General features: G+C 66.9%; 417 protein-coding genes, 7 tRNA genes, 3 pseudogenes and 1 riboswitch (2 of these 428 running past the window's edge). Of the genes and pseudogenes, 277 read left to right on the top strand and 150 right to left on the bottom strand.

What is annotated here, in order from left to right; translation table 11 throughout:
- On the top strand, positions 1–243 hold the end of the coding sequence (gene pta, locus AC1DKQ_RS02620; RefSeq protein WP_476918129.1) for a phosphate acetyltransferase. The gene continues 1,869 nt to the left of window position 1, outside the view; the window shows 243 of its 2,112 coding nt (coding positions 1,870–2,112); its start codon lies off the left edge, out of view; its stop codon occupies positions 241–243.
- Positions 244–258: 15 nt separating this feature from the next.
- Here the strand turns inward: pta and AC1DKQ_RS02615 are convergent, their stop codons facing one another.
- The gene (locus tag AC1DKQ_RS02615) at positions 259–522 is read right to left on the bottom strand and encodes a hypothetical protein (protein ID WP_476918128.1); all 264 of its coding nucleotides are present in this window, start codon (positions 520–522) and stop codon (positions 259–261) included.
- Positions 523–714: 192 nt separating this feature from the next.
- Between AC1DKQ_RS02615 and AC1DKQ_RS02610 the strand changes: the two genes are divergently transcribed.
- Together AC1DKQ_RS02610 and AC1DKQ_RS02605 are read left to right on the top strand one after the other, a co-directional pair.
- Positions 715–1,884, top strand: a complete 1,170-nt coding sequence (locus AC1DKQ_RS02610; protein WP_476918127.1) for an acetate kinase — start codon at positions 715–717, stop codon at positions 1,882–1,884.
- 60 nt (positions 1,885–1,944) lie between these two features.
- Complete coding sequence (locus tag AC1DKQ_RS02605; RefSeq protein WP_476884526.1) at positions 1,945–2,508, top strand: GNAT family N-acetyltransferase; 564 nt, start codon at positions 1,945–1,947, stop codon at positions 2,506–2,508.
- A 106-nt stretch (positions 2,509–2,614) separates the two neighbouring features.
- On the opposite strand, the gene AC1DKQ_RS02600 is transcribed toward AC1DKQ_RS02605, so the two are convergent.
- The 6 genes from AC1DKQ_RS02600 to AC1DKQ_RS02575 form a co-directional block, all read right to left on the bottom strand.
- Positions 2,615–3,241 (bottom strand): dihydrofolate reductase family protein, encoded by a 627-nt coding sequence (locus tag AC1DKQ_RS02600; RefSeq protein ID WP_476918126.1) that lies wholly within the window; start codon positions 3,239–3,241, stop codon positions 2,615–2,617.
- 375 nt (positions 3,242–3,616) lie between these two features.
- Positions 3,617–6,256: a hypothetical protein gene (locus tag AC1DKQ_RS02595; protein ID WP_476918125.1), complete on the bottom strand. Its 2,640-nt coding sequence runs from the start codon at positions 6,254–6,256 to the stop codon at positions 3,617–3,619.
- Between the two features lie 7 nt (positions 6,257–6,263).
- A complete protein-coding gene (locus AC1DKQ_RS02590) occupies positions 6,264–7,064 on the bottom strand; it encodes a peptidoglycan-binding protein (RefSeq protein WP_476918124.1) in 801 nt (266 codons plus the stop codon).
- A gap of 184 nt (positions 7,065–7,248) precedes the next feature.
- A complete protein-coding gene (locus AC1DKQ_RS02585; RefSeq protein ID WP_476918123.1) occupies positions 7,249–9,465 on the bottom strand; it encodes a S9 family peptidase in 2,217 nt (738 codons plus the stop codon).
- Between the two features lie 25 nt (positions 9,466–9,490).
- Positions 9,491–10,600 carry an LCP family protein gene (locus AC1DKQ_RS02580; RefSeq protein WP_476884531.1) on the bottom strand — a complete coding sequence of 370 codons (1,110 nt, stop codon included), beginning with the start codon at positions 10,598–10,600 and terminating at the stop codon, positions 9,491–9,493.
- A gap of 75 nt (positions 10,601–10,675) precedes the next feature.
- Entirely contained in the window at positions 10,676–11,734 is a 1,059-nt protein-coding gene (locus AC1DKQ_RS02575; RefSeq protein WP_476884532.1) for an LCP family protein, read from the bottom strand.
- Positions 11,735–12,160: 426 nt separating this feature from the next.
- Between AC1DKQ_RS02575 and AC1DKQ_RS02570 the strand changes: the two genes are divergently transcribed.
- Positions 12,161–12,490, top strand: a complete 330-nt coding sequence (locus AC1DKQ_RS02570) for a hypothetical protein (RefSeq protein WP_476884533.1) — start codon at positions 12,161–12,163, stop codon at positions 12,488–12,490.
- A gap of 15 nt (positions 12,491–12,505) precedes the next feature.
- On the opposite strand, the gene AC1DKQ_RS02565 is transcribed toward AC1DKQ_RS02570, so the two are convergent.
- Positions 12,506–13,096, bottom strand: coding sequence for an arsenate reductase/protein-tyrosine-phosphatase family protein (locus tag AC1DKQ_RS02565; RefSeq protein WP_476918176.1), 591 nt, complete (start codon positions 13,094–13,096; stop codon positions 12,506–12,508).
- 349 nt (positions 13,097–13,445) lie between these two features.
- The gene (gene arfB, locus AC1DKQ_RS02560; protein WP_476918122.1) at positions 13,446–13,868 is read right to left on the bottom strand and encodes an alternative ribosome rescue aminoacyl-tRNA hydrolase ArfB; all 423 of its coding nucleotides are present in this window, start codon (positions 13,866–13,868) and stop codon (positions 13,446–13,448) included.
- Between the two features lie 60 nt (positions 13,869–13,928).
- Here arfB and AC1DKQ_RS02555 point away from each other — a divergent pair, with 60 nt between their 5' ends.
- A complete protein-coding gene (locus AC1DKQ_RS02555) occupies positions 13,929–14,189 on the top strand; it encodes a M23 family metallopeptidase (RefSeq protein ID WP_476918121.1) in 261 nt (86 codons plus the stop codon).
- A gap of 9 nt (positions 14,190–14,198) precedes the next feature.
- On the opposite strand, the gene AC1DKQ_RS02550 is transcribed toward AC1DKQ_RS02555, so the two are convergent.
- Both AC1DKQ_RS02550 and AC1DKQ_RS02545 read right to left on the bottom strand, forming a co-directional pair.
- The gene (locus tag AC1DKQ_RS02550) at positions 14,199–15,548 is read right to left on the bottom strand and encodes a permease prefix domain 1-containing protein (RefSeq protein ID WP_476918120.1); all 1,350 of its coding nucleotides are present in this window, start codon (positions 15,546–15,548) and stop codon (positions 14,199–14,201) included.
- Positions 15,548–15,910, bottom strand: coding sequence for a PadR family transcriptional regulator (locus AC1DKQ_RS02545; protein ID WP_476884538.1), 363 nt, complete (start codon positions 15,908–15,910; stop codon positions 15,548–15,550). The genes AC1DKQ_RS02550 and AC1DKQ_RS02545 overlap by 1 nt, the downstream gene beginning before the upstream one ends.
- Positions 15,911–16,092: 182 nt before the next feature.
- Here AC1DKQ_RS02545 and paaA point away from each other — a divergent pair, with 182 nt between their 5' ends.
- The 7 genes from paaA to galU (AC1DKQ_RS02510) all read left to right on the top strand — a co-directional run bounded on the left by paaA (position 16,093) and on the right by galU (AC1DKQ_RS02510) (position 21,950).
- Positions 16,093–17,118, top strand: a complete 1,026-nt coding sequence (paaA, locus tag AC1DKQ_RS02540; RefSeq protein WP_476884539.1) for a 1,2-phenylacetyl-CoA epoxidase subunit PaaA — start codon at positions 16,093–16,095, stop codon at positions 17,116–17,118.
- Positions 17,115–17,417, top strand: a complete 303-nt coding sequence (gene paaB, locus AC1DKQ_RS02535; protein ID WP_028277739.1) for a 1,2-phenylacetyl-CoA epoxidase subunit PaaB — start codon at positions 17,115–17,117, stop codon at positions 17,415–17,417. The genes paaA and paaB overlap by 4 nt, the downstream gene beginning before the upstream one ends.
- The gene (paaC, locus tag AC1DKQ_RS02530; RefSeq protein WP_476884540.1) at positions 17,414–18,337 is read left to right on the top strand and encodes a 1,2-phenylacetyl-CoA epoxidase subunit PaaC; all 924 of its coding nucleotides are present in this window, start codon (positions 17,414–17,416) and stop codon (positions 18,335–18,337) included. Before paaB ends, paaC begins: the two co-directional genes overlap by 4 nt.
- Positions 18,338–18,348: 11 nt before the next feature.
- Positions 18,349–18,903 carry a 1,2-phenylacetyl-CoA epoxidase subunit PaaD gene (gene paaD, locus AC1DKQ_RS02525; RefSeq protein ID WP_476884564.1) on the top strand — a complete coding sequence of 185 codons (555 nt, stop codon included), beginning with the start codon at positions 18,349–18,351 and terminating at the stop codon, positions 18,901–18,903.
- A gap of 15 nt (positions 18,904–18,918) precedes the next feature.
- A complete protein-coding gene (gene paaE, locus AC1DKQ_RS02520) occupies positions 18,919–20,145 on the top strand; it encodes a 1,2-phenylacetyl-CoA epoxidase subunit PaaE (protein ID WP_476918119.1) in 1,227 nt (408 codons plus the stop codon).
- Positions 20,146–20,182: 37 nt separating this feature from the next.
- Entirely contained in the window at positions 20,183–20,962 is a 780-nt protein-coding gene (locus AC1DKQ_RS02515) for an enoyl-CoA hydratase/isomerase family protein (RefSeq protein WP_476918118.1), read from the top strand.
- Between the two features lie 97 nt (positions 20,963–21,059).
- Positions 21,060–21,950, top strand: a complete 891-nt coding sequence (gene galU / locus AC1DKQ_RS02510; RefSeq protein ID WP_476884543.1) for a UTP--glucose-1-phosphate uridylyltransferase GalU — start codon at positions 21,060–21,062, stop codon at positions 21,948–21,950.
- On the opposite strand, the gene AC1DKQ_RS02505 is transcribed toward galU (AC1DKQ_RS02510), so the two are convergent.
- A complete protein-coding gene (locus tag AC1DKQ_RS02505; RefSeq protein WP_090574884.1) occupies positions 21,947–22,411 on the bottom strand; it encodes an Lrp/AsnC family transcriptional regulator in 465 nt (154 codons plus the stop codon). The two genes, galU (AC1DKQ_RS02510) and AC1DKQ_RS02505, sit on opposite strands and share 4 nt — an antisense overlap.
- A 159-nt stretch (positions 22,412–22,570) precedes the next feature.
- Here AC1DKQ_RS02505 and pdhA point away from each other — a divergent pair, with 159 nt between their 5' ends.
- The 7 genes from pdhA to AC1DKQ_RS02470 all read left to right on the top strand — a co-directional run bounded on the left by pdhA (position 22,571) and on the right by AC1DKQ_RS02470 (position 31,134).
- Positions 22,571–23,809 carry a pyruvate dehydrogenase (acetyl-transferring) E1 component subunit alpha gene (gene pdhA / locus AC1DKQ_RS02500; RefSeq protein WP_476918117.1) on the top strand — a complete coding sequence of 413 codons (1,239 nt, stop codon included), beginning with the start codon at positions 22,571–22,573 and terminating at the stop codon, positions 23,807–23,809.
- A complete protein-coding gene (locus AC1DKQ_RS02495) occupies positions 23,806–24,918 on the top strand; it encodes an alpha-ketoacid dehydrogenase subunit beta (protein ID WP_476918116.1) in 1,113 nt (370 codons plus the stop codon). Before pdhA ends, AC1DKQ_RS02495 begins: the two co-directional genes overlap by 4 nt.
- A 2-nt stretch (positions 24,919–24,920) precedes the next feature.
- Positions 24,921–26,516 (top strand): dihydrolipoamide acetyltransferase family protein, encoded by a 1,596-nt coding sequence (locus tag AC1DKQ_RS02490; protein ID WP_476918115.1) that lies wholly within the window; start codon positions 24,921–24,923, stop codon positions 26,514–26,516.
- Positions 26,517–26,890: 374 nt separating this feature from the next.
- Complete coding sequence (locus tag AC1DKQ_RS02485; RefSeq protein ID WP_476884547.1) at positions 26,891–27,706, top strand: MBL fold metallo-hydrolase; 816 nt, start codon at positions 26,891–26,893, stop codon at positions 27,704–27,706.
- A gap of 117 nt (positions 27,707–27,823) precedes the next feature.
- A complete protein-coding gene (locus tag AC1DKQ_RS02480) occupies positions 27,824–29,110 on the top strand; it encodes a MinD/ParA family ATP-binding protein (protein WP_476884548.1) in 1,287 nt (428 codons plus the stop codon).
- A gap of 33 nt (positions 29,111–29,143) precedes the next feature.
- Positions 29,144–29,881, top strand: a complete 738-nt coding sequence (locus AC1DKQ_RS02475) for a GAF and ANTAR domain-containing protein (RefSeq protein WP_476918114.1) — start codon at positions 29,144–29,146, stop codon at positions 29,879–29,881.
- Positions 29,882–29,919: 38 nt separating this feature from the next.
- The gene (locus AC1DKQ_RS02470) at positions 29,920–31,134 is read left to right on the top strand and encodes an MFS transporter (RefSeq protein ID WP_476884550.1); all 1,215 of its coding nucleotides are present in this window, start codon (positions 29,920–29,922) and stop codon (positions 31,132–31,134) included.
- Here the strand turns inward: AC1DKQ_RS02470 and AC1DKQ_RS02465 are convergent.
- Positions 31,128–32,171, bottom strand: coding sequence for a phosphatase PAP2 family protein (locus AC1DKQ_RS02465; protein WP_476918113.1), 1,044 nt, complete (start codon positions 32,169–32,171; stop codon positions 31,128–31,130). The genes AC1DKQ_RS02470 and AC1DKQ_RS02465 overlap by 7 nt on opposite strands.
- Before the next feature lie 360 nt (positions 32,172–32,531).
- Here AC1DKQ_RS02465 and AC1DKQ_RS02460 point away from each other — a divergent pair, with 360 nt between their 5' ends.
- From AC1DKQ_RS02460 to AC1DKQ_RS02440, 5 genes are all read left to right on the top strand, one after another.
- Positions 32,532–33,569 carry an o-succinylbenzoate synthase gene (locus tag AC1DKQ_RS02460; RefSeq protein ID WP_476918112.1) on the top strand — a complete coding sequence of 346 codons (1,038 nt, stop codon included), beginning with the start codon at positions 32,532–32,534 and terminating at the stop codon, positions 33,567–33,569.
- Between the two features lie 146 nt (positions 33,570–33,715).
- Positions 33,716–35,812, top strand: a complete 2,097-nt coding sequence (locus AC1DKQ_RS02455; protein WP_476918111.1) for a PhoX family protein — start codon at positions 33,716–33,718, stop codon at positions 35,810–35,812.
- Between the two features lie 153 nt (positions 35,813–35,965).
- The gene (gene argS, locus AC1DKQ_RS02450; protein ID WP_476918110.1) at positions 35,966–37,774 is read left to right on the top strand and encodes an arginine--tRNA ligase; all 1,809 of its coding nucleotides are present in this window, start codon (positions 35,966–35,968) and stop codon (positions 37,772–37,774) included.
- Positions 37,771–39,501: a 2-succinyl-5-enolpyruvyl-6-hydroxy-3-cyclohexene-1-carboxylic-acid synthase gene (menD, locus tag AC1DKQ_RS02445; protein WP_476918109.1), complete on the top strand. Its 1,731-nt coding sequence runs from the start codon at positions 37,771–37,773 to the stop codon at positions 39,499–39,501. The genes argS and menD overlap by 4 nt, the downstream gene beginning before the upstream one ends.
- Positions 39,502–39,754: 253 nt before the next feature.
- The gene (locus tag AC1DKQ_RS02440; RefSeq protein ID WP_476918108.1) at positions 39,755–40,714 is read left to right on the top strand and encodes a hypothetical protein; all 960 of its coding nucleotides are present in this window, start codon (positions 39,755–39,757) and stop codon (positions 40,712–40,714) included.
- Between the two features lie 99 nt (positions 40,715–40,813).
- Here AC1DKQ_RS02440 and AC1DKQ_RS02435 read toward each other — a convergent pair whose 3' ends face one another.
- The 4 genes from AC1DKQ_RS02435 to AC1DKQ_RS02420 form a co-directional block, all read right to left on the bottom strand.
- Entirely contained in the window at positions 40,814–41,590 is a 777-nt protein-coding gene (locus tag AC1DKQ_RS02435; RefSeq protein ID WP_476884557.1) for an amino acid ABC transporter ATP-binding protein, read from the bottom strand.
- The gene (locus tag AC1DKQ_RS02430) at positions 41,587–42,558 is read right to left on the bottom strand and encodes an amino acid ABC transporter permease (RefSeq protein ID WP_476918107.1); all 972 of its coding nucleotides are present in this window, start codon (positions 42,556–42,558) and stop codon (positions 41,587–41,589) included. Before AC1DKQ_RS02430 ends, AC1DKQ_RS02435 begins: the two co-directional genes overlap by 4 nt.
- Positions 42,559–42,593: 35 nt before the next feature.
- The gene (locus tag AC1DKQ_RS02425) at positions 42,594–43,547 is read right to left on the bottom strand and encodes an ABC transporter substrate-binding protein (protein WP_476918106.1); all 954 of its coding nucleotides are present in this window, start codon (positions 43,545–43,547) and stop codon (positions 42,594–42,596) included.
- A 245-nt stretch (positions 43,548–43,792) separates the two neighbouring features.
- Entirely contained in the window at positions 43,793–45,202 is a 1,410-nt protein-coding gene (locus AC1DKQ_RS02420) for an isochorismate synthase (protein WP_476918105.1), read from the bottom strand.
- A 153-nt stretch (positions 45,203–45,355) separates the two neighbouring features.
- On the opposite strand from AC1DKQ_RS02420, the gene AC1DKQ_RS02415 reads away from it, so the two are divergent.
- The 4 genes from AC1DKQ_RS02415 to AC1DKQ_RS02400 all read left to right on the top strand — a co-directional run bounded on the left by AC1DKQ_RS02415 (position 45,356) and on the right by AC1DKQ_RS02400 (position 49,872).
- On the top strand, positions 45,356–46,150 hold the full coding sequence (locus AC1DKQ_RS02415) for a demethylmenaquinone methyltransferase (protein WP_476918104.1): 795 nt from the start codon (positions 45,356–45,358) through the stop codon (positions 46,148–46,150).
- Between the two features lie 9 nt (positions 46,151–46,159).
- Positions 46,160–47,551 carry a geranylgeranyl reductase family protein gene (locus AC1DKQ_RS02410; RefSeq protein WP_476918103.1) on the top strand — a complete coding sequence of 464 codons (1,392 nt, stop codon included), beginning with the start codon at positions 46,160–46,162 and terminating at the stop codon, positions 47,549–47,551.
- Positions 47,548–48,648 carry a polyprenyl synthetase family protein gene (locus AC1DKQ_RS02405; RefSeq protein WP_476886277.1) on the top strand — a complete coding sequence of 367 codons (1,101 nt, stop codon included), beginning with the start codon at positions 47,548–47,550 and terminating at the stop codon, positions 48,646–48,648. The genes AC1DKQ_RS02410 and AC1DKQ_RS02405 overlap by 4 nt, the downstream gene beginning before the upstream one ends.
- Before the next feature lie 405 nt (positions 48,649–49,053).
- A complete protein-coding gene (locus AC1DKQ_RS02400) occupies positions 49,054–49,872 on the top strand; it encodes an endonuclease domain-containing protein (RefSeq protein WP_476918102.1) in 819 nt (272 codons plus the stop codon).
- A gap of 130 nt (positions 49,873–50,002) precedes the next feature.
- On the opposite strand, the gene AC1DKQ_RS02395 is transcribed toward AC1DKQ_RS02400, so the two are convergent.
- Both AC1DKQ_RS02395 and AC1DKQ_RS02390 read right to left on the bottom strand, forming a co-directional pair.
- Positions 50,003–50,431, bottom strand: a complete 429-nt coding sequence (locus AC1DKQ_RS02395) for a hypothetical protein (protein ID WP_476886275.1) — start codon at positions 50,429–50,431, stop codon at positions 50,003–50,005.
- A 13-nt stretch (positions 50,432–50,444) separates the two neighbouring features.
- Positions 50,445–51,116 (bottom strand): trimeric intracellular cation channel family protein, encoded by a 672-nt coding sequence (locus tag AC1DKQ_RS02390; RefSeq protein ID WP_476886274.1) that lies wholly within the window; start codon positions 51,114–51,116, stop codon positions 50,445–50,447.
- Positions 51,117–51,177: 61 nt separating this feature from the next.
- Between AC1DKQ_RS02390 and AC1DKQ_RS02385 the strand changes: the two genes are divergently transcribed.
- From AC1DKQ_RS02385 to AC1DKQ_RS02325, 13 genes and pseudogenes are all read left to right on the top strand, one after another.
- The gene (locus AC1DKQ_RS02385) at positions 51,178–51,924 is read left to right on the top strand and encodes a sirohydrochlorin chelatase (RefSeq protein WP_476918101.1); all 747 of its coding nucleotides are present in this window, start codon (positions 51,178–51,180) and stop codon (positions 51,922–51,924) included.
- A 143-nt stretch (positions 51,925–52,067) separates the two neighbouring features.
- Positions 52,068–53,813, top strand: coding sequence for a nitrite/sulfite reductase (locus AC1DKQ_RS02380; protein WP_476918100.1), 1,746 nt, complete (start codon positions 52,068–52,070; stop codon positions 53,811–53,813).
- A 53-nt stretch (positions 53,814–53,866) separates the two neighbouring features.
- Positions 53,867–54,598: a phosphoadenylyl-sulfate reductase gene (locus AC1DKQ_RS02375; protein ID WP_476886281.1), complete on the top strand. Its 732-nt coding sequence runs from the start codon at positions 53,867–53,869 to the stop codon at positions 54,596–54,598.
- Positions 54,595–55,542, top strand: coding sequence for a sulfate adenylyltransferase subunit CysD (gene cysD, locus AC1DKQ_RS02370; RefSeq protein ID WP_476886272.1), 948 nt, complete (start codon positions 54,595–54,597; stop codon positions 55,540–55,542). The genes AC1DKQ_RS02375 and cysD overlap by 4 nt, the downstream gene beginning before the upstream one ends.
- Positions 55,542–56,981 carry a sulfate adenylyltransferase subunit 1 gene (locus AC1DKQ_RS02365; protein WP_476918099.1) on the top strand — a complete coding sequence of 480 codons (1,440 nt, stop codon included), beginning with the start codon at positions 55,542–55,544 and terminating at the stop codon, positions 56,979–56,981. The genes cysD and AC1DKQ_RS02365 overlap by 1 nt, the downstream gene beginning before the upstream one ends.
- Before the next feature lie 116 nt (positions 56,982–57,097).
- Positions 57,098–57,511 (top strand): annotated as a pseudogene (locus tag AC1DKQ_RS02360) (RtcB family protein); the annotation flags it as partial.
- A gap of 274 nt (positions 57,512–57,785) precedes the next feature.
- On the top strand, positions 57,786–58,964 hold the full coding sequence (locus tag AC1DKQ_RS02355) for an ABC transporter substrate-binding protein (RefSeq protein ID WP_476918098.1): 1,179 nt from the start codon (positions 57,786–57,788) through the stop codon (positions 58,962–58,964).
- Positions 58,965–59,008: 44 nt separating this feature from the next.
- Positions 59,009–59,734: an ABC transporter ATP-binding protein gene (locus AC1DKQ_RS02350; protein WP_476918097.1), complete on the top strand. Its 726-nt coding sequence runs from the start codon at positions 59,009–59,011 to the stop codon at positions 59,732–59,734.
- The gene (locus tag AC1DKQ_RS02345) at positions 59,724–60,662 is read left to right on the top strand and encodes an ABC transporter permease (RefSeq protein WP_476918096.1); all 939 of its coding nucleotides are present in this window, start codon (positions 59,724–59,726) and stop codon (positions 60,660–60,662) included. Before AC1DKQ_RS02350 ends, AC1DKQ_RS02345 begins: the two co-directional genes overlap by 11 nt.
- A gap of 221 nt (positions 60,663–60,883) precedes the next feature.
- The gene (locus AC1DKQ_RS02340; RefSeq protein WP_476886267.1) at positions 60,884–61,180 is read left to right on the top strand and encodes a putative quinol monooxygenase; all 297 of its coding nucleotides are present in this window, start codon (positions 60,884–60,886) and stop codon (positions 61,178–61,180) included.
- A gap of 213 nt (positions 61,181–61,393) precedes the next feature.
- On the top strand, positions 61,394–62,680 hold the full coding sequence (gene cobA, locus AC1DKQ_RS02335; protein ID WP_476918095.1) for a uroporphyrinogen-III C-methyltransferase: 1,287 nt from the start codon (positions 61,394–61,396) through the stop codon (positions 62,678–62,680).
- Between the two features lie 88 nt (positions 62,681–62,768).
- Entirely contained in the window at positions 62,769–64,232 is a 1,464-nt protein-coding gene (locus tag AC1DKQ_RS02330; protein ID WP_476918094.1) for an FAD-dependent oxidoreductase, read from the top strand.
- A 156-nt stretch (positions 64,233–64,388) separates the two neighbouring features.
- The gene (locus AC1DKQ_RS02325) at positions 64,389–65,390 is read left to right on the top strand and encodes a DNA topoisomerase IB (protein WP_476882540.1); all 1,002 of its coding nucleotides are present in this window, start codon (positions 64,389–64,391) and stop codon (positions 65,388–65,390) included.
- 30 nt (positions 65,391–65,420) lie between these two features.
- Here the strand turns inward: AC1DKQ_RS02325 and AC1DKQ_RS02320 are convergent, their stop codons facing one another.
- Both AC1DKQ_RS02320 and AC1DKQ_RS02315 read right to left on the bottom strand, forming a co-directional pair.
- Positions 65,421–66,002, bottom strand: coding sequence for a hypothetical protein (locus tag AC1DKQ_RS02320; protein WP_476882541.1), 582 nt, complete (start codon positions 66,000–66,002; stop codon positions 65,421–65,423).
- Between the two features lie 113 nt (positions 66,003–66,115).
- A complete protein-coding gene (locus AC1DKQ_RS02315) occupies positions 66,116–66,955 on the bottom strand; it encodes a DUF1206 domain-containing protein (protein WP_476882542.1) in 840 nt (279 codons plus the stop codon).
- A gap of 234 nt (positions 66,956–67,189) precedes the next feature.
- Between AC1DKQ_RS02315 and AC1DKQ_RS02310 the strand changes: the two genes are divergently transcribed.
- A complete protein-coding gene (locus tag AC1DKQ_RS02310; RefSeq protein WP_476882543.1) occupies positions 67,190–67,726 on the top strand; it encodes a hypothetical protein in 537 nt (178 codons plus the stop codon).
- 77 nt (positions 67,727–67,803) lie between these two features.
- Here the strand turns inward: AC1DKQ_RS02310 and AC1DKQ_RS02305 are convergent, their stop codons facing one another.
- The 6 genes from AC1DKQ_RS02305 to AC1DKQ_RS02280 all read right to left on the bottom strand — a co-directional run bounded on the left by AC1DKQ_RS02305 (position 67,804) and on the right by AC1DKQ_RS02280 (position 75,402).
- Positions 67,804–70,572, bottom strand: coding sequence for a cation-translocating P-type ATPase (locus tag AC1DKQ_RS02305; RefSeq protein WP_476918093.1), 2,769 nt, complete (start codon positions 70,570–70,572; stop codon positions 67,804–67,806).
- Positions 70,573–70,600: 28 nt separating this feature from the next.
- Complete coding sequence (gene ppk2, locus AC1DKQ_RS02300) at positions 70,601–71,431, bottom strand: polyphosphate kinase 2 (protein WP_476918092.1); 831 nt, start codon at positions 71,429–71,431, stop codon at positions 70,601–70,603.
- A gap of 193 nt (positions 71,432–71,624) precedes the next feature.
- A complete protein-coding gene (locus tag AC1DKQ_RS02295) occupies positions 71,625–71,813 on the bottom strand; it encodes a hypothetical protein (RefSeq protein WP_476918091.1) in 189 nt (62 codons plus the stop codon).
- 30 nt (positions 71,814–71,843) lie between these two features.
- Positions 71,844–72,524 carry a FadR/GntR family transcriptional regulator gene (locus AC1DKQ_RS02290; protein WP_476882546.1) on the bottom strand — a complete coding sequence of 227 codons (681 nt, stop codon included), beginning with the start codon at positions 72,522–72,524 and terminating at the stop codon, positions 71,844–71,846.
- The gene (locus tag AC1DKQ_RS02285; protein WP_476918090.1) at positions 72,521–73,855 is read right to left on the bottom strand and encodes an MFS transporter; all 1,335 of its coding nucleotides are present in this window, start codon (positions 73,853–73,855) and stop codon (positions 72,521–72,523) included. Before AC1DKQ_RS02285 ends, AC1DKQ_RS02290 begins: the two co-directional genes overlap by 4 nt.
- Positions 73,856–73,959: 104 nt before the next feature.
- Positions 73,960–75,402 carry a PucR family transcriptional regulator gene (locus tag AC1DKQ_RS02280; protein ID WP_476918089.1) on the bottom strand — a complete coding sequence of 481 codons (1,443 nt, stop codon included), beginning with the start codon at positions 75,400–75,402 and terminating at the stop codon, positions 73,960–73,962.
- Positions 75,403–75,548: 146 nt separating this feature from the next.
- Between AC1DKQ_RS02280 and AC1DKQ_RS02275 the strand changes: the two genes are divergently transcribed.
- The 3 genes from AC1DKQ_RS02275 to AC1DKQ_RS02265 all read left to right on the top strand — a co-directional run bounded on the left by AC1DKQ_RS02275 (position 75,549) and on the right by AC1DKQ_RS02265 (position 79,861).
- On the top strand, positions 75,549–76,979 hold the full coding sequence (locus tag AC1DKQ_RS02275; protein ID WP_476918088.1) for a gamma-aminobutyraldehyde dehydrogenase: 1,431 nt from the start codon (positions 75,549–75,551) through the stop codon (positions 76,977–76,979).
- A gap of 120 nt (positions 76,980–77,099) precedes the next feature.
- The gene (gabT, locus tag AC1DKQ_RS02270; protein ID WP_476918087.1) at positions 77,100–78,455 is read left to right on the top strand and encodes a 4-aminobutyrate--2-oxoglutarate transaminase; all 1,356 of its coding nucleotides are present in this window, start codon (positions 77,100–77,102) and stop codon (positions 78,453–78,455) included.
- A 533-nt stretch (positions 78,456–78,988) separates the two neighbouring features.
- The gene (locus AC1DKQ_RS02265; protein WP_476918086.1) at positions 78,989–79,861 is read left to right on the top strand and encodes a universal stress protein; all 873 of its coding nucleotides are present in this window, start codon (positions 78,989–78,991) and stop codon (positions 79,859–79,861) included.
- On the opposite strand, the gene AC1DKQ_RS02260 is transcribed toward AC1DKQ_RS02265, so the two are convergent.
- The 4 genes from AC1DKQ_RS02260 to rarD all read right to left on the bottom strand — a co-directional run bounded on the left by AC1DKQ_RS02260 (position 79,828) and on the right by rarD (position 83,825).
- Positions 79,828–80,673, bottom strand: coding sequence for a class I SAM-dependent methyltransferase (locus tag AC1DKQ_RS02260; protein WP_476918085.1), 846 nt, complete (start codon positions 80,671–80,673; stop codon positions 79,828–79,830). The genes AC1DKQ_RS02265 and AC1DKQ_RS02260 overlap by 34 nt on opposite strands.
- A gap of 86 nt (positions 80,674–80,759) precedes the next feature.
- Positions 80,760–82,292, bottom strand: coding sequence for a putative bifunctional diguanylate cyclase/phosphodiesterase (locus AC1DKQ_RS02255; RefSeq protein ID WP_476918084.1), 1,533 nt, complete (start codon positions 82,290–82,292; stop codon positions 80,760–80,762).
- A complete protein-coding gene (locus AC1DKQ_RS02250) occupies positions 82,279–82,683 on the bottom strand; it encodes a DUF7793 family protein (RefSeq protein WP_476918083.1) in 405 nt (134 codons plus the stop codon). Before AC1DKQ_RS02250 ends, AC1DKQ_RS02255 begins: the two co-directional genes overlap by 14 nt.
- Before the next feature lie 116 nt (positions 82,684–82,799).
- Positions 82,800–83,825: an EamA family transporter RarD gene (gene rarD / locus AC1DKQ_RS02245; protein ID WP_476918082.1), complete on the bottom strand. Its 1,026-nt coding sequence runs from the start codon at positions 83,823–83,825 to the stop codon at positions 82,800–82,802.
- Positions 83,826–83,955: 130 nt separating this feature from the next.
- Here rarD and AC1DKQ_RS02240 point away from each other — a divergent pair, with 130 nt between their 5' ends.
- From AC1DKQ_RS02240 to AC1DKQ_RS02215, 6 genes are all read left to right on the top strand, one after another.
- Positions 83,956–85,392, top strand: coding sequence for an FAD-dependent oxidoreductase (locus AC1DKQ_RS02240; protein ID WP_476882556.1), 1,437 nt, complete (start codon positions 83,956–83,958; stop codon positions 85,390–85,392).
- A gap of 250 nt (positions 85,393–85,642) precedes the next feature.
- On the top strand, positions 85,643–87,022 hold the full coding sequence (locus AC1DKQ_RS02235) for a GAF domain-containing protein (protein ID WP_476918081.1): 1,380 nt from the start codon (positions 85,643–85,645) through the stop codon (positions 87,020–87,022).
- Between the two features lie 153 nt (positions 87,023–87,175).
- Positions 87,176–88,699 (top strand): acetaldehyde dehydrogenase ExaC, encoded by a 1,524-nt coding sequence (gene exaC, locus AC1DKQ_RS02230; protein WP_476882558.1) that lies wholly within the window; start codon positions 87,176–87,178, stop codon positions 88,697–88,699.
- Between the two features lie 79 nt (positions 88,700–88,778).
- Positions 88,779–89,186, top strand: coding sequence for a DUF779 domain-containing protein (locus AC1DKQ_RS02225; protein ID WP_476918080.1), 408 nt, complete (start codon positions 88,779–88,781; stop codon positions 89,184–89,186).
- A 185-nt stretch (positions 89,187–89,371) separates the two neighbouring features.
- Complete coding sequence (locus AC1DKQ_RS02220) at positions 89,372–90,943, top strand: amino acid permease (protein WP_476918079.1); 1,572 nt, start codon at positions 89,372–89,374, stop codon at positions 90,941–90,943.
- A 151-nt stretch (positions 90,944–91,094) separates the two neighbouring features.
- Positions 91,095–91,700, top strand: a complete 606-nt coding sequence (locus AC1DKQ_RS02215; protein WP_476882561.1) for a TetR/AcrR family transcriptional regulator — start codon at positions 91,095–91,097, stop codon at positions 91,698–91,700.
- An 8-nt stretch (positions 91,701–91,708) separates the two neighbouring features.
- On the opposite strand, the gene AC1DKQ_RS02210 is transcribed toward AC1DKQ_RS02215, so the two are convergent.
- The 3 genes from AC1DKQ_RS02210 to AC1DKQ_RS02200 form a co-directional block, all read right to left on the bottom strand.
- Positions 91,709–92,344 carry a DUF2461 domain-containing protein gene (locus tag AC1DKQ_RS02210; RefSeq protein ID WP_476882562.1) on the bottom strand — a complete coding sequence of 212 codons (636 nt, stop codon included), beginning with the start codon at positions 92,342–92,344 and terminating at the stop codon, positions 91,709–91,711.
- Between the two features lie 176 nt (positions 92,345–92,520).
- A complete protein-coding gene (locus tag AC1DKQ_RS02205) occupies positions 92,521–94,020 on the bottom strand; it encodes a catalase (protein WP_476918078.1) in 1,500 nt (499 codons plus the stop codon).
- Positions 94,021–94,042: 22 nt separating this feature from the next.
- Positions 94,043–94,510, bottom strand: coding sequence for a Fur family transcriptional regulator (locus AC1DKQ_RS02200; RefSeq protein WP_476918077.1), 468 nt, complete (start codon positions 94,508–94,510; stop codon positions 94,043–94,045).
- A 100-nt stretch (positions 94,511–94,610) separates the two neighbouring features.
- Here AC1DKQ_RS02200 and AC1DKQ_RS02195 point away from each other — a divergent pair, with 100 nt between their 5' ends.
- Positions 94,611–95,882, top strand: coding sequence for an MFS transporter (locus AC1DKQ_RS02195; protein WP_476918076.1), 1,272 nt, complete (start codon positions 94,611–94,613; stop codon positions 95,880–95,882).
- A 50-nt stretch (positions 95,883–95,932) separates the two neighbouring features.
- The gene (gene htpX, locus AC1DKQ_RS02190; protein WP_476918075.1) at positions 95,933–96,802 is read left to right on the top strand and encodes a zinc metalloprotease HtpX; all 870 of its coding nucleotides are present in this window, start codon (positions 95,933–95,935) and stop codon (positions 96,800–96,802) included.
- 125 nt (positions 96,803–96,927) lie between these two features.
- Here the strand turns inward: htpX and AC1DKQ_RS02185 are convergent, their stop codons facing one another.
- Complete coding sequence (locus tag AC1DKQ_RS02185) at positions 96,928–97,419, bottom strand: YajQ family cyclic di-GMP-binding protein (RefSeq protein ID WP_018773569.1); 492 nt, start codon at positions 97,417–97,419, stop codon at positions 96,928–96,930.
- 198 nt (positions 97,420–97,617) lie between these two features.
- On the opposite strand from AC1DKQ_RS02185, the gene AC1DKQ_RS02180 reads away from it, so the two are divergent.
- Entirely contained in the window at positions 97,618–97,872 is a 255-nt protein-coding gene (locus tag AC1DKQ_RS02180; protein ID WP_476882902.1) for a hypothetical protein, read from the top strand.
- A gap of 161 nt (positions 97,873–98,033) precedes the next feature.
- Positions 98,034–98,115 (top strand) — tRNA-Tyr (locus AC1DKQ_RS02175).
- Between the two features lie 122 nt (positions 98,116–98,237).
- Here AC1DKQ_RS02175 and AC1DKQ_RS02170 read toward each other — a convergent pair.
- Complete coding sequence (locus AC1DKQ_RS02170; RefSeq protein WP_476882567.1) at positions 98,238–98,813, bottom strand: LysM peptidoglycan-binding domain-containing protein; 576 nt, start codon at positions 98,811–98,813, stop codon at positions 98,238–98,240.
- Between the two features lie 131 nt (positions 98,814–98,944).
- Here AC1DKQ_RS02170 and AC1DKQ_RS02165 point away from each other — a divergent pair, with 131 nt between their 5' ends.
- The 3 genes from AC1DKQ_RS02165 (at position 98,945) to AC1DKQ_RS02155 (ending at position 101,054) form a co-directional block, all read left to right on the top strand.
- Positions 98,945–99,559 carry a DinB family protein gene (locus AC1DKQ_RS02165; RefSeq protein WP_476918074.1) on the top strand — a complete coding sequence of 205 codons (615 nt, stop codon included), beginning with the start codon at positions 98,945–98,947 and terminating at the stop codon, positions 99,557–99,559.
- A gap of 176 nt (positions 99,560–99,735) precedes the next feature.
- The gene (locus AC1DKQ_RS02160; RefSeq protein ID WP_476918073.1) at positions 99,736–99,912 is read left to right on the top strand and encodes a DUF1059 domain-containing protein; all 177 of its coding nucleotides are present in this window, start codon (positions 99,736–99,738) and stop codon (positions 99,910–99,912) included.
- Positions 99,909–101,054, top strand: a complete 1,146-nt coding sequence (locus AC1DKQ_RS02155; RefSeq protein WP_476918072.1) for an EAL domain-containing protein — start codon at positions 99,909–99,911, stop codon at positions 101,052–101,054. Before AC1DKQ_RS02160 ends, AC1DKQ_RS02155 begins: the two co-directional genes overlap by 4 nt.
- On the opposite strand, the gene AC1DKQ_RS02150 is transcribed toward AC1DKQ_RS02155, so the two are convergent.
- Entirely contained in the window at positions 101,051–101,515 is a 465-nt protein-coding gene (locus AC1DKQ_RS02150; RefSeq protein WP_476918071.1) for a DUF1810 domain-containing protein, read from the bottom strand. The two genes, AC1DKQ_RS02155 and AC1DKQ_RS02150, sit on opposite strands and share 4 nt — an antisense overlap.
- 160 nt (positions 101,516–101,675) lie before the next feature.
- Here AC1DKQ_RS02150 and AC1DKQ_RS02145 point away from each other — a divergent pair, with 160 nt between their 5' ends.
- From AC1DKQ_RS02145 to AC1DKQ_RS02130, 4 genes are all read left to right on the top strand, one after another.
- Positions 101,676–102,407, top strand: coding sequence for an MgtC/SapB family protein (locus AC1DKQ_RS02145; RefSeq protein ID WP_476918070.1), 732 nt, complete (start codon positions 101,676–101,678; stop codon positions 102,405–102,407).
- Complete coding sequence (locus AC1DKQ_RS02140) at positions 102,391–102,804, top strand: DUF1801 domain-containing protein (protein ID WP_476918069.1); 414 nt, start codon at positions 102,391–102,393, stop codon at positions 102,802–102,804. Before AC1DKQ_RS02145 ends, AC1DKQ_RS02140 begins: the two co-directional genes overlap by 17 nt.
- Before the next feature lie 72 nt (positions 102,805–102,876).
- The gene (locus tag AC1DKQ_RS02135) at positions 102,877–103,419 is read left to right on the top strand and encodes a GNAT family N-acetyltransferase (protein ID WP_476882573.1); all 543 of its coding nucleotides are present in this window, start codon (positions 102,877–102,879) and stop codon (positions 103,417–103,419) included.
- Positions 103,420–103,448: 29 nt separating this feature from the next.
- The gene (locus tag AC1DKQ_RS02130) at positions 103,449–103,853 is read left to right on the top strand and encodes a VOC family protein (RefSeq protein ID WP_476882903.1); all 405 of its coding nucleotides are present in this window, start codon (positions 103,449–103,451) and stop codon (positions 103,851–103,853) included.
- A 33-nt stretch (positions 103,854–103,886) separates the two neighbouring features.
- Here the strand turns inward: AC1DKQ_RS02130 and AC1DKQ_RS02125 are convergent, their stop codons facing one another.
- A complete protein-coding gene (locus AC1DKQ_RS02125; RefSeq protein WP_476882574.1) occupies positions 103,887–104,321 on the bottom strand; it encodes a DUF7144 family membrane protein in 435 nt (144 codons plus the stop codon).
- 197 nt (positions 104,322–104,518) lie between these two features.
- On the opposite strand from AC1DKQ_RS02125, the gene AC1DKQ_RS02120 reads away from it, so the two are divergent.
- The 3 genes from AC1DKQ_RS02120 to trxA all read left to right on the top strand — a co-directional run bounded on the left by AC1DKQ_RS02120 (position 104,519) and on the right by trxA (position 106,339).
- Positions 104,519–105,247, top strand: coding sequence for a Type 1 glutamine amidotransferase-like domain-containing protein (locus tag AC1DKQ_RS02120; protein ID WP_476882575.1), 729 nt, complete (start codon positions 104,519–104,521; stop codon positions 105,245–105,247).
- A gap of 54 nt (positions 105,248–105,301) precedes the next feature.
- The gene (locus AC1DKQ_RS02115) at positions 105,302–105,847 is read left to right on the top strand and encodes an acyl-CoA thioesterase (protein ID WP_476918068.1); all 546 of its coding nucleotides are present in this window, start codon (positions 105,302–105,304) and stop codon (positions 105,845–105,847) included.
- Between the two features lie 78 nt (positions 105,848–105,925).
- Positions 105,926–106,339, top strand: a complete 414-nt coding sequence (gene trxA / locus AC1DKQ_RS02110) for a thioredoxin (protein WP_476918067.1) — start codon at positions 105,926–105,928, stop codon at positions 106,337–106,339.
- Positions 106,340–106,480: 141 nt separating this feature from the next.
- On the opposite strand, the gene AC1DKQ_RS02105 is transcribed toward trxA, so the two are convergent.
- Entirely contained in the window at positions 106,481–106,759 is a 279-nt protein-coding gene (locus tag AC1DKQ_RS02105) for a putative quinol monooxygenase (protein WP_476918066.1), read from the bottom strand.
- Positions 106,760–106,870: 111 nt separating this feature from the next.
- Between AC1DKQ_RS02105 and AC1DKQ_RS02100 the strand changes: the two genes are divergently transcribed.
- Together AC1DKQ_RS02100 and AC1DKQ_RS02095 are read left to right on the top strand one after the other, a co-directional pair.
- Complete coding sequence (locus tag AC1DKQ_RS02100) at positions 106,871–108,547, top strand: AMP-binding protein (protein WP_476918065.1); 1,677 nt, start codon at positions 106,871–106,873, stop codon at positions 108,545–108,547.
- A 132-nt stretch (positions 108,548–108,679) separates the two neighbouring features.
- Positions 108,680–109,597 (top strand): DUF559 domain-containing protein, encoded by a 918-nt coding sequence (locus AC1DKQ_RS02095; protein WP_476918064.1) that lies wholly within the window; start codon positions 108,680–108,682, stop codon positions 109,595–109,597.
- A gap of 100 nt (positions 109,598–109,697) precedes the next feature.
- On the opposite strand, the gene AC1DKQ_RS02090 is transcribed toward AC1DKQ_RS02095, so the two are convergent.
- A complete protein-coding gene (locus AC1DKQ_RS02090; protein WP_476918063.1) occupies positions 109,698–110,678 on the bottom strand; it encodes a DNA-3-methyladenine glycosylase family protein in 981 nt (326 codons plus the stop codon).
- 164 nt (positions 110,679–110,842) lie between these two features.
- Here AC1DKQ_RS02090 and AC1DKQ_RS02085 point away from each other — a divergent pair, with 164 nt between their 5' ends.
- Entirely contained in the window at positions 110,843–111,265 is a 423-nt protein-coding gene (locus AC1DKQ_RS02085) for a VOC family protein (RefSeq protein ID WP_476918062.1), read from the top strand.
- A gap of 65 nt (positions 111,266–111,330) precedes the next feature.
- On the opposite strand, the gene AC1DKQ_RS02080 is transcribed toward AC1DKQ_RS02085, so the two are convergent.
- Positions 111,331–112,524: an ArsB/NhaD family transporter gene (locus tag AC1DKQ_RS02080; RefSeq protein WP_476918061.1), complete on the bottom strand. Its 1,194-nt coding sequence runs from the start codon at positions 112,522–112,524 to the stop codon at positions 111,331–111,333.
- Between the two features lie 70 nt (positions 112,525–112,594).
- On the opposite strand from AC1DKQ_RS02080, the gene AC1DKQ_RS02075 reads away from it, so the two are divergent.
- The 6 genes from AC1DKQ_RS02075 to AC1DKQ_RS02050 all read left to right on the top strand — a co-directional run bounded on the left by AC1DKQ_RS02075 (position 112,595) and on the right by AC1DKQ_RS02050 (position 119,408).
- The gene (locus AC1DKQ_RS02075) at positions 112,595–113,980 is read left to right on the top strand and encodes a cystathionine beta-synthase (RefSeq protein WP_476882583.1); all 1,386 of its coding nucleotides are present in this window, start codon (positions 112,595–112,597) and stop codon (positions 113,978–113,980) included.
- 17 nt (positions 113,981–113,997) lie between these two features.
- Entirely contained in the window at positions 113,998–115,206 is a 1,209-nt protein-coding gene (locus tag AC1DKQ_RS02070) for a cystathionine gamma-synthase (protein WP_476918060.1), read from the top strand.
- A gap of 64 nt (positions 115,207–115,270) precedes the next feature.
- Positions 115,271–115,792 carry a winged helix-turn-helix transcriptional regulator gene (locus AC1DKQ_RS02065; RefSeq protein ID WP_476918059.1) on the top strand — a complete coding sequence of 174 codons (522 nt, stop codon included), beginning with the start codon at positions 115,271–115,273 and terminating at the stop codon, positions 115,790–115,792.
- Positions 115,789–117,123 carry an MFS transporter gene (locus AC1DKQ_RS02060; protein WP_476918058.1) on the top strand — a complete coding sequence of 445 codons (1,335 nt, stop codon included), beginning with the start codon at positions 115,789–115,791 and terminating at the stop codon, positions 117,121–117,123. Before AC1DKQ_RS02065 ends, AC1DKQ_RS02060 begins: the two co-directional genes overlap by 4 nt.
- Positions 117,124–117,225: 102 nt before the next feature.
- Positions 117,226–118,611, top strand: coding sequence for a glycosyltransferase 87 family protein (locus tag AC1DKQ_RS02055; protein WP_476882587.1), 1,386 nt, complete (start codon positions 117,226–117,228; stop codon positions 118,609–118,611).
- Between the two features lie 35 nt (positions 118,612–118,646).
- A complete protein-coding gene (locus AC1DKQ_RS02050) occupies positions 118,647–119,408 on the top strand; it encodes an SDR family oxidoreductase (protein WP_476918057.1) in 762 nt (253 codons plus the stop codon).
- Between the two features lie 116 nt (positions 119,409–119,524).
- Here AC1DKQ_RS02050 and AC1DKQ_RS02045 read toward each other — a convergent pair whose 3' ends face one another.
- Positions 119,525–120,733, bottom strand: coding sequence for an acyl-CoA dehydrogenase family protein (locus tag AC1DKQ_RS02045; RefSeq protein WP_476918056.1), 1,209 nt, complete (start codon positions 120,731–120,733; stop codon positions 119,525–119,527).
- Between the two features lie 217 nt (positions 120,734–120,950).
- Between AC1DKQ_RS02045 and AC1DKQ_RS02040 the strand changes: the two genes are divergently transcribed.
- From AC1DKQ_RS02040 to AC1DKQ_RS02025, 4 genes are all read left to right on the top strand, one after another.
- On the top strand, positions 120,951–121,604 hold the full coding sequence (locus AC1DKQ_RS02040) for an MOSC domain-containing protein (protein ID WP_476882590.1): 654 nt from the start codon (positions 120,951–120,953) through the stop codon (positions 121,602–121,604).
- Positions 121,605–121,994: 390 nt separating this feature from the next.
- Positions 121,995–124,127, top strand: a complete 2,133-nt coding sequence (locus tag AC1DKQ_RS02035) for a DEAD/DEAH box helicase (RefSeq protein ID WP_476882591.1) — start codon at positions 121,995–121,997, stop codon at positions 124,125–124,127.
- Positions 124,128–124,360: 233 nt separating this feature from the next.
- Positions 124,361–124,432, top strand: a tRNA-Thr gene (locus tag AC1DKQ_RS02030).
- Between the two features lie 62 nt (positions 124,433–124,494).
- Positions 124,495–124,568: transfer RNA gene (locus tag AC1DKQ_RS02025), tRNA-Met, on the top strand.
- Between the two features lie 63 nt (positions 124,569–124,631).
- Here the strand turns inward: AC1DKQ_RS02025 and AC1DKQ_RS02020 are convergent.
- Positions 124,632–125,372: an HNH endonuclease family protein gene (locus AC1DKQ_RS02020; protein WP_476882592.1), complete on the bottom strand. Its 741-nt coding sequence runs from the start codon at positions 125,370–125,372 to the stop codon at positions 124,632–124,634.
- A gap of 255 nt (positions 125,373–125,627) precedes the next feature.
- On the bottom strand, positions 125,628–126,233 hold the full coding sequence (locus AC1DKQ_RS02015) for a dihydrofolate reductase family protein (protein ID WP_476882593.1): 606 nt from the start codon (positions 126,231–126,233) through the stop codon (positions 125,628–125,630).
- 137 nt (positions 126,234–126,370) lie between these two features.
- On the opposite strand from AC1DKQ_RS02015, the pseudogene yidC reads away from it, so the two are divergent.
- The 3 genes and pseudogenes from yidC to AC1DKQ_RS02000 form a co-directional block, all read left to right on the top strand.
- Positions 126,371–127,147, top strand: a pseudogene (yidC, locus tag AC1DKQ_RS02010) (membrane protein insertase YidC); the annotation flags it as partial.
- A gap of 20 nt (positions 127,148–127,167) precedes the next feature.
- Positions 127,168–127,821: an NAD(P)H-binding protein gene (locus AC1DKQ_RS02005; RefSeq protein ID WP_476918055.1), complete on the top strand. Its 654-nt coding sequence runs from the start codon at positions 127,168–127,170 to the stop codon at positions 127,819–127,821.
- A 117-nt stretch (positions 127,822–127,938) separates the two neighbouring features.
- Entirely contained in the window at positions 127,939–129,510 is a 1,572-nt protein-coding gene (locus AC1DKQ_RS02000) for a Na+/H+ antiporter (RefSeq protein ID WP_476882595.1), read from the top strand.
- A gap of 98 nt (positions 129,511–129,608) precedes the next feature.
- Here AC1DKQ_RS02000 and AC1DKQ_RS01995 read toward each other — a convergent pair whose 3' ends face one another.
- On the bottom strand, positions 129,609–132,794 hold the full coding sequence (locus tag AC1DKQ_RS01995) for a hypothetical protein (RefSeq protein ID WP_476918054.1): 3,186 nt from the start codon (positions 132,792–132,794) through the stop codon (positions 129,609–129,611).
- 207 nt (positions 132,795–133,001) lie between these two features.
- Positions 133,002–134,177, bottom strand: coding sequence for an ROK family protein (locus tag AC1DKQ_RS01990; protein ID WP_476882597.1), 1,176 nt, complete (start codon positions 134,175–134,177; stop codon positions 133,002–133,004).
- A 104-nt stretch (positions 134,178–134,281) separates the two neighbouring features.
- Between AC1DKQ_RS01990 and AC1DKQ_RS01985 the strand changes: the two genes are divergently transcribed.
- The 5 genes from AC1DKQ_RS01985 (at position 134,282) to AC1DKQ_RS01965 (ending at position 139,373) form a co-directional block, all read left to right on the top strand.
- Positions 134,282–135,988, top strand: coding sequence for a glycoside hydrolase family 13 protein (locus AC1DKQ_RS01985; RefSeq protein WP_476882598.1), 1,707 nt, complete (start codon positions 134,282–134,284; stop codon positions 135,986–135,988).
- 71 nt (positions 135,989–136,059) lie between these two features.
- Complete coding sequence (locus AC1DKQ_RS01980; RefSeq protein WP_476882904.1) at positions 136,060–137,010, top strand: aldo/keto reductase; 951 nt, start codon at positions 136,060–136,062, stop codon at positions 137,008–137,010.
- A gap of 172 nt (positions 137,011–137,182) precedes the next feature.
- Positions 137,183–138,049 carry an HpcH/HpaI aldolase/citrate lyase family protein gene (locus AC1DKQ_RS01975; RefSeq protein ID WP_476882599.1) on the top strand — a complete coding sequence of 289 codons (867 nt, stop codon included), beginning with the start codon at positions 137,183–137,185 and terminating at the stop codon, positions 138,047–138,049.
- Positions 138,050–138,072: 23 nt separating this feature from the next.
- Positions 138,073–139,020: a DUF2797 domain-containing protein gene (locus AC1DKQ_RS01970; protein ID WP_476918053.1), complete on the top strand. Its 948-nt coding sequence runs from the start codon at positions 138,073–138,075 to the stop codon at positions 139,018–139,020.
- 128 nt (positions 139,021–139,148) lie between these two features.
- A complete protein-coding gene (locus tag AC1DKQ_RS01965; protein WP_476882601.1) occupies positions 139,149–139,373 on the top strand; it encodes a DUF3188 domain-containing protein in 225 nt (74 codons plus the stop codon).
- Here the strand turns inward: AC1DKQ_RS01965 and AC1DKQ_RS01960 are convergent.
- Positions 139,363–140,991 (bottom strand): SulP family inorganic anion transporter, encoded by a 1,629-nt coding sequence (locus AC1DKQ_RS01960; RefSeq protein WP_476882602.1) that lies wholly within the window; start codon positions 140,989–140,991, stop codon positions 139,363–139,365. The two genes, AC1DKQ_RS01965 and AC1DKQ_RS01960, sit on opposite strands and share 11 nt — an antisense overlap.
- Before the next feature lie 65 nt (positions 140,992–141,056).
- The gene (locus AC1DKQ_RS01955; protein WP_476882603.1) at positions 141,057–141,452 is read right to left on the bottom strand and encodes an ArsR/SmtB family transcription factor; all 396 of its coding nucleotides are present in this window, start codon (positions 141,450–141,452) and stop codon (positions 141,057–141,059) included.
- 186 nt (positions 141,453–141,638) lie between these two features.
- Here AC1DKQ_RS01955 and AC1DKQ_RS01950 point away from each other — a divergent pair, with 186 nt between their 5' ends.
- Genes AC1DKQ_RS01950 through AC1DKQ_RS01935 form a run of 4 tightly spaced genes read left to right on the top strand, consistent with a single transcriptional unit; the run spans position 141,639 to position 145,000 of the window.
- Positions 141,639–142,127 (top strand): FAS1-like dehydratase domain-containing protein, encoded by a 489-nt coding sequence (locus tag AC1DKQ_RS01950; RefSeq protein ID WP_476882604.1) that lies wholly within the window; start codon positions 141,639–141,641, stop codon positions 142,125–142,127.
- Between the two features lie 2 nt (positions 142,128–142,129).
- Entirely contained in the window at positions 142,130–142,567 is a 438-nt protein-coding gene (locus AC1DKQ_RS01945) for a MaoC family dehydratase (RefSeq protein WP_476882605.1), read from the top strand.
- Between the two features lie 14 nt (positions 142,568–142,581).
- Positions 142,582–143,880, top strand: coding sequence for an MFS transporter (locus tag AC1DKQ_RS01940; RefSeq protein WP_476882606.1), 1,299 nt, complete (start codon positions 142,582–142,584; stop codon positions 143,878–143,880).
- 52 nt (positions 143,881–143,932) lie between these two features.
- The gene (locus tag AC1DKQ_RS01935) at positions 143,933–145,000 is read left to right on the top strand and encodes a UDP-N-acetylmuramate dehydrogenase (protein ID WP_476882607.1); all 1,068 of its coding nucleotides are present in this window, start codon (positions 143,933–143,935) and stop codon (positions 144,998–145,000) included.
- Between the two features lie 56 nt (positions 145,001–145,056).
- Here AC1DKQ_RS01935 and AC1DKQ_RS01930 read toward each other — a convergent pair whose 3' ends face one another.
- A complete protein-coding gene (locus tag AC1DKQ_RS01930) occupies positions 145,057–145,599 on the bottom strand; it encodes a hypothetical protein (RefSeq protein ID WP_476882608.1) in 543 nt (180 codons plus the stop codon).
- 117 nt (positions 145,600–145,716) lie between these two features.
- Between AC1DKQ_RS01930 and AC1DKQ_RS01925 the strand changes: the two genes are divergently transcribed.
- Positions 145,717–146,838: a winged helix DNA-binding domain-containing protein gene (locus AC1DKQ_RS01925; RefSeq protein WP_476918052.1), complete on the top strand. Its 1,122-nt coding sequence runs from the start codon at positions 145,717–145,719 to the stop codon at positions 146,836–146,838.
- 14 nt (positions 146,839–146,852) lie between these two features.
- Here the strand turns inward: AC1DKQ_RS01925 and asd are convergent, their stop codons facing one another.
- The 10 genes from asd to AC1DKQ_RS01875 all read right to left on the bottom strand — a co-directional run bounded on the left by asd (position 146,853) and on the right by AC1DKQ_RS01875 (position 157,216).
- Entirely contained in the window at positions 146,853–147,995 is a 1,143-nt protein-coding gene (gene asd / locus AC1DKQ_RS01920) for an aspartate-semialdehyde dehydrogenase (protein WP_476918051.1), read from the bottom strand.
- Between the two features lie 54 nt (positions 147,996–148,049).
- A complete protein-coding gene (locus tag AC1DKQ_RS01915; protein WP_476918050.1) occupies positions 148,050–148,268 on the bottom strand; it encodes an NF038396 family protein in 219 nt (72 codons plus the stop codon).
- Positions 148,268–148,861 carry a dihydrofolate reductase gene (locus AC1DKQ_RS01910; protein WP_476882611.1) on the bottom strand — a complete coding sequence of 198 codons (594 nt, stop codon included), beginning with the start codon at positions 148,859–148,861 and terminating at the stop codon, positions 148,268–148,270. Before AC1DKQ_RS01910 ends, AC1DKQ_RS01915 begins: the two co-directional genes overlap by 1 nt.
- The gene (locus AC1DKQ_RS01905; protein WP_079550143.1) at positions 148,858–149,661 is read right to left on the bottom strand and encodes a thymidylate synthase; all 804 of its coding nucleotides are present in this window, start codon (positions 149,659–149,661) and stop codon (positions 148,858–148,860) included. Before AC1DKQ_RS01905 ends, AC1DKQ_RS01910 begins: the two co-directional genes overlap by 4 nt.
- A 32-nt stretch (positions 149,662–149,693) precedes the next feature.
- Positions 149,694–150,098, bottom strand: coding sequence for a GntR family transcriptional regulator (locus AC1DKQ_RS01900; protein WP_476918049.1), 405 nt, complete (start codon positions 150,096–150,098; stop codon positions 149,694–149,696).
- On the bottom strand, positions 150,095–151,786 hold the full coding sequence (locus AC1DKQ_RS01895) for a hypothetical protein (protein WP_476918048.1): 1,692 nt from the start codon (positions 151,784–151,786) through the stop codon (positions 150,095–150,097). Before AC1DKQ_RS01895 ends, AC1DKQ_RS01900 begins: the two co-directional genes overlap by 4 nt.
- Before the next feature lie 84 nt (positions 151,787–151,870).
- Entirely contained in the window at positions 151,871–152,848 is a 978-nt protein-coding gene (locus AC1DKQ_RS01890; RefSeq protein ID WP_476918047.1) for an NUDIX hydrolase, read from the bottom strand.
- Positions 152,849–152,859: 11 nt separating this feature from the next.
- Complete coding sequence (locus AC1DKQ_RS01885) at positions 152,860–155,124, bottom strand: RNA degradosome polyphosphate kinase (RefSeq protein WP_476918046.1); 2,265 nt, start codon at positions 155,122–155,124, stop codon at positions 152,860–152,862.
- Between the two features lie 88 nt (positions 155,125–155,212).
- A complete protein-coding gene (gene mshD, locus AC1DKQ_RS01880) occupies positions 155,213–156,235 on the bottom strand; it encodes a mycothiol synthase (protein WP_476918045.1) in 1,023 nt (340 codons plus the stop codon).
- Between the two features lie 282 nt (positions 156,236–156,517).
- Positions 156,518–157,216, bottom strand: coding sequence for a winged helix-turn-helix transcriptional regulator (locus AC1DKQ_RS01875; RefSeq protein WP_277526303.1), 699 nt, complete (start codon positions 157,214–157,216; stop codon positions 156,518–156,520).
- A gap of 244 nt (positions 157,217–157,460) precedes the next feature.
- Here AC1DKQ_RS01875 and AC1DKQ_RS01870 point away from each other — a divergent pair, with 244 nt between their 5' ends.
- From AC1DKQ_RS01870 to AC1DKQ_RS01840, 7 genes are all read left to right on the top strand, one after another.
- Positions 157,461–158,195 (top strand): permease, encoded by a 735-nt coding sequence (locus AC1DKQ_RS01870; protein ID WP_476918044.1) that lies wholly within the window; start codon positions 157,461–157,463, stop codon positions 158,193–158,195.
- Positions 158,196–158,362: 167 nt separating this feature from the next.
- Positions 158,363–158,977 (top strand): nitrobindin family protein, encoded by a 615-nt coding sequence (locus AC1DKQ_RS01865; RefSeq protein ID WP_277526301.1) that lies wholly within the window; start codon positions 158,363–158,365, stop codon positions 158,975–158,977.
- Between the two features lie 53 nt (positions 158,978–159,030).
- Positions 159,031–159,792, top strand: coding sequence for a flavodoxin family protein (locus tag AC1DKQ_RS01860; protein ID WP_476918043.1), 762 nt, complete (start codon positions 159,031–159,033; stop codon positions 159,790–159,792).
- 92 nt (positions 159,793–159,884) lie between these two features.
- Positions 159,885–160,967 (top strand): CAF17-like 4Fe-4S cluster assembly/insertion protein YgfZ, encoded by a 1,083-nt coding sequence (gene ygfZ, locus AC1DKQ_RS01855; protein WP_476918042.1) that lies wholly within the window; start codon positions 159,885–159,887, stop codon positions 160,965–160,967.
- Positions 160,964–161,392, top strand: a complete 429-nt coding sequence (locus tag AC1DKQ_RS01850) for an ankyrin repeat domain-containing protein (protein ID WP_476918041.1) — start codon at positions 160,964–160,966, stop codon at positions 161,390–161,392. Before ygfZ ends, AC1DKQ_RS01850 begins: the two co-directional genes overlap by 4 nt.
- Before the next feature lie 147 nt (positions 161,393–161,539).
- Positions 161,540–162,103 (top strand): PadR family transcriptional regulator, encoded by a 564-nt coding sequence (locus AC1DKQ_RS01845; RefSeq protein WP_476918040.1) that lies wholly within the window; start codon positions 161,540–161,542, stop codon positions 162,101–162,103.
- Between the two features lie 83 nt (positions 162,104–162,186).
- Entirely contained in the window at positions 162,187–163,773 is a 1,587-nt protein-coding gene (locus tag AC1DKQ_RS01840; protein ID WP_476882623.1) for an MFS transporter, read from the top strand.
- A 17-nt stretch (positions 163,774–163,790) separates the two neighbouring features.
- Here AC1DKQ_RS01840 and AC1DKQ_RS01835 read toward each other — a convergent pair whose 3' ends face one another.
- The 5 genes from AC1DKQ_RS01835 to AC1DKQ_RS01815 form a co-directional block, all read right to left on the bottom strand.
- Entirely contained in the window at positions 163,791–164,501 is a 711-nt protein-coding gene (locus AC1DKQ_RS01835; RefSeq protein WP_476882624.1) for a GNAT family N-acetyltransferase, read from the bottom strand.
- A 92-nt stretch (positions 164,502–164,593) separates the two neighbouring features.
- Positions 164,594–165,619 (bottom strand): 6-phosphofructokinase, encoded by a 1,026-nt coding sequence (locus AC1DKQ_RS01830; RefSeq protein WP_277526295.1) that lies wholly within the window; start codon positions 165,617–165,619, stop codon positions 164,594–164,596.
- Between the two features lie 211 nt (positions 165,620–165,830).
- The gene (locus AC1DKQ_RS01825; protein ID WP_476882625.1) at positions 165,831–166,085 is read right to left on the bottom strand and encodes a PspC domain-containing protein; all 255 of its coding nucleotides are present in this window, start codon (positions 166,083–166,085) and stop codon (positions 165,831–165,833) included.
- 3 nt (positions 166,086–166,088) lie between these two features.
- The gene (locus AC1DKQ_RS01820; protein WP_476882626.1) at positions 166,089–166,352 is read right to left on the bottom strand and encodes a hypothetical protein; all 264 of its coding nucleotides are present in this window, start codon (positions 166,350–166,352) and stop codon (positions 166,089–166,091) included.
- Between the two features lies 1 nt (position 166,353).
- Positions 166,354–167,955, bottom strand: coding sequence for a PspC domain-containing protein (locus AC1DKQ_RS01815; protein WP_476918039.1), 1,602 nt, complete (start codon positions 167,953–167,955; stop codon positions 166,354–166,356).
- A 124-nt stretch (positions 167,956–168,079) separates the two neighbouring features.
- Between AC1DKQ_RS01815 and AC1DKQ_RS01810 the strand changes: the two genes are divergently transcribed.
- Positions 168,080–169,477 (top strand): ATP-binding protein, encoded by a 1,398-nt coding sequence (locus AC1DKQ_RS01810; RefSeq protein WP_476918038.1) that lies wholly within the window; start codon positions 168,080–168,082, stop codon positions 169,475–169,477.
- Between the two features lie 23 nt (positions 169,478–169,500).
- Positions 169,501–170,172: a LuxR C-terminal-related transcriptional regulator gene (locus AC1DKQ_RS01805; RefSeq protein ID WP_476882629.1), complete on the top strand. Its 672-nt coding sequence runs from the start codon at positions 169,501–169,503 to the stop codon at positions 170,170–170,172.
- 83 nt (positions 170,173–170,255) lie between these two features.
- On the opposite strand, the gene AC1DKQ_RS01800 is transcribed toward AC1DKQ_RS01805, so the two are convergent.
- Positions 170,256–171,473 (bottom strand): pyridoxal phosphate-dependent aminotransferase, encoded by a 1,218-nt coding sequence (locus tag AC1DKQ_RS01800; RefSeq protein ID WP_476882630.1) that lies wholly within the window; start codon positions 171,471–171,473, stop codon positions 170,256–170,258.
- 277 nt (positions 171,474–171,750) lie between these two features.
- On the opposite strand from AC1DKQ_RS01800, the gene AC1DKQ_RS01795 reads away from it, so the two are divergent.
- From AC1DKQ_RS01795 to AC1DKQ_RS01750, 10 genes are all read left to right on the top strand, one after another.
- Positions 171,751–171,823: transfer RNA gene (locus AC1DKQ_RS01795), tRNA-Trp, on the top strand.
- A 79-nt stretch (positions 171,824–171,902) separates the two neighbouring features.
- On the top strand, positions 171,903–172,187 hold the full coding sequence (secE, locus tag AC1DKQ_RS01790) for a preprotein translocase subunit SecE (protein ID WP_090952848.1): 285 nt from the start codon (positions 171,903–171,905) through the stop codon (positions 172,185–172,187).
- Positions 172,188–172,299: 112 nt separating this feature from the next.
- Positions 172,300–173,193, top strand: coding sequence for a transcription termination/antitermination protein NusG (gene nusG / locus AC1DKQ_RS01785; protein ID WP_476882631.1), 894 nt, complete (start codon positions 172,300–172,302; stop codon positions 173,191–173,193).
- Positions 173,194–173,323: 130 nt separating this feature from the next.
- A complete protein-coding gene (gene rplK, locus AC1DKQ_RS01780) occupies positions 173,324–173,755 on the top strand; it encodes a 50S ribosomal protein L11 (RefSeq protein WP_018773647.1) in 432 nt (143 codons plus the stop codon).
- Positions 173,756–173,938: 183 nt separating this feature from the next.
- Positions 173,939–174,646, top strand: coding sequence for a 50S ribosomal protein L1 (gene rplA / locus AC1DKQ_RS01775; RefSeq protein ID WP_476882632.1), 708 nt, complete (start codon positions 173,939–173,941; stop codon positions 174,644–174,646).
- Between the two features lie 193 nt (positions 174,647–174,839).
- Entirely contained in the window at positions 174,840–176,003 is a 1,164-nt protein-coding gene (locus AC1DKQ_RS01770; RefSeq protein ID WP_476918037.1) for a GNAT family N-acetyltransferase, read from the top strand.
- 171 nt (positions 176,004–176,174) lie between these two features.
- Positions 176,175–177,284 (top strand): GNAT family N-acetyltransferase, encoded by a 1,110-nt coding sequence (locus AC1DKQ_RS01765; protein ID WP_476882634.1) that lies wholly within the window; start codon positions 176,175–176,177, stop codon positions 177,282–177,284.
- Positions 177,285–177,620: 336 nt separating this feature from the next.
- Positions 177,621–178,214, top strand: a complete 594-nt coding sequence (rplJ, locus tag AC1DKQ_RS01760) for a 50S ribosomal protein L10 (RefSeq protein WP_476882635.1) — start codon at positions 177,621–177,623, stop codon at positions 178,212–178,214.
- Between the two features lie 77 nt (positions 178,215–178,291).
- A complete protein-coding gene (gene rplL, locus AC1DKQ_RS01755; RefSeq protein WP_476882636.1) occupies positions 178,292–178,666 on the top strand; it encodes a 50S ribosomal protein L7/L12 in 375 nt (124 codons plus the stop codon).
- A 239-nt stretch (positions 178,667–178,905) separates the two neighbouring features.
- Positions 178,906–180,744 carry a bifunctional metallophosphatase/5'-nucleotidase gene (locus AC1DKQ_RS01750; RefSeq protein ID WP_476918036.1) on the top strand — a complete coding sequence of 613 codons (1,839 nt, stop codon included), beginning with the start codon at positions 178,906–178,908 and terminating at the stop codon, positions 180,742–180,744.
- Between the two features lie 102 nt (positions 180,745–180,846).
- Here AC1DKQ_RS01750 and AC1DKQ_RS01745 read toward each other — a convergent pair whose 3' ends face one another.
- Positions 180,847–181,335 carry an aminoacyl-tRNA deacylase gene (locus AC1DKQ_RS01745; RefSeq protein ID WP_476882638.1) on the bottom strand — a complete coding sequence of 163 codons (489 nt, stop codon included), beginning with the start codon at positions 181,333–181,335 and terminating at the stop codon, positions 180,847–180,849.
- A gap of 99 nt (positions 181,336–181,434) precedes the next feature.
- Positions 181,435–182,634 (bottom strand): acetyl-CoA C-acetyltransferase, encoded by a 1,200-nt coding sequence (locus AC1DKQ_RS01740; protein ID WP_476918035.1) that lies wholly within the window; start codon positions 182,632–182,634, stop codon positions 181,435–181,437.
- Positions 182,635–183,065: 431 nt separating this feature from the next.
- Here AC1DKQ_RS01740 and rpoB point away from each other — a divergent pair, with 431 nt between their 5' ends.
- The 7 genes from rpoB (at position 183,066) to AC1DKQ_RS01705 (ending at position 195,802) form a co-directional block, all read left to right on the top strand.
- The gene (rpoB, locus tag AC1DKQ_RS01735; protein ID WP_277526280.1) at positions 183,066–186,581 is read left to right on the top strand and encodes a DNA-directed RNA polymerase subunit beta; all 3,516 of its coding nucleotides are present in this window, start codon (positions 183,066–183,068) and stop codon (positions 186,579–186,581) included.
- A 120-nt stretch (positions 186,582–186,701) separates the two neighbouring features.
- Positions 186,702–190,601 carry a DNA-directed RNA polymerase subunit beta' gene (locus AC1DKQ_RS01730; protein WP_476882640.1) on the top strand — a complete coding sequence of 1,300 codons (3,900 nt, stop codon included), beginning with the start codon at positions 186,702–186,704 and terminating at the stop codon, positions 190,599–190,601.
- 444 nt (positions 190,602–191,045) lie between these two features.
- Positions 191,046–191,420, top strand: coding sequence for a 30S ribosomal protein S12 (rpsL, locus tag AC1DKQ_RS01725; protein ID WP_018773658.1), 375 nt, complete (start codon positions 191,046–191,048; stop codon positions 191,418–191,420).
- A 1-nt stretch (position 191,421) separates the two neighbouring features.
- Positions 191,422–191,892 (top strand): 30S ribosomal protein S7, encoded by a 471-nt coding sequence (rpsG, locus tag AC1DKQ_RS01720; RefSeq protein WP_011692813.1) that lies wholly within the window; start codon positions 191,422–191,424, stop codon positions 191,890–191,892.
- A gap of 69 nt (positions 191,893–191,961) precedes the next feature.
- On the top strand, positions 191,962–194,076 hold the full coding sequence (fusA, locus tag AC1DKQ_RS01715) for an elongation factor G (protein ID WP_277526278.1): 2,115 nt from the start codon (positions 191,962–191,964) through the stop codon (positions 194,074–194,076).
- 265 nt (positions 194,077–194,341) lie between these two features.
- Positions 194,342–195,532, top strand: a complete 1,191-nt coding sequence (gene tuf / locus AC1DKQ_RS01710; protein ID WP_090575294.1) for an elongation factor Tu — start codon at positions 194,342–194,344, stop codon at positions 195,530–195,532.
- A 144-nt stretch (positions 195,533–195,676) separates the two neighbouring features.
- A complete protein-coding gene (locus AC1DKQ_RS01705; protein ID WP_476882641.1) occupies positions 195,677–195,802 on the top strand; it encodes a hypothetical protein in 126 nt (41 codons plus the stop codon).
- 16 nt (positions 195,803–195,818) lie between these two features.
- On the opposite strand, the gene AC1DKQ_RS01700 is transcribed toward AC1DKQ_RS01705, so the two are convergent.
- The gene (locus tag AC1DKQ_RS01700) at positions 195,819–197,243 is read right to left on the bottom strand and encodes a GH1 family beta-glucosidase (RefSeq protein ID WP_476918034.1); all 1,425 of its coding nucleotides are present in this window, start codon (positions 197,241–197,243) and stop codon (positions 195,819–195,821) included.
- Positions 197,244–197,694: 451 nt separating this feature from the next.
- Here AC1DKQ_RS01700 and rpsJ point away from each other — a divergent pair, with 451 nt between their 5' ends.
- The 31 genes from rpsJ (at position 197,695) to AC1DKQ_RS01545 (ending at position 216,271) form a co-directional block, all read left to right on the top strand.
- Positions 197,695–198,003 carry a 30S ribosomal protein S10 gene (gene rpsJ / locus AC1DKQ_RS01695; protein WP_003803825.1) on the top strand — a complete coding sequence of 103 codons (309 nt, stop codon included), beginning with the start codon at positions 197,695–197,697 and terminating at the stop codon, positions 198,001–198,003.
- A 17-nt stretch (positions 198,004–198,020) separates the two neighbouring features.
- Positions 198,021–198,671 carry a 50S ribosomal protein L3 gene (gene rplC / locus AC1DKQ_RS01690; RefSeq protein WP_091563100.1) on the top strand — a complete coding sequence of 217 codons (651 nt, stop codon included), beginning with the start codon at positions 198,021–198,023 and terminating at the stop codon, positions 198,669–198,671.
- Positions 198,672–198,675: 4 nt separating this feature from the next.
- Positions 198,676–199,296, top strand: coding sequence for a 50S ribosomal protein L4 (gene rplD / locus AC1DKQ_RS01685; RefSeq protein WP_476882643.1), 621 nt, complete (start codon positions 198,676–198,678; stop codon positions 199,294–199,296).
- Complete coding sequence (gene rplW / locus AC1DKQ_RS01680; RefSeq protein ID WP_018773664.1) at positions 199,293–199,598, top strand: 50S ribosomal protein L23; 306 nt, start codon at positions 199,293–199,295, stop codon at positions 199,596–199,598. The genes rplD and rplW overlap by 4 nt, the downstream gene beginning before the upstream one ends.
- A 29-nt stretch (positions 199,599–199,627) precedes the next feature.
- Positions 199,628–200,467: a 50S ribosomal protein L2 gene (gene rplB / locus AC1DKQ_RS01675; RefSeq protein WP_026266473.1), complete on the top strand. Its 840-nt coding sequence runs from the start codon at positions 199,628–199,630 to the stop codon at positions 200,465–200,467.
- Between the two features lie 12 nt (positions 200,468–200,479).
- Positions 200,480–200,761, top strand: a complete 282-nt coding sequence (rpsS, locus tag AC1DKQ_RS01670; RefSeq protein WP_018773666.1) for a 30S ribosomal protein S19 — start codon at positions 200,480–200,482, stop codon at positions 200,759–200,761.
- A 38-nt stretch (positions 200,762–200,799) separates the two neighbouring features.
- The gene (rplV, locus tag AC1DKQ_RS01665; protein WP_354348543.1) at positions 200,800–201,165 is read left to right on the top strand and encodes a 50S ribosomal protein L22; all 366 of its coding nucleotides are present in this window, start codon (positions 200,800–200,802) and stop codon (positions 201,163–201,165) included.
- The gene (rpsC, locus tag AC1DKQ_RS01660; RefSeq protein WP_441407840.1) at positions 201,166–201,999 is read left to right on the top strand and encodes a 30S ribosomal protein S3; all 834 of its coding nucleotides are present in this window, start codon (positions 201,166–201,168) and stop codon (positions 201,997–201,999) included.
- Positions 202,000–202,416 (top strand): 50S ribosomal protein L16, encoded by a 417-nt coding sequence (gene rplP, locus AC1DKQ_RS01655; protein WP_120951151.1) that lies wholly within the window; start codon positions 202,000–202,002, stop codon positions 202,414–202,416.
- Between the two features lie 2 nt (positions 202,417–202,418).
- Entirely contained in the window at positions 202,419–202,748 is a 330-nt protein-coding gene (gene rpmC, locus AC1DKQ_RS01650; protein ID WP_476882644.1) for a 50S ribosomal protein L29, read from the top strand.
- Positions 202,745–203,053: a 30S ribosomal protein S17 gene (gene rpsQ / locus AC1DKQ_RS01645; RefSeq protein WP_476882645.1), complete on the top strand. Its 309-nt coding sequence runs from the start codon at positions 202,745–202,747 to the stop codon at positions 203,051–203,053. The genes rpmC and rpsQ overlap by 4 nt, the downstream gene beginning before the upstream one ends.
- Positions 203,054–203,506: 453 nt before the next feature.
- Positions 203,507–203,875, top strand: a complete 369-nt coding sequence (gene rplN / locus AC1DKQ_RS01640) for a 50S ribosomal protein L14 (protein ID WP_003803789.1) — start codon at positions 203,507–203,509, stop codon at positions 203,873–203,875.
- Between the two features lie 3 nt (positions 203,876–203,878).
- Positions 203,879–204,238 (top strand): 50S ribosomal protein L24, encoded by a 360-nt coding sequence (gene rplX, locus AC1DKQ_RS01635; protein WP_136321880.1) that lies wholly within the window; start codon positions 203,879–203,881, stop codon positions 204,236–204,238.
- Positions 204,238–204,819 (top strand): 50S ribosomal protein L5, encoded by a 582-nt coding sequence (gene rplE / locus AC1DKQ_RS01630; protein ID WP_091563108.1) that lies wholly within the window; start codon positions 204,238–204,240, stop codon positions 204,817–204,819. The genes rplX and rplE overlap by 1 nt, the downstream gene beginning before the upstream one ends.
- A 95-nt stretch (positions 204,820–204,914) precedes the next feature.
- Positions 204,915–205,313 carry a 30S ribosomal protein S8 gene (gene rpsH, locus AC1DKQ_RS01625; RefSeq protein ID WP_056425243.1) on the top strand — a complete coding sequence of 133 codons (399 nt, stop codon included), beginning with the start codon at positions 204,915–204,917 and terminating at the stop codon, positions 205,311–205,313.
- Positions 205,314–205,331: 18 nt separating this feature from the next.
- Positions 205,332–205,868, top strand: coding sequence for a 50S ribosomal protein L6 (gene rplF, locus AC1DKQ_RS01620; RefSeq protein ID WP_223913815.1), 537 nt, complete (start codon positions 205,332–205,334; stop codon positions 205,866–205,868).
- A 2-nt stretch (positions 205,869–205,870) separates the two neighbouring features.
- On the top strand, positions 205,871–206,254 hold the full coding sequence (gene rplR, locus AC1DKQ_RS01615; RefSeq protein WP_018773674.1) for a 50S ribosomal protein L18: 384 nt from the start codon (positions 205,871–205,873) through the stop codon (positions 206,252–206,254).
- A gap of 26 nt (positions 206,255–206,280) precedes the next feature.
- Positions 206,281–206,961: a 30S ribosomal protein S5 gene (gene rpsE / locus AC1DKQ_RS01610; protein ID WP_173403037.1), complete on the top strand. Its 681-nt coding sequence runs from the start codon at positions 206,281–206,283 to the stop codon at positions 206,959–206,961.
- A 3-nt stretch (positions 206,962–206,964) separates the two neighbouring features.
- Positions 206,965–207,171, top strand: coding sequence for a 50S ribosomal protein L30 (rpmD, locus tag AC1DKQ_RS01605; RefSeq protein WP_018773676.1), 207 nt, complete (start codon positions 206,965–206,967; stop codon positions 207,169–207,171).
- On the top strand, positions 207,172–207,663 hold the full coding sequence (gene rplO / locus AC1DKQ_RS01600) for a 50S ribosomal protein L15 (protein ID WP_091563112.1): 492 nt from the start codon (positions 207,172–207,174) through the stop codon (positions 207,661–207,663).
- A 188-nt stretch (positions 207,664–207,851) separates the two neighbouring features.
- On the top strand, positions 207,852–209,162 hold the full coding sequence (gene secY, locus AC1DKQ_RS01595; protein WP_476882646.1) for a preprotein translocase subunit SecY: 1,311 nt from the start codon (positions 207,852–207,854) through the stop codon (positions 209,160–209,162).
- A 5-nt stretch (positions 209,163–209,167) separates the two neighbouring features.
- Positions 209,168–209,737: an adenylate kinase gene (locus tag AC1DKQ_RS01590; protein ID WP_377985281.1), complete on the top strand. Its 570-nt coding sequence runs from the start codon at positions 209,168–209,170 to the stop codon at positions 209,735–209,737.
- Between the two features lie 257 nt (positions 209,738–209,994).
- Positions 209,995–210,822: a type I methionyl aminopeptidase gene (map, locus tag AC1DKQ_RS01585; RefSeq protein ID WP_476882647.1), complete on the top strand. Its 828-nt coding sequence runs from the start codon at positions 209,995–209,997 to the stop codon at positions 210,820–210,822.
- A gap of 130 nt (positions 210,823–210,952) precedes the next feature.
- Positions 210,953–211,930 (top strand): P1 family peptidase, encoded by a 978-nt coding sequence (locus AC1DKQ_RS01580; protein WP_476882648.1) that lies wholly within the window; start codon positions 210,953–210,955, stop codon positions 211,928–211,930.
- 188 nt (positions 211,931–212,118) lie between these two features.
- Entirely contained in the window at positions 212,119–212,340 is a 222-nt protein-coding gene (infA, locus tag AC1DKQ_RS01575) for a translation initiation factor IF-1 (RefSeq protein WP_009358723.1), read from the top strand.
- 61 nt (positions 212,341–212,401) lie between these two features.
- Complete coding sequence (rpmJ, locus tag AC1DKQ_RS01570; protein ID WP_009358722.1) at positions 212,402–212,515, top strand: 50S ribosomal protein L36; 114 nt, start codon at positions 212,402–212,404, stop codon at positions 212,513–212,515.
- 174 nt (positions 212,516–212,689) lie between these two features.
- Positions 212,690–213,064, top strand: coding sequence for a 30S ribosomal protein S13 (gene rpsM, locus AC1DKQ_RS01565; protein WP_028275004.1), 375 nt, complete (start codon positions 212,690–212,692; stop codon positions 213,062–213,064).
- A 99-nt stretch (positions 213,065–213,163) separates the two neighbouring features.
- Positions 213,164–213,565 (top strand): 30S ribosomal protein S11, encoded by a 402-nt coding sequence (gene rpsK, locus AC1DKQ_RS01560; RefSeq protein ID WP_018773682.1) that lies wholly within the window; start codon positions 213,164–213,166, stop codon positions 213,563–213,565.
- Between the two features lie 132 nt (positions 213,566–213,697).
- Positions 213,698–214,708, top strand: coding sequence for a DNA-directed RNA polymerase subunit alpha (locus AC1DKQ_RS01555; RefSeq protein WP_018773683.1), 1,011 nt, complete (start codon positions 213,698–213,700; stop codon positions 214,706–214,708).
- 74 nt (positions 214,709–214,782) lie between these two features.
- Positions 214,783–215,349 (top strand): 50S ribosomal protein L17, encoded by a 567-nt coding sequence (gene rplQ / locus AC1DKQ_RS01550; protein WP_476918033.1) that lies wholly within the window; start codon positions 214,783–214,785, stop codon positions 215,347–215,349.
- A 31-nt stretch (positions 215,350–215,380) separates the two neighbouring features.
- Entirely contained in the window at positions 215,381–216,271 is an 891-nt protein-coding gene (locus tag AC1DKQ_RS01545; RefSeq protein ID WP_476918032.1) for a tRNA pseudouridine synthase A, read from the top strand.
- An 86-nt stretch (positions 216,272–216,357) separates the two neighbouring features.
- Here AC1DKQ_RS01545 and AC1DKQ_RS01540 read toward each other — a convergent pair whose 3' ends face one another.
- Entirely contained in the window at positions 216,358–218,064 is a 1,707-nt protein-coding gene (locus AC1DKQ_RS01540) for a sensor histidine kinase (RefSeq protein WP_476918031.1), read from the bottom strand.
- A gap of 208 nt (positions 218,065–218,272) precedes the next feature.
- Between AC1DKQ_RS01540 and AC1DKQ_RS01535 the strand changes: the two genes are divergently transcribed.
- Complete coding sequence (locus AC1DKQ_RS01535; protein WP_476918030.1) at positions 218,273–219,034, top strand: response regulator transcription factor; 762 nt, start codon at positions 218,273–218,275, stop codon at positions 219,032–219,034.
- A 77-nt stretch (positions 219,035–219,111) separates the two neighbouring features.
- Here AC1DKQ_RS01535 and AC1DKQ_RS01530 read toward each other — a convergent pair whose 3' ends face one another.
- The 19 genes from AC1DKQ_RS01530 to AC1DKQ_RS01440 all read right to left on the bottom strand — a co-directional run bounded on the left by AC1DKQ_RS01530 (position 219,112) and on the right by AC1DKQ_RS01440 (position 235,828).
- The gene (locus AC1DKQ_RS01530) at positions 219,112–219,591 is read right to left on the bottom strand and encodes an Hpt domain-containing protein (protein WP_476918029.1); all 480 of its coding nucleotides are present in this window, start codon (positions 219,589–219,591) and stop codon (positions 219,112–219,114) included.
- Positions 219,592–219,723: 132 nt separating this feature from the next.
- Entirely contained in the window at positions 219,724–220,608 is an 885-nt protein-coding gene (locus tag AC1DKQ_RS01525; protein ID WP_476918028.1) for a type II secretion system F family protein, read from the bottom strand.
- Positions 220,609–220,615: 7 nt separating this feature from the next.
- The gene (locus AC1DKQ_RS01520) at positions 220,616–221,551 is read right to left on the bottom strand and encodes a type II secretion system F family protein (RefSeq protein ID WP_476918027.1); all 936 of its coding nucleotides are present in this window, start codon (positions 221,549–221,551) and stop codon (positions 220,616–220,618) included.
- A gap of 7 nt (positions 221,552–221,558) precedes the next feature.
- Entirely contained in the window at positions 221,559–223,064 is a 1,506-nt protein-coding gene (locus AC1DKQ_RS01515) for a CpaF family protein (RefSeq protein WP_476918026.1), read from the bottom strand.
- Complete coding sequence (locus tag AC1DKQ_RS01510) at positions 223,065–224,255, bottom strand: CpaE/TadZ family protein (protein WP_476918025.1); 1,191 nt, start codon at positions 224,253–224,255, stop codon at positions 223,065–223,067.
- Positions 224,252–225,028, bottom strand: a complete 777-nt coding sequence (gene cpaB, locus AC1DKQ_RS01505; protein ID WP_476918024.1) for a Flp pilus assembly protein CpaB — start codon at positions 225,026–225,028, stop codon at positions 224,252–224,254. Before cpaB (AC1DKQ_RS01505) ends, AC1DKQ_RS01510 begins: the two co-directional genes overlap by 4 nt.
- Before the next feature lie 2 nt (positions 225,029–225,030).
- Positions 225,031–225,999, bottom strand: a complete 969-nt coding sequence (locus AC1DKQ_RS01500; RefSeq protein ID WP_476918023.1) for a pilus assembly protein TadG-related protein — start codon at positions 225,997–225,999, stop codon at positions 225,031–225,033.
- Complete coding sequence (locus AC1DKQ_RS01495) at positions 225,987–226,361, bottom strand: TadE/TadG family type IV pilus assembly protein (protein ID WP_476918022.1); 375 nt, start codon at positions 226,359–226,361, stop codon at positions 225,987–225,989. Before AC1DKQ_RS01495 ends, AC1DKQ_RS01500 begins: the two co-directional genes overlap by 13 nt.
- 106 nt (positions 226,362–226,467) lie before the next feature.
- Positions 226,468–226,710: a Flp family type IVb pilin gene (locus AC1DKQ_RS01490; protein WP_476918021.1), complete on the bottom strand. Its 243-nt coding sequence runs from the start codon at positions 226,708–226,710 to the stop codon at positions 226,468–226,470.
- Between the two features lie 61 nt (positions 226,711–226,771).
- Positions 226,772–227,014 (bottom strand): Flp family type IVb pilin, encoded by a 243-nt coding sequence (locus AC1DKQ_RS01485; protein ID WP_476918020.1) that lies wholly within the window; start codon positions 227,012–227,014, stop codon positions 226,772–226,774.
- A 275-nt stretch (positions 227,015–227,289) separates the two neighbouring features.
- Entirely contained in the window at positions 227,290–228,753 is a 1,464-nt protein-coding gene (locus AC1DKQ_RS01480; protein WP_476918019.1) for a pilus assembly protein TadG-related protein, read from the bottom strand.
- Entirely contained in the window at positions 228,741–229,196 is a 456-nt protein-coding gene (locus AC1DKQ_RS01475; RefSeq protein WP_476918175.1) for a TadE/TadG family type IV pilus assembly protein, read from the bottom strand. Before AC1DKQ_RS01475 ends, AC1DKQ_RS01480 begins: the two co-directional genes overlap by 13 nt.
- A gap of 81 nt (positions 229,197–229,277) precedes the next feature.
- Entirely contained in the window at positions 229,278–230,159 is an 882-nt protein-coding gene (locus tag AC1DKQ_RS01470; protein ID WP_476918018.1) for a type II secretion system F family protein, read from the bottom strand.
- A gap of 13 nt (positions 230,160–230,172) precedes the next feature.
- Positions 230,173–231,117 (bottom strand): type II secretion system F family protein, encoded by a 945-nt coding sequence (locus AC1DKQ_RS01465; RefSeq protein ID WP_476918174.1) that lies wholly within the window; start codon positions 231,115–231,117, stop codon positions 230,173–230,175.
- Positions 231,118–231,122: 5 nt separating this feature from the next.
- A complete protein-coding gene (locus AC1DKQ_RS01460; RefSeq protein WP_476918017.1) occupies positions 231,123–232,571 on the bottom strand; it encodes a CpaF family protein in 1,449 nt (482 codons plus the stop codon).
- Positions 232,568–233,761: a CpaE/TadZ family protein gene (locus AC1DKQ_RS01455; RefSeq protein WP_476918016.1), complete on the bottom strand. Its 1,194-nt coding sequence runs from the start codon at positions 233,759–233,761 to the stop codon at positions 232,568–232,570. The genes AC1DKQ_RS01460 and AC1DKQ_RS01455 overlap by 4 nt, the downstream gene beginning before the upstream one ends.
- Positions 233,758–234,486, bottom strand: a complete 729-nt coding sequence (cpaB, locus tag AC1DKQ_RS01450) for a Flp pilus assembly protein CpaB (protein ID WP_476918015.1) — start codon at positions 234,484–234,486, stop codon at positions 233,758–233,760. The genes AC1DKQ_RS01455 and cpaB (AC1DKQ_RS01450) overlap by 4 nt, the downstream gene beginning before the upstream one ends.
- A 149-nt stretch (positions 234,487–234,635) precedes the next feature.
- Complete coding sequence (locus AC1DKQ_RS01445; protein ID WP_476918014.1) at positions 234,636–234,857, bottom strand: Flp family type IVb pilin; 222 nt, start codon at positions 234,855–234,857, stop codon at positions 234,636–234,638.
- A 269-nt stretch (positions 234,858–235,126) separates the two neighbouring features.
- Entirely contained in the window at positions 235,127–235,828 is a 702-nt protein-coding gene (locus AC1DKQ_RS01440) for a prepilin peptidase (RefSeq protein ID WP_476918013.1), read from the bottom strand.
- 321 nt (positions 235,829–236,149) lie between these two features.
- On the opposite strand from AC1DKQ_RS01440, the gene rplM reads away from it, so the two are divergent.
- The 3 genes from rplM (at position 236,150) to glmM (ending at position 238,699) form a co-directional block, all read left to right on the top strand.
- Complete coding sequence (gene rplM, locus AC1DKQ_RS01435; protein WP_015937805.1) at positions 236,150–236,593, top strand: 50S ribosomal protein L13; 444 nt, start codon at positions 236,150–236,152, stop codon at positions 236,591–236,593.
- Positions 236,594–236,631: 38 nt separating this feature from the next.
- Positions 236,632–237,138: a 30S ribosomal protein S9 gene (rpsI, locus tag AC1DKQ_RS01430; protein WP_226760362.1), complete on the top strand. Its 507-nt coding sequence runs from the start codon at positions 236,632–236,634 to the stop codon at positions 237,136–237,138.
- Between the two features lie 199 nt (positions 237,139–237,337).
- Positions 237,338–238,699 carry a phosphoglucosamine mutase gene (gene glmM / locus AC1DKQ_RS01425; RefSeq protein ID WP_476918012.1) on the top strand — a complete coding sequence of 454 codons (1,362 nt, stop codon included), beginning with the start codon at positions 237,338–237,340 and terminating at the stop codon, positions 238,697–238,699.
- A 45-nt stretch (positions 238,700–238,744) separates the two neighbouring features.
- Here the strand turns inward: glmM and AC1DKQ_RS01420 are convergent, their stop codons facing one another.
- A complete protein-coding gene (locus AC1DKQ_RS01420; protein WP_476918011.1) occupies positions 238,745–239,314 on the bottom strand; it encodes a M15 family metallopeptidase in 570 nt (189 codons plus the stop codon).
- Here AC1DKQ_RS01420 and AC1DKQ_RS01415 point away from each other — a divergent pair.
- Entirely contained in the window at positions 239,304–239,666 is a 363-nt protein-coding gene (locus tag AC1DKQ_RS01415; protein ID WP_476918010.1) for a hypothetical protein, read from the top strand. The two genes, AC1DKQ_RS01420 and AC1DKQ_RS01415, sit on opposite strands and share 11 nt — an antisense overlap.
- A 10-nt stretch (positions 239,667–239,676) precedes the next feature.
- Here AC1DKQ_RS01415 and coaA read toward each other — a convergent pair whose 3' ends face one another.
- A complete protein-coding gene (gene coaA, locus AC1DKQ_RS01410) occupies positions 239,677–240,642 on the bottom strand; it encodes a type I pantothenate kinase (protein WP_377985309.1) in 966 nt (321 codons plus the stop codon).
- A 145-nt stretch (positions 240,643–240,787) separates the two neighbouring features.
- Here coaA and glmS point away from each other — a divergent pair, with 145 nt between their 5' ends.
- The 8 genes from glmS to AC1DKQ_RS01370 all read left to right on the top strand — a co-directional run bounded on the left by glmS (position 240,788) and on the right by AC1DKQ_RS01370 (position 253,643).
- The gene (gene glmS, locus AC1DKQ_RS01405; RefSeq protein ID WP_476918009.1) at positions 240,788–242,680 is read left to right on the top strand and encodes a glutamine--fructose-6-phosphate transaminase (isomerizing); all 1,893 of its coding nucleotides are present in this window, start codon (positions 240,788–240,790) and stop codon (positions 242,678–242,680) included.
- 4 nt (positions 242,681–242,684) lie between these two features.
- Positions 242,685–243,032: a holo-ACP synthase gene (locus tag AC1DKQ_RS01400; protein WP_277526245.1), complete on the top strand. Its 348-nt coding sequence runs from the start codon at positions 242,685–242,687 to the stop codon at positions 243,030–243,032.
- A gap of 69 nt (positions 243,033–243,101) precedes the next feature.
- Positions 243,102–244,640, top strand: a complete 1,539-nt coding sequence (locus tag AC1DKQ_RS01395) for an NAD(P)H-hydrate epimerase (RefSeq protein WP_476918008.1) — start codon at positions 243,102–243,104, stop codon at positions 244,638–244,640.
- Positions 244,641–244,732: 92 nt separating this feature from the next.
- Entirely contained in the window at positions 244,733–247,105 is a 2,373-nt protein-coding gene (gene glgX / locus AC1DKQ_RS01390) for a glycogen debranching protein GlgX (RefSeq protein WP_476918007.1), read from the top strand.
- Complete coding sequence (gene treY, locus AC1DKQ_RS01385) at positions 247,102–249,426, top strand: malto-oligosyltrehalose synthase (RefSeq protein WP_476918006.1); 2,325 nt, start codon at positions 247,102–247,104, stop codon at positions 249,424–249,426. The genes glgX and treY overlap by 4 nt, the downstream gene beginning before the upstream one ends.
- 60 nt (positions 249,427–249,486) lie before the next feature.
- Positions 249,487–251,304, top strand: coding sequence for a malto-oligosyltrehalose trehalohydrolase (treZ, locus tag AC1DKQ_RS01380; protein WP_476918005.1), 1,818 nt, complete (start codon positions 249,487–249,489; stop codon positions 251,302–251,304).
- A 15-nt stretch (positions 251,305–251,319) separates the two neighbouring features.
- Positions 251,320–252,357, top strand: coding sequence for an L-glyceraldehyde 3-phosphate reductase (mgrA, locus tag AC1DKQ_RS01375; RefSeq protein ID WP_476882679.1), 1,038 nt, complete (start codon positions 251,320–251,322; stop codon positions 252,355–252,357).
- Positions 252,358–252,557: 200 nt separating this feature from the next.
- Entirely contained in the window at positions 252,558–253,643 is a 1,086-nt protein-coding gene (locus AC1DKQ_RS01370) for an inositol-3-phosphate synthase (RefSeq protein ID WP_090575433.1), read from the top strand.
- An 85-nt stretch (positions 253,644–253,728) separates the two neighbouring features.
- Here the strand turns inward: AC1DKQ_RS01370 and AC1DKQ_RS01365 are convergent, their stop codons facing one another.
- The 3 genes from AC1DKQ_RS01365 to mshA form a co-directional block, all read right to left on the bottom strand.
- A complete protein-coding gene (locus AC1DKQ_RS01365) occupies positions 253,729–254,142 on the bottom strand; it encodes an endonuclease domain-containing protein (RefSeq protein ID WP_476918004.1) in 414 nt (137 codons plus the stop codon).
- Positions 254,143–254,404: 262 nt separating this feature from the next.
- The gene (locus tag AC1DKQ_RS01360) at positions 254,405–256,117 is read right to left on the bottom strand and encodes a formate--tetrahydrofolate ligase (RefSeq protein ID WP_476918003.1); all 1,713 of its coding nucleotides are present in this window, start codon (positions 256,115–256,117) and stop codon (positions 254,405–254,407) included.
- 76 nt (positions 256,118–256,193) lie between these two features.
- Positions 256,194–257,459, bottom strand: coding sequence for a D-inositol-3-phosphate glycosyltransferase (gene mshA, locus AC1DKQ_RS01355; protein ID WP_476918002.1), 1,266 nt, complete (start codon positions 257,457–257,459; stop codon positions 256,194–256,196).
- Between the two features lie 167 nt (positions 257,460–257,626).
- On the opposite strand from mshA, the gene AC1DKQ_RS01350 reads away from it, so the two are divergent.
- On the top strand, positions 257,627–258,205 hold the full coding sequence (locus tag AC1DKQ_RS01350; RefSeq protein ID WP_476918001.1) for an N-acetyltransferase family protein: 579 nt from the start codon (positions 257,627–257,629) through the stop codon (positions 258,203–258,205).
- A 75-nt stretch (positions 258,206–258,280) separates the two neighbouring features.
- Here the strand turns inward: AC1DKQ_RS01350 and AC1DKQ_RS01345 are convergent, their stop codons facing one another.
- Positions 258,281–259,714 carry a family 4 glycosyl hydrolase gene (locus tag AC1DKQ_RS01345; RefSeq protein WP_476882684.1) on the bottom strand — a complete coding sequence of 478 codons (1,434 nt, stop codon included), beginning with the start codon at positions 259,712–259,714 and terminating at the stop codon, positions 258,281–258,283.
- 80 nt (positions 259,715–259,794) lie between these two features.
- On the opposite strand from AC1DKQ_RS01345, the gene AC1DKQ_RS01340 reads away from it, so the two are divergent.
- The 6 genes from AC1DKQ_RS01340 to tsaD all read left to right on the top strand — a co-directional run bounded on the left by AC1DKQ_RS01340 (position 259,795) and on the right by tsaD (position 265,682).
- A complete protein-coding gene (locus AC1DKQ_RS01340) occupies positions 259,795–260,886 on the top strand; it encodes a carbohydrate kinase family protein (RefSeq protein WP_476882685.1) in 1,092 nt (363 codons plus the stop codon).
- Between the two features lie 576 nt (positions 260,887–261,462).
- Positions 261,463–262,683: an alanine racemase gene (gene alr, locus AC1DKQ_RS01335; RefSeq protein ID WP_476918000.1), complete on the top strand. Its 1,221-nt coding sequence runs from the start codon at positions 261,463–261,465 to the stop codon at positions 262,681–262,683.
- Complete coding sequence (gene tsaE, locus AC1DKQ_RS01330; RefSeq protein ID WP_476917999.1) at positions 262,680–263,369, top strand: tRNA (adenosine(37)-N6)-threonylcarbamoyltransferase complex ATPase subunit type 1 TsaE; 690 nt, start codon at positions 262,680–262,682, stop codon at positions 263,367–263,369. The genes alr and tsaE overlap by 4 nt, the downstream gene beginning before the upstream one ends.
- A complete protein-coding gene (gene tsaB / locus AC1DKQ_RS01325) occupies positions 263,369–264,040 on the top strand; it encodes a tRNA (adenosine(37)-N6)-threonylcarbamoyltransferase complex dimerization subunit type 1 TsaB (protein ID WP_476882688.1) in 672 nt (223 codons plus the stop codon). The genes tsaE and tsaB overlap by 1 nt, the downstream gene beginning before the upstream one ends.
- 53 nt (positions 264,041–264,093) lie before the next feature.
- Positions 264,094–264,561, top strand: a complete 468-nt coding sequence (gene rimI / locus AC1DKQ_RS01320) for a ribosomal protein S18-alanine N-acetyltransferase (protein ID WP_476882905.1) — start codon at positions 264,094–264,096, stop codon at positions 264,559–264,561.
- The gene (gene tsaD / locus AC1DKQ_RS01315; RefSeq protein ID WP_476882689.1) at positions 264,558–265,682 is read left to right on the top strand and encodes a tRNA (adenosine(37)-N6)-threonylcarbamoyltransferase complex transferase subunit TsaD; all 1,125 of its coding nucleotides are present in this window, start codon (positions 264,558–264,560) and stop codon (positions 265,680–265,682) included. The genes rimI and tsaD overlap by 4 nt, the downstream gene beginning before the upstream one ends.
- Positions 265,683–265,769: 87 nt before the next feature.
- Here the strand turns inward: tsaD and AC1DKQ_RS01310 are convergent, their stop codons facing one another.
- On the bottom strand, positions 265,770–266,921 hold the full coding sequence (locus AC1DKQ_RS01310) for a glutamate--cysteine ligase (protein ID WP_476882690.1): 1,152 nt from the start codon (positions 266,919–266,921) through the stop codon (positions 265,770–265,772).
- 308 nt (positions 266,922–267,229) lie between these two features.
- On the opposite strand from AC1DKQ_RS01310, the gene AC1DKQ_RS01305 reads away from it, so the two are divergent.
- Complete coding sequence (locus AC1DKQ_RS01305; RefSeq protein ID WP_476882691.1) at positions 267,230–268,063, top strand: shikimate 5-dehydrogenase; 834 nt, start codon at positions 267,230–267,232, stop codon at positions 268,061–268,063.
- 60 nt (positions 268,064–268,123) lie between these two features.
- On the opposite strand, the gene AC1DKQ_RS01300 is transcribed toward AC1DKQ_RS01305, so the two are convergent.
- Entirely contained in the window at positions 268,124–269,356 is a 1,233-nt protein-coding gene (locus tag AC1DKQ_RS01300; RefSeq protein WP_476882692.1) for a class I SAM-dependent methyltransferase, read from the bottom strand.
- 65 nt (positions 269,357–269,421) lie between these two features.
- Between AC1DKQ_RS01300 and AC1DKQ_RS01295 the strand changes: the two genes are divergently transcribed.
- The 3 genes from AC1DKQ_RS01295 to groL all read left to right on the top strand — a co-directional run bounded on the left by AC1DKQ_RS01295 (position 269,422) and on the right by groL (position 272,608).
- The gene (locus tag AC1DKQ_RS01295; RefSeq protein ID WP_476882693.1) at positions 269,422–269,871 is read left to right on the top strand and encodes a hypothetical protein; all 450 of its coding nucleotides are present in this window, start codon (positions 269,422–269,424) and stop codon (positions 269,869–269,871) included.
- A gap of 749 nt (positions 269,872–270,620) precedes the next feature.
- Positions 270,621–270,917 carry a co-chaperone GroES gene (gene groES, locus AC1DKQ_RS01290; protein WP_018773735.1) on the top strand — a complete coding sequence of 99 codons (297 nt, stop codon included), beginning with the start codon at positions 270,621–270,623 and terminating at the stop codon, positions 270,915–270,917.
- Between the two features lie 80 nt (positions 270,918–270,997).
- Positions 270,998–272,608: a chaperonin GroEL gene (groL, locus tag AC1DKQ_RS01285; RefSeq protein WP_079550210.1), complete on the top strand. Its 1,611-nt coding sequence runs from the start codon at positions 270,998–271,000 to the stop codon at positions 272,606–272,608.
- Between the two features lie 233 nt (positions 272,609–272,841).
- Here groL and AC1DKQ_RS01280 read toward each other — a convergent pair whose 3' ends face one another.
- Positions 272,842–273,810: a DUF389 domain-containing protein gene (locus tag AC1DKQ_RS01280; protein WP_476917998.1), complete on the bottom strand. Its 969-nt coding sequence runs from the start codon at positions 273,808–273,810 to the stop codon at positions 272,842–272,844.
- Positions 273,811–273,989: 179 nt separating this feature from the next.
- Here AC1DKQ_RS01280 and AC1DKQ_RS01275 point away from each other — a divergent pair, with 179 nt between their 5' ends.
- The 10 genes from AC1DKQ_RS01275 to AC1DKQ_RS01230 all read left to right on the top strand — a co-directional run bounded on the left by AC1DKQ_RS01275 (position 273,990) and on the right by AC1DKQ_RS01230 (position 291,442).
- Positions 273,990–276,086, top strand: coding sequence for an acyltransferase family protein (locus tag AC1DKQ_RS01275; RefSeq protein ID WP_476917997.1), 2,097 nt, complete (start codon positions 273,990–273,992; stop codon positions 276,084–276,086).
- Positions 276,087–276,388: 302 nt separating this feature from the next.
- Positions 276,389–277,900, top strand: coding sequence for an IMP dehydrogenase (guaB, locus tag AC1DKQ_RS01270; protein ID WP_476882696.1), 1,512 nt, complete (start codon positions 276,389–276,391; stop codon positions 277,898–277,900).
- A gap of 82 nt (positions 277,901–277,982) precedes the next feature.
- Positions 277,983–279,833 carry an ABC transporter ATP-binding protein gene (locus AC1DKQ_RS01265; RefSeq protein ID WP_476917996.1) on the top strand — a complete coding sequence of 617 codons (1,851 nt, stop codon included), beginning with the start codon at positions 277,983–277,985 and terminating at the stop codon, positions 279,831–279,833.
- A gap of 127 nt (positions 279,834–279,960) precedes the next feature.
- On the top strand, positions 279,961–281,097 hold the full coding sequence (locus tag AC1DKQ_RS01260) for a GuaB3 family IMP dehydrogenase-related protein (protein ID WP_476917995.1): 1,137 nt from the start codon (positions 279,961–279,963) through the stop codon (positions 281,095–281,097).
- A gap of 93 nt (positions 281,098–281,190) precedes the next feature.
- On the top strand, positions 281,191–282,942 hold the full coding sequence (locus AC1DKQ_RS01255) for a glycerol-3-phosphate dehydrogenase/oxidase (RefSeq protein WP_476882699.1): 1,752 nt from the start codon (positions 281,191–281,193) through the stop codon (positions 282,940–282,942).
- Between the two features lie 89 nt (positions 282,943–283,031).
- A complete protein-coding gene (locus AC1DKQ_RS01250; protein WP_476917994.1) occupies positions 283,032–283,520 on the top strand; it encodes a PTS sugar transporter subunit IIA in 489 nt (162 codons plus the stop codon).
- A 172-nt stretch (positions 283,521–283,692) separates the two neighbouring features.
- Positions 283,693–284,640 (top strand): SURF1 family protein, encoded by a 948-nt coding sequence (locus AC1DKQ_RS01245; protein WP_476882701.1) that lies wholly within the window; start codon positions 283,693–283,695, stop codon positions 284,638–284,640.
- A complete protein-coding gene (locus tag AC1DKQ_RS01240) occupies positions 284,637–285,146 on the top strand; it encodes a DUF3817 domain-containing protein (RefSeq protein ID WP_476882702.1) in 510 nt (169 codons plus the stop codon). The genes AC1DKQ_RS01245 and AC1DKQ_RS01240 overlap by 4 nt, the downstream gene beginning before the upstream one ends.
- A gap of 182 nt (positions 285,147–285,328) precedes the next feature.
- On the top strand, positions 285,329–286,918 hold the full coding sequence (gene guaA / locus AC1DKQ_RS01235; protein ID WP_476882703.1) for a glutamine-hydrolyzing GMP synthase: 1,590 nt from the start codon (positions 285,329–285,331) through the stop codon (positions 286,916–286,918).
- A gap of 297 nt (positions 286,919–287,215) precedes the next feature.
- The gene (locus AC1DKQ_RS01230) at positions 287,216–291,442 is read left to right on the top strand and encodes an AAA family ATPase (RefSeq protein ID WP_476917993.1); all 4,227 of its coding nucleotides are present in this window, start codon (positions 287,216–287,218) and stop codon (positions 291,440–291,442) included.
- 100 nt (positions 291,443–291,542) lie between these two features.
- Here the strand turns inward: AC1DKQ_RS01230 and AC1DKQ_RS01225 are convergent, their stop codons facing one another.
- The 3 genes from AC1DKQ_RS01225 to AC1DKQ_RS01215 all read right to left on the bottom strand — a co-directional run bounded on the left by AC1DKQ_RS01225 (position 291,543) and on the right by AC1DKQ_RS01215 (position 293,650).
- Positions 291,543–292,166: an RcpC/CpaB family pilus assembly protein gene (locus AC1DKQ_RS01225; RefSeq protein WP_476882705.1), complete on the bottom strand. Its 624-nt coding sequence runs from the start codon at positions 292,164–292,166 to the stop codon at positions 291,543–291,545.
- Between the two features lie 450 nt (positions 292,167–292,616).
- A complete protein-coding gene (locus AC1DKQ_RS01220) occupies positions 292,617–292,871 on the bottom strand; it encodes an FmdB family zinc ribbon protein (protein WP_476882706.1) in 255 nt (84 codons plus the stop codon).
- A 155-nt stretch (positions 292,872–293,026) separates the two neighbouring features.
- Positions 293,027–293,650 (bottom strand): 5-formyltetrahydrofolate cyclo-ligase, encoded by a 624-nt coding sequence (locus AC1DKQ_RS01215; protein ID WP_476917992.1) that lies wholly within the window; start codon positions 293,648–293,650, stop codon positions 293,027–293,029.
- A gap of 106 nt (positions 293,651–293,756) precedes the next feature.
- Here AC1DKQ_RS01215 and galU (AC1DKQ_RS01210) point away from each other — a divergent pair, with 106 nt between their 5' ends.
- From galU (AC1DKQ_RS01210) to AC1DKQ_RS01180, 7 genes are all read left to right on the top strand, one after another.
- On the top strand, positions 293,757–294,674 hold the full coding sequence (galU, locus tag AC1DKQ_RS01210; protein WP_476882708.1) for a UTP--glucose-1-phosphate uridylyltransferase GalU: 918 nt from the start codon (positions 293,757–293,759) through the stop codon (positions 294,672–294,674).
- A gap of 5 nt (positions 294,675–294,679) precedes the next feature.
- Positions 294,680–295,300: a GNAT family N-acetyltransferase gene (locus AC1DKQ_RS01205; protein WP_476882709.1), complete on the top strand. Its 621-nt coding sequence runs from the start codon at positions 294,680–294,682 to the stop codon at positions 295,298–295,300.
- Between the two features lie 142 nt (positions 295,301–295,442).
- The gene (locus AC1DKQ_RS01200) at positions 295,443–296,441 is read left to right on the top strand and encodes a hypothetical protein (RefSeq protein WP_476918173.1); all 999 of its coding nucleotides are present in this window, start codon (positions 295,443–295,445) and stop codon (positions 296,439–296,441) included.
- Between the two features lie 109 nt (positions 296,442–296,550).
- The gene (locus tag AC1DKQ_RS01195; protein WP_476917991.1) at positions 296,551–297,363 is read left to right on the top strand and encodes an SDR family oxidoreductase; all 813 of its coding nucleotides are present in this window, start codon (positions 296,551–296,553) and stop codon (positions 297,361–297,363) included.
- A 46-nt stretch (positions 297,364–297,409) separates the two neighbouring features.
- Positions 297,410–297,482, top strand: a tRNA-Ala gene (locus AC1DKQ_RS01190).
- A gap of 205 nt (positions 297,483–297,687) precedes the next feature.
- Positions 297,688–298,239 (top strand): hypothetical protein, encoded by a 552-nt coding sequence (locus tag AC1DKQ_RS01185; RefSeq protein ID WP_476917990.1) that lies wholly within the window; start codon positions 297,688–297,690, stop codon positions 298,237–298,239.
- Positions 298,236–298,925, top strand: coding sequence for an N-acetyltransferase family protein (locus AC1DKQ_RS01180; protein ID WP_476917989.1), 690 nt, complete (start codon positions 298,236–298,238; stop codon positions 298,923–298,925). The genes AC1DKQ_RS01185 and AC1DKQ_RS01180 overlap by 4 nt, the downstream gene beginning before the upstream one ends.
- On the opposite strand, the gene AC1DKQ_RS01175 is transcribed toward AC1DKQ_RS01180, so the two are convergent.
- A complete protein-coding gene (locus AC1DKQ_RS01175; protein WP_476882713.1) occupies positions 298,855–299,367 on the bottom strand; it encodes a hypothetical protein in 513 nt (170 codons plus the stop codon). The two genes, AC1DKQ_RS01180 and AC1DKQ_RS01175, sit on opposite strands and share 71 nt — an antisense overlap.
- Before the next feature lie 115 nt (positions 299,368–299,482).
- Here AC1DKQ_RS01175 and AC1DKQ_RS01170 point away from each other — a divergent pair, with 115 nt between their 5' ends.
- The 3 genes from AC1DKQ_RS01170 (at position 299,483) to AC1DKQ_RS01160 (ending at position 301,937) form a co-directional block, all read left to right on the top strand.
- Positions 299,483–299,953: a GatB/YqeY domain-containing protein gene (locus tag AC1DKQ_RS01170; RefSeq protein WP_476917988.1), complete on the top strand. Its 471-nt coding sequence runs from the start codon at positions 299,483–299,485 to the stop codon at positions 299,951–299,953.
- Positions 299,950–301,542: an ABC-F family ATP-binding cassette domain-containing protein gene (locus tag AC1DKQ_RS01165; protein WP_476917987.1), complete on the top strand. Its 1,593-nt coding sequence runs from the start codon at positions 299,950–299,952 to the stop codon at positions 301,540–301,542. The genes AC1DKQ_RS01170 and AC1DKQ_RS01165 overlap by 4 nt, the downstream gene beginning before the upstream one ends.
- Positions 301,543–301,613: 71 nt before the next feature.
- Positions 301,614–301,937: a hypothetical protein gene (locus tag AC1DKQ_RS01160; RefSeq protein ID WP_476882716.1), complete on the top strand. Its 324-nt coding sequence runs from the start codon at positions 301,614–301,616 to the stop codon at positions 301,935–301,937.
- On the opposite strand, the gene corA is transcribed toward AC1DKQ_RS01160, so the two are convergent.
- Together corA and AC1DKQ_RS01150 are read right to left on the bottom strand one after the other, a co-directional pair.
- Positions 301,934–302,929 (bottom strand): magnesium/cobalt transporter CorA, encoded by a 996-nt coding sequence (corA, locus tag AC1DKQ_RS01155; RefSeq protein ID WP_476882717.1) that lies wholly within the window; start codon positions 302,927–302,929, stop codon positions 301,934–301,936. The two genes, AC1DKQ_RS01160 and corA, sit on opposite strands and share 4 nt — an antisense overlap.
- A gap of 7 nt (positions 302,930–302,936) precedes the next feature.
- Positions 302,937–303,476 (bottom strand): Lrp/AsnC family transcriptional regulator, encoded by a 540-nt coding sequence (locus tag AC1DKQ_RS01150; RefSeq protein ID WP_476917986.1) that lies wholly within the window; start codon positions 303,474–303,476, stop codon positions 302,937–302,939.
- A 177-nt stretch (positions 303,477–303,653) separates the two neighbouring features.
- Here AC1DKQ_RS01150 and AC1DKQ_RS01145 point away from each other — a divergent pair, with 177 nt between their 5' ends.
- Entirely contained in the window at positions 303,654–304,895 is a 1,242-nt protein-coding gene (locus AC1DKQ_RS01145; protein WP_476917985.1) for an MFS transporter, read from the top strand.
- Between the two features lie 105 nt (positions 304,896–305,000).
- On the opposite strand, the gene AC1DKQ_RS01140 is transcribed toward AC1DKQ_RS01145, so the two are convergent.
- Complete coding sequence (locus AC1DKQ_RS01140) at positions 305,001–305,498, bottom strand: Lrp/AsnC family transcriptional regulator (protein WP_476882720.1); 498 nt, start codon at positions 305,496–305,498, stop codon at positions 305,001–305,003.
- 133 nt (positions 305,499–305,631) lie between these two features.
- Between AC1DKQ_RS01140 and AC1DKQ_RS01135 the strand changes: the two genes are divergently transcribed.
- Positions 305,632–306,795, top strand: a complete 1,164-nt coding sequence (locus AC1DKQ_RS01135; protein ID WP_476882721.1) for a trans-sulfuration enzyme family protein — start codon at positions 305,632–305,634, stop codon at positions 306,793–306,795.
- Between the two features lie 51 nt (positions 306,796–306,846).
- On the opposite strand, the gene AC1DKQ_RS01130 is transcribed toward AC1DKQ_RS01135, so the two are convergent.
- Positions 306,847–308,181 carry an MFS transporter gene (locus AC1DKQ_RS01130; RefSeq protein WP_476882722.1) on the bottom strand — a complete coding sequence of 445 codons (1,335 nt, stop codon included), beginning with the start codon at positions 308,179–308,181 and terminating at the stop codon, positions 306,847–306,849.
- Between the two features lie 92 nt (positions 308,182–308,273).
- Here AC1DKQ_RS01130 and AC1DKQ_RS01125 point away from each other — a divergent pair, with 92 nt between their 5' ends.
- Positions 308,274–309,287, top strand: a complete 1,014-nt coding sequence (locus tag AC1DKQ_RS01125; RefSeq protein ID WP_476917984.1) for a LysR family transcriptional regulator — start codon at positions 308,274–308,276, stop codon at positions 309,285–309,287.
- Positions 309,288–309,464: 177 nt separating this feature from the next.
- Here AC1DKQ_RS01125 and AC1DKQ_RS01120 read toward each other — a convergent pair whose 3' ends face one another.
- Positions 309,465–310,538 carry a nitronate monooxygenase gene (locus AC1DKQ_RS01120; RefSeq protein WP_476917983.1) on the bottom strand — a complete coding sequence of 358 codons (1,074 nt, stop codon included), beginning with the start codon at positions 310,536–310,538 and terminating at the stop codon, positions 309,465–309,467.
- Positions 310,539–310,574: 36 nt separating this feature from the next.
- Between AC1DKQ_RS01120 and AC1DKQ_RS01115 the strand changes: the two genes are divergently transcribed.
- From AC1DKQ_RS01115 to AC1DKQ_RS01075, 9 genes are all read left to right on the top strand, one after another.
- Positions 310,575–311,528, top strand: a complete 954-nt coding sequence (locus AC1DKQ_RS01115) for an N-acetylglucosamine kinase (RefSeq protein ID WP_476917982.1) — start codon at positions 310,575–310,577, stop codon at positions 311,526–311,528.
- A 34-nt stretch (positions 311,529–311,562) separates the two neighbouring features.
- Entirely contained in the window at positions 311,563–312,018 is a 456-nt protein-coding gene (locus AC1DKQ_RS01110; RefSeq protein WP_476882725.1) for an NUDIX hydrolase, read from the top strand.
- 428 nt (positions 312,019–312,446) lie between these two features.
- On the top strand, positions 312,447–313,610 hold the full coding sequence (gene rsgA, locus AC1DKQ_RS01105) for a ribosome small subunit-dependent GTPase A (RefSeq protein ID WP_476918172.1): 1,164 nt from the start codon (positions 312,447–312,449) through the stop codon (positions 313,608–313,610).
- 240 nt (positions 313,611–313,850) lie between these two features.
- Positions 313,851–314,954, top strand: a complete 1,104-nt coding sequence (locus AC1DKQ_RS01100) for an ABC transporter ATP-binding protein (protein ID WP_476882726.1) — start codon at positions 313,851–313,853, stop codon at positions 314,952–314,954.
- The gene (locus tag AC1DKQ_RS01095) at positions 314,954–315,700 is read left to right on the top strand and encodes an ABC transporter permease (protein WP_476882727.1); all 747 of its coding nucleotides are present in this window, start codon (positions 314,954–314,956) and stop codon (positions 315,698–315,700) included. Before AC1DKQ_RS01100 ends, AC1DKQ_RS01095 begins: the two co-directional genes overlap by 1 nt.
- Positions 315,697–316,443, top strand: a complete 747-nt coding sequence (locus tag AC1DKQ_RS01090) for an ABC transporter permease (RefSeq protein WP_476882728.1) — start codon at positions 315,697–315,699, stop codon at positions 316,441–316,443. Before AC1DKQ_RS01095 ends, AC1DKQ_RS01090 begins: the two co-directional genes overlap by 4 nt.
- Positions 316,440–317,402 (top strand): ABC transporter substrate-binding protein, encoded by a 963-nt coding sequence (locus AC1DKQ_RS01085; RefSeq protein WP_476882729.1) that lies wholly within the window; start codon positions 316,440–316,442, stop codon positions 317,400–317,402. Before AC1DKQ_RS01090 ends, AC1DKQ_RS01085 begins: the two co-directional genes overlap by 4 nt.
- A gap of 190 nt (positions 317,403–317,592) precedes the next feature.
- A complete protein-coding gene (locus AC1DKQ_RS01080) occupies positions 317,593–318,813 on the top strand; it encodes a pyridoxal phosphate-dependent aminotransferase (protein ID WP_476882730.1) in 1,221 nt (406 codons plus the stop codon).
- A 70-nt stretch (positions 318,814–318,883) separates the two neighbouring features.
- Entirely contained in the window at positions 318,884–319,738 is an 855-nt protein-coding gene (locus tag AC1DKQ_RS01075; RefSeq protein ID WP_476917981.1) for a polyphosphate kinase 2 family protein, read from the top strand.
- A 38-nt stretch (positions 319,739–319,776) separates the two neighbouring features.
- On the opposite strand, the gene AC1DKQ_RS01070 is transcribed toward AC1DKQ_RS01075, so the two are convergent.
- Both AC1DKQ_RS01070 and xseA read right to left on the bottom strand, forming a co-directional pair.
- The gene (locus tag AC1DKQ_RS01070) at positions 319,777–320,007 is read right to left on the bottom strand and encodes an exodeoxyribonuclease VII small subunit (protein ID WP_476882732.1); all 231 of its coding nucleotides are present in this window, start codon (positions 320,005–320,007) and stop codon (positions 319,777–319,779) included.
- 150 nt (positions 320,008–320,157) lie between these two features.
- Entirely contained in the window at positions 320,158–321,444 is a 1,287-nt protein-coding gene (gene xseA, locus AC1DKQ_RS01065; RefSeq protein ID WP_476917980.1) for an exodeoxyribonuclease VII large subunit, read from the bottom strand.
- Between the two features lie 243 nt (positions 321,445–321,687).
- Here xseA and AC1DKQ_RS01060 point away from each other — a divergent pair, with 243 nt between their 5' ends.
- Together AC1DKQ_RS01060 and AC1DKQ_RS01055 are read left to right on the top strand one after the other, a co-directional pair.
- Complete coding sequence (locus tag AC1DKQ_RS01060) at positions 321,688–322,548, top strand: hypothetical protein (protein WP_476882734.1); 861 nt, start codon at positions 321,688–321,690, stop codon at positions 322,546–322,548.
- A 10-nt stretch (positions 322,549–322,558) separates the two neighbouring features.
- Complete coding sequence (locus AC1DKQ_RS01055) at positions 322,559–323,647, top strand: 4-hydroxy-3-methylbut-2-enyl diphosphate reductase (protein WP_277522563.1); 1,089 nt, start codon at positions 322,559–322,561, stop codon at positions 323,645–323,647.
- A gap of 59 nt (positions 323,648–323,706) precedes the next feature.
- Here AC1DKQ_RS01055 and AC1DKQ_RS01050 read toward each other — a convergent pair whose 3' ends face one another.
- Positions 323,707–324,945, bottom strand: coding sequence for a DNA recombination protein RmuC (locus AC1DKQ_RS01050; protein WP_476882735.1), 1,239 nt, complete (start codon positions 324,943–324,945; stop codon positions 323,707–323,709).
- A 175-nt stretch (positions 324,946–325,120) separates the two neighbouring features.
- Here AC1DKQ_RS01050 and ychF point away from each other — a divergent pair, with 175 nt between their 5' ends.
- On the top strand, positions 325,121–326,206 hold the full coding sequence (ychF, locus tag AC1DKQ_RS01045) for a redox-regulated ATPase YchF (RefSeq protein WP_476882736.1): 1,086 nt from the start codon (positions 325,121–325,123) through the stop codon (positions 326,204–326,206).
- A gap of 445 nt (positions 326,207–326,651) precedes the next feature.
- On the opposite strand, the gene AC1DKQ_RS01040 is transcribed toward ychF, so the two are convergent.
- Both AC1DKQ_RS01040 and AC1DKQ_RS01035 read right to left on the bottom strand, forming a co-directional pair.
- Positions 326,652–326,822 carry a hypothetical protein gene (locus AC1DKQ_RS01040; RefSeq protein WP_476917979.1) on the bottom strand — a complete coding sequence of 57 codons (171 nt, stop codon included), beginning with the start codon at positions 326,820–326,822 and terminating at the stop codon, positions 326,652–326,654.
- A 178-nt stretch (positions 326,823–327,000) separates the two neighbouring features.
- Positions 327,001–327,648 carry an SGNH/GDSL hydrolase family protein gene (locus AC1DKQ_RS01035; RefSeq protein ID WP_476917978.1) on the bottom strand — a complete coding sequence of 216 codons (648 nt, stop codon included), beginning with the start codon at positions 327,646–327,648 and terminating at the stop codon, positions 327,001–327,003.
- A 216-nt stretch (positions 327,649–327,864) separates the two neighbouring features.
- Between AC1DKQ_RS01035 and AC1DKQ_RS01030 the strand changes: the two genes are divergently transcribed.
- From AC1DKQ_RS01030 to AC1DKQ_RS01015, 4 genes are all read left to right on the top strand, one after another.
- Positions 327,865–328,095 (top strand): hypothetical protein, encoded by a 231-nt coding sequence (locus AC1DKQ_RS01030; protein WP_476882738.1) that lies wholly within the window; start codon positions 327,865–327,867, stop codon positions 328,093–328,095.
- Positions 328,096–328,653: 558 nt separating this feature from the next.
- The gene (locus AC1DKQ_RS01025; RefSeq protein ID WP_476882739.1) at positions 328,654–330,435 is read left to right on the top strand and encodes an ABC transporter family substrate-binding protein; all 1,782 of its coding nucleotides are present in this window, start codon (positions 328,654–328,656) and stop codon (positions 330,433–330,435) included.
- A 178-nt stretch (positions 330,436–330,613) separates the two neighbouring features.
- Entirely contained in the window at positions 330,614–332,155 is a 1,542-nt protein-coding gene (locus AC1DKQ_RS01020; RefSeq protein WP_476917977.1) for an ABC transporter permease, read from the top strand.
- Between the two features lie 26 nt (positions 332,156–332,181).
- Positions 332,182–333,315, top strand: a complete 1,134-nt coding sequence (locus AC1DKQ_RS01015; RefSeq protein WP_476882909.1) for an ABC transporter permease — start codon at positions 332,182–332,184, stop codon at positions 333,313–333,315.
- Positions 333,316–333,339: 24 nt separating this feature from the next.
- Here AC1DKQ_RS01015 and AC1DKQ_RS01010 read toward each other — a convergent pair whose 3' ends face one another.
- A complete protein-coding gene (locus tag AC1DKQ_RS01010) occupies positions 333,340–333,966 on the bottom strand; it encodes a PH domain-containing protein (protein WP_476882741.1) in 627 nt (208 codons plus the stop codon).
- A gap of 78 nt (positions 333,967–334,044) precedes the next feature.
- On the opposite strand from AC1DKQ_RS01010, the gene AC1DKQ_RS01005 reads away from it, so the two are divergent.
- The 5 genes from AC1DKQ_RS01005 (at position 334,045) to AC1DKQ_RS00985 (ending at position 341,695) form a co-directional block, all read left to right on the top strand.
- Positions 334,045–335,871 carry an ABC transporter ATP-binding protein gene (locus AC1DKQ_RS01005; RefSeq protein ID WP_476917976.1) on the top strand — a complete coding sequence of 609 codons (1,827 nt, stop codon included), beginning with the start codon at positions 334,045–334,047 and terminating at the stop codon, positions 335,869–335,871.
- Positions 335,872–336,185: 314 nt separating this feature from the next.
- Positions 336,186–337,826, top strand: coding sequence for a peptide ABC transporter substrate-binding protein (locus AC1DKQ_RS01000; protein ID WP_476917975.1), 1,641 nt, complete (start codon positions 336,186–336,188; stop codon positions 337,824–337,826).
- Between the two features lie 221 nt (positions 337,827–338,047).
- On the top strand, positions 338,048–338,977 hold the full coding sequence (locus AC1DKQ_RS00995) for an ABC transporter permease (RefSeq protein ID WP_476882744.1): 930 nt from the start codon (positions 338,048–338,050) through the stop codon (positions 338,975–338,977).
- The gene (locus AC1DKQ_RS00990) at positions 338,967–339,962 is read left to right on the top strand and encodes an ABC transporter permease (RefSeq protein ID WP_476882745.1); all 996 of its coding nucleotides are present in this window, start codon (positions 338,967–338,969) and stop codon (positions 339,960–339,962) included. The genes AC1DKQ_RS00995 and AC1DKQ_RS00990 overlap by 11 nt, the downstream gene beginning before the upstream one ends.
- Before the next feature lie 11 nt (positions 339,963–339,973).
- Positions 339,974–341,695, top strand: a complete 1,722-nt coding sequence (locus AC1DKQ_RS00985) for an ABC transporter ATP-binding protein (RefSeq protein ID WP_476882746.1) — start codon at positions 339,974–339,976, stop codon at positions 341,693–341,695.
- 136 nt (positions 341,696–341,831) lie between these two features.
- Here AC1DKQ_RS00985 and AC1DKQ_RS00980 read toward each other — a convergent pair whose 3' ends face one another.
- Complete coding sequence (locus tag AC1DKQ_RS00980) at positions 341,832–342,647, bottom strand: SGNH/GDSL hydrolase family protein (RefSeq protein WP_476917974.1); 816 nt, start codon at positions 342,645–342,647, stop codon at positions 341,832–341,834.
- A 399-nt stretch (positions 342,648–343,046) separates the two neighbouring features.
- Here AC1DKQ_RS00980 and typA point away from each other — a divergent pair, with 399 nt between their 5' ends.
- From typA to AC1DKQ_RS00965, 3 genes are all read left to right on the top strand, one after another.
- The gene (gene typA / locus AC1DKQ_RS00975; protein WP_277522627.1) at positions 343,047–344,975 is read left to right on the top strand and encodes a translational GTPase TypA; all 1,929 of its coding nucleotides are present in this window, start codon (positions 343,047–343,049) and stop codon (positions 344,973–344,975) included.
- A 48-nt stretch (positions 344,976–345,023) separates the two neighbouring features.
- Entirely contained in the window at positions 345,024–345,380 is a 357-nt protein-coding gene (locus AC1DKQ_RS00970) for a hypothetical protein (protein WP_476882748.1), read from the top strand.
- A gap of 329 nt (positions 345,381–345,709) precedes the next feature.
- Positions 345,710–346,519, top strand: coding sequence for a type IV toxin-antitoxin system AbiEi family antitoxin domain-containing protein (locus AC1DKQ_RS00965; protein ID WP_476917973.1), 810 nt, complete (start codon positions 345,710–345,712; stop codon positions 346,517–346,519).
- Between the two features lie 536 nt (positions 346,520–347,055).
- On the opposite strand, the gene AC1DKQ_RS00960 is transcribed toward AC1DKQ_RS00965, so the two are convergent.
- Positions 347,056–347,304: a putative acetyltransferase gene (locus AC1DKQ_RS00960; RefSeq protein ID WP_476882751.1), complete on the bottom strand. Its 249-nt coding sequence runs from the start codon at positions 347,302–347,304 to the stop codon at positions 347,056–347,058.
- A gap of 150 nt (positions 347,305–347,454) precedes the next feature.
- Between AC1DKQ_RS00960 and fdxA the strand changes: the two genes are divergently transcribed.
- The 5 genes from fdxA (at position 347,455) to AC1DKQ_RS00935 (ending at position 352,005) form a co-directional block, all read left to right on the top strand.
- Complete coding sequence (fdxA, locus tag AC1DKQ_RS00955) at positions 347,455–347,781, top strand: ferredoxin (RefSeq protein WP_091248992.1); 327 nt, start codon at positions 347,455–347,457, stop codon at positions 347,779–347,781.
- Between the two features lie 12 nt (positions 347,782–347,793).
- Entirely contained in the window at positions 347,794–348,942 is a 1,149-nt protein-coding gene (gene dapC, locus AC1DKQ_RS00950) for a succinyldiaminopimelate transaminase (protein WP_476882752.1), read from the top strand.
- Between the two features lie 229 nt (positions 348,943–349,171).
- Positions 349,172–350,455, top strand: a complete 1,284-nt coding sequence (locus AC1DKQ_RS00945) for a citrate synthase (RefSeq protein ID WP_090575702.1) — start codon at positions 349,172–349,174, stop codon at positions 350,453–350,455.
- Positions 350,456–350,650: 195 nt separating this feature from the next.
- Positions 350,651–351,346, top strand: coding sequence for a TetR/AcrR family transcriptional regulator (locus AC1DKQ_RS00940; protein ID WP_476882753.1), 696 nt, complete (start codon positions 350,651–350,653; stop codon positions 351,344–351,346).
- 47 nt (positions 351,347–351,393) lie between these two features.
- Positions 351,394–352,005: a hypothetical protein gene (locus tag AC1DKQ_RS00935; RefSeq protein ID WP_476882754.1), complete on the top strand. Its 612-nt coding sequence runs from the start codon at positions 351,394–351,396 to the stop codon at positions 352,003–352,005.
- Between the two features lie 114 nt (positions 352,006–352,119).
- Here the strand turns inward: AC1DKQ_RS00935 and AC1DKQ_RS00930 are convergent, their stop codons facing one another.
- Both AC1DKQ_RS00930 and dapD read right to left on the bottom strand, forming a co-directional pair.
- Positions 352,120–352,971: a hypothetical protein gene (locus AC1DKQ_RS00930; RefSeq protein ID WP_476882755.1), complete on the bottom strand. Its 852-nt coding sequence runs from the start codon at positions 352,969–352,971 to the stop codon at positions 352,120–352,122.
- A 111-nt stretch (positions 352,972–353,082) separates the two neighbouring features.
- The gene (gene dapD / locus AC1DKQ_RS00925; RefSeq protein WP_476882756.1) at positions 353,083–354,093 is read right to left on the bottom strand and encodes a 2,3,4,5-tetrahydropyridine-2,6-dicarboxylate N-succinyltransferase; all 1,011 of its coding nucleotides are present in this window, start codon (positions 354,091–354,093) and stop codon (positions 353,083–353,085) included.
- 164 nt (positions 354,094–354,257) lie between these two features.
- Here dapD and dapE point away from each other — a divergent pair, with 164 nt between their 5' ends.
- The gene (gene dapE / locus AC1DKQ_RS00920) at positions 354,258–355,394 is read left to right on the top strand and encodes a succinyl-diaminopimelate desuccinylase (protein ID WP_476918171.1); all 1,137 of its coding nucleotides are present in this window, start codon (positions 354,258–354,260) and stop codon (positions 355,392–355,394) included.
- An 89-nt stretch (positions 355,395–355,483) separates the two neighbouring features.
- On the opposite strand, the gene AC1DKQ_RS00915 is transcribed toward dapE, so the two are convergent.
- Genes AC1DKQ_RS00915 through AC1DKQ_RS00900 form a run of 4 tightly spaced genes read right to left on the bottom strand, consistent with a single transcriptional unit; the run spans position 355,484 to position 358,719 of the window.
- The gene (locus AC1DKQ_RS00915; RefSeq protein WP_476882757.1) at positions 355,484–356,320 is read right to left on the bottom strand and encodes an amino acid ABC transporter permease; all 837 of its coding nucleotides are present in this window, start codon (positions 356,318–356,320) and stop codon (positions 355,484–355,486) included.
- Positions 356,317–356,967: an amino acid ABC transporter permease gene (locus AC1DKQ_RS00910; RefSeq protein WP_476882758.1), complete on the bottom strand. Its 651-nt coding sequence runs from the start codon at positions 356,965–356,967 to the stop codon at positions 356,317–356,319. The genes AC1DKQ_RS00915 and AC1DKQ_RS00910 overlap by 4 nt, the downstream gene beginning before the upstream one ends.
- A gap of 52 nt (positions 356,968–357,019) precedes the next feature.
- Positions 357,020–357,904 (bottom strand): glutamate ABC transporter substrate-binding protein, encoded by an 885-nt coding sequence (locus tag AC1DKQ_RS00905; RefSeq protein ID WP_476882759.1) that lies wholly within the window; start codon positions 357,902–357,904, stop codon positions 357,020–357,022.
- 59 nt (positions 357,905–357,963) lie between these two features.
- The gene (locus tag AC1DKQ_RS00900; RefSeq protein WP_476917972.1) at positions 357,964–358,719 is read right to left on the bottom strand and encodes an amino acid ABC transporter ATP-binding protein; all 756 of its coding nucleotides are present in this window, start codon (positions 358,717–358,719) and stop codon (positions 357,964–357,966) included.
- 196 nt (positions 358,720–358,915) lie between these two features.
- Here AC1DKQ_RS00900 and AC1DKQ_RS00895 point away from each other — a divergent pair, with 196 nt between their 5' ends.
- From AC1DKQ_RS00895 to AC1DKQ_RS00880, 4 genes are all read left to right on the top strand, one after another.
- Positions 358,916–359,812: an LOG family protein gene (locus AC1DKQ_RS00895; RefSeq protein ID WP_476917971.1), complete on the top strand. Its 897-nt coding sequence runs from the start codon at positions 358,916–358,918 to the stop codon at positions 359,810–359,812.
- 36 nt (positions 359,813–359,848) lie between these two features.
- Positions 359,849–360,205 carry a DivIVA domain-containing protein gene (locus AC1DKQ_RS00890; protein ID WP_476882761.1) on the top strand — a complete coding sequence of 119 codons (357 nt, stop codon included), beginning with the start codon at positions 359,849–359,851 and terminating at the stop codon, positions 360,203–360,205.
- A gap of 101 nt (positions 360,206–360,306) precedes the next feature.
- Positions 360,307–361,548: a hypothetical protein gene (locus AC1DKQ_RS00885; protein ID WP_476918170.1), complete on the top strand. Its 1,242-nt coding sequence runs from the start codon at positions 360,307–360,309 to the stop codon at positions 361,546–361,548.
- Between the two features lie 255 nt (positions 361,549–361,803).
- Positions 361,804–361,971, top strand: a complete 168-nt coding sequence (locus tag AC1DKQ_RS00880) for a DUF3117 domain-containing protein (protein WP_079550332.1) — start codon at positions 361,804–361,806, stop codon at positions 361,969–361,971.
- Positions 361,972–362,114: 143 nt separating this feature from the next.
- Here AC1DKQ_RS00880 and AC1DKQ_RS00875 read toward each other — a convergent pair whose 3' ends face one another.
- On the bottom strand, positions 362,115–362,747 hold the full coding sequence (locus AC1DKQ_RS00875; protein ID WP_476882762.1) for an O-methyltransferase: 633 nt from the start codon (positions 362,745–362,747) through the stop codon (positions 362,115–362,117).
- Positions 362,748–363,020: 273 nt separating this feature from the next.
- On the opposite strand from AC1DKQ_RS00875, the gene sigE reads away from it, so the two are divergent.
- The 3 genes from sigE (at position 363,021) to AC1DKQ_RS00860 (ending at position 365,452) form a co-directional block, all read left to right on the top strand.
- Positions 363,021–363,674 carry an RNA polymerase sigma factor SigE gene (sigE, locus tag AC1DKQ_RS00870; RefSeq protein ID WP_476917970.1) on the top strand — a complete coding sequence of 218 codons (654 nt, stop codon included), beginning with the start codon at positions 363,021–363,023 and terminating at the stop codon, positions 363,672–363,674.
- Positions 363,675–363,793: 119 nt separating this feature from the next.
- A complete protein-coding gene (locus tag AC1DKQ_RS00865) occupies positions 363,794–364,981 on the top strand; it encodes a hypothetical protein (protein ID WP_476917969.1) in 1,188 nt (395 codons plus the stop codon).
- A gap of 81 nt (positions 364,982–365,062) precedes the next feature.
- Positions 365,063–365,452, top strand: a complete 390-nt coding sequence (locus tag AC1DKQ_RS00860) for a twin-arginine translocase TatA/TatE family subunit (RefSeq protein ID WP_476882765.1) — start codon at positions 365,063–365,065, stop codon at positions 365,450–365,452.
- Between the two features lie 79 nt (positions 365,453–365,531).
- Here the strand turns inward: AC1DKQ_RS00860 and AC1DKQ_RS00855 are convergent, their stop codons facing one another.
- The 3 genes from AC1DKQ_RS00855 to AC1DKQ_RS00845 are packed head-to-tail and all read right to left on the bottom strand — an operon-like array spanning position 365,532 to position 368,750.
- Positions 365,532–366,674 carry an Mrp/NBP35 family ATP-binding protein gene (locus AC1DKQ_RS00855; protein ID WP_476882766.1) on the bottom strand — a complete coding sequence of 381 codons (1,143 nt, stop codon included), beginning with the start codon at positions 366,672–366,674 and terminating at the stop codon, positions 365,532–365,534.
- An 11-nt stretch (positions 366,675–366,685) separates the two neighbouring features.
- Complete coding sequence (locus AC1DKQ_RS00850; RefSeq protein WP_476882767.1) at positions 366,686–367,486, bottom strand: DUF1003 domain-containing protein; 801 nt, start codon at positions 367,484–367,486, stop codon at positions 366,686–366,688.
- Positions 367,467–368,750 (bottom strand): magnesium transporter MgtE N-terminal domain-containing protein, encoded by a 1,284-nt coding sequence (locus tag AC1DKQ_RS00845; protein WP_476882768.1) that lies wholly within the window; start codon positions 368,748–368,750, stop codon positions 367,467–367,469. The genes AC1DKQ_RS00850 and AC1DKQ_RS00845 overlap by 20 nt, the downstream gene beginning before the upstream one ends.
- Positions 368,751–368,827: 77 nt before the next feature.
- On the opposite strand from AC1DKQ_RS00845, the gene AC1DKQ_RS00840 reads away from it, so the two are divergent.
- Complete coding sequence (locus tag AC1DKQ_RS00840; protein ID WP_476882769.1) at positions 368,828–369,697, top strand: YflT domain-containing protein; 870 nt, start codon at positions 368,828–368,830, stop codon at positions 369,695–369,697.
- A 114-nt stretch (positions 369,698–369,811) separates the two neighbouring features.
- Here AC1DKQ_RS00840 and AC1DKQ_RS00835 read toward each other — a convergent pair whose 3' ends face one another.
- On the bottom strand, positions 369,812–371,395 hold the full coding sequence (locus AC1DKQ_RS00835; RefSeq protein WP_476917968.1) for an aminopeptidase P family protein: 1,584 nt from the start codon (positions 371,393–371,395) through the stop codon (positions 369,812–369,814).
- A 138-nt stretch (positions 371,396–371,533) separates the two neighbouring features.
- On the opposite strand from AC1DKQ_RS00835, the gene AC1DKQ_RS00830 reads away from it, so the two are divergent.
- Complete coding sequence (locus tag AC1DKQ_RS00830) at positions 371,534–372,379, top strand: PHP domain-containing protein (RefSeq protein WP_476917967.1); 846 nt, start codon at positions 371,534–371,536, stop codon at positions 372,377–372,379.
- A gap of 140 nt (positions 372,380–372,519) precedes the next feature.
- Here the strand turns inward: AC1DKQ_RS00830 and AC1DKQ_RS00825 are convergent, their stop codons facing one another.
- The 3 genes from AC1DKQ_RS00825 to AC1DKQ_RS00815 all read right to left on the bottom strand — a co-directional run bounded on the left by AC1DKQ_RS00825 (position 372,520) and on the right by AC1DKQ_RS00815 (position 377,022).
- Positions 372,520–373,392: a DNA-methyltransferase gene (locus tag AC1DKQ_RS00825; RefSeq protein WP_377985404.1), complete on the bottom strand. Its 873-nt coding sequence runs from the start codon at positions 373,390–373,392 to the stop codon at positions 372,520–372,522.
- Between the two features lie 8 nt (positions 373,393–373,400).
- A complete protein-coding gene (locus AC1DKQ_RS00820) occupies positions 373,401–375,176 on the bottom strand; it encodes a DEAD/DEAH box helicase (RefSeq protein ID WP_476917966.1) in 1,776 nt (591 codons plus the stop codon).
- Positions 375,177–375,504: 328 nt separating this feature from the next.
- A complete protein-coding gene (locus AC1DKQ_RS00815) occupies positions 375,505–377,022 on the bottom strand; it encodes an RNB domain-containing ribonuclease (protein WP_476917965.1) in 1,518 nt (505 codons plus the stop codon).
- 41 nt (positions 377,023–377,063) lie between these two features.
- Here AC1DKQ_RS00815 and AC1DKQ_RS00810 point away from each other — a divergent pair, with 41 nt between their 5' ends.
- Positions 377,064–377,735, top strand: a complete 672-nt coding sequence (locus AC1DKQ_RS00810; RefSeq protein WP_476917964.1) for a ferritin-like fold-containing protein — start codon at positions 377,064–377,066, stop codon at positions 377,733–377,735.
- A gap of 24 nt (positions 377,736–377,759) precedes the next feature.
- On the opposite strand, the gene thiE is transcribed toward AC1DKQ_RS00810, so the two are convergent.
- Positions 377,760–378,455, bottom strand: a complete 696-nt coding sequence (gene thiE, locus AC1DKQ_RS00805; protein WP_476882775.1) for a thiamine phosphate synthase — start codon at positions 378,453–378,455, stop codon at positions 377,760–377,762.
- A gap of 26 nt (positions 378,456–378,481) precedes the next feature.
- Positions 378,482–378,602, top strand: a riboswitch (TPP riboswitch).
- Between thiE and thiO the strand changes: the two genes are divergently transcribed.
- The 4 genes from thiO (at position 378,597) to AC1DKQ_RS00785 (ending at position 381,626) form a co-directional block, all read left to right on the top strand.
- Positions 378,597–379,838, top strand: a complete 1,242-nt coding sequence (gene thiO / locus AC1DKQ_RS00800) for a glycine oxidase ThiO (protein ID WP_476917963.1) — start codon at positions 378,597–378,599, stop codon at positions 379,836–379,838. Its footprint overlaps the riboswitch before it by 6 nt.
- Positions 379,835–380,071, top strand: a complete 237-nt coding sequence (thiS, locus tag AC1DKQ_RS00795) for a sulfur carrier protein ThiS (RefSeq protein ID WP_377985410.1) — start codon at positions 379,835–379,837, stop codon at positions 380,069–380,071. The genes thiO and thiS overlap by 4 nt, the downstream gene beginning before the upstream one ends.
- Positions 380,072–380,076: 5 nt before the next feature.
- The gene (locus AC1DKQ_RS00790; protein ID WP_476882777.1) at positions 380,077–380,901 is read left to right on the top strand and encodes a thiazole synthase; all 825 of its coding nucleotides are present in this window, start codon (positions 380,077–380,079) and stop codon (positions 380,899–380,901) included.
- Positions 380,902–380,954: 53 nt separating this feature from the next.
- Positions 380,955–381,626: a 4a-hydroxytetrahydrobiopterin dehydratase gene (locus AC1DKQ_RS00785; RefSeq protein ID WP_476917962.1), complete on the top strand. Its 672-nt coding sequence runs from the start codon at positions 380,955–380,957 to the stop codon at positions 381,624–381,626.
- A 48-nt stretch (positions 381,627–381,674) separates the two neighbouring features.
- On the opposite strand, the gene AC1DKQ_RS00780 is transcribed toward AC1DKQ_RS00785, so the two are convergent.
- The 3 genes from AC1DKQ_RS00780 to AC1DKQ_RS00770 form a co-directional block, all read right to left on the bottom strand.
- Positions 381,675–381,977 carry a hypothetical protein gene (locus AC1DKQ_RS00780; protein ID WP_476882779.1) on the bottom strand — a complete coding sequence of 101 codons (303 nt, stop codon included), beginning with the start codon at positions 381,975–381,977 and terminating at the stop codon, positions 381,675–381,677.
- A gap of 77 nt (positions 381,978–382,054) precedes the next feature.
- Entirely contained in the window at positions 382,055–382,279 is a 225-nt protein-coding gene (locus AC1DKQ_RS00775; RefSeq protein ID WP_377985414.1) for a DUF3107 domain-containing protein, read from the bottom strand.
- Positions 382,280–382,340: 61 nt separating this feature from the next.
- A complete protein-coding gene (locus AC1DKQ_RS00770) occupies positions 382,341–382,988 on the bottom strand; it encodes a TetR/AcrR family transcriptional regulator (protein WP_476882912.1) in 648 nt (215 codons plus the stop codon).
- Positions 382,989–383,140: 152 nt separating this feature from the next.
- On the opposite strand from AC1DKQ_RS00770, the gene moeB reads away from it, so the two are divergent.
- The gene (gene moeB / locus AC1DKQ_RS00765) at positions 383,141–384,364 is read left to right on the top strand and encodes a molybdopterin-synthase adenylyltransferase MoeB (RefSeq protein ID WP_476917961.1); all 1,224 of its coding nucleotides are present in this window, start codon (positions 383,141–383,143) and stop codon (positions 384,362–384,364) included.
- 83 nt (positions 384,365–384,447) lie between these two features.
- Positions 384,448–385,464 carry an SDR family NAD(P)-dependent oxidoreductase gene (locus tag AC1DKQ_RS00760; RefSeq protein ID WP_476917960.1) on the top strand — a complete coding sequence of 339 codons (1,017 nt, stop codon included), beginning with the start codon at positions 384,448–384,450 and terminating at the stop codon, positions 385,462–385,464.
- 67 nt (positions 385,465–385,531) lie between these two features.
- Here AC1DKQ_RS00760 and AC1DKQ_RS00755 read toward each other — a convergent pair whose 3' ends face one another.
- On the bottom strand, positions 385,532–386,911 hold the full coding sequence (locus AC1DKQ_RS00755; RefSeq protein WP_476917959.1) for a glutamyl-tRNA reductase: 1,380 nt from the start codon (positions 386,909–386,911) through the stop codon (positions 385,532–385,534).
- A 215-nt stretch (positions 386,912–387,126) separates the two neighbouring features.
- On the opposite strand from AC1DKQ_RS00755, the gene hemE reads away from it, so the two are divergent.
- From hemE to hemL, 10 genes are all read left to right on the top strand, one after another.
- Entirely contained in the window at positions 387,127–388,242 is a 1,116-nt protein-coding gene (gene hemE, locus AC1DKQ_RS00750; RefSeq protein WP_476918169.1) for a uroporphyrinogen decarboxylase, read from the top strand.
- Between the two features lie 4 nt (positions 388,243–388,246).
- On the top strand, positions 388,247–389,746 hold the full coding sequence (gene hemG, locus AC1DKQ_RS00745; protein WP_476917958.1) for a protoporphyrinogen oxidase: 1,500 nt from the start codon (positions 388,247–388,249) through the stop codon (positions 389,744–389,746).
- 156 nt (positions 389,747–389,902) lie between these two features.
- The gene (locus AC1DKQ_RS00740) at positions 389,903–390,718 is read left to right on the top strand and encodes a hypothetical protein (RefSeq protein WP_476917957.1); all 816 of its coding nucleotides are present in this window, start codon (positions 389,903–389,905) and stop codon (positions 390,716–390,718) included.
- Positions 390,719–390,880: 162 nt separating this feature from the next.
- Positions 390,881–391,627, top strand: a complete 747-nt coding sequence (gene hemQ, locus AC1DKQ_RS00735; protein ID WP_476917956.1) for a hydrogen peroxide-dependent heme synthase — start codon at positions 390,881–390,883, stop codon at positions 391,625–391,627.
- Positions 391,624–392,919, top strand: coding sequence for a ferrochelatase (locus AC1DKQ_RS00730; RefSeq protein ID WP_476917955.1), 1,296 nt, complete (start codon positions 391,624–391,626; stop codon positions 392,917–392,919). Before hemQ ends, AC1DKQ_RS00730 begins: the two co-directional genes overlap by 4 nt.
- The gene (hemC, locus tag AC1DKQ_RS00725; protein ID WP_476917954.1) at positions 392,916–393,914 is read left to right on the top strand and encodes a hydroxymethylbilane synthase; all 999 of its coding nucleotides are present in this window, start codon (positions 392,916–392,918) and stop codon (positions 393,912–393,914) included. The genes AC1DKQ_RS00730 and hemC overlap by 4 nt, the downstream gene beginning before the upstream one ends.
- Before the next feature lie 46 nt (positions 393,915–393,960).
- A complete protein-coding gene (locus AC1DKQ_RS00720; RefSeq protein WP_476917953.1) occupies positions 393,961–394,911 on the top strand; it encodes a uroporphyrinogen-III synthase in 951 nt (316 codons plus the stop codon).
- Positions 394,908–395,891, top strand: a complete 984-nt coding sequence (hemB, locus tag AC1DKQ_RS00715) for a porphobilinogen synthase (RefSeq protein WP_476882789.1) — start codon at positions 394,908–394,910, stop codon at positions 395,889–395,891. The genes AC1DKQ_RS00720 and hemB overlap by 4 nt, the downstream gene beginning before the upstream one ends.
- Positions 395,888–396,976, top strand: coding sequence for an LLM class flavin-dependent oxidoreductase (locus AC1DKQ_RS00710; protein ID WP_476917952.1), 1,089 nt, complete (start codon positions 395,888–395,890; stop codon positions 396,974–396,976). Before hemB ends, AC1DKQ_RS00710 begins: the two co-directional genes overlap by 4 nt.
- A gap of 29 nt (positions 396,977–397,005) precedes the next feature.
- Positions 397,006–398,337: a glutamate-1-semialdehyde 2,1-aminomutase gene (gene hemL / locus AC1DKQ_RS00705; protein ID WP_476917951.1), complete on the top strand. Its 1,332-nt coding sequence runs from the start codon at positions 397,006–397,008 to the stop codon at positions 398,335–398,337.
- A gap of 99 nt (positions 398,338–398,436) precedes the next feature.
- Here hemL and AC1DKQ_RS00700 read toward each other — a convergent pair whose 3' ends face one another.
- The 4 genes from AC1DKQ_RS00700 to AC1DKQ_RS00685 form a co-directional block, all read right to left on the bottom strand.
- Positions 398,437–399,174, bottom strand: coding sequence for an amino acid ABC transporter ATP-binding protein (locus AC1DKQ_RS00700; protein WP_476882792.1), 738 nt, complete (start codon positions 399,172–399,174; stop codon positions 398,437–398,439).
- Positions 399,171–399,935 (bottom strand): amino acid ABC transporter permease, encoded by a 765-nt coding sequence (locus AC1DKQ_RS00695; RefSeq protein WP_476882793.1) that lies wholly within the window; start codon positions 399,933–399,935, stop codon positions 399,171–399,173. Before AC1DKQ_RS00695 ends, AC1DKQ_RS00700 begins: the two co-directional genes overlap by 4 nt.
- Before the next feature lie 3 nt (positions 399,936–399,938).
- Entirely contained in the window at positions 399,939–400,874 is a 936-nt protein-coding gene (locus AC1DKQ_RS00690) for an ABC transporter substrate-binding protein (RefSeq protein ID WP_476882914.1), read from the bottom strand.
- A 458-nt stretch (positions 400,875–401,332) separates the two neighbouring features.
- Positions 401,333–402,043, bottom strand: coding sequence for an exonuclease domain-containing protein (locus AC1DKQ_RS00685; protein ID WP_476917950.1), 711 nt, complete (start codon positions 402,041–402,043; stop codon positions 401,333–401,335).
- A 97-nt stretch (positions 402,044–402,140) separates the two neighbouring features.
- Here AC1DKQ_RS00685 and AC1DKQ_RS00680 point away from each other — a divergent pair, with 97 nt between their 5' ends.
- The 3 genes from AC1DKQ_RS00680 to AC1DKQ_RS00670 all read left to right on the top strand — a co-directional run bounded on the left by AC1DKQ_RS00680 (position 402,141) and on the right by AC1DKQ_RS00670 (position 409,596).
- Positions 402,141–402,557 carry an MGMT family protein gene (locus tag AC1DKQ_RS00680; protein WP_476882795.1) on the top strand — a complete coding sequence of 139 codons (417 nt, stop codon included), beginning with the start codon at positions 402,141–402,143 and terminating at the stop codon, positions 402,555–402,557.
- 68 nt (positions 402,558–402,625) lie between these two features.
- A complete protein-coding gene (locus AC1DKQ_RS00675) occupies positions 402,626–405,970 on the top strand; it encodes an ATP-dependent helicase (protein WP_476917949.1) in 3,345 nt (1,114 codons plus the stop codon).
- A complete protein-coding gene (locus tag AC1DKQ_RS00670) occupies positions 405,967–409,596 on the top strand; it encodes an ATP-dependent helicase (protein WP_476917948.1) in 3,630 nt (1,209 codons plus the stop codon). The genes AC1DKQ_RS00675 and AC1DKQ_RS00670 overlap by 4 nt, the downstream gene beginning before the upstream one ends.
- Before the next feature lie 368 nt (positions 409,597–409,964).
- Here AC1DKQ_RS00670 and AC1DKQ_RS00665 read toward each other — a convergent pair.
- Positions 409,965–411,242: pseudogene (locus AC1DKQ_RS00665) on the bottom strand (macrolide 2'-phosphotransferase); the annotation flags it as partial.
- Positions 411,243–411,528: 286 nt separating this feature from the next.
- On the opposite strand from AC1DKQ_RS00665, the gene nudC reads away from it, so the two are divergent.
- The 3 genes from nudC to AC1DKQ_RS00650 all read left to right on the top strand — a co-directional run bounded on the left by nudC (position 411,529) and on the right by AC1DKQ_RS00650 (position 415,537).
- Positions 411,529–412,530, top strand: coding sequence for an NAD(+) diphosphatase (nudC, locus tag AC1DKQ_RS00660; RefSeq protein ID WP_476917947.1), 1,002 nt, complete (start codon positions 411,529–411,531; stop codon positions 412,528–412,530).
- Positions 412,531–412,748: 218 nt separating this feature from the next.
- Complete coding sequence (locus AC1DKQ_RS00655; protein ID WP_476882917.1) at positions 412,749–414,839, top strand: ATP-dependent DNA helicase UvrD2; 2,091 nt, start codon at positions 412,749–412,751, stop codon at positions 414,837–414,839.
- On the top strand, positions 414,839–415,537 hold the full coding sequence (locus AC1DKQ_RS00650) for a YgjP-like metallopeptidase domain-containing protein (RefSeq protein ID WP_476882797.1): 699 nt from the start codon (positions 414,839–414,841) through the stop codon (positions 415,535–415,537). Before AC1DKQ_RS00655 ends, AC1DKQ_RS00650 begins: the two co-directional genes overlap by 1 nt.
- Before the next feature lie 7 nt (positions 415,538–415,544).
- Here the strand turns inward: AC1DKQ_RS00650 and AC1DKQ_RS00645 are convergent, their stop codons facing one another.
- The gene (locus tag AC1DKQ_RS00645) at positions 415,545–417,092 is read right to left on the bottom strand and encodes a zinc-dependent metalloprotease (protein ID WP_476917946.1); all 1,548 of its coding nucleotides are present in this window, start codon (positions 417,090–417,092) and stop codon (positions 415,545–415,547) included.
- 258 nt (positions 417,093–417,350) lie between these two features.
- Here AC1DKQ_RS00645 and AC1DKQ_RS00640 point away from each other — a divergent pair, with 258 nt between their 5' ends.
- From AC1DKQ_RS00640 to AC1DKQ_RS00625, 4 genes are all read left to right on the top strand, one after another.
- Positions 417,351–418,499, top strand: a complete 1,149-nt coding sequence (locus AC1DKQ_RS00640; protein ID WP_476917945.1) for a YlbL family protein — start codon at positions 417,351–417,353, stop codon at positions 418,497–418,499.
- A 215-nt stretch (positions 418,500–418,714) separates the two neighbouring features.
- Positions 418,715–421,720, top strand: coding sequence for a UPF0182 family membrane protein (locus AC1DKQ_RS00635; RefSeq protein WP_476917944.1), 3,006 nt, complete (start codon positions 418,715–418,717; stop codon positions 421,718–421,720).
- Between the two features lie 241 nt (positions 421,721–421,961).
- Positions 421,962–422,035 (top strand) — tRNA-Met (locus AC1DKQ_RS00630).
- Positions 422,036–422,318: 283 nt separating this feature from the next.
- Positions 422,319–422,395 (top strand) — tRNA-Met (locus tag AC1DKQ_RS00625).
- Between the two features lie 138 nt (positions 422,396–422,533).
- On the opposite strand, the gene AC1DKQ_RS00620 is transcribed toward AC1DKQ_RS00625, so the two are convergent.
- From AC1DKQ_RS00620 to AC1DKQ_RS00610, 3 genes are all read right to left on the bottom strand, one after another.
- Entirely contained in the window at positions 422,534–423,958 is a 1,425-nt protein-coding gene (locus AC1DKQ_RS00620) for a cryptochrome/photolyase family protein (protein WP_476917943.1), read from the bottom strand.
- 145 nt (positions 423,959–424,103) lie between these two features.
- Entirely contained in the window at positions 424,104–424,895 is a 792-nt protein-coding gene (locus AC1DKQ_RS00615; RefSeq protein WP_476882802.1) for a PspA/IM30 family protein, read from the bottom strand.
- Between the two features lie 156 nt (positions 424,896–425,051).
- Positions 425,052–427,103: a TPM domain-containing protein gene (locus AC1DKQ_RS00610; RefSeq protein ID WP_476917942.1), complete on the bottom strand. Its 2,052-nt coding sequence runs from the start codon at positions 427,101–427,103 to the stop codon at positions 425,052–425,054.
- A 298-nt stretch (positions 427,104–427,401) separates the two neighbouring features.
- Here AC1DKQ_RS00610 and AC1DKQ_RS00605 point away from each other — a divergent pair, with 298 nt between their 5' ends.
- The 6 genes from AC1DKQ_RS00605 to AC1DKQ_RS00580 all read left to right on the top strand — a co-directional run bounded on the left by AC1DKQ_RS00605 (position 427,402) and on the right by AC1DKQ_RS00580 (position 433,995).
- On the top strand, positions 427,402–429,120 hold the full coding sequence (locus AC1DKQ_RS00605) for a S1C family serine protease (protein ID WP_476917941.1): 1,719 nt from the start codon (positions 427,402–427,404) through the stop codon (positions 429,118–429,120).
- A gap of 253 nt (positions 429,121–429,373) precedes the next feature.
- Complete coding sequence (locus AC1DKQ_RS00600) at positions 429,374–430,186, top strand: electron transfer flavoprotein subunit beta/FixA family protein (RefSeq protein ID WP_476917940.1); 813 nt, start codon at positions 429,374–429,376, stop codon at positions 430,184–430,186.
- Between the two features lie 16 nt (positions 430,187–430,202).
- Complete coding sequence (locus tag AC1DKQ_RS00595) at positions 430,203–431,156, top strand: electron transfer flavoprotein subunit alpha/FixB family protein (protein ID WP_476917939.1); 954 nt, start codon at positions 430,203–430,205, stop codon at positions 431,154–431,156.
- Positions 431,157–431,160: 4 nt separating this feature from the next.
- The gene (locus AC1DKQ_RS00590; RefSeq protein WP_476882807.1) at positions 431,161–431,940 is read left to right on the top strand and encodes a PIG-L deacetylase family protein; all 780 of its coding nucleotides are present in this window, start codon (positions 431,161–431,163) and stop codon (positions 431,938–431,940) included.
- Between the two features lie 76 nt (positions 431,941–432,016).
- Positions 432,017–432,547 carry a gluconokinase gene (locus AC1DKQ_RS00585; protein WP_476882808.1) on the top strand — a complete coding sequence of 177 codons (531 nt, stop codon included), beginning with the start codon at positions 432,017–432,019 and terminating at the stop codon, positions 432,545–432,547.
- A gap of 53 nt (positions 432,548–432,600) precedes the next feature.
- Entirely contained in the window at positions 432,601–433,995 is a 1,395-nt protein-coding gene (locus tag AC1DKQ_RS00580) for a GntT/GntP/DsdX family permease (protein ID WP_476918168.1), read from the top strand.
- A gap of 158 nt (positions 433,996–434,153) precedes the next feature.
- On the opposite strand, the gene AC1DKQ_RS00575 is transcribed toward AC1DKQ_RS00580, so the two are convergent.
- The 4 genes from AC1DKQ_RS00575 to AC1DKQ_RS00560 form a co-directional block, all read right to left on the bottom strand.
- Entirely contained in the window at positions 434,154–435,041 is an 888-nt protein-coding gene (locus AC1DKQ_RS00575) for an anti-sigma factor (RefSeq protein ID WP_476917938.1), read from the bottom strand.
- Between the two features lie 10 nt (positions 435,042–435,051).
- Positions 435,052–435,657 (bottom strand): ECF RNA polymerase sigma factor SigK, encoded by a 606-nt coding sequence (sigK, locus tag AC1DKQ_RS00570; RefSeq protein WP_476882810.1) that lies wholly within the window; start codon positions 435,655–435,657, stop codon positions 435,052–435,054.
- A gap of 293 nt (positions 435,658–435,950) precedes the next feature.
- Entirely contained in the window at positions 435,951–436,418 is a 468-nt protein-coding gene (locus tag AC1DKQ_RS00565; protein ID WP_377985450.1) for a tRNA (cytidine(34)-2'-O)-methyltransferase, read from the bottom strand.
- Positions 436,419–436,501: 83 nt separating this feature from the next.
- Positions 436,502–437,476: a J domain-containing protein gene (locus AC1DKQ_RS00560; protein WP_476917937.1), complete on the bottom strand. Its 975-nt coding sequence runs from the start codon at positions 437,474–437,476 to the stop codon at positions 436,502–436,504.
- A gap of 141 nt (positions 437,477–437,617) precedes the next feature.
- Here AC1DKQ_RS00560 and AC1DKQ_RS00555 point away from each other — a divergent pair, with 141 nt between their 5' ends.
- On the top strand, positions 437,618–438,157 hold the full coding sequence (locus AC1DKQ_RS00555) for a diacylglycerol kinase family protein (RefSeq protein ID WP_476917936.1): 540 nt from the start codon (positions 437,618–437,620) through the stop codon (positions 438,155–438,157).
- A gap of 30 nt (positions 438,158–438,187) precedes the next feature.
- Here AC1DKQ_RS00555 and AC1DKQ_RS00550 read toward each other — a convergent pair whose 3' ends face one another.
- Positions 438,188–438,622 (bottom strand): hypothetical protein, encoded by a 435-nt coding sequence (locus tag AC1DKQ_RS00550; RefSeq protein ID WP_277522770.1) that lies wholly within the window; start codon positions 438,620–438,622, stop codon positions 438,188–438,190.
- 90 nt (positions 438,623–438,712) lie between these two features.
- On the opposite strand from AC1DKQ_RS00550, the gene AC1DKQ_RS00545 reads away from it, so the two are divergent.
- Positions 438,713–439,477, top strand: coding sequence for a helix-turn-helix transcriptional regulator (locus AC1DKQ_RS00545; protein ID WP_476882813.1), 765 nt, complete (start codon positions 438,713–438,715; stop codon positions 439,475–439,477).
- 38 nt (positions 439,478–439,515) lie between these two features.
- Here the strand turns inward: AC1DKQ_RS00545 and AC1DKQ_RS00540 are convergent, their stop codons facing one another.
- Positions 439,516–440,421 (bottom strand): DMT family transporter, encoded by a 906-nt coding sequence (locus AC1DKQ_RS00540; protein WP_476917935.1) that lies wholly within the window; start codon positions 440,419–440,421, stop codon positions 439,516–439,518.
- Between the two features lie 93 nt (positions 440,422–440,514).
- Here AC1DKQ_RS00540 and AC1DKQ_RS00535 point away from each other — a divergent pair, with 93 nt between their 5' ends.
- A complete protein-coding gene (locus AC1DKQ_RS00535) occupies positions 440,515–441,768 on the top strand; it encodes a cysteine desulfurase family protein (protein ID WP_476917934.1) in 1,254 nt (417 codons plus the stop codon).
- On the opposite strand, the gene AC1DKQ_RS00530 is transcribed toward AC1DKQ_RS00535, so the two are convergent.
- The gene (locus AC1DKQ_RS00530) at positions 441,747–442,991 is read right to left on the bottom strand and encodes an NAD(P)/FAD-dependent oxidoreductase (RefSeq protein WP_476917933.1); all 1,245 of its coding nucleotides are present in this window, start codon (positions 442,989–442,991) and stop codon (positions 441,747–441,749) included. The two genes, AC1DKQ_RS00535 and AC1DKQ_RS00530, sit on opposite strands and share 22 nt — an antisense overlap.
- A gap of 210 nt (positions 442,992–443,201) precedes the next feature.
- Between AC1DKQ_RS00530 and mnmA the strand changes: the two genes are divergently transcribed.
- From mnmA to AC1DKQ_RS00495, 7 genes are all read left to right on the top strand, one after another.
- Positions 443,202–444,314 carry a tRNA 2-thiouridine(34) synthase MnmA gene (gene mnmA / locus AC1DKQ_RS00525; RefSeq protein WP_476917932.1) on the top strand — a complete coding sequence of 371 codons (1,113 nt, stop codon included), beginning with the start codon at positions 443,202–443,204 and terminating at the stop codon, positions 444,312–444,314.
- A 352-nt stretch (positions 444,315–444,666) separates the two neighbouring features.
- Positions 444,667–446,295 carry an ABC transporter substrate-binding protein gene (locus tag AC1DKQ_RS00520; protein WP_476917931.1) on the top strand — a complete coding sequence of 543 codons (1,629 nt, stop codon included), beginning with the start codon at positions 444,667–444,669 and terminating at the stop codon, positions 446,293–446,295.
- Positions 446,296–446,429: 134 nt separating this feature from the next.
- The gene (locus AC1DKQ_RS00515; protein WP_476882819.1) at positions 446,430–447,521 is read left to right on the top strand and encodes an ABC transporter permease; all 1,092 of its coding nucleotides are present in this window, start codon (positions 446,430–446,432) and stop codon (positions 447,519–447,521) included.
- A 2-nt stretch (positions 447,522–447,523) separates the two neighbouring features.
- Positions 447,524–448,537, top strand: coding sequence for an ABC transporter permease (locus tag AC1DKQ_RS00510; protein WP_476882820.1), 1,014 nt, complete (start codon positions 447,524–447,526; stop codon positions 448,535–448,537).
- A complete protein-coding gene (locus tag AC1DKQ_RS00505) occupies positions 448,534–450,237 on the top strand; it encodes an ABC transporter ATP-binding protein (protein WP_476917930.1) in 1,704 nt (567 codons plus the stop codon). The genes AC1DKQ_RS00510 and AC1DKQ_RS00505 overlap by 4 nt, the downstream gene beginning before the upstream one ends.
- Positions 450,238–450,436: 199 nt before the next feature.
- Positions 450,437–450,853, top strand: coding sequence for a chorismate mutase (locus tag AC1DKQ_RS00500; protein WP_476882822.1), 417 nt, complete (start codon positions 450,437–450,439; stop codon positions 450,851–450,853).
- Positions 450,854–450,855: 2 nt separating this feature from the next.
- The gene (locus tag AC1DKQ_RS00495) at positions 450,856–451,899 is read left to right on the top strand and encodes a uroporphyrinogen decarboxylase/cobalamine-independent methonine synthase family protein (protein WP_476917929.1); all 1,044 of its coding nucleotides are present in this window, start codon (positions 450,856–450,858) and stop codon (positions 451,897–451,899) included.
- A gap of 39 nt (positions 451,900–451,938) precedes the next feature.
- Here AC1DKQ_RS00495 and AC1DKQ_RS00490 read toward each other — a convergent pair whose 3' ends face one another.
- Positions 451,939–452,261 carry the final stretch of a DUF4166 domain-containing protein gene (locus AC1DKQ_RS00490; protein ID WP_476917928.1) on the bottom strand. It continues 385 nt past the right edge of the window, so only the last 323 of its 708 coding nucleotides appear in the window; its start codon lies beyond the right edge, outside the window; the stop codon is at positions 451,939–451,941.

The raw sequence follows: 452,261 nt of genomic DNA, 5'->3' as shown, positions 1-452,261 counted from the left end.
GGGCAGGCCACCGTGTTCATCTTCCCGGACCTCAACACCGGCAACAACACCTATAAGGCAGTCCAGCAGTCCTCGGGGGCGGTCGCCGTCGGGCCTGTCCTGCAGGGGCTCCGGAAGCCGGTCAACGACCTCTCCCGCGGGTGCACCGTGGAGGACATCGTGAACACGGTGGCCATCACCGCCGTCCAGGCGCAGTCCGTGGAGCCCGCTGCCGAGCCGGCACCCGCGGCGGCCCGTGCCTAGTCAGCTGATTTCCCGTCAGCTGTTTTCCGGCTTCGCCGGACTTTCGGGGTCTTCCTGCTTGGCAGGCTCATCGGCCAGCCCGGCCGGCGTGAGATCCAGATCCTGCAGATTCTCGGGGGCCTCGGCGGCTTCTCCGACCTCGGCTGCCTTCGGGTTTCCCGTATCGTCCAGGGCGGGGTTCGCACCTACGACGCCGGTGGGATCCGGCCTTCCGGAACCGCTGGCCGGCTTGGTGCTCTCTGGCTGGGCGGGCTCGCGCTCGGTCGCGTCGTTAGTCATGGAAATCCCTTCGTGCGTTGTCTAGTTGGTCCGCCGACTCTAGGCGCCCGGCCCGGCTTTCGCAACGGATTGGCGCACTTGCCGGTCCGGCAATTTATAGTGGATCCCACGGAGCGCTCCGCCGGGCTCCGGCGTGATGCCAGTCCCGACGCACCCTCACGGTAGCGTCGAAGCCAAGGCTTAGGAGGCCCCATGCTCGTGCTCGTCATCAACTCCGGCTCGTCCTCGCTCAAGTACCAGGTGCGCGACGTTGAGGCCGGCAACGTCCTCACCGAAGGCCTGATCGAAAAGATCGGCATGGGTGCCGGCGGTGAGGGCGACGGCCAGATCGAAGGCCCCCGTGACCACGCGGAGGCCCTCGAACAGGTGGACGCGGCCATCCACGCAGCCTTGGGGGACCGCGTGCTCGATGCCGTGGGCCACCGCGTGGTGCACGGCGGGGAGCGCTTCGCCGAGCCGGTGCTGGTCAACAACGAGATCACCCGGGCCATTGAACGGCTGAACCCGCTCGCTCCGCTGCACAACCCCGCCAACGTCCTCGGCATCCGTGCGATCTCGAAGAAGTGGCCCGAGCTGCCGCAGGTGGCCGTGTTCGACACCGCCTTCCACCGCACCCTGCCCGAGCACGCCTGGCGCTATGCGGTGCCGGACGAGCTCTACACGAACCACGGGATCCGCCGCTACGGATTTCACGGCACCTCGCACGAATACGTTGCGCACCGGGCGGCCACGCTGTTGGATGTTCCGGTCGAGGAGTTCGACGCCGTCATCGCCCACCTGGGGAACGGCGCCTCGGTCACGGCGATCCGTGGCGGCCAGTCGATCGACACGTCCATGGGATTCACCCCCCTCGAAGGACTCGTCATGGGAACCCGCTCTGGCGACCTCGATCCGTCCATCCTGGTCTTCCTGGCCCGGACCGGCTGGTCACCCGAGGACCTGGATTCGATGCTGAACCGGCAGTCCGGGCTCAAGGGCCTGGCCGGAAACAACGACATGCGAGCGGTTGTGGAGGCCGCGGAGGCCGGCGATGCCAAGGCGGCCATGGCCCTGGCGGTCGCGTCGTACCGGCTGGCGAAGTACATCGGCGGGTACCACGTGGCCGTCGGCGGTGCGAAGGCCCTTGTCTTCACGGCCGGGATCGGCGAGAACTCGCACCAGTTCCGTAATCTGGTGGCGCAGCGGCTCGGTGCTCTCGGCGTCGAACTCGACGCCGGGCTGAACCGGGAGCGGTCCAAGGAACCCCGGGTCATTTCCACCCCGACGTCGGCCCTGCCGGTCCTGGTGGTCCCCACCGACGAGGAGCGGGCGATCGCCGAGGCAACGGCCGCCGTCGTCGCCCGGGCATCGGTTGCTCCGTAACCGCCCGTGTGGCGGCTCAAAACGGCGCGTATGGAGCAGCGGATGGGTAGCGTTGAAGTCATGACCGAACCCAAGCCCCTCCCTCCGCTGCCCATCCGCACCGAACGGCTCGTGCTGCGGCGCTTTGAAGCGTCCGACCTCGATGCCTTCCACGCCTACCACTCGCTCCCGGAAACCGCCCGGTTCCTGCCCCGCGAGGCCAAGAGTTACACCCAGTCGATGGAAACGGTGGGACGGTACGCCAACTTCGACTTCGAGAAGGAGGGCGACTGGGTGGCACTGGCCATTGAGTCCGCGGACTCGCCCGGGCTGCTGGGCGAGGTGGTGCTGAAATGGCTGGAGGGGTGCGGGCAGGCCGAGATCGGCTGGAGCCTGGCGCCGGAGGCGCGGGGCCGGGGTATCGCGAGCGAGGCCGCCCGGGCGCTGCTCAAGCTGGGTTTTGAGGACCTGGGCTTCCACCGCATCGACGCCAAGCTCGATGCCCTGAACACGGACTCGGCGGCGCTCTGTGAACGACTCGGCATGCGGCTGGAGTCACGCCAGGTGGATAAGTGGCACTACAAGGGCGAATGGGCCACCGAAGTGGTGTATGCCGTCCTCGCGGATGAATGGAAGGCCCGCTAACCAAGCCCCGGCGGTTGAACCCGGCGGCCTCTGGCTCGGCAGGGATGCTGTGGAGACGAACGCCGCGACGAAGGAGAGCACCGCCTAGGGACAGGCTCTGCCTGCCTCATGCACGGGACGAACCGGGATCATAGGTCCCGTACGTGGGAAGCCCTGCCGACTCAAAGATAAGAATGGCCAGTCCGCCCGGCGTCGTCTCGTTGCGGACCAGACGAAGGCCCGCCGGGGCGCCTCCGGGCGGAAACAGCCGCCTGCCGTTGCCCACCAGCACCGGGGCGATCACCAGCCTCAGTTCATCGATCAACCCTGCGCCCAGCAGCGACTGGGCCAGCCTGGCACTCCCGTGGATCTGCAGCTCCCTGCCGGGCTGCCTCTTCAACTCGGCGACCCGTGCGGGGACGTCCCCGGACAGGATGGTCGTCGGCGCCCACCCAGCGTGCGCCAGGCGGTGCGAGGCCACATACTTCGGCAACCCGTTCATCTTTTCGGTGAACGGATCGTCAGGGTCCGTGATGTTCGGCCAGTCCCTCGCAAAGTTGAGGTAGGTCCGGCGACCGAAGAGTAACGCATCCGCCTCAGCGAGCCAGTGTGCCGCCCGCTGGATGAAATCCTCGTCCAGGTAGGGGACGAACCAGCCTCCCTGTGTGAAGCCGTCGCTGGTGTCCTCCTCGGGCGATCCGGGGCCCTGCGCCACGCCGTCCAATGTGAGGAACTCTGTCAGCGTCAGTTTCATCGATTTGCCTCTCCGTGTTGGTTGCCGCGTTGGTCATCGGGGTTCAACGACTCAGTGCGCCTGGAATCGCGGCAGATGAAAAGTGGCAGGTCAAAGTGGCACTAAGGGGCGAATGGGCCACGGAAATGGTGTACACCCTCCTCGCGGATGAATGGAAGGCCCGCTGGCCCGCGAAGCGCTCAACGGATTGAAGTCCAGGGCGGCGCTCCCTCCCAGTTGCTTCTGCCCGGACCGCCCCGGTCCCGTGTAATCCCGGGGTTCCACGGGACCGGAATCGGTACCGGTGGCCAGCAACTGGGAGGGAGCGCCGTCATCCGGGCAACACGCGCCCCCGGGCGGGCCGGACCCGGTCCGGGTGCCGTTCGGGTCCCCGCCTTAGGGCGCCGGCGGGGCGGTTCCTGCCGGCACGGGCGTGGCCGTCCCCGCCGCAGGCGCGGTGGAACCGGCCGGCGCCGGTGCCGCGGACTGCGTCGGTTGCTGCTCCGCGGGCACGGTGGCCCCAGAACCCGAACCGGAACCCGAACCGGAGCCGGAGCCGGGAACGGACGTCGCGGTACCGCCAGTGGGTGCAGCGACGCCGGCCGGGGCAGTGGTCCCGGAGCGGCTGGATCCCGGTGACGGGGCCTGCGTGCTGCCGGAAGAAGCACCGGTTCTGGCGCCGGAAGTTGCGCCGGATGTTGCGCCCGGCGTCGTGGCCGTACCGGCAGACCCGGCCGGGGTGGCACTCGGATCAGCCTTGATGACCGCCATGATCTGTTCCTTGTACGCGCTGAGCCGGCCCTGGATCTCGGAGAGCGGCTGGTTCCGCAGGTCCTTGCCGTAGGCAGCGATTTCCTGCCACAACGCGTTGAGCCTGGCCGTGCCGTCGCTGCTCAGGGGCCCGTCGAGGGTGAGCACCAGTTGGCTCGCCAGGGCGTAAGTTAAGCACCGGAGGCAGTTATAGTTGGCCGCAGCCGAGAGGTTTTCCGGGACAATCACATCGGTCTGGCCCACAATCAGGACCACTTGGAAGCCCACGGCCACTGCGGCGCAGTCCGCGCAGCTGGCAAAGGCGTAAGCCTCGTTCTTGGTGTCCACGGTCGCGCCGTCGTCCGCCCAGACCAGGGCAAAGGCGACGTCGTAGACCACGGAACGGTCAGTGGTGTTGACCGCGAGGGACTGGTTGCCGTCGTCCTCCGGAGCGGCCGGCCGGTCGAAGGGGAAGACCCAAGAAGGGGCAGACGGCGCCGCGGCGCCGGCCGCACCTGCCGAGCCGGGCGTCGCGGCCGAGCCGTCCGGGGCGGCTTGGCGGGGCACCAGGACCATGCTCAGTTGCGGCTCGTCGCGTGTGGGCTTCCGGGCGCCCTCCGGCCACAGGGCCACGGTCTTGCCCGACTGGCCCTCTGCCATCCGGCTGGTGACGGCGGCCGGGAAGACTGCGGTGGTGGCGTCGGCCAGGGTGCCGCGCTCGTACGGCTGGACGGGTCGGTAGGTATCGGCGCCGGGCCACCAGGCCCAGGCGAGGCCCGCGGCCACGGCCGCGATGGCAACGATGGCGGTGGCGCGCTGGAGGGCCTTGCCGCGGGTCTTCTGCCACAGCCCGGTGGCCAGCTGGCGGACCAGTCGCAGTAGGATGTACAGGATGCCCAGCACCGGCAGTGCCAGGCACGCGATCGCGATCACCCGCACGGCGGCGTCGGCGAAGTCCCCGGCGGTGAGGCTGTGGGAGAGCATGGCCTGCTGCTTGAGGCCGTTGTCCCAGGCGGTGCCGAGAACGCGCGGCAGGGTCAGCACCATGGTGGCCATGCTGAAGAGCAGCAGGGGAACCGTGACCAGCACCCAGATGGTGACCACGGTCCGCGCCCAGGGCTTCAGGAGTCTGGCTTCGGGATCCGTTTTTCGCCACGGCACTAGGGCCAGCAGGGTGGGCTTGATGCGCTGGAACAGGTCCGGGACGCCGGTAGCGTCGGCCAGGATGTGATAGCCGTCGAATCGGACCAGCGGCATCAGCTGCCGGACCATCTGCAGGATTTGGGTGACCACCACCAGCAGCAGCGCGTCGAACCCGGTGGCCCACCAGATGCCCATGATGGCAACGGCCACGATTGCGTTGAAGTAGAGCCCGCCGAGGTCGGTGCGCAGCCTTCCGCCCCGACCCAGCCGGTAGGAATCGGTGACGTCGGTGTAGAAGGCTGGCCACATCAGGTACAGGCCCGTACCCATAGCGCCGGGGGTGGCGCCGCCGCGGCGGGCGGCGGCGGCGTGGCCAAACTCATGGAAACCGGCCGAGAGCACCGTGACCACCAGGATCAGGAGCACCAAGCCGGGGTTGGCGAAGGCTTCGTGGGTGGCCGAAGCCAGACCCTTGACCATCAGCACCCACCAGCACGCGGCCAGGAAGGCAGCGGTCACGGCCACCACGATCAAGGGGTTGAACAGCGTGGCGAACGGCGCGGTGATCTTCCGGGTGCGTTCCGGATCGGTCACGGAATACCGGAAGCGCATGCCCAGCAGCGGGTTCGATTTCTTCACCGCGGGCTCGGAACCGTCCGCCAGCCGGAGGAGGCCGAGCGGGAGGAGCTGGGAGGTGATCAGAGTGCGGACGTTCTCGGCACTGACGAGCCGCCCGAAACTGTTGCTGGCGTGCCCGGCGATTTCCTCCAAGCCCCGCTCGCCGTCGATCGCCTCGAGCACCAGGTACAGCAGGCGGGTGAGCTGGATGGTCTGGCCGTCGGAGCGGCGCACCAGCGACGGGGCTTCCTTGTAGCCGGACCCCTTCGCCTCGCCGATCAGCTGCACGCCGTCGGCCCGCACCGGCACCGGCTGCAGGCCGACCGCCACGGACCGACCTGCGCCCTCAGCACCTGTGCCGGCGGTACCGGCGCCGGCCGTTCCTCCGCCGGCCGTTCGGACGTCGGATCCGGCAGTGACTGCGGCAGACCCGCCTGCAGTATCGGTGGCAGAGCCGACGCCGCCGGGGGCGGGCGCGGCCGGAGGGCCGTCCTGCCCGGACGGCCCTCCGTGCACAGTGCTCATCTGGGTGCTACTGCTTCAGGTCGGACTGCTGGTCAGCCGACGCCGTGGCGTCGCCATGGATGTCCTGGTTGATGATGGCATCCTGATGGGCGACGGCGAACGCGTTGCTGTCGATTGAGCCGATGTTGGCGCCGACGGCCGCGTCGATCGGAGCGGCCACGTTGGCGTTCGCGGCCACCGCGCCATTGATCGGTGCTGCGATGCCGGCGTTGGCGTCCAGGTTTACGTCGACGTTGAGCAGGTTGCCGCTGAGGGCACCCGCGGCGCCGGCGGCTCCGGCCGCATCAGTCGCCGCGCCGCCCAGGTCCGGGGCCGTGCCATCGGGCAGGACGCCGGTGGCCCCGGCGGGAACAGCCCCGGCAGGAACAGCGCCGGCAGGAACGGTACCGGCAGGTACGGCACCGCCGAGATCGGCGGCCGTGCCCGGATCCGAGGCGGCAGGCGCTGCAGCAGCATCCGCCGCGGTCCCGGCATCCGTGCCGCTGCCCTGATCGATGACGCTGTCCTGGGTGGAGTCTGCGGTGGCATCGCCCGTGATGCCCTGGTTGATGAGGGTTCCCTGATCGGCCAGGGCCTGGGACTCGGACCCGAAGGAAAGCACATTTGCCGAGGCAGCGGCATCAATCGGCGCGGCAACGTTGGCGTTGGCCGCGATCCCGAGGTCGATCGGCGCCGCGGCGCTGATCCCCAGATTTAGGTCGGCGTTCAGGTCCAGGACAGAGGCGACCTCCTTGTCCGGGAGGGCGGTGCCGCCCTGTGCCATCAGCTCATCATCAGTCAACGGGGTCATCCCCTGCTCAACGCTCATACCAAACTCCATCTCCGGCACCCTTGCTGCCCCCAGTGAGCAGTTTCTACATCGATGTGCCTAACACCGGTCAATAGTAAGCATGATGATCATTGATTGGGTACCGGAACCCCATCGATTGCTCCGCAACTGCCCTTACGGACGTCCAAAAGGGCGCCAACGGAGCGATCGATGGGTCATTCGGCTATTTCAGCCCGGCTCCCGGCAGCAGTTCGGTGGCGCCGAGGGAATCGGCGACGAACGCGTAGTCCCAGGCCCGTTCGCGCCACTGCACGTACCGGCCCGAGGCGCCGCCGTGGCCGCCTTCCATCTCGATCTTCAGGAGAATCGGCTCGCTTCCGGTATTCACTTCGCGCAGCCGCTGCACCCATTTGGCCGGCTCCACGTAGAGCACGCGGGTGTCGTTGAAGCTGGTGACCGCGGCGATCTTCGGGTACGCCACGGCGCGGACGTTCTCGTACGGCGTGTACGACTTCATGTACGCGTACACGTCCGGGTCCGTGATGGGGTTGCCCCATTCCTCCCACTCCAGCGCCGAGAGCGGCAGCTCGGGGTCCAGGATGGTGGTCAGCGCGTCCACGAACGGGACGGCGGCAACAATCGCCGCAAACTTTTCCGGCGCCAGGTTGGCGACGGCGCCCATCAGTAGGCCGCCGGCGGAGCCGCCCATAGCGGCGATCCGGCCCGGGTCTACCCAGCCGGATCCGGCGAGCCAGTCGGTGGCCGCGATGAAGTCCGTGAACGTGTTCTTCTTGTGCAGCTTCTTGCCGTCGTCGTACCAGTGCCGGCCCAGCTCGCCGCCACCACGGATGTGGGCAATCACGAACACGATGCCCCGGTCCAGCAGGGACAGCCTGGGGATCCCGAAGCCCGGATCCATGCTCATTTCGTACGAGCCGTAGCCGTACACCAGACCGGCCGCCGTCGAATCCTGCGGTACGGAGGTGTGGCGGAGCACCGAGAGCGGAATCTTCGTCCCGTCCCCGGCGGTGGCCCACTCACGGGTGGCGACGTAGTCCGACGGTGAGTAGCCGCCCAGCACCGGGCTCTCCTTGCGCAGCAGGAGTTCACCGCCCGGTTGCTCCGGGGTGGGCAGCACAAAGTCGTAGACCCGGGACGGGGTGAAGTAGGAGGTGTAGCCCATCCGGATGACGGGGGCCTCGTAGTCCGAGCCCGCTACGCCGGCGGTGTACAGCTCCTCGTCGAACGCCGGTTCCACCGCGGCGCCCTGCTCCGGTGTGCCCAGGCCGGCCAGGGGCAGGACCTGGACCCGTTCGATGGTGTCCTTGCGGATGGAGACCACAGCGTGGGTGGAGGTGACCCCGGCGCCGTTGACGCGGACCTGGTCGGAATGGGCGACGACGGTGTCCCAGTGCTGCTCGGCGAGCGGCTTGGCGAGCTCTGCCGGGTCCACCAGCGAGACCATGGAATTGATGGCGTCCTTGTTGTGGGTGAGCAGGATCCGCTCCCGGCTCCGGCCCGAGGCGTCGGCCAGCAGAAACGGCTCGGCCTCGTACAGGACGCGCTCGTCGCGGGAGATCACGGTGCGCAATCCGGCGTCGAAGTCATCAAAGCGCAGCAAGCGGGTCTCGCTGAACTCGGAGCAGCCGATGCTGAGCACCAGGTGGCGCCTGTCAGCCGAGAGCTCGAAACCGAGCCACATGGCGACGTCGTCCTCCTGATAGATCACCGCGTCCTCGCTGACGGGCGTGCCGAGCACGTGGGACTTCACCTGGTACGGCCGCCAGGAATCGTCCACCACGGTATAGAAGATCCGGCTGCCGTCGGGGGAGAAGGAGATGCCGTAGAAGACGTTCTCGATCACGTCCGGCAGCAGCACACCGGTGCGCAGGTCCTTGATGCGCAGCGTGAAGCGCTCGTCGCCGGCGTTGTCCACGGCGTAGGCGTAGAGCGTGCCGTCGACCGTGGTGGCGGCCCCGCCCACGGCGAAGAACGGCTTGCCCTCGGCCTCGAGGTTGCCATCGAGGAGGACTTCCTCGCCGGGGATGACGACGCCGGCTTCCACGGCCGGGGGAGTCCAGTCCGCGACGCGGTCCCCGGTGTCCTGGCCGCGCACGCGGCAGTGGATGCCGTACTCCTTGCCCTCGACCGAGCGGGTGTAGTACCACCAGCCGTCCTTGCGGTTCGGGACGGAGAGGTCCGTTTCCTGGGTGCGGCCCTTGATCTCCTGGAAGATGGCCTCGCGCAGCGGCTCCTGGTGCGCGGTTAACGCCTCCTGATAGGTGTTTTCCGCCTTGAGCAGGTCCACCACCTCGGCGGATTCCTTGTCCCGCAGCCACTCGTAGTTGTCCTCGAACGCGTCGCCGTGGTGGGTGCGCACCGAGGGAACTTTCCGGGCGGCGGGGGGCTGGTGGGACGGCTGGGCGGGAGTTTGGGTCATGGACCCAATGTACCGAAGAGGAGCCTCAGTTGCCGTTCTGCAGATTGTGGGCCGCCACGTAGCGGGCGAGCGTTCCCGAGCCCAGTGCGGCGGAGACCGCGGCGGTCGCGGCAGGGTCCTGGAGGACAATCGACTGGCCGTCCTGGCTGAACCCGGTGCCGGCGGTCGGCAGCGTGAAGAACGCGCCACGGCCCGGCACTGTGTTGCGGAGGCTGGAGGCGAGGTTTTCCAGCGACTTGAGGGTGAAGCTTGCGTCCAGGGTCACGTGCGGCAGCACGGTTTTGATGAGTTTGCGGATGGTGTCGCGGTCCGCCAGCCGGCCTTCGGATGCCATCTTTGCCATGACGGCTTTGAGGAAAGTTTGCTGGTTCCGGACCCTCTGGTAGTCGCCGTCGGGGAAGGCATGGCGCTCACGGACAAAGGCCAGGGCCTGGAGCCCGTTGAGTCGGTTGACGCCCGCCGGAAAATACACCTTGTCATCAGCGGTGCTGGTGAATGCCCGCTTGACGTTGACGTCGACGCCGCCGAGCGCGTCTGTCAGGGCGGCAAAACCCTGAAAGTCCAACATCACGGTGTGGTCGATGTGCTGGCCCAGCAGCGCCTCCACCGTCCGCGTCATCAGGGGCAGCCCGCCAAGTTCAAGCCCGGCGTTCACTTTCGCGGTTCCGTGACCGGGGATTTTCACCCACAGGTCGCGCATGATCGAGATGCCGTAGACGCTCTTCCGGTCCGCCGGGAGGTGGATCAGTACGAGGGCGTCCCCGCGCTGGTCGGAGGCGGAGCCGCCGGCGGCCGCAGCCCGTTCATTCACGCGGCTGTCGCTCCCGATCAGCAAGATGTTGAGGGCGACGGCGGGTGGTTCCGGCGTGGGTGTGGGGCTGGGCGGCGGCGAGGGCGTGGGGCTCGGTACCCTCGCTGTGGCGGCAGCCGGGGTAGCGGTCGGCACCGCGTCTCCGGCCGGAGCGGGCCCCCCGGCCCGCTGCCCTGTGAGGACGTACGCCGCGACGGCCACGACCACCGCGAGCAGCGCGCCCAGAATCACTATCATCGGACGACGGCGGCCCGCCGCGGGGGATGTGGAAGGGGGCGGGGACGCCGCGGAAGCCGCGTCTGCTGGCTCCGGATCGTTCCCCATGAACGGACGCTAGCACTGCCGCCCGCCGCGGGCTAAGGGTCCAAGGGCCTCTCCTGCCGCCTCACTTGACGGGGCTCAGTTCCCGTTCTCGAACTTGTTCGCGGCGACGTACTCGCCCAGGGAATCCGAGGCCATCGCCGCGGAAATGTCCTTGATGGCGTTCGGGTCTGTCAGCACGATCGACTGGCCGTCCGTGGACGTTCCGATGCCGCCGGTTGGCAGCGTGAACATGACGGTGTTCTGCGCACGGATGTCCTTGAGCTCGAGCCCCAGCCCTGCCACGGCGCCCGAGTCCAGGGTCTTGTCGACCGTGACAAACGGCGAGACGGCGCCCACCATGTTGTTGATCGTGATCGGGTTGCTCAGGGTCTGGCCCGCGATCGACTTCTTGATGATGGCCCGCAGGAACTCCTGCTGGTTGCGGACCCGCTGGTAGTCGCCGTCCGCGTACGCGTGGCGTTCGCGAACGAAGGCCAGGGCTTGCGTTCCATTGAAGGTGTGCTGGCCCGGGGCGAAGGACTGGCCCGGCAGTGCGGTCGAGGTGAACGGTACCTTGATGTTCACGCTCACCCCACCCAGCGCGTCTGTGAGTCCCTTGAAGCCCTCGAAGTCGATCATCGCCACGTGATCGATGCGCTGGTGGAAGATCGACTCGATGGTCTGCACCATCAGGGGCGTGCCGCCTAGGGCCAGCGCCGAGTTGATCTTCGCCTCGCCGTGACCGGGGATGTCCACCCAGAGGTCGCGCATGATGGACATGGTGTAGATGTTCTTGCGGTCCGCCGGGATGTGCATGAGCATCAGTGTGTCCGCGCGCTGGTTCGTGGGCGTTCCACCCGCGGCATCAGATTCGGTGGCGCCGCGGCTGTCGCTGCCCATCACCAGGATGTTCATCGCGGTATTTGTCTTCTGCGGGCGCGTGGACTCCTCCGGGAAGGCCTGGTCAATCTTGCTCGTGCCGGAGTCAAAGGTCCGTGCGAGGTTGAAGAGGTAGCCACCTGCCACCACCGCGACGAGCGCAACCACGACGGCGACGGCGATCAGCACGTTGCGGCCTCGGCGTTTCTTCACGGGCCGCCGTTCGCGGGTTTCCGCCCCGCGGACGTCATCTGGGCTGTCGAAGGGGTGTGTCATGAGTTCCTCTAAGTCGGCCGGGCCTGGTGCCCGGATTCTGGCTGTCAGTACCCAGGCGTGCCGCGCCGGAGCATTGAGGGGCGCGAAACGCAGAGTGCACTGGCTGGCCGCGCTGGCTCGTCCTGCATCCGGTGGATGCAGTTCCCCGCCGTGGCGGTAGGAGGCCACGACGTCGCTCTCCGTTGCGTCTGGACTTGGGCCAAGTGCCTGGATGGCCGCCGTGGGGCCTCCTTTACAATACACCGGGCCTACCGATCAACACTTTTCCGCTAATAAACCGGCACATAACGCGACGTTTCCCCGATATGAAGCGCCCTGTTGCCTGCGTCACACTCCCTGCCTAGGCTGGGTTGCGGTCGCAGCGTCGCGGCCAAAGCGGTCGCAGCGTCGCGACCAAGCGGTAAATGCACGAACAGGGGAATCGTTGTGGACCACAAAATCCGGGTTCTTGTCAGGCTCGATCTCGATTGCGGCCAGGCAGAAGTAGCAGCACAGGGACATGTGACGGCGAGGAGCCTCCAAGCCCTGTACGTGGTGGTCAAGCGGGCAAACCACTTGAGGGAAGGACTCCATTTGGTGGTGGATGTCAGCCACGCCGTGGTGGAACCGGCGGCCCTCGAGCAGTTGCGGGAGTGCTCCGCCTCCCACCACCTGCCGCCCGCCATTGATCCGCTTCAGTCAGAATGCCAGCTCAGCATCGTCGCGCCGGCGGAAACGGCCGCTGTTCCCCGGGTCCGAAGGCTGGCGGCGGCCTAGATACAAGCACCCGACTCAGCTGCGGTGGTTTGCGAACCGCAGAATGGCGAGGATGGCCGGGACGAGCTCGTCCACCATCTGGTCGTAGGACTCCTGCCCGCGTCGGTAGGGATCCACAACGTCGTTGTCAGAGGCGTCCTTGGGCAGTGCCAAGTGCCTTACCGACGCCGCGTGGCCGGGGAGCTCCCGCCAAAAGGCCGAAACGTCACTGGATGGGGAGGGCGCGTCGCGCTGCTCAAGGACCTCAAGCATCCGGGCAAACTCGCGGATAGTAAAGGTGCGCTTCAGCAATGAGGCATCCAACTGCATCACCTCACCGCGATGACCAACGGTCATCGTCAACACCAGATCGGACTGCTTGAGGATCTCCGGCGTGAGTTGGCGGGCCGCAAAGCCGTCCGGCGTTCCGCCATAAGTCCTGATGATCTCTGCAGAGAGTGGCTGGATAGGCTCGCCCACCATCGCCCGCGTGCCGGCGCTCCGCACCTCAAAGGAACCGGGTTGCACCTGGTCCAGGCCAGCTTGCAGCAGGCGCTCGGCCACCGGCGAGCGGCAGATGTTGCCGGTGCAGACCGTCAGGATCCGAACGGGGCGGGGCGATTGCAAGGACAATCCACCTTCCATTAGCGAGACTCTTGCCAGCGGCATGGTTTCCGAGTCTAACTGCGCATGGCGAGCCTGGCTGCCGGAAAGCGGCCATGAGATTTTGCTTTCTTTTCCGACCAGGGTCTCGAGTGAAGAATGTCGTGGCCGAGGTCAACGGGCACCGGGTGGGCCGCGGCCTGAGCCTGCTGACCGTCCTCGGCCCGCTCGCGCTCACGAAACTGGGCGTTCACGACCGGCCGGCCCCGGCGTGGCGGTCGCGAGCGGCGCCTAGTGGCCCGCCCCACGGGCTGGGTTCCCCTGCCTGCGGGCGCCGCCTCCCCGTGGCTGGAAAATTAGCAGCGGGATGGCGCTAGTCGGCAGACGGCCGCTGCCGTTGACGTTTCGTCTCTGCCCGCTGTCCCTTTGCGGCGAGGCGTCGACGGTTCGAGCCCCGGGTGGGTTTGGTGGCGCGGCGTCGGGCACCTTCGGGAGCAAGCCCCTCTGCCACGAGCGCGGCGAGCTTGGCCAGCGCGATCTCGCGATTGCGCAGCTGAGAGCGCCGCTCCGAGGCGGTCACGGTGATCACTCCGGTGATGAGACGCTGGCCCAGACGCGTGAGGAGCATCAGCCGTTGGCCATCCGAAAGCGCTGCCGAGCCGGCAACGTTCCACGAGAGTTCGACGCGGCTGTCCGAGGTATTGACGTGTTGACCGCCGGGCCCGGACGAACGCGAAAACCGCCAGCCGAGTTCTGCGGCGGGAATCGTGAGCGCGGGCGACACCTCCAGATCCATGCCACTAGCCTTGCACGATCCGGGCGCGATCAAAGCACCAATCCCTGCGCGGGCTCATAAGTGCTGGGGGCTGAAGTTTCGGCTGCTGATTTCTACACCGCCGAGCCGGGCGGACGCAGCAGAATTATTCCGAGTCCGGCTGCGTTCGACAACGTCACGGTGCGCCACAGCGACGGCCGCTACGCGACATACGCCCATATGCAGAAGGGCCCGGTGTCCGTTGAAGTGGGCGACAACGTCCTGCCCGGCCAGACACTGGGCAAGATCGGCAACACCGGAAACACGTCCGCGCCGCACCGGCACTTCGGGGACCGGCGCTGACGGCAGCGACTAGATGAAGCCGAAGACGGGCGGGAAGACCGCCACCACGACTGCTGCCCAGACGCCATAGATCGGCAGGTAGCGGGTTTGCCAGCGCTCGACGGCAGCAAACGGGAGACGGCAGCGCAGGAAGGCGACGGCGAGCCACGCCGCCCGCAACAAGTGCACCAACAGCAGCAGGTTCAGGCCCAGCGCGGCGATCTTGTTGGGGCTGTAGCCGAATTCGGCGATGCGGGCCAGCATCGCCGTCAGCATCACGGCATCGACCGCAAGGGCCGCGATGACGAGGGCCAACTGCAATGCATCGAACAATCCGGGAGGGGCGAGCGGGTCGCGGGCGGAAATCGAATAGAGCAGCAGGCAGAGGACGAGCACCAGGATTGCGTCCATGAGGATGAGCAGGTTTCGATCGATGTCGACGAAGCCGCCCGCCGTGGCCAGCACGGCCAGCAGGACCAGCAGCATGGCAACGGTCAGCGGCGTGAAAACGCGGGTGAGCACGGGGGCCATATTTTCCACAACCTGCTGCTTGGCCTCGACGAGCCAGGCCGCGACCACCAGAGCCCCGGGCACGGCGAACGGAAAGACCCAGCCTTCCAGGACGGGCTGGAAATCGACACCAATACCCCGGAGGGTCGCGAGTGTGAGGGCGATCAGGACTGCCCCGCCCAGCGCCAGCAGCGTGTAGTAGACCGCGAGCTCGCCGGTGAACCGGACGAAGTCCATGCGTCGCTTGTCGGACCGCCACCTCCCGCCGACGTAGGCCACTCCGATCAGCAGCCACAGGATGACCGGGGCGTGCAGGGCGGCGAGCATCCCGGTGGATCCGGCTGGGGCGAACGGGTAGACGTTGAGGGCGAGCGCCAGGGCGGCAAACGGGACGATCAGTGTCGCCGCCACCGCACCGGTGATGCGCCGCTTCCACGCGAAGTACGCGGCCAGGAAGGGGAATACGATCAGGCCCAGGTTGCGCATCAGGGCTTCGCCGTCGTCGAACCAGGCAGAGCCGGCCTTGACGGCCGCGCCCGCCCCGACGGCGAGTGAGAGGACGACGGCCAACTCGCGCCACGGGGACGCGCTGGCGTCGTCGGAGCCTGCCGGTACCAGGACGAGTTGCTTCCACAGCCGGTCCGAGTGCTCTCGGGCAAATTCGCGGGAGACGGCGTCCAGGTTGCCTAGGCGCTTGATGGCGACGAGAAAGGCCTCCTCGTCGTCGAGGCCGGTCGCCTGCCGGTCGGCGATTTGCTCGCGCAGATGGTCCTCGAGCTCGTCGACGTCGGCGGGGGAGATCGCCCGGTTCCGCTGAACGTATCCGCGCCACCGGTCGATCTGGGCCTCCAGCTCAGCGTGTGGCGTCATCACGCCCACCCCTCAGTCGCGGCCGCCGGGCCTTGGGTGGTCTGCCACACCTGGCGCAGCGCGTCTGCGACGACGGTCCACTGCTCCTGGCGGTCGGCGAGGGCATCCCTGCCCGCCGGCGTGATGGTGTAGTGCTTGCGCCGGCGCCCGGCGTCGGACGTCCCCCACAGCGAGGACACGTAACCGAGCCGCTCGAGCCGGTGCAGCAGCGGATAAAGCATTCCGTCGGTCCACTGCATGCCGCCGCCCGAGAGCTCAGTCACCCGCTTGAGGATTGCGTAGCCATACAGGTCGCCGTCCGCCAAGATGCCCAGCACAAGGGGAGTGGCTGAAGCGGCGACCAGGTCTTTATCAATGCGCACCGCGCCTCCTGTGCCTAGAAGTGATACGTAGGACTGAAAGGTATCAAACATAGTAGCTCTAGGTATAGATGCCCTGGCGCGGCGGTTTGCGGCAAACCTTTGTCCTTGACGCATCTCGCGCCTTCCGCATATCCTGAACGAACGGTCGGTAATTATTTATCGGAAATTCATGAGGAGCAACCATGGCATCGCAGACCCTGCAGTCAGTGCCCGCCGAGCCATCGCCGGAACGGCATGAGCCGAGGCCCGAGGACGCGGCCCGGCGCGACGCCGAGGGCCAGGCATACTTCGACAAGGTCATGGCGGAGGATTCCCGGATCGAGCCGCGTGACTGGATGCCCCCGGCCTATCGCAAAACGCTCCTGCGCCAGATCTCCCAGCATGCCCACTCGGAGATCATTGGCATGCAGCCCGAGGCCAACTGGATCTCGCGCGCCCCGAGCCTGAAGCGCAAGGCCATCCTCATGGCCAAGGTCCAGGACGAGGCCGGCCACGGACTCTATCTCTACTCCGCCGCCGAAACCCTCGGCCAGCCGCGTGATCAGATGATGCAGGACCTGATGGACGGCAAGGCCAAGTACTCCTCAATCTTCAACTACCCGGCGCGCACCTGGGCCGACATGGGTGCCATCGGCTGGATGGTCGACGGCGCCGCGATCGCCAACCAGGTGCCGCTCTGCCGCGCCTCCTTCGGTCCCTACGGCCGGGCCATGGTCCGGGTGTGCAAGGAAGAGTCCTTCCATCAGCGCCAGGGCTTTGAGATTTTGCTGGAACTCTCCCACGGCACTCCCGAGCAGAAGCAGATGGCGCAGGACGCGGTGAACCGCTGGTACGCCCCGGCCCTGATGATGTTTGGCCCCCCGGATGACGACTCGCCCAACTCCAAGCAGTCCATGGCCTGGAACATCAAGCGATTCAGCAATGACGAACTCCGCAACCGGTTTGTCGGCATGATGATGGAGCAGGTCAAGGTCCTCGGCCTGACGCTGCCTGACAAGGACATCCGGTTCAACGAGGAAACCAAGAAGTGGGAGCACGGGCCGCTGGACTGGGCCGAATTCCATGAAGTCCTGGCCGGCCGCGGCCCCTGCAACGCCCAGCGCCTGGAACGGCGCCGCGAGGCACACCAGAACGGCGCGTGGGTGCGCGAAGCCGCAGCCGCTTACGCGGAAAAGCAGAGCCGCAAGCAGAAGGAATCAGCAGCATGACAACAGAACCCCAAGCAGGAAACGTCTGGCCCATCTGGGAAGTATTTGTCCGCTCCAGCCGCGGCCTGTCCCACGTCCACGCAGGATCCCTGCACGCGCCCGACGCGGCCATGGCGCTGCGCAACGCCCGGGACCTCTACACCCGCCGCAACGAAGGGGTGTCCATCTGGGTGGTCCCGGCCGAGGCCATCGCCTCCAGCGACCCGGATTCCAAAGGCTCCTTCTTTGAATCCCCCCAGGGCAAGGACTACCGCCACGCCACGTACTACACCAAGAGTGAGGGCGTGAAGCACCTGTGAGCACTACTCCTGAAACAGCCCTCAACTCAGAGGAAACGACCGGCCACGGCGACATCACCGTCGGCGTATCCGGCGCGGCTGGAGACAGCGGAGCCAGCGCCACCCGCATCACCCCCGGCAACGCCCTCCGCCCGGAAGACATCGCGCTCTCTGTCAGCCGCGGTACCGCGAAGCCGAGCGAGGACGTCGCCGAGTTCGCCCTCCGTCTGGGCGACGACGCCCTGATCCTGGCCCAGCGCCTGGGCCACTGGATCTCCCGCGCGCCGGAGCTCGAAGAGGACGTCGCCCTCGGCAATATCGCCTTGGACGAACTTGGCCACGCCCGGTCCTTCCTCAGCTACGCCGGCGGACTGGACGGGCGCAGCGAAGACGATCTCGCCTACCTCCGCCGCGAGCACGAGTTCCGCTCGGCGGCGCTCTTCGAACAGCCGAACGGCGACTTCGCCGTCACCATTGCCCGGCAGTTCGTGGTCAGCTACTACCAGTTCGAGCTCTACCGCCGGCTGACGTCCTCCACCGACTCCACCCTGGCCGGCATCGCCGCCAAGGCGGTCAAGGAGGTGGATTACCACCGGGACCACAGCGCCCAGTGGGTCCTGCGCCTGGCCCTCGGCACCGACGAATCACGCCAGCGCATGATCCACGCGTTCAAAGTCATCTGGCCATTCGTGGATGAGCTGTTCCGCGACGACGAGCTCACCGGACGCCTCAGCGAGGCCGGCGCCGCGCCCCAGCCCTCGAGCCTCCGCGAGGATTTCGACCGGCTCACCGGCGAGGTCCTGGCCGAAGCCGAGCTCGAGGTCCCCAATGTGCAGCCCACACCGGGCGGGGGCCGCCGCGGCCTGCACTCCGAACACCTCGGCTACATCCTCGCCGAGATGCAGGTGCTCGCCCGCGAGCACCCCGGAGCCAGCTGGTAGGCACCATGGAAATGTTTGTCTCCGATCCGGAAACCGCGGAGCGCCGCAACGCCGCCAGGGGCAACACCGCCCAGGAGAAAGCCTGGGCGGTCGCAGCCACTGTGTGCGACCCCGAAATCCCGGTCCTCACCATTGCTGATCTCGGCATCCTGCGCAATGTCCAGTTCTACGACGACGGCGGGATGGTTCCCGCCGTCCAGGTCACCATCACCCCGACGTACTCGGGCTGCCCCGCCATGGACGCCATCCGGGATGACCTCACCGCGGCTTTCCACCGCGCGGGGTACCCGAGCGTGAGGGTCGAACTTGTCCTCTCCCCGGCCTGGACCACCGACTGGATGAGCGAGGACGGCAAGGCCAAGCTGGAGCAGTACGGGATCGCCCCGCCGTCGGGCCAGTCGGCAGTCCGGCACGCCGGCCCGGTCCGGCTCGCGCTTGCCGTCAAATGTCCCCAGTGCTCATCGCTGAACACCAAAGAACTCACCCGCTTCGGTTCCACCTCCTGCAAGGCCCTCTACGTGTGCCAGGACTGCAAGGAACCGTTCGACTACTTCAAAGTTTTGTAAGGAACAGGTGCCTCCATGAAGGTTGTCCGCCAGACCGCCGCGGAGTCGGCCGCAGCCACCGGCCGCCGTCGTGCGTCCTTCCACACCCTGACGGTGGATGAGGTCCGCCGGCTCACCGACGACGCCATCGAGGTGACGTTCGGGGTCCCGGCCGGGCTCGCCGGACAGTTCGACTACCTGCCGGGCCAGTACGTCGCGCTGCGCACCACCCTGCCCGACGCCGACGGGCAGCCGCACGAGATCCGCCGCAGCTACTCGATCTGCGCCGAACCGCGTAGCTTCGCGGACGGCAGCAGCGAAATCCGGGTGGCCATCAAGAAAGACCTCGGGGGCCTGTTCTCCACGTGGGCCAACGCCGAACTCAAGGCCGGCGACGTCCTGGACGTCATGAGCCCCATGGGTGCCTTCGTCTCCAAGCACGGCCGCGACGGCAAGCCGGTGGAGCAAAATGTTATGACTTCCATGAATGATCCGAAGGAGCTGGCGGGGGAGCCCGGCTCGTTCGTGGCAATCGCCGCAGGCTCCGGCATCACCCCCGTGATCGCCATCGCCCGCACCTTGCTGGCGGCCCACCCCGAGACCCGCTTCGACCTCATCTACGCCAACAAGGCCGCCATGGACGTGATGTTCCTCGAAGAACTCGCGGACCTGAAGGACAAGTACCCGGCCCGGCTGGCGCTGCACCACGTGCTCTCGCGTGAACAGCGGATCGCGCCGCTGCTCAGCGGCAGGATCGACGCCGAGAAGCTGCAGGCGCTGCTGGGCACCGCCATCCACGCTGACGACGTCGACGAATGGTTCCTCTGCGGTCCGTTCGAACTCGTGCAGCTGTGCCGGGACACCCTCGCCTCGCGCGGCGTCGCCCCGGAGCACGTCCGCTTCGAACTGTTCACCTCCGGCAAGCCGGACCGCCCCGAGGGCAACATTGGCCGGCCAGTGATCGAGGACGAGTCCAAGGAGACCTACAAGATCACGTTCAAGCTGGACGGTTTGCAGGGCGACGTGGCGAGCCCCACCCACGCCCGGGAATCCATCCTCAACGCAGCCCTCCGGGTCCGCCCCGACGTGCCGTTCGCCTGCGCCGGCGGCGTCTGCGGCACCTGCCGGGCCAAGCTGGTCAGCGGCAATGTCACCATGGACGAGAACTACGCCCTGGAGCAGGATGAGCTCGACAAGGGTTACGTCCTGACCTGCCAGTCCCACCCCACCACCCCGGAAGTCACGGTCGACTTCGACGTCTAGGTTTTTCGGCGCCCGCCTTTCGAATCCAAGGAGCCCCATGATTTCCCTGTCCATCGCCGACGGCGTTGCCGAAGTCGTACTCGATGCCCCACACAAGCTGAACTCCCTCGACGAGCAGGCACTCGCGGATTTGTCCCGGGCGTACGACGACGCTGCTGACGCTGCCGCGCGCGGCGAGGTCCGCGCACTGCTGCTCCGCGGCGAGGGCCGCGCCTTCTGCGCCGGCCGGGACATCGCCGGCGTGACCCCGGAGAGCGACGACGCGCAGGCGTACCTGGGCGGGCTCGTCCAGCCGCTGCTCAAGAAAATGAGCACTTTCCCCGCGCCCACGTTCGCGGCGGCGCAGGGCGCCTGCCTCGGTGTGGGGCTGGGCCTGCTGCTGGCCACGGATGTGGTTTACGTGGCGGAGAACGCCAAGTTCGGCTCACCGTTCGCCAAGCTCGGCGCCACCCTCGATTCCGGCGGGCACTGGTATTTCACCGAGCGCCTGGGCATGCACCGGACCCTGGACCTGATTTACACGGCGGAGCTCATGAGCGGCGCCGACGCCGTGGCACGGGGTATGTTCAGCCGGGCCATGCCCGCGGCGGAACTGCTGGAGAACACCCGGGCCATCGTGGCCGGCGTTGCCACTGGCGCCACCGGTGCGTTCCGGGCCAGCAAAGAGCTCGTGGCGCATATCCGGGACCAGCGGCTGGGGCTGTGGGAGGCCATGGAAGAGGAAAACGCAGAGCAGGCACGGCTGTGCAAGAGCGAGGACTACGCCGAGGGTTTCCGCGCCTTCCATGAGAAGCGCACCCCGGTTTTCAAGGGCTGACCGGCGGCCCGGCGGGTTCCGCGGAAACTCATTTCCCGAGTACTCGTCTTTGCCCCGAAGCATTCTCATTTCCTTAACCCGCTTGTAATGTTCGGTTATGAGTCTGGGGAGATCTGTAACTAAAGCTGTCATACCCGCGGCGGGGCTGGGAACGCGCTTCCTGCCGGCCACTAAGGCAATGCCCAAGGAAATGCTGCCGGTGGTCGACCAGCCGGCCATCCAATACGTCGTGGAAGAAGCCGTCCGGGCCGGGCTGACGGATCTGCTGATGGTTACCGGGCGCCAGAAGCGTGCACTGGAGGACCACTTCGACCGCGAACCCTCGCTGGAGCACGCCCTTGAACTCAAGGGTGATTTCGACAGGCTGGAGGCCGTCCGTCACGCTTCCCGCCTGGGCCCGCTGCACTATGTGCGCCAGGGCGACCCCAAGGGGCTGGGCCATGCGGTCCTCTGCGCCCGCCAGCACGTGGGCCATGAACCCTTCGCCGTCCTGCTGGGCGATGACCTGATCGACGAGCGGGACGAGCTGCTGACCACCATGATGGACGTCCAGGCCCGGACCGGCGGCTCCGTGGTGGCGCTGATCGAGGTGGATCCCGCGGAAATCAGTGCCTATGGTTGCGCCGACATTTCGGTGGTGCCGGGCCAGGACCATGTGCGGGTCAACCGGCTCGTGGAGAAACCAGCCATCGCCGATGCCCCGTCGAACCTGGCCGTGATCGGGCGGTACGTCCTGCATCCGGAGATTTTCGATGTGCTGGAGGACACCCCGCCCGGCCGTGGCGGCGAAATCCAGCTCACCGATGCGCTGCAGACCCTTGCCGTGTCCGACTGCGACGGAGCCGGCGTCTACGGTGTGGTCTTCCGGGGCCGCCGGTACGACACCGGAGACAAACTCAGCTACCTCAAGGCGGTCATCTCGATCGCGGCCGAGCGGGTGGAGTTTGGCGAGGAGCTCCGGGCCTGGATGAAGGCGTTCGTAAGCTAGCGCGTGTCCACGTCTTCGAACACCAGGAAGGTCTGGGTGTCCAAGACACCGGGCATGGACTGCAACTGGTCGAAGATCACCCGGCGAAGGTCAATGTTGTCCACGGCGCGCACCAGCAGGATGACATCGAAGTCCCCGCCCACCAGCGCGATGTGATGGACCTCCGGGATGGCGCGCAGGAGTTCGCGCAGCTCGCGCCAGGAATGCTGGCGCACCTTCAGCGTGACGTAGGCCGACGACTTCAAGCCGGCCTTGATGGGATCCACCAGGGCGGTGAACTTGGTCAGGACGCCTTCACCGGTGAGCCGGGCTATCCGGGTGTACGCGTGGGCGCGGGAAATGTGGACGTTCTCGGCCACCTGGGTCACGGACATCCGGCCGTCCCGGGTCAGCTCCGCAATGATGTTCCGGTCCACATCGTCCAGCGGCACCGCCACCTGCTCCGCCTCAAGCTCTGCCATTCGTCTACAACCCCCGCCGGTAATCCAGCTCACACTTACGATTCGTCTTCCAGACTAGGGCAAATTTGTGGACTTCTCCATGGTTTGCCACGGAGGTGGATACGAAACAGCGGCTGGCGGCATACTGGGAAAGATTAGTGGCTACAGAAGGACGGACCAATGACGATCTCCGCAGACCATGCTGCGCAGCAACCTGCGCAGCAGGCCGCGCAGCAAAATCCAGCCAGTGATGCCGTGAGCAAGTTTGGCATCACGGTTGAGGACTACATGCTCCCGGCCCGCCACCAGATCCAGATGGTCGGCCCCGACGGCACCCTGAACCCGCACACGGAACAGGGCACCCAGCCCGGGCACGAATACAGCCTGCCCAGCGAGGCCGAACTGCTGGCCGCCTACGAGCAGCTCGTCGTCGGCCGCCGCGTCAACGACCAGAACTCCGCGCTGGTCCGGCAGGGCCGCATGGCCGTCTACCCTTCCAGCCACGGCCAGGAGGCGTGCCAGGTTGCCGCCGCACTGTGCCTTGCCGAGGGTGACTGGTTGTTCCCCACCTACCGCGACTCGGTGGCCGTCATGGCCCGCGGCGTGGACCCTGTGCAGACCATGACGCTCTTCCGCGGCGACTGGCACGGCGGCTACGACCCCGCCAAGAACAAGGTCGGGATCCAGTGCACTCCGCTGACCACCCAGCTGCTGCACGGCGTCGGCGTTGCGCACGCCGCCAAGCTGCGCGGCGAGGACACCGTGGTCCTGGCCATGTGCGGGGACGGCGCCACCAGCGAAGGCGACTTCCACGAGGCCCTGAACTTCGCCGCCGTCTTCCACCTTCCTGTGGTCTTCTTCGTCCAGAACAACCAGTACGCGATCTCCGTGCCGCTGGCGCACCAGTCGGTTGCGCCCTCGCTGGCCCACAAGGCCGTGGGCTACGGCATGGCCGGCGAACGCGTGGACGGCAATGACGTCGTGGCCCTGCTCGCCGTCCTGGGCCGGGCCGTCAAGCTCGCCCGGGAAGGTTCCGGCCCGCTGCTCGTGGAGGCGCACACCTACCGGATGCAGGCGCACACCAACGCCGACGATGCCACCCGCTACCGTCAGGACAGCGAAGTCGCCGAATGGGTGGCCAAGGACCCGCTGAGCCGGATGCAGACCTACCTGACGGACCGCGGCCTGCTGGACGATGACCGCGCTGCCAGGATCACCGACAAGGCCGAAGCAGTTGCCACGCAGCTGCGCGAAGGCCTCAGCGAAGAGGTTCCGGTGGAACCGCAGGACCTCTTCAAGTACGTCTTCTCCACCCCCACCCCACAGCTGAAAGAACAGTCAGCCATGCTCGCCGACGAACTAGCCCGCGACGCCGCATCCGCCGCAGCCGCATCCACCGCTACGGAGGCCGGCAAATGAGCCCCACCATCACCACGTCCTCCGAGGCGAACGGCAACGTCAGTGCCGCGACCGCCCGCGCCGCCGCCAAGGCTGCCGCCGCCGCAGAACTGACCGGCCCGCAGACCATCACGCTGGCCAAGGCGCTCAACACCGCCATGGCCGACGCCATGCACGCGGACCCCTCGGTCCTGGTCTTCGGCGAGGATGTCGGCATGCTCGGCGGCGTCTTCCGCATCACGGACGGGCTCACCAAGACCTTCGGCACCAGCCGTTGCTTCGACACCCCCCTGGCCGAATCCGGAATCGTGGGCATGGCCGTGGGCATGGCCATGAACGGCATGCGCCCGGTCATCGAGATGCAGTTCGACGCGTTCGCCTACCCGGCCTTCGAACAGATCGTCAGCCACGTCGCCAAGATGCACAACCGCACCAAGGGCGCCGTGAAGCTGCCCATGGTCATCCGGGTTCCGTACGCCGGCGGCATCGGGGGAGTGGAGCACCACTGCGACTCCTCCGAGGCCTACTACGCGCACACCGCCGGCCTGAAGGTCTTCACCCCCGCCACCGTGGCCGATGGCTACCGGATGCTCCGCGAAGCCATCGATTCCGACGACCCCGTCATGTTCATGGAGCCCAAGAAGCTGTATTGGTCCAAGGACCAGGTGGACCTGGACGCGCTGCGCGCCGAGCACGCCGCGAACACCGAGAACGGCACTTCCTCCGAGGGCCGGGCCGCCGTTGCCCGCCCCGGCACCGACGCCACGCTGATCGCCTACGGGCCGTCCGTCCCGACGGCGCTTGCCGCCGCGGCCGCCGCCGCCGAGGAAGGCCGCTCGCTGGAAGTGATCGACGTCCGCTCGATCGTGCCGTTCGACGACGAGACCGTCTGCGCCTCGGTCCGCAAGACCGGCCGCGCCGTGGTCATCGCCGAGGCCCACGGCTTCGCGTCCGTGGCCTCGGAAATCGTCGCCCGGGTCCAGGAACGCTGCTTCCACCACCTCGCCGCGCCGATCCGCCGCGTCACCGGCTTCGACGTGCCCTACCCGGCGCCCAAGCTCGAGCACTACTACCTGCCCGGCGTGGACCGCATCCTCGACGCCGTTGACGACCTCCAGTGGGAAGACTGACCATGAGCGAACCCAAAGTATTCCTCCTCCCTGACCTGGGCGAAGGCCTCACCGAAGCCGAGCTCGTGAGCTGGCTCGTGGCCGTGGGCGACGAGATCCGCGTCGACCAGCCGATCGCCGAGGTGGAGACGGCCAAGTCCATGGTGGAGGTGCCCTCCCCGTACGCCGGCACCGTGGCCGTGCTGCACGGCGAGCCCGGCCAGACGCTCGACGTCGGCAAGCCGCTGATCTCGGTGATGCCTGTGGGTGCTGCCGGTGCTTCCCCGGTTTCGGGTGGGGCCGGTGCGGATGATGCCGCCGGTGGCGCCGCCACAGGCAATGCCGCCCCCGCCCCTTCGCCGGACGGCATTGCTGCAAGCAGCATGCCGTCCGGCTCCGACAGGCCCGATGCCACTCCCGGGGCGGCATTGCCTGCATCGCCTGGTGTTGTTGCTGACACCCCGGCCGCTGCCGCGGCTGAGGCTTACCGTGAGGAGGAGAAGGCTGGGTCTGGGAATGTCTTGATCGGGTATGGGACTCCGGGCGGGCATGGAGTTGCCCGGCGGAGCCGGGCTCCTAAGCGGGCCGTCGCTACTTCGCTTGTCGAGCCTGCCGGCCCGGCGTCTGCTGCCGAGAAGGCTGCCGATGACCTGGTGCTGCTGCGGACCCGGGTGCCGGGGAAGCTCGGGGCGGTTATTTCTCCGCTGGTTCGCCGGATGGCGCGCGATCATGGGGTTGATTTGGGGGAACTCCAGGGGTCGGGGGCCAGCGGGCTCATCATGCGGCGCGACGTTGAAGCCGTCATCAAGCCGTCACCGGTGGTTGAGCGCCCGGCCGCGGAACCTGTCGTGGAGCCGGCCGTTCCGGCCTCGGCGTCGGGTACCGATGCGCGCACCGGGCTGGGCATCTCCGGACGCACAGCGGTACGTGGAGTGCGCAAGGCGGTCGCGGCGAACATGACACGCAGCCGGTCCGAGATCCCGGAAGCGACGGTGTGGGTGGATGTGGACGCCACGGCGCTCGTGGAGATGCGTGCGGCGCTGAAGAAGGCTGACCCGCACAATACCCCGGGCCTGCTGGCTTTCATTGCCCGGTTCGTTACCGCCGGGCTGAAGAAGTTCCCGGAGCTGAACACGCGGATCGTGACCACCGAGGATGCTGCGGGCGGCATGATGCAGGAGATTGTGGCCTTCGACGGCGTCAACCTCGGTTTCGCGGCGCAGACCGACCGCGGACTGATGGTGCCGTCGGTGCGGAACGCTGACAAGCTCAGCGCCCGCGAACTGGACGCGGAGATCCGCCGCCTCACCGCCGTCGTCCGCGAGGGCAAGGCGACCCCGGCGGAGCTGGGCAGCGGCACCTTCACGCTGAACAACTACGGCGTGTTCGGGGTTGACGGTTCCGCCGCGATCATCAACCACCCCGAGGTGGGGATCCTGGGCGTCGGGCGGATCATCGACAAGCCTTGGGTGGTCAACGGCGAGCTCGCGGTCCGTAAGGTCACCGAACTGACCCTCACGTTCGACCACCGGGTGTGCGACGGGGGCGCCGCAGGCGGTTTCCTGCGTTATGTCGCCGACGCGATCGAGAACCCGGGGTCGGCGCTCGCGGACATGTGAGCACTTGGCTCGGGGGATTCGCTGGCCCGGGATTCCCGGCCGGGCGGGGCCGCACGGTTAGTTCTGTGCGGTTCCCGCTCCCTTCTCCGCCCGCGCGGAAGGCCGCCGCACCGGCCACGACGCCGGCAGGAGCAGCAGCCGTTCGCGCTGAAGCGGCGGATGAGGGCAAAGTCGTCAGTGGTGGCCACAGGCTACTCCGCGGCGAGGCTAAGACGAGGGCCTCCGGGCAGAGCCGCCACAGGGGCGGGACGGGCATGCCCTGAAGGGAATTGCCAGCCGACACGGGTAGAATCGAGGCCTGTGCAGCGCACCAACACAGCACCAACAAGACCGCACAAACAACGCCGGAAAAGCGTCGGAAATACGGAGATGCAATGTCACGATGGCTCGAGGTCGGTCCAGACAACTACGTACTGACAACTCAAGGTTCCCTGCTCAATACGGGTATGGTGGTCGGCACCGAGCGCGCCATGGTGATCGACACCGGCGGCGGCCCCCGGCAGGGCCGTGAGATCCTGGCGGCCGTGCGGGAAAAGACCGCGCTGCCACTGGTGGTGGTCAACACGCACGCCCACTACGACCACTTCTTCGGCAACGCCGTCTTCGCCGACGACGGCGTCACGGAATTCTGGGCGCACGAGAACTGCGCTGCGGAAATCGAGGAGAACGGTGATGAGCAGCGGCGGTTCGTGGCCTCGGCGGAACCGGAAATGGCGGCCGGTCAGGGCACCGATGCCGAGCTGGTGGTTCCGAACGCCATCGTGAAGGACCAGCCCGTCCTTGTGGATCTTGGCGGCCAGACCGCCACCTTGTTCTATCTGGGCCGCGGCCACACCGATGGCGACCTCCTGGTCGGCACGGCGAGCACCCTCTTCGCCGGCGACCTCGTGGAACAGGGTTCACACCCCTCCTTCGAGGACTCATTCCCGGAAGACTGGGCCGACGCCCTCCGGCACCTCTCTGCGCTGCGGCACCGTTACGAGTTCCTGATTCCCGGCCACGGCGAACCGTGCTCGGACCAGTTCGTCAAGACCATGGCCAACACCATGACCACCGCGGTCCGGCAGGCAATCCAGGCCACCCGGGAAACCCCGGACGACGCCACCAAGGCCATCCCGATCCTGCCGTACGGCCCCGAGCAGTCGCGCTGGTTTATCAAGCGCCTGCAGGACACAGGGGCCCACCGCTAGGGCCAGGATCTTGGCAGTAATGGTAAGTGTGCTCATTACTGCCCCTAGACTTGTTCCTGGAACGATGTCAATCGAGCACTGCAGCGGTCTGCGCTGTGATCCCTGGGGGGAACGAACATGCCAGAACAGGTCGAAAACAAGACCGCCAACGCCCTCGCTGAAGCTGAAGCAGCTGCAGAGGAGGCCCAACTCCCGCGTCGGAGGGACCGCCGCCGCGGCGACGACTCCGACGCCTGGACAGGAACCATGCCTATCATTTCCAGCAACCAGGCTGACCAGCGCCCGACGGCCCCCAGCAGTTCCTGGGCGCAGGCTGCTGCTGCAGCCGACGCACCCGCGCGCCCGCAGCCCGCAAAACCGTCCAAGGATCCTGCTCTGAAGCCGCCTGCCCCCGAGGCTGCTCCTGCCGTGCCCGCCCAGCCCACCCGTTCCACGCGTTCGGCCAGCAGGGCGGCGGCACTGGCCGACGCCCCGGTGCCCGACTTCATCAGTTCCCCGGGTCTCTTTGTCCGCGAGCAGAAGCCCCGGCCCGTCGGCGGTTTCCGCGGGGCGCTCTACAACCTGACCGGCGGCGGGCTGAACCTGGGCCCGAGCGCCAGGCAGCGTGAGGAAGACGAACTGGCCCGGCGCATCTCCCGCCAGCTCCAGGGCAGCTACAACACCGCCGTCCTGAGCCTGAAGGGCGGCATCGGCAAGACCTCCACCACGGTTGGCGTCGGACTGACCCTGGCGGAGTTCCGGGGCGATCCCCCGTGCGCGATCGACGCCAACCCTGATTCCGGCGACCTCGTCGAACGCGCCCTCGGCGAGGGCATCTACCAGCAGCAGAGCCCGCGGACCATCACGGACCTGCTCGGGAACATCGAGTCAGTCGATTCCCTCACGGCACTGGCCCGCTACATGCACCATGCCGGCAGGCTGCACCTCATTGCCGGTGAACAGGATCCCGAGGTATCGGATTCGCTGACGGCCGAGGAATACCTGCGGATCCGCAAGCTCATCTCCGCCTACTATTCCGTGGCGCTGATCGACTGCGGCACGGGCGTGACGCACAATGCCATGAGCGGCATCCTGCAGTCGGCGGACAACCTGATCATCGCTGCCGGCTATGCCGTCAGCGGCGCCAAACGGGCCCGAAGCACCCTTCACTGGCTGGCGAGCCACGGCTACGAAGACCTGGCGCGCAACGCCGTCGTGGTCATCACCGACAAGGACGAGGTGTCCACCCGGGTGGACAAGGACGCAATCGAGGAACACCTGTCCGGCATCTGCCGCCAGCTGATCGCGGTTCCGCACGACCGCGGAGTGGCCGACGGCGACCTCGTCACCCTCGACGTACTACGCCCTGAAACGCGGCGCGCCTACCGTGAGATCGCCGCGGCAATCGTGGACGGCTACGTCTAAGCGCCCACGCAGGACTCCGCGGTACATTTGAGCATGGCCAACCACTACGTCGGGGACGACGCCGCCCGGCACCTGCAGGACTTACTCCTGGGGACCGAAAACGTCGACGACTTCCTGAATCGTCTCGCGGAGTTTTCCGCCGCCTCGTTGAGCCACATGACCGGCGCCGAGATTGAGTGCGGTGTCACGCTCCAGCGCCGTAAACGGACCATGACGGTCGCGGGCAGCAGCCCTCACGCCGTGGTCCTGGACCGCATTGAGCAAAGCCTCCGTTCCGGCCCCTGTGTCGAGGCTCTGCGCACCAAGGCCGTGGTCCTGCTGGCGGACGTGGACACGGACCCCCGCTGGCCCGACTACCAGCTCCAGCTTGCCGCTAACGGGTGCCGCAGCACCCTGGGCGTTCCCCTGGAGATCGGTGAGGACGCCGCCGCGGCACTGAACTTCTTCGCGGCGGACACTGGACTCTTCACGGAGGCGACCATCGCTGAAGCGGCCGGGTTCGCGGACTTGGCAGGGCGTGCCCTGCGCCTGGCCGTGCGCATCGGAACCGCCCAGTCCCGGGCCGAGGACCTGCAGGCCGCCATGGAGAACCGCACCTCCATAGATCTCGCCTGTGGTGTGATCATGGCGCAGAACCGCTGCTCCCAGGACGAGGCCATGGCCATCCTGACCCGAGTATCCAGCAACCGGAACCAGAAGCTCCGTGACGTCGCCGCGGACGTCCTCCGGCACGTCACCAGCGTCGGGGTCCGCACCCACTTCGACGCCTAAATCAGGGAGGGCCCCGGCGGATGCCTAGGATGAAGGGGATGACCACCACACGCCTCGCACCCTTCAGCCTCCGCAGCATCGCCGTTCCCGCGTTCGGGCCGGCCCTCATGTTCAGCCTGGGCGAGGGCGCGATCCTTCCCGTGGTGGCCCTGTCCGCCCGCGATCTTGGCGCCTCGGTGCCAGGGGCCGCGCTGATTGTTACGCTGATTGGCCTCGGGTCCTGGTTCTTCAACCTGCCGGCGTCACTGATCACGCTGAAATTCGGGGAACGCTGGGCGATCGTGGGGGCCGCGGCCGCCAGCGCTGTCGCCCTCGCCGCGGCGGCGGTCGCACCGCTGTTTCCCGGCGGCCTCTGGGTGCTGGCGGCGGCGATGGTGGTGGTGGGCATGGCCGCCAGCGTCTTCAGCCTGGCGCGGCAGAAATACCTGACGGAGGCCGTGCCGGTCATGGTCCGGGCACGGGCCCTGTCCACACTCGGAGGCGTCAACAGGATTGGCATCTTCATCGGCCCTTTCATCGGGGCCGCCGTGATGCAGTTTGCCGGGATCAGCGGGGCTTATTGGGCTGGCGTCGTGGCCATGGCCGCGGCGGCGGCGGTGTCCGTCACCATCCCCGACCTCGAGGCGAAGCCGCTTCCGGCCGACGGCGTTCCGGTGCAACAGCCCACCATGCGCAGCATCGCTGTGTCGCACGCCGGCGTTTTCCTCAGCGTCGGGGCCGGCGTTCTGCTGCTGAGCGCGTTGCGCGCCTCGCGCCAGGTGGTCATCCCGCTGTGGGCCGATCACCTGGGCCTTGACCCCACCCAGGCCTCCCTGATCTACGGGATCTCCGGGGCGATCGACATGCTGGTGTTCTATCCCGCCGGAAAGCTGATGGACCGCAAGGGCCGGCAATGGGTGGCCGTACCGTCCACGCTCATCATGGGCACGGCCATGCTCCTGATCCCGCTCAGCACGGGATTCGTCTCGCTCATGCTGGCTGCGCTCCTGATCGGCTTCGGCAACGGCATCAGCTCCGGCCTGAACATGACGCTCGGGGCCGATTTCTCGCCGGACAACGGCCGCGGCCAGTTCCTGGGGATCTGGCGCTTCATGGCCGATGCCGGCGCCACCGGCGGTCCCGTGCTGCTCTCAGCCGTCACCGCGGTCGCTGCCCTGGGGGCCGGCGTGGCGGCGACCGGTGTGATCGGCTTCGCCGCCGCGGCGGTGTTCGCCGTGACCATTCCGCGCCTAAAACACCGCCGGAACTACTGACCGCCTGAGCTACTGACTTGCCGGGCGGCCAGGCCGAACAACCACACGCCGGCCACGGTGCCGAGGTAGCCGGCAATGATGATCAGCGACGTTCCGGCCCAGAAGTAACTGATGGTGCTGATCTGCCCGCCCGGGCCGATGCTCAGCAAGGCATACGCCGCGACCCCTGCCGCGGCAAGGCCGGTGAGGACCGGAAGCAGCAGCCACACCCTGGCCGAGGCCCAGTGGCCTCCGTAACCGTCCCAGACGTTCCAGCACGGGCCCCGGCGGATGATCAGCCAGCCGGCCGGGATCATGAACGCGCCCACCAGCAGGAAGGCTGCCACGACGTCGGCGGGCCTGTGCCACTGGTTGATCAGGGTGGACACGCCCGTGGCGACCGCGAAGCTGCCGCCCAGATAGCCGGCCAGCGGCCGCCAGCGCGGCGAGACCAGCAGGAACACGGCTGCTGCGGCCGAGGCCGCCAGGGTGGTGTGGCCCGAGGGCAGCGAATTCAGCTCCAGTGTCTCGACGCCGCGGTATGGCCGGACCGGGAGCAGGTCCTTCAGGATTTGCGTTGCCACATTTGCGCCCACGCAAGCAGCAATCGCGATCCCGGCCGCAGACCAGCGGCGCCTAAGGATGGTGACGAAAACCACCACGATTGACGCGATCACCACAGAGAGCGCCGGCAGCCAGTCCAGGAGTTTCGTGGCGGCCTTGCCCACGGTGCCGCTGATCTCAACGGCTTCGACGAGGGCCGATTCGTCAATGAACTGTCCCGTGGTGGTGCGGACAAAGAAGAAGTAGGTGGCGGCCAGCCCGGCGACGCAGGCCACCGTGGCCAGCACGAACAAGGCGGCCGGGGCCTTGCCGGGAGGCAGCGCTGCCTGCGCATCCCGTGTTTGGTGGGCTCGAGGCCGGCGTTCCGGAGGTTCCGGCGGCAGAGCGGTGAGCAGCTGCGTTTCCGGGAGCTGTGTTATCTGGACTCCGGCAGACGGGGTTTTCTGGACTCGGGCAGACGGGTCCCCAGAGGTGTGCTTCCGCCAAAAAGTCATGCCATCAAGGGTCCCACAGAACCCTGCGCGCCAGCTGAAGGTCCGGCGCGCGCCGGGTGTAGCGCCTGCCAATAATCGAGTACTCGCTACTCGTGTCCCGCCGGACCGGGCCTCGTAGAGTCGTTTGTGCCGGCCCGGATGATCCCCCGGCACTACGCTCCTTGAGCGGGGCCGGCGAAGACGAGTTTCCTGGACCAGGGACTCACCCCCAGTCATCGCCGGCCCATCAAGGACCTCATCAGCCTCCCTGCACCGCGTCCCAGCGCTTCCGAGCGCCTCGCGTCGTCCCAGCGCCTCGCGTCCCCAGCCCTTCGCGTCCCGGTGCGGCATCGCAGGAGGGCATGCCAGTACAGTGGCACCATGCCCCCCCTCCCCATGGACACCCCGGCACGTCCCGCCGCGCCCCTGCCCGGCCTCGACGAACTCCTGGCCGGCGCCCATGTTGTGAGCCTGCCGATGCGCGTGAAGTTCCGGGGCATCCTGCAGCGCGAGGCCCTGCTGCTCCGCGGGCCGCTGGGCTGGGGCGAATTCTCTCCCTTCCCCGAGTACGACGACGCCGAGGCCTCCCGCTGGCTTGCGGCCGCGATAGAGGCCGGCTGGGCCGGGTTTCCGGCCCCGTTGCGGGACAGCGTCCCGGTCAACGCCACTGTCCCTGCCGTGCCGGCGCGCCAGGTGCCCGAGATCCTGGCCCGCTTTGGCCGGGTGGACGCGGTCAAAGTCAAGGTCGCGGAACGCGGCCAGAGCCTCGACGACGACGCCGCCCGGGTGACGGCCGTCCGGGAGGCCCTGCCGGACGCCGCGATCCGGGTGGACGCGAACGGCGGCTGGGACGTGCCGGAGGCCGTCACGGCACTCAGGCGGCTCGCCGCCGTCGGGCTCGAATATGCAGAACAGCCCGTGCCGGAGATCGCGGGCCTCGCCGAGGTTCGGCGGCAGCTGCGGGCCGCCGGCGTCCCCGTGCTGATTGCCGCGGATGAGAGCGTGCGCAAGGAAGAGGACCCGCTCAAAGTGGCCCGTGCCGGCGCCGCGGACCTGATCGTGGTCAAGGTCGCCCCGCTCGGGGGAGTGCGCCGCGCCCTGCAGATCGTGGCGCAGGCTGGGCTGCCCGCCGTCGTGAGTTCGGCGTTGGACACCTCTGTGGGCATCCGGGCCGGCCTGGCCCTCGCCGCCGCCCTGCCCGAACTGCCGTACGCCTGCGGCCTGGGGACAGTGTCCCTGCTCGCCGCTGATGTCACGCAGGATTCACTGGTTCCCGACGACGGCGCGATCACCCTCCGCGACGTCCGCCCGGCGCCGGAATTGCTGGACGCACACGCCGCCGCACCGGAACGCCGGGACTGGTGGCTGGACCGGCTGCGGCGCGTGCACGCGGTGCTGGCCGCATCGACTGCTCCGTAGTGCGTTGGTCCGTAGTGCGAGGTCGGTAGGGCGGGTTCCGTAGGGAGGTGCGCCGTTCACCGAGCCTTCATCTGGGAGACGCCTCTCGGTAGCCAGCGGCTGGAAGGGTGGGCCCGACCGCAACTCACCCCATGGAAGGTCTCTCCATGTCTGTCTCCTCCGGACGCACGTTCTCCCTGCTCCCCATGCTTGGCCACACCAAAGGCAAACGAAGCCCCGTTACCTGCGCGCTGAAGTGCGACAACGCCTGCTCCGGCGAGGTCTGCAACACCAGCACCAACAGCTACTTCCGCGACATCGCCTCCGCCACGATGTCCCGCCGCGCCGCCCTGGGCTTCGGCGCCGCCGGAGCCCTCGCCGTCGCCTTCGGCAACGCTGTCACGTCCGCCGGGCCCGCCGCGGCCGACGGCGGCCCGGGCCTCGCCGCCGCCGCCAAGGAGGGGTTTGGAAAATCGAAGCTGCAGTTCACCGCCATCGCTCCGGTGGACGCCGCCGTGGACCAGCTCACCGTCCCGGCCGGGTTCACCTGGCAACCGGTCATCCGCTGGGGCGACCCGCTCTTCAAGGACTCGCCGGCCTTCGACCTCGATCGCCAGAGCGCGCCGGCGCAGGCCCGCCAGTTCGGCTATAACAACGACTACACGGACATCCTGCCGATCGACGGCTCCAAGGACCGCCGGGCCGTGCTCTTCACCAACCACGAATACACCAACGAGTCCATCATGCTGCCAGCTGGATTCGACGCCGCCGAGGCCCGCGCGATCGGCCGCGCAGCCCACGGCCTCACGGTGGTCGAGTTGGAGCGCAAGAACAAGAACAAGCCCTGGAACTACGTCCGGGGCGCGGGCCTGAACCGCCGCTTCCTGACCGACACCACCTACCAGCTCGACGGCCCGGCCGCCGGATCCGCGCTTCTGAAGACCGCAGCCGATCCCTCCGGCCGTTCCATCAAGGGCACGCTGGGCAACTGCTCCGGCGGCACCACGCCGTGGGGCACCATCCTGTCCGGCGAGGAAAACTTCAACGGCTATTTCGCCACGCCTGGAACCTCTGACGCCGACAAGCGCTACGGACTGACCAGCAAGCCCACTGCCCGCCAGTGGGAACTGGATGACCCGCGCTTCGACACCCGCAACCCCGGCTACCAGAACGAGGCCAACCGCTTCGGCTGGATCGTGGAAGTGGACCCGTTCGATCCCTCCTCCACGCCCCGCAAGCACTCCGCGATGGGCCGCTTCAAGCATGAAGGCGCCAACGTGATCGTCGCCAAGTCCGGCCACGTGGTGGCTTACATGGGCGACGACGAGCGCTTCGACTACCTGTACAAGTTCGTCTCCGCCGGCACATACCGGCCCGGGAAAACGGCGGAGGACCGCAGGAACAACCTCACGCTGCTCTCCGAGGGCGACCTGTACGTCGCCAAGTTCACCGGAAATTCCCCGGCCTCGGGGTTCGACGGCGCGGGCAAGCTTCCCGCCGACGGAGCCTTCGACGGAGCCGGGGAGTGGCTGCCCCTGGTGGTGGGCGGACAATCCAAGGTGGCCGGGATGTCCGTGGAAGAGGTGCTCGTCTACACGCGCCTCGCCGCCGACAAGGTGGGCCCCACCAAGATGGACCGCTGCGAAGACGTCCAGCCCAGCCTGCACACCGGCAAGGTCTATGTGGTCTGCACGAACAACGTGGACCGCGGCAAGCCCGGCAAGGAAGGGGCCACCGAGGTCAACCCCCGCACCCTCAACCGCGATGGCCACATCGTCGAAATCACCGAGACCGGGGACCAGACGTCAACCACCTTTGGCTGGAACCTGCTAATGGTCTGCGGCGATCCGGCCAAGAACTCCGCCGCTTACTTCGCCGGGTTCCCCGCCAGCCAGGTCTCACCCATCTCCTGCCCGGACAACGTGGCCTTCGATTCCGTAGGCAACCTGTGGATCTCCACCGACGGCGCGCCCTCCAGCATCGGCTACGCCGACGGGCTCTTCAAGGTGACCCTGGCCGGTGCCGAGCGTGGCAAGGTGGAGCAGTTCCTGGCCGTCCCGCGCGACGCCGAGACCTGCGGCCCGATCATCCACGACGACGAACGCACAGTGTTCGTTGCCGTTCAGCACCCGGGCGAGGAAGGGACTTTCGCCGAGCAGCACTCCTACTTCCCGGACTACGTCGCCGCAGGCGCGACGCCGAAGCCCGGCCAGGTGCGTGCCCCGCGTCCGTCCGTGGTCCAGGTGTTCCGCACAGGCGCCTAGCCACCTCCCGCAACTGCAACGCGGGGTCACTTCGCGCCCATGCTGAGGCGATACATGGGCGCGATCTGACCCCGCGTTGCTTTGGGCTGAGGGAGGGGAGAAGCCCGGGCAGGCCCGAACTGATAATTTGGGACTGTGAATAATCCGGCCGAATTGGTTGTCCCCAGAGTCCAGGCTGCAATTGCCACCGCGTTCGGCGAAGAGTTCCGGCACACGGACCCGGTGGTCAGGCCCTCCCAGTTCGCCGACATCCAGATCAACGCCGCCATGGCCCTGGCCAAGAAAGCCGGCCTGCCGCCGCGGGACGCCGCCGCCAAGATCGTCGAGGCCCTGAACCTGGACGGCATCTGCACCAGCGTGGAAATCTCCGGGCCCGGCTTCATCAACCTGAGCTTTGACGGCACCTGGATCGAGGAACTGCTCAATGCAGAGTCGGTCCAAGCCGCGTCCAAGGCCACGGCGGTGACGCCGGCCGCGACACCGCAGCGCGTCGTCGTCGACTATTCCTCCCCGAACGTCGCCAAGGAAATGCACGTCGGCCACCTGCGCACCACCGTGGTGGGGGACAGCCTCGTCAAGGTGCTCGAAGCCCTTGGTGACACCGTGATCCGGCAGAACCACATCGGCGACTGGGGCACCCCCTTCGGCATGCTGATCGAACACTGGCTGGAGATCGGCGAGGACTCCCCGGAGGCGGCCCTGCTGGTGGAGGACCCCAGCGCGTTCTACCAGGCCGCCCGGGCCAAGTTCGATGCCTCCGCCGCCGACGAGGACGGCTTCGCCACCCGCGCCCGGCTCCGCGTCGTCGCGCTGCAGAGCGGAGACGCGGAGACCTTCGCCGTCTGGCAGCGGCTCGTCGCCCAGTCCAAGCGCTACTTCAACGCCATCTACTCCATGCTGGGCATCAGTCTCACTGACGACCACATCGCCGGCGAAAGCTCCTACGACGCGCATCTGGCACAACTGTGCCAGGAGCTGGAGGAGCGCGGCCTCGCCCGGATCAGCGACGGCGCCCTGTGCACCTTCCCCGAGGGCTTTACCGGCCGCGACGGGCAGCCGATGCCGCTCATTATCCGCAAGTCCGACGGCGGCTACGGCTACGGCACCACCGACCTCGCCACCATCCGCTACCGGGTCCGCGACCTGAAGGCCGACAGGGTTCTCTATGTTGTGGGTGCCCCGCAGAACGTGCACCTGCGGATGGTCATGGCCACGGCCCGGGACGCCGGCTGGCTGCCGGACACGGTGCAGGCAGTGCACGTGCAGATCGGCAACGTGCTCGGGGAGGACGGGAAGATCCTCAAGTCCCGCTCCGGTGCCCCGGTGAAGCTCATGGCCTTGCTCGAGGAGGCCGTGGACCGCGCCCGTGCCGTCATTGACGCGAGCCGGCCCGAGCTGAGCGAGGACGAACGCGCCGTGACCGCCCGCCAGGTGGGCATCGGCGCCGTCAAGTACGCCGACCTCTCCACCGGCCACGACACGGAGTACGTCTTCGACTTCGACCGCATGCTTGCCCTCAGCGGCAACACCGGACCTTACGTGCAGTACGCTGCCGCACGGATCCGCTCCATCCTGCGCAAAGCCGGGGTGCTGGAGCAGGTCACCGGCGGCCCTGACGGCGGCATGCCGGCCGGCACCCAGGCAACCGGCATCGCCGCAGCCGGGGTGGGTGGGCCGGCCACGGCGATCGCCGTCGTCGAACCCGCAGAACGCGCGCTGGCCCTGCACCTGCTGGAGTTCGACGCGACGCTGAACAAGGTCCGGGACGCGCTGGAGCCGCACCGGCTCTGCGGTTATCTCTTTGAGCTTGCGCAGCTGTTCACCACCTTCTACGACCAGTGCCCGGTGCTCAAGGCCGAGGAATCGGTCCGGGACTCGCGGCTGGCCCTGTGCGCGCTGGCCCTGCGCCGCCTCTCCGGCGGCCTGGAACTGCTGGGCATCGAAACGCCGGAGAACATGTGAGTCCGGATTCCGCTGCCGCGTCGGCGACTCCCGGCGGCCTAACCGCGGTGGAGGCCGCGCGCATCGCCGTCGACAGTTTGCTCGCCGCCGGTGTGCGCCAGGTGGTGGTGTCCCCGGGTTCGCGCTCGGCGCCCATGGCCTACGCCCTGGCCGAGGCCGAAGCCGCCGGACGCGTGGAACTGCTGGTCCGGATCGACGAGCGTTCAGCCGGCTTCACGGCCTTGGGCCTCGCCTTGTCCGCCGGTGCCCCCGCCGCCGTCCTCACCACGTCCGGGACCGCCGTCGGCAACCTCCTGCCGGCCGTCATGGAGGCCAACCACGCCGCGGTGCCGCTCGTGGTGATGTCCGCCGACCGGCCTGAGGAACTGCGGGGGACCGGTGCCAACCAGACCACCGTGCAGCTGGACCTCTTTGGCGAGCACGTCCGCTTCGCCGTAGACGTGCCCGCGGGCAGCGATCCCCGGCGCGCCGTGGACACCGCCCTCAGCGCCGCCACCGGAGCCTTCGAGGACGCCCCTCCCGGGCCGGTGCAGCTGAACCTTGCCTTCCGCGACCCGCTGGTCCCCGCCGTGGGCGACGGGCTGCCCGCTGCGGGCGGACGCGGGCTGTACCGGGCCGCCCGGAGCCCGCTGGCGCTGGACTTCCCGGCTGCGCCGACGGCACTGCCGGAGCGGCGCACCGTGGTGCTGGCCGGGCACGACGCCGGTCCGGTCGCCGAGGCCTTCGCCCGCGCGCACGGCTTGCCGCTGCTGGCCGAGCCGTCCTCCAACGCCCGCTTCGGCCCCAACGCCGTGGGGCCCTACCGGCTGCTGCTCGACCACTTCGGCGCGGACTCGGCCCACCCGGTCGAACGGGTGGTCCTCTTCGGCCGGCCGACGCTCTCCCGGCCGGTGAGCGCTCTGCTGGAGCGGGCCGATGTCCCCTCGGCCCTGTATCAGCCCGTGCCGGTGGCCTGGTACGAACCCGGACGCCGCACCGAACTGCCGCTTGAATCCCTGGCGGACCTGGCGGAATTCGCCGGGCGCGGAGCCGCCGCGTGGCTCGATGCCTGGCTGCTGGCAGGAGCCGCCGCACAGCACGCCGTGGACCTGATCCTGGCCGCGTCCCCTGCCGCGACCGGCCCGTCGGTCGGCGCCGAGGTCTGGAAACACGCCCGCGGGCAGCTCGTCCTGGGCTCCTCGAACGGGATCCGCGACGTCGACCTCGCCGGCGCGCCGCCCGCCGAGCCGCAGGCCACCGTGTTCGCCAACCGGGGGCTGGCCGGGATCGACGGCACCACGTCCACCGCCACGGGGATCGCGCTGGGCGGGGGCCAGGAAACCACCGTGCTCATGGGGGACGTGACGTTCCTGCACGACGCCGGGGGACTCCTGCTCGGCCCCGGGGAGGCCGAACCGCAGCTGCGCATCGTGGTGCTCAACGACGCCGGCGGTGCCATCTTCGGGCTCCTGGAGCACGGCGCAGTCGCCGCGGCGGGACGCTACGGCAACGCCGTCGAACGCCTCTTCGCCACCCCGCAGCAGGTGGACCTCGCCGCGCTGGCCGCGGCTTACGGCGTCGAGCACCGCCGGGTCGGCACGACGGTGGAACTTGCCGAAGCGCTGGCCGGCCCGCTGGAGGGCCGCAGCATCATCGAAGTGCGCACGGACCGGCACCGGCTGGGGGAGCTGCACCGCGCCATCCGGGCCGCGGTGGCCACCGCCGTGGAAGGCCTCCCGCAGACGTAGCCGCTGGCTGCGGGGCGCTCCTGCGCTCCCTGCCGGCGACGCGCTCCGCGCCCGGCGCTGCGTTCGGCGCCCGGCGCTGCGCAAAATACCAGTCGACACCCGAATACCCGCCACGTCAGGTAACTTGCGTGTCGCAGGCCGGAATGAGCGTCGCAGGCCGGAATCTGTGTCTGCGGAGGGGAAGGGCGTCGGGTTGTCCACATCCGGGCGGCCGGTCATGGCGCCGATCCTCCCTTGCTGCGATCTTCGTTCCATGAACGAACTACCGAGATTGATCTTGGCCCGCGAGCACATCCAACATGGGGTCACGCCGAAAGAGCTCGCCCAACGCTGCCGGTCAGGCGCGCTGGTTCGCGTGCGCCATGGCGTCTACGTCGACGGGGAGGCGTGGAGGTCGCTGCAGCCTTGGGAACAGTACCGGATCCGGGTTAGTGCCGCGGCGGAGACATTCACGGCCCGGACAGTTTTTGCCAGGCACTCAGCCGCGTCCGTGTGGGGAGTTCCAACTATTGGCCAGCGGCATCCGGTCCATGCGCTGACGCTTCAGAGCGGCGGCGGACGCTCGCGCGCCGGAGTGCGGCGGCACTACGCAGACCCGGACGGTCTCAAGGTGTTCCGGCGCGAGGGCCTTCTGGTCACGGGGAGGGTCCGTACGGTGCTGGATCTGGCTGCTTTCACGCCGTTTGCTCAAGCCATTGTTCCCTTGGACCATGTGCTTAGGCCTGACCCCGCGCATGGGTTGCCCGCGCTCTCTAAGGAAATACTGCTGGCGGGTGTCGACGGCAATTACACCGCTGCGGCTGCGCGGAGGATCAGGGCTGCCGTGGAATTCGCGGATCCGCGGTCCGGGTCTCCGGGGGAGTCCTACAGCCGCGGGCTCATGTGCGTAGCCGGTTTCCAGCCGCCGGAACTTCAGCACGAAGTCCGGGACGTCTCCGGTCTGGTGGGCTACGGGGATTACTACTGGCAGAAAGCACGGTTGGTGGGCGAGTTCGACGGCGTCGAGAAATATTTGAAACCCGAATACCTTCGGGGCAGGACCGCATCGCAGGCCGTCGTGGACGAGAAAGAGCGCGAAAACCGGATCCGGGCCACGGGGCTCCGGGTGGTGCGGTGGGCCTGGGCGGACCTTATGGAACCGGGCCGGCTGGAACAGAAGCTGGACGCGTTCGGTGCACCCCGCCGTCGAGCCCGTTCCGCAGCGTGGCCATGACACACACAACCCTTCCCGCGACGCGCAAATGCCCTGTCGCCACCCGAATAACGGTAGCGACAGGGCATTTGCGCATCGACAGGAACCTTCCGCGTCGGACTACAGAACCCGGCTCAGGAACTCCTTGGTGCGGGGGTGCTGCGGGTTGGCCAAGACCTCCCGCGGGTCGCCGGACTCCACCACGATGCCGCCGTCCATGAACGTCAGGCGGTCACCGACCTCCCGGGCGAAGCCGATCTCGTGGGTCACCACGATCATGGTCATGCCGGACTTGGCGAGGTCCTTCATCACGTTCAGGACATCGCCCACGAGCTCCGGGTCGAGCGCGGACGTGGGCTCATCGAACAGCATGAGCTCGGGATCCATGGCCAGGGCCCGGGCAATCGCAACGCGCTGCTGCTGGCCGCCGGAGAGCTGGGACGGGTAGTGGCCGGCACGGTCGCCAAGGCCCACGCGGTCCAGCAGCTCCAGGGCCCGCTTCCGGGCCACTGACTTCGACTGGCCCTTGACCTGGACCGGAGCTTCCATGATGTTTTGCAGCGCCGTCTTGTGCGGGAACAGGTTGAAGCGCTGGAACACCATGCCGATCTCGCGCCGCTGGGCCGCGATTTCCTTGGTCTTCAGGTCATGGAGCCGGCCCTTGACCTCGCGGTAGCCGATCAGCTCGCCGCCCACGGAAATGCGACCTGCGCTGATGGTCTCGAGCAGGTTCACGCAGCGGAGCATGGTGGATTTGCCCGAACCGGAAGGGCCGATCACCACCGACACCTCGCCCTGGTTGACGGTCAGGTCGATTCCGCGCAGCACGTGGTGGTGGCCGTAATACTTGTGAAGGCCCTCGATCTGTACCAGCGGTTTCTCAGTGGTGATCGTCATTTCGCCTCCTCCTCGGGGAAGTCCATCTTCAGGTCCGGCTCGGCCTCGGCGCTGGGGGCCACTGCCGCGGAAGCCTTGGCTGCCGCGGGGTTGACTGCGGCCGGAACCCGGTTGTCCACGCCCTTGCCGTAGTGCGCCTCAATGAAGTGCTGGCCCACCATCAGCAGGCTGGTGACTAGCAGGTACCAGAAAGCGGCGACAATCAGGAGCGGAATCGGAAGGTAAATTCGGTTGGCCAAGGCATTGGTCGCGAAGGTCAGGTCCAGCGTGAACGGCACGGCCAGGACCAGGGACGTGGTCTTCAGCATGCCGATCGTCTCGTTGCCGGTAGGCGGAACGATGACGCGCATGGCCTGCGGCAGGATGATCCGCCGCATGATCTTGCCCTTCGTCATGCCAAGTGCCTCTGCAGCCTCACTCTGGCCCTGGTCCACCGACTTCAGGCCGGCACGGAAGATCTCGGCGAGATACGCGGACTCGTTCAAACCCAGGCCAAGGATGGCCGGAATCAGTCCGTGGGTGGGATCCGAGGTCACCCAGGTGATGGCTGCAGGACCAAACGGGATTCCGAGGACGATGGTCGGATAGAGAACAGTGGCCAGCCCCCAGAAGAGCAGCTGGGTGTACACCGGGGTGCCGCGGAAGAACCAGACCCACGTCCAGCTGGACCAGCGGAACACAGGGTTGTCGGACTGCCGCATGAAGGCCAGGAGGATGGCCAGGACGATTGCCAGGACCATGGAGGCAAACGTCAGGAACAGGGTCCACATCACGCCCTGGACCACCTTGGTGTCCAGGATGTAGGTGCCCACGACATCCCAGCGGAAGTTAGGGTTCGTGAACAGGCTCTGGAGGAAGGCGACAAGGACGCCGACGATGATGACGGCGCTGATCCAGCGGCCGGGGTGCCGCACCGGTACTGCGTTGTTCAGTACCGGCGCTGCGTGAGCGTCCTCATGGCTGTCCATCGCTGTCCCTGCCGTTGGTGGGGTTGTGGGAAGGCTCAAGACGAGACCGCCGGGTTGACCTCGGACGTGGTGATGGCACCGTCAGCGGCGCCCCAGGCTTCCAGGATCTTCTTGTAGGAGCCGTCTTCCATCAATTTGGTGACGGTCTTCTGGATGACGTCTGCCAGGGCCTTGTCCGACTTGGCGACGGCGATACCCTGCGGTGCGGCGTCGTAAACCTCGCCGAGCTTTTCAAGCTGACCGCCGGTCTGGGTCAGCGCGTAGCCGATGATGGGGGAGTCGGCTGCCATCGCATCGATGCTGCCGTTGACCAGGCGGGTGGTGATATCCGTCTGGGTCTTAAGCGTCACGATGTTGATGGGCTGCTTGCCCTCGGCAAGGCACTTCTTGTTGCGGCCGGAGAGATCCGGATCCTCCTGGATGGTGCCGGTCTGCACACCGACGGACTTGCCGCACAGGTCATCCAGGGACACCTTCTTCGGGTTGCCCTTCTGGACTGCCCAGCCGGTGCCGGCCTTGTAGTAGCTGACCATGTTCACCGCGGCAAGCCGCTCCGGGTTGATGGTGAAGGAGGAGATCCCGAGGTCGTACTTCGGGCCCAGGGCCGGGAGGATGCCGGTGAATTCGGCCGTCTGGACCTGGACCTTCAGGCCCAGCGCGGCGCCAATCGCCTTGGCGATGTCGACGTCGTAGCCCACGGCGGTCTGGCCGTCGGTACCGAGGAATTCTGCGGGTGCGTAGGACGTATCCGAGCCCACGGTCAGAGTGCCTTTGGTCTTGATCGCCTCAGGCAACATGGCCGCCAAGGCATCGTCCTTCTGGACCGTGCTGGGGTCAAAGCTTGCCGCCGCGCTGCCGGAAGGGGTGGCCGCGCCGCCGGTCCCGGTCTCGGAGGCGTTCGTGCAGGCTGTGAGGGCCAATGCGCTCACGGCGAGCACCGTGGCGGCCTTGAGTGCGGGGTTGCTCAGGAGCGAACGGGAGATCTGCATTTTCTTACCTTTTTGTTGCAGGAGGGATGCGTATTCAAGTCGATTTAAAAAGTGTATCGCCGACAAAGAGATGTACGTCACAGAAAACTAAGTTTCACTATTGGATAACTAAACCAGACCCAAACGCAATATCTCCAATGCCCGATCTGTCTGTAATCCCGGATTTCTGCCGATTCGACGTTCACGCGGGCTTCGCCGCGGCACGCGCTGGCTTCCCCTTTTCACCAACCCGGCAACCCGGCAAGCTAGCTGTGGATGCCGAGCGACTCCAGCATGGGACGGAACTTCGCCCACGTCTCGGCGAGTTCCGTCTCGGGGACGGACCCGTCCACCACGCCGCAGCCTGCGTAGAGCCGGACCGTCTGCGGGGATTCGATGACGGCGCCGCGCAGTGCGATGCCCCACTCGCCGTTGCCGGCCGCATCGAGCCAGCCGACCGGACCGGCGTACGGGCCGCGGTCCAGGCGCTCGAGCTTGCGGATCAGGGCGCCCGCCACGGTGGTGGGGGTGCCGCAGACGGCGGCGGTGGGATGCAGTGCGTTGATCAGGGCCAGGCAGGTGGGGACATGGCCCTCCACCTCGGCAAGCTCTGCCTTCACATCCGAGGCCAGGTGCCACACGTTGGGCAGTTCCAGGATGAACGGCTCGCTGTGCGCATTCATGGCCTCGGAAAACGGGGCCAGCTGCGTCGTTAGGGACTGGATCGCAATGTCGTGTTCGTGCCGCTGCTTCTCGGAGCCGGCAAGGACACGTTCGGCGAATTCCAGCGGAGAGCCGTCCATACCGTCGGCGTCGCGGCGGTCCAGCGTGCCGGCCAGGACACGGGCCTGCGCGGTGCGGCCCTCCACCTGGATCAGCATTTCCGGCGTGGCGCCCACCAGCCCGTCCACCCCGTACGTCCAGCATTCGCGGTACCGCGCCGACAGCTCGCGGAGCACCTGGGCGGCATTGACGCCGGTGGGGACGGTGGCCACGACGTCGCGGGCCAGCACCAGCTTCTCCAGTGCCCCGGTCCGGATCTCCTCGACGCCCGCGGCAACGGCAGCCATCCAGTCTTCCTCGCTGAGCGAGCCCGTGTGCAGCGTGGCCCCTGCAGCCAGCGGCAAAGGACGTACGACGACGGCGCCGCCGGCCTGCGCGCCCCCCGGCACCGGGTCGTCCACCACGGTGTTGTCCGTAGTGGCGGCCGCGCCGGAATTGGCACCGGCGCCGGTATTGGCGCCAGCGCTGCCAAGCCAGCGGTCCAGGGCGGCGCGGGCGCCTGCTTCGGTGAGTTCGCCGTCGTCGAGCGTGAGCTGGGTCAGCCAAGCCTGGCCGTCGCGGAGCCCCACGACGATTTCGGGAACCATTAGCCGGGACTCGTGGGCGGAGACTTTGGAGAAGGCGAAGGAGCCAAATGCCACCGGGCCGGTGCCGGGGCAGCCCACCGCGTCCTCGATGTCGGCCTCCAGAACCAGATGGCGCCACCAGATGTCCGCCTCCAGGAACCGCTCGGGGCCGGTGGCGGTGAACCGGGCGATCTCGCCGAAGCCCACGAGCCCGGCCTCGCGGCGGGTCCAGCAGAGGACATCATCCCGGACCAGAAACGACGGCAGGCCCCCGGGGAAAGTTTCGGCATCGAGGGGGACTGTCAAGGTGCGGAACGTGCTCGTCATGATGGCACAACACTAGCCCGTGATCGCCCGTGCCGTGGATAAACAGGGTCCGACCGGGGCCGAACGCGGCGGAAGCGGCCGTTCCCGCAGGTGAAAGCCGCGCTGAACGGCGCTCCGTTCGTGGGGGAGCCGATCATTTGAGACAATGGCAGGGTGAACCGAGCATCCTTGGATAAGCGTCCGGACGAAGTAGCCACGATGTTTGACGACGTCGCCCCCAAATACGACGTCGTCAACGATGTCTTGTCGATGGGGCAGACGCGGCGTTGGCGCAAGGTGGTGGTGGATGCCGTGGGTGTATCGCCCGGCCAGCGCGTCCTGGACCTCGCCGCCGGCACCGGCACTTCCAGCGAGCCGTATGCCGACGCCGGCATCAACGTCATCGCCTGTGATTTCTCCCTCGGCATGCTCAAGGTCGGCAAGCGCCGCCGCCCGGACATTGACTTCATCGCCGGGGATGCCACCCGCCTGCCGTTCGCTGACGACACCTTTGACGCCAGCACGATCTCCTTCGGCCTGCGCAACGTCAACGAGCCGAAGAAGGCCTTGGCCGAGATGCTCCGGGTCACCAAGCCCGGCGGCCGGCTGGTCATCGCGGAATTCTCCCAGCCCGTGGTGCCGCTGTGGCGCACCATGTACACCGAATACCTCATGCGGGCCCTGCCGGCCATCGCCGTCAAGGTCTCCTCCAACCCCGACGCCTACGTGTACCTCGCCGAGTCCATCCGCGCCTGGCCGGACCAGGACCACCTGGCGGCATGGCTGCAGGAGGCTGGCTGGGAATCTGTCACCTACCGCAACCTCAGTGGCGGCATTGTCGCCGTGCACCGGGCCCAGAAACCGCTGGCCGGCCCCTCAACTGGCCCCGCCGCGGGTGCTGCGGCAATGGCAGCCCACACCGGACCGGTGGCGAAGCTGCGCCGCAACATCACCCGGCCCGGGCGTTAGCCGCCACGCGTGAAAGTACTGATCGTCGGAGCCGGCCCGGCCGGATCCACCGCCGCCTTCTACCTTGCCAAAGCAGGCATTGACGTCACGGTGCTGGAAAAAACCAGCTTTCCCCGCGAGAAGGTCTGCGGCGACGGCCTGACTCCGCGCGCAGTCCGCGAGATCCAGAAGCTGGGCCTTGCGCATCCCGAAACCGACGGCTGGCGGCGGAACAAGGGCCTGCGCCTGATCGCCGGCGGCCGCACGATCGAACTGCCCTGGCCGGAGGTCGCCGACTTCCCGCAGTACGGGTTGATCAGGACCCGCCTCGGCTTCGACGAACAGTTGGCCCGCCACGCCCAGTCCGCGGGCGCCGTCGTGCACGAACGCCACAGCGTCACCGAGGCGCTGCACTCCGAGGACGGCCGGGTGACGGGCGTCCGCGCCGCGCTGCTGGACAACTCGGGGCGCAAGACCGGCGAAACCCGCGACTTCACCGCCGACGTCGTCCTCGCGGCGGACGGCAACTCGACGCGCACTGCCGTCTCGCTGGGCATCCGCAAGCGCGACGACCGACCGCTCGGCGTGGCCGTGCGCACCTACTTCACCTCGCCGCGGCACGAGGACGACTGGATGGAAGGCTGGCTGGAGCTTCCCGGCCGCGACGGCAAACTCCTGCCCGGCTACGGCTGGGTCTTTGGCGTCGGCGACGGAACCTCCAACGTGGGCCTGGGCATCCTGAACTCCTCCAAGGACTTCGGCAAGCTGGACTACAAGCAGGTGCTCCGCGAATGGACCGCCGGCATGCCCGCCGACTGGGGCTTCACCCCGGAAAACCAGGTGGGCGAGATCCGCGGCGCCGCGCTGCCCATGGGCTTCAACCGCACCCCGCACTACTCTCCGGGCCTGCTGCTGCTCGGTGACGCCGGCGGCATGGTCTCCCCGTTCAACGGCGAGGGCATCTCCTACGCAATGGAGTCCGCCCGCTTTGCGGCCGAATTCATCATCGACGGCACCGCCCGGTCGGCGTCGGCAGGCTGGAGTGCGGCCGACGCCGATGCGCACCTGGCCCGGTACGCCGGCTACGTGCGGCAGCAGTGGGGCTCGCACTTCACGCTGGGCCGTGCGTTCGCCGCCCTGATCGGCAAGCCGACCGTCATGAAACTGGCCCTCCGGACCGGTATGCCCGTCCCCGTGCTTATGCGTTTCGTGGTGCGGTTGCTGGCCAACCTCACCGATCCTGCCGCCAAGGGTTTCGAGGACCGCGTCATCCGGGTCCTGGAATCGCTGGTTCCGGCAACATCGAACCAGGGAACATCGGACCAGGCCGCATCGAACCAGGCCGCACCCGCCACGGACAGTGTTCCCCGCTCCGACACCAACTCCGCGGTTTCCGCAACAAAAGTTAGGGTTAACCCGTGACCAACTCTGCAGACCAAAGCTGGACGCACGCCGGACACGGCCTGCCGAGCTCTGAACCCGACCTCAACACCACCGCGATCGCCACCGGCCTCCAACTGCCGGCAGGCTTCGCGGCGATTGCTGGTGACCCCGAGCTGGGCCCCGCGATCACCACCAACCTGGCGCGCGTCGAGAAGAAGCTGCGCGAGGCCATTGCCAATTCCGATCCCCTGGCTGACGCAACGTCGCGTCACCTCGTGGAAGCCGGCGGCAAGCGCATCCGGCCGTTGCTGACCCTGTTGTGCGCCCACCTGGGCGACGCCTCCCTGCCCGCTGTGGTGCAGGCCGCCGTCGTTGTCGAACTGACGCACCTCGCCACCCTGTACCACGACGACGTCATGGACTCCGCGCCGTTCCGCCGTGGGGCGCCGACAGCCCACGAGGTCTGGGGCAACTCCGTGGCCGTCCTGACCGGCGACCTCATCTTTGCGCGCGCCTCCATCCTGGTCTCGGAGCTCGGCTCCCGCGCGCTGGGCATCCAGGCGCGCACTTTTGAGCGGCTCTGCCTGGGTCAGCTGCACGAGACCGTGGGCCCGCGGCCGGACGAGGATCCCCTGGCGCACTACCTGTCCGTCATCGCGGACAAGACGGGCTCGCTGGTGGCCGCCTCCGGCCAGCTCGGCGCGATCTTCTCCGGTGCCGACGAGTCCTACGAGCCCTTCCTGGTCGAATACGGCGAGAAGGTGGGCGTGGCCTTCCAGCTCGCCGACGACGTCATCGACGTCACCGGGATCAAGGTCAAGTCCGGCAAGTCTCCGGGGACCGACCTGCGCGAAGGCGTCCCCACCCTGCCCGTGCTGCTGTTGCGCAACGCCGCCCGCGACGGGGACCTGACCGCCGTCGAACTGCTGACGCTGATTGACGGCGACCTCAGTTCGGACGAGGCCCTGGCCGCCGCTGTGGCCGGCCTCCGGGATCACCCCGTCACCGCAGAGTCCTGGGTGGTGGCGCGTGCCTGGGCCGATGAGGCCATTGCCGCCCTTGCCCCGCTGCCGGAAGGCGTCGTGAAGGCGTCGCTGACCAGCTTCGCCCACGCGGTAGTAGACCGCAGCAGCTAGCTTCCCGGGCGCACCGCTTATCCGGCCTCTTGCTTAAACGGAATGGCCCCGGTTCCTCACAACGTTCGAGTCTTCCGTTGTGCCGAACCGGGGCCATTTCTCCGTTCGCATCAGATCCACCGGAGGCATTTGGTGAACCCAAGAAAGAGCTTATGACAGTTATGTCATGGAGTCCAGACTGTTCTGTAAATTTATTGTCACAAGATTTCAATCGAATGCCGAACTTTGTCGCGCTGAGTTTCCCCACCTTTGGCCGGGCAACGGCAGGACGCGCGGGACGGTGGCGGGACACGCCGTCGGAAGTCCTCAAAACCGGACAAAGCCAGCGGCGAGCGTGGTGCGGACTTGTCCACATGGCCGACGTTGTGGCTTCCCGGGCTGTCATTCCGCGAGTGTGCTTGGCCCATGGACCTCGCGAGTTACCTGGGATACGCCGGCTCGGTGACCCGCACGGCCACGTTGCTGCAGGCCGGTTTTACGTCGAACGGAATCCGCACTTCCGTGGCTGCCGGGGAAATTCAGCGCCTCCGCCATGGGGTGGTGGCGCTGCCCGGGGCGCGGGCGGACTTCGTGGCGGCCGTGCTCGCGAACGCCACGCGCACCTGCGCCTCCGCCGCACCGTTCCACGGCATATGGCGCCTCCATGAGCCTGAACGGCTGCATCTGCTGTGCGCCCACGGATCAGCGCGCGGAGCTGTCGTCCACCGCGCAAGTCTGGTTCCGCCGGATTTTCCGCAGCCCGCCAGCCTGACGGACACCCTGCTCCATGCCCTGCGCTGCCTGCCCCCGGTGGATGCCGCCGTCATGGTGGAAAACGCCCTGCTGCAGGGCCGCACCACGCTTGATTACCTCAGGCAGCGGCTGCCGGGAAACCGGAACGGGGCCGCCCGCGCAGTCCTGGACCTGGTCGACGGCACCGCTGATTCGGCGATCGAGGTCGTTGCCAGGCTTCTCTTCAGAAGCCAAGGAATCTACACCCAGACGCAAGTAAACCTTCCGGGGATCGGCTTCGTGGACTTCCTGCTTGAAGGATTCCTGATCGTGGAGATCGACGGGAGCACCCATCTTGAGCGCACGCAGGTCAAGAAGGACCGGAGGCGGAACAACGCCAGCACCCTGGCCGGCTACGCCGTCCTCCGGTACGGGTATCACGACGTCGTCTACAACCCGCAGAAGGTCATCGATGAGGTGTGGCACGTGCTACGCGGCCGCGTCATCCGCTGAATTTCGCCAGGTATGAACTTCCGACGCCGCAGATGACCGGCGGTTCCGCCGGACACTCCGGTGAGGGACGCCAAACATGGGGAGACCCGGCGGTGAGGAGAGGAGGGCCGGAGCTTGAGGCTGCGGCGGCCTAGTCTTCGTCCTCGTCGTTGAAGGCCCACTCGAACATGTCGAAGACGAATTCGGAGAAGGTCCCCTCCTCGCTCTTCCACTGGCCGCGGGCGTTGTTCCGGCGGTACACGATGGGATCCGGGATGCTGAGGTCCCCGACGCGGAAGCCCCAGGTGAACTGCTCTTCCTCGTCCTCGAGGAACATGAGGAAGCCTTCGTCGTCCACTTCGAGCTCTTCGGGGTCCCAGAAGTAGTGGTAGGCCTCCATGATGTCCTCGCAGCCGCCGACGGCCAGGTAGAACTCGCGCAGGACCAGCGGGACCTGGAACTGGTGTTCGGCCAGGGCGGCGTCGAGCTCGTCCGCCGGGAGGCCATCTTCTTCCTGCCATTCGTCTTCGAGATACTTCGGAACAAGCGCGCGGAATTTCTCGAGGAACATGTCAGTCATGGTCTTATCCTAGCTAATCCCTATGGTCGTTTTCCGCCGGGTCCAGGCCCAGCCGGTGCCAGCCGCGCACCGCCAGCGGAACGTACCAGTGGCGCCGCCAGGCCGTGACCCGGAAGGCGAAGACGATCGCGGCAACGGCGCAGGCGCTCACCGCGGTAAAGGTTCCGGTGAGGGACAGGACCACGGTTGACACTGCCCCGGCGAACGCCGGCAGAGCGTACAGATCCTTGGGGTCAAAAAGCTGCGGTACCTCGTTGGCGGTGATGTCCCGCAGCAGGCCGCCGCCCACCGCCGTCGTGACACCCAGCAGGACGGCAGCCACGGGATTCATCCCGGCGGCCAGGGCCTTCAGGGTGCCGGTGATGCAGAACAGGGCCAGCCCGCCGGCGTCGAACAGGACCAGCAGCGACGTGAAGCGCTGGACGCTGGAGAACAGGAAATAGACCAGCACCGTGGCGAACAGGGGCGGCGCCAGATACGCCGGGTTGGTGAACGCGGCGGGCGGGCCTGCGTTGATGATGATGTCGCGGATGACACCGCCGCCAAGGCTCACCACCGAGGCCAGGAGCAGCGAGCCGATGATGTCGAACTGCTTCCGCGCAGCGAGCAGCGAGCCGGAGACCGCAAAGAAGAAGACGCCGGCGAGGTCAAGCCAGACCAGGACAACACTGAAGTAGAAGGTCATGATGCGTCCCGGTCGATACAAGGGGGGCGGATAGGGCGGCTCCAAGGTTACGCTAACGGCTATGAATAGCCCCATCCTGATCGCCTGCGCCCACGGAACGTCGAGCCCGCAGGGAGCCGCGGAGGTCAACGCGCTCCGGGACGGCATCGCCGGGCTCCGTCCCGGGCTGGACGTCCGCGAGGCCTACGTTGATGTGCAGGACCCGGACTTGCCGGCCGTCGTGGCGGCCCTTCCGGAGGGGGAAACGGCCGTCGTGGTGCCGCTGCTGCTGAGCGTGGGGTACCACGTCAAGGTGGACATCCCCCGGGCGGTGAAGAGCCGGCCGGACACTCTTGCCGCGGCGCCGCTGGGGCCGGATCCGCGCCTCGCGGCGCTGCTGGACCAGCGGTTGCGCGAGGCCGGGGTGACGGACAACGACGCCGTGATCCTCGCCGCGGCCGGTTCCTCCGATCCCAGCGCGGCACGGAATGTCGAGGAACTCGCGGACCAGCTCCGTGCGCTGCGTTCCAACCGGATCGTGGCTGGCTACGGTGCCTCCGCCAAGCCATCGGTTCCCGACGCCGTCGCCATGCTCCGCGAGGAGGCCGCCGGCGGTGCCGGCGCGGGGGAGTCGGCCGGTGCCGTGGACTTGGGCGGACGGGTGGTCATCGCCTCCTATCTTCTGGCGCCGGGCTTCTTCCATGACCAGTTGGCCAACGCCGGCGCGGACCTGGTGACGGCGCCCCTGCTGCCCTCGCCCGTGCTCGCCGAAATTGCCTTGGAACGCTACGACGCTGCGCTGGCCGCAGCCCCACAACCCCGGCCCTGACGGTCCCCGCATCGGTCCGTCCAGATGCACAGCCGCGGGGCTACTTCAAGGGTTTCCGGCGGTTCGTGACGAATTATTTCCCTAGGTGACTCCCCATTTCTGAACCTTTGTGACGGGATTACGGCCACCCCTACAGTCGATGCATGACTGATACAGCTCTAGCCGGAGCGTCCACGGACGAGGCTGCCGCCGGCCGCACCAAACGCCCCTCCCGCCCGGCCGCCAAGCCGCACGGGCAGTGGAAAGTGGACGGCACCGCGCCGCTGAACGCCAACGAGACCTGGAAACAGGAAGACAACGGCCTCAACGTCCGCGAGCGTATCGAGTCCGTCTATTCCAAGCACGGCTTCGACTCGATCGACGGCACCGACCTGCACGGCCGCTTCCGCTGGTGGGGCCTGTACACCCAGCGCAAACCCGGGATCGACGGCGGCAAGACCGCCACGCTTGAGCCGCACGAACTCGAAGACAAATACTTCATGCTCCGCGTAAGGATCGACGGCGGTGCGCTCACCACCGAGCAGCTGCGCGTCATCGGCCAGATCTCCGTGGACTTCGCCCGCGACTCGGCCGACCTCACGGACCGCCAGAACATCCAGCTGCACTGGATCCGGGTGGAGGACATGCCCGAGATCTGGCGCCGCCTCGAGGGCGTGGGGCTGTCCACCACGGAAGCCTGCGGCGACGTCCCGCGCGTGATCCTCGGTTCCCCGGTTGCGGGCATCGCCAAGGACGAGATCATCGACCCCACGCCGTTGATCCAGGAACTCGCCGAACGGTTCATCGGCGACCCGGAGCTGGCCAACCTGCCGCGCAAGTTCAAGACCGCCATCACCGGCCACCCCAGCCAGGACGTGGTGCATGAGATCAACGACGTCGCCCTGGTGGGCCTGGTCCACCCCGAGCTCGGCATCGGCTACGACCTCTGGGTGGGCGGCGCGCTCTCCACCAACCCCATGCTGGGCAAGCGCCTTGGGGCTTTCGTCCGCCCGGACCAGGCGGCCGACGTGTGGCTCGGTGTCACCAGCATCTTCCGCGATTACGGCTACCGGCGGATGCGCACCAAGGCCCGGCTGAAGTTTCTGCTGGCCGACTGGGGACCGGTGAAGTTCCGCCAGGTCCTGGAGGACGAGTACCTCGGCTACAAACTCGACGACGGCCCCGCCGCGCCCAAGCCGTCCACGCCCGGCGACCACATCGGCGTGCACGAACAAAAGGACGGCAAGTTCTTCATCGGCGCCACCCCGCTGGCCGGCCGGCTCTCCGGCGGCCAGCTGGTCCGGCTCGCGGACACCCTGGAAGCCCGCGGCTCACGGCGCCTGCGCACCACCCCGCACCAGAAGCTCGTGGTCCTCGACGTGCCCAAGGACGAGGTGGACCCCCTCGTGGCCGAGCTCGACGCGCTGGGCCTGTCCGCCCGCCCGTCCGTGTTCCGGCGCGGCACCATCGCCTGCACCGGCATCGAGTTCTGCAAGCTCGCCATCGTGGAAACGAAGGTTACAGCGGCGACGGCGGTTGCCGAGCTGGAACGCCGCCTGGCCGACCTCGCCGAGAGCAAGCAGCTGCCCCAGGCGCTGTCGCTGCACATCAACGGCTGCCCCAACTCCTGCGCCCGGATCCAGACGGCGGACATCGGCCTCAAGGGCATGATGCTGCCAACGCCCGACGGCGACCCCACCCCGGGTTTCCAGGTCCACCTCGGCGGCGGGCTCGCCTCCGACAGCCGCGAGGAGGCAGGCCTCGGCCGCACGGTCCGCGGCCTCAAGGTCACGGCAGAACAGCTGCCCGATTACGTCGAACGCGTGGTCCGGAAGTTCGTCGCGGACCGCTCCGAGGGCCAAAGCTTCGCCGAGTGGGCGTTCGCCGCGGACGAGGGAGATCTCCAGTGAGCAAGCACGCCCTGGGAGTCGATCCCGTCGTTGCGGAAGCAGCGCCCCAGGAGGTGGCCGACCTGGCCGCCGCGGGCACGCCCACGCTCCGCACCCACGACGAGCTCAAGGCCCTCGCCGAGGCCGGCGCCGCCGAGCTCGGCTGGGACGCCCCAGCCCGCGACGTCATCGCCTGGGTGGCCCGCAATTTCGAGCTGCCCGCCGTGGCCGTGGCCTGCTCCATGGCCGACGCGGTGCTGCCGGCGCTGGTGGCGGACCAGCTTCCCGGCGTCGACGTCCTGTTCCTGGAGACCGGCTACCACTTCCCGGAGACGCACGCGACGCGGGACGAGGTGGCGGCGAATCTGCGCGTCAACGTCGTCGACGTGCTGCCGGAGAACACCGTGGAGCAGCAGGACCGGCTCCTGGGCAAGGACCTCTTTGCCCGGGACCCCGCGCAGTGCTGCGCCCTGCGCAAGGTGGCGCCGCTGCGGCGCACCCTCGCCGGCTACGAGCTCTGGTTCACCGGAGTCCGCCGCGACGAGGCCCCCACCCGCACCAACACGCCGCTGGTCACCTGGGACGAGGCCAACGGCCTGGTCAAGGTCAACCCGGTGGCGGCCTGGACCTTCGACCAGCTGGTGCAGTACTCGATCGACAACCTTCTTCCCGTCAACCCGCTGCTTTCACAGGGCTACCCGTCCATTGGCTGCCAGCCCTGCACCCGCAAGGTGGCGCCCGGCGACGACCCCCGCGCCGGACGCTGGGCAGGAACCGACAAGACAGAATGCGGACTACACGTATGAGCACTTTCCTGACTGAGGAGCCAACGCAGGTGACCGACGCTCCCGTTTTAACACGCCTCTCCAGCTTGGACACACTCGAGTCCGAGGCCATTCACATCATCCGCGAGGTGGTCGCCGAGTTCGAGAAGCCTGCGCTGCTGTTCTCCGGCGGCAAGGATTCCGTGGTGATGCTGCACCTGGCCACCAAGGCCTTCTGGCCCGGCAAGGTGCCCTTCCCGGTGCTGCACGTGGACACCGGGCACAACTTTCCCGAGGTCATCGAGTTCCGTGACCGGACCGTGGAACGGCTGGGCTTGAAGCTCGTTGTCGGCTCCGTCCAGGAGTTCATTGACTCCGGCGAGCTGGCCGAGCGTGCCGACGGCACCCGCAACCCGCTGCAGACCGTCCCGCTGCTGGACGCGATCCAGCGGAACAAGTTCGACGCCGTCTTCGGCGGCGGCCGCCGGGACGAGGACAAGGCCCGGGCCAAGGAACGGATCCTGAGCCTGCGCGACGAGTTCGGCCAGTGGGACCCCCGCAACCAGCGCCCCGAGCTGTGGAACCTGTACAACGGCCGGCACACGGTGGGCCAGCACGTCCGCGCGTTCCCGATCAGCAACTGGACCGAACTGGATGTGTGGCGCTACATCGAGCGCGAGAACATCGGGCTGCCGGGCCTGTACTACGCCCACGACCGCGAAGTCTTTGCCCGCGACGGCATGTGGCGCGCCGTCGGTGAGGTCTCCCAGCCGCGCGAACACGAGCAAGTCATCACCAAGACGGTCCGCTACCGGACCGTCGGCGACATGTCCTGCACCGGCGCCGTGGAATCGGACGCCGCCACCGTGCGCGACGTCGTCATTGAGGTTGCCGCCTCGACCATCACTGAACGTGGCGCCACCCGGGCCGATGACCGCATCTCCGAGGCCGCCATGGAAGACCGCAAGAAGGACGGCTATTTCTAATGAGCACGGAAACGTTTCTCCCGGGCGCGGACCTCGTTGCCGCGGCGCTGCCCACCACGCTGTTCCGCTTCGCCACCGCAGGCTCTGTCGATGACGGCAAGTCCACGCTGGTGGGCCGCCTCCTGCACGACTCGAAGGCGATCCTCGCCGACCAGCTCGACGCCGTCGCCCGCACCTCCGCGGACCGCGGGTTCGGCGGCGAAGGGGCCACCGGCACACAAGCGATCGACCTCGCCCTGCTGACCGACGGGCTGCGGGCGGAGCGCGAGCAGGGCATCACCATCGACGTCGCCTACCGCTACTTCGCCACGGACCGCCGCAGCTTCATCCTCGCGGACTGCCCCGGCCATGTGCAGTACACCAAGAACACGGTGACCGGCGCGTCCACCGCGGACGCCGTCGTCGTGCTCATCGATGCCCGCAAGGGTGTCCTGGAGCAGACCCGCCGGCACCTGTCCGTGCTGCAGCTGCTGCGGGTGGCGCACGTGATCGTGGCCGTGAACAAGATCGACCTCGTGGACTTCAGCGAGGATGTGTTCAGGGAGATCGAGGCGGACGTCCAGCAGGTCGGGCGCGAGCTGGGGCTCGGTCGCCAGGAATCAGATACTATCGGCGTCGCGGATCTTTTCGTCATCCCGGTGTCCGCCCTCGACGGCGACAACGTGGTGGACCCCTCGGAGCGCACTCCCTGGTACGACGGCCCGGCGCTGCTGGAAGTCCTCGAGACCCTGCCAGCCGCGGACGAACTCGAAAGCCATCTGGAGAGCTTCCGTTTCCCGGTCCAGCTGGTGGTCCGGCCGCAGGGCGCGCTGGCTCCGGATGCCATCGCCGGCGGGCTCGATCCCGAGGCGTACCGCGACTACCGTGCCTACGCCGGCCAGATCACTGAAGGCGCGGTCAAGGTGGGGGACCAGGTCAGCATCCTGACCCCGGGCCAGGACCCGCGCACCACGACGGTCACCGGGATCGACTTCGCTGGGCGCGAGCTCGTCGAGGCGGCAGCGCCGCAGTCCGTGGCCCTCCGCCTGGCGGATGAGTTCGACGTCGCCCGGGGCGACACGATCGCGGCCGCCGGGACGGTGCGCGAAGCTTCGGCAGACCTCTACGCCGCGCTCTGCTGGCTCTCGCCCAAACCGCTCCGGGAGGGCGCCAAGGTCCTGGTCAAGCACGGCACCCGCACGGTCCAGGCCCTGGTGCGGAATGTGACGGGCAAGCTGGACCTCGCCAGCTTCCAGTTGGAGCCGACGTCCGCCCTGGAACTCAACGACATCGGACACGCGCAGCTTCGTCTCGCGGCTCCGCTGCCGCTGGAGAACTACCTGCACCACCGCCGCACCGGGGCGTTCCTGGTGATCGACCCGCTCGACGGCAACACCCTCGCCGCGGGCCTGGTCAACGACCACCCCGGCGACCACGAAGACGAGCGTTACTCGATCTAGGTCTGCTCGAACTTACTGAAGGCCCCCGACTGCTCGCGAGTCGCCGGAAACGCGCCGGGGTCGCCGGAATGTTCCGGCGACCCCGTGCGTTTCCCGCGTATTCGCCGCCTTGGCCGCCGGACGCCCACCTTGGCCTCGGCGCCACAGTGGGATCCGTCATACCCACCCTGGGTGCTGTTATCCCGGCCGCCGTGGGCGTCGACATCGGCTGCGGCATGAATGCCGTCCGAACGCAGTACGCCGCCAACTGGAAGCTGCAGCTGGGATCGCTGGGGTCGGGCAACCATTTCATCGAGGTGTGCGTGGACGAGACGGACGCCGTGTGGCTGTTCCTGCACTCAGGCTCCCGCGGCGTGGGCAACAACATCGCGCAACGGCACATCGCCCGGGCCCGGAGCGGGGCCCGGATGAGGACAGCCGTCCTGCCAAATCCTGCCCTGGCCTACCTCGAGGAGGGCACTCCCGAATTCGAGCCCTACATCAGGGAACTCCACTGGGCCCAGCACTTCGCACTGCTGAATCGCGAGGAGAGCTGCGGCAGCTCGTCAAGGTCAAAGGCAATTGATGAGCTCAAGAGCCCGGATGGCGGTCCTGGCTGTCCGGCGCCGAATGTGACGCTGCGTGAACCCGCGTGACCCCGGGTTTCCGGACCATTGAACCGCCAATATGACACTCCCTATGGTGAATGAATGAAGACAACGGAACGGTTTTCCGGCCTCCCCCGCAGGGGCTTCCAGGGGCGATGTCGCCGGCGCTGACCACCCCGCCCGGCCCTTCCGCACACCCCAGAACAGGACTTCACCCATGTCACGCACCCCCGAAAACCCCGAGCCCGGCACGCAGCCCGGCACCACCCGGATCGTCGCCGGCGAGACCGGCAAACCCAAACGCAAGCGCACCCTGGAGATCGCCCTCGTCGCGGGGCTGGGGCTCCTGATTGGCGCCGGCGCAGCCGTGGCATCCTCGCTGTCCCGCAGCCAGGAAACCGCCCCGGCAGCGGCCTCGGCGGATCAGGGCCCGGCCACGGAACTCCGGCTGGGCTACTTTGGCAACGTCACCCACGCCCCGGCCCTGGTGGGCGTCAACAAGGGGTTCATCGCCAAGGAACTCGGCCAGACCAAACTCAGCACACAGGTCTTCAACGCCGGCCCGGCCGCGATCGAGGCCCTCAACGCCGGCGCCATTGACGCCACGTACATTGGCCCCAACCCGGCCATCAACTCCTATGTCAAGAGCAACGGCCAATCCATCAGCATCATCGCCGGAGCAACCTCTGGCGGAGCGCAGCTGGTGGTCAAGCCCGGTATCAACTCGGCTGCCGACCTCAAGGGCAAGACGCTCGCGTCGCCGCAGCTCGGCGGCACCCAGGACGTGGCCCTCCGGGCCTGGCTCGGCAAGCAGGGGTTCAAGACCTCCACGGACGGCAGCGGCGACGTCGCGATCAACCCGACCGAGAACGCCCAGACCCTCAAGCTGTTCCAGGACGGCAAGCTCGACGGCGCGTGGCTGCCGGAGCCCTGGGCCTCCCGACTGGTGCTCCAGGCCGGCGCGAAGGTCCTGGTCGATGAGAAGGACCTGTGGGAGAAGGGCGAGTTCGTCACTACCGTCCTGATCGTCAACAAGCAGTTCGCGGCCGAGCACCCTGCCACCGTGCAGGCGCTCCTCAAGGGCCATGTTGAATCCGTGGACTGGCTCAACGCGGCGCCCGCCGCCGAGAAAGCCACCGTCCTCAACGGCGCACTCAAGGCAGCCGCAGGCAAGGCGTTGCCGGCCGACGTGATCGACCGGTCCTTGAAGAACATCGTCTTCACCACAGACCCGCTCGCGGGGACGTACAAGAAGCTGCTCCAGGACGGTGTCGACGCCGGCACCACCAAGCAGGCCGACATCAATGGCATCTTCGACCTCACAGCGCTCAACAGTGTCCTCGGCGAGACTGCGGCCGGCAAGAAGATCTCCGCCGAAGGACTCGGCAAGGAGTAGCCCCCGGGCCTCCAGCAATCAGCCACAACAGTAAGGACCAGACCATGCCAGTCGTACTGGAAAACCTGGGCAAGCGCTTCGGCGACGACGCCCCGGTACTGGACGACGTCAACGCCGTCATCGAGCAGGGCGAGTTCGTCGCCCTGCTCGGTGCGTCCGGCTGCGGCAAGTCCACCCTCCTCAACATCATGGCCGGACTGGAGGCCCCGACGTCGGGCGCCCTCGAAGTGCCCAGCGACGGCGCCGCCTTCATGTTCCAGGACGCGGCACTGTTTCCGTGGCTGAATGCGCGGGAGAACATCGAGTTGGCCCTGAAGCTGCGCGGCGTGGGCAAAGCAGACCGCAGGATCCGGGCGGGGGAGTTGCTGGACCTGGTGCACCTGGGCGGGGCGGGGGACAAACGGCCCCACGAGCTCTCCGGTGGGATGCGCCAGCGTGTGTCCCTGGCCCGGTCCCTGGTCCAGGACCGCCAGCTGCTCCTCATGGACGAGCCCTTCGCGGCCCTGGATGCGATTACCCGGGACCTGCTCCATGACGAGCTCGAACGCATCTGGAAGGAAACCGGCCGGACGATCGTCTTCGTCACGCACAACGTTCGCGAGGCCGTCCGGCTTGGCCAGCGCGTGCTGCTGCTTTCCTCCCGGCCTGGCCGCGTTGTGCGGGAATGGCACGTCAGCGAAGAACACCGCACCGACGCTGGCCTGGCCGGCCAGCTCACCGGCGAAATCACCGCCCGGCTACGCGAGGAGATCCGCCGCCATGCCAAGTAACCAACTTCCCGTGGCGGAAGCCCCCGCCGAGACCCGCAAGGTCCACGCGGCCCTGACCCGTTCCTCCAGCGGCAAGGAAGACCTGCGCGAGCTCGAAGCGGGCCTCGATTCCCTGCAGTCCGACTCCATCCGCAAGGTCCGCATCGACTGGAGCCGGATCCTGCTGCCTGTGGCCGCGCTCGCGGTACTGGTCATCCTCTGGCAGTTGTACGTGTCCCTCGGTTTCAAGCGGCGCGACGTCGTGCCCGGCCCGCTGGATGTCGTGGGCCAGATCGGAACCCTGTGGGGCGAGGGCAAGCTGCAGGAGTCTGTCTGGACCTCGCTGCAGCGCGGCATCGTTGGCTTCCTGATCAGTGTGGTCATCGCGACACCGGTGGGGCTCCTGCTCGCCCAGGTGGCACCGCTGCGCCGCGCGTTCGGCCCGTTGATCTCCGGGCTGCAGGTCCTGCCATCCGTGGCCTGGGTGCCGGCGGCCATCCTCTGGTTCGGCATCACAGACGCCACGGTCTATTTCGTGGTCTTCATGGGTGCGATTCCCTCGATTATCAACGGCCTGATCTCCGGTGTTGACCAGATTCCGCCGCAGTACCGCAGCGTCGGAAAGGTCCTGGGTGCGTCCCGCCTCCAGCTGGCCCTGAGGATCATCCTGCCTGCGGCCCTGCCCGGGTACCTCGGAGGCCTCAAACAGGGATGGGCGTTCTCCTGGCGCTCCCTTATGGCAGCGGAAATCATCGCGGTGGGCGGCACCATCGGCTTTGGCCTGGGCTCCCTGCTGGACCAGGGCCGCGTCCTGTCGGACATGACCATCGTCATGTCCGCCATCCTGCTGATCCTCGCCGTCGGCATCCTGATCGAACTGCTCGTGTTCGCGCCGATTGAAAAGCGGCTGCTCCGCCGCCGGGGCCTCCTGGCCGGCAGCACCCGCTAGCCTCAACTCCGCCCGACCAACCGCACCTCCGCGGCCGCACCCCTCCAAGCAACGCGGGGTCACTTACGGCCCATAACCCTCGGGTTTATGGGCCGTAAGTGACCCCGCGTTGTTCTTGTTGCGACTCCTTGTCGGCGTACAGGCACGGGCCTAAACTCACGGCTATAGGCCGGGTTCCGGCCCATTCCAAGACTGAATCCACAACTATTCAGGAGGTAGCCGTGGCACCGAAATTTGGCTTGCTGGCACTGGTCGAGGCCAAGCCCGGGAAGGAACAGGAAGTTTGGGACTTCCTCAACGGAGGCCGCGAGATCGTGCTCAACGAGCCCGGGACGCGTACCTGGTACGCCTTCCGGGTCAACGAGAACACCTTCGGCATCTTCGACACCTTCGATACCGAGGAGGACCGGCAGGCCCACCTCAACGGGGCCATCCCCGCCGCCCTCGGCGAACACGGTCCCACCCTGCTCGCCAAGGATCCGGACATCCGCCCGATTGAACTCATCGCCGTGAAGTAGGCCGGGGCCCGCGCTCCCGCGGGGCGGGGGCACATTGACACGGACACGCCGTCATTCTGGCCCGAGATGACTGCTCCGGCCGTCAAAGTGCCGCCGGACCGCTCCCAGTCTGCCCGCCATAAGCCCGCCAATAATGTGACGCGGCGTTACCTTGCGTGAACTGGTGTTTCCGCACCGTTGTTCCGCTCTGTGGCGCCGCCCTATCGTCGATGCATGGCAATTCAGGACATTTACCCCACGGCGCTGCGCCTCCTCGGCCGTTCCGTGCTGGTGGTTGGCGGCGGACCGGTGGCCGCCCGGCGCACCAAGGGGCTGCTCGACGCCGGAGCCCGCGTCACCGTCGTGGCACCGGTCGCCTGCCCGGCGCTGACTGAACTTGCCGACGCAGACCTCCTGAACTGGGAGCCCCGCCCGTACCGGACCGCCGACGTCGACGGCGTCTGGTTCGTCCAGACCGCCACCGGCGACGCCGCCGTGGACGCACAGGTCGCGGCCGACGCCGAGGCGCAGCGCATCTGGTGCGTCAACGCTTCCGACCACGAAGCCTCCGCCGCCTGGACCCCCGCCGTCGCCGTGGTGGACGACGTCAAGATCGCCGTCAACGCGGGCGGCGACCCGCGCCGCGCCATGGCCCTGCGCGACGCCGTCGCCACCGCCCTGGACACCGGGGACCTGCCGCTGCGCCGGCACCGTGTTTCCGGCTCAGGCGCGACCGCCGGATCGGTGGCCCTCGTGGGCGGCGGTCCCGGCGACACCGGACTCATCACCGTCCGCGGCCGTAGGCTCCTGGGCCAGGCCGACGTCGTGGTGGCGGACCGGCTCGGCCCGCGTGACCTCCTGGCCGAACTGGCCCCCGACGTCCGGGTGATCGAGGTCGGCAAGACCCCCGGCCACCATCCGGTGCCGCAGGCCGAGATCAACCGGATCCTGGTCGACGAAGCCCTGCAGGGCCACCGCGTGGTTCGCCTCAAGGGCGGCGACCCGTACGTCCTGGGCCGCGGCGGCGAGGAAGCCGAATTCTGCCGGCAGCACGGCGTCCAGGTGGAGGTTGTTCCCGGCGTCACGTCGGCCATTTCCGTCCCGGCCGCCGCCGGCATCCCGGTCACACACCGCGGGCTCGCCAAGGGCTTCAGCGTGGTCACAGGTCACGAAGAACTCTCCGAGGTCCCCGCCCGCGCGGACCACACTGTGATCCTGCTCATGGGCGTGGGCCAGCTGCGCGATTCCGCAGCCTCCCTGGCCCGCGCCGGTTTGCCTCTGGGGACGCCTGTTGGCATCGTAGAGAATGGCTACCTGCCGAACCAGCGGGTGACCATCGGAACCCTCGGGACCATCGCGGACCAAGCGGAGGCCGCCGGCGTCGCGAACCCCGCCGTGATCGTGATCGGCGACGTGGTCCGCGTCAGCCCGTTCGCGCCGTCGCACTTCAAGACCGCGGACTACAGCACCACCACCCCGAACGCTCCGCGCATCACCAAGACCCGCGTACTGACCCCGTAAAGCCCGTCGATTGCTCCATAACTGCCGTTACCAAGCCTCAAAAGGGCGGTTGTGGAGCAACGGATGCAGAAGAAAAAGGAACACAGCCGTGTCAACGAACACCCCTGTAGGAACCGCCGCCCGCCCGCTGCGCGTCGCCGTCGTCGGCTCCGGTCCCGCCGGCGTCTACGCCGCGGACATCCTGACCAAGAGCGAGGCCGTCAAGAGCGGCGAGCTCACCGTCAGCATCGACCTCTTCGACCGCTACCCGGCACCCTACGGCTTGATCCGCTACGGCGTGGCCCCCGACCACCCCCGCATCAAGGGGATCGTGAACGCCCTGCACAAGGTCCTGGACCGCGGCGACATCCGCTTCTTCGGCAACGTGGACTACGGCACGGACCTGTCCATCGATGACCTCCGCACTCACTACGACGCCGTCATCTTCGCCACCGGCGCCATCAAGGACGCGGACCTCAACATCCCCGGCATCGAGCTCGAGGGCTCCTACGGCGGCGCCGACTTCGTGTCCTGGTACGACGGCCACCCCGATGTGTCCCGCGAATGGCCGCTGGAGGCCAAGGAAATCGCCGTGATCGGCAACGGCAATGTCGCCCTGGACGTGGCCCGCATGCTCTCCAAGCACGCCGATGACCTCCTGGTCTCCGAGATCCCGGACAACGTCTACGCCGGGCTGAAGTCCTCACCCGTCACGGACGTGCATGTGTTCGGCCGCCGCGGCCCGGCCCAGGTCAAGTTCACGCCCTTGGAGTTGCGCGAACTCTCGCACTCCAAGGACGTCGACATCATCCTCTACGCCGAGGACTTCGAGTTCGACGCCGAGTCCGACCGGCAGATCCAGAGCAACAACCAAACCAAGACCATGGTGGGCACGCTCACCAACTGGATCGCCGAACAGCCCGAGGACCTCTCCGAGCTCACCGCGTCCCGCCGGCTGCACCTGCACTTCCTGCACAGCCCGGTGGAGGTGTACGACGGCGCCGAGACACCCGGCCGCGTCGCCGGGATCAAGTTCGAGCGCACCGAACTGGACGGCACCGGCAACGCCCGCGGGACCGGCGAGTTTGTCGACTACCCGGTCCAGGCCGTGTACCGCGCCATCGGCTACTTTGGTTCCGCCCTCCCCGAGATCGAGTTCGACCACAGCAAGGGCGTGGTCCCGAACGACGGCGGCCGCGTCCTGGATGCCGCCGGCACCCACGTGCCGGGGATCTACGCGACCGGCTGGATCAAGCGCGGGCCGGTGGGACTGATCGGCCACACCAAGGGCGACGCCCTCGAAACCGTGACCTACCTGCTCGAGGACCGCGAAAACCTGCCGCAGGCCGCCACACCCGCCCCCGAGGCGATCGTGGAACTCCTGGCCGGCCGCGGCGTCGAGTACACCAGCTGGGAAGGGTGGCTGGCCCTGGACGAGCACGAGCGCGCCCTTGGCGAGAAGGCCACAGCGGCCGGCGAGTCGCACGGCATCACCGTCCAGCGCGAGCGCATCAAGGTGGTGCCCCGCGAGGACATGGTGGAGATCTCCCGCGGCGCCGCCGTCGAGGTCTAGCCTCAGCCGACAGAGCAACGCGGGGTCACTTAGCGCCCATCCCGGACGGGATTATGGGCGCTAAGTGACCCCGCGTTGATTGTTGGGGGTGGAAACCCGTGCGGTAGTCAGTAGGCTTATCGTCATGGATGAGCACTATTCGCCCGGGACCGGCCAATGAGGCTCCGTCACAGCAACGCATCCGGCCGCGGATACCGCCGGGTCCCCGCCGGGACCGGGTTCAGCTACAAGGACCTGGACGGGTCCACCCTGCCGCCGGGACCCGTGCGGGAGCGGCTGGAGGGCATCGGGATCCCGCCGGCCTGGACGGACGTGTGGATTGCCCCGTACGACAACGGGCACATCCAGGCCACGGGAGTCGACGCGGTGGGCCGGCGGCAGTACATCTACCATCCGAGCTGGCGGGAGCGGAAGGACCGGCTGAAGTTCGACCGTTCGCTCCAGCTGGCCGAGACCCTGCCGGCCGCACGCCGCCTGGTGACCATGGACCTGCGCTCCGAAGGACTGACCCGGGAACGGGTACTGGCGGCCGCCTTCCGGATGCTCGACAGCGGGTCGCTGCGGGTCGGCTCGGAGCGCTACACGAACGAAAACGGCAGCCACGGCCTCGCCACCCTGCTCTGCGCCCACGTCAAGGTCCGCAAGGACGAACTCCGGCTCAGTTTCCCTGCCAAGAGCGGCAAGACCTGGGAGTCGCGGATCGCCGACGCCGACCTCGCCGCCGTGGTGCGCCTGCTCAAGCGGCGCGGCGGCAAGGCCCGGCTGCTGGCGTACAAGGAAGGCCGCAGCTGGCATCCGGTCTCCAGCGCGGACATCAACGAGTACGTCAAGGAGCGCACGGGGGAGGACTTCACCGCCAAGGACTTCCGTACCCTGCGGGGGACGGCGGCTGCAGCCGTCAGCCTGGCGCAGAGCGGCCCGCAGCCGAAAGTCGCGGCCCGCAAGAACGCGGTGAGCCGCGCCATGCAGGACGCGGCCTCTGTGCTGGGCAACACGCCCTCGATCGCCCGGAAAAGCTATGTGGATCCGCGGTTGCTGGACCACTTCGCGGAGGGGGAGACGATCGACCCGAAGCGGCCGGATTCCGCCGAGTCCGAGATCCGCGCCCTGCTGTACCAGGAGGGCGACGTGGTTCCGCTGCGGAAGGCCGCAGGCTAGTACGTCCGCACCGCGGGTTTCCCCGCCTCGTTAGAACTGCCCGTTGATGAACCCGATGATGATCGCCGTCCACCAGCACAGTTGCGAGATCAGCAGGCAAGACACCAAGTGCATGCGCTGGCCGGCAGACAGGTCCCCGAATGCGGTAGGAGAAGGGAGCCGAGCAAGCCGCCGCATGAGCGGAATGAGCATGATCCCGTTCAGGCTGAGCACGAGGACGGCCGCGAGCTTGATGTCGGTCATCGGGTTGGTCAGGTGCGGGTTCAAGAACACGCCGGTGGCCAGCAGGCCCGCCAGCCCGCCCCAGATCAGCGGCGTGGCTGCCCCGTCCAGCCGGATTATTTCGGCCAATTCACGCCGGCCGAGGAGCCACAGGAAGCCATGCCAGTCCACCAGGATGATGGCGCCGAAGGCCACCACCAGGAACAGTACGTGCAGCACGACGGCGATGCTGTGGACAAAGGTGTCAACGTGGACTGCGGTGGAGAGCGTGACGGACAACAGCCAGGCCACGACGGCCGCAAGGCACAGGCCGAACACGAGGCGCCGCGTGGACCGCTCGGATTCTCGGTGCCTTCTGAGGGTGCGTCTGCTGACCGGGATGTAACTCATGGCATACCTCCGCGGGACCTGCCAACGGTGGCCGTACCAGCCCCGCCCGGGAGTAGCTCCACGATAAGGCTGCGCGTTGCCTCCATCAAGGGAACCGCAACAGCGACGTTCCGCTACATCCGGCCGAAGCGCGCCCGGACCAGGGCGAACACCCCGTAGGCGATGAACCCTGCCCCGATCGCCAGAAGCAGGTACGGGCCGAAGGGGTGGTCCCGGAGTGCCTTGAGGCTGCCGTCCAGACCGGTGGAAGAACCGGGGTTGTTGGTCGCCGCGGCAATGACGAACAGCAGCCCGGTAAGGATCAGCGCCAGCCCTTTCGCCGCGTGTCCGGTGACTCCAAGCACGCTGATCAGCCTGCCGCGGTGGGTCCCTTCGAAGTGGTGCAGTTCCTCCTTGAACTTCTTTCCGAAGCCCTTGACGATGAAGTACACGCCGATCCCGATGATGGTCAGCCCGAGGCCCACCAGAGCCGGCGCCCCGAACGGCGACTGGACCAGGGCTGTGCTGAAGTCCCGCGTCGAGTCGCCCGAATCGCCGCGCTGGCCGAGCGCGAAGCCCGCGAAGCTCAGCCCGACGCTCCCGTACGCAATGGCCAGGAAGCCGGAGGAAATGAGTTTGCCCAGCTGCTCGCCGCGCGGCAGGTGGCGGGCCCGGAGGGTCGCTTCGCTCAGCTGCCACAGCGCCAGCCCTGCACAGGCGATGCAGGCCGCCCACATCACCGCCGGGCCCCAGGGGTTGGCGGCGAGCTGTTCGATGGCGCCGGAGGGTTCAGCCTGGCCGGGCGCGCCTAGGGCCAGCGCGACGGCGATGGCCCCGATCACGATGTGAAGCAGTGCCATCACGGCGAACCCCGAACGTGCGACGACGTCGAGCCAGATGCTGTCCGACGCCGCCTCGGCGGCGTCGGCGGCGTCGCCGATGGCGGCTTCGATCCCGGAGTCTTCTTTTGCCATGTCGATGCTGCTAATCCTCATCCGGTCTGATGGAACCGTGTTCTGCCCGTGGCGGTGTTAATGTTGGGCCGATTCTACGCGGGGCCAGCCGGTAACTGCTTGGACTATCACCTTGTTGCTAAGTGTGCTTACCATAGCCGAGTCATGCATGGCCCTGCTTGTGGACATGCCGCGGACCGGCAGCCTCGCTGCCCCCGCTATTCGGATTCGAAGACCGACGATAGGAAGTTCAACATGGCAGGTAATCTTGTTGCCCGATCCATTCACGACCTGACGGCAGCCGCTTGGTTCGGCGGTTCTCTGATGGGTGCCATCGGACTTAACGGTGCTACGGCTGAGGCCAAGGACCCGGCGGAACGGGCGCGCCTGTCAAGCCTCGGCTGGAAGAAGTGGGCGCCGTACCAGGGAGCGGCGTTAGGGGCGCATCTTCTCTCGGGACTCGCCATCATCTGGGAGAACAAGGGGCGGATGGCCAAGCAGGACGGCGTCACGCGGCTGAGCGTCTACAAGTCCGCCGTCACCCTGGCCGGTGCGGCGGTGACCCTATACGCCGGCCTGCAGGGAGCCAAGGTGGAGAAGCTGGCCGCCGAGGGTGCCAAGGGCGCCACCGAGCCCAAGCCTCAGGCCTCCGACGAACTCCGTTCCGCGCAGCAGCAGTTGAAGATCCTCCAGTGGGTCATCCCCGTGTTCGCCGGCTGGGTGATTGTTCTCGGCGCAAAGCACGGCGAAATGCAGCGCCCCAAGAACGTCCTCATGGGCCTTGTCCGCTAGCACCCGCACTCCAGAACCACCACATAACGTTGAGGGCCGGAACGTCGCGTTCCGGCCCTCAACGTTATGTGACGCGCTCAGGCAGGTACCGGGGCAGCCTGGACTTTGGCCTTTTCGCCCGCGTGCACGGCCCGCAGAATCAGCTTGAACAGTTCGCCAAGAAGCAGCAGCACCACGGCCGGCACCAGGCAGATCAGCCACTGCGCGCCGGTCAGCGAAACGGTGCCGAACAGCTCCTGCAGTACGCGTACCTGGGTGATCAGCATCGAGCCGACAAATGCCCAAGCAAAAGCCCAGAGCAGCTTCGGGTTGGACAGGGTGGAAGGCCCGAACGCGCTTTCCTCGGGGAAACGCAGGTTGAGCGCTACCGAAATGTTCATCAGTCCCAGGCCAACTATGGCCATGGTCTGGCCGACCTCCAGAGAACCGTAGCTGGCCTTGCCGATCTGCACGAGGATCAGCGTGGCGGCCGCCATGAATAGGCCGACGACGAACAGGCGCACCATCATCGACCGGACGATGATGGGCTGGTTGAACGGCCGCGGCTTGCGGTCCATGATGCCCGGCGTCGCGAGGTCCAGGCCCATCACGGCCCCAATCGGGGCCACGATCGCCATGTGGATCCACAGCACCTGCGCCGGGCTGAGCAGCGCCGTGCCGGCGATCGCGAACGCCGACGAGCCGATGAAGGCCAGGATGAACATGTACAGGTTGGCCACCTGGATGCGGATGAACTTCTGCAGGTTGTCATACACGAGCCGGCCCTGCTCGACCGCGGTCACGATAGTGGCGAAGTTGTCGTCGGCGAGGATCATCTTCGCCGCTCCCTTAGCGACGTCGGTGCCCGTGATGCCCATGGCAATCCCGATGTCGGCCGCGGCGATGGCCGGTGCGTCGTTCACGCCGTCGCCGGTCATCGCGACCACGTTGCCCTTGCGTTTGAGCACCTCGACCAGCCGGACCTTGTGCTCCGGCGCCACCCGGGCGATCACCCCGATCCCGTCCACCTGGCTGTCGGCCTCGGAGTCGCTCAAGGCCGCGAACTCGGCACCGGTGACCGCGCGCCCGCGGATGCCCAGCTCGTCCGCGATTGCCGCCGCGGTGATGGCGTGGTCGCCGGTGATCATCCGGACCCGGATGCCGGCGTGTTTCGCCTTGGCGATGGCGGCCACGGCCTCGGCCCGCGGCGGGTCTACCTCGCCAATCAGCGCCGAAATTTCCAGGTCCTGCATCAGCGCCATCAGATCGCCCTCCGGCTGGAAGGTCGCGGGGTCGAACTCGCGCTGCGCCAGGGCGAGCACCCGCCGGCCCTGGCTGGCAATGCGTTCGTTCGCGGCCAGCACTTTCCCCCGCATTTCATCGGTGAGGGTCTCGGTGCGTCCGCCCGGCATCCGCCCGGATGAAGACCTGTTGAGCACGACGTCGGGCGCGCCTTTCACGTAGGCCCGGATCACGGGCCTGCCGTCGGCGCCGGGCATCCGGTGGAAAGTGGCCATGAACTTGTAGTCGGAGTCAAAGGGTACGGACGCCACCCGCGGATTGTTCCTGCGGAACTCCCGGACGTCAACGCCGCCTTTCTGCGCGAGCACGTACAGCGCCGCCTCCGTGGGGTCCCCGATCACTTCGCCGTCCTCGATGTCCGAGTCGTTGCACAGCGCGCACGGGAACATCACGTAGTCCATGTCGCGTTCGGCGTCGCCGGCGGTCCGTTGGATCTGGCCGCTGAAGCTGTAGCCCTCCCCGCTGACCGTGTAGTGGTGCTGCACTGTCACGAATTCCCGCACCGTCATCTGGTTCAGGGTCAGGGTGCCGGTCTTGTCGGAATTGATGGCCGATGTGGAGCCCAGCGTCTCGACCGCAGGCAGGACCTTCATGATGGCGTTCTTCTTGGCCATGTTGACCGAGCCCACCGACAGGATGGTGGTGACGACGGCGGGCAGCGCATCCGGGATCGAGCCGACCGCCAGGGCCACGCCGATCCCGAAGAGCACCGCAAAAGTTTCGCCCTGGGCCAGGCCCATCACGACGATCGCGAGGAAAGCGAAGAGGGCCGCGATGATGATGAAAATCGTGAGCCGGTCCACCTGTTTGGTGAGCGGGGTTTTCTCCTCTTTTTGGCCGGACAGCATGTGGGCGATGTGGCCGACCTCTGACCCCATGCCGGTGGTGGTCACGAGGATTTCGCCGTGGCCCCGGGTCACGTTGGTGTTCATGAACGCCATGTTCACGCGGTCCCCGATACCGACCTCGTGCCGGCTGATGGCTGCGGTGTCCTTTTCGACAGCCACGCTTTCGCCGGTCAGTGCGCCCTCCTCGATCTGGAGGGTCGCCGCCAGGATGATCCTGCCGTCGGCAGGGACACGGTCACCGGCATCGACCACCACGATGTCGCCCGGCACAAGCTGCTCGGCGGGGATCTCCGCCATGTCACCGTCGCGGCGCACCTTGGCCATCGACTTCATCATCTTCCCCAAGGACGCGGCGGCCGCCTCGGCCTTTCCTTCCTGGTGGTAGCCCAGCCACGCGTTGAACAGCGTCAGCAGGGCCAGCCCGATGGCGGTCCCGTACTCCTCGATCAACAGGCTGACCAGGGCCGCGACCACGAGCACGATCTGCATGTAATCCCGGTAGTGCTTGAAGAACCGCTTCCAGACCGGTTCCGGCTTCGCGGCGGCCAGGGCGTTCGGGCCGTACTCCTGCAGCCGCTGCTCCGCCTCTGCCGCGCTCAACCCGGTGGCCGGGTCCACCTGCAGCTCGGCCGCCACCTCCGCGGGGGCCAGCGCGTACCAGGTCGCGTCCGCGTCGGGTGCAGCCAACTCTGCTGCCGCTCCGGGATTGTCGGTCATGACTTCCTCCTCATCGCCGGGACGCTGCTCAGAATGGTGTCGGGATGTGCCGGACTGCCAGCGCGAGTTCACGGTAGTCGCCGGCCTTCTGCCGCTTGGGGAGTTCGACGTCGAGCCCCGGGTACGGCTCGTAGGGCACCTGGCTGAGCAAGTGGCTGATGATGTTGAGCCGGCCGCGCTTCTTCACGTCGTTGTTGGCGACGTACCAGGGTGCCCAGGCGGTGTCGGTCGCTTCGAACATGGCGTCCCTGGCCCGGGAGTAGTCGTACCACCGTTTGTAGGACTTGAGATCCATTGGAGACAATTTCCAGGTTTTGCGGGGATCATCCATGCGACTCTTGAGCCGCCGGGTCTGCTCGTCAGCGCTGACCTCGAGCCAGTACTTGATCAGGATGATTCCAGCGTCGACCATCGCCTTCTCAAATATCGGAGTCATGTTGAGGAATCGCTGGGTCTCCTCCGGGGTGCAGAAGTTCATCACGCGCTCCACACCCGCACGGTTGTACCAGCTGCGATCAAAGATCACCACCTCGCCGGCCGCCGGGAAGTGGGACATGTAGCGCTGGAGGTACATCTGCGATTTCTCCCGCTCCGTCGGCGTGGGGAGCGCCACCACCCGGAACACCCGGGGGCTCACCCGCTCGACAATGCGCTTAATCGTTCCGCCCTTGCCGGCCGTGTCGCGGCCCTCGAAGACGATGCAGACCTTGGCTCCGGTGGCCTTCACCCACTCCTGCAGGGCGACCAGCTCACCTTGCAGGACGGCCATCTCCGCTTCGTACTTCTTGCGGGGCATTTTCTTCCCGGCCCGCTCGTCCTGTCCGTCGGCGCGCTTGTTCTTTTTCTTCTTCTTGCCCACTATCGACCTCCTGGCGGCGTACTTGCTGGGGCAATTCACAACACCCGGCAAGACTGGCACCCGACGAGACTGTCATTCGATGAGGCCGGCACCTTCGTCCCCGGGGACAGGGCCTGAAGTGCAGGCACCCTGTCGCGGGCACCTTCGTATAGCGTCCTACCACTCTTAGTGTTGACCGAGGTCGGGGCCCGGTCTACGGCACTAAGACCCTATTGGCGTGCCCGAGGAACCACGCCCCACGGCCGAGCCGGCCCCTGCTGCTGGGCGCAGGGGCCGGCCGTCTGGAGTCGGCGTTGACGCCGATCATGACGGGAATCCGCGTGATCGCGAGCCTGGCCGCGAGGCCGGTGCGCGAGTGGCGGCCGCCACTGAGACAGAGCATCTGCTGGCCACCTTGGGAAAACCCTAGGGACTACTCCTGGAGCCACTCCGCGCAGGAGTTCAGGTTCCGGGTGACGCTCTCGACGGCGGCAGCCTCGTCCCGGGCAGCAATCGCGGCCACGAGTTCGTCGTGGCCCTCGAGCGGCAGGCCGTTGAAGCCTCCCCGCCGCTGTTGGCGGAGCAGATCATTGTGGAAAACGCTGCCGAAGCTGACATACAGCTCATGCAGCAGCGGGTTGGCGGACGCGTGCGCCACGCGCACATGGAAATCCCAATCGGCGCGGGCCCACGCAGGATAGTCCCCGGCCAACCAGGCGGCACGGCGTGCGGTGAGCAAACCGCGCAGGGCGGCGAGGTCGTCGTCGGTCGCATGACGGGCAGCAAGCCGGGCTGCCTGGGTGTCCAGCCCGACCCGGACCTCGAGGATGTGTTCCTGGGAGTGGTCCTCATACATCCGCTGCGTGGCACCTGCGATCTCGCTCGTGGCGCGGACGTACGTGCCGTCCCCGCGGCGGACCTCGAGCATGCCGCTGTGGGCGAGCGCTTTGATGGCCTCGCGCAGCGTGCCGCGGGAGACCCCGAATGCGGCCATCAACTCAGGTTCGGCCGGAATGCGCTGTTGCAGGGGCCACTCACCCGAATGGATCAGGGACCGCAGCTTGGCGGTGATTTCCTCCGCCAGCGGCGGCCGGTGCGAGGCAGTGAGTGTCATCGCAGTGTTCCTTCTGCAGAGTGCGCCGTTCCTTCGGAAGTGTTCGCAGGTCCTTCTGACGAGTGTGCAGCGGCGCCCCGCATCTCGGCGGCCCGCAGTTCCTTGGCGCGCAGCTCCTTTGGTCCCGCCGACAGGAGGTGGCCTACCGCGATCTGGCCGAGGGCCACTGCCAGCAGGAGGGCCAGGGGCAGCGTCCAGGAGTTGGTGGCGCTGTGCAGCAGGCCCATGCCGAACGGCCCGAGGGTCGCGAGCAGATACCCGGCGGACTGGGCCACGGTGGACAGCGCGGTGGTCTCGGCCGTGGTCCGGCCGCTGCGGCTGATCATCACCATGACCAGCGGGAAGATACCGAGACCGAAGCCAAGCAGCACCGCGGTCAGTGAAGCCCAGGCGGCTGGCAGGACCAGCATGGCCAGGACGCCGAGGGCCATGGTCACGGTGGCCAGGTAGAACGCCGTCCGCAGCATCCGGGGTCGTGAGCCGATGGCGACCAACACCATGCCGGCGGGGACGGAGACGAGCTGCATGAGGCCGAACATGAGCCCGCTATCGGAGGCGGTGAGGCCCATCGTGACCAGCATGTAGGGGAACCAGCTGAGCACGGCATAGGCAAGGAGTGCCTGCACGGTGAAACCGAGGGTGATCAGCGCCCCGGTGCGGGTCCGCAGCAGGGGCCAGGGGGAAATCCGGGCGGCCTTGCCGGTGGACGCGTTGCGGTGGGCGTGCACCGCAATCGGAATGAAGCCGAGGCAGGCGCCCAAGGCCAGGAGGCCGATCGAACCGACGCCCGCCGAGGGAGAGCCAAGGGCGTGCGCCACCGGAACGATCAGCACGGCGGTGACGGTGGCACCTGTGGTCATGGTCAACGTGTAGACGGCGGTCATGAGGGACGTGCGGTCCGCGAAGTGCACCCGGATGAAGGAGGGCATGGCCACGTTGCAGATGGCCAGCCCGGACATCCCCGCCACGGTGCCGGCCAGCAGCATCCCGGTGGACGGAACTCCGCGGAGCAGCAGCCCCGCCGCCAGCATCACGAGGGAGAGCAGGATGGCTTTTTCCAGCCCCAACTGCCGGGTGAGCCAGGACGTGGCAGCTCCGGCCACCGCGAAACACAGTGTGGGGATCGAGGGGATCAAGGCCGCGATCAGCGGTCCGTAGCCCAGGACAGCCTGCAGGTCGTGGAAGAGTGCGGCGGCGCCGGTGATTCCGGCGCGCAGGTTGAGCCCGATGAGCACGAGGGCCACGACGCCGGCCACGATCACGCCGCGCGGGCGGGCCGCACCGGGTGGAGCTGTCTGGGAAAGTGCGGAAACCGCAGTGCTGCTAGCCATGTCTAAAGGTTAGACGTTTGATGTTTGGGAGTCAGCCTTTAGTGGCGAATATCTCGGCAAGTGACGCGTTCCGGAGGGCGATGCCGGTGCCGGCGCGGTGGGTGTCAGCGCGGGTGCCGGGCGCTGAGCCGCTGCACCGCCAGGGCGAGCCAGAGCTGCACCCGGTCCGCCGTTTGTGCGGGGTCGTAGCCGGTGAGTTCGGTGATCTGCGCCAGCCGGTAGCGGACCGTGTTGCGGTGCAGGGTGAGTTCCTCGGCGACGGCCGCCACCGAACCGTTGTTGCCGAGATAGCTTTCCAGTGTGGCCATGAGTTCGGCCCCGTGCGCCACGTCAAAGGCCCGCAGCGGGTTCAGCGATTCGTTGGCCATGTCCGCCAGCGGAACGTCCTCACTGGCCAGCAGCAGCGAGGTCAGGCTGAGGCGCTCGGGCTCGTTGACCGGCAGGCCGTGGCTGGCCGCGTCGCGTGCCTCGAAGTAGCTCCACCGCAGGCCGTTGGGCTTGGTGTAGGCCCCGCCGAGGCCGATCGTCGCGTGGATCCCGGCCTCCGCCAGGTGGTCGCTGAGGCTGCGGGCGAGGGCGCTGGCGCCGCTGCCGTCGTCGGGCATCACCACCACGAGGTCCTTCCCGACGACGGCGCTGACCGCCGCCTCGAGCGGCTGGGGCAGGGAAGAACTCCCTAGCTGTTTCTGGTGGGCGGCCGATTCGGCGAGCAGGACCACGTTCTTGCGGGTGCTGTTGATGCCGACGCCGGCGAGGCGCCGGGTGGCTTCGGAGGCCTCCAGCGTCCCGTGGATGACGTCGTCCAGGACCTGGCCGGCCAGCGCCCGCTGGGCCTGCCGCTGCTTGACCATGTTGTTGAGCTCGACGCTGATCAGGTTTTGGGCGTAGCCCACGATGCCCGAGTCCTCGAAAGGTTGCTTCACCCAAAGGGTGCAGGCATCGCGGCGGCCCGTGGGGATGGGATAGGACGCCCAGCCCTCGGCCTTGGGCGGCGGGTGGCCGGACACGCTGTTGTACAGCTGGGCGGTGAACTGGGTCAGGACGATTTCGGTGCGCAGCATCGAGCCCAGGTGCTTCAGGAGTTCGGCGAGGCCGCCGCCGGTCAGCAGGGCGCGGGCCAGGATCTGGTGCCCCGCGATGAGCCGCTCGAGCTTGACCAGGTGGTCCGCAGACTGGGCGTCGGCCACGAGCTTTCCGATCGCGATGAATGGCGTTTCGTACGGCACTTCCACTACCGGCAGCCCCCAGCGGTTGGCCTCGGCAATCAGGGCCGGCGGCACGGCGTCGTGGGTCAGCCCGACCCCAAACCCGATTCCCACCGCCCCTGCCCGCTGCACCTGACGCACGAACCGGCGCTGCTCCGCGGCGCTCTTGAGCCGCATCCCCGTCGTCAGGATCAGTTCACCGCCGTTGAGGAAGCGCTGCGGATCCTCCTGTTCGGTGACCGCAACCCAAAGAATGTCCTGATGCCAGGTGGTTTCGGCGAGGCCGGCCTTGGTGAGATTCAGGGACGGAACCCCCAGCAGGGCAGCGAGTGAAATGGCCATGGATTTAGGATAACCGGGTGCTGGTCAAGCGCACTAAAGTGTGGCGGACATGGTGTGCAGGTGCCTATTCCCTGACTTGCACAGCTGGCATAGGCTCGTGACCAGTCACACATCCGTCATTGGCAGTAAGAAAGAGGTTGTACACCGTGGTTCAAACCTTGCAGAACTTCATCAACGGCGAGTTTGTCACCCCCGCCGGCACCGGGTTGCTGCCCATTGTGAACCCCACCAACGGCGATGTGGTGGCGCAGGCGCCGATCTCGGTGCAGGCCGACGTCGACGCCGCCATGACGGCAGCCAAAAACGCGTTCAAGACCTGGAAGCACACCACCCCCGGGCAGCGGCAGCTCATGCTGCTCAAGCTCGCGGATGCCGTCGAGGCCAACAGCGACGAGCTGGTGGAGGCCCAGCACCGCAACACCGGCCAGGTCCGGTCCCTGATCGCCTCCGAGGAAGTCGCCGCAGGCGCTGACCAGCTGCGCTTCTTCGCCGGTGCCGCCCGCATCATGGAAGGCAAGTCCGCCGGCGAGTACTTCGAAGGCCACACCTCCTACGTGCGCCGCGAGCCGATCGGCGTCGTCGCCCAGGTTGCCCCGTGGAACTACCCGTTCCTCATGGCCATATGGAAGATCGGTCCCGCCCTGGCCGCCGGCAACACCGTGGTCCTCAAGCCCTCGGACACCACCCCGGAATCCACCCTGGTGCTGGCCCGGCTTGCCGGTGAGATCTTCCCGGCCGGCGTCCTGAACGTCGTCCTGGGCACCGGCGAGACCGGCGCCATGATGGTGGAGCACAAGGTCCCGGGCCTGGTCTCCATCACCGGTTCTGTCCGCGCCGGCATCGCCGTCGCCTCCGGCGCCGCCAAGGGACTCAAGCGCGCCCACCTGGAACTCGGCGGCAAGGCCCCGGCCATCGTCTTCGCCGACGCCGACATCAAGAAGAGCGCCGCGGCGATCGCCGAGTTCGCCTTCTTCAACGCCGGCCAGGACTGCACGGCCATCACCAGGGTCCTGGTCCAGGACTCGGTGCACGACGACGTCGTCGCCGCCATGGTGGAGCACACCAAGACCCTGCATACGGGCTCGCAGAACGACGAAGACAACTACTTCGGCCCGCTGAACAACGTCAACCACTTCAACGCGGTCACCTCCGTTGTGGAGCAGCTGCCGGCGAACTGCAAGATCGAGACCGGCGGCCACCGCGCGGGCGAGAAGGGCTTCTTCTTCGAGCCCACGATTGTCACCGGCGCCAAGCAGACCGATGACATTGTCCAGAAGGAAACGTTCGGCCCGGTCATCACGGTGCAGAAGTTCAGCACCGAAGACGAGGCAGTGGAGCTGGCGAACGACGTCGAGTATGCCCTGGCCTCCAGCGTCTGGACGTCCAACCACGGCACGGCCATGCGCCTGAGCCGCGACCTCGACTTCGGCGCCGTCTGGATCAACACCCACATTCTCCTCACCGCCGAAATGCCGCACGGTGGCTTCAAACAGTCCGGCTACGGCAAGGACCTGTCGATGTACGGCGTCGAGGACTACACCCGCATCAAGCACGTTATGTCTGCGTTGGACGCCTAACGCAGCCGCCTAACGCAGCCGCATAGCGCAGCCGCCTAAAGCGGATGCATAACGCGGCTGCCTAGCTCACCCTGACGCATAACTCGCGCGCTTCAACCGCACGCTTAGGAAGGCCTTCCCATGACCACCACCGCACATGACATCACCTACCGGCTCGAGCAGAAGCGCCGCGTCCAGGCCGACTTCCCGGGGCCCAAGTCCGTTGCCCTGACCGAGCGCCGCAAGGCGGTCGTCGCCGCCGGCGTCGCGTCCAGCGTCCCGGTCTTCGTGGCCGACGCCGACGGCGGCATCATCCACGACGTCGACGGCAACTCCTTCATCGACCTCGGCTCCGGCATCGCCGTGACGAGCGTCGGCGCCTCGGACCCCGCCGTCGTCGGCGCGGTGAAGGAAGCCGTGGAGCACTTCACCCACACCTGCTTCATGGTCACCCCGTACGAGGGCTATGTCGCCGTCGCCGAGCAGCTGAACCGCCTCACCCCGGGCGACCACGAAAAGCGCACAGTGCTGTTCAACTCCGGCGCCGAGGCTGTCGAAAACGCCGTGAAGGTGGCCCGCCTGGCCACCGGCCGGGACGCCGTCGTCGCGTTCGACCACGCCTATCACGGCCGCACCAACCTGACCATGGCGCTGACCGCCAAGGCCATGCCGTACAAGACCAACTTCGGCCCGTTTGCGCCCGAGGTCTACCGCATGCCGATGAGCTACCCGTTCCGCGAGGAAAACCCGGAGATCACCGGTGCCGAGGCCGCCAAGCGCGCCATCACCATGATCGAGAAGCAGATCGGCGGCGAGCAGGTTGCCGCGATCATCATCGAACCCATCCAGGGCGAGGGCGGCTTCATTGTCCCGGCCGACGGCTTCCTTCCCGCGCTGGCGGACTGGGCAAAGGACAAGGGCATCGTCTTCATCGCCGATGAGGTCCAGTCCGGCTTCTGCCGCACCGGCGAATGGTTCGCCGTGAACCACGAGGGTGTTGTCCCGGACATCATCACCATGGCCAAGGGCATCGCCGGCGGCATGCCGCTCTCCGCCATCACCGGCCGCGCCGACCTCCTCGACGCAGTCCACCCGGGCGGCCTCGGCGGCACGTACGGCGGCAATCCGGTGGCGTGCGCGGCCGCGCTGGCCGCGATCGGCTCGATGGAGCAGTACAACCTCAACGGCCGGGCCAAGCACATCGAGGAGATCGCCCTCGGCAAGCTGCGCGAACTCGCAACTGAGCAGCCCGTGATCGGTGACGTCCGCGGCCGTGGCGCCATGCTGGCCGTTGAACTCGTTCAGCCCGGTTCCAAGGAGCCCAACCCGGAGCTGACCAAGGCCGTGGCCGCAGCCTGCCTCAAGGAGGGTGTCATCATCCTCACCTGCGGCACCTATGGCAACGTCATCCGGCTGCTGCCGCCACTGGTGATCAGCGACGAGCTGCTGCTGGACGGCCTCGCGGTCCTGGCCGCGGCCATCAAGGCCAACGCCTAGCCCACGGCCCAACGCACGGCCCAGCGGGCTGCCGGGAAGGCAATCCCTTCCCGGAGACCGGTCTTTCCCGAACAGCGGGGGACACAACGGAGGAGCCGCGGACACGTCGTCCGCGACTCCTCCGTTTTCCGTGGTTCCCGTTCTTTCGCCGTTTCGTCAGCGTCGCCGGCTGCCGACGGCGACACGCTGGCCGCCGCGCTGACGGACGGGGACTGCGACGGCGGCTGGCTGCCGGCCGAGGACGGCGGGGCCGGCGGCGCGCAGGGGTCAGGAGCGCCAGGAGCGCCAGGGTGCCCACTCCCGCGGTGCGCGACCCGGTCCTGCGGTTGAGGATGGCGTTCATGGCGGGCTCCCCTCGACCATCCCAGCGTAGGCCCAGAAGTTTGTCCTGCTCAGGGTCGATAGTCACCACCTTTCGGGGCCCGCTGGACTAGAGTCGTTCCTATCCACTGCAGGAGCGCAGACCGGCCGACGTCGCCCGGAACCCCCGGGGCGCAGCTGGCGTCTGCCACAGACCCATAAGGGGTTCACACATGCGATACGTAGTCGGCTATACACCCACCGAACGCGGCGCGGACGCCGTCGCCTTGGCGTCGGCCATGGCCCGCGCGCAGGGAGCGCATCTCGACCTGGTCTACGTGGTGGACAGGCACACGCCTTATGTAGCGATGAACCCGGAAGGGAACCGGGTCAGTGCCGCCGAACAGCAGGTCCTCGCGGCGGAGCGCCAGGGAATGGAACTGGTCCCTGAGGGGCTGGAAGCGCACTTCCATGTCCGCCAGGCGGAATCGTTCGCAGCTGGCCTGATCGACGCCGCCCTCGAGTACCGGGCCGGCCTGATTGTGGTGGGTGCCGCAAGCCATGGCTTGTTTAAGCGCCATACCGTGGGCAACGTGGCCAACGCCCTGCTGCACGCCGCCCCGGTTCCGGTAGCACTGGCGCCGCACGGCTACCGCCGGACCGAAGCCATCACACGTCTGACCCTCGCCGTGGGCCAGCGCGTGGGAGCGGAGGCGGCGATCGACGTCGCGATTGAATCCGCCGAGCGCCGCGGGGTGCCGCTTCGGCTGGTCTCCCTCGTGGAACTGGACGTCGAGGGGGACGGCGGGGAAAACGTCAACGCTGCCCATATCCACGCCAACACCATTCTGGCCGCCGCCGCGCACCGTCTGCCGGAGGGCCACCGCGTCAGCGTGGAGGTCGCGCACGGCCGCACGATCGAGGAAGCAATCGACGATCTGGAATGGGACGACGGCGAGGTGATGATCGTCGGGTCTTCGCGCTTGGCGGAGAAGTACAAGCTGTTCATCGGCAGCACGGCTTTCAAGGTACTGCGGGCGCTCCCAGTTCCGATGGTCGTGGTCCCGCGCGACTACCAGCGGGTGGATACCTTCCCGGAGGTGTGAGGCCTGGAGGTCTGGGGCCGCGGGGCCAAGACCGCCCAGTACGCGGGAATGCTGCCGGGCGGTCCACCGGTCTCCATCGGCACTGTCTTCAGGACAGTGGCACCCTCCGTGATGAGGGTCCAGCGGTCCGAGGGGAACACGCGCGAGCGTTGCCTCGCGCCGAAATGCCCCGGTTTCGGCAGGGCAGAAATGGCTTGGCGGAGCGGTCCGGGGATCTTTTCGCCTGTGGCGCCCAGGCCCCGCAGGTAGCTGAGCGCGCCGCCCGGGACGTTCGTCTCGACGACATAGATTCGGCCCTGGGCACCAAGGAGGGCTTCGATGGAGCCTGCGAGGCGTGCCTGCCGTCGCCGGCTGAGGACGTGGAACACCCCGCGGACAAAGACGTTGGCGTCGCCGAGTTCGCGCCAGAGCCCGGCCGCCGCAGCCGGCTGCGTGGCATCCAGGCTCCGGAAACTGAGGCCCGGAACGTGCGGGTGCGCGGACCGCGCGGCTGCTACGGCCTCGGGAGAGACGTCGACGCCCAGGACCGACGGAAAGATCTCGGTCAGCCGCCGAGTGATGGCGCCGTTCCCGCAGCCGAGATCGATCAAGGGGAGGCTGGTATCCATCGCGTTGGCCATGGCCTGCAGGTGGTGCCGGATCTCTTCGTTCCCGGCGCCGGGGGCGGCATCCCAGATGATCGGTTCGCTAAGGGAGCCAAGGGAGACTCCGCGCCAGAAGGCGTCCCAGCGCCGGTCCGGGCGGCTGGGACGGTGCAGGGACAATGCCGCAACCTTGGCCACCAGACGGAGCGTGTCCGCCGCATTATCCATGCCCAGTCTGCGTGTGCGTGTTCCTGCGCTGCGTGTACCCGCTTTGTGCGTGCCCGCTTTGTCCGTGCCCGCCGGAACCGGTCCGCTCACGCGACGGCACCGTCTTTGTGCGCGAGCAGATCCGTCATGGCCGGCACCGACAGTGGACGGCTGAAGAAGTACCCCTGACCGAATTCGCAGTTCAGCTGCCGCAGCCTGTTCGCCTGCTCCCTGTCCTCGATGCCCTCGGCGACCGCGCCCAGTCCGGCCGAATGGATCAGTTGCAGGATGGCCGCGACGAATGTCTCCTGTTGCCGGTCTGTGGTCAGTCCGTCGAGGAGGGACTTGTCGATCTTTGCTTGCGCGGCCGGGAGGGTGCGCAGGTAGCTGATGGACGAATAGCCCGTGCCGAAATCGTCGATCTCGATCCGGACACCGAGGTCATTGAGCGACTGCATGGTGGCTGCCACTTCCGGGCCGCCGCGCATGATCGCGGTTTCGGTGATCTCGATTGAGACGTGGCAGGGCTCGACGCCGTGCCGGGCCAGCAGGCTTTCGACATAGGGCGCCAGATCGACGTGGTGCAGGTCAGCGGGGGAGAGATTGATGTGCGTGCTGAAGTCTGCCGGAAGCCCGGGATCGGACTTCCAGCGGCCGGTTTGCGCGATGGCGTTCCGGAGTACCCAGTGGCCGATTTCCACGGTGAGCCCGGCCTCGTCGGCGGCATCGAGGAACTTATCTGGCGCCAGCAGGCCCAAGGCGGGGTGACGCCAGCGGATCAGAGCCTCGGCGCCGGCAATGGCTCCTGTGCGCAGGTCCATGATGGGCTGATATTCCAGCTCTAGCTGGTCCATCGCCAGCGCCGTCCTCAGCTCCGCCACCTGGTGGACGCGCTGCTTGGCGGCCTCGTGCATGGCCGCGGAAAAGACCTGGAGGGTGTCCCGCCCGCGTTTCTTGGCCTCGTGAATGGCGATGTCGGCATCGCGGATGAGCTCCTCGCTGCGCAGGCCGGTTTCCCCCAGCCGGACACCGGTTCCGGCAGTGAGGGCCACCGCGACACCGCCGGCGACGATTCTGTCCTTCAGCGATTCGCCGAGCCGGGCCGCGATCTGCAGCACCGCCTCTGTGTCCTGGTCCGCGACAAGCACCGCGAACTCATCGCCGCTGAGGCGCGCGATCAGGTGGCCGGCCCCGGCCGCCGCGCGAAGGCGCAGGGCCGCCTCGCGCAGCACGGCGTCTCCCGCGGCATGGCCAAGGCTGTCGTTGATGAGCCGGAAGGAATCGAGGTCCAGCAGGATGAGGGCCGGCTGGTGTCCCGCGCCGGCGGCGGCAACGGCCTCGGCCACCTTTTCCCGCAACAGCGAGCGGCTGGCCAGGCCGGTCAGCTCGTCGGTGTTGATGACGCGGCGGAGTTCGGCTTTGGCCGCCTCCAGGAGCGCGGTCCGCTCAGCAACCCGGACTTCCAGGTCCTCGTACATGCTTTGGAGCTCTTCGGCCAGCAGGTTGATGCCCGTGGTGACGGCGTCAATGCCGTCCCGTGCGGGTGAGACCGGCAGGCGGTTCGAGAGATCGCCCGCGGACAGTACGACAATGCCGTCCACGAGTTCCTCGAGGCGGCGGTCATCCTCAGGCCCTGTCATGACCCTGCGCGGTCAGCCAGCGGACCGCCTCATCGCCGTCGGTGAAAAAGCGGGTGGGAACCGGCGCCGAATTGACGCCCAGGAAGAAATTGGCGAGAACCCGGTCCACGGCGGACGAGCCGAGGAGCGCTATTGCTGAGGCGTCGCAGCGCTTGGCGAACACAGCCCGGGCGGCCCGGCTGACGGACTGTGTGGTGGCCATGTCGATCAGCAGCGGCGTGGGCCGGCCGCCGCACAATTCATTGACACGGTCCATTGCCAGTTGGGCGTTGGGGGCATCAATCACAACGCCCCGGGCCCACTCGAGGCGCAAGATGCCGCTGCTGTCGAAGTCCAGGGACGAGATGTCCCGCCCGCCCGGAGTTTCACGATCCTCTTCTGGCACCAGCAATCCTCAATTTCGCCCCGACGTGTGCATTCATGATGACACTAATGCACAGCGGCCGTGGTGCGCAGGCAGCAGCCCCCAAAGGCAGTAGCGCAGGGCAGTATCGCGCGGCAGTAACCCTAGGCGGCGGCGCGGGCCAGTTTCCGGGTCACGGAGTTCTTCCGGGCAGCGAGCAGCATGTCCACAGTCAGGACCAGCAGCGCCAGCCAGACGACGCCGAAACCGACCCAGCGGTCCGGCGTCATGGCTTCCTTGAACACGACGAGGGCCACGATGAACTGCAGGACAGGTGCGAAGTACTGCAGCAGGCCGATCGTGGTCATCGGCAGCCGGCGGGCAGAGGCGCCGAAGAACAGCAGTGGCACGGCGGTGATGACGCCCGAGGCCACCAGCAGCCAAAAATGCCCGGCACCGTTTGAAGCCAGGCTTGCCGCCCCGCTGACCGCCAGGACGATCATCGTGGCCGCGGCCACTGGCGCCAGCACGATCGTCTCCACGGTCAGGCTGGTGAGCGCGTCCGCCCGAGGGCCGACGCGCTTCTTGACGAATCCGTACAGTCCGAAGCTCAGCGCAAGCGTCAGCGCGATCCAGGGGAGCTTGCCGTAGGAGACCGTCAGCACCCCGACGGCAACGAAACCGATGCCGACGGCGGTCCACTGCAGCGGGCGCAGCTTCTCCTTCAGGACAAAGACCCCCAGCAATACGGAGACCAGCGGGTTGATGAAGTAGCCCAAAGAGGCCTCGACGGCCTGGCCGGTGGTTACGCCGCAGGTATACGTCAGCCAGTTCACCGCGATCAGAGCTGCGGCGATGGACAGCGGGCCGATCACCGTGCGGTTCCGGAACGCGGCTCCGAGCACCCGCCAGGAGCGGGTCACGGTGATCAGCAAGGTGCAGAAGATCAGGGACCAGACCACACGGTTGGCCACGATCTCGACGGCGCCGGCGGGTGCCAGCACAAAGAAGTACAGGGGCAGCAGCCCCCAGAGCCCGTAAGCGCCGATGCCAAACACGATCCCCGCCGTCGTGTCCTTGTCTACCGGTGCCAGTCCAGCTGGCCGGGCCGGCGCGGCCCCTCCCGCAGCGGCTACGGCGCTCGGCGCTGTCAGTGGGGCGGGGGAGAAAGATCCATCGGGCTTAGGCACAAGATCAATAACACCACCCCCGCGGCGCCTATTCCTGCCGATCGGAGCACGAGCCAGCCGGCGACATTTAGAATAGGGGCCTGTGCGCTGTATCTACTGGCGCTGTCCCTAAGACTCAGAAGGGCTCCCGGTGTCCACCTCGGCCGAATCCACATCCACTCGTCCCCTCCGTGTCGCGATTGTTGGCGCCGGTCCGGCCGGCGTCTACGCCGCGGACATCCTGACGAAGTCCAATGAGGTCAAAGGCGGCGACTTCCAGGTCAGCATCGATCTCTTCGAGGCATATCCGGCACCGTACGGCCTCATCCGGTACGGCGTGGCCCCTGACCATCCGCGGATCAAGGGCATCGTCAACGCGCTGCACAAGGTCCTGGACCGCGGCGACATCCGGTTCCTCGGCAACGTCACCTATGGCCGGGATCTGACGCTGCACGACTTCCGGGCGTTCTATGACGCCGTCATCTTCTCCACCGGAGCCATCAAGGACGCGGACCTGGATATTCCCGGGATCGGCCTGGAGGGTTCCTTCGGCGGCGCAGACTTTGTCTCCTGGTACGACGGCCACCCGGACGTGCCGCGGGAGTGGCCGCTGGAGGCCAAGGAGATTGCGGTGATCGGCAACGGCAACGTGGCCCTCGACGTGGCCCGCATGCTGGTCAAGCACGCCGACGAACTCCTTGTCACGGAAATCCCGGACAACGTCTACCGGGCACTGAAGGATTCGCCCGTCACCGACGTCCATGTTTTTGGCCGCCGCGGCCCGGCCCAAGTGAAGTTCACGCCGCTGGAGTTGCGCGAACTCAGCCACGCCAAGGACGTGGACATCGTCCTTTATCCGGAGGATTTCGAGTTCGACGATGCCTCGGATGAGGCCATTCGCAGCAACAACCAGATCCGGACCATGGTCAACACCCTGACGAACTGGCTCGTCGAGGAGCACGCCGAGGCCGAGGAACCGTCCTCGCGCCGGCTTCACCTGCATTTCCTGCACAGCCCCGTGGAGATCCATGACGACGCCGCGACTCCTGGCAAGGTCGCCGGGATCAAGTTCGAACGCATGGAGCTGGACGGCACCGGGAACGTCAAAGGCACCGGGGAGTTCCTCGACTACCCGGTCCAGGCCGTCTACCGGGCGATCGGCTACCACGGCTCGCCGCTGGATGAGCTGGAATACGACGCCCGCCGCGGCGTTGTCCCGAACGAAGGCGGCCGCGTGCTCGACGCCGAGGGGAACGCGGTGCCCGGAATCTACGCCACGGGCTGGATCAAGCGCGGGCCTGTCGGGCTGATCGGCCACACCAAGGGCGACGCGCTGGAAACCATCGGCTTCCTGCTGGAGGACCGGCTGACGCTGCCTCCGGCGCAGAACCCGGACCCGCAGGCCATCATCGACCTGCTTCAGGAGCGCGGCATCGAATTCACCACGTGGGAAGGGTGGATCAAGCTCGATGCCCATGAGCTCGCCCTCGGCGCCGAATGGTCCGCGGCGCAGTCCGCCGACGGGATCGAGCGGGAGCGCATCAAAGTTGTGCCGCGCGAGGACATGATCGAGATTTCCCGCGGGTAGCCAGCGCTACGCCAATTTTTCCACGCTGCGCAAAATGCCTGGCGCGCAGGATATTCCGGCCGCGGGGGTATTTTCGCGCGTCGGGGACGCGATGGCGCGTCGCGGGGCTGTCCGCCACCGCAGCACGGGCACTGGGGGCATGCGGTGGGCAGGACGGCGCATCACTCTGGCGGGGGTGCGGAAGGCCCACTAGACTGGGCCGGACGTGGCGGCCTTCGGTACGCCGTCGAGCCCGTCCAGTGGGAGTTCAATGAGGAATCTGGTCCGTCCGGCAGCTCTGTTACCGCCCGCGGGCGGGGTCACCGCGCAGCTGCGCCAGCAGCATGCCAGCACCGCGCACGAGGAACTGGACTCGCGCGGATTCGCTTTCTCTGGGAACCTGCAACTGCCTGGGCTCAGCCGCGTGATCCAGGAGTCGTGGCGGCGTTCGGCGCAGCTGCACGCCAATCCGGACAACCCCGAGGCGCCGCTGGCCATGGACCGCGAGGAACTCGAAGAATACCGCCGCCAGCACCCGCTGGCCGCCATCATGCCCGTGATCCATAAGCTCTTGGTCCTGCCGAGCTATGACAGCGGAATGCTGGTAGCCGTGGGGGATGAGCTCGGCAGGCTGCTCTGGGTGGAAGGCGACGCAGCCCTGCAGCGCCGGGCCGAGGGCATGATGTTCGTCCCCGGCGCCGATTGGTCCGAGGCGACAGTCGGCACCAGCGCCCCCGGCACCGCGCTGGCTCTCGGCCGGGGAATCCAGATCTCCGGTGCCGAACACTACAAGCGCTCGGTGCATCCGTGGAGCTGCACGGCTGTGCCGTTCCACGATCCGGATTCCGGCGCGCTGCTGGGGGTTGTGGACATCACCGGCACGGAGTCGGCCGTGGCCCCGCATACGTTGTCGCTCGTCGAGGCGACGGTCGCCGCGGCCCAGGCGCACCTGCGGGTGGAACGGCTGCAACTGGCCGCGGCAGGGCAGTCCTCGCCGTCGCGGCGGCGGAGCCCGGAGCCAGGAACGCCCGGGGCGCCGGCCGCCAACAGCCTCTACCGCGACAGCCTCCAGCTGCTCGGCCGCGATCAGGCCCTGCTCAGCATTGACGGGCGCACCGTGGCACTGTCCGCCCGGCACAGTGAGATCCTGGCCCTCCTCAGCACCCACCCCGCGGGGCTGAACGCCGAGGAACTCTGCGCCCTCCTCTACCCCGGGGAGGCCTCCACCATGACACTGCGCGCGGAGATGGTGCGGCTGCGCAAGGTGCTTCAGCAGCTCCATCCCGGTGCCGTCCCGGAATCACGCCCGTACCGCTTGCCGCTGAACCTGGTTGCCGACGCCGGACAGGTGCTGGACTGCCTGCAGCGCGGTGCGCACCGGATAGCGCTGGAAATCTACCGCGGCGCCGTGTTGCCCCGCTCCGAGGCCCCCGGCATCGTGGAGCTGCGGGGCAGGGTCTCGGCACTGATGCGGGAGGCCCTGCTGACGGACGGCAGCGCCGAATCGCTCCTGAAGTACGCCGCACTCCCTGAGGCCAAGGACGACGTCGAGGTCCGCATCGCCGCGCTGAAGCTGCTGGCGCCGCGCTCGCCCAAGCGTGCCGCCGTCGTCGCCGATCTGGAACGGCTTGACCGGGAACTGAGCGCCTGACCATCTCGGCTTGCCGCGGCAAGCCGCGACGCCCGGCCCGTGACCGGGCTCACGCAGTTGCAACCTGACTGCAACCTTCGCGCGCCTACGCTGGGTGCAACGGGGGCCGGAAGCGCCTTGCTGCCCCCATCTTGCACAGCAAAGGAGCTAGCAATGACTGTTTACGCCCAGCCCGGTACCGAGGGCTCGAAGGTCACCTTCAAGGACCGCTACGAAAACTGGATCGGCGGCGAGTGGGTTGCCCCGGTCAAGGGCCAGTACTTCGAGAACATCACCCCGGTGACCGGCAAGGCGTTCTGCGAGGTGGCCCGGGGCACCGCCGAGGACATCGAACTGGCCCTGGACGCCGCCCACAAAGTCGCGCCCTCCTGGGGCAAGACCTCCGTGGCCGAGCGCGCCGCGATCCTGAACAAGATTGCCGACCGCATCGATGAGAACACCGAGATGCTGGCCGTCGCCGAATCCTGGGACAACGGCAAGCCGATCCGCGAGACCCTCAACGCCGATATTCCGCTGGCCGCGGACCACTTCCGCTACTTTGCCTCTGCCGTCCGCGCCCAGGAGGGCCGGCTCTCCCAGCTCGACGACGACACCACCGCCTACCACTACCACGAGCCGCTCGGCGTCGTCGGCCAGATCATTCCCTGGAACTTCCCCATCCTCATGGCCGTCTGGAAGCTCGCCCCGGCGCTCGCCGCCGGCAACGCGGTGGTGCTCAAGCCCGCCGAGCAGACACCGTCCTCGATCCTGGTGCTGATGGAGCTCATCAGCGACATCCTGCCGGCCGGCGTGGTCAACGTGGTCAACGGCTTCGGCGTCGAGGCCGGAAAGCCGCTGGCCTCCAGCCCCCGGATCCGCAAGATCGCCTTTACCGGCGAGACCACCACGGGCCGCCTGATCAGCCAGTACGCCAGCCAGAACCTGATCCCGGTCACCCTGGAACTCGGCGGCAAGAGCCCGAACATCTTCTTCAACGACGTCGCGGAGTCCAACGACGCCTTCTACGACAAGGCCCAGGAGGGCTTCACGCTCTTTGCCTTCAATCAGGGCGAGGTCTGCACCTGCCCGTCCCGGGCCCTGGTCCAGGACGGCATCTACGACTCCTTCATGGCCGACGCCATCGCCCGCACGCAGAAAATCATCCAGGGCAACCCGCTGGACACCGAGACGCAGCTCGGCGCCCAGGCCTCCAATGACCAGCTGGAGAAGATCCTTTCCTACATCGACATCGGCAAGCAGGAGGGCGCCAAGCTGCTCACGGGCGGCGCCCGCGCCGAACTGTCCGGCGACCTGGCTGGCGGCTACTACGTGCAGCCGACCATTTTCGAGGGCCACAACAAGATGCGGATCTTCCAGGAGGAGATCTTCGGCCCGGTGGTGTCCGTGACGCGCTTCAGTGATTACAGCGACGCCATGGGGATCGCCAACGACACCCTCTACGGCCTTGGCGCCGGCGTCTGGTCCCGCAACGGCAATGTTGCCTACCGTGCCGGCCGCGAGATCCAGGCGGGGCGCGTGTGGGTCAACAACTACCACGCCTACCCGGCCGGTGCCGCGTTCGGCGGGTACAAGTCCTCCGGCATCGGCCGCGAGAACCACTCGATGATGCTGGACCACTACCAGCAGACTAAGAACCTCCTGGTCAGCTACAACGAAAACAAGCTCGGCTTCTTCTAAGCCGCATTGACCCGGGCGGGGCGGATCGGCAGTGATCCGTCCCGCCCGCACCATTTTCCGACCAGCCAGGGAGACCCCGATGACGCAAACCAGGCTCGATGCCGCCGTGACCCGCCCCGGCGAGGACTTCTCCCGGGTGGCGCTCACTTCCGAGGCCGTGGAACTGCTGCGAATGCTGTGGCTCCAGCACGGCCCGCTGATGTTCCACCAGTCCGGGGGCTGCTGCGACGGGTCCTCACCGATGTGCTACCCGGCAGGGGAGTTCATCACGGGGGACGCGGACGTCCTGCTGGGCCTGTTCGATGTCTCTGACGGGCTGCAGCCCCAGCCGCTGGAATTCTGGATGTCGCGGGAGCAGTTCAACTACTGGAGTCACACGCACCTGACTGTCGACGTCGTTCCGGGCCGGGGGAGCGGGTTCTCCGTCGAAGCGCCGGAAGGCAAGCGGTTCCTGATCCGCTCGACGCTGATGGAGTGGCCCGTCTGAGGCTCATCTGACAGGTTTCCGTGGGCTGTTCCGGGCCCATCCTGGCGGGGGTCTGGGGCTGGTCCGCGGCCGCCCCCACCCCGGCCTGCGTCTCACTATGCGGGACAAATCGGGCCGTCCAGTGGATGGGCACTACGATAGATAGGTCTGTTTCCAAACCAGTTATCGAGATTGCGGACTTTCCTATGAACCTTTTCCGGACCAAATCCATCGAGCAGTCCATGTCCGACGCCGATGAACCCGGACGCAAGCTGAAGCGCTCGTTAAGCACGTGGGACCTCATGATCATGGGGGTCGCGGTTGCCGTGGGTGCCGGGATCTTCTCGGTCGGCGCCAAGGCCGCGGCGAACTTCGCCGGCCCCGCCGTGACCATCTCCTTCGCGATCGCCGCCGTCACCTGCGCGCTCGCCATCATGTGCTACGCCGAGTTTGCCACGGCCATCCCGGTGGCCGGTTCCGCCTACGTCTTCACGTACGCGACCATGGGTGAGATCCTCGCGTGGATTATCGGCTGGAACCTGATCCTCGAACTCTTCACCGCCGGCGCCGTGATCGCGAAGTACTGGGGCATCTACCTCAGCAAGGTCTTTGCGCTCATGGGCGTGGACATTCCGCCGTCGATCTCCCTGGGCGGTGTCGACCTCTACTGGGGCGCCTTCTTGATTGTTGCCATCTTCACGGTGCTGCTGGTCCTCGGGACCAAGCTCTCTGCCCGCGTCGGCAACATCTTCACGCTGATCAAGATCGCGGTGGTCCTCTTCGTGATCGTCGTCGGCTTCACGTACCTGAAGTTCGAGAACTACACCCCGTTCGTTCCGGCCTCCGAGCCGACCGGAGGCACCGGCACCGCCGATGTCCTCAAACAGTCCTTCTTCGGCTTCCTGACCGGTGCGGCCCCCGCCCAGTACGGAACCCTGGGAATCTTCGCCGGCGCCGCCCTGGTCTTCTTTGCCTTCATCGGCTTCGACGTCGTTGCCACGTCGGCTGAAGAGGTTAAGAACCCGCAGAAGACGCTGCCCCGCGGCATTTTCGGTGGCCTGGCCATCGTCACGGTCCTCTACATCCTGGTGTCGCTGGCACTGACCGGCATGGTGTCCTACACGAAGCTGGCTGAGGCCAAGAACCCGACACTCACCACCGCCTTCGAGGCCGTTGGCAATACTGACGCCGCCAAGGTCATCGCCTTCGGCTCCCTGGTGGGCCTTACCACCGTCATCATGGTGCTGCTCATGGGCCTGTCCCGCGTGGTCCTCGCGATGAGCCGCGACGGCCTGCTTCCGCGCTCCCTGTCCAAGACCAGTGCCGCGCGTGGAACACCGGCCCGCCTCCAGATCATCTGCGGCGCCGGAGTTGCCCTCGTTGCCGGCCTGACCAATGTGGACCTGCTGGAGGAAATGATCAACATCGGGACCCTGTCCGCCTTCGTGATGGTCAGCCTTGGCATCCTGGTGCTCCGCAAGAAGCGTCCCGACTTGAAGCCGGCCTTCCGCGTCCCGTTCGGCAAGGTGCTCCCCATCGTCTCTGCCGTCCTGTGCCTGTACCTCATGACGAACCTCGCCGTGGAGACCTGGATCTTCTTCGCCATCTGGCTGGTGATCGGCGTCGCGATCTACTTCGCCTACGGCCAGCGCCACTCCAGGCTGAACGAAAAGTTCGCGGAGGCCCGCGCCTCCGTGAACGGCCCGGGCACGGCAAGTGCCGTCAACACGGCCGCACCGGCCGCGGAGAACGACGAGGACGCCCTGACCCGCTCCTGATCAGGGGAGCCCTCGGTCCTCGGTCCTTTGTCGTCGAAGTCGCCGGAACCGTGCGCGTTCGCTGGAAACTTCCGGCGTGCTCGCACGGTTCCGGCGACTTCGGCGTTTGGGCCCGCGCTCCCCGTTGGCATGCGCTCCCTAAGATGGACACATGGCCCGCCCAGCAAGACCGGAACGCAAATCAGAGTTGTTGTCGGCGATTCTCGACTACCTCATGGACAAGACGCTGGCGGAACTGACGTTCCGCAGCCTCGCCGACGGGTTGGGCGTCAGCAGCTTCGTCCTGGTGTACCACTTCGGCAACCGCGAGCAGCTGATCAACGAGATCATCCGCGGCATCGAATCCCGGCTGGACAGCGTCCGTGCCACCGACGTCAGGGACATCGACAGGGATGCGTGGCGTGCCTTCTTCTTGGAGTCCTGGCAGTGGACCATGGCACAGCGCAACCGGCACCTGGCCCGGCTTGAATTCGAGGCGACTGCGCAGGACGTTGTGGCCGCGGCGCCGCGCGGCACCGCCCCGGAGCACTTCCGGATGCTGCACGAGAAGGCCCGGGACTGGCTCATCATCCAGGGCATCCTGCCGGAGTTCGCGGACACCGACGCCCGCCTGTTCACCGCAGCGTTCTATGGGCTCCAGTTCGATTTCGTCGTCAACAACCAGCCCGAGGAAGCCACCAAGGCCTTTGAGCTGATGATGCTGGTCTTCTTCAACAATCTCGACAGGCGCCTGGCCACCGACGGACAGCACATCTGAGCTGAATCTCAGGGAGCGGCGTAGCGGCCCTCCCATTCCACGAGGGGGCGCAGATCCTCCCAGCGCCGTGCCACTTCCTCCACCGCCCCGGGCCCGGCAAGCCAGCCGGGTTGGCCCACATTGACCCCGGCCGTGAGCGACTTGTGCTTGAGCAACTCCGCCCGGGGATGGTCCTTCTCGAAGCCCCGCGGCACCGTCTTCAGACGTTCGCCCTCCACCGCGAACCCCGCTGCCTCGACCTTGCGCACGATCTCCTGCAGGGCCTCGCCGCTGGCGGGATCATCTACGGCGCCGCGGAACCGTGTCAGTTGGGCCGGGGTATGTGTGTGGCAGCCGCCGCCGATCAGCAGGCCGTCGGCGCTGAGCTGGATGTAGAAGCCCACTCCTTCGTCCAGCGCCGCGAATGCCCCCTGCGCGGTCTTGTAGGGCGACTTGTCCGGCGAGAACCGGACATCCCGGTTGGGGCGAAAGAGCTTGGCCGGGCCGAAGCGTGGCTCCAGCTCGGCCAGCAGCTCGGTTAGCGGCCCTTTTACTGCGGCGTCGTAGACCGGCTTGTGCTCCAGCCACCAGTCCCGGCTGTTGTTCTGTTCAAGATCGGCGTAGAACCGGAAGGCGTCATCCGGAATGCCTGCAAATGCGGTCATGCCCAAATCCTACGGAGCCGCAGCACACAGTGGCGAGGGGAACGCGCGCCCATGTGGATAACGGCAGAACGCCCCGCCACGGAGGTCCGTGGCGGGGCGTTCTAGTGGCTCAGACGGTTACCGGTGCAGCCAGCCCTAGAATCGGCCGGCCGTTCAGGCAACCCTCGACGCATAGATCAGACCTTGTTGGCGGCCTCTGCGTCGGACTCAACCTGGCCGGCGCCGAGGTTGGCGCGCAGCTTGGCGCCGAACTCGGCGTCGACGTTGGTCCAGTACTGGATGGCACGTTCCTTGATGCCGGCGTTCTTGACGCCGCTGACGGCGCCGGTGACGGTCTCCAGCAGGCGGGCCTTCTCGCCGTCGTTGAACACCTCGCGGTACAGCGTGCCGGCCTGGCCGAAGTCGTTGTCCTCGGCGTGCAGGGAGTGCGCGGAGTGCGTGAGCGCGCCGTCGTTCTCCCAGCCGCCGCCGGCAATGGCGGGCTCAACCGCGGCCGGGCCGCCCACGGAGTTCGGTGCGTATACCGGAACGGACGGGGCGTTGAAGTGGTAGCGCCCGGCGCCGTCCTGGCTGTAGTTGTTGACCTGGTTCTGCGGCGCGTTCACCGGGAGCTGGGCGTGGTTGGTGCCGACGCGGTAGCGGTGCGCATCCGCGTAGGAGAAGATGCGGGCCTGCAGCATCTTGTCCGGGGAAGCGGCGATGCCGGGCACGAAGTTCGACGGCGCGAAGGTTGCCTGCTCGATCTGCGCGAAGTAGTTCTCCGGGTTCTTGTTCAGCTCCATGGTGCCGACCTTGATCAGCGGGTAGTCCGCGTGCGGCCACACCTTGGTGAGGTCGAAGGGGTTGAAGCGGTACGTCTTGGCGTCCTCGTACGGCATGACCTGGACGTGCAGGTCCCAGGACGGGAAGTTGCCGGCGGCAATGTTTTCCTGGAGGTCGCGGATGTAGAAGTCACCGTCAGCGCCGGCAAGAGCCTCGGCCTCGTCACCGGACATGGACTTGACGCCCTGGTTGGACTTGAAGTGGTACTTGACCCAGAACCGCTCGCCCTCGGCGTTGATCCACTGGTAGGTGTGCGAGCCGTAGCCCTGCATTTCACGCCAGGAGGCCGGCAGGCCGCGGTCGCCCATGAGCCAGGTGACCTGGTGGGCGGACTCGGGGGAGAGGGTCCAGAAGTCCCACTGCATGTCGGCATCGCGCAGGTGGGTGCCCGGGAGGCGCTTCTGGGAGTGGATGAAGTCCGGGAACTTGATGCCGTCGCGGATGAAGAACACCGGAGTGTTGTTGCCGACGAGGTCGTAGTTGCCCTCGGTGGTGTAGAACTTCACGGCGAAACCGCGGGGGTCGCGCCAGGTGTCGGGGGAGCCTGCCTCGCCGGCAACGGAGGAGAAGCGAATGAGCATGTCCGTCTCGGTGCCGGGCTGGAACAGCGCGGCCTTGGTGTACTTCGAGACGTCCTCGGTGGTCTTGAAGCTACCGAAGGCGCCGCCGCCCTTGGCGTGCACGACGCGCTCCGGGACGCGCTCGCGGTTGAACTGCGCGAGCTTCTCGATCAGGTAGTGATCGGTCAGGATGATCGCGCCGTCGGCACCGACGGACTTGGAGTGCGCATCGGAAGTGACGGGGGCACCGGACTGTGTTGTGGACACGGCGGGCGCAGAGATGATCTCAGTCATCGTTCTCCTTTGGTTGGGTTTCTTAGTTTCGTTCGGAGGGAAGTTGTTGGGTGCGCTGGCAGTCCTGGCAGATGCCCTGGTACAGCACGTCCGCGATCTGGATGGTCATCGGCTTGGCGTTCGCGTCCCAGTGCGGGGTCAGGCAGGGCGCGTGGCCCACGGCGCATTCGACGTCCTCCACGCGCCCGCAGCTGATGCACACGGCATGGTGGTGGTTATCTCCCACCCGGGTTTCGTACAGCGCGGGGGAGTGCGGGGGTTCGAACCGGCGCAGCATGTGCAGATCGGTGAGATCCCCCAGGACCACATAGACGGACTGCGCGGTCAGGTCCGGCAATTCCTGCCGGGCGGCGGCAAGGATAGCCTCCGCCGGCGAATGCGGGTGATGTTCGACGGCGGCCAGCACGGCCAGGCGCTGCTTGGTCACCCGGCGGCCGCGGGCACGCAGGGCGGCTGCCCATGCATCGTGGGTGCCCGAGGAATCCGTCATACCCTCATTCAAGCACTTATTATGACTGTCTCACAATAAGGCGCGGTTAACATTTTCAGCCGCGTCCAAGGCGTCCGCGGTTCGCCACTAGAGTTGCCGGGTGGGGAAATTTTTGGCGGACATCACGCCGCTGCGTGAAAGTCCGGCCTTCCGCCGCCTGTGGCTGGGGTCCGCCGTTTCCGCACTGGGCAGCCAGCTGACCCTCGTGGCCGTGAGCCTGGAGATCTACCGGCTGACCCAGGACAGCCTCTATGTGGGCCTGCTGAGCCTCTTCGCCCTCGTGCCGCTGGTGTTCGGCGGCCTCCTGGGCGGCTCGATCGCCGACGCCCACGACCGCCGCACGGTGGCCCTCCTGGCCTCGTCCGTCCTCTGGCTGACCACGGCCGCGCTGGCCCTGCAGGCATGGATGCAGCTGGGCAATGTGTGGCTGCTCTACGCACTGGTGGCGGTGCAGAGCGGCGCCCAGGCCATCAACCAGCCCGCCCGCAGCGCGATCATCCCCGTCCTGGTGCGCAAGGAACTGCTGCCGGCCGCAAACGCCCTCAGCATGATGATTTTCGGCCTGACCATGACTGCCGGTCCGCTGCTGGCCGGGGTCCTGGTGGCGTGGATCGGGTTCGGCTGGACCTACACGATCGACGTCGTCAGCTTTGCGTTTGCGTTCTGGGCGCTCCTGAAGCTGCCGCCCATGCCGCCCGGGGAGCATGCCAGGGCGGCCGGGCTGCGTTCCGTGGTGGAGGGATTCCGTTTCCTTGGGACCCGGCCCAACCTCCGCATGACGTTCGTGATCGACCTCGTGGCCATGATCTTTGCCCAGCCCCGGGCGCTGTTGCCCGCCATCGGCGCTCTGATGATTGGCGGCGGCGAGGCCACGGTGGGCATCCTGCTGGCCTCAATGGCCGTGGGGGCGTTCCTGGCCGGCCTGTTTTCGGGGCCGCTCGGCGGTGTTCGCCGGCAGGGCACCGCCGTCGTGTGGTCCGTGATGGGCTGGGGCGCCTCGGTCGGGGCCTTCGGCCTGGTGGTGGTCCTGGCGGGCCAGACCAGAGACGGCGGCGTGACGATGTGGCTGCTGCCGGCCGCCCTGTGCTGCGCGCTGGCCGGCATCGCGGATTCAGTAAGCGCAGTCTTCCGGACCACCATCCTGCAGGCTTCCACCCCGGACCACCTGCGCGGGCGGCTGCAAGGTGTGTTTGTGGTGGTGGTGGCCGGCGGACCCCGGATCGGGGACTTGCTCGCTGGCGGCGCGACTAAACTCTTGAACGAGGAATGGGTTCTGCTGATCGGCGGCGTGATGTGCATGGCCGTGGCCAAGACGGTAGCCCGCGTGCAGTTCGGATTCGTGCGCTACGACGCGCGGAACCCGGTGCCGTAGCGGTTCGTTTTTATTGGTACGTATCGAGGTCAAGGGCATCAGGAGGAACAGTGCACCAGCATCACAACGGACTGAAAACCGCGGCCCTGTTCGGAGTCCTGTGGGCGGTCCTGCTTGGTCTGGGGGCGTTCATCGCCGCCGGGACCCGCAGTGCCGCGCCGATCTGGATCATGGCCCTGATCGGCGTCGGCACCACCGCCTACGGGTACTGGAACAGCGACAAGCTCGCCATCCGGTCCATGCAGGCCTATCCCGTCACGGAGGCCGAGGCGCCCCAGCTGTACCAGATCGTCCGGGAACTGTCGGGCCGGGCCAACCAGCCGATGCCGCGGATCTACATCTCGCCCACCATGGCGCCGAACGCCTTCGCCACGGGCCGGAATCCTCGGACCGCGGCGGTGTGCTGCACCGAGGGCATCCTGAGGCTGCTGGACGCCCGCGAGCTCCGCGGCGTCCTGGGCCATGAACTGATGCACGTCTACAACCGGGACATCCTGACGGCGTCGGTGGCCGCCGCCGTCGCCGGCGTCATCACGTCGGTGGCCCAGATGATGCTGCTCTTCGGCGGCGGGGACCGCCGCAACGCGAACCCGTTCGCCGCGATCGCCATGGCGCTGCTGGCCCCGTTCGCCGCGTCCCTGATCCAGATGGCCATCTCGAGGACGCGGGAGTACGACGCCGACGAGGATGGATCCGCGCTCACCGGAGATCCGCTGGCGCTCGCCTCCGCCCTGCGCAAGATTGAGCAGGGCGTGCAGTTGGCGCCGCTGCCGCAGGACCAGCGTCTGGTCAACGCCTCCCACATGATGATCGCCAACCCGTTCCGCGGCGGAGGCGTGGCCAAGATGTTCTCCACCCACCCGCCGATGGCCGAGCGGATCGGCCGGCTGGAGCGGATGGCCGGCCGGCAGCTCACCTGAAGCCAGCTGCGGCGCTGGCGACGCGCAAATAGTTCCGTGACGCGCAAAAGGGCTGGCGACACCCGAATACCGGTGTCGCCAGCCCTTTTGCGCGTCGCGAGGAAACTTGGGCCGCGGACGGGAAGCTAGCTGCGGAAGTTGACGAACTGCAGGTCGGCCTCGTCGAAGCCCTTGAGCAGGTTCATGGTCTCCTGGAGGTCATCGCGGGACTTCGAGGTCACCCGGAGCTCGTCGCCCTGGATCTGCGACTTGACGGACTTGGGGGCCTCGTCCCGGATCAGCTTGTTGATCTTCTTGGCGAGGTCCTGGGCGATGCCCTCCTTGATGGAGGCCTCGAGCCGGAATTCCTTGCCGGAGGCGTAGGGCTCGCCGGTGTCGAGCGACTTCAGCGAGATGCCGCGGCGGATGAGCTTGGACTGCAGCACGTCGAGCACCGCCAGCACCCGCTCTTCTGAGTTGGCCTTCATCAGGATCTTCTCGCCGCTAAAATCAACCTCAGCGCCGACGCCCTTGAAGTCGTAGCGCTGGGCAATCTCCTTTTGCGCCTGGTTCAGCGCGTTGGCGACCTCCTGCTTGTCTACCTTGCTGACGACGTCGAACGTGGATTCGCCTGCCATGACTTTCCTCCTGATGGTTAGCCGGGTGCCTGATGTGAGGCCGGTTGTCTGCATTCCAGCCTAGTACGGATGCCCCCGTTCTGGAGGGCGGCCGGGCGGGACGACGTTTCACAGTCCGCTCATAGCTCAATCACGGCGGGAACGAAGCCAGGCCCGGAAGAGTTGCAAGGGTTGGAACCGCTGCTGAAAGGCAAGAACATGCACCATAAGGCCGTCCGCTACGTCACCCGCACCACCGCCGTCGCTGCCACCACGCTGGCCGCGACGGCGACCTCCGTTGCTGCCGCCGCATTGGCGGCCTCCATCATCCTGAGCCCGGCCCCCGATGCCTCAGCGCGCATGGACGGTATCCACACGGACCTGGCCCGCGCCGTCGAGCTGAACCAGGTCACGCCGGAGCAGGCGGCACGATTCGAGGCAAGGCTGGCCGGCCGCATTTTCGGAGAAGCCTGATTTTCCGGGCATTTTGGCCCATTTCTGGGCCGCTAAGGCGCCGATTCGATTCTTCGGCGGAAGTTCTGTAAAGTTGTCTTGCCCGCGGGTGCTGGAAGCGGAACGGACTGGAAACAGGCGTTCAGGGACTGGAAACCGCGAGTGATCTTCTTTTGAAGTTCGGCAGATTACCCGAGCGGCCAAAGGGGGCTGACTGTAAATCAGCTGGCAACGCCTACGGGGGTTCGAATCCCTCATCTGCCACCCTTGGACAAGCCTCCGGAACCGATCGGTTCCGGAGGCTTTTTCTTTGCCCGGGGTTCAGCGGGCCGGACCCACAGTCCTCGGGCCAACCCAATAAAGTCCGCGCAGAGTAAGTCCGCGGCTCAGTCGAGCGGCGGATTGGGGATGGCCACCGTTGTCCCGGCGGGCGGAATCCATTCGCCGCCGGTCAGGTAATTCAAGTTGGCTATCCGCAATGCATGAAGCGGTACGCCGTAGCGGCTCGCGATGCCGGCGGGAGTATCTCCGGCGCTCGTCCTGTACAGGAGCTGCCCCCGCCCGTCCTGGCCGGTCACGCTACCGCCGGCACCGAGCTGCGGCACGTCCACGCCTCTGAGGTCGATGACCTTTCCCGCGGCAACGGACGCCGATTCGTTGAAACTCCTGAGGATCTCGGGAGTCATCCGGAAGTGGGCGGCGATGCCTTCCCAGGTGTCGCCGTCGACGGCCGTGTAGCGCATCGGCTGGTAAAACCCGTTCAGTTCGGTCGTCCCCAGCAGGCCCGGGGGCGCCGGGGAGGTTGCAGCGGCCGCCGGGGATGTTCCATGAGCCGCGGCCGCCGGAGTTCGGCCCGGGGCCTCCGCGCCAGATGCGCAGGCGGTCAGCAGGCCGGCTAGTACCGCGGCCAGAACGACGGCGGCGGCCGGCCGGACGCGTTTTACACCGGATCCGTGACTCACGCTGGGTGTCCTGTCATTCGGGGCCTCCCCCCGAGGCCCGTTGGAGCCGATTATTCCATACGTTTGATGAAGTCTCATTTCCACCGCCTTTTCCGAGGGAGGGGCTCCTCGGGTTCGGTATAGTGCCGGTCATGGACGAAAAGGCGATCTTGCACACCTACCTGCGGACGCGGCGGGACAGCCTGCTGGCAAAGCTTGACGGGCTCAGCGAGTACGACGCGCGCCGGCCCCTCACAGCTACGGGCACCAATCTGCTGGGCCTGGTCAAGCATGTGGCCAGCGTTGAACTCGGATACTTCGGCGAGGTTTTTGGCCGGCCCAGCGACCTGGAACTGCCGTGGTTTGCCGACGATGCGGAGCCGGACGCCGACATGTGGGCTGCCCCCGGCGAGACCCGCGAGCAGATCGCGGAGCTGCACCGGCTCTCTGCCGTGCACAGCGACGCCACCATCGATGAACTTGCCCTGGACGCACCCGGCGTGGTGCCCTGGTGGCCGGACGAGCGCAAGCACGTGACGCTGCAGCAGATTCTCGTGCACATGTGCGTGGAAACGGCCCATCACCTCGGCCACGCGGACATCCTGCGCGAGCTCATCGACGGCAGGGCCGGCCAGCGCCCGGGGGACCCGAACCTCTCCGCACGCACACCCGAGGAGTGGGCTGTTCACCGGGCCCGCATCGAGGCGGCCGCCGTCGCCGCCGCCGCCGCCGCCGCCGCCGCCCCGGCCGGAACGCCAGGCCGGTAGCGCAGGCCGACAGCGCTGGCCGATTGCGGGCCGATAGCGGCAGGCGAGACGCGGCCGGCGAACCTAGCCGGCGACACGCGGCCGCAACACCCCATGTTCTGAAAGCAAAATCTCAGTTTTCGAGGGAGCGCCAACGTAGGGTGGTCCGGTCCGCTGTTGAAGAAGAAGGAGCGATCGTGAAGTCGTTTGCCTGTGGTGATGTGGTTCCCGGTTGCGAAGCCCGCTGGGTGTGCAGTACGGAAGACGAAATTCTGGTGAATGTGGCGGCCCATGCTGCGTCCGCCCATGGGCTGGAGGAGCTGCCGGCCGACGTCGTGCAGTCGGTCCACAAAGCCATCTTTTCCGTTAGTTGATTCACGAGGCAGGCGGCCTCCCGCCCGACGCCGGGGCCGTTCCCGGCCCGGATTGGAACGAGCAGCTGGCGGCCGCCTGCCGAGGTGTTGGCCTTGCCGCGGCCTACCAGCCGATTATCGATACTGCCCGCGGCACAGTGGTGGGCTATGAGGCCCTGGCCCGGTTTCCGGGTTTCGCCGAAAAAAATCCTGAAGTGTGGTTTGCCGCCGCGCGCACGCATGGCCTGGCGGCCGAGCTCGAGGCAGCGGCCTTGCGGGTGGCGCTCTCGGCACGCCCCACCCTGCCTGCGAACTGCTTCCTGACCCTCAACGTCTCACCGGAGCTGCTGCTGACGGAGGGGATCCGTGAGATCTGGCGCAGTCAGGGAAACCTTGGCGGACTGGTGGTTGAACTTACGGAGCAAACCCCGATCGACTCCTATCTGGAGCTTGAGCCTGACCTCAACCAGCTGCGCGCTGCGGGCGCGCTGATCGCGATCGACGACGCCGGGGCTGGCTACGCGGGCCTCCGTCACCTCCTGGCGCTGCGGCCCTCGCTGATCAAGATCGATCGTGAACTCATCCAGGATGTCGACCGTGACGAAGCCAAGCGCGCCCTGATCTCCATGCTCGGAACCTTTGCCAGCCGCGTGGATGCCTGGATCCTGGCCGAAGGAGTGGAACGGGTGGAGGAACTCGACGCCCTCGTCGCCCTCGGCGTACCGCTGGTGCAGGGGTATTGCCTGGCCCGGCCCGGGCCGGCGTGGGAACCGATCGACCTCGATGTTGCCCACCGACTCGCCTCCAAACCACCGGTGGCCCACCAGGGCATTATCCGGGACATCGTGGAACCCGCGACGACGGCCACCACGACGGCGACGGCGGCCGCAGCGTTTGATGACAGCCCCGCCCTGCAGTCAGTGGTGTTGATGGGCGAGCATTTGCGGCCCGTTGCGGTGCTGGACCCCGCGGCGGCGGCCCTGGGCGTGGTCAGCCCGGGCATGTGCGTCAACCTGGACACCCCGATCAGCGAGGCCCTGGCACGGTCCATGACGCGGGCTCAGGCCAGCCGGTTTGACCCCCTGCTGGTGACGGACAACGCCGGCCGCTTTGCCGGCGTCGCCCGCATGGAACGGATGATCACGGCCCTGGCCAGCAGCTAGCCGTCCGCCGGGCCCGGATCGCTTGACCGTTCCCCTAGCAGTTGTCCCGTGCCGGGGTCCTCCAGACCGTCGAAATAACGGTCCAGGACATTGCGGAACACGGATTCGCCGGGGGCCGCCAGCCGGAACAGCGTCATGGACGAGTGCAGCTTCCGCGCGTCGATGCCGCCGAAAATCTGCACCGCGGACCGCCCCTCCAGGGAAGCCACCGCGGCGGCCACCTCCCGGAGGCGGGGGCCAAGGACGTCGTGCCGGAGGTAGGCCCGGGCCTCGTCCAGGGAGGAGATGGCATATTTGCGGGCCGTTTCGCTATGGCCCAGGCCTGCGAGCTGGGGGAAAACGAACCACATCCAGTGGCTCCGCTTCAATCCCGACCTCAACTCCGCCAGGGCGTGCCCGTAGGTTCCGCCGGCGTCTTGGGCGACCATGAACCGTGCAAGATCGTAGGGGTCTTCTTCCATGCTCGCTAGGCTACGTCGCCAGGCAACCAAGGGACAGAGCCGCGGAAGCGCCTAACCCCGCCCTACTCCCCAACAACAGGCGGCGGTAGTATCAACTTCGAGAGTCGGTGGCGCACCTCACGGTTGGCCGGGCGCCACGCTCGGCCGAGTCGGAGGGCGGATGTACGACGCATTTGGGCTGTTCACCGGGTCCACTCTGGTGGAAATCGGGCTCCTGCTGGCGACGTTTGTTCTGTGCTCCCTGATCGGCGTCGAACGGCAGGTCCGGCAGAAGAGCGCGGGCTACCGCACCCACGTTCTGGTTGGCCTGGGATCGTGCACCTTCACCCTTATCTCCGCGTACGGCTTCGCCGCCGTCCAGGGATCCGGGGGCACCCTGGACCCGTCCCGCATTGCAGCCCAAATCGTCAGCGGCATCGGCTTCCTCGGTGCGGGGGTGATTTTCAAGGGGCGGAACGTTGTCCGGGGCCTCACCACTGCCGCGAGTATTTGGGTTTCCGCCGCCGTCGGCATGGCCTGCGGGGCCGGTATGCTTTCCTTGGCAATTTCGCTGACCGCCTTCCATCTCATCACCTTGTATGTGGTCTCGCCCGCGGTGAGGAAAATCCCTACCCCCGACACCAACCGGGTCCTGCATGTGGGCTACGCGGACAATCAAGGCGTGCTGAGGCAAGTGCTGGAGCTGGCCACCACCATGGGGTTCAGCTCATCGATCCTGAGCACCAAGAAATCAGGCAACGCACAAAAACCGATCGTTCTCATGAACATCCGTTTCCACGGTCATCTTCCGCTGAAGGAACTGGTCCCGTCGCTCCTGGAAGTGCCGGGCGTGAAGACTGTCACCGTGCTCGGCTCGGACCCCAACGAGGACGACGATGACGACAGCGCCTGAGAACCTGGCGCGGCGGGATCCCCGGGTTGACGCGTTTATCGCGGCACTGCCGGACTGGCAGCAGGAAATCTGCGCCCAGGTGCGGGACCTTGTCCATGCCGCCGACCCGGCAGTCGAAGAGACCATCAAACGCACCACGCAGCCCTATTTCGTCGTCGACGGCAACATCTGCGCCCTGCTCGCGGCCAAGGACCACGTCAACGTCTTCCTGTACGACGGCGGGATCGTCCCGGACCCGGAGGGCATCATCACCGGCGGGCACGACAACAAGACCGCCCGCACCGTGGCTTTCACCCAGGGGGAAGCCATCCCCGGCCGGGCCCTCACTGCGATGTTCCGGCAGATCATTGCGAACAACCGGGCCGGCGGCTGGCGCAAACTCAAGCCTGGCCAATGAAGCACGATGACCATCCCCGAACCGCCGTGCACGTTGATTGAAGCCGTTCGGGATGACCGTTAGAGTCTCCTGATGACCGAGAACAGCATCGCCCTGACGGAGACCGTGCGCGTGCGCGTGCTGCGCAGGCCCGACGCCGGCCCCCTGGCCGATGCCTACCTGCGGAACCGTGAGCACCTGGCGCCCTGGGAGCCGGTGCGGTCCGAGGAATTCTTCACGGTCGAGGGACAGGCCGCCAGCATTGAATCCAAGCTCGGGTTGTTCATCGCGGGATCGGACGTGCCCTGGGTTCTAGCGGAAGGTTCCCGGATCGTCGGGGTGATGAACCTGAGCGGGATTGTCCGGGGGCCGTTCCTCAGCGCCCACCTCGGCTACTGGGTGGACAAAGACATGACCGGGCGGGGGATTGGCTCGGCAGCGCTGGAGTTCGCCGTCCAAACCGGCCGGAGCGAGCTGGGCCTGCACCGGCTGCAGGCCGCCACGCTCCCGCACAACTCCGCGTCGCAGCGGATCCTGAAGCGGGCCGGCTTTGAGGAGATCGGTTTGGCCCCCCGGTACCTTCGGATTGCCGGTTCCTGGCAGGACCACATCCTGTTCCAGCGGATCCTTTACTGATGGCGGCTCTTCCGGATGCACCCGTTCCGATGAGGCCTGCGAACTTTGGTGCCCTGCACCATGTTGAGCTCTGGGTGCCGGACCTGCCACGGGCCAGGGACCAGTGGGGCTGGCTGCTGGGCCGACTGGGCTACGAGGCCTACCAGGACTGGGCGCACGGGTGCAGCTGGCGCCGCGGGCCCACGTACATCGTCGTCGAGCAATCCCCGGCCCTGAGCGCAACCGCGCACCAGCGCACCGCGCCGGGCCTGAACCATCTCGCCTTCAGCGCGGGGACGCGGGAGCATGTGGACGAAATGGCGGCCGAGAGCATCGGCCACGGCTGGGCCGAGCTTTTTCCTGAGAAATACCCGCACGCCGGAGGCCCCGGCCACTTCGCCGCCTACCTCGTGAATTCGGACGGCTACGAAGTGGAGCTGATTGCCTTGGACTGAACGCGTCGGTGCCCTACGGGTTTGGTCGGTGCCCTACGGGTTGGTTGACGGAGGCGCCTTTTCAGCCTTAAGTTCCTCGCCGTGGGCGATGACCGCGTAGATGATCAGCACGTCGATGGCGATGACGATCAAGGACCACCACGGCTGCGCCGGAATGAGCATCAGTTGAACGACAGCGCTGACGCCCGCAACGACGACAGCAACGACTCGAGCCCACGTTGCACCGGAGAAGAGAGCGACGGCGGTGAGGATCAAGAGCGCCCCCAGAGCCACATTCCACCAGCCCCACCCCTTCGCATCGAAGAGGAACAGCGTGCCCGGGGTCGACAAATAGTAGGTGTCGGGTCCGGTGAGCGCGACGAGGCCTTGAAGGCCGCTGAAAACGCCATTGATGATCAGAATGACTCCGGCGAAACGGACCCAACCGGTCCAGCCAGTCGAAGCGACAGGATGATGGGCAGTACTCATAGTGCCGACCGCTTTCCGTTGAATGCTCTGCCGTCGGCCTCATGGTCGGCGCAGTCGTGTGGTGAAGCTAGTACCGATTCCGATTATGTTCCTGGCAGTCCGGACCGGTCAATCGCTGCAGAAACTTTGGAGCCGCCGCCGTCGACTCAGTTCTGTCCGGGCCCATGGCGAGCCCCGGATCCGGGTACGTTGTAGCCATGACCATCATCCTTGTCGGCGGCGGCCCGGACACCGTCACAACACCTGCCGTCTTCGACCGGTTCGTCAAGGAGCTCCGGCACCGGGCCCCCGGCAGGATTCCCCGCGTCGCCGTGGTTGTCTTTGACCACGAGGGCAGCTCGGAATATTTCCTGCCTGCCTATCTTGAGCCGCTGGAGTCCCGGATGGCCTGCGAGATCGTCCCGGTCCTTCTCGGCTTCACCCGCGGCGCGGACCCTGCCGCATTCGACGGCGTCGACGGGATCGTCGTCGGGGGCGGCCCGACGCCGGGCTATCTGGAGGGCTTGCTGCCGTCCGCGGAGGCCATCCGCCGGGCGGTCTCTGACGGTGTGCCGTACATGGGATTCTCCGCCGGCGCGATGGTGGCGCCCGCACGGGCGATCGTGGGCGGCTACGCAATCCGCGGCACCGAGGTCTGCCCGGTGGATTGGTCGGAGGGCCTCGATGAAGTGGAGATCCGCGCCGGGCTGGGCCTGGTGCCCTTCGCCGTCGACGTGCACGCCGCGCAGGCCGGAACGCTCGGCCGGGCCGTCGGGGCGGTGGCGAAAGGCCTCGTGGACCGCGCGGCCGCCGTGGATGAGAACACTGCCCTTGTCCTACACCAGGCGGACCTGGAGGAACTGGAAGTGATCGGCACCGGGAACTGCTGGACGATTCGCGGCGTCGGCGCCAAAGCCACCGTCTCGGTTCTGTCCGCACCCAGCTAGCCGTTCACCGCCTTGCCCCTTGGCACGGTTGTTACCCGTGGGTAACATTGACGCATGCACCTCCTGTTCCGGACCCTCCTCCTGCTGTTTACGTCCTCGCGCCGCTCACCCCTGAGCATCTGGGATAACTCCTCACTGCCGCTGCGGGTCCTGCCCACGGATATCGACATCGCCCTGCACGTCAACAACGGCATGTACTTCTCGCTCATGGACCTCGGCCGCTTCGATCTCATGGCCCGCAGCGGAACCTGGAAAAAGATGCGCCGCCGGGGCTGGACCCCGGTGGCGGCGGGGGAGACCATCGCCTTCCGCCGTTCGCTGCAGCTCTGGCAGCAGTACACCATCGAATCCAGGATCATCGGCCTCGACTCGAAGGCCATCTACTTCGAGCAGCGGATGGTGGTGGACGGTGAGGTTTACGCGCGCGCCTACATCGCCACCCGTCTGGTGAGCAAAGGCAAGCCCGTCAGCCAGGAGGAAATCATCAGCGAATTCGGCGCGCCGCCGTCGGCGTTGGAGCTGCCCGAGTGGATCCACGAGTGGCGCGAGACCAATGCGCTGCCCGGTGCCAGGCGTCCGGCCCCGCACGTCTGGGCGTGACCTCCGCGCCGGCCTGCCCGGATGTGCCAACAGCGAAATGCCGGGGACAATTCGCGGCTGCTCCCGTACCGTTGACTCATGGCTACCGTAGACATCACAGGTGAACAGTTCGCATCGACAGTCGAGGATAACGACATCGTCCTCGTCGATTTCTGGGCCGAATGGTGCGGCCCGTGCAAGCAGTTTGGCCCCACGTACTCAGCGATCTCCGAGAAGCACCCGGACGTCGTCTTCTCCAAGGTCGACACCGAAGCCGAGCAGCAGCTCGCGGCCGAGGCCGGCATCACGTCGATCCCCACGCTGATGGCCTTCCGCGAAAAGGTCCTGGTGTTCTCGCAGCCGGGCGCCCTGAACGCGCAGCAGCTGGAGCAGGTGGTCGACGCCGTCAAGGCCCTGGACATGGAAGAAGTCCACGCCCACGTGGCCCGCTCGCAGGCCGAGGCCGCCGCGGCGGCGGCCAACCAGGACGGAGCCCAGATCCCGGAAGCCTGAACCCACACGGCTTATGCCGGCGGCTACATTCCACGGATTAAAGCAACGCGGGGTCACTCCGCGCCCAAAAACCCCCCGGGGACGGGCGCGGAGTGACCCCGCGTTTTTGCGTCGTCTTGCCGGGCGCTGGTTGAAGGGGACCTACAACATTTCCAGCTTGACCGGCTCGGCCAGCAGGGCGCTGAGGGATTCGTTCAGGTCCTGGACGGCCGTGCCCTTGGAGTGCGTGTCCAGGTCCGCCTGGCTGGCCCACCGTTCGGTCAGCACGAGCTTGTCCTCGCTGGCCTCGGTGAGCTCGTAGCGGATACAGCCGGGCTCGTTGACCACCTCGTCAATCGCGATGTCCAGGGCGAGCTTCACGCGGAAGAATTCGCCGTCGTTGGGGATGAAAATGGCCTGAAGGTCAACGGGTGCAGTCATGGCAATTACCCTACCGGGCCGCCGCGCCGGCGCCGGAAGATGACCCAAGATTTCATAGGACTTCCAAGCTTTGCTCTTCTTTTGCCTCCGGTCAGTTGGTAGCGTCACATCATGCTTGCTTACACAGCCGGGGACACTGACGTCCCGCTGCTCGAGGAAACCATTGGCGCGAACTTCGAACGGATTGCGGCGCGGTTCCCGTATCAGGACGCCCTGATCGAGGCGGCCGCGGTGCCCGGCGAAGAGGCCCGGCGGTGGAGCTATTCGAAGTTGAACGACGACGTCGACCGCCTGGCGCGTGCCCTTCTCGCCCTGGGCGTCGCGAAGGGCGAGCGGATCGGCATCTGGAGCCCCAACTGCGCCGAGTGGACCATCCTGCAGTACGCCACAGCGAAGATCGGGGCGATCCTGGTCAACGTCAACCCCGCCTACCGCAGCCACGAGCTGGAGTTTGTGGTCAAGCAGAACGGCATGCGGATGCTGGTCACGGCGCCGTCGGACCGGAACAGCGACTACACCGGGATGGCGCGGCAGGCGCTGGCGGCGTGCCCCGACCTGCGCGAGTTGGTTTTCCTCCCGGGCGCGGGCCTGGACGGGCTGACCGCGGGCGAGCCCGAAAATGACGCTGAGCGCACCTACGCCGAGCTGCTCAAGCGGGCCGACGACGTCGGGCATTCCGCCCTGAAGGCGCGCATGGCGCAACTGGACCCGCACGATCCCATCAACCTGCAGTACACCTCGGGCACCACGGGTTTCCCGAAGGGCGCCACGCTGACGCACCACAACATCCTGAACAATGGCTACTCGATCGGCGAGCAGCTGGGCTACACCGAACACGACCGGGTGGTGATCCCGGTGCCCTTCTATCACTGCTTCGGCATGGTGATCGGGAACCTGGCGGCCCTCAGCCACGGCGCGGCCACCATCATCCCCGGCCGGGCGTTCACGCCGGGCTCGGCGCTGGAGGCCGTGCAGGACTTCGGCGGAACCTCGCTGTACGGGGTGCCGACCATGTTCATCGCCGAGCTCGCCCTCGCGGACTTCGCCTCCTACGACCTCTCGACCCTGCGCACGGGCGTCATGGCCGGATCACTGTGCCCGATCGAGGTGATGAACCGGGTCATCACTGAGATGAACATGACCGACGTCGCCATTTGCTACGGCATGACGGAGACCTCGCCGGTGTCCACCATGACCCGGAGCGTGGACACCATGACCCAGCGGACCGAGACCGTGGGCCGGACCATGCCGAACCTGGAGAGCCGGGTCGTGGATCCGGTGACGGGAGAAGTGCTGGAGCGCGGCGGGATCGGCGAACTCTGCACGCGCGGCTACGCCGTGATGCAGGGGTACTGGAACCAGCCGGACAAGACCGCGGAGGCGATCGACGCCGACGGCTGGATGCATACCGGGGACCTTGCCCGGATGGACGACGGCGGCTACATCGTGATCGAGGGCCGGATCAAGGACATGGTGATCCGTGGCGGCGAGAACGTTTACCCGCGCGAAATCGAGGAATTCCTCTACACCCACCCGGACATCCAGGACGTGCAGGTGATCGGTGTCCCGGACGCCAAATATGGCGAGGAGCTGATGGCGTGCGTCATCCTGAAGCCCGGCGCCGAGCCGATGGACGCCGCCAGCCTGGCCGATTTCTGCCGCGGCAAGCTGGCGCACTACAAGATCCCGCGCTACGTGGAGGTCCGGGACAGCTTCCCGATGACCGTCTCCGGCAAGATCCGCAAGGTGGACATGCGCCAGGAGGCCGCGGCGAGGCTGGGCCTCTAACAGCAACGCGGGGTCACTTACGGCCCATCCCGAGGCCCCGGATGGGCCGTAAGTGACCCCGCGTTGTGGCGGTTCCGGAGGGCCTGTGGATAACTTCAACGCACGGGCGGATCCGCGGTCACAATGATGCGCATGGTCCGCATTATCCCGCTGCCCGAAGGCCTCGCCCAGACACCGTTCACCGTCTACGAGTCGCGCGCCCTGGGTATCCCGCCCAAACGCCTGCGGGCGCAGGATTTGTCCGTCGGCGGCCGCCTCATCTATCTCCCCGCCGGCCGGCACCTCGAGATCGTCGAACGGGCCCGGGTCCTCGCCGCTGCTACTCCGAGTGCCTGGGCGTCCCATGAAACCGCGGCAGTGCTGACCAGGCTCGGGCTGCCTCCGTGGCTCGGCGAATGCCCCACCATCCACCTCAGCAAGCCGCACGAACTGCCCCGAGTCCGCCGTGCCGGGGTCACGGGCCACCGCGTGCGGCTCATTGCCGGCGAGCTGACCGACGTCGACGGCATCCCCGTCACGGCTCCGCCCCGCACGTGGCTGGATCTGGCCTCGGAACTGCCGCTGAACTATCTCATTGCCCTGGGGGACCAGATCATCCGCATACCCCGGCCAAGCCTCGAACCGAGGTCGGAACCGTACGCCTACAAGGATGGCTTGCGGCTGCTCATCCGCCAGCATCCCAACATGAAGGGCGTCGAGAAGGCACGGCTTGCGCTGGACGAGATGCGGGTGGGAGCAGACTCGTTCCCGGAGACATTCCTGCGGCTGGCGCTGATGGATGCGCGTCTGCCGGAGCCGGAGCTGCAGTTGAGGCTCGTCCCGGAAGACCCGCGCTCGCCGGCTGCAGACATGGGCTACCGGCGGTACCGGATCGCCGTGCAGTACGACGGCGCCCATCACCTCACGCGGGAACAGCAGTCCCGGGACAACCGGCGGGACGAAGCCTTCCGCAGCGCCGGATGGGCGTATTTCAAAGTCAACGCCGATGACCTTGCCGAGGGCTTCGACAGCGTCATCGCCCGGATCAGGCGGGCCCGGCTCCGCCCGTAGGCAGGCTCCGCCCCTTCTTGACCCGCCGAATCCAACGCGGGGTCAGATCGCGCCCATGAAGAGGCTTCGGATGGGCCGTAAGTGACCCCGCGTTGGTTCGTCAGTGGCCGCGGTGGTCCTGGATGGTCATGCGCGGGCCGAAGGTCGGTTTCCGGAAGCCGCTCAGCCCGAGCATCCGGACCACCCGCTGCCTGTGCCCTGCCCAGGGGGCCAGCAGCCTGAGCATGCCGGCGTCGTCCGTGCGGCGGCCGGTCAGGGCGGCGCCCACGTAGGCCGCCAGGTGGTAGTCGCCGACAGCGATCGAGTCCGGGCAGCCGTGCGTGCGCTGCACCACTTCCGCCGCCGTCCACACCCCGATTCCGGGGAGGGTCTGCAGCTTGGTCCCTGCCTCTGGGGCGGGCAGGGCGGCGAGCCGTTCAAGTGCGGCGGCGGAGCGCAGCGCCCGCATGATGGTTGCCGAGCGCTGCGGCCCCACCCCTGCTTTGTGCCATTCCCAGGATGGAATGCGGAGCCATTGCGCGGCCGTCGGCTGGACCATCAGATTGGCGGGAGCCACGGTACCGGCACCGGGCGCGGCTGTCCCGAAGCGGTACATCAGGTAGCGGTATCCGCGGCGGGCCTCGATGACGGTGACCTTCTGCTCCAGGATGGTCGGCACCAGTGAGTCGATCATCCGGCCGGTTGCCGGCAGCCGGATGGCGAGGTTCCGGCGTCGGGCTTCAACCACCATGCGCGGGAGCGTGGCGTGGAACGCGGGCTCGTCGAAGCCGGACCAGTCGTCCTCGCTGCCGAGCATGCGCGGCACGGAATCGACGGCGTCCACCGCTCCAGGGCCCCAGGCCTGCGCGTCCACGGCCGGGTCCGCCCGCGGCCAGGCCGTTGCCAGGCGCAGCGTGGCCGGACCGTGCGGGGTGGTGAATGCGAGCCAGACCCCGTCCGGGGCGGTGCGCATGGCCGGGTCGCCGTGGCCGCGCAGCAGCGGGCCGATGGTCTGCATCAGGTCGAACGGACCACCCGGGTGCCACCGCAGTGAGGCGTCTGCCGCGGCGGCAAGGCCCGCGGGGACGTCTGCAACGGTCATTCAAACATGTTCCCATGTCCCCCTGACAGTGGCCGCATCGGCCTGCGCGGAGCATGGGCCGTAGGACCCTTAACCTCCAGGGCTGCGGGGGGCTAGACTCCGGCTGGGGCGTGGAGCGCCCGCGCCCGGATCGTGGCCCGAATCCTTGTTCTTGGGAGAGTGTGATGGCTGGTGGCGTTGTACATTTTGAAATCCCCGCAGACGACGAGAGCCGCGCACGGGAGTTCTACAGTTCGGCGTTTGGCTGGGAGGTCAGCGTCGCGCCGGAGATGAGTTACTCCATGATCAAGACCACGCCGACGGATGCGACGGGCATGCCCTCCGTTGCGGGCTCCATCAACGGCGGCATGTTCCACCGCGAAGGGGACCTCACGTCCCCGGTGGTCACCGTGGATGTCGATGACATTGACGCGGCGCTGGAGAAGATCAACTCGCTGGGCGGCAGCACGGTCTTGGCGCGGCAGGAGGTCGGCACCATGGGCTGGGCCGCCTACTTCAGGGACACCGAAGGCAATGTGGTCGGTCTCTGGCAGAACGCCCCGCGTGAAGGCGGCACCGGCGCAGCGGCGGATGACATCGGCGCCTGATATCCCTGACGGGCGCGCTTGCACCCTCAGCTAACCAACTCAGTGCATTCACCTCGGCGCCTGCGTCAGTGCATCCCCGTGGTGAGCCACAGTGCCACGACCGCCAGCGGGACCGTGAGGACGACGGCGACGACGCCGGCCACGGCGAAGCCTCCCCAGCGGATCTCCACGTTGAGGGAACGGAGCCGCTCGTGCCACAGCAGCGTGGCCAGGGAAGCCCATGGGGTCACCAGCGGGCCCAGGTTCACGCCGATCAGCAGGGCCGCCAGCCGGGCCGGGGAGCCGCCCACCGGTTCCAGGGCCAGATAGGCAGGCAGGTTGTTGACAGCGTTGGCTGCCCCCGCGCCCAGGCCGGCGAGCTGCAGGAGCGCCGGCAGGCTCTCGCCCGTGCCGGCGATGCCGGTCAGGAACCGGGTGAGCCCGTTGGCGTGCAGGGTCTCCACCACCATGAACAGGCCGGACGTGAGCATGAGCGGGCGCCAGGGAATCATGGACCAGCGCAGGACGGAGCGCCGCCGCCAGAGGAAAAGCAGGAGCAGGGCCGCGGCCGCTGCGAGCGCCGGGATCTGCACCGGAATCCCGGAAACCAGCGCCGGAAGCAGGACCACCATGACCCCGGATGCCGCGTACAGCAGGACCCGGTCCCGCACTTTATGGACCGGCTGCGGCCCGTACTTGCCGCGCAGGTCCTTCCGGAACGCCAGCCACAGCAGCACCAGCGGCACAAGGATCCCCACCAGGGCCGGGGCCCACACCAGCGAGGCGAACGCGGCGGGGCTGAGCTTGAGCCGGTCCTGTGCCAGCAGGTTGGTCAGGTTGGAGACCGGCAGCAGCAGCGAGGCCGTGTTCGCCAGCCACACTGTGGTCAGCGCGAACGGCAGCGGCGGAATGCGGGCGTGAATGGCCAGCAGCACGACGACGGGAGTCACCAGCACCGCCGTCGTATCCAGCGACAAGAACACTGTGGAAACGGTGGCGAGGGCGATCACGAGGAACCACAGCAACAAGACCCGGCCGCGGCCCAGGGCGGCCAGCCGCTCGGTGACCACGCGGAACAGCCCGGCCTCATCCACCAGCTCCGTGACCAGGGACATCGCCAGCACGAACGCCAGCACCGGCACGGTCCGTGCTGCCAACTCCTGAAAAGCGGGGACCGGCAGCAGCCCCGTGGCCAGCGCCGCGCAGCCGGCCAGCAGCATGCCAGCGGGCAGCGCGTAGCTCTTGAGCTTCTTCAGCCTGGCGATCCTCTTCACCGCCATATCCTCGCACCTGCCGGAGCCGTGGCCGCGCCGACGTGCCTGCCGGGTAGGAGACGGTAACTTTGTACCTATGAAGTACGCCCAGTCCATCCTGGACCTCATTGGCCATACGCCGCTCGTCAAACTCAACCACGTGACCGATGGCATCGCCGCCACCATCCTGGTGAAGCTCGAATACCTGAACCCCGGCGGTTCGATCAAGGACCGCATTGCGGCCAAGATGATCGAGGAGGCCGAACGAACGGGAAAGCTCCTGCCTGGCGGCACCATCGTGGAGCCCACCTCGGGCAACACCGGCGTTGGCCTGGCGCTCGTGGCCCAGCAGAAGGGCTACCGCTGCATCTTCGTCGTGCCGGACAAGGTCGGCGAAGACAAGCGGGCCGTGCTCCAGGCCTATGGCGCCGAAGTGGTGGTCACCCCCACCGCCGTCCCGCCGGACAGCCCGCAAAGCTACTACGGCGTCTCGGACCGGCTCGTCACCGAAATCCCGGGAGCCTACAAGCCTGACCAGTTCTCCAACCCGGCCGCCCCCGCAAGCCACTATGAGACCACCGGCCCTGAGATCTGGCACGACACCGACGGCCGCATCACGCACTGCGTGATCGGCGCCGGCACCGGCGGCACCATCACCGGCACCGGCCGGTACCTCAAGGAAGTTTCCGCCGGGCGCCCCGCGGCTGAGGGCGGGGTCGTGAAGATCATCGGCGCGGATCCCGCAGGCTCGGTGTACTCCGGCGGCACGGGCCGCCCGTACTTTGTCGAGGGCGTCGGGGAGGACATGTGGCCGGCCAACTATGACAAGTCCGTCCCGGACAACGTCCTTGCCGTCAGCGACGCCGATTCCTTCGCGATGACGCGCCGGCTGGCGCGCGAGGAAGGCCTGCTGGTGGGCGGGTCCTCGGGCATGGCCGTCGTGGCCGCCATGGAGGTCGCCAAGGACCTCCCGGCGGAAGCCGTCGTGGTGGTTATCCTGCCGGACTCCGGCCGCGGCTACCTGGCGAAGATCTTCAATGACCAGTGGATGCGTTCCTACGGCTTCCTGGCCAGCGGAGACGAGGCCTCGGTGGGCGAAGTCCTCAAGGCCAAGACCGGTGAACTCCCGGACCTCGTCCACATCCACCCGAACGAATCCGTCCGCGATGTCATCAACATCATGAACGAGTACGGCGTCTCGCACATCCCCGTCCTGTCCCAGGAACCACCCGTGGTGATGGGCGAGGTCCTTGGCGCCGTCGATGAGCGAACCCTCACAGCCAAGCTCTTCCGCGGCGAGGCCAAACTCTCGGACAAGATCTCCGAACACATGGAGGCCCGCCTCCCTGTCATCGGCTCGCTCGAATCGATCTCGACCGCCCGCGAACTCCTCTCCGACGCCGACACCCTCATGGTGACGTTTGTCGGCGCTCCGGTGGGGATCCTGACCCGCCACGACCTCCTCGCGTACCTCAGTAACTGACCAGTTCAAGGAGTCCCATGTCTTTGCCTGAAAGCTCTTCCTCGAAAAACCCGGGCTTCAACACCCGCGCCATCCACGCCGGCCAGGCGTTTGAGCCCCGCACCGGGGCGGTGGTGCCCCCCGTGCACTTCTCGTCTACCTATGCCCAGGACGGCATCGGCGGGCTGCGGGACGGCTACGAATACGGCCGCGGCACCAACCCCACCCGTGACTCGCTGCAGGAGCAGCTGGCCGCCCTGGAAGGCGGGAGTGCCGCGTTCTCCTTCAGCTCGGGCCTGGCCGCCGAGGACTCGATGATCCGCGCCCTCACCCGCCCCGGTGACCACATTGTGCTCGGCAACGACGCCTACGGCGGAACGTACCGGCTCATCAGCCGGGTCCTGGGGGAGTGGGGCATCGGCAACACCCCGGTGGACATGTCCGACCTCGACGCCGTCGCAGCCGCCGTCGCAGCAGGCGGCACCACCGACGGTGGCGGCAAGACCCGCCTGGTGTGGGTGGAGACGCCGTCGAACCCGATGATGAAGATCACCGACATCGAGGCGCTCGCCAAGGTGGCGCACGACGCCGGCGCGCTCCTGGTGGTGGACAACACGTTCGCCTCGCCGTACCTGCAGACCCCGCTCGCCCTCGGCGCCGACATCGTGGTCCACTCCACCACCAAGTACATCGGCGGCCACTCGGACGTCGTCGGCGGCGCGATCGTGGTCAACGACGCGGAGCTGGCGGAGAAGATCGGCTTCGTCCAGTTCGCCGTCGGCGCCGTGTCCGGTCCGATGGACGCCTTCCTCACCACGCGCGGCCTGAAAACCCTCGGCGTGCGCATGGACCGGCACAGCGATAACGCCCAGGCCGTGGCCGAATGGCTGCTGGAACGCCCCGAAGTGGAAGCCGTCCTGTACCCGGGCCTACCGTCCCACCCGGGCCACGAGCTGGCCCGGAAGCAGATGAAGAAGTTCGGCGGCATGATCTCCGTGCAGTTCAAGGGCGGCGAGGCCGCGGCACGCAAGGTGGCCGAATCGACCTCCGTGTTCACCCTGGCCGAGTCACTGGGCGGGATCGAATCGCTCATGAACTACCCCTCGGAAATGACGCACGCCTCGGTCAAGGGCACCGAACTGGCGGTCCCCGTCAACCTGATCCGGCTCTCCTGCGGCATCGAGGACGTCGAGGACCTGATCGCGGACCTCGACGCCGCGATCTCCTCGCTGGCGGGCGACAACTAAGCGGCAGAAAACCGCGCCTCGGCCCGCCCTAGCTTTCTCTAAGAGAGTCAGCTAGGGTGGCCGCATGGCACTTCGATCCGATTGGTCCCAGCGGACCTGCAGCATGGCCCGCGGCCTCGATATCCTCGGCGATCCCTGGAGCATGCTGGTGCTGCGCGAGGTGTTCTTCGGCAACGGCCGCTTCGAGGCCATGAAGCAGCGGCTGGGGGCGGCCGATTCCGTCCTCACCAGGCGGCTCGCCGGGCTTCTGGAGGCGGGGCTCCTCACCCGGCGGCCCTACGACGACGGCGGCCGCACCCGCCAGGAATACGTCCTCACCGCCAAGGGCGAGGACGCTCTCCCGGTGCTCAACGCCGTCGTGATCTGGGCCGAGAAGCACCTCCCGGCGCCTTCCGGGGAGGCGCACATGTTCGTCATCCACAGCGGCTGCGGGGAGCGGACCTCCTCGGCGGACACGTGTACGGCCTGCGGGGAACCGCTGACGGCCGCCAACACGAGCTGGCACAGCCTCTCCCGCACCGCGGACCCCGTGCCCCTGGCCTCGGCCGGCACCGGGACCCCTGGCCAGAATGGAACGGCCGCATGAGCGCCCCAGAAACCATGACCCCCGTCCGCCGCCGCATCCACCCGGCGTGGACTGTCGCCGCCGTGGCATTCCTCGCGCTGGTCGGCGCCGCCGGGTTCCGGGCAGCGCCGGGCGTGCTGATGGTGCCGCTGCAGAACGAGTTCGGCTGGTCCACCACCGTGCTCTCTGCCGCGGTCAGCATCAACCTCGTGCTGTTCGGGCTCACGGCGCCGTTCGCGGCGGCCCTGATGGAACGCTTCGGCATCCGCGCCGTCACGGCCGTGGCCCTGGTGCTGATCGGCGCCGGCAGCGCCCTGACGGTCTTCGTGACGCAGTCCTGGCAGATCCTGCTGACCTGGGGGCTGCTGATCGGGCTCGGCACCGGGTCCATGGCGCTGGTCTTCGCCGCCACCATCGCCAACACCTGGTTCGCCAAGAGCCGCGGCCTGGTGATCGGCATCCTCACCGCCGGCAGCGCCGCCGGGCAGCTCGTGTTCCTGCCCTTCATCGCGCTTCTGGCCCATGACCCGGGCTGGCGGCAGGCCTCGCTCCTCATCGGTGCCGGCGCGCTGGCCGTGGTGCCGCTTGTGCTGAAGTTCCTCAAGAACTCACCCGCCGACGTCGGCGTGCTGCCGTACGGGGCGACGCCGGCGGCCGCCGCTGCAAGCACCGGGCCGGAAGCGTCCGAATCAACCGGGCCGGAAACGGCGGAGCCGCGCCGGAACGCCGCGGTCCGTGCCCTGCAGGTCCTCAAGCGAGCCAGCAGGGTGCGTACCTTCTGGGCCCTCGTGGCCGGTTTCGCGATTTGCGGCGCGACCACCAACGGGCTGATCGGCACCCACTTCATCCCCTCCGCCCATGACCACGGCATGCCCGAAACCACCGCGGCGGGCCTGCTCGCCGTCGTCGGCCTCTTCGACATCATCGGCACCATCGCCTCCGGCTGGCTCACGGACCGCTTCAACCCCCGGATCCTGCTCGCCGTGTACTACCAGTTCCGCGGGATCGGGCTGCTGGTCCTGCCGCTGCTGCTCAGCGCCACCGTCCAGCCCAGCATGATCGTGTTCGTGGTCATCTACGGCCTGGACTGGGTCGCCACCGTGCCTCCCACCGCCGCGATCTGCCGCCAGGTCTTCGGTGCCGACGGGAGCGTCGTGTTCGGCTGGGTGTTCGCGGCCCACCAGCTCGGCGCCGCTGCCGCCGCCCTTGCGGCCGGGGCGGTGCGAGACGCCACCGGCCAGTACACCTACGCCTGGTTTGCCGCCGCCGCCATGTGCACCATCGCCGCCGTTATCAGCGCCACCATGCGCAAGGACGCCCGGAAGCCGGAGCCGGTCCCGGTCCCGGCGTAGCTGTTCTGTAGACTGACCCGACAGCGAGGGCGCGTTTGCGCCGCCCTGGACGGAACCGACCAAACGGCCAGCGTCTACACCAGCAGCCCGATTGGGGAATTCATGTCAGTGCCCGATTCCGACCACAACCCGGCGCGGCACTCACCCGTCGGGCTGCTGCTCCGGCTCTCCGTCATCCTGGCCATCGCCGCCGTGGGCTACTTCATCTGGGTCTCGCTCGGCGTCTGGGCCAAGCACGGCCTGGACTTCAGCGTCTACTGGTACGGCGGCAAAATCCTCAACGACGCCGGCGCGGCGCCCTCGGACCTGTACAGGGGAAATGTGGACTGGGCCGGCGGCCCGAACCTGATGTTTACCTACCCGCCGTTCGCCGCCCTCATCTTCGGCCTTTTGGCCCGGCTGCCCCAGACGGCAGCGCTGAACCTGTTCAACGCGGCCGGGGCCGTCGTGGCGATCCTGACCGCGGCCCGTGCGGTCCGGTACTGGAACGCTAAAGCCTCCTGGCGCGCCACTTTCCGGACGCCGGGCAACGGTTGGGCGGCAGCAGTCCTGGTCCTGGCGGTGCTGAACCTCGGCCCGTGGCGGGAGACCCTGGTGTTTGGACAAATCAATGCCCTGCTGATGGGCATGATTGCCGTGGACCTGCTGGCCCGCAACCCGCGCTGGACCCGCGGCTTCCCCGGCAGCGGCTTCCTGGTGGGCGTCGCTGCCGGCATCAAGCTGACGCCCCTGGTGTTCGGGCTGTACTACCTGGTCCGCAAGGACTGGCGCGGGCTGGGCAACATGGCTGCCGGCTTCACCGCCACCGTGGTGCTCGGCTGGCTGCTGCGCCCCGCCGAATCCCTGCAGTTCTGGCTCCAGATGCTGCCGGACACCTCCCGGATGGGGGGAGCGGGCTATGTGGACAACCTGTCCCTCAAAGGCGCCCTGCTGCATTTCGGCGTCCCGGAGGCGCACGTCACGGTGCCGTGGCTGGTGCTGAGCCTCATGGTGGTGGCCGTGGGCGCCGGAGTGATCAAGACCGCCAGCGACCAGGGCGCCCGCGTCGTGGCCGTGTCGGCGACGGCGCTCACCATGCTGCTGATCAGCCCGGTCTCGTGGTCCCACCACTGGGTCTGGGTCGCGGCGGTATTTCCGGCTTTCGCCTGGACCCTGCGGGAAACCCCGCGCCGCTACGCCGGACTGCGCTGGACGATGGGCGGCGTGCTGGGCATCTCAATCCTCGTCTTCCTGTTCTCGCCCAAGACCATTGGCACAGCCCTCGGCGCGGAAAACCTCGATATCCAGACGCCCGGCCTGTGGATCATGGCCTCCAGCGCCGGCGTCTTCTGCGCCGTGGCCCTGCTGGTCTGCTGGTTCGTGGCCCTGCGGCTTGATGCGCTGGCACCGGGGTTCGACCTGCCACCCGAGCTCGGCCACGCGTCCAGGCCGGCTGCCGAACGGGACGTCCAGGCCGCCGCCTCGTCCGCCTCTTCCTCCGCTTCGTAGGCGCCGCGCCGGCCGCCACCGCTAGGCTGTCCGGCATGAGCAACCTTGCCCCGCGTAAGACGGCCCTTGTCACCGGCGTCGGCCGGCTCGCCGGAATCGGCGCCGGCATTGCCCGCCGTCTTGCCGCGGACGGCTGGGACCTCGTACTGACCTGCTGGCAGGACTACGACGCCAGGATGCCATGGGGCGTCCAGCCGGACGACGTCGAACGCCTCACCGCGGAGCTGCAGGCGATCGGCTCCGCAGTGGTGGTGCTGCCGGCGGATTTCCAGGACCCGGAGGCCGTGGACCGGCTGATGGCCGCCGTTGCGGCCGAGGTCGGAAACCTGCAGGGCCTAGTGCTCAGCCACTGTGAATCCGCGGACTCCGGCATCCTGGACACATCCCTGGCAAGCTTCGACCGGCACTTCGCGGTCAACACACGGGCCAGCTGGCAGCTGATTGCCGCGTTCGCCCGGCAGGCCGATCCCGACGGCGGCGCCATCGTGGCGCTGACCAGTGACCACACCGCGTTCAACCTGCCCTACGGGGCCTCAAAGGGCGCGCTGGACCGGATCGTGATCGCGGCGGCCCGGGAACTTGGCCCGCTCGGGATCAGCGCCAACGTCCTCAACCCGGGACCGGTCGACACCGGCTGGATGGACGGGCCGCTCCGTGACGAGCTGGCCCGGCGGCACCCGGGCGGCCGGCTGGGCACTCCGGCGGACGTGGCGGGGACGGTCGCGTTCCTGCTCTCGCCCGAGGGCCGCTGGATGTCCGGGCAGCTGGTCAAGGCCGACGGCGGGTTCTCCGCCTGAGCCCGCCCGGCCTTGTGCCCGGAAGCTGTGCCCGGACGCTTGCCGGAACCACGCCGAGACGTCATTTCACGGCAGTGTTTGCGCCAAACACTGCCGTGAAATGACGTCTCGCGCCGCTAGCGGAAGGCGGGCAGACCCGTGATGTGCTGGCCCAGGATCAGGGTGTGGACCTCGTCGGTGCCCTCGTACGTGCGGACGGATTCGAGGTTGGCGGCATGCCGCAGCGGGGAATGCTCCAGCGTGATGCCGTTGCCTCCCAGGATGGTGCGCGCCTCCCGGGCAATGGCGAGCGCCTCACGCACGTTGTTCAGCTTGCCGAGCGAGATCTGCTCCGGGCGCAGCGTGCCGGCGTCCTTGAGCCGGCCCAGGTGCAGGGCAAGCAACGTGCCCTTCTGGATTTCCAGGAGCATGTTCACGAGTTTCTCCTGCGTCAGCTGGTAGCCGGCCAGCGGCTTGCCGAACTGCAGCCGCTCCTGGGCGTAGGCCAGGGCGGCCTCGTAGGAATCCCGGGCGGCGCCCATCGCACCCCAGGCGATCCCGTACCGGGCCTCGTTGAGGCAGGAGAAGGGGCCCCGCAGCCCCCGCGCCGCCGGCAGCAGCGCCTCGGGGCCCAGCCGCACGGCGTCGAACGTGATGTCGCACTGGATGGAGGCGCGCATCGAGAGTTTCTGCCCGATCGGGGTCGCGGTGACGCCCGCGGTGCCGGCGGGGACGAGGAAACCGCGCACGCCGTCGTCGGTCATGGCCCACACCACCAGCACATCCGCCACCGAGGCGAGCCCGATCCAGCGTTTGGCCCCGTCCAGGATCCAGCCGGCGCCATCGCCGGTCCCGTCGGGGCGGGCAAAGGTGGTCATGGACGCCGGATCGGATCCGGCCGTGGGCTCGGTCAGGGCAAACGCTCCGATCAGTTCGCCGGCGGCCATCCGGGGGAGCCACTCCTGCTTTTGGTCCTCGGTGCCCCACTTGTGGATGGCTGTCATGGCGAGGGAGCCCTGTACGGAGACAAACGTGCGGACGCCGGAGTCTCCGGCCTCGAGTTCCATGGCCGCGAGGCCGTATTCGACGGCGGAGCGGCCGGGGCAGCCGTAGCCCTCCAGGTGCATGCCGAGCACACCAAGCTCGCCAAGTTCCGGGGCGAGGTCCAGGGGGAACACGGCGTCCTCGTACCAGCCGGCGATGTCGGGCCGGATCCGCTGGTTCGTGAAATCGCGGACGCGCTCGCGGACGGCGCGCTCTTCAGCGCTCAGCAGGGAATCGATCGCCAGGACATCGGAAACGTCGGAAAGGTCGGAATCCTCGGGAATGCCAGCATCGTTGCTCATGCCAGCATCCTACGGCGGCTCCACTTACACCGCTGCGTCGGCGCTCCTGCCCGGTTCCTTCCGGACTCGGGCGCGGATCCCGACCGACGCTCCGGTGTCGCCGGGCTATCGGGGGGATGGTCCGGAAAGCAACCGGGCTGGAGCGCTGCACGGGGCTCGGCAACCGGCTGGGGAACACCCTCGGTTCCCGGCCGAGCCGCGGGCCTACACTGGTGCCATGGAAACCGCATCTGTGCTTGCTGTCTGCACGGTTCACCAGCTGCTCGATGATCCCGGCAGCGTCGGGGTCACCGCGATCGACAAGCGCCCTGTCGCCGGACCGGTGCGGGTCCACAAACTCGGCCTGCGCGGTGATGTCCAGGCCAGCAGGATCCACCACGGCGGCGAGGACCAGGCACTCTACGCGTATTCGCAGGACGACGCCGACTACTGGGCCGCGGAGCTGGGGCGGGACCTGCCGCCGGGCATCTTCGGCGAAAACCTGCGGATCACGGGCCTCAGCGCCTCCAACGCCGTGATCGGCGAACGCTGGAAGATCGGACTGGACGTCGAGGTGGAAGTCACCTCAGCGCGTATCCCCTGCGCCACCTTCCAGCGCCGGATGGGCGAGCCGCACTGGGTCAAGCGGTTCACCGAGGCGGGCCGGGTGGGCACTTACCTCCGGGTGGTCAGGACCGGCAACATCGAAGCCGGAAACCACATCCACCAGCTCTTCGTCCCCGCCCACGGCGTGACGATCGCCAAGTGGTTCACCGATCCCACCCTGGCGGACATGGAGGCCCTGCGCGACGCCGACGCCGACGGCCAGATCCGCCTGCAGCCCGAGTACCACCAGGGCTTTGAGCAGCTGCAGCGCCGCCTCGGGGTCTAAGCCTGGTGCGCCGGTGTGCGCAAGCTCACCGTCCGCCGTCGGCCCCTCAACTACCACTGTTCTGATCCATGCCCTACACTTGAAATATCCCCCACTCCGGAAATCCCTTATTCCTGCCCAATTCTTGAGGCAGGACTGGCAAGTGTTGGGGCCCGCAACTGTGATGCGGGCATTTTCATAGGGAGAGCCGGCAAAAGAAAACGCTGTACAGACTGCTGGGATAGCAGCCAAGAGATGCAGCGGGAAGTCCTGCCACGGGATTGCGAAAGCGCCGGACTTCTATGTGACCCGCCGGTCAACCGTACGCCCGGCAATTCGTGTCACGCGTACTGCGGCTCCGCTCACCTCGGGTTGTGCCGCTTGGCCCCTATGGATGAGGAAATTTCACCTATGCCCGAAAATCAGAACAACTCCGTCGAAACCGAAAACATTCAGAGCGACGTCGAGACTTCTGAAACGGCTGCCCCCGCAGCCGGCTCCGCCCCGGAATTCACCGAGGCTCCTGCGAACGTTGTAGCACCGGCCGCCGAGGCTGCCGAAGTTGCCCCGCAGGCTGACACCAAGACCGAGGCCACTTCCGCCCCGGCCAAGGACGAGGACGCCGAAGAAGACGGCGTCAAGTTCGTAGACCTCGGCATCGACGGCCGTGTCCTCGCTGCCCTGCAGGACGTCGGCTATGAGAAGCCCTCCCCGATCCAGGCAGCAACCATCCCGCTGCTGCTCGAAGGCCGCGACGTCGTGGGCCTGGCCCAGACCGGTACCGGTAAGACTGCAGCATTCGCAGTACCGGCACTGTCCCGCCTGGCCGAGCTCCACGACCTCAACGGCCCGTCCCGCAAGACCCAGGCCCTGGTGCTGGCTCCTACCCGCGAGCTCGCCCTCCAGGTGGCCGAGGCCTTCACCTCCTACGCCAAGCACATCGACGACTTCACCGTCCTCCCGGTGTACGGCGGCTCCGCCTACGGCCCCCAGCTCGCCGGCCTGCGCCGCGGCGCCCAGGTTGTTGTCGGTACCCCCGGCCGTGTCATCGACCACATCTCCAAGGGTTCCCTCGACCTGTCCGAACTCCAGTACCTCGTGCTGGATGAGGCTGACGAGATGCTTCGCATGGGCTTCGCCGAAGACGTTGAGCAGATCTTCCAGCAGACCCCGGCGGGCCGCCAGGTTGCGCTGTTCTCCGCTACGATGCCGAGCCAGATCCGCCGGCTCTCCAAGCAGTACCTGAACAACCCGGCCGAGGTGCAGGTCAAGTCCAAGACCACCACGGGCGCCAACACCCGCCAGCGCTACCTGCAGGTCATGGGCCCGCACAAGCTCGACGCGCTGACCCGCATCCTCGAGGTCGAAGAGTTCGAGGGCGTCATCGCCTTCGTGCGGACCAAGATGGCCACCGAGGACCTCGCCGACAAGCTGCGCTCCCGCGGCTTCCTGGCTGCCGCCATCAACGGCGACATCCCGCAGCAGCAGCGTGAGCGCACGGTTGAGGCTCTGCGCGACGGCAAGATCGACATCCTTGTCGCCACCGACGTCGCCGCCCGCGGACTCGACGTCGAGCGCGTCAGCCACGTGGTCAACTACGACATTCCGCACGACACCGAGTCCTACGTCCACCGCATCGGCCGCACCGGCCGCGCAGGCCGTTCCGGTGACGCGATCCTGTTCATGACGCCGCGCGAGAAGTACCTGCTGCGTTCCATCGAGAAGGCAACCCGCCAGCCGGTGGAGCAGATGCACCTGCCCACGGCCGAGACCGTCAACACGCTGCGCCTGGGCAAGTTCGCCGAGCGCATCACGGAGACCCTCGAGTCCGAGGACGTCGCCGCGTTCCGCGACCTCATCTCCTCCTACGAGGAAGAGCACAACGTGCCGGCCTCGGAGATCGCCGCCGCACTTGCCGTCATGGCCCAGGGTGGACAGCCGCTCCTGGTCAAGGAACTGCCGGCAGCCCCCGAGTTCCAGAAGCGCGAGCGCTCCAAGGACGGCTTCGGCTCACGCGGCCCGACCCGCACCCTGACGGAGGGCAACGCCACCTACCGGATCGCCGTCGGACGCCGCCAGCGCGTCATGCCGGGTTCCATCGTTGGCGCCATTGCCAACGAAGGCGGCATCTCCTCGGCCCAGATCGGCGGCATTGACATCCGCTCGGATCACTCCCTCGTGGAGCTCCCGGCGGACCTGAGCGCCGATCAGCTGAAGGCCCTGTCCCGCACGCGGATCGGCGGCGAGCTGATCCACCTCGAGCTCGACAACGGCCGCAAGCCCTCCGGCTCGGGGGACCGCGGTTCCTACCAGGGCAACCGTGGCGGCGACCGCGGCGGGGACCGTGGCGGCTACTCCGGTGGCAGCGGCAACTTCAAGGGCAACGGCGGCTTCAAGCGCGAATTCCGCAAGGGCGACGGCGAGCGGTCCTCCGCTGACCGTGGCGGCCGCTCCTTCAGTGAGCGCTCCGAGCAGCGCACTTTCGGCGCCGACACCCGCAAGCCCCGCACCGAAGGCGGCTTCAAGCCCCGCAACAAGTGGTAAGCAGTAACACCAACTAAGAACGGGCCGGCTCCCTGAGCCGGCCCGTTCTGCTTTAAGCACTCCGCCTTCCTGTTCGCTTCGTCACAGCCGCGGCGGCATGCCGGTCCTGGGAGCTGATTCAGGCACCCGGGACCGTGCTGGAAGCCCGGATTCCCGCTGTTTTCGGCCGGTCCGACGTCGTCCGGCACCCGATTTGTTGGTGGGCGCATCTTCCGGTAGAGTATTTACTCGTTGCCCCCCTAGCTCAGTGGTAGAGCGCGTTCTTGGTAAGAACGAGGTCACCGGATCGATTCCGGTGGGGGGCTCTGGATGAGGGCCTGTGTCAAGGCGGTTTTTGACCGGCTGAGCGCAGGTTTTCCTCATTTATGGCGGTGTAGCTCAGTTGGTTAGAGCGCACGACTCATAATCGTGAGGTCGGGAGATCGAGCCTCCCCACCGCTACAGGCAAGACCCCCGGAATCCGTTGAGATTCCGGGGGTCTTTTCTGTATCGGGCCATGGGTGGCTAGACGCGGGTAACCGTCAGGGTGACGTTTGGGCAGGAGGCTGCGTATAGGATCAGCGCGGCCTTCTCAGTGATGTTGACGCTCAGGCCCCAGCGGATCTTCACCGCCACCCACTGGGTGATGTACGCGCAACGATTCTTCGGCGGCAGCCACCTTTCCGGGCCACTAGCTCGCTTTGAGTGGTTGAGAGCGGACGTCTGCACGTTCAGGGTGCGGCTGTCCCCGAGGTCGTTGTAGAAAGCCACGCGCCGCGCCTGGGACCAATACCTTGCACCGGAGCCCCAGGCTTCATGAACCGGGACCAGATGGTCCACCTCCACTTCCGTCGCGGAGGAGTGAACGCCGTTGTCCCACGATGTGACCCAGCGTCCCCTGCTGGCAATGCAACCGCGGTAGGTATAGGACACGGCCCCCTTGGATTCCTGGACCAGGACTTCCTGCCGCGTGTTCTGGCAATCACCGTTGGTATCTCCCCAGACGCCGAAGTAGCGGTCCCGGTCATAGCCGGCGTTGACCTCGGCCGCGACAGGCAGTCCGAGCACAGCAGTCCGCAGCGGAGCCTGATATACGGTTGCTGCTTTATATACGTTTGCTGCTTCGGCCGGAACGGCTAGGCCGGCCAGCAGCAGGCCTGCGGCAACCACCGCTACACCCACCGCCCGCCGCAGCTTCATCAATTGCCTGGATTTCAGTACCGGAAGAGCTGTGGCGCCGACATGGATGGAGCGCTGGACGTTCATGGTTCTCGATTACTCTCAGGACGACGTGAAAGCAATAGTCGTACACCTCGGCCGCGGGCCCCTGGGCGGCACTCCCATACTGTGGCGCGACTATGGCGCGCAAAAGTTGTAAGTAGTAACCTCACGTTACGCCCAGCCCGCTGACCTCGACTGGCACTGGCCATCCCACATCCCGCCGAGACGATCGGTTCGCTCGCAGTCGGCTCGCTGCCCGGTGCAGTTGCTGCCGGTCTCACACTGTCAGACCCTCAATCCCTAGGCCGGGGCGGTTTCGGAGGCCACCCGGTAGCGCACGTGGGTGACGAGGCTGGTGCAGCTCACTTCCGTCGGCTCAAGCTTGAGGTTCGCGACGCCGTCCAGCAGCCGCTCACCCGCACCCAGGAGGACGGGCGCGGTATGGAGCCGCAGCTCGTCGATCAGCCCCGCCGCCAAGTATTGGCGGACAGTCTGCGCTCCTCCGGCAACGGCCACGTCCTTGCTGCCGGCGGCCTTCAGCGCCTGGGCCAGCGCCGACTCGATCCCGTCGGTCACGAAGTTGAACGTGGTCCCGCCCTGCATCTCCAGGGGCGCGCGGGGCTGATGGGTGAGCACGTACACAGGCGCGTGATACGGCGGTTCCTCACCCCACCATCCCCGCCAGGCCTCGTCCCACGCCCCAGGGCCCGCAAACATGTTCCGTCCCATGATGTATGCGCCAGCCGCGAGAATGCCGTCGAGCCAGGCCGCGTTGGACTGGCGTTCTTCGAACTGCCACCTGTGCAGGAGCTCTCCGCCCTCGCCCAGGGGCTCCGTCATGCTCTGGTTCGGGCCGGCGAGGAATCCGTCGAGGGAGATAGTCAGATCGCACGTGACTTGGCTCATGGGCCCATCATGCCACCACTCGACAGTTCGGGTCCCGCTCTGTTTCCCGGTGAGCTGTGTGCCCTCCCGCAGCCCGAGTCCGTGACAAGCCGCTCGTTTCACCGTAGCTTTGCAGCACCTGAGAGAGGGGGATATCAGTGGACTTATTGGGCACCATCATGGCCCCGTTCCGATGGCTGGTCTCGGCCGTGTTGGCCGGCTTCCATGACGGACTCAGCGCCCTCGGCATGCCGGCCGCCAGCGGCTGGACGTGGACCCTGTCCATCATCGGGCTGGTGCTGGTGATCCGGGCTGCCCTGATCCCGGTGTTTCTCAAGCAGGTAGAGGCCCAGCAGCGCATGAGGCTCCTGCAACCTGACCTGAAGGAGTTGCAGGAGAAGTACAAGGGCAAGACTGATCCGCTCTCCCGCCAGGCCATGGTGCAGGAGCAGATGGCCCTGTATAAGAAGCATGGCACCAACCCGTTCTCGGCCTGCCTGCCCATGCTGATCCAGGTGCCCTTCTTCTTCGCACTGTTCCAGGTGCTCTCAGGCATCAGCACCGCTGCCGGCAAGAACGAGGGCATCGGGGCCATGAGCGCCGGACAGGTCATGCAGTTCGACCAGTCCACTATTTTCGGTGCCCCGCTCTCGGCATCGCTGCTGCACGGCGGCGGCGGCAATCAACTCTCGGTGTGGGTCCTCTCCATCGGGATGATCCTGGCCATGACGGCCGCGCAGTTCATTACGCAGAAGCAGATCATGGCCAGGAGCATGCCCGACGAGGCCCTGGCGAGCCCGTACCTGCGCCAGCAGAAGGTGATCCTTTACAGCCTGCCGATCGTCTTCGGCCTGGGCGGCATCGTGTTCCCCATCGGCGTCCTGATCTACTGGACAACCACCAACCTATGGACCATGGGGCAGCAGTTCGCCATCAGGTGGGACAGAATGGGTCCATGACGCGAATCGCAATCATTGGCGGCCACGGCAAGGTGGCTTTGGAACTGTCCAGGATCCTCGCGGCGGACGGGCAGGAGGTCACCTCCTTCATCCGCAACCCGGACCATGCGGCCGACGTCGCTGCCACCGGGGCCACGCCGTCGCCTCTGGACGTGGGGAACGCGACGACGGCGCAGATCGTCGATGCCCTGCGGAACCACGACGCCGTGGTGTTCTCTGCCGGAGCCGGCGGCGGCAGCCCCGAACGGACCTACGCCGTGGACCGGGACGCCGCGATCCGTTCGATGGACGCCGCAGCCGAAGCGGGCGTCAGCAGGTACGTCATGGTCTCCTACTTCGGCGCCGGGCCGGACCACGGGGTCCCCGCGGACAACGGCTTCTTCGCCTACGCCGAGGCCAAGGCCGCGGCGGATGCCTACCTGCGCGGCTCCGGCCTTGACTGGACCATTCTGGGGCCCGGCGCGCTGACGGCCGGACCCGGCAACGGGATGATCGACGTCGACCCCGCAGATACGTCGGACGGCACCGCGACCTCCCGCGCCAACGTTGCCCTGGTGGCGGCGGCGGCCCTCGGACTGCCCGTCACGATCGGGCGCACCATCCAGTTCCGGGACGGTACCCTTCCACTCGCGGCGGCCCTCGAACCTTAGGCCCAGTACCTTAAGCCGGCGCCGTAGGCCCGGCACCGCTGACCTAGATAGGGTAGTGGGGGCGGCCCGTGCATCCACCCGGGATGCCCCCGGCCCGCCTCCGGGGAAAGCGGGCACATGGACCAGTTGGCACTTATCGTTGGACTCCTGTTGGCCACAGTGGGGGCCGTGGGCCTGGGGGACCGGCTCAGACTGCCCTACCCGGTGCTGATGCTGCTCCTGGCCGTCGCCCTGACATTCATCCCAGGGTTCCCGGAGATTCAGATCCCGCCCGAACTGATCCTGCCCATCTTCCTGCCGCCGCTGCTTTTCGCGACGGCCCAGCGCAGCTCCTGGGCCGTTTTCCGGGTCCGCTGGCGCACCTTGCTCATGCTCGCCGTCGCGCTCGTGGTGGTCTCGACGGCGGTGGTGGCCGGTGCTGCCTGGCTCATGATCCCGGGCATCGGCATTCCGGCCGCGATCGCCCTGGGCGCCATGGTGGCTCCGCCGGACCCCGTGGCCGTGGATTCCATCGCCAGCCGTGTTCATATGCCGCGGCGGCTCATCAACGTTCTCCAGAGCGAGGGCCTCTTCAACGACGCCGCCGCCATCGTCATCTTCCAGGCGGCCGTGGCCGCCGCCGTAGCCGGCACCAAAATCGCCTCCGACGTCGTCCTCCAGTTTGTCCTGGGAGCCGCGATCGCGGTGGTGGTGGGCATCGGCATGGGCTGGTTCACGAGCCTGATCACCCGCCTCGTGTCCTCCATGGTGGCCCGGAGCGCCGTCACCCTCGTGGTGCCGTTTGCCGCCTACATCCTGGCCGAGGAGCTGCACGCCTCCGGGGTGATCGCCGTCGTTGTCACCGCCCTGGAAATGCAGCGCCACTCCCGGCCCGGGGACGCCGCGGAGCGGGTGACCCGGACCGCGTTCTGGGACGTCGTGGAACTGCTGATTACCGGCCTGGCCTTCGGGCTGGTGGGGCTGGAAGTACGGCAGGTCATCCACAAGGAAGGCAGCGCCGTGTTCGGCATGATCGGCACAGCCGCGGTTGTGTGCGTCCTCGTGTTCGCCGCACGTTTCGCCTGGCTGGCCATGATGTCTGTCCTCTCCCGGGCCAGGAAGGACGTCCTGCGCCCCACCTCGGCCAAGGACGTGCTGATCCTGACCTGGTGCGGCATGCGTGGCCTGGCCACCCTGGCGCTGGCGCTGGCCCTACCTCTTACAGTTGCGGACGGCACGCCGTTCCCGGCCCGGAGCGAGTTGCTGGTGATCGCCTGCGCGGTCCTACTGGCCACACTGGTGCTGCCCGGGCTGACGCTGCCGTGGCTCATGCGGGTCCTGAAGGCGTCCGAGGACGGTTCGGAAGAACGCGACGCCGCCCGCGTGCTGGCCCGCCGTGCGCAGCAGGCGGCGATCGCCGCGCTCAAGGACAACGAGCTCATGAAAGAACTTCCGGCGGAGAAGGTGGCGCTGGTGAAGGAAAAAATGACCCGGCTGCACGCCGAGCTACTGGACGGGAGCCTAAAGAATGAAAGCGCGGGGGAGCAGCGCCAACGCGGCCGCGAACTGGCGATTGCCGTGCAGACGATCGCCCTGGACGCCGCCCGCCAGGAAGTCGTGGCGGCCCGGAACGAGCCGGGCATGGACCCGGAAGTCGCGGACCGGGTGCTGCGGCAGCTGGACCTGCGCACCATGATCATGCCGGAGTGATGACCCTTGTTAGGCCGGGTGGTGCCGGCAACTTTATCGTGCGTGGGGCGCCCGGGAGGTTGGTGCTCTGTCGGGGCCAGCCGCCGCGGGCTAGTCGGTCAGGGGAGTACCACGCTGCCCTGCGCGGCAGACCAAGTGATGGTTCCGTTTTGGAATCGCTGGCTGCATGCGCCGTTGACCGGATCGCAGTTTTCAGCTGCTGCCGGATAGCCAAGCCGTCCCTTTTCGTAACCCAGGCTGCCCCAGGTTACGCGAATGGGACCGGAGGTGGCGAAGGCGCCGGTGGCGAGAGACCAGTGGATGGAGCCACCCTGGAACGTCTGGTAGCACCCGCCGCCGGTCAGGCCGCAGATTTCGTTGCCGGACGGGTAGCCTAGTTTGCCTTTTTCGTAGCTCAAGCTGGCCCAGGTGGCACGGATGGCGCCCCAGGTGGCGCGGGCGCCGGTGGCGGGCGACCAGTGGATGGTGCCGCCCTGGAACATTTGGTAACAGCCGCCGTTCACCAAACCGCAGGTCTCCTTGCCCGTCGGATAGCCGAGCTTGCCTTTTTCGTAGCCCAGGCTGGCCCAGGTGGCACGGATCCCGCCCCAGGTGGCGCGGGCGCCGGTGGCCGGTGACCAGTGAATGGTGCCGCCCTGGAACGTCTGGTAGCAGCCGCCGTTGATCAGGCCGCAGGTCTCCCTTCCCGTCGGGTAGCCGAGTTTGCTTTTCTCGGAGCCCAGTCCTGTCCAGGTGGCACGGATCCCGCCCCAGGTGGCGAAGGCGCCGGTGGCGGGCGACCAGTGGATGGTGCCGCCCTTGAACGCTTGGGAGCAGCCGCCGCCGGCCAGCCCGCAGACCTCACGGGCCACGGGGTAGCCGAGCTTTCCTTGGGAGGAACCCAGGCTCGCCCAGGCCGTCCAGATCGGCCCTGAGGTAGCGATGGCACCCGCAGCAGCGGTCCAGTGGATGAGGCCTCCCTGGAAAGACTGATCGCAGCTGCCGGGCTGTCCGCAGATTTCATTGCCGGTGGGGTAGCCGAGCTTTCCGTTTTGGTAACCCTCGGCGCCCCATGCTTTGCGGATCGGGCCCCACGTGGCGAACGCTCCGGCTCCCGGAGCGTAGTAAACCACTCCACCCTGGAACGCCTGGGAGCAGCCGCCGTTGACCAGTCCGCAGGCCTCATTAGCGGTGGGATAGCCGAGCTTTCCGTTTTCATAGGCAAGGGTTCCCCATGCACCGCGGATACCGCCCCAAGTGGCAACCGCGCCGGTGCCGGGCGACCAGTGGATGGTTCCGCCCTGGAAGGTCTGGTAGCAGCCGCCGCTGACCAGTCCGCAGGTTTCCTTGCCGGAGGGGTAGCCCAGTTTGCCCTTTTCGGAGCCCAGGCTCGCCCACGTGGCACGGATGGCGCCCCAGGTGGCGAAGGCGCCGCTGGCCGGCGACCAGTGGATGGTTCCGCCCTGGAATGTCTGGTAGCAGCCGCCGCCGGTCAGCCCGCAGACCTCGTTCGCCAATGGGTAGCCGAGCTTGCCGTTCTCGTAGCCCAGGGTGCCCCAAGTCGCGCGGATGGCGCCCCCGGTGGCGCGCGCTCCGGTGGCCGGCGACCAGTGGATGGTTCCGCCCTGGAATGTCTGGTAGCAGCCGCCCCCAGTCAGACCGCAGAGCTGACGGCTGGTCGGGTAGCCCAGCCTGCCGTTTTCGTATCCCAAGGCACCCCAAGAGGCGCCGATCGCACCGACCGTTGCGACTGCGCCGGTGTTTGGCGTCCAGTGGATAGAGCCGCCCTGAAAACTTCTGTAGCATCCGCTGGCTTTTAGCCCGCATGCGACGGCGGTGGTCGGGCTTCCAAGGGCGGGTGTGGCTGCAGCGACAGGGTCGATTGCCCTGCCGGCTATTGAGAGTATCGACTCTACCGTCACGCTTGCGGAGGTGGAGGTGATCGCGTCAATGCTGACCCTTGTGCCGGCATGGGTGGTGAAGGTCTGGCCCGCTTGCCAGGTCTGGCGGGGATTGTAGTAGCCGGCGAAGGGTCTGGAATCCGGCAGCAGAATCAGCGAGCCGGCCCCCAGCTGCTGGACAATCTTGACGCCGCGATTCAGGTCCACAGCCTCGGTTGTGTCATAGCTGACAGGCAGCCGCAACTCCAGGAAATACGTTTCGCCGCTCACCGGATCCGTAAACTTCACAGCCCTGTTCGCGTCGGTCCCCGCCCACGCCTTCAGGGTGAATTTCCTCATGCCGTTGAGGGTCCCTGCGTCCACGATTTCGTCGCCGCGGCCAAACCCCCCATAAGCCCAAAGCGTTGAGCTGATAGCGGGCTGGGTGAGTTGGGAGATACCCATCAGATCCAGGCTGTCACCGTATTCGCGGATGCTGCAGCTGGAATCGGCGAATGACCCGTTCGAGTTCGTGCCGACATCCTGGGCGCCGCTTCCACACTGAAGGCTGTTAGCGTGCATGAGGCCCAGAACGTGCCCGAATTCGTGCGTCAGGACGCTGTTGGTCAGCGTCGCCGGGAGCGGCATGATGACCCGCCCGCTGGTGCCCTGATAACTCCAGCCGGCGCCGTACGCGCCGTCCGAGAGCGTGGGCGTTGAGACGAAAACCACGAGCGCGGTGTAGGGGCTGGGAGTCCACCCAAGTTCTCCGGCAATGGTGCTCATCATGTCCGGGTAACGCTGCGTCGAGGTGGCCTTGCTGCTACGGCTCTCCACCTTGGTCACGGTCATCGACAACCGGCCGTTGGACATCCTCTTCCAGTAGTTGCTGCTGGTGGCGATGGAAGCCTGTGCCGCGGCCTGCGGGATTGTTGCCTTCCTGTCGGCCAACTGGACCAGTACCAAGCGCACTTTGATGTCGCCGGAGCGGGAAAGCGAGAAGGACTCCGTGGTCCGTGCCGTCGCGGCGGCGCCGGCGGGTACGCCTTTCCTGCCGACCGGGGGCGGGTTCTCGAAGGTGTGCGCGATGAACGGCCCATCGGTGCCTCCCACCGGCAGCGACTCAACTGTCGTGAGCGGCGCGCTGACGCCGGCCGGGGCGGAGGGACGTGGTGTCGGCTGGATTGTCTCCGCTCTGGGCACCGGGGTCGCGGTGGGAGCCGGAGCCGTGGTGGGAGCCGGAGCCGTGGTGGGAGCCGGCGTCGGGGTTGCCGACGGAGCTGCCGAAGCTGGTCCGGTCGCTGTAGCTGTGGCGGTGGCGGTCGCGACGGGCGCCGGCGACTGCCCAGCATTGGCTGGCGCCGTGCCGGTGGCCGGGACCGAGGCCAAGGCAAGGACAAACGCGGCAAACAACGCAGTCTTCATCCGAAAAGAGTTCACGTTTATCTTTCATGAGACGGCCGTTCAGCCGACGGGTCAGCTGAACGGCCGCAAGAGACCAAAGTGAGGTCAGTCTACGGATGGCAGGCGGCAATACCGGGAAACTTGCGCCAAACTTTCGGCTTGGGTGTCCAATCGTTGCCGAATCTTGAGCAACCCCGCTTGTGAATGGAGTACGTGCCCGCCACGCCCTCAGCCGGCCAGTTCGAGTTCCAGCGCATTGGCCTCAACGAAGTCCAGGGCATGCCGGATCGCGCCCACTGTGACGATCTTGTCGCCCAGCGGCGAAACCGTGACGCGCGGCGGGGTGGCGGTGAAGCGGGGGAGCAGCGCTGTGATGCCCGGCACGAGGGCACCGGCGGACTCGGCGACGGCGCCGCCGATCACCACCTGCTCGGGGTTGATCAGGCTCGCGATTGAGGCGATGACGCGCGCCATGCGCTCCGAGATCCGGTCCAGGATCGCCAGGGCCGCGGCGTCTCCTGCCGCCGCGTCCTCGAAGACGCGCGGCGCGCTTGCAGGGCCGCCCGCGGACGGTCCGCCGCCCGCCGCGGACCACTGCCGCGCCAGGGCAGCAATGCCGTCGCTGGAGCCAACGCCCTCCACCATGTCCAGATAGCCCATCTCGCCGGCGGCCCCGCCGCGGCCGTGGAGCAGCCGCCCGGATTCCATCACCCCGGCACCCAGGCGTTCGCCCGCCAAGAGCACCACCAGATCGTCCACACCCGCGCCGGAACCGCGCCAGCGCTCGCCGAGCGCGGCAAGGTTGGCGTCGTTCTCCAGAAGCACCGTCCAGCCGTGCAGCTCCTTGAGCGCGGAGCGGAGCCCGACGTCGAACAGGCTCCAGAACCGCTGGGTCACGAGCACGTTCCCGTCCCGGTCCACCGGTGCGGCGATCCCGGCTCCGACGGCCAGCACATTGCGCGGGTCCGTTCCCGCGGCCTCCAGCGCCTGGCGGCAGACAAAATCGATGACGCCGATCCGCTCCTGCGCGGGGATGTCCGCCGCGCGGAAGCTCTCGCTGGACTGTCCGATGACCGTGCCGCGGAGGTCGGCCACGGCTGCGGTGGTGGTCGCGGCGCCGATGTCGAGGCCCAGTACGAACCCTGCCTCCCCGTTGAAGGCAAACCGCCGGGCCGGGCGCCCTTTCCGTGGATTGGCCGGGTCTGTGCGGGGCTGGTCCAGCTCCACGATCCAGCCCCGGCCGATCAGGTCCTCGCAGACTGCAATTACCGAGGCCCGGGTGAGTCCGGTCAGGGCCATCAGCTCGGTGCCGGTGGCGGCGTCGACGCCGCGGATGTGGCGCAGCACGGCCTGGGCGTTGACACGGCGCAGCAGCTGCGGTGTGGCGGCGGCTGCGTGGGGCATCACTTCTTGACCTCTTCTGTTCCCGGACCCATAATTGTTCAGGCAATATATTTAGCTTGTATCTAAATTATCAGAAGCCCCTCCCAGACCCGAAGGAATCTCCTTTGACCAACACCGCCACGCTGGCAACCCTGTCCGGTTCCGACCTCGCCGCCGATCCCAACTGGTGGCGCCAGGCCTCGGTGTACCAGATCTACCCGCGGAGCTTTTCCGATTCCAATGGTGACGGCCTGGGCGATATCAAGGGCATCACCGCCAAGGTCCCCTACCTGAAGGAACTGGGGATCGACGCCGTCTGGCTCTCCCCGTTCTACCCCTCGGCGCTGGCCGACGGCGGCTACGACGTCGACGACTACCGCGATGTGGACCCCAAGCTCGGCACTTTGGCGGACTTCGATGAGATGTCCGCCGCGCTGCACGCTGCAGGCATCAAGCTGATCGCCGACATCGTCCCCAACCACTCCTCGAACCGGCACGAATGGTTCCAGGAGGCGCTGGCCGCCCCGCGGGGATCGGCCGCCCGCGAACGCTACATCTTCCGCGACGGCCTCGGCGAAAACGGCGAACTCCCGCCTTCGGACTGGGAGTCCGTCTTCGGCGGGCCCGCCTGGGAGCGGATCACCGAGCCCGACGGCACGCCCGGCCAGTGGTACATGCACATCTTCGCCACGGAACAGCCGGACCTGAACTGGGCCAACCGCGAAATCCGTGACGACTTCCTCAAGACGCTTCGCTTCTGGTCCGACCGCGGCGTGGACGGCTTCCGTGTCGACGTCGCCCACGCGCTGACCAAGGACCTCACCGAACCGCTCATCTCCAAGGTGGAGCTCAGCGCTGCCAACACCGGCACGGACGGATTCCCGGACGGCTCGCACCCGTTCTGGGACCGCGACGAAGTCCACGAGATCTACGCCGAATGGCGCGAGGTGTTCAACGAGTACAACCCGCCGCGCACCGCCGTCGCCGAGGCCTGGGTGCACGCTACCCGCCGCGCCCGCTACGCCAGCCCGGAGGGCCTGGGCCAGGCGTTCAACTTCGACCTCCTGCAGGCCGACTTCGACGCCGGCGAGTTCCGCGAAATCATCGCCCGGAACCTGGCCGAGGCCACGGAATCCGGGGCCTCCTCCACCTGGGTCTTCTCCAACCACGACGTCGTCCGCCATGCCACCCGCTACGGCCTGCCCCGGGGCGGCGGCAAGCACGCCAAGGGCCAGGATGGCAAGGGCTGGCTGCTGGCCGGCGCCCCTGTCGAAGAGCTCGACGTCGAACTCGGCCTGCGCCGGGCCCGCGCCGCCACCTTGCTGATGCTGGCCCTGCCGGGTTCCGCCTACCTGTACCAGGGCGAGGAACTGGGCCTGCAGGAGGTTGCGGAGATCCCCGACGCCGAGCGGCAGGACCCCACCTTCTTCCGCAACAAGGGCGTAGAGATCGGCCGCGACGGCTGCCGGGTGCCGCTGCCCTGGGCTCCGGAGGGCACCTCGTTCGGCTTCGGCGCCGGCGGGGCACACCTGCCCCAGCCGGCCTGGTTCAGCCGCTACGCCGTGGCGGCCCAGGACGGCGTGGAAGACTCCACCCTGGAGCTCTACCGCAAGGCCCTGAAGCTGCGCCGCGAACTGCAGACCTCGGAGGAACTGCAGTGGCAGGAATCCGGCAGCGCCGACGTCCTGCGCTTCAGCCGTCCCGGCGGCTGGCAGACAGTGACTAACTTCGGCGACGCACCGGTTAACCTGCCTGCCGGCGAGGTACTGGTCAGCAGCGGCCCGCTGGACGGCGGACGCCTGCCGGCCAACACCACGGTCTGGCTGCGGTGAGCCCCGCCTTGAAGGACCTGTCCGGCGCGCCCGCCAACGGCGTGAACGCCAACCAGGTGATCGCCAACCAGATAAACCTCGCCCAGGAGCTCGTCTACGGCTGTATGGGCCTGGGCGGCGGCTGGTCGGCGGAATCGTACTCGTCCGCGGATGTGGACGAGGCGGCCGCCGCCGTTGAAGCCGCCATGGGCGCGGGCATCACGCTCTTTGACCACGCGGACATCTACACGCACGGCAAAGCCGAGGCCGTCTTCGGCGAGGTCCTGGCCCGTACCCCGGGGTTGCGGGAGAAGATCCGGCTGCAGACAAAGTGCGGTATCCGGCTCAACGAACAGGGCCTGGAGGCCTACTACGACCTCAGCCGGGACGGCATCCTGGAGCGGGTCAACGAAAGCCTGGCCCGGCTCCGGACGGACTACGTCGACGTGCTCATGCTGCACCGCCCCGATCCCCTGATGGATCCGGCGGAGGTGGCGTCCGCCGTCGGCCAGCTCATGGCCGAGGGCAAGGTGCGCGCCGTGGGTGTGTCCAACATGTCCGGCCCGCAGATCGAGCTGCTGCAGGACCGGCTCGGGGTCCCCGTGGTGGCCAACCAGCTCGAAATGAGCCTGCTGAAGCGTGCCTGGCTCGAAAGCACGGTGCTGGTCAACCATGCCGAGGGCACGGACTACAGCTTCCCGCACGGCACCGTGGAGCACTGCGTCCGGAAGGGAATCCGGCTGCAGGCATACGGGTCGCTGGCCCGCGGCCTATACACCGGGGCGCCGGGCGCCGTGCCGACGCCGGCGGAGGAGGCCACCACCGCCCTGGTGGCTGCCCTGGCCGCCGCGAAGGGGACCACGGGGGAGGCGATCGTGCTGGGCTGGCTCATGCGGCACCCGGCCGGGATTGCGCCGGTGATCGGCACCGCCAACCCGGCCAGGATCCTCGCCTGCGCCGGTGCCGCCGAGGCCGCCGCGGCGATGACCCGCGCCGAGTGGTACGGCCTCTGGGTCGCGGCCCGCGGCAGCAACATCCCCTAGCCACTCCCGCCGTCACGCCCACCCAACCAGCTGGCAGCAGGGGCCGTTTTGCCCGCTGAAAACGGCTTCTGCTGCCAGTTGGTTGGGCAGTGACGTGATTTTGGTCGTAATGGTCGCCCCTGAGGGCCGGATCGCTTAGCGGCAAGTGCCCCCGGGCGGCTAGCGTAGATGCATGACCACTTCTATGACCACCGCTGAATCACTTCGGCCCCAGCGAAACATCCCGGCCGAGATCGCCCGCTCCTGGCTGCTGGTGAACGCGATGAAGACCGACCTCTTCGACCAGTCCGCCGTCTCCCGGGCCGATGCGATCATCCTCGACATCGAAGACGCGGTGGACCCCTCCCAGAAGGACACCGCCCGCGCCAACGTCGTGAACTGGCTGACCGCCGGCGGTAGCGCGTGGGTCCGGATCAACGACGCCACCAGCCCGTTCTGGGCCGATGACCTCGCCGGGCTGCGCGGCACCCCCGGCCTGCTGGGCATCATGCTGGCCAAGACCGAATCGGCCGACCAGGTCACGGAGAGCTTCCACCGGATGGACGGCAAGACCCCGGTCATCCCGCTGGTCGAGTCCGCCGTCGGCATCGAGGAAGCCAACAACATCGCGAAGGCCCAGGGCGCCTTCCGCCTGGCCTTCGGCTCGGGCGACTTCCGCCGCGACACCGGCATGGCGGCCACCGCCGAAGCCATGGCCTACCCGCGCGCCAAGCTGGTTGTGGCCAGCCGCGTCGGCAACCTGCCCGGCCCCATCGACGGCCCCACCGTCGGCACGAACCACCCGATCCTGCGCGAGCAGACCGGCATCACAGTGATGATGGGGATGACCGGGAAGCTCTGCCTCGCGATCGACCAGACGCCGGTCATCAACGAGGTCATCAGCCCCACGCCGTCCGACGTCGCCTGGGCCACGGACTTCATGGCCGACTTCGAAGCCAGCGGCCGCGTCATCCGCGACGGCTCCGACCTGCCGCGCCTGGGCCGCGCCGAGAAGATCATGAAGCTCGCCGTAGCCTTTGGCGTGCAGCCGGCACTGTAGCTCACACCGCTTAAGGAGACCCCGTGACCGATACCCGCTATCTGGTTCACGGGGTCTTTTGGGATGGTCCGGCGCCCGTTCCCGCCGCGGCGTCTGGACAGGGCGGGCTCCCGGTGCTGCGCCTGCAGGACCCTGACGGCACGCTCACCGAACTGGCGCTCGACGCCGGCACCAGGCTTGGTTTCCGGGTCGCCACCAAGGGCAAACACTGCCTCGGGCACCACAACGTGCACGGCCCGGCGGAGAGGGACCATGTCCTTTGCCCCGCACGGGCTGCCGCCACCAAGGGCAGTCAGTGCGAACGATGTTTCGTGCTGGACGACTCGCGGCTTATTCACGACTTCCACCGCGGCGGCCGCGTCCCGCCGGGCCTGCGCGCGTACCTGATGCAGCCGCACTGGCTCTACGTGGCCACCTTCGCTACCGGCGCCAGCAAGGTCGGCACTGCCTCGGACCTGCGGAAATGGATCCGGCTCGCCGAGCAGGGCGCCGTCGTAGCCCGGTACATCGCCCGCGCCGCGGACGGCCGCGTGGTCCGCATCCTGGAGGACATGATCACGCGCGACGCCGGGCTGCCGCAACAGGTCCGCGCCGCCGCCAAGGCGGCCGCGCTGGTGGCCCCGGCAGCCGCCGTCGAACTCGATGCCGTGAACGGGCGGCTGGCAGGGGTGGCCCGGACATTGCTCGCCGGTGTCGGCGGGGAGGGCTTCGAGGTGGTGGATGAGCGGTGGGTCCGGCCGGAGCTTTCCGCCGACGCCTGCGCCCCGGCCGCCCGGCACGCCTACCCCCACGACCTGGCGACCGGGTCGCACGGGTTCCGGGTCGATTCGCTGAGCGGCAGCATGGCGCTCGCAGCGCTGGATGGCAGCGAACTGGAATTCGTGGTGAACCTGGGGCAGCTCAAGGCACGGATGATCGAACTCGGTGACCACGGCTCGGAGGTCCCGGCCGTGCAGGAAGCATTGTTCTGACGCTGGAAATGCTCCGCGACGCGCAAAATACCGGACGCGCCCGTATTCCGGTAGCGCCAGGTAATTAGAGTGTCGCCAGGAATTTAGCGGCTCGCAGCGTTGCCGGCGCGCCCCGGTAGACTGGCACGGTGCTGAATGAATTCTGGGCCACCGCGTCAACCACCTACAAGGTGATCGTTTTCAGTGCCATGGGCCTGATCGCGCTCGGCATCATCCTCAACGTGGTGGGCAACAGCACCGGCAACCAGGCCCTCGCCCTCGCCTCGCTGCCGGTGATCGGGCTGGGCCTGATCCTGCACCTGGCCGGGATTGTGATCCGCGGCCAGACCATCCGGAAGAACCTCAGGCGCTAACGGCCGCGTTCCGCTCCACATGGCTCCGGGCATGCTCTACTGCGTCCGCTAGGGACGTGAACAGGTGCTTGTGGTGCCGCAGTGAACGGATAACCCCCACGTTGGTCACGAGCTCCAGATGCTGCGGCTGGACCCCTTTGAGCAGGACGGTCACGCCGCGCAGCTCCAGCGCGGAGATCACCCCGACGAGCATGTGGGCCCCCGTGGCGTCCAGCATCCGCAGCTGCGACAGCCGGATGATGGCCACCTGGACGTCCTTGACCTGGCTGATCTCCTGCAGGACCCGCTCCGCTGCGCCGAAGAACATGGCCCCGTCCAGCCGGAAAATGGCGATGTGCCCGTCCCCCGGAACCGGCGGCCCGGGAATGTCTTCGCGCCGGACCCCGCTCAGGGACGCGAACGTCCGCAGCGTGAACACCGCTGCCGCGGCAAGTCCGATCTGGATGGCCACAATGAGGTCGAAGGCGACGGTGATGAGGGCCGTGATCACGAACACCGCGGCGTCGGCCCTGGTGGACCGCAGGATCGCCGACACCGTGTGCCGCGAGACCATGCGGGTGGCCGTGACCATGAGGATGCCGGCCAACGCCGCCAGCGGGATCCGGCCGACCAGCCCCGCCGCCAGGTAGATGATGGCCAGCAGCACCAGGGCGTGCACCACCGCGGAGAGCCGGGTCTTGGCCCCGGAGCGGACGTTCACGGCGGTCCGGGCGATCGCGCCCGTTGCGGGCATGCCGCCGAAGAAGCCTGCGGCGATCGAAGCCAGCCCCTGGCCGGTGAGCTCCCGGTCCGGGCTGTACGCGCCGGACGGGCGGCCGTCCGGACCCACCATGCCTGCGGCCACCCGGGCCGAGAGCAGGGATTCGATGGCGGCTAGCGTCGCAATCGAGACGGCAGGCATCAGCAGGCCGCCCACTGCGGCCGGATCCACGGAAGGCATGGACGGCGCCGACAGCGAGTGCGGAAGTGCACCGATCCGGGGTATGTCCAGCGCCAGGACCTCGGCCGCCACGGTGGCGAGCAGCACCGCGATCAGGCTCGCGGGCAGGGACTTGTGGAGCCTGGGCAGCAGGTACATCACGGCCGTGACGCCCGCCACCACCGCGAGAGTCTGCAGCACGGCCGGCGCGGTGGCCTGTGACGCGCTCTCGACGGCGGCCAGGACGGTGTTGTGGCCCGGCGTTCCGGTGGTGCCCGTGGCTAGCGGAATCTGCTGGAGGAAGATGATGGCGGCGATTCCGAGGGTGAAACCCTCCACTACCGGCCAGGGGATGAACGCGACGGCCCGGCCCAGTCCGCTTGCTCCCAGAAGCATGACGAGCAGCCCGGCCAGTACCGAGACCAGGGCAATGCTGCCGACGCCGTGGGCGGCGACCACAGGAGCCAGGACCACCACCATGGCGCCGGTCGGACCGGAGACCTGGACGTTAGATCCGCCCATAATGGCGGCGACCAGTCCGGCCACCACAGCGGTGATGAGTCCCGCCTCCGCCCCGACCCCGGAGCTCACGCCGAAGGCCAGCGCCAGGGGGAGCGCCACAATGCCCACGGTGATGCCTGCGAACAGGTCAGTCTTCCACGCGGACTGCAAGAGCTCGTAGTCGCTGCGGGACGGCACAAACCGGACCAAGCGTCTCCGGGCGGTGTGAGAATGCCGGACCGGGATTGTTGGGTCGGCTGCGCTCACGGCGCAGTGTTGTCGAGGTGGCCGGCACTGCCGAGGTGGCCAGCCGGCAGCTCCTGCGCTATCCGGAGCTGTTCGCTGGAACCGGCCAGGGTGTCCAGCAGGAAGGTCCGGGCGATCGCGAGAAGCTCCTTGATCTTGGGATGAGCCAGCCGGTAGGTCACCACATTCGCCGTCCGGACCGACGTCACCACCCCGTGCCGGCGCAGCGTCCCCAGATGCTGGGACAGATGCGAGGGCTCCAGCCCCGTCTCGGCGAGCAGGTAACTGACCGGGGCTTCCGTGTCCGGCGCGGCGGCCAGAAGCTCGAGGATCCGGATTCGGGCCGGGTGGGCCAGCGCCTTGAACAGGTTGGCCTTGATTTCGTACAGGGGCGTCTGCGCGGCGGAGATCATGGCAGGAGGACACTTTCTCGCATCCGTTCGCGGCACGGCCCGGCGGGACAGTGTCGCTCTACGGATTGATGGATTGATGTTTTCATCATATCGCGCGAGTCAATACCAGTCCCATCAAGACCCCCCTGGGCCCTGCGAGCTGTCACGAAGCCGCCCGGGCCCGGGCGTGGCGATAGGCTGGAACCCATGACTATCAATCCGGACCTGCAGGGGCGCAGCTACCCTGCCGCAGAGGTGTATGACGTCGGCCGCGAGAAGATCCGCGAGTTCGCGCGCGCGGTCAAGGCCACCCACCCCGCCCATTTCGATGTTGCCGCCGCCGAGGCCCTGGGTCACAGCGACCTCGTGGCGCCGCCGACCTTCGCCATCATCGTCGCGCAGCGCGCCGACGCGCAGCTGATCGAGGATCCGGATTCCGGGATCGACTTCTCCCGCGTGGTCCACGCCGACCAGCGGTTTACCCACCACCGCCCGATCATCGCGGGCGATCGGCTGGTCGCCGAGCTGCACGTCGACGGCGTCCGCGCCATGGGCGGCGGAGCCATGATCACCACGCGTTCGGAAATCTTCGCGCTTGGCAGGGATGTCACCGGCGCTGCCGGTGACGCCGCCGGCGTCCGCGAGCCGGTCGCCACCGCCACCTCGTCCATCCTGGTCCGCGGAGAGGGACAGTAGCCATGAGCATCAACATTGCAGAACTCACGGTCGGCCAGAACATCGGCAGCCGCAGCATCACCGTCACCCGCACCGATCTCGTGAAGTACGCGGGGGCCTCCGGTGACTTCAACCCGATCCACTGGAACGAGGCCTTCGCCACGGGCGTCGGCCTGCCGGGCGTGATCGCCCACGGCATGTTCACCATGGGCGCCGCCGTCCAGCTTGTGATCGACTGGGCCGGCGACCCCGCCGCCGTCGTCGACTTCCAGACCCGCTTCACCAAGCCGGTGCCCGTCGCTGACACCACCGGGACTCCGGAGGCCGGTGCCGTGATAGAGGTCAGCGGAGCCATCGGGGCGCTCGACGTCGACGCCGGCACCGCGCGCGTCGACCTCACCGTCCTCTCGTCCGCCCAAAAGGTCCTCGTCAAGGCCCAGGCCGTCGTCAGGCTGGTCTAGCCCATGGCGCTGCTGTGACCAAGGCTCTCTTCGTTCCTGCCGCCGAGGTCACGCACTGGCGGAACGCTGTAGTGGTGGCCTACGGCGCGAGCGGAATCGCGTTTTCCACGTGGGTGTCCCGCCTGCCGGCCATCCGCGACGGCCTGGACCTGACCCCCGGCACCATCGGGCTGCTCCTGCTCTGCATGACGGCCGGGTCCTTCCTATCCGTGTCCGCGTCGGGCCTGATCGTCCTGCGGCTCGGCTCCAAGCTCACCATCCGGATCGGCAGCATCATGGTCGGCTTCGGGCTGATGCTTGCAGGTTTCGGCACCTCCGTGCTGGCCAACCCGGTGGCGGTCGCCGCGGGGCTGGCGATCATCGGGCTGGGCACCGCCAGCTGGAACACGGCCTCGAACGTCGAGGGCGCCGCGGTGGAACGCGCGGTCCGGCGGCACATCATGCCCAGGCTGCACGGTTCGTTCAGCCTGGGCACAGTTGCCGGAGCCGGGCTGGGTGCCTGGGCCGCCGCCGCCGGGGTCCCCGTCTTCTGGCACCTCGCCGCGGTGGGCCTGCTGGTGGCCGGCTCGGTGACCACAGCTGCTGCCTGGTTCCGGGCGGACATCACGGCGGTCGAGGGGGAGCGGCCCTTCAAGGCATCCGGGACAGACACGTTTGAGGATCCCTCCACCGGCCCCATCCCGATCGTCCGGCAGACGGACGCCGTCCCGGAGCAGCCGCTGGACAACAAACGCCAGATCGCGCAGGCCTGGCGTGACAGGCGCACACTGCTGCTGGGCGTGCTGGTCCTCGGGCTCGCCCTCGCCGAAGGCGCGGCGGGGGACTGGGTGGCATTGGCGCTGGCCGACGGCCACGGCCAGACCGATGCCGCCGGAGCCGCCGGGTACGGGCTGTTCGTCACGTTCATGACCATCGGCCGCTTCGCCGGCACCTTGGTCCTTGACCGCTTCGGCCGGGTCCCGGTGATGCGCTGGTGCGCCGCGCTGGCGGTCCTGGGCCTCGGCCTCTTCGTCTTCGCCCCGGCGCCGTGGCTGGCCTACGTGGCCCTGGCCATCTGGGGACTCGGCGCCTCGCTGGGCTTCCCGGTGGGCATGTCCGCCGCGGCCGACGATCCCGTCAAGGCCGCTGCCCGGGTGTCCGTGGTCTCCACGATCGGATACGGAGCGTTCCTGTGCGGGCCGCCGCTGCTGGGGCTGCTGGCCGAGCACGTCGGCATTCTCCACTCGCTGCTTGCCGTCATGGTGATGCTGATTGTCAGCTTCCTGCTCTCCCCGGTGGCGCGCAAACTCCCTGCGCCCGCCCGGGCAAGCTGAGTACAGCCAGTACCGGCTTAGGCCAGCAGATGATCCCGGCTAGGCTGGTCAGGTGACCCAGATCCAGCTCTCCGCCCTGACCACCTCCGCCGTCGGCGGCCCCGCCGGCAGCTACATCGAGGCCCGCACCGAGGCCGGCGTCATCGATGCCGTGCGCACGGCGGACGCCGCCGGCCAGCCCTTGCTGATCATCGGCGGCGGCTCCAACCTGCTGGTGTCCGACGACGGCTTCCCCGGCACGGTGCTCAAGATCGCCTCCGAAGGGTTCACCGTCAATGCCGAGGACTCCTGCGGCGGCGTGGCGGTGGTGGTCCAGGCCGGCCACAACTGGGACGCCTTCGTTGACCACGCCGTGAAGCATGCCTGGTCCGGCGTCGAGGCGCTCTCCGGCATCCCCGGCGCCACGGGCGCGACTCCGGTGCAGAACGTCGGCGCCTACGGGTCCGACGTCTCGCAGACGATCGCCGCGGTGCGCACCTGGGACCGGGAACGCAACGCGGTGAAGACCTTCACCAATTCCGAACTCAAATTCGGCTACCGTGACTCCATCCTGAAGCAGACCACCGTCAACGGCTCGCCGCGCTACGTGGTGCTCACCGTGGAATTCCAGCTCCCGCTCGGCCGGATGAGCGCCCCCGTCCGGTACGCCGAACTCGCGCGGACGCTCGGCCTCGAGCAAGGCCGGCGGGCCTACTCCAACGACGTCCGGCGCGAAGTGCTGCGGCTCCGGGCGTCCAAGGGCATGGTCTGGGATGCGAACGACCGTGACACGTACTCCACGGGGTCCTTTTTCACGAACCCGATCGTGTCCGAAGACGTCGCGGCACGGCTGCCGGGGCAGGCGCCGCGCTATCCTGCCGGTGCGGATGGGCTGACCAAGCTCTCGGCGGCCTGGCTGATCGATCAGGCCGGGTTCGCCAAGGGTTTCGGGCTGGACCCGGACAGCGTCTCGGGCGGCCGGGCATCGCTTTCCACCAAGCACACGCTTGCCATCACCAACCGGGGCGGGGCGAGCGCGGCCGACATGCTGGCCGTTGCGCGCGAGGTGCGCCACGGCGTCGTCGAACGTTTTGGCATTGAACTGCACCCGGAACCGCTCCTGATCGGCGTCGCCCTCTAGGTCGATCCCGAAGAAAAGCCCGAGGAAGCCCAGGAAAGCAAGGAAGGCCGGGCCGCCTACCGTTCCGCGTGGCGGGGAGCTACCTTGCTGAAGAGCATGAAGGTGAAACCGGAGGCCGCGGCGCCAAGCAGGAAGACTTGGCAGAACGCTATTGACTGCACGCTCGGCCCGCTTTGCAGTATCAGGCCGGCGCACGCAAACGCCACGGCGCCGGCAAGAAATGCCAGGGAGCCGAGCAGGAAGGCCTGCACGGTGGCCGGAAATTCGCCGGTGTAGTCGAGCTGGAGCTCCCGGCCCCGCGGGGCAATGCTGCTGCCCTTCACGCCCGCCTGAGACCGTGTCTGCGCCCGTGCCTGGGATTGTGCCTGAGACCGTGCCCGCGGCTGCAGCGCAGCGGCAGCGACGAAGCTGCCCACGGACACTGCCATGCACAAACCGGCCACCAACTGAAGGTTGCTCATTATGGGCGAGAGCCGGGTACCGCTGGCGATGGCGACTGCGAGCCCGGCAGCCATGCCGGCGGCGCTGGAGGCCCAGCCAAGCAGGGCCAGCTTCCGGCACAGCGGCCGCAGCAGCGGCCACACCTCACTCATAGTCATGCATCAAGGCTAAAGAAGTCCGCTGGATGGCGGCTGGGAAGAGCCGGGCAACAGCCCGACAGCAGGCGCAGGCGCCCTGCCGTGGGCCTCCCACTCCGGGCGTCCTACCATGGGTCCATGGCAATAACGACGGGCGTCCGACTCACTCCCGGGATCATGGGCAGGCTACGGCTCGCTTCGCAGGGCCTGGTGGGACCAGGATTTGAGTCCGTCCCGGACGCTGTACGCATCATGACGGCGATGCAGGCCCAGGACCTGCCGGCTGCCCTCTGGGCCGTCGGCCAGCGGGTTCCGGGTTCCCGCGTCGATGATGTCCGCGGGGCGCTGGACCGGGCGGAGATCGTCCGCTCCTGGCCCATGCGCGGCACCCTGCACGTGCTGGCTCCCGAGGATTTGAAATGGATGCTGTCCATTACCTCGGACCGGCTGATCCGCGGCATGGCCGGACGTCACCGGGAGCTGGAAATTGATGCCCGGGATGTGGAAGCAAGCCGTGACGCAGCCTTGGACCTCGTCCAAGGTGGCAGATCGGCCACGCGCCAGGAGCTTTTCGCGGCCTTTGAGGCCGCGGGGCAGTCGACGGCGGGCCAGCGCGGCATCCACCTGCTAGGGATGCTCTGCCAGCGGGCCTGGCTGGTACAGGGACCGCTTGCGGGGAACCAGCAGCTGATCAAAGCGTTCGACGAGTGGATTCCAAAATCCCGCGAACTCGACCGTGCCGAAGGCCTTGCTGAGCTGCTGCTGCGGTACATGCTCAGCCACGGCCCGGCCACGGAGCGGGACTTCGCCTGGTGGTCGAGCACGCCGCTGACGGAGGTCCGCACCGCCCTGGCCCGGGTGAAGGACCAGTTGGTGGAGCTGGAATTCGCGGGGGCCAGCTACTGGCTCTCGCCGGCCACCGCCGCGCTGCTGGACGACGGCGTGCCGGGGCAGCGAACGGTGCTTGCCCTGCCGGGGTTCGACGAGTTCCTGCTGGGCTACACGGACCGGTCCCTCGTGCTGCCGCCCGGGCATGCCGACAAGGTGGTCCCCGGCGGCAACGGGATGTTCAAGAAGACCATGGTCTCCGGCGGCCAGGTCATAGGCACGTGGGCGCGGGCGGCCGCAAGCAAGGCGGGCGCGGGCCGGGCTGCCGCCGTCGTGCCTGAACCGTTTGACGTGGTTAACGGGCTGCGGCCTGCCGCCCAAAAGTCCTTTGAGCTGCAGGCCGCGAAGTACCTAAAATTCTTAGGCGGCTGAGAATCAGGGCATGCTTAGAGATTGCCGGTGGCGATGCGGAGCATGCGGCGCAGCGGCTCCGCAGCGCCCCACAGCAGCTGGTCGCCCACCGTGAACGCGCTGATGTATTCCGGGCCCATCTCCAGTTTACGGATGCGGCCCACCGGAATGTCCAGGGTGCCGGACGCCGCCACGGGGGTGAGCTCGGCCATCGAGGCTTCCTTAGTGTTCGGCACCACGCGGGCCCACTGGTTGTCCGCGTCAACGAGCTTCTCGATCTCGGCCACCGAGAGGTCCTCGCGCAGCTTGAGCGTCAGGGCTTGGGAGTGCGAGCGCATCGCACCGATCCGGACGCACAGGCCGTCCATGATGACCCGGTTCCCGGCGGAGGTGCCAAGGATCTTGTTCGTCTCCACCCCGGCTTTCCATTCCTCTTTGGACTGGCCGTTGCCGAGGTCCGCATCGATCCAGGGGATCAGGGAACCGGCCAGCGGGACGCCGAACTGCGTGGCGTCGATGCCGGCGCGCTGGTGCGCCAGGACCTTCCGGTCGATCTCCAGGATCGCCGACGCCGGGTCCTGCAGTTCCGTGTTCACCTCGGCGTTGACGCTGCCGAACTGGTTCAGCAGCTCACGCATGTGGCGCGCCCCGCCGCCGGAGGCCGCCTGGTACGTCATGGACGTGCCCCACTCGACGAGGTCGTTCTTGAACAGCCCGCCCAGTCCCATCAGCATGCAGGACACGGTGCAGTTGCCGCCGATGTAGTCCTTCACCCCGCCGGAGAGGCCGGAGTCGATCACGTCCCGGTTGATGGGGTCCAACACGATGATGGAGTCCTCATTCATGCGCAGCGTGGAGGCGGCGTCGATCCAGAGGCCGTCCCAGCCGCGGCTGCGGAGCTCGCCGTGGACCTGTTTGGTGTAGTCCCCGCCCTGGGCGGTCACAATGATGGGCAGCTTCGCCAGCGTGTCGAGGTCGAACGCGTCCTCGAGCTTGCCGGCCGCGTCCGAGGCGGCACCGGCGATGGCCGGAGCGGCACCGCCCGCGTTCGAGGTGGAGAAGAAGACGGGGTTGATGGTGGCGAAGTCGCCCTCGTCCTGCATGCGCTGCATCAGGACGGAACCGACCATGCCACGCCAACCGACCAGGCCGACGGACGGTGTAGCTGCTGTAGTCATGGGCCCAGTTTAGACTTCACAGCCCGCCGGGCGCAGTCGGTTACGTCACGGGTTTTATTCCCCGCGCGGCTCTTCCAGCAGCGCCGCCTTGCGCCGGCGCAGCGCAAAGACCGCCCCGAAGGTGAAAACCTGGGTGACCACCACCAGCACGATCGCACCCAGGATCTTGTTGCCGCTCAGGATCATGGTCAGTCCCACGATGGCCGAGAGCAGCGCGAGCAGGGGCAGGAGCATGTACCCCAGGACAAAGAGTGTCTCCGGTTTGCGCAGCATTACTTGGGCTCCGTCCGGCGCCACAGCGTGATCCGGTAGCGGGTGCCGTTGGCGGAGGTCAGCCAGCCGGTGGCCGGGAGGCTGGCGGAGGCGGTCCAGTCATAGCCGAGTTCGGGAGCGAAGGTGTCCCCCTCGGCGGTGGTGTCGATGGTGGTCACGACGGCGACGTCTGCAAGGTCCAGCGCCTGGGCAAAGATCTCGCCTCCGCCAATGATCCAGACCGTCTCATGGCCGGGCACGAACTGGGATTCGAGCAAAGCGTCATCGAGCGACGCGACCGCGACGGCGCCTGCCGCGCCGGGGGTGTCGCGCCAGGCGGCCTGGCGGGTGATCACGATGTTCGTCCGGTCGGGCAGCGGGCGGTACTTGTCCGGGAAGGACTCCCAGGTCTTGCGTCCCATGATGACCGGGTGCCCGGAGGTGAGGCTGCTGAAATGCCTCATATCCTCGGGCAGGTGCCACGGCATGGCGCCTGCCTGGCCAATCACCCCGGTGCTGGTCTGGGCCCAGACCAGCCCCAGGCCAGTGGTGGAGGCGCGGAGTTGTTCGGTGAAATCGCCGGGCTGCACGCCCGGGGTGGCTTCGTGGCTCATACGGCTATCGGGGCCTTAATCGTCGGATGGTGCTGGTAGCCGACCACCTCAAAGTCCTCGAGGGTGTAGTCGAAGATGGAGTCCGGCTTGCGGGTGATGTTCAGCTGGGGGTAGTCGTAGGGCTCGCGGGCGAGCTGCTTGAGGACCTGGTCCATGTGGTTGTCATAGATGTGGACATCCCCGCCCGTCCAGACGAATTCGCCCGGTTCCAGGCCGGTCTGCTGCGCGATCATGCGGGTGAGCAGGGCGTAGGACGCGATGTTGAAGGGCACGCCCAGGAAGGTGTCCGCCGAGCGCTGGTACAGCTGGCAGGAGAGCTTGCCGTCGGCCACGTAGAACTGGAAAAACGCGTGACACGGAGGCAGCGCCATGTCCTTGAGCTCGGAGACGTTCCACGCCGAGACGATGTGCCGCCGCGAGTCCGGGTTGGACTTCAGGTTCTCGATGAGTTCGGCGATCTGGTCGATGTGGCCGCCGTCGGGCGTGGGCCAGGAACGCCACTGGACCCCGTAAACGGGACCGAGTTCGCCGTCGGCGTCGGCCCATTCGTCCCAGATGGTGACGCCCTGGTCCTGCATCCACTTGACGTTCGTGTCGCCGCGGAGGAACCAGAGCAGCTCCACGGCCACGGACTTGAAGTGCACCCGCTTGGTGGTGATGAGCGGGAAGCTCTTGCTCAGGTCAAAGCGGAGCTGGCGGCCAAAAACGCTAAGGGTGCCGGTTCCGGTGCGGTCTGATTTGTGCGTGCCGTGCTCGAGGACGTCGCGCAGGAGGTCTTCATAGGGCGTAGGAATGCTCACGGTTCCAGTCTACTGAGAACTCGCCGGCTCCCTTATTCGTGTGACCATGCCTGTCTCGCCCGGAGGATCTCCAGCACGGCGGCGTCGTCCAGCCCGGCTCTGCGGCCTTCCGCAATGTAGCGGTCGACGGCGGCGATCACCTCCGCGGTCGCAGCCCCTTGCCCGTTGCCGTCCGGACGGGCCGGCGGGACAGGCGCCCCCGCGACCACCGTGCCGTTGCGCCGCCGGGTTTCGGTCAGTCCTGCCAGTTCGAGTTCCTTGTAGGCCCGCGCCACTGTCCCGGCCGCTAAACCTAAGTCCGACGCAAGGCTGCGGACTGTCGGCAGCCGGGTTCCCGGTGCCAGCGTCCCGACGGTGATGAGGGAAGCGATCTGCGCCCGGATCTGCTCGAAGGGGGGAACGGGGGATCGGAGGTTGACGGAGATCCCTGCGTTCACGTGGCGGGCTCCTTATCCGGCCGCCGGGCCTGAGTGGTCCGTCCCCGGGCCAACGTACGGACCGGGATGACGGCGATGGCCAGGGCCGCGGCGCCCAGGACGGAGCCCGCCAGGGTAGCCGGCCACCACGTTGCGGCTGCCGGATTGACGGTCCCGAACGCGTCCGGCCCGAACACTGCCGCCCACGCCTGGCTCAGAGTCAGCAGCAGCGCTGCGGCCTGGGCTGTGAGGGTGGCCGCGAGGGTCCGCACGGTCCGGTGGAGGGTGATCGCGCGCAGGGCTGCGTCCAGGCCGCGCGGGGCATCACGCACACCGTGGCGGAAGCGGGCCATGAGGAACGCCGGCAGGGAGACAGCGCACGCCCCGGCCGTAAGCAGCCCGGCCGGCACCCAGGCCGGGCCTTCGGCGAGGCGCGCCTGCCCCGCCGCGGTAACACTCAGCACGGCAAGGAAGGTCAGCAGTGCCAGGACAGCCGTGGTCAGCAGGGCCGGGCTGACCGGTTGCCGCGGCCAGCCGCGCGGCGCTTCGGGATTTCCGTAGTTGCGCTGCAACAGGGACTCCCCGCCGGCAATAACCAGCAGTACGGAAGCGGCCGTGAGCGTCACGACGCCCGCAAGGCCGTAACTGTCGGCAGCCATGAGGACCGGAGAGAGGAACGCGCCGGCGACCAGCGGAAGAGCCGCCGCCAGCCCCAGCAGCGACCCGAGGGACGAGACCAGCCTGGCGGCCGGGTGCTGGCGGCCGGTGGCGACCCCCGATTCAGGCCGGTTCCGGACACCCAGACCGGCGGCCGCGAGCCGAGGCGGCCGCCACCACCACATGACGAGGAGGACCACGGTGGCCGCGAGGCCGGCGAAGTTCGACCACGACGTCAGCCCCTGCGCGGGATCGGGACGGGCCGCGAAGTTCCCCGCGATGACCGCCAGCCCGGCAGCCACCGTGGACACTGTGCGCAGCAGCCGGTTCATCGCGATGGTCCGCAGTACAGCGTTGTCGGCGGCGTCGAGGGACTCCAGTTGGCGGCGGCGGGCGATCAGCCACAAAACCAGCCACGTCCCGCCGGCCAGCACCAGCAGGGCGCCGCCGAGCCAGGCGGCCTCTTCCGGTCCGGGGATGCGGCCGTCGCCGCCACCGTTGTAGTACTCGCTGGAGTACTGGTCGACGTCGTTGTTGTACTGGCCGTCGCTGACCGTGCTGGGAGCCACGGCCGCGAATCCGGGAAGCGCGGCGGTCCGGGCGATGGCCGCGGCGGCCGAGACGAAGATCGCAGCAGTGGTCAATGCCAGCCTGCGGGGCAGGAAGTCTTGGATACGCCGCACGGACAGCACGGCCTCCCGCCGCATTCGCCGCGGACCCGGGTAACTGACCTGGCCCAATGCGTGCACGGTCAGGCAGCCCAAGACCGGCCATGCCAGGGCCGGGACGATCGCCTCGGCGCTCACCATGGGGACGGCCGCTGACGGATTGGCAGGGATGATGCCAAGGGTCATGGCGCCCTGGAGCGAGCTGGCCAGCCAGCCGATCACACCCACCCACAGCCCGTGTTCGGACACGCTCTGCGGCGACGTTCCGGCCCCGGGCGGCCAGATCACCCACCGCAGCACGGCGTAGACGAGCAGCGCCACGATTGCCGGGCCCAGCAGGAGCAGCGGCGGCAGGTAGAACAGGACCGGCATGGAATCCCCCAAGATTCAGCAGTAATGTACCAACCTATTGATACAAACTAGGCTATTGATACAAACTAGGCTCGGGGGGCCCGAGGGTCAAGGACCTCAGTCGTCGAACGGTTTGAACCGCTCCACCGCAACCACTTTGTTCTTGCTGCCGCGCGCCACATGGCAGACCACGATCTCGCCCGGTGCCAGGTATGGATCCGAGGACGGCAGCAGATCCCGCAGGCGGGAGTTCATGTGCTTGGCGAGTTGCTTCAGGACGGTCGGCAGTGCCGGGCGGTGCGTGCACACGGCCACGGCGCGCTGCTTGTCGAACAGCGCCTCGACGACGGCGGCCGTCTTCTGCGGGCTGCGCCCGTGCCGGTGCTCGGTGAGGGCCTCGTTGAGCTTCACCTTAGCGTCCGCCGCCTTGGCGTACGGTGCGATGGTGGCCACGCACCGCAGCCACGGACTTGAGACGATCCGGGCGGGCTTCCACGCGTGCAGGAGCCGCCCCACCGCCTGCGCCTGCCGCATGCCGGTAGCGGCCAGCGGGCGGTCGCCCTCGGCCTTGGACCACGACGAGCGGGGTTTGGCCTTCGCGTGGCGCACGATCAGCAGCGGCCAGGTCTGCAGTTCCCCGCGGTCGTGGGCGTTCATGAGGTGCTGGAGCGGCTCGATGTCGCTCGGGTTGCTCAGGAGGCGGGCTGCCTTCTCGGGCGGGCACCACATGACGCTGTCGACTTCACTGCCGTCCGGCAACAAGGCAGCGCCGTCGACGTCGACCGCCCAGTAATGGACCACCTTCAGCCCGGCCGCCACATGGTAGTGGATGGGCGGAAGCGGGATACCCAGGGGAGCGGTGAGCCCGATCTCCTCCTCCACCTCGCGGACGGCGCACTCCGGGATGGTCTCACCGGGGTCGATCTTGCCCTTGGGCCAGGACCAGTCGTCATACCGCGGGCGGTGAATCAGTAGGACCTCAAGCTGGTCCTGGGTTGCCGAATTGAGGCGCCAGGGGATGGCGCCCGCTGCCGTGACGGCAATCTCTTCGCCCGGCTGGTCAGCCTGGTCCACAACCAGTGCATCGCTGCTCACACTCACGATCCCTACCGCAGGCTGGTCGAGCGCTGGCGGGACCGGGAAGCGAGCAGCCAGGACTGGACGTCCTTGAGGTTCTGGCCGTCTTCTGCCAGGTGGTGGCGGGTCCATTCGCCCTGCCTGTCCAAATGCCAGCTGGCGGTTTCCGGATCCATGTAGCGGTTGAGCAGATCCAGGACATAGCTCGTGTCGTCGCCGCTAGTCAGCTGCACGAGGGCCTCCACCCGGCGGTCGAGGTTGCGGTGCATCATGTCGGCAGAGCCGATGTAGACCACCGGGTCGCCGGCATTGGCGAAGGCGAAGACGCGGGAGTGCTCCAGGAAGCGGCCCAGCACGGAGCGGACCGTGATGTTCTCGCTCAGGCCGGGAACGCCGGGCCGCAGGGAGCAGATGCCGCGGACAATGACGTCCACCTGCACCCCGGCCTGGGACGCGCGGTACAGGGAATCGATGATGGCCTCGTCCACCATCGAGTTCACCTTGATCTGGACGCGGGCGGCGATGCCGGCGCGGGCGTTCCTGATCTCGGTTTCGATCCTGTCGATCAGCCCGGACCGGACCGAGCGCGGCGCGACGAGCAGCCGCTTGAACGTGGACTTCGGCGCGTAGCCGGAGAGCTGGTTGAACAGCTTGGAGAGGTCTTCGCCCACCTGTTCGTTCGCCGTCAGGAGGCCCAGGTCCTCGTAGTAGCGGGCCGTGCGCGGGTGGTAGTTGCCGGTGCCGATGTGGCAGTAGCGGCGCAGCCCGTCCACTTCCTGGCGGACCACAAGGGAAAGCTTGCAGTGGGTCTTCAGGCCCACGATGCCGTACACCACATGGACGCCGGCCTGTTCCAGTTTCCGGGCCCAGGAGATGTTGGCCTGCTCGTCAAAGCGGGCCTTGATCTCCACGAGGGCCAGGACCTGCTTGCCGGCCTCGGCGGCATCGATCAGGGCATCGACAATCGGGGAGTCCCCCGAGGTGCGGTACAGGGTCTGCTTGATGGCCTGGACTTTGGGGTCCGCGGCCGCCTGTTCCAGGAACGCCTGGACGGACGTGGAGAACGAGTCGTACGGGTGGTGCAGGAGGATATCCCGCCGCCGCATGGCGGCAAAGACGTTGGCCGCCTTGGAGGTTTCCGATTCGTTGAGGTACCGCGAGGTGTGCGGGACGTGCTTGGGGTAGTGCAGGTCCGCCCGGTCGATCCCGGCAATCACCGAGAGTCCGCGGAGGTCCAGCGGCGCCGGAACGGAGTAGACCTCGGATTCCTCGACGCCGAGCTCGCGGATCAGCAGGGCCCGGATGTTCGGGTTGATGTCATTGGTGACCTCCAGCCGGACCGGTGGGCCGAACCGGCGGCGCAGGAGTTCCTTCTCCAGCGCCTGCAGGAGGTTCTCGGCGTCGTCCTCTTCGACCTCGACGTCCTCGTTGCGGGTCACGCGGAAGATGTGGTGCTCCAGGACTTCCATGCCTGCGAACAGCTGGTCCAGGTGCACGGCGATGACTTCTTCGAGCGCGATGAACCGTGCCACACGCCCGGGGACGGAGCCGGCGCGGGCGCCGTCGATGGAGATCAGGCGCGGGAGCTGGTCAGGGACCTTGACACGGGCGAAAAGTTCCTTGTCGCTGACCGGGTTGCGGACTACCACGGCGAGGTTCAGGGACAGCCCGGAGATGTAGGGGAACGGGTGCGCCGGATCCACGGCCAGCGGCGTCAGGATCGGGAAGACCTTTTCCGCGAACATGGCACTGAGCTGGTCCTTGGCCTGGGAGTCGAGTTCCTCCCAGTGCATGAGGTGGATGTGCTCGTACGCCAGGGCGGGACGGATCTGTTCGGCGTAGACCCGTGCGTGGCGCTGCTGGAGCCGGTGGGCTTCCTCGCCGATCTGCTCCAAAACCTGCATGGGGCTCAGCCCGGCGGGGGAGGGGACCGCGAGGCCCGTCGCGATGCGTCGCTTCAGCCCGGCTACCCGGACCATGAAGAACTCGTCCAGGTTCGAAGCGAAGATGGACAGGAAGCTGACCCGCTCCAGCAGGTACAGGTTGGGGTCTTCGGCCAGTTCCAGGACCCTGGCGTTGAAGGCGAGCCAGCTAAGCTCCCGGTCCAGGAACCGGTCGGGGCGGATGTCGCCCTCCGGTTCCAGGTTCGGCGCGAACTCCGGAATGTCGATCCGGTCCTGGGTGGCGCGTGAGGCCGGCACTTCGGAGGAGCCAAAGCGCGCACGTACCGGACGCGCCCGCTTTTCCGGCGTTGCTGGTTCAGACGTGGATGTCCGGGCAGTATCCCGTGGCATAGGGTCTCCTCAATGCTGGCGCGATGTAGCTTCAACCTTACAAGCAATCACGGCCAGATGACCCCAGATTGCGGCCCGGGCCGGGCGGTCATCCGCCGACTTGACTAACGCCGTCCCGCGCGGGGGTGACGGCCGGTGATTGCTGCTGCGGCAGCGGCGCGTACATGACGTCGACATCCCAGCGCGTGAATCCGAGCCGGCGGTAGAGGGCCACGGCGGGCGCGTTGTCGGCATCGACGTAGAGCATGACGGCGCGGAGCCCGAGGTCCTGCAGATGCCTGATGCCGGCGACTGTGAGGGCTTTGCCCAGTCCGGAGCCCTGGGTATCCGGGGTCACGCCCACCACATAGACCTCCCCGATCGCGGGGTGATCGCCGTGCCGGGGATGGACCTTGGTCCAGTGGAACCCCAGGAGCCGGTCGGCCGCGTCCACGGCCAGCAGGAAGCCGGCGGGATCAAACCAGGGTTCGGCCATCCGGGCGTCCAGATCGGCGCGCGTCATGTTGCCCTGCTCCGGGTGGTGGGCGAAGGCGGCCTTGTTTGCGGCCAGCCAGGCGTCCTCGTCCCGGCCGGGCACGAAGGTGCGGACCTGTACGCCCTCCGGGAGTCGAATTTCCGGCAGGGCCGCCGATGCTGTCATCAGCCGCATTTTCCACAGCTCGCGGACGGCGCCGTAGCCATAGCGCGCCGCGAGGTCCGCCGCGGCCTCGTGGTTTCCGTGGGACCAGGCTTTGAGGCCCGCAAAGCCGCGGACATTCTTCAGTTCGCGCACTAGGCGGTCGCCCACGCCCTGGTTGCGGTAGCTGGGGTGGACGGCGATCTCAAGGATCCCGGTGCCGTCGGGCTCCTCGATGACGACGGCGACGCCGGCGAGGTCCTGCGCCGTCGCGGGATCCAGCTTGTCGTCCGGGGCATAGAGGGCCAGGGCCAAGACCGAATGCTCGCCCGCGTCGGCGGCACGGAGCGTGACAAGGGTCTGTTCGGACAGCGGCGGATTGCCGTCGGACTCCTCGGCCGCGGCGACAAGGGCGGCGACGTCCCGCAGCAGCTTGCGGTCTACGGTTCCTTTGACAGCAAGCACGGGCCAGTTTTCCGGGTGCGCAGGGCTCATGGTGCAAGGCTATCGGGTTGGTGCAAGGTATCGGGTGTCTGGTCAGCAGCGGCCGATTTTGTTGATCTCCGAACGGCTGTGTATAGTCGTTATCTCGTCCGGCGTTGCGCCAGATGCGAGGGGGATCCACCACTGGGGTGGCCTCGATACGTTCGACCCGTATGTCCTCCACCGAGAATGTTTGACTCGTACACCACGAAGGCCCCGGACTCTGGATTCCAGAGTCCGGGGCCTTCTGCGTTAACTGCTTCTGTGTTTTGGGGTTATGCGGCCGTGGTGCGCTCAGGCCTCGGTGAGTTCGTCCTCTGGCTGGCGGACCAGGGTCAGGCGGTAACCGACGTTGCGGACGGTGCTGATCAGGTTCTCATGGTCGGCGCCCAGTTTGGCGCGCAGCCGCCGGACATGGACGTCCACGGTGCGGGTGCCGCCGTAGTAGTCGTAGCCCCAGACTTCGGTCAGCAGCTGCTGGCGGGTGAACACCCGGCCGGGGTGCTGGGCCAGGTACTTCAGCAGTTCAAATTCCTTGAAGGTCAGGTTGAGCGCGGCGCCGTTGACCCGGGCGGTGTAGCTGGCCTCGTCAATGACGACGCCGGCGGCCCGGATTTCGGTCGGCACGTCCTCTTTGTCCGGCACGGCGCGCGCGACGCCGAGGCGGATCCTGGCTTCGACTTCGGCGGGGCCCGCGGATTCAAGGAGGATGTCGTCCACGGCCCACGCCGAGGAGACGGCGGCCATGCCGCCTTCGGTGAGGATCAGCATCAAAGGAGCGCTAAGGCCTGTGGCCTTGAGCAGTTGAGTGAGGGAGCGTGCGCCGACCAGATCTTTGCGGGCGTCCAGCAGGACGATGTCGCAGGGGTCGGTCTCAAGCAGCGCAGTGGGTTCCGCCGGCAGGATATGCACCCGGTGGTTCAGCAGTTCCAGAGCAGGCAGGACGTCCACTGATGTTCCGGTGCTGTTCGTCAATAGCAGGATGTGCGACATTGTTCCTCCAAGGGGTGTCCGCGCATCATTGGGCGTCGTGTTGCTGATCCCGAGTATACCTAAAGGCCGCATTCCGGCCATGGTCCCGTCACCTCCGGTCACTGCTTTTGCGACACATATCGTTCATATAAGGCAGGATTGAACAGTCAGGGCCCGCGGCCCGTTGAAATTGAGCCGAGTCGAATTGGGGTCCGCAGTGAGCGAAGGTACGAACCATGGTGGGTCTGCCGATGGCGAGTAGACAATGAAGCCGTGGAGCGTCGGGATCATCGGCCTGGCCGGCCTCGCAGCTATTGTTGCCGGCGCCTACGCCTCGCCTGGGGTCCTCCTGGCCGTCTCGGTCCTCTTCGCCGTCGGCATTGGTGTCGGCTGGCCCTACTTTCTTGGCATTCCCGCGAAGAAGACTCTCGCAGCCTTGATTGGCCTGCCGGGCGTGGGGTCGGCGGTGGCTGCGACCTTTCTCCCTGCTCCCGGCTTCCTGGACTGGACGCCGTCGTTTATGGCGGTCGGGGTCATGGCGATCTTCGTCATGCAGCTGATCCGGGGCACCGGGCAGGCCCAGCGCCTCGAATCCACCTTGGGCTCGTGTTCGGGTGTCCTGCTGTCCTGCCTGGGCGCAGGCTGGATTGCGAGCTCGCGCTTCAACGGTGTCCGCGAAATGATCCTCGTCGCAGCCGTCAGCGCGGCCATCGCCCTGCTGGCGGGGCTGATCCGCTGGCCTGACCGGATCGTGGCGCCGCTGGGCATCGTGGCCGCGGGGCTCGCCGGGCCGCTGGCCGGCCTGGTGTTCTCGGACATTGCCGTGCTGCCGGCCGCCCTCGCCGGCGTCGTCGTGGGCGCTGTTCTGGTGAGTTTCCGGCGCCTCGTCATCCTCAGCGGCGAGAGCCTGAACGTTTTGGCGGCTGTGGGCATGGGGCTGGGGCCGGTGTCGGCGGTCGGTTCCCTGGCCTACTTCATAGACAAACTACTCATCTTCTAAGGGTTAGGATGGCATCATGTCCGTACTTGCATATGAGATTTTTTTCCTTGTCCTGCTTGGCGTGGCCAGCCTGTCCATGGCGTGGTTTGCCGGCTTTGTCGTGTACCGCCTCTTCAAAGGCCAGAAGTAACACGTTCCAGACCCCGTAGCTTCCAGAGGTAGATGCTGTGCCGATTGAAATCCCTACTGATCTGACCCCCGAAATCGTTCCGCTGTCCTGGCTCATTGGTGAGTGGGAGGGCCGCGGCCGGCTGGGGGCCGGGGACGAGGACTCCGAGCACTTCCTGCAGCACGTGTCGTTTACGCACAACGGCCTGCCATACCTGCAGTACCGCGCCGAGAGCTGGCTGACCGACGACGAAGGCACCAAGCTGCGTCCCCTGACCGTCGAGACAGGCTTCTGGGCACTCGAGCGCAAGCAGCGCGAGGAGGACGGCGGCCCCGGCCTGATCCCGGCGGACATCGTCCCGGTGCTGAGGAGCGCCGACGAGGTCGAGGCTCTGCGCAACAGCGACGGCGGCTTCGACATCTCGGTCTCCATCGCCCACCCCGGTGGGATCTCGGAGTTGTACTACGGCCAGATCAAGGGACCCCAGATCCAGCTCAGCACCGACATGGTGATGCGCGGCAGCCACTCCAAGGAGTACACGGCGGCCACCCGGATCTTCGGGCTGGTGGAAGGGAACCTTCTGTGGCGCTGGGACGTGGCCACAGGCAAGAATTCGGCGTCCGGCGGCGGCCTGGAAGCCCACGCATCGGCCATCCTCGCCAAAGTAGGCTAAAGGCGCGGTCTCACTGATTTTTCCGTTGTCAGCATCGACCCAGGAGAAAAGCCGTGAGCGACGAAGTCACCAGCACAGCCCCCAACACAGCCCCCAACCGCGACGCCGGTGACACCAGCTACGCCGACCTCAAAGCCGTCTACTTCAACGGCACCCTCAAGAAGTCCCCGGACGAGTCCAACACCCAGGGCTTGATCGAGGTCAGCCGCCGGATCATGGAAAAGCAGGGCGTCACCACCCGCGTGATCCGCACCGTGGACCACGACATCGCCAGCGGCGTCTATCCGGACATGCGCGAACACGGCTGGGCCACCGATGAATGGCCGGAACTCTACCCGGCCGTCCAGGAAGCGGACATCGTCGTCGTCGCCGGGCCAATCTGGCTGGGGGACAACTCCTCGCAGACCAAGAAACTCATCGAGCGCCTCTACGCCCACTCCGGGCAGCTGAACGCGAAGGGCCAGTGGGCCTTTTATCCGAAAGTGGGCGGCTGCCTCATCACAGGCAACGAGGACGGGATCAAGCATTGCGCCATGAACGTCCTGTACAGCCTCCAGCACATCGGCTTCACAATCCCACCGCAGGCCGACGCCGGGTGGATCGGCCCGGTAGGGCCCGGACCCAGCTATCTCGACGAGGGTTCCGGCGGTCCGGAGAGCGATTTCACCAACCGCAACACCACCTTCATGACCTGGAACATGCTGCACCTGGCACGGACGCTCAAGGACGCCGGCGGCATTCCCGCCTACGGAAACCTCCCCGACGCCTGGAAAGCCGGCACCCGCTTCGACTTTGAAAATCCGGAATACCGCTAGGCCCGGCCCCACGGTCAGACCAGCCCCCGGCCGGCCCCGGCATTCCATGCCGGGGCCGGAATACGCGCAGAGCTAAGGACGTTCCTCTCAATATGACTATCAAAAGCCCCCTCTTGTCGCGCCCGGCCGCGGTCGAGGCCAGCGGTCCCGACGCCGGCGTCGCCGCCCACTACGGCGAGCCGCTCCGGGAGCAGCGGGCGCTGGCTGCCGGCGCCGCCGTCGTCGATCTCTCAAACCGCGGCGTGGTCACGGTCAGCGGGCCGGACCGCCTCAGCTGGCTCAACACCTTGTCCTCCCAGCAGCTCACTGCCCTGACCCCCGGCCAGTCCACCGAACTGCTGTTGCTGAGCGTGCAGGGCCGGATCGAGTTCGACGCCCGGGTGGTGGACGACGGCGCAACCACCTGGCTGATCGTCGAGGGAGCCGAAGCCGGCCCGCTCGCCGAATGGCTGAACAAAATGAAGTTCATGCTCCGGGTCGAGATCGCCGATGTCTCCGCGGACTGGGCCGTGCTCGGCGCCACCCAGCGCATCCCGGAATGGTCTGCGCTCCAGGTCTGGGAAGACCCGTGGCCGCATGTTGGTGCAGGCGGCTACTCCTACGCAGTGGTGGGTGAGGACGCCCACCCCGGACTGGAACGGCCGTGGTTCGAGTACATCGTCCCCGCGGCCGAGCTGGTCGCGACGGTGGGCGAGCGTGCCCTCGCCGGCACACTGGCTTCAGAGGCACTGCGGATCGCTGCGTGGAGGCCCCGGTGGGGCGCGGAAACCGACGACAAAACCATCCCGCACGAGCTCGACCTCCTCCGCACCGCTGTGCACCTGGCCAAGGGCTGCTACAAGGGCCAGGAGACGATTGCCCGCGTCCACAACCTGGGCCACCCGCCGCGGCGGCTCGTGTTCCTCCAACTCGACGGCTCCCAGCACACCCTGCCCGCCGCCGGTAGCGAGGTGCGTAACGGCGACCGCAAGGTGGGCACCGTGACCTCCGTGGCGCAGCACTACGAAATGGGCCCCGTGGCCCTGGCCGTGATCAAGCGCTCCGTCGCCCCGGCCGACGTCCTGACCGTAATGGACGGTGACGAACCATACGCCGCGGCCCAGGAAGTGATTGTGGCGCCCGACGCCGGCCAGGTGGTGGGCCGCCAGACCGGGTTCCTGCGGGGCACCCGATGAGCGGCGAGTCCCCGCTGGACTCGTCCCTGCCGGACAGCGCTGGGGCCGCGCCCGACGACGAGACGCTGGCGCTGGCCCACACGCTCTTCGATGCTGCCCGCGAGGGCAACTCCGCGCTGCTGGGCAGCTATCTGGGCGCCGGCGCGCCGGCCACGCTGACCACCTCTTCCGGCGACTCCCTCCTCATGCTGGCGGCCTACCACGGTCACGCCGGCACCGTCCGGCTGATCCTGGACCACGGCGGCGACGCCAACGCGCCCAACGACCGCGGCCAGACGCCGCTGGCAGGTGCTGTCTTCAAGGGCTACACGGACGTCGCCCGGGAGCTGCTGGACGCCGGGGCCGACCCCGACGCCGGCACCCCCACCGCGCGGGCCGCCGCGCAGATGTTCGCCCGCACGGAGATCCTGGCCCTTCTCGGCTGACGAACCCTGACGACACGCTGACAGGCCGGTCCGGGCCAACCAAGGTGATGCCCGGCGGGGCTGACCCGGGGAAGATTGCCCCCAAATACTCCACGTGGAATAATATTAAGTGGAGTAATCGCAAGTTAGACCGAAGAGGACAGCACCATGGCCAGGGCAACAGCACTGACACCGCTGGGTATCGCCGCACTCTCCTTGCTCGTGGAACAACCGGTGCATCCCTATGAGATGTACCAGCTGCTGATCGCACGGCACGAGGACCGGCTGGTCAAGGTCCGGCCAGGAACGCTCTATCACGCTGTCGGACGGCTCGAAGAGCAGGGCCTCGTCGCAGCGACGGGAACGGACCGGGGAGGCAACCGTCCGGAACGGACCACCTACACCATCTCGGCGGCCGGCAGGGAAGCGTTCACGAAGTGGCTGCAGGACATGCTGGCCACCCCGGTCAACGAATACCCGTCCTTCCCGCTGGCCATCTCCGAGGCGTACAACCTCCCTGCCGGCGTCGTCGTCGAACTCCTCGACCGGCGGCTTCAGGCACTGCAGGAGCAGCTCGACTTCCTGGTCTCCGGCGAGCAACTGCTGAAGAAAAAAGGCGTCGAGCGCAAGTACTGGATCGATGTCCAGCTCCAGCAGTGCACGCTGCAGGCCGAAATCGCCTGGATCCGCAGCCTTCAGGACCAGCTCCACTCCGGCGAACTGCCCTGGTGAACCCTTTCAGAACCCCCCGGCCGGGACCTGGCCGCCCCACCACTTAGCCCGTCCAACGTTCACACCAGCCCCTAAGGAACCCCATGGAAAACGTAGCCCGGCCATGGCCGGCACTCTGGTCCCTGGTGATCGGCTTCTTCATGATCCTGATCGACACCACCATCGTCTCGGTGGCCAATCCGAGCATCATGGAGGGCCTCAACACTGACATCAACTCGGTGATCTGGGTGACCAGCGCCTACCTGCTCGCCTACGCCGTGCCGCTGCTCATCACAGGCCGGCTCGGCGACCGGTTCGGACCGAAGAAGCTCTACCTCTCCGGACTTGTCGTCTTCACCATGGCATCGCTGTGGTGCGGCCTCTCCGGCGACGTCCAGACCCTCATTGGCGCCCGCGTGGTCCAGGGCCTCGGCGCTGCCATGATGACGCCGCAGACCATGGCCGTCATTACCCGGATCTTCCCCCCGGACCGCCGCGGCGCGGCCATGGGCATCTGGGGCGCCACCGCCGGCGTCGCCACCTTGGTCGGCCCGATTCTCGGCGGCGTGCTGGTGGACGGCCTCGGCTGGGAATGGATCTTCTTCATCAACGTCCCGGTCGGTATTGTCGGCTTCATCCTCGCCCAGCGTTTTGTCCCTTCGCTGACCACCCACCCGCACAAGTTCGACATTCCCGGGGTGCTGCTCAGCGCCCTCGGCCTGTTCCTGCTGGTCTTCGGCATCCAAGAGGGTGAGACGTACGACTGGGGCACCATCGCCGGTCCCATTACTGTCTGGGGCCTGATCATCAGCGGCATCGCCGTTCTGGTGGTCTTTGTCCTGTGGCAGCGGTTCAACAAGGGCGAACCGCTGCTGCCGCTGTCCCTTTTCAAGGACCGGAACTTCTCGCTCGCAAATATTGCGATCACCACTGTGGGCTTCACCGTCACGGCGTTCAGCCTGCCCCTGATCTTCTACTACCAGATCGTCCGCGGCCTGACGCCGACCCAGTCGGCGCTCATGATGGTGCCGATGGCGCTGATCTCGGGCGGCCTCGCCCCGGTCGTCGGCCGGATCATCGACAAGGTCAACCCGAAATTCATCACCGCGGCCGGCCTGGTCCTGATGTCCGTGGCGCTGTTCTGGAATGCCCTGCTGATGCACCCGGACACGCCCATCTTGCTGTTCCTGCTGCCTAGCGCTGTTCTGGGCTTCGCCAATGCGGGCATTTGGGCGCCATTGAGCTCCACCGTCACGCGCAACCTGCCGCCGCGGCAGGCCGGAGCCGGCTCGGGCGTCTACAACACCACCCGCCAGATTGGCGCCGTGCTCGGCAGTGCCGCCATTGCGGTCCTCATCCAGGCGCGGCTGGCGGCCGAGCTCCCCGCCCGGCCCGGAGAGGGCGCAAACGCCAGCCCGATGGGCTTCGGCGGCGCCTTGCCCGAGGCGCTCCACGAGGGGTTCTCGACGGCGATGGCCCAATCCATCGTGCTGCCGGCGGCGGTCATCCTGCTCGGCGCTGCCGTGACGCTCTTCTTCGCCAAACCCAAACCGGTCCAAGGCTGGGGCGAGCCGGGCCCTGCCGCAGTTGCGGGTAAGGAGTCGGGTGCCGATGCGGTGTCAGGTCCCGGTACGGGCCTGGCCCCGGCGGGCGGCGCGGGTGCGGAGAAGGCCGCCGCGGAGCGCGGCTAGCCTGGCGGGCATCCGGATCAGCCCAGCAGGACGCTGGTCTGGATGCCGCCGGCGGACAAACCCAGGCTGCGGGCCAACGCCAGCGAACCCTTGTTGCTGACCTCTGAACGCCACTGCAGCGTCAGCCCGGCGGCCAGGGCTTCGTGGGCGGCTATCGAGGCGGCCAGCTTGCCCAGGCCGCGGCGCCGCCATTCGGGCGCGACCAGCACGCCAAGATGGGCCAAGAGCCCTTCCCATTCGGCATAGGCCCCGCAGGCCACGGGTGTCCGGCGCCCGTCTTCCAGATGCAGGACAGTGAAGCGGTGTTCGAGTTCGGCGAGGCCCACCTCGTTGACGTCATCGGGCGGGCAGAACGTCTCCAGTTCGATCGCTTCCGGATTCCCGTGCGAAACGGTCAGTTCCTCGGAAGGCTGCTGCAGGGGGAGGTCGTCGGCGAAGAAGAGCGCGGCTGCGCCCAACCCGTGGCCGCCGTGCCCGCGGGTGATGGTCAGCAGGGTCACGTGCTGGGCCAGTTCCTCGTCGGCGAGACCGACGGCGGCGTCCAGCGCCCATTGCGGGCCCACCAGGGCGGAGTTGCCGAACAGGCGGACGAACTGCACCGCCCGGGCGCTCTCGTCCGCCCGGGTGAGCCGTACGCCGGCGGCAGCTGCGAACGCGCCGTCGTCGAACCCCAAGCGACGCGCCCAGGCAAGCTGGACAATTTCAGCGGAACCGGGCTCAAGAGTCATGAATCAACCCTACCCACCGCGGGCCGGGCTACCGGCCGGATCGGGCAGTCCACCCGTTCCGGGCCTGCGGGCCGCTCAGCTGATGACGCCGCCTAGCCGAAGAGTACAGCGGCCTCGTCGTAGCGGCTCTGAGGTACGGATTTGAGGTTGCCGAGCGCGGCGTCGAAACCCACGTGCACAATATCCGTGCCGTGCAGCGACACCATCGTGCCCCAGCGCTTTTCCACCACCGAATCGATGGCAGCCATGCCCAGGCGGGTGGCCAGGACGCGGTCGAACGCCGTCGGGACGCCACCGCGCTGGATGTGGCCAAGGACCGTCGCGCGCGTCTCGATGCCGGTGCGTGCCTCCAGCTCGGGCGCCAGCATTTCGGCGATGCCGCCGAGGCGGGGGCGGCCAAAGGTGTCGAGGCCGCGTTCCGAGTGCGGGGACTCCTGGCCTTCGGGCACGAACCCCTCGGCGACCACAAGCAGCGGGGCACGGCCACGGTCGTGGGCCGAGATGACCCACTCGGCGATCTGCTCCATGGAGGCCTTCTGCTCCGGGATCAGGATGGCGTGGGCGCCTGAGGCCATGCCGGCGTGCAAAGCGATCCAGCCCACGTGCCGTCCCATGACTTCGGCAATCATGCAGCGGTGGTGGGACTCCCCGGTGGTGCGCAGCCGGTCGATTGCCTCTGTGGCGATTTCCACGGCGGTGTCGAAACCGAAGGTGTAGTCCGTGGCATCCAGGTCGTTGTCGACCGTCTTGGGCACGCCCACGATCTTGAGGCCGGCGTCGGTGAGCCGTTTTGCTGCGGCCAGAGTGCCTTCGCCGCCGATGGCGATGATGGCGTCGATCCCGAGCCGGTCCATGTTGGCTTTGATGACGTCCGGTCCGCCGCCGTTCTCAAACGGGTTGGTGCGGGACGTGCCGAGGATGGTGCCGCCCTGCTTGGCGATGCCGCGGACCATGGTGCGGGGAATCTCCACGATGTCGCCCTCAACAACGCCGCGCCAGCCATCCTTGAATCCTACGAACTGCTGGCCGTGGACGGCGATTCCCTTGAGGACGGCGCCGCGGATGACGGCATTCAGGCCGGGGCAGTCTCCGCCGCTGGTGAGGATTCCAATTTTCATGTCTGGCTCAAATCCTGGTTTGAAGGGGTACAGGCAGAGCGCCACGCTGAGCTCACCTAGAGTCTAGTGGCGGGTGTGGGGCAGGACACAAACGGTTACAAAAGGGTGCCCCCGCCTTCAAGGCAGGGGCACCCTTACGTGCTGCGCGCAGCGACCGGGAGCCGAAGGCCGCGGGGGCGGGAAGGCCTGTGATCGCGGCCTGTGGTCGACGTCAGGGCCGGGAGGAACGCTTCGAGAGGAAGCTTTCGAGGGCGATTGCATTGCGCTGGTCCGGCAGGAGCAGCCACGCCACGATGTAGACGACGAATGCCGGCCCGGGGAGCAGGCCCAGGAGCAGGTAGGCGATCCGGACGTAGGCCACATCAACATTTAGTTTGGCGGCAATGCCGCCGCAGACGCCGCCAAGCCAGCGCTGCGGACCACGTTTCAGGCCGAAGCCCCGGATGGTGTCGAAGAATTTATCCATGGTTCAAGACTTCCCTGTCGTTGACTTATTGTCACGCCTGCGTGCCGAGACCAGTCCGCCCACGATCAGGGCGGCCCCGGCTCCGATCATCAGCCCGATCAGGACATAGGTGCCGTTGAGGGCCACGATGCCGAGCCGGGAAATGATGATCAGCGCGGCCAATGCCACCACTGTCAGTCCCCAGACAACCGTGCCCACCCGGGCGGGGGAGCCCGCTTCCAAGTCCTGCCCGGCGGCGTCCGGCCGCGAGTCGTCATAGCTGCTCATGTCAGTTGCCTTCCTTGATGGTCACGTTGCTGACGGTGCCGGAGATCTTCAGGACCATCCGGGCCCCCGGCTGCGAGGTGTTGTAGTCGGTTTGCTGCTTCGTCATGCCGCCGCGGTCCTGGTTGCCGTCGTGGAGGTTGCCCATGGTCATGTCCGCCTGGACCTGCACGGGGACGGTGGCGGGGATGACAACGGTGAGGTTGCTGGCCGTCGCGTCGATCGGAACAACGACGTCGGAGCCCAGGGGCGGATGCAGCGCCAGCTTGGTCAGGTCCACAGTCCCAGCGCCGCCGGTGATTTCGAAGCCGCCGCTGGCCTGTTCAATATTCGACGGCGTCCAGTCGGCGTTCTGGAAACGGAACCGGTCCCCGTGCGGTACCACGCTGAAGATTGCGCCGATCAGCAGGGCCACCACCGCGAAGAACCCCAGGATCCCGGAGGTCCGGCCCCGCAACCCGGCGACCAGGATCCCGAGACCCAGGATGGCCGCGCCGATCGCCCAGACCAGGGCATTGCCGGCGTCACCGAGATCGATCACGTGGGCGGCGTCGAGGGCCTTGATGCCGCCGCCCACCAAGAGGGCGGAGCCGACGGTAATGGCGACGGCCGGCGTGCCGGGGCCAGGACTGCGCGGTGCGGCGGGAAGGGGCGGGGTGGCCTCGGATCCCGGGCCAAAGCCGCCGGGCGGAACAGGACCGGTCGGGATGGGGCCAGACGGCGGGGGCGGACCCCAGTCCGGGCCGGAGCCGAAGACTGCGGAGCCGTCGACGGGGCGGCCATAGGCCGGTCCGCCGCCCTGGGCGAACCCTCCAATGGGGAAGCTCCCGGCGGACTGCTGCCCGGCGCCGGTGCGGGAGCTGCCCGCAAAAGTCGCGGCGCCGGCCGGGCTGCTGGACTCGTAGCGCGCTGGCATGGGATTGGCTCCGTTCCGGATCTTATTGCGCTGTGTCAGGTAGTAGACGAGGTAGATGGCGCCGCCCACCCAGAAGACGGTCCAGACGAAGGCGCCAAAGCCGAAGCGGTCCCAGCCCCAGACACCGCTGCCCAGGCTGGGGAAACCGACAACCGAGGTGATGAGGGCCCCGGTCATGCCGGCCGTCCACCGTCCTGCGGCGGCCTCCTGGACGTGAATGCGGCCGTCAGGTTCGGGCAGCAGCGCCCAGGCCAGACCGTAGGCGAGGACGCCGATTCCGGCGAAAATGGTCAGGACGATCAGGACGCCGCGAATGATCAGGGGATCGACGCCGAGACGGTGGGCTATGCCGCTGGCCACACCGCCGATCCAGCGGTCGCGGCCGCGGTGGATGCCCTGGCTGCGGATCCAGTCGAAGAAGTTCTGTGACTGCCGGCCGGGGAACGGTCCATTCGGGTCGCCGGGCGGGTAAAGCGGCGGCGGCTCCATCGGCGGCGGGCCGACCGGTCCGGAGCCTTCCGGAGGGCCGGCGGGCTGGTTTGTGGCTGGACGTTCTGTGTCCGGGGCTCCTGCGTCCGGAAGTTCTGGGTCCGGACGTCCTGTGTCTGGACGTTCTGCGGAGGGTGAGTCCGTGGCTGGCCGGTCTGCGGAAGCCGGGCCTTCATCGGGGTGCGGAGTGTGCGGGTTCATACTTCGATCCTTCCCGTTCCCGGCGCCGGGTTCTACTGGGGAACACCCTGAACGGTCCCTGAGTGGCCCCCGGTTGGGCCCCGAAACGCGTCCGGGGAACCCCGATCCGTGCTTGGATTGATGCATGACAACCGCGCCCGCCCGCCCGCCGCTGGTCCGCAGCAGCGATCGCGTGATTGCCGGCGTTTGCGCAGGCCTCGCCAACCACCTGGGCTGGCCGGTGCGGATGGTCAGGATCGGCATGGCGGTGGCTGCGCTCGCGGGCGGCGCCGGCGTGGCCTTCTACGCCTGGCTCTGGATCATGGTCCCCACAGCGGATGAAAGCGCCCGGCGCAACGCCCGCCGCCCGGCGTCGCCCATCGCCCCGGCAGTCAGCTCCCCGGATGCCCTCGGAATCCCCGCAACCCCGGCAGCCCCCGGCACCCAGGGCACCCCCGGAGTTCCGACAGGGCCCGGGACCCCCGGCACACCCGGGACTCCGACGCCGGGGTCCTGGTGGTCCAAGGTGCCGGGCATGCCCTTCGGCAAGGAGATCCTGCTCGGCGCAGGTCTGTTGCTGGCCGCCGGGATCCTGATCGCCCGGCTCCTCGGCGTCGACGTGCCCCTCGGCACCCTGATCCCGGTCGCGGCGATCCTGGGCGGTGCCGCGATCGCCTGGATGCAACTGGACGAGACCCGCCGGGCGGGGCTGGTGGACAAGACCAAAGCAGACCAGGCTGGCGGCTGGGCGCGCCTCGCAGCCGGGCTCGCCCTCGTGGTGGCCGGCGTCCTGGTGATGGTGTCCGGCTCGGGATCCTGGGAACAGACCTGGCTGGCGCTCCTGGCCTCGGTGGCCGTGCTCGGCGGAGTGGCCCTGGTGCTGCTGCCATGGGGGCTGAAGTTCTGGCGCGACCTGGAAACCGAGCGCGCCGGGCGGGTGCGCGCCACCGAGCGCGCCGAGATCGCCGCCCACCTCCATGACTCCGTGCTGCAGACCCTCGCCCTGATCCAGCGCCGGGCCGGTAACGAGCACGACGTCATCCGGCTGGCCCGCGCGCAGGAGCGGGAACTGCGCGGCTGGCTGTACCGGGACGCCGACAAGGAATCCGGGCAGCTGTCCGCGGGCATCACGTCCGCCGCCGCAGAGGTCGAGGACGCCCTGGGCCACGCGGTCGAAGTGGTCAGCGTGGGGGACTGCGTCATGACCCAGCGCCACGAGGCCCTCGTCCAGGCAGCCCGCGAGGCCATGCTCAACGCCGCACGGCACGGCGGCGGTCCCGTGTCCGTATACCTGGAAGTCACCGACGCCGCCGCAGAAGTTTTCGTCAAGGACAGGGGACCGGGCTTCGACCCGGATGCGGTTCCCCCGGACCGGCTCGGCGTACGGGAATCGATCATCGGCCGGATGAACCGCCACGGCGGCACCGCCGCCATCATCAGCAGCCCGGACGGCACCGAGGTGCGGCTCCGGCTGCCCGCCACCGCCGCATCCGCCGGCGCTGCGGCTGCCGCCAACAACGCCAACGGAGAGGCCAAGCAGTGACCAGCCCAGCACCAGGAAACAAATTGCCAGGAACACCGCCAGGAAACCCGGTACCGGTTCGGGTGGTGATCGTGGACGACCACGCCATCTTCCGCTCCGGATTGAAAGCGGACCTGGACCCGGACATCGTCGTCGCGGGGGAGGCCGGAACCGTGGAGGAGGCAATCGCCGTCATCGCAGCCCAGCGCCCCGACGTCGTGCTGCTTGACGTCCACCTGCCCGGCGGCCGTGGTGGCGGCGGACGCGAGGTCCTGGCCGGCTCGGCGCCGCTGCTGGGCACCACACGGTTCCTGGCCTTGAGCGTCTCCGACGCGGCGGAAGACGTCGTCTCCGTGATCCGGGCCGGCGCGCGCGGCTACGTGACGAAGACAATTTCCGGTGCGGAGATCAGCGGCGCCGTCCGCAGGGTGGCCGGCGGCGACGCCGTCTTCTCGCCCCGGCTGGCGGGCTTCGTCCTGGACGCGTTCGGCACAGCCCCCGCGGACATCGCCGACGACGAGCTGGACAAGCTCTCGGCTCGCGAGCTAGAAGTGATGCGCCTGATCGCCCGCGGGTACAGCTACAAGGAGGTGGCCAAGGAACTGTTCATCTCGATCAAGACCGTCGAAACCCACGTCTCTGCCGTGCTGCGCAAGCTCCAGCTCTCCAGCCGCCACGAGCTGACCCGATGGGCCGCCGAACGCCGCCTGCTCTAAACCAAATGATGCGCTATCCCTTAGGGTCCTCTTGCCGCGGCAATAGGACCCTAAGGGATAGCGCATCGGGGGGTTGGGACTGCCTACTTCGCCTTGCCGAGGAAGTCCTGCAGGCGGGCAACGCCCGTGGCCAGGTCGTCGTCGCCGAGCGCGTAGGACAGGCGCAGGTAGCCGGACGGGCCGAACGCCTCGCCGGGAACCACAGCGACCTCGACCTCGTCCAGGATCAGCGCCGCGAGTTCGGCAGAGGTTCCCGGCCGCACCGGACCGTTCGCGGACGGGAACTCCTTGCCCAGCAGCGCGCGGACGTCCGCGTACACGTAGAACGCGCCCTTCGGCGTCGGGCAGTCAACGCCGTCAATGGCGTTCAGGCCCGCGACGATTGCTTTGCGCCGGCGGTCAAATGCCACCTTCATCTCATCGACGGCGGTCAACGGCCCGGAAACGGCAGCGAGGGCGGCGACCTGGGGGATGTTGGAAACGTTCGACGTCGCGTGGGACTGCAGGTTGGTGGCGGCCTTGATGACATCAGCCGGCCCAATCATCCAGCCCACGCGCCAGCCGGTCATGGCATAAGTCTTGGCGACGCCGTTGAGGATGACCACCTTGTCGCCGAGCTCGGGAACCGCGGTGGCGATCGACGTGAACGGCACGCCGTCGTACGTCAGGTGCTCGTAGATCTCGTCGGTGACAACCCAGAGGCCCTTGGACGCTGCCCACTGGCCGATCTCTTTGACCTGCTCCGGCGAGTACACGGCACCGGTGGGGTTGGAGGGGGAGACGAAGAGCAGGATCTTGGTGCGCTCCGTGAGGGCCGCTTCCAGCTGGTCAACGGTGACAAGGTAGCCCTGCTCGGGCCCGGCGAAGACCTCCACCGGCACGCCGCCGCCCAGCCGGATGGCCTCGGGGTACGTGGTCCAGAACGGGGTGGGAACAATGACCTCGTCGCCCGGATCCAGGAGGGTGGCGAAGGTGTTGTAGACGGCCTGCTTGCCACCGTTGGTCACCAGCACCTGGGATGCCTCGGCCTTGTAGCCGGAATCCCGGAAGGTCTTGTCTGCGATGGCCTGCTTCAGCTCCGGCAGCCCGCCGGCGGGGGAGTAGCGGTGGTACTTCGGCTGGCTGGCGGCCTCGATGGCGGCCTGCACAATGTAGCCGGGCGTCGGAAAATCGGGTTCCCCGGCGCCGAAGCCGATGACCGGCCGGCCGGCTGCCTTCAGCGCCTTCGCCTTGGCATCGACGGCCAGAGTTGCGGATTCGGCTATGGCGGAAATGCGCTGGGAAATGCGGGCAGCAGACATGGGCGGGTCCGTTCTTCGCTTGCAGCTGGAAGGCTGGATATGGGATTCGACGAAATCTACTCTATGCTGTTCAGCGGATCCCCCGGGGTGCCTGAACGCGAATATGACTGACGGCTGTCAGTTGGTTTGCGAAGACACGCAGGGGTCCGGAAGAGGGCCGGTTCGACGTAGGCGCAGTTGTTGCGTAGACTGGTTCTCCGGTGTTGAAAACACGATGATGGCCTGCGCCTCAGGGAAGCCTGGGGAAAGCGTTGGCCGGAGCGAATTTTCACCCCGAAGGGTAGTGGCGCAATTGGTAGCGCAGCGGTCTCCAAAACCGCAGGTTGCAGGTTCGAGTCCTGTCTGCCCTGCGCATGCTGTTCCGGGTCATCCGGAACAAGCGCAGCAACCATGGTTCAGTTCAGAGCCGGGTATCCGATCATTGCGAGGATGAGTGAGGACCAGGTGACCGAAACAGCTGCCAGCAGCTCCAAAGGCCGCCCCGCCAAGAATGCCGCCAAGCCCGGCTTCTTCGCTCGCATCGCGATCTTCATTCGCCAGGTCATTGGCGAACTGAAGAAGGTCGTCGCACCGACCCGTAAAGAACTGATCAACTACACGCTCGTCGTGCTGGTGTTCGTGACCATCATGATGGTGATCGTCACCCTGCTGGACTTGGCCTTCGGGACCGCGGTCAGCTGGGTCTTCGGCGGCAGCGGCCCCACGAACAGCTAAGGCGACCGGTCCGCAGACTGCGTGGATGCCCGGGAAACCGGAGATTCCACGGAGTGTGCGGAATTGAGTCATTTAAATAGGCATGTTAGGCAATGAGGAAGCAGGAGACCAAGTGTCTGAGCAGGAGCTCGAGGTAACTGAGACTGAGCTGGATAAGAGCCAGGACGCCGCGGTGGAAGCCGCGGAAGAGTCCGAGGCTGTGTCTGCTGCGCCCGATTCCGACGTCACTGACGAGGCCGAAGCCACGGACGAAGTAGCTGCAGAAGAAGACGCAGAGGCAGCAGATGCTGACGCCGTCGTCGCTGTTGATACCGACGCCGAAGGCGCTGAAGACACGGACGCCGAAGACTCTGACGCCGAGGACACTGACGCCGACGCGCTGGCAGCCGCGGCCGCCAAGGCCGAGGTCGATCCCGCCGACGAGTTCAAGGCCAAGCTGCGCCGCCAGGAGGGTGACTGGTACGTCATCCACTCCTACGCAGGCTACGAGAACCGGGTCAAGGCCAACCTTGAGACCCGCATCCAGACCCTGGACATGGAAGATTACATCTTCGAAATCCAGGTGCCGATGGAGGAAGTCGTTGAGATCAAGAACGCTCAGCGCAAGGTCATCAACCGCGTCCGCATCCCCGGTTACGTCCTGGTCCGCATGGACCTGACGGACGCTTCCTGGGGCGCCGTCCGCCACACCCCCGGCGTCACCGGCTTTGTGGGCAACGCCCACAACCCGGTCCCGCTGCGCCTTGATGAGGTTTTCTCCATGCTCGCCCCGGTCTTCGAAGAAGAACAGGCCGAGAAGGGCAAGCCGGTCAAGCACGCCGCCGCCCAGGTCGACGTCGACTTCGAGGTTGGCGAGTCCGTCATCGTCAAGGAAGGCCCGTTCGAGACCCTCCCCGCGACGATCTCCGAGATCAAGATCGATTCCCAGACCCTCGTGGTGCTGGTGTCCATCTTCGAGCGCGAGACTCCGGTCACCCTGGCGTTCAACCAAGTCAGCAAGATCTAGCTGTTCCCTTTAGAATTCGCCCCGGGCTGCCCGCTTAGCAGCCACGGAGCGGCCGGCCGCCTTGCCATGGCGGCCACCAACCTGAGGCACGCTCCTGTGCCCCAGGACGTATTTGAGAGAAGGACCTACATTGGCTCCCAAGAAGAAGGTCACCGGCCTCATCAAGCTGCAGATCCAGGCAGGTGCCGCTAACCCGGCCCCGCCGATCGGTCCTGCGCTTGGCCAGCACGGTGTCAACATCATGGAATTCTGCAAGGCGTACAACGCTGCGACGGAAGCCCAGCGCGGCAACGTTATCCCCGTGGAGATCACGGTCTACGAAGACCGTTCCTTCACGTTCATCACCAAGACCCCGCCGGCTGCAGAGCTCATCAAGAAGGCTGCAGGCGTCGCCAAGGGTTCAGCTACCCCGCACACCGTCAAGGTTGCCAAGCTGACCCAGGCCCAGGTCAACGAGATCGCCACCACCAAGATGGAAGACCTCAACGCCACCAGCCTCGAAGGCGCAGCGAAGATCATCGCCGGTACCGCCCGCTCCATGGGTATCACCGTCGAGGGTTAATTCCCCACCGCTGATGCGCCGGGTTCGGGAAACCGGGCACGACGACCGTCAGCACCGCCGGCCAGCCGGCACCACCTAAACAATGAAAAGCGGAATTCCGGAAGTTAAACCAGCCGGAATACCGCCTGTGGCAGGGCCCAGCGCGGTCCGCAGACCACAACTGCACAAGGAGAAATAAGCAGCATGGCAAAGCGCAGCAAAGCATATGAGGCAGCCGCCGCCAAGATCGACGCGGAGAAGTTCTACGCGCCGTTCGAGGCAGTGACGCTCGCCAAGGACACCAACCCGTCCAAGTTCGACGCCACCGTTGAGGTCGCTTTCCGCCTGGGCGTTGACCCTCGCAAGGCCGACCAGATGGTCCGCGGCACCGTTATCCTGCCCCACGGCACCGGTAAGACCGCCCGCGTCCTCGTCTTCGCAACGGGCGACAAGGCTGAGGCTGCAATCGCAGCCGGCGCCGACTTCGTTGGTTCCGATGACCTGATCGAAAAGATCTCCGGCGGCTGGACCGACTTCGACGCCGCCGTCGCCACCCCTGACCTCATGGGCAAGGTTGGCCGCCTCGGTAAGGTCCTGGGTCCGCGTAACCTGATGCCGAACCCGAAGACCGGCACCGTGACCGCTGACGTCGCGAAGGCAGTCAACGACATCAAGGGCGGCAAGATCGACTTCCGCGTCGACAAGCACTCGAACCTGCACTTCATCATCGGCAAGGTTTCCTTCGACGCCCTGAAGCTGGCCGAGAACTACGCCGCCGCACTGGAAGAGGTGCTTCGCCTCAAGCCGTCCGCTTCCAAGGGCCGCTACATCCAGAAGGCAACCGTCGCCACCACGTTTGGCCCGGGCATCTCGGTGGACCCCAACGTCACCAAGGTCCTGACCGAGGTCTAGTCCTCACCGGATCTTCAGTGCCGCCAGCAACACGGGCGTCACCAGGTCCAGCGAAAGGCCGTCCCGCAACTGCGGGGCGGCCTTTCGGCGTTTCGGCGCCTGACAACACTGGAGCCTTGAAATCACCCGCGCCGTGACATCATCGGCGTCCCGAACCCTTGGTGCCGCCGGTCTTGCCGGTTAGGCTGTCCCGGTGATTACGCCGTCGTACCTCATCGAGCAACTCGCCCTGCCCGCAAGCCTCGATGCCGCTGATGTTGATGCCGACGCAGCGGAGTTCCTGGAATTTATGGAACTCTGCGATGAGCTCGTCCTGCAAACCTGGGGCAACCTTGACCGGTCGATGTCCCCGGCGGCACGCCTTCAGTACTGGCGGGACTCCGCCTACACCCGCACGCGGCTCTTCTTCGTTCGTGTCGACGGGCGTATGGTGGCCAACTCCTGGCTCCGCTGCGAATTGCAGGAGAATCTGGGCAGCGCGCTCCTGCACGTGAGTGTCCTGGACGCCTTCGCCGGCGCAGGGATCGGCCGGGCCCTGCTGGAGCACGCCGAAGCGCTGGCGGCCGAAGACGGGCGGACAGTACTGCAGACCTTCACGGAGCACCCGGCCGACTTCGACCTCGCTGGCCCGGATCTCGTCAGGCCCGCCACGGGGGCAGGCGCGCTGCCGGCCGGCGCACGCGGCGTCCGCTTTGCCGGACAGGCAGGCTACCGGCTGGAGCAAGTCGAACGGTTTAGTACGCTCGACTTCCCGCCCACAGCGGACCTGGACAGCCTGGAACGGGACGCCCAGGCAAGGGCGGGGGAGTACGAGCTGCTGCATTGGACCGATGCATGCCCGGAGGAACATGCCGCCGAGCTCGCGGTGCTGATGTCGCGCATGAGCACCGACGCTCCCACTGGCGCGCTGAGCTACGAGCCGGAAATCTGGGACGTCGCCCGGGTCCGCCACGTAGAGGACACCTGGCGGCGGGCCGGCCAGTCCGCCCTGGTGGTGGCGGCACGGCACCGGGGCACCGGTGAACTGGCCGCCTACACCGTTCTCCAAACAGCAGCCGACAAACCCTGGCTGGCCAGCCAGGACGACACCCTCGTCGCGGCGAGCCACCGCGGCCACCGGCTCGGCCTGCTCATCAAGATCCTTAATCTGAGGCTGCTGGGTGAGGCCTATCCCGCAGTGCGGCGCGTCCTGACCTACAACGCCGCCGAAAACGATCACATGCTCCGCATTAACATTGCACTGGGATTCAAGCCCGCGGGCTACGACGGCGAGTGGCAGCGGACCACGGCCGGCGACGGCACTGAACTGACGTCACTGTCACTGACCGCACCGGTCACTGACCGATCCGGCAACTGACGGCACCCGCAGCTGACTGCCCGCGGCGGCCGGGCACGGAATGGGACGGAAACTGCCCGGCGTCACCAATGGAACAGCGGCCCAAACCAGCATATGCTGGCGGTTGAAAGCCCGGTGTGAGCCGGGCCGGACCGATGGTGGGTGGCACAAACGGCTGGGATGATGCCCTCTATGGCAAACGAAGTACGGATTGAGCAGCTGTGGATCCCCGATTCCCTTGACGCGCCCGATGCCGCCGACTTCCTCGCCGCCATCGAAGTGGGGCGGCGGGTCCGGATGCAGACCTGGGGCACGGACGACCTCGCTTACGCGCCGCAGGAGAAGCTTCTGGAGATGGCGGACCCCTACGAACGCCAGGTGATCCTCGTTGCCAAGATCGACGGCGTCATTGTCGGGACGGCGGACATCGCGCTGCCGCTCATGGACAACCTCGACCTCGCCGAATTCACGCTCGATATCCTTCCGGAGTTCCGGCGCCAGGGCGTGGGCAGGCAGCTGCTGGAGGCCGCGGAACACTTCGCCCGGGACGAAGGCCGCCACACGATCCTGATCGACACCAACCATCCGGGATCAACCCTGACGGACCCGGATGCCGAACAGCTCGTGCCCGGCAGCGGCGTCGGGTTTGTTCCGTTGGGGAGCCGTGACGTCGAATTTGCCCGCCACACCGGCTACACCCTCCAGCACATCGAACAGTTCAGCTCCTGCTCGCTGCCGCTGGACACCAAGCTCGTCGCCGAACTCGAAGCCGAGGCCGAGGAAGCCAATGCCGGCCGCTACCGTCTGCACCACTGGACAGACCGGTGCCCCGATCAGTGGCTGGAGGCCGTCGCCGCCCTTGAGAATCAGGCCGGCGAGGACGAAGTGCCGGGGCCGGATGCCCAGGAAATGGTGTTCGACGGCGGCATCCTCCGGGAGGCGGAGGAGGTCACCATAGCCCAGGGCCGCCGGACGGTGGTCACCGCCGTCGAGCACATCACCAGCGGAACGCTCGTGGGCCTGACCACCATCAGTGTTCTGGCCCTGCGCCCGGACGTCGTCTTCCAGGACGACACTGTGGTGCTGCAGGAACACCGCGGCAACAAACTCGGGCTGCTGATCAAGGTCGCCAACATGGAACGGCTGAGCGAACAGTTCCCGGACGCCCGGGTCCTGTACACGTGGAATGCTCCGGAGAACCGCTACCTCCTGAAGGTCAACCAGCAGCTCGGATTTACGACGGCGGGGGTGACGGGTCTCTGGCAGAAAGAGCTCCCCAACTTCGGGCCTGCCGTCAGCTGAGGGCGCGGGCCGGCGGCGTGCTCAGCTGTGCCCGCTAGGCCCGATTTGGAACACACGCGCCGCGTCCCGTAAGCTTGGAGGACCAAAGACCGTCGGTTGTTGGAAATCCACTCTCCCAAGCAAGACTCACTTCTGCAGTCGCGCCGGGAGAGCGCAGTGGTTTTCCGGACGAAGGACCCTGAACATAGGGCGGCCGGCGCAGGTGAACGAAGCAAAGCTCCGCGGTCATGGACCGCGTCGAGACAAGCCCCGTGCATCTGCGCGGGGCGTTTTTTAGTTTTAGCTCTTTTTGAGCGGGGACCCGGACACACCGGCACTATCCCCGGAAGGAGGGTTATGGCAACGCCTAGCAAGGTTTCAGCAGTAGCTGAGATCACTAACGATTTCAAGGAATCGAACGCCGCTGTCCTGACCGAATACCGCGGGCTCACCGTTGCACAGCTCAAGCAGCTGCGTGTCTCTCTCGGCCAGGACACCAAGTTCTCGGTCGTCAAGAACACCCTGACCGCTATTGCAGCCAAGGAAGCTGGTGTCGCAGCATTTGACGATCAGCTCGCCGGCCCCACTGCAATCGCGTTCATCAAGGGTGACGCAGTTGCCGCTGCCAAGAGCCTGACGGATTTTGCCAAGGCTAACAAGCAGCTGGTCATCAAGACCGGTTACTTCGAGGGCAAGGCACTGAACGCCAGCGAAGTTGCTGCCCTGGCAGCACTCGAGTCCCGTGAGCTGCAGCTCGCTAAGGTTGCAGGCATCCTCAAGGCTCCTGCTGCCGCTGCTGTACGCATCATCGACGCACTGCGCCTCAAGCTTGAAGAAGAGAACGGTGCGCCGGCAGAAGCCGAAGCCCCCGCCGCTGAAGAAGCTCCCGCAGCAGATGCAGCAGCCGAGGCCGAAGCACCGGCCGAAGCCGCAGCCCCCGAAGAGAACTAGTCCTCTTCTCCATAAGACTCCGGTGCGACAGTGAGCCTCAGGCCTGCCGCGCACCACTATAGGAAGGACGCCACACCATGGCGAAGCTCACCAACGAAGAGCTCATTGAAGCTTTCAAGGAACTGACCATCATCGAGCTCTCCGAGTTCGTCAAGCTCTTCGAAGAGACCTTTGAAGTAACCGCTGCTGCTGTTGCCGTTGCTGGCCCCGCTGCCGGCGGCGCTGCAGAAGAAGAAGAGCAGACTGCATTCGACGTCGTCCTGGAGCACCCGGGCGACAAGAAGATCGCAGTGATCAAGGAAGTTCGCGCCATCACCTCCCTGGGCCTCAAGGAAGCCAAGGACCTGGTTGACAGCGCTCCCAAGGCTGTTCTCGAAGGCGCCACCAAGGAAGCTGCCGAGAAGGCAAAGGCCCAGCTCGAAGAAGCTGGCGCCCGCGTTACCCTCAAGTAACTCCCGCCGTCCGGATCCTTCGCGATCCGCACTGCTCGAAGGAAACCCCGTCCACTCCGGTGGGCGGGGTTTCCTGCGTTCCCGCCTCCCCGGGCCGGAAACCGGATTCCCGCGGGCGCCGGTGAACGGCACCCAAGGATTCGGCAAAGTTTTACCGATACCCCTGTCGCAGTTGATGGTGCGACCCTAGACTTTGGATTTGTGCCCACCGGCCCCCAACGTTCAGGAGTTCACCCACAATGACGAACCCAAACACTTCCCCCTCCCGTCGCGCGATGCTCGCGGCAGCCATCGTGGGCGGGGGCGCAGCCGCCGCCGCGCTGGCCGGGGCCCCGGCGGCGCAGGCCGGCCCCGGCCAGGCAAGTACCAAGAAGCAGTTCACCCTGACGGTGCTTGGCACCACGGATCTGCACAACAACGTCTTCAACTGGGATTACTTCAAGGACGTCCCCTATGCCGACGGGGCCGGGAACAAGATCGGGATTGCCCAGGCAGCGACCCTGATCAAGGCCATGCGGGCCGAGCGCGGCGCGGCCAACACGCTGACCATCGACGCCGGCGACACCATCCAGGGCACGCCCCTGGCCTACTACTTCGCCAAGATCAACCCCATCTCGGCAACGGTGAAACATCCCATGGCGCTGGCCATGAACGCCATCGGCTATGACGCCGCGGGGCTGGGCAACCACGAGTTCAACTACGGCATCGGGCTCCTGCGCACCTGGGAGCGGCAACTGGACTTCCCGCTGCTGGGCGCCAACGTCCACGACGCCGTCACCGGCGGCCGGGCCTTCACCCCCTACGTCTTGAAGCGGATCAAAACGGACAGCGGCTGGCTGACGGTCGGCCTGGTGGGCCTGGTGACGCCGGGCTGCGCGCTCTGGGACCGGGACAACGTCCAGGGCAAGCTCGATTTCAACGGCATCGTCGAAGAGGCCAGGACCGTCATCCCGCAGCTTAAGGCCGCCGGGGCCGACGTCGTGATCGTCACGAGCCATTCGGGCGCGACTCCCGGATCCTCCTACGGCGACGCCCTGCCGTTCCCCGAGAACGCGTCCACCCAGCTCGCCGAGGAAGTCCCGGGCATCGACGCCATCCTGGTCGGGCACGCCCATCTGGAGATCCCCGAGCGCTTCGTCACGAACAAGGCCACGGGCAAGCAGGTGCTCCTGACCGAGCCGCTCAAGTGGGGCATGCGCGTGTCCGTCATGGACCTGGAGCTCGTCAAGGAAAAGGGGCAGTGGACCGTCACCGCGGCGCATTCGCTGCTATTGGACGCCAAGACCGTCGACGCCGATTCCGCCGTCGTCCGGGCCGTTCAGGCCGGCCACGAGGCGACGGTGAACTACGTCAACAAGGTCATCGGGACCTCCACGGCACCGCTCAGCACGGCCACCGCCTGCTGGGAAGATTCCGCCGCGATCGACGCCATCAACTACGTCCAGGCCAGCACCATCAAGGCCGAGCTCGCCAATACGTCCGCGGCGGGGCTGCCGGTCTTGTCCATCGCGGCGGCCTTCTCCCGTGCTGTGGACGTCAAGGCCGGACCGCTGACCATCCGCGATGTCGCGGGACTGTACATCTTCGACAACACGCTGCTCGCCATCAAGGTCACCGGAGCGCAGGTCAAGGCCTACCTGGAGTGGTCAGCGCAGTACTTCAAGCCGGTGACCGCCACCACCGCCAGGGCACAAGACGTCACCAACGCCGTCACGGCCACGGCTCCGAACGGCACGCCCGACTACAACTACGACGTCGTCTACGGACTCGACGCGCCGCTGAACTATGAGATCGACCTTGCCCGGCCGGCGGGGGACCGGATCGCCAAGCTCAGCTACGGCGGCGAGGCGCTGGCGCCGGAGCAGGAATTCGCTTTGGCCATCAACAACTACCGGCAGAGCGGCGGCGGCAACTTCCCGGCCGTGAAGAGCGCGCCGGTGCTCTCGAACAGCCAGCAGGAGATCCGCCAGCGCATCATCGACTACGTCGTGGACCGCGGCACCCTGGACGTCGCGGTGTTCAGCCAGGCCAACTGGCGGCTCACCGTCAACGGTGCGCCGCTGACGGTTACCGCCTAGTTCCGACTTCCGGCTCCAACAGCAACGCGGGGTCACTTCGCGCCCATCCCGACGGCCGGGATGGGCCGGAAGTGACCCCGCGTTGCTTTTAACCCGGGCGGGCTAGTTCGGTTCGGAGATGTCGGCGACGACGGCGCCGAGGGCCGCCGTCAGGGCGTCCGCGTCCACGAATGCGCTGTAGCCGTGTTCCCCGGCGCCCATGGAGACCCGCCGGCCCGTGATGGTCTGGTCGGCGTAGACCGGCCAGGGGCGGCTGCTGCCGAGCGGCGTGATGGTCCCGCGCTCGTACCCGGTGGCCTCGAAGGCGGTGTCCGCGGCCGGCAGCGAGAGCTTGTTGACGCCCAGCAGCGCCCGCAGCTTGGGCCAGGAGATCTGACGGTCGCCCGGGACCAGGGCGAACAGGAAACTGCCGTCCTTGTGCTTGACCACAAGCGACTTCACGATGTCCGCGGGTTGGATCCCGAGGATTCCGGCCGCCTCCTCAAGGCTGCGGGCGGCGAGCCGTTCCACGATCTCGACGTCCAGGCCGCGGGCCGCGGCGTCGGCCAGGAACCGCTCGCGGCCGCCGCTGGTTGTTCCCTGCTCCGTCATTCCCGTCAAACCCTTTCCCTAACTCGTCGTGGCCGATCCCGTCCGGGGTCGGTGTCCCGTTTCTTCAGGTTCCGGCTTCCGGGGTCCCGGTTCACCGGGTCAGTCGCGGTAGAGCAGCAGCGCCTCGCCCTGTCCGCCGCCGCCGCACAGGGACACGGCCGCCTTGCCCGTGCCCCGGCGTTTAAGTTCGTGAGCCGCGTGCAGGGCCAGCCGGGCGCCGGAGGCCCCTATCGGGTGGCCCAGGGCGATCGCCCCGCCATGGATGTTGCACTGCTCCAGCGGGTAGTCGAGGTCCTTCAGGGACTGCACCGCGACTGAGCCGAAGGCCTCGTTGATTTCGATGAAGTCGAGGTCCGCGGCGGACCAGCCGGCCTTGTCCAGGGCGTTCTTGATGGCGTTGGAGGGCTGGGAGTGCAGCGAGTTGTCCGGCCCGGCCACCTGGCCCGGCTTGCCGACCACGGCGAGGTACTCGAGGCCGTTGTCATCGGCGAACTTCCGGCTGGCCAGCACCAGGGCGGCGGCGCCGTCGGACAGGGGAGAGGAATTGCCCGCCGTGATGGTTCCGTCCGTGACGAACGCCGCCCGCAGGCCGGCCAGCGATTCGACTGTGGTGTCCGGCCGGATGCCCTCGTCGGAGGTGACGGCGATCGGATCGCCCTTGCGCTGCTTGACGCTCATCACGGCGATCTCGCCGTCGAAGACGCCGTCCTTGGCGGCCCGGGCGGCACGCTGGTGCGACTGGGCCGCCACGTTGTCCTGGGAGGCCCGACCGATGCCGAGGGTCAGGTTCTTGGTCTCGGTGGACAGTCCCATTGACTGTCCGTCGAAGGCGTCGGTCAGGCCGTCGTGCGCGGCGACGTCGAGGGCCTGGACTGTGCCGTACGCCCAGCCCTGCCGGGAACCGGGCAGCACGTGGGGCGCACGGGTCATGGACTCCTGGCCGCCGGCCACCACCACCATGGCGTCGCCGCTGCGGATCATCCGGGCGGCGTCGATCACTGCGGTGAGGCCTGAGAGGCAGACCTTGTTGATGGTTACCGTGGGAACGTTCCAGCCGATGCCGGCCCCGATAGCGCTCTGGCGCGCCGGGTTTTGGCCGGCTCCGGCCTGCAGGACCTGGCCCATGATCACGCTGTCCACCTGGTCGGCTTTGACGCCGCTGGCGGCAAGGGCGGCTCGGATGGCGTGGGTGCCGAGTTCGACGGCGGTGAAGCTGGCCAACTGTCCGTTCAGGCGTCCCTGGGGGGTGCGGGCGGCTGCGAGGATGACAACATCGTTGTTGTCTGCGGGGTTGCTCATGGTGTTTTCTTCCGATCGACGACGACTTATGTCTACGTTATCGTGAGCCCCGTCACCTATCCATTCGGCCGGTCCCAGTCCCCGTCTCGGTCACGTTCTGGGCCGCAGCCGGGCGGGCCTCCGCCAAACCTCGGGGAACATTCCGCCAGAACTTCGTGCTTGCAATCCTGCCGGAAGTGGGGTAGACAAGTAGGTTGCTTTGCCGTATCGTAGATATTTGCGTCTTCCCTGTTTACCTTCAGCCTTCATATAGCGGTGGGCTTAGCCTGACAGCTGTTCCATCAATGTGCCGTCTACAACGTGCACCAGCATGGACAGCGCGGGTCCCGGGTCATATAGCGGAACCGGATTGGTAGCGCTGCGGAGTCATTCTGCAGAGTGCATAACGGGGGAGATCTGACAACGCCTGAAGGTCTGTGGAAGGATCCCTCTTGGTCGCCTCGAGCACCTCTAATGTAAACAACGCTACCGCTATCAATGCCGACAGCACCGACGGTGCAACCCGCCGGCTCTCATTCGCAAAGATTCACGAACCTCTTGATGTTCCGAATCTGCTCGCCCTGCAAACCGACAGCTTTGACTGGCTGGTCGGAAACGAACGCTGGCAGGCGCGCGTTGCGAAGGCCGTCGAAGAAGGCGACCTCAGCGTCGCCACCTCCTCGGGTCTGTCCGACATCTTCGAAGAGATCTCCCCGATCGAAGACTTCCAGGGCACCATGTCCCTGAGCTTCTCCGAGCCGGAGTTCGCTGACCCCAAATACACCATGGCCGAGTGCAAGGACCGGGACGCAACGTACTCGGCTCCGCTGTACGTCAAGGCCGAGTTCATGAACAACAACACGGGCGAAATCAAGCAGCAGACCGTGTTCATGGGTGACTTCCCGCTGATGACCGAGAAGGGCACCTTCGTCGTCAACGGCACCGAGCGTGTCGTCGTCTCCCAGCTGGTCCGCTCGCCGGGCGCCTACTTTGAGCGCACCGCCGACAAGACCAGCGATAAGGACATCTTCACCGCGAAGATCATCCCGTCCCGCGGCGCCTGGTTCGAACTCGAAATCGACAAGCGCGACCAGGTGGGCGTCCGTCTTGACCGCAAGCGCAAGCAGTCCGTCACCGTGCTGCTGAAGGCCCTCGGCTGGACCGAAGGCCAGATCCTCGAGGAATTCGGCCAGTACGACTCCATGCGCGCAACGCTGGAGAAGGACGCCACCGAGACCCGCGAAGACGCGTTGCTGGACATCTACCGGAAGCTGCGACCGGGCGAGCCGCCCACGGTTGAGGCTGCCCAGTCCCTGCTGGACAACCTGTACTTCAACTCCAAGCGCTACGATCTGGCCAAGGTTGGCCGTTACAAGATCAACCGCAAGCTTGGCATCGACCGCTCCCTTGGCGACAAGGAAGCCTCGGTCCTGCACGTTGAAGACATCGTGGCCATGATCAAGTTCCTGGTTGCCCTGCACGCCGGCGAGAAGACCCTCACGGGCAAGCGCGACGGCCAGGACCACGAGCTCCGCGTCGAGATCGATGACATCGACCACTTCGGCAACCGTCGCATCCGCGCCGTCGGCGAGCTCATCGAGAACCAGGTCCGCACCGGCCTGTCCCGCATGGAGCGCGTTGTCCGCGAACGCATGACGACCCAGGACGTCGAGGCCATCACGCCGCAGACCCTGATCAACATCCGTCCCGTCGTGGCAGCCATCAAGGAGTTCTTCGGAACTTCCCAGCTGTCCCAGTTCATGGACCAGAACAACCCGCTCTCGGGTCTGACCCACAAGCGCCGCCTGTCCGCGCTGGGCCCGGGTGGTCTGTCCCGTGACCGTGCCGGCATGGAAGTTCGTGACGTGCACCCGTCCCACTACGGACGTATGTGCCCCATCGAAACTCCTGAAGGCCCGAACATTGGTCTGATCGGTTCGCTGGCTTCCTACGGACGCATCAACCCGTTCGGTTTCATCGAAACCCCGTACCGCCTGGTCGCCGAGGGTGTCGTCTCTGATGAGGTCAAGTACCTCACCGCCGACGACGAAGCCGAGGTCCTGATCGCTCAGGCCAACGCCCCGCTCGATGCGAACAAGAAGTTCGCGGAAGAGACCGTCCTGGTCCGTGCCCGCGGTGGTGGAGGCGAGCCCGTGCTGGTTCCCGCCGCCGACGTCGAGTTCATGGACGTTTCCCCGCGCCAGATGGTGTCCGTGGCTACCGCCCTGATCCCGTTCCTCGAGCATGACGATGCCAACCGTGCACTCATGGGTGCCAACATGCAGCGCCAGGCCGTGCCGCTGGTCCGTTCCGAGGCGCCGTTCGTCGGTACCGGCATGGAACGCGCCGCAGCTGTGGACGCCGGTGACGTCACCATCGCCAAGAAGGCCGGTGTGGTCACCGAGGTCTCCGCTGAGCTGGTCATCATGCTCAACGATGACGGTACGGAGACCAACTACCGCATCAACAAGTTCGCGCGCTCCAACCAGGGCAACTGCTACAACAACCGTGTCCTGGTAAACGAAGGCCAGCGCCTGGAGGTCGGCGGCATCATCGCTGACGGCCCGGCAACGGACCAGGGCGAGCTCGCCCTCGGTAAGAACCTGCTCGTGGCATTCATGTCATGGGAAGGCCACAACTTCGAGGATGCCATCATCCTGTCCCAGCGCATCGTGGCCGAGGACGTCCTGTCCTCCATCCACATCGAGGAGCACGAGATCGATGCCCGCGACACCAAGCTTGGTGCCGAGGAAATCACCCGTGACATCCCCAACGTGTCTGAGGAAGTCCTGGCAGGCCTGGACGAGCGCGGCATCATCCACATTGGTGCCGAGGTTGAGGCCGGCGACATCCTGGTCGGTAAGGTCACCCCCAAGGGCGAGACCGAACTGACTCCGGAAGAGCGCCTGCTGCGCGCCATCTTTGGTGAGAAGTCCCGCGAAGTGCGCGACACCTCCCTGAAGGTGCCGCACGGCGAGTCCGGCACCGTGATCGGTGTCCGCGTCTTCGATCGCGACAACGACGACGAGCTGCCCCCGGGCGTCAACCAGCTGGTGCGCGTGTACGTGGCTGCCAAGCGCAAGATCACCGACGGCGACAAGCTCGCAGGCCGTCACGGCAACAAGGGTGTTATCTCCAAGATCCTCCCGATCGAGGACATGCCCTTCCTTGCCGACGGCACCCCCGTTGATATCGTCCTGAACCCGCTGGGTGTTCCGGGCCGTATGAACGTCGGCCAGGTGCTGGAAACGCACCTCGGCTGGGTTGCCAAGACCGGTTGGAAGATCGAGGGCGAGCCCGAGTGGGTCAAGCAGCTGCCGAACCTGCCGCGCGAGAGTGGCCAGACCACTGTGGCGACGCCGGTCTTCGACGGTGCGCGTGAAGAGGAAATCACGGGCCTGCTCGATTCCACCAACGTCACCCGCGACGGCGACCGGCTGATCAACTCCTCCGGCAAGACCCGTCTGTTCGACGGCCGCTCCGGCGAGCCGTTCCCGGATCCGATCTCGGTCGGCTACATGTACATCCTGAAGCTCCACCACCTGGTGGACGACAAGATCCACGCCCGCTCCACCGGCCCGTACTCCATGATCACGCAGCAGCCGCTGGGTGGTAAGGCACAGTTCGGTGGCCAGCGCTTCGGTGAAATGGAAGTGTGGGCGCTCGAGGCTTACGGCGCCGCTTACACGCTCCAGGAACTGCTGACGATCAAGTCGGATGATATCCACGGTCGTGTGAAGGTCTACGAAGCAATCGTCAAGGGCGAGAACATCCCCGAGCCGGGCGTTCCTGAGTCCTTCAAGGTCTTGATCAAGGAAATGCAGTCGCTGTGCCTGAACGTGGAAGTGCTTTCCACGGACGGAACCACAATTGAAATGCGTGACTCTGATGACGCAGTCTTCACGGCTGCGGAAGAACTGGGCATCGATCTGTCTCGTGCAGAGCCCAGTTCCGTAGAAGAGGTTTAGCAGGGGGTTTACCGGGAAAAGCAAGCGGCCCCGCCGCGCTGACTTTTCCCGGTAAACCACCTCCCTCTTCCCGTAACCCAAGACTTCAGAATTTAGAGAACAAGAGAGAACAGGGACCATATGTCCAGCGAATCCTCCTTCGGCCTCATGCAGATCGGCCTCGCCACCGCGGAAGACATCCGTGGCTGGTCGTACGGCGAGGTTAAGAAGCCGGAAACCATCAACTACCGCACGCTTAAGCCCGAGAAGGACGGCCTCTTCTGCGAGAAGATCTTCGGCCCCTCCCGCGACTGGGAATGCTACTGCGGTAAGTACAAGCGCGTGCGCTTCAAGGGCATCATCTGCGAGCGGTGTGGCGTTGAGGTCACCCGCGCCAAGGTCCGCCGTGAGCGCATGGGCCACATCGAGCTGGCCGCCCCGGTCACGCACATCTGGTACTTCAAGGGTGTTCCCTCCCGCCTGGGCTACCTCCTTGACCTGGCACCGAAGGACCTCGAAAAGGTCATTTACTTCGCCGCCTACATGATCACGAGCGTCGACGCCGACAGCCGCCACGAAGAACTGCCCAACCTGCAGGTTGAGCACGACATCGAGAAGAAGCAGCTGATCGACAACCGCGACTCCGACATCGCCACGATCGCCCGCGACCTTGAGAACGAGCTCGCCCGTCTCGAAGGCGAAGGCGCCAAGGCTGCCGACAAGAAGAAGGCCCGCGACTCCGCTGACCGCCAGATGGCGAACGTCCGCAAGCGTGCCGACGCCGAAATCGAGCGCCTCGAGCAGGTCTGGGACCGCTTCAAGAACCTCAAGGTCGCTGACCTTGAAGGTGACGAAGGCCTGTACCGCGAACTGCGCGACCGCTACGGCATGTACTTCGAAGGCTCCATGGGTGCCGAGGCCATCAAGAAGCGTCTTGAGAACTTCGACATGCAGGCCGAGTCGGACATGCTGCGCGATATCATCGCCAACGGCAAGGGCCAGCGCAAGACCCGCGCCCTGAAGCGGCTCAAGGTGGTCAACGCGTTCCTCACGACCAACAACAGCCCGCTCGGCATGGTGCTGGACGCCGTCCCGGTGATCCCGCCGGAACTGCGCCCGATGGTCCAGCTGGACGGTGGCCGCTTCGCGACCTCCGACCTCAACGACCTCTACCGCCGCGTGATCAACCGCAACAACCGTCTCAAGCGCCTGCTTGATCTCGGTGCTCCGGAGATCATCGTCAACAACGAGAAGCGCATGCTTCAGGAAGCTGTTGACAGCCTCTTCGACAACGGCCGCCGCGGCCGTCCGGTCACCGGACCGGGCAACCGTCCGCTGAAGTCCCTGAGCGACATGCTCAAGGGCAAGCAGGGCCGTTTCCGCCAGAACCTCCTTGGCAAGCGCGTCGACTACTCCGGCCGTTCGGTCATCGTCGTCGGCCCGCAGCTGAAGCTGCACCAGTGTGGTCTGCCGAAGCAGATGGCCCTTGAGCTCTTCAAGCCGTTCGTGATGAAGCGCCTGGTTGACCTCAACCACGCCCAGAACATCAAGTCGGCCAAGCGCATGGTGGAGCGTTACCGTCCGCAGGTCTGGGACGTCCTCGAAGAAATCATCACCGAGCACCCGGTGCTGCTGAACCGTGCACCTACCCTGCACCGTCTCGGCATCCAGGCGTTCGAGCCGCAGCTCGTTGAAGGCAAGGCAATCCAGCTGCACCCGCTGGTTTGTGGCGCCTTCAACGCCGACTTCGACGGCGACCAGATGGCAGTCCACCTGCCGCTGAGCCCCGAAGCCCAGGCCGAGGCTCGCATCCTGATGCTGTCCTCGAACAACATCCTGAAGCCGTCTGACGGCCGCCCGGTGACCCTGCCGTCGCAGGATATGATCATCGGTCTCTACCACCTGACCACCAAGCGTGTCGGTTCAGCTGGCGAAGGCCGGATCTTCTCCTCGGTCGCGGAAGCCATCATGGCCTACGACCTCCACGAGCTGCACCTGAACTCCAAGGTCAAGATCCGCCTCGAGGGCTTCGTGCCCTACGCCGGCTGGGAAGCCCCGGAGGGCTGGGAGCCCGGTCAGACCACCTTGGTCGAGACCTCCCTCGGCCAGGTCATCTTCAACCAGACGCTGCCCGCGGACTACCCGTGGGTTGAGAACGTTGCCGACAAGGGCGAGCTGTCCACGATCGTCAACGACCTCGCCGAGCGCTACCCGAAGGTCATCACGGCGGCAACGCTGGACAACCTGAAGGATGCCGGTTTCTACTGGGCCACCCGCTCAGGCGTCACGGTTGCCATCTCCGACATCGAGGTACCCACGGACAAGCCGCGGATCCTCGCCGGTTACGAGACCATGGCCGCCAAGATCCAGGGACAGTACGACAAGGGCCTGATCGACGACGACGAGCGTCGCCAGGAACTGATCGAGATCTGGAACAAGGCAACCAACGAGATCGCCCAGGCGATGCGTGACAGCCTGTCCCCGATGAACACCATCAACCGCATGGTGTCCTCCGGCGCCCGAGGTAACTGGATGCAGGTCCGTCAGATCGCGGGTATCCGTGGCCTGGTGGCCAACCCTAAGGGTGAAATCATCCCGCGTCCGATCAAGTCCTCCTACCGTGAGGGCCTCTCGGTGCTGGAATACTTCATCGCCACGCACGGTGCCCGTAAGGGTCTGGCTGACACCGCCCTGCGTACCGCCAACTCGGGTTACCTGACCCGTCGTCTGGTGGACGTTTCGCAGGACGTCATTGTCCGCGAGGAGGACTGCGGCACCGAGCGCGGCCTGATGACTGCGATCGCGGTGGCGGACGCCAACGGCGTACTCGTCCTGGACGAGAACGTCGAGAACAGCGCCTACGCCCGCACCCTGGCCGTCGACGTCGTCGACTCCAAGGGCAAGGTCCTGGCCGCGGCCGGCACCGACTGCGGCGACGTCGTCATTGCCGAACTGTTCGCAGCCGGCATCACCGAGGTCAAGGTCCGCTCCGTACTCACCTGTGAGTCCAGCGTCGGCACCTGCGCATTGTGCTACGGCCGTTCGCTGGCCACTGGCAAGACCGTCGACATCGGTGAGGCCGTGGGCATTATTGCCGCGCAGTCCATCGGTGAGCCGGGCACCCAGCTGACCATGCGTACGTTCCACACCGGTGGTGCTGTTTCCGCCAGCGGTGGCGACGACATCACCCAGGGTCTGCCCCGTATCCAGGAGCTCTTCGAAGCCCGTACTCCGAAGGGTGTCGCACCGATTGCTGAAGCAGCCGGCCGCATCACCATCGAAGAGTCCGAGCGCCAGATGCGCCTGGTCATCACCCCGGATGACGGATCTGAAGAGATCGCTTACCCGGTGCTGCGCCGTTCACGTCTCCTCATCGAAGACGGCGATCACGTCAGCGTCGGCCAGAAGCTCATCAACGGCCCGGTCGACCCCAAGCAGGTTCTGCGCATCATGGGCCCCCGTGCCGCGCAGAAGTTCCTGGTGGACGAAGTCCAGGGCGTGTACCGCAGCCAGGGCATCGGTATCCACGACAAGCACGTCGAGGTTATCGTCCGCCAGATGCTGCGTCGCGTCACGGTCATCGAGTCCGGCGAATCGGATCTGCTGCCCGGCGAGCTCGCCGAACGCAGCCGCTTCGAAGACGCCAACCGCCGCGTTGTGTCCGAGGGCAAGACGCCGGCCTCCGGCCGTCCCGAGCTCATGGGCATCACCAAGGCGTCCCTGGCGACCGAGTCCTGGCTGTCCGCAGCTTCCTTCCAGGAAACCACCCGCGTCCTGACGCAGGCGGCCATGGAAGGCAAGAGCGATCCGCTGCTCGGCCTCAAGGAAAACGTCATCATCGGTAAGCTCATCCCGGCCGGCACGGGTCTCCCGCGCTACACCGAGGTCACCGTGGAACCCACTGAAGAAGCAAAGGCCAACCTGTTCACCGGCCCCAGCGCATTCAGCGACTTCTCCTACGACACCCTCGGCGGCGACGGAGCTCCCGAGTTCCACGCCATCCCGCTGGATGACTACGATCTCGGCAGCGACTTCCGCTAACCGCCGCTAAAGCATCGCGGGGTCACTTACGGCCCAATCCACCCCATGGATTGGGCTCAAAGTGACCCCGCGTTGCTGTTTAAGGGCTGGGCCGTATCGGCCTGATTCCCCGCCGATTAAGGGCTGGGAGCTGTCCGTGTTAGACTTGAGACTAATTGTTATTGTGGCAGTGGATGAGTGCGCCGGTTTGAATCAAACAGCTTGCAGCTGAAAGGTTCAACCAGGACGACGTTTCCGGTTTGCAGGGTTCTTGTGCAACGTATGCCACGTTTTCGCATGCCTAGGGGCAGTTCAGGTCGAAAGCCCTTGGACCCCGGCGTGCGGTCCGACTATTAAGGCTTCGCCTCAGCTGCTCTGGAGAGAACTTCAAAGCTCGGGCGGCGAGGCGCAGCGACAAGAGAGCGGCCGCCAACGGCCGCTCCGGATAAAACGGAGAACACGAGAGTGCCTACGATTAACCAGCTGGTCCGCAAGGGCCGCACGCCTAAGGTCAAGAAGACCAAGGCTCCCGCGCTTAACGGTAGCCCGATGCGCCGCGGTGTTTGCACCCGCGTTTACACGACGACCCCGAAGAAGCCGAACTCGGCTCTGCGTAAGGTTGCTCGCGTGCGCCTCAACGGCGGCATTGAAGTTACCGCGTACATCCCCGGCGTAGGCCACAACCTGCAGGAGCACTCCATTGTGCTCGTCCGCGGCGGCCGCGTGAAGGACCTTCCGGGTGTCCGCTACAAGATCGTCCGTGGCGCCCTCGATACCCAGGGTGTCAAGAACCGTAAGCAGGCTCGCAGCCGCTACGGCGCAAAGATGGAGAAGAAGTAATATGCCTCGCAAGGGTCCGGCCCCCAAGCGGCCGCTAGTTCTAGATCCCGTTTACGGCTCCCCGCTGGTCACCCAGCTCATCAACAAGGTGCTGGTTGACGGCAAGAAGTCCACCGCAGAGCGCATCGTTTACGGTGCCCTCGAGGGTGCTCGCGCCAAGTCCGGCGGCGACCCCGTTGCAGCCCTCAAGAAGGCCATGGAGAACGTCAAGCCTTCGCTTGAGGTCCGCTCCCGCCGCGTTGGTGGCGCCACCTACCAGGTTCCCGTTGAGGTCAAGCCGGGCCGTTCCACGGCTCTCGCCCTCCGCTGGCTGGTTGGCTACTCCAAGGCGCGCCGTGAAAAGACCATGACCGAGCGTCTCCAGAACGAAATCCTGGATGCCTCGAACGGTCTCGGTGCCGCTGTGAAGCGTCGCGAAGACACCCACAAGATGGCCGAGTCCAACAAGGCCTTCGCACACTACCGCTGGTAATACTTCCCGGACGCCGCCGGCTCGACTGAGCCGGCGGCGAACGTGCAGTCCATCCGAAAGGGAGACACCGTGGCACAGGACGTGCTTACCGACCTTAGCAAGGTCCGCAACATCGGCATCATGGCCCACATCGATGCCGGCAAGACCACTACTACCGAGCGCATCCTGTTCTACACGGGTGTGAACCACAAGATCGGCGAAACGCACGACGGCGCTTCGACGACTGACTGGATGGAACAGGAAAAGGAACGCGGCATCACCATCACGTCTGCCGCCGTGACCTGCTTCTGGGAAAACAACCAGATCAACATCATCGACACCCCCGGCCACGTTGACTTCACGGTCGAGGTTGAGCGCTCCCTGCGCGTCCTCGACGGCGCAGTTGCCGTGTTCGATGGCAAGGAAGGCGTGGAGCCGCAGTCCGAGACTGTTTGGCGCCAGGCTGACAAGTACAACGTTCCGCGCATCTGCTTCGTCAACAAGATGGACAAGCTCGGCGCTGACTTCTACTTCACCGTCGACACCATCATCAGCCGCCTCGGTGCCAAGCCGCTCGTCATGCAGCTCCCGATCGGTGCCGAGAACGACTTCGTCGGCGTCGTCGACCTCCTTTACATGCGCGCGCTGGTTTGGCCCGGCGACGCCAAGGGTGACGTCACCATGGGTGCCAAGTACGAGATCCGCGAGATCCCGGCTGACCTCCAGGAGAAGGCCGAAGAGTACCGCGCAACTCTCGTTGAGACTGTTGCCGAGGCCTCCGAAGAACTCATGGAGAAGTACCTCGAGGGCGAAGAGATCAGCACCGACGAGCTCAAGGCCGGCATCCGCAAGATGACGATCAACTCCGAGCTGTACCCGGTGTTCTGTGGCTCCGCGTTCAAGAACCGCGGTGTCCAGCCGATGCTTGACGCCGTCGTCGACTACCTGCCGAACCCGCTCGACGTCCCGCCGATGATCGGTCACGATCCCCGCGACGAAGAGAAGGAACTGACGCGCAAGCCGTCTTCCGAAGAGCCGTTCTCGGCTCTGGCGTTCAAGATTGCCACGCACCCGTTCTTCGGCCAGCTCACCTTCATTCGCGTGTACTCCGGTCACGTCGAAGCCGGTTCCCAGGTGGTTAACTCCACCAAGGGCAAGAAGGAGCGCATCGGCAAGCTGTTCCAGATGCACGCCAACAAGGAAATGCCGGTTGACGGCGCTACCGCTGGCCACATCTACGCTGCGATCGGGCTGAAGGACACGACCACGGGCGACACCCTGTGCGACTCCAGCAACCAGATCGTGCTCGAGTCCATGAGCTTCCCGGAGCCCGTGATCTCGGTTGCAATCGAGCCGAACACCAAGGGTGACCAGGAGAAGCTCTCCACGGCCATCCAGAAGCTCTCCGCTGAGGACCCGACCTTCCAGGTCTCCCTCAACGAAGACACTGGCCAGACCATCATCGCCGGCATGGGCGAGCTCCACCTGGACATCCTTGTGGACCGCATGCGCCGCGAATTCAAGGTCGAGGCGAACGTCGGCAAGCCGCAGGTTGCTTACCGCGAAACCATCAAGCGTGCTGTAGAGCGTCACGACTACACGCACAAGAAGCAGACCGGTGGTTCCGGCCAGTTCGCAAAGATCCAGATCGCAATTGCGCCGATGGACACTGCGGACGGCGAGCTGTACGAGTTCGAGAACAAGGTCACCGGTGGCCGTATTCCGCGCGAATACATCCCGTCGGTGGACGCCGGTATCCAGGATGCGCTGAACGACGGCGTCCTGGCCGGTTACCCGGTTGTTGGCATCAAGGCGACGCTGATTGACGGCGCTTACCACGATGTTGACTCCTCGGAAATGGCGTTCAAGATCGCCGGCCGTATGGCTTTCAAGGAAGCCGCACGCAAGGCGAACCCTGTCCTGCTCGAACCCCTGATGGACGTCGAGGTCCGCACCCCTGAGGAATATATGGGTGAAGTTATCGGTGACCTCAACTCCCGCCGTGGCCAGATGCAGTCCATGGAAGATGCCCAGGGCGTCAAGGTTATTCGTGCACACGTCCCGCTGTCCGGCATGTTCGGCTACATCGGTGACCTGCGCTCGAAGACCCAGGGCCGCGCTGTGTACTCCATGACGTTCAACAGCTACGCCGAGGTCCCGAAGGCAGTCGCCGACGAGATCATCCAGAAGAACCGCGGCGAGTAGTCCTTAGGACCAATCGCAGCAGCAAAAACTCGGATGCGTCTCTGCCAACGGAGATTCATCTGGTGCAAGTGGCCGGGCTCCGGTCAGCTGTAGTCCGGCCAGGCCGGAGTTCGGCCGCCTGCACGAACAGGCTCTAGGCACTAGCATTAGTACCTGAATCTGCAATTTCACCAATCCAAAGCCCCCCAAGTAGACTTACTGGAGTTTCTGCCGCGACAAGCGCGGCCGAAGGGTAAGTCATTTGAAAACGTTCTAGGAGGAACCTGTGGCAAAGGCAAAGTTCGAGCGGACTAAGCCGCACGTTAACATCGGCACCATTGGTCACGTTGACCACGGTAAGACGACGCTGACGGCCGCCATTTCCAAGGTGCTGTACGACAAGTACCCGACTCTCAACGAGAAGCGTGACTTCGCGTCGATTGACTCTGCTCCCGAAGAGCGTCAGCGCGGCATTACCATCAACATCTCCCACGTTGAGTACCAGACCGAGAAGCGCCACTACGCACACGTAGACGCTCCGGGTCACGCTGACTACATCAAGAACATGATCACCGGCGCTGCTCAGATGGACGGTGCAATCCTCGTGGTTGCCGCCACTGACGGCCCGATGGCCCAGACCCGTGAGCACGTTCTGCTCGCCCGCCAGGTTGGCGTTCCCTACCTGCTGGTCGCGCTGAACAAGGCTGACATGGTCGATGACGAGGAACTCCTCGACCTCGTCGAAATGGAAGTTCGTGAGCTCCTCAGCTCGCAGGGCTTCGATGGCGACGAAGCTCCGGTCATCCGCGTTTCGGGCCTGAAGGCTCTGGAAGGCGACCCGGAGTGGGTCAAGTCCATCGAGGACCTCATGGAAGCTGTCGACAACTCGGTTCCGGACCCCGTACGTGACCGTGACAAGCCCTTCCTGATGCCGATCGAAGACGTCTTCACGATCACCGGCCGTGGCACCGTTGTTACGGGCCGCGCCGAGCGTGGAACCCTCGCGATCAACTCCGAGGTCGAGATCGTCGGCATCCGCCCGGTCCAGAAGACCACGGTTACCGGTATCGAGATGTTCCACAAGCAGCTCGACGAAGCATGGGCCGGCGAGAACTGTGGCCTCCTGCTCCGCGGTCTGAAGCGCGATGATGTTGAGCGTGGCCAGGTTGTCGTCAAGCCGGGTTCCATTACCCCGCACACCGACTTCGAGGCTAACGTCTACATCCTCTCCAAGGACGAAGGCGGACGTCACAACCCGTTCTACTCCAACTACCGCCCGCAGTTCTACTTCCGCACCACGGACGTAACCGGCGTTATCACCCTGCCGGAAGGCACGGAAATGGTTATGCCTGGCGACAACACTGAGATGACCGTTGCGCTCATCCAGCCGATCGCAATGGAAGAGGGCCTCGGCTTCGCTATCCGCGAAGGCGGCCGCACCGTTGGTTCAGGACGCGTCACCAAGATCGTCAAGTAATTACTTGCTGATCTGATGCTTGACCACTGATCAGCCTGCCGTCAGGCAGTTGGACAGAGGATTGGGAACAGCCCCGCTGCACTTGCAGCGGGGCTGTTCCTTTTAAGTTCCTGATACCTTTGCAGAAAGGGAAAGGAGCTCACCATGGGCTGGTTCGTTTTTCTGCTGATCGTCGTCGCGGTTGTGGTCGCCTTCTTCTGGGCGAAGAAGCACTTCCGCCGGGAGATCGACCGCGCCAAGCGCATCAATCGGGCAAACCGCGACCAGTAGCCGGGACGGGCGGGACTCAGGGCCGCCGGGCCCGTGCGAGGGCCTGGTACCAGTAGTACGACTCCTTCGGCGTTCGCTGGAGGGTCGTGAAATCCACGTGCACCAGGCCGAAGCGCTGGGAGTAGCCGGCAGCCCATTCAAAGTTGTCCATGAGCGTCCAAACGTAGTAGCCGAGCAGGTCGACGTCGTGCGCCACGCCCCCGACGGAGGTGGCCTCCACCGCCTGGCTGAGGTGTGCGGCGAGGTAGCGGACGCGCCCGGCGTCGGGGATGGGGCCAGTGACGTGGTCCGGTTCGGGGAAGCTCGCCCCGCTCTCGGTGATGTAGAGCGGCGGCAGGGACTCGCCGTACCTGTCCTTCAGTTCCCGCAGCAGGATCCCCAGATGGTCCGGAGCGACGGGCCAGCCGAATCCCGTGAGCTCGTACTCCGGGAAGGCGGCCATGTGGAACGGTATTTTCAGCATCGCCGCCGCCGGCCCAGAGGGGCTGTCGACGCCGCGCCCCGTGGCCACTTTCACGGGGTAGTAGTAGTTCAGGCCGTAGAAATCCAGCGGCTGGTGGATCGTGGCCAGGTCCGCGTCGCTGATCCTCCGCAGCGAACGGAACCACGGCCGGGCGATCAGCGGCGGCCGGGGAAAACGGCCCAGCAGGATCGGGTCCGCGTAGAGCCGGTTCAGCACGAGGTCGAAGACCCTGGCCAGCAGCCTGTCGGTTGGCGACCCGGAAGCAGGCCGGACGGGGGAATGCAGGTTTGTCACGCCGACGGCGCCCCTGACGCCCGCCGCCCGCAGCGCCTGCACCGCCAGGCCGTGGCCCAGGAGTTGATGGCACACCGACGGCAGGGCATCGAAGAGCAGGCCATGGCCGGGTGCGTGGACGTCCAGGGCGTAGCCGTTGAGGGTGACCGAGGCGGGCTCGTTCAAGGTCACCCACTGCGCCACGCGATCACCGAACCGCTTGCCGGCGGCCGCGCTGTACTCGGCGAACTTCTCCGCCGTCGAACGGTTCATCCAGCCGCCGCGGTGCTCGAGGGGGAGCGGTGTATCCCAGTGGTAGAGGGTGGCCATGGGCGAGATGCCGGCGGCGAGCAGCCGGTCGATCAGGCGGTCGTAGAAGTCCAGTCCCGCGGCATTAAAACGGCCGGTCCCTTCGGGCTGGACCCGGGGCCACGAGATCGAGAAACGGTAGGAGTCGATCCCGAGCTCCCGCATCAGCGCGATGTCTTCCTCCGCGCGGTTGTAGTGGTCGCAGGCGACGGCGGGGGAGTGGCCGTGCAGGATGTTGCCCGGCTTTTCGGCGAAGGCGTCCCAGCCGGAGGGTCCACGGCCGCCGGCGGTAAGGTTTCCCTCGATCTGGAACGCCGCGGAGGCAACGCCCAGGGTGAATCCTGGGCTCAGGCGGGCGGCAAGGGCCTGAACTGCTACAGAATCCTGCACAGTCATGCCCCCATCATCCATTCGACGGCGATTCAAGACAATGGCCACCGTCAGGGATTGCACTGCGGGGATGCAGGGCACAGTGATTGCACTGCCATGATTGCACTGCCGTGCAGGGGCTGATTCGCTTCTGCCCGCAAATTCCGGCATACTAGATGAGTTGTTCAAGCGCTCTTTCGCGTCCCGATCCGGATAATGCCGGGTGTCAGGGTCCAAGTGAGAGACCAAACATAACCCACTCCCCATGGAATTGCGGACGCGTATGTGTGAAAACGTACGACACGCCCGACCGCGGGGGTCGGTTACGTCGGCAGGTTGAGGAACCCGGATCCTTCCGGATTCAGCTTGTGCGGCGGATGGTAGTCACGACTTCAAATGCTTCGGCAGCCATACAACTAGTAAGTGAACAGGGCAGCCCTAACCAGGGGAAGCACAGACTGAAAGAGAGTCAGGCGACATGGCGGGACAAAAAATCCGCATCCGGCTGAAGTCATACGACCACGAGGTCATTGACGTTTCAGCACGGAAGATCGTTGAGACGGTCACGCGCGCAGGCGCAACTGTAGTTGGCCCCGTGCCGCTGCCGACGGAGAAGAACGTGTACTGCGTTATTCGCTCTCCGCACAAGTACAAGGACAGCCGCGAGCACTTTGAAATGCGCACGCACAAGCGTCTTATCGACATCATCGATCCCACGCCCAAGGCTGTTGATTCGCTCATGCGTCTCGACCTGCCGGCCGACGTGAACATCGAAATCAAGCTGTAGGGAGGTGCTGAGAGACTATGACCGCAACCCGTAACGTAAAGGGCCTGCTGGGCACGAAGCTCGGCATGACCCAGGTCTGGGACGAGAACAACAAGCTCATCCCCGTCACTGTGGTCCAGGCTGACTCGAACGTCATCACGCAGCTGCGCAATGCAGAAACTGATGGCTATGTCGCCGTTCAGATCGGCTACGGCCAGATCGATTCCCGCAAGGTCACCAAGCCGCTGGCTGGTCACTTTGAAAAGGCAGGCGTCACGCCTCGCCGCCACGTCGTAGAACTGCGCACTGCAGATGCTGCCTCTTACGAGCTGGGCCAGGAGCTCTCCGTAGAGCTCTTCGAAGCCGGCCAGAAGATCGACGTCGTTGGCACCACCAAGGGTAAGGGCTTCGCCGGTGTTATGAAGCGTCACGGCTTCCACGGCGTTGGAGCTTCCCACGGTGCCCACAAGAACCACCGTAAGCCCGGTTCAATCGGTGGCGCATCCACCCCGAGCCGCGTCTTCAAGGGCATGAAAATGGCCGGCCGCATGGGCGCCGTTCGTCACACCACGCTGAACCTCACGGTCCACGCGGTTGACGTCGAGAAGTCGCTGCTCCTGATCAAGGGCGCCGTCCCCGGCGCCCGCGGCCAGGTCGTACTCGTACGCACCGCCGTGAAGGGAGCCTAGTTCAATGACTAGCACTGTCAAGGTTGACCTGCCTGCAGAGATCTTCGACGTACAGACCAACGTGCCGCTGCTGCACCAGGTTGTCGTTGCCCAGCTCGCTGCTGCTCGCCAGGGTACCCACAAGACCAAGACCCGCGCCGAAGTTTCCGGTGCAGGTCGCAAGCCGTTCAAGCAGAAGGGCACCGGCCGCGCCCGTCAGGGTTCCATCCGTGCTCCTCACATGACCGGTGGTGGCGTTGTCCACGGCCCCACGCCGCGTGACTACAGCCAGCGCACCCCCAAGAAGATGATTGCTGCTGCACTGCGCGGCGCACTCTCGGACCGCGCCCGCAACGGCCGCGTCCACGTCATTGCTGACCTGGTTGCCGGCTCCAAGCCGTCCTCCAAAGAAGCAATGGCAACCCTGCGCGGAGTTTCCGAGCGCAAGAACCTGCTCGTTGTCATTGAGCGCGCCAACGATGTTGCTGCACTGTCCGTGCGCAACCTCACGGATGTTCACGTTCTGTACGCAGACCAGCTGAACACCTACGACGTTCTCGTTTCCGACGACGTAGTCTTCACCAAGGCTGCCTACGAAGCATTTGTTGCTAACAAGGTTGCAAAGAACGAGGAGGATGCCAAGTGAGCGCAGCCACCATCAAAGACCCGCGCGACGTCGTGCTTGCACCCGTCGTCTCGGAAAAGAGCTACGGCCTGATCGATGAGGGCAAGTACACCTTCCTGGTGGACCCCCGCTCGAACAAGACCGAGATCAAGCTGGCCGTGGAGAAGATTTTCTCCGTCAAGGTCGAATCGATCAACACCATCAACCGTGCCGGTAAGCGCAAGCGCACCAAATTCGGCTGGGGTACCCGCAAGAACACCAAGCGTGCAATTGTGAGCCTCAAAGAAGGCACTATCGACATCTTCGGCGGTCCGCTTTCATAGCGGAGACCACTTTAACGAGGAAATAAATTATGGGAATCCGTAAATACAAGCCGACTACCCCGGGCCGTCGCGGCTCGAGCGTAGCGGACTTCACTGAAATCACGCGGTCGACGCCGGAAAAGTCGTTGGTACGTCCCCTCCCGAAAAAGGGTGGCCGTAACAACTCCGGTAAGATCACGACCCGTCACAAGGGTGGTGGACACAAGCGTCAGTACCGTCTGATCGACTTCCGTCGCCACGACAAGGACGGCGTCAACGCCCGCGTTGCCGAAATCGAGTATGACCCGAACCGTACGGCTCGGATCGCGCTCCTGCACTACGTTGATGGCACCAAGCGTTACATCATCGCCCCGAACAAGCTGTCCCAGGGCGACTTCGTAGAGGCCGGCGCCGACGCTGACATCAAGCCCGGCAACAACCTTCCGCTGCGCAACATCCCGGTTGGTACCGTAATCCACGCAGTCGAACTGCGTCCGGGTGGCGGCGCCAAGATGGGCCGCTCCGCCGGCGCATCGATCCAGCTCGTTGCAAAGGAAGGCCGTTTCGCCCAGCTGCGTCTGCCTTCCGGCGAAATCCGCAACGTTGACGTGCGCTGCCGCGCAACCGTCGGCGAGGTCGGCAACGCCGAGCAGTCGAACATCAACTGGGGCAAGGCCGGCCGTATGCGGTGGAAGGGCGTTCGCCCGACCGTCCGTGGTGTCGCCATGAACCCGGTTGACCACCCCCACGGTGGTGGCGAGGGTAAGACGTCCGGTGGACGTCACCCCGTCAACCCGAACGGTAAGCGCGAAGGCCGCACCCGCCGTCCCAACAAAGAGAGCGACAAGCTTATTGTTCGTCGCCGTCGTACTGGCAAGAACAAGCGATAGGAGCCTGGACACATGCCACGCAGCCTGAAAAAAGGTCCTTTCGTTGACCAGCACCTCTTTGTAAAGGTAGCCAGGGAAAACGAAAAGGGCACCAAGAACGTCATCAAGACCTGGTCCCGCCGTTCGATGATCGTCCCCGACATGCTCGGCCACACGATCGCCGTACACGACGGACGCAAGCACATCCCCGTGTTTGTCACTGAGTCGATGGTCGGGCACAAGCTCGGCGAATTCGCTCCCACGCGGACATTCCGCGGCCATGTCAAGGACGACCGTAAGGGCAAGCGCCGCTAGGCGCCTGCACTTACGTCAAAGACGAGAGAAGGAAAGCAATGGAAGCCAAGGCAATTGCGCGTCACATCCGCGTAACGCCTATGAAGGCCCGGCGCGTCGTCAACCTTGTTCGTGGTAAGCAAGCGAATGAGGCTCTGGCAATTCTGAAGTTTGCCCCCCAGGCAGCTTCAGAGCCGGTATTCAAGGTAGTTCAGTCGGCAATCTCCAACGCCCGGGTCCTCGCGGACCGCGACGGCGTGGCGTTTGACGAGAGTGACCTCATCATCAGCGAAATGTATGTTGATGAAGGCCCGACCATGAAGCGGTTCCAGCCGCGAGCCCAGGGTCGTGCATTTCAGATCAAGAAGCGCACGAGCCACATCACCGTGGTAGTTGCTACCCCGGAGAAAGAGGAGGCTCGCTAAGTGGGACAGAAAGTTAACCCGCACGGGTTCCGACTCGGCATCACCACCGATCACGTATCGCACTGGTTTGCTGACAGCACCAAGGCCGGCCAGCGGTACAAGGACTTCGTTCGCGAAGACATCCGCATCCGCCAGCTCATGTCCACGGGCATGGAGCGCGCCGGTATCGCCAAGGTTGAAATTGAGCGCACCCGCGACCGTGTCCGCGTGGATATCCACACGGCACGTCCGGGCATCGTCATCGGCCGCCGTGGCGCTGAAGCAGACCGCATCCGCGGCGAGCTTGAGAAGCTCACGGGCAAGCAGGTCCAGCTGAACATCCTCGAGGTCAAGAACCCCGAGATGGAAGCCCAGCTTGTTGCCCAGGGCGTTGCAGAGCAGCTGACTTCCCGCGTGGCTTTCCGCCGTGCGATGAAGAAGGCCATGCAGTCCGCACAGCGTGCCGGTGCCAAGGGCATCCGGATCGCTTGCTCGGGTCGACTGGGCGGCGCAGAAATGTCCCGCTCGGAGTTCTACCGCGAAGGCCGTGTGCCCCTGCACACCCTGCGTGCGAACATCGACTACGGCTTCTATGAGGCCAAGACCACCTTCGGCCGCATCGGCGTGAAGGTCTGGATCTACAAGGGCGACGTTACTGCCAAGGAACTGGCTCAGCAGGCAGCTGCTGCTCCGTCCCGTGGCCGTGCCGGCGACCGCCCGGGCCGCCCGGGTGGCGCCGACCGTGGTGACCGCCGCCGTCGTCCCGACCGCCCCGCAGCTGAGGCAGCACCTGCTGCTGCAGAAGCTCCGGCAGTTGAGGCTGCACCTGCTGCAGTAGAAGGAGGACAGGCTTAAATGCTTATCCCACGTCGAGTAAAGCACCGTAAGCAGCACCACCCGGGTCGTTCCGGCGCTGCTACGGGCGGCACCCAGGTCTCCTTCGGTGAGTGGGGCATCCAGGCTCTGAGCCCGGCCTACGTCACGAACCGTCAGATCGAGTCTGCCCGTATCGCGATGACTCGCCACATCAAGCGTGGCGGAAAGGTCTGGATCAACATTTACCCGGACCGTCCGCTGACGAAGAAGCCGGCCGAAACCCGCATGGGTTCCGGTAAGGGTTCTCCGGAATGGTGGGTCTCAAACGTCAAGCCGGGCCGGGTTCTCTTCGAGATCTCCGGTGTTGAGGAATCTGTCGCTCGCGAGGCACTGCGCCTGGCGATCCACAAGCTCCCGTTGAAAGCACGCATTCTGCGTCGCGAAGGTGGTGAATAGAAATGTCAGTAGGATCCAAGGAACTTGCATCCGCACAGCTGGACGGTTTCGACAACGAGCGTCTCGTTGAGGAACTCCGCAAGGCCAAGGAAGAGCTGTTCAACCTGCGTTTCCAGTCCGCCACCGGTCAGCTGGAGAACCACGGTCGTCTGCGCGCGGTAAAGAAGGACATCGCCCGCATCTACACCGTTCTCCGTGAGCGCGAGCTGGGCATTCGTGCCGAGGTTGCCGCACCGGTTGTGGAAGCCAAGGAAGAGAAGAAGTCCAAGAAGGCTGCAACCAAGAAGGCCGAGAAGGCCGAAACGGTTGAATCCGAGGAGGATGCCAAGTGAGTGAAAAGGAAGAGAACGTGACGGAAACTGTTTCCGGCGCAGCTAAGGCTGACGAGCGCGGTTACCGTAAGACGAAGCGCGGCTACGTCGTCTCGGACAAGATGGAAAAGACCATCACTGTCCAGGTCGAAGACCGCGTAAAGCACGCCCTCTACGGCAAGGTCATTCGCCGCAACGCCAAGATCAAGGCTCACGACGAAGAGAACAGCGCCGGCATCGGCGACCTCGTGCTCCTCGCCGAGACCCGCCCGCTCTCCGCTACCAAGCGGTGGCGTCTGGTCGAGATCCTCGAGAAGGCCAAGTAACACCTGCACTTTGTTGCCTGGTGATACAGCTGAAGCCCTCGTTCCCCTTTGGGGGAGCGGGGGCTTCTGCGTTGCCGGCGGCCGTTGTAACCGGCCGCCGTCGGGCGCTGAGTGGCTGTCCTGTGTGACGCCGTCGGGAGAGCGGGGTGTTGTGTGCTGGCGCCGGGGCTGTGATATGGGGATACGCCCGAAACGTGCTAAGATTTTGAGTTTGTATGGCGCCTTTAGCGCGCCGTCATCAACCTCGTAAACAATCGTGCCACGGCATAGTGCCCCCTCGCGCCCCGACTCGTCGGGAACCGCCTTGGGAAGCAAATGTTTTTGGCACGGGCGTTTAGGCCTGGTCTGGCAAAATCCAGGCAGGTCAAGAGACACCCCGATCAACCGTTCCGCAAGGCTCATTCCGTAGGAAGATTTTCGGTCTGAGAACCAGCGCGACGCAAGGAGTAAATAGTGATTCAGCAGGAGTCGCGACTCAAGGTCGCCGACAACACGGGTGCTAAGGAAATCCTTACCATTCGCGTTCTCGGTGGATCTGGCCGTCGCTACGCAGGCATTGGCGACGTAATCGTCGCTACCGTCAAGGACGCAATTCCGGGCGGCAACGTAAAGAAGGGCGACGTCGTCAAGGCTGTCATCGTCCGTACCAAGAAGGAACGCCGCCGTGCGGATGGTTCCTACATCAAGTTTGACGAGAACGCAGCCGTCATCCTGAAGAACGACGGTGACCCCCGCGGTACCCGTATCTTCGGACCGGTTGGTCGTGAACTTCGTGACAAGAAGTTCATGAAGATCGTTTCTCTGGCTCCGGAGGTGCTCTAGTCCATGGCTAAGATCAAAAAGGGTGACCTGGTTCAGGTCATCACTGGCGCCAAGGCTGAGCGCGGCGGCGACAAAGGCAAGCAGGGCAAGGTTCTGCGCGTATTCCCGGAGACCAACCGCGTGTTGGTTGAAGGCATTAACCGCGTAACCAAGCACACCAAGGTCGGTCAGTCGCAGCGCGGCACCAAGACCGGTGGCATTGAGGTCGTCGAGGCTTCGATCCACATCTCCAACGTGGCTCTGGTTGACCCGTCCACCAAGAAGCCCACCCGCGTCGGTTTCCGCACCGAGACCGTTGAGCGCGATGGCGTGAAGCGTGACGTGCGCGTCCGCGTGGCCAAGAGCTCAGGGAAGGACATCTAATGACTGAGACTCTCGAGACTCCGGCAAGCAAGATCGTTCCTCGTCTGAAGACCAAGTACGCCGATTCCATCAAGAACTCGCTGACTGAGGAATTCAAGTACCAGAACGTCAACCAGGTTCCCCGCCTGGTCAAGGTCGTTGTGAACATGGGTGTTGGAGATGCCGCCAAGGACTCCAAGCTGATTGACGGCGCTGTCCGCGATCTGACCCTGATCACCGGCCAGAAGCCGCAGGTAACCAAGGCCCGCAAGTCGATCGCACAGTTCAAGCTGCGCGAAGGCATGCCGATCGGTGCACACGCAACTCTGCGTGGGGACCGCATGTGGGAATTCCTGGACCGTCTGGTCACGCTGGCTCTGCCGCGTATCCGTGACTTCCGTGGCCTCAGCGGCAAGCAGTTCGATGGCAACGGCAACTACACCTTCGGTCTGACCGAGCAGGTTATGTTCCACGAGATCGACCAGGATTCCATCGACCGCGTACGCGGCATGGACATCACCGTCGTGACCACTGCCAAGACCGACGACGAAGGCCGCGCGCTGCTCAAGGCGCTTGGCTTCCCGTTCAAGACCGAAGACTAATCTAGCTACGTAAAAGGTCCGACCGCGCTACTTCCGAACTCTGTTCTGGACAACTGGCACGGCGGAAACCGTTATGAGGAAGGGCAAGAGCCCACATGACAATGACAGATCCCGTCGCAGACATGCTTACGCGTCTGCGCAACGCTAACTCGGCATACCACGATTCCGTGTCCATGCCGTACAGCAAGCTCAAGGCACGCGTTGCCGACATCCTGAAGGCTGAAGGTTACATCGCCTCCTGGAAAGAAGAAGACGCTGAGGTTGGCAAGAAGCTGACCCTCGAGCTCAAGTTCGGTCCGAACCGCGAGCGTTCAATCGCTGGCGTTCGTCGTATTTCCAAGCCGGGACTGCGCGTTTACGCAAAGTCCACCAACCTGCCGCACGTGCTCGGTGGCCTGGGTGTCGCAATCCTGTCCACCTCTTCCGGCCTCTTGACTGACAAGCAGGCCGGCAAGAAGGGCGTGGGCGGCGAAGTCCTCGCTTACGTCTGGTAACGGGAAAGGAAGAGAATAATGTCACGTATTGGACGTCTCCCCATCACCGTTCCTGCCGGCGTTGAGGTCAAGGTTGACGGCTCTGTCGTCAGCGTCAAGGGTTCCAAAGGCGAGCTGAGCCACACTGTGGCCAGCCCGATCGAGGTTTCCCTGGAAGATGGCACCCTGACTGTCGCCCGCCCGAACGACGAGCGCGCCTCACGTTCGCTGCACGGCCTGACCCGCACCCTGATCGCCAACATGATCCAGGGTGTCACCGCAGGCTACGAGAAGAAGCTTGAGATTGTCGGTACTGGTTACCGCGTCCAGGCCAAGGGAACTGATCTGGAGTTCGCTCTGGGCTACAGCCACCCGGTTAACGTCTCGGCACCGAACGGCATCACCTTTGCAGTTGAGACCCCGACCAAGCTCTCTGTTTCAGGTATCTCCAAGCAGCAGGTCGGCGAGGTTGCTGCCAACATTCGCAAGCTGCGGAAGCCGGACCCCTACAAGGGCAAGGGCATCCGTTACGCAGGCGAAGTCATCCGCCGCAAGGTCGGAAAGGCTGGTAAGTAACCATGGCGATCGCAATTAACAAGAAGCGTACGAACAAGAGCAAGTCTGCCCAGCGCAGCCGCCGCCAGCTTCGTATCCGCAAGCGCATCTCCGGTACGGCTGTACGTCCGCGTCTGGTCGTCAACCGCTCCGCACGTCACGTATTCGTCCAGGTTGTCGATGACACCAAGGGCCTGACCGTGGCAAGTGCCTCCACACTGGAAGCCGACCTTCGTGCATTCGACGGTGACAAGACCGCCAAGGCCAAGCGCGTTGGCGAACTGGTCGCCGAGCGTGCCAAGGCTGCCGGTATCGAAGCAGTTGTCTTCGACCGCGGTGGTAACAAGTACCACGGCCGGATCGCCGCCGTCGCTGACGGCGCACGTGAAGGTGGGCTGGCACTGTGACCGAAAATAACGAAAAGGACATTCAGGTGACTGAAGCTGTAGCTGCTCCGGCAACTGAGACCGCTGCGCCTGCTACCACTGACGACCGCCGTGGTGGCGCCCGTCGTGGCGAGCGTGGCGACCGCGGCCAGGGCCGTGGCGACCGTGGCGGCCGTGGTGGCCGTGACGGCGGCCGCGAGGCCGAGAAGAGCCAGTTCGTAGAGCGCGTCGTAACCATCAACCGTGTTTCCAAGGTCGTCAAGGGTGGTCGTCGCTTCAGCTTCACCGCCCTCGTCGTCGTCGGTGACGGCAACGGCATGGTCGGCGTCGGCTACGGCAAGGCCAAGGAAGTTCCCGCCGCCATCGCGAAGGGCGTTGAAGAGGCCAAGAAGTCCTTCTTCCGCGTTCCCCGCATCGGCAGCACCATCCCGCACCGCGTTCAGGGTGAGGCCGCCGCAGGCGTCGTCATGCTGCGTCCGGCTTCCGCCGGTACCGGTGTTATCGCCGGTGGCCCGGTCCGTGCAGTGCTGGAGTGCGTGGGTATCCACGACATCCTCTCCAAGTCGCTCGGTTCCTCCAACGCCATCAACATCGTTCACGCGACTGTTGATGCCCTGAAGCGCCTCGAAGAGCCGGCAGCAGTGGCAGCACGCCGCGGCCTCCCGCTCGACGAGATCGCTCCGCCGGCAATGGTGAAGGCTCTCCTGAACCAGAAGGCAGGTGTCTGAGTCATGGCTAAGAACGTGCTTGTCTCCGATGCAAAGTTGGAGATCACTCAGATCAAGTCCGCCATTGGCGGCAAGCAGAACCAGCGCGACACCCTGCGGTCCCTCGGCCTGAAGCGGATCGGACACACCGTTGTCCGCACCGCCGACGCCGTGACCGTCGGGATGCTCAACACGGTTCCGCACCTGGTAAAGGTAGAGGAGGCGAAGTAAATGGCAGAGAAGAACACCGCCGAAAAGGCACAGGGCGCCGCTGAGAAGCAGAACGCACTGAAGGTTCACCACCTGCGTCCCGCCCCGGGTGCCAAGACCGCCAAGACCCGTGTTGGTCGTGGTGAAGGTTCCAAGGGTAAGACCGCTGGTCGCGGTACCAAGGGTACGAAGGCCCGCTACCAGATCAAGGCTGGCTTTGCCGGCGGCCAGCTGCCGCTGCACATGCGCCTGCCGAAGCTGCGCGGCTTCAAGAACCCGTTCCGGGTTGAGTACCAGGTTGTAAACCTGGACAAGCTCAACGAGCTGTTCCCGGAAGGTGGCGCAGTCACCGTGGAGAACCTGGTCGAAAAGGGTGCCGTTCGCAAGAACCAGCCCGTCAAGGTGCTGGGGACCGGCGACATCACCGTCAAGGTTGACGTCACCGTCCACGCATTCTCGGCCAGCGCCGCAGAAAAGATTGCCGCAGCAGGCGGAAGCACCACCGCCCTCTAACGAGGCGGTGGGGCAGTTGCCCGTTGTTGAAAACTCCCGGTACCAGGGGCTCAGGCCCCCGGTGCCGGGAGTTTTTTTCAATTTTCGGGCCCCGCCGATTGTTCGCCGGACGCCTCCACCCGTTAGACTCGGTTGTTGGGTTTATTTGACCTGTCTCACACGACTTTACTTATTACTCAGGAGGACGCTTGCTTAGCGCATTCGGCCGGGCCTTTCGCACGCCTGATCTGCGACGCAAGTTGTTGTTCACGCTGGGAATCATCACAATCTTCCGCTTGGGTGCTTTCATCCCCTCGCCTGGTGTGAGCTACCAGAATGTCCAGCAATGCTTGCAGAACGGTCAGACCACGGGCGGGATCTACCAGCTCGTCAACCTGTTCAGCGGCGGTGCATTGCTGCAGGTGTCCATTTTTGCCCTGGGCATCATGCCCTACATCACCGCCAGCATCATCGTCCAGCTGCTCCGGGTGGTCATTCCCCGTTTCCAGCAGCTGTATGAGGAGGGCGCATCGGGGCAGTCAAAGCTGACCCAGTACACCCGTTACCTCACGATCGCCCTCGGCCTGCTCAACGCCACGACACTGGTGTCGCTGGCGCGGTCCGGCCAGCTGCTGCCTAACTGCCAGCTGCCCATCATCCCGGACAGCTCCATCGTCACCACGGTCCTGATCATCATCACGCTCACGGCCGGCACCGGCCTGATCATGTGGATGGGCGAGCTCGTGACCGAGAAGGGCGTCGGCAACGGCATGTCGCTGCTGATCTTCACGTCCATCGCGGCAGGCTTCCCGGGCTCGCTCGGTGCGATCTGGAAGGCACAGGGCCCCGGCACCTTCTTCCTGGTCCTGGTTATCGGCCTGCTCACCGTGGCCCTCGTGGTCTTCGTGGAGCAGTCCCAGCGCCGGATCCCGGTGCAGTACGCCAAGCGCATGATCGGCCGCCGCACCGTCGGCGGAACCAGCACGTACATCCCCATCAAGGTGAACATGGCCGGCGTCGTGCCCGTCATCTTTGCCTCGTCGATGCTGTACCTTCCGGGGCTGATCTCGCAGTTCAACCAGCCCAAGGCCGGCGAGCCGATGCAGCCCTGGGTTGAGTGGATCAACAACAACCTCACCAAGGGCGACCACCCGATCTATATGGCACTGTATTTCGCCATGATTGTGTTTTTCACCTACTTCTATGTTGCGATTACTTTCAACCCTGAAGAGGTCTCGGACAACATGAAGAAGTACGGCGGCTTCATTCCGGGCATCCGCGCCGGCAAGCCGACCGCGGATTATCTTCAGTACGTCCTATCCCGGATCACCCTGGCCGGAGCCTTCTATCTCGGCTTCGTGGCACTGATCCCGCTGGTTGCACTTGTCCTGATCAACGCGAACCAGAACTTCCCGTTCGGCGGCACCTCGATCCTGATCATGGTGGGCGTCGGTCTGGAGACCGTGAAGCAGATCGATGCGCAACTACAGCAACGTCACTACGAAGGGCTTTTGCGATGACGAGAATGTTGATTATCGGACCTCCCGGCTCCGGCAAGGGAACGCAGGCAGAACGCATTTCGGAACGCCTCGGCGTCGTTGCGATCTCCACCGGAGACATCTTCCGTGCCAACGTCAAGGGTGAGACTCCGCTCGGCGTCGAAGCCAAGAAGTACATGGACGCCGGTGACTTCGTCCCAGACAGCGTCACCAACAAGATGGTGCGCGACCGTCTCAGCGAGGACGACGTCGAGGCAGGCTTCCTGCTGGACGGCTACCCTCGCACCACCGCGCAGGTGGACTACCTCGATGAGATCCTGGCCGGCGCCGACCAGAAGCTCGACGTCGTCCTGCAGCTCACCGCGGACGACGAGGAACTGGTTACCCGCCTCCTGGGCCGTGCCAAGGAAACTGGCCGCAGCGACGACAACGAGGGCGTTATCCGTCACCGGCTGGACCTGTACCACGAGCAGACCGAACCCGTCGTGGCCAAGTACGCCGAGCGCGGCATCCTGACCCAGGTGGACGGCATCGGCCGCATCGACGAAGTCACCGAGCGCGTCATGGAAGCGATCAAGTCGGCCCAGGCCGCCTGATCCGCATCCGCTGATCCACGCCTGCGCACTGCGGCTGACGCAGCACAGAGACACAGCACAGAGACGCAGCACAGAAGGGCGCGTTCCGTACCATCGTGTACGGGACGCGTCCTTTGCTGTTGGACGGGCCGCAGGCAGTCCGTTCCGAGCCACCGTGCCGGTGCGGGAGAATAGAGCTTGAAGACTTGGGTTGATGACCCATGGGGGAGGCCCGGGGGAAGGGCCGCCGGACCGCGAGAGAAAACACTGAGGTACAGATGGCATTCGGCCAGGCACGCATTGAATACAAGACCAACGCCCAGATGCGCACGATGCATGAGGCCGGGCTTGTCCTGAGCCGGGCCCTGGATGCTGCGGTAGCCGCTGCGGCCCCGGGCGTCACCACGGCCCGGCTGGACGAGGTCTTCGCCGCCGTGCTCCAGGAAGCCGGCGCCAAATCCAACTTCCTCGGCTACCACGGGTTCCCGGCCACGATCTGCACCTCGGTGAATGAAGAAGTGGTCCACGGCATTCCCGGCAGCCGGGTGCTCCAGGACGGCGACATCATCTCGATCGACGGCGGCGCGATCGTGGACGGCTGGCACTCCGATTCGGCGCGTACCGTGATTGTCGGCACCGCCGATCCCGAGGACGTGCGCCTGTCCGAGGTCACCGAAGCAGCCATGTGGCGGGGCATCGCGGCCCTGGCCACCGGCAAATTCGTCGGCGATATCGGCAACGCGGTGGACGACTACGTCTCCTCCGTGCCCGGCAAGCCGCTGGGCATCCTGGAGGACTACGTGGGCCACGGCATCGGCTCCGAGATGCACATGGCACCGGACGTGCTGAACTACCGCACCGGCCACCGCGGGCCGAAGATCCGCCCGGGGCTGTGCCTTGCCATCGAGCCCATGCTGGTCCGCGGCAGCATCGACACCGCCGTCCTCGACGACGACTGGACCGTCGTCACCACGGACGGCAAGCGCTCCTGCCAGTGGGAGCACTCTGTCGCCGTGCACGAGAAGGGGATCTGGGTCCTCTCGGCACCGGACGGGGGAGCGGCGAAACTGGCGCCGCTCGGCGTCGTGCCCGTCCCGATCCCGTAAGCCGAATCACACCGCGACGCGCAAGTTTTCTGGCGACACCCGAATACGGGTAGCGCCAGGGATTTTGCGCGTCCCAGGGCAATTGGCGCCGCTGAAGGCGGTGGTTTACGTCGGGGCGCACAATAGAGCCATGGGAGCAACGGGAGCGATCACCGACGTCGCCGGGATCCGGATCGGCCATGTCCAGAAGTCCGACGGCGGCTGGCTGAGCGGGGTAACGGTGATTCTGCCGCCGCCGGGAACGGTGGGCTCGGTGGACGTCCGGGGCGGCGGCCCCGCGACGCATGAGACGGACTCGCTGGATCCCACCACGCTGTCCCAGGCCGTGGACGCCGTGGTCCTCACCGGGGGCAGCGCCTATGGCCTCGCAGCCGCGGGCGGGGCCATGCGCTGGTGCGAGGAGAACGGCCGCGGCTTCCCCGTCCCCGGCGGTCTTGTTCCGATCGTGCCGGCGGCCGCGATCTTCGACCTGGGCCGCGGCGGCGATTTCTCCGCCCGCCCGGGCGAGGCCATGGGCTACGCGGCTACGGCCGCCGCGGCAGCGCAGCCGGAAGGGCACGACGTCGAACGCGGCAACGTAGGCGCCGGCACGGGAGCGGCAATCGGCAGGGGCGCGTACAAAGGGGGAGTGGGCACAGCCTCCGTCACCCTAGAGAACGGGGTGACCGTGGGCGCCATTGCAGTAGTCAACGCGCTGGGACTGCCGTTTGGTACATCGCCGCAACGGGTGGAACCCGGGGCGGACGGCCCAAACGCTTCGGAACCCGAGAGCGGCAAGGAGCCGCCGCCGCTCAACACCACCCTGGTCGTCGTCGCCACCGACGCGGTCCTGGACACGGCGGACTGCAAGCGGACGGCCTCGGCTGCCCACGCGGGGCTGGCCCGTGCGCTGGCGCCCAGCCACACGCTCGCTGACGGCGACACCGTGTTCGCCCTGGCGACGGGCGCCGTGGCACTTGACCGCAGCACCCCGACGGCCCGGCAGATAAGCCTCATTACACTGCAGAGCGCGGCGGCCGACGTCGTCCGGCTTGCCATCCTTGACGGGATCTCGCGGGCGGAGGCAGTGACGACGGCGGCCGGGACGCTAGGTGCGTACGGACGCTGAGTGCGCTACGATGGCTGGATTTAACTCCGGATTTAACAATCGGACCACGATGGCGTAGTGTTGTCTGTTGGTTGTCTGCCCCGTTGTGCCCTTTTGTGGTCGGGTGGCATCAACCAACCAATCAAAAACGTCCGCGGTCATGACCGGTGCAAACCGGGAGGCTGCGGCAACAACAGTTAGCGGAGGGTATGGCCAAGAAGGACGGGGTCATTGAGATCGAGGGCGTTGTGACCGAGGCGCTGCCCAACGCGATGTTTCGCGTTGAGCTCACCAACAAGCACATCGTTCTGGCACACATCTCTGGAAAGATGCGCCAGCACTACATCAGGATCCTCCCCGAGGACCGCGTAGTGGTGGAGCTGAGCCCTTACGACCTGACACGTGGTCGTATCGTCTACCGCTACAAGTAAACACTGGGCGGCCAGAGCAATAGCCGAGGGCCGGTCCAGCTGACACACGCAAAGGAACGCCATGAAGGTCAAGCCGAGCGTCAAGCAGATCTGCGAAAAGTGCAAAGTGATCCGCCGTAATGGCCGGGTCATGGTGATCTGCGAGAACCCGCGCCACAAGCAGCGCCAGGGCTAATTTCCTTCACAGGAAATCCTGGGTTGCTAACCCACGCAAGTAAATAAAGGCAGCACAAGCTGAACTGGGACGTATTGAGCCCGGACAGCTAACCCCCGGTCGGAGGCTGGGGCCGCACTGAAACTGCGGGTGTACTGCCTACGACCTCCGGTTTATACAAGGAGTACTGCCAATATGGCTCGTCTCGCTGGCGTAGACATTCCCCGCGAAAAGCGGTTGGAAATTGCGCTTACTTACATCTACGGCGTGGGCAAGACCCGTGCACACGAAACCCTGGCTGCTACCGGCATCAGTGCTGACGTTCGGGTCAAGGACCTGACCGACGCACAGCTGGTTGAGCTTCGTGACTACATTGAAGGCAACTACAAGGTTGAGGGTGACCTTCGCCGCGAAGTGGCCGCTGATATCCGCCGCAAGGTTGAAATCGGCAGCTACGAAGGTATTCGCCACCGCAAGGGCCTGCCAGTGCGCGGTCAGCGTACGAAGACGAACGCACGTACCCGCAAGGGTCCGAAGCGCACCGTCGCAGGCAAGAAGAAGGCCCGTTAAGCCACATTTGTCCCCTAAAATCGCTGACGCGATTTCAGGGAACCCGGCAAATGAGGGAACAACGGAGCTTTCCCCCAATAACTTTCTGTAGGAGAAAAAATGCCCCCGAAGACTCGTGGCGCGGTTCGCAAGCCGCGTAAGAAGGACAAGAAGAATATCGCGCTGGGCCAGGCGCACATCAAGAGCACCTTTAACAACACCATCGTGTCCATCACGGACCCGAACGGTGCTGTCATCTCCTGGGCTTCGTCCGGTGAGGTTGGCTTCAAGGGCTCGCGTAAGTCCACCCCGTTCGCTGCCCAGATGGCCGCCGAAGCCGCCGCAAAGCGTGCACAGGAGCACGGCATGCGCAAGGTTGACGTGTTCGTCAAGGGACCGGGTTCCGGACGCGAAACCGCCATCCGCTCGCTCCAGGCCGCTGGCCTCGAAGTTGGCTCCATCCAGGACGTCACCCCCAGCGCCCACAACGGCTGCCGTCCGCCGAAGCGCCGCCGCGTCTAAGGCTTTCCAGCGCCAGGAGCTTGCCCGGACCCTCGCCGGTCCGGGCAGGCCCGGCCGCGTTAAGTCTCCAGACCGATCTTTCCACCACCTGTGTTGCGTCATATAGCGGATGCTCGCCGAAAGGAAACCTAAGTGCTCATTGCACAGCGCCCCACCCTCTCCGAAGAGGTCGTCTCCGAAAACCGCTCACGGTTCATCATCGAACCGCTGGAGCCGGGCTTCGGTTACACTCTCGGAAACTCCCTCCGCCGTACCCTGCTCTCCTCCATCCCCGGTGCCTCTGTAACGAGCATCCGGATCGATGGCGTGCTGCACGAGTTCACCACGGTTCCGGGTGTCAAGGAAGATGTCACCGAGATCATCCTGAACATCAAGAACCTGTCGGTTTCCTCCGAGCACGACGAGCCGGTTGTTGCTTACCTGCGCAAGCAGGGCCCGGGAGTCGTCACGGCAGCGGACATCGCTCCGCCGGCCGGCGTCGAATTCCACAACCCGGATCTGCACATTGCCACGCTGAACTCGAAGGGCAAGTTCGAACTCGAACTGACCATCGAGCGCGGTCGCGGCTACGTTTCGGCAGCTCAGAACAAGTCCGGCGACTCCGAGATCGGCCGCATCCCGGTCGACTCGATCTACTCGCCGGTCCTGAAGGTTACTTTCCGTGTGGAAGCTACCCGTGTTGAGCAGCGCACTGACTTCGACAAGCTCATTGTCGACGTCGAGACCAAGCAGGCAATCGCCCCGCGCGACGCTGTTGCTTCGGCAGGTACCACCCTGGTGGAACTGTTCGGTCTGGCCCGCGAGCTGAACACCGCAGCTGAAGGTATCGAGATCGGCCCGTCGCCGACGGACGCTGCCCTGGCAGCCGACATGGCTCTGCCGATCGAGGATCTGGACCTGACGGTCCGTTCCTACAACTGCCTCAAGCGTGAGGGCATCCACACCGTGGGTGAACTCGTTGCCCGCTCCGAGGCTGACCTCATGGACATCCGCAACTTCGGCGCGAAGTCCATCGATGAGGTCAAGGCCAAGCTGGTCGAACTGGGCCTGTCCCTCAAGGACTCCCCTCCCGGTTTCGATCTCGCAGCACGTGCCGCAGCCATCGAAGAGGACGACGCCGCGTTCAGCGACGACGAGCTCTAACCAACAGATCTTGGCCGGCTGGCTGGATGCACCCTGGTGCGCAGCCCAACGGCTTCCAATGAGGAGAAACTATTATGCCTACCCCCGCTAAGGGTCCGCGCCTCGGAGGCGGAGCGAGTCACGAGCGTCTTATGCTCGCGAACCTGTCCGCCGCACTTTTCGAGCACAAGCGGATCACCACCACGGTAACCAAGGCCAAGCGCCTGAAGCCGTACGCCGAGCGCCTGGTGACTTTCGCCAAGCGTGGCGACCTTTCTTCCCGCCGTCGTGTACTCGGCCTGATCAGCAACAAGGGCATCGTCCACGAGCTGTTCACCGACATTGCACAGGCAGTGGAGAACCGCGATGGCGGCTACACCCGCATCACCAAGATCGGCAACCGCAAGGGCGACAACGCCCCCATGGCTGTCATCGAACTGGTTCTCGAGCCGGTTTCCGCTAAGCAGGCCGTGGTAGCCGAGGCTACCTCTGCTGCCAAGCGCGATGCAGACAAGAAGGACGCCACGAAGGCCGAAGCAGCTCCGGTTGCCGAGACCGAAGAGGCTCCCGAGGCTGAGGTCGCTGAGACTGAAGCTGCTGCTAACGAAGAGGCTCCGGCCGCTGAGGAAGCAGCCGTTGAGTCCGAGAAGGACGCGAAGTAATTCGCTAGATCTTTCTTATAGACTTAAGTCTATGAACGAGCTCAAACCCGCTGCCCCCGTCTTGGGGGGCGGCGGGTTTTTGCGTATCCGGATGGATGTGGCGTACGACGGCGGCCCGTTCAGTGGGTGGGCTGTGCAGCCGGGCCTGCGCACCGTCCAAGGCGTCCTGGAAGAGGCCCTGGCGCTGCTGATCCGCCGCCCCATCCGCGTCACGGTGGCCGGCCGCACCGACGCGGGCGTGCACGCCCGCGGCCAGGTTGTCCACTTCGACCTCAGCGAAGCGGAGTGGCTGGGCCTGAACCGGGGCGCTGAACTGGATCCCGCGGTAGCCTTGTTCCGTCGCATCCGCGGCGCCTTGAGCCGGGGCCTGGGCGAGCTCAGCGGGGCCATCGAGGTGCATACCGTAAGCATTGCGCCCGCTGGCTTCGACGCCCGCTTCTCCGCCCTCTGGCGCCGCTATTCCTACAGGATCGCCGACGGCCCCGCGCTGTGGGACCCGCTGGGACGTGCCTCCACTCTGTGGCACAAGGATCCGCTCGATGTCGGGCTCCTCAACGAGGGCGCCGCGCCGCTGCTCGGGCTGCAGGATTTCCGTTCGTACTGCAAGCCCCGCGAAGGCGCCACGACCATCCGTGAACTGCAGCGTTTCGAATTCGCCCGCGGCACCGACGGCGTCATTGTCGCCACCGTGCAGGCCGACGCATTCTGCCACAACATGGTCCGGTCCCTGGTGGGCTCGGCGTTGTACGTAGGGGAGGGCGTAGAGGCCCCGGGCTGGCTCTACGAACGGCTCCTGGCCCGGCAGCGGGATGCCAAGTCTGTGCTGGCTGCCCCGCATCCGCTGGTGCTCGAGGAAGTGGCCTACCCGACAGCCAGCGGCATGCTGGCCCGCGCCGAATTGACCCGGGCCCTGCGCGCCTAGATTGTTCGGCGAAATCGCCGAAAAGCGGCCAGATCGCCGGAAGTTACCAGCGATCCGGCAGCTTTCCGGCGACCTCGGGCCCTCTCCTAGAAGGCGGCCGGGGGACCGTCGGCGGGAAGCTCGAGAGTGAAAGTGGTTCCGTGACCCGGACGGGTGCGGCAGGAGATGGATCCGCCGTGCCGTTCCACGATGGCTTTGGTGATGGACAGTCCCAGACCGGCCCCCGGAATGGAACCGTCGCGGACGGCAGGGCTGCGGAAGAAGCGGGTGAAGACCCGTCCGGCGTCGGCGGTGGTCATGCCCATTCCGGTGTCCGCGACGTGGAGACGCACCAGACCGTCGGTCGTGCTGGCGGAGATCCGCACCGACCCGCCGTCGGGAGAGTACTTGATCGCGTTTGAAACGAGGTTGTCCAGGGCCTGGGTGATCCGGAGCGGATCCACGTTGGCCCAGAGCGGGACCGGGACGTCCATCGCCAGGCAGACCCGGTGTGCCTGTGCCTGTGCCTGGGCAGAGCCAAGGCTGGCCTCCACGAGACCGGCGAGGTCCGTGCGGCGGGGATGGACGTGGACTGCGGCGCTGGCGGACATGAGGAGGTCCGACACCAGGGCCAGGAGCCGCTCCGCATTGCGCTGCGCCACTTCGACACGGCGTGTCACCGGACTGTCCAGGCCCTCCGTGTCGGCGAGCACCAGGTCCAGGTTGCCGATGATGGATGTCAGCGGCGTGCGGAATTCGTGGGAGACGGTGGAGACCACCTCGTCCTTCGCCGCGAGGGCATCCACGAGGAGTGTGACCTCGTTGAAGACCACCACCGCCCCCCGGAAGTTACCGGCGTCGTCCTTGAGAGGCCGGGCTCCCGTCGAGAGGACACGGCTGGCGGACCCCTCGCCGAAGCAGACAAGGTAGTCGGCAAAGGACTCGCCGGCCAGCGCGCGGCGGATGGGGCGGCGCTCGAGGGGCAGCGGGGTCATTCTGTCCTGCCCTGTCAGCAGCAGCTGGCCTTCTTCCGCCGGCAATTCCGCCGACTCCGGCGATTCCGGCGACTTCGCAGAGGCGGGGGCAGCGGCCGCGGATGCCTCCAGCTGGGTCTGCCAGCTGTTGGTCAGCAGCCGCCGGCCAGCGGCGTCGACTGCCACGATGCCGACGTCGACGGTGTCAAGAATGGTGTTCAGGAGCTGTTCGCGTTCCCTGCTGTCCGCGAGCAGGACTTCCAGTTCGGCTTCCTTGGACTGGATCCGCCACTGCTCGTGCCGAAGGCGGGCCCGCGCGAAACGCATGGCCAGGGAGACCGCCAGCATCATCAGCGGCACCAGCACGGCTTCGACCGTGCGGGCTGCCAGCGGAGCCGCGCGGTCCGCGAAGAGCCAGGGCAGGGCGGCCAGCAGTGGCACCGAGAAGCTCAGTGAAACGCTCGCGGCGGCCGACAGCCGGGACGCCGAAATCCACACCACGGGCAGGACCGAGAGCACACCGGGATCCGGCAGGCCGGCGGAAGTGCCGTCCCGGAGCAGGCCGATCGCGACCAGGTCCAGGACGGGGATGACGAGCGGCGCCAACGGACCAAAACCTTGCCAGGGGACCAGGACGCAGGCCGCAAGGAGCACGGCCTGCAGCGCAAGTGCGAACCGGCACAAGGCGCTGTCCGGAAGGCCGGGCCACGCGGCCGGGGCTGCGAGTACCACTCCTGTCATCATCATGGCCAGCGGCAGCTGGCACACAAGGACCCGCGCGGGCGGCCCCAGAGCCTTGCCGTATCGGTCCGCACCGCGGATCAGCCGCTGTTTAAGCAAAGACGCCCCGTTCCCTTCCCGTTGCTCCAGTTTTACACCTTGTGTCACGTAAATTTGACACAAAACGAAGTTTTGCTATTTGTATTACCGAGCAGCCGGGAATTTGCCGCGTAGGGTGGGTATTCTGGCAATGCCGGTGGGGGCCGGCGAGTACATTGCTGCCGGCGCATCCGCGAACGGCGGCGCAGCGTGACACATGAGGGGGGCCATGACCGACCTGGGAGTCGCCGTCGTAGTAGAAGACGACGAAGATGTTCGGAACCTTGTCGAAGCCGTATTGAGCCAGGCAGGCTTCGAAGTTCATTCGGCGGCCGGTGGGCGTGAAGGGGTCGACGTCGTCAGGGCGCGGGAGGCGAGCGTGGTCACCCTGGATGTCGGACTGCCCGATATCGACGGTTTCGAGGTGCTGCGCCGGATCCGGCAGTTCAGCGACGCCTACGTGGTCATGCTGACGGCGCGGACCGACGAACTTGACACGCTGACGGCGTTTCATACCGGCGCTGATGACTTTCTGGCGAAGCCTTTCCGGCCGCGCGAGTTGCGCGCCCGCGTCGGTGCCATGATGCGCCGGCCCCGGCAGGACATCGGGACCGCACACGTATCCGGTGGTGACGCCGTCGCCGCGCCGGCGCCGTCGCAAAGTCCGGTGCTGCACCACAACGGCCTGGACTTGAACCCCGAGACCCGGTCCGTGAGCGTCGACGGGGTGGCGATCAGCCTGACCCGCAGCGAGTTCGACCTCCTGCAGGCCCTTCTCGTGGGCGCCGGCGCTGTGCGGTCCAAGACCGAACTGGTGCGGGTTGTCCGGGGTGATTATTATCGGGCGGATGCCTACATCAGCGAATCCGACGAACGCGCCGTCGAGGTTCATATCGGCAACCTGCGCAGGAAACTCGGCGAGGACCCGGTGCAACCGCGCTGGCTGCAGACTGTCCGCGGGGTGGGCTACCGGCTTTCGCCGGCGCGGTAGCTTCTCTGGCTGGTCGGCGCCCGGCGTCCGGTAGCCGGCGCCCGGATCGTGAGTTGGGGGCAGCGGTACCGGCGGCCCTAGCTGTCCCACAGCACATAGCTGAACTGGAGCTCGTCAATGGTTTCCCCGCCGCGCTCGGCGACGTCGCGCAGGAGCGCCAGGGCGTGGCCCATCTCGCCGGCCCTGAGGGCGTTCTCCAGCTCGCCGGCGAGCTGGGCCAGGCGCAGGCCGCCGACCATGGCCGAGGACGTCTTCAGGCTCAGCACCGCGTCCATCGAGCCGGCGAGATCCCCACGCTCCAGGGCCGACGCCAGCGAGCGGTACCGCTGATCCCACATCCGCGTGTAATCCCTCGCAAATCCCTTCGCCACGGCCGGGCTGTCTAGCTGGTCACCAAGCTCCTGAAGAGCGCCCGGATCCACAAGCGGGGGCGCCGCCGGGAGGACCGCCGGCGCACTGGACGCCGTGAAGGCAGGCACCGGCAGCCCGGGAGAGTTTGTGGGAGCGAGGGCAATGCTCGCGTCTCCGTCGTCGGGGCAAGCGCTTGGAAGGGACATGTGAACACGCTACTTGCTGATAGAGGCGATGCCTTGCAGCCCGGTCTATCCTGCGGAAACCTTGAGGCATTCCGATGGGGAACCAAGCACGGGCGCTATTGCGGGCTATGGACCCGACTGTGACCGAGGCTGTTACTGGCCGCTGAACGTGTCAATGGCGTTAATGACGGCCGGGCCCAGGATGGCAATGAAAAGCACCGGGAAAATGAAGAACAGCAAGGGGAACAAGATGGTGACGGGCAACTTCATGGCCTTCTCCTCAGCCCGTTGCCGGCGCTTGACCCGCATGACCTTCGCCTGAATCCGCAGCACCCGGCTGATGGCAATGCCGTAGGCGTCGGCCTGGACCACCGCCTGGACGAAGCTGCGCAGCTCGGGCACGTTGGTCCGTTCCGACAGTGCCACGTAGGACTCCCGCCGGCTGCGCCCGACCTGCATGTCCTGCAGGGTCCGGATCAGTTCCTCCGCCAGCGGGCCTTTGCCGTTCTCGCCCGCGCGGGCCATAGCCCCTTCGAAGCCCAGGCCCGCTTCCACGGAGATGAGCATCTGGTCCAGCGTGTTGGCCAGTTCCAGCTGCATGATCTTCTGCCGCTCCTGCCCCTTGCTGTAGAGCAGGAGGTCGGGGATGAAGTAGCCCAGCAGGAGCACAAAGATTCCCACCAGCTTGAGGATCGGCGTCGAACTGTTGGCGCTGATCCAGAAGCCCAGGAGGGCACCAAGGAGGCCAAGGAGCGGCTTGGCCGAGAGCACCCGCCCCAGCGGCAGGGAGGCGGGGCGCCCGGCGAGGGACAGCAGCCTGTCCAGCTTGCGGACGTAGGCCGCGGGGGTCAGCCGGTAGCCGATCCGTTCCAGCAGGCCACTGCGGTCCCGCTGGGTGAGTTCGGCAGGGTCCGCGCCCAGGGTGAGTATCTCCCGGACGGCGCGCTGTGATCCGCGGTCGACCGAGAGCAGGGACCACGCGAGATAGCCGAGCGGCAGAGCCACCAACAGCATGGCAAGAAGTACGGCGGGTGCCATGGCCGGCTCAGAACTTCAGGTCGATGATCTTGCGCATCCACAGACCGCCAATGGTCATGAGGATGACGGAAGCGCCGATCATGCCCCACCCCAGCGGGTGCGTGAACATGGCGTTCATGTAGCCGGGATTGACCAGCATCAGCATCACCACGATCCCGATCGGCATGGCCATGAGGATGTAGGCGGAGAACTTGCCCTCGGCGGCGAGGGACTTGATGTGCCCCTTGATCTCGCTGCGCTCGCGGATGGTCTCGTTGACCTGGTCCAGGACTTCGGCCAGGTTCCCGCCTACCTCGCGGTTGATCTGGATGGCCTGGGCGACCCAGACGAAATCCTCGTTCCGCATCCGGTCCGCGGTGTCGGTGAGGGAGGCCAGAAGGTCCCGGCCAAGGCTGGTCTCGGTGACCACGCGGCGCATCTCCTCCGACGTCGGGCTTTGCGATTCGGACGCGGCGGCGTCAATGGCGCGCAGAACGCTGTGCCCCGCCCGGAGGCCGCCGGAGAGCAACTGCAGGGTATCGCCGAGCTGCTGGTCGAACTTGTTGCGGCGCTTGCCGGTCAGGAAGCCGATCACGAGATGTCCCACGACCGGTGCCAGGAGCACCAGCAGGACCGCCAGCAACGGGCCCGCGACAACGAACCCGGCCACTCCCGCCGCAACGGCGCCGGCCAGCAGCAGGACGAAAAAGTCGGCCTGGCCCAGGCGCAGTCCGGCCTGCTCCAGCGACTCGCGGTTGAAGAGCCGGACCTTGCGGCCGGAGAAGAACCCGTCCACCAGGTGGACGGCCGAACCGGCGAACCGCGTCAACTGAGAGTCTGGCTGGCCCTTGACGGGCCGGCGTCGGTCCAGCGGGACACTTGCCCCGCCCGGTGCGAGCAGCACGAACCCCAGGACCACCACGGCGCTGAAGAGCAGGCCGACGCCGATGGGCAGCAGAGTCATCGGCAGATCACGCCCTTCCGGCCGGCGTCAGCTGCGCGGCAAACACAGCGGGGGAGACATAGATGCCCAGGTCCTCGAACCGGTCTATAAAGCGCGGCCGGATGCCGGTGGGGACCGGTCTGCCGAGAAACCGGCCATGGGCGTCGACGCCGGCGGCGTAGTCGAACACGAAGGCGTCCTGGAGCGTGACGATGTCTCCCTCCATGCCCTGGACCTCGGTCACGTGGGTGATCCGCCGGGTGCCGTCCCGCAGGCGGGAAATCTGGATAATCAGGTTGACGGCGGAGGCGATCTGTTCCCGGATGGCCCGCAGCGGCAGGTCCATGCCAGCCATGAGCACCAGCGTCTCCAGCCGGGCCACGGCATCCCGGGGCGAGTTGGAGTGGACGGTGGAGAGCGAACCGTCGTGGCCGGTGTTCATGGCCTGGAGCATGTCCAGTGATTCGCCGCCGCGGACCTCGCCCACCACGATCCGGTCCGGCCGCATGCGCAGGGAGTTCCGCAGCAGTTCTCGGATGGTGACCTCGCCCTTGCCCTCGGTGTTCGACGGCCGGCTTTCCAGCCGCACCACGTGTTCCTGCTGGATCTGGAGCTCGACGGCGTCCTCGATGGTCACGATCCGCTCGTCGTTGGGCAGGAAGGAGGACAGGACGTTGAGCAGTGTCGTCTTGCCCGTGCCGGTACCGCCGGAGACGATGATGTTGAGCTTGGCCTTCACGCAGGCGTTCAGCAGCTCCGCCATTTCCGGCGTCAGCGTGCCGAACTCGATGAGGTTCCGGATGGTCAGCGGGACCTTGCTGAATTTTCGGATGGTCAGCGAGGAACCGCCGACGGCGAGGGGCGGGATGACGGCGTTGACGCGCGACCCGTCCTCGAGCCGCGCATCCACCAGGGGCGAGGACTCATCGATGCGCCGGCCCACCTTGGAAACAATGCGCTCGATCACTTTGCGTAGGTGGTCCTCGGAACTAAAGCGGGACTCCGTCAGAGTCAGTTTGCCGTTCCGTTCCACGTAAATCTGGTCCATCCGGTTGACCATGATTTCCGTGACGGCGGGGTCGTCCAGGAGGCGCTGCAACGGGCCGTAGCCCAGGACGTCGTCGGCCACGTCGCGGACCAGCCGAGAGCGCTCTTCGACGGACAGGGGGACCTGTTCGGCGTCGATGATGCGGGTCAGCTCTTCCCGCGCCGAGGTGCGGAGGTCCTCTTCCTTGGTTGCCGAATCGTTGAAGCGGGTTCCCATCCGTTCGAACAAGGCCGTGGCGGCCCGTTGCTTGAGGGCCGCGAAGGCGTCGACGGGCTGCTGGCCCCGGGCACGGGGTTCCTGGTGCTCAGGGAAGCCCGGCGCAGGTGGGTGGCTGTCTTTCTGGAGCACGACGGCGGCCGCCGGTGCCGCCGTCGTCTCGCTTCCGCCCAGCCGGGACGCTGCTGGCGGTGATACCTTCAGCGGGGACACGGCCGGCGGGGGTGCGGGCGTACCCTCGGCGGAGCGGAGCCGCTCGGAGAGCTTCACTTAGACCACCACCCGACGGTGGAGCTTCTTCTGGGCGGTGGCGCGCCAGGCGGGATCGAACCGGTTGACGAGCTGGCGCAGGCCCTTGATGGCCGGGTCCTTGCGTCCGTCCTGGAGCACCGGGATGCCGCGGTTGGTGGAGAACGCGACTGCCTTGGACCGGGGGATGCTGACGTCCACGGGCGCCCCGATGGTCGCCTCGACGTCCTGGACGCTCAGCCCGGACTTGGAGTCGGCCATGTTCAGGACCACGTGGCGGGTCTCCGGCAGCAGATTGAGCCGCCGGAGGATTTCCAGGCCGGAGCGCAGCCCGCGGATGCTCGGCACGTCCATGGCGGTCACCCAGACCGCATCGGTGCATTGTTCGAGCGCGGCGAGCCCGACCTCCGGGAGCCCGGGCGCGGTGTCGACCACGACGTACTGGAACTGTTCGGCCAGTTGTTCGAGCAGCCGGGTGACCTGCTGTGGCGTGATGTCGTCCGCCTCCTCGGGCGTCCTGGGGGCGCAGAGGGCGTAGATACTGGCGGGGTGGACCGTGAGGAAGGCCTTGAGCACGAGGGAATCCTGGCTGGCCGAGGACGAGACGGCGTCGGTCACGGTGTGTTCCGGGTTTAGGTACAGGCCAGAGGCGACGTCCCCGAACTGCAGGTCCAGGTCCACGATCACCACGCCCATGGGTGCGACTTTGCCGAGTCCGATCGCTATGTTGGTGGCAATCGTGGTCTTACCGACCCCGCCCTTGGGGGAGAAGACTCCGATCACCAATCCCTTGGCGCTGTCCGGCTGACTGGCTGCCGTGGTCCGGTTGCGGGTGGCGAACGACTGGCAGGCCCGTTCCAGCAGCACCCGGATCTGGGCGGGGTCCGCCGCCGGGCTGAGGATGTCGCGGATGCCGGCACGCATGGCCAGGAGGATGAAATTCGGATCTGCCTCGCCGACCAGGATGACGCTGAGCTCGGGAAGCTGGACGTCGAACACCGTCGCCAGGCGCAGGGCGTCCTCCACCGGCACGTCCGGTCCCAGGATCAGGACCTCCGGCCGTTCCTGGTTGAGGCTGGCGAAGAGCTCGGCAGGGTTCGCGGGATTGACGAACGCGAAGGTCTGCAGGGTGCCGGGGAGGCCGCCGGCCAGCGCCTGGCGGACGCGGGCATCAAAGTCCGTGTTCGGGGAAATCAGGACAAAGCGGCTCATTTGTAGACCTCCGGTTTCGTTATGATTCCTGGCCGGCCGCTGTCCTTGGCGTTGAGCGGTTCCTTGCTCAGCCAAAGGCTGGCGGTGTCGGTGAACTCCGAGGCGTAGACGATCTTGCCGGCGTCGACGTCGTTCACGGCGACGGTCAGCAGCAGCGATCCGGTGGGGAGCGAGGTATCTTCGGGCGGTGCGGTGGCACCATCTGCTGAGGGCTGGGCAGGAGCCGTAGCGACGGGGGCGCGCTGCACCGCGGTCACCAGGACCTTGTGGATGGTCAGCTGGGTTGTTTCCTTCTCCGGCTTGGCTTCGAGGCCGCCGCTTTTGAAGGAAATGAAGATACCGACGTGATCCCCGGGTGCCAGCCTGCCGCCGACCACGCGCTGCGGTTCGAGCTGGAAGGAGACTTCCTGCAGACCGGCCGGGATCTGCACGGATCCGCTGGTCTGCAGTTCCTCGGGTGCGATCAATCGCTCCGCGACGAGTTGCTCGCCGGGGAGCAGCTCAACCGCGGTAACTTTGCCGGCCAGCCCGTCCAGGTTCTGGAGCGCCGACTTCGAGACAGCCTTTCCGGGAAGTTCCTCGCTGGTGACGAAGCCTTTCAGAGATGCAACCGAGGTGCCCGCGGGCACCGCTTTATTGACCACGAGGACGGTGAGGGGTTCGAGGCCTTGAACCGCCCGGCTGTCGGCTCCTTGCGCGTAGCTGACCACCAGGATGGCTCCGACGACGGCCAGTACCAGGGCCGCGATTCCTGCCAATAAGCGTGAGTTCACTGTTAGGGCACTCCAATGGTTAGGCGGACTATTGAGGTCCCGTAGTCCGGTGCCCCGCCGAGTTCGAAGGCATCCGACAGAGAGACGTATCGGACGAAATAGCCCCTGATGGTCTTGTTCTTGAGCGTCCCGCTCAGTGACCAGCTGTAATTGGCGAAGCGGTAGCCAGTGACATGGAAGGAGGCGAATCCCTTGACGTAGTACTTGCCGCTGGACCCGTTACCGGTGGCCACGTCGTATAGCGGGAAAAGGACTGTTTGGTCGTTCATCTTGCTCATGTCCGCAGCGGTGCACTCGCCTGGTGCGCTCGCGCCCGTGTTGCTGGTGAACCATGCGCCAGCACTGTTCGCCTGCCCGGCGGTCAGGGTGACTCCGCATTTGGCATCGCTATCCGAAATCCACCCGAAGCCACCCGGGATCTCGCCACAGCCGCCGGAATCCATGTCCAGGACCTGTTCGGCGCCAGCCAGCGAACCGGGTATCAGGTTGAGTTTGCATTGGGCAATGGCCAGGGGCAGAAGGATCGTGCCCGTGGACGGCGTCCCCCACTGCACACGGGACGCGGCTGTTACTTCGGCGCTTGAAAAACCCAGGGCACGGGCAAAGAAGAGCGAAACGCTGTTGGGCGTCTTACCTGCTTCCTGGGCCCCCACCGTTACTTTCACGGTGCGGGCGGCCTTGTCCAGGACGAGGGCTGCGATGTTGCTCGCGCCGTCGGGGGCGTTGCCGTTGGCGAGGCTTCGGGCGAGCGGGGAACTGGTGGAGCAGTCGGCGTCGCTGATGTCCTTGGCGCACTTTTGGGCGATCATAAGTGCCACTGCATCCGAGCCGTTCTGATCCTGGGTCCGCTCGGCGTAAAGCATGCCGACGTCGACCGCTAGGGCGGCGAACCCCAACAGGGTCACCATGAGGATCGCGACGAGGATGCTGACGGCGCCGCGCTCGCTGCTTCCGTTCCCTACCCGCCGCATACCATGACTCCCTTGCCTTGCAGGGGGAACGGGCCGGCGATGCCCGTCATGGTGGCGAGGGTGTAGGTGATGGTGAAGGTCACTTGCGCTCCGGAGGTACACGTGGCGGGACTAACGGTGATGTTGGCGTCCGTCAAGGCAGGCTGTAAGGCCGTGGCCGCGTTCTTGGCTGCGGTTCGCGCGGCCGTGGGATCGTTGCCTATCGCCATCACGCGCACGCCTTCACGGGCGGCGCTGGACAGCGAAATCTGGACATTGTAGGCGCGGCCGAACTCCATGATGCCCAGCAGCAGCATGATCAGGACCGGAGCCAGGAGGGCGAACTCCACGGCGACGGCTCCCCTTTCATTTGTCTTGGACATTGAGGGACCGCCTTCCTGCGGATACTGTTTGCAGGCTCCTGGAACAGTCAGGGTTGGGGACGGCCGAAGCCTTCCCCAACCCTGACTGGTGGATCATAGAGCGCTGCTAGCTGCAGCTAGAGGCGGTTGCTCCAGTCCCGCCGCTTGCCGGTACTCCCGCCGTGTAGTGCTTTCCGCTGACGCCGCACTGAACCGACTCGAAGGTGGAATTCAAAGTGCCGCCGAGCAGTGTGACGGCGACGATAATCACGACGGCGATAAGGGAGACCATGATGCCGTATTCAACAGCGGTGGCGCCGCGCTGTTCGCGGCGAAGACGGGTCGCGATGTTGCTGACGAGAGAACTCATAAATGCCTCCGGGCGAAGTGGGCAGTTGGCCGCGATCAGGATTGGAATAAAGCTGGAAATGTTAGGAGCACTTCGCCGCGACGGCCGCGGTGCCTCCCGCAGCCGGGACAGACGGGGAGAACGTTTTTCCGCTGACGGAGCACTGAACCTTTGTGAACGTTTCCTGCAAGGTGCCGCCGAGCAGCGTGACAGCAACGATGATCACGACGGCGATGAGGGAGACCATGATGCCGTATTCGACGGCGGTGGCGCCGCGCTGGTTTCGGCGAAGGCGGGCTGCGAAGCTGGAGAGAATAGAACGCATTGGTGACTCCTGAGCGAGTTGGGAGGCTGGCCCTGCACCAGCACTGAGAGGAACTTAGCAACTGACGACACGCCGACGATTCGGCTTTGACGCATCCTGTGCCAAGGCTTCCCAAACTGCACCTTTCCTGTACATTCACTGCGCCCAACCTGCGCTCGTATACAGCTTCTTCGCCGAATTCCTGGCAAACAGAAGGACCCCCTCGGCTCTGGTCCAAGGGGGTCCGGTTTCTGGGTGTCCTACGGCCGGCGGTTCCGTGCACGCCGGCCGATCAGTCAGCTCGGTATACGTATCAGTCGGGAGTTGGAGCTGATCGCATTGATCGCCGAAACAAAGATCGGACCGAGGTCCGCTCCGTTTGAGGCGCAGAAGAAATAATCTCCGTCGGAGTTCTCCGCAGCCGCTAGGGCCGGCGTCGAACAATCGTTGCTGGCGGTGCTTGGGACTCCCGGGGACTTCTCGGAGGCAGCAGCAGCGAGAACGTCGCGCACAAAGGTTGGGCTGCCACCGCACCGGGCGGACGTTGCTGCGTTGTACGCGACAGTGACGATCAGGATGTTCTTAAACTTTGCGTCGGCGGCAACTGCCTTCAGATTGTCGCAGGCAAACGCTCCGTTCGAGTTCGTGATGTCGCCAGAGGCGTCCACCGAGGTAACTCCTCCGATGCCGGTCTCGTTCGGTTGACCATCGGTCTCCAAGACAATGGCTTTACGGGGTGTTCCTGCCCGGGCTGGCAGGCTCCCGAGGTTGTTGGCGTCCAGTCCAAGCAGATATCGAGCTGCGGCCTTCACGGGTGAGGCCAGGTAGGTGCCGCTGCCCGAGTGCGCCAGGCATTGCACACCCTTGACGAGTGCGCTGCCGTTGTTGAGCGCGGCCGGTGTGCCTGTGGTGGTGTAGTCGTTGGAGAATGGGACGGGAATCCATGGGCCACTCGTGGCCGAACCCGAAGGGTTAGTGTTGCAGCCGGTGGTGGGGCTGCTACGACCGATGGTGCCCAAGGCTACGTACTGTTGGTCCTTGGTCATAGTCTTTAGCGTGGTCTGAATGGCGGTTCTCATACTGGCAAGGTCAGTGTCGCTCATACTGCCCGTCCGGTCTGCCACCAGTGCGACGTCCATGGGGTTCGGTGTCTGGGATCCGCAGGAACCCTTGCACGCGTCCGAGGCCAGTGAGCCGGTGTTGCCGCTATTAATCCCGATCACGGGCGCGAAGTTGAATGCGACGTCCTTGTCGTCGGTCGCTGTGATCGAATTACAGGAGTTGCTACCCCCCGGGATACAGGGGATTGCGCAGATGGTTTCGCTGCATCTGGCGCCGGCGATTGTTCCGGGATTGCAGACGCTCGGAATCTGACTGGTGACCACAGTCCGGCCCGCACCTGTTGACGCCACCACGCACCAGAAGGTGACCGCGGGCGCCGCTGCCGGGTCGTTGGCTCGGGCGAATGATGCCGCTGCGTTGCGGGCAGCCACCGGGTCGCCGGGGAGGTATGACGCACCAGCCAGCGCGGCGGCGTCCAGCGCGTTGCTCAGGTGCTGGCGCTCATAGACTAACCGGCCGACGTCGAGCGCCATCGCAAGGGCCCCGAATAGCACTGGAACCATCAAGGCGAAGATGACGGCCGCCGCCCCGCGCTGCCGGGATGCCTTATCGCGTTTCTTCCTGTCGTTCCCCTGATCCTGGTTACTACGGACGCGACGTAGCCGCTTCAGGAACGATCCTGATGTCAAGGAGTGCATGATCCTCCGGTCCAACGCTGTGCGCCCGCGGCAACAGCCGCCGGGCTTTCCATTTTCATGACGGCTTTTGCTTCGAACACGCCGCCGAGTACCCACGAATAGAATCCGGTCAGCGACGACTGGGGATAGCGCAAGCAGACGACCATAAGCCCGGGAGCCCCAGCCGAGGTGTCGACGGCGAATCGGACCTGGAGTTGGCTGCTTTCAAGCGAACCCCGTGCGCGGTTGGCGGACGCAATGACGTCACCCTGCGTCACGCCCTGCCGCGCGCTTTCGCGCGCCGCTCCCTGCAGGCTAACGGTCTGCCCGAGGGCCGTCCCAAAGTCGATCACTCCGAGAAGCATGGAAAGGAGCAGGGGGAGCACCAAAGCAAATTCAACAGCCGTCGCACCGCGCTGCCGGCCATCCCGAACCGTTCGGCGTCCTGTCCTGGACCTAAACATCTGTTGCTCCTTCAATCTGGTTGATTTCTACCCACTCCAGCGAGGTGGGGGATGAATTGCATGCCGGCTTAGCTGCTTTCGCTACCGGCCCGAAAATGTAGCGATTGCGTTGATGACGGCGGGGCCGAGAATGACGATAAACAGCGGTGGAAAAATAAAGAGAAGCAATGGGAATACGACAGCCACTGGAAGCTTCATTGCTTTTTCCTCTGCCCGAAGACGTCGTTTAATTCGCATCTGGTCCGCTTGGGGTTTCAGGACCCGGGCGACAGAAAGGCCCTGCACATCGGCTTGGATGACAGCCCCCACGAAACTCTTCAACTCCGCTACCGTGGACCGTGCCGCCATGGCCTTGTAAGCCTCACGGCGGGTTCTGCCGGCCTGGATGTCCTGAAGGGTGCGCACCATCTCGTCCGCCAGCGGACCCTTCCCGCTTGTCCCCACGCGGGCCATAGCGGCTTCAAAACCCAGGCCGGCCTCGACCGAGATGAGCAATTGGTCCAAGACATTGGGCAGATCCAGCAGCAATCTCGCCTGGCGCTTTGTGCCGCTGTTGTAGACCAGGAGGTCCGGGAGGAAGTAACAAGCTGCCGTGAGGCACACTGACAACAGACCCGCCTGCGGACTTTTTGTTCCGCCGAAAAGGAGCGCCAACAGAACCCCGCCAAGGGCCGCCAGTGGTTTCAGGCTCAGGAGGCGGTCCAACGGCATTGAGGCCGGCCGGCCCGCATTCCCGAGCATCCGGTCCAAGTGGGACACATAGGCTGCGGGTGTCAGCCTGCGGGCAAGAAGCAGCAGCCAGTGAGGGCCGGCCGGGGAGGCACCTGCCTGCGGGGCGGACGCGGCAGCCAGCCTCGATTGGATCAAGCGGCCAGAAGCCCTGTCGACGCCGATAAGGGACCAGGTGAAGTAGGCCAAAGGAAGAATGATGCTGGCTATCAGCAGCCAGACTGTGGGGGTCATGTGCTCAGCTCCTTTAGAATTCGATCTTGACCATGCGGCTGATCCAGAAGGAGCCGATGGCCATCATGACCACGCTGGCTGTGATGAGGACCCAGCCCAGCACCGTGGTTGTCAGGACCGACATGTATCCCGGATTGACGAGATTGATGAAGATTGCGACAACGAACGGCAGCGCAATCAGGATGTATGCCGAGAACTTTCCTTCTGCCGCCAAGGCGCGGACCTGGCCCTTGATCTGAGCCCTCTCGCGGACGGTCTCCGCAACATGGTCGAGCACCCCGGCCAAGTCGCCGCCAACTTCACGGTTGATCTCTATCGCCTGGCTGAGCCATTCGAAGTCCTCGCATTGCATCTTCCGGCCCACCTCGGCCATCGATTCCGAAACCGGCCGGCCGACTCTGGCCTCGTTGACGATCCTGGCGAGTTCCTCTCCCATCGGAGCCGGCATCTCGGCGCTGGCCGTGTGCATGCTCTGGGCGATGCTGTGGCCGGCCCGCAGGCTGCCGGAGAGAGACATGAGCATGTCGCTGAGCTGGCCCTCGAAGGCGGCGCGGCGGCGGCCCGTTTTGAAGGACAGCAGCGCCTTAGCGCCCACCGGACCGATGGCCGCGAACAGGACGGTGAGAAGCCATCCCTGCAGCACGTGGCCTGCCAGGCCCAGAATGAAGGAGGCAACCAAGATCAGGACGATGAATTCGGAGGGCTGGAGTTTCAGGCCCGCCTCGCCGAGTGCATCGCGGCCGAAGGGGCCGCTGCTTTTGTGCCCGACGCGACGCTCCACGGCCGCGACCGTGACGCCGCTTAGCTTCGAAATCATCGAGGAGTTGGACTCCGCCGGCGGCCTCCTCCGGTCGACGTGGATGTCCGTGTACCGGGGACGGAACGCGACAAAAAGGGCGAGGGCCAAGGCAGCCAGAATGAGTACGGTCCCAGCCAGCAAAGCGTAGTCGTGGATCATGGTGCTCACCGTCCCGACCTGGTGGAGGCCGGGATGAAGATTTCGCCGGGGACACTGATTCCCAGGTCGGCGAACCGTTCGACGAAGCGCGGGCGGACACCCGTGGGAACAGGCTTGCCGATGAACCGACCATCCTGGTCGACGCCCGCCGCGTAGTCGAAAACGAAAGCGTCCTGAAGAGTCACCACATCGCCTTCCATGCCGAGGACCTCGGTGATGTGGGTGACCCTTCGGGTGCCGTCCTTCAGCCTGCTCAGCTGGACGATCAGATGGACTGCGCTGGCGATTTGTTCGCGGATGGCCCGCAGCGGAAGATCCATCCCTGCCATAAGCACCAGGGTCTCCATGCGGGCTACGGCATCCCGGGGGGAGTTCGAGTGCACGGTGGAGATGGATCCGTCATGGCCGGTGTTCATGGCCTGGAGCATGTCCAGGGCTTCCCCGCCCCGGACTTCGCCAACCACGATCCTGTCCGGCCTCATGCGCAGGGAGTTCCGGACGAGGTCGCGGATGCCGACGGCGCCGCGGCCTTCGATGTTCTCAGGGCGGCTTTCCAAACGGACCACGTGCTCCTGCTGCAGTTGCAGTTCCACGGCGTCTTCAATGGTGACGATGCGTTCGTCGTCGGGAATGAACGAGGAGAGAACGTTGAGCAGTGTGGTCTTTCCCGTGCCGGTACCACCGGAGACGATGATGTTCAGGCGTGCCTCTACACAGGCGTGGAGCAGCTGCGCCATGGCCGGTGAGAGGGAGTCGAACTTGATCAGGTCCTCGACGGTCAGTGGTACAGCGGAGAACTTTCGGATCGTCAAGGACGGGCCGTCCACGGCGAGGGGCGGGATGACAGCATTGACTCGGGAACCGTCCTGCAGCCTGGCGTCAACCAGCGGCGAGGACTCGTCGATGCGGCGTCCCACCCGCGAGACAATTCTTTCGATGACTCTGCGCAGGTGGGCATCCGAACTAAACGTTGTCCCGGTCAAGTGCAGCCGGCCGCCGCGTTCCACGTAGATGCGGTCAGCGCCGTTGACCATGATTTCGGAGACCAGCGGGTCGTCAAGAAGCCGCTGCAGCGGCCCCAGGCCCAAGACCTCGTCCACGATCTCCCGGATGAGACGCCGTCTTTCTTCCGGTGTCAGGGGGACCTGCTCGTCTTCGATAAAGGAGCCAAGGGCCTCGCGCACCATGCGGCGCACGTCGCCTTCGTCGAGGCTGCTGTCAGTGATGCGATTGCCCAGGCGGGCTGTCAGCTCTTCGGCCGCGCGCTTCTTGATCCCAGCCAGGGCGTCCGAGGACGCGGTTTGCGGTGCCACGGCTAGGGTTCCGAGCAGATTGTTGCCGGCGGGTTCGGCCGCCTCAAGCACTGGAACCATGGCGATACCGGGCGCATGGTCCGGCCGGGCGTGGCCTTCCGTGGCCATCCGGGCGGCTTCAAGTCGGTCAACGAGACTCATGGCTTTTCGCCCCTTCGGTTCGGACGATTGCTGGCGGGTGAGGACGCGTTCTGCCCGAAAAGCGCAATAAGGCTTCTCAACCCTTTCAGGGCAGGATCCCGACGGTTGTCCTGGATCAGCGGGACGCCGGCATTCGTTGAAAACGGCAAAGTGCGGGACCACGGCAGGATGATGTCCACCGGCAGGCCAACCGTGGCTTCAACGTCCTGGACGGTTAGTCCGCTGCGCTTGTCGGCGAAGTTGAGGACAACCGTGTTGGACGGAGGCATGAGGTCCAGTTGTCGCAGCACGTCCAGTCCGTGGTTGAGGCCACGGATGCTGGGAATGTCCATACCGCAAACCCAGACGCCGTCTGTAGCCAATTCCAGGACCGCCAGTACCTCTTCCCCGAGACCTGGCGATGTATCCAAAATGACGAACGGGAACTCCAGCGAGAGCTGGTTGATCAGGGTCGTCACGTGGGCTGGCTTGATGAGGTCGGCATCTGCCGGCCGACGCGGGGCACACATGGCGTACGCCCCCGACGGATGCGGGCTGAGGAAAGCCTTGAGCACCATGGCATCACTTGACGCGGCACCCGAGACTGCGTCATTGATGGTGTACTGGGGCTCCAAGCCAAGCCCCGAGGCTACGTCGCCGAATTGAAGGTCGAGATCGACAATGACCGCCCCCATCGGTGCCAGTTTGGCCAGACCAACGGCCAAATTGGTGGCAACGGTGGTCTTCCCCACGCCTCCCTTCGGGGACATCACAGAGATCACACGCCCACGGACCCGTTTCTGGCTGGCATCATCGGAGGCAATCTGCTTGCGGCTCCTGGACGTTTCGGCAGCGTGTTCCAACGCTTCACGCATCCGTCCGGCTTCAGTATCCGGTGGCAGGACATCGCGGATGCCGGACCGCATGGCGGCCAGCGTGAGCTCGGGTGCCGCGACTGCCGCCAGCACGAGCACAATGTCCGGGAAAGCGTGCTCCAAGCTGGCCGCCAGGGTGAGCATCTGCTCCGACCGGACGTCCGGGCCGAATACCATCACATCGATGGCACCCCCCAAGTTTTGGGCCAGCAGATGGCCGGGGCTGCCGCCCGCTGCTTCGGAGGCAAGGACCTGGACGTTGTGGGTGTCGCCCAGGGCTGTGGCGAGATGGCGCTCGAACTCCGGGGATGAGGTCAGGACTAGGAAGCGGCTCATTGGAAGATCCCACTAGTGGTGACGGCTGTGCGCTGGCTTGCGGGTGTCTTCGCCGTCTGTTTGGTCAGCCAGATATTGCCTACGCGGGCACTGAGAATGATTTTGGCGGAGTCAGTGGAATTGCGGGCCAGGGTCACAAACGAGGAGCCGGTGGGAACAGCGGACGTTCCATCTGCCGTGTTTCCGCTGCTGGGCGGCGCCTGCTGGACTGCAGTCACCAAAACCTTGTCAAAGACCAGTTGAGTGCTCATGACTTGCGGAGCCGCAGGATCCCCTTGGGTGACGTAGAGTCCCACCAGGTCTCCGGCACGGAGGGTGCCGCCGACGACGCTTTCCGGCGGCAGGAGGATGGTGACTTCCTGCATGCCGGCGGGCACCTCTACTGCGCCCGGGGTGACACGCTGGGACGGGTCCACCAGCCGGCTTGCCAGCAACTGTTCGCCCGGTTCCAAGGCCACAGCCGTGACCTGACCTGTGATTCCGTCCAGCGAGGACAACGCACCGTCGGCCTTTGCCGCATCCGGAATGGACCGGAGCCGTACGTGCGAACGGAGCTCTTCCACCGTCGCGCCGGCCGGAACCGCTGAATCGACCACGACGACCTCGACGGGCTGGAGGGACTCTTGTGCCCGGCGGTCTGCATTCGACACATAATTCACCAACATCAGGGTGCCGGCGATCGCCAGGACTAGCGCAGCCAGCCCCGCGACTAAACGAGATTTCATGATTAATTCCTCACCTCTTGGTACAGCTCAAGATTGCGTGGACGCATATTGAAGCGTCAGGCTGGGCGCGGCTTGCCGTTGCCGAAACAACCCTGCCGGCTGCCCGGTATGGCGGACAGCCGGCAGAGTGGCGACCATTGGGTGAGGAGTTAGGGCGTGACCTTGGTGGGAGTGCCGCCGATTTTGGTGGTCACGCCATTGAACACATCGACGAGGCCGTTACCGAAGGCGGCGACCGCGCCGATAATGACGACCGCGATCAGGGCCACCATAATTCCGTATTCAACGGCGGTGGCGCCCTTTTCTTCGTCCGTGAGGCGATTCTTGATTCCAGAGACAAAAGTGAGCATTGAGACCATGAGACCAGTCATTTTAATTTCCTTTTCCAGAGTTTGCGAATAGTGAACGAAGTTCCAGCAAATCCCCTTTGCCTATTTGCTGGAGCTTCGTTGGAACAACATTTGCATGGCCGCAAACGGCACGGCAATGAAGTTCGATACTCGACTTTTGGAAGGAAATTGGGGGCACCACCTGCCGCAAATGAGAGGTGTACTCAGTTTCCAAGTAGGGGCAGAGCCCGATTACTTGGTTTGATAAGCGGTCTTACTTAATTCGCGGCCCAGGTGAAGGCGGAGGCTACCTAGGGCAGCAGCAGGATGACGGCCAGGCCGGCCGCGAGCATCGAGGGCCCATAGGGGACTTCCTTCGGCTTGTTTTCGCGGTTTTTCAGCACGAGGACCACGGAGGCGAGGCCGCCTGCGACGAACCCCAGGGCGCCGCCGTAGAACAAGTGGGACCAGCCTAGGTAGCCCAAGTACAGGCCAAGTGGTGCCGCGAGCTTCACATCACCCATTCCGAGGCCGTTTCGGCTGGTCAGGGCCAGAAAGAGGTACAAAACGAACAATATTAAGGCGCCGGCCACCCCGCGTAGCAGGCTACCTGCCTCGCCAGACACCCCGGCCGCGGCCCCGAGCAGCGCAATTCCGGCCCCCAACAGCGGGAGGACCATCCGGTTGGGCAAAAGATGGTGCTGCAGGTCGATGCGCGCCAGCTGGACGCCGGCCACTGCCAGCAGGACGTACGCGGGGAGCTCGGGGGAGAGCCCGAAGCGCCAGGCCAACAGGGCGGACAGCGCGGAGGTGGCCGCCGCCGTCGTAATTCTCATGTGTACTGTCATGGGTCCGCCAAGGCGGGGGAGCGTACGCCGGATGAGGAGTTCGGCCAAAAAGGAGAGGCAAGCGCCCGCGAGAGCGACGCCGGCTATGAAGAGGATCCCGGTGAACGATCCGGCCGGCGGTGCAAGCAGCATGGAGATGGAGCCTGCTGTGGCGGGATCGGACACGGTTCCTCCAGGGATGCGACGGGCCGGCACGGGACAGTCTGTGGAACTAAGGGAGCAGACAGGATGCATCCGGACACCCCATTTTGACCCAAGAGGCCGTGGCAGGCTATTCTTGGTAGTCGTTGTGCGTGTCCTATCTCGATGGTGCGTGCCCGCTTGAGAATCCGGTTGCAGGATAGCTACTCAACGTGCACATTCGAGACCTAAGGATGACTGGTTACATAGAGCCCTCACCTCTGTTCCGGTAGCGCATAGATAGTAGGTGCACCGTAAGAGTGACGCCTAAAACAAGAACGCCAGAACAAGAACGAGGCAAACACCGTGCGTACGTACACCCCGAAGCCCGGCGATATCAACCGCCAGTGGCACGTCATTGACGCCACCGACGTTGTCCTTGGTCGTCTTGCCAGCCAGACCGCAATCCTGCTGCGCGGCAAGCACAAGGCCACCTTTGCGTCCCACATGGACATGGGCGACTTCGTCATCATCATCAACGCTGAAAAGGTTGCCCTTACCGGCGCCAAGCTGGAGCAGAAGCGCGCATACCGCCACTCCGGCTACCCGGGCGGCCTGACCTCCGTCAACTACGCGGAGCTGCTTGAGTCCAACCCGGTTCGCGCCGTGGAAAAGGCCATCAAGGGCATGCTCCCGAAGAACTCCCTCGCTGCACAGCAGCTGGGCAAGCTGAAGGTGTACCGCGGTGCAGAGCACCCCCACGCCGCCCAGCAGCCCAAGACTTTCGAAATCACCCAGGTCGCCCAGTAGTCCTGGCCACCAAACAACTTATCTATACAAGGAGAATCGTGGCTCAGAACGAAGAGACCACCGAGGCCGTTGTGGCTGAGGAAAACCTGACCAGCTACACCTCGGAGAGCGGTCCTGCAGAAGCAGAAGCGCCCAAGAAGGAACGCCCGGCACTGACCGTTGCCGGCGCTGCAGTTGGCCGTCGTAAGGAAGCCGTTGCACGCGTTCGCATCGTGCCCGGCACCGGCAAGTGGACCATCAACGGCCGCGAGCTGGCGAACTACTTCCCGAACAAGCTGCACCAGCAGGACGTCAACGAGCCCTTCAAGATCCTCGATCTTGACGGCGCTTACGACGTCATCGCCCGCATTCACGGTGGCGGCATCTCCGGCCAGGCCGGTGCCCTGCGCCTCGGCATCGCCCGTTCGCTGAACGAGATCGACACCGAGAACAACCGCGCCACCCTGAAGAAGGCCGGTTACCTGCGCCGTGACGCCCGCGTCATCGAGCGTAAGAAGGCCGGTCTCAAGAAGGCCCGTAAGGCTCAGCAGTACTCCAAGCGCTAAAAATGCGCCTACCCAATCGTCGGCCGCTGGCGCGACCGGCGATTGGGGCCCTCGGCGCTTTTTAGCGCTCGGGTCCAGAAGCGTTTATCTGCTTCCAAGCGTTTCTGGCGCTTGCACGAAAGCCCGTTCTGCCACTCGGCGGGGCGGGCTTTCGCCGTTAAAGCAGGACTTGCCCGGGCCATCGACTAAGCTTGGGTCGATGTCTAGATTATTTGGAACCGATGGAGTCCGGGGTTTGGCGAACGGGTTGCTCACCGCAGAGCTCGCGTTACAGCTAGCCCAGGCCGCCGCCGTCGTACTTGGCCATGACCGCAACACGACCGGGAAGCGGCCGATCGCCGTGGTTGCCCGCGACCCCCGGGCCAGTGGCGAGTTCATCGCGGCCGCCGTGGAGGCCGGCCTCTCAAGCTCGGGAATCGATGTCTACGACGCCGGCGTGCTCCCCACCCCGGCTGCCGCCTACCTCGTGGCCGACCTCGACGCCGACTTCGGCGTCATGATCTCCGCCTCCCATAACCCCGCGCCGGACAACGGCATCAAATTCTTCGCCCGTGGCGGCCAGAAGCTGCCCGACGACGTCGAGGACACCATCGAAGTACAGCTCGGCAAGGAGCCCTTCCGGCCCGTCGGTGCTGAGGTGGGCCGGATCCAGCGCTTCTCCGACGCCGAGGACCGCTACATCGTGCACCTGCTCGGCACGCTTCCGCACCGACTCGACGGATTGAAAGTAGTGCTCGACTGCGCCCACGGCGCAGCCAGCGGCTGTTCCCCGCAGGTGTTCAAGGACGCCGGCGCCGACGTGATCGTCATTGGCGCCGAGCCGGACGGACTCAACATCAACGAAGGGGTCGGCTCCACTCACCTCGGCCCGCTCAAGCGCGCCGTCCTGGACCACGGGGCGGACCTCGGCATCGCCCACGACGGCGACGCCGACCGTTGCCTTGCCGTGGACCACGAAGGCAACGAGGTCGATGGTGACCAGATCATGGCCATCCTGGCCGTCGCCCTCAAGGCCTCCGGAAAGCTCAAGGACGATGTCCTTGTGGCCACCGTCATGAGCAACCTCGGCCTGAAGCTCGCCCTGCGCGACGCCGGGATCAGCCTGCGCGAAACCGGCGTGGGGGACCGCTACGTCCTCGAAGAAATGCGCAACGGCGGCTTCAACCTTGGCGGCGAGCAGTCCGGGCACGTGATTTTCGCCGACCACGCCACCACCGGCGACGGCGTGCTGACTGGCCTGCAGATTGCAGCCCAAGTGGCCCTCACCGGGCGCCCGCTCAAGGAGCTGTCCATGGTGATGACCAAGCTGCCCCAGGTCCTCATCAACGTCAAAGGCGTGGACCGTACCCGGGTCAAGGGCGATGAAGCTGTGGCCGCCGCCGTGTCGGTCGCCGAATCTGAACTCGGCGACACCGGCCGCGTCCTGTTGCGTCCCTCTGGCACCGAACCGGTGGTGCGGGTGATGGTGGAGGCCGCAGACCACGAAACCGCTCTGGGCGTCGCCGAGCGGCTGGCCCAAGTGGTCCGGACCGAATTGGCCCTCGAGCTCGTCCCGGAGTAGCCGGCCTGTAACAGTTCCGTCGGCCCGTTGTGGCCGTTGTCGCCCTTACCGGTAGGCGGGGGCGGCCTCCAGGCCGAAGTACTGTTCCAGCGTGCCGATCCCGCGGGCGGACATGTCCGTCGCCGCCTGGGTACCGATGAAGCGCAGATGCCATGGCTCGTAGAAGTAGCCGGTGATTGGGTGCAGCATCCACGGGTAGCGGATCACGAAGCCGAAGCGGTGGGCGTTCGCCTTGGCCCAGATTGCCGCCGGCCGGTCCTTGAACTGTGGGGTGAAGGCGTCTGCGCCGCTGCCATCGCCGATGTCGAAGGCCCAGCCCGTCTGGTGTTCGGAGTAGCCGGGCCGGGCGGAAGCGGTGTCCGCCTCGGCCCGTCCCCGGGTATTGACGTAACTGCCGTAGGTTGCCGTCTGCGTGGCGAACGAACGGTAACCACTGGCCAGCGTGATGATGACGCCCTCCGCTGCCGCCGCAGCAAACATCTTCTCCGCTGCGGCCGCCGTCGTGCTGTTCAGTAGTGCCGCCTCGCCCGAGGTAGCCAGCCGCACGGCCGGCCGGACCAGATCCGGCGGCACAAAGTTGGCAGGGGAGAGGGGCCGGTGCTTGTTGACGATCACCCACGGGCTGGTGGGGTCCGTCAGTGAATGCTGCCGCCCCGGCGCGGTGGCCGACGGAGGGTGTGCCGCGGCCGACGGCGGGACGGCCGACGGCGTCGCGGGCGTCGGCGTCGCCGACGGGGTGCTCGCGGGCGAGCCCGACGGCGCGGCTGTGGCGGTCGGCGTCGCACTGCTCGGGTTCAGGCCGGGAGATAACCCCGGTGTGCCTGACGGCGTGGGGGACTGGTCCGGGGTGCAGGCGGACAGCGCCGCGAGGCCGGTGGCCGCCAGCAGGAGGCGGCTGAAGGCCCGCCGGCTCGGCGAATCCGGGCCGGCCGACTGCCGCCCTAACACCCGGTCCGCGTCGTCGTAGCACATCTGTGCTAGACCTTCCTCAGCAGCATCCGGCGGATGGAGTGGTCGGCGTCCTTGGTCAGGACCAGTTGCGCGCGGCCCCGGGTGGGGAGGACGTTTTCCTCGAGGTTGGGCTCGTTGATGCGCTTCCAGATCTCGCGCGCGGTCTCTTCGGCCTCGGCATCGGAGAGGGTCGCATAGCGGTGGAAGTACGATTCCGGCTGGGCAAAGGCCGTGGTCCGCAGTTTGCGGAACCGGTCCACGTACCATTCCTCGATATACGAGGTCTTCGCGTCGACGTAGATGGAGAAGTCGAAGAAGTCACTCAGGGCCAGGCCCTGCCGGCCGTCCTGCCGCGGCCGGGCCGGCGCCAGGACGTTCAGTCCCTCGACAATCAGCACGTCCGGCCGGCGGACCACCACTTCCTTGCCGGGGACGATGTCGTAGGTGACGTGGGAATACCAGGGGGCACGGACTTCCTCGGCGCCGCCTTTGATCTCGCTCACGAAGCGCAGCAGGGCCCGGCGGTCGTACGACTCCGGAAACCCCTTGCGCTCCAGCAGTTGCCGGCGCTTGAGCTCAGCGAGCGGGTAGAGGAATCCATCCGTGGTGATGAGCTCCACGTTGGGGGTGCCCGGCCAGCGGCGAAGCATTTCCCGCAAGACGCGGGCGATGGTGGACTTGCCCACGGCCACCGAACCGGCCACGCCGATCACGAACGGCGTGCGCTGGGTGGTTTCGCCGAGGAAGGTGGTGGTGGCTGAGTGGAGTTGGCCGGCGGCTTCCACATAAAGGTGCAGGAGCCGGGACAGCGGCAGATAGACCTCGCGCACTTCCTTGATGTCGAGGGGGTCCCCGAGGCCGCGAAGGCGGAACACATCCTCTTCATTGAGGGGCTGCTCCATCTGGGCAGCGAGCCGGGACCAGGTCTGCCGGTCCAGCTCCACGAACGGCGAGACACCTTCCCCGTTCGCTTCATTGCGTTGCAAAGTCACCCTAGAGATTCTGCCCTCCACAGCGCCGAGAGCGAAATGGACTGGCGGTGAGAGCCGGGGCAGGGCCCTTTACGGCCCCGCGCCGGGGCGTTCACGCGCCGCTGTCCCACGTCCTCCCTCCCGGAAACCCGCTAGGCTTATGACCATGTGTGGAATCGTTGGATATGTGGGCCACTCAGATGGCCGGGTAAATGCTGGACACAATGCCTTGGACGTTGTCCTTGAAGGATTGCGGCGCTTGGAGTACCGGGGCTACGACTCCGCGGGTATTGCGGTGGTTGCCGACGGCACCATTTCTTCCCGGAAGAAGTCGGGCAAACTGAGCAACCTCATCACGGAGCTGGACACCCGCCCGCTGCCGGAATCCCTGACGGGAATCGGCCACACGCGCTGGGCCACGCACGGCGGCCCGACGGACCAGAACGCGCACCCGCACCTGTCCGACGGCGGCAAGCTGGCCCTGATCCACAACGGCATCATCGAGAATTTCGCCGAGCTCAAGCTGGAACTCGTGGGCAAGGGCGTCACCTTCGAATCCGAGACCGACACGGAAGTAGCTGCTGCCCTGCTCGGGGACATCTACCGGAATCAGCTGGGCGGTGACGTCACCAATGGCGGCCTCACCCTGGCCATGCAGCTTGCCTGCCAGCGGCTCGAAGGAGCGTTCACGCTCCTCGCCGTTCATGCCGACCAGCCTGACGTGGTGGTCGCGGCCCGCCGGAACTCCCCGCTCGTCGTCGGCCTCGGCGACGGCGAGAACTTCCTCGGTTCCGACGTCTCCGGCTTTATCGACTACACCCGGCGCGCCGTGGAACTCGGCCAGGACCAGATCGTCACGATCACCGCGGACGCCGTGGAGATCACCGACTTCTACGGTGCCCCCGCCGAGGGCAAGGAATACCACGTCAACTGGGACCCTGCCTCCGCGGAGAAGGGCGGCTTCCCGTCCTTCATGGAAAAGGAAATCCACGACCAGCCGGACGCCGTGCTGCAGACCCTGCTGGGCCGCTCCGACATCCACGGCAAGCTGACCCTTGATGAGCTCCGCGTTGATCCGCAGCTGCTCAAGAACGTCGACAAGATCATCGTCCTGGCGTGCGGCACCTCCGCCTATGCCGGCCAGGTTGCGAAATACGCCATTGAGCACTGGTGCCGGATCCCCACCGAGGTCGAACTCTCGCACGAATTCCGCTACCGGGATCCGATCGTGGATGAGAACACGCTGATTGTCTCGATCTCCCAGTCCGGCGAGACCATGGACACCCTCATGGCGGTCCGCTACGCCAAGGAACAGGGCGCCAAGACGGTTTCCATCTGCAACACCAACGGGTCCACCATCCCGCGGGAATCGGACGCCGTGCTGTATACGCACGCCGGACCCGAGATTGCCGTGGCCTCCACCAAGGCGTTCTTGGCCCAGATCACGGCCGCCTACCTGCTGGGCCTTTATTTGGCACAGCTGCGCGGCAACAAGTTCCAGGGCGAGATCAAGGACATCCTGGCCGACCTGGGCAAGATTCCGGCCAAGATCCAGCGCATCCTCGACAACGAGGACCAGATCAAGGAACTCGGCCGGTCCATGGCCGAGGCCAAGTCCGTGCTGTTCCTGGGCCGCCACGTCGGCTTCCCGGTGGCGATGGAAGGTGCGCTCAAGCTCAAGGAGCTCGCGTACATCCACGCCGAGGGCTTCGCCGCCGGCGAGCTCAAGCACGGCCCGATCGCCCTCATAGAGGAAGGCCAGCCCGTCTTCGTGGTGGTCCCGTCCCCGCGCGGCCGCGACTCGCTGCACGCCAAGGTGGTCTCCAACATCCAGGAAGTCCGCGCCCGTGGCGCCCGGACCATCGTGATCGCGGAGGAAGGGGACGAGGCCGTCAAGGCGTACGCCGAGCACGTCTTCTACATCCCGGAGACTCCCACGCTCCTGGCGCCGCTGCTCGCAACGGTTCCGCTGCAGATCTTCGCCCTCGCACTCGCCTCGGCCAAGGGGTATGACGTGGATCAGCCGCGCAACCTGGCCAAGAGCGTGACCGTAGAATAACGCCATGATTGTTGGCATAGGCGTAGACGTCGTAGACATTGAGCGGTTCGGGCGCCAGCTCGAGCGCACCCCCGGCCTGCGCGACAGGCTGTTCGTCCCCGCCGAGCGGGAACTGAACACACGCTCCCTCGCCGCGCGGTTTGCGGCCAAGGAGGCCGTGGCTAAGGTGCTGGGGGCTCCGGCCGGCATGAACTGGCAGGACTGCTGGATCGGGCTGGACCAGAACGGTCCCACCATCCAGGTCAAAGGCACCGTGCTGGCTGTGGCGGAGTCTAAGGGCGTAAAGCGCTGGCACTTGTCCATGAGCCACGACGGCGGGATCGCCACCGCGACAGTTGTCGCCGAAGGCTGAGAGAGCCGTTCAGGCCGAGCCGGCCTGAGCGCGAGGCATTCCCCCAGCGACCGCGAATGGACTGAAACCATGATCAGCGCCTACACCGGAACCCAGGTACGAGAAGCCGAGAAGCCATTTCTCGACGACACCTTGGGCTCCGGTGCGGGCGCTGTTCTCATGCAGCGGGCCGCCTACGGCCTCGCCAACGCCATCATTGGCGCCCTGCGCGGCCGCGGGCAGCGGCTGTACGGTTCCAGCGTGGCCGTGCTGGCCGGCAAGGGCAACAACGGCGGGGACGGGCTATTCGCCGCCGCGCTGCTGGCCCGCCGCGGCATGCGGACGATGGCGGTGCTCACAGCCGGCGCGGCCCACGACGCCGGGCTGGCGGCGTTCCGGAAAGCGGGCGGGCACGCCGTGGTCCTTACGGGGGACAACGTGGCCGAGCTCGTCGCGATGGCCGGCGGTGCCGACGTCGTGATTGACGCAATCCTCGGGACCGGGGCCCAGGGCGGGCTGCGGGGACCGGCGGCCGGGCTGGTCGCGGCCCTGGAGCGCACCCGGCCGGGCTCCCGTTTCCCCTTGGTCGTGGCCTGCGACATCCCCAGCGGCGTCGACGCGGACACGGGGGAGGCGCACACGCCGGTGCTGGCCGCTGACATGACGGTGACGTTTGGTGCCGCCAAGGCAGGCCTGCTGGCGGACCCCGGCGCCGACTTTACGGGCCGCGTGCAGGTCGTTCCGATCGGAATCGAAGGAGCGCTGCCATGGCCGGCCCTGCGACGGCTTGAGGCCGGGGACCTTTGCGCCCTCCTGCCACGCCCGGAGCGGCGGGCGCACAAGTACTCCAGGGGGGTGCTTGGCGTGGTCGCAGGCTCCCGCGCCTATCCCGGCGCCGCGGTGCTGGCCTGCAAGGGCGCCCTGGCCGCCGGCGTCGGCATGGTGCGTTACCTTGGGCCGCCGGACGTCGCCGACCTGGTCCGCCAGGCCTGCCCCGAGGTGGTGTGCGGCGACGGCGCCGTGGCCGACACGCACGTCCAGGCCTGGCTCGTTGGCTCCGGACTGGATGACTCCGATGTGCAGCAGTTGCAGCGCGCCCGCGACGCCGCAGACTCGGGCCTGCCGACGATCGCCGACGCCGGCGCATTGCCCGCCCTGCCTGACGTGCTGGCCCCGCAAGTGATCCTGACACCCCACGCCGGCGAACTGTCAGCCTTGCTTCAGCGCCTCGGGGCTGGATTGGACCGCTCCGAGGTAGAGGCATCCACGCTCAGCGCCGTGCGGCGGGCTGCGGGCCTGACCGAAGCCACAGTGCTGCTCAAGGGCGCCACGACCCTGGTGGCCTCCCCCTTCCAGGACTTCTTCAGCCAGGCCGAGGGCACGCCCTGGCTCGCCACGGCGGGCAGCGGCGACGTCCTGGCAGGAGTGATCGGTGCACTGCTGGCCCAGTTGGGTGCCGACGTCGGGCGCTTCGGTGGGCATGGCATTGATCCCGACGCCAGATGGGCCGCGATCGCGGCGATGGCGGCCAGCGTCCACGGCCTCGCCGGAGTCCGGGCTTCCCGCGGGGGGCCGGTGACAGCAACGGCCATCGCCCATGCCGTTCCGGAGGTGATGCGCGAACTGTAATAAACGGACGCGCTCAGTGCGCCCGGACAAATGCTAATCCTACTTACCAGTAGTCTGTCTAGAGAATAATTCGTCACGCACGAGGAGTACACATGGAAGTCTGGCCCGGAACGGCTTACCCACTGGGAGCCACTTTTGACGGCACTGGAACCAACTTTGCCCTGTTCAGCGAGCGCGCCGAGCGGGTGGAACTGTGCCTCCTGGCTGACGACTTGACCGAAACCCGGATCGAACTGTCCGAGGTGGACGGCTACGTCTGGCACTGCTACCTGCCGCAGGTGCAGCCCGGACAGAAGTACGGCTACCGCGTCCACGGAGAGTACGAGCCGGAAAACGGCAACCGGTTCAACGCCAACAAGCTGCTGATGGACCCCTATGCCAAGGCCGTCCAGGGCCAGATCGACTGGGACCCGGCGCTCTTTACCTATAATTTCGGGGATCCCACGTCCCGCAATGACACGGACTCGGCCCCCCACACCATGCACGGTGTGGTCATCAATCCGTTTTTCGAATGGGACGGCGACCGTCAGTTGCGGATCCCATACCACCAGTCGGTCATCTACGAGGCCCACGTCAAGGGCCTGACCGAGCTCCACCCGGAAATTCCCGAAGAACAGCGCGGCACCTATGCCGGCGTCTCGCACCCGGCGGTGATTGAGCACCTGAAGAAGCTCGGCGTCACTGCGATCGAGCTCATGCCCGTCCACCAGTTCGTCAACGACGGCACCCTAGAGGAGAAGGGCCTCAACAACTACTGGGGCTACAACACCATCGGCTTCTTCGCTCCGCAGAACACCTACAGTTCCTCCGGCGACGTCGGGCACCAGGTCCAGGAGTTCAAGGCTATGGTCCGCGAACTGCACAAGGCCGGCATCGAGGTGATCCTGGACGTGGTCTACAACCACACCGCGGAAGGCAATCACCTCGGCCCCACGCTGTCGTTTAAGGGCATCGACAACCAGGCCTACTACCGGCTGGTGGACGATGACCTGAAGCACTACATGGACTACACCGGAACCGGAAACTCCCTCAACGTCCGGCACCCGCACTCGCTGCAGCTGCTGATGGACTCCCTGCGCTACTGGGTCACGGAAATGCACGTCGACGGGTTCCGCTTCGACCTCGCCTCTACGTTGGCCCGCGAGTTCTACGACGTCGACAAGCTCTCCACCTTCTTCGAACTGATCCAGCAGGACCCGATCGTCTCCCAGGTCAAGCTGATCGCCGAGCCGTGGGACATCGGCCCCGGCGGCTACCAGGTGGGCAACTTCCCGCCGCAGTGGACCGAGTGGAACGGCAAGTACCGCGACACCGTCCGTGACTTCTGGCGCGGCGAACCGTCCACCCTGGGCGAATTCGCCTCGCGCCTGACGGGTTCGGCCGACCTCTACGAGAGCTCCGCCCGGCGCCCAGTGGCCTCGATCAACTTCGTCACGGCCCACGACGGCTTCACCATGCGCGACCTCGTCTCCTACAACGAGAAGCACAACGACGCCAACGGCGAGGGCAACAACGACGGCGAATCCCACAACCGCTCCTGGAACTGCGGCGAGGAGGGGGATACGGACAACGACCACGTCTTGACCCTCCGCGCCCGCCAGCAGCGCAACTTCATCGCTACCCTGCTGCTCTCGCAGGGCGTCCCGATGCTCCTGCACGGCGACGAACTCGGCCGCACCCAGCAGGGCAACAACAACACCTACTGCCAGGACTCCGAACTGAGCTGGATCCACTGGGACGCGATGGACCAGCCACTGGTCGAGTTCACCGCCGTAGTCAACAAGATCCGACACGACCACCCGACCTTCCGGCGCAGCCGCTTCTTCGACGGCCGCCCGGTGCGCCGTGGCGAGGGCGAGAAGCTCCCGGACATCGTCTGGCTGAAAACGGACGGTACCGAAATGCTCCCGGAGGACTGGGGCAGCGGTTTCGGCCGGACCATCGGCGTGTTCTACAACGGACACGGCATCCAGGAACAGGACTCCCGCGGGCGCCGGATCACCGACGACAGTTTCCTGCTCGGCTTCAACGCCCACGACGACGACGTGGACTTTGCGCTGCCGTCCGAGGAGTACTCACGGTTCTGGGACGTGCTGGTGGATACCGCAGACCAGGCCGATACCGAGGAACCGCTCAAGGCTGGTTCCGTGGTGAAGCTGGCGGCCAAGTCGATGGTCGTGCTCCGGGCACACTCCGGTCCCGAGGTGGAAGTGGACTACTCCGCGGCTGCATCCCTGGCCGCGATGGCCGAGCACGAGGAAGAGGGCACGGCAGCGGCTACGGCGGCCGCCGAGGCCGAGGCCGCTGCGGGGGCTGCCGCTGAGGCCGCCGAGGCTGAGGCCGCTGCGGAGGCTGCCGCTAAGGCCGCCGCCGATACGGCCGCTCCGGCGAAGCGCGCCCCGGGCAAACGTGCCTCGACCAAGGCCGGCAAGAAGCCGCGGTCCAAGAAGGGTCCGGCCTCATGAGGACGCCGGTCTCCACGTACCGGCTGCAGATCCGTCCCGGCTTTACGCTGCAGGACGCCGCGCAGACAGTGCCGTACCTGAAGTCGCTGGGCGTGGACTGGATCTATCTTTCCCCGATCCTCACGGCGGAGCAGGGTTCGGACCACGGTTACGACGTCACCGATCCCTCTGCCATTGATCCGGACCGGGGCGGCGCTGAAGGCCTGCTGGCGGCGTCGACGGCCGCGCGGGAAGCCGGCATGGGCGTGCTGGTCGATATCGTGCCCAACCATGTCGGCGTCGCGACGCCGATTCAGAACCCGTGGTGGTGGTCCCTCCTAAAGGAGGGGCAGCAGTCCCGCTACGCGCAGGCGTTCGACGTCGACTGGGACTTTGGCGGCGGCCGCGTACGGATCCCCGTGCTCGGCGCGGACTCGGACGTTGACGCGCTCGAAATCCGTGACGGAGAACTGCGCTACTACGACCACCGCTTTCCGCTGGCCGAGGGCACCTACACGGAGGGCGATGACCCCCGCGCGGTCCACGACCGGCAACACTACGAGCTGATCGGCTGGCGCCGGGCGGACACGGACCTGAACTACCGCCGGTTTTTTGCCGTCAACAGCCTGGCCGGGATCCGGGTGGAGCTTCCCGAGGTCTTCGATAAAGCCCACGCCGAGATTGTGCGGTGGTTCCGGGAAGGGCTCGTCGACGGGCTGCGGATCGACCACCCGGACGGCCTCGCCGACCCAGAGGGATACCTGCACCGGCTGCGCGAAGTCACCGGCGGCAGCTACCTGCTGATCGAGAAGATCCTGGAACCAGGCGAGAGCCTGCCGGCCGGTTTCGAGTGCGAGGGCACCACCGGCTACGACGCCCTCGCGGACGTCGACCGGGTGTTCGTCGACGCCGCCGGCCAGGGCCCGCTCGACGCCCTCGACGCCGAACTGCGCGGCGGCACTGCCGACTACGAGGACATGATCCGCGGCACCAAACGACGGATCACGGACGGAATCCTGCACTCGGAAATGCTCCGGCTGGCGCGGCTGGTCCCGGCCGCGGCAGGGCTGGCCCAAGAGGCCGCGGCGGACGCGCTATCCGAAATCATTGCCGCGTTCCCGGTCTACCGGAGCTACCTTCCGGAGGGTGCAGACGTCCTCAAGGAGGCCTGCGAGCTCGCGCTCCGCCGTCGCCCCGAACTGGAAGGCGCCATCGGCGTGCTCCTGCCGCTCCTGCTTGATGCTGGTCCTGGCGCGGACGCCGAACTGGGCATCCGCTTCCAGCAGACCTCCGGGATGGTGATGGCCAAGGGCGTGGAAGACACCGCGTTCTTCCGGTACACACGGTTGGGCACCCTGACGGAAGTCGGTGCCGACCCCACCGAGTTTGCGGTGGCGCCGGAGGAGTTCCACCACCGGATGGCCCGCCGCCAGGCCGCGCAGCCGTTGTCCATGACGACCCTCAGCACCCACGACACCAAGCGCAGCGAGGACACCCGTGCCCGGATCTCGGTCCTCGCGGAGCTCGCGCCGGCATGGCACGCCTCCCTGCAGCGGCTGCAGAAGCTGGCGCCCCTGCCGGACGGGCCGCTGGCCAACCTGCTGTGGCAGGCCATCGCCGGCGCCTGGCCCGCGGACCGCGACCGGCTGCAGTCCTACGCCCAGAAAGCCGCCCGGGAAGCCGGGAACTCGACCAACTGGATCGATCCGGACGAAGCTTTCGAGGCGAAGCTGTCAGCCGCCGTCGACGCCGCCTTCGACACGCCGGAGGTGACAGCAGAGCTGGAGTCTCTCGTAGCCTTGCTGGAGCCGTACGGGGCCGCCAACTCACTCGGCGCCAAGCTCGTGCAGCTCACCATGCCCGGGGTGCCGGACGTGTACCAGGGCACCGAGTTCTGGGACCGCTCGCTGACCGATCCGGACAACCGGCGGCCGTTCGACTTTGGCGCCCGCCGGCGCGCCCTCGCCGCGCTTGACGCCGGTGAGCGTCCGGCGTCGTTCCTGGACGAGGCGGCGAAACTCCTCGTCACCTCGCGGGCCCTGCGCCTGCGGCGGGACCGGCCGGAGCTGTTCACCGGGTACACGCCGGTCACGGCTACGGGCACCGCTGCAGCACACCTGCTCGCCTTTGACCGCGGAACGCCCTCAGCCCCGGGCGCGCTGACGCTCGCCACCCGGCTGCCCCGCGGCCTGGAGCAGCGGGGCGGATGGCAGGACACCACCATCGAGCTCGCCGCGGCCATGGCCGATGAACTGACCGGTTCCACGCACGGTCCGGGCACCGTAGCCGTGCGGGAGATCCTGCGGGACTACCCGGTGGCCCTCCTGGTGCCCACCGCCTAAGCAGTCCTTTAAGTACCGACATTTGGTAAGTACCGACATTTTGGGGAACGGAAGAATGCCATGACCTTGCCTGCACACGGAAGCGAACGATTCGATCTCTGGGCACCCGACGCTCAGGCGGTTACGCTCCTCGCTGACGGCCGGAAGTATGAAATGACCCGCCGCGGCGGGGAGGCGCGCGGCTGGTGGACGGCCCCCGGGGCGCCCGCCGCCGGGGAAGTGGACTACGGCTACCTGGTGGATGGGGACGAGACCCCGCTGCCGGATCCGCGGTCCCGCCGCCAGCCCGCGGGCGTCCACGCGCTCTCCCGCACGTTCGACGCCGGAAACCACCAGTGGGCTGACCGCGAGTGGGCCGGACAGGAGCTCAAGGGCGCCGTCATCTACGAACTCCACGTGGGCACCTTCACGCCGGAGGGAACGCTGGACGCCGCTGCGGGGAAGCTGCAGTACCTGTCGGAGCTGGGCATCGACTTCGTGGAGTTGTTGCCGGTCAATGGGTTCAACGGCACGCACAACTGGGGATACGACGGCGTCCTCTGGTACGCCGTGCACGAAGGCTACGGCGGGCCCGCCGCGTACCAGCGCTTCGTCGACGCCGCCCATGCCGCCGGCCTTGGCGTCATCCAGGACGTGGTCTACAACCACCTCGGCCCCAGCGGAAACTACCTTCCACGATTCGGGCCCTACCTGAAGTCGGGGGAGGGCAACACCTGGGGCGACTCCGTCAATCTGGACGGCCCGGAGTCGGACGAGGTGCGCCGCTACATCCTGGACAACGCGGCGATGTGGCTGCGGGACTACCACGTGGACGGCCTCCGGCTGGACGCCGTGCACGCCTTCAAGGACGAGCGCGCCGTTCACCTGCTCGAAGACTTCGGCGCCCTCGCGGACGATATCTCCGCCGAGACCGGACGCCCGGCCACGATGATCGCGGAATCGGACCTGAACAACCCTCGCCTGCTCTACCCGCGGGGTGCCAACGGTTACGGGCTGGCCGGGCAGTGGAGCGATGACTTCCACCACGCCGTCCACGTCAACGTCAGCGGCGAGACTACCGGGTACTACGCCGACTTCGACTCGCTGGGCTCGCTGGCCAGGGTCCTGGAGCGCGGGTTCTTCCACGACGGCAGCTACTCCAGCTTCCGCGCCCGCCACCACGGCCGGCCCATCGACCCGGCACGGGTGCACCCGGCCGCGCTGGTGGTGTGCAGCCAGAACCATGACCAGATCGGCAACCGGGCCACCGGGGACAGGCTGTCCCAGACGCTGGGCTACGGGCAGCTCGCGCTGGCCGCCGTCGCCACCCTGACCTCGCCGTTCACACCCATGCTGTTCATGGGCGAGGAATACGGGGCCACCACCCCGTGGCAGTTCTTCACCTCCCATCCGGAGCCCGAGCTGGGCAGGGCGACAGCCGAGGGACGGATCAGGGAGTTCGAGCGCATGGGCTGGGACCCCGCCGTCGTGCCCGATCCGCAGGATCCGGAGACCTTCACCCGGTCCAAGCTCGACTGGGCCGAGGCCTCCGGAGGGGACCACGCGCGCCTCCTGGAGCTGTACCGGGCGCTGATCGCGCTGCGCCGCAACACGCCGGACCTGACGGAACCCGGCTTCGAGGACACCGTCGTCGACGTCAGCGAGGACCAGGGCTGGCTGCTGCTGCGCCGCGGCCGCACCGAGGTGGCGATGAACTTTTCCGCGGAGGCGCGGCGGCTTCCGGTCCGCGGGGGCACTCTCGCGCTGGCCACGGACGACGCCGTCAGGCTGGACTCATCTTCCGGCGCAGGGCAGGCTCCCGGAGGAGACCCGTCCGCGGGTGAGCCGGCCGGCCGGCTCGAGCTCCCCGGTCACAGCGCCGCGATTCTCACCAACTAAGGCAGGATATGACGTATGACATATTTGGCAACTGATACCCGCTACGACTCCATGCCCTACCGCCGCGTGGGGCGCAGCGGCCTGAAACTCCCTGCCATCTCGCTGGGCCTGTGGCATAACTTCGGCGACGACAAACCGTTCGAGATCCAGCGCGCCATCCTGCGCCGCGCCTTCGACCTGGGCGTCACCCACTTCGACCTCGCCAACAACTACGGCCCGCCCTACGGCAGCGCCGAGACTAACTTTGGCCGTCACTTCAAGGACGACTTCCGGCCGTACCGCGATGAACTGATCATCTCCACCAAGGCCGGCTACGACATGTGGCCCGGCCCCTACGGCAACTTTGGCTCGCGGAAGTACCTGCTGGCCAGCCTGGACCAGTCGCTGGGCCGGATGGGCCTGGACTACGTAGACATCTTCTACAGCCACCGCCCGGACCCCGAGACGCCGATGGAGGAGACCATGGGTGCCCTGGACCAGGCCGTGCGCTCCGGCAAGGCGCTCTACGCCGGCATCTCCTCCTACACGCCGGAACAGACCCTCGAGGCGGCCCGGATCCTGAAGGAACTCGGCACGCCGCTGCTGATCCACCAGCCCAGCTACTCCATGCTCAACCGCTGGACCGAGAACGGCAGCCCCAACCTCTTCGAGGCGCTCGACCAGGTTGGCGCAGGGTCGATCGCCTTCTCGCCGCTGGCGCAGGGCATGCTGACCGACCGCTACCTGGCGGGCATTCCGGCCGACTCTCGCGCCGCCCAGGACAAGTCCCTGGACCAAGGCATGATCACGGAGGACAAGCTGGACCGCATACGCGGGCTCAACCGGATCGCCGAAAGCCGCGGGCAGTCCCTCGCGCAGATGGCCATCGCGTGGATCCTGCGCGAGCAGGGCAGGGGCTCGTCCGTCACGTCCGCACTGGTCGGCGCCTCCAGCGTCGGGCAGCTCGAGGACACCCTGTCTGCGATCAACAACCTGGGTTTCACGGCCGATGAGGTCAACGCGATCGATGAGTTCGCCGTCGAGTCTGACATCAACCTGTGGGCCCAGAAGTAGCCGGTACGCGCACTTAGCCCGAATTTAATACACGCAATTAATACACACGCCGGGGCCGCCGGGAACAACCGCGGCCCCGGCAGTGTTGATTAGACTACTAAGGGCGCCTTATGGCGCCGTGTCTGCCTGCCGCCCGCACAACTGATGCAGTACAACAGAGTGCGGCCGCGCCGGTCACCCTTGTTCTCAAAAGGAGTTCCGTGTCTTCACATCCGATTCGTGTTGCAATCGTCGGCGTAGGTAACTGCGCCACTTCACTGGTCCAGGGCGTCCAGTACTACAAGGACGCCGACCCCAAGGCCACGATTCCGGGCCTGATGCACGTGGAGTTTGGCCAGTACCACGTCGGCGACGTCGAGTTCGTTGCCGCGTTCGACGTCGACGGCAAGAAGGTGGGCCAGGACCTGTCAGCCGCCATCCTGGCCAGCGAAAACAACACCATCAAGATCGCCGACGTCCCGCCGACCGGCGTCACCGTCCAGCGCGGCCACACCCTGGACGGCCTCGGCAAGTACTACCTCGAGACCATCGAGCAGTCCCCGGAGGAGCCGGTCGACGTCGTCCAGGCCCTCAAGGACGCCAAGGTTGACGTCATGGTCTGCTACCTGCCGGTCGGCTCCCAGCAGGCCGCCGAGTTCTACGCCCAGTGCGCGATCGACGCCGGCGTGGCGTTCGTCAACGCCCTGCCGGTGTTCCTGGCCGGCACCAAGGAGTGGGCGGACAAGTTCACCGCCGCTGGCGTGCCGATCGTGGGCGATGACATCAAGAGCCAGATCGGTGCCACCATCACGCACCGCGTCATGGCCAAGCTGTTCGAGGACCGCGGCGTCACCCTGGACCGCACGTACCAGCTGAACGTCGGCGGCAACATGGACTTCAAGAACATGCTCGAGCGCGATCGCCTGGAGTCCAAGAAGATCTCCAAGACCCAGGCCGTCACCTCCAACGTCGAGGCAGAGCTCGCGGCCAAGGACGTCCACATCGGCCCGTCGGACTACGTCCAGTGGCTCGATGACCGCAAATGGGCCTTCGTCCGCCTCGAAGGCCGCAACTTCGGCGACGCCCCGGTGTCCCTGGAATACAAGCTCGAAGTCTGGGACTCGCCCAACTCCGCCGGCGTGATCATCGACGCCATCCGCGCCGCCAAGATCGGCCTGGACCGCGGCATCGGCGGCCCGCTGGTCTCCGCGTCGAGCTACTTCATGAAGTCCCCGCCGGAGCAGTTCAACGACGACCTCGCCCGTGAAAAGGTTGAGGCCTTCATCCGCGGAGACCTGGAGCGCTAACCGCCTTCTCTCACCCCGGTTGCCCTATCACTTGCGGCTCCCAAACCTCCGGTTTGGCCGCTGTAAGTGATAGGGCAACCGGCGTTTAACGGGGGCGAAGCGCGGACCGGACTCGTTGGGCCGCGCCGCGGACGTCATCTGCCAGATCGTCGGTGTTGAATTTGAAATAGCGCCAGCCGGCCGCGTTGAAGGATTCGTCGCGGCGGTTGCCCCGGGACTGCTGTTCGCGGGTCAGGTGGTGGCCGCCGTCGTACTGGATGGCCACCCGCTGCCGGCGGTAGCCGAGGTCCGCGGCGGGGAAGTAGGGATGTTCCGGCACAATCCGGAGCTGCAACTCCGGCTCCGGCAGCCCGGCTGCGGTCAGGGCCAGGCGCAGGAATGTCCCGGGGGCCGAGTCGGCGCCGGGCCTGATCAGTTCCGTCGCCGCGCGCGCTTTCACGATTCCCTTGAGCTTTGGGTGGCGCTTCAACATTGTGTTCAGCTCGGGAGTGTGGCCCATGGCTCCGTGCGGTTCTCCAGTTCAGGGCGTGGCCGCCGCACTAACCGCCCAAGCTCGCGGCCCGCGCCTCATAGACCGTGAAGGGTGCCGTGGAAAGGTGGGCCGGCAGGGGTGCTGGTGGGTGCACGCGGACCATTCTTGTCCGAACGCCGGGTCTCCGCTCCGGTTATCCACCGGGCCCCGGTTGCCCTATCACTCTGATCGGTCAAAGGCCCGGAATGGCAACCCAGAGGGATAGAGCAACGGGGGGAGCGGGGCGGGGTTAGAAGAGGCCGACCGGGTTGCCGGCGTCGTCCACGTCCATGCGCATCGCCGCCGGGACCTTGGGCAGGCCGGGCATGGTCATCACCGCGCCGGTGAGGGCCACGATAAAGCCCGCGCCGGTCTTGGGGATGAGGTCCCGGACGTGGATGGTGAAGCCCTTGGGGGCACCGAGCCGGGCGGCGTCGTCGCTGAAGGAGTACTGGGTCTTGGCCATACACACGGGCATCCCGGACCAGCCGTTCTTCTCGATCTCCGCCAGCCGTTTGATGGCCGGCACCGAGAAGTCCACGCCATCGGCGCCGTAGACCTCCTGCACGATGGTCCGGATCTTGTCCTCGACGGACATGTCCAGCGGGTACAGGTGCCGGAAGCTGTGCGGGGCGTCGATCGCGGCCGCCACTTTCGCCGCGAGCTCGTCCCCGCCGTCGCCGCCACCACCGCGGCCCCAGACATCGGCCACCGCAGCCTGGACACCCTCCGCGGCGCACCACTGAAGCAGCCAATCCAGCTCCTCCGCGGTGTCCGTGGCGAATTTGTTGACCGCGACGACCGGGATGATCCCGAACTTCTCCACGTTGCGGATGTGGCGCTGGAGATTGGCGACGCCGGCGGTCAGCGCCCCCACGTTCGGCTCCGTGAGCCGGTCTTTCGGCACGCCGCCGTGCATCTTGAGCGCCCGGACGGTGGCCACGAGGACGACGGCGGACGGGGCGACGTCGGCCATCCGCGCCTTGATGTCCATGTACTTTTCGGCACCGAGGTCCGCGCCGAAACCGGCCTCGGTGACCACGATGTCCGCCAGGCTGCGGGCCGTCTGTGTGGCGATGAGGGAGTTGCAGCCGTGGGCGATGTTGGCGAAGGGCCCGCCGTGCACCAGCGCGGGGGTGCCGGCGATGGTTTGCACGAGGTTGGGCTTGATCGCGTCTTTGAGCAGCATGGTCAGGGCGCCCTGGACGCCGAGGTCGGCCACCGTTACGGGCTGCCGGTCGTAGGTGTAGCCAAACGTGATCCGGCCCAGCCGTTCGCGCAAGTCGTTCAGGTCCGTGGCGAGGCAGAACACGGCCATGATCTCCGAGGCCACGGTGATATCGAAGCCGTCCTGCCGCGGTGTGCCCTGGGCCGGGCCGCCCAGGCCGATCACGACCTCCCGGAGGGACCGGTCGTTCATGTCCAGGACCCGTTTGAACGTCATCCGGCGCGGATCGATGTTGAGCTCGTTGCCCTGGAAGATGTGGTTGTCCACGAGGGCCATGAGAGCGTTGTTGGCCGAGGTGATGGCGTGGAAGTCGCCGGTGAAGTGCAGGTTGATCTGGTCCATCGGCAGCACCTGGGAGTAGCCGCCGCCGGTGGCGCCGCCCTTCATGCCCAGGATGGGGCCGAGCGAGGGCTCGCGGAGCGCGATCATCACACTGTGCCCCGCGCGGGCCAGGGAGTCCGCGAGCCCCACCGTGGTGGTGGACTTGCCCTCACCCGCAGGGGTGGGCGACATCGCGGAAACGAGCACCACCTTGCCGGGGGCCCGGGTGGGGGAGCCCGCGGGAACGGTCAGCTTCGCCGGATCGATTTTGGCCTTGTAGGGTCCGTAGAGTTCCAGCGCGTCCGGGTTGATGCCGGCGGCCGCCGCAATCTCCTCGATCGGCTTCATGACTGCCCGCTGGGCAATCTCCAGGTCGCTAGGTACGTTTTTCCCGGCAGTGGTGGTCTCAGACATCGTTGTCCTTCGGCTCGTGGCGTCGGCGGGTTGGTCCCGGACCGGTGTTGCCGGTGCAGGGTGGGGCGGATCCGGTTCAGGGTGTGTGGCCCACCGGGATGGTCAGGCTTCCAAAATACTGGCTCACGGCGGTGTGATAGCTCTCCAGCGTGATCGCGGCGGTGCGCTGCCAGCCAAAATCCTCGGCGTGGATCGCGGCGGCATGCCCCATGTCGGTGCGGGTTTGGGTGTCATCGAAGAGCTCTTCGAGCGCGTCCGCCCAGTCGCTGGCCTTGTGCCCCTCGATCAGCATCCCCGTCCGCCCGTCCTGGACGGCGCGGGAGAGGCCGCCCACTTTCGTGGCGAGGACGGGCGTCCCGCAGGCCTGCGCCTCCAATGCCACCAGGCCGAAAGACTCGCTGTACGACGGCATCACCACGACGTCGGCGGACCGGTACCAGCCCGCCAGCTCCGGGGCGTTTACCGGCGGATGGTGGGTGGCGACGTCGTCCATTCCGGCGGCGCTGATCAGCGTCTTCAGGTTGAAGTCTTTGGCGCCGCTGACGGCGCCCAGAATGGTTAGCTGCAGGTCGATGTCCGGGCGCCGGGAACGCAGGAGCGCGGCGGCCTTGACCAGGATCTGCGGGCCCTTGAGCCGCTGGATCCGGCCGGCAAACAGCAGATGGAACTTGCCGGGGGCGATGCCGTGCTGGGCCCGGGCGCGGTTTCTGAAGGCCGGTGTGAAGACCGCCAGGTCGACGCCCGGCGGCGCGACGTCGATGCGGTCGATGTCGGCGTTATAGTGCGAGACCAGCTCGGCCGCTTCGGTGCCGGTATTGGCGATCAGCCGGGTGGCGCCGTCGACAATCCGGTGCTCGCCGTCCTCGCGCCGCCGCGGTTCGGGCTGCTCGCCGGACTCGAGGAGCTGGTTCTTGACCTTCGCCATCGTGTGCATGGTGTGGACGAGGGGCAGCCGCCACAACTCAGCGAGCTCCAGCCCGGCCACCCCGGAGACCCAGTAGTGGGAATGGATGACGTCGTACCGGCCGTGTGGCTGGAGATGGCGGATCCGGTCAATCTCGGCGACCATGCTGTGCAGCAGCCCCGGAAGCTCCTCCTTTGGCAGCTTCCGTGGCGGGCCGGCGAGGACGTTGTGCACGCACACGCCCGGGGACGGGTGTTCGACGGCGGGCTGCGTGGCTGAGGTGGACCGGGTGAAGATCTCCACTTCCACGCCGGTCTCGGCCAAGGCCGCGGCCAGCGCCCGGACGTACACGTTCATTCCGCCTGCGTCGCCGGAGCCGGGCTGCTCCATGGGCGAGGTGTGCAGGGAAAGGAAAGCGACGCGGCGGATCAGCGACACGGTTCCCCTTCCTCTGCAGACTGCATGTCGATAAAACATTACTCCTGAAGTGCTGGCCGGTTCACGGGCACGTCCCCGGGTCAATGTCGAGGGCCGTTTCCGAGGCCTTTTCCGCATCTCGAAGCCGGTCCGTGCCCAGACAGGGGTGTCCTGCTAACGTGGCCGCTGTGAGCGCAACGACAGAACCTGATACTGCAGCCGGCTGGACAATCCGGGAGGCCCGCCCGGAGGACTGGCCAGGCATCTGGGCGATCCTGGAACCGGTCATCCGGGCCGGGGAGACTTTTACGTGGGACCGGGACACCGCCGAGGACGAGGCTCGCGGGCGCTGGTTCAAGCAGGCGCCGGGCCAGACGTTCGTCGCCGTCGCAAACGGGCCCGATGAGGGCGCGGGTGACGGTGACGGTGACGGTGACCGTGACCGGGCACCCGGTGCCATCCTTGGCACCGGCGAGCTGCACCCCAACCAGGGCGGCGGCGGCAGCCATGTGGCCAACGCGGGCTACATGGTCCATCCCGCCCAGGCGGGACGCGGCTTGGCCCGGGCGCTCTGTGCCTACTCGCTCGACGCCGCGCGCGACGCCGGTTTCAAGGCCATGCAGTTCAACGCCGTGGTGGCGAGCAATGTCCGGGCCGTTGCCGCCTGGAAATCGATGGGCTTCGAGGTGCTCGCGACCATTCCCGAGGCGTTCAATCATCCGGAACTGGGCTACGTGGGCCTGCACGTGATGTACCGAAAGCTGTAGGCGTACCAGCCCGCTCCCTGCCGGTCCGTTGGCCGCCGGTCCGCTACTGGCGGGGCCGTTACTGGCCGCGGGCCGTTACTGGCCGCGGTGCCAGAGGCGGCCCAGCTCCGGGAAGGCGGCCTCATAGCCGGCCAGCAGGTTGCCGGCGAGGACCTCCGAATGCACGAGGGGATGCCTGGCGAACGCGGCAAGGGCTGCCTCCCGCCGGCCGGTCGTCGCCGCCTCCACCACGAGCCGTTCGGCGTCCTTGACGCGCTGCATCAGCTCAAGTTGAGCCGGTCCCGGACGGTCCTGCGGGACCGGCACAGCGCCGTCGGGCGTCACCCTGCACGGAACTTCGACGACGGCGTCGACCGGCAGTCCCGGGACGGCCGGCACTGCCTGCGCTGCTGAGCGGGCGCCCGCGTCCGGTTCTGCGGGCCCCGCGGACGCTGCGGCGTCGACCGCGTTGCGTGTGTTGAGGATCAAGTCCGCGGCCCCGCCTCCGGCGAGGGCGCGCATGGCCGCCAGGGCCACCCGCTCGTAGCCGCCGCCGCCTGCGAGGTCGGTCTCATCACGGCGTTCGCCCGAGGTGCGGGCTTCGGCCAGATAGCCCTCCTCGCGTGAGCGGCGGGCGGCGTCCCAAAGCGCAAAAGCCTCCGGCCCGGCGGCAGCCAGCCGGGGATAGAGCTCGGCCTGCTGTCGGGCGATGGATTCCCCCCGGGTCTGCTCTGCTGCGCGCATGCCGGCCACCGCTCGAGCAGTGTCGTAGTAGTAGAAGAGGTATTCATTGGGCAGGCAGCCAAGGCCGGCCAGCAATCCGGGCGGGAACAGCCGGCCCTCCTCGAACCCCGACAGCGCCGCAGGGTTCGCGAGCAGTTCCGGGAGGGCGTCCCGGCCTGTGGCCTCCAGCCGGTACAGCCAGCCGAGGTGGTTCAGGCCGTAGTAGCCCACGCCGCCGAGCGTGCCCTCCGGCAACGCGACGCCGGCAGCCCGCGCCGCGCGGTGAACCAGGCCGCTGGCGGAGTCGCAAATCCCGATCACCTTGGGCCCGAGCACCGGGACCAGGGCCTCGGTGACCATGCCGGCGGGGTTGGTGAAATTGAGCAGCCACGCCGCGGGGCAGCGGCTCCGCATTTCTTCCGCGAGCCGCAGCATCGGCGGAATGGACCGCAGCGCGTAAGAGATGCCGCCGGCGCCGGTGGTTTCCTGGCCCAGGAGTCCGAGGTCCAAGGCGATCCGCTCGTCGGCGGTCCGCCCGGCCGTGCCGCCGGGCCGGATGGCGGCGAAGACCATGTCGGTGCCGTCGAGGGCCTCGGGGAGCGAGGACACGGCACGGACCTGCGGGCCGGTACCCGGCGGACCCTGCTGGGCCAGGGAGGCCAGGACCGCCTCGATGGCCGCCAGCCGGGCGGGGTCGACGTCGTAGAGCACCAGCTCCCGCACCAGCCCCGCGAAGGGGCCGGAAGAGAGCGCCCGGTAGACCAGGGGGACCCGGAACCCGCCCCCGCCGGCGATCGTGAGCCGCATGCGGACAGTCTATTCCCCGCTGGTCAGGGCCCCGCTTCCCGCGGTTTCCCTTCACGGCGGTACAGCGTAGTGTGCCGTATATGGACGCGACCCCGGCGCGGCGCTTTGATCCGCTCTCTGCCGTCCGCAGCCCGGCCGCGGACGGTTTTGATCTGCTCCTGACCGGGACCGTGTTTCAGGACATCATCTTCACCGGGCTGCCCCACGCGCCGCAGCCCGGAACGGAAATCTGGAGCGACGGGATGGGCAGTTGCCCCGGAGGCGTCGCCAACCAGGCGATCGCCGCCTCCCGGCTCGGACTGCGGACCGGTCTTGCCGCCGTGTTCGGCGATGACGGCTACGGCGACTACAACTGGAAGATCCTGGCCGCCCAGGAACATGTGGACCTGTCGCTGTCCCGGCGTGTGCCGGGCTGGCATTCGCCTGTCACCGTGTCCCTGAGCGTGGAGAAGGACCGGTCCATGGTGACGCACGGGCACCCGGCACCAGTGACCTCCACCGAGCTGGTCGGATGCCCGCCGCCGGCGCTCGCAGCCGTCGCCGAACTGGGCGAGGAACTTGAACCGTGGGCCGTCGACGCGCACAAGAACGGCGTCCGGCTGTTCGGCGATGTCGGCTGGGACCCCACCGGCGCGTGGTCCCCTACCCGGCTGGAAAACCTGAAGTACTTCCACGCCTTCATGCCGAACCAGCACGAGGCCATGAACTTCACCGGCCGGGACGACCCTTGGTCCGCGTTGTACTCGCTCGCGGAGAGGGTTCCGGTGGCGGTGGTCACCCTCGGCGCCCAGGGGTCCATGGCCGTGGATTCGGAAACGGGGGAGGAGGAATGGGTCCCCTCCCTGCCAGTCCGGGCCTACGATCCCACCGGTGCCGGAGACTGCTTCGGTGCGGCATTCATTGTCGGGTCGCTGGCCGGTTGGCCGCTGGGCGACCGGCTCCGCTTCGCCAATCTGTGCGCCGCCCTGGCCGTCCAGGAGGTGGGCGGCTCGCTCGCCGCGCCCGGATGGGGAGACATTGCCGACTGGTGGCAGCGGGCCAACGCCCGGAAGGAACGGCAAGCCAGCCAGTGGCTTCGCCGCTACCGATTCCTGGAAGATATCGTGCGCGATGTCCCGCCTGAGGCGCAACGGCGGGCGACGGCGACCATTGCCCACCTGTCTGACGCGTAACTGGCCTGGGGCGGGTTCGTCCCTGTCACCAGTGGACATGTCCTCTTCGGGGTTGCGCCACCAGTGGACATGGCCTCCTGAGGTTCCCGCCACCAGTGGACATGGCCTCCTGAGGTTCCCGCCACCAGTGGACATGTCCCCCTGAGGTTCCTGGCCCCAGCGGACATGTCCTCCGCTGGGGCCAGGGCTTGGACCTGGACCCGTTATGCGGCTTCGTGGGCGTGAAGAATGGGCATGTCCGCCGGTGGGTGCTTGGCCTTGTTCCTGCCACCAGTGGACATGTCCCTCGCTGGGGCCAGGGCTTGGACCTGTACCCGTTGTTCGGCTTCGTGGGCGTGAAGATTGGGCATGTCCCGCGGCGGGCCGGGCCGGTCCCTGTCACCACTGGATATGTCCCCTTCAGAGTTACGTCACCAGTGGACATGTCCTCCGCTGGGGCCAGGGCTTGGACCTGTACCCGTCGTGCCCGGTCTTGGGCGCGAAGAATGGCATGTCCCGCGGGGAGGGAGGGCATGTCCAGCCGAGGCGCCGGGCCGCCGATTATTCGGCCTGCGGCGCCGCGCCTAGAATCGTTAAGTGACTTACCAAGCAGCAACAGGCGATCTCCTGCCCGGCTCGGCGGCAGTGCCGGCACACGCTGAGGAGCGCTCCGCCGAAATCGACCTCGACGCCATCCGGGACAACGTCCGCCATCTCGCAGCGGTGGCCTCACCCGCGCAGGTCATGGCCGTGGTCAAGGCCGACGCCTACGGGCATGGTGCGGTCCAGGTGGCCCGGGCGGCCCTCGGTGCGGGCGCTAGCTGGTTGGGCGTCGCCCACATCTCCGAGGCCCTCGCCCTGCGCGCCGCCGGGATCGAGGCGCCGCTGCTGGCCTGGCTGCACACCCCGGACAGCAACTTTGCCGCCGCAGTGGCCGCCGGAATCGACATCGGCTGCTCGGGCTGGGAACTGGACCGGATCGTGGCCGCCGCCCGCGAACAGGAACGCCCCGCCCGTGTCCACCTGAAGGTCGACACCGGCCTCGGCCGCAACGGCGCCACCCTCGACGCCTGGGACAGCCTGGTGGGCGAAGCCATGGAACACCAGGACCAGGGCCTGCTCCGGGTCGTGGGGATCTTCTCCCACCTGGCCGTCGCCGACGAGCCCGAGCGGCCCGAAACCGACGAGCAGCTCGCCGCGTTCCGCCAGGTCCTGGCCGTCGCCCATGACGCTGGCGTGGACCCCGAGGTCCGCCACCTGGCCAACACCCCGGCCACCCTCTCCCGGCCCGACACCCACTTTGACCTGGTCCGCGTGGGCCTGGGTCTGTACGGGCTGTCCCCCTTCGAAGGACAAAGCCCGGCCGAGCTCGGGCTGCGCCCGGCCATGACGGTCCGCACCGTGGTTTCGCACTGCAAGGACGTGCCCGCCGGGCAGGGCGTTTCCTACGGGCTGAACTACCGCACGGACGGCGTCAGCACGCTCGGGCTCATCCCGCTGGGCTACGCCGACGGCGTGCCGCGCATCGCCACCGGCGGACCGGTCCGGGTCGAGGGCGTGAATTACCCGGTGGTGGGGCGCATCGCGATGGACCAGATGGTGATCGACCTTGGACCCCGCCACGTGGCGGCCGGCGGGCCCAGCATCCTCGGGGCCGAGGCGGTGCTGTTCGGCGACGGCGCCGACGGCGGCCCGACGGCCGATGACTGGGCAAGGGCCGCGGGCACCAACAACTACGAGATCGTCACCAGGATCAGCCCCCGGGTGCCGCGCCGCTACCTTCACGAAGAGCCCTCCACCGGCGAAGAGCGACCATGAGCGGGCCAGCGTGGGAACGGGGCATCGAGGTCCGGACGGCGGCCGAGACGCACGCGCTCGCCGCGGCCCTGGGCGCAGTACTGCAGACGGGCGACCTGCTGGTCCTGACCGGCGAACTGGGCGCCGGCAAGACCACCTTCACACAGGGGCTGGGGGAGGGTCTGGGCGTACGGGCCGGCATTATTTCGCCGACCTTTGTCCTGGTGCGCATCCACCCCAATCTCCCCGGAGGGCCCCGGCCGGGCGGTCCGGACCTGGTGCACGTGGACGCCTACCGGCTGGAGTCGGCCGCTGAAATCGATGACATCGATCTTGAAAACACCATGGACAGCGCCGTAACGGTGGTCGAATGGGGCTCCGGCCGGGTTGAACACCTGAGCGAGAGCAGGCTTGAAGTGGAACTCCACCGCCCCCGCGGAGGCGCCGCGGGCACAGGCGCCACGGCTGATCCCGCCGGGGTTCCGCGTGCGGCCGCCGATCCCGGTGTACTGGACTTCGACACGGACGACGACGACGAGCCGCGGACCGTGGTGATCCGCGGCTTCGGCCCGCGCTGGGCCGAAGCACCGGCGCTGCCCGGCGTCGGGCCTGTCACCACCACCGCAGCCGTGCCCGCCACCAGGCCCGTGCCCACTACCGCAGCCGTGCCCGAGACCACGCCCCAGACCCCGGAACGGAACTCCTGATGCTGATCCTCGCCATCGACACCTCCGCCGTCGCCAGCGCCGCGCTGGTCTCCGATGACGCACCGGAATCCGTGCTCGCCAGCTTCGCCACCGAAGACACACGCACGCACGCAGAGGTCCTGGCCCCGGGGATCGACGAGCTCCTGGCCGAGGGCGGCGTCAGCGGCCGCGACGTCGACGCAATCGTCACCGGCGTCGGCCCCGGACCGTTCACGGGACTGCGCTCGGGGATCGTCACCGCCCGCACCCTCGCCTTTGTCTGGGGCAAGCCGCTGTACGGCGTCATGAGCCTGGACGCGATCGCCCTGGAAGTAGCCGAATCCACCGACTCGGCCGCGGAATTCATTGTCGCCACCGATGCGCGCCGCAAGGAAGTGTACTGGGCCCGGTATACCCTCACCGATGCCCAGTTGCCGCACCTGGCGGATGGCCCGCACGTGGGATTCGCGGCTGATCTACCGGATCTGCCCGTCTACGGTGCTGGCGCAGGAATGTACTCCGACGTCGTCAAGGCGGTTGCCGAATTCAGCACCCGGCAGCCGGAAGCCCTCTCGCTGGGCCAGTTCGCACTCGCCCGGCTCGCGGCGGGGGAACAGCTCCTGGACTCCAGCCCCCTGTACTTGCGCGAGTCCGACGCCCAGGTGCCCGGACCCCGGAAGCGTGCCCTGTGAGCCGGGAACATGCCGCACCGCTCAGGCTGCCCGGCGGGGTCACCTTGCGGGACATGGAACCCGTGGACATCCCGGAGGTCCACGCGCTGGAGCGCCGGCTGTTTCCCGTGGACGCCTGGCCGCTGCAGATGTTTCACGACGAGCTGGCGCAGACGGATACCCGGCGCTACCTCGTGGCGGAGGTTCACGGCGGGATCGTGGGCTATGCCGGGCTCATGTGCATCGAACCGATCTCGGACGTGCAGACCATCGCCGTGGTGCCCGAACAGGAAGGCAAGGGCATCGGCTCGGCCCTGCTCACCGAGCTGATCGTGGAAAGCCGACGCCGCCATGCGCAAGACGTGCTGCTCGAGGTCAGGGCGGACAACCCCCGCGCCCAGCAGCTCTACCGGCGCTTCGGCTTCGAACAGATCCACGTCCGGCCCCGCTACTACCGCGACGGCGTCGACGCCCTGATCATGCGGCTCCAGCTGCCCCGCGAACAACTCAGCCCCCAGCCCAAGGAAGCAGGCCGACCATGAACCGCACCCAGCCGCTCGTGCTCGGCATCGAATCCTCCTGTGACGAGACCGGCGTCGGCATCGTCCGGGGGACCACCCTGCTGACCAACACCGTCTCTTCCTCCATGGACGAACACGTCCGCTTCGGCGGCGTGATTCCCGAGATCGCCTCCCGCGCCCACCTCGACGCGTTCGTCCCCACCCTCGAGGAGGCCCTCGCGGAGGCGGACGTAACGCTCGCGGACATCGACGCGATCGCCGTCACCGCCGGGCCGGGCCTGGCGGGGGCGCTCATGGTGGGGGTGTGCGCGGCCAAGGCGCTCGCCGTCGCCACCGGCAAACCCCTCTACGCCATCAACCACCTTGTCGCGCACGTCGGCGTCGGGCTCCTGCAGCAGGGCGGCGGCACAACGACGCCGCACACCCCGGCGCACGCGATCGCGCAAACCGCGCAGCACGCCCTGCCGGAGAACATGGGCGCCCTCCTGGTGTCCGGCGGCCACACCGAGATCCTGCGGATCCGGAGCATCACGGACGACGTCGAGCTGCTGGGGTCCACGATCGATGACGCAGCCGGCGAAGCGTATGACAAGGTGGCGCGGCTCCTGGGCCTGGGCTACCCGGGCGGTCCGGCCATCGACAGGCTCGCCCGCACCGGCAACGCCAAGGCCATCCGGTTCCCGCGCGGCCTCACCCAGCCTAAGTACATGGGCACCGCCGAGGAACCCGGGCCGCACCGCTACGACTGGTCCTTCAGCGGGCTCAAGACCGCCGTCGCCCGCTGCGTGGAGCAGTTCGAGGCCCGCGGCGAGGAGGTCCCCGTGGCGGACATCGCCGCTGCCTTCCAGGAAGCCGTGGTGGACGTCATAACCGCCAAGGCCGTGCTCGCCTGCCGCGAGAACGGGATCACGGAGGTCCTCCTGGGTGGGGGCGTCGCGGCCAACTCGCGGCTGCGCCAGCTCACCGAACAGCGCTGCAGTGCCGCCGGGATCCGGCTGACAGTGCCGCCGTTGCCGCTGTGCACGGACAACGGCGCCATGGTGGCGGCACTCGGGGCGCAACTGGTGATGGCCGGAGTGGAACCGAGCGGGATCGGCTTTGCCCCGGACTCCTCGATGCCGGTCACGACAGTCTCCGCCTGAGCGGCCGGCGGGCCGAGGGGTCGGCGCGCCGAGCGGCCGGCCGGCTGGAACTCCGCCCGCCCCCGTGCGGGCCTTGGCGCGCCGGAGTTAGGCTTCCGGCCCCTGGCGCATCTGCTTGACCAGATCCAGGACGACGGCGCGCAGGTCACCGCCGTGCTCGGCGGCAACCCGGCGCTGGCGCTGGTAGCCGGCGCCGCGCTCGATGATCTTCTCGACGTCGGCCAGTTCGGCGCTGCAGCCCAGCTTCGCCGCCACCGGTTCAAGCCGCTTGAGCGTCTCGCGCAGGTGCTCCGTCACGAGCTGCTCGTTGCCCTCGGCGTCGAGGATGATGATTGCGTCCAGACCGTACCGGGCCGCGCGCCACTTGTTCTCCTGGACATGCCAGGGCGGCATCGTGGGAATGGTGCCGCCGTTTTCCAGCGTGGTGGAAAATTCGTCCACCAGGCACTGCGTCAATGCAGCGATCGCGCCGACGTCCTCGAGGGTCGCCAGTCCGTCGCAAATGCGCATCTCGATGGTGCCCAGGGCCGGAACGGGACGGATGTCCCAGCGGATCTCGGAGAGCGTGTCAATGACACCCGTGGTGAACATGTCCTGCACGTAGGCCTCGTAGTCGTCCCAGCTGGCGAACTGGAACGGCAGCCCGGCGGTGGGCAGCTGCTGGAACATGAGGGCGCGGTGCGAGGCGTAGCCGGTGTCCTCGCCGCCCCAAAACGGGCTGGACGCGGAGAGCGCCTGGAAGTGCGGGAAGTAATTGACCAGGCCGTCCAGAACCGGGAGCACCTTGTCCCGGCTGTCCAGGCCGACGTGCACGTGGACGCCGTAGATCACCATCTGCCGGCCCCACCACTGGGTCCGGTCGATGAGCTTGGCGTAGCGTTCCTTGTCCGTGACGGGCTGCAGCTGGGGCGGGCTGAAGGGATGGCTCCCGGCGCAGAAGATTTCCACGCCCATGGGATCGGTAACCTCCCGGACGGCCGCGAGCGAGCTGTTCAGGTCCGCTTTGGCTTCCGCGACGGTGGTGCAGATACCCGTGACGAGCTCCACGGTGTTCAGCAGCAGCTCCTGCTTGATGTGCGGGTGCTCGTCGTCCTCATTGAGTTCGGGATGCCGGGCAGCGACGCCGCGGAGCACCTGGTTCGCTACGGAGGCAAGCTCACCGGTCTCGGCGTCGACGAGCGCCAGCTCCCATTCCACGCCAAGAGTCGACTGCCTGGATGAAGCGAACTCGATCTTCATGTGGTCCCTTCACTGTTTTGCTGTCGCTGGGCGCGGTCCAGGCGGGAAATGCGCTGGCAACCCTCGGACGTGCCCTAGGCGTGTCACCGGCGGTGGCACGCGACATTTCCCCACACCAGAGCGCCGGCCCGGCGGCGGGCAGGGCTACGGGTGGTCCAAGTCTAGTGCAGGGGCGCCCTCCCGGACGGCGTCAAAGACACCGCTGGCGCGTGAGTGTCTTCACAAAGCGGCTGGTCAGCGACGTTCATGTTACGGCTTGGGGTGCGCCGGCCGGGGTGGCCGGACCCATCCTGGCGTTTAATGGAGCTGTGCCCATACTGAACAAAGACATGACGCTGTGTATCTCGCTCTCGGCCCGGCCCAGCAACAACGGGACGCGCTTCCACAACCACCTGTACGAGCAGCTTGGCCTGAACTGGATCTACAAGGCCTTCGCCCCCACCGACCTCGCCCAGGCGATCGCCGGAGTGCGCGGCCTCGGCATCCGCGGCTGCGCGGTGTCCATGCCCTACAAGGAGGACGTGATCGCCCTCGTTGACGTCATGGACCCCTCGGCGAAGGCCATCGATTCGGTCAACACCATCGTCAACGACGGCGGCCGGCTCACGGCCTACAACACCGACTACACCGCAATCGAGCAGCTCCTGCACAGCAACGCCGTCCCCACGGACTACTCGGTGCTGGTCCTGGGCTCCGGCGGCATGGCCAAGGCCACCGTCGCGGCGCTGCGGGATGCCGGCTTCAAGGACGTGACCGTCGTGGCCCGCAACGAAGTCTCCGGCCGCGCCCTGGCCGACCAGTACGGCTTCGCCTGGAGCGCGGAGCTGGGCTCGGCGCTGTCCGGCACCGGCGCGGCTGACATGCTCATCAACGTCACGCCCATTGGTATGGCAGGCGGACCGGACGCCGAGGCGCTGTCCTTCCCGCAGGAGGCCATCGACGCCGCAAAGGTGGTGTTCGACGTCGTCGCCCTCCCGGCCGAGACGCCGCTCATCAAGGCCGCCCGCACGGCCGGCAAGACCGTGATCACCGGAGCCGAGGTGGCCACAATCCAGGCGCTGGAGCAGTTTGTGCTCTACACCGGGATCCGGCCCACGGACGAGCAGATCAGGTCAGCTGAGGAGTTCATGCGGGCCCAGTAGCCCGCTAGTCCTGGATTCCGGCCGCTTCGCCGCTTCTTCCGGGATCCTGCCGCGAAGGGATTAGACGGGCTCCACCGAGATGGCGACCCGGTCCTCGCCGATCCTGGTAAGGACCAGGGTGGCTGATTTTTTGCTCTTAGCCTTTGAACCGGCCGGCTTTCCGCCGGGCAGGAGTTGCTTGCGCAGCTCTTCCGGCGTAACGGCCGTGCCGCGCTTCTTGATGTCCAGGACGCCGATCCCTTCGTCCTTGACCCAGGATTTGAGCGCCTTGACGTTGAACGGCATTACCTCCAGGACCTTGTAGCCCCTGGCGAACGGGGTGTCCTGCAGGTCCGGGGCGCAGATGTAGGCGATGTGCTCGTCCACGAGGTGCCCGCCCAGCTGGAGGGCGACGTCGGCCACCAAGCCGGCTCGGATCACTGCTCCGTCGGGCTCATACAGATAGCCCTCCACGGGACCCACGGGCGCCACCGGGCCGCCGTCGAAGTTTTCCCCGCTGGTGAGTTCGGCCGCACCCTGCGGGCCGAGCACCAGGGCGGCGCGCCGCACCCCGGGGCGCCGCACTGCGTTGAACCACAGGGCCACCTCGGTCACGTCCCCGCCCACGGAGACCCACTGCGCCTCACAATCGGCCGGCACGGAATCGTGCGGCATGCCGGGCCCCATCTTGACGCCGACGGCGCGGCCGGAGCCGGCAAGCGTCTCGACGAACGACAGCGGCGGGGAGAAATCCTCCGGATCCCAGATCCGTTTGGTTCCCGAAGTGGATGTGGTGCGCCGGGCCGGGTCCAGCCAAACGCCGTCGACCCCCTCCAGCGACACCGAAGTGGCATCCGCGTGGACCACGGTGGCGTTGCGGAACGGGATCAGGTTCATCGTGGCGCAGGCGGCCGTGGCCTCGTCCATCTCCACGGCGGTAACCACGAGGTCCAGGGAGGCCAGGGCCATCGCGTCCGCCCCGAGTCCGCAGCCGAGGTCGGCGACGTGGCCGATCCCGGCCTCCGCGAACCGCTGCGCGTGCCGCGCCGCGACTGTCAGCCGGGTGGCCTGCTCCAGGCCGGCCTTGGTGAAGATCATCTGCCGGGCGAACTCGCCGAATTTGGCCTCGGCCTTGGTCCGCAGCCGGGACTGGGTGAGCACGGCCGAGACCATTTCGGGGGAGTGGCCGGCCTTGCGCAGCGCCGCGGTCAGGCGGAAGGCCTCGTCCTCGCGGTACGGGCCCAGCGACGCCAGCAGCTCCCAGCCCTCGGGCGTGAGGATCGGGGCAATATGTTCCTGCGGTGCGTCAGTCATGCCATCCAGCGTAGTTGAGCTCCGCGGGCACGCTGTGACCGGACCACGGGGGCTAGGCTTGACGGATGGAAGACAGCGGCGCAGGCGACAGCATCTCAGAGGACACAACCGGGCAGGACACAGCCGGGAACGACGACGCCGGGAATGACGACGCCGGGCAGGGGCGCCGCAGCCCGCAGGGGCTGGCCCGCTACGCCCGGCCGGCACTGATCGCCGGCGCTGTGATCGCCGTCGTGTGCATTGCCCTCTTGGTGATCATCTTCTTCCTCGATTCCTTCAACGCCACCGTATATTCCGTCGGCGGCAAGAACGTCCAGGACGCCACGGACGAGGCCCGGGCCATCCGGGACACCTATGCCGCCGCCCGGCTCGGCGGCATCATCGCCCTCGTCACAGGCGTCCTGCTGGCCGCCGCCGGGGCCGTGCTGATGTACCGGCACCGGAACGACGAGGGCCGGAACACGGACGAAGACGACGGCCAGGACGTGGACTTCGAAGACCTCGCAGGCCAGTAGGCGCGGGCTAGCGACGGCCACGCGGTCACGGCACAAGCCGCCACTCGGCCACGGGCCAACCGGCCAACCGGCCACGCGGTCACGGGACAACCGGCCACGCGGTCACGGGCCATGCCCTTCCCTCGGCATCCGGAGTGGACATGTCCTCCCGGGCAGCCGGCAACCGTGGGGCATGTCCATCGCTCAGCGCGAGAAGAGCGCATGATGCCCAGGTGTCCTCTCGCCGCAGCAAAGATTGGGCATGTCCTCCTGGGCAGCCCGCATCCGCTTAGCACGTCCATCGCTCAGCACCAGGAGTGAGCATGTCCTCCTGGGCAGCCCGCATCCGCTTAGCACGTCCATCGCTCAGCACCAGGAGTGAGCATGTCCTCCCGGGTAGCCCGCATCCGCTTAGCACGTCCATCGCTCAGCACCAGGAGTGAGCATGTCCTCCCGGGTAGCCCGCAACCGCTGAACATGTCCATCCCTCAGCGCGGACAGCGAGCATGGGTGCCCAAGTGTCCTCTCGCCGCAGTAAAGAATGGGCATGTCCCACCGGGTAGATGTTCACCCGGAACGAATTTCTGGCACTCGCCTTGACCGAGTGCTAACTATCTACATAGAGTCGTCATTAGCACTCTCCCTAGGAGGGTGCTAACACATGAAGCGCGTTCCGCCAGGCACGCTGCCGGCACCGCGACGACGGTCTGCGCGCCTTGGCATCAGCGCTTCATAGTCCACAAATTTGCTGACGAAAAGGAGAGGTCCGAGTGTCGGTCTCTATTAAGCCTCTTGAGGATCGTATTGTTGTCCGCCCGCTCGAAGCCGAGCAGACCACGGCTTCCGGCCTGGTTATCCCGGACTCCGCGCAGGAGAAGCCCCAGGAAGGCGAAGTTGTTGCAGTAGGCCCCGGCCGCTTCGATGACAACGGCAACCGCGTTCCCATCGATGTTGCCGTTGGCGACGTCGTCATCTACTCCAAGTACGGTGGAACCGAAGTCAAGACCGGCGGCACCGAGTACCTCGTGCTCTCCGCCCGCGACGTTCTGGCGATCGTCGTAAAGTAACTCTCTTGGACCCCGTGCAGCCGATCCTTTCGCATTGAATGGATCAGTTGCGCGGGGTTCTGTCTTGAAAGGACAAAACCATGGCAAAGCAGCTTGCGTTTAACGACGCTGCCCGCCGGTCGCTTGAAGCCGGCATCGATAAGCTCGCCAACACCGTCAAGGTCACGCTGGGCCCGCGCGGCCGCAACGTCGTACTGGACAAGAAGTGGGGCGCCCCCACGATCACCAACGACGGCGTGACCATCGCCCGCGAAGTCGAGCTGGACGACCCCTACGAGAACCTTGGCGCGCAGCTTGCCAAGGAGGTCGCCACCAAGACCAACGATGTTGCCGGCGACGGCACCACCACCGCCACCGTCCTGGCCCAGGCCCTGGTCAAGGAAGGCCTGCGCAACGTAGCGGCAGGCGCCGCACCGGGCGAGATCAAGCGCGGCATCGAGGTTTCGGTCGAGGCCGTCGCCGCCCGCCTGCTGGAGAACGCGCGCCCGGTTGAAGGCACGCAGGTTGCCAACGTTGCCGCAATCTCCGCCCAGAGCGACGAGGTCGGCGAGCTCCTGGCCGAGGCGTTCGGCAAGGTCGGCAAGGATGGTGTGATCACCATCGAGGAATCCTCCACCACGCAGACCGAGCTGGTCCTCACCGAGGGCATGCAGTTCGACAAGGGCTACCTGTCCCCGTACTTCGTCACCGACGCGGAACGCCAGGAAGCCGTCCTCGAGGACGCCCTGATCCTGATCAACCAGGGCAAGATCTCCTCGGTGCAGGATTTCCTGCCGCTGCTGGAAAAGGCGCTGCAGAGCTCCAAGCCGCTCTTCATCATCGCCGAAGACGTCGAGGGCGAGGCCCTCTCCACGCTCATCGTCAACCGCATCCGCGGCACGCTGAACGTCGTCGCCGTCAAGGCCCCGGGCTTCGGTGACCGCCGCAAGGCCATGCTCCAGGACATCGCGACCCTCACGGGTGCGCAGGTTGTCTCCGCGGAGCTGGGCCTGAGCCTGGACACCGTTGGCCTCGAGGTGCTTGGCACCGCACGCCGCATCACGGTCACCAAGGACAACACCACGATCGTCGACGGCGCCGGTTCGGCCGAAGACGTCGCTGCCCGCGTTGCCCAGCTGCGCGCCGAGCTGACCCGGACCGATTCGGACTGGGACAAGGAAAAGCTGCAGGAACGCCTGGCCAAGCTGGCCGGCGGCATCGGCGTGATCAAGGTTGGCGCTGCCACCGAGGTTGAGCTGAAGGAAAAGAAGCACCGCATCGAGGACGCTGTGTCCTCGACCCGCGCTGCCCTCGAAGAAGGCATCGTGGCAGGCGGCGGTTCCGCCCTCATCCACGCGTTGAAGGCGCTCGACGAGGACGCAGCCGTCCAGGCCCTCGAAGGTGACGCGGCTGCGGCCGTCGGCATCGTCCGCCGCGCCCTGACCCAGCCGCTGCGCTGGATCGCGCAGAACGCCGGCTTCGACGGCTATGTCGTGGTCGCCAAGGTGGCCGAATCCGCGGTGAACCAGGGCTTCAACGCCAAGTCCGGCGAATACGAAGACCTGATCGCCGCCGGTGTGATCGACCCCGTCAAGGTGACGCGTGCGGCCCTGCGCAACGCGGCATCCATCGCGGCGCTGGTCCTCACCACGGAAACCCTCGTGGTCGAGAAGCCGGCTGACGAAGACGAGCACGCAGGGCACAAGCACTAGCCTCTGCACACACAAAGGACGGTCCGGCATCATGCCGGGCCGTCCTTTTTGTCTGCCACTTTGTCTGCCACGCTACGTTTCTGCCGGGCCGGCTCTGCTGCGCGTCTGCAGGGTTCGCCTGCAAAATCGCCCGGATTCCGGCGCGAAGACCCCGACATTCCTGTCGTCCTTGGTTCCCGCGGGCCCTAGGGGACGGCCCCGCGGGCCCCAGCGGGCGGCCAAACGCCCGGCCGTCAGCGCCGGGAACGGTCCGCCCTGCGCCGCAGCCGCAGTGCGGCGTCCGGCGACAGCCGCTTGGTCACCAGCCGGTAGAAAATGAGAACCCCGACGGCGGCCACCACGATTCCCAGCAGGTTCAGGAACAGCTGCAGGGCGGAGCCGGCGGCCTTCTGGTACTCGCCCAGGACCAGGGCCACGGCCACGAATCCCGCCGCCGGCACTGTGGTGACCGAGATGAACACCCCGATTAGCGCCGCCGAGCGACGGCTGATGACCGACAGCATTCCGGCTATGCCGGCAAGGATGGCGACGATCAGGGAGTACGGGCCCGGATGGTATATGAATTCAACCGCTGAACCGCGGTTGAGCGCGTCACTGGGAAACAGCCCGAGCGGCACGGACAGCCACGCCGCCAGGGCGGCAGCCAGCATCGCGACGGGAAAGCCGACGCCGAGTGCCACGGCCGCGTCGCGTCCGAGCCGCCGCTCGCGCCGGACCAGGGCCACGGCCAGCGCAGCCAGGGGGCCGAACTCTGGGCCCACGGCCATGGCGCCGACGATCGCAATGGTGGAGTCGGTCACGATGCCGATGGCCGCCAGCTGGGTCGCCAGGACCAGGAAGGCCAGAAAACTCCACGTCAGGCGCGAATCTTCGCCGGTCTGCCGCGTCACCTCGTCCCAGATCACGGCGTCCGCGCCCTCACCCGGCGCCTCCGCCTCCGCCCGGTCGGCCCGGTCCGAGAGCACCAGGTCCGGTTCTAGGACCGAAATTGATCCGCGCTGCTGGACATCGAGGACGTGGAGCTTCTCCACGAGCCCCTCCACTGATTCGCGCGCCAGCAGGACCTGGATAACGTCGCCGGGGGGCAGGACGGAAGCACCCTTGGCCAGCGCGACTTCCGAGACTCCGACGTGACGTGTAGTACTTTCGACAACAACTCCGGTCAACTCTCCCGGGACACAAATGCGCAGCTGCACGATCACTTGGCGGCCTCCTCAGACTCGTCCCAGCCTAGCTTCCGCGCCGCGCCAGACGCCGCCGGCCGGGCGCGTGGAGGCTCCCTGCCAGGGCTTCCGGGGTACCCGCGGGGCGCCGGTGATTGGCCAAGAAAATTACGTTTCGGTAACATTGGTGTTTTGGAAACTGGCCGGAAGGGTTATCTGTGTCGAGCGAGCGAACCATCGCCACCCCACCAAGGGCGGACGCAGGTTCTCCGGCGAGCCGAAAATCAAGCTACCGCCCCGAAGTCCAGGGCCTGCGCGCCCTCGCGGTCCTCATGGTGGTCACGTACCACGTGTGGCTGGGGCGAGTTTCCGGCGGCGTAGACATCTTCCTTCTCATTTCGGCATTCCTGATGACGCTCAGCTTCACGCGGAAGGTCGAAAGCGGCGCGCCGCTCCGGCTGCTGAGCCACTGGCTGCATCTGCTTAAGCGCCTTCTGCCGGCCGTCGTCGTGGTGATCCTCGGCGTCCTCGCCGGCACTTGGGCCATCCTGCCGCAAAGCCGCTGGCCCGACGTCCTTGAGCAGGCCTGGGCCTCCCTGCTGTACCGGCAGAACTGGCTCCTGGCTGACAGTGCCGTGGACTACTACGCCCAGGACCATTCGGGCGCGAGCCCGCTCCAGCACTTCTGGTCACTCTCGATCCAGGGCCAGGTGTTCGTGCTCTGGCCGCTCGTCTTCGCCGGCACGGCCCTTCTTTCCCGGCTGCTCAAGCGCCTGCTCCGCCGCGGGACCGGCCAGGACCATGCGTTGCTGCGCTACCGGTCCCTGCTGGCCGTGGCCTTCGGCGCCGTCTTGGCCGTGTCTCTCGCGTACTCGATTCAGCAGACCACAACGAACCAGGCACACGCCTACTTCGACACCGGCGCCCGGCTCTGGGAGTTCGCCCTCGGCTCGCTCCTGGCCCTCGCCCTGCCGTACCTGAAGCCGGGCAAGATCCTGCGCGTCGTACTGGGCTGGGCAGGGCTGGTGGCCATGCTCTCCTGCGGACTGCTGCTGACCGTGGACCGTTCTTTCCCCGGGTTCATCGCGCTGTGGCCCACGCTGGCGGCCGCCGCGATCATCACCGCCGGCCAAAGCGGCAGCCGGTTCGGCGTCGACCGCTTCCTGACGTGGAAACCACTGGTGGCGCTGGGGGACAACTCCTATGCGCTTTACCTCTGGCACTGGCCGCTGCTGGTCCTGGCCCTCGCCGGGGCGGGCATCACGGCGCCAAACCTGTTCCAGGGGCTGTGCATCGTTGCCGTGTCCGTCGTTCTGGCCGTGCTCACCACCCGCTTCGTCGAGAAGCCGCTGCGTGAGTGGCACTGGCCCAAGCTCCGCGCCTGGCGGACCGCCGTCGTGATTGCCGCCTGTGGTGCCTTGCTGGCCGGTCCCGTCGCCGTGTGGCAGAGCCAGCTCGTCGCCGACGAGGCCGAGGCGGCATCCCAGCCCAAGGAACTGACCCCCGGTGCGGCCGCCCTGGCACCGGAAAACGCCGGCAAACCCACGCCAGAGGCGAAAACCATCCCCGCGCCGGCCGCGATGAAGAACGAATGGGCGGACATCGACGGGCTGTGCACGGACGGTAACGTCGCCAGCGACCCCTTGCTGCAGGGCTGCCTGCAGAACAACAAGCCGGAGAAGGTCACCAAGCGGATCGTGGTGCTCGGCGACTCCCATGCCCAGCAGTACATGGCGGCCCTTGGCCCCATCGCGAAGAGCCACGGCTGGGAAGTGGTCACCCTCCTGAAGGGCAACTGCCGCTTCGGTGGGGAGTCCGCGGAGCGGGACGCGGACTGCAACGCCTTCAACAGGGCCAGCACGCAGTACGTCCTGGACCACCGGCCCGACGCCGTTTTCACGGTTGCGTCCCTGACCCACAAGGAAGCGCCGTTCGAGACGGAAGTGCCGCAGTACCTGGAGGGCATCAAACCCTTCACCGACGCCGGCATGGACGTGGTGGGCATCCGCGATAACCCCCGCTTTAACATCAACATGCCCGAGTGCGTTCAGAAGAACGGCGAGGACGCGGCGGAATGCAACGTACCTCAGCAGGAATCGCTCGCGGGGTCCTCGCCGCTCGACGCGTACCGCGGCCAGGTGCCCAGGCTGGCCTTGATGGACATGAGCGACTTCATTTGCGCCAACGGAACCTGCCCCGCGGTGGTCGGCAACGTGTACGTCTACAAGGACGACAATCACCTGACCAAGACCTATGTCCAGACCATGATCCCCATGTTCGAGAAGCGGCTGCTCGCCGCCACCGGCTGGAAGTAGGCCGGGCGAGCCGGCCGCGCCCGTTGACCTGCGCCCCCGTTGACCTGCCCGGGCCGGCCCGCAGTGCCGAAGCAGTGCGGGGGAGCCGTGCGGCATGGTACTGCTCACATTGAAGCCGCACATTACTGCCCCGGAATATGGCTATCGCCGCCAAGGTTCTACTATTTATTGAGGACTTCTGCACGACCTGTTGCATGACCTTCTGCATAACCTTCTGCACAGACCAGACCCGTAATGACGGGCTGGTCATCTGTTGCAACCCCTACCCGTGAACCCCGTAACCCAAGGTAAGAGGCGCACTCATGACCCAGCCCGAACACAATCCCTTCGGCTTCATCGGCCTGACGTACGACGACGTCCTGCTCCTGCCCGGCCACACCGACGTGATCCCCTCGGAGGCGGACACGTCCTCCCGGATCTCCAAGCGCATCACGGTCCAGACCCCGCTGCTCTCGGCCGCGATGGACACTGTCACGGAGTCCCGGATGGCCATCGCCATGGCCCGCCAGGGCGGCCTCGGCGTCGTGCACCGCAACCTCTCCATCGCCGACCAGGCCGACCAGGTGGACCGGGTCAAGCGCAGCGAATCCGGCATGATCACCAACCCGCTGACCATCGGCCCCGAGGCCACCCTGGCCGAGCTGGACGAGATCTGCGCACGCTACCGCGTCTCCGGTCTCCCCGTGGTGGACGAGGGCAACCGGCTGCTGGGCATCGTCACCAACCGCGACACCCGCTTCGTGCCCGAGTCTGACTTCCCGCTCCGGCTGGTCAGCGACGTCATGACCAAGATGCCGCTCGTCACCGGACACGTCGGCATCAGCCGCGAGGAAGCCTCGCACAAGCTGGCCACGAACAAGATCGAGAAGCTCCCGCTCGTGGACGAACAGGGCCGGCTCAAGGGCCTGATCACCACCAAGGACTTCACCAAGGCAGAGCAGTACCCGCTCGCCACCAAGGACGACGAAGGCCGCCTGCGCGTCGGCGCGGCGATCGGCTTCTTCGGCGACGGCTGGGAACGCGCCATGACGCTCATCGACGCCGGCGTGGATGCCCTGTTCGTGGACACCGCCAACGGCCACTCCCAGGGCGTGCTGGAGATGATCCGCCGGCTCAAGTCCGATCCCGTCGCGGCGCACGTGGACATCATCGGCGGCCAGGCCGCCACCCGTGAGGGGGCCCAGGCACTGATCGACGCCGGTGCCGACGGCATCAAGGTCGGGGTGGGTCCCGGGTCCATCTGCACCACCCGCGTGGTGGCCGGCGTCGGCGTCCCGCAGATCACGGCCATCTACGAGTCGGCGAAAGCCGCCATCCCGGCCGGCGTCCCGCTGATCGCCGACGGCGGCCTGCAGTACTCCGGTGACATCGGCAAGGCGCTGGTCGCCGGCGCCGACACCGTGATGCTCGGCTCGCTCCTGGCCGGTTGCGACGAATCCCCGGGCGACCTGATTTTCGTCAACGGCAAGCAGTTCAAGAGCTACCGCGGCATGGGCTCCCTTGGCGCCATGCAGACCCGCGGCAAGAACACCTCCTATTCCAAGGACCGCTACTTCCAAGCCGACGTCTCCGGCGATGACAAACTCATCCCGGAAGGCATCGAGGGCCGGGTGGCGTACCGCGGTCCGTTGTCGTCCGTGGCGTACCAGCTGGTCGGCGGCCTCCGCCAGACCATGTTCTACACCGGCGCCCCGACCGTGGCCGAGCTGAAGGCGCGCGGCAAGTTCGTCCGCATCACCGCGGCCGGGCTCAAGGAATCGCACCCGCACGACATCCAGATGACGGTCGAAGCCCCGAACTACGGGTCGCGCTAAACCGCCGGAACTTCAGCGAACAGGCCGTGGGGGATTCTCCTCACGGCCTGTTCGTGTCTGCGCCCGGAACTAGGCTGGAGGCATGTCCGAACTCCCGCCGGCACGTGCGCCCAAACGCAAGCTCGCGCTCAAGCCCTACGCCCAAGCCGTGGCGCAGGTGCTGCGGGTGAGCTTCCGGGCCTCACCCGCCGCCGTCATCATGAAGGTCCTCGGTTCGCTGATCTCGGCACTGCTGCCGCTGGTCACAACGTACTTCGCCGCATTGACCACCACGGCGCTGGCCGCCGCCTACGCGGGCGACGCCGCCGCCGGTGCCCAGGCGATCGTCTACGTCATCATCACTGCGGCACTCGGGCTCTTCTGGGGTTCGTTCAGCAGCGTGGACCGCTACATCCAGCAGCTCATGAGCTTCCGGGTCGGCGCGATCGTCGGGGATCTCATGTACGAGCGCTTCCTGACCCTGGACTTCTGGCGCTACGACGACAAAGAGACCGTGGACCTGTACGACCGGGCGAAGCGTTTCTCCGATTCCTATGCCCGCGTCCTGGACCGGATCGCCGCCATCTTCACCCAGCTCGTTTCCGTGCTCCTGGCCATCGGCGCGCTGCTGCTGGTCAGTTGGTGGATCGCCGTGATCGTCCTGGTCGCGATCGTGCCCAGCGTCTACCTCCAGTTCAAGCTCTCCCGCGAACAAATCGCGCACTGGAACACCCAGGTCGATTCCCGCAGGCAACGCAGGATGATCGAAACCAACCTGCTGCGCCCGCAGCACATCGCCGAGATGCGGCTCTACGGGATCGTCGGCCACCTGATGGGGCTGCGCTCCACTCTGCGGGACGCCGACGAAAAGCGCCGGCTGGACTTCCAGAAGCGCTACATTCCCAGACAGCTCGCGGCCGATGCCCTGCAGTACGGCGCCGAGGTGGTCTCCCTGATCTGGGTGGTGGGCCAGATCATCGCCCACGCGCAGCCGGTGGGGCAGTTCCTGTACGTCCAGCAGATTGTCAGCCGCGCCCTGTCCACCGCCAACAACCTCGTCTCCTCGCTCAGTTCGATCGACGAGGACCTGGCAAACCTCAAGGACTACGAGCTCTTCATGGCGCTGCCCGTGCAGTCCGGCCACGCCCCGCCCCTGCTGCAGGCGCCCAAAACGGTGGAACTGCGGGACATCCGCTTCACCTACACCGGCAGCGAACTGGAAGTGATCCGCGGCATTTCGATGACCATCAGGCAGGGCCAGCACATCGCGATCGTGGGGGAGAACGGCGCCGGCAAGTCCACCCTGATCCGCATCCTGGCCGGGCTGTACCGGCCCGATTCCGGGCAGGTGATGCTCGACGGCGTCGACCTCGCCGCCGTCGACGTCACGTCCTGGCACCGGCACCTTGCGGTGCTCAGCCAGGAATTCCTCAAGTACGAGTTCGCCACCGCTGCGGAGAACATCTTCTTCGGCGACGTCGATTCGCCCCTCGACAACGGACGGGTCCGCCGCTCCGCCGCGGATGCCGAAGCGCTCGAATTCATCAACAAGCTGCCCAACGGCCTGGACAACCACGTCAGCAACTGGATGGAGGACCCGCGCGGCCGGAAGGGCTCCGGGCTTTCCGGCGGGCAGTGGCAGCGCCTGGCCATGGCCCGGAACTTCTACCGCAACGCCACCTTCATGGTGATGGACGAACCGACGTCGGCCATCGACGCGCTGGCCGAACACCGGATCTTCACGCGGCTCTTCGCGGACCGCAGCAGCACCATCATCGCCATCAGCCACCGGCTCGCCACCATCGAGAAGGCTGACGTGGTCTACATGCTCGAGGACGGCCGCATCGTCGAACAAGGCACCCACAAGGAACTCGTGGCGCTCCGCGGGCGCTACTTCCGGATGTTCGAGTCCCAGCTGACGGTCCCGGATGCCGAGAACGTCAGCGGCGAGTGAGGCGGCGCCCCGATGCCCGGGACCCGGCAACGCGTCCAACGGAAATCCAGCGCTGTCCGTACCGCCCCAGCATTACGCCGCAGTACGCCGAAGCGGCGCCCCGCGTCCGCTGGGATAACCTAGAGCAGTGACTTACGAGATTGAGATTGGCCGAGGCAAGCGTGGGCGTCGTGCCTACTCCCTGGATGACATTGCGATCGTCCCCAACCGGCGCACCCGTGACCCCAAGGACGTCTCCGTCTCCTGGCAGATCGATGCCTACAAGTTCGACATGCCCGTCATCGCGGCGCCGATGGATTCGGCCATGTCGCCGGAAACCGTCATCGCCCTGGGCCGCCTCGGCGGACTCGGCGTGCTCGACCTCGAAGGCCTGTGGACCAGGTACGAGAACCCGCAGTCCGTGCTGGACGAGATCGGGGGCCTCACGGACGAGACCAACAGCCCCGCCGTCACCCGGCGCATGCAGGAGCTCTACCAGGCGCCGATCCAGCCCGAGCTGATCACCTCGCGCCTCGCCGAGATCCGCGCCGCCGGCGTTACGGTGGCCGGCTCACTGACCCCGCAGCGCACGCAGGAACACTACAAGACCGTGCTGGCCGCCGGCGTCGACATCTTCGTCATCCGCGGAACCACGGTCTCGGCCGAGCACGTCTCCAAGGACCACGAGCCGCTGAACCTCAAGCAGTTCATCTACGAACTCGACGTCCCCGTGATCGTCGGCGGAGCGGCCGGCTACACCCCGGCCCTGCACCTGATGCGCACCGGTGCCGCCGGCGTGCTGGTCGGCTTCGGCGGCGGAGCGACCACCACCACCCGCCGCGCCCTGGGCATCCACTCGCCGATGGCCTCCGCCATCTCCGACGTCGCGGCCGCCCGCCGCGACTACATGGACGAGTCCGGCGGACGCTACGTCCATGTGATCGCCGACGGCGGGATGGGATCCTCCGGTGACATCGTCAAGGCCATCGCCATGGGCGCCGACGCCGTGATGCTGGGCAGCGCTCTGGCCCGCGCCGACGAAGCCCCCGGCAAGGGCTGGCACTGGGGCCAGGAAGCCCACCACCTCGAACTGCCCCGCGGCGACAGGGTCAACGTCGGAACGGTGGGCCCGCTCGAAGAAGTCCTGTTCGGACCCGGCCACCACACCAACGGCACCTCCAACCTCATCGGAGCGCTGCGCCGTTCGATGGCCACCACCGGCTACTCGGACCTGAAGGAATTCCAGCGCGTCGACGTCGTCGTCTCGCCCTACGCCGGCAACTGAACCCCACGCTGGCGGTTGTTTGACCCTGCCCATCCGGGATACTTGGACGTAGTCTGGTGCCCTAACGAGGTTTGACCCGGATGGAGGCGTGACATGAACAGTTTTCCCGGCGGTTCTGCCGTGGCCGGAGGTGCCCTTGGACCTGCGGAACGCGAGGCTTCAATCACGGTGCTCAGGGGTAGCACCGCCCCCGGTAAAGAGCTCGACATCCTGATCGTGGGCGGAGGCATTGTGGGCGCCGGCGCCGCCCTCGACGCCGTCACCCGCGGGCTCAGCGTCGGCATCGTCGAGGCCAATGACTGGGCCGCGGGGACTTCGTCTCGTTCCTCGAAGCTCATCCACGGTGGCCTCCGGTACCTCGAAATGCTCGACTTCGCGCTGGTCAAAGAGGCGCTCCACGAACGCGGTCTCATTCTCTCCGTGCTGGCACCGCACCTGGCCCGGCCGGTCCCGTTCCTGTACCCGCTCCACAAGAAGTTCGTGGAACGGCCGTACATCGGCGCCGGAATCGCCCTCTACGACGCGATGTCCATCACCGGCGGGCACAGCCGCGGCGTCCCCTTCCACAAACACCTGACCCGGCGCGGAACCCTGCGCGCCGCCCCCAGCCTCAAGGACGACGCCTTCGTCGGCTCCATCCGCTACTACGACGGGCAAGTAGACGACGCCAAGTACGTCGCCAACCTCGTGCGGACCGCTGCGCACTACGGCGCCCATGCGGTCAACCAGATGTCGGTTGTCGACTTCGTGCGCGAAGGCGAGCGCGTGGTCGGCGCCAAGGTGGTCAATCACGAGGACGGCTCCAGCTTCAAAATCCGGGCCAAGCAGGTCATCAACGCCACCGGAGTCTGGACCGACGAAACCCAGGCGATGGTGACGGACCGCGGGCAGCTCAAGGTGCGGGCCTCCAAGGGCATCCACCTCGTGGTGCCCCGCGACCGGATCCAGTCCACGGTGGGGCTGATCCTGCGTACCGAGAAGTCCGTCCTGTTCGTGATCCCTTGGGGCAGGCACTGGATCATCGGAACCACGGACACCGACTGGCACCTCGATAAGGCCCACCCCGCGGCCTCCAGCAAGGACATCGACTACCTGCTGGAGCACGTCAACAAGGTCCTCAAGCGCCCGCTGACCCGAGAGGACGTCGAGGGCGTCTACGCGGGACTGCGTCCACTGCTTGCCGGGGAAAGCGATTCCACCGCGAAGCTGTCCCGGGAACACGTGGTGGCCCACCCCGTACCGGGCCTCGTGGTGGTGGCAGGCGGTAAATGGACCACCTACCGGGTCATGGCCAAGGATGCGGTCGACGAGGCAACGCGCAGCATGGACGAGCGCGTCCCGCCCAGCTGCACGGAGTCCGTCCCGCTGTTGGGGGCGAGCGGTTTCAAGGCCGCGTGGAACCAGCGGAACCGGATGGCCGAGGAGACCGGCGTCCACGTGGCCAGGATCGAACACCTGCTCAACCGTTACGGTGCCATGACGCCTGAGGTGCTGGCCCTCATCGCCGGCAACCCGGAACTCGCCGAGCCGCTGCCGGGCGCGGACGACTACCTGGCCGCCGAAGCCGTTTACGCGGCCACGCACGAGGGCGCCCGCCATGTCCAGGACGTCCTGACCCGCCGCACGCGGATTTCGATCGAGGCGTGGGACCGCGGTGTGTCCGCCGCCCCGGTAGTCGCTAAACTGATCGGAGACGTTCTCGGCTGGAGTGATGCGCAGCGTGAGGGCGAGATCAAGCACTATCTGGCCCGGGTTGATGCCGAGCGCCTGAGCCAGCAGCAGCCGGACGACGAATCCGCCGACGCCGCACGGCTAGGCGTGGAGGACATCGTGCCCCTGCGCTGAGACGCAGCGCCGGCCGGCAGTGCAGATTACAACGCTAGTCATTGGACTGCCGGCCGGCGTGCACTGGCGCCACTTCGAAGGGACATCTCTTGGCGGAACCACTGGACCGGTACGACGCCGAGCTCACCACACCCGACATGGTGATCCTCGAAATGGATGCCTCGGACAAGCTCGACGCCACATCCCAGCTCGCAGAACGCATGCACGCGGCCGGACGAATTTCCGATCTGGAGGGTTTCCTCAAACAGGTCAACGCCAGGGAGCACCAGCTCGCCACCGGCCTGCCCGGGGGTGTTGGCCTGCCGCACGCCCGGAGCGAGCTGGTCTCCCAGACCTCCATCGCGGTCGGCATCACCAAGTACGGCAGGGCGCTCGACTTCGGCGCAGCGGACGGGCCGGCCACAGTGATTCTGCTCATCGCCACCCCGGCAAGCTCCTTCTCCGATCACCTCGAAGTGCTCGCGACACTGGCACGCTCGCTGTCGAAGGAGTCCTTCCGCGAGTCGCTCCGCCGCGCCTACGACGCCGAAGTTATCGCCGAACTCATCAACTCCAGCCTGGTGTTCTTCGACCACTAAAGATTGGGGCAGGCGACTCCGTCGCCACGCAGGGACCCGGCTGCCCCACTCTAGGGGCAGGCCCTTTCGTGTCGACTCCGTCGCCACGCAGGGACCCGGCTGCCCCACTCCAGGTAGGCCCATCAGGAGGCCCGTTTCGCTGTTCTACACAGGGACGAAGTACGGTTAAGGGGTGCTGAAAACTGCCCTCAAACCCCGCTGGATCGCAGGACTCGTGTTCGCGATCGCCATTTCCGGGGTCTTTGTGCTGCTCAGCCAGTGGCAGTTTGGCCGTTCGACGCAGGCGGAAGCCCCGGTCTCCACCACCACGGAGGAGACGCGCCAGCTCACCGCGGTCCTGCAGCCGGGCGGATTCTTCCCCGGCTCGGTGGCTGATCAGATGGTCTCCGCCACCGGCACCTACGACCCCCAGAAGCAGGTCCTGGTCCCGGGCCGGCTCAACGACGGGGCGAAGGGCTACTGGATCGTCTCCGCCTTCGCGGTCAAGAATGCCCCGGCGCTGTTGGGCGGCGGGGCAACGCCGCAGACCTGGATTCCGGTCGCGCGCGGCTGGGTGGCGGATCCCGCCGACGCGGTGGCGCCGCCGTCGGGCACCATCGAACTGACAGGACGGCTATTGCCCTCCGAGTCCCCGCTGCCGAACACCGATCCCGGGCCCGGCCGTGCCACCGCCGTCTCGGTCGCCGAGCTCATCAATGACTGGAACGTCAGCAGCTACCCGGGCTTCGTCGCCGCGAGCACCGAACTGTCCGGCGGCACCGACGTCGGGCCCTCCGCTGCCGGCGGCGACGTCAAGCCGCTCCGGATCGGCCCGCAGCCGCCCGCGCAGCAGCTCAACTGGCTGAACCTCTTCTATTCCGTGGAATGGGTGGTCTTTGCCGGCTTCGCGTTGTTCATCTGGTGGCGGCTGGTCAAGGACGACTACCGCCGGGACCTCGAAGACGAGCTCGACGAGGAACTGGGCGGGGACGAGCCCCACGCCGGACCCCACCCGGCCGAACCTCATCCAGCAGAACCCGATCCAGCCCAGCAGCCCACGGCCGAACCCCATAACGCCGAACAGGCCACCGACCCGCATCCCACAGCCCCCCACCCCACAAACCCGAGAGTGCAATCATGATCGAGCCCCAGCCCGCCATCCAGCCGCAGACAACCAACGGCACGGGGAAGGCCGGCAAGAAGCGCCGCTTTGGCGGCACCGAGGCCCAAATCCGGTCCGCCCTGAAGTTCTACAAGGTGCTCGCCTACCTGACCGGCACCATGCTGCTGCTGCTCTGCGCCGAACTGATCGCCCGGTACGGCTTCGGGCAGTACCTCTTCGCCGGCGGCACCAACGCCATCACCGGCCAGCCGTTCGGCCTCGGATTCGCCGACGCCGAGCCTGCCGGGGTGATCGGGGGCGTCAACCTCTCCATCACGGTCCTAATCGTGCACGGCTGGATGTACGTTGTTTACCTGATTTCCAACTTCCGGCTGTGGTCGCTCATGCGCTGGCCGTTCACCAAGCTGGTGGTGATGGCCCTGGGCGGCGTCGTGCCGTTCCTGTCCTTCTTCGTCGAGAAGAAATTCCACGCAGAGGTCGAGGCCGAACTCGCGGCGAACCCGCAGGCACCGCAGCGGTACTAGGCCCGGTACTGAACGCCGGCGGTACTGACCGCCTGTGATTCTGAACCCCGGCGGTTCTGGAGGGGCCACGACGCCGGTAGCCGCCGTCGGACGTGTGAGTTCGCTTACCTCCGCCCGTGATTCGGGGCCCGCGCCGGCTTCTCAATGTGCGGGCGGGCAGCGGTGCAAAGTAGGCTAGTGGGGTGACTACTCCCTCTGCACCCCAGACGTCCCACAGGCCCGTACTGGTTGTTGACTACGGTGCCCAGTACGCGCAGCTGATTGCCCGCCGCGTCCGGGAAGCGAATGTGTATTCGGAAGTGGTTCCGCATACGTACAGCACCGAGCAGCTGCTGGCCAAGAACCCCTCCGCGATCATCCTTTCGGGCGGCCCCTCGAGCGTCTACGCCGACGGCGCCCCCCGCGTCGGCGCCGACCTCTTCGAGGCCGGTGTCCCGGTCTTCGGCATCTGCTACGGCTTCCAGGCTATGGCCAACGCCCTGGGCGGCAAGGTGGCCCAGACGGGGCTCCGTGAATACGGCGCCACCGAGACCACCACCCTGGGCGAGGGCCGGTCCATCCTGGCCGGCATGCCCCAGCACCAGAGCACCTGGATGAGCCACGGCGACTCCGTCCATGAGGCCCCCGAGGGCTTTGAGGTCCTCGCGACGACGGCCGGCGCCGACGTCGCCGCGTTCGCCAATGAGGACAAGCGCCTCTACGGCGTCCAGTGGCACCCCGAGGTCAAGCACTCGGCCTACGGCCAGCAGGTCCTGGAAAACTTCCTCTTCAAGGGCGCCGGGCTGGAACCGAACTGGACCACCGGCAACATTCTGGAAGAACAGGTCCAGCGCATCCGCGACCAGATCGGCGACTCCCGGGTCATCTGCGGCCTGTCCGGCGGCGTCGACTCGGCAGTGGCCGCCGCCCTGGTCCAGCGCGCAGTCGGCGACCAGCTGACCTGCGTCTTCGTGGACCACGGGCTGCTGCGCGAGGGTGAAGCCGAACAAGTCGAACGCGACTTCGTGGCCGCCACCGGCGTCAAGCTCTACGTGGCCAACGAGCAGGAGCGCTTCCTGAGCGCCCTCGCCGGCGTCAGCGATCCCGAGACCAAGCGCAAGATCATCGGCCGCGAATTCATCCGCGCCTTCGAGGAAGCCGAACTGGCGATCATCGCCGAGGCAGCGGCGCACGGCGACAAGATCAAGTTCCTCGTCCAGGGCACCCTGTACCCCGACGTCGTCGAATCCGGCGGCGGCGAAGGTGCGGCCAACATCAAGAGCCACCACAACGTGGGCGGGCTCCCCGAGGACCTGCAGTTTGAACTCGTTGAGCCGCTGCGCGCCCTGTTCAAGGACGAGGTCCGCGCGGTCGGTGCCCAGCTTGGCCTGCCGCAGGAAATCGTCGGACGCCAGCCCTTCCCCGGCCCGGGCCTCGGCATCCGGATCGTCGGCGATGTCACCCAGGAACGCCTGGACTTGCTCCGCAAGGCCGACGCGATCGCCCGCGCCGAACTGACCGCCGCCGGACTGGATGACGAAGTGTGGCAGATGCCCGTGGTGCTGCTGGCGGACGTCCGCAGCGTCGGCGTCCAAGGCGACGGCCGCACCTACGGACACCCGATTGTCCTGCGCCCCGTGTCCTCCGAGGACGCCATGACCGCCGACTGGTCGCGGCTGCCCTACGATCTCCTGGCCCGGATTTCCAACCGGATCACCAACGAGGTGGACGGCGTCAACCGCGTGGTGCTGGATGTGACCAGCAAGCCGCCGGGAACCATCGAGTGGGAATAGCAATGTGAATGGCCGGCCTTTCGAGGCCGGCCTTTTCATTTTTGTTCCTGACAATTCAAGCCGAATTTCGCGCCGCCCAGTGTTGCGGCGCCTCACGTGCGGGGGATTCGGGCTACCCTCGAAAGCATGCCGGTATGGTCCAAGGCGTCCCGCGCGAGCCAGACAACCGCGAGCACACAAAACGCGGCCAGGGAAAGCGCGAACGCAACACAGACGAGCGTTCATACGCCGAACGCGCCAGAGTCGAGCCCGCCACGGTCCGGCACAGAGAAGTCGAGCACAGAAAAGAAGGCAGCAGTGTCAGTTGGTCAAGGCCACCCCGAGGGCTCCGAGGAGTTCAGGAAATGGCTGTCGGGGCTCAAGCCCGTCACCGGAGCAGATACCATGCTGCGCTTCACCAAGACGCCCGAAGGCTCGATCGACCTCACCCATGCCCATCCGTCAGGGCTCGCCCAGCTGATGGCAGGCCGGCGAACCCGGCTCTCCACCCTGATCCGCGACCGCCAGCAGTACGTCGTCGCGGCCAGGGCATCGCGCAACCTGCGCTCCAAGATCTTCGAACTCGCCAATGACCGCGGCATCGACGCGGGCTATTTCTCGGCCGGCACCGTCGTCTGGACCTCCGCTGTGGGGGGCAAGCCGCAACGGATCTCTGCCCCGGTCATGCTCACCGCCATTTCCCTCACGGTGCGCCCCGGTGAGGACGACTACGAACTGCAACTCACCGAACAGGCGCAGATAAACCCGGCGCTGGTCCGGCACCTCAAATCAGTTCACGGGATCGTCTTTGACGTCAACGCGGTCACGCGGATGGCGTACAGCACGGCCCGTTATGATCCCCAGCCCGTTCTGGACCGCCTGGGCACCCTGGTCCAGCCGATCCACGGCGCGGAGATCGAGCACAATCTGCTCGTCTCCACCTTTTCCGATCTCTCCGGCAACCTCGATGATCCGTGGATCAACCAGAACAACCCCATTGTCACCGCGCTGGCACGGTCCGGTTCCGGCGAACGGGTCGATGTGCCCGTGCTGGTGCCCGGCCGCTTCCCCAGCACGGATGAGCGGGACCCCGCCGAGGAGCTCTTGCTGCTCGACGCCGACACGGACCAGCAGTATGTCATCGACGCCGTCCGCGCCGGCGACTCGCTGGTGGTCAGCAGCCCTCCCGGCACCGGCCAGACCCAGACGGTCATTAACACCCTCGGCGCCCTCGTGGACGAGGGCAAATCCGTCCTGGTGGTGGGGGACAGGCGGGCCAGCCTCGCCGAGATCTCCGCACAGCTCGATGGTCTTGGCCTGGATTCCGTGCTCCTACAGCTGACCGGCAACGCCAACCCGCTGCAGCTCAAGGGCCAGCTGGTCCGGGCGATCGTCCGCAACGAGAAGTCGCTCCAGCCGCAGCTGAGCAACTTGCACGCCACACTGACCGGGCACCGCCACGCCCTGATGGAGCATGTCGCCTCCCTGCACAACGTCCGGGCGCGCTGGGGCTGTTCGCCGTACGAGGCCATGCAGTCGCTGGCAGAGCTGACTTCCATCCAGCCGGCGCCGGCGACGACGGTCCGGCTCAAGCGCAGCGTGCTGGACAACATCCGCGACCGCGAGGAGCTCGCCGGCCGGCTCCGCCGCGCTGCCGAGCTCGGCAGCTTCAGCCGCGCGTCGACCACCAGTCCCTGGCACGGCGCGCGCCTGCTCACGCGCAAGGAGACGCAGGAAGCGCAGAACGTCGCCCAGTCCGTGGCAGAGAAACTGCCCTTGCTCCGCGGCCGCATGGACGCCGTTTCGGAACACGCAGAGATCCGGCTCGGCGGGACCTTCGCCGAATGGGGCGAACAGATCGAACTGCTCGTGGCCGTCCGCGAGAGCCTGGACAAGTTCACTCCCGACATCTTTGACCGGCCCGTCCATGATTTGATCTCCGCCACGGCGTCCTCCAGTTGGCGCAGGGAACGCGGGATCGAGATGCCGTCCATGCAGCGCTCACGCCTGCGCCGGGTGGCCAAGGAGTACGTCCGGCCCGGTGTGCACATCGCGGACCTGCACAGTTCCCTGATCCTCGTGCAGGAGCAGCGCGCCGCCTGGTCCGGGTACGCCACCACGCAGCGGCACCCGGCGGTGCCGTCGGGGCTGGCCGAAATCTCGGGCCTGTACCGGGAACTCGCTGCGGAACTGGCCGAACTCGGCCAGGCGGTCAAGCACACCCCCGCCGGCGGCGACCTGGACCGCGCGCCGTACGACGAACTTCTGCCCCGGGTGCGGCGGCTCGTCGCCGACACCGCGACACTGGAAACCCTGCCGGAGCGCACCCTTCTTGTCGAGAGCATGCGTGAGCACGGCCTCGGCGAGCTCCTCGCTGACCTTGCCGAGCGCGAGGTTCCGGAGCGATCGGTGACCGCCGAGCTGGAGCTGGCCTGGTGGCAGTCGGCCCTGGAAGCCATGATCAGCGGCGATGACTATCTCGCCATGTCAGACGGCGACGCCCTGCGCCAGCTTGAGGCCGAATACCGGCTCGCCGACAACGCCCACATCGCCAGCGGCGCTGCCCGGCTGCGATGGAACCTGTCCGAACGCTGGCGTACGGCAATCGCGGCGTACCCCCGCCAGGCCGAGTTGTTGCGCAGCCTGCTCAAGGACGGCCGGGTGACCCTGGCAGCCCTGAGCGGCCAGGCGCAGGAACTGCTGCCCACCCTCGTGCCGGTATGGTCTGTAAGCCCCTACCTCCTGACGGGCCTCCTGCCGATCGAGCAGACCTTCGACGCCGTAGTGATCCTGGACGCGGAGACGACCTCGCTGCAGGCAGTCCTCCCGGCCATCGCCCGCTCCCGGCAGGTCATCGCCTTCGGCGACGAACAGATCGCCAGCCCCCGGACCTTTACGGTGGGCGTCGAACGGCTCGCGGCGGGGGAGAGCTCCTACCAAAGCGTTGAGAGCTCGTACCGGGCGCTGTCCGCCGTGCTTCCGGTCAGGAACCTGCGGACTGTCTACCGTGCGGTCGATGAAGATCTGGTCCGCCAGCTCAGCAAGAGTTATTACGGCGGGGAACTTACCAGGCTTCCTGAAGGACAATCCGCCACGGGCCTGGACCGTACCCTCAGCGTGGAGTATCTCCCCGACGGCACGGGGCTGCCCAGCGCCGACCACGACGGCGTTGAATCGGTTGTTGCCGAGGTCAACCGCGCGGTGGAACTCGTCTTCGAACACGCCCGACTCCGGCCCCGGACCTCGCTGGCCGTGGTGACCGGCAGCCTTCGCCACGCCGCCCGGATTGGCGAGGCCATCAGGGCACAGCTGCCCAACTACCCCATGCTCGGCAGCTTCTTCACAGCGGGGGACGAGTCCTTCCGCGTGGTGGATCTGGAACGGGCCCAGGGCCTGGTCCGTGACCACGTCATCTTTTCCCCGGGCTACGGCCGCACCCCGCATGGGCGCACCCTCCACAGCCTCGGGCCGCTCTCCACTGAGGGGGGCCGCGCCAAATTCGCACTGGCCATGACCCGTGCCCGCCGGTCCCTGCACGTGCTCAGTTGCTTCCGCCCCGAAGACCTCGATGTCAGCCGCCTCAGCCACGGCGCCGTGGACTTCTACGAACTGCTGGACCGTGAGATCGCTGGCAATACTGATCTAGGCAGCCCCGCCTCCCGGGCCGCGGCCAGCGAGGAGGCGCTCGGCGCCGATCCGCTGGTAGCCGACCTGGGCGACCGGCTGCGCGCACGCGGGGCACGGGTGTGGCACCAATACGACGGCGTCCTGAACATGGTGGCGGCGGCCGATCCCATGACGACGATCGGCCAGGATGATGCGGAGATTCCCCGTCCGGTGGCGATCGAGTCGGATGGCACCGGCCAGTACCGGCGGATGAGCGTCCGGGAACGGAGCCGACTCCGGCCCCAGCTCCTGGAACGGCTTGGCTGGCGCTACATGCCACTGTGGACCATAGAGGTCTTCACCGACCCCTCGGCCTGCGCCGATCGGATTGGCGGTTACCTCGGGTTGGAGAAGCCTCCCATTCCCAGCCGGCTCCGGACACCGCACGGGTTCTTTGACGACGACATCGAGCACCTGGCGATTGACCAGGCGCGGGCCGCGGAATACCACGTGGCGGCCGAACCCGCGGGACGGGTAGTCCGGGGCTCCGAAGCTGCGGGCCAGGAATCGCGCCGGCAGGAGCCAGCACCAGGAATGACAGGCAATACAGGCATTAAGGAGGCCGGCGACATGAGTGCGGACGGCGACATCCAAGGCAAAACCAACAACACCAGCAACACCGGCCCTGGCGAGGGCGACGCGACCGGCGGCGCTGAGCCCAGGACCGCTGAGCCGAAGGCCGGCGAGTTGGCGGGAGACGGGCCGGACCAGGAAGCAGCCACGGAGGCTTCCCGCCGTTCGGAGGCACAGGCCGCCGTCCCCGAAGGCGTGCTGCCGAACAAGGCGGCGGAAGACGACCCCCGGCGCTGGGGCGACCAACCTGACAATTACGATCATGACGCGTGGCTCCAAGAGCAGAAGCCACCGCACTGGGGTTGACGTTGGTAGCGGGCACCGCCGAGCCCGCGGGTAGCGTTGCAGGCCGCGACCGGCGGCGCGGACTGCCCGGGCTTCAGGCCGGCGGACGACTGCCCGGGCGCTAGCCCGGCGCGGCCGCAACAAGTACGAAGAACAGCTTGCCTTGGGTTGATGCCCCCGCCAGTCTTCGGGCCTGGTCGGCCGCCGCTGCTACTACCACCAGCCCGTCAGTCTCCGCGGTGGCGGGCCACGGCCCTGACTTACCGCCCGGCACTGACGTCCAGAGCACCGGAACGGCTTCGGCCAGGATTTGGCTTTCGCCGGCTCGGTCAAGGCCGTTGCCGCCGGTGAGCACCACGTTCACGAGCTGCCCGGGGGAGACCAGCTGGACGGAGGCCGGATCCGCCATCCTGAGCGGCACGGCCGCAGAGCCGGGCGGGCTTCCCGCGAGCAGGCCCGGGCCCAGGATCTGGGCGTCGGTGAGAAGCTGGCCCCGGCGCAGCGGTGCGGCCAGCTGTTTTCCCTCGAACGCGGCCTCGGTGCCGGGGTTGCCGGCAGGCACGAGGCCCGGCGGCACGCTGACGCTGCTGACATCGCCGGGCACCAGGGTCTTCCCGGCGGGAAGGTCTGCCGCTGCGGCGAAAGCAATGACGGTGTCAGCGGGCGCGGGGGTGAGCTGCTGAACCGTCAGGCCCGCGGGGATGCAGAACAGGAGGGCCGCGATAAGCCGCCGGTTCCGCTTCAACCGGGCGCGCAAACGGTGCTGCGCGGGGCGGCCGCGGGGCGGCCGCTGACCGGGGGGATCCGTGCGCGGGTTCCGGCCCCGGAACGGCCGGCCAGCGGCGGACATGGTGGCGGCATGAAAGTTGGCGGGGCGGAACACCGCGCGGGCCCAGCGGCCGGAGCCCTCCACAGGCATTGGGCGGGCGGGTAGGGACGAAACCCAGGACAAAGGCGGGTACGACGTCCACAACGAAGACGGGGAAACCGCGGTGAGTGCAGGAGCCATGCCGCCACGCTACGGAGCCGCACGCATCGGCGGGAGCCACTGAACCGCCTATGTGGACAACGGCCAGCAGGCCCAAGGATTACGCTGACTCAGCCGGCCGCGGCCCACCTGGCGGGCCGGGTACTGGCGGGCCGGGTACTGGCGGGCCGGCGTCGAAGGGGCAGCCCGAAACCGGCAGATTCCCTGCTAGCCCGCGGCGGCGGGTGCAGGCGCGGGGGTGGCCGCCGGAGCTGCAGGAGCCGGGGAAACGGTGCTGCCCTTGGCGGCGCGTGAATCGGTCCGGTAGAAGCCGGAGCCCTTGAACACTACGCCGACGCTGTTGAACTTCTTGCGCAGCGTGCCCTGGCACTCGGGGCAGGACGTCAGGGAGTTGTCGCTGAACGACTGCACGATCTCGAAGGCGTGGCTGCAGTCCTTGCAGGCGTATGCATACGTGGGCAATGGAAATCCTCACTCTGGGGCAAACGAGCAGGTCCCGTGCTGCCGGACCGGAATCACTGCCGATATGCCTATCGACCGGTTCCGCCCTTAGCAGTCGCAGGGCCTGAGTGCTAATTCTATCACCTTGGCACGACCCCATATCTGCCCGGGCGGCATCAGCCGAGCCGGATGATCCCGCCCGGGGTCAGGGCCGCTTCGACCTTCCGGTCGAACGACTCGGCGGGAATGCTGCCCGCCGGCAGCACCTCCGTGTCATAGACGACGGCGGCAGTCGGCAGCGCCGCTGCCTCGGACGCGTCGCCGGACGCTGGGGACAGGGTGGCCAGGGCGGCAAGGAACTTGTCGTAGTAGCCGCCGCCTTGTCCGATCCGGTTGCCCGAGAAATCCACGGCGGTGGCCGGGATGATGATTGCGGTGGCGTCGCGCATTACCTCGGTGCCGTGGCGCTGCCCGACGGGCTCCTGGATGGGCGCGTACCGGCTGCGGACAAAACCGGACTTTGGAGTCCAGTACACCCAGCTGAGCTCGATTTCGGGTTCGCAAACCGGCAGCAGCACCCGGTGCCCGGCATCGGTCAGGGCAGTCAGCAGCGGCAGTGTGGGAGGTTCGGCGCCCACGCCGAGGTACGCCGCAAATATGCCCTGGCGGCCGCGGGCCAGTCCGGAGGCCCACTGGAGCCCATGGCGTGCGATGCCGGCCGCGGCGGCATCTTGTGCGGCCAGCGGCAGTGCGGAACGCACCGCCCTGTGGCTGGAGCGTATTTCCTCTTTTGACGCCATACTGGCCCGTCCTCTTGCCTCGTGCGGCCGCGACCCGCCGGGGAGGGCGGCCGGGCGGTTCGTATGATAATTACGCAATGATTGGTCCCTCCGTTAGATTAGTCGAGTGAATACACCCAACGCTTCCGTCCGTAAGGCCGTCATCCCCGCCGCGGGCCTTGGTACCAGGTTTCTTCCGGCGACGAAGGCCATGCCCAAGGAAATGCTGCCTGTCGTTGACAAACCGGCCATCCAGTACGTCGTTGAGGAGGCCGTGAATGTCGGCCTGAACGACATCCTGATGATCACTGGCCGCAACAAGCGGGCGTTGGAGGACCACTTCGACCGCGTTCCGGCGCTGGAGGCCACCCTCGAGGCGAAGGGCGACACTGCGAAGCTTGAGTCCATCCAGGCCGCCAGCAACCTCGGTGACATCCACTACGTCCGCCAGGGCGATCCCATGGGCCTCGGCCACGCCGTCCTCCGGGCCAAGCAGCACGTCGGGCAGGAGCCGTTCGCCGTCCTCCTGGGCGATGACCTCATCGACGCCCGCGATGAGCTGCTCAGCACCATGATCGAGGTCCAGGCCAAGACGGGCGGGTCAGTGGTCGCTTTGATCGAGGTGGATCCGTCCCAGATCAGCGCCTATGGCTGCGCCGACGTCGAGGCGATCGGCGGTGAGGACTACGTCCGCATCAATCAGTTGGTGGAGAAGCCCGACGTCGAGGACGCCCCGTCCAACCTCGCCGTGATTGGCCGCTATGTGCTGCACCCGGCCGTCTTTGAAGTCCTAGAACGGACCGCGCCCGGCCGTGGCGGAGAAATCCAGCTGACGGACGCGCTGCAGGAACTATCCGCCGGCACCGGCGAGGGCTACGGCGTGTACGGCGTTGTGTTCCGCGGCCGCCGCTACGACACCGGCGACAAGCTCAGCTACCTCAAGGCCTGCGTCCAGCTCGCCTGCGACAGTGAGGACCTCGGTCCGGGTCTGCGCGAATGGCTGCCCGGCTTCGCCTCCAGCCTGGCCCCCAGCCTCACAAAGTAATTCCCGTGGGGGGCAGCTTTACCTGGCCGGCGACTCTGGAGAGTGGCGACATCGTGTTGCGCCCGATCCGGTACCGGGACCGCAAGGAGTGGACTGCACTCCGGTCCCGTAACTGCGAATGGCTGGCCCCCTGGGAGGCGTCAAACCCCGCCCCCGGCGGCGGCCTGCCCGACTACCGGCAGATGGTGCGCTCGCTCAAGGCCCAGGCCGCACAGGCCACTGCCCTGCCCTTCGTGATCGCTGAATGGACGCCCGGCCACCAGGCCCCCGTGATCGTGGGGCAGCTGACGGTCTCCTCCATCGTGTGGGGATCGGCCATGATGGCGACCCTGGGCTATTGGGTCGACAAGGAGCGGGCCGGCCGGGGGATTGCCCCGACCGCCGTGGCCATGGCAACGGATTATTGCTTTGGCACCCTTGGCCTGCACCGCATGGAGATCAACATCAGGCCGGAGAACGCGCCCAGCCTGCGGGTGGTGGAGAAACTCGGCTTTCGTGACGAGGGATTCCGGCCCAGGTACTTGCACATCAACGGCGAATGGGCGGACCACCGTACCTTCGCGCTCACAGCTGAGGAAGTGCCGGAAGGCCTCCTCGCACGGTGGCTGAGGACCCACCAGGGCTGAACCTGTGATGGCCGCCTGACCAGCCACGACGCCCCGACGCGTGCCAATGGCCGCCCCGCGCGCGACACACCTCTGACAATGCGGGGCAGTACCCCATATACCTCATACGGTTTTGAGTGTGGACTTCCCTCTTAGCAGCTCTGTGATCCTTGTCATTGCAGTTGCGCTCTGGATCGTGTGGGTGGCGCCTTACGTTCTCCGGAACGGGCGTCACCAGTTGCAGCCTGCAGGCGACTTTCTGGCGGACGCCATAGACATGGAACCAGCAGAGCCGCATGCGGGGAAGGTTATGAAAATGGCAGCGCAGCACGAGAAACCCATGAGCAGCGCCCAGCGCGCAAAACCGGCCGGCGGCACCCCAGGTGCTGGTGCCAGCACCGCGGCGACCTCTGGGGGGACTCCGATCTCTGCAGCTACTTCCCCGGCGTTCCGGATTCGTTGGGGACGGCTGATGCTGGCGGTAGCCGGGCTTCTGTCCCTCCTCACGGGAATGATATCCGCTGCCCTTCGACTCTTCGGGATCGGTTCGGGCTGGCTCCCGGCGATTGCCCTGCTGGGCGCCGTCGCCGCCGTGGCGCTGCTCCGCCGCCTCGCTGTCCGCGACCGCCGGCGGAAAATGAACGCCGCGTTCCGTGCCGCCATGGGCGGCCCGGAACGTGCCACTGCCCCGACCTCCGTGCCCGAGCAGGACCCCTCCCTTCCTGCCGTCCGTCCCGGTGCCCGGGCGGAAAGCCCGCTCTTTGACGCGGAAGCGGGCCGGGTCACGCCCGAGCCGGCGCCGAAGCCGCTGACCGCCCTGGAGCTCCGCCAGGCCGCCCTCGCCGAAGCGGCAGCCTCGGGGGATACCTCGGCGGCTGTGGCTGCCGAAACGGCGGGCGCTACGGAGGGCTCCAGCTGGGAGCCCGTCGAGGTTCCCAAGCCCACCTACGTCGAAGCGGCCAAGGCCGAACGAGCAGCCCCCATGCCCCTGGACCTCCCTGAAGCGCCCAAGGCCGTCGGGAAGCCGTCCCTCAAGCAGGCCTCCGCGCGGCCGGCCGCGTCGGATCCGCAGGCCGCCGACGATTCCGAGTCAAAGCAACTCAGCAAGGCCCAGAGCGCCCTGAGCAACCTGGACGATGTCCTCCAGCGGCGGCGCGCCTGATCCGGTCTGTTCCTCCGTAGATTTCGCCCCGGGCAGCCAGAAACGGCTGCCCGGGGTTTTTCTTTCCCCGCAGCATCGCTGGCGGGCTTCGTTGCGGTAGCCTCTGGTCATGACAAGGATCTGTGTCGCCGGCGGAACCGGCCAAGTTGGCCGTGAAGTGGTGCGCCGGGCGCTGGGGGCCGGGCACTCGGTGGCCGTCCTCAACCGTAACCCGCCGCCGGCCGGCACCTCCGCCAACATCGGGGGCGCGGAATACTTCCGCGCTGACGTGACGACGGGCGAAGGCGTCGCAGCCGCCCTGGCGGGCGCCGACGTCGTGATCGATTGCCTGGAGGGACGCTCCGGGAAGGCGCGCAAGAACTTCGCCGACGGCGGCGCCCGTCTTCTGGCCGCCGCCCAGGATGCGGGTGCGGCCAGGGCCGTCATGCTGTCCATCGTGAATTGCGACCGCAGCAAGTCCGCTTTCTACCGGTCGAAGGCCGCCAAAGAACTTGTCTATGAGCTGTCCGGACTGGAGACAGTGGTGGTCCGTGCCACCCAGTTTCACTCATTGCTGGCGATGATGTTCGGTGCCGGCTCCAAGGTGCGAGTCATCCCCGTGGTGCGAGGCGCGCGCTTCCAGCCGGTGTCACCGGCGGACGCGGCAGCGGTGCTCCTGGAAACCGCCCTGGAACCGGCACCGGTTCCGGTTTCGGGACCGCGGCACCGGGTGTTGAACCTCGGCGGCCCGGAGTCGAAGGACATGGCCGACTTTGCCCGGGAGTGGCAGCGGGCCACGGGCGTCAAGGGCCAACTGGTGCGCCTGCCGCTGCCCGGCGCGATGGGCCGCTATCTGCGCGAGGGGCTGAATCTGGTGCCGGAGGCGCGACACGGCAACGAGACATTCCGCGGCTGGCTGGAAAACAGCGCCGATAGTTTGTAGCCTAGGGACACCGGCAACGCCGTTCCCTCAGGACCGGCGTTGCTTCGGGGCTATAGCTCAGTTGGTAGAGCGCTTCGTTCGCATCGAAGAGGTCAGGAGTTCGAATCTCCTTAGCTCCACCCTTTTCAAGGCTGATGCCATCGGCCGGCGCCGCCCGCCGGTCCCCCCTTCCATACACTGCTGAGATTCATGTGTCAGCCCCGGACCGAATACGGCATCAAGATATTCTCCAGGAAGCCGCCCGGGGTCGATTTCACGTGCTAGGTTTGCGGGCAAAGCCGCGGCCATTGCCAGCAGCTTCCGTACTCTTGGGGGAGAGTGACGATGATCCCGAACCACAGCCAGCTCATCAATCTCATGGTCGGCGCAGACCCGGGCTTTCTTGCCGGCCGTTTCGCTACCGAATTTTCGGCGTCTCCGGGCCAGTCGGGGGAGCGGGGCACATTCCGCTACTTCGGGGCCGGCTACTGGGACATCAGGATTGACGGAGGCCCCGCCTTCCAGATGACCCCGCACGGATCGCGAATCGTCCAGGCCAACGGGTCGGCCGAGGCCTGCCTGGCCATGACGAACCCGCCACCCCAACCGCCGTGGTCCCTGGTGCTGCCCCGTCATTCGACATTTCTGGGCCGGGAGGACGATGATTGGCAGCTGGACGCCGGCTGGCCGGTCACCGGCGACCAAGACTCATGGGTGGTGCCGCTGAAGAGCCGGGAAGCGCCCGGGCTCAATGGAACCCTGACTGTGAACGCAGCAACGTACGTCATCACGCGGGCCGAACTGGGGCCCATGAGGCAGGCACTCATCATCGACCAGACCGAACCCACGGACCAGGACCTGGCGGACCTGGAAGCTTTGAAATCAGGAGCAACATGACAGCCGCAGAGACCAGGACACGGACGGCATCGAACGTCAGTCTGCACGTCGGCGCGCCGGGGCCCGCCGTGGCCGCCGAAGCCGCAGCGCTCCTCAACGAATCCCTCGGCTCTGGTTTCGTCCGCCCATCGGCCCTGGCGGAACTCACGGTTGAGGGACGGGGAGTCCTCATCCGGGCCCGCAGCCGGGACGGCGAGCTCCTTGGCGCAACAACCGCCCGCATCCTGGACCAGACGTCCCACCCGGCGCTGCGAGTCCGCCTGCGCCCGGCCACCGCCGGCGCGGGCTTGGGCGGGCGGCGGGTCGGCGAAATAAAGTCCATTGTTGTCGGCCCTGCAGCCCGGGGGATGGGCCTGGGCACGATCATGCTGGCGGCCTGCCTGGACTTTCTTGAGGCTGGCGGTTGCCGCTACGTCGTCTCCGCGTCGTGGGTCTCGGCCGATCCGCAGCACTCGTCCCTGGGGATGTTGGAGCGGGCCGGCTTTGCGCAACTGGCCACGATCCCCAGCTACTGGGCGGACGACCAGAAACTGGCCGGTTACCTCTGCCCAACGTGCGGCCCCGAGTGCGTCTGCGCGGCCATCATCCTGGGGCTCCCACTCGAGGACGGACCCGCTAGAGCTCTTCCTTGGCAAGGGTCTTTGTCTGGACCGGTGTCGGCCGGCCCAGGCGCCGGTCGAGTGTGACGCGCAGCCTGGCGGCCGCGACCTGAACCCGGTGCTGCGAGGCGGTCGCAGGGCTGGGAGCCTTCACGGGGATGTGCTGGGGAGCGAGACGTTCCTCGAACCCGTTCACGGATTTCCACGCGATGTCCAGGAGTTCGAGTTCCTCGTTCCGGGCCAACTCACTGCTGGCGAGCACCTCCAGCGCTGCCAGCCCTAGGGCTCTGGTGTCCTCGTCCTCGTCCAGGGCACTGTCCAGCGCCCATTGTGTCCGTTTCCACCACTCGGCGCGGTCATCGGCGATGGCCTTCTGGCGCAGTGTCTGCCAGGCCATGAACGCTCCCACAGCTGCCGCTACGAGCACCGCGACAGGGGCAAGCGCGGCAACGATCTGCCACCACTCGGCCGGACTTGAGTGGAGGAAGACTTCAACCGGAACGGGGGTCGGGGCAGGCGTTGGCGGCATGCGATCAGCCTAAGCCTGGGCCCGGCCGTCCCGGACGAGGACGCGCAGTGGATAATCTCGGCGATCGGGGTCAACGGGTTCTGCCGCTAGCCTAGTCAGTAACACGAGGAGAATTATGACCACCCTGAAAGAACGCCTGCACGCCGACGTCGTGAGCCACATGAAGGACCGCAACAAGGTTGCCCTCACCACTGTGCGCAACGTCCTCGGCGAGATCGAAACCCGGGAAAAATTGGGCAAGACGCCAATCGTGCTGGACGACGCACAGGTGACTGCCCTCCTGCAGAAGGAAGCCGCCAAGCGCCGCGACACTGCCCGCATCTACACCGAAGCCGGCGAAGCAGAGCGTGCCGCCGCCGAAATCGCCGAAGCCGAGGTGATCGAGGCCTACCTGCCCAAGCCACTCACCGCGGCCGAAGTCGAGACGATCGTGGACGAGGCCATTGCGGCGCTCAAGGCCGACGGCATCGAGTTGTCCATGCGCCAAATGGGTGCAGTGATGAAGCCCGTCACCGCTACGGTGGCCGGACGCTTTGACGGCAAGGCCGTCAGCGAAATCGTCCGCAACCGTCTCGCGCAGCAATGAGTCTGATCCGACTGCACGACGTCGGCGTCCGCTTCGACAACACACAGATCCTTCGTGAGGCGTTCTTCCGCCTCGAACCCGGGGACCGGGTGGGGCTGATCGGCAAGAACGGCTCGGGGAAGACCTCCATCCTCAAGCTCATCCTGGACCAGGTCTCCCCGGACACCGGAACAGTCACCGTGGAGCAGGGAACCAAGGTTGGGTACTTCTCCCAGTTTTCCGAGCTGGACGGCGAGGCGACCATCCTTGAGGTCCTTGACGGACTGTTCGTCCAGATCAAGGCCGCCGAGGCCGAGCTGGCAGCCATCGACGCCGCCATCGCGGCAGACCCCGCAGAAGCAGAGCTGGACCGGCTGATCGGGCGCCAGGCCGAGCTGTTCGAGGACATGGACCGTCTCGACGGATGGGACTACACGCGGCGCATCGCCACCGTCCTGACCACGCTGGGGTTCAGCGAAGCTCACCGCACGTGCGCGATTGACGAACTCTCCGGCGGGTGGCGCAACCGCGCTGCCCTGGCCAAGATCCTGTTGGAGGGTCCGGACGTACTGCTCCTGGACGAGCCCACCAACTACCTCGACGTAGCCGGCGTCGAATGGCTCGAAAACTGGTTCCGCGACTACCGCGGCGCGGCGATCATCGTCTCGCACGACCGGAAGTTCCTCGATGCGGTGGTTACCCGGATTATCGAGGTGGAGAATTTCCATCTGCACGAATACCCGGGAAACTTCGCCGAGTACGTTGTGCAGAAGCAGTTCCGGCTCAAAACGCTCGAGGCGCAGTTCGTCCATGAGTCCGAGCTCCTCGCCTTTGAAGCGGAGGGCATCGCCGACCGCCGCGAGGCCGCCAAGGCCGCCAGCCGCGGGTTGGGGAACCAGCTGGCCAAGATCAAGAAAGCGCGCACGCCCCGGCCCGTGGACCAGATCGTCACGGAGATCTACGGCGGGCTGCACGTGAAGGATGTCCTCTGCCGGGTCGAAGGACTGGGCAAGTCCTATGGCGAGAAAGTGTTGTTCGAGGACCTCAGCTTTGAGATCCGCCGTGGCAACAGGATTGTGGTCCTGGGCTCCAACGGCAGTGGCAAGTCCACGCTGCTGAAAGTGCTGACCGGGGAGGAACCGACCGATTCCGGTGAGGTGGTCTGGGCCAAGGGGCCCGGTTTCGTTTCGTACAACAAAATGCTGGAAGAACTCGACGACGCCGACACCGTTTCGCACGCCGTCAACGCACTGCCGGACAGCCTCGCCTTCAGCGCCACGAAGAAGTCCGTCAACAGGTTCCTCGCGATGTTCCAGTTCTCCGAGGCCGACCTCAAACAGAAGATCGGAAACCTCTCCGGCGGCCAGAAAGCCCGCGTCGCCATGGCCCAGTGCCTGCTGTCCGGCGCTTCGGTGCTGCTCCTGGACGAGCCCACCAACCACCTGGACATGTCCAGCACCCAGGTGATGGAGCGGGCGCTGCTCCACTTCCCCGGGGCGGTAGTCGTGGTCAGCCACGATCGCTTCTTCACCGAGAAAATCGCCACCCGCAAGCTGGTCTTCGGCAGCGACGGCGCGGAACCCGGCGAGGTCGACGTACTGGCGGCCTGAAGGAACGTCGGGAGGACCGGGCGGGACGATAGACCCGGGCGCGGCGATCCGGGCAGCGAGATAATGGAAACATGACCAACCAGGAGCACGACCGCGACCCGTGGGAGGAGTTCGACCAGCTCAAGCCTGCCGGCCCGGACCGTGTCGCCGGCTACCCCGGAGGGGAACCGCAGGGCTTCGGTTTCCGCACGGGCGTCCGCAGCGCCCGGGTTGCCCTCGGATTTGCCGTCTACTCCCTGGCGCTTGGAAGCATTCTGGTCCTTATTGGGGCCGTCGTTTTCATTGGTAGCGGGAAGTGGCTGCTATTCGGGCTCATGGTGCTGGTCGAGGTCGTCTTTATCCTGGCGTTCCGGCGGCTCCTGGCCCAGGTCCGGGAGCGCCGCGCTTCCGGCTAAAGCCAGCCCTTTTTCTTGAAGATGGCGTACATCAGCGCCGCAGTGCCGGCCATGAGCACGATTGCCATCGGGTAGCCCAGCGTCCAGTGCAACTCCGGCATGTTGTCGAAGTTCATGCCGTAGAGTCCGGCCACAAATGTCGGCGCGAAGAAGATCGCGGCCCACGAGGAGATCTTCTTGACCTGCTCGTTTTGTTCCGCGCTGGCCTCGTTCTGGCGGTTGGCTGTCAGGGTTCCGTCCAGGGTGAGCGCGTTCTGCAGCAGGTCACGGAACGAGTCGGCGCGGGAAATCAGCCGCTCCACGTGGTCCTCGACGTCGCGCAGGCTGTGCTGCAGTTCCGTGTCCACCCGGTACTTCTCAAAGCCCCGCCGGAGCTGGTGCATCATTGCCGGGAGCGGGTGGATGGCGCGCTGGAAATGGATGACTTCCCTGGCGAGTTCGTAGATCCGCCGGGACACCAGGGGATCGCCGCTGAAGAGCTGGTCCTCGATCTCGTCGATGTCGTTTTCCAGCCCGGCCACCACAGGACCGTAGTCGTCCACCACCTGGTCCATGAGTGCATACAGGACGGCCTCGGGGCCGTGGCGCAGCAGGTCGGGCCGGCTCTCCATCCGGTGCCGGACCTGGCCCACGACTTTCGTCTCGGCGTGCCGGACGGTGACCACGAAGTTCCGGCCCGTGAAGATGTGCAGTTCGCCGAACTCCACGGTCTCGGTCTCGTCCAAGTACCGGGCAGGCCGGAGCACAGTGAACAGGTTGTCGTCGTAGCGTTCCAGCTTGGGGCGCTGATGGGCGGAGATGGCGTCCTCCACCGCCAGCCCGTGCAGGTCGAATTCCGCGGCCACGGCCGCCATTTCGTCCGGCGTGGGCCGGTAGAGACCGATCCAGGCCATGCCGCCGCGCTCGGTCAGGGTCTCGAAAGTCTGCTCGAGGTTCGTCGGCTCGGCGCTGCGGATGCCGTCAACGTAGACGGCGTTGTCGATGATAGTCACCGGGACATTATCCTTTGTTCACCTGGAGTTCGGCGGAACCGGCCCGCCGCGACGCGGACCGGCCGGGAGCCAGCTCGTTGCCTTGGACGAGCCGGCTGATCAGAGGTTCGGTTCGGTAGGGGATATGGGTGTGCAGCGCCAGTACGGTCTCGGTGCGGATGACTCCCTTGATCCGAAGGATGGACCGGAGGGCCGCCTGGAGGTTGTGCGTGTCCGTCGCCACCACCCGGCACCAGACGTCGCCGCGCCCGGAGATCTCATGGACTTCCAGGACTTGGGCGATCAGCCGCAGGGCCCCGACGACGCCGTCGAGCTCCCGGTGGTTGACCTCAATCGTCACGAAGGCGACGACGTCGTAGCCCACCGCCTCCAGATCGATTTCGCGGCCGCCGTCGTGCAGTACGCCCGAGCGCAGCATGCGCCGCACGCGCGACTGGGCGGTGTTCCGGGCGATGCCCAGGGAATCACTGAGGTCGCCGATCTGGATCCGGGGATCCCGGATCAATTCCAGCAGGATCTTGAGGTCCGTAGGGTCCAGACTGTTCAAATCATCACTCCGGTTCACTTCAACAGTCCGAGAATGACTGTTTTGCTCAATTTTGGCACAGAATTTAGCCATGAAGATCATTGGTATTGCATTCTTTAGGGACCAATCTTTCGACCGGGCCGGGCGCTTCCCCCACAACAGGGAAAGCCCGGCCCTGCATTTTGCAAGGGCACAGCCATGACTGTCTTCAGCGAACTCCGCATGCGCCCGGCCACAGCTGACCGCTGGGGCTGGGACGCTTCCACCACCGCACGGCTCGTAATGGCAGGCGTCGTGATCTTTACGCTGCTCGTCGGCGCGAACCTGGCGACGCCGCTGTACCCGTTGCTGCAGGCAAAACTGGGGATTACGGCGCTCGACGTTACGGTGGCGTTCTCGGCTTACGTCCTGGCGCTCGTGGCCACCCTGGTCCTGGCCGGTCACTGGTCCGACCACATCGGACGCCGCGCCGCCCTCGTTCTCGCGGTCCTGGTGGGCCTGGCCGGAGGCTTGGTCTTCGCCACTGCGGACAGCCTCGCGGCGCTCTGCGCCGGGCGCGCGCTGCAGGGCATCGCCGTAGCCCTCGCCACCGGCGCCAGCTCAGCCGCCCTGCGCGAACTCCTGCCCAGCCGGCCGGAGTGGGCCTCCCGGTTCACGCTCCTGGCCTCGGCCGGTGGCGTCGCCGCCGGCCCTGCCATCGGCGGAATGCTGTCACTGTTGCCGGGCTCGACGTCGACGCCTTACTACCTGCACTCCTTCGTCCTCGCTGCCGTGCTGGTGCCCCTCTACCTGCTCAAGGCGCGGCCCGCCATCAGCCTGCATGCCGGTCCCCAGCCGCTGCGTGTCCTGGCGCCGCGGCGGCCGTCGGTTTCGAGTGACGCGCGCGGCGCCTTCTGGCTGGCCTCCTCCGTGGGCTTCCTGAGCTTCACGGTCTTTGGCTTCTGCCTCTCGCTCGCGCCCGGCTATTTCGCCCAGATTGTCCACGCCGATTCGCGGCCGTTGATCGGCCTGCTGGCCGGGCTGACGCTGGGCTCCTCGGCCCTGAGCCAACTGCTGGCCATCCGGGGCCGGTTTGCCGTGTCCGCCGGATTGGCAGTCCTCGGCGTTTCCGTGTTGCTCATCGCCGCGGCCGCCGCCTGGAGCAGCCCGTGGCTGCTGATCTTGGCCAGCATCACTGCAGGCGTGGGGCAAGGTGTGGCCTTCCGGACCGTCTTCAACGACGTCGCCGGCAAGGTGGAGCCCGCCCGGCACGCCCAGATCATCAGCACGGTCTATGTCATCACGTACCTGGGCAGCGCCATCCCGGTGATCGGGCTGGGGCTCGCGGCCGGGATGGTCGGGCTGCAGGCCGCCGTCGCCGGGTTCGTCACGGTGTGTGCCGCGGCCGCGCTGACGCTGGCGGCCGTGACGCTGCGAACGGCACTGCGCCAGCGGGTCTAGCCTGCCGGCGCCGCCAGTGCGCCGTGGGCAATAAGAGCGCCCACGGCAGTAAGAGCGCCCGCGGCAATAATAATGCTCGCGGGTCTGGCCTTCCGGCGGCCGCTGTTACGGCAGCGGGCCGTGGTTGCCCTGGATGTGGGCGAAGACCAGCGTGGTTTCGGTGTGGCCCACCACGGGGTCGGTGGCCAGGTTGTCCAGTACCCAGTCCCGGAGGTCCTCGGTGGTGGCCACGGCGATGTGCAGCAGATAGTCCACCGAACCGGACGTGTGAAAGGTTGAGAGCACCGCCGGGAGCTTGGGCACCCGGGCCGTGAAACGGTCGATCTGCTCGCGGTCGTGGGCCCGGAGCCGGACCGCAATGAGGGCCTGGACCGAGCGTCCGATCGCGGACAGGCTCAGGTTGGCCTCGAAGCCCTCGATGATGCCGCGCTCGGACAGGGCGCGGGTGCGCATCAGCGCGGTCGACGGCGCGATCCCCACGAGTTCTGCCAGCTGCTTGTTCGAGATGCGGGCATCCGCGACGAGGGCAGCGAGCAGGCGCTCGTCGATCGCGTCCAGCGGTTCGCCGGCCCCCGGCCGAACATTCTTCGCACTGCTGCTCACGGATCCTCCTCGTAGTGTTGTCTATTCATCATAAACGGCACTATCCGACAGTTCCATTCATAACCCCTACAGATACTCGAATTATTACCAGATACTTGCGGAATTCAATGGCGAATATTCGTAAGGAGTTAGGGTGCTCTCTCAAGATTCATTGGCGGTCCATGCGGGCCGGAACGGGCTCACGGAACTGGGTGTGCACGCGGTGCCCATCGATCTGTCCACGACGGCACCGCTGCCGTCCGTGCACGACGGCGGCCTGGCGTACGAGCACATGGCCACGGGCGGGGCACACGTGGAGGGGCAAAGCACTGTGTACCAGCGGTTGTGGAACCCCACGGTGGCGCGGTTCGAAGAGGGCGTCGCCGTCCTGGAGGGCACGCCCGAGTCTGTCGCCTTTGCCACCGGCATGGCGGCGCTGAGCGCGGTGCTCCTCGCGGTTGTGGCGGCGGGCAAGAAGCATGTGGTCGCCGTGCGGCCCCTTTACGGCGGCAGCGACTACCTGCTCGCCTCCGGCGTCCTCGGCAACGAGGTCACCTTCACGACTCCGGAGGGCGTCCGCGGCGCCCTGCGGCCGGACACCGGCCTGGTGATCCTGGAGACGCCGGCCAACCCGACCCTTGAGCTGGTGGACATCGCCCGGGTGGCTGCCGCTGCCGACGGTGTGCCGCTCCTGGTGGACAACACCTTCGCCAGCCCGGTGCTGCAGCAGCCCTACAAGCACGGTGCCGCGATGGTGCTGCACAGCGCCACGAAGTTCCTGGGCGGCCACGGTGACGCCATGGGCGGTGTGGTGGCCGCAGGCTCTGAATGGGCCGTTCGCCTGCGCCAGATCCGGGCTGTGACGGGCGGAATCCTGACCCCGTGGCCGGCCTACCTGCTGCACCGCGGGCTGGCGACTCTCCCCGTGCGGGTCCGCGCCCAGCAGGCCAGCGCCGAAAAGGTCGCGGTTGCCCTGGCCGGCCACGGGCTCGTGAAGCGGGTCTACTACCCGGGACTTTCTGAATGTGACCCGCAGGGCCTCGTCGGCACCCAGATGTCCGGCCCTGGATCGCTCATGGCCTTCGAGCTCGCCAGCGCCGAGCACGCCGAACGGATCCCGGCCGCCGTCGGCATGATCACGCACGCCGTCTCCCTCGGTGGGATCGACACGCTCATCCAGCACCCCGCCGGCCTGACCCACCGGCCGGTCGAGACAGCGGCCAAGCCGCACGCGAACCTGCTGCGGATCTCGGTGGGCCTGGAGGACCCGGCCGACATCGTCGCCGACCTCGTTCAGGCGATCGAGGCCACGCGGTAGCCCGCGGAGACGACGGCCTGGCCGGACCCGGCACCTGGCCGGACCCGACGTCTACCCGGACACCGTGGCCCCGCCGGCGGCCTTGCTCCCGTTGCGGGCAGCCCGGCCGGCGGCTGCGGGAACCGACGCGGGATGCGCGACGGCGGTGATTGCCGCCGTCGCGCCGGCCAGTCCGATGACCGTCAGGGCAAGGGCCGTCCAGCCAAGCCGCTGGAAGATCAGGCCGCCGGCCCAGCCAAGCACGCTGGAGCCGAGGTAGTAGGCGAGGTTGTACAGCGAGGCGGCTTGCGCCCTGCCTGTCGTGGCGATCAGTCCGGTCCAGCCGGAACCGATGCTGTGTGCCGCGAAGAAGCCGCCCGTGAACAGCAGCAGTCCCACCAGGATCGGGACCAGCAGTTCCGTGAGCGTCAGGGCCAGGCCGCCCGCCATCAGCGCGGTGCCGGCGATCAGGACGGTGCGCCGGCCGAACCGGGACGTCAGCCCCGCTGCCCAGCGCGCCGAGACGGTTCCGGAGAGATAGGCCAGGAAGATCAGGCTGATCGCGGTGGCCGGCAGGTTGAACGGTTCCCCGGACAGACGGAATCCGAGGTAGTTGTAGACGGCCACGAATCCGCCCATGAGCAGGAACGCCTGGACGTACAGGGCGAGCAGCCGGGGATTGCGGGCATGGCGGGCCAGCGTGCCCATGGCGCCCCGGAAGCCGCCCGCGGCCGCAACGGTGAACCCCTGGGCCCGCGGCACCAGAACGAGGAACAGGACGGCTGCCCCGGTGGCCAAAACGGAGACGGCCAGGGCCGCGGCCCGCCATCCCCACAGTTCGCCGGCGGGTCCGGCCACCAGCCGACCGGCAAGGCCGCCCAGGGTTGTCCCGGCAACGTAGCTCCCGGCGGCGAGGGCGGCGTGGGCCTTGTTGACCTCCTCGTTGAGGTACGCGATCGCGATGGCAGGAATGCCGCCGAGGGCCATTCCCTCCAGCATTCGCAGACCCAGCAGCACGGGGAAGCTGGGGGCCAGGGGGACCAGCAGGCCCAGGACGGTGGCAGCTGAGATGCCCCACATCATTGCCCGGACCCGGCCGATCCGGTCGGCCAGGAAGGACCATGGAAGCACCGTCAGGGCCAGCCCCACCGTCGCCAGGGAGATGGTCAGCGCGGCCTCGGCGGCCGAGATGCGGAGATCCGCCGCCAGGAGGGGAAGCACCGCCTGGGTGGAGTAGAGCTGGGCGAAGGTCGCGACGCCGGCAAAGGCAAGCCCGGCGAGGATCCGCCGGTAGGCCGCCGAGCCCTTCGGATGGCCCGCCCACGCAGCAGCGTTAGCCGCAGGATCAGCTGCAGGATCGGGGCCGGGACGGGGCCCTGCGCCGGAGGGCGCGGAAAAGCGTGGCATGCCCTCAGGCTAAACCTGATCGAGGGATGCTTCCAATGCATGATTTCCATAGAATAGATAGCAAAAATGCAACAGTGCACGGGGAGTGGAACATGGACGTCGAACACAAGCAGCTGGTTCAGCTGCTGCCCCTCCTGCCGCTGCTGGCAGAACTGGGGCGGACGGAGCACATTACCGAGACGGCCGAGCTCCTGGGCCTGCCGCAGTCGACGGTGAGCCGTGCAATTGCGCGGGCCAGCGCCATCGTGGGGACGGAGCTCTTGATCCGGGACGGCCGCGGCGTGCGGCTCACGCCCGCGGCGAAGGCACTCCTGCCCCACATCGAGGCCGCCCTGGACGAATTCCAGACGGGGCTGGATCTTGTCCGGCACGAATCCGAAGTGGTCCGCGGCCGGATCGCGGTCTCGTTCCAGCACACCTTTGGCGAGGCGATGCTGCCGCTGCTCATCAGTGCGTTCCGGAGCCGGCACCCGCAGACTGCCTTTGACCTCAGCCAGGGCGCACGGGACGGCTGCCTCGCGGAACTGGCCGCCGGCTCCGCGGACCTGGCGCTCACGGCCCCCGTAGCCACGCCAGGCAAGAGAATCGGGTCGGCGGCGCTGTACCGGGAACCGCTGCGTCTGGTGGTGCACCACCGGCACCCCCTGGCCGGCCGCCGTCGGGCCCGCGTCGCCGAAATCCGGCAGGAGCCGTTCGTGGCGATGGGGTCCGGTTACGGCATGCGCTCGCTGACCGATGCGTTGTTCCGGGAGGCGGGGTTCCGCCCTCGCATTGCCTTCGAGAGCCAGGACTCGCACACTGTCCGCGGGCTCGTCTCGGCCGGCCTCGGCGTCAGCATCCTGCCGCCCGGCGGCTCCGCACCCGGCAGGGCCGCACCAGACAGCCCCCACCAGCCGGCAGGCGCGGGAGCCGACGACGGCGGGCCCGGGTGGGTGGAAATTCCCCTGGATTCGGCCCTGGCGTTCCGCGAGATCGGCCTCGCGTGGCGGGAGCGCCGCGGCGGAGCCGATGCCGAGTCCGATCCCGTGCGCTTGTTCCGCGAACTCGTGCTGCGCGACGGGCCGGCACTCCTGGCAGGCTTCGTGCGCGAACGCTCGGGCGGCTGAGCCGGGGCGATGGAGCCGGTCCCGCGCCATGCGCCGAAGTCGCCGGAAGCGTGCACCATGGTTGTCGAAGTCGCCGGAAGGGGCCGAGGACGCCGGAAGGAAGCGGCGGTTTCGCACGTTTCCGGCGAATTCGGGATCCCGTGGCGGGCTGGGCTGGGCTGCGGTTGGCAGCGGCGGTCAGCGGCCGGCGAGCAGCCCGTGCACGACGGCGGCGACGGGTCCAGCCTGCGCCTGCCGCCAGCCCGAGCCCGCCCACAGGTTCAGGCGCTCCGGGTCGCCGGCTGCGGCGGCGGCGGCCCGGAGGGGAGCCGTCAGGTGGTGGATCGCAGGGTAGGCAACCGGTGCCTCGGGGTGGTCGCGGACGAATTCGTTCTCCAGGGCCCGGGCCTGCCGGCCGGTGAAGGCGCGTGTCAGCCGGGTGCGGGTGAAATGCGGGTCCGCCAGTGCATCCTTGTGCAGCTGCCTGGCGCCGCTTTCGTCCGTGCGGAGGAAGGCGGTGCCGATCTGGCCTGCTGCCGCTCCGGCGCGCAGCACCGCGTCGAGCCCTGCCGCGTCCATGATGCCGCCCGCGGCCACCAGCGGCAGGTCGACGGCGGACCGCACCTCCGCGAGCAGCTCCGCCGTCGTGCCCGCCGCCGTCCTGCCAAGCGGTGTCCTGCCCAGCTGTGTTCCTTCTAGCTGTGCCACCGACCCCGGTAGGAACGCCGCACTGTGTGCTCCGGCGCTCGTGTGCTGCACCACCAGGGCGTCCACGCCCTGCTCTGCCGCCTGCACGGCCTCGGCCGCGCAGGTCACAGTGGCAAGCACCACCGATCCCGCCCGCTGCAGAGCACGGGCAACGTCGACGCCGGGCAGCCCGAAGGCGAAACTGACCAGCTCCACGGGCTCCGCCAGCAGGGCATCGATCTTTCCCTGCCACTCGTCGTCGTCATCGACGCGCAACTGCGGGAGCTCCACACCGTATCGCCCGGCATCGGCCTGCACCTGCAGCCGGTAGTCCTCAAGCTCCGCCAACAGTGCCGCGGACGGCCGCAACTGGGCCGGATCCGGGACGAACACATTCATGCCGAAGCGGGCGCCGGACTCCCGGACGGAGCGGATTTCCGCCTGCATGGCCGCCACGCTCTTGTATCCGGCCGCCAGGAAGCCAAGGCCGCCGGCGCGGTGCACGGCCTCGACAAAGGCCGGCGTTGACGTTCCCCCGGCCATGGGCGCTGCGATGACGGGGGTGCCGAAAAGGTCGTGGGGCATTGCGGGCTCCTTGCAGCGATTCAGTAACCTGTTGCAGTGACTAACACTGACTTCCCGCCGGCGGCGGACTCCGTTCCATCTTCCACCACGTCATCCGCCCCGGCGACGACGGGCGCCGTGATCGGCCTGGACATCGGGGGCACCAAGACGAGGGGCGTCCGGTTCGAGGACGGCATGCCGGTGGCCGACGAATCCGTGGGCAGCTCCAATGTCCAGAACGTCAGCTTTGAGGAAGCGGGCCGCAACTTGGCGGAACTTTTCGGCATGATCGGCGGGGGAGCAGTCGGCCAGGTTTACGTCGGAGCCGGCGGCATCGACACCGACGACGACGCCGCGGCGCTCGCGGCACTGATTGCCCCCCACGTGCCCGGCGCACGGATCACGGTGGTCCATGACACCCGGCTGCTGCTCGCTGCAGGCGGCGCCAGCACCGGCGTCGCAGTGATCGCCGGCACTGGCTCGGCCGCGTGGGGCAGGAACGGGCGCGGCGAGGAAGCCCGGGCCGGGGGCTGGGGCTACCTGCTCGGCGACGAGGGCAGCGGCTACTGGCTGGGCCGGGAGGCCGTCCGCCACAGCCTGCGGCGGATGAACCAGGGGCTGGAGCCGGACGACCTCACCAGCGCCCTGCTGGCATCCTGCGGCGTGGACCACCCGAACATGCTGATCGCACTGTTCCACTCGCCCGCGACCGGACGCCGCTTCTGGGCCCAGCAGGCCCGGCTCGTGGTGGAAGCTGCGGACGCCGGCCACGCGACGAGCCAGGCCCTCATGGACCAAGCCGGGAGCGACCTCGCCGACCTGGCAGCGCAGACCGTACGGCAGTTGGGCCTCGAAGGTCCCGTCATTCTGGGCGGCGGGCTCGGCATGAACGTGCCGCGGCTGCAGGAGTCCTTCCGCGCGGCACTCGCCGCCGCGGGGATCACCGATGTCCGGGTCCTGGAGCAGGAGCCCGTCTTCGGGGTGCTCCAGTTAGTGGCGGAACAGGAATAGCCGGAGGCAATCCACCGGCTACTACGCTGGAGGGATGAGCATGCAATTCGACACCCGGCCTGCCGCCTACGCCGTCATCATCCGTGACGCCGAGATCCTCCTGGCGTACTGGAAGCAGGACGGCCGCGAGGGCTGGACGCTGCCAGGCGGCGGCCTTGACCTGGCCGAGCACCCGGTGGACGGCTGCCGCCGCGAGATCCACGAGGAAACGGGCTACGACGCCGAGGTCGGGGCCATGCTGGGGATCGACGTCGGGCACTGGCCATCCGAAGTCCGGCTCGACGGCGGCGAGCGGGACTTCCAGTCGCTCCGGCTGGTCTACGAGGCGAGGATAACGGGCGGGGAGCTGCGCCACGAGGTGAACGGGAGCACCACCCACGCGGCCTGGATTCCGCTGGATGCCGTGGCCGAGCTGAACCGGGTCTCGTTGGTGGATGCCGGTCTACGCCTGTACCGCGAGAGGCCGCTGAACGGAAAACTTTCCGGCTAAATCGCTAGCCAGGCGCAGGCCCCATGGCTATTCTGTAGAAACCGCCGGGCAGAAACGCAGCAACCCAATAAACGCAGCTGCAGTCCGTGGGCGGGATCAGGCGGGATCAGACAGGGCCGGCCGCAGCAAGCCGGCAACGACGGGGAGGTGGAAGCAATGAATGCGATATTTCTGAGCGCGCAGCGCACCGATACAAGCCATGTCATTACTCCTGCCCCGTCCCACGGCGCAGCCTAGCCATCCAGCGCTAGTCTCCACGCACGCGGCGTCTCTTGCCGCCACCGCGCAACTGCGCCGCATCACGGGGCCCCATCAAAGGGTTTTCGTTGACTACACCTGCTGCATCGCCGGGCGCCCGCCGCGCCCTCTTAACCGATTCATCTGATTCTGATTCATCCCTCCCCGATTCAGCCGGGCCCAATTCAGTCCTGCCCGCAAATGACGGCGGCCCCGAGGGGCCAGTCCACTACGGTTACACGGCCGGCGTCGCGGAGCGGTTCGCGGCCCATCCCGTGCCGGGCGGCCACCGCCCCGGCCGCGTCATCCGGGTGGACCGCAACCTCGTCCTGGTGGCCGACGGCGACGGGACCGCGCACCTGCCCTATCCGCGCGGCGGGGAGCTTCCCGCCACCGGGGACTGGGTCTGGCTGGGCTCGAACGCGGCGGGGGAGCCCGCTATCGTGGGCATAGTGCCGCGCCACTCGGAGCTGAGCCGCAAGCGTGCCTTCGAGGCCTCCTCCGAGGCGCAGGTCCTTGGCGCCAACATGGACGTTGTCGGGATCGTCGTTCCGGTGGACCGTCCGCTCACGCACAACCGGCTCGAACGGACGCTGGTCGCGGCCTGGGACTCGGGTGCCACGCCGCTCGTGATCATCACGAAGGCGGACCTCGCGGACCTCGCGGACGACGTCGTGGGCGCGGTCGTACGCCAATCGGCGGGCGTCGACGTCGTCACCACCTCCGCCGAGAACGGCGACGGGCTCGACGAACTGCTGGGCCATCTGCCGCCCGGCGGCACGCTGGTGCTGCTGGGGCCCTCGGGCGCCGGCAAGTCCACGCTCATCAATGCCCTCGCCGGGGCAGCGACCCAAGAGATCGGGGCAGTCCGCGCCGGCGACGGGAAGGGCAGGCACACCACCACGTCCCGAGCGCTCGTTTCCCTGCCCGGCGGCGCTGTCTTGATGGACACTCCCGGGGTGCGCGGCTTCGGGATCTTCGACGCCGAGGACGGAATGGAGGAGATGTTCGGCGACCTCGAAGAGCTTTTCGGGCACTGCCGCTTCTCGGATTGCGCGCACGACCGGGAGCCCGACTGTGCCATCCAGGCTGCGCTCGCCGACGGCGTCCTGGCCGAACGCCGCTGGGCCAGCTACCTGAAGCTGCAGCGCGAACTCGCCGCCCTGGCCCGCCGCCACGACGCGGCAGCGCGGCGGGCCTACCAGCGCGAATGGCACCAAAAGATTGTGGTGGCGGCCAAGAGCCAGCGGTCGGCCCAGCGGGACAGCCAGGAAAATGCGCGCGACCGCGAAGGCAAAGGCAGTCATGGCAGCGGCAAGAGTGGGGCTAAGGGCGGCCGGCGGCGGCCCCGTTGAGGCACGTCCCGCGGTGACACCGCGGTCCCTGTGGCGCATCGGAAGCATTTCCGGTGCGCCACCCATCCGAAATCGTTGTGCTTCCGAAGCCTTACGGGAGCCGCGGCGCCGCTGACTGCATTTTCATGACAATGTCATGAGTGCTCGTTAGTCTAAGTGCTAACTGCTTTGTGGCCAGCACACTGATGAAGCTGGCTGGTCCCTGTCGATGTTGCCGCCAACAGTTAGGTAAGCCCGGAAATGGCCGAAGCCATGATCGAGTTCCAGAACGTCACGAAGCAGTACCAGGGTGGCCAGCCCGCCGTTGACGGGCTGACCATGTCGATCGACAAGGGCGCCATCACGGTGTTCGTGGGACCATCCGGTTGTGGGAAGACCACCTCCCTGCGGATGATCAACCGCATGGTGGAACCCACCTCCGGCGTCATCACCGTCGACGGGGCTGATGTCACTTCAGTGCCGGCCGCCCAGCTGCGCCGGTCCATGGGCTACGTCATGCAATCTTCCGGGTTGATGCCGCACCGCTCCGTGCTGGACAACATCGCCACCGTTCCACGGCTTAACGGTGTGTCCAAAGCCGACGCCCGCAAGCGCGCTCAGGAACTGCTCGACGTCGTCGGGCTGGCATCCTCCCTCGGCAAGCGGTACCCATCGCAGCTCTCCGGCGGCCAGCAGCAGCGCGTGGGCGTGGCCCGGGCGCTCGCGGCCGATCCTCCGGTGCTGCTGATGGACGAGCCCTTCAGCGCCGTGGACCCGGTGGTCCGCGATGAACTGCAGAAGGAGCTGCTCCGCCTCCAGCATGACCTGGCCAAGACGATCGTCTTTGTCACTCACGACATCGACGAGGCCACCGTCCTGGGCGACAAAGTGGCCGTATTCGCCGTCGGCGGGAAGCTGGCGCAGTACGCCGCCCCGCAGGAAATCCTGCGGGCCCCGGCAAACGAATTCGTGGCCGCCTTCGTGGGCCGCGACCGCGGGTTCCGGCACCTTGCGTTCAGCCCCTCCGACGGGGTCACCATCCACCCGGTCCGCACTGTCACGGCCGAACGGCTCCGGGAGGCGGGCAGCTCCGACGGCTGGCAGTTGGTGGTTGACGACGCGCTCCGTCCCCTTGGCTGGGCCGGGCCCGGCAGTGCCACCGCAGCCGGTCCGGCGATGGTCCCGGGCGGCTCCCTGTTCCGCAAGGGGGACACGCTCCGCCGGGCCCTGGACGCGGCGCTGTCCTCGCCATCGGGCCTCGGCGTCGCCGTGGACGACGACGGCCGCGTGGCCGGGGTTATCGTGGCCACGGAAGTGCTCGCTGTGATTGAGTCAGACCGCAGCATCCGGCACGGAGGGCTCTGATGGAGTGGTTCCTGGCCAACAGGGCGGAGGTCTTTAGCCTCGCCGGCCAGCACCTCATCCTGGCCATCCTGCCGATGGTGTTCGGGGTCCTCATTGCCATCCCGCTGGCCCAGCTCGCCCGGCAAAACCGCGGGTTCCGGTCCACCGTGCTCACGGGGTCCTCGCTGCTCTACACGATCCCGTCCCTGGCGCTCTTCATCATCCTGCCGACCATCCTCGGAACGCGGATCCTAGATCCGGTCAACGTGGTCGTGGCCCTGACCATTTACGCCGTTGCCCTGCTGGTGCGCGCCGCGCTGGATGCCTTCGACTCGGTGGACGAGGACCTCCGGCAGGCGGCCGTCGCGATGGGTTTCAAACCCTTCGCCCGCTTCATGCAGATCGATCTGCCGCTGTCCTTGCCAGTCATGTTCGCCGGGCTGCGCGTGGTCTCGGTCAGCAACATCTCGCTGGTCAGCGTCGCGGCACTGCTCGGGATCGGCAACCTCGGAATGCTCTTCACCTCCGGCCTGCAACGTGATTTCGTCACCGAGGTTGTGGTGGGCATCATCGCCATCCTGATCCTCGCGCTGCTGATGGACGCCATCCTCGTCCTGCTCGAACGACTGCTAACCCCGTGGACCCGGGCCGCTGCGGCGACGGGTGCTGGCGCCGGTTCAGATGCAGGCGCCGGTGAGGACACGGCTGGCGCCGTTGATGGGGCCTTGCTGCTTTCACGCCCCAAGACCGGAGGGGGAAACGCATGAGCAATGTCGTCACGGACACCTTTGCCTGGCTCGCCAATCCGGAGAACTGGTCCGGCAGCGCCGGAATCCCGACGCGGCTGACCGAGCACCTGCTCTACACGGGCCTGGTGATGCTGATCGCCATCGCCATCGCCGTCCCCATAGGCCTCTACGTCGGACACACCGGCCGCGGGCGGGTTGCCATCGTGGCACTCGCCGGCGCGCTGCGCGCCCTGCCCACCCTCGGCTTGTTGACCCTCTTCGTCCTGCTCGCCGGCATCGGTCTGATGCCGCCAATCTGGGCCCTCGTGATCCTGACCGTGCCGCCCCTGCTGGCCGGCACCTACGCCGGGATCTCCAGTGTCGACCGCAATGTAGTGGACGCCGCCCGCGCCATGGGCATGACCGAATGGCAGGTCCTGTTCCGGGCGGAATTCCCCAACGCGCTGCACGTGATGTACGGAGGCTTCCGGACCGGGGTGCTCCAGGTGATCGCGACTGTTTCCGTGGTCGCCTACATCAACCTGGGCGGCCTGGGCCGCTACCTGTTCGACGGGCTCGTGCTCTCCGACTTCCCGCAAATGCTGGGCGGCTCCTTGCTGATCGCCGCCCTCGCCATCGCCGTCGATCTTGTCCTCGCCCTGATTCAGAGGCTGTTCCTGTCACGGGGCGCCTCGACCCAGCCAAACCGCAGCCAGCAGGCTGCGGTTGATCTCACAGACCCCGTACTCGCGGGGACTGTTCTTCAAGGAGGTAAGTCATGAAGGAATCCCGCCAACAAGCCCTCGGCAGGCGCGCGTTCGGCGCGGTGGCCGCCGGCGTCGGCCTGGCTATGGCCTTGTCCGCCTGCGGAGGTTCATCCAACCCGCTGAGCTCGGCCCCGGCCAGCGGCGGCGCCTCCGGTTCAGGCGGCGCCCTGGTGATCGGCTCCGCCGATTTCCCGGAGAGCCAGATCCTGGCGGAGGTCTACGCCGGCGCCCTGAACGCCGCGGGTGTCACGGCCAGCACCAAGCCGAACATCGGCTCCCGCGAGGTCTACATCAAAGCAGTCCAGGACGGGTCGGTGGATGTTGTGCCCGACTACAGCGGCAACCTGCTGCTGTACGTAAACAAGGACGCCACCGAGGTTTCGGCCGAGGACATTGCGAAGGCCCTCCCGACCAAGCTCCCGCAGGGCCTGGCCGTGCTGGATGCCTCCAAAGCCGAGGACAAGGACGCCATGGTGGTTACCAAGGCCACTGCCGAGAAGCACCAGCTGAAGTCCATCGAAGACATGGCGAAGGTTTGCAGCGACCTCGTGATCGGCGCCCCGGCGACCTTCGCCGAGCGCGCGTACGGGCTGCCCGGCCTGAAGAAGAACTACAACTGCGTCCCGAAGAAGCTTGAACCGTTCAGCGACGGCGGCGGCGCCGTCACGCTCAAGGCCCTGCTCTCGGACCAGGTCCAGGTGGCGGACATCTACACCACCACCCCGTCCATCCCGGACAACGACCTCGTGGTGCTGGAGGATCCGAAGAACAACTTCATCGCCCAGCAGGTACTGCCGCTGTACAACACCGCCAAGATGACGGACAAAGCGAAGGAAGCCCTCAACTCCGTCTCCAAGGTCCTGACCACGGAAGACCTCATCAACCTCAACCGTGCCGTGAGCGGCAGCCAGAAGCAGAACCCGAAGGACGCGGCGGACGCGTGGCTGAAGGAGAAGGGCATCGTCAAGCAGTAGCCGGCACTGCGGGACCGCCGTGGCAACATGCCGCGGCGCCCCCTGTCTGGCCGCTGGCCACGACTGACCTGCCAACGACGCCGGTGCCCCGGCTTGCAGTCCGGGCACCGGCGTCGTTGTTGTTACTGCCGGGTCCGTGTGTGAGTCATGTCTCAGCGGAAGTACATCCTCCATATGGCATATTTGATGGATGGCAGAATTCAAGCAGTCCACCAAGCTGCATAATGTCCTTTACGACATCCGTGGACCGATTCTTCAGGCCGCCCAGCAGATGGAGGCGGAGGGTCACCGGATCCTCAAACTGAACATCGGAAACCCGGCCCCGTTTGGGTTTGAAGCGCCGGACGCGATCCTGGTGGACATGATCCGCCACCTGCCGCACGCCCAGGGCTACAGCGACTCGCGCGGCATTTTCTCCGCCCGCACCGCCGTCTCGCAGTACTACCAGACCCGCGGGATCCAGAACATCCACGTCGATGACGTCTATCTCGGCAACGGCGTCAGCGAACTGATCACGATGTCGCTTATGGCCCTGCTCGACGACGGCGACGAGGTCCTCATCCCCACCCCGGACTACCCGCTGTGGACTGCCTCGGTTGCCCTGGCCGGCGGGAAGCCCGTGCACTACCTCTGCGACGAGGAAACCGGCTGGCAGCCGGACCTTGAGGACCTGGAAGCGAAGATCACCCCTCGCACCAAGGGCATCGTGATCATTAACCCGAACAACCCCACGGGTGCGGTGTATCCGAAAGCGACGCTGAAAAAGATCGTCGCCCTCGCCGAGAAACACGGCCTCGTGCTCTTCGCCGACGAAATCTACGAGAAGATCCTTTACGAAGACGCGGTGCACGTAAACCTCGCCTCGCTCACCGGCGACGACGTCCTGTGCCTGACCTTCAGCGGTCTCTCCAAGGCCTACCGGGTCTGCGGGTTCCGGGCCGGCTGGATGGCCATCTCCGGCCCGAAAAAGGACGCCGCCGACTACCTCGAGGGCATCAACCTTCTCGCCAACATGCGCCTCTGCGCCAACGTCCCGGCCCAGCACGCCATCCAGACCGCACTCGGCGGCTACCAGAGCATCAACGATCTGATCCTGCCCGGGGGACGCCTCCTAGAGCAGCGGAACAAGGCCTACGACATGCTCAACGCCATCCCGGGCGTCAGCACGCAGCAGGCCCGCGGGGCGATGTATCTGTTCCCGAAGCTGGACCCCGAGGTCTACCACATCCGCGACGACGAGAAATTCGTCCTGGACCTGCTCCGCGAGCAGAAGATCCTCCTGTCCCACGGCAGGGCGTTCAACTGGGTCCGGCCGGACCACTTCCGGATGGTGACGCTGCCAAACGTCAAGGACCTCGAGGAAGCGATCAACCGCATGGCGGACTTCCTGAGCCGGTACAAGGGGAACTAGGCTTCGATCAGCAGCGGAGTTCGGGGACTCGCCCGCGCAGCGGCTGCACGAAACTGGAAAGAGGCTTTCCATGACAGATGCTGTGATGTTCGAGCGGCACCCCGCCGAGACGCTGCTCGTCGGAAAAAAATTCAAGCTGAAGGACTGCGACCCGGACTCCACCCCGGGCTACCCGGGCGGGAAATCCGACGGCGAGGCGCTCCTGGCAGAACTCGATGGCAAGCTGACCACCCTGCAGGAGCAGCTTTTCGCCGAATCCCGGTTTGGCGGCACCAAGCGCGTCCTGCTCGTCCTGCAGGCGATGGATACTGCAGGCAAGGGCGGGATCGTCAAGCATGTAATGGGCCAGATGGACCCGCAGGGTGTCCAGCTCAAGTCCTTCAAGGCGCCGACCCCGGAGGAGAAATCCTACGATTTCCTCTGGCGGATCGAGAAGGCAGTGCCGGCGGCCGGCATGGTGGGCGTTTTTGACCGCTCGCATTACGAGGACGTCCTTATTCACCGGGTCCACCGCTGGGCAAACCCCGAGGAACTGGAGCGGCGCTACAAGGCCATCAACGAATTCGAGGCGAGGCAGGCGGCAGCCGGGACCACGGTGGTCAAGGTCATGCTCCACGTCAGCCGGGACGAGCAGAAGGACCGGCTGCTCGCCCGGCTGGATGACGAAACCAAGGTGTGGAAGTACAGCAGCACCGACCTCAAGGAGCGCGCCTTCTGGAGCGACTACATGGATGCGTACGAGAAGGCGTTCGAGGAGACGGCAACTGACATCGCGCCTTGGTACGTCGTGCCGGCCAACAAGAAGTGGTACGCCCGCATCGCGGTGCAGCAGCTGATGCTGGACGCCTTGGAAGGGCTGAAGCTGAAGTGGCCGGATCCGGAGTTCGACGTCGATCTGGAACGGAATCTGGTCGAGCGATCCTAATAAGGAGGGAACCGGCGCGCCGCGGCGGAGTTCGTCGCCTAGCCCTTATCCGCGGCGTGGTCCCGGGCGGCGGCGAGCCGCTTGCGGGCGCCTTCGAGCCACTGTTCGCAGCGCTTGGCCAGTGCCTCACCGCGTTCCCACAGCGCGAGCGATTCCTCCAGGCTGGCGCCGCCGGCCTCCAGCTTGCCCACCACTGCGACCAGCTGCTCGCGGGCGTCCTCGTAGCTGAGGGCCTCGATGTCGGCGTTCGGGCTGGATTCTTCTGCCATGCGGATGCTCCTTGGTTGTCGCGGTTTCTGCTTCCGCGGTGTCTGTTCGATGGTGCTCTTCAGTGGTGCTGTGCAGTGGTGCTGCCGGGTTGGCGGCTGATTCCCGGAAGTGACGCCGGATCAAGCGCTACCCGGCTTTGGTCGGCTGGGTCAGTCCTCGGCCGGCTCCTCGCCGCCGGTGGATTGGGCGGTGAACCGGCCGCCGGCCACCCGCACAGTAAGGTCGGTGCCGGCGGGCGCCTGCGAGGGGTGCCGCACCACGTCCCGGTGCGTCGCGGGGGCCGTTCCGGAGCCGGCGAGCTGGACCACCGCGTAGCCGCGATCCAGCGTCTTTTGCGGCGAGAGCGCGCGCACCTGCGCCTTGAGGTGGACCAGCTGGTCCGCTGCCCGCACGACGGCGGCGCTGATGGACGAGAACGAGCGGACTTTGAGCCGCTCGACGTCGTCGTGGCGCTGGGAGATCATGACATCGGGGGAGAGCAGCACGGGACGGGAGCGCAGGGACGCTAACCGGTCGCCCTCGCGTTCAACGAGCCGGGTGACTCCACGACGGAGTTGATCCCGTGCCTGCCGGACCCGGACGAGCTCTTCTGCGACATCCGGAACGATCCTCTTCGCGGCGTCGGTGGGTGTTGAGGCCCTGAGGTCTGCGACGTCGTCGAGGATGGGCCGGTCCGCTTCGTGCCCGATCGCGCTCACCACGGGGGTGGACGCGTCCGCGACGGCCCGGATGAGCTCCTCGCTGCTGAACGGCAGCAGGTCCTCGAGGGCGCCTCCGCCGCGGGCGATGACGATGACGTCAACCACGGGGTGGGCGTCGAGCTCCCGCAATGCCGCGATCATCTGGGCTACGGCGGTGTTGCCTTGGACCGCTACTTCGCGGATCTCGAATTCGACGGCGGGCCAGCGCAGGGCAGCGTTGCGAAGCACATCCTTCTTGGCGTCAGAGTCCCGGCCGGTGATCAGGCCGATCCGGTGCGGGAGCAGGGGGAGCCGTTTCTTCCGGGCATCGGCAAAGAGACCTTCTGCGGCGAGGGCCTGGCGCAGCCGCTCGATCCTGGCGAGGAGGTCGCCGAGACCCACAGGCCGGATGTCCTTCACGGACATGTTCAGCCGGCCCGTCTTGAGCCAAAATTCGGCCTTGATCAGGGCTACAACCCGGGAACCGCGTTCCAGCGGAGCGGCCTGGCGGTCCAGCACGGTGGTCCAGACCGACGCCGGCAGCGAGATTTCGGCGTCGATGTCCCGGAGCGTCAGGTAGGCGTTGCTGCCGCGACGGTTGAGCTCGATCACCTGCCCCTCAACCCATGCCGAGGGCGCACGGTCGATGTGCATCTTGAGCTTCTGGGACAGCAACTGCAGCGGCCAGGGGTTGTCCGGGCTGGTTTCAGCCGCTGTGGCCGGTAGCGTGGTGGCCGCCGCCACGTCCTCAGACACGCCGGGGCTCCATGGCCGAGGGGGCCCTGTGGAGTGCCTTGTGGAAAGCCCTGTGCATATGCGTGCGTGTCCTTTGCCCGAGGGGGGCTGCCGGCGGCCCGCTCCCCGGCGGGTGAGCCGGCCGGCAGCCGGAAGTTGTCTCTTTCAACTCTATCCATAGCTCTACCACCGGGGCCCGACTTTATGGCCGCGCCCTGCCCCGCCCTAGGATGGGAGGGACGCCATCGACCTCCTAGGAACCCCTTGCGCACTTTTGTCTCTGCCGCCGCCGTCCTTGTCGGGCTACTGATGGCAGCTGTCGCTGTTCCAGCCATGTGGGCGGACCGCAACATTGTCCAGGAAGAGGGCTTTGTTGCCCTGACCGCACCCCTGGGCAAGAACCCGGCGTTCCAGCAGCGGCTGGCCACGGCAGCCGTCGACGGCTTGGCCTCCAGCGCCGGCATCCCGGAGGCCCTCACCGAGCTTGCCCGGCCGGTCCTGGACAAAGCGGCACAGTCGCTCACGGGACTGCCAGGCTACTCCGAGGCCTGGGCTGAAACCCTGCGCAAGAGCCACCGCCTCACGTTCGCCGACCCCAGCACGCTGCCGCCGGAGGTTGACGGCACGTCGTCGCTAACTTTGGATGTCGCACCGCTTGTCGGGCTGGTGGCCAAGCAGGTAACCGAAGCCACCAAGCTTCCGATGGAGGCCCCCGCCCAGGTGCTGATCCATATCGGGCAGTCCAACCAGCGCCAGCTGATCGAACGCGTCACCGTCTTCGCCCCGATGGGTTATGCCGTTGCCGTCGGCGCCGGCATCGCCTTCGTCCTGGCGTTCGTTGCGGCCCGACGTCGGTGGACCGTCCTGGTCGGCATGGGCGTCGGAGCGCTGGTGCTCGCCGGGGCGTGGAAGCTGGCCAGCGATGTCGCCAGCGCCGCCGTCGCCGGGACCTCGAGCGGCAACGATGTGGCGGAGCTCTTCAAGAACGAGTTTGTCGTGGCGAGCTCTGCCAGTTTTGGCCAGTGGATCGTCGCTACTGCAGTGGCGGGGGCAGCCCTGCTGGCCGCAGGTGTGGCTGTCCGCGTAGCCGGAGGCCGCAAACGGGGCAAGAGTGAACACCGGTAGCATGGGGGGCATGACCTCCACCGCTGTTTCCGTTCCGATGCCATCCGTTCCGCGCCGGCGGCGTTCACCGGAAGATGTTCTGGCGGCGGCACCTGTCGCCGGTCCCAAAAAGGTCCTGCTGGCCGCCCCGCGCGGCTACTGCGCCGGCGTTGACCGTGCGGTCATCGCGGTGGAAAAAGCCTTGGAGCACTACGGCCCGCCGGTCTACGTCCGCAAGCAGATCGTGCACAACGTCCATGTTGTCAGCTCCCTGGAGGAGAAGGGCGCCATCTTCGTCGATGAAACCGACGAGGTCCCGGAAGGGGCCCTCGTGATCTTTTCCGCGCACGGTGTCTCGCCCGCCGTCGTCCAGTCCGCCGAGGACCGCGGCCTGCGTACCATTGACGCGACGTGCCCGCTGGTCACCAAGGTGCACCGCGAAGCCGTCCGGTTCGCCAAAGATGACTTCGACATCCTGCTGATTGGCCACGACGGCCATGAGGAAGTGGAAGGCACCGCCGGCGAGGCTCCTGAGCACATCCAGATCATCAACGGCCCGCACGAGGTCGACAAGGTCACGGTCCGCGACCCGGAGAAGGTCATCTGGCTCTCGCAGACCACCCTCAGCGTGGACGAAACCATGGAGACTGTGCGCCTGCTCAAGGAACGGTTTCCCACCCTGCAGGATCCGCCCAGCGACGACATCTGCTACGCCACCACCAACCGCCAGGTGGCGATCAAGAAGATCTCGCCCCAGGCGGAACTCGTGATCGTGGTGGGCTCCGCCAACTCATCGAACTCCGTCCGCCTCGTGGAGGTGGCACTGGAATACGGTGCCAAGGCCTCCTACCGGGTGGACTTCGCCAACGAGGTCGACGAGACCTGGTTCGAGGGCGTCGCCACGGTGGGCGTGACATCCGGGGCCTCTGTCCCGGAAGTTCTCGTCAAGGACGTGCTCCGGCTCCTGGCCGACTATGGCTACGGATCGGTCGAGGAAGTCGTCACGGCCGAGGAAGACCTTCTTTTCTCCCTGCCGAAGGAACTCCGGGCCACCCTGAAGCAGGCCGGCGACGTCACCCGCGCCCTCGGCGGCCGCGGCACCCGCCCCGAACAGTCCTAGGCGCTGATCAGTCGCAGGTACTGACCAGTCCCGGGCACCGAAAACCCTTGGCACCAGTCCTAAGCCGCGGACTCTTCGGACTGGTGCCGGGGCTGCAGCTCCGGGGCCGCCACTGCCCGCGGCGTGACCTCGACTGCAGGCGGAGTGACCAGACCGGCGGATTCGAGGGCGTTCAGCTTCCTGGCCGTGGGCAGGACCCGGGCCTCAAGGGTTCCGACCATGGAGTTGTACCGCTCCACCGAAGTCTTCAGCGATGACCCCAGCTTGGTGACGTTCTCGCCGAGGGTGCCCATCCGGTCATAGAGCTGCCGTGCCAGTTCGAAGAGCTCCCGGGCGCTGTCCGTCAACACGTCCTGCCGCCACGTGAACGCCACCGACTTCAGCACCGCCAGCAACGTCCCGGGAGAGGCCAGGACCACGTTCTTGGACAGGGCATAGTCGAGCAAGGCCGGGTCCGCCGAGAGGGCGGCGGCCAGGATGGACTCCGCCGGCAGGAAACACACCACCAGCTCCGGAGAGTTGCCGGGGATGTCCCAGTACTTCTTGCTGCCCAGCGCGTCCACGTGGGTCTTGAGGGCCTTGGCATGCGCCGCGAGGTGCGCCTGCTGGCTGCCGGGCAGCTGCGAGGACTGCTGGCCCGACTGGGCGGCTCCGAGGTCCTGGGCGGCGAGATACGCCGCCAGCGGGACCTTTGCGTCGACAACGAGCTGCTTGTCCCCGGGCAGCTGCACCACGAGATCGGGCCGGAGGCTGCCGTCCGGCCCGGAGCTGTGGGCCTGCCCGCTGTGGACCTGTTCATGGAAATCCACATGCCGGAGCATGCCTGCTGCCTCGACCACCCGGCGCAGCTGGACCTCGCCCCACTGGCCGCGGGCGCTGTTGGAGCGCAGGGCCGACTCCAGCGCATGCGTAGAGCGCAGCAGCTGCTCATCGGACAGGCGGGCCTCCTGCAGCTGCTGGGCCAGCTGGCCATACTGCTCCAGCCGGTCGCGTTCGAGCAGGGACACCTGCTGCTGCACGGCCGTGAGCTTCTCCGCCACGGGCGCCAGCGCCCGGAGCACACTGCCGTCCTGGTTCCGGGACTCGCCCAGTTCCCGGTTCTGTGCCGCGAGAAGGCGCCTCTCGGCGTCGGCGGCGGCGAACTGGGCGCTGACGTCGGAGAGCCGGGCCGATACGCCGTCAAAGTCCTGTTCCACGGCCAGATAGCGCCGGCGGAGCAGAACATAGACGACGGCGGCGCCGGCAACGGCGCCCGTGAGCAGCATGAGCAGGGCAAGAATCAGTGCAAAAGCATCCATGACTTCACTGTGGCATGCCCCTGTGACAGTTTTGGCTGCGACGCCCGGAACGCCCCGGACTTACACCCAGGAACGTGCGTGCAGGCCGGCCGTGCAGGCCGTCATGCCATCCCGCTCGCCGGCCCTCACCGGCCGCCGCAACGATCACCGGTCCGTGCGGGTAGAATATATGCTCGTGGCACTTACTATTGGCATCGTCGGACTGCCCAACGTCGGCAAATCAACCCTTTTCAACGCACTGACCCGCAACCAGGTCCTCGCGGCGAACTACCCGTTCGCCACGATCGAGCCGAACATCGGCGTCGTGAATCTGCCGGACGCCCGGCTTGAAAAGCTCGCCGGCATCTTTGGCTCCGCGCGCCTGCTGCCCGCCGCCGTGTCCTTCGTGGACATCGCCGGCATCGTCAAGGGTGCTTCCGAGGGCGAGGGCCTTGGTAACCAGTTCCTCGCCAACATCCGCGAGGCCGAGGCTATCGCGCAGGTTGTCCGCGTGTTCGATGACCCGGACGTCATCCACGTCGACGGCAAGGTTGATCCCAGTTCCGACATGGAGACGATCAACACCGAGCTGATCCTGGCCGATCTGCAGACCATCGAAAAGGCCATCCCCCGGATCGAAAAAGAAGTAAAGATCAAGAAGCGCGATGCGGCCGAGCTCGCGGCCATCCTGGCGGCGCAGGCAGTGTTGGAACGCGGCGACACCATTTTCTCCTCCATCAAGAGCGACAAGCTGGAGATGGAGCACCTCAAGGAACTCGGCCTGCTGACGGCCAAGCCGTTCATCTATGTCTTCAACTCCGACGAGGGCATCCTCGGCAGCCCGGAGAAGCAGGCGGAACTGCGAGCCCTCGTGGCTCCGGCCGATGCCATCTTCCTGGACGCGAAGCTTGAGTCCGATCTGGTGGAGCTCGACGAGGCAGAAGCCCGCGAGATGCTGGAAATGAACGGTCAGGATGAATCCGGACTGGACCAGTTGGCCCGCGTCGGCTTCCACACCTTGGGACTGCAGACCTACCTGACGGCCGGCCCCAAGGAAACTCGGGCATGGACCATCCGCCAGGGCGACACCGCCCCGCAGGCGGCCGGCGTGATCCACTCCGATTTCCAGCGCGGCTTCATCAAGGCCGAGGTCGTTTCGTTCGATGACCTGGTCGAGGCAGGCTCCATGGCCGAGGCGAAGGCCCGCGGCAAGGTCCGGATCGAAGGCAAGGAATACGTCATGGCCGACGGCGACGTGGTCGAGTTTAGATTCAACGTATAGCTCCTGAGCCCTTTTGCGATGGCCGCCAAGAACACATGTTCTTGGCGGCCATGCGCTTTTTGACGGATTCCCCCAGCCGGCCCGTGTCCTACTTCGAGGGGATGCACAGGTGGTCCCTGAATGCCGCGGACCCGGGCAGATGCGTGCTTTACCTGGGACGGCACGAGGGCAGGCTTCTGGCTGCGGCGCGATCTACGTGCGCAAGGGCCGGATCTCCTGGTACGTCTACGCGGCCAGTTCCTCCCAGGAGCGCAACCTCTTTGCCCCGCGCGCTAGCGGCTAGCAACACCTCAGGGAAGGCCGGTTCGTTGCCTCATTGATGTCCTCCGGCAGGGTGCCTCGCTGCGCCACTGAAGGGCCTTCGCGGGGACGAAGTTCCAGGAGCAGCTTGCTGTTCGCAGTGTCACTTCTCCAGATAATGCCGGACCGGGGCACCGAATTGGGTTTAGGACGACGCTGTCACGCCCGCGCAGATGAGCTGTTCCGTCACGTTGCCCGACGGAGCGTGGAACGGGCAGTCACGAGGCACGCTCCAGATGAGCACCACCGCGACCAGTGTGCACGCGAATGCCGCCAGGGCGGTCGCGCCGGCGACCGGGTGGCTCTGACGAAGCATCCGGCACAGTCTGCGGATCGCTCATGCCCAGAGTTCAGCCCTGCTTCCCCGATGGCTCAGGGTGCGCCTCCGCGGGCGCTCAGCGGCCCCGTCAGGGATTTGCCAAAGTCCGGGGTTCTCGTGCAGCCGGGGTAATCTGGTCGCTGCAGCAGGCTGGGCCGGCCGGATGGAGGAGCCCTCACGGCTGCATCCGTTTCTGCGCCACCTCACCAAGGGCAGCGGCGATCTGCTGGTGGCCGGTGGCGTTGGGATGTATGCCGTCGGTGGCCAGGTAATGGGTTTCGTCGTAGGCGTAGTCGGGGCCTTTGAACGCCGCGCGCAGGTCGACGTACGGCGACCCGGTCTGCGCTGCGACTTCCCGGATCTCCGTGTTGACCTTGTCGGTGACGCTAGCCGCCGCGTCTGCGTAGGGCTGGCCCTGCTGTTGTGCATACTGGCCGCCAAGCCAGACGCTCCAGTAGTCCAGCAGCACTACTTTCACCGCGTGGCCAGCGGAGAGTTCGTGCACGCGGTCCACGATGGCGTGCAGGTTCGCCCTGAGATCCGTGATCTTGGGCTGGTAGCAGGCCACGTCGGTTCCGCACGAGCTGGAAGGCACCACGTCGTTCGCGCCCACTTCGATCTCCACCAGGCGCGCAGCCTTGACCTGGTCGATCGTGGCGCTTGCGTTGCTCAGCTGGTGAAGCAGGTCGAAGCTGGTGAATCCGGCGACCGCCTCGTTTGAAGCCGTGACCGCAGGTCCGTCCGGTGACGACAAGTCCGAGGCGCTCAGCTGCGGGTACGGCGTGCAATCGCAGGCGGTGCCCGCCGGTATGGAATCACCCAATGCGGCCAGCGACCATGTCGCGGTGGGCGTTGGGGACGGGCTGCCCGCCGGCGAGCTGCAAGCTGCTAGCGCGACCGTCAGAAGTCCCAGTGTAAGCACTGCCAACCGTATGGCCATCCGGTGCCTGCCCACGCCGGATGCTGGCGCCAGGAGCTGGCGGCGGGAACGAAACGATGGCGGGCGAGCCGCAGTACCGGCCACAACACGATTCTACGCTTGTCGAAGTTGCTGGCGCAGCGTCGCGCCATCGAAACCGATCTCGGTTCCCTCCTCGAATGGGACGACAGGCCTGACAGCAAGGCATGCAAGCTGACCATCAACCGTCCCGGCGACTTCCAGGACGAGGCTCAGTCGCAAGAACTGGTCGAGTGGCTGGCAACGGGGGACAGGTTCGCGCGCGTCATACCGGAGTACTGGGGACAACTGAAGGTTCACCCGAGATACTGATGCCGCAGGTCAACGGGCAGGAATCGGCCGAAGCCAAGTCTGCGCCGGTTAGACACGACGTATCTGTGTGGGATGAGGAATCGCTCCACTGCTGGATCGCCCTGAACGGACGATGGTCCCGGAACGGACGCGGGAACCTGGCCTCGGCTGTGATCGCAGGGCAGTGGGGCCAGGCGTTCTTCCGTGAGGTGACGTCGTCGAATTCCGTTTCAACGTTTGACGTCCCCCGCCCGGCAGAGCGGTAATTCTGTCAAGTAATTAACGATTAACTGGAGGAGCCTCGATTTTCGGATCGGGGCTTTTTCTGTGTGCGGTTCTTTTATCTTTTTGCTGCGCAGCAGTCAATGCTTTTATGGAAAGCCGGCTTTGCGGACCGTGTCCAACGTTGCAGCTCGGTAACGAACTTTACGGTGGGTCAACTTTGGTGGCTCCAAGTGGCCTTCGGGGTTTACGCTTCATGCCATGTGAGACGGACCACACTGCCGCTGGGGGAGTGTGGACGTCTGTCTGGCGCTTTCGGCGCCGGTCTCACCCACACCACAGAAACAAGGAGGCGGAATGCGCTTGGGTCGTATTTCCAAAGCAGTGGGCGTGGCGGCAGCAGCTGCCATCGCCCTCAGCGCCTGCGCAGGCAACAGCGGCGGGACAACCCCGACCACCGCGGCCGCAGCAGGCAAACAAGGCGGATCGGCAACCGTAGTAGAGGTCAACGCATTCAATACGTTCAACCCGAACACGGCCGACGGCAACACTGACATCAACTCGAAGATCAGCTATGCCACGCACTCGGGCTTTTACTACATCGACAACAAGCTCAACGTTGTCCGTAACGAGAAGTTCGGCAAGATGGAAAAGGTCTCCGACAATCCGTTGACGGTCAAGTACACCATCAACGACGGCGTGAAGTGGTCTGACGGCACGCCCGTCACCGCGGCCGACCTTGTGCTGCAGTGGGCCGCCTTCTCCGGTTACTACAACGACGCGAATGCGGAAGCGAAAACCGGAACGTCCTATTTCTCCTACGCCGGTGACCCCACCGGTCTTGCCCTCACCGACTTCCCGGAACTCGGCGAGGACGGCCGCAGCATGACGCTGAAGTACTCCAAGCCGTTCGCTGACTGGGAAATCGCCCTGGGCGGCCCGGGCATCGACATCCCGGCCCACGTCCTGGCCAAGAAGGCGGGTCTGGCGGACACGAAGGCGTTCATTGACCTCCTGAAGGGCATGCCCCGCGGCGACGCCAAGGCCCCGAAGCCGGCGAACGCCAAGCTCAAGGCCATGGCTGACATGTGGAACACCGGCTTCGACACCAAGACCCTGCCGGCTGATCCGAGCCTCTACCTCTCCAACGGCCCGTTCATCGTCAAGAGCGTCAACCAGGACCAGTCCCTGACCATGGTCAAGAACCAGGACTACAACTGGGGTCCGACAGCCAACCTGGACGAGATCACCGTCCGCTACATCGGCGAGGCACCGGCCCAGGTCCAGGCGCTCAAGAACGGCGAGGCCGACATCATTGCCCCGCAGGCGTCCGCCGACACCGTGGAGCAGCTCAAGGCACTCGAAAGCCAGGGCGTGAAGGTCGACGTCGGCCACCAGCTCGCCTACGACCACATCGACCTGAACTATTCGGGCCCGTTTGCCGACAAGAACGTCCGCGAGGCGTTCATGAAGGCCATCCCGCGCACGGACATCGTCGACAAGATCGTCAAGAAGCTCGATCCGCAGGCTGCACCGCTTGACTCGCAGCTCTTCGTTCCGGATCAGGCCCCGTACGCCGACTCCGCCAAGAGCAACGGTTCCTCCGCGTACCAGGGTGCGGACATCGAGGGTGCCAAGAAGCTCCTCAACGGTGCCACCCCTGAGGTCCGCATCATGTACAACAAGGACAACCCCAACCGTGTTGACGCCTACTCCCTGATCAGCGAGTCCGCCAAGAAGGCCGGCTTCAAGATCGTCGACGGCGGCCTGGGCAAGTCTGACTGGGGCAAGGCCCTCGGTGACGGCAGCTACGACGCCACCATCTTTGGCTGGAGCAACTCGGGCGTCGGCGTGTCCGGCGTTCCGCAGATCTTCAAGTCCGGCAACGACTCCAACTTCAACAAGTTCAGCGACCCGGCAGCGGACAAGCTGATGGATGAACTGATCGTCACCACCGATAAGAGCAAGCAGGACGGCCTCGTAACGCAGATCGACAAGATGATCTGGGATTCGGCCTATGGCCTTCCGCTCTTCCAGTCGGTTGGCGTGGACGCGTACAGCGACCGCATCACCGGTGTGAAGTACATGCCGAACCAGACCGGCGTTTGGTGGAACTTCTGGGAATGGGCACAGAAGTAGCCCGCGACCCCAAGTAACACTGCTGGAAAGGCGTCGGGACCACAGCTTCTTCGGTCCCGACGCCTTTCTGGCGATATCCTAGCGATGCCGTGGCCCCGCCGCCACATCGGCGGGAACCGGCCAAACTCCGCGACCGGTCCGGGCAATCCCCGGGCCCGAACTCCGAGGTTCTATTCCAATGGTGACCTACATCTTCCGGCGGCTTGTGACTGCCGCCCTCATTCTTCTCGGCGCATCCTACTTCGTGTATCTCCTGACAGCGGCGTCCGGAGATCCCCTCGAACAGTTCCGCGACAACCCCTCGCCGCAGAAGCAGGCGCTCATGGATGCGAGGACCGAGCTCCTGCAGCTGGACACCCCTGCCCCGCTGCGGTATTTCAAGTGGTTCGGCGGCGCGATCCAGTGCGTCATCCCGTTCGCCAACACCTGCGATCTCGGGAAAAACATCGCAGGCCAGCCCGTCACTGAAGCCCTCGGCAACGCGCTCATCCAGACCCTGACCCTGGTCACCGGGGCCACTGTGCTCGCCATCCTGATCGGCATCACCCTGGGTATCATCACCGCCCTGCGGCAGTACAGCACGCTGGACTACGGCGTGACGTTCATGGCCTTCCTGTTCTTCTCCCTGCCGATCTTCTGGGTGGCCGTCCTGCTCAAGGAATTCGGCGCAATCGGCTTTAACGACTTCCTGCGAAACCCCGAGGTGCCGCTGACAGTGGCGCTTGGCATCGGCGTCGTCGCCGGCGCGCTGACAGCCGTCGCGGCGGGCGGGGCCATGAAGCGCCGGCTGCTGGCCGGAGCTGTCGCCTTCGTCTTCGTCAGCGCGGTGCTCGTCTACTTTTCCGCCACCGAATGGTTCAAGACGCCGGGCCTTGGCCCCGTGGTCATCGCCATCGCCGGGTCGGGCATCGCCTTCGCTGTGACCCTGCTCTCCGCCGGGCTGAAAAACCGCAAGGCCCTGCAGTCCGCCCTCATTGCCGTCGGCGTCGGCGTCGTGCTGTACTTCCTCCTTCAGCCGCTGCTCAACGAGGCCACGTTCGTGATGATCGTGCTGCTGGCGATCGCCTTCGTACTGATCGGCATGGGCATCGGCTATCTGGTGGGAGGCTATGACCGCGGGCAGTCCATGCGGGCGGCAGCCATCACCTCGTTCCTAGTCGGCTTCCTGATCCTGCTGGACCGCTACATGCAGGCATGGCCCACCTATTTCAATAACAGCCGAGTGCGCGGCCGCCCTATCGCCACCATCGGTGCCACCACACCGAACATCCAGGGCGACTTCTGGGTCCTGAGCCTTGACTCGTTCACCCATCTGATCCTGCCCACCCTGGCCCTGATCCTCATTTCGCTGGCCAGCTACACTCGGTTCACGCGCTCCTCGATGCTGGAAATCATGAACATGGACTACATCCGCACGGCCCGGGCCAAGGGCCTGAGCGAGCGGACCGTTGTCATGCGCCACGCCTTCCGCAACGCCCTGATTCCGATCGCCACGATCGTCGCCTTCGACATCGGAGCACTGATCGGCGGCGCCGTCATTACCGAAACCGTCTTCTCGGTCCGCGGCATGGGCTTCCTGTTCCTGGACGGGATTGCGCACGTAGATCCCAACCCGGTTATGGGCGTCTTTATCTGCGTCGCCATTACGGCCATGGTCTTCAACCTCATTGCGGACCTGGCCTACTCCGCACTGGATCCGCGCGTAAGGGTAAAATCATGAGCCAGCCAAGTCAGCAGGAAGTCATCATGGCCGAAGATGCAGCCTCGCGGATATCAGCCGCGGCCGGCATTGAGCCGGTCCTCGAGGCAAAGGGCCTCAGCCAGGGCCAGATTGTCCGGAAGCGGTTCCTCGGACACTCCGGCGCCATCATCGGCCTCGTGGTGTTCTCGTTCATTTTCATCCTGGCCTTCACCTCGGTGGGCTACCTGGGCATCCCCGGCTGGTGGAAGTACACGCACGAGCAAGTCTCCCCCCTCGTCAACGGCGGCGCACCGACCTCCTCATTGTGGCCCCCGGCCTGGGGCGAACATCCGTTCGGCCAGGACCGGATCGGCCGCGATCTCTTCGCCATGACCATGCGCGGTGCGCAGCAGTCCATCACCATCATGATCGTGATCGGCCTCATCGCCGGCCTGATCGGCGTGGTGGTCGGTGCCATCTCCGGCTACTTCCGGGGTTGGGCCGAGGCCATCCTGATGCGCCTGACCGACGTCATTATCATCATTCCCGCCCTGCTTCTGGCTGCCGTCATGGCCCAGCTTGCCGGCCGCCGGGACCAGGGAAGCTGGTTTGCTTCCTTTGCCAGCACCAACGGCGTACTGGCCCTCGGAATCTTCTTGGGCCTGATCAGCTGGGTCGCCCTGGCCCGCCTGATGCGCGGGGAGTTCCTGTCACTGCGCGAACGCGAGTTTGTCGATGCGGCCCGGATTTCCGGCGCCAGCAATGCCAGGATCATCTTCAAGCACATCCTGCCCAACGCCGTCGGCGTGCTGATTGTGAACGTGACCCTCACAATGTCCGCCGCGATCCTCACGGAAACGGCATTGAGCTACCTCGGCGTCGGCGTCAAGGCTCCGGACACGTCCCTGGGCCTGCTCATCTCGCAGAACCAGCAGGCCTTTGCCACCCGGCCGTGGCTCTTTTGGTTCCCGGGCATGTTCATCGTGCTCATCTGCCTCAGCATTAACTTCATCGGTGACGGCCTGCGGGACGCCTTTGACCCGCGGCAGAAGAAGTTCAATGCCAAGAAGGCTGCCGATCACGGCGGACCCGCCGTGCAGGCAGGCACTGTGACCGGTCTGGACGGCACCGATCAAGCGGGGTTCCGGCCCGAGGAGCCGGGGCACGACGGGCCGGCTGACGGAACACGGGGCCAGTAAATGCCGGCCCCGTGCAGGCACCGGCTACCTGGCGGTAACCGCCAGGTAGCTGGCCGCCAGGAGCAGTACGACGGCGCCGATCGCCACCCAGCGAACAGTGACGGTGGCGGCGGTGCTGGAGGCCTCTCCGGCCGCGAGCTGCCCGCCTTCCACCAGCTCATGCCACCGCGCCCGCACCAGCATGGCGGCCTGCCCCGAGTCCGTGGTCTTCAGATCGCCCGGACGGACCGACTTGCCGGGGCCGTAGCTGGTTGCCGGCAGGCCGTGGAGGTCTTCCGGGCGGGCGTGGCGGCCGCCCCAGATGCCGGGGGCGGGCGCGGCCCAGGACGTGTAGCTCTTCTCTGCGGTGACCAGCGTCAGTGCAAAGCGGGTATCGACGTGCACCAGCGCGGCCCACGGCACCTCAATCGAGCGGAACGGATTTTCCAAGGTGACGCCGGCATCGTGGACCACAACGGAGGGCATCCAGAACAATTGCCAGCCCATGAAAGCGATGAAGGCCAGCGGGGCGACGCCGCCCAGCGCCGCCGGGCCTGCCATGACGATCGTGGCAACAACACCGAACGCGGCTACCGCCCAGGACAGCCACGCGAACCATTTGTTGGTTCGTGCTTTGAAGACTTCAACTTTTCCGGCGTGCGCAGAGCTCATGCCCCCAATAATTCAGTATTCCGAGCCGCAGCACTAATCCCCGGTGCACCGGCGGCCCGGGCGGAAGGATAGCCCATCATGACTGACTTCATCACCCTCGATCCTCCGGCGTCACCCGCGCCTAGCAAAGGCGAAACCGTCCTGGAGGTCCGGGATCTCAGCGTGGATTTCGGTGTGGACAAGAAATGGGTCCCGGCTGCGATCGGCCTGAACTACGAGGTCCGGGCCGGCGAAGTCCTCGCCATCGTGGGGGAGTCCGGGTCCGGAAAGAGCGCCAGTTCAATGGCGCTCCTGGGCCTGCTGCCCAGTAACAGCCGCGTGAGCGGAAGTGTCAAGCTCGGCGGCCGTGAGCTGCTGGGGAGCAACGAGGCCAATATCCGCGCAGTACGCGGCAAGGACGTCGCGGTGATCTTCCAGGAGCCGATGACGGCCCTCAACCCCGTCTACACTGTGGGCGCGCAGATCGTGGAAACTGTGCGTCTGCACAATGAAGTATCCCCGGAAGAAGCCAGACTCCGCGCCCTGCGCATGCTGGAACTTGTCGAACTGCCCGATCCGGAGAAGGCCTTCCGCTCCTACCCGCACCAGCTTTCCGGCGGCCAGCGCCAGCGCGCCATGATCGCGCAATCGCTCTCCTGCGACCCGAAGCTGCTCATCGCCGATGAGCCGACCACGGCCCTCGATGTGACCGTCCAGGCCGAAATCCTTGACCTCATGCGCAACCTGCGGAACAAACTGGACAGTGCCATTGTGCTGATCACCCACGACATGGGGGTGGTGGCAGACCTCGCCGACCGGATCGCCGTCATGCGCAAGGGCCTGATCGTGGAAACCGGGACGGCGGCGCAGATCTTCCACAACCCGCAGCACGAGTACACCAAGGCGCTGCTGGCCGCGGTCCCGCACCTGGGCCAGGGTGGCGCCGATTCCGCGGCGGACGTGGACGTCACGGCCGCTCTCGCCGCCGCGACCCACGTCGAGATCCTCTCCATTCCGGAAGATGAGCTGATCCGGCGGGAGCGCGAAAATGCCGCTGCCCTGGCCGTGGCCGAGGCGGCCAAGCCGAAGGGCGAGCCGGTCCTGGAGCTCAGCGATGTCGCCATCGAGTACCCGAAGCAGGGCCGGGTGCCGGCCTTCCGTGCCGTGGAAGGGGCCAATCTGGTCATCTATCCCGGACAGGTAGTCGGCCTGGTCGGCGAGTCGGGTTCCGGCAAGACCACCATCGGCCGGGCCGCCGTCGGCCTGCTGCCGGTGGCGGCAGGCACCATGCGCGTGGTGGGGCAGGACATCTCCGCCGCCAAGCAGAACGGCCGCCAGCTCCGCGAGATGCGCCGGCATGTGGGCATGGTGTTCCAGGATCCGTCGTCGTCCCTGAACCCCAGGCTGCCCATCGGGGAAAGCATCGGGGAGCCGATGTTCCTGGCACGGGCCGCGAAGGGCGCCGAACTGCAGCACCGGATTGAGGCGCTGCTGGACCAGGTCGAGCTGCCGCGGGACTACCGCAACCGCTACCCGCACGAGCTCTCCGGCGGACAGAAGCAGCGTGTGGGGATCGCGCGTGCCCTCTCGCTCAAGCCGAAGTTGATGGTCGCCGATGAGCCCACATCCGCCCTCGACGTCTCCGTCCAGGCCAAGGTGCTCGACCTCTTCCAGAACCTGCAGAAGGAACTGGGCTTCGCCTGCCTCTTCGTCACCCACGACCTCGCAGTGGTGGACGTGCTCGCGGACCGGATCTGTGTGATGCAGCGCGGCAGGATCGTGGAGCAGGGGACCCGGGACCAGATCCTCCGAAATCCCCAGGAGCCCTACACCCAGCGGCTCCTGGCGGCCGTTCCGCTGCCGGATCCGGACAAGCAACGCGAGCGCCGCGAACTGCGTGCGCAGCTGCTGTCCGGGGCCAGCTGAGGTGTGCCCTGAGGCGAGCTGAGGCGTGCCCCGGGGGCTAAGAACCGCCAGATTCCAGTTAATCGCGGGTAACCCGGGTCACACGGCGGACATATAGTACCAGCCGGTAGCGTGTGACTTGAAATACATCGCGCTTGACGTTAACCGTCATGAGATTGTCGGATCACGGTTTGGCAACGGAGTTCCAACATTTGGACAGTTAAGGGCTAGGCTACTTCCATATGTAGGCCACGTCACAGGGGATACCCCTGTGCCTGCTTACGGGGAAGCATAAGTTTTTCCCTCACGAACTCCCACAACTCATAGGAGGCGGAATGCGTTTTTCGCGCACTTCCAAAGCACTGGGCATGGTGGCTATCGCCGCCCTCGCCCTGACCGGATGCGGTGCCAGCGGCTCTGCAACCGGTAGCGGCAGTACCGGCGGAGACACCACCAAAGTGATCTTCGCCGATGGCTCCGAACCCCAGCGTCCCCTCATGCCGGCCGACACCAACGAAGTTGGCGGCGGCAAGGTCATCGACATGATCTTCGCGGGCCTGGTCAGCTACGACCCCAGTGGCAAGCCGGTCAACGAACTCGCCGAGTCCATCGAGGGCAAGGACGGCCAGCACTTCACCATCAAGGTCAAGAAGGACCAGAAGTTTACGAACGGCGAGGCCATCACGGCCAAGACCTTCGTCGATTCCTGGAACTTCGGCGCCGCAGCCAAGAACGCCCAGCTCAGCGGTGGCTTCTTTGAAAGCATCAAGGGCTACGACGAAGCCAGCAAGGAAGGCTCCACCGTCACGACCATGTCCGGTCTGAAGGTGGTTGACGACCAGACGTTCACCGTTGAACTGAAGCAGCCGGAATCCGACTGGCCGCTTCGCCTCGGCTACACCGCGTTTGTTCCGGTTCCCTCCGGCGCACTGAAGGACCCGAAGGGCTTCGGCGAGAAGCCGGTCGGCAACGGCCCGTACAAGCTTGCGGACGGCGGCTGGCAGCACAACGTGCAGATCCAGCTCGTTCCGAACCCGGACTACAACGGCCCGCGCAAGGCCAAGAACGCCGGCGTGACCTTCAAGATCTTCCAGAACGACGACTCGGCCTACCAGGCGCTGATGTCCAACGATCTGGATATCCTGCAGACCATCCCGACCAGCCAGCTGAAGAACTTCAAGTCTGACCTCGGCGACCGCACCATCAACAAGCCGTACGCCGGCAACCAGACCATCGCCATCCCGGAATACCTGCCGGAATGGAGCGGTGAGGCCGGCAAGCTCCGCCGCCAGGCGATCTCCATGGCCATCAACCGCGACGAGATCACCAAGGTGATCTTCAACGGCGCACGCCAGCCCGCCAAGGACTTCACAGCCCCCGTGCTTGACGGCTACAGCGACGCGATCCCCGGTTCCGACAACCTGAAGTTCGACGCCACCAAGGCTAAGGAAGCTTGGGCCAAGGCCGACGCGATCAAGAAGTGGGACTCCAACGAGACCTTCACCATTGCCTACAACGCCGACAAGGGCGGACACAAGGCTTGGGTTGAGGCAGTTGTCAACCAGCTCAAGAACACCCTCGGCATCAAGGTTGAAGGCAAGCCGTACGCTACCTTCAAGGAAGCCCGCAACGACGCCACCGCCAAGACCCTCACCGGCTCCATCCGCGCCGGCTGGCAGGCAGACTACCCGTCGCTGTACAACTTCCTCGGACCGATCTACAAGACCGGTGCCGGCTCCAACGACGCTGGCTACGCCAACCCGACGTTCGACAAGGCCGTCTCTGACGGCCTGAACGCCTCGTCGGTCAGCGATGGCAACAAGGCCATGAACAAGGCCCAGGAGATCCTCCTGACGGACCTCCCGGCCATCCCCCTGTGGTACCAGGTTGCCCAGGGCGGCTGGAGCGACAAGGTCTCCAACGTTGACTACGGCTGGGACGGCGTCCCGCTGTACTACAACGTCACCGGTAAGTAACACCTAAACGACGGCGGGGGCCGCCCTTTATGGGGCCTCCGCCGTCGTCGTGTTTTCCCGCCATTTATTTTCTTGATGCCCGGCTCTCCGGGCGAACTTTTCGCAGCCCTGCGCCGTGAACGAACCGGCGCCGGTCTGCATCCATAGTGAAAAGGTTCTTTGATGAACAACTCCGCCGCATCCCTGGACAGGATGCCTGCCAACGAGGGTGTGACTCGCTGATGCCGACATACATCCTCAAGCGTTTCCTGCAACTGATTCCCGTCTTCCTGGGCGCAACACTGCTGGTCTACTTCCTGGTCTTCAGCCTGCCCGGGGACCCCATCGTGGCACTGTTCGGCGACAAGCCGGTCAACGTGGCCGTGGCCGCCAAACTGCGGGAGCAGTACCACCTGGACCAGCCGTTCTGGATGCAATACCTGCTCTACCTCAAGAGCATTTTCACGTTCGACCTCGGCCAGGACTTCTCCGGACGCCCCATCGCCACAGTGCTTGGCGAGGTCTTCCCCGTCACGGCGCGGCTGGCCATCATGGCCTTGATCTTCGAAGGTGTTTTCGGCATTGTCTTCGGCCTCATCGCTGGCCTGCGCAAGGGCAAGTTCTTTGACGCCACGGTCCTGGTCGCCTCCCTGATCGTGATCGGGATCCCGATCTTCGTTTTGGGCTTCCTGCTGCAGTTCACCATCGGCGTCCAGCTCGGCTGGGCCAAGCCGACCGTAAGTTCTGCCGCGACGGTCCAGGACCTCATCCTGCCGGCGATTGTGCTTGGACTGGGTTCCTTCGCCTATGTCCTCCGCCTGACCCGCACGTCCGTCATTGAAAACATGAACGCCGACTATGTGCGCACCGCCACCGCCAAGGGCCTCTCCCGTTTCCAGGTGGTCCGGGTCCACATCCTGCGCAACTCCCTGATTCCCGTCATTACGTTCCTCGGCGCCGACCTCGGCGCCCTGATGGGCGGGGCAATCGTCACGGAAGGAATCTTCAACGTCCCGGGCGTAGGCAACCGGCTCTACCGGGCCGTCCTGTCCGGCGAGGGTCCCACCGTGGTCTCGATCGTCACCGTCCTGGTGCTGATCTACTGCCTGTCCAACTTGCTCGTTGACCTGCTGTACGGCTGGCTTGACCCGAGGATCCGTTATGACTCCTGATAACACCACCACCGCACGGCACACCGTTGCCACCCGTCCGGTCCGCCGGTCCGAGCACTTCGTGGCCGATGTCTCCGAGACCCCGCTCCAGGTAACGGACCGGGTCAAGGACGAAGCCGCACCGCTGAGCCTTTGGGGCGAGGCCTGGAAGAACCTGCGCAAGCAGCCGCTCTTTCTCATCTCCGCATTCCTGATCCTGGTGGTCCTGGCGGTCTCCCTCTTCCCCGGGCTCTTCTCGCCGATCGACCCGACCTCGGAGGCGTGCCAGCTGGCCAACTCCGACGCCGGCCCCGCCGCGGGCCACCCCCTGGGCTTCACCCAGCAGGGCTGCGACGTCTACGCCCGCGTCATCTTCGGCACGCGCTCCTCGGTCACAGTGGGCCTGTTGACCACCATCGGGGTCCTCTTGATCGGCGGCATCCTGGGTGCCGTGGCCGGCTACTACGGCGGCTGGATCGACTCCGTCCTGGCACGCATCAATGACATCTTCTTCGCCCTGCCCCTGATCCTGGGCGCGATCGTGCTCATGCAGCTGCCTGCGTTCCGGACAAACAAAACGGTCTGGACGCTGGTGCTCATCCTGATCATCTTCGGCTGGCCCCAAATCGCGCGCATCACCCGCGGCGCCGTCATCGAGGTCCGGAACGCCGACTTCGTCACGGCCGCCCGCTCGCTGGGCGTCTCGAAGTTCGGTGCCCTCATGCGCCACGTCCTGCCGAACTCGCTGGCACCGATCATCGTCGTGGCCACCATCTCCCTGGGCACGTTCATCGTGGCCGAATCCACGCTGTCCTTCCTGGGCATCGGGCTGCCGCCCAGCGTCATGTCCTGGGGCAACGACATCCAGGCGGCGCAATCCTCGCTCCGGTCCAACCCGATGCCGCTGCTCTACCCGGCCATCGCGCTGTCCATCACTGTCCTGAGCTTCATCATGCTGGGCGATGCCCTGCGTGATGCCCTCGATCCCAAAGCCCGCAAGCGATGAAAGGGGACACCATGAGCGCCTCTGTTGAAATCCTGGAAGCTGAAGACGTCACTGAGCGCCCGCTGCTTGAAATCAAGGACCTGGCCATCGGGTTCACCACCAGCAACGGCGAGGTCAACGCCGTCCGCAACGCCCACCTCACCATCATGCCGGGTGAAACGGTTGCGATTGTGGGCGAGTCGGGCTCCGGCAAGTCCACTACCGCGCTGGCCGCTATTGGCCTGCTCCCGGGCAACGGGCGCGTCGCTGCAGGCCAGATCCTGTTCGACGGCGAAGACATCTCCAACGCCAGCGAAAAGCGGATGATCGAACTCCGCGGCAACAGCATCGGCATGGTCCCGCAGGACCCGATGTCCAACCTCAACCCGGTGTGGAAGATCGGCGACCAGGTCCGAGAGACGCTGAAGGCCAACGGTCTCCCGAGCGGCCCCGACGACGTCGCCAAGGTCCTGTCCCAGGCCGGGCTGCCGGACGCTGGTAGCCGCGCCAAGCAGTACCCGCACGAGTTCTCCGGCGGCATGCGCCAGCGCGCGCTGATCGCGATCGGGCTCGCCTGCCAGCCGCGCCTGCTCATCGCGGACGAGCCGACGTCGGCGCTCGACGTCACCGTGCAGCGCCAGATCCTGGATCACCTGGACAGGATGACCACGGAACTGGGCACCGCGGTGCTGCTGATCACGCACGACCTCGGCCTCGCCGCCGAGCGCGCCGACCAGGTGGTAGTCATGTACCGCGGCCAGGTTGTCGAATCCGGGCCCTCCCTGGAGCTGCTGCAGAACCCGCAGCACCCGTACACCCAGCGGCTGGTCGCCTCGGCGCCGTCGCTCGCGTCCCGCCGCATCCAGGCCGCCAAGGAACTGGGCGTGGAAACCGAGGACATGCTCGCCCCGAGCGAGACCGGCGTGGTTGAGCCGTCCAAGACGGACGAGGTCCTGCAGATCCAGAACCTGCGGAAGGTCTTCAAGCTGCGCTCGGGCCTGGGCAAGTCAACGGACTTCACCGCCGTCGACGACGTCTCCTTCAGCGTCAAGCGGGGAACCACGACGGCGATCGTGGGGGAGTCGGGATCCGGCAAGTCCACGGTGGCGCAAATGGTCCTGAACCTCCTGGCGCCGACCTCCGGCAAGATCATCTTTGACGGCGTGGACACCTCCACGCTGAACAGCAAGGAGATCTTCGCCTTCAGGCGCCGCGTGCAGCCGATCTTCCAGGATCCGTACGGTTCGCTGGACCCGATGTACAACATCTTCAGGACCATCGAGGAACCGCTGCGGACCCACAAGATCGGGGACAAGGCCAGCCGCGAGAAGAAGGTCCGGGAACTGTTGGATCAGGTGGCGCTGCCGCAGTCCACCATGCAGCGGTACCCGAACGAGCTCTCCGGCGGCCAGCGCCAGCGTGTCGCGATCGCCCGCGCCCTGGCACTGGATCCCGAGGTGATCATCTGCGACGAGGCCGTCTCGGCCCTGGATGTGCTGGTGCAGGCGCAGGTGCTGAACCTGCTTGCCGAACTGCAGTCCCGGCTCGGCCTGACCTACCTGTTCATCACCCACGACCTCGCGGTGGTCCGGCAGATCGCTGACCACGTCTGCGTCATGGAGAAGGGCAAGCTGGTGGAGACGGGTTCAACGGACGACGTCTTCGATGCGCCGCAGCAGGACTACACCCGGGCGCTGCTCAACGCCATTCCCGGCGCCGGTCTCATGCTGCCGCCGGAGGTTGAAGTGGCCTGAGCCGCTTCCCCTAGGACTTGAACAAGTCCGCCGCTAGCAGCAAGGAGCCGGTGTCCGCCCGTTGGGGCGGGCGCCGGCTCCTTTGCTTTTATCCTGGGCGTGCCCGCCCTGCGGGACCCTGGCGGGAGGACCGGCGTTAGCGGGACAACCCGGCGAGCATGCCGGGGTCTGCGTAGTCAAGGCCTAGTGACTCCAGCCGCTGGGAGAAAACGGCGCCCAGGGCCGCGTGGCCCTGCCGGTTCAGGTGGACCCCGTCCGCCATTGAACCCGTGAGGTTGTACCGGGTGAGCCAGTCGCCCGCGCTCACGAACGTCAGCCCGTGCCGGTCCGCCACCTTGCCCAGGACTGTGTCCACTTCGGACCGGCGCCCACCGCCGTTGTGGGCACCCCACGCGAGCGTTCCGACCATGATTACCCGGGCCGCGGGATAGCGCTGCTGGATGCTGGCGATCAGCCGCTCGGCGTTGGCGACGATCTGCGCGTTCGAGGCCCCGCGCGCGGCATCGTTCCCGCCGCCTTCGAGCACCACGAGGGGAGGGGTGCCGTACGGGAGTTTCCAGTCGCCGCGCTGGAGCGCGTCGATGTAGTTGCCGGTCTTGCCGTTGGACGCCACGTAGCCGGTGCCGCCCCGGCCGCAGAAGAAGACTTTGTACCCGGCGGCGGCCAGACCCTGCCTGGGCCAGCCGAAGGACGGTTCCGACTGTGAGTCGCCAATGAGCACGGCGACGTTGCTGGTGTTCTTGACGATGATCTCACTGCGGCCGTTTGCTGGATTGCGGTAGATCGAGCCGCCCGGCAGATCGGCGGGGTCGATGGTGGCGCCAATGCGCGTTTCCGCCGCGGATCCTGCAGCGACCGGCACGCCGGCGCCGTTGGCGGCTCCGGCCTGGCGGGCGGTCAGGGGCGCGCCCGCAGAGCCTGCGCCAGAATATCCGCCGTCGGAAGAGTCCACAACGGAAGAGCCTGCGTCGTTTGCAGGTGAAAAAGAGGCCGTCCCGCAGCCGCCAAGAACTACGCCTAGGGCGATCATCGTTGCGACAAAGCTGGACACGGCCGAGGCGTTTCGCATGAATGACTCCGGGCTTGCTTGCTGCTATCAGAGCAATGATGGTGCATGGGCGCCGGAAAATCCAGTGATTTTACTCACAGGTAATAAAGCACTTCCGTGCGCCTGTCCTGCTCCGGCGACCCCGTGAGGGCCAGCGCCCGGTTCGCATTTTAGGCCAATAAATGACCTAGCGTTTAGAATGGTAGAAGGTGCCCTGTGCCAAAGGGACTTATCCGTCGTGCGTTCCGGTTGGAAATGTCGCGATACAACAGCTGACTTCACCACTGAATCGAGCAATAACGCATGTCTGAAACCACCACCAACACCGCGGTAGCCACTGCATCGCGCAGTGACCTGCGCAACGTCGCGATTGTGGCCCACGTTGACCACGGCAAGACCACGCTGGTCGACGCCATGCTCAAGCAGACCAACTCCTTTGCCGCGCACAACCACCTCGAGGACCGGGTCATGGACTCCGGTGACCTCGAGCGTGAAAAGGGCATCACCATCCTGGCCAAGAACACCACCGTGGCCTACAACGGACCGTCCTCCAAGGGCGAGACCATCACCATCAACGTCATCGACACCCCCGGCCACGCCGACTTCGGTGGCGAGGTCGAGCGCGGCCTGTCCATGGTCGACGGCGTCGTCCTCCTCGTCGACGCTTCTGAGGGCCCGCTGCCCCAGACCCGCTTCGTGCTGCGCAAGGCTCTCGCCGCGCACCTGCCGGTGATCCTCCTGGTCAACAAGACCGACCGCCCCGACGCACGGATCGAAGAAGTCGTCCACGAGTCCATGGACTTGCTCCTGGGCCTGGCGTCCGACCTCGCCGACGAAGTTCCGGACCTCGACCTGGACAAGATCCTCAACGTCCCCGTCGTCTACGCCGCCGCCAAGGTTGGCCGCGCGTCGCTCGAGCAGCCGGCCGACGGTTCGGCTCCCGACAACGAGGACCTCGAGCCGCTCTTCCAGGCCATCATCGAGCACATCCCGGCACCGACCTACAACCCGAACGGTGTCCTGCAGGCCCACGTCACCAACCTGGACGCCTCCCCGTTCCTCGGCCGCCTCGCGCTGCTGCGTATCTACAACGGCACCCTGCGCAAGGGCCAGACCGTCGCCTGGGCACGTGCCAACGGCGAAATGAAGAGCGTCAAGATCACCGAACTGCTGGCCACCAAGGCCCTGGACCGCGTACCCGCCGAGTCCGCCGGCCCCGGTGAGATTGTCGCCGTCGCCGGTATCGAGGAGATCACCATCGGTGAAACCCTGACCGACGTCGACAACCCGCAGCCGCTGCCGCTGATTACCGTTGACGATCCCGCCATCTCCATGACCATCGGTATCAACACCTCGCCGCTGGCTGGCCGGGTCAAGGGCGCCAAGGTCACGGCCCGCCAGGTGAAGGACCGCCTGGACAAGGAACTGATCGGTAACGTCTCCATCAAGGTGCTCCCGACCGAGCGCCCTGATGCCTGGGAAGTCCAGGGCCGTGGCGAGCTCGCGCTGGCCATCCTGGTTGAGCAGATGCGCCGCGAAGGCTTCGAACTGACCGTCGGCAAGCCGCAGGTTGTCACCAAGACCGTCGACGGGAAAGTGCACGAGCCGATGGAGCACATGACCATCGACGTGCCCGAAGAGTACCTCGGCGCCGTCACCCAGCTGATGGCCGCCCGTAAGGGCCGCATGACCAACATGGCGAACCACGGCACCGGCTGGTGCCGCATGGAGTTCATCGTTCCGGCCCGTGGCCTGATCGGGTTCCGCACCAAGTTCCTCACGGACACCCGCGGCGCCGGCATCGCAGCGTCCATCTCCGAGGGCTACGAGCCCTGGGCCGGCCCGATCGAGTACCGCACCAACGGTTCGATGATCGCCGACCGCGCCGGTGTTGTGACGCCGTTCGCCATGATCAACCTGCAGGAGCGCGGCTCCTTCTTCGTCAAGCCCACCTCCGAGGTCTACGAAGGTCAGATCGTCGGCGAGAACTCCCGCGCCGACGACATGGACGTCAACATCACCAAGGAAAAGAAGCTCACCAACATGCGTGCAGCCTCCTCGGACACCTTCGAGAACCTGACGCCCCCGCGCGACCTGACCCTCGAAGAGTCCCTCGAGTTCGCCCGCGAAGACGAGTGCGTCGAGGTTACTCCGGAATCCATCCGCATTCGGAAGCTCATCCTGGACGTCAACCAGCGCGCCAAGTCCAACCGCGCCCGCGCCAAGGTCTAATCCCGGTCCCCGGGCTTTGGCTGAAACGTGATTAAGGGAGCTGCCGGTATGGCAGGCGGTATTGCCGCCGCCGTACCGGCAGCTCTTTTTGTTGCCCTGGCAGGCACGGCCCTGCACCGGCATGATCTGGTCCTGGACGGCGTGGACGTCCCGTGGGGCGCTGTCGCGGCGCTCGTGCTGCTGGGCTCGGTCCAGCTCTGGCTCGGGGCGGCGTTCCGTTCAGTCGTCCCGACGGCGGTATGCGGTGTCCTCTGTTACGCGCTGACCGGCTGGTGGTCCACCCTGGAAACAGGCAAGCGCCTGGTCCTCGGCGACACCTCGGGCAATATCTGGGTCTTCGGCATCGCAGGCATCACCCTGGCCATGCTCGCCTGGTGCCGGCGGTACCGGCGGCCGCCCGGCTAGGGCCCGCCCCCGGCTGTCCCTGGGACATGCTCATTTTTCATTGACTCGACCGGGCACAATGGCATCCTGTCCGCCGCAGGGCCGGCACGCGGGACATGTCCAGTCCTCATGGTTGGATCTGTTCGGCACTACCCCTGGTCGATGGACATGCTCATTTTTCATTGGCTCGACCGGGCACAATGGCATCTTGTCCGCCGCAGGGCCGGCACGCGGGACATGTCCAGTCCTCCCCAGTCCGGGTCCGCTGCAGCCCTGACCGGCCCGAGCGGTTGTCCACATAGCGCGATATCCGACTACGCGGGCGCAGCCTGCGGCTCCACCATGGGTAAATGGCCAATATCCTCGAGGTGCTCTCGAATCATGACGGCGTCGCCCGCGCCAAATACATTGCTGCGGCGGGCGTCTCCGATTCACAGCTCAAGACGGCGATGGCCGCGGGATCGGTGTCCCGGGTAGCCCGCGGCGTCTATGCCTTGCCCGGTGCGGACACGCAGCTGATCTCCATTCGCTCGCTTCCGGCGGAGCCGGCGTGCATCACTGCGGCCCACTTCAGCGGACTGTGGGTTCTCCAGACCCCAACCCAGCCGCATGTAGCCCTCACCCACAGCAGGCACTACCAGGGCTTCGTCTGCCACCGGGCATCCGCGCCGCCGACGCTCCTGGACACGGTCGTCCAATGCTTGCGCTGCTTGCCCGAACCTGACGGGCTGATCATCGCCGAATCCGCCGTGGTGCTGAAGGGACTCCCTCTGGGTTCGCTGCGTCAGCGGCTCGATGGCCGGAATGACTCCCGGGAACGCCGGATCGTATCGGCCATCGTCCCGCAGTCGCAGTCGGTCATCGAGTGCCTCGCGCGGTTTCTTCTGCGGCGGGCCGGCTTCCACGTTGAATCGCAGGTCAACGTTCCGGGCATGGGACACCTGGACCTGATGGTCGATGGCCGCCTCGGCATAGAGGCTGACGGGTCCGGGTTCCACATGGACAGGACGAGCTTCGAGGAAGACCGGCGGCGTTGGAACGTCACGACGCGACGCGGAATCCCGACGCTGATCGTGACTTACCAGCTGCTGAGGGAGCATCCTGACGAATTCATCACCATGGTGCGGGAAGCGCTGAACAGGCTGTCTGCCGCCGCTTAGAGTCAGACGCGAATTCCAAATTTCGGATGTCCTTGCCCGCGCCCTTGGACAGCGGCCCTGCGCAGTGATCCTGCTCGGCGCCCCTGGACTGTGATCCCGCGCTACGCCCCGAGCACCGTGATCCTGCGCTTCGCCCGCGGCGGCTGTGATCCTGCACTTCGTGTTTGCACCGTGATCCCACACCACGCCCAGTCACCACCGGACATGTCCACTTCTCCGTCGATTCACCACTGGACATGTCCCGCGCTGGCTGGCGCTGATGAGCATGACGGTGAAATGTCCATTGCTAGCAGCCGGGGGAGGGCATGTCCCTTGGTCGCGGGGTGGCGGGTGGGCATGTGTATGGCTCGCAGGCGGGGGAGGGCATGTCCCTTGGTCGCGGGGTGGCGGGTGGGCATGTGTATGGCTCGCAGGCGGGGGAGGGCATGTCCCTTGGTCGCGGGGTGGCGGGTGGGCATGTGCGGGGCTGGAAAGCGGGGGTGGGCATGTCCACTGGACGCCGACGCCCGTGCCCGCGCCCACCCACGGGCCGCCGCTCAGGCGCCCTGCACGCGCCGGGCGCGGCGCGGCGGGGGTGGCGGGACTTCCTTGGCCGCCACTACGAGGGGGAGAGCGATGACGACGTCGGAGTGGCGGGTGCGGACGGTGCACTCGCCGTTGGCGCGTTCCACGAGCTCGCCAAGGGCATCCGTCAGACCGCCGTCGATCCGGTACCGGACCACAACGCGCGTGCCGAGCGCGGCGCCGGAGAGGAACTGCTGGGGCAGGGGCAAGGGCGAGCTCATCTGATCATAGTAAGACGCGGAGCGTGTATGACGTCCCGCTAGGTTCGCGGGAACAGGCTGGGAGATAATAGGCTCGGAAGTCAGAAGCCCGGCTTAGGGCCTGGAAATCATCCGGCCGGTCGCCGGAAACAACGTGGAGAGGCCAGGGACGTGACGTACGTAATCGCGCAGCCGTGTGTAGATGTTAAAGATAAGGCATGCATTGAGGAGTGCCCCGTCGATTGCATCTACGAGGGTGAGCGTTCCCTGTACATCCACCCCGACGAGTGCGTGGACTGCGGTGCCTGCGAGCCGGTCTGCCCCGTGGAGGCGATCTACTACGAGGACGATACGCCCGATGAGTGGGCCGACTACTACAAGGCTAACGTCGAGTTCTTCGACGAACTCGGTTCCCCGGGCGGAGCGGCGAAGGTCGGGAACACCCACACCGACCACCCCATGATCGCCGCCCTGCCGCCGCAGAACCAAGACAACTAGGACGGCGCTACGGTGACATCCGCGCTGCGCACCTTCGGCCTGAGCCTGCCCGACTACCCGTGGGAGGCCATGGCGCCGTATCTCGCCACGGCAGCCCGGCACGAGGCAGGGGCCGTCAACCTTTCCATCGGAACCCCGGTGGACCCGACGCCGGCCCTCATCCAGGACGCGCTGCGCGCCGCGGCGAACGCCCCCGGCTATCCCACCGTTCACGGGACGCTGGCCCTGCGGGAAGCCATCGCCACTTGGTTTGGACGCCGGCGCGGGGTTCCCGGACTCGATCCGCGGGATGTGATGCCGACGGTGGGTTCCAAGGAACTCGTCGCGTGGCTGCCGTTCCTGCTCGGACTGAAACCGGGCGACGTCGTCGTCCGCCCCACGGTCGCATACCCCACCTATGACATCGGAGCCACCTTCGCCGGTGCGGAGCAGGTCGCCGCGGACGACCTCGACGAGCTCGACGCCGGCACCCGGGCCCGCGTGCGCCTGGTCTGGGTCAATTCGCCGGCCAACCCCACCGGCAGCGTCCGGGACATCGCATCGCTGCGGCGGATCGTCCGGCAGGCCCGCGAGCTCGGCGCCGTGGTCGCCTCCGACGAATGCTACGCCGAACTCGGCTGGGGGGAGTGGGACGTCCAGCGCGGCGGCACCCCGGTGCCCAGCATCCTGGACCCTGAGGTGGCAGAGGGCTCCCACGATGGCCTGCTCGCGGTCTATTCGCTGAGCAAACAGTCCAATGTGGCCGGCTACCGGGCGGCATTCGTCGCCGGCGATCCGGTGATCATGGCGAACCTGGTCAACAGCCGCAAGCACGCCGGCATGATTGTTCCGTATCCGGTGCAGGAAGCCATGCGGGTGGCACTCGGCGACGACGGCCACGTCCAGGCCCAGAAGGACCTGTACAGGGGCCGGCGGGAACGGATCGTGCCCGCGCTGGAGGCGTTCGGCCTGACAATCCATGAGTCCAGGGCGGGCCTCTATCTGTGGGCCACCGCCGGCGAGGCCACGTGGGACACCGTTGGCCGGCTCGCGGACCACGGGATCGTCGTCGGCCCCGGGGTGTTCTACGGCGACGCCGGCCAGGGGTTCATCCGGGTGGCGCTGACCGCCAGCGACGAAAGGGTCGACGCCGCCGTCTCGCGGCTGGCCCCGGAAGCGTAACAATGCTGTGACGCGTGCCACATGTGGCGCGTTTTAGGCGCTTTGGACGCCTCACGGATTAGTACCACCCGCGAAGTGAAGGTACTTTTTAACTGACGATCAATGGTGGCTTTCCACAAGAAGGCAGCGCAGCCTTTGGAAATCCTGTCCGCACAGGATCCGCGGGCAGCTTTCACCAGATGTTGGACCAGCTTTCGACAGAGGCCCCGATGCCTCATGAGGAGACTCCATGACTGAAACCACCAGCGCAACCCTGCGCCATGCCGGCGGCGAACTCGAACTCCCGCGCATCAAGGTTGTAGAAGGAAACGAAGGCTACGACGTTTCCAAGCTGCTGAAGCAGACCGGCGCTGTCGCCTTCGACCCCGGTTTCATGAACACCGCGGCCACCACCTCGGCCATCACCTACATCGATGGTGATGCCGGCATCCTGCGCTACCGCGGCTACCCGATCGAGCAGCTGGCCCAGCACTCAAGCTTCCTGGAAGTCTCCTACCTGCTGATCTACGGCAACCTGCCGACCCCCACCGAGCTGGAAGCCTTCGACCAGAGGATCCGCCACCACACCCTGCTGCACGAGGAGCTCAAGGGCTTCTTCAGCGGCTTCCCCCGTGACGCCCACCCGATGCCGGTGCTGTCCTCGGCCGTGTCCGCGCTCTCGACGTTCTACCAGGACTCGCTGGATCCGTTCAACGCCGAGCAGGTGGAAGTCTCCACCATCCGCCTCATGGCCAAGATGCCCGTCATCGCCGCCTACGCCCACAAGAAGTCGATCGGCCAGCCGATGCTGTACCCGGACAACTCGATGAACCTGGTGGAGAACTTCCTGCGCCTCAGCTTTGGCCTGCCGGCCGAGCAGTACGAGGTGGACCCGGTGGTCGCCAAGGCCCTGGACCTGCTCCTGATCCTGCACGCTGACCACGAGCAGAACTGTTCCACTTCGACTGTCCGCCTGGTCGGCTCCTCGAACGCCAACCTGTTCGCGTCCGTCTCCGCCGGCATCAACGCCCTCTTCGGCCCCGCCCACGGCGGTGCCAACGAGGCCGTCCTGAAGATGCTGCGCCAGATCCAGGCCGACGGCATCAAGCCCGAGGACTACATGGAGAAGGTCAAGAACAAGGAAGACGGCGTCCGCCTCATGGGCTTCGGGCACCGCGTCTACAAGAACTACGACCCGCGCGCGAAGATCATCAAGGCCACCGCCCACGAAGTCCTCAGCAAGCTCGGCGGAAACGACGAGCTCCTCGACATCGCCATGCGCCTCGAAGAGAAGGCCCTGGGCGATGACTACTTCATCCAGCGCAAGCTCTACCCGAACGTGGACTTCTACACCGGCCTGATCTACAAGGCCATGGGCTTCCCCGAAAAGATGTTCACCGTGCTGTTCGCCATCGGACGCCTGCCGGGCTGGATCGCCCAGTGGCGCGAGATGATCAGCGACCCCAACACCAAGATCGGCCGCCCGCGCCAGCTCTACGTCGGCGAACCGGAACGCAACTACCCGTCGCTGTAGCCCGCCCCGCCTGCCACGGCAGGCACGTGCTAGCACGCCCGACGCCGGCCGCGCACCTCCCGCTGAGGTGCGCGGCCGGCGTCGTTCCCGGGACGCCCCGCGCCACTGACCTGCGCCGTTGTGACCCGCGCCACGCCTCTGGTGGGACCGGTGTGCCCTGCGGCTGCGGCGGCACAGACGTGCTAAAAAAGACCAGTGCCTAAATTTGTCGACGCCGTAATCCGGCGCCAGGAAGTAGTTGACGCAGTCTTCAGGATCATCGCCGCGGATGGTCTTGAACGGGCCTCCCTGCGGGAGGTTGCAGACGAAGCCCAGCTGGCCGTCGGCTCGGTGCGGCACTATTTCGCCAGCAGTGACGAGCTCCTGACCCACGCCTTCGCCGTGGTGGTGGACCGGATCGTAGGCCGCGTCACCGCCGCGGACTCCCGGCAGCAGGACCTGGCGCCAGGGTCGGCGGAGCACCACGTTGCCGTCATGGCGGTGCTGGGGGAGTTTCTTCCGCTGGACGAGGAGCGGGCGGTCGACGCCTGCGTCTGGATGGCCTTCAAAAATGCCGCCCGGACAAAGCCGTTCCTGGCCGCCGAGGCGGACCGCAGCCACCGTGCGGTGGCCGCAGTGGTGGGCGGACTCATTCTGGGTCTGGCCGACGGCGCCGTCCCCAGCGGCACGGACCCCCACCCCGACGGCGCCGATGGGTCGGTCGGTATCAACCAGCAGGTGCTCGTCACTGAAGCGGAGCTGTTGCTGGCAGTCCTGGACGGTCTGACGATGCACGCCCTCCTGCAGCCCGAGTGGATGACGGCCCTGATGTGCAAGGACGTGCTCGATGCCCATCTGGAGGGCCTGAATCGCCGGCTGGCGGCCGGGCAGCCAGCCGTTAACGCCTCATAACAACAGGAATAGACTGAGTGGGTACGGCATGCCAAGGAGGCAATTGGATGCACCACACCGGCGGACCTGGCTGGCGGATCACGATGGACACCTCTGGTCCCATGCTCATCGCCCTTTATATTCGTGACGCTGCCGGTCTGGACACTGCGGGGCATCCGGCGCTGTGCCACGTGGCCCCGAAGATCCGTGCCGCGGACCACTCCCATCTGACCGCCGAGGTTGGCGGACCGGCTGCGCTCAAGACCGAATGGGAGGCCTGGTGGGAACAGCTGCTGAAGGCCCACCCGGAAATGTCCCCCGAGCTCGCCCCGCCAGGCTTCCGTGCGTTCGGCAACTCGCCGGCCCTCCGGCGCGTGCTGCAGGCCCACTTCGGTGCGGCCCTGACATGGGCTCGGGAACGCCGCGGGGAATACCTGGCCCTCGAAGCGGAGCGCGAAGCCAACGGCAACAATGAGCTGCTGGCCGACATGGTGGAGGACCGCCTGCTGGATGTGGGACGCGCATCAAAGGATTTCGGCCTGACGATCATCGAACTCCCGCTCGCGGAGCCGCGGGCCTGGTACCTCGAGCCGGACAAGATCCTCATGAGCCACGAGCTGCTGTCCCAGCCGGAACTGTTCCGCAGCTACGTGCAGCCGGTGGTCGACCTCCTGGTGTAAGCCGCGTCGGTGTCCGGGACGGCGAAATAGTCCAACGTGGGGTCACCTGCGGCCCATGTTGCCGCCCCGGTTGGGCCGTAAGTGACTGTGAGGGTTGTGGTGGCTGTCCGGCGGTCAGGTGGCGGGCGCGCCGGCGACGGTGACCCGGACTTGGCCGGCCGGGACTGAGGCAGGCTGCCAGCCGTCGCGGGACTGCCGGTTCCAGGCGCGGCCGTCGACTTCCACGCTGGTGATGGCGAGTTCTTTGGCGTTGGCCACGGCCCACTGCCCCACAGCCCAGGCCTGCGTGCCGTCGGCATCCACGAGCAGCGTCCGGCCGCTGCTGGACGTCTGGACGTTCCCGAGCGCTGCGGTCAGCTCCGCGGTGACCGTCGCAGGATCCCCGGCGGTGTCGGGGGACCGCAGCGAACAATCCAGGCCTGCGGGCGTCTGGCCGCTCAGGGCGGAGGCAAAGGCGCGGGCCATCAGCTCATGCTGGGCATAGGCCTCCGGGTACGCCGAACGCTGGACCTTCTGGGCGGCATCGGTGATCTCCAGCGACTCGTACCCGGAGATCTCGACGAGGGCATCGTAGAAGGCATTGCTGGCGTGGTACGGGTCCATCACCTGCGCCGTGGTGCCCCAGCCCTGGGACGGCCGCTGCTGGAACAATCCGCGCGAGTCGGGGCCGGCCTGGTCGCCATGGCCGATGTTGCGCAGTTTGGATTCCTGCATGGAGGTGGCCAGCGCGATGCTGGCGGCCCGGGCGGGAAGCCCGCGCCGGACCGCGACGGCAGTAATGAGGGAAGCATTGGCCGCCTGGTCGGTGGCGAGGTCATCGCCTCCACTGCCCGCGGCCGTGCAGCGTTCGGTGATCAAGGTTTCCGATCGCTGCAGGAACGCCACCGCGGTGTAAATCGCGCCCGCGACCATCGCCAGGGTCAGCAGAAGGACGATCCGGCGCCGCCAGCTCCCTCGTCGTGCCACGGACATACTCCCTCAGGCCCTAGCGGGCTGCGTCATCGGCTGCTTCATCGTTGCGGGTCGGCCCCGCCGGTACGGCCTTCGCCGCCCGCCACACCGTACCAGCCCGTGCGGTCAGTTGGCGTGCAGGTCCGCGTTGAGCTCTACGGTTTGGCCCTTGCGGGGGAGTGCCTCGACGGCGCCGGTGGCGGAGTTGCGGCGGAAGAGCAGGTTCGGAACCCCGGAAAGCTCCACGGCCTTGACTATCCGGCTGGTGTCCTCGCCGTCGGCATCCCGCGGGCTGATGACGCGGACGCGCGTGCCGGCGGTGACGTAGAGGCCCGCCTCCACCACTGAGTCGTCGCCCAGGCTGATGCCGACGCCGGAGTTGGCGCCCAGGAGGACCCGCTCACCAATGGCGATCTTTTCCTTGCCGCCGCCGGAAAGGGTTCCCATGATCGAGGCCCCGCCGCCGACGTCGGACCCGTCACCGGCGACGACGCCGGCCGAGATCCGGCCCTCAACCATGGACGTACCCAGGGTTCCGGCATTGAAGTTCACGAAGCCCTCGTGCATGACCGTGGTGCCTTCGGCCAGGTGCGCACCCAGCCGGACACGGTCGGCGTCGGCGATCCGGACGCCGGAGGGAACCACGTAGTCCACCATCCGGGGGAACTTGTCCACGCCGAAGACGGTGACAGCGCCGCGTTTGCGCAGGCGCGCCCGGGTCAGTTCGAAGTCCTCCACGGCGGCGGGGCCGAAGTTGGTCCACACGACATTGGGGAGCTTGCCGAAGATGCCGTCAAGGTTGATGGTGTTCGGCTGGACGAGCCGGTGGGAGAGCAGGTGCAGGCGAAGGTAGGCGTCCGCCGTGTCCGCGGGTGCCTCGTCCAGGTTAATCTGGGCGAAGACCACCTGCTGCTCCGTGCCGCGGTCCGGGTCGGTGCCGCTGGCAGCGATGTCGATCAGCGACTGGTCCGCATTCTCCACCTCACGCAGGTGCTCCGCTGCGACTCCGAGCGCCGGCGCCGGAAACCATACGTCCAGCACGGTGGCGTCACCGCTGCGGGTGGACACGGTGGCCACCCCGTAGCCATAGGCGGAGCGGGCGTCGGTGGGCACAGCGGAAGCAGCAGTTTCAGTCATGGTCCAAGTCTAACGAGAGGGCCCGCGGGCGCTGAAACCTGAGACACCCAAGTGACAGGAGATGCTCGCCACCTGCAGGTCCGTCCAGCAGCAGTTGCTGCGGCCCAGGGAGGGCGAACAGATAAAGTGGGACGGTGACCCCCACGAACCCGCGCACCCCCGCCATTGCAACTGCCAGCGTCCCCGTCCGTACGCCTGTCCATTTGGACCTCCGCCAGGACGTCGCCCTGCTCACGGCCGCCCTGATTGACATCAACAGCGTCTCCGGCAACGAAAGGGCCCTGGCCGACGCCGTGGAACATGCCCTGCGCCTGCTGCCGCAGCTGGATCTGGTCCGCGATGGCGATTCGATCATCGCCCGCACCAACCTCGGCCGCCCCGAGCGCGTCATCCTTGCCGGGCATCTGGACACCGTGCCGCTTCCCACCACCGAGGGCTCGCTGGGCACGGTGCCGTCGTACTGGCCCTCCGGGGCCCCCGGGGAGGGTATCCTCTACGGCCGTGGCGCCACCGACATGAAGAGCGGCGTCGCCGTGCAGCTGGCGCTGGCGGCCACCATGTTCGACGCCGGGGCGGAGCCGAACAAGGACGTCACGTTCGTTTTCTATGACCACGAGGAAGTCGAAGCCGTGAAGAGCGGCCTCGGCCGGTTGGTGCGCAATCACGGGTCCCTGCTTGGCGGGGATTTCGCGATCCTGCTCGAGCCAACCGACGGGACGGTGGAGGGCGGCTGCAACGGTACCAGCCGCTTCGAGGTGACCACGAACGGCGAGGCCGCCCACTCCGCCCGGGCCTGGATGGGCAGCAACGCCATCCATGCCGCGGCCCCGATCCTGGCCCGGCTCGCGGCCTATGAACCGCAGACCGTGACGGTTGACGGCCTGGACTACCGCGAAAGCCTCAACGCCGTGAAGATTCATGGTGGCACGGCCGGGAACGTAATTCCGGACAAGTGCGTCATAGAAATTAATTACCGCTTCGCCCCGGACAAAACCCCGGACGGGGCCGAGGCGGTGGTGCGCGAACTGCTGGCCGGATTCGACGTCGTGCGCACCGACAGCGCCGCCGGGGCGCGGCCGGGACTGCACCACCCCGCCGCCGCCTCCTTCGTCGCCGCAGTGGGGGCGGAACCGAAGCCCAAGTACGGCTGGACCGACGTCGCACGGTTCAGCGAGCTCGGCATCCCCGCGGTGAACTTCGGACCCGGCGATGCGCTGCTGGCGCACAAGGATAACGAGCACGTCGAGGCGGATGCCATCAGGGAATGCCTGCGGGCGCTGCGGACCTGGCTCGGCGCCTAGCAGCGCGGAACGAGCAAGGTACAACAAGCTAACGCACCAAGGGTCCGGAACCTCCGAGAGGTTCCGGACCCTTGGTGGGTGGTGGGGCTTTACTTGGCCGCCGGGATTCCGGCGACCGGCACGTGCGCCACGCCGCCGGCGGCCCGCTTGGAGCCGCGGCGTTCGAGCCAGATGGCCAGACGGGAGACCGCCAGGTCGATCGCGATGTAGATGGCCGCGGCCACGAAGAACACCGGGAACAGGTACTGCGGGCCGAGGAAGTCGGCCATGACCTGCACGGCCCGGAGCAGCTCGCCGTAAGCGACGATGTAGCCGAGCGAGGTGTCCTTCAGCAGGACCACGAGCTGTGCGACCAGCGAGGGCAGCATGCGCCGGATGGCCTGCGGCAGCTCGATGGTCAGCCGGGACTGGAAACTGGTGAGGCCGATCGCCAGGCCGGCTTCACGCTGGCCCTTGGGCAGCGACTGGACGCCGGCGCGGATGATCTCGGCGAAAATCGCCGAGTTGTAAAGGACCAGGCCGGCGACGACGGCGACGAACGAGCTGGTGGCAAAGACGAGCAGCACGAACAGCATCATGAGCACCACGGGCATGCCGCGCAGGAATTCCAGCACGATCCGGGTGGGCACCCTGACCCAGGCGTTGTCCGAGATGCGCATCAGGCACAAGAGCAGGCCCAGCGGGAAGGCGATCACGGCCGCCACCGCCGCGGCGGCGAGCGTGGCGCCGATGCCGGCGGCGATCAGCGCCCAGACCTCGGGCAGCTGGAAGACCGCCCAGCGTTTGGCGTCGAAGATTCCCTGCTGTGCGAGGGTCATGACTGCCAGGACTAGGAGGCCGCCGATCACGATCACGCCGATGATGGAGCCGATCAGCGAAACCCGGCGGGCTTTGGGGCCTGGGACGTCGTAGAGAACAGAGGTCATCGCGCGATCGCCACCTTTCGTTCAACGACGCTGGCGAGGTAGCCCAGCGGGATGGTTATCAGCAGGTAGAAGAATGCGACGCCGACCAGAACCCACATGACGGCGTCGCCGTTGGCGTTGGCCAGCTGCTTCCCTTGGCCGAAGAGTTCCAGCACATAGAACGCGCCGGCCACAGAGGAGTTCTTGACCAGGGCGATCAGGATGTTGATCAAGGGCGGGATCACTGTGCGCAGGGCCTGCGGCAGGATGATCAGGGAGAGCACCTGGGTGAACTTCATCCCGATGCTGCGGGCGGCCTCCGCCTGGCCCACCGGGACACTGTTGACGCCGGAGCGCACGGCCTCGGCGATGAAGGCCGAGGTGTAGGCGCTCAGGGCGATGATGGCGGCCACCTCGAACTGCTGGAACGTGACGCCGAGGCGGGGCAGAACCACCGCCGCGAAGAAGAATGCGATGGTCAGCGGGGTGTTCCGGACGATCTCGACGTACGTCATGCTGAAGCCGCGCAGCGCGGCGACGGGCGAGACTCGGGCGGCAGCCAGAACGGTGCCGAAGACCAATGCGATGAGGCCAGAGACCAAGGACAGGAAGAGGGTTCGGAGAAAACCGTCCCAATACTGGGGGAGGTTTTCAATGATGACGTCCATAAGTTCCTTCAGCTGCGTTGAGGGGATTCCAGGCGAAAGACGGGAGTGGCGGCTAGTAGCGGTCGATCGTGGGAAGCGAGGGCGTGGTCTTGATGACGGTGCCTGCAGTGTCTTCCCAGGCCTTCTTGTAGGAACCGTCCTTCTCGGCGGCCTCCAGCTTGTCATTGATCCACATGCGGAAGGTGGTGTCGTCCTTCTTCAGCCCGATGCCGTAGGGCTCCTTGGTGAAGGTCTGATCCGACGCCAGCTTGAAGGCGTCCGGCTCCTTGGACACGAAGCCGGCCAGGATGACGTTGTCGGTGGTGACGGCTTCAACCTGGTGGTTGCGCAGCGGCTCCAGGCAGGCGGAGTAGGTCGCAGCCGGCACCAGGACAGCTCCGTACTTCTCGACAATCGTGGAGGCCGGCGTGGAACCGGTCACGGAGCAGACGTTTTTGCCCTTGACGTCCTCGGGCTTGGTGATGGAGTTGTTGTCCTTGTTCACCATGAGAGCCTGACCGGCCTCGTAGTACGGTCCGGCGAAGTCAACTTCTTTTTTGCGCTTGTCGTTGATCGTGTAGGTGGCGACGATCATGTCAACCTTGCCCTGCTTGATGAACTGCTCGCGGTTGGCGGAGACAGTTTCAACCCACTCGATCTTGTCGGCGGGGATACCCAGCTGGGCGGCAATCAGCTTGCCGATTTCGACGTCGAAGCCGACGGGCTTGCCGTCGAGGCCCTTCTGGCCGAAGAGAGGCTGGTCGAACTTGGTGCCGATGGTGATCTTGCCTGCGGAGGCAAGCTTGGCCATGGTGGAATCGGCGGCAAAGCTCGGCTTCTCGGCTACAGGCGGGTTGGTGGTCGTGGAGGAGCTGCCGCCACAGGCACTCAGGCTGAGCGCCAGTGCTGCGGATGCTGCAACCAGAAGGGATTTCCTTCGGGTCAAAAATGCCATCATGACATTCCTTTCATTGGGCGGCCGCCGTCCGGCGGCCAGGGTACGAATTTCGTAGTCGGTCAGTGTGTCAGCAGCTTGGACAGGAAGTCCTTGGCCCGGCTGCTCTTGGGGTTGGTGAAGAATTCCTCGGGGGTTGCGTCCTCGACGATCTGGCCGTCGGCCATGAACACAACCCGGTCCGCCGCCTTGCGGGCGAAGCCCATCTCGTGGGTGACCACGATCATGGTCATGCCTTCCTTGGCCAGCTGGACCATGACGTCCAGGACCTCGTTGATCATTTCCGGGTCGAGGGCCGAGGTGGGCTCGTCGAAGAGCATCACCTTTGGTTTCATGGCCAGGGCACGGGCGATTGCGACGCGCTGCTGCTGGCCACCGGAGAGCTGGGCCGGAAGTTTGGGGGCCTGGTGCCCGACGCCGACGCGCTCCAGCAGCGCCATGGCGTCCCTGTCGGCCTCGCCCTTGGAAACGCCCTTGACCTTGATGGGGCCGAGGGTCACGTTTTCCAGGATCGTTTTGTGGGCGAACAGGTTGAAGGACTGGAAGACCATGCCGACGTCGGCGCGCAGCTTCGCCAGTTCCTTGCCCTCAGCGGGCAGTTCCTTGCCGTCGATCTTGATGTCGCCGTCGTCGATGGTCTCGAGGCGGTTGATGGCGCGGCAGAGCGTCGACTTGCCGGAACCCGAGGGGCCGATGACAACAACAACCTCACCCTTGCGGACGTTCAGGTTGATGTCCTTCAGGACGTGCAGCTGGCCGTAATGCTTGTTCACGGCCTTCAGGGAGACGAGAGCATCGCCGGGCACTTGAGTAGTCATAGAAAGAATCTAGCGAAGATTGACGCAATATGACCCCAATCACCCTGTTTAGTGCAGATCGTGATTCAAGAGATACCTGCACGTCAGCGTCCCTTGCGGGGACGCCGCAGCCTTCCTGTTCCGGTCCCGGCCGCCGCCTTCTGCCGCTCCCGCGTCGACGCGCTGACGCGGCGGCGCTTCAGTTCCGCGCTAGCCTATGGGCATGAGTACCGATCCGCAGCACGGCCAGCAAGACGCCGAACAGAAGCCCGCCGGTAAGCCGGCCCGCGAGGCCCGCACAGCCCCGGCGGCCAACGGGATCCGCCACAAGGGCCCGCTTGAGCTGCGCCGCAAGGCCGCGAAGGTCACGATGTCTGACCAGACATTGCTGGACACCACGGGCCCGGGCCAGTTCGTCCACACCGACCCCTGGCGCGTCCTGCGGATCCAGAGCGAGTTCGTGGAAGGATTTGGCGCCCTGGCCGATCTCGGTCCTGCGGTCAGCGTCTTCGGCTCCGCCCGCACCATCCCGGGGAGCCCGAATTACGAGCTCGGCGTCGAGGTCGGACGCCGGTTGGCCGAGGCCGGACTGGCCGTGATCACGGGCGGCGGGCCGGGGTCGATGGAGGCCGCGAACAAGGGCGCCGTGCAGGGTAACGGTGTCTCCGTGGGGCTCGGGATCGAGCTGCCCTTCGAACAGGGCATGAACCAGTGGGTGGACCTCGGCATCAACTTCCGGTACTTCTTCGCCCGCAAAACCATGTTCGTCAAGTACGCCCAGGGCTTCATTGTGCTCCCCGGCGGCCTCGGCACCCTGGATGAGCTCTTCGAGGCCATGGTCCTGGTCCAAACCCGCAAGGTCACCTCCTTCCCGATCGTGCTGGTGGGAACCGCCTTCTGGAGCCCCATGCTCGCGTGGGTCCGGGACACCCTCGTCGCGGAGGGGATGGTCTCGGCGGAAGACCTGGACCTCGTGCAGGTGGTGGATGACCCCGCGCTGGCCGTCGAGCTGGTCGTGGAGGGTGCGGCCCGCCACCGGAACCCGAACGGCGGTTCCGCCAACGGGACCGGCAACGCGAACACCAAGGGAAACGGCGCAGGAACGCGGGGCTGACCCCTCCCGGCCGCCGGCGTCTGGCACGATGGTCTAGTGAGTCTCTTCCTGGTCTTCCTGGCGATTGTGCTGATCGGCGTCGCCGTCCTCCTGGGCACCGGCCTGGCGCCGAAAATCTTCCGCCGTCACCGGGACGGCGGTGCAGGCGGTTCCTTTGACGACGGCTTCGACGAACCGGTCGCCTCCCTGCCGCCTGTGCTGCTGCCCGAGCGCGCGGCCGCGGCCGACATCGACCGTCTCCGCTTCGCCGTCGGACTCCGCGGTTACCGGATGGACCAGGTGGATCAGGTCCTTGATGACCTGAAGGACCAGATCATCGCCAAAGACCAGAAGATCGAGGCACTCGGGGAGGAACTGGAACGCCTCCGCCCGCCCACAGAAGAACGTCCGTGAGCCTCGTGGAAGACCCGGAGACTGTCACGGAGCCTGAGGCCCAGAAACCGCAAGGGTTGAACGCGGCGCTGTGGAACCGCATCGCGGCCGCAGGGGCCAGGATGGCGCGGTGGCCGTGGTGGGTGCAGGTGGCCGGCCTGTACATCGCCGCCCGGCTGGTCAGCGCCTGCATCTTCATGGCTGCCGCCCTGCACCAGGGCGTGAATCCGTGGTTTCCCGCCAAACCGGATTATTGGAACTTCATCAATATCTGGGACGCCCGCTGGTACGCCGAGGCCCTCCAGCAGGGGTATCCCGCGCTTCTGCCGACCGATGCTGCCGGCACTGTCCAAGAGAACACCTGGGCCTTCTACCCCCTGTTTCCCGTGCTGGGCCGGGTGGTCTCCGGGGTCACGGGCACAGGCCCGGCGTGGTCGCTGACGGCCATCGCGCTGGTCTCCGGACTGGGTGCAGCCCTCGTGGCCTACAGGATCTTCCGGCACCGTGCCGCGCACCGCACGGCGCTCTGGGGGACCGTGTTCCTGGCGACCTTCCCGGTGGCACCGGTGTTGCAGGTGCCGTACGCCGAATCCCTCAACCTGCTGCTGCTGGGCGCCGCACTGCTGCTCGTCATGGAGCGCAGGTACCTGTGGGCCATGCCAGTGGTGGTCCTGATGTGTCTTTCCCGCCCCACCGGGGTTCCGTTTGCCGTAATGCTGGGGCTGTTGTTTCTCTATCGTTTCTGGCAGCGCATCGCCGCGCAGACCTCCACGGCGCAAGGCCCCATGACGCAGGACCCCCCGGCGCAGGGCCTCACAGCACAGACCAGGGCGGGTGCTGCCGTCCCCAGCAACGCGGAGCTCTGGTCCCTGGGCGGCCTCACCGCCGTCAGCGGCATCGGTGCGTTGCTGTGGCCGGCCATCGCCTGGGCCGCCACCGGCGATCTGGGCGCCTATACCAAGACCGAAACCGCATGGCGCGGCGAGGACCTGGTGCCGTTCAAGCCGTGGTTCGACGCCGGCATCATGCTGTTCGGGCCGACGCTCGGCGTGCTGGCGCCCTTCGTGTTCGTTGCCGCGTTTGCCCTGTTGATGATGTCCCATCCCGTCGTCGCCCTGGGCACTGAACTGAGGCTCTGGTGCTGCTGCTACATGGGGTACCTGCTGGTCTTCCTGCACCCCCAGACCAGCACCTTCAGGATGCTGTTGCCGCTGTTCCCGCTCGCCCTCAGCGCCGCCCTCCTCTCGCGTTCGCGCGCCTACCGCGGCGCAGTGGTGGTCATGTTCGTGCTGCTGCAAATCGTGTGGATTGTGTGGCTGTGGGCGTGGGCGCAGTTGCCGGGCGGAGGGGACTACCCGCCGTGACGCACAGCACCATTTCGCGGTGCCGGCCCGGCATGGCGGGACGCGCTGGAAAGTCCAACGATTAGCTCCGCGCGCATTGTTACGCGATAATAGAGGATAAGCAAGGACAAGAAGCGCACAGAATTCGTAAGCGATTTATTTGTGAGTTTGCCTGTCACGGCGGCCTCCTGGAGCGCTGCCGGACGGCTTGATTGGCCAAGCGGACGCAGCCCAGCCGGGCTGGTATGTCAGGGACTAATGGAGGGGATATTCCTTATGGCGGCAATGAAACCACGCACCGGCGACGGCCCAATGGAAGTGACGAAAGAGGGACGTAGCCTGATCATGCGTGTTCCGCTCGAAGGCGGGGGGCGGCTTGTAGTCGAACTCAATGCCGCTGAGGCGACAAACCTCAAGGAATGCCTCGTCGGCGTCACCGAATAGCGTCACGCCAAGAGCTTCGCAAAAGGGCGGGGTCCAGGCCATCAGGCCGCGGACCCCGCCCTTTGCTGTTTGCGCTTTGACGTCTACTTCGTGGCGGCCACCCTGGGTGTTACTGGTTGGCCGCTACTTTTTGACGGGCACTGCTACTTCTTGACGGCGATCAGCAGGCCGTCGCCGGTGGGCAGCATCGCGGAGGCGAGACGGTCGTCGTCGCGGATGGACTTGCCGATCTGGCGCAGCACCACGGTGGTGGCTTCCCGGGCGGCCGGATTCGCCACCCTGTCCTTGTCGAGGGCGTCATTGACGATCAGCAGGCCGCCGGATTTGAGCAGCCGCACGGCCTGTTCCACATAGCTGGGGTAGCTCGGTTTGTCGGCGTCGATGAACACGAGGTCGTAGGCCCCGTCCGTAAGCCGGGGCAGGACATCGCCGGCCCGTCCGGAAATGGTGCGGGTGCGGTTGGCCGGGCTGCCTGCTTCGTGGAACGCCTCGCGCGCGGCCTTGAGGTGTTCGACGTCGACGTCGATGGTGGTCAGGACAGCCTGCGGGCCCAGCCCGCGCAGGATGCACACGCCGGACACTCCCGCGCCGGTGCCGATCTCCACCGCGGTCTGTGCCTTGGACGCTGCCGCCAGCACCGTCAGCACAGCGCCCACGCCGGGACCGATCGGGGTCACGCCAAGCTCGAAGGACCGTTCGCGCGCGTGCAACAGGACCTCATCCTCGGCAGGCAGATCTTCTGCGTAGGACCAGCTCGTGGACTTATCGGCGCTCATGGGATATCGCTTTCTGGGCGGCAGGGGAGTGTTCACTACAGCGTACTGTGTCCGGCGGGACGGGACACGGAGGCGCAAGCGCCGTGGCACGGGCAGGAAGGCACTCGTTCTGCCTTCGGCGGAAGACCGCGACGAATCAGGAAATTCCCAGCTTATTTTGAAAGGATGGGTATCCGCTCATCCGCGTGGTGATCGGCGTCGAATGAAGGGTGCAGGAACCTGCGCAGGCAGGCACCATTCAGGCGTAGGTACCATCCACGAGGGGAGCGGACGATGTCGATTCTGGCACCTGTCCCGGCAACTGAGGCAACTGATTCAACCGGCCCGTCACGGACCGCGGCGGAAGCCGAATGGGTCCGGCCGACCTGGGAGGAAGTGGTGACGAACCACTCCGCCAAGGTCTACCGCCTTGCGTACCGGCTGACCGGAAACAAGTACGACGCCGAGGACCTCACCCAGGAGGTGTTCGTCCGGGTGTTCCGTTCGCTGGAGAACTTCAAGCCGGGCACCCTGGACGGCTGGCTGCACCGGATCACCACCAACCTCTTCCTGGACCAGGCGCGGCGCAAGAGCAGGATCCGCTTTGACGCCCTGGCCGACGACGCCGAGTCGCGGCTGCCCGGCCGGGAGCCGGGCCCGGAGCAAAGCTTCGAATTCAACAACCTCGACATCGACGTTCAGGCTGCGCTCGAGGAACTTCCGCCGGACTTCCGCGCCGCCGTCGTGCTGTGCGACCTCGAGGGACTGTCCTACGATGAAGTCGCCGCAGCACTGGACATCAAACTCGGGACAGTCCGGTCCCGGATTCACCGCGGCCGGACCATGTTGCGGGAAAAGCTCGCGCACCGCGACCCCCGTCCGGCGCAGCCGGCCAAGCAGTCCCTCAAGCCGCGGCTCAAGCTGCCGCGCATCGCCGGCCTCCTCTGAACCTGTCGATGGGGCTGCTGAGACGAATACTGGGAGGCTCTGGCTGCGGGTTCTGGAGCAGGACCGGCCGTGCCAAATTCGGTGCTACCCGGAGGTGGACCCCCGGCCGCCATGATCATGTGGAATCGTGTGCCGAATGCCGTGCCCGGCAACAGCGTGAGCGCCAGTACCTCGAGAAGCTCCGCGGTGCGGCCGTGCCCGAGGCCAGCGAGGACCTGACCGCACGGCTCCTGGCACGGACCGGGCAGCTGGCCGCGGAACGTGCGGCGGCAGAACGGGAGGGCCCGGCAGAGCTGGAGGCCCCGGAACGGGCAGCACCGGCGGGCGCAACCGATACGGCGGCGACGGAACAGCCCGGCACTCATCGGTGGCCGCCAGGGCAATTCCCCGCAACCGGTTCCCTGCCGGATCGGACAGCGACCGCCGGAACGGCAGCCGCTAATTTTGCCGCGGATCCCCACCGCCGCCGCGGACGCGCCCGCCTGCCAGTGCTGGCAGTAGGAGGGGCCGTCGCCGCCTTGGCCTTCATGACCGGGACCGCGTATGTCATGGGAGGCGACGACGCCGTTCCCGTAGACGGCGCAGGGGCCTCCGCCCTCGCACACCCCGACGCCGCCGGACTGCCCGCCAGCGGTGAACCGGTCGGCGCGGGTGAGCTGTTGGACGCCGGCGGTCCCGGCAGCCCCAGCGGTCCCGGGGCAGAGGAAACCGAGCCCCGTGTTGCTTTCGGCCTGGGCGGCGAGCCCGACTTCACCCCCGCCGGGACGCTGAGCACCGGGCAGCTTGCCGCGTTCCGGTCGCAGGGATGGACATGTCCGGAGCTGCACGCCCTCGGATTCCATCTCATGTGGGCCCGCGCCGGTGTCATGGCCGGGGACGAGGTCCTGGAACTTCGCCTCACGGACGGCCAGCACTTCGCCACGGTCCTCGAGCAGCACGCTGCGGGCCGGGGCGCCGGTTCGCCCGCCACGCCCTCCGGGGCCGACGTTTCACCCATCAACGTGCTGACCGGACACGCCGCGGCGGCGGACGGCTTCACCCGGGCCAAGGCGGGCAGGCCCTCGGCTGCCCCCGAAACCGGAAATGGCGCCCTCTGGGTCAATCCTGCCCCGCCCTACCGGGCCATCTACCAGACGTCAGCGGCCACGTACACATACATTTCGGACCTGCCGGCCGAGCAGGCCGACGACGGCGCCGCCGCCCTCACCCGGGTCAGCAGCGGCACTCCGGGGCCGGGTTCACGCAACGGAATTCCGGAGCGGATCGAGCGTGGGCTGAGCCGAATCCTGGAGCGCCTGGCTCCGTGAGGCAGGTCCGGGGCGGACATGGTCGGCATTCGGCCCTCGCGAAGTCGTCGCCAGCCCGAGCGAGAGGGTAATCTTCCTAAAGTGCTTGGAATCAATGGACCGGAGTTCTTACTTCTGCTGATCATCGGCCTTCTGGTGATTGGTCCCAGCAGGCTGCCCGAATACACGCAGAAACTTGCCAATATCGTCAAGGAAGTGCGCCGGATGGCGTCCGGTGCGCGGGAGCAGATCAAGGAAGAAGTCGGCATCGATATCGATGATGTCGACTGGAAGAAGTACGATCCCCGCCAGTACGATCCACGCCGGATCATCAAGGAAGCGCTCCTCGACGATGACACCAAGCCGGTGAGCACCGGGGCGCCCGCCGCCACGGCCGCGGCCGCCACTGCGGTCGCAGAGCACCGCCCGGCGCGGATGGTGGAGCGGCTGCCCGAGGGCGAACCGGCTCCGTTCGACACAGAGGCGACCTAGGACCTCCCGCAGCCCTGGGCCCGCATACCGGGCCCCGGTCGGCAGCCGCCACCAGCGGGAGCCTGTCAGTGAGGCCCCGTCAGCGGGGTTGCAGGCCCAATGACATGCCCTTGAGCCCGCGGGGAACCGACGCCAGCTTGCCGGCGATTCCCGCCAGGGCCATGGCCGCAGGCGTCTCCGGGCGGCCCAGCACCAGCGGCACCCCGGAATCCCCTCCCTCACGCAGCAGGACGTCCAGGGGAATCTGGCCCAGCAAGGGCACATCCTCACCCACGGTGGCCGAGAGACGCTCGGCGAGCACGGCGCCGCCGCCGCTGCCGAACAGTTCCATCCTGCCGCCGTCGGGCATTTCAAGGTAGGACATGTTTTCCACGACGCCGGCCACGGTCTGGCCCGTCTGCGTTGCGATCGCCCCGGCCCGCTCGGCTACATCCGCGGCGGCCGCCTGCGGTGTGGTGACGACGAGGATCTGCGCCTTGGGCAGCAGCTGGGCGACGGAGATCGCGATGTCGCCCGTGCCCGGCGGCAGGTCCAGGAAAAGGGCATCGAGGTCGCCGAAGTAGACGTCCGTGAGGAATTGCTCCAGCGCCCGGTGCAGCATCGGTCCGCGCCAAGCCACGGGCTGGTTCCCGGTGACGAACATGCCGATGGAGATGACCTTGACCCCGTAGGCCACCGGCGGCAGGATCATGTCGTCCACCCGGGTGGGGGCCTGTGTGATGCCCATCAGCCCCGGAACGGAGAAACCATACACATCCGCGTCCACGATCCCCACACGGAGGCCCTGGGCAGCCAGTGCGCACGCCAGGTTGACCGTCACTGACGACTTGCCCACGCCGCCCTTGCCGCTGGCGACGGCGTACACCTTGGTCAGCGAGCCCGGCGCGTTGAACGGGATGCCGCGCTGGCCGCCTGCGCCGCGCAATTGCTCTTTGAGAGCGTCGCGCTGGACCTGCGTCATGACTTTCAAGTCCACCTCGACGCCGGTGACCCCCGGGACGGCGGACAGTGCCGCCTCGGTGTCGGCCGTGATGGTGCCGCGCAACGGGCAGCCCGCGATGGTTAGCAGTACCCCGATCCGCACCCGGCCGCCGTCGGCGATGTCCACGGACTCCACCATGCCGAGCTCGGTGATGGGGCGGCGGAGTTCAGGGTCGATCACGGTGGCAAGTGCGCCGTGCACTGCCTGTTCCAGGGGAGTGCGGTCCAGCGGGGTGCTCATGCGGGCGATGCTCAGCTCTCGGGGATGGTGCGGTGTGCGGGCAGGCGGGTGGGGTCGGCAGCGACCCCGGACTCGTTCACCGGCGGTTTCTCCGCCGGGTCTTCCCGCTTGCCTTCCTTCGCAGGGTAGTCCCGCTTGCCGCCGGACTTGACCCGCGGGATCTGCTGGGTTCGGGGGCTCCGTTGCTTGTCGCGCCGGTCCTTCATCTTCTCCTTGACCTTGTCCCGCGGCGTCTCGTGGACGCCGGCGGAAGGATCGTGCGTGCGCAGTTCCTCCTGGGCTTCCAGCATGTCCTCGAGCAGGCTGCGCAGCTCGGTGCGGACGTAGTCGCGGGTGGCGACTTCCCGCAATGCGATGCGCAGGGACGCAAGTTCCCGGGTCAGGTATTCGGTGTCGGAGAGATTGCGCTCGGCCCGCTGGCGGTCCTGCTGGAGGGAGACCTTGTCCCGGTCGTCCTGGCGGTTTTGCGCGAGCAGCAGGAGGGGGGCTGCGTATGAGGCCTGCAGGGAAAGCATGAGGGTCAGCAGCGTGAAGCCCAGTGCCCGTGAATCAAATTGCCATTGCTCCGGAGCCCAGGTGTTCCAGCACAGCCAGAAGACGCAGAACACGGTCATATAGAGCAGGAACTGGGGGGTGCCCATGAAACGGGCGAAGCCTTCCGTGGCATGGCCGAAGGCGTCCGGGTCGGGACGGAAGTTGGGCAGGATGCGCTGCCTGCCGCTCAATGGCGTGTCGAGGCCGCCTGAAGTCCTGCTGCCGGGACGCACGGGGGCGTTCCGTGGTGCGGTGGGATCAGCCAATGCGGCCTCCAAGCTTCCTTATCGGGGCGTCGTCGTCGTGGGCGCGCCAGTCGTCCGGCAACAGATGATCAAGCACGTCGTCAACAGTCACCGCCCCCACAAGCCGTCCGTCTTCGTTGACCACGGGGAGGGAGTTGAGGTTGTATGTTGCGAGCGTGCGGGCGACCTCGCTGATGTGGGCCTGGTCGGAGACCGGTTCCAGGTTCTTGTCCACCAAGTTGCCCAGCGGTTCCGGCGGCGGAAAACGCAGGAGCTGCTGGATATGGACGACGCCGAGGAATCGTCCCGTCGGGGTTTCCAGCGGTGGCCGGGCGACGAAGATCGAGGACGCCAGGGCGGGGGAGAGTTCTTCCCGGCGGACGTGGGCCAGTGCCTCGGCGACGGTTGCTTCCGGGGGCAGGATCACTGGAACCGGCGTCATGAGCCCGCCGGCGGTGTCCTCGTCGTATTCGAGCAGGCGGCGGACGTCCTCGGCGCCTTCGGGTTCCATCAGCTGCAGGAGCTCCTCGGCCTGCGCGCTGGGGAGCTCGGCGAGGAGGTCGGCGGCGTCGTCGGGGTCCATTTCCTCGAGGACGTCGGCGGCGCGGTGGACGTCCAGGGCGGAGAGGATCTCCACCTGGTCACCTTCCCGCATCTCCTGCAGGACGTCCGCGAGCCGCTCGTCCTGGAGCTCGCTGGCAACTTCGAAGCGGCGCTTGTCGCTCATTTCCTGGAGGGCTTCGGCGAAGTCGGCCGGCTTGAGGTCCTCGTGCGTGGCCACGAACTGGGTGGCGGCTTGCGGCTCGGTCTTGGCGCCTTGCCGGGCATCGGCCCAGTCGATGATCATGGTTTCGTTGCGGCGCAGCCGGCTCAGCGGCGAGAGCGAGTGGCCGCGGCGGACGAAGAGCTTGCTGACGAACCAGTCGCCGGAGCGGTGCTTGTCCATGGCGATGTCCTCGATGGTCGCATCGCCGCTGCCGTCCGCGAGGGTCACCCGGCGGTCGAACATTTCCGCCACGACGAGGGTTTCCGCGCCGCGCTGTTCGAAGCGGCGCAGATTGACCAGCCCGGTGCAGATGACCTGGGTTTGGTCGATCGATGTAATCCGGGTCATCGGGACGAATACCCGCTTCTTGCCGGGGACCTCGACGACGATGCCCACCACGTGCGGGGCGCCCCTGGTCCCGCGGGAGAGCACCACGACGTCGCGCAGCCGGCCCAGACGGTCGCCCAATGGGTCGAAGACGTCCAGTCCAAGGAGGCGCGCGACAAACACTCGCGAAAGATTCGTGCTCACCCCTACAGGCTACCGAGTCTGCTCTCTTTTAGCTGAATTTCCAGCCGCACACCAGCCGGATAGGTGAGAATGGGCTTATGTCAAACATTTTTGGTCCCAGGGCCGGTGCCCCCAACGGTTCGGATGAGGCCCGCGCCGTCCCGAGGGGCGACGTCGTCGGTTCCTACAACTCCTACCTGGATGCCCAGAAGGCGGTGGACTATCTGGCTGACCAGCAGTTCCCCGTGCAGATGGTGTCGATCGTGGGCAACGAATTGAAGATGGTGGAGCGGGTGACCGGCAGGCTGACCTATCCCCGCGTCGCACTCTCCGGCGCCCTCAGCGGCATGTGGTTCGGCCTGTTCGTCGGCGTCATGCTGTCCTTCTTCTCCACCACCCCCGGCTATTTCTCGATTGTGACGTCCGTGCTGATGGGTGCCGCGTTCTTCATGCTGTTCGGCATCGTCACCTACGCGATGCAGCGCGGCAAGCGTGACTTCACGTCCACGAGCCAGGTGGTGGCGACCAACTATGACGTCGTGGTCTCCTTCGAGGCCGCCGGCGAAGCGCGGCGCATGCTGCACCAGCTGCCCATGACGCCGCATGACGCGTCCGGTGCCGCGGCCGGCGGTTACGCGCAGCACGACTACCGTCATCAGGAACCCCAGCAGCCGGGGCAGCAGGGCCATGAGCCACAGCGCCCCGCGGGCTGGAACGATCCGTACGGCCAGCGGACTCCGGAGACCGGCGGCGAGGCGGCGGGACAATACCAGGGCGGTGCGCCCCAGCAGGAGGGCGCCGCAGGCCCTGCGCCGGCGGCAGCGGCCAGGGCGGACGAGCCGGCCCGACCGGCCGGCCGGGTCTCCGGGGTGACCTACCCGGACCTTCCGGACGGCCGACCGCAGTACGGCGTCAGGGTCACGGACACCGAGAAGCCCGCGCCGGGCCAGGACGGCCAGCAGCACTGATCCCGGGCCGCAAAAACAGGCAACAGAAAAGGGAGGGTTCCGGAACGTCCGGGACCCTCCCTTTTCGGATCTATGCCATTACCGGCTTTGGGCCTCTTTTGAGACTTTTCCGAGCTACGGCGTCTGGCCGTCGACCTCCAGGTAGATGCCCGCCATCCAGGACTCGACGTCGTCCGCCTTGCGCGGCAGTGCAGCGCTGAGGTTGACCGGCCCGCCAGCCGTCATGAGGATGTCGTCCTCGATCCGGACACCGATGCCGCGGTATTTCTCGGGGATGCCGATGTCCTCATTCTTGAAGTACAGGCCGGGCTCGATCGTGAAGACCATTCCGGGCGTGAGCACGCCGTCGAGGTAGAGTTCCCGCTTCGCCTGGGCGCAGTCGTGGACGTCGAGGCCGAGGTGGTGGCTGGTGCCGTGCGGCATCCACCGGCGGTGCTGCTGGCCCTCGGTGCTGACGGCTTCCTCCACGGCGACGGGCAGGAGACCCCATTCGGCGAGCCGTTCCGCCAGCACAGTGGTGGCCGCGGTGTGGATGTCCCGGAACTTGGTGCCGGGCTGGGCAGCGGCGAAGCCGGCGTCGGCGGCGTCGAGCACTGCCTCATAGACCTTGCGCTGGATCTCGGAGAACTTGCCGTTGGCCGGCAGGGTGCGGGTGACGTCGGCCGTGTACAGCGAGTCGGCCTCCACTCCGGCGTCCAGGAGCAGCAGTTCACCGGCGTTGATCTTGCCGGTGTTCCGGGTCCAGTGCAGCACGGTGGCGTTGTTGCCCGAGGCGGCAATGGTGTCGTAACCGAGCTCGTTGCCTTCCTCGCGGGCCCGGGCGAAGAACGCCCCTTCCACCACGCGCTCGCCGCGGTGGTGGGTCAGTGCCCGGGGAAGGGCCTTCACGACCTCCGTGAAGCCTGCGACCGTGGCCGCGACGGCGGTCTTCATCTGTTCGATTTCCCACTCGTCCTTGAGGAGGCGCAGCTCCGAGAGGGCCTCGGTGAGCTTCTCGTCCAGGGCGTCGAGGACACTCAGGTCAAGGTTGTCCGGGTCCTTGGCCGTGTTGTAGCGGGCGGTGTCCACGAGGGCGTCAATGTTGTCGTCAACCTTGCGGACCAGCCTGATGGAGATTCCGCCGATCTCGGGCGCACCAACGTTCTTGGTAATGGCGAGTTCGAGTTCGGCGATGTCCGCCGTGGCCAGTCCGAGCTTGGCCTGGAATTCGGCCAGGGTTGGGCGTGCACCGATCCAGAACTCCCCGGAACGGGAATCGGCGTAGAACTGCTCGGTGTCGCGGCCGGCCAGCGGACGGAAGTACAGGGTGGCGCGGTGGTGGCCGCCGTCGTCGCCCGTGCCTTCCGGCACCGGTTCCAGGATCAGGACCGCATCAGGTTCGTGGTCCAGGCCGAGACCGGTGAGGTGCGCGAAGGCGGAGTGCGGCCGGAAACGGTAGTCGCAGTCATTCGAGCGGACCTTCAGCGGACCGGCGGGGATGACCAGGCGTTCACCTTTGAACAGGCCTGAGATGGAGCGGCGCCGGGCTGCGGCGTGGCCGGCGACGGCGTCCCTTGCGGGGAGCTGTTGCGTGGCCGGCGCCCAGTTGCTGGCCATGAAGGCCTTGAAGGCGTCGGAGCTGGGCCGCTGTGAGCGGTTGTTGACGCGCTCTTCGAGGGGCTGGGAAGCGGAGACTAGGGTGTTATCTGCATCGTTCACCGTCCCATAGTCTCACCAGCGCCGCGGCTTAGGCCAACGGCACGCTCGCGCCGTGGGGCAGCTGGAGGAGCCCTGACACGATGGAAACGGCGTGGAGGAGCCGGGGCTTTGGATCCGGCCATCTACTAGGCTGGTGAGGTGAGGATTGACCTGCATGCGCACTCCAATGTTTCCGACGGCACCCAGATGCCGGCCGACGTCATGGAGTCCGCTGCCGCTGCCGGCCTCGACGTCATCGCCCTGACCGATCACGATTCCACGGCCGGGTGGGCGGAGGCCGCCGTCGCCGCCCGGAAGGCGGGGGTGGCCCTGGTCCCGGGCATGGAGATCTCGTGCCGGACGGCTGAAGGCATCAGCGTCCACCTGCTCAGCTACCTCCACGATCCCGCGCATCCGGGGCTGCTGGAGGAAATCACGAAATCCAAGGATGCCCGGCACACGAGGGCACAGCAGATGGTCACCCTGTTGTCCGAGGACTACCCGCTGACCTGGGACGACGTGATCCACCACGTCGCGCCGGGCGCCACCCTGGGCCGCCCGCACATCGCCGACGCGCTCGTCGCCGCGGGGGTCGTGGAGGACCGGGCCGAGGCCTTCGGCTCCATCCTCACCGCAAGGTCGCGCTACTGGGTCCAGCACTATGCGCCGGAGCCGGCGCTCGCCGTCGAACTGGTCCGTGCGGCCGGCGGCGTCCCGGTGTTCGCCCACCCTGTGGCGTCTGCCCGCGGGCGGATCGTGGGGGAGGAGACCTACCGGGAGATGATCGACGCCGGCCTGGCCGGCCTGGAAATTTTCCATCGGGACAATCCCGAGGAGGGCCGGAGGTTCCTCCGCCGCATCGCCGAACGCTACGGCCTGCTGGTCACGGGGTCTTCGGACTACCACGGCGCGGGAAAGCCGAACCTGCTGGGGGAGAACCTGACCTCCGCAGAAGTCTTTGCCCGGATCGAGGAACTGGGCACCGGCTCGTCGGTAGTCCGCTAAGGACCGGTCCGCTGAGACCCTAGACCATGAGGGCCTGAACCCGCGGTTGCGCTATCACTTAGCGTCGCCATAAGGCCCCTCAGGGCACCGTCAGGGCCCGAAGAGCCGCCGTAAGTGATAGTGCAACGGGCGGGGTGGCGTCAGGCCGCCGGGAACGACGTGAATTGCGCTTGCGCGGCCAGGCGCTTGGCCATGACGTCGATGGCCGGCTGGTTCTGGTCCACGCACACGAACCTGCGGTCCAGTTTCGCGGCCACGGATCCGAGCGTTCCGGAACCGGCAAAGAAGTCCAGGCACCAGTCACCGGGCCGGCTCGAGGCCGCAACCACGCGGCGGATGAGCCCCTCCGGTTTCTGCGTCGGGTAGCCGGTCTTCTCCTTGCCGGTCGGCGAAACGATCGTGTGCCACCACACATCCGTGGGAAGCTTGCCGAGCTCGCGCTTGGCGGGGGTGACGAGTCCGGGGGCCATGTACGGCTCACGGTCCACCTCGGCGCTGTCGAAGTGGTACTTCGCCGGGTTCTTGACGTAGACCAGGATGTTGTCGTGCTTGGTGGGCCAGCGGTACTTGGCCCGGGCACCGTAGTCGTACGCCCAGATGATCTCGTTCAGGAAGCACTCCCGGCCGAAGATCGCGTCCAGCATGACCTTCGCGTAGTGCACCTCGCGGTAGTCCAAATGCAGGTACAGGGTGCCGTCGTCGGCCAGGAGCCGCCAGGCTTCCACGAGCCGGGGCTCGAGGAAGGACCAGTAGTCGCTGAACGCGTCGTCGTACTTGTGCAGGGCGCCCTTGATGGTGTCGTAGGACCGGCCCTTGAACCCGACGCGGTCGCCCTCGCCGCCGGCATTGAGCACCATCTTGGTTTCCTGGCGCCGCTGGACCCGGCCGGTGTTGAAAGGGGGGTCCACGTATATCAGTGTGAAGGCGCCGTCCGGCAGCGTGGGGAGGTATTCCGCGTTGTCCGCGTGAACCACCAGATTGCTGCCGTCCGGCGCCCAGACGGTGTCAGTCATGGAGGGGATTAGGCCTCGGCGCCGCTCGGCTGTGCGTCGCCCCCGGCCACTACCTCGCCGTTGCGGCGGCGCGTGCGGGTCCGGCGCCGGGCGCGGGTCGCCCGGTCCACCTCGGTGGGGGCCTTCGCCGTTGCGGCGGCAGGAGTTTCCGGACCCTGTCCGTTGGCGGCGGACGCCGTTGCGGTCTCGGCCTCGGCGGGACGGCGACGGCGGTCGCCAGAGCGTCCGCCGGCCTCCGTGCCGCTGCGGCGCGAGTCGCGGCCGCCGGTGCGGCTGCCCTCGCGGGCACTCTCGCGGCTGCCGGTGCGGCTGCCTTCGCGGGCGCCGTCACGTCCACCCGTACGGCTGCCTTCGCGGGCGCCGTCACGGCCGCTGTCCTTTGCGCTGGTGCGCGAGTTCTTCTTGCCGGTCTCGCCGAGGTCCTCGAGGACTTCGGCGTCGACGCCGGCCAGCACGCGCTTGTCGCGGGGGAGCCGGCCCTTGGTGCCCGCGGGGATATCGAGTTCCTCGAACAGGTGGGGCGAGGAGGAATAGGTTTCCACGGGCTCGGGGTAGCTCAGGCCCAGGGCCTTGTTGATTAGCCCCCAGCGCGGCATGTCATCCCAGTCAACGAAGGTCACGGCGGTGCCCTTGTTGCCGGCGCGGCCCGTGCGGCCGACGCGGTGCAGGTAGATCTTCTCGTCCTCGACGCACTGGTAGTTAATCACGTGCGTGACGTCGTCGACGTCGATGCCGCGGGCGGCGACGTCGGTGGCGACGAGGACATCCACCTTGTTGTTGCGGAAGGCGCGCAGCGCCTGTTCGCGGGCGCCCTGGCCGAGGTCGCCGTGGATGGCAGCCGCAGCGAAACCGCGGTCCACCAGTTCTTCGGCTACCTTCGCGGCGGTGCGCTTGGTCTTCGTGAAGATGATGGTCCGGCCGCGTCCGCGGGCCTGCAGGATGCGGGCGACGACTTCGACCTTGTCCATGCTGTGGGCACGGTAGATCAACTGGCGGATGTCGCGCTTAGTCAGGCCTTCGTCGTCGGGGTCCGCGGCGCGGATGTGGGTCGGCTGGGTCATGTAGCGGCGGGCCATGGCGATGACCGGGCCGGGCATGGTGGCCGAGAACAGGAGCGTCTGGCGGACCGCGGGGGTACCGGCGATCAGGGTCTCAACGTCCGGCAGGAACCCGAGGTCCAGCATTTCGTCGGCTTCGTCGAGGATGACGATCTTGACGTTCTTCAGGCTCAGGTGCTTCTGCTTGAAGAGGTCGATCAGGCGGCCCGGGGTGCCGACGACGACTTCGACGCCGTTCTTCAGCGCCTCGACCTGCGGCTCGTAGGCGCGGCCGCCGTAAATGGTGGCGATGCGGGCGTTGCGCTTCTTCGCGGCGTTCTCGAGGTCCTTGGCAACCTGGACGGCGAGTTCGCGGGTGGGCACGATCACCAGGGCCTGCGGGGCGCCGGGAACGGCCAGCTTGTCGAAACCGGCGTCGTCACGGCCGACGACGCGCTGCAGCGCCGGGATGCCGAAGCCGAGGGTTTTGCCCGTACCGGTCTTGGCCTGGCCGATGATGTCGTGCCCGGCCAGTGCGACCGGCAGCGTCATGGCCTGGATCGGGAAGGGGTGGGTGATGCCGGCGTCGGCCAGGGACTCCACAATGTCCGCGCGGACGTTGAAGTCGGCGAAGGTCTTTTCGGCAATCTCGTGCGGCTTTTCGTCCGAGATAATGGTCTCTTCGGGCTCGATGGTCTCCGTGCCGGACTCATCGGTCAGAAGCTGGTGCGTGTGCAATTCACTCACAGGGGAGTTTCCTTATTCATTTTGGGCTGCGCTGCTTGCTCAACGGGGCCGGCCAAAGTGGCCGTTCCGGAGCACGCTCAGGCGCGCAAGCATTTCCAGTGGAAGCCGATCGCGGGCTATCTAAATGCTGGCACTGGGGACCAGCGGGTGTATCTCAAGATCGCGTAGGGGCGGGCTTGTTGAATTCGAAAATCATGGAAATCAACGACCGGGCATCCATTTCTACCTCTCCAGTCTAGCTGTACAAGGCACGGATCCTCGACTGGACCCGTGATCGCGCCGCGGAGTGGTGCCGGCCGCGGACCGATAGCGGGCCTGAAGCGGACCGTCAGCCCACGAGCTCCAGCTCGATTTCGCGGGTGGCGATGTCCGCTGACAGCACCCGGACCCGGACTTGAGTGCCCGGTTCCAGTTCGCCCGGGCATCGTGCGGTCACGGCGGGCTCGGCGATCTGGACGATCCCGGAGGGACCATTCCCGTTGCCGTTGGCTTTGCCGCCGTTCCCGTTCCCATTCCCGTTGACGCTGACCGCTGTGTTGCCGTTCGCGCTCTTCGCCGGTTTGGGGCCGGAGATGACGACGGCGTCGAATTCCTGGCCGACGTGGTTGACCAGCAGCGCCGCCTCCACGGTGTCCAGCGAGAGCCGCTCCAGCTTCGCGGCGAGCTGGTCCGAGGTGCCCATGATGGCCGGCAGGGACGGCAGGGCCTCCCGGGCCCAGGCCGGAACTTCGGTGCCGTTGCTCAGGGCCTCGCAGATCACCAGCACGAAACGGTCGACCAGCCGCCGCAGCGGCGCCGTGGAATGGGCGTAGGCCGCGCCGATGGCGGACTGGACGGCGGCTCCCGGCACGTTGCCGTCGAAGTGCGTGTACCCGGCACCGCGGAAAAGCATCCCGGCCGAATGCACAATGGCCAGCTGCCGGGGGTCCATGGGGTCCAGGGTCCGGAGGTACTCGCCGTAGCGCATTTCCCCATCCCAGGGCTTGCCGAGGGCCTGGGTCTGGCGGTGGAAGTGCCGCAGCGACGCCTCATCCGGGGCGGGCATGGTGCGCAGGATGCCCACCTTGCCCCGGAGCATGAGAGCGGCGGCGGCCATCCCGGTCATGAGTGAAATCTGGGCGTTCCAGTCCTCGACCGGCAGCGGCGGGGCGGCCACGATCCGGTAGCCGCCGTCGGGCAGCTGCTGGATCTCCTGTTCGGGCATATTCAGGCTCGCGCCGCCGCGCAGGCGTTCCTGCTCCACCCGCTTGATGCCCACCTCTTTGAGCAACTGCAGTACCGGGGACGCGGTGCCGGCGTCGAGCTCGGCCTGGACGCCCTTGTAGTTGAGCTTGGCCCGGCTGCGGACCTGCGCCCGGCGCACGAGGACCGCGGTCACCTCTGCGGCGGCGTCGAGCTCGAACTCCCAGACGAACGCCGCGCACAACTGCCCGGCGAGCAGGCTGCCGGCGGCCTCGCTGATGATCTCCGGGTGCAGCGGAATCCGGCCGTCCGGGGTGTAGAAGGTCTGGCCGCGGCGCCGGGTCTCGGCGTCGAGCGCCCCGCCCGGGGCGACAAAGGAGGGGACATCGGCGATGGCGTAGAACACCTTGTAGCCCCCGTTGCTCCGTTCGATGAACAGGGCCTGATCGAGGTCGGTGGACGATGCCGGATCAATGGTCACGAACTCGACGTGCGTCAGGTCCAGGTCCGGCAGCTTGTGCTCGGCCACCGCTGCTTCCGCGTCGCGCAGCACGCCCTCGGGGAACGGACCGGGCAGTTCCAGCGTGGTGCGCAACGCCTTGAGAGCCTCGGCAAGCTGGTTCTGCTGCTCGTGGACACTGGGGGTCAGGCGATGATGTGACACGAAAATCAGGGTAGCCCGATTTCCGCTATTAGTCTTGGATGATGAGCGCAACTGCGGACGATCCTGCCCTCTACAACAGCTTGGTGGCGGATCTGCTGGGGGTCCTGGCGTACGGCGAGCTTTCCGCCTTCGAGCGGCTGTCCTCGAGTGCCCGGTATTCGCCCACGCTGCATGACCGTGCGGTGCTGGGCAGCATGGCGGTGGTCGAGTTCCAGCATTACGAACTGGTCCGCGCCCGGATCGAGCACATGGGCCTGGACACCGAGGCTGTCATGCTGCCGTTCCAGCCGTCGGTGGACCACTTCCACGAGCGCACGCGCCCGGCGGACTGGTATGAGGCGCTCATGAAGGCCTACGTGATCGACACCGTCTCCGCGGACTTTTACCGCGCCGTCGGCCGGTACGTCGACGCCGGGACCCGGGAGCTGATCGGGCAGGTCCGCTCCACCGGCGAGTCCACGGCCGTGCTCCAGGAGCGGCTCAAGGCGGCCCTGGCCGATGATCCCCGGCTGGCGTCGCGCCTGGCGCTGTGGGCCAGGCGCCTGCTGGGCGAGGTCCTGACCCATGCCCAGCGGCTCAGCCTTGAGCACGCGTTCCTCGCCGGGCTCTCGGGCCTGGACGACGCCGGCGCCAGGGAGCTGGTCAGGGGCCTGACGGCCGAACTCGCAGCGAACCACGCCCGCCGGATGGCAGGGCTGGGGCTCGCCGGCTAGGTTCAGTGCAGGCCGGGAACCTGCCTAAGATGCCGCGGCGTCCAGCGCCGCCAGCAGCGCACCTGCGGCGTGGGCCGGATCAGGGGCGTCGGTGACCGCCCGGACCACCACGATCCGCCGGGCGCCGGCCTCGACTACCTGCTCAACGTTGCTGAGGTCGATCCCGCCGATCGCGAACCAGGGCATGACGCCGTCCACCTTGCCGGTTCCCTCAGCGTCCGCCCGGCCGATCGCCTGGGCGGCGTAGCGCACCAGGTCGAGGCCGACGGCGGCGCGTCCCGGTTTGGTGGGCGTCGCCCAGACGGGGCCCACACAGAAGTAGTCGAGCCCTTTGCGGCCGGGCGAGGCAGCAATGGCGGCGTCCACCTGTTTCGGGCTGTGGGTGGACAGGCCGATCACGGCGTCTTTGCCCAGGAAGCCGCGGGCGGCGTCGAGCGAAATGTCCTTCTGGCCGATATGGAACACGGGTGCCCCGGACAAGGACGCGATGTCCGCCCGGTCGTTGACGGCCCACAACCGTCCGTGGCGCTGGGCCGCGGCGTGCAGGACCTCCAGGAGTTCGAGTTCCTCGGCCGCCTCAAGTGTTTTATCGCGCAGCTGGATGATGTCCACACCGCCGGCGAAGGCGGCGTCAACGAAGTCCTCGAAGTCGCCGCGGTCCCTGCGGGCGTCAGTGCACAAGTAGAGGCGGGCGGTGGTGTGGAGGGGGTCCTGGCTCATGGGTCCAGCCTAGTTCCTCTAAACTGGGCGCATACCGCGGGAGCCCGCAGCAGCCAAGTCGCTGCTGCAGGGCTGAGAGGGCGTCAGAGCCGACCGCTTGACCTGATCCGGCTAGTACCGGCGTAGGGAAGGAATTTTTTTATGGGCACACGAGCCGGCCGCGCAGCCGCCGCCGCAAATGACGCCGCCGACGTTGCCGTGATCGGCGGCGGGGTGATTGGCCATGGCATCGCGTTCGAGGCCAGCCGCTCGGGCCGGTCTGTGGTTTTGATCGACGATGCTCCCGGCAGCGGAGCCAGCTGGGCCGCGGCCGGCATGCTGGCCCCCGTCAGCGAGCTGCATTACCAGGAGGAGCAGCTGCTGGAACTGATGCTTGAGTCGTCCCGGCTGTGGCCCGGATTCGCTGCCGGCCTCGACGCCGGCGGCGCGGATTCCCTGGCCGGTACCGGCTACCTGACGACGTCGACCCTCGCGGTCGGGGCCGACGCGGCGGACCGGCGCGCGCTCGCGGACCTGAGGGAGGTCCAGCAGGCCTGCGGCCTCACCGTGGAACCACTGACAGTGCGCGAGGCCCGCAGCCGGGAGCCCCTGCTGAGCCCGGGCATCTCCTGCGCCTTCGACATCCCGGCCGACCACCAGGTGGACCCCCGGCTGCTGCTCACCCGGCTCGCCAGCGTGCTCGGCGCGGAGGGCGGGAGCTTTGTCCGGCGGCGCGCGGCGGGCCTGCTGTGGCAGGACGGCACGGTTGCCGGGGTACGGCTCGCGGGCGGCGGTTCCGTGCGGGCTGCGGAAACGGTAATCGCCAACGGCCTTGGCGCCGCCGGGCTCGAGGACCTGCCCGCCGGGCTGGCGCTGCCGCTGCGGCCTGTCTATGGCGACATCCTCCGGCTTCGCGTGCCCCCGCGTCTGTTGCCGCTGCTCACGGCCACCGTGCGGGGCATGGTGCGCGGGGTCCCGGTGTACATCGTTCCCCGCCAGACCGGCACCGTGGTGATCGGAGCCACCCAGCGTGAGGACGGGCCGTCGGATCCCCATGCGGTTTCTGCCGGCGGCGTCTACCAGCTGCTAAGGGATGCCCAGCAGCTGGTGCCCGCGGTCGCCGAGCTGGAGCTGCTGGAAGCCGCGGCGAGGGCCCGGCCCGGCACGCCGGACAACGCCCCGTTGCTGGGACGGGTCGCCCGCCCGGACGGTGGGGACGTCCCGGGGCTCATCATCGCCACCGGTTTCTTCCGGCACGGCGTCCTGCTGACCCCCGCGGCTGCGGCCGTGTGCCGGCAACTCATGGACGGGACGCCGGACCCGCGCTGGGATGGGTTCCGCCCCGACCGTTTTTCCCGCACCCCGGACACGTCCGGGGACAGCCCCAAGAAGGAAGCAGCATGAACATCAGACTGAACGGAACGGAGCAGAGCGTCGCCGACGGCGCCTCCGTCAGCACTCTCGTCAGCCAGCTCACTGGCCGCAGCATCGGCCCCGACGGCCGGGCTGCCGACGGGGGCAAGCTCGGTGTCGCCGTGGCCCGCAACGCTGAGGTGGTGCCGCGCAGCCAGTGGCACGCCACGGCGCTCGCCGACGGCGACGACGTCGAACTTGTCACGGCAGTCCAGGGAGGATGACCAGCATGATCGAGACAACGTTGGCAGCAACACCAGCCGCACCCGCGGCCGGGGCAGTGGCCGACCCGTTCGTGGTCGACGGCGTGACGCTCGGCTCCCGCCTCATCATGGGCACCGGCGGTGCGCCGAGCCTGGACGGGCTGGGGGCGGCGCTCGTGGCTTCCGGCACCGAGCTGACCACCGTGGCAATGCGCCGCTATTCGCCAGCGGAGACCGGCTCTCTGTTTCAGCTGCTGGAGAATCACCGGATCCGGGTGCTGCCCAACACGGCCGGCTGCTTCACAGCCAGGGACGCCGTTCTCACCGCCGAGCTGGCCCGGGAAGCCCTGGAAACGGACTGGGTCAAGCTCGAAGTCATTGCCGACGAGCACACCTTGCTGCCGGACGCCGTCGAACTCGTAGACGCCACCGAACAGCTCGTGGCGCGCGGCTTCAAGGTCTTCGCCTACACCAACGACGATCCCGTGCTTGCCCTCCGGCTCGAAAACCTCGGCGCGGCGGCCGTGATGCCGCTGGGCGCCCCGATCGGCACCGGCCTGGGCATCCTGAACCCGCACAATATCGAGCTGATCGTCTCGCGGGCGTCCGTGCCCGTGGTGCTGGATGCAGGGATCGGCACAGCCTCGGACGCGGCCCTGGCGATGGAACTGGGCTGCGACGCCGTGCTGCTGGCTACGGCCGTGACCCGGGCGCAGAATCCCGTGCTCATGGGCGAGGCCTTCAAGCATGCCGTCATCGCCGGTAGGCTGGCAAAAAAGGCTGGCAGGATCCCGCGCCGCGAGCACGCGCTGGCGTCCTCGGCGATGGAAGGCCGGGCCGAGTTCCTCTGAGTCCGGCCGCTCCGGTAGGCCGTCTTGTCGGTCAACCAGTGAAGGAGACTGTCATGGCAGCCACGGATGACATCCTCACCCGCCCACAACTCGACGAAGCGCTGGCAGGCCTGCCGGATTGGCGGTACCGCCTCGGCGGGCTGGTGACCGTGTACAAGGCGCCGACGGCGGCCGCGGCACTCGAGCTGATCGCCGCCGTCGGGCGCCTCGCCGAAGAGCAGAACCACCACCCGGACCTGGACTGGCGCTTCAACCGGGTCTTTCTTCGCTACAGTTCCCATGACGTCGGCTCCGAGGTGACGCAGCGGGACGTCAAGGCGGCCGCTGCGGCCAGTGCGGCGGCCGCCGCAGTCGCTGCCACCGCGCAACCGGGGCTGTACCGGACCGTGGAAGTAGCCATCGATTCGGAGAATCCCGCCGGGATTTCGGAGGTCTGGCGGGTCGCCCTCGGTTACCGCAAGGGCAGACTCGGGGATCTCACGGACCCCTACGGCCGCGGCCCTTCGCTCCGGTTCCGGGAAACGACCACCCCAAGGGCCAGCCGCATCCATGTGGACATCCACCGGAGCCAGGCCGAATCCGGGCCCGTACTGGACCAGACCGCGGCTACCGGGGCATTAATCAACCGTGACCACGCACCCCATTGGGTGGTGGTCACGGATGCGCAAGGAAACCGGCTGTGCTTGTGTACCGAGGACGGCCACGGACCGGACCTGCCGGCGTAGGGCACTGCCCTGCCGATGCCCCGCCTGCTGGTGCCCCCGGAGGGGCCGTTAGAGCTTCAGGATTGCGGTGAGCCGCTCGGTGTCCTGCCGGGTCCGGGTCTTGCCCAGGTACACCACGGACGCGATCGAGGCCGCGGTGCCCAGGAGCATCGGCAGGATCCACGGGATCCAGGTCAGGCCTGGCTGGTAGCCAAGTCCGGCCGCAATGAAGATGATCCAGCTCAGCATGCCGACGGTCGCAGCGACTCCCGCCGGGACGCTGACACCGTATTTCGTGTGCCGCTTGTCGTTGGCCCACACGACAAAGCCCGCAGCAACGGTCACGATGGCAACCACAATCAGGGAAAGCATTCAGGACACCTCACGCTGGTGAAGAAAACGACAATGAAGAAACGACAGTGGAGAAACGCCGGGGCTAAACGCTCGGGCTAGAGGGCGCCGAAGCCGACGCGGCGGGCCTCTTCTGCACCGATTTCCACGTAGCCCAGAACGTTGGCGGGGACGATCACCAGGCGGCCCTTGTCGTCCTTCAGCCGCAGTTCGCCGCCCTTGGCGATCGCGTCGCCGACCACCTTGGCGACGGCGTCGGCGTCCTGTGTCGATTCAAGGACAAGTTCGCGGCCAATGTTCTGAATACCAATCTTTACTTCCACAGCAAGGCCTCCCAGCCAATCAACGTCCAAAAAATGTCTAAGGTCAATCTCTATTTGTAGTCTAGGTCTCTTTGGGGAAGCGGGAGATTCCGCGCCAAGCTAAACGGTAGATGAGGTCGCTGGCTACATCGAGATCCAGGTTCCCGGCCGTTTCCAACCAGTACCGGGCGCTCACCTGGGCCATTCCAGCGAGCCCGCGGCCCAGCAGCCGGGCTTCCAGTTCGGGCAGCTTGGTGTCCTCGGCGATGACGCGGGCGACGGCGTCGGCAAAGGTCTTGTTGAATGTTTCCAGCCGTGCACTGACGTCGGGATCGTTGATCAGGTCTGATTCGAAGACCAGCCGGTGCGCCTGGTCGTCGTGGGCAATGAAGCGGAAGTAGGCGCGCATGACCGCCTGGACGCGTTCGTCATTGTCCGTGGTGGAATTCAGGGCGCCAAGCAGCAGATCGATCAGGGTGCTGAGGTGGCTGTCCAGCAATGCCAGGTACAGGTCCCGTTTGGAAGGGAAGTGCTGGTACAGCACCGGCTTGCTGACGTGGGCGGTCTCGGCGATCTCATCCATGGCGGCACCGTGATAGCCGTTCGCCACGAAAACTTCCTGCGCGGCCGCCAACAGCTGCGCCCGGCGTTCGTCACGGGGCAGGCGGGCCGAGCGCTGGCCGCTCCGTGTCTGTCCGGCCGGCGGCTTGCCGGTCTCGTCCCGTTCCACCGGTGCCTGATGAACCACGTCGGCCTTCTTTCCTTTTCACCCCATTGCGCGCAATGGCACTCAACTGCACTTGTACTGAACTACCTTGCACTCAATTACACCTTACGCGCGGGTAATATGACCTGGCGGTATCTTCGGGCATAGATTGAAGTATGGCTTCCAAGTTCACCGCCACCGGCGCCCCCGCAACCCCCCAGACGCAGCTGGATCCGCGGCCCGGGCCGCTGGTTGACCCGGCAGGGGAGCTCAGCCCCGACGAGGTGGAACGCTACTCGCGCCACCTGATCATCCCGGAGATCGGCGCAATCGGTCAGCGGCGCCTCAAGAACGCGAAAGTCCTCGTCATCGGGGCCGGCGGCCTTGGCTCCCCGGCCCTGCTCTATCTCGCCGCTGCCGGGGTCGGCACCCTCGGCATCGTTGACGATGACGACGTCGACCTTAGCAACCTCCAGCGCCAGATCATCCACGGCGTCGCGGATGTGGGCCGGCCCAAAATCGAGTCCGCCCGCGACGCCATTGCGGCCCTGAACCCGCTCGTGGACGTCCGGCTCCACAACGTCCGCCTCGACGCGACCAACGCGCTGGAACTCTTTGCCGGCTACGACCTCATCCTCGACGGCGCCGACAATTTTGCCACCCGCTACCTCGTCAACGACGCCGCTGCCATCCTCCGCAAGCCCTACGTCTGGGGATCGATCTTCCGCTTCGACGGCCAGGTCAGCGTCTTTTGGGAGCAGTTCGGGCCCACCTACCGGGACCTCTACCCGGAGGCGCCGCCGGCCGGATCCGTGCCGTCCTGCGGCGAAGGCGGCGTGTTCGGCATGCTGTGCGCCGCCGTCGGGGCGCTGATGGTGACCGAGGCTGTCAAGCTGATCACCGGCGTCGGCCGGTCCCTGCTGGGCCGGCTGGCCCTCTATGACGCGCTCGGCGGCACCTGGCGCGAGATCAAGGTGGCCCGGGACCCCGAGGCGGTGCGCGTCACTGAGCTTACCGATTACGAGGCATTTTGCGGGATAACCCCGACGGCGGATGCCGGCACCGAGCACACCGTGACGGCGACCCAGCTCGCCACCATGCTGGCCTCACGCAAGGCTGGCCTCAAGGACTTCCACCTCATTGACGTGCGGGAGCAAGGGGAGTACGAGATTGTCCGCATTGACGGGTCGGTGCTGATCCCGCAGGGCCACATCCTTGCCGGGGAGGCGTGGCAGGAACTGCCCCAGGATGCCGAAATTGTCTTCCACTGCAAGGGCGGAACACGTTCCGCCGCCGTCCTGTCCGCAGCCCGAGCCGCCGGGTACGAGCGCGTCAGCCACCTCGAGGGCGGCATTCTCGCCTGGGTCCGGGACGTGGAACCCGGGAAGCCGGTGTACTGAGGCCAACCGCCCAGCCGGCCAGCCGCGCCGCGGCCGCCGAAAAATGCTCCGCCAAGCGGCGCCCTCCTACGAAAGGCCTGGCCATGAGCGAGGAAAATACCCTGACACCCCAGCGCAAGATTGGCTCTGGCTTTGGCCGGGAGTCGACGGCGGCCGAGGTGATTGCCGGCATCGACCTGACGGGGAAGACCGCGATCGTGACGGGCGGCTACTCGGGACTGGGCCTGGAGACCGTGCGGGCACTGGCCTCCGCCGGTGCCGCCGTTGTGGTGCCGGCCCGCCGGCCGGAGCACGCCCGGGACGTCCTCGCAGAGGCCGGGCTGACGGCTACCGAACGCGGCGGAGTCAGCGTTGCCGAAATGGATCTGGCGGACCAGGCCAGCGTGAAGGAGTTCGCCGCCGGCTTCCTGGCGGGCGCGGCGCCCGGCGCAAAACGCAGCCTGGACATCCTGATCAACAACGCCGCCATCATGGCGAGTCCGGAGCGCAGGGTGGGCCCCGGCTGGGAATCGCAGTTCGCCACGAACCACCTGGGTCATTTTGCCCTCACCAACCTGCTGTGGCCCGCGCTTACCGCGGCGCAGGGAGCCCGCGTGGTCTCGCTGTCCTCCACCGGCCACAAGCTCTCGGGGATCCGGTTCGATGACATCAATTTCGACTCCGGCTACGACAAATGGCGCGCCTACGGCCAGGCCAAGACGGCCAACGCGCTCTTCGCCGTCCAGCTCGATGCCCTGGGCCGGGACTTCGGCGTGCGCGCTTTCGCCGTACATCCGGGCGGGATCATGACGGAACTGCAGCGGCACCTGCCGCGCGAAGAGATGATCGCCGCAGGCTGGATGGACGCGGACGGCAAGCTCGACCCGCGCTTCAAGACACCGGCGCAGGGCGCCGCCACTTCGGTCTGGGCCGCGACGGCTCCGGCGCTCGAGGGAATGGGCGGCGTCTACTGCGAGGACTGCGACATCGCCGAAGCCACGGTGCCGGGATCTCCCGAAGCGAGGATCCGGGGCGTGGATGCGCATGCCGTGGACCGCGAGGCTGCCGCGCAGCTGTGGCAGATGTCGGCCGAAATGACCGGAATCAACGCATTCCGCTGATAGACACCGGCAGGCACCGGACGGCGCTGACTACGCGGGGCGGTTACGCCCGGGGGCCTCGGGGCAGTTACGCGGTTTCGCGGATATCGCCCGCGCCGGAGATGTGGTCCCCAGGGTTGCCGATAGCTGCGTTGTGGTCGACGGGGCACGCGGCCACGGAGCCGGCAGCACCTGAGGCCGGTGCACCGGCGGCGGGCTCCACTGTGATGCCGTACAGCGCCTCAAGACCGGCAATGTAGGTCTCCTGCTGTCCGTTGGAGGCCAGTTCGCGCGCCCGGACGGTGGGGATATGCAGGAGTTGTTTCACCATGCGGCGCAGGGCGAATTCGACTTCCTCGGCGGCAGCGGTGCAGCCGTGCCGGGCCCGGACCTTTTCCATCTCCGCGTCCAGGACGTTCATCGTGTGGCGGCGCAAGGCGACTATCGCCGAGTCCACGGACCGCGCCTCGCGCTCCTGCTCAAAGGCGCTGGCGGCCCCGGATACGATGCTGCTGGCCTGCTCGAGCGACTCGGCCTGTTCCTGCGGCGCGGCCAGCCGGACGGATTCGAGCGTGAGCAATTCGACGCCGTCGAGATCGCCCACCGCGGGGTCGAAGTCATGGGTCAGGGCGAGGTCAATCGCGATGAGCGGCTGGGGCGAGTTAGCCCGGATCCGGGCGAGATCGCCCGCTTCGACCCGGCTGTCGGAGCCGCTGCAGCCGATCATGACGTCGGCCCCGGCAACTGCGGCCGGAAGGGTGTCCTCGTCCAGGGCTGTGCCGCCCCGGGTGGCGACAAAGCCGGCGGCGCGGCCGGAGGAGGAATAGACAAAGACGTCGGTGCAGCCGCGTTCGCGCAGCAGCGACATGGTGGCTCCGGCGTAGGCGCCGGTCCCGAAGACGACAGCTTTCTTGGCGGACCAGTCCGCGTTTTCCGACAGGTCCGTCGCGAGATCCAGCGCGACGGAGACTATGGACAGGCCGCGCGAACCCAGCGCCGTCTGGGCGCCGACGTCCTTGGCGGTCTTGGACGCAGCCTGGAACAGCCGGACCAGGCCGGAACTGGCGGTGCCCTCGTGCTGGGCGGTGATCAGGGCGCGGCGGACCTGGCCGGCAATTTCGCGTTCGCCGACCACGGCGGAGTCCAGTCCGGAGCTGACGGCGAAAAGATGCTGGCTGACCTCGGCGCCGGTGCGGGTGCTGAAGGCGCGGGAGACGAGCTGATCGTTGAGTCCGCTGGCTCCGCTGATCTGGGTGATGAGGGCCGCCCGGGCTGCGTCGACAGCGTCAGGATGCGGGGCTTCACCATAAATTTCAAGGCGGTTGCAGGTGGCAAGGACAACGGCACCCGCCACGGCCGGCGATCCGGCGAGGGCGGATGTGGCGAGCCCTGAAGCGCCGGTGCTCAACTGAGCAACGGTTTCGAGGTCGATGTCGGCGTGTGTAGCCACCAATGAAAAAAGAACCACAGCACCACCATCATAGCTTTTTCGTGCCCGTGTAGAACAACTGTCCCGGCGTGGGTTCGGGCACGCCGGCCTGTGATTCCCGCCACCGTGCGGCGCTCGTGGCCAGTGTGAGAGGCACCGTGACAGGCTGTCGTTATCTTTTGGGCACAAATTTGGGCACAATCGAAGGCATGACTCCAAGCGCTGCGGCACGTGCCGGCACCACCACATTCAGTATGTCCGAGGGCAATGCTGCCAACGATGGCGGCGTCGTGGATGGCGCCGCAGGCGGCCTCGATGCCGGGCACCCGCTGATGGACGGCCGCACCGCAAGCTCGCCGCTGATCACGGCCTACCGCGGCGGCAAGCCCTCCCGCCGACCGGTCTGGTTCATGCGCCAGGCAGGCCGGTCGCTGCCCGAATACCTCAAGATCCGTGAGGGCGTCGCGATGCTGGACTCGTGCCTGCGCCCCGAGCTGGCTTCCGAGATCACCCTGCAGCCGGTCCGCCGCCACGACGTCGATGCCGCCATCTTCTTCTCGGACATTGTCATCCCGCTCAAGCTGGCCGGCGTGGGTGTGGACATCGTGCCCGGCGTCGGACCCGTCCTGGACAAACCGGTCCGCACGGCCGCGGACGTTGCCGCTCTGCCGCAGCTGACCTGGGAGGCCTTGGAGCCTATCCGCGAAGCTGTCCGGCTTACGGTGGCCGAGCTCGGCAGCACGCCGTTGATCGGCTTCGCCGGTGCGCCCTTCACCCTCGCCGCCTACATGGTGGAAGGCAAGCCTTCCCGCGACCACCTCGGCCCGCGCACCATGATGCACGCCGACCCCGAGACCTGGACTGCGCTGGCCAACTGGGCCGCGGACGCCTCCGGGATGTTCCTCCGCGCCCAGCTGGAAGCCGGCGCCTCGGCCGGCCAGCTCTTCGATTCCTGGGCCGGTTCGCTGGGACTGGCCGACTACAAGCGCTTCGTTGCGCCGGCGTCGTCCCGTGCCCTGGACCATGTCCGGCACCTTGGCGCGCCGCTGATCCACTTCGGCACCGGCACCTCCGAACTGCTCGTCGCGATGCGCGACGTCGGCGTCGACGTCGTGGGGGTCGACTATCGGCTGCCGCTGGACGAGGCCAACCGCCGCCTTGGCGGCACCGTTCCTCTGCAGGGCAACATCGACCCGGCCCTGCTCTCGGCGCCGTGGGAAGTCCTCGAAGCGCATGTCCGCGACGTGCTCGCGGCCGGCTCCGCGGCTCCCGGGCACGTGGTGAACCTCGGCCACGGGGTGCCGCCGGAGACGGATCCTGAGGTGCTCACGCGCGTGGTCGAACTCATCCACTCCATCGCTCCGGAGTAAGAGCGTGGACGCGGGCCCCGCCGGGACTCCCTTGGAAGGCACCGCCGTCGTGATTGGGGGCGGGATCTCCGGCCTGCTTGCGGCCCGGGAGTTCGCCCGGGCCGGCGTCCGCACCACCGTCCTCGAAGCCAGCGAAGCCTGGGGCGGCTGCATCGGCGGCCATGCCGTGGCCGGATTGACCCTGGACAGCGGCGCAGAATCTTTCGCCACCCGTACCACCGCCGTAGCCGACCTCGCGGCGGAGCTCGGGCTGGCTGGCGAGATCGTCGCTCCGAACCCCGGCGGCGCTTGGGTCCAGCTGCCCGACGGCCCGCGGGAACTGCCCAAGACCGGCGTCCTGGGCATCCCGGCCAGCCCGTGGGACCCGGAAGTCCTCCGGTCACTGGGCCTGCTGGGTTCCCTCCGCGCCTCCCTCGATGCCGTGCTGCCGGCCTGGCTGGGCACCGGCGCCGAGGCCACGAGCGTGTCAGCCCTGGTCCGCCGGCGGATGGGCAGCCGGGTCCTGGACCGGCTCGTGGCACCGGTTGTCGGGGGCGTCCACTCGGCCGATCCCGCAGTGCTCGACGTCGACATGGTGGCCCCCGGGCTGCGTGCCGGCATCCGTGAGCACGGTTCCCTCGCCGCCGCCGTCGCGGCCCAGCGCAGGGGAGCGGCGGCCGCCACGGCCGGACCGGCCGGTTCCGCGAGGGCCCAGTCAGCGGGGCTCCGGAAGGCCGGGTCCGCCGTCGCCGGGCTGCGCGGTGGAATGCACACTCTCGTCGCCGCCCTGCTCGCCGATCTCCGCCAGCGCGGCGTCACCCTGCTCAACGGCACCTCGGCCCGGTCCGTGCAGCGCACAGCCGACGGCTGGCGGGTGGCCACTGACCGGGCCATATTCGACGCCGGATTCCTCGTGGTTGCGGTGGAGGGCCCCGCGGCCGTCGGGCTGCTTGAGGACACACTGCCCGAACTTGCCGGCCTCCGCCCCGACGCCGGACCCGATGTCTGCCTGGTCACGCTTGTGGTGGATCTGCCTGCCCTTGACCCGGCGCCGCGCGGCACCGGCGTGCTTGTGGCGCCGCAGAGCCCGGGCGTGCAGGCCAAGGCGCTGACCCACGCCACCGCCAAGTGGGCCTGGCTGGCGGAGCGGACAGGCCCGGGAAGGCATGTGCTCCGGCTCTCCTACGGACGCGCTGCTGCCGCAGGCCCGGCGCGGGAGCCCGGAGCCGGGGGAGCGCCCATGGCCCCGCACTCTGACGATGAGCTGTTCCGCGCAGCGCTGGCTGACGCCTCGGCCCTGCTGGGCGTTCCCGTCGGCGCCGGGGACGTGGCGGACTGGGACGTGGTCCGCTGGGCCGGTGCGCTGCCCTTTGCGTCGCTGGGCCACAGGCAGCGCGTCGCGGCCGTCCGGAGCATCTGTGCAGCGGACGGCACGCTTGCCGTGGTGGGCGGCTGGCTGTCCGGCAACGGCCTGGCCGCGATCGTGGCCGACACCCCGGGGCAGGTCCAAACCCTGTTGTCCTGATCACGGTCTCTCGAGTCCCAAAAGCACCCTCAGCCACAGGAATAACAGTGGTTCCCAGGCACCCTGAACCTCTCCGGTCCCGTGTGGTTTCCTGCCGGATTTCCGCGGTTTTTGCAAGTTTTTCCTGCCGGTCGATTGCGGCTAGGGTCGATGACCATGGTTATTTTCAGGTCCAAGGTGTCCACAACGAAAAACGGGCGTCATTGGGGCCTTCGACGCGGCGCGGCGGCAGTCGCCCTCGGGGCGGTGCTGGCTGCCACCGCAGGGGTTCCGGCCTCACATGCGGCCACCGGGCTGTCCGCGGCAGCGTCCGCGCCGTCGGCGCAGGGCTCGCTGAGCCTCGGCCTCGATGACGTGCTGGATGGCCTGCTGGGCTCCGCGACGACGCCGAGCCACTCGCCCTCCGGCGGCTCGGACGAGGACACCCCTTCGCGGCCACCGTCGCACAGCAGCCCGGAGCCCAGCGATCCCAGTGACCCACAGCCCAGCACTCCCCAGCCCACGGCACCGCCCACCAGCACCCCGCCCACCAGCACCTCGTCCGCGAAACCTGCGCCGCCCGCCGCCCCGCAGGTCCCCGGCACGCCGCCCGCCGCCCCGGCACCGGGAGCTCCCGCCGCTGGCGGATCCGCCGGATCCGCTCCCACAGGAGAAGCTCCCGGCCAGCCAGCACCGGGAAGCGGCAGCGCCGACCAGACCGCCGAGCCCGGGGCAGCAGTGCCGGCCGTGGGCAGCGGTACCGGCACGCAGGCGCCGGCCTCGAAACCGGCCACATCGCACCCTTCCCCAGCCGGTTCAAACACAGCCGGTGCGACCATGACCCCGGCCAAGGGCCACGCCGGCAACTCCTCCCTGGAGGCGACGTCGGTGGTGAAACCTGCGGGGCTGTCACCGCTGGTCGGCTGGGGCATCGGCCTGGTGGTGTTCTCGCTCGGTGCCGGCGTCGCGGCGGTCCGGATGCGCCGGAGCTGACAGGACCTTTTCTGGCTGACCCGCCCGCCGCGGACCGCTGACCCGCCTGCCGCTGACCCGCCTGCCCCAGAGCAGCCTCCCGGGTGTGAAATAAAGCACTTCTACGCGTTGTAGAAGTGCTTTTTTTCGACTTAGCTGGGGAGAGGAGGCAGACTGGTATGCATGAGCCACACTTCTGCCGAATCTGTCACTAAAACCGGAATGTCAGCCCCCGGGGAATCAGTCGCCGGGGCAGCGGCGCCCGAAGATTCAACCGAGCAGTTCTTCACCCTCTGGACCGTTTTCAAGCGGTCCGAGGACATCCTGCGGGGCCCTGATGCAGCCGAAGACTTCGAAGCGCTGATGAAAAGCCTCGCCGACGCCGGCGTTGTCCACCGCGGCAGCTACGACGTCTCTGCGATGCGGGCCGACGCGGACATCATGGTCTGGCTGCATGGTCCCCGGCCGGAAGCGCTGCAGCGTGCAGTCCGGGACATCCGGCGCAGCAAACTGTTCGCAGGCACAGAGATCGTCTGGTCAGCCATGGGCGTGCACCGCGAGGCCGAGTTCGCCAAGAACCACACTCCGGCGTTCTCCCGCGGTGTGGAACCTGCAGAGTGGCTCTGCGTCTACCCCTTCGTCCGCTCCTACGAGTGGTACCTCCTGCCGGACGCCGAGCGTGGCGCCATGCTCCGCGACCACGGCATGCTGGGCCGCGACTTCCCCCAGGTCATCTCCAACACGGTCTCCTCCTTCGCCCTGGGCGACTGGGAATGGATCCTCGGCCTGGAAGCCCCCGAACTCGTGGACCTCGTGGACCTGATGCGTCACCTGCGGTCCACCGAAGCCCGGCACCATGTCCGGGAAGAAATCCCCTTCTACACTGGCCGCCGCGTCACCGCCGCCGAGATTGCCGAGGTCCTTGCATGAGTCCGTTGGATCCCCAGGAATCCGCCGCCTCAGTAACCGCAGTGAACCCCGTCACCGAGGCCGGCCGGATGGCCCCCAAGGAGTACGACGCCGTGCTCCTCGCCTCCTTCGGCGGGCCCGAGGGGCAGGAGGACGTCATCCCGTTCCTCCGCAACGTCACCCGCGGCCGCGGCATCCCGGACGAACGGCTCGAAGAGGTCTCGCACCATTACCGCGCCAACGGCGGCATCAGCCCCATCAACGGACAGAACCGTGAGCTCAAGGCCGGCCTCGAGGCCGAACTTGCCGCCCGCGGCATCGGGCTGCCCGTTTTCTGGGGCAACCGCAACTGGGACCCGTACATCCCGCAGACCCTGCAGGAGATCTACGACGCCGGCCACCGCAAGGTCCTCATGCTCACCACGAGCGCCTACTCCTGCTACTCCAGCTGCCGCCAGTACCGCGAGGACATTGGCATGGCACTGACGGAAACCGGGCTCGACGGCAAGCTCGAGGTCGACAAGGTGCGCCAGTACTTCGACCACCCCGGCTTCGTAGAACCCTTCATCGAAGGCACCGCCGCCGGCCTTGCCGACGTCCGGGCCCAGCTGGCCGCGGCGGGCACCCCGGACGCCCCCGTGCACATCCTGTTCGCGACGCACTCCATCCCTACCCGCGACGCCGAGGCCGCCGGGCGGTCCGAGGACGAGCCCCGCACCTTCGAGGAAGACTCCGCCTACGCCGCGCAGCACCTGGCCTCCGGCAGCGAGATCATCCGCCGGGTCGAGGTCGAGCAGGGCCTGACCGCACCGTGGTCCCTCGTCTACCAGTCCCGCTCCGGAGCCCCGCACGTGCCGTGGCTCGAACCGGACATCAACGACGCCATCGAGGAGCTCGCCGGCCAGGGCGTCAAGGGCATCGTGATTGTGCCGCTGGGCTTTGTCAGTGACCACATGGAAGTGGTCTGGGACCTGGACACCGAGGCGCTCGAGACCTGCGCAAAGCTGGATCTGACCGCCACCCGCGTCCCCACCCCCGGAACGCACCGCAAGTTTGTCGCCGGGCTCGTGGACCTCATCTGCGAGCGGACCGTCGCGAACAACATCGCCGAGCGTCCCCACCTGACCAAGCTCGGCCCCTGGTACGACGTTTGCCGGCCCGGCTGCTGCGCGAACTTCCGCGGCGAAAAGCCCACCGTCGCCGGAGCCGACACCACCGTCGGGACCGGGCACGATCCTTACCCGGCCGCACCCGTGGCTGCGGGCGCGGCATCGGCTACGGCTGCGACGGCGGCAGGCCGGGGGACCCCATGACCGTCCGGATCGGCACCCGCGCCAGCAAGCTGGCCCTGACCCAGACCCAGCAGACCGCGGACCAGCTGGCCGCCGTCGGAGGGTTCCCCGTCGAGCTCGTCCACATCCGGACCGAAGGTGATGTCCTCAAGGGCTCGCTGTCCCAGATGGGCGGCACCGGTGTATTCGTCGCCGCGCTCCGCGACGCCTTGCTGCAGGACAAATGCGACGTCGCCGTGCATTCGCTCAAGGACCTTCCCACCGGTCCGGCCTTGGGGCTGAGCCTCGCCGCCACACCGAAACGCGTCGACGTCCGGGACGTGCTGTGCGCCCATGGCGGGCTCAAGCTCGCCGACCTGCCCGAGGGAGCCACCGTGGGCACCGGCTCCCCGCGGCGCGCAGCCCAGCTCCGTGCCGCCCGCCCCGACCTGGACATCCGTGACATCCGCGGCAACGTGGAAACCCGGCTGGGGCGCGTCCCGGGCCTGGCGGGCAACACGAACGACGCCGTCGTCGACGGCAAGTCCTGCGACCTCGACGCCGTCGTGCTCGCCGCCGCCGGACTGCACCGGATCGGCCGGCTTGACGCCGTCAGCGAGTATCTCGAGACGGACGTCATGCTCCCTGCCGCCGGGCAGGGTGCCCTGGCGATCGAATGCCGCACGGCCGATGCGCCCCGCAGGGCCGGGTCGACGGAAGGCTCCCAGGGCGTGCTGGCGCAGGCCCTCGCGGCCCTCGATGATCCGGACACCCGGCTCGCCGTCACAGCCGAACGTGCTTTGCTGGCCCGCCTGGAAGCCGGATGCGCCGCCCCCGTGGGCGCCTACGCCTACCGCAAGGGCAGCATGCTGTACCTCGAGGCGGTGGTCTGCGCTGTCGACGGCACGGCAACGGTCCGCGACAAGAAGGCCACCGATGGCCTCACCGAGATCGGGGCAACGCTGCTCGGGATCGAACTGGCCGAAGTCCTGCTGGCCGGCGGCGCCGCCGGCATCGCGGACCTGGCAGCTTCCTGAACCGCGGATTCCACACTTTATGGGACGGCAAAGCGACCGAAACCACATGGGCGGGCCGGCCGGCACGAGGGTGCCGGACGGCGCCCGTGTGCTGGTTGCCCGCAGCCCGGACCGGGCGGGGGAGCTCGTCACGGCCCTCCGCCGTGTGGGTGCCGAGCCCATGCTCCTGCCGCTGATCGACTTCGAGCAGGCGAGTGACCAGCACTCCCTTGACGTCGCCTTCGACGCGCTCGGCGCCGGGGCCTACACCTGGCTTGTGATCAGCAGCGTGACCACCGTCCAGGCTCTTGAGTCGAAGGCCGCCGAACGGGGCGCTTCCCTCAGCAACTGGCTGCCCGGCGGTCTCCTCGTGGCCACGATTGGCCCGGCCACCCGCACTTTCCTGGAATCCCGGGGTATCAGCGTGGACCTTGCCCCCACGGGCCAGCAATCCGGAACGGGCCTGCTCGACATCTGGCCCGCGAACCAGGGCAGCGTGCTCCTGCCCCAAGCGGACATTGCCGACCCGCGGCTCCGCAGGGGCCTCGAGGCCCGCGGCGCCTTCGTCCAGGCCGTCACGGCCTACAACACGGTCGAATATCCCGCAGATCCGCGCCGGGCCCTGCCCGCCTTCCCGTCCGGCCCCGTGCCGGCCTCACCGCAGACCTTGACGCAACGGGCCGGTCCCGTGGGGCAGGACGCGCCCCCGCCCACAGTGCTCACCGTGGCCGAGGCGAAGGCGGAAATCGGTGCCGGCCGGCTGCACGCCGTGGTCGCCGCCTCGCCCAGCGCCGCCCGCCGCATCCACGCGGACCTCGCCCCGCTGGGCAACTGCCGGTTCGTCGCCATCGGACGTTCGACGGCGGCTGAGGCAGCCTCCCTCGGACTGAGCGTCGACGCCGTGGCGCAGGAGCCGACGGCGTCGGGCCTGGTAGCCGCCGTCGTCCGGTCCCTGGACCACCAGCACTCTCCACCTCATCCGTCAGTCGCAGAGCCCTCAGCAAAGGACACCTTATGAGCTTCCCGACCCACCGCCCACGCCGGCTCCGCACCACCCCGGCCATGCGCCGGCTGACCGCTGAACACCGGCTCTCGGCGTCGGAACTCATCCTGCCGGCCTTCATCCGCGAAGGCCTCACCGAGCCCAACCCGATCGCTTCTATGCCCGGCGTGCAGCAGCACACCACCGATTCGCTCCGGCGGGCCGCGGCGGAAGCCGTGCAGCTGGGCGTCGGCGGCATCATGCTGTTTGGCGTCCCCGCGGTCCGGGACGCGCGCGGGACGGCCTCCCTGGACCCCGACGGCGTGCTGAACAAGGCCATCCGGGACGTCCGGGCCGAGGTGGGCGACGAACTCGTCATCATGAGCGACGTGTGCCTCGATGAATTCACCGACCACGGCCACTGCGGCGTCCTTGACGCCAACGGCTACGTCGACAACGATGCGACCCTGGAGATCTACGGCCAGATGGCGGTCGCGCAGGCCGAGGCCGGCGCCCACGTCCTGGGTCCCTCGGGCATGATGGACGGCCAGGTCGCCGTGATCCGGCAGGCCCTCGAGGATGCCGGGCACGCCAACACCGCCATCGTGGCCTACGCCGCGAAGTATGCCTCCGCGTTCTACGGCCCGTTCCGTGAGGCCGTCGACTCGCAATTGACCGGCGACCGCCGCACGTACCAGATGGACGCCGCCAACCGCCGGGAGGCGATCCTCGAGGTGGACCTGGACCTGGCCGAAGGCGCTGACATGGTCATGGTGAAGCCTGCCATGAGCTACTTGGACATCCTCGCCGACGTCGCCGCCATGAGCCCCGTCCCCGTGGCCGCCTACCAGATTTCCGGCGAGTACTCGATGATCGAGGCCGCCGCCGCGAACGGCTGGATCGACCGCCGGGCGGCCATCACCGAGTCCGTCCTGGGCATCAAGCGCGCCGGCGCCAACATGGTGCTGACCTACTGGGCGAGCGAGCTGGCCGGCTGGCTGAAGGAGTCCCGGTGAGCGCGGCCCCCGAGCCAGGGAACACCACGCCCACGGCGCCGGTGGCGGCCGACCGCATCCTCCTCGGCCTGAACACCTTCGGCGACGTCGGCGTCTTCCCGGACGGCCATCCCGTCCCGCACGCCCAGGTGCTGCGGCAGCTCCTGGAACAGGCCGAACTCGCGGACGACGTCGGGCTGCACGCCTTCGCGGTGGGGGAGCACCACCGCCGCGACTTCGCGGTCTCCGCCCCGGAGGTCTTCCTCGCCGCGGCGGCTGCCCGCACCAAGAACATCAGGCTCGGCTCAGCCGTGACGGTGCTCAGCTCCGATGACCCGATCCGGGTCTTCCAGCGCTTCGCCACTGTGGACGCCATCTCCGGCGGCCGGGCAGAAGTCATGCTGGGCCGCGGGTCCTTCATAGAATCCTTCCCGCTGTTCGGCCTCGACCTGGCCGACTACGAGGTCCTCTTCGAAGAAAAGCTCGAGCTCTTCGAGAAGGTCCGGGCACAGAAACCGGTCCACTGGGAGGGACGCACCCGGCCGGCCCTCAACGGCCTGAGCGTTTATCCGCCGCTGGAACACCACCTCCTGCCGACCTGGATCGGCGTCGGCGGCACCCCGGAGTCGGTGCTGCGCTGCGCCGAGTACGGCTACCCGATCATCTTTGCGATCATCGGCGGCCAGCCGCGGTCCTTCGCGCCCCTGGCCAACCTCTACCGGGAGGCCATGGCCAAGTACGGGCACCCGATGCAGCAGATGGCCACCCATTCACCCGGCCACGTCGCCGCCACGGATGCGGAAGCCCGCGAGGAGTTCTACCCGCACTGGCTCGAGCAGCGGAACAGGATCGGGGCCGAACGCGGCTGGGGTCCGGCCAGCCGGGGCGAATTCGACGCGATGTGCACCCCCGAGGGAGCCCTCTATGTCGGCTCGCCCGAAACCGTGGCCGCGAAGATCGCCCTGCTCAAGAAGAACCTCGGCGTGGACCGCTTTGATCTCAAGTACAGCAACGGCACCCTGCCGCACCCGTCCATGGTGCGCTCCATCGAACTGTTCGGCACCGAAGTGGCGCCCCGCGTGGCCGCGCTGCTGGCCGCGCACTGACCCGGCCGCGAACTGAAAGAATAGGAACCATGACTTCCAGCATGCCTCGCAACGAGGAACTCTTTGACCGCGCCCGCCAGCTGATGCCGGGCGGTGTGAACTCACCCGTGCGTGCCTTCGGCTCCGTGGGCGGGACGCCGCGGTTCATGGTGTCCGCGAAGGGTGCCTACCTGACCGACGCAGACGGCGCCGACTACGTCGACCTCGTCTGCTCCTGGGGCCCGGCGCTGCTGGGACACGCCCACCCGGAGGTCCTCGCCGCCGTGCACGCCGCCGTCGACCGCGGGCTGTCCTTCGGCGCGTCCACACCGGACGAGGCCAACCTCGCCGCCATCGTCAAGGAGCGCGTCCCGGCCGCCGAGCGCGTCCGGATGGTGTCCACCGGCACGGAGGCGACCATGACGGCCGTCCGGCTGGCCCGCGGCTTCACGGGGCGGAACCTGATCATCAAGTTCGCCGGCTGCTACCACGGCCACCTCGACGGCCTCCTCGCCGCCGCGGGCTCCGGCCTGGCGACCCTTGCGCTGCCCGGCTCGGCCGGCGTCACCGCCGCGACGGCCGCCGAGACTCTCGTGCTGCCCTATAACGACCTCGACGCCGTCGAAGCCGCCTTCGCCAAGCACGGCGACAGCATTGCCGCCGTCATCACCGAAGCCGCTCCCGCCAATATGGGCGTGGTGACCCCCGCCGACGGCTTCAACGCAGGCCTATCCCGGATCACCCGCGAGCACGGCGCCCTGCTGATCCTCGACGAGGTCCTGACCGGCTTCCGCACCGGGTACTCCGGCTACTGGGGCCTGACCGGCGGGGCGGCCGACGCCGCCGAGCCGTGGGCCCCCGACCTGCTGACGTTCGGGAAGGTGATTGGCGGCGGCATGCCGACGGCGGCCCTTGGCGGACGCGCCGACGTCATGGACTATCTGGCGCCCGTGGGTCCCGTCTACCAGGCCGGAACGCTGTCCGGTAACCCGGTGGCCATGGCCGCCGGCGTCGCGACCCTCACGCATGCCACCCCCGAGGTCTACTCGTTCGTGGACGCCCGCTCGCTCGAACTCTCCGCGGCGCTGTCCTCCGCGCTCTACGCAGCCGGCGTGGATCACTCCATCCAGCGCGCGGGCAACCTGTTCTCCGTGGCCTTCGGCACGGGCGCACGGGGGGTCCACAACTACGACGACGCCCAGGGCCAGGACGTGTTCCGCTACGCCCCGTTCTTCCACTCCATGCTGGACTCGGGGGTCTACCTGCCGCCGTCGGTCTTCGAGGCATGGTTCCTCTCCGCCGCGCACGACGACACTGCGATGAACCGGATCTTCGACGCCCTGCCGGCGGCGGCGAAGGCGGCGGCCGGCGCCAAGCCGTAGCCTGCGGCCGGCGTCGGGCTCTCATGGCCGGCATCCTTAAATGGCTGATGGCACCCGCAGCGGCGGGTGCCATCAGTAGTTAATGCTGCCGCAGGCGGCCTAGAGAACGTCCGCGAGGAACCCTTGCAGCCGTTCGGTCTCCGGGCTCGTGAAGATCTGTTCCGGCGGACCGGACTCGACCACCACGCCGGCGTCCATGAACGTCACGGTGTCCGAGACGTTGCGGGAGAAGCCCATCTCGTGGGTCACCACCACCATGGTCATGCCGCCCTTGGCGAGATCGGCCATCAGCGCCAGGACACCCTTGACGAGCTCTGGGTCCAGGGCCGAGGTGGCCTCGTCGAAGAACATCACCTCCGGTTTCATGGCCAGGGCGCGCGCAATGGCGACGCGCTGCTGCTGGCCACCGGAGAGGTTGGCGGGACGCGCGTCGGCCTTGTGCTTGAGCCCCACCAAGTCGAGCTGTTCAAGCGCTTCTGCCTGGGCCTGCTCGGCCGGCAGCTTGCGCAGCTTCCGCAGCGCGAGCGAGACGTTGTCCACCACGGTCTTGTGCGGGAACAGATTGAACTGCTGGAACACCATGCCGATCCGCTGGCGCAGCTCGTCCGGGTTGTCCTTCAGGACCGAGCGGCCATCGAGCAGGATATCGCCCTGGTCCGGTTCGATCAGGCGGTTCATGACCCGTAGCAGCGTGGACTTGCCCGATCCGGAGGGGCCGATCACCGAGGCGGTGGTGCCCTTCTCGACGTGCAGGTCGATGCCGCGGAGGACATGGTTCGAGCCGAAGGACAGGTGCAGGTTCTTGCCGGTCAGCGAACCGGACGCGAATTCGCTCATGGCTGTGCTCCCTTCCCGATCAGGGCCGCGGCGTCGTCGGGCTGACGTTTCTCCGGACGGCCGGTGCGCAGGCGGTTGTCGATGTAGTTGACCAAGTGGGTGAGCGGAACGGTCAGGATGAGGTACATGAACGCCGCGGCCACGAGCGGCGAAAGGTTCCCCGTGTTGGCGGCGGCGTCGTTCCCGATCCGGAAGATCTCGCGCTGGCTGGCGATCAGGCCCAGCAGGTAGATCAGGGACGAGTCCTTGATCAGCGCGATGAACTGGTTGACCAGGGCCGGGAGCACCCGTCGGATGCCCTGCGGGATCACCACGAGGCGCATGGACGAGCCATAGCTGAAGCCCAGGGCGCGGGAGGCCTCCAACTGGCCCTTTTCCACGCTCTGGATGCCGGAGCGGAAGATCTCGCCGATGTAGGCCGCCGCCATTAGGGTCAGGGCGAAGATGGCGAGAGGGAACGGGTTGGTGGATCCGGTTGTGACCCGGACCACGGGTCCAAGCCCGAGGCCGATCAGGAGGATGATCACAATCGCCGGGACGCCGCGAAACACATCCGTGTAGATCCGGGAGAGCCAACGCAGCGCAGTGATGCGGGACGTGCCCATGACGGCCAGGAACATGCCCAGGATGCACCCGAGCACGCCCGAGGAACCTGCCAGGATCAGGGTGTTGGGCAGGCCGAACTTAATCATGTTCGGTAGGACGGCTGCCATCGCCTCCCAGTCAAAGAAGGTCTTTACGAGTTGATCGAGTGCATCCATGGACTAGGACTTCGGAACGGTGACGGCTTTGGAGCCCGGGGACCACGTGGCCGGGGTCTCGCGGTCCGGGTACCATTCCTTGGTCAGCTTGGACCAGGTGCCGTCGGCAATCACAGCGTCGAGGCCGGAGTTCAGCGCGTCAATGAGCGGCTGGTTTTCCTTGTTCACGGCGTACGCGGTGAAGTTCTGGGTGTTCACAACCGACTCGGCGATGACCGTGCCATCGCCTTCCTTGACCTGGCCGGTGGCCTGCTGGGACGGAGCGACCCAGGCGTCAACCTGTCCGTTCTTCAAGTTGGCGTAAGCGGTGTTGTAGTCCTCGAAGCGGACGGGCTCGATCTGAAGGGTGTTGGTGACGTAGTCATCCTGCACCGTGCCCTGGACCACGGCGATGCGGGAGTCCTTGGTCAGGTCCTTGAACCCCTTGATGTTGGAGTCTTTCTTGGCCACCACGGCCATGTAGCCGAAGTCGTAACCGTTGGTGAAGCCAACGGTCTTACGGCGCGCGTCGGTGGTGGAAATCGAGGAGGACCCGAGGTCGAACTGCTTGTTCTGGACCTGGGCGAGCAGCGACGCGAAGCCGGTCGACTTGAACTCCACCTTGAGGCCCAGCTTGTCCGCAATGGCACGCAGGAGCTCGTTGTCGTAGCCGGTGAATTTGCCGGACTTGTCGATGTAGATGTTCGGCGGAGCATCCGAAAGGGTGCCCACAGTCAGGGTTCCTTCACTCAGCAGGCCGAGCTTGGACTTGTCAATCTTGTCCAGGGGAGTGACGTCCTTGGTGGTGTATTTGTCCAAGGATTTCTGGTCGCTGCCCTGGAGGGCATCGGTCGATGACGCCGTTGTCTGGGCCGTCCCGCCGCCGCACGCTGCAAGGGAGACCGCCACGGCGATGGCCACGGGAACGGTTGTCAGCCACTTCAAGGCTTTGCTTTTCATCACGCAATCACTTTCGTCTGAAATTCAGTGGGTCGCGGGAGGCTCATCAGGGCTCCCGGCCGCTGGCTTGGGCGCCGGGTGGAGCAGACACGCCGCGAAAGATAATTGTGTCACCCCGCGGGGAGGCCCATTCAATCCGAACGAATCAGGGCTGAGGTGTTCATTCTGCGAAGTATCTTCAGGTTCCCAAGTAATCGGCGATGATCCGGGAAGCGCCGACGAGGTGTGGCGGAATCATCGGCGTCGGGGCAAGCGGCAGTTCGAAGCCCCAGGCGGTGTGAGCTCCGTCGCAATCACTGGAATTACAGGGCTCGGCGGTCTAGGTGAGCCTTTACGCCGACGAAAGTTTCGTTTTAAGAAGTGCTCCCGGTTCCGGACCTCCAGGGGTCCAGGCGTTTAGGCGTTTAGAAAGCCCGGTGTTCAGAACCCGGCGTCCAGAAAGCCGGCCTTTAGAAATCCTAAAAGTCGCCGCGGCTGGCGTCCTCAGGAGGCAGGACGGGCCAGTCACCTTCGATCACCGCGGCCGGCTTTGTCTTGCGCAGGTAGCTCTGGAAATCGGCGGCCTGGGCGGAGGCCCATTCGACCTGGAGCTGGTGCAGGTTGCTCGCCGGCATCCTGAGCTTGGGAAATTTTCCGGCCATGGCATCGAGCATGCGCAGGGTTGCCAGGGCGTCGGCGGCCGAGGTGTGGGCGTTGTCCAGATTGACGCCGTATTCCTCGCACAGGGCGGTCAACGTGCGCTTGCCCTTGCGGTAGCGGTCCACCTGCTTGTTCATGACGTAGGGGTCCAGGACGGGGAATCGGCTCAACTGCGGGACGCCGTAGCGGGCCGATTCGGCAGCGAGCACGGTGAAGTCGTAGCTGGCGTTAAAGGCGACAACGGGCACGCCGTCGTCGAAGAGCTCCTGCAGCACGGCGGCGAGTTCGCGCGTCACTTCCGTGGCGGGGCGGCCTTCGCGGCGGGCCTGCTCGGTGGTGACGCCGTGTATATCGCTGGCCTCGGTGGGGATCTCTACGCCGGGATCGGCAAGCCACTCGTGTTCCTTGATCACTCCACCGGCGGAGTCCACCACCGTGACCGACGCCGTGACGATCCGCGCCGAACGGGAGTTGCGGCCGGTCGTTTCGAGATCGAAGGCTGCGCGGGGAAGGCTGTTCCAAGTGCTCATGCGTCAACGCTACCTGCTGCCTCCGACAGTTTTTGACCGCCGTGCCCGCGTGCCGCCTGGGCACCGTTCCGGAGTCTGGAACGGCTAGGCTGGATCGATGCGAACGGAGTATGTGGAGGCTGTGCTGGAGCTCGTGGCGTTGATCCCGGCCGGCGCGGCAGTGGCCTATGGCGATGTTGCAGAACTCCTCGGCGCCGGCGGCCCGCGCCAGGTCGGTTCGGTCATGAGCCACCATGGCAGCAGCGTGCCCTGGTGGCGCGTCCTGAAGTCCAGCGGGGACGCGCCTCCCGGCCTCGAGCACGAGGCCTTGGCGCTCTATCTCCAGGAGGGGACGCCGCTGCTGGGCCATTATGAGGACTTCCTCCGGACCGGCGAGGGCCGCTGGCGCGTTGACCTGGCGTCCGGCCGGTGGGCGCCCACCGACGCCGACTTCGACCGGATCGATGCCATCGCTGAGCGGCTCGAGCGGGAGTCACATAAATTGTCGGTACCCGATGATGAAATGACTGTGTGAGTACCCCCAGCCACGGCCAGAATTTTGAACAGCCACAGTTTGAGCAGACAGAGCAGGCACCGTCTAAAGTGACAAAGTTTCCGTCTGCAGGGCTGCGCCTGTTGCCGCCACGGACCCACCACAGCGCGGTCCCGGTGCTGTCGCCGGACCAGCTCAGCGCCGTGGAGGTCCCGCCCGGTTCCGGCCCCGTCCTGGTGCCCGGGGCGCCCGGCACCGGAAAGTCGACGGTCCTTGTCGAGGCAGCCGTTCGCCGCGCCCTGCGGGACGGCCTTGATCCGGAGCGGATGCTCATCCTGGCGCCCGGAAGGCTCGCCGCGGACACGCTGCGCGACCGCTTCACGGCCCGATTGAACCGCAGCCTGAGCACGACGCCTGCGCGGACCTGGGCGTCCTATGCCTTCGATCTGATCCGCCGTGCCAAGGCCGAAGGCCTCCTCCCGCTTCCGCGCCAGCCGAAGCTGCTCTCCGGTCCCGAACAGGACCTGATCATCAAGGAATTGCTGGAGGGCCATGCGTTGCCCGGCCTCGAGCTGCCGTGGCCGGAGGACCTGGACGCGGCCCTGCAGACCCGCGGATTCCGGCAGGAAGTGCGCCAGCTCTTTGACCGCATCATCGAGTCCGGGCGGACGGCCGAGGACCTGGTGGCGCTGGCCCGGCAGTGCAACCGGCCCGACTGGATTCCGGCGGCCGCACTGTACTCCGAGTACCGCGACGTCCTGGATTTGCGCATGCCCGAGGCCTTCGACCCCGCCGGCATCATCACTGCCGCACGCCAGATCTTCCAGGACTCACCGGATTTCCTCGCCGCCGAGCGCGACCGCCTGCAACTGATTCTCGTGGACGACATCCAGGAAGCGAACCCCGCGGTCTTCGAACTGCTGGCAGACATCGCCGCCGGCAAGGACGCCATCATCACTGCCTCGCCGGACACCGTGGTTCAGGGTTTCCGCGGGGCGCGCCCCGACCTCGTGGCGGAGCTTCCCCGCCTCCTGGCCACTGACGGGGCGATCCTGGAACGGCCGCTGTGGACCGCGCATCGGCACGCACCGGCCGTGGCAGAGGCATGGCTGTCGGTGGCGGGGCGCATTTCCCGCAGGTCCGGCGGGCAGTCCGCACGAAGGCTCGAACAGCCTGAACCGGCCCCGACTCCGTACAGGGCGCCGGTCCCGACGACGGGATCTGCTGTCCCGACGCCGGACGGGCCGCCCCGCGCCGACAGCCGCCCGGGGACGGTCGAGGCCCATCTGCTGCCGTCGCATGTCCACGAACTGCGGTACGTGGCGCAGCGGATCCTCGAGGCCCAGCTGAACGACGCCCGCGAGCTCGGGGACATTGCTGTGATCGTGCGCAACGGCGGCCAGCTCAGCCAGCTGCAGCGGTACCTGGCTGGCCAGGGGATTCCGGTCCGGATTCCCGTCGCCGAGTCCGCTGTCCGGGATGAGGTCGCGGTCCGTCCACTGCTGGATGCCTATGCGGTGGCCCTCGACCCCGCGGTGCTCACGCCCGAATCGGCTGTGTCCTTGCTGACGTCGCGGATAGGCGGCGCCACCTCGATTGAATTGCGGAGGCTGCGGCAGTCGCTGCGCCGGGAGGAACTCCTGGGCGGCGGCGGACGCACCAGCGACGCCCTCCTGGTCGAAGCTCTGCTGGAGCCGGGGGCGCTGGCAACGCTGGGCATCGAGGGGCACTCGGCCCGCCGGATCGCCCGGATGATCCGGGCGGGGCAGGACGCCGCCGAGGCCCCCGGAGGTAACGCCGAGACGGTGCTCTGGGCGCTCTGGCATTCCACCGGGCTGGCCTCCCGCTGGACCGAGGCCGCCCTCGCCGGAGGATCGGCCGGTGCCCGGGCCGACCGTGACCTCGATGCCATGATGGCGCTGTTCCACACCGCGGAACGCTTTGTCGACCAGCTGCCGGGCTCGGGCCCGGAGCAATTCCTTGAATACCTGCTGAGCCAGGAACTGCCCATGGATACCCTGGCCGCCAGGGCGCAGCTGGAAGACGCGGTGGAGCTCATGACCCCTGCAAGCGCCGCCGGCCGGGAATGGCCCGTGGTGATCGTGCCGGGACTGCAGGAAGGTGTGTGGCCCAACACCCGGCTGCGCGGCGAGCTGCTCGGCAGCACTTTGTTCGCCGACGCCGTCGAACACGGTGTGGAGTATGCCCTGCGACTTGACCCGCAGAGCCGCCTGCGGGAAATCCGGTATGACGAGCTCCGAAGCTTTTCCACCGCGGTGTCCCGCGCCCGGGAGGTGCTGATCTGCACGGCCGTGTCCTCGGAGGATGAGCAGCCGTCCTCGTTCCTGGACTATGTGGCGCCGCTGCAGCCGGGGCAGGACCGTCGGGGCTTCACCCCGGTTGAGCGTCCGCTGACCCTCAGGGCGCTAGTCGCGGAACTGCGCCAGTACGCCCAACTCGACCCAAAGGCAGCCGAATCGGCCGAAGCCGCGGCCGTGCTGGGAGTCCTCGCCACGGCTCAGCCGCCGGTTCCCGGCGCCCACCCCGCGAGCTGGTGGGGACTGGCCGGGTTGTCCTCGGAGGAGCCTGTTGTTCCCCCGGGCGGCACCGTGTTCGTGTCGCCGTCGAAGGTCGAAACCGTGCAGAAATCGCCGTTGGACTGGTTCGTCCAGGCCGCCGGCGGGGAAGCCGCGACGGATTTTGCCCGCAGCCTGGGAACGCTGGTGCACGCCATTGCGCAGGACTTGCCGGACGCCTCGGGCAGCGAATATGTCGCCGAACTCGTCCGGCGCTGGCCCACACTGGGGATGAAGGACAACTGGGAAGGCAAGCTGGACTTCCAGCGTGCCGAGTCCATGGTCCGTAAGCTCGCCCAGTATGTCCTCGTGATGCGCAGCGAGGGCCGGAGCCTGATCGGCGTCGAACAGGACTTTGAGGTGAAGCTGCCGGACGTTCCGGCGGAGACCACCCGCGGACCCGGATCCGAATCCGGCGAGGGCGGGAGCATCGGGCCGGCGCGGCCCGCCGTGCTCCGCGGCCAGGTGGACAGGCTCGAGATCGACGCCGAGGGCCGGCTGGTGATCATCGACCTCAAGACCGGCAAACGCCAGCCCGGCAAGGCGGATCTGGACCGCCACCCGCAGCTTGGCGCCTATCAGGCTGCCGTGCTGGCCGGCGGCTTTGCGGGCCCCGACGACGGGCCGCCCCCGCTGCCCGGCGGAGCCGTCCTGGCCCAGCTGGGCACCACAACCAAGAGCCCGGGAATCCAAGCCCAGGCCCCACTGGACCCGCAGGACAACTGGGCGCTGGAGATGGTCGGCGACGCCGCCCGCGTCATGTCCGGCAGTGTTTTCCAGGCCCGGCACGATCCGTCCAAGGGGGGCCACGGCGGCCACGGCTGCCGGCTCCCCGAAGTGTGCCCGCTGTGCGTGCGGGGAAAGCAGGTTACTGAATGACCCCCGAGGCGCCGGAGACCGGCTTGGCCCATCTGGAGCTGGCACCGATTCCCCTTCCCGAGCCGCGCTTCAGCCCGGAGGAGCTGTCCGGACTGCTGGGGGAGAAGAACAGCCCCACTGCCGAACAGTCCCTGATCATTTCCTCGCCCCTCACGCCGCGGCTCGTGATCGCCGGGGCAGGCTCGGGGAAGACAGCCACCATGGCCGACCGGGTGGTCTGGCTCGTTGCCAACGGCTGGGTCCGGCCGGAGGAAGTCCTGGGAGTCACGTTCACCCGTAAGGCCGCCGGTGAGCTCGCCTCGCGGATTAGGGCCAAGCTGGCCGCGCTGGCGCGCATCGCGGCGGCCGACACCGGGAACACTCTCTTCCCGGCCGGGCTGCTGAGCACGGATGCGCTGGAACCCAAGGTCTCCACCTACCACTCTTACGCGAGCGGCATCGTGTCCGACTACGGCCTCCGCCTCGGCGTGGAACGCGATGTCGTGCTGCTCGGCGGGGCCCAGTCGTTCCAGCTCGCCAGCGAGGTGGTGGAAGCCTTTGACGGGGACTACGAACACTTCCGGTCCGCCAAGTCGACCCTGGTCAAAGCCGTGATCCAACTGGCAGGAGAGTGCGCGGAGCACCTGCAGGACCCGGCCCAGGTCCGTGGCTGGCTGCTGGAACGGATCGCAGCCTTCGAGTCGCTGCCGTATGTCGCGGAGGCCAAGAAGAACCCCACCCAGGCGGCTGGCGAGCTCAGCGCGATGCTGCGCACCCGGGCCAGCGTCGCGGACATGGTGGGCCGCTATTCCGCGGCGAAGCGCGCCCGGGGCGCCCTGGACTTCGGCGACCTCGTGGCCCTCGCGGCGCGGGTGGCCAGCGAGATTCCAATAGCCGCCCAAACGGAGCGCCAACGCTACAAGGTAGTGCTCCTCGATGAGTTCCAGGACACGTCGCACGCCCAGCTGGTGCTGTTCTCCCGGCTCTTCGGCGACGGCCACGCGGTCACCGCGGTGGGGGACCCGAATCAGTCCATCTACGGATTCCGGGGAGCGTCGGCCGGGCAACTTTTCCACTTCGTGCGCGAATTCCCGATCCTCGTCAGCGGCGAAGCCACCGCCCACAGCGCCGACACAGACCAAGGAACCGGTGGGGACCAGGGAACCGGCGGGGACCAGGGAACCGGCGGGGATCAGGGAAGCGGCCCGGCCCGGCGCTTCGCCGTGGCGCCGACGTCGTATTTGACCACCGCGTGGCGCAACGGGCGCAACATCCTGGCCACGGCCAACCTCATTTCGGCACCGCTGAGCAAGGCGGCGGCGAATCTCGGGGCCGCCGGGGCCCGGGAAACTGCCGATGCCGTCGAGGTACCTCCCTTGCAGCCCAGCCCTGCCGCCGTCGAGGGCAGGGTCGTGATGGGGCGCTTCGCCACGGACGAAGCCGAGGCCGCGGCAATCGCCGGAGATGTGCTGAAATTCCGGGTTACGGACTTCGACGCCCCGCAGTCCGCCGACCCAGTTCCGCCGGCCATGGCCGTCCTCTGCCGGCGACGGGCACAGATGGAATGCATTCGCCGCGAATTCGAAGTCCGGGGCATTCCCTATGAAATCGTCGGTCTCGGCGGGCTGTTGGACACACCGGAAATCATCGATCTTGTCGCCACCCTCCGGGTCCTGGCCGACCCCGGCCGCTCGGACTCCCTCATGCGTCTGCTGGCCGGCGCGCGGTGGCGGATCGGCCCGGCAGACCTGATGGCCCTGCGGGACTGGTCCAGTTTCCTGGCGCGCCGTCGGGGCCGCCCCGGCGGCCTGGACGCCGACGACGCCGGGCTGGACACGGGCGATGACGCAGTGGTCGAAGGCGACATCACGGATTCCGCCAGCCTGGTCGAGGCCCTGGACTGGCTGCCGCGCGACGGCTGGACCTCGGCGCACGGCCGCAGGCTGAGCCCGGAGGCCCGCGGCCGGCTGCAGCGGCTCTCTGACGAGCTCCGGCAGCTGCGCAGCTACATGGGGGACGATCTCACCACCTTGCTGGGCGAGGTTGAACGGGCGATGCTCCTGGACATCGAAGTTGCCGCGCGGCCCGGGATCAGCATCCACCAGGCCCGCCGCAACCTGGATGCCTTCCAGGACGCAGCGGCCGGGTTCCTGCACACCTCACAGCGGGTGGACGTCCTGGCGTTCCTCGCGTGGCTGGAAGCCGCGGCGGCCGAGGAAAACGGCCTCGATGCCGCGGCGCCGGAGGTGAACCACGAGGCCGTCCAGCTCCTGACCGTGCACGCTTCCAAGGGGTTGGAATGGGATGTCGTGTTCGTTCCCGGGCTCAACGCCGGGGCGTTCCCCAGCAGCAGGGACTCGCGGTGGAGCAGCGGCAGTGCCGCATTGCCGTGGCCGTTGCGCGGCGATCGCGCCGACCTGCCCCAATGGGACCTCGAGCAGCCGGACCAGAAAGGCTGGCTCGACGCCGAGAAGGAGTTCAAGTCGGCCGTCCAGACGCACGGCGAGGCCGAGGAACGGCGCCTGGCCTACGTGGCATATACCCGTGCAAAACACGTGCTCTGGATTTCAAGTGCCGCGTGGGTGGGATCCCGGGCCGGTTTGGCCGAAATGTCTCCCTTTCTTTCGGGGCTGGAGGGCCTCACCGCGGAAGGCGCAGCCGAGATCCACCCGCTCTCCGTCAGCGAGGACGCGCTGCCGGCCGAAAGCCCCTTGACCTCTGAACTTGAAGTCGCCGCCTGGCCCTACGATCCTCTGGAGGGGCCGCATGATCCGCGGACGGGGAAACGGCTGCGTCTTGTCCCGGGCCGGCGCGCGGCCATGGAATCCGCCGCGGCCCGTGTCCTTCAGGCCATGGAGGCCGGCCCGGACAGCCACGTGGCCGGTGATGTGGACACCGTCGCGGCTCCGTCGCACCCCGGCGCCGACGGCGGACGGCGTCCGATCCTGCGCGGTCCTTCGGCCGGATGGGCAAGGGAGGCTGCCACTTTGCTGGAACGCCGTTCCCGGCGCTCGGTGGTCCAGGAAGTGCATCTGCCGGGCCATATCTCGGCATCCACCCTGGTGGACCTGGAGGATGATGCAGGCTCCGTCGTGGCCCGCCTGCGCAGGCCGGTCCCGCGCGAGCCGGGGATGTCGGCCCGCAAGGGCACGGCCTTCCACGCCTGGGTGGAGGAATACTTCGGCGCCGCCGGGATGCTGGACCTGGGCGAGGCTGCCGGCGCTGACGACCACATCGACGAGGCCTACGGCCTGGATTCCATGGTGGAAACATTCCGCCAGTCCGAGTGGGCGCACCGCGCCCCCGCCCATGTCGAGGTCCCGGTTGAGACGCGGATTGGCGATGTGGTGGTCCGGGGCAGGATCGACGCCGTGTTCCGCGACGCCGACGGCGGCTGGGACCTTGTGGACTGGAAGACCGGTCGCCGCCCCTCGGCGGCCCAGCTGAAGGTGAAGGCAGTCCAGCTCGCCGTCTACCGCCTGGCCTGGGCCCGGCTCAAAGGGCTCCCGCTGGAGGACGTCCGGGCCGCGTTCTATTACGTGGCCGACAACCAGGTGGTCCGTCCCCACGATCTCGGCTCAGCGGAACAGCTTGAGGGAATCGTGGCAGCGGCGCTGGGAAGGACATCGACGGCGCGGGGCGCCTAGTCGGATTCCTGCCAGGCGTGCGCCGGCCGGCGCGAGTCCGGGGGCAGGCGCCCTGACTGAACTGGCAGGCGGCGCCGGGTCTAGCGGGAGGTGGTGTCGACCACCGTGATGGCGGCGGTCGACGTGTTGTCGTCCGAGCCCGGCTTCGCCGTGGAGCCCGGCTTCGCCGTGGAGTCCGGCTGAATGACGGCGATCGATTGTGCCGACGCGTCGTCGACCGGGGGAGCTTCAGCCTCAGCGCGTTCCCCGGCATCACCGGCGTCGGCGTCCGGACGCACTGCCTGCAGGGCATCGTTTTTAGTGACGTCAGCCTCGGCGGTGGCGTCGGAGGTAGGGGAGGCGCCGGTGACGTCGCCGGTGGATCCGGCGCCCGGCTCGGCGTCGGCAACTGTGACCTCAGCGGCGTCCGTGCCTGCGACAGGCTGCGCGAGAGCCGCCGGTGCATCGGCCTCCGTCTCCCGCGGGATCGGCGTGACATGGACAGCGGGCATGGCGCTGAATTCCGCAGAGGCATCCTCAGCCGGAGCGGCACCGGGTACCGGCTCCATAGGCAGCAGCGTGACCTTACTGACGGCCGGTGCCGTCCCGTTGGCCGGAAGTGACGGAGCGGCCGGAGCCGCGGGCGCCGTCGTCGGCCCATCGGCATAGGCGCCGGTGGTAGCTGTTTGTTCTGCGCTGTCTCCGGGTGCCGCGACCGGCTGCGGCAGGGGTTCCACGCTGATGGGCTGGCCGCCGTGTTCCGCCACGTCGTCGGCCAGGGTGGCGAGCATGGACTCAGCCTCGTCGATCATGTCCTGGTTGCCGGCGGCCATACCCTTGACCAGATACTGCGCCAGGGCGAATTCGGCGGACAGCGCGGCGCGCCGCAGCAGATGGGCATGGGGAACATCGCGCCGGTTGGAGGTGTAGTGATCCAGGACCGCGTTCACAAAGTCCTGTTCATTCGAGGCGACCAGCCAGGCCATGTCATCGGCCGGGTCGCCGATGCGCAGGTCGGTCCAGCCCGTCACAGCGGTCACCCGGTCGCCGTCGACCAGCAGGTTGTCCTCGTGGAGGTCGCCGTGAACGACGCAGGGATTGAAGCGCCAGAGGGAGACGTCTTCCATGGCGTGTTCCCAGCGCCGCAGCAGCAGCGGCGGGATTTTTCCGGTCGTGGCGGCCTGGTCCAGTTCGTTGAGGCGCCGCTGGCGGAATTCGTTGGGGGTGTAGCTGGGCAGATCGGCATTGCTCACAAGTGACCGCGGGAGGTCATGAATCGCAGCCAATGCTGCCCCGATTTCGCGGGCAACGGCGGGGGAGCCGCTGCTGAGGTCGTCCAAGGATCGGGTGGCGCCGGCCAAGTGCGAGTAGACGAACGTGCTGAGCTGGCCCTGCCGGACAGTCCCCGCCACCGTGGGCATAAGGAACGGCAATTCGGCCCGGATGCCGGGAGCGAAGGCCCGCAGAACCAGGAATTCGGTTTCCAGCCGGGCGCTGGCTTCGGCGTGCCGGGGGGAGCGGACCCGCCAACGCTTGCCCTCGGAGTCCAGCAGGAGGGCTGCGTCGAAGTCCGCCGGATCGTCGGGCGCTGAGCTGACGGCGGTCGGGGTCAGGCCGGGGACCGCCGCTGTTGCTACAGCTGCCAGTTCGATAGGTTTCCTTCTCACCCTTCCACGGTAGGTCGAGCGGCGCCCAAGACGGCGATGCACTCCGGCGAGTCTTGAGATCGGGCGTAAATGAGGGCAAAACTAGGGCTAAATGCGCAGCAAACGGCCTGTCCCGCACACGCCGTGGAGCACGGGGCGGCGTGGGTGGCAAATGTCAATTGTCTGCCCGAGTCAGTACGGTGGGTATATGAGTCTTGCGGAGTCACCGGCATCATCACAAGCATCGTCACCGGCATCAGGAAAAACCCCCTCCGAATCCTCGGCACCAGAAGGTTCGGCACCGCAGGTGCATCTGCCGGCAAACCACCTGATGGAGACGGTTCTTCCCGTGCGCCCGGCACTGATAGACCGCGGATCCGCGGCCCGGGTGAATCCCGGAATGCTGGCGGACCTTCTCAGTTCAGGCTCGGCGCAGGCCATGGTGCTCTCCGGCCGGCAGGCCCTCGTCAGCGACAGCAGCCTTGTTCTCCTGAACGCGGCCGAGCTCGCCGGGCACCTGGCCAACACCCCGTATGCTCCGGAACACGTGATCTACCTCGGTTCAGCCCTGCCAGGTTCGGACCTCGACGCCGGCACCGAGCTGGTCCTCTTCGTTCTGCCGCTCCAGTTCGAAGTCCGGGCCGAGGAGTTCGAGGCCCACGTGGCCGGCATCCCCAGCGATGCGCAGTGGGCGGGTTTCCGCGATGTCGCTGCACGCTTGAACGCCACGGATACGGCGCTGTTCATCGAGGCCAGCGCCATCGCCAACTGGCACGCCACCCACACCCATTGCCCGCGCTGCGGAACCCCCACGCAGCCGGAGGCCGGCGGCTGGGTCCGGCGCTGCCCGGCGGATAACTCCGAGCACTTTCCCCGGACGGACCCGGCCATCATCGTGACCGTGGTGGGTCCCGACGGAAGACTGCTGCTGGGCGGAGGCGGTCCGGTCGACGCCCGAAACTATTCGACCCTCGCCGGCTTCGTCGAACCGGGGGAGTCGCTGGAACAGGCAGTGCAGCGCGAGATCGGCGAGGAAGTCGGGGTCCGCGTCACCGCTTCCCAGTACCTCGGGTCTCAGTCCTGGCCGTTCCCCGCCTCCCTGATGCTGGGTTTCACGGCCACCACACCGGATACCGAAGCCCGGCCCGACGGCGTCGAGGTCACCAGGGCGCGCTGGTTCAGCCGGAGCGAACTGCAGGAGGCGGTCCTCAGCGGCGAGATCGTCATTTCCAGCAGGCTCTCCATCGCCCGGTCCCTCATTGAACACTGGTACGGCGGCGTCATTCAGGACGCCGCGGACAGCGCCTGACCCGGCCGCCCCCATCCGCAGGACACCGACTACTGACTGAGCAGCAAGTGACCCCAGACAACAAATTGACCCCACAGACATTGACCACAGAGTCATTGAATACAGAGCGATTGAATACAGAGCAATTGAATTTCGGCGCAATCCCCGGCGGGGAGCCATCCGGTGGCGCCACACCCGGCGAGGCCGCCGAACCGGACACCCGCTCGCTCGAGGAACGGATCCTCGGCGGCCTGGACGCCGAGCAGCGCGAGGTCGCCAGCACCCTCCAGGGACCCATGTGCGTGCTGGCCGGCGCCGGCACCGGCAAAACCCGCGCCATCACACACCGGATCGCCTACGGGGTCCACTCAGGGGTGTACAGCCCGCAGCGCCTCCTGGCCGTCACCTTCACGGCCCGGGCCGCCGCCGAGATGCGCAGCCGGCTCCGTGACCTCGGAGTCGGCAACGTCCAGGCCCGCACCTTTCACGCCGCTGCGCTGCGCCAGCTGCAGTTCTTCTGGCCGCAGGCGGTCGGCGGCACCTTGCCCAACCTGCTGGACCACAAGGCACAGATGATTGCCGAGGCCGCGCGGCGGCTCCGGCTCAGCACGGACCGCGCCTCCATCCGCGATCTCGCCTCCGAAATCGAGTGGGCCAAGGTTTCCATGCTGACCCCGGCAAACTATCTGGAAAATGCCCAGGGCCGCGGCACTCCGGGCGGCTTCGACCTGACGGCCGTGGCGCGGGTCTTCCAGTCCTATGAGGACGTCAAGACGGACCGCAACGTCATTGACTTCGAGGACGTGCTGCTGATCACGGTAGGCATCCTGCAGGAAGACCCGAAGGTGGCGGCGACCGTCCGGGAACAGTACCGGCACTTCGTCGTCGACGAGTACCAGGACGTCTCGCCGCTGCAGCAGCGGCTCCTTGAGCTGTGGCTCGGCGGACGCGACGAGCTCTGCGTGGTGGGTGACGCCAGCCAGACCATCTACTCCTTCACCGGCGCCTCCCCGAAGCACCTGCTCGGCTTCCAGACCATGTATCCCGAGGCCCACGTCGTCAAGCTGATCCGGGACTACCGGTCCACGCCCCAGGTTGTCAGGCTCGCCAACGATCTCCTCGGCGGCCGGCGTAGCGGTGGTCCCGTGGCGGACGCCGCCTGGGCCACGCCGCTGCAGCTCGTGGCGCAGCGGCCGGCAGGCCCCGCACCGCGGTTCACAGAATGTTCGGATGACGAGGCCGAGGCCGCCACGGTCGCCGCGCGGGTCCGCGAACTCCTCGACGCCGGAACCCCGGCGAGCCAGGTCGCCGTACTCTTCCGCACCAACGGACAGTCTGAAGCCTACGAACAAGCGCTGGCCTCGGCCGGGATCGGGTACCAGCTGCGCGGCGGTGAGCGGTTCTTCGCGCGCAAGGAGGTCCGGGACGCCATCCTGCAACTCCGGGCCGCCACACGGGCCGTGGCCGAGACCGCCACGCCCGAGCCGCTCGGCCAGCTCGTCCGTGACATCGTCGCCTCCCTGGGCTACACGGATGCGGCGCCGCACAGCGGCGGCGCGACCAGGGAGCGCTGGGAATCCCTGGCCGCCCTCGTGGCACTGGCCGACGAACTCGTGATCAGCAGGGGCCCGCAGTTCGCACTCCCGGACTTCGTCAACGAGCTCCAGGAACGGTCCCTGGCCCAGCATGCACCGACCGTCCAGGGCGTCACCCTGGCATCCCTGCACGCCGCCAAGGGCCTCGAATGGGACGCCGTGTTCCTGGTCGGGCTGAGCGAGGGACTCGTGCCGATCTCGTTCGCCGACACCCCGGAAGCGGTGGACGAGGAACGCCGGCTCCTCTACGTGGGCATCACCCGCGCCCGCGAACACCTGTTCCTGTCCTGGTCCACTGCCCGGACACCGGGCGGGCGCGCCAACCGCAAGCCCTCACGCTTCCTGGACGGCCTGCGCCCCGACTCGGTGGCCAGCTCCCAGCTCCGGGGTAAGGGGCCTGCGCCGCGCCGGAAGGCGGCCGTCCCGGCGTCGTGCCGGGTCTGCGGCAGCATGCTCTCCAGCGGCGCCGAGCGCAAGGTGGGACGCTGCAACCAGTGCCCGCCCAGCTACGAGGAACAGACCTTCGACGCGCTGAGGCAATGGCGGAAGGACGTGGCCCTCGAGGCGGATGTCCCGGCTTTTGTCGTGTTCACCGATGCCACCCTGACCGCCATCGCCGAGGCTCGGCCCGAAACGCTGGAACAGCTGGCCCAACTCGCCGGCATCGGGCCGTCCAAACTGGAGAAGTACGGCGAGGCCGTCCTGGCGGTCCTGGCCGAAAGCACGGCGCTGTAATGTCCGGCGCAATGACGCCCGGCGCCGGCAGCGGCCGCGCTGGCAAGCCCGGACGCGTCAGCTCGGGGGGCTCCGGCGCCGTTCCGGCGAGCATACCGCTAACCACCGCCGACGGCGCACCCGTGCTGGTCCGCCGGTCCGCCCGCCGACGCCGCACCGTAGCCGCGTTCTGGGAAGACGGCACCGCCGTCGTCGCCATCCCTGCCTCCTTCAGCAGGGCCCAGGAACGGGAATGGGTTCACCGCATGCTCGAAAAACTCCGGCTCCAGGGGGCCAGGGGTGCGAAGGGTTCCGGCCGGCGGCGCCCCCGCAGCGATGCCGACCTTGCCGCCCACGCCGCCGAACTGTCGGCGAAGTACCTTGGCGGCAGGGCGGTGCCCTCCTCAGTCCGCTGGGTCACCAACCAGAATTCCCGCTGGGGTTCGGCCACACCGTCCGAAGGAACCATCCGGCTCTCGGCGAAGCTCCAGCCCATGCCGCAGTGGGTCATCGACTACGTGCTGCTGCACGAACTCGCCCACCTCCTGGTGGCCGGCCACGATGCCGCATTCTGGCGGCTGCTGGCGGCGTACCCGGAGACGGAGCGCGCCAAGGCCTTCCTGGACGGGGTCTCGTTCGCGACCTCACGCGGTCTGGCGCCCGGCGGCGGATACGACGAAGCCCCGGACGGAACCGAAATCCCGGCCGGGGCCCCTTAGCGAGCGACTAGGCCTTCGGCTTGCCGCCATCTTCCGGTCCGTGCTCGTCCGGTCCGCCGTCTTCCGGTCCGCCGTCCTGACGGTCATCATCGTCGGCTGATTCCTGGCCGGACGCGCCGGGCTCCGCAGCGTCGTCACGCTTTGCAGAATCCGCGGTGCCCTGTGACTTTGCGTCGCCCTCGGTGTCCGTGCCGTCGGGGCCGGCGGACTCGTCGAAACCGCCGTTGAGCAGCTTCTGCAGTGCGTCATCCACTTCGCTGTCGCTGGCTTCCGCGAGTTTCCGGCGTTCGCTGAAGCCCTGCGGATCCTCCAAGTCCTCTGCCGTGGGCAGCAGGTCGGGGTGGTGCCAGACGGCGTCGCGGCCTTCCATGCCACGCTCGGCCTTGAGCAAAGCCCAGAGCGTGGCGGCCTCACGGAGCCGGCGGGGCCGCAGTTCGAGGCCTACGAGGGAGGAGAACGCGTGCTCCGCGGGACCGCCGGTGGCCCGGCGCCGCCGGACGGTTTCACGCAACGCAGCGGCGGAGGGCAGCAGCTTCTCGGTCGCTCCCCAGGTGAGTTCGTCCACCCAGCCCTCCACCAGCGCAAGGGCCGTCTCCAGCTTTTCGAGGGCTTGCTCCTGGGCGGGAGTGCGCTGCGGCATGAAGACCCCCTGCGAGAGCGCCTCCTGAATGCCCTCTGGGTTGCTGGGATCGATCTCCCGGGCGAGTTCTTCGATCTTGGACGTGTCGATGTGGATACCGCGGGCGTAGGCCTCGATCGCGCCGAGCAGGTGTCCGCGCAGCCAGGGGACCTGGACGAAGAGGCGGGCGTGCGCCGCCTCGCGCACGGCCAGGAACAGGCGGATGTCGTTCTCCGGCAGGCTGAGGCCCTCGCCGAACTTCGCCACGTTGGCCGGCAGGAGCGCCATTTCGAGGTCTGCCAGGGGCACGCCGATGTCCGTCGAGCTGACCACCTCGGCTGAGAGCGCGCCAATCGCCTGGCCAAGCTGCATGCCGAAGATCGCCCCGCCCATGTTCTGGATCATCGAGGAGGCGCCGCCCATCATGGACTTCATCTCCTCGGGCATCTGCTCGGTCATGGCGGCGGAGAGCGCATTGGCAATGCTGTTGGCCACCGGCTCGGTCAGCCGCTTCCACGTCCCGAGGGTTTCCTCGACCCACTCGGCCCGGGACCACGCCCGGCCGATCAGTCCCGTGGCCGGAAGCCCGGTGACCTGGTCGAGCCAGAGTTCCGCCAGCCGGAGGGCCTCATCGACCTCACGAGACTGGTGGGCGGTGACCGACGGGTCAGATCCGCTGGCGGCCACCCGCCGGGCGTTCTCATGCGCCAGCTGCCAGTTCACGGGCCCTTCCGAGGGGGCGCTCATCATCGCCTGCACCTGGGAGAACATCTGGGCCAGGAGGTTTGGGTCGTCCGGGAGGCCGGCGGCCTTGGCGAGTTCGGCGGGGTCGATATTGCCCATGCCCTGGCCGCCCATCAGGTTCTTGAGCATTTCGGCCAAGGGATCCTTGGGTTCCTCGTCGCCATTGGACGGATTGAGTGGGTTGGAGGTCATGATCCCGCCGATCGTCGGTGTGGCTGCTTCTCAACTTCACGGTACCCCTCGGCAAGAGCGGCTGTCTGCCGAAACCGCGCCACGTTCGCTGTCGGCAAAGAGCGCTCCGGGGTGCCGAGCGCGTAGGCTTGGAAGTTGGAATATTTGCACGCCACGGCCTCGGGTGAGGCTGCGGCCCTGGTGCGTGGTGGCGGTGTCCTCGCAGGCTTGTCCTGTCGGGGCGCCCGCCCCCTTGTGCCGGCACGGAGAGGTCGTTCAATGACAGTCACCCAAGGTGAGCAGCCCGCCAGCGACCCAGCGGCCGGCCCTGTCCGGGGCAGAAGGGCGCGCCTGGCAGGCCTGGGCGTGCGGCGCAAGCGCAACAACCGGTCATCAGCCATGCTGGTCTCGGGGCTGCTGGCCGCGGCCTTGGGCATCGCTGCGGTGAGCCTGCCGGTGCCCTACGTGATCGAGTCTCCCGGACCCACGTTCAACACAATCGGCCAGGACAACGGCAAGCCTGTCATCAGCGTCAGCGGCCACGAGGCGTTTCCCGCCAAGGGCAGCCTGGACCTCACCACTGTCTACGTCGACGGCGGCCCCAACGGTCCCGTCAGCGTCGTCGAGGCGTTTTCGGCCTGGCTCAACGGAACCAAAGCTGTCTACCCCCAGGAGCTGCTGTTCCCGAGCGGCGTCACCAAGGAGCAGTCCCAGCAGGAGAGCGCGACGGCGATGACCACCTCCCAAGAGAACGCCGTCGCCGCTGCACTGAAGGATCTGAATATTCCGTTCGGGCAGAAAATGCAGGTGGCCGGCCTCCCGGACGACTCCGCCTCGAAGGGACTGCTGCAGGCAGGGGACATTCTGGTCTCCATCAATGAAAAGCCCATCACAGCCCTCGGCGTCGTCCAGGCGGAACTGGCCGCCGGCAACGGCAAACCCGTCAAGGTCATCGTGGAACGCGCCGGCGCCCGGGTGCCTGTCACCATCACTCCGGCCAAAAACAGCGCGGGCCGCTACATCCTCGGCGTCTTGCTGCAGTACAAGTTCACCTTCCCCTTCAACGTCACCATCTCACTCGACAAAGTCGGTGGCCCCAGCGCGGGCATGATGTTCGCGCTTGGCATCATCGACACCGTAACCCCGGGCGACCTGACCGGCGGCAAGCACATCGCCGGGACCGGAACCATCACCCCCGACGGTGCCGTGGGACCCATCGGCGGGATCGCCCAGAAAATGCAGGGGGCGCGGTCCGGCGGGGCCACGTTGTTCCTGGCCCCGGCAGCCAACTGCGACGACGTCCTGGGCCACATCCCGGACGGACTGCAAGTGGTCCGGGTCGAGAACCTCACCGAGGCTCGCAAAGCTGTGGAAGTGGCCGCGTCAGGCGGCGACACATCGGGCCTTCCGGTATGCACTAGCAACTAGACTGACCGCGGAACTAAGCGCCGGCCCCACTCGTGGCATTAGTGACGGCCGCCGCCGTCCCTCGGGCACCCTTTCGCAGGGCCCTGACGGAACGGCAGCGGCGGCCGTTAGAATGCATCAACCCTGCAATACCGGCACTTAGTCGCCCGACTGAGTCAAAGCAGCGACTAATAACTAAAAACCAGCAGTAGACGACCAGCTATGAGGTACCGAGTTTGTCCCGTCCCGCCAGCACTGTCCCGCCCGGAAGACCCCAGACACGACGCGGCGCCCTGACGCCGACGCTGATCATCGTGGCCCTGATCGTGGTCGGATTCATCTTCTTCGCCAATGTCTGGACGGATGTCCTCTGGTACCAGCAGCTGGGCTTCTTCGAAGTGTTCCTGACCGAGAACCTGGCCAGGATCGGGATCTTCATGACCGGTTTCGCGGTCATGTTTACCGCCGTCTTCTTCGCCATCCGGATTGCCTACCACGCCCGGCCGGTGTACGCCCCCGACTCGGAAATCCGGGACAACCTGAACCGCTACCAGGCCCAGCTCGAACCCGTCCGACGCGTCGTGATGGTGGGGATTCCTATCCTCTTTGGCCTGTTTGCCGGCAGCGCCGCCGCCAGCCAGTGGCAGAAAGTGCTCCTGTTCCTGAACCAGGAGCCCTTCGGCCAGAGTGATCCTCAGTTCGGCCTGGACATCAGCTTCTACCTCATGACCCTTCCGTTCCTCGGCTTCGTCACCGGGTTCCTCATCAGCGTCACCGTGGTCGCTGGCCTCGCCGGCATCCTCACGCACTACCTCTACGGCAGCATCCGGATCATGGAACGCGGGATCTTCACCAGCCGCGCCGCCCAGATCCACCTGGCTGTCACGGGCGCCGCCTTCCTGCTGCTGATGGGCATCAACTTCTGGCTGGACCGCTATTCCACCGTGCAGAACAACGGCGGACGCTGGGCCGGTGCGCTGTACACGGACGTGAACGCCGTCATTCCGACCAAGGCCATCCTGGCCGTGGCCGCGGCGATCGTCGCCGTGCTGTTCATCGTCGCCGCGGTGATCGGCAAGTGGCGCCTGCCCGTGATCGGCACCGCCATGCTTATCATCACGGCCATCCTGGCCGGCGGCGTCTACCCGTGGGTCATCCAGCAGTTCCAGGTCCGGCCCTCGGAGCAGACGCTGGAGAACGAATTCATCAAGCGGAACATCGTCATGACCCGTGCCGCCTATGGACTGGATAAGGTCCAGGAAAAGCGGTACAACGCCACCACCGCCGCCACCACCGGTGCGCTGGCCCCCGATGCGCAGACCACCGCCAACATCCGTCTGCTCGATCCGAACCTGATCTCAGATGCGTTCTCGCAGCTTGAGCAGTACCGGCCCTATTACCAGTTCCCCAGCGCCCTGAATGTGGACCGCTACGTGATCGACGGCAAGGTCCAGGACACGGTCATCGCCGTCCGCGAACTCAACCCGGACGGGCTGGCCACTAACCAGCAGTCCTGGCTGAACCGGCACGTGGTCTACACGCACGGCTACGGCGTCGTCGCGGCCAAGGGCAACAAGTTCACCGTGGACGGCAAACCGGACTTCCTGCAGTCGGGCATCCCGTCCACCGGCGCGCTCGGCAACGATTCGACCTATCAGCCCCGCGTCTACTTCGGCCAGGACTCGCCCGACTACTCGATCGTGGGCGCCCCGGCCGGTGCCCCGCACCGCGAGCAGGACCGGCCCGCGGCCAAGGAAGGCGACGGCGAAACGCAGTACACCTTCACTGGCAACGGCGGCCCGAACGTCGGCAGCTTCTTCAACAAGATCCTCTACGCGGTCAAGTTCCAGTCCTCGGACCTGCTGCTTTCCGACGGCGTGAACGCCGAGTCCCAGATCCTCTACGACCGCAACCCGCGCGACCGCGTCGAAAAGGTAGCGCCCTATCTGACCGTGGACGGCAATCCCTATCCCGCCGTCGTCGACGGCAGGGTGAAGTGGATCGTGGACGGGTACACCACGAGCCCGTACTTCCCGTACTCGCAGCAGGAGCAACTCTCCGCGGCGACGGCCGACTCACAGACCGCCGCGAATCGGACGGTAGCCCTGCCGAACAGCTCGGTGAACTACATCCGCAACTCGGTCAAGGCCACCGTGGACGCCTACGACGGCTCCGTGACCCTCTACGCCTGGGATGACCAGGACCCGGTCCTGAAGGCCTGGCAGAAAGTCTTCCCCACGTCGGTGAAGCCCTATACCGAGATGTCCGGTGCGCTCATGAGCCATGTGCGGTACCCGGAGGACCTGTTCAAGGTTCAGCGCGAGCTCCTCGGCCGCTACCACGTGACCAACCCAGACAGCTTCTACACCAACATTGACGCTTGGTCCGTCCCCAACGACCCCACCGTCAAGGACGAGGTCAAGCAGCCGCCGTACTACATGTCACTGAAGATGCCCGACCAGGATAAGCCGGCGTTCCAGCTGACGTCGTCGTTCATCCCGCAGGTGGTCAACGGCAACGCCCGCAACGTGCTCTACGGTTACCTGGCCGCGGACTCCGACGCCGGCAACCAGAAGGGCGTCAAGGCGGACAGCTACGGCCAGCTCAGGCTCCTGCAGATCCCGCCGGAGACCCAGGTCCCGGGTCCCGGCCAGGCGCAGAACAAGTTCAACTCCGACCCCACCGTCTCGCAGGCCCTCAACCTGCTGCGCCAGGGTGCGTCGGCGGTGCTCAACGGCAACCTCCTGACGCTGCCGGTCGGCGGCGGCATGGCGTACGTCCAGCCCGTCTATCTGCGATCCACGGGTGAAACCTCCTACCCGACACTGCAGCGCGTCCTGGTGGCGTTCGGCGACAAGATCGGGTTCGCGCCCACGCTGGACGAGGCACTGAACCAGCTGTTCGGCGGGAATTCGGGGGCCGCGGCAGGGGACAAGCCGAACAAGGGCCAAACGCCGGCCACACCCACCCCAGGGGGCACACCGGCAGCGCCAGGCAGCACCGACGCGAAGGCCGAACTGAAGGCCGCCCTGGACGAGGCAAACGCCGCGATCAAGGCCGGCCAGGAGGCCCTCGCGAAGGGCGACTTCGCGACCTATGGTGAACAGCAGAAAAAGCTAAATGCCGCCTTGCAGAAGGCGCTCGAGGCCGAAGCGAAGCTGGAAGCCCCGGCTGCCCCGGTGGGCACCGCTTCTCCATCGGCATCACCGTCGGCCTCGCCGTCAGCCACGGCCGGCGGCTAACACGGCGCTAGCAACTAATGCGGCGCTACAGCCGGGCACAGGCTGTGCGCGGTCCTCGGGCCGGGTTTGCCCCTCCACGGAGAGGCAAGCCCGGCCTGTGGCGTAGACGGGCCCGCCCCGGTCTGCGCGTCTTTGACCGCGGGTGCCCCGTGGATCCGAACAGAAACCCGCGGTCGGCGATGCACATCACGTCACCCCGATTTGGCCTCAAGTTCACCGGCAGGTAGAGTTGATCTTGCGACGCGGGGTGGAGCAGTTCGGTAGCTCGCTGGGCTCATAACCCAGAGGTCACAGGTTCAAATCCTGTCCCCGCAACTGGAGAAAAGGTCCGGAACACTGGAAACAGTGTTCCGGACCTTTCGCTTTAAGCGCCGCGGTGGCCCGGGGAGCCGGGAACGCGTTGTAGGACAAAACCTGTGTTAATGCCGGGCGTGCCAGTTGCGTCCTGCCGGACCGGTACATTGAACTGGACTCGGATACCGGACGCGACCGCAAGCGACCTGGTTGGGCCGGACTGGACTGGGCTGGCCCGGGACTGGACCCCGTTTGGGGACGTGGTCGGGGCCGCCCTGAAACTAGGGTAGAGTTGATCAAGCGACGCGGGGTGGAGCAGTTCGGTAGCTCGCTGGGCTCATAACCCAGAGGTCACAGGTTCAAATCCTGTCCCCGCAACCAGGAATCACCAGCAGTACACAGAAAGGCCCGGATCTGATGATCCGGGCCTTTCTGTTTTCCGCGGACGCCTACGGCTGCGGCTGAGGGCGGCCACCGCTGGGAGCGGCGCAACCGGGGCCTGCCGGCCCCAGCCGGCTGTCAGCCGTCCTTGAGCCGTTGGTAGGTCGCCAGTGCACGCGCCCGGGACTCGGCAAGGTCCACGATGGGTGCGGGGTAGCCGGTGGCGGGGCCGTGGGTCTTCCATGGCTCGTGGACGGCTTTGTCGTCCAGTGCGGCGAGCTCGGGTATGTAGCCGCGCAGGTATCGTCCTGCGGTGTCGAACTTCTTGCTCTGCGTGACAGGGTTGAAGACCCGGAAATACGGCGAGGCGTCCGCCCCCGAGCCCGCGACCCACTGCCAATTGGCCGGGTTGCTCGCGGCATCGGCGTCCACCAGGGTGTCCCAGAACCAAGCCTCGCCGAGCCGCCAGTCGGCCAGCAGGTTCTTGACCAGGAAGGACGCTGCGGCCATCCGCACCCGGTTGTGCATCCACCCCGTCTGCCAGAGCTGGCGCATGCCCGCGTCCACCATCGGGTAGCCGGTGCGGCCCTGGTGCCAGGCTTCCAGTTCGGCGCCCGATGCCGGCTGCCACTCGAAGCGGTCGAACTCCGGCCGGTAATTCCGCGTCGCCAGGTCCGGATTCTCGTAGAGCAGCTGCCAGCAGAATTCCCGCCAGCCAAGTTCGGAACGGAAGATCCCGACGTCGGCCGGCGCCCCCGGCGCAAAGCTGTCGCGCAGCGTGTGCCAGATCCGGAAGGGACTGATTTCGCCAAAACGCAGATGCGGGGAAAGCCGGCTGGTACCTTCGACGCCGGGGACGTCGCGGCCGGTGCCATATTCTGCTGCCGGCCCGTCCACGAAATTCACAAGCCGGCTGTAGGCGCCGGCTTCACCCGGTGTCCAGGTGCCGGCCAGCCCGGAGCTCCAGTCGGGATGCCGGGGGAGCAGACCCCAGGCCTCGAGCGTTTCGCTCTCCGGCAGGCTGCCGCTGCGCGTGCGTGCCGGGGCCGGGAGCTGGTCCGGGGCCTCCAAGGGCTGCCGGGGCTCGGTGCCGGCCAGGCAGGCCTTCCAGAACGGCGTGAAGACCTTGTAGGGACCATCGCTGCCGGTCCGCACGGTCCATGGCTCGAACATGAGGTTTGCCTGGAAACTCGTGGCGCTGATGCCGTGCTCGGTGGCCCAGCTCTTCAGGCCGGCGTCGACCGTGCGTTCGGGCCCGCCGTAACGGCGGTTCCACAGCAGCGTGTCGGCCGATGTTTCCACCGCCAGGTCCTGGATGATCCGGGCGGCCGGCCCGCGGCGGAGCAGCAGCCGGGAGCCCGCGGCCTCCAGCGCGCCGGCCAGCTCGGCCAAGGAGTGGTGGAGCCACCACTTCACCGCTCCGCCCAGTGGCCGGATGCCGGGCGACTCCTCATCCAGGACATAGACGACGGTCAGGGGTGTGTGCAGGGCGGCGGCCTCCGCCAGCGCCGGATTGTCATCCAGCCGGAGGTCGTCACGAAGCCAAACAAGGGTCGCAGACATGGATCCACGGTACACGCGCGGCGGCCGGCACCGCCGCCGGTAGGGTGCGACGAAGGAGACAACAAGGGCCGGGCTCCGGCGGGCGAACCTGTGGTGTCAGGCTCACCCGCCGGCGTCCGGCCCCTGGGTCCGCAACGTGCGTGGGTCAGAGCTTGTCGAAGTCGGCCTCGTCTACCGTGGATTCAGACTCGGCGCTCTTGTCGCCGGCGCCGATGGCGGCGGGGGAGCCGCCGGACTTCAGCGCTGCCAGCCGGGCTTCGATCTCGGTCTGTTCGCCCAGGTCCTCCAGCGAGTTGAACTGGGCGTCCAGGCTCGATTCAGCGAGTTCCTGCTGGCCGCGGACCTTGGCTTCTTCGCGGCGGATCTTCTGTTCGAAGCGGCCCACCTCGGAGGTGGGGTCCATGATGTTGATGCTCTTGAGGGCGTCGTGGACCTGGGTCTGGGCCGCCACGGTCTTGGACCGGGCCACCAGCTCATTGCGCTTGCTGGTGAGTTCGTTGAGCTTGCCCTTCATCTGGTCAAGACCGTGCTTGAGCTTGTCCACCACCTCGGTCTGGGACGCGATGCTCGGTTCGGCGGCCCTGGCCTCGTTCTCAGAGCCCATCTGCCGCTGCAGGGCAACCTTGGCCAGGTTGTCGAACTTCTCCGCGTCGCCGACGTCGCCCTTGGCGCGGTATTCGTCGGCTTTGCGCGACGCGGCGAGGGCCTTCTTGCCCCAGTCCTGGGCGTTGCGGACGTCCTCGTTGTAGTCGTCCTGGAGCATGCGCAGGTTGCCGATGGTCTGGGCCACGGCGGACTCGGCCTCCGCGATGTTGTTCGTGTAGTCGCGGACCATCTGGTCCAGCATTTTCTGCGGATCCTCGGCCTGGTCCAGCAACGAGTTGATGTTTGCCTTCGCCAGCTGCGCCATGCGGCCGAAAATGGACTGCTTAACCATGGTGTTACCTTTCGTCCTGCTCCGTTGTCTCACTGATTTCAGTGATCGATGTGTGTCGCATGTATCCGCTGTCCGGTCCGTTGCGGCCGGAGCGTGGTCTGTACCGTTCCCGTCCCTGTTTCCCGAAGCTGTGTCCCATGCGGGGGTGGCTACAGGCTAGAAACTGCCGGAATCGCCGCCGCCGAAGTCTCCTCCGCCGCCAAAGTCGCCGCCGCCACCCCAGCCGCCGCCGGAGTCGTCGCCGCCCCAGCTGCCTCCGCCGCCGCCCCAGCCTCCGCCGCCTCCGCCGTGGAGGATCGAGTTGATGAGGATTCCGCCGAGGATCGCGCCGCCGAGGCCGCCTCCGCCGCTGCCGCCGAACATCCCGCCACGGCCGTAGCCCTGGTTGGCGTAGCCGCCGAATTGGTCAACATCTGACTGGGCCAGCTGCGCGGCCTGCGCCGCCAGTGCGTGGGCCTGCTGCGCGTACTGCAGCGCGGTGACCGGGTCCGTGCGGGAGATGGAGAGCGCATAGTCCAGGTTCCGCTGGGCTTCCGCCAGGCGTGTGCGGGCATCGGTGCCCACGCCTCCGCGGCGGGCGGTGATGTAGTCCGACGTCGCGCTGATCTGGGCCTGGGCCGACATGATGCTCTGCTGCAGCGAGGCCTGGGCGCGGCGCGCCTGTTCCTGCTGGTCGCGGATTCCGCCCAGGGACTGGTCCAGGGTCTGGTGCGCCGTTTCGACCCGTTCCAGGGTGGCGATCGGATCGATCTTGCCGCCCTGAATTTCCGCCTTGACCTGCGCGAGCGCCGCTTCCACGGCGGCCACCGGGCCGGACAGTTCAGGATGGGCGCCGGACTGGAGCATCGCTTTCGCCTGCGCCAGGTCCTGGGCGGTGTCGACGACGGCGGCTTCCAGGCCACTGCGTGCCTCGTCGAGGCTGCCAGCCACCTTGGTGATGGCTCCAATCAGCACGTTCGTCTGGTGCAGGCTTTCCTCGGCTGCCCGCACGGCCACGGCGGCAAGGCTGTTCTCGCCCGCGGCGAGCTTTTCCTGCGCCGCGGTCGAGGCGTTCTGCACGAATTCGAGGCGTTCCTTGGCCTGGTTGATGTTGTCCGCAACCTGGACCAGGGCGCTCTCGGCGTATTTGGCGCGCAGCTCCGTCAGGGAGTGTTCGGCGCTGGCAATCTTTGCCTCGGCATCCGCGGCTCCGGCGCCGACGGCCGCGAGGGCCTGCGGGGCGTTCTTTTCCAGCTCGCGGAGGGAATCGAAGTCCGCCTTCTGCTCCTGCAGCGAGGCCAGTGCGGCCTCGGAGCGGCGGATGATTTCGCCGAGCCAGTTCCGCTGCTGCTCCTCGGTGTCGGGGATGTGGTCGTCGAGCTGCTGCTGCAGCTTGAACGACTCCGTCATGTGGCCCTTGGCCTCCTGCAGCGCCTTGGTGAAGTTACCCACCGCGGAGTCACCATATTGGGCCTGGGCGAATCCGAGTTCCTGCTCGCTGGACTTGATGGCGTCGTCGGCCTCGATCAGCAGCGAATCGCTCTTCCGGCGCAACTCCGCCACGCTGAGGCCCGCCAGCGGATCCGCCTCCGCACCCTGCGGCCCGGAGGAGGCCCCGGCACTCTGGCCGGCCTTCTTCCGGCGGTTGCGGAAGTACAGGTAGGCTCCGCCACCTGCCACGGCGACGACGCCGACTCCCACCAGCACGGCGCTGCCCGCACCGGCGTCGGACGGCACGGTGCCGCTGCCGCCGGACGCGGCGTCGCCCACCGCAGCTGCGGTATCAATGGCCGCCTGCGCGAAGTCGCGCTTTCCGCCGGCCAGGTTCGGAACTATGGCGTTCTGGGTGATGTTGGACGTCTTGGAGTAGATCGGGCTGGCCGTGCTGGGGGAGAAGTAGTAGTGCCCGTCGTCGGACATGGTCAGGATGACGTCGGCCTTGCCCATGCCCTTGTTCTCCGCGACGGTCTTTGCCCATTGCGCGGGGTCGGCCGGATTCTCGAACGTCTTTGCCGTGACGACGTAGAGGTTGTACTTGTGGTCCTTCAGGAGCTTCTGGATGGCGTCCTGGACTTCGGCCTTGCGGCCGCCGAGCACGTTCGCGCTGTCCACGATGTTCTGCCCGGACGGAATGGTCACCGGATCTTCGGCCAGGGCTGGAGCGGCGGGGAGCGCCAGCAATCCAGCGACGCCAAGAACGGCGAGGAAACGATTCAACTTAGACCGCATGTGCAACCCTTCAGCACTTCTGGGACCGGTTCGGTCGAACCAGCCGTCACAGAATGCAGCAGCGCCCCCACGCAGATGTAAAGCGCCGCAGGTCGCTGTGGCATTTCCATTTGATTCTATGGTGCACCCAAATGGCAGTCCACCTAGGGGAATATGCCACCAGCGAAACGCGCCTAAACTGGGAAATACAGGCCCGGAGGCCGCAAACTATCCGTTCAGGAACCTCCCAGCAAATGTCCGCTCTAGTGTCAGCCTGAGCGTCCATAGTTATAGGCAGACGAGGATGAAAGGAAGTCTCATGACTGAGAACCCAGTGCCGGGTGCGTCACCGGAGCCGACGCAACAGAACCGGGAACCGGCGGGGCAGCAGGCGGGCTCGCCGGAACAGACGCATGCCGTAAACGCGCCCGAGGCGGCGTCCGGCAACCCGGCACCCTCACAGCCAGCAGCGGGAAGCCCAGCACCTGGAAGCCCTGCGCCCGAGAACCCGACCCTCCGGCTGGACCGCGCCGAGGACGGAGCACCGCGTCCGGTGTACCAGCAGCAGCCCTCCGCCGCGGACACCCAGCAGCTCGGCGCGCCCGCCCAGCACACCAGTCAGTACGGTGCGTTCTCCCAGGCCGGCCAGGGCCAACCCGCCCAGCCCTCCCATCCGCCCTATGGTCAGGCCCAGCCAGGCCAGGCGCAGTACGGCCAGTCTCACTACGGCGGCCCTTACGGCGCCAACCCCGGCGGCCATCCGGCGGCGGGTCCGTCCTATGGACCGGGCCCGGGCTTCGCGAACAACCCGGCGCACGCCCCTAAGCGCAAGGCGGCGTTTGGTGTCCCAACCCTCGTGGCCAGCATCGTGGCGGCCGGCCTGATCGGCGGCGGCGTGGTCGCTGGCAGCAACGCGCTGTTGTTGGACCGCTCCTCCGCTGCCGCCACGAGCGACACCACCCAGGCCGGTCCGGTGATCGTCAACAACAGGGACGCCGTCAACGCCATCACCGCCGCCGCCCTCAAGGCTTCCCCCAGCGTGGTGACCATCAAGGCAACCAGCGGCAGCGACGGCGGTACCGGCAGCGGGATCATCCTCGACGCCGAGGGCCACGTGCTGACCAACACCCACGTGGTCACTCTCGACGGTAAAACCGCGAACGCCACCATGGAGGTCCGGACGAGTGACGGCAAGGTCTACTCCGCGAAGATCGTCGGTACCGACCCGCTGTCCGATCTCGCCGTGATCAAGATCGACAACCCCTCGGGACTGGTCCCGGCAACGCTGGGAGACTCGGGCAAGCTGAACGTCGGCGATACCGCCGTCGCCATCGGGTCGCCGCTGGGACTCACCGGCACAGTCACTGACGGCATCGTCTCGACCCTGAACCGGACCATCAGCGTGGCGTCCTCGGCTGCGCCGAAGAACGGCGCGGATAACTCCCAGGGCGGGGACCAGGGCTTCCAGTTCGCGCCTCCGGGCGGTGGCGCGACCCCGAACACCGCGGACCAGGGGTCCATTTCGATCAACGTCATCCAGACTGACGCGGCCATCAACCCGGGCAACTCCGGTGGCGCCCTGGTGGACACCAAGGGTGAAGTCATCGGCGTGAACGTCGCGATCGCCTCCGCAGGCGGCGACTCAGCCACCGGAAGCAGCAGCGGCAACATTGGCGTGGGCTTCAGCATCCCCATCAACAACGCCAAGCGCGTGGCCCAGGAGATCATCAGCGGCGGCAAAGCCACCCACGGGCAGTTCGGCGTCAGCGTGAAGCCCAAGGCCGCCGGTTCGTCCTCCTCCGGGTTCTCGGTGGGCGCCGAGGTCGCAACTGTCGAGTCCGGATCGGCCGCTGACAAGGCCGGCATCAAGGTGGGCGACGTGGTGACGAAGTTCCAGAAACTGACCATCAGCGATCCCAACCAGCTGACCGCGGCAGTGCGCGAACAGCCCGCCGGGGGCACGGTCAAGGTGACGGTCCTGCGCGGCGGCCAGCTGAAGGACTTCGACGTGACCCTCGGCGCTGCGGCCGAGCAGTAGAAGCCGAGCAGTAATAAGCAGTGCAGTAGTTAGGATGGCCGGGCGGCACCAATCGGTGCGGCCCGGCCTTTCCGTGTCCGGCTCCTGCCGAAGATTCCCGGGACCGGGCGGGGCGCTGACACAGGCGTTAACCGAGGCCGCGCTGCCCGCCGGCTATATGGTTAGCTAGGAACAGCCCGGCTACCGGGTGTTCCGTGGCCAAGACCCCGCCAGGGGCGGCTGTCCACCCGCATGGAAGGCTGCTGTAGACACAGTGGAAGAAACTCTAAAAATCATTGTGCTGGTCAAGCACGTCCCGGATGCGCAGTTCGACCGGCACCTCACTGGTGAGGCCAACACCGTGGACCGCTCCGAGAGCATCCTGTCCGAACTGGATGAGTATGCCCTGGAAGCTGCCCTGCAGCTGAGCGAGGCCCGCGGTGGGGAAGCGGCCGGCAACAAGGTCATCGCCCTGAGCATGGGGCCGGCCGGGGCCGTCAACGCAGTGAAGAAATCCCTCCAGATCGGAGCTTCTGAAGGCGTGCACCTCAGCGACGAGGCCCTGGCCGGATCCGATGCCGCAGCCACCTCGCTGGCACTGGCCGCCGCGATCCGCCACCTGGGCGCGGACGCCCCGGCGGACCTCATCCTCACCGGTATGGCCTCCACAGACGGTGAGACCTCGCTGGTCCCGGCACAGCTCGCCGAACGTCTGGGGCTCCCACAGGTAACTTTTACCGCGTCGCTGGAGCTCGACGCCGGCAAGCTCACCGCCCGCCGCGACGGCGACACCCACGCGGACACCATTGAGGCCGAACTGCCGGCCGTCGTTTCCGTCACCGACCAGATCAATGATCCGCGGTACCCGAACTTCAAGGGCATCATGGCGGCGAAGAAGAAAACCATCACCACCTTGAGCCTTGCCGACATCGGCGTCGACCCGGCCCAAGTGGGCAAGACAGGTTCCTGGACCGCCGTCGAGACCGCAGAGGTCCGCCCGCCGCGCACGGCCGGCACCATCATCACCGACGAAGGCGACGCCGGCATCCAGCTGGTTGAGTTCCTGGCTGCCCAGAAGCTGCTCTAAAGGGGATTATCCGAACATGGCAAAAGTACTCGTTTTCATCGACAACCCCGGCCAAGCGCTGAAAAAGCCGAGCCTGGAACTGCTCACCATCGCCCGCTCCCTCGGCGAACCGGCCGTCGCCTTCAATGGCGAACTGCACGACGACGCCGCTGCGGACCTTGCCGCGTACGGCGTCCAGGCACTCTACCGGCCGTCTGCGGCCGACCTCGACGACTATCTTGTGGGCCCCAAGGCGTCCTACCTGGCCGCCGCGGTCCAGACGTCCGGTGCCACCGTGGTCCTGACCGAGAACTCGGCCGAGAGCAAAGAAATCGCCGCCCGGCTCAGCATCAAGCTCGGCGCCGGTGTCATCACCGACGTCGTGACCGTGGACCCCGACGGTACGGCGCACAAGTCCGTGCTGGCCGGCTCCTACACCACCACGGCGAAGGCCACGACGCCCGTGGCCGTTCTCACCGTCAAGCCCAACAGCATCACGCCCGAGCCTGCCGTCACCGGCACGGCACCGGAGGCCGTGACGATCGCGGTCCCGGAGACGGCCACCGCCGCCTCCGCCCGGGTCACGGCACGCAGAGAAAAGCCCGAAAGTGGGCGCCCCGATCTGACCGAGGCGCGGATCGTCGTCGCCGGCGGCCGCGGCGTGGACGGCAACTTTGGTCCGCTGGAGGAACTCGCCGACGCCCTGGGTGCGGCCATCGGCGCCTCGCGGGCCGCCACGGACGCCGGCTGGATCGGCCACGACGCGCAGATCGGCCAGACCGGCAAGACCGTCTCGCCGCAGCTCTACATCTCTGCGGGGATTTCCGGAGCCATCCAGCAGAAGGCCGGCATGCAGACCGCCAAGGTGGTCGTGGCCGTAAACAAGGACGCCGAATCGCCGGTTTTCGAGATCGCGGACTTCGGCGTTGTGGGCGACCTCTTCCAGGTCCTGCCGCAGGCAACCGCGGAAATCAAGAAGCGCAAAGGCTGACTGAATGAGCACCAACGCCGTTCCGGCGCAAAGCCCGTTCGACCCTGGGAGCTCCCGGATCGAACGGGTGCTTTGTTTCACGGCCCACCCCGACGACATCGACTTCGGTGCCGCCGGCACCGTGGCAGCCTGGACCGCCGCAGGAGTCCAGGTCAGCTACTGCATCATGACCGACGGCGACGCCGGCGGCTTTGATCCCGCCCAGCGCGACGAAATCGTACGGCTGCGTGTTGCGGAGCAGCAGCGCGCCGCCGCCCTGGTCGGCGTCACGGACATCCATTACCTGCACCAGCGTGACGGCTACCTCGAACCCTCGCACGAGGTGATGCGCGAGGTGGTGCGCCTGATCCGGCAGCTCCGGCCCGACGTCGTGCTCTCCATGCACCCGGAACGCAACTGGAACCGGATCCAGAAGAGCCATCCGGACCACCTGGCTGTGGGGGAGGCCGTCACCCGTGCCGTGTATCCCGCGCTGGAAAACCCGTTCGCCTACCCGGAGCTGGCCGAGTCCGGGCTTGAGGCGTACAAGCTGCCTTGGCTGTGGCTGTTCGCCGGACCGGAGGAGCGCGAGAACCACTTTACGGACGTCACGGACCACGTCGAGAGCAAGCTGGCCGCCGTCCATATCCACGTCAGCCAGCATCCCGACGTTGAGGCCATGGAGCGCACAGTCCGCGGGCTCATGCTCAGCACGGGAGCACGGGCCGGACTACCGGCCGGGCGCAGCGCCGAGGCCTTCCATGTCGTAGCAGTCAACGGCCCGGGAACCATCGCCGGCTTCTAGTGTTGCCCGCACCACAGTCTCTGCCTTATGCTTGCATCTGTTTAAATCATATTTATTTGATGGAAGGCAGACTTTGATGGCGAAGACTGCGCAACACCCCGTACTTGTAATCATGGGCGTCTCCGGCTCCGGCAAATCAACCGTGGCCGGGCTGCTGGCCGGCCGGCTGGGCTGGGATCTTGCCGAAGGCGACGACCTCCACCCGGAAGCAAACGTGGCGAAGATGCACGCAGGAGAGCCGCTGACCGATGAGGACCGGTGGCCTTGGCTGGAAACCATTGCGGACTGGATCCGGGCCCACACGGAGGCCGGGACCCCCGGCGTCGTGACCTGTTCGGCGCTGAAGAAGCGGTACCGGGACATCCTGCGCGGCGAAGGGGTGGTGTTCGTGTTCCTCGAGGGATCACGTGACAAGATCTCCGACCGGCTGGCCTCCCGGCACGGGCACTACATGCCCCAGTCGCTGCTGGAGTCACAGTTCGACGCACTCGAAGCGCCCACGGCGGGCGAAAACTTCATTTCCCTGTCCGTCTCCGCCACACCGGCGGAAGAAGCACAGGAAATCATCACCCGACTTAGCCTCGACGCCGCCAACCCCAGGCCCTGAGCCTACCCGCGTTCTGGCGCGGACCAAGGAATTTTGTGAAATCTCTGATAGCAATGCAGCTTCCTGCTGCCGTTGATGGCGGATCCGGCGTCAACACCCAACTACTGATCATCGCCGGCCTGGGCATCGCCCTGCTCGTAGTACTGATCGCCAAGTTCAAGTTCCACCCCTTCCTGGCCCTGATTCTGGGGTCCGGTTTCGTCGGCCTCGCCGCTGGCGTGGAACCGGCGAAGGTGATCGCCAACTTCGAAGACGGTGTGGGCGGCGTCCTGAAGGAAGTCGGCCTGCTGGTCGCGCTCGGCGCGATGCTGGGCAAGCTGCTCGCCGACTCCGGCGGCGCCAACCGGGTGGTCGACACCCTCCTGGCCAAGGCCACCGGAAACAAGCTGGTCTGGTCCATCACCCTCGTTGCCGTGATCATCGGCCTGCCGATGTTCTTTGAGATCGGGCTCGTCCTGCTGCTGCCGGTGATCGTCCTGGTCACCCAGCGCTCGAAGATGCCGCTCATGCGCATCGCCATCCCGGCACTGGCCGGCCTGTCCGTGCTGCATGGCCTGGTGCCCCCGCACCCCGGACCGCTGATCGCGATCAGCGCACTCAAAGCTGACTTGGGCACCACTCTGGCCCTCGGCATCCTGGTTGCCATCCCCACGGTGATCATCTGTGGTCCGCTGTTCTCACGCCTCGCGGCCCGGTGGGTGCCGGTGGGCGCCCCCGCCGTTGCCGGCGGCGTCGACACCGTGCACGGCGCGGATCTGGAGGGTGTTAAGCGGCCCCCGAGCTTCCTCGTCACACTGCTGACCATTCTCTTCCCGGTGGTGCTCATGCTCCTCAGGGCGGTCGTGGACATCATCTGGCCCGACCCCAAGACGGCCCCGGCCATTCGGATGTTCTTCGACTTCGTCGGCCAGCCGCTCGTGGCCATGACGCTGGCCGTGCTGCTGGCTATGGTGACCTTTGGCTACGCCGTGGGGCTCAACGGAGCCTTGATCACGAAAAAAATCAGCGCCAGCCTCGGCCCGATTGCCGGGATCCTGCTGATCGTCGGCGCGGGCGGCGGCTTCAAGCAGACGCTCATTGGCGCCGGCGTGGGGGACTCCGTGAAGGCCTGGGCCGAGGGGACGAACATGTCCGTCCTCGTGCTCGGCTTCATTGTGGCCGTTGCCCTGCGCCTGGCAACAGGCTCGGCCACCGTCGCCACCGTGACGGCCGCCGGCATCGTGGCTCCGCTGGCCAGCTCGCTGACGCCGACGCACGCCGCCTTGCTGGCCTTGGTCATCGGCGCCGGCTCGCTGTTCTTCTCACATGTAAACGACGCCGGCTTCTGGCTCGTCAAGGAGCTGTTCGGATTGACCGTGGGCCAGACGTTCAAGACCTGGTCCGTTATGGAGACGCTGATTTCCGTGGTGAGCTTCGGCCTGCTCATGCTGCTCTCGCTCGTCATTTAGCTGCGCCATACAAGCTGCCGTAATCGAGTTGCGGTAGACAAGCTGCCGTAAACGCAGCAAGCCGCCCGGGCCGTTGCTCCTTCTCCGGAAGAGACGACGGCCCGGGCGGCTTTTTGTCTGTACGACGCCTGTGCCCTGGGGCTGGTACCGATGGCCGGTCAGGCGTCCAGCGGCGCAGCGGCGACGGTGGGCAGGGTTGGTTTCGCGGATCCCCCTGCGGGTTCCACGGTGATGCCAAGGGCGGCGGCGGAGCCGATGCCCTTGACCACCGCGGGCTTGGACAGGGCTTCAGCGTCCATGAGGCCCTGCGACACCGGGGCCGAGCCGTCCTTCGGGATCAGCCACATCTGGTAGACCTTGCCCGCGGGCGGAGCAGGTACGCCGTTCATCCTGACGACGGCGGCGTTCCTGGACTGGGAAATCGACACCGTGGCCGTGCCGCCGCCGTTGACGTCCACGGTGGCCTGGCGGACGTCGCTGGCCTGCAGTACCTGGTTCAGGGGATCGTTCTGGTTTGCCACGTAGGCGCCCACGCCGACGCCGCCCAGGGCGATCACGGCTGCTGCGGCGACGCCGACAAGCCAGTTCCGCATGCCCTGCGGGCGGCGGCGTTCTTCCCTGCGCTTGCGGGCCGCACCGAGCTCGTCGGTGGCAGCCATTCCGGAGTTGTCGCGCACCGGATGCGGCATCGCAGGCGTCGTTTGCGGACCCGTGCCGGGGAGGGGCGCTGCGGCGGGGGCCGGCTGTGCCGTCTGCGCCGGCAGTGATGACATGATCCGGTCCAGCAGCCCGGGCGGTGGCTCTTCCTCGGCGGTGAAGCTGGTGGCCAGGGTCTCCCTGGCCTGCCGGACGCGTTCGTTGAAGGCATCCCGGTCTGCTGCCGGTGCGGTGGCGAGGAACTGCTCGATCGCGGCGCGTTCGGCGTCGTCCACGGCATTGAGGGCATAGACCTCGGCAAGGTCCACCACGCGGCCGGAAGCCAGGTCGGTGGCGATCTCGGCTGTGAAGCCGCCGGGGAGGCGGTTGTCGTTCTCATGTGGGTTCATGTCGGTCAATTCAGCTCACCCCCAAGCAGGTCTTCAATCGGATGAGTCCGTCGCGGATGCGGGACTTGATGGTAGGAACCGCGGCATTGAGCCGCTCGGCCACTTCCCGGTAGGTGAGGCCGCCGTAGTATGCCAGCCGCACGGACTCCTGTTGCGTATCGGTCAGCGTCTCCAGGCACCGGACAACTGCCTCGGCTTCAAGCCGGCTGCCCACCTCGTCCGAGACGGAGTCGTGGTCGATCTCCTGGCTGCTGGCCCCGTATCTGGCTTCGCGGTCAGTGGCGGACTGCGAGGACCTGACTTTGTCGACGGCGCGGCGGTGCGAGATAGTCATGAGCCAGGCGAGCGGGCTGCCGGCCGCGGGATTGAACTTGGCCGCGTTCTGCCAGACCTGCAGGAAGACTTCCTGGGTGGTGTCCTCGCTGAGTTCGGTATCGATCAGGACCCGGCGTGCCATGCCGAAGACGCGCCTCGAGGTGAGGCTGTAAAACTCCGCGAACGCCGCCTGGTCGCCGTGGGCAATAAGTTCCAGCAGGCTGCCGAGCCGGACGTTGATGTCGGCTGAGGTACGCGTGGGAGCGGCGGCCTCGGGGTTCGGGGCATTCGGAGTATCCATCACTCCCAAGCATAAGCCGCCTGCCGGCGGACGTGGGCCAGGAGCTGCGGCAGGCGGCCAAGGGCCAGCCCCTGCCTCATGGGCAGGATGTCTATCCAGATGCATTGTCCTCACCCGTTTATTCCCGCTCCCTTCCGTGTCTCCCATAACGCTGAGTCGACGGTTTCGTGTGCCCGCCTCCAGTAGTGATTCGGCGCAGCCCGGAACCCGGATGGGCGCGACTTGCGGGATTCTTTGCCGCGGGCTCCCTGGTGGGCATCCGGAGGTCCTGCCGGCGGTAGGCGCCGGAACGGCTACAGCTTGGCCCCCGCGAACCCGTTCTGGCGCCAGGCCTCATAGACGGCGATGGACGCCGCGTTGGCCAGGTTAAGCGACCGGAGGGAGGGCAGCATCGGCAGGCGGACGCGGGACGTCACCCGGGGACTGTGCTTGAGTTCCTCGGGCAAACCCACGGATTCAGGACCAAACAGCAGGACGTCGCCGGCGCGGTACTGGATGTCTGTGTACGTGGTTTCGCCGTCGGAGGTGAAGGCAAATACCCGTTCCGGCTCCAGCGCCGCCCAGGCTGCGTCGATGTCCGGGTGGACGGTCACGACGGCGAGGTCGTGGTAGTCCAGGCCCGCCCGCCGGAGCTTGGCGTCGGAAAAATCAAAGCCCAAGGGCTCCACCAGGTGAAGCTCGGCGCCCGTGATGGCTGCCAGCCTGATGGCGTTTCCCGTATTGCCGGGGATTTCGGGGGTGTGGAAGAGGATGCGGAACACCATTCCATCCTAGCGAGCCGCCGGCGTCGGGTGCGCCGTGGCCGTCCGCCTTGGAGACGGGCGGGGAGGAACTGGGGCGGAACCTAGTGCATTCCGCGCAGCAGCCGGGCCAGCACGGGCACGTTGACGGTGTTGGGGGCCGGTCCCGAGCCGAGGAACTGCTTGAGGCCGCGGGCCAGGCCTGCGGCGTTGACTACCTCGACAAGCCCCGAATTTTCCCCGTACCCGCTGCCCTGGCCGCCGGGTGCGCGGCGGTGCCGGTCGATGACCGGTTGGTGCAGGTTGCCGTCCGTGCTGTGGATAACAATCCAGCCGGTGACATTGAGCTCGGGAAAAATGTCCTGCATCCGGCGTACGACGTGGCCTAGTTGGGGCGGGGCGACGGAACGGTTGCCGTGGGTCAACGTGCTGCCGTTCCAGGCATAGGCGCCCGGCGGCAGCAGCATGGACCCGATGATTGCGAGCCGGTACCCGGCAAGGACCGCGTGGTCGATGTGGCTGTTGTCCGCGGGAGACTGCAGCCCGTTGACGAGGCGCGCGGCCGGAATGGTGGTCAGGATCTGCCTGCTGATGAGCTGCACGGTTCGCATCTCGCGTTGGATCCGCGCCTCGGCGCCGAAGATCCCGCGCTTGCGGGGCATGCCGTGGACCTGTTGCCGGGCCACACCGACAGGGATCAGCGGCACCGCTGTCCCGTCGCCAAATTGCTCGAACGGGGGAACGTAGACGGGCGGGTCGGCAGCCGTATTCCGCGGCGTGTTCGGGCGGCGCACGTTGGCTGAGGCCCGGCTGCCCGCGGCCGGGGCGTCGAAGTGGGCGCCCTCGTCGCCGGCGGGAGAGGAATCGGCGCTGCCGTAGGAGCGGTCATAGTCCGCGCGTCGCTTAGCGTCGATGAGAGTCTCGTACGCGAGGGTGACACGTCGGAACGCTGCAGGATCGCCGCCGTGATCCGGGTGGGCGAGCCGGGCGGCCTTGCGGTACGCCACTTTAATGTCCTTCTCCGTCGCCGTCACGGGGATCCCTAGGACCTGGTAATGCGAGCTGCTGCCCTTCGTCAAACAGAGATCCTTTTCATCGAAGGTGCCGGCGTTGAGAATGCCGGGCCGTTCGTGGGCGCCCGGCAGGCCCAGTTTAACCGGCTGAGAGAACAACGACCGCGCGTACCGGGATGGTTCCCGGCCACTGGCATAACTGCGCGCATGCTGATCGCCGTCGCCGTCAACCCGCGCGCGTCCTTTGGCCGTGCGCGGCACACCGGGAAGGAAGTGGCGGGACGCTTCCGCGCGGCCGGTGCGGAGGTCCTGCTGCTGTGTGCGGACAGTTATGCCGGGCTCGCGCAGGCGGTTGGAAACGCGCTGGAATCGGGCGTGGATGCACTGGTGGTGGTGGGCGGGGACGGCACGATCCACCTCGGGTTCAATACCGGCAAGATCACCGCGGGAGGAACCTCCCGCTGGTTCGCGGGCGTCGTCTCCGCCGGGTTCGATGCCGCCGTCAATGAGCGGGCCAATGGCTGGCGCTGGCCGCGCGGCAAGATCCGGTACCAGCTAGCCATGCTTCGGGAACTGGCCTCGTTCCGGGCCGGCAAGGACGTGGGCCACCCCGCCGTGCAGCTTCGCCGGGTCAGCACCGTGGAACTGGCGGCCAGCAACATCGTGGCCTACGCCGACGGCGAGCGGATCGGGGCGCTCCCGATGACCATCGAGGTCGTTCCGCACGCCGCCTGTGTTCTGGCGTAGCGGCCCGGCATAGCGGCCGGGCTTGGCGCCTTAGCGGCTTGGCGTGGCGGCCGGCGCGGCCTTGCGCGGGGACAGCCTGTTCAGTGCCAGGGCACCCACGAGCAGGCCGAAGTCACGCAGCGCGACGTCGTAGAAGCCGCCGAGGACGATCAGGTTGATGATGATGCCCAGCAGCCAGGCGGCCACGAGCGCCGATCCGAAGCGCGGGCGCAACGCCACCATGACGCCGGCGATGATTTCCACCACGCCAACGATGTACATGATGGTCTGGGCCGGCAGCGGGATAACCGAAGTGACCACGGGGGCCAGGTACATGGTCCAGTCGGTCAGCAGATTCGTGAACTTGTCGAGGCCGAACAGGATCGGCGCGACCGTAAAAACGGTCCGCAACAAGAGGAACGCCTGGCGGTGCGGGTCCGCCGCGAGCTGCTGAGCGGGAGTGGCGAGGGATGGGGAAACTTTCATGGCATGCTCCTTCTAAAAATGGATAACTTGATTTTAGAATGCACCTGAGGATTAAGCAATGATTCTTGTTTTTAGAGATATTCTTGTTTCATGACCAAACTTCCGTGGAATCGCCGGCTTGCGGCGGTCGCGTCCCTGGGCGACGAGAACCGCCGGATGCTGTTTGACTATGTCGCCTCAGCGGCAGACGCCGTCGGCCGGGACGATGCCGCCCAGGCTCTGGGCCTGGCGCGGAGCACAGTCTCATTCCATCTGGACCGGCTCGTGAAAGACGGGCTGCTGGCGGTGGAGTTCCGCAAGCTTGGAGGGCGGGAGGGCCCCGGTTCCGGCCGGCCCGCCAAGCTGTACCGGGCCGCCGTGGACGAGGTGGCGGCCTCCGTCCCGGACCGCCACTACGATCTTGCCGCCGAGTTGCTGGTCTCCGCGATCGAGGATGCCACCAGCGACGGCGGATCGCCCCGGGAGGCCCTGCTCCGGGCCGCCCGCGCCAAGGGTCAGTCAGCGGTTGAGTCGGCAGCCCGTGCAACCGGGCCGGCGGGGGCCATCGGGGCCGGGGATGCGGAGACCGCCGGCGGTCCCGATGGCGCCGGCCCGTTCGCGGACTTCTTGACGGGGCAAGGCTACTGCCCCGCGGGCGACGGCGCGGGGGGACTGGTGCTGATGAACTGCCCGTTCCATCGCCTCGCTGCCGGGCACACAGACGTGGTCTGTGCCATGAACGGGGCCTTCCTGGGCGGGGCCTCCGCGGCCCTTGGGATAGCCCCGGGACGGATCGAAGCGCTAGCCATCGAAGATCTCAGGGAGCAGGGGGGCGCGCAGCCCGGGCAGTGCTGTGCCCGCATCCTGCCTGCATAACAGCCCTGCCTGCATGACAGCCCAATCTGGCGTCGCGGCTACCGGCCCCGCGACCCCTCCGAAGAGGTGGCAGGCGCTGCGGGCCTGGGCTGGCCCTTGAGACCGGTCAGCAGGACGCCGGCGACCACCATGAGGCCGCCCACGATCTGAACGGGAGTCAGTGGCGTCCCCAGCAGCACTGTAATGATCGCAGTAAAGACCACCATCAGGTTGAGGTAGTTGCCCGCAGTCCCCGGCGGAGTGGTCTTCAGCGCCAGATTCCACAGGAGGTAGGAACAAAGGGAGGGGAAGACGGCGATGTACGCCAGTGACCAGCCTTCGGCCGCGGTGTCCGGAAACTGCACGTTCATGGCCAGGGCCAAGGGCGCCAGCGTCACGGTCGCAAACACCACCTGTACTGCCGTGGCCGAGATGGCCGGCATCTTCAGCCGGCGGGCAATGATTGTGTAGAAGCCCCAGACGATGATCGCACCGATCATCAAGAGCTCGCCGGTGTTGATGGCGAAGCTGAATATACGGGCCAGCTCACCCTGGGTCAGGACGAGCAGCACCCCCAGCAGGCCGAGGCAGATGCCGAGCCAGCCCAGCCGGGTGGTCCTCTCGCCGAGCAGGACAATCGCCATGACCACAATCAGGGCCGGGTTGGCGGCTGTAATGAGGGAGGCGTTCATCGCGGATGTGTAGCCGAGCGCGCTGTAGAGCATCAGGGTGTAGCCGCTCATGCCCAGGACGCTCAGCAGGAGGAGGGCGGGCCAGCGGCGCAGCACAGCGCGCCAGTCCGGCTTCTCAACGAAGTGGGCCAGGAGCAGCAGCGGCACGGCGGCCAGGGTCCAGCGCCAGAAGGTCAGCTCCAGCGGGGACATTGAGGCGACGGCGGCCTGCCCGACGACGTAATTGCCGGACCAGAACAAGGTGGCCAGCACAAGGTAGAGGGAGGCTTTCACCGCCCGAATCTACACCAGTCGAGTATCCTCCCGGGTGCCTGCGCCCGTCGCCCGCCGCAGCTTGGCAGCCGCGGCCGCAGGTAGAATTGGGCTGTGCCCGTTTACCTCGATCATGCCGCCACAACCACCCTCGCCCCGGAGGCGCTGGCCGCGCTGACGCGCGAGCTGGCCCGGACGGGCAACCCCTCCTCGCTGCATGGAGCGGGCCGTCGTGCGCGGCGCTCGGTGGAGGACGCGAGGGAAGTGCTGGCGGCGGCCGCCGGTGCCCATCCCTCGGAGGTGATCTTTACCTCCGGCGGGACCGAGGCAGACAACCTTGCGGTCAAGGGCCTGTACTGGGCCCGGCGTGCGGAGGACTCTTCCCGTACGCGCATCCTGTGTTCCGCCGTCGAACACCACGCAGTGCTGGACACCGTCGAATGGCTCGAACGGCATGAAGGCGCCCAAGTCTGCTGGCTCCCGGTAGACGCCGCTGGCCTCGTGGACCTGGCCGTGCTTGAGGCCGAACTGTCCCGGGACCCGGCGTCGATCGCCCTGGTGACAGTCATGTGGGCCAACAACGAGGTGGGCACCATCCAGCCCGTCGCCCGGGTGGTGGAGCTGGCACACGCCGCCGGCGTACCCGTCCACTCCGACGCTGTCCAGGCCTTCGGCTCCATCCCTGTTGACTTCCGCGGGACGGGTCTGGACGCCATGTCCGTCTCCGGGCACAAGATCGGCGGACCGGTCGGCGTCGGCGCGCTCATCCTGGGCCGGGCGGTGAAGCTGACCCCGGTCCAGCATGGCGGCGGGCAGGAACGCGACGTCCGCTCCGGGACCCTTGATACTGCCTCGATTGCCGCTTTTGCCGCGGCCGCCGAGGCCGTCGCCGCGAAACTCCCCGAGGAGGCCGCCAGGATCGCGGCCCTTCGGGACCGATTGATCGAGGGCGTCCATGAGGCCGTCCCCGAGGCCGTGCTCCGGGGCGCCCCGGGCCCCGGCCGGTTGCCGGGCAACGCGCACTTCACCTTCCCGGGCTGCGAGGGCGACTCGCTGCTGTTCCTGCTGGACCTCGCCGGCGTCGAATCCTCCACGGGCTCCGCCTGCACTGCAGGGGTTCCGCGGCCCTCGCATGTGCTGCTGGCCATGGGCCTGGACGAGGACACGGCAAGGGGTGCGCAGCGTTTTACGCTCGGACATTCCTCCACCGACGCCGACGTCGATGCCCTGCTCGCCGCGCTGCCGGGCGCCTATGCGCGGGCCCGCCAGGCCGGCATGGCCGGCCATGAATCCAGCATCCAGACCGCCGGTACGGTCGCCCGTGAATCCGCCCGTCAGGCTTCCGGTCATTCCCCTGGAAAGAGCTGATCCAGCGGTGTTGCGGAATCGGCAAGCAGGTCCGGGCTCACGGCGGTGCGTGCGCCGATGAGCGCCTTGATCGCCTTCTGCGGCTTGGCGGCGCGGGGCCAGTTGACGTTCATCCCGGCAATCACTTGGCCGTCCCGCTGCCAGAAGGCCATGAACTCCTTGTCGGCGAGCGAGCCGCGGATCACCGGTGGCCCGGCAACCAGCGTCGGGAAGCCCGAATACTCCATGCTGACGTCGTACTGGTCGGTGTAGAAGTACGGGATGGTGTCCAGTGCGGCGTCGAGGCCGAGCATCGCCTTGGCTGCCACCTTCCCGCCATTGAGGGCGTTGGACCAGTGTTCGCTGCGGTGGTGCTCCCCGGTGAACGGATGCAGGGCATTGGCGACGTCGCCGGCGGCGAAGATCCCGGGCACCGAGGTCCGCAGCGACGCGTCGGTGAGGATGCCGTTGCGGATCCCGATGCCCGCCGCCTCGGCCAGGCTGAGCTCCGGCACCACGCCCACGGCGATGATCACGAGATCGGCGGGCAGGACAACGCCGGCGTCGGTGACCACCCCCGTCACCTGCCCGGACCGCCCCTGGATCCCGGCGGCGGTTGCCGGAAGCCGGAACCGCACGCCGTGGGCCTCGTGCAGTTCACGGAAGAAGCCGCCCAGTTCGGGGCCGATCGCCGCGCCCAGCGGCACCTCCGCCCGGCCCAGCAGGGTGACGGTGTTTCCGAAGGTGCTGGCGGCGGCGGCCAGTTCCATCCCGATCCAGCCGGAGCCGATCATGACCACGTTCAGCCCGCCGTCGGCGAGGCGGGCGTGCAGGCGCCGGCTGTCCTCCACCGTCCGGAACGTGCTGACGCCGTCGAGCCCGGTGCCCGGCAGGGGGATGGGCCTGGGCCGCGCTCCGGTGGCGAGCAGCAGGGAGGCGTACTCCAGCCGTTCGCCGCCGTCCAGAACCACGGCCCGGGCGGCCGGGTCCAGCTCCGTGACCCGGACGCCGGGGCGGAGGTCGACGTCGTTCGCGCCGTACCAGTCCTCGGGCACCACGGGCAGGGCGTCGTCGCCGGCCTTGCCCAGCAGGTACTCCTTGGACAGCGGCGGGCGCAGGTACGGCTGGTGGGACTCGGCCGCCAGCAGCACCACGGGGCCGCCGAATCCCTCCGCCCGCAAGGTTTTGGCCGCCGTGGCACCGGCCAGTCCGCCGCCCACGATCACGATTTCTTCAACAGCCATGTCCGCCCGATTCCCGCGCGTACTCCCGCGCCTGTGCGCTTCCGATTCTAAAACCGTTTGTCTTGACGTTAGAAGTGGTAAGCGGCCCCGTCAAGGCTTTTGGGGAGGATTCGGCGTGGCGATAGAATGGCGTGGCAGGCATTGTGCTATTTCCGCGCACTGCGGCCGGCCCCGGTGCCTGCGACACCCCGAACCCTAAAGAAAGCCAGTATGCGAGTTCTTGCAGCCATGAGCGGCGGCGTTGATTCCGCCGTTGCCGCCGCCCGCGCCGTCGAGGCGGGGCACGACGTCGTCGGCGTCCACCTCGCGCTGTCCCGGATGCCGGGCACCCTGCGAACCGGCAGCCGCGGCTGTTGCACGATCGAAGACTCCCGTGACGCCTGGCGTGCCTGCGACATTCTCGGGATCCCGTACTACGTCTGGGACTTTTCCGAGCGGTTCAAGGAAGATGTGGTCCAGGATTTCATCGATGAATACGCCGCCGGCCGCACCCCCAATCCGTGCATGCGCTGCAACGAGCGCATCAAGTTCGCCGCCCTGCTGGAGAAGGCCATAGCCTTGGGCTTCGATGCCGTGTGCACGGGCCACTACGCCAAAGTCATCACCGACACCGACGGAAACCCTGAGCTGCACCGTGCCGCGGACTGGGCCAAGGACCAGAGCTACGTGCTGGGCGTGCTGACCCACGAACAGCTCAAGCACTCGATGTTCCCGCTCGCGGAGACGCCGTCCAAGGCCGAGGTCCGGGCGGAGGCGGAGCGCCGTGGCCTCTCGGTGGCGAACAAGCCCGACAGCCACGACATCTGCTTCATCCCCGACGGCGACACCGCCGGCTGGCTCGCCGAGAAGATCGATATGACCACCGGTGACATCGTGGACGAGTCCGGCGCGAAGGTCGGCGAGCACCCGGGCGCCAACGCCTTCACCGTCGGCCAGCGCCGGGGTCTGAAGCTGGGCACCCCGGCCGCCGACGGCAAACCGCGGTTCGTGCTGGAGATCCGGCCCAAGGAAAACAAGGTGGTGGTGGGCCCGGAGGCGCTGCTCGCCGTCGACGAAATCCGCGGCATCAAGGTCTCCTGGGCGGGCCTGCCCATCGCCGAGGTGGCGACCGGTGGGGAGTTCGACTGCTACGCCCAGGTCCGTGCCCACGGCGACCCCGTACCCGCCCGAGCGCACACGGCGGGGGACGAGCTGGTGGTCACGCTCACCGATCCGCTGCGCGGCGTGGCCCCCGGCCAGACGGTGGTGCTCTACCAGGGCAGCCGCGTGTTGGGCCAGGCCACAATCGATGCCGCGCGCTCGCTGCAGCGGGCCGCGCTCTAGGCGCCAGCCACACCGAATCCAGCGAAGGGTCCCGCCATGCGGCGGGACCCTTCGTCGTCTCTGCGCTCCGCCGTCGTCCGCGTGCCCGACGTCCAATTGCCCGCCGTCGTCCGCGTGTCCGACCGGCGGGAAACGCCCGGAGGCGCTGGACCCTGCCGAAGATCCTCGCGGAATCCTGAAGAAAATGAGAGAAACCTTCGAATCGTGTAAATTTTGTGTCTCAACTCACAAAATGCAACGTTTCACCGAATGATTGTCTGGTTGAATCTAGGGATCAGCAAAGCGTGCCGCCCGACGAGTCACTCGTTTCACTTCGGGCTGCGCTAGAACGCATCGAACAGAAAGTTCACAGATGGCAATGAACAAAAAGGCCTGGCAGGGCGTTATCGCGCTCGCCGGGGTTTCCGCCTTTGCACTGACGGCCTGCACCGGGCCGACCGGCGGCGCTGGCGGGTCATCAGCCGCCGCAAACGGTCCAATCGCCTATGGCACCACGGACAAGGTCACTGCCTTGGACCCGGCAGGCTCGTACGACAACGGTTCGTTCATGGTGATGAACCAGATCTACTCCTTCCTGCTCAACTCCAAGCCGGGCAGCGCCGATCCGGTTCCGGACCTGGCCGAGTCCGCATCCTTCACGTCGCCGACCGAATACACGGTCAAGCTCAAGCCGGGACTCAAGTGGGCCAACGGCCACACGCTCGACTCCAAGGACGTCAAGTTCTCCTTCGACCGGCAGACCAAGATCAACGATCCTGCGGGCCCGGCCAGCCTGCTGGCCAATGTGGCCAGCGTCACGGCTCCCGATGCCAACACCGTCGTCTTCAAGCTGAAGCTGGCCAACGACCAGACCTTTGCGCAGATCCTCAGCAGCCCTGCCGCGCCGATCGTGGACGATGAAGTCTTCCCGGCCGACAAGCTGCTTGACGACGACTCAATCGTCAAGGCCAAGGCCTTCTACGGCCAGTACACGATCGACACGTATAAGAAGAACGAGCTGATCAGCTTCAAGGCGAACCCGGACTACCAGGGAGTCCTCGGCAAGCCGGCCAACGACGCCGCCACGATCAAGTACTACGCCGACCCCACCAACATGAAGCTGGACATCCAGCAGGGCAACATCGACGTCGCAAACCGCAGCCTGAGCGCCACGGACATCGATGACCTGAAGAAGGACTCCAAGGTCAAGGTCAACGTGGGCCCCGGCGGCGAAATCCGCTACATCACGTTCAACTTCAACACCATGCCGTTCGGCGCCAAGGCTGCCGACGCCGATCCGGCCAAGGCGACCGCCGTCCGCCAGGCCATCGCCAACCTCGTTGACCGCCAGGCCATCGCGGACCAGGTCTACAAGGGCACCTACCTGCCCCTGTACTCCAACGTTCCCAGCGGCTTCCTCGGCGCCAACGAATCGTTCAAGGACGCTTACGGCGACGCCGGCAAGCCCAGCCTGGACAAGGCCAAGAAGGTCCTGACCGACGCCGGTGTGACGACTCCCGTGTCGTTGAACCTGCAGTACAACCCGGACCACTACGGCAAGTCCTCCGGCGACGAATACGCCATGATCAAGGACCAGCTGGAGAAGTCCGGCTTGTTCAAGGTCAACCTGCAGTCCACGGAATGGGTCACCTACAGCAAGGCCAGCCGCGCCGATGAATACCCGCTGTTCCAGTTCGGCTGGTTCCCGGACTTCAGCGACGCTGACAACTACCTGACCCCGTTCTTCCCGGATGGCGGCTTCCTGAAGAACCACTACAACAACCCCACTGTCACGGATCTGATCAACAAGCAGCTCACCACCGTTGACAAGAGTGCACGCGAGTCCACGATCAAGGATGCCCAGAATGCCCTCGCCAAGGACATCTCCACGCTTCCGCTGCTCCAGGGCGCGCAGGTTGCCATTTCCGGCAGCGGTGTCAAGGGTGTCGATTCCACCCTCGATGCCTCCTTCAAGTTCCGTTTGGGAACTCTTTCCAAGTAAGGCTGCATCTGTGCGGTTCTGACCAGCCTGCGAGGCGGGGCGCCCTCGAGGCGCCCCGCCTTTGCTGGTCAGTGCCGCACCTTGCAGTTCACGCCGGCCGGCCCATGGCCGCGGAAGCACAATTTTAGGTACCAATGACAACATTGATTGAGGCGCCGCCAAGCGACGCCGACGGACTCCTTCCGTCCAAGAAAAAATCCTCGGGTGGGGGCTTGGGGACCTACATCCTGGTCAGGGCCTTCCTGATCATTCCGACCATTTTCATTCTGGTCACCTTGGTCTTCTTCCTGATGCGGGTCATTGGCGACCCCATCACCGCCGCCCAGGGCGGCCGGCTTCCCCCGGAGGCGCTGGCGCAGCGCATCCACGAAGCCGGCTACGACCGGCCGATCTTCGTGCAGTACTTTGAATACATCGGCCAGTTGGCGACCGGCAACTTCGGCACCACCATCACCGACCGCCGCCCCGTCGTCGAAATGGTTTTGACCTTTGGCGTGGCAACCCTGGAACTGGCCATCAACGCCCTCATCGTGGCGCTGTTGGTCGGCATCCCGCTCGGGCTCATCTCCGCCTACAAGCGCGACAAGGCACCGGACGCAGTCCTGCGGTTCTTCGCCATCCTCTGCTACGCCACCCCGGTGTTCTTCGCCGGCCTGCTGATGAAGCTGACCTTCTCCGTCTGGCTCGGCTGGCTGCCCGTCGCAGGACGGGCCTCCACCAGGACCGAACTGGCCATGGGAAGCCTGGCCGCACCGACCGGGATCTACTGGCTGGACGCGCTGCGCAGCGGCAACATGGCTGCGTACGGCGACGTCGCGGCCCATTCAATCCTCCCCGCACTCACGCTGGGACTGCTGACGGCAGGGGTCTTCCTGCGGCTCGTCCGCACCAACGTCATCGGCACACTGGGCAAGGACTACGTCGAGGCCGGCAGGTCCCGCGGGGTCAGCAATTTCCGGCTCGTGACCAAGCATGCCTACAAGCCTGCCCTCATCCCGATCATCACGGTCATGGGGCTCCAGATTGCCCTCCTGCTCGGCGGGGCCGTCCTCACGGAGTCCACGTTCGAGTGGAAGGGCCTCGGCTACCAGCTGGTGCAATACCTGAACGCCCGCGACTTCGTCGCTGTCCAGGGCATCGTTGTGCTGCTGGCGGTCATCGTTGCCGTCACGAACTTCATCGTTGACGTCGTCGCAGCCCTGATCGACCCGCGAGTGAGGTACTAGCCATGAATGCAACCAGAGTAAGCGGGCGCAAGCAGCCCCTCATCTACCGGCTGCCGGTGATCTCGCATTTCCGGACGAGCGTCGGGCTGCAGCGCGGCATGCTCGTCACCGGTCTGGTGCTGTCCGTCGTGTTCCTGCTCACGGCAGTGTTTGCGCCCTGGATCGCGCCCTACGGCTTTGCCCAGCTCAGCGACGCCGCGGGTACCTTCCCGGCACAGCAGCCGCCCAGTCCGGCCCACATCTGGGGCACCACGGTGAGTGGCTACGACGTCTATTCCCGCGTGCTCTGGGGCGCCCAGACGGCCGCGGTGGTCATCATCGTCGCCGTGGTCATGTCGATCTTCCTCGGCGTAGCCCTCGGCCTGCTCAGCGGCTACTTCGGCGGCTGGCTGGACCGGATGCTGGTGGTGATCGCCGATGCGATTTACGCCTTCCCGTCGCTGCTGCTGGCCATCGTGATGTCCATCGTCATCAGCCACGGCCAGTCCAGTTTCTGGGGAGGCATCGTTGCCTGCTCCATCTCCATCTCGGTGGTTTTCGTCCCGCAGTACTTCCGCGTGATCCGTGCCGAGACCATCCGGCTGAAGGCCGAGCCGTACGTCGAATCAGCCAAGGTGGTGGGCGCCTCCAGCGTCCGCATCATGGGCCGGCACATCTTCAAGAACGCAACCCGAACGCTGCCGCTGATTTTCACGCTGAATGCGTCCGAGGCGATCCTGACCTTGGCCGGGCTTGGCTTCTTGGGCTTCGGCATCGAGCCGTCATCCGCAGCCGAGTGGGGCTACGACCTGAACAAAGCAATCGCCGACGCCTCCTCGGGCATCTGGTGGACGGGTGTCTACCCTGGTACGGCGATCGTCCTGACCGTGCTTGGGCTGACCCTGGTCGGTGAGAGCATCAACGACCTCAACGATCCCCGCCTCCGTGGCCGCAAGAAGGTTGCCGCAGGCAAGGGCGGACCCGACTCAACCGCCGGTGCCCAGGCCGCACTCGAAGCAGAATCGAGAGTTCTATGACCATCAACATCGACAAGCCCGGCCCGGTCTCAGGTCCGGTCCTGGACATCGACAGCCTCAAAGTCACGTTCGCCACTGATGCCGGCGATGTGTACGCAGTCAAGGACGTCAGCCTCAAGGTCAACCCCGGCGAGGTCGTGGCCATCGTTGGCGAATCGGGATCCGGCAAGACCGTGACGGCCAAGACCATCCTGGGGCTCCTTCCGGAGACTGCCATCAGCCAGGGCGCGGTCCTGATCAACGGCAACAACGTCATCAGCGTCAGCGAGGCCAAGCTGCGGGAGATCCGGGGCCGCGACGTCGCCATGGTGTTCCAGGAACCCTCCACAGCCCTTAACCCGGTGTTCACCGTGGGCTGGCAGATTGCCGAAGGCATCCGGGCGCACGCCGACGCCAGCACCGGCAAGAAGATCTCTGCCAAGGACGCCAAGGCGCGGGCCGTCGAAGCCCTCCGTAAAGTGGGCATCCCGGAACCGGACACGCGGGTCAACTACTACCCGCACCAGTTCTCGGGGGGCCAGAAGCAACGCGTCGTCATTGCCGCCGCGTTGGCCCTGAACCCTGGGCTCATCGTGGCAGACGAGCCGACCACCGCCCTGGACGTCACGGTCCAGGCGGAAATCCTGGAACTGCTGCGGGACCTCCGCGATAAATACGGGACATCCATCGTGCTGATCACTCACAACATGGGTGTTGTCGCCGACCTCGCCGACCGCGTGGTGGTCATGTACCAGGGCGACGTCGTGGAGGAGGCATCCTCGCGCGTGCTGTTCGCTGAGCCCAAGGAGGATTACACCAAGAAGCTCCTTGCCGCGGTCCCGCACCTTGGCCGCAACTCCGCGTCCGAAGGCATGGTGGAACGTGCCCACCAGGGCGGCAAAGTGCTGGTCGAAGCCAAAAACCTGACCATCGAGTACCCGGGACGGCTGGGCACCCCGGCCTTCAAGGCCGTCGACGGCGTCAGCTTCACCGTGTCCGAGGGCGAAGTCTTCGGCCTCGTGGGGGAGTCGGGGTCCGGCAAGACCACCATTGGCCGGGCCATCGCCGGGCTTAACCGGACCACGGGCGGCAGCCTCAAGGTGCTGGGTTACGAGATGCTGAACTACAGGGAGCGCACCTTCAAGCCGCTCCGCAAGGAGATCGGCTTCGTGTTCCAGGACCCGGCGGCCTCGTTCAACCCGCAGCTGACCATCGGCGACTGCGTGGCGGAACCGCTGATCATCCACTCAAACCCGACCGCGGCCGAGGCTCGCAAGCGGGTCGGTGAGCTGCTCGAGTCAGTGCAGCTGCCGGCGTCGTACGCTGACCGGTTCCCGCACGAACTCTCCGGCGGACAGCGCCAGCGTGCCTCCCTGGCACGGGCGCTCATCCTGAACCCCAAGCTGCTCATCGCCGATGAGCCGACCTCGGCGCTGGATGTGTCCGTGCAGGCCGTGGTGCTGGAACTGTTCAAGGAGATCCAGCAGGAATTCGGCTTCGCGGCCCTGTTCATCAGCCACGACCTCGCCGTGGTGGACATGCTCTCCCACTGGGTGGGCGTGCTCTACAAGGGCAAGATGGTGGAGCAGGGGCTCGGCAACCAGGTGATGGGCAACCCGCAGCACGACTACACAAAGAAACTCATCGCATCCTTGCCCGTCCCGGATCCCGACGAACAGGCCAGGCGCCGCGAGGCGTTCAAGGCCGTGCTTCACAGCTAACGGCTGGCGCGCCAGCCGGGCCGGGCCGATTCAGCGCCGGGCCGGGCTGGTGCCGAGCCACTGCCAGCTGGGCATGCCCACCGTTCTCCACGAACGGCGGGCATGCCCCTTTGGTGGGCTGGCTCCAAGTACCCGGCGGGCGCCTGCAACGGTGCTTAACAGCGGGAGGCATTAGCCGCCCTGCCCATAGACTGGGTCAATGACCGAGCAGAACCTCAATCTTCCTGAAACCGATTCCTACGACCCGGCGGCAAGCTCCCTGGCCGGTTCCGTGGATCCCGCGGTAATGGCGGAGCTGTTGTCGATCCGCTCCAGCATCGACAACATCGATGCCACCCTCGTCTTCCTCCTCGCCGAACGCTTCAAGGCAACCCAGAAGGTCGGCTTCCTCAAGGCCGCGCACCAGCTCCCCGCCGGGGACCCGGGCCGCGAAACGGCGCAGATCGCCCGGCTGCGGCACCTCGCCGCCGAGGCACACCTGGACCCGGCTTTCGCGGAGAAATTCCTGAACTTCATCATCGGCGAGGTCATCCGCCACCACGAGGCCATCGCCGAAGACCACCAGGCCGCCCAGGCCTCCGGCTCCACGGACGCGGCCCGCGCCGCGGACGCGTAGCCATGGCTGGAACAGACTCGCCCGCACCGGGCCAAGTGACCGCGACGGGCCTCGGCCCGTGGCCCGGCGAGGACCCGGCCGAGGCCGCCCGCATCATCCGCGGTGAACTGGGCACCCCGCATCTGCCGTTCCTTGCCGAACTTCCCGACCGCGGCGTCGGCTCCGATGCCCTGGGCCGGACAGCGTCCCTGCTCGTGGAGCTGGCCGTCGATGTCCAGCCGCATGGATGGCGGCTCGTGGACCGCCCGGGCAAGGACCTGCAGCGGGCCAAATCGGCCCTGTCCACCGACATCAACATCCTGGCGGACGTGATCGGGGCCGAGGAAGTGCCGTCGGAGGATTTCAAGATCCAGCTGCGCGGGCCGCTCAGCCTTGCCGCCGGCCTGCATTTGCACAACGGGGAGCGTGCCCTGCTCGACTACGGCGCCCGCCGGGAGATTGCGGCGTCGCTGGCAGCGGGCGTGGAAGGCTACCTCAAACGGGTGGCAGAGGCTGCCCCCGGAGCCCGCATCGTGGTCCAGATCGACGAACCTGAAATTGCCTCGGTACTGGCCGGCACCATTCCCACCGCCAGCGGCTACCGGACCCTGCGTTCGGTATCGGGCCGGGAAGTCACCGAGTCCTGGCAATTGGTGATCGACGCGCTCCGGGCCGCGGGCGCCGTCGAGACCGTAGTGGCCGTCTCCGAGGTAGAGGCGCCCTTCGAGCGGATCCTGGCGGCGGGCGCGGACGGAATCGCCGTGCCGCTGCGGGCCCTGACCTCCCGCCAGTGGGAACAGCTCGCGGGCGCGGTGGAGGCAGGCAAACGTCTCTGGGCCGGCGCGCTGGACGTTGCCGATCCCGCCGCGACGCTGCCAAGGGTTGGCGCCGTCGTGGAAAACGTGTGGCGCCCGTGGCGGCAGCTGGGTCTTCCCGCGTCCACGCTGGGGGCGCTCCGAGTCACGCCGTCGGAGGGTCTGGCACGGCACTCACCGGCCGCGGCGACGGCGGTCCTGACCCGGCTGACCCAGGTGGCGGACGGCCTCAACCAGCTCGCGCTCGGCTAGCGCAGCCGCTGGGACTGACGCGGCTGCCGGCGTCCCGACTTAGACCCTTCTCTCCCAGCCGTCCGGACGGGCGTGCCCGGGAAGGTAGCCCGGCGCCGCTACGGCGCCGGGGTAGGGCTCGAGCCGGTAGTCGAAATGGCCGGCGTACACCAGCACCAGGCCGAGCTGGGGCTGGATCACCTTGACCTGGATCCGGTGCCGCCCGCCGTCCCGCGGCTCCCACCACTGCTCGGCGTAGGCCTTTGCGTCGAGGGCGGCCGGCAGAGGAATCCGGAGAGGTCCCAGAAACAGCCGGGACGCCTCGGACACCCCGCGGAGCCGGCCCTCCGGCGTGACGCTGAGGTTGAGGTCGGTGGCGAGCC

The sequence above is a fragment of the Arthrobacter sp. 05L421 genome, assembly GCF_056397785.1.
The sequence above is the reverse complement of the archived record's forward strand: the minus strand, read 5'-3'. Positions and strand labels throughout refer to the sequence as shown.

Bases quoted from the DNA above. Each gene is read 5' to 3' on its own strand.
- AC1DKQ_RS02615 (WP_476918128.1), bottom strand. From the start codon at position 522: ATGACTAACGACGCGACCGAGCGCGAGCCCGCCCAGCCAGAGAGCACC.
- AC1DKQ_RS02610 (WP_476918127.1), top strand. From the start codon at position 715: ATGCTCGTGCTCGTCATCAACTCCGGCTCGTCCTCGCTCAAGTACCAG.
- AC1DKQ_RS02605 (WP_476884526.1), top strand. From the start codon at position 1,945: ATGACCGAACCCAAGCCCCTCCCTCCGCTGCCCATCCGCACCGAACGG.
- AC1DKQ_RS02600 (WP_476918126.1), bottom strand. From the start codon at position 3,241: ATGAAACTGACGCTGACAGAGTTCCTCACATTGGACGGCGTGGCGCAG.
- AC1DKQ_RS02595 (WP_476918125.1), bottom strand. From the start codon at position 6,256: ATGAGCACTGTGCACGGAGGGCCGTCCGGGCAGGACGGCCCTCCGGCC.
- AC1DKQ_RS02590 (WP_476918124.1), bottom strand. From the start codon at position 7,064: ATGAGCGTTGAGCAGGGGATGACCCCGTTGACTGATGATGAGCTGATG.
- AC1DKQ_RS02585 (WP_476918123.1), bottom strand. From the start codon at position 9,465: ATGACCCAAACTCCCGCCCAGCCGTCCCACCAGCCCCCCGCCGCCCGG.
- AC1DKQ_RS02580 (WP_476884531.1), bottom strand. From the start codon at position 10,600: ATGGGGAACGATCCGGAGCCAGCAGACGCGGCTTCCGCGGCGTCCCCG.
- AC1DKQ_RS02575 (WP_476884532.1), bottom strand. From the start codon at position 11,734: ATGACACACCCCTTCGACAGCCCAGATGACGTCCGCGGGGCGGAAACC.
- arfB (WP_476918122.1), bottom strand. From the start codon at position 13,868: ATGGATCTGGAGGTGTCGCCCGCGCTCACGATTCCCGCCGCAGAACTC.
- AC1DKQ_RS02550 (WP_476918120.1), bottom strand. From the start codon at position 15,548: ATGACGCCACACGCTGAGCTGGAGGCCCAGATCGACCGGTGGCGCGGA.
- paaA (WP_476884539.1), top strand. From the start codon at position 16,093: ATGGCATCGCAGACCCTGCAGTCAGTGCCCGCCGAGCCATCGCCGGAA.
- paaB (WP_028277739.1), top strand. From the start codon at position 17,115: ATGACAACAGAACCCCAAGCAGGAAACGTCTGGCCCATCTGGGAAGTA.
- paaD (WP_476884564.1), top strand. From the start codon at position 18,349: ATGTTTGTCTCCGATCCGGAAACCGCGGAGCGCCGCAACGCCGCCAGG.
- paaE (WP_476918119.1), top strand. From the start codon at position 18,919: ATGAAGGTTGTCCGCCAGACCGCCGCGGAGTCGGCCGCAGCCACCGGC.
- AC1DKQ_RS02515 (WP_476918118.1), top strand. From the start codon at position 20,183: ATGATTTCCCTGTCCATCGCCGACGGCGTTGCCGAAGTCGTACTCGAT.
- galU (WP_476884543.1), top strand. From the start codon at position 21,060: ATGAGTCTGGGGAGATCTGTAACTAAAGCTGTCATACCCGCGGCGGGG.
- AC1DKQ_RS02505 (WP_090574884.1), bottom strand. From the start codon at position 22,411: ATGGCAGAGCTTGAGGCGGAGCAGGTGGCGGTGCCGCTGGACGATGTG.
- pdhA (WP_476918117.1), top strand. From the start codon at position 22,571: ATGACGATCTCCGCAGACCATGCTGCGCAGCAACCTGCGCAGCAGGCC.
- AC1DKQ_RS02495 (WP_476918116.1), top strand. From the start codon at position 23,806: ATGAGCCCCACCATCACCACGTCCTCCGAGGCGAACGGCAACGTCAGT.
- AC1DKQ_RS02490 (WP_476918115.1), top strand. From the start codon at position 24,921: ATGAGCGAACCCAAAGTATTCCTCCTCCCTGACCTGGGCGAAGGCCTC.
- AC1DKQ_RS02485 (WP_476884547.1), top strand. From the start codon at position 26,891: ATGTCACGATGGCTCGAGGTCGGTCCAGACAACTACGTACTGACAACT.
- AC1DKQ_RS02480 (WP_476884548.1), top strand. From the start codon at position 27,824: ATGCCAGAACAGGTCGAAAACAAGACCGCCAACGCCCTCGCTGAAGCT.
- AC1DKQ_RS02475 (WP_476918114.1), top strand. From the start codon at position 29,144: ATGGCCAACCACTACGTCGGGGACGACGCCGCCCGGCACCTGCAGGAC.
- AC1DKQ_RS02470 (WP_476884550.1), top strand. From the start codon at position 29,920: ATGACCACCACACGCCTCGCACCCTTCAGCCTCCGCAGCATCGCCGTT.
- AC1DKQ_RS02465 (WP_476918113.1), bottom strand. From the start codon at position 32,171: ATGACTTTTTGGCGGAAGCACACCTCTGGGGACCCGTCTGCCCGAGTC.
- AC1DKQ_RS02460 (WP_476918112.1), top strand. From the start codon at position 32,532: ATGCCCCCCCTCCCCATGGACACCCCGGCACGTCCCGCCGCGCCCCTG.
- AC1DKQ_RS02455 (WP_476918111.1), top strand. From the start codon at position 33,716: ATGTCTGTCTCCTCCGGACGCACGTTCTCCCTGCTCCCCATGCTTGGC.
- AC1DKQ_RS02440 (WP_476918108.1), top strand. From the start codon at position 39,755: ATGAACGAACTACCGAGATTGATCTTGGCCCGCGAGCACATCCAACAT.
- AC1DKQ_RS02435 (WP_476884557.1), bottom strand. From the start codon at position 41,590: ATGACGATCACCACTGAGAAACCGCTGGTACAGATCGAGGGCCTTCAC.
- AC1DKQ_RS02430 (WP_476918107.1), bottom strand. From the start codon at position 42,558: ATGGACAGCCATGAGGACGCTCACGCAGCGCCGGTACTGAACAACGCA.
- AC1DKQ_RS02425 (WP_476918106.1), bottom strand. From the start codon at position 43,547: ATGCAGATCTCCCGTTCGCTCCTGAGCAACCCCGCACTCAAGGCCGCC.
- AC1DKQ_RS02420 (WP_476918105.1), bottom strand. From the start codon at position 45,202: ATGACGAGCACGTTCCGCACCTTGACAGTCCCCCTCGATGCCGAAACT.
- AC1DKQ_RS02400 (WP_476918102.1), top strand. From the start codon at position 49,054: ATGGACCTCGCGAGTTACCTGGGATACGCCGGCTCGGTGACCCGCACG.
- AC1DKQ_RS02395 (WP_476886275.1), bottom strand. From the start codon at position 50,431: ATGACTGACATGTTCCTCGAGAAATTCCGCGCGCTTGTTCCGAAGTAT.
- AC1DKQ_RS02390 (WP_476886274.1), bottom strand. From the start codon at position 51,116: ATGACCTTCTACTTCAGTGTTGTCCTGGTCTGGCTTGACCTCGCCGGC.
- AC1DKQ_RS02385 (WP_476918101.1), top strand. From the start codon at position 51,178: ATGAATAGCCCCATCCTGATCGCCTGCGCCCACGGAACGTCGAGCCCG.
- AC1DKQ_RS02380 (WP_476918100.1), top strand. From the start codon at position 52,068: ATGACTGATACAGCTCTAGCCGGAGCGTCCACGGACGAGGCTGCCGCC.
- cysD (WP_476886272.1), top strand. From the start codon at position 54,595: ATGAGCACTTTCCTGACTGAGGAGCCAACGCAGGTGACCGACGCTCCC.
- AC1DKQ_RS02365 (WP_476918099.1), top strand. From the start codon at position 55,542: ATGAGCACGGAAACGTTTCTCCCGGGCGCGGACCTCGTTGCCGCGGCG.
- AC1DKQ_RS02355 (WP_476918098.1), top strand. From the start codon at position 57,786: ATGTCACGCACCCCCGAAAACCCCGAGCCCGGCACGCAGCCCGGCACC.
- AC1DKQ_RS02350 (WP_476918097.1), top strand. From the start codon at position 59,009: ATGCCAGTCGTACTGGAAAACCTGGGCAAGCGCTTCGGCGACGACGCC.
- AC1DKQ_RS02345 (WP_476918096.1), top strand. From the start codon at position 59,724: ATGCCAAGTAACCAACTTCCCGTGGCGGAAGCCCCCGCCGAGACCCGC.
- cobA (WP_476918095.1), top strand. From the start codon at position 61,394: ATGGCAATTCAGGACATTTACCCCACGGCGCTGCGCCTCCTCGGCCGT.
- AC1DKQ_RS02325 (WP_476882540.1), top strand. From the start codon at position 64,389: ATGAGGCTCCGTCACAGCAACGCATCCGGCCGCGGATACCGCCGGGTC.
- AC1DKQ_RS02320 (WP_476882541.1), bottom strand. From the start codon at position 66,002: ATGAGTTACATCCCGGTCAGCAGACGCACCCTCAGAAGGCACCGAGAA.
- AC1DKQ_RS02315 (WP_476882542.1), bottom strand. From the start codon at position 66,955: ATGGCAAAAGAAGACTCCGGGATCGAAGCCGCCATCGGCGACGCCGCC.
- AC1DKQ_RS02310 (WP_476882543.1), top strand. From the start codon at position 67,190: ATGGCAGGTAATCTTGTTGCCCGATCCATTCACGACCTGACGGCAGCC.
- AC1DKQ_RS02305 (WP_476918093.1), bottom strand. From the start codon at position 70,572: ATGACCGACAATCCCGGAGCGGCAGCAGAGTTGGCTGCACCCGACGCG.
- AC1DKQ_RS02295 (WP_476918091.1), bottom strand. From the start codon at position 71,813: ATGCTCTGTCTCAGTGGCGGCCGCCACTCGCGCACCGGCCTCGCGGCC.
- AC1DKQ_RS02290 (WP_476882546.1), bottom strand. From the start codon at position 72,524: ATGACACTCACTGCCTCGCACCGGCCGCCGCTGGCGGAGGAAATCACC.
- AC1DKQ_RS02285 (WP_476918090.1), bottom strand. From the start codon at position 73,855: ATGGCTAGCAGCACTGCGGTTTCCGCACTTTCCCAGACAGCTCCACCC.
- AC1DKQ_RS02280 (WP_476918089.1), bottom strand. From the start codon at position 75,402: ATGGCCATTTCACTCGCTGCCCTGCTGGGGGTTCCGTCCCTGAATCTC.
- gabT (WP_476918087.1), top strand. From the start codon at position 77,100: ATGACCACCACCGCACATGACATCACCTACCGGCTCGAGCAGAAGCGC.
- AC1DKQ_RS02265 (WP_476918086.1), top strand. From the start codon at position 78,989: ATGCGATACGTAGTCGGCTATACACCCACCGAACGCGGCGCGGACGCC.
- AC1DKQ_RS02260 (WP_476918085.1), bottom strand. From the start codon at position 80,673: ATGGATAATGCGGCGGACACGCTCCGTCTGGTGGCCAAGGTTGCGGCA.
- AC1DKQ_RS02255 (WP_476918084.1), bottom strand. From the start codon at position 82,292: ATGACAGGGCCTGAGGATGACCGCCGCCTCGAGGAACTCGTGGACGGC.
- AC1DKQ_RS02235 (WP_476918081.1), top strand. From the start codon at position 85,643: ATGAGGAATCTGGTCCGTCCGGCAGCTCTGTTACCGCCCGCGGGCGGG.
- exaC (WP_476882558.1), top strand. From the start codon at position 87,176: ATGACTGTTTACGCCCAGCCCGGTACCGAGGGCTCGAAGGTCACCTTC.
- AC1DKQ_RS02225 (WP_476918080.1), top strand. From the start codon at position 88,779: ATGACGCAAACCAGGCTCGATGCCGCCGTGACCCGCCCCGGCGAGGAC.
- AC1DKQ_RS02220 (WP_476918079.1), top strand. From the start codon at position 89,372: ATGAACCTTTTCCGGACCAAATCCATCGAGCAGTCCATGTCCGACGCC.
- AC1DKQ_RS02215 (WP_476882561.1), top strand. From the start codon at position 91,095: ATGGCCCGCCCAGCAAGACCGGAACGCAAATCAGAGTTGTTGTCGGCG.
- AC1DKQ_RS02210 (WP_476882562.1), bottom strand. From the start codon at position 92,344: ATGACCGCATTTGCAGGCATTCCGGATGACGCCTTCCGGTTCTACGCC.
- AC1DKQ_RS02205 (WP_476918078.1), bottom strand. From the start codon at position 94,020: ATGACTGAGATCATCTCTGCGCCCGCCGTGTCCACAACACAGTCCGGT.
- AC1DKQ_RS02200 (WP_476918077.1), bottom strand. From the start codon at position 94,510: ATGACGGATTCCTCGGGCACCCACGATGCATGGGCAGCCGCCCTGCGT.
- AC1DKQ_RS02185 (WP_018773569.1), bottom strand. From the start codon at position 97,419: ATGGCAGGCGAATCCACGTTCGACGTCGTCAGCAAGGTAGACAAGCAG.
- AC1DKQ_RS02180 (WP_476882902.1), top strand. From the start codon at position 97,618: ATGCACCATAAGGCCGTCCGCTACGTCACCCGCACCACCGCCGTCGCT.
- AC1DKQ_RS02165 (WP_476918074.1), top strand. From the start codon at position 98,945: ATGGACGAAAAGGCGATCTTGCACACCTACCTGCGGACGCGGCGGGAC.
- AC1DKQ_RS02150 (WP_476918071.1), bottom strand. From the start codon at position 101,515: ATGGAAGAAGACCCCTACGATCTTGCACGGTTCATGGTCGCCCAAGAC.
- AC1DKQ_RS02145 (WP_476918070.1), top strand. From the start codon at position 101,676: ATGTACGACGCATTTGGGCTGTTCACCGGGTCCACTCTGGTGGAAATC.
- AC1DKQ_RS02140 (WP_476918069.1), top strand. From the start codon at position 102,391: ATGACGACAGCGCCTGAGAACCTGGCGCGGCGGGATCCCCGGGTTGAC.
- AC1DKQ_RS02135 (WP_476882573.1), top strand. From the start codon at position 102,877: ATGACCGAGAACAGCATCGCCCTGACGGAGACCGTGCGCGTGCGCGTG.
- AC1DKQ_RS02130 (WP_476882903.1), top strand. From the start codon at position 103,449: ATGAGGCCTGCGAACTTTGGTGCCCTGCACCATGTTGAGCTCTGGGTG.
- AC1DKQ_RS02125 (WP_476882574.1), bottom strand. From the start codon at position 104,321: ATGAGTACTGCCCATCATCCTGTCGCTTCGACTGGCTGGACCGGTTGG.
- AC1DKQ_RS02120 (WP_476882575.1), top strand. From the start codon at position 104,519: ATGACCATCATCCTTGTCGGCGGCGGCCCGGACACCGTCACAACACCT.
- AC1DKQ_RS02115 (WP_476918068.1), top strand. From the start codon at position 105,302: ATGCACCTCCTGTTCCGGACCCTCCTCCTGCTGTTTACGTCCTCGCGC.
- trxA (WP_476918067.1), top strand. From the start codon at position 105,926: ATGGCTACCGTAGACATCACAGGTGAACAGTTCGCATCGACAGTCGAG.
- AC1DKQ_RS02105 (WP_476918066.1), bottom strand. From the start codon at position 106,759: ATGACTGCACCCGTTGACCTTCAGGCCATTTTCATCCCCAACGACGGC.
- AC1DKQ_RS02100 (WP_476918065.1), top strand. From the start codon at position 106,871: ATGCTTGCTTACACAGCCGGGGACACTGACGTCCCGCTGCTCGAGGAA.
- AC1DKQ_RS02095 (WP_476918064.1), top strand. From the start codon at position 108,680: ATGGTCCGCATTATCCCGCTGCCCGAAGGCCTCGCCCAGACACCGTTC.
- AC1DKQ_RS02090 (WP_476918063.1), bottom strand. From the start codon at position 110,678: ATGACCGTTGCAGACGTCCCCGCGGGCCTTGCCGCCGCGGCAGACGCC.
- AC1DKQ_RS02085 (WP_476918062.1), top strand. From the start codon at position 110,843: ATGGCTGGTGGCGTTGTACATTTTGAAATCCCCGCAGACGACGAGAGC.
- AC1DKQ_RS02080 (WP_476918061.1), bottom strand. From the start codon at position 112,524: ATGGCGGTGAAGAGGATCGCCAGGCTGAAGAAGCTCAAGAGCTACGCG.
- AC1DKQ_RS02075 (WP_476882583.1), top strand. From the start codon at position 112,595: ATGAAGTACGCCCAGTCCATCCTGGACCTCATTGGCCATACGCCGCTC.
- AC1DKQ_RS02070 (WP_476918060.1), top strand. From the start codon at position 113,998: ATGTCTTTGCCTGAAAGCTCTTCCTCGAAAAACCCGGGCTTCAACACC.
- AC1DKQ_RS02065 (WP_476918059.1), top strand. From the start codon at position 115,271: ATGGCACTTCGATCCGATTGGTCCCAGCGGACCTGCAGCATGGCCCGC.
- AC1DKQ_RS02060 (WP_476918058.1), top strand. From the start codon at position 115,789: ATGAGCGCCCCAGAAACCATGACCCCCGTCCGCCGCCGCATCCACCCG.
- AC1DKQ_RS02055 (WP_476882587.1), top strand. From the start codon at position 117,226: ATGTCAGTGCCCGATTCCGACCACAACCCGGCGCGGCACTCACCCGTC.
- AC1DKQ_RS02050 (WP_476918057.1), top strand. From the start codon at position 118,647: ATGAGCAACCTTGCCCCGCGTAAGACGGCCCTTGTCACCGGCGTCGGC.
- AC1DKQ_RS02045 (WP_476918056.1), bottom strand. From the start codon at position 120,733: ATGAGCAACGATGCTGGCATTCCCGAGGATTCCGACCTTTCCGACGTT.
- AC1DKQ_RS02040 (WP_476882590.1), top strand. From the start codon at position 120,951: ATGGAAACCGCATCTGTGCTTGCTGTCTGCACGGTTCACCAGCTGCTC.
- AC1DKQ_RS02035 (WP_476882591.1), top strand. From the start codon at position 121,995: ATGCCCGAAAATCAGAACAACTCCGTCGAAACCGAAAACATTCAGAGC.
- AC1DKQ_RS02020 (WP_476882592.1), bottom strand. From the start codon at position 125,372: ATGAACGTCCAGCGCTCCATCCATGTCGGCGCCACAGCTCTTCCGGTA.
- AC1DKQ_RS02015 (WP_476882593.1), bottom strand. From the start codon at position 126,233: ATGAGCCAAGTCACGTGCGATCTGACTATCTCCCTCGACGGATTCCTC.
- AC1DKQ_RS02005 (WP_476918055.1), top strand. From the start codon at position 127,168: ATGACGCGAATCGCAATCATTGGCGGCCACGGCAAGGTGGCTTTGGAA.
- AC1DKQ_RS02000 (WP_476882595.1), top strand. From the start codon at position 127,939: ATGGACCAGTTGGCACTTATCGTTGGACTCCTGTTGGCCACAGTGGGG.
- AC1DKQ_RS01995 (WP_476918054.1), bottom strand. From the start codon at position 132,794: ATGAAGACTGCGTTGTTTGCCGCGTTTGTCCTTGCCTTGGCCTCGGTC.
- AC1DKQ_RS01990 (WP_476882597.1), bottom strand. From the start codon at position 134,177: ATGCCCCACGCAGCCGCCGCCACACCGCAGCTGCTGCGCCGTGTCAAC.
- AC1DKQ_RS01975 (WP_476882599.1), top strand. From the start codon at position 137,183: ATGACCACTTCTATGACCACCGCTGAATCACTTCGGCCCCAGCGAAAC.
- AC1DKQ_RS01955 (WP_476882603.1), bottom strand. From the start codon at position 141,452: ATGATCTCCGCCGCGCAGACGCCCCTGTACGAAATCAAGGCCAACCTG.
- AC1DKQ_RS01950 (WP_476882604.1), top strand. From the start codon at position 141,639: ATGACTATCAATCCGGACCTGCAGGGGCGCAGCTACCCTGCCGCAGAG.
- AC1DKQ_RS01945 (WP_476882605.1), top strand. From the start codon at position 142,130: ATGAGCATCAACATTGCAGAACTCACGGTCGGCCAGAACATCGGCAGC.
- AC1DKQ_RS01930 (WP_476882608.1), bottom strand. From the start codon at position 145,599: ATGACTATGAGTGAGGTGTGGCCGCTGCTGCGGCCGCTGTGCCGGAAG.
- AC1DKQ_RS01925 (WP_476918052.1), top strand. From the start codon at position 145,717: ATGGCAATAACGACGGGCGTCCGACTCACTCCCGGGATCATGGGCAGG.
- asd (WP_476918051.1), bottom strand. From the start codon at position 147,995: ATGACTACAGCAGCTACACCGTCCGTCGGCCTGGTCGGTTGGCGTGGC.
- AC1DKQ_RS01915 (WP_476918050.1), bottom strand. From the start codon at position 148,268: ATGCTGCGCAAACCGGAGACACTCTTTGTCCTGGGGTACATGCTCCTG.
- AC1DKQ_RS01910 (WP_476882611.1), bottom strand. From the start codon at position 148,861: ATGAGCCACGAAGCCACCCCGGGCGTGCAGCCCGGCGATTTCACCGAA.
- AC1DKQ_RS01885 (WP_476918046.1), bottom strand. From the start codon at position 155,124: ATGCCACGGGATACTGCCCGGACATCCACGTCTGAACCAGCAACGCCG.
- mshD (WP_476918045.1), bottom strand. From the start codon at position 156,235: ATGAGCCCTGCGCACCCGGAAAACTGGCCCGTGCTTGCTGTCAAAGGA.
- AC1DKQ_RS01875 (WP_277526303.1), bottom strand. From the start codon at position 157,216: ATGTCGCACATCCTGCTATTGACGAACAGCACCGGAACATCAGTGGAC.
- AC1DKQ_RS01870 (WP_476918044.1), top strand. From the start codon at position 157,461: ATGAAGCCGTGGAGCGTCGGGATCATCGGCCTGGCCGGCCTCGCAGCT.
- ygfZ (WP_476918042.1), top strand. From the start codon at position 159,885: ATGACTATCAAAAGCCCCCTCTTGTCGCGCCCGGCCGCGGTCGAGGCC.
- AC1DKQ_RS01850 (WP_476918041.1), top strand. From the start codon at position 160,964: ATGAGCGGCGAGTCCCCGCTGGACTCGTCCCTGCCGGACAGCGCTGGG.
- AC1DKQ_RS01845 (WP_476918040.1), top strand. From the start codon at position 161,540: ATGGCCAGGGCAACAGCACTGACACCGCTGGGTATCGCCGCACTCTCC.
- AC1DKQ_RS01840 (WP_476882623.1), top strand. From the start codon at position 162,187: ATGGAAAACGTAGCCCGGCCATGGCCGGCACTCTGGTCCCTGGTGATC.
- AC1DKQ_RS01835 (WP_476882624.1), bottom strand. From the start codon at position 164,501: ATGACTCTTGAGCCCGGTTCCGCTGAAATTGTCCAGCTTGCCTGGGCG.
- AC1DKQ_RS01830 (WP_277526295.1), bottom strand. From the start codon at position 165,619: ATGAAAATTGGAATCCTCACCAGCGGCGGAGACTGCCCCGGCCTGAAT.
- AC1DKQ_RS01825 (WP_476882625.1), bottom strand. From the start codon at position 166,085: ATGGATAAATTCTTCGACACCATCCGGGGCTTCGGCCTGAAACGTGGT.
- AC1DKQ_RS01820 (WP_476882626.1), bottom strand. From the start codon at position 166,352: ATGAGCAGCTATGACGACTCGCGGCCGGACGCCGCCGGGCAGGACTTG.
- AC1DKQ_RS01815 (WP_476918039.1), bottom strand. From the start codon at position 167,955: ATGAACCCGCACACTCCGCACCCCGATGAAGGCCCGGCTTCCGCAGAC.
- AC1DKQ_RS01810 (WP_476918038.1), top strand. From the start codon at position 168,080: ATGACAACCGCGCCCGCCCGCCCGCCGCTGGTCCGCAGCAGCGATCGC.
- AC1DKQ_RS01800 (WP_476882630.1), bottom strand. From the start codon at position 171,473: ATGTCTGCTGCCCGCATTTCCCAGCGCATTTCCGCCATAGCCGAATCC.
- secE (WP_090952848.1), top strand. From the start codon at position 171,903: ATGAGTGAGGACCAGGTGACCGAAACAGCTGCCAGCAGCTCCAAAGGC.
- rplA (WP_476882632.1), top strand. From the start codon at position 173,939: ATGGCAAAGCGCAGCAAAGCATATGAGGCAGCCGCCGCCAAGATCGAC.
- AC1DKQ_RS01765 (WP_476882634.1), top strand. From the start codon at position 176,175: ATGGCAAACGAAGTACGGATTGAGCAGCTGTGGATCCCCGATTCCCTT.
- rplJ (WP_476882635.1), top strand. From the start codon at position 177,621: ATGGCAACGCCTAGCAAGGTTTCAGCAGTAGCTGAGATCACTAACGAT.
- rplL (WP_476882636.1), top strand. From the start codon at position 178,292: ATGGCGAAGCTCACCAACGAAGAGCTCATTGAAGCTTTCAAGGAACTG.
- AC1DKQ_RS01750 (WP_476918036.1), top strand. From the start codon at position 178,906: ATGACGAACCCAAACACTTCCCCCTCCCGTCGCGCGATGCTCGCGGCA.
- AC1DKQ_RS01745 (WP_476882638.1), bottom strand. From the start codon at position 181,335: ATGACGGAGCAGGGAACAACCAGCGGCGGCCGCGAGCGGTTCCTGGCC.
- AC1DKQ_RS01740 (WP_476918035.1), bottom strand. From the start codon at position 182,634: ATGAGCAACCCCGCAGACAACAACGATGTTGTCATCCTCGCAGCCGCC.
- AC1DKQ_RS01730 (WP_476882640.1), top strand. From the start codon at position 186,702: ATGTCCAGCGAATCCTCCTTCGGCCTCATGCAGATCGGCCTCGCCACC.
- rpsG (WP_011692813.1), top strand. From the start codon at position 191,422: ATGCCTCGCAAGGGTCCGGCCCCCAAGCGGCCGCTAGTTCTAGATCCC.
- AC1DKQ_RS01705 (WP_476882641.1), top strand. From the start codon at position 195,677: ATGGGCTGGTTCGTTTTTCTGCTGATCGTCGTCGCGGTTGTGGTCGCC.
- AC1DKQ_RS01700 (WP_476918034.1), bottom strand. From the start codon at position 197,243: ATGACTGTGCAGGATTCTGTAGCAGTTCAGGCCCTTGCCGCCCGCCTG.
- rpsJ (WP_003803825.1), top strand. From the start codon at position 197,695: ATGGCGGGACAAAAAATCCGCATCCGGCTGAAGTCATACGACCACGAG.
- rplC (WP_091563100.1), top strand. From the start codon at position 198,021: ATGACCGCAACCCGTAACGTAAAGGGCCTGCTGGGCACGAAGCTCGGC.
- rplD (WP_476882643.1), top strand. From the start codon at position 198,676: ATGACTAGCACTGTCAAGGTTGACCTGCCTGCAGAGATCTTCGACGTA.
- rplB (WP_026266473.1), top strand. From the start codon at position 199,628: ATGGGAATCCGTAAATACAAGCCGACTACCCCGGGCCGTCGCGGCTCG.
- rpsS (WP_018773666.1), top strand. From the start codon at position 200,480: ATGCCACGCAGCCTGAAAAAAGGTCCTTTCGTTGACCAGCACCTCTTT.
- rplV (WP_354348543.1), top strand. From the start codon at position 200,800: ATGGAAGCCAAGGCAATTGCGCGTCACATCCGCGTAACGCCTATGAAG.
- rplP (WP_120951151.1), top strand. From the start codon at position 202,000: ATGCTTATCCCACGTCGAGTAAAGCACCGTAAGCAGCACCACCCGGGT.
- rpmC (WP_476882644.1), top strand. From the start codon at position 202,419: ATGTCAGTAGGATCCAAGGAACTTGCATCCGCACAGCTGGACGGTTTC.
- rplX (WP_136321880.1), top strand. From the start codon at position 203,879: ATGGCTAAGATCAAAAAGGGTGACCTGGTTCAGGTCATCACTGGCGCC.
- rplE (WP_091563108.1), top strand. From the start codon at position 204,238: ATGACTGAGACTCTCGAGACTCCGGCAAGCAAGATCGTTCCTCGTCTG.
- rpsH (WP_056425243.1), top strand. From the start codon at position 204,915: ATGACAATGACAGATCCCGTCGCAGACATGCTTACGCGTCTGCGCAAC.
- rplF (WP_223913815.1), top strand. From the start codon at position 205,332: ATGTCACGTATTGGACGTCTCCCCATCACCGTTCCTGCCGGCGTTGAG.
- rplR (WP_018773674.1), top strand. From the start codon at position 205,871: ATGGCGATCGCAATTAACAAGAAGCGTACGAACAAGAGCAAGTCTGCC.
- rpmD (WP_018773676.1), top strand. From the start codon at position 206,965: ATGGCTAAGAACGTGCTTGTCTCCGATGCAAAGTTGGAGATCACTCAG.
- rplO (WP_091563112.1), top strand. From the start codon at position 207,172: ATGGCAGAGAAGAACACCGCCGAAAAGGCACAGGGCGCCGCTGAGAAG.
- AC1DKQ_RS01590 (WP_377985281.1), top strand. From the start codon at position 209,168: ATGTTGATTATCGGACCTCCCGGCTCCGGCAAGGGAACGCAGGCAGAA.
- map (WP_476882647.1), top strand. From the start codon at position 209,995: ATGGCATTCGGCCAGGCACGCATTGAATACAAGACCAACGCCCAGATG.
- AC1DKQ_RS01580 (WP_476882648.1), top strand. From the start codon at position 210,953: ATGGGAGCAACGGGAGCGATCACCGACGTCGCCGGGATCCGGATCGGC.
- infA (WP_009358723.1), top strand. From the start codon at position 212,119: ATGGCCAAGAAGGACGGGGTCATTGAGATCGAGGGCGTTGTGACCGAG.
- rpmJ (WP_009358722.1), top strand. From the start codon at position 212,402: ATGAAGGTCAAGCCGAGCGTCAAGCAGATCTGCGAAAAGTGCAAAGTG.
- rpsM (WP_028275004.1), top strand. From the start codon at position 212,690: ATGGCTCGTCTCGCTGGCGTAGACATTCCCCGCGAAAAGCGGTTGGAA.
- rpsK (WP_018773682.1), top strand. From the start codon at position 213,164: ATGCCCCCGAAGACTCGTGGCGCGGTTCGCAAGCCGCGTAAGAAGGAC.
- rplQ (WP_476918033.1), top strand. From the start codon at position 214,783: ATGCCTACCCCCGCTAAGGGTCCGCGCCTCGGAGGCGGAGCGAGTCAC.
- AC1DKQ_RS01545 (WP_476918032.1), top strand. From the start codon at position 215,381: ATGAACGAGCTCAAACCCGCTGCCCCCGTCTTGGGGGGCGGCGGGTTT.
- AC1DKQ_RS01535 (WP_476918030.1), top strand. From the start codon at position 218,273: ATGACCGACCTGGGAGTCGCCGTCGTAGTAGAAGACGACGAAGATGTT.
- AC1DKQ_RS01530 (WP_476918029.1), bottom strand. From the start codon at position 219,591: ATGTCCCTTCCAAGCGCTTGCCCCGACGACGGAGACGCGAGCATTGCC.
- AC1DKQ_RS01525 (WP_476918028.1), bottom strand. From the start codon at position 220,608: ATGGCACCCGCCGTACTTCTTGCCATGCTGTTGGTGGCTCTGCCGCTC.
- AC1DKQ_RS01520 (WP_476918027.1), bottom strand. From the start codon at position 221,551: ATGACTCTGCTGCCCATCGGCGTCGGCCTGCTCTTCAGCGCCGTGGTG.
- AC1DKQ_RS01510 (WP_476918025.1), bottom strand. From the start codon at position 224,255: ATGAGCCGCTTTGTCCTGATTTCCCCGAACACGGACTTTGATGCCCGC.
- AC1DKQ_RS01500 (WP_476918023.1), bottom strand. From the start codon at position 225,999: ATGCGGCGGGTAGGGAACGGAAGCAGCGAGCGCGGCGCCGTCAGCATC.
- AC1DKQ_RS01495 (WP_476918022.1), bottom strand. From the start codon at position 226,361: ATGTCCAAGACAAATGAAAGGGGAGCCGTCGCCGTGGAGTTCGCCCTC.
- AC1DKQ_RS01490 (WP_476918021.1), bottom strand. From the start codon at position 226,710: ATGAGTTCTCTCGTCAGCAACATCGCGACCCGTCTTCGCCGCGAACAG.
- AC1DKQ_RS01485 (WP_476918020.1), bottom strand. From the start codon at position 227,014: ATGCGTTCTATTCTCTCCAGCTTCGCAGCCCGCCTTCGCCGAAACCAG.
- AC1DKQ_RS01480 (WP_476918019.1), bottom strand. From the start codon at position 228,753: ATGCACTCCTTGACATCAGGATCGTTCCTGAAGCGGCTACGTCGCGTC.
- AC1DKQ_RS01475 (WP_476918175.1), bottom strand. From the start codon at position 229,196: ATGTTTAGGTCCAGGACAGGACGCCGAACGGTTCGGGATGGCCGGCAG.
- AC1DKQ_RS01470 (WP_476918018.1), bottom strand. From the start codon at position 230,159: ATGACCCCCACAGTCTGGCTGCTGATAGCCAGCATCATTCTTCCTTTG.
- AC1DKQ_RS01465 (WP_476918174.1), bottom strand. From the start codon at position 231,117: ATGATCCACGACTACGCTTTGCTGGCTGGGACCGTACTCATTCTGGCT.
- AC1DKQ_RS01460 (WP_476918017.1), bottom strand. From the start codon at position 232,571: ATGAGTCTCGTTGACCGACTTGAAGCCGCCCGGATGGCCACGGAAGGC.
- AC1DKQ_RS01455 (WP_476918016.1), bottom strand. From the start codon at position 233,761: ATGAGCCGCTTCCTAGTCCTGACCTCATCCCCGGAGTTCGAGCGCCAT.
- cpaB (WP_476918015.1), bottom strand. From the start codon at position 234,486: ATGAAATCTCGTTTAGTCGCGGGGCTGGCTGCGCTAGTCCTGGCGATC.
- AC1DKQ_RS01445 (WP_476918014.1), bottom strand. From the start codon at position 234,857: ATGACTGGTCTCATGGTCTCAATGCTCACTTTTGTCTCTGGAATCAAG.
- glmM (WP_476918012.1), top strand. From the start codon at position 237,338: ATGTCTAGATTATTTGGAACCGATGGAGTCCGGGGTTTGGCGAACGGG.
- glmS (WP_476918009.1), top strand. From the start codon at position 240,788: ATGTGTGGAATCGTTGGATATGTGGGCCACTCAGATGGCCGGGTAAAT.
- AC1DKQ_RS01400 (WP_277526245.1), top strand. From the start codon at position 242,685: ATGATTGTTGGCATAGGCGTAGACGTCGTAGACATTGAGCGGTTCGGG.
- AC1DKQ_RS01395 (WP_476918008.1), top strand. From the start codon at position 243,102: ATGATCAGCGCCTACACCGGAACCCAGGTACGAGAAGCCGAGAAGCCA.
- glgX (WP_476918007.1), top strand. From the start codon at position 244,733: ATGGAAGTCTGGCCCGGAACGGCTTACCCACTGGGAGCCACTTTTGAC.
- treY (WP_476918006.1), top strand. From the start codon at position 247,102: ATGAGGACGCCGGTCTCCACGTACCGGCTGCAGATCCGTCCCGGCTTT.
- treZ (WP_476918005.1), top strand. From the start codon at position 249,487: ATGACCTTGCCTGCACACGGAAGCGAACGATTCGATCTCTGGGCACCC.
- mgrA (WP_476882679.1), top strand. From the start codon at position 251,320: ATGACATATTTGGCAACTGATACCCGCTACGACTCCATGCCCTACCGC.
- AC1DKQ_RS01365 (WP_476918004.1), bottom strand. From the start codon at position 254,142: ATGGGCCACACTCCCGAGCTGAACACAATGTTGAAGCGCCACCCAAAG.
- AC1DKQ_RS01360 (WP_476918003.1), bottom strand. From the start codon at position 256,117: ATGTCTGAGACCACCACTGCCGGGAAAAACGTACCTAGCGACCTGGAG.
- AC1DKQ_RS01345 (WP_476882684.1), bottom strand. From the start codon at position 259,714: ATGCGGCTCACGATCGCCGGCGGGGGCGGGTTCCGGGTCCCCCTGGTC.
- AC1DKQ_RS01340 (WP_476882685.1), top strand. From the start codon at position 259,795: ATGGACGCGACCCCGGCGCGGCGCTTTGATCCGCTCTCTGCCGTCCGC.
- tsaE (WP_476917999.1), top strand. From the start codon at position 262,680: ATGAGCGGGCCAGCGTGGGAACGGGGCATCGAGGTCCGGACGGCGGCC.
- tsaB (WP_476882688.1), top strand. From the start codon at position 263,369: ATGCTGATCCTCGCCATCGACACCTCCGCCGTCGCCAGCGCCGCGCTG.
- rimI (WP_476882905.1), top strand. From the start codon at position 264,094: ATGGAACCCGTGGACATCCCGGAGGTCCACGCGCTGGAGCGCCGGCTG.
- tsaD (WP_476882689.1), top strand. From the start codon at position 264,558: ATGAACCGCACCCAGCCGCTCGTGCTCGGCATCGAATCCTCCTGTGAC.
- AC1DKQ_RS01310 (WP_476882690.1), bottom strand. From the start codon at position 266,921: ATGAAGATCGAGTTCGCTTCATCCAGGCAGTCGACTCTTGGCGTGGAA.
- AC1DKQ_RS01300 (WP_476882692.1), bottom strand. From the start codon at position 269,356: ATGACTGACGCACCGCAGGAACATATTGCCCCGATCCTCACGCCCGAG.
- AC1DKQ_RS01295 (WP_476882693.1), top strand. From the start codon at position 269,422: ATGGAAGACAGCGGCGCAGGCGACAGCATCTCAGAGGACACAACCGGG.
- groL (WP_079550210.1), top strand. From the start codon at position 270,998: ATGGCAAAGCAGCTTGCGTTTAACGACGCTGCCCGCCGGTCGCTTGAA.
- guaB (WP_476882696.1), top strand. From the start codon at position 276,389: ATGACCCAGCCCGAACACAATCCCTTCGGCTTCATCGGCCTGACGTAC.
- AC1DKQ_RS01265 (WP_476917996.1), top strand. From the start codon at position 277,983: ATGTCCGAACTCCCGCCGGCACGTGCGCCCAAACGCAAGCTCGCGCTC.
- AC1DKQ_RS01255 (WP_476882699.1), top strand. From the start codon at position 281,191: ATGAACAGTTTTCCCGGCGGTTCTGCCGTGGCCGGAGGTGCCCTTGGA.
- AC1DKQ_RS01240 (WP_476882702.1), top strand. From the start codon at position 284,637: ATGATCGAGCCCCAGCCCGCCATCCAGCCGCAGACAACCAACGGCACG.
- AC1DKQ_RS01215 (WP_476917992.1), bottom strand. From the start codon at position 293,650: ATGGCGTCAAAAGAGGAAATACGCTCCAGCCACAGGGCGGTGCGTTCC.
- AC1DKQ_RS01195 (WP_476917991.1), top strand. From the start codon at position 296,551: ATGACAAGGATCTGTGTCGCCGGCGGAACCGGCCAAGTTGGCCGTGAA.
- AC1DKQ_RS01185 (WP_476917990.1), top strand. From the start codon at position 297,688: ATGATCCCGAACCACAGCCAGCTCATCAATCTCATGGTCGGCGCAGAC.
- AC1DKQ_RS01180 (WP_476917989.1), top strand. From the start codon at position 298,236: ATGACAGCCGCAGAGACCAGGACACGGACGGCATCGAACGTCAGTCTG.
- AC1DKQ_RS01175 (WP_476882713.1), bottom strand. From the start codon at position 299,367: ATGCCGCCAACGCCTGCCCCGACCCCCGTTCCGGTTGAAGTCTTCCTC.
- AC1DKQ_RS01170 (WP_476917988.1), top strand. From the start codon at position 299,483: ATGACCACCCTGAAAGAACGCCTGCACGCCGACGTCGTGAGCCACATG.
- AC1DKQ_RS01165 (WP_476917987.1), top strand. From the start codon at position 299,950: ATGAGTCTGATCCGACTGCACGACGTCGGCGTCCGCTTCGACAACACA.
- AC1DKQ_RS01160 (WP_476882716.1), top strand. From the start codon at position 301,614: ATGACCAACCAGGAGCACGACCGCGACCCGTGGGAGGAGTTCGACCAG.
- AC1DKQ_RS01145 (WP_476917985.1), top strand. From the start codon at position 303,654: ATGACTGTCTTCAGCGAACTCCGCATGCGCCCGGCCACAGCTGACCGC.
- AC1DKQ_RS01130 (WP_476882722.1), bottom strand. From the start codon at position 308,181: ATGCCACGCTTTTCCGCGCCCTCCGGCGCAGGGCCCCGTCCCGGCCCC.
- AC1DKQ_RS01125 (WP_476917984.1), top strand. From the start codon at position 308,274: ATGGACGTCGAACACAAGCAGCTGGTTCAGCTGCTGCCCCTCCTGCCG.
- AC1DKQ_RS01120 (WP_476917983.1), bottom strand. From the start codon at position 310,538: ATGCCCCACGACCTTTTCGGCACCCCCGTCATCGCAGCGCCCATGGCC.
- AC1DKQ_RS01110 (WP_476882725.1), top strand. From the start codon at position 311,563: ATGAGCATGCAATTCGACACCCGGCCTGCCGCCTACGCCGTCATCATC.
- AC1DKQ_RS01100 (WP_476882726.1), top strand. From the start codon at position 313,851: ATGGCCGAAGCCATGATCGAGTTCCAGAACGTCACGAAGCAGTACCAG.
- AC1DKQ_RS01095 (WP_476882727.1), top strand. From the start codon at position 314,954: ATGGAGTGGTTCCTGGCCAACAGGGCGGAGGTCTTTAGCCTCGCCGGC.
- AC1DKQ_RS01090 (WP_476882728.1), top strand. From the start codon at position 315,697: ATGAGCAATGTCGTCACGGACACCTTTGCCTGGCTCGCCAATCCGGAG.
- AC1DKQ_RS01085 (WP_476882729.1), top strand. From the start codon at position 316,440: ATGAAGGAATCCCGCCAACAAGCCCTCGGCAGGCGCGCGTTCGGCGCG.
- AC1DKQ_RS01080 (WP_476882730.1), top strand. From the start codon at position 317,593: ATGGCAGAATTCAAGCAGTCCACCAAGCTGCATAATGTCCTTTACGAC.
- AC1DKQ_RS01075 (WP_476917981.1), top strand. From the start codon at position 318,884: ATGACAGATGCTGTGATGTTCGAGCGGCACCCCGCCGAGACGCTGCTC.
- AC1DKQ_RS01070 (WP_476882732.1), bottom strand. From the start codon at position 320,007: ATGGCAGAAGAATCCAGCCCGAACGCCGACATCGAGGCCCTCAGCTAC.
- AC1DKQ_RS01055 (WP_277522563.1), top strand. From the start codon at position 322,559: ATGACCTCCACCGCTGTTTCCGTTCCGATGCCATCCGTTCCGCGCCGG.
- AC1DKQ_RS01050 (WP_476882735.1), bottom strand. From the start codon at position 324,945: ATGGATGCTTTTGCACTGATTCTTGCCCTGCTCATGCTGCTCACGGGC.
- AC1DKQ_RS01040 (WP_476917979.1), bottom strand. From the start codon at position 326,822: ATGCTTCGTCAGAGCCACCCGGTCGCCGGCGCGACCGCCCTGGCGGCA.
- AC1DKQ_RS01025 (WP_476882739.1), top strand. From the start codon at position 328,654: ATGCGCTTGGGTCGTATTTCCAAAGCAGTGGGCGTGGCGGCAGCAGCT.
- AC1DKQ_RS01020 (WP_476917977.1), top strand. From the start codon at position 330,614: ATGGTGACCTACATCTTCCGGCGGCTTGTGACTGCCGCCCTCATTCTT.
- AC1DKQ_RS01015 (WP_476882909.1), top strand. From the start codon at position 332,182: ATGGCCGAAGATGCAGCCTCGCGGATATCAGCCGCGGCCGGCATTGAG.
- AC1DKQ_RS01010 (WP_476882741.1), bottom strand. From the start codon at position 333,966: ATGAGCTCTGCGCACGCCGGAAAAGTTGAAGTCTTCAAAGCACGAACC.
- AC1DKQ_RS01005 (WP_476917976.1), top strand. From the start codon at position 334,045: ATGACTGACTTCATCACCCTCGATCCTCCGGCGTCACCCGCGCCTAGC.
- AC1DKQ_RS01000 (WP_476917975.1), top strand. From the start codon at position 336,186: ATGCGTTTTTCGCGCACTTCCAAAGCACTGGGCATGGTGGCTATCGCC.
- AC1DKQ_RS00995 (WP_476882744.1), top strand. From the start codon at position 338,048: ATGCCGACATACATCCTCAAGCGTTTCCTGCAACTGATTCCCGTCTTC.
- AC1DKQ_RS00990 (WP_476882745.1), top strand. From the start codon at position 338,967: ATGACTCCTGATAACACCACCACCGCACGGCACACCGTTGCCACCCGT.
- AC1DKQ_RS00985 (WP_476882746.1), top strand. From the start codon at position 339,974: ATGAGCGCCTCTGTTGAAATCCTGGAAGCTGAAGACGTCACTGAGCGC.
- typA (WP_277522627.1), top strand. From the start codon at position 343,047: ATGTCTGAAACCACCACCAACACCGCGGTAGCCACTGCATCGCGCAGT.
- AC1DKQ_RS00970 (WP_476882748.1), top strand. From the start codon at position 345,024: ATGGCAGGCGGTATTGCCGCCGCCGTACCGGCAGCTCTTTTTGTTGCC.
- AC1DKQ_RS00965 (WP_476917973.1), top strand. From the start codon at position 345,710: ATGGCCAATATCCTCGAGGTGCTCTCGAATCATGACGGCGTCGCCCGC.
- AC1DKQ_RS00960 (WP_476882751.1), bottom strand. From the start codon at position 347,304: ATGAGCTCGCCCTTGCCCCTGCCCCAGCAGTTCCTCTCCGGCGCCGCG.
- AC1DKQ_RS00945 (WP_090575702.1), top strand. From the start codon at position 349,172: ATGACTGAAACCACCAGCGCAACCCTGCGCCATGCCGGCGGCGAACTC.
- AC1DKQ_RS00935 (WP_476882754.1), top strand. From the start codon at position 351,394: ATGCACCACACCGGCGGACCTGGCTGGCGGATCACGATGGACACCTCT.
- dapD (WP_476882756.1), bottom strand. From the start codon at position 354,093: ATGACTGAAACTGCTGCTTCCGCTGTGCCCACCGACGCCCGCTCCGCC.
- AC1DKQ_RS00915 (WP_476882757.1), bottom strand. From the start codon at position 356,320: ATGACCTCTGTTCTCTACGACGTCCCAGGCCCCAAAGCCCGCCGGGTT.
- AC1DKQ_RS00910 (WP_476882758.1), bottom strand. From the start codon at position 356,967: ATGGACGTCATCATTGAAAACCTCCCCCAGTATTGGGACGGTTTTCTC.
- AC1DKQ_RS00905 (WP_476882759.1), bottom strand. From the start codon at position 357,904: ATGATGGCATTTTTGACCCGAAGGAAATCCCTTCTGGTTGCAGCATCC.
- AC1DKQ_RS00900 (WP_476917972.1), bottom strand. From the start codon at position 358,719: ATGACTACTCAAGTGCCCGGCGATGCTCTCGTCTCCCTGAAGGCCGTG.
- AC1DKQ_RS00895 (WP_476917971.1), top strand. From the start codon at position 358,916: ATGGGCATGAGTACCGATCCGCAGCACGGCCAGCAAGACGCCGAACAG.
- AC1DKQ_RS00885 (WP_476918170.1), top strand. From the start codon at position 360,307: ATGGCGCGGTGGCCGTGGTGGGTGCAGGTGGCCGGCCTGTACATCGCC.
- AC1DKQ_RS00880 (WP_079550332.1), top strand. From the start codon at position 361,804: ATGGCGGCAATGAAACCACGCACCGGCGACGGCCCAATGGAAGTGACG.
- AC1DKQ_RS00875 (WP_476882762.1), bottom strand. From the start codon at position 362,747: ATGAGCGCCGATAAGTCCACGAGCTGGTCCTACGCAGAAGATCTGCCT.
- sigE (WP_476917970.1), top strand. From the start codon at position 363,021: ATGTCGATTCTGGCACCTGTCCCGGCAACTGAGGCAACTGATTCAACC.
- AC1DKQ_RS00855 (WP_476882766.1), bottom strand. From the start codon at position 366,674: ATGAGCACCCCGCTGGACCGCACTCCCCTGGAACAGGCAGTGCACGGC.
- AC1DKQ_RS00840 (WP_476882769.1), top strand. From the start codon at position 368,828: ATGTCAAACATTTTTGGTCCCAGGGCCGGTGCCCCCAACGGTTCGGAT.
- AC1DKQ_RS00825 (WP_377985404.1), bottom strand. From the start codon at position 373,392: ATGACTGACACCGTCTGGGCGCCGGACGGCAGCAATCTGGTGGTTCAC.
- AC1DKQ_RS00810 (WP_476917964.1), top strand. From the start codon at position 377,064: ATGAGCGCAACTGCGGACGATCCTGCCCTCTACAACAGCTTGGTGGCG.
- thiE (WP_476882775.1), bottom strand. From the start codon at position 378,455: ATGAGCCAGGACCCCCTCCACACCACCGCCCGCCTCTACTTGTGCACT.
- thiO (WP_476917963.1), top strand. From the start codon at position 378,597: ATGGGCACACGAGCCGGCCGCGCAGCCGCCGCCGCAAATGACGCCGCC.
- thiS (WP_377985410.1), top strand. From the start codon at position 379,835: ATGAACATCAGACTGAACGGAACGGAGCAGAGCGTCGCCGACGGCGCC.
- AC1DKQ_RS00790 (WP_476882777.1), top strand. From the start codon at position 380,077: ATGATCGAGACAACGTTGGCAGCAACACCAGCCGCACCCGCGGCCGGG.
- AC1DKQ_RS00785 (WP_476917962.1), top strand. From the start codon at position 380,955: ATGGCAGCCACGGATGACATCCTCACCCGCCCACAACTCGACGAAGCG.
- AC1DKQ_RS00780 (WP_476882779.1), bottom strand. From the start codon at position 381,977: ATGCTTTCCCTGATTGTGGTTGCCATCGTGACCGTTGCTGCGGGCTTT.
- moeB (WP_476917961.1), top strand. From the start codon at position 383,141: ATGGCTTCCAAGTTCACCGCCACCGGCGCCCCCGCAACCCCCCAGACG.
- AC1DKQ_RS00760 (WP_476917960.1), top strand. From the start codon at position 384,448: ATGAGCGAGGAAAATACCCTGACACCCCAGCGCAAGATTGGCTCTGGC.
- hemE (WP_476918169.1), top strand. From the start codon at position 387,127: ATGTCCGAGGGCAATGCTGCCAACGATGGCGGCGTCGTGGATGGCGCC.
- AC1DKQ_RS00740 (WP_476917957.1), top strand. From the start codon at position 389,903: ATGGTTATTTTCAGGTCCAAGGTGTCCACAACGAAAAACGGGCGTCAT.
- hemQ (WP_476917956.1), top strand. From the start codon at position 390,881: ATGAGCCACACTTCTGCCGAATCTGTCACTAAAACCGGAATGTCAGCC.
- AC1DKQ_RS00730 (WP_476917955.1), top strand. From the start codon at position 391,624: ATGAGTCCGTTGGATCCCCAGGAATCCGCCGCCTCAGTAACCGCAGTG.
- hemC (WP_476917954.1), top strand. From the start codon at position 392,916: ATGACCGTCCGGATCGGCACCCGCGCCAGCAAGCTGGCCCTGACCCAG.
- AC1DKQ_RS00720 (WP_476917953.1), top strand. From the start codon at position 393,961: ATGGGCGGGCCGGCCGGCACGAGGGTGCCGGACGGCGCCCGTGTGCTG.
- hemB (WP_476882789.1), top strand. From the start codon at position 394,908: ATGAGCTTCCCGACCCACCGCCCACGCCGGCTCCGCACCACCCCGGCC.
- hemL (WP_476917951.1), top strand. From the start codon at position 397,006: ATGACTTCCAGCATGCCTCGCAACGAGGAACTCTTTGACCGCGCCCGC.
- AC1DKQ_RS00700 (WP_476882792.1), bottom strand. From the start codon at position 399,174: ATGAGCGAATTCGCGTCCGGTTCGCTGACCGGCAAGAACCTGCACCTG.
- AC1DKQ_RS00695 (WP_476882793.1), bottom strand. From the start codon at position 399,935: ATGGATGCACTCGATCAACTCGTAAAGACCTTCTTTGACTGGGAGGCG.
- AC1DKQ_RS00690 (WP_476882914.1), bottom strand. From the start codon at position 400,874: ATGAAAAGCAAAGCCTTGAAGTGGCTGACAACCGTTCCCGTGGCCATC.
- AC1DKQ_RS00685 (WP_476917950.1), bottom strand. From the start codon at position 402,043: ATGAGCACTTGGAACAGCCTTCCCCGCGCAGCCTTCGATCTCGAAACG.
- AC1DKQ_RS00680 (WP_476882795.1), top strand. From the start codon at position 402,141: ATGCGAACGGAGTATGTGGAGGCTGTGCTGGAGCTCGTGGCGTTGATC.
- AC1DKQ_RS00670 (WP_476917948.1), top strand. From the start codon at position 405,967: ATGACCCCCGAGGCGCCGGAGACCGGCTTGGCCCATCTGGAGCTGGCA.
- AC1DKQ_RS00650 (WP_476882797.1), top strand. From the start codon at position 414,839: ATGTCCGGCGCAATGACGCCCGGCGCCGGCAGCGGCCGCGCTGGCAAG.
- AC1DKQ_RS00645 (WP_476917946.1), bottom strand. From the start codon at position 417,092: ATGACCTCCAACCCACTCAATCCGTCCAATGGCGACGAGGAACCCAAG.
- AC1DKQ_RS00640 (WP_476917945.1), top strand. From the start codon at position 417,351: ATGACAGTCACCCAAGGTGAGCAGCCCGCCAGCGACCCAGCGGCCGGC.
- AC1DKQ_RS00620 (WP_476917943.1), bottom strand. From the start codon at position 423,958: ATGTCTGCGACCCTTGTTTGGCTTCGTGACGACCTCCGGCTGGATGAC.
- AC1DKQ_RS00615 (WP_476882802.1), bottom strand. From the start codon at position 424,895: ATGGTTAAGCAGTCCATTTTCGGCCGCATGGCGCAGCTGGCGAAGGCA.
- AC1DKQ_RS00610 (WP_476917942.1), bottom strand. From the start codon at position 427,103: ATGCGGTCTAAGTTGAATCGTTTCCTCGCCGTTCTTGGCGTCGCTGGA.
- AC1DKQ_RS00605 (WP_476917941.1), top strand. From the start codon at position 427,402: ATGACTGAGAACCCAGTGCCGGGTGCGTCACCGGAGCCGACGCAACAG.
- AC1DKQ_RS00595 (WP_476917939.1), top strand. From the start codon at position 430,203: ATGGCAAAAGTACTCGTTTTCATCGACAACCCCGGCCAAGCGCTGAAA.
- AC1DKQ_RS00590 (WP_476882807.1), top strand. From the start codon at position 431,161: ATGAGCACCAACGCCGTTCCGGCGCAAAGCCCGTTCGACCCTGGGAGC.
- AC1DKQ_RS00585 (WP_476882808.1), top strand. From the start codon at position 432,017: ATGGCGAAGACTGCGCAACACCCCGTACTTGTAATCATGGGCGTCTCC.
- AC1DKQ_RS00580 (WP_476918168.1), top strand. From the start codon at position 432,601: ATGCAGCTTCCTGCTGCCGTTGATGGCGGATCCGGCGTCAACACCCAA.
- AC1DKQ_RS00575 (WP_476917938.1), bottom strand. From the start codon at position 435,041: ATGAACCCACATGAGAACGACAACCGCCTCCCCGGCGGCTTCACAGCC.
- sigK (WP_476882810.1), bottom strand. From the start codon at position 435,657: ATGGATACTCCGAATGCCCCGAACCCCGAGGCCGCCGCTCCCACGCGT.
- AC1DKQ_RS00555 (WP_476917936.1), top strand. From the start codon at position 437,618: ATGCTGATCGCCGTCGCCGTCAACCCGCGCGCGTCCTTTGGCCGTGCG.
- AC1DKQ_RS00550 (WP_277522770.1), bottom strand. From the start codon at position 438,622: ATGAAAGTTTCCCCATCCCTCGCCACTCCCGCTCAGCAGCTCGCGGCG.
- AC1DKQ_RS00545 (WP_476882813.1), top strand. From the start codon at position 438,713: ATGACCAAACTTCCGTGGAATCGCCGGCTTGCGGCGGTCGCGTCCCTG.
- AC1DKQ_RS00530 (WP_476917933.1), bottom strand. From the start codon at position 442,991: ATGGCTGTTGAAGAAATCGTGATCGTGGGCGGCGGACTGGCCGGTGCC.
- mnmA (WP_476917932.1), top strand. From the start codon at position 443,202: ATGCGAGTTCTTGCAGCCATGAGCGGCGGCGTTGATTCCGCCGTTGCC.
- AC1DKQ_RS00520 (WP_476917931.1), top strand. From the start codon at position 444,667: ATGGCAATGAACAAAAAGGCCTGGCAGGGCGTTATCGCGCTCGCCGGG.
- AC1DKQ_RS00515 (WP_476882819.1), top strand. From the start codon at position 446,430: ATGACAACATTGATTGAGGCGCCGCCAAGCGACGCCGACGGACTCCTT.
- AC1DKQ_RS00510 (WP_476882820.1), top strand. From the start codon at position 447,524: ATGAATGCAACCAGAGTAAGCGGGCGCAAGCAGCCCCTCATCTACCGG.
- AC1DKQ_RS00505 (WP_476917930.1), top strand. From the start codon at position 448,534: ATGACCATCAACATCGACAAGCCCGGCCCGGTCTCAGGTCCGGTCCTG.
- AC1DKQ_RS00500 (WP_476882822.1), top strand. From the start codon at position 450,437: ATGACCGAGCAGAACCTCAATCTTCCTGAAACCGATTCCTACGACCCG.
- AC1DKQ_RS00495 (WP_476917929.1), top strand. From the start codon at position 450,856: ATGGCTGGAACAGACTCGCCCGCACCGGGCCAAGTGACCGCGACGGGC.